The 455,266-nt window shown below is 68.8% G+C and carries 422 protein-coding genes, 1 tRNA gene, 8 pseudogenes and 1 riboswitch (1 of these 432 only partly in view); of the genes and pseudogenes, 197 read left to right on the top strand and 234 right to left on the bottom strand.

The window, feature by feature from the left end; translation table 11 throughout:
* Positions 1–159, bottom strand: the 5' portion of a protein-coding gene (locus ACZ1DY_RS10720; RefSeq protein WP_465484228.1) for a LysR family transcriptional regulator. Its footprint begins 741 nt before the window's first position; only the first 159 of its 900 coding nucleotides appear in the window; the start codon lies at positions 157–159; its stop codon lies beyond the left edge, outside the window.
* A 71-nt stretch (positions 160–230) separates the two neighbouring features.
* Here ACZ1DY_RS10720 and ACZ1DY_RS10715 point away from each other — a divergent pair, with 71 nt between their 5' ends.
* The gene (locus ACZ1DY_RS10715; protein WP_465484227.1) at positions 231–1,265 is read left to right on the top strand and encodes an SDR family oxidoreductase; all 1,035 of its coding nucleotides are present in this window, start codon (positions 231–233) and stop codon (positions 1,263–1,265) included.
* Between the two features lie 202 nt (positions 1,266–1,467).
* Here the strand turns inward: ACZ1DY_RS10715 and ACZ1DY_RS10710 are convergent, their stop codons facing one another.
* Entirely contained in the window at positions 1,468–2,208 is a 741-nt protein-coding gene (locus ACZ1DY_RS10710) for an SDR family oxidoreductase (protein WP_465484226.1), read from the bottom strand.
* Between the two features lie 221 nt (positions 2,209–2,429).
* Here ACZ1DY_RS10710 and ACZ1DY_RS10705 point away from each other — a divergent pair, with 221 nt between their 5' ends.
* A complete protein-coding gene (locus ACZ1DY_RS10705; RefSeq protein ID WP_126735611.1) occupies positions 2,430–2,837 on the top strand; it encodes a YegP family protein in 408 nt (135 codons plus the stop codon).
* A 156-nt stretch (positions 2,838–2,993) separates the two neighbouring features.
* Positions 2,994–4,085: a substrate-binding domain-containing protein gene (locus ACZ1DY_RS10700; RefSeq protein WP_126735609.1), complete on the top strand. Its 1,092-nt coding sequence runs from the start codon at positions 2,994–2,996 to the stop codon at positions 4,083–4,085.
* 72 nt (positions 4,086–4,157) lie between these two features.
* On the opposite strand, the gene ACZ1DY_RS10695 is transcribed toward ACZ1DY_RS10700, so the two are convergent.
* From ACZ1DY_RS10695 to ACZ1DY_RS10685, 3 genes are all read right to left on the bottom strand, one after another.
* Positions 4,158–6,050: a S8 family peptidase gene (locus tag ACZ1DY_RS10695; RefSeq protein WP_465484225.1), complete on the bottom strand. Its 1,893-nt coding sequence runs from the start codon at positions 6,048–6,050 to the stop codon at positions 4,158–4,160.
* Positions 6,051–6,286: 236 nt separating this feature from the next.
* Positions 6,287–7,195: a sortase gene (locus tag ACZ1DY_RS10690; protein WP_465484224.1), complete on the bottom strand. Its 909-nt coding sequence runs from the start codon at positions 7,193–7,195 to the stop codon at positions 6,287–6,289.
* Positions 7,192–9,546 carry a hypothetical protein gene (locus ACZ1DY_RS10685; RefSeq protein WP_465484223.1) on the bottom strand — a complete coding sequence of 785 codons (2,355 nt, stop codon included), beginning with the start codon at positions 9,544–9,546 and terminating at the stop codon, positions 7,192–7,194. Before ACZ1DY_RS10685 ends, ACZ1DY_RS10690 begins: the two co-directional genes overlap by 4 nt.
* Positions 9,547–9,805: 259 nt before the next feature.
* On the opposite strand from ACZ1DY_RS10685, the gene pstC reads away from it, so the two are divergent.
* The 4 genes from pstC (at position 9,806) to ACZ1DY_RS10665 (ending at position 14,365) form a co-directional block, all read left to right on the top strand.
* Entirely contained in the window at positions 9,806–10,795 is a 990-nt protein-coding gene (gene pstC / locus ACZ1DY_RS10680) for a phosphate ABC transporter permease subunit PstC (protein WP_465484222.1), read from the top strand.
* The gene (gene pstA, locus ACZ1DY_RS10675; protein WP_257488532.1) at positions 10,795–11,919 is read left to right on the top strand and encodes a phosphate ABC transporter permease PstA; all 1,125 of its coding nucleotides are present in this window, start codon (positions 10,795–10,797) and stop codon (positions 11,917–11,919) included. Before pstC ends, pstA begins: the two co-directional genes overlap by 1 nt.
* Before the next feature lie 101 nt (positions 11,920–12,020).
* The gene (locus ACZ1DY_RS10670; RefSeq protein WP_192746877.1) at positions 12,021–12,812 is read left to right on the top strand and encodes a phosphate ABC transporter ATP-binding protein; all 792 of its coding nucleotides are present in this window, start codon (positions 12,021–12,023) and stop codon (positions 12,810–12,812) included.
* Positions 12,809–14,365: a substrate-binding domain-containing protein gene (locus ACZ1DY_RS10665; protein ID WP_465484221.1), complete on the top strand. Its 1,557-nt coding sequence runs from the start codon at positions 12,809–12,811 to the stop codon at positions 14,363–14,365. Before ACZ1DY_RS10670 ends, ACZ1DY_RS10665 begins: the two co-directional genes overlap by 4 nt.
* Here ACZ1DY_RS10665 and ACZ1DY_RS10660 read toward each other — a convergent pair.
* Complete coding sequence (locus tag ACZ1DY_RS10660) at positions 14,362–15,273, bottom strand: NADP-dependent oxidoreductase (protein WP_465484220.1); 912 nt, start codon at positions 15,271–15,273, stop codon at positions 14,362–14,364. The two genes, ACZ1DY_RS10665 and ACZ1DY_RS10660, sit on opposite strands and share 4 nt — an antisense overlap.
* Positions 15,274–15,372: 99 nt before the next feature.
* Between ACZ1DY_RS10660 and ACZ1DY_RS10655 the strand changes: the two genes are divergently transcribed.
* Complete coding sequence (locus ACZ1DY_RS10655; RefSeq protein WP_465484219.1) at positions 15,373–15,834, top strand: GNAT family N-acetyltransferase; 462 nt, start codon at positions 15,373–15,375, stop codon at positions 15,832–15,834.
* On the opposite strand, the gene ACZ1DY_RS10650 is transcribed toward ACZ1DY_RS10655, so the two are convergent.
* The gene (locus ACZ1DY_RS10650; protein WP_126735600.1) at positions 15,812–16,765 is read right to left on the bottom strand and encodes a helix-turn-helix transcriptional regulator; all 954 of its coding nucleotides are present in this window, start codon (positions 16,763–16,765) and stop codon (positions 15,812–15,814) included. The genes ACZ1DY_RS10655 and ACZ1DY_RS10650 overlap by 23 nt on opposite strands.
* Positions 16,766–16,827: 62 nt before the next feature.
* Between ACZ1DY_RS10650 and ACZ1DY_RS10645 the strand changes: the two genes are divergently transcribed.
* The 3 genes from ACZ1DY_RS10645 (at position 16,828) to ACZ1DY_RS10635 (ending at position 19,408) form a co-directional block, all read left to right on the top strand.
* The gene (locus ACZ1DY_RS10645) at positions 16,828–17,955 is read left to right on the top strand and encodes an epoxide hydrolase family protein (RefSeq protein ID WP_465484218.1); all 1,128 of its coding nucleotides are present in this window, start codon (positions 16,828–16,830) and stop codon (positions 17,953–17,955) included.
* A 2-nt stretch (positions 17,956–17,957) separates the two neighbouring features.
* Positions 17,958–19,037: a winged helix DNA-binding domain-containing protein gene (locus ACZ1DY_RS10640; protein ID WP_465484217.1), complete on the top strand. Its 1,080-nt coding sequence runs from the start codon at positions 17,958–17,960 to the stop codon at positions 19,035–19,037.
* A 74-nt stretch (positions 19,038–19,111) separates the two neighbouring features.
* Positions 19,112–19,408, top strand: coding sequence for a hypothetical protein (locus ACZ1DY_RS10635; protein WP_034312745.1), 297 nt, complete (start codon positions 19,112–19,114; stop codon positions 19,406–19,408).
* Between the two features lie 19 nt (positions 19,409–19,427).
* Here ACZ1DY_RS10635 and ACZ1DY_RS10630 read toward each other — a convergent pair whose 3' ends face one another.
* Entirely contained in the window at positions 19,428–20,198 is a 771-nt protein-coding gene (locus ACZ1DY_RS10630; RefSeq protein WP_257488539.1) for an FHA domain-containing protein, read from the bottom strand.
* A gap of 83 nt (positions 20,199–20,281) precedes the next feature.
* On the opposite strand from ACZ1DY_RS10630, the gene ACZ1DY_RS10625 reads away from it, so the two are divergent.
* Complete coding sequence (locus ACZ1DY_RS10625) at positions 20,282–20,653, top strand: PH domain-containing protein (protein WP_026467493.1); 372 nt, start codon at positions 20,282–20,284, stop codon at positions 20,651–20,653.
* A gap of 520 nt (positions 20,654–21,173) precedes the next feature.
* On the opposite strand, the gene lpdA is transcribed toward ACZ1DY_RS10625, so the two are convergent.
* From lpdA to pip, 4 genes and pseudogenes are all read right to left on the bottom strand, one after another.
* Positions 21,174–22,559 carry a dihydrolipoyl dehydrogenase gene (lpdA, locus tag ACZ1DY_RS10620; RefSeq protein WP_465484216.1) on the bottom strand — a complete coding sequence of 462 codons (1,386 nt, stop codon included), beginning with the start codon at positions 22,557–22,559 and terminating at the stop codon, positions 21,174–21,176.
* Positions 22,560–22,606: 47 nt separating this feature from the next.
* Complete coding sequence (locus ACZ1DY_RS10615; RefSeq protein WP_257488542.1) at positions 22,607–23,377, bottom strand: lysophospholipid acyltransferase family protein; 771 nt, start codon at positions 23,375–23,377, stop codon at positions 22,607–22,609.
* A 63-nt stretch (positions 23,378–23,440) separates the two neighbouring features.
* Entirely contained in the window at positions 23,441–23,848 is a 408-nt protein-coding gene (locus ACZ1DY_RS10610; protein ID WP_443092897.1) for a nitroreductase family deazaflavin-dependent oxidoreductase, read from the bottom strand.
* 63 nt (positions 23,849–23,911) lie between these two features.
* Positions 23,912–24,850 (bottom strand): annotated as a pseudogene (gene pip, locus ACZ1DY_RS10605) (prolyl aminopeptidase); the annotation flags it as partial.
* Positions 24,851–24,888: 38 nt separating this feature from the next.
* Between pip and ACZ1DY_RS10600 the strand changes: the two are divergent.
* The 5 genes from ACZ1DY_RS10600 to ACZ1DY_RS10580 all read left to right on the top strand — a co-directional run bounded on the left by ACZ1DY_RS10600 (position 24,889) and on the right by ACZ1DY_RS10580 (position 30,288).
* Positions 24,889–25,929 carry a LacI family DNA-binding transcriptional regulator gene (locus ACZ1DY_RS10600; protein ID WP_465484215.1) on the top strand — a complete coding sequence of 347 codons (1,041 nt, stop codon included), beginning with the start codon at positions 24,889–24,891 and terminating at the stop codon, positions 25,927–25,929.
* A gap of 78 nt (positions 25,930–26,007) precedes the next feature.
* Positions 26,008–27,159: a dihydrodipicolinate synthase family protein gene (locus ACZ1DY_RS10595; RefSeq protein WP_257488545.1), complete on the top strand. Its 1,152-nt coding sequence runs from the start codon at positions 26,008–26,010 to the stop codon at positions 27,157–27,159.
* A complete protein-coding gene (locus ACZ1DY_RS10590; RefSeq protein ID WP_465484214.1) occupies positions 27,159–27,965 on the top strand; it encodes a sugar phosphate isomerase/epimerase family protein in 807 nt (268 codons plus the stop codon). Before ACZ1DY_RS10595 ends, ACZ1DY_RS10590 begins: the two co-directional genes overlap by 1 nt.
* A gap of 69 nt (positions 27,966–28,034) precedes the next feature.
* Positions 28,035–29,507: a nitrilase-related carbon-nitrogen hydrolase gene (locus tag ACZ1DY_RS10585; RefSeq protein WP_465484213.1), complete on the top strand. Its 1,473-nt coding sequence runs from the start codon at positions 28,035–28,037 to the stop codon at positions 29,505–29,507.
* Between the two features lie 76 nt (positions 29,508–29,583).
* A complete protein-coding gene (locus tag ACZ1DY_RS10580) occupies positions 29,584–30,288 on the top strand; it encodes a response regulator transcription factor (protein WP_126735560.1) in 705 nt (234 codons plus the stop codon).
* On the opposite strand, the gene ACZ1DY_RS10575 is transcribed toward ACZ1DY_RS10580, so the two are convergent.
* From ACZ1DY_RS10575 to ACZ1DY_RS10565, 3 genes are read right to left on the bottom strand one after another with little or no spacing between them, the layout of a single operon-like run.
* Positions 30,282–31,397 carry an ABC transporter permease gene (locus tag ACZ1DY_RS10575; protein WP_465484212.1) on the bottom strand — a complete coding sequence of 372 codons (1,116 nt, stop codon included), beginning with the start codon at positions 31,395–31,397 and terminating at the stop codon, positions 30,282–30,284. The genes ACZ1DY_RS10580 and ACZ1DY_RS10575 overlap by 7 nt on opposite strands.
* Positions 31,394–32,053 carry an ATP-binding cassette domain-containing protein gene (locus ACZ1DY_RS10570; RefSeq protein ID WP_465484211.1) on the bottom strand — a complete coding sequence of 220 codons (660 nt, stop codon included), beginning with the start codon at positions 32,051–32,053 and terminating at the stop codon, positions 31,394–31,396. The genes ACZ1DY_RS10575 and ACZ1DY_RS10570 overlap by 4 nt, the downstream gene beginning before the upstream one ends.
* Positions 32,050–32,562 (bottom strand): P-loop NTPase family protein, encoded by a 513-nt coding sequence (locus tag ACZ1DY_RS10565; RefSeq protein ID WP_465484210.1) that lies wholly within the window; start codon positions 32,560–32,562, stop codon positions 32,050–32,052. Before ACZ1DY_RS10565 ends, ACZ1DY_RS10570 begins: the two co-directional genes overlap by 4 nt.
* Before the next feature lie 77 nt (positions 32,563–32,639).
* Between ACZ1DY_RS10565 and ACZ1DY_RS10560 the strand changes: the two genes are divergently transcribed.
* Both ACZ1DY_RS10560 and ACZ1DY_RS10555 read left to right on the top strand, forming a co-directional pair.
* Positions 32,640–34,004 (top strand): sensor histidine kinase, encoded by a 1,365-nt coding sequence (locus ACZ1DY_RS10560; RefSeq protein WP_257488550.1) that lies wholly within the window; start codon positions 32,640–32,642, stop codon positions 34,002–34,004.
* Between the two features lie 201 nt (positions 34,005–34,205).
* Complete coding sequence (locus ACZ1DY_RS10555; protein ID WP_126735552.1) at positions 34,206–34,838, top strand: TetR/AcrR family transcriptional regulator; 633 nt, start codon at positions 34,206–34,208, stop codon at positions 34,836–34,838.
* A gap of 276 nt (positions 34,839–35,114) precedes the next feature.
* Here the strand turns inward: ACZ1DY_RS10555 and ACZ1DY_RS10550 are convergent, their stop codons facing one another.
* Positions 35,115–35,852 (bottom strand): TetR/AcrR family transcriptional regulator, encoded by a 738-nt coding sequence (locus tag ACZ1DY_RS10550; protein ID WP_257488551.1) that lies wholly within the window; start codon positions 35,850–35,852, stop codon positions 35,115–35,117.
* A gap of 61 nt (positions 35,853–35,913) precedes the next feature.
* On the opposite strand from ACZ1DY_RS10550, the gene ACZ1DY_RS10545 reads away from it, so the two are divergent.
* Together ACZ1DY_RS10545 and ACZ1DY_RS10540 are read left to right on the top strand one after the other, a co-directional pair.
* Entirely contained in the window at positions 35,914–36,783 is an 870-nt protein-coding gene (locus ACZ1DY_RS10545; RefSeq protein WP_465484209.1) for an alpha/beta fold hydrolase, read from the top strand.
* 90 nt (positions 36,784–36,873) lie between these two features.
* Positions 36,874–37,353, top strand: coding sequence for a hypothetical protein (locus ACZ1DY_RS10540; RefSeq protein WP_465484208.1), 480 nt, complete (start codon positions 36,874–36,876; stop codon positions 37,351–37,353).
* Here ACZ1DY_RS10540 and ACZ1DY_RS10535 read toward each other — a convergent pair.
* Positions 37,302–38,777 (bottom strand): carotenoid oxygenase family protein, encoded by a 1,476-nt coding sequence (locus ACZ1DY_RS10535; protein WP_257488554.1) that lies wholly within the window; start codon positions 38,775–38,777, stop codon positions 37,302–37,304. The genes ACZ1DY_RS10540 and ACZ1DY_RS10535 overlap by 52 nt on opposite strands.
* Positions 38,778–38,874: 97 nt before the next feature.
* On the opposite strand from ACZ1DY_RS10535, the gene ACZ1DY_RS10530 reads away from it, so the two are divergent.
* Together ACZ1DY_RS10530 and ACZ1DY_RS10525 are read left to right on the top strand one after the other, a co-directional pair.
* Positions 38,875–39,840, top strand: coding sequence for a winged helix-turn-helix transcriptional regulator (locus ACZ1DY_RS10530; RefSeq protein WP_465484207.1), 966 nt, complete (start codon positions 38,875–38,877; stop codon positions 39,838–39,840).
* A gap of 74 nt (positions 39,841–39,914) precedes the next feature.
* On the top strand, positions 39,915–40,103 hold the full coding sequence (locus tag ACZ1DY_RS10525) for a DUF5302 domain-containing protein (RefSeq protein WP_005162443.1): 189 nt from the start codon (positions 39,915–39,917) through the stop codon (positions 40,101–40,103).
* Positions 40,104–40,377: 274 nt separating this feature from the next.
* On the opposite strand, the gene ACZ1DY_RS10520 is transcribed toward ACZ1DY_RS10525, so the two are convergent.
* From ACZ1DY_RS10520 to ACZ1DY_RS10505, 4 genes are all read right to left on the bottom strand, one after another.
* Positions 40,378–41,448, bottom strand: coding sequence for a Glu/Leu/Phe/Val family dehydrogenase (locus ACZ1DY_RS10520; RefSeq protein ID WP_126735538.1), 1,071 nt, complete (start codon positions 41,446–41,448; stop codon positions 40,378–40,380).
* Positions 41,449–41,607: 159 nt separating this feature from the next.
* Positions 41,608–42,801, bottom strand: coding sequence for a kynureninase (locus ACZ1DY_RS10515; protein WP_465484206.1), 1,194 nt, complete (start codon positions 42,799–42,801; stop codon positions 41,608–41,610).
* Positions 42,798–43,580 (bottom strand): tryptophan 2,3-dioxygenase, encoded by a 783-nt coding sequence (locus tag ACZ1DY_RS10510; protein WP_257488557.1) that lies wholly within the window; start codon positions 43,578–43,580, stop codon positions 42,798–42,800. Before ACZ1DY_RS10510 ends, ACZ1DY_RS10515 begins: the two co-directional genes overlap by 4 nt.
* The gene (locus tag ACZ1DY_RS10505; RefSeq protein ID WP_126735532.1) at positions 43,577–44,398 is read right to left on the bottom strand and encodes a PaaX family transcriptional regulator; all 822 of its coding nucleotides are present in this window, start codon (positions 44,396–44,398) and stop codon (positions 43,577–43,579) included. The genes ACZ1DY_RS10510 and ACZ1DY_RS10505 overlap by 4 nt, the downstream gene beginning before the upstream one ends.
* Positions 44,399–44,446: 48 nt before the next feature.
* On the opposite strand from ACZ1DY_RS10505, the gene ACZ1DY_RS10500 reads away from it, so the two are divergent.
* The 4 genes from ACZ1DY_RS10500 to ACZ1DY_RS10485 are packed head-to-tail and all read left to right on the top strand — an operon-like array spanning position 44,447 to position 48,184.
* Positions 44,447–45,172 (top strand): creatininase family protein, encoded by a 726-nt coding sequence (locus ACZ1DY_RS10500; protein ID WP_465484205.1) that lies wholly within the window; start codon positions 44,447–44,449, stop codon positions 45,170–45,172.
* Entirely contained in the window at positions 45,169–46,671 is a 1,503-nt protein-coding gene (locus ACZ1DY_RS10495; protein WP_465484204.1) for a benzoate-CoA ligase family protein, read from the top strand. The genes ACZ1DY_RS10500 and ACZ1DY_RS10495 overlap by 4 nt, the downstream gene beginning before the upstream one ends.
* Positions 46,668–47,360: an SDR family NAD(P)-dependent oxidoreductase gene (locus tag ACZ1DY_RS10490; RefSeq protein WP_465484203.1), complete on the top strand. Its 693-nt coding sequence runs from the start codon at positions 46,668–46,670 to the stop codon at positions 47,358–47,360. The genes ACZ1DY_RS10495 and ACZ1DY_RS10490 overlap by 4 nt, the downstream gene beginning before the upstream one ends.
* On the top strand, positions 47,357–48,184 hold the full coding sequence (locus tag ACZ1DY_RS10485) for an enoyl-CoA hydratase family protein (protein WP_257488561.1): 828 nt from the start codon (positions 47,357–47,359) through the stop codon (positions 48,182–48,184). Before ACZ1DY_RS10490 ends, ACZ1DY_RS10485 begins: the two co-directional genes overlap by 4 nt.
* A gap of 156 nt (positions 48,185–48,340) precedes the next feature.
* Here the strand turns inward: ACZ1DY_RS10485 and ACZ1DY_RS10480 are convergent, their stop codons facing one another.
* On the bottom strand, positions 48,341–49,300 hold the full coding sequence (locus ACZ1DY_RS10480) for a helix-turn-helix transcriptional regulator (protein ID WP_465484202.1): 960 nt from the start codon (positions 49,298–49,300) through the stop codon (positions 48,341–48,343).
* A gap of 62 nt (positions 49,301–49,362) precedes the next feature.
* Here ACZ1DY_RS10480 and ACZ1DY_RS10475 point away from each other — a divergent pair, with 62 nt between their 5' ends.
* Complete coding sequence (locus tag ACZ1DY_RS10475) at positions 49,363–49,833, top strand: VOC family protein (protein ID WP_465484201.1); 471 nt, start codon at positions 49,363–49,365, stop codon at positions 49,831–49,833.
* Here ACZ1DY_RS10475 and ACZ1DY_RS10470 read toward each other — a convergent pair.
* From ACZ1DY_RS10470 to ACZ1DY_RS10450, 5 genes are all read right to left on the bottom strand, one after another.
* Positions 49,825–50,742 (bottom strand): SMP-30/gluconolactonase/LRE family protein, encoded by a 918-nt coding sequence (locus tag ACZ1DY_RS10470; RefSeq protein WP_465484200.1) that lies wholly within the window; start codon positions 50,740–50,742, stop codon positions 49,825–49,827. The genes ACZ1DY_RS10475 and ACZ1DY_RS10470 overlap by 9 nt on opposite strands.
* A gap of 10 nt (positions 50,743–50,752) precedes the next feature.
* A complete protein-coding gene (locus ACZ1DY_RS10465) occupies positions 50,753–51,409 on the bottom strand; it encodes a histidine phosphatase family protein (protein ID WP_465484199.1) in 657 nt (218 codons plus the stop codon).
* On the bottom strand, positions 51,410–52,474 hold the full coding sequence (locus ACZ1DY_RS10460) for a phosphotransferase family protein (protein WP_465484198.1): 1,065 nt from the start codon (positions 52,472–52,474) through the stop codon (positions 51,410–51,412).
* A complete protein-coding gene (locus tag ACZ1DY_RS10455) occupies positions 52,471–53,223 on the bottom strand; it encodes an SDR family oxidoreductase (RefSeq protein ID WP_126735513.1) in 753 nt (250 codons plus the stop codon). Before ACZ1DY_RS10455 ends, ACZ1DY_RS10460 begins: the two co-directional genes overlap by 4 nt.
* 101 nt (positions 53,224–53,324) lie before the next feature.
* Positions 53,325–54,575, bottom strand: a complete 1,251-nt coding sequence (locus ACZ1DY_RS10450) for a S8 family peptidase (RefSeq protein WP_126735511.1) — start codon at positions 54,573–54,575, stop codon at positions 53,325–53,327.
* A 260-nt stretch (positions 54,576–54,835) separates the two neighbouring features.
* On the opposite strand from ACZ1DY_RS10450, the gene ACZ1DY_RS10445 reads away from it, so the two are divergent.
* Positions 54,836–55,792, top strand: a complete 957-nt coding sequence (locus ACZ1DY_RS10445) for a hypothetical protein (protein ID WP_126735509.1) — start codon at positions 54,836–54,838, stop codon at positions 55,790–55,792.
* On the opposite strand, the gene ACZ1DY_RS10440 is transcribed toward ACZ1DY_RS10445, so the two are convergent.
* Positions 55,789–57,423 carry an acyl-CoA synthetase gene (locus ACZ1DY_RS10440; RefSeq protein WP_257488579.1) on the bottom strand — a complete coding sequence of 545 codons (1,635 nt, stop codon included), beginning with the start codon at positions 57,421–57,423 and terminating at the stop codon, positions 55,789–55,791. The genes ACZ1DY_RS10445 and ACZ1DY_RS10440 overlap by 4 nt on opposite strands.
* A 150-nt stretch (positions 57,424–57,573) precedes the next feature.
* Between ACZ1DY_RS10440 and ACZ1DY_RS10435 the strand changes: the two genes are divergently transcribed.
* From ACZ1DY_RS10435 to ACZ1DY_RS10425, 3 genes are all read left to right on the top strand, one after another.
* Entirely contained in the window at positions 57,574–59,280 is a 1,707-nt protein-coding gene (locus tag ACZ1DY_RS10435) for a bifunctional 3'-5' exonuclease/DNA polymerase (RefSeq protein ID WP_465484197.1), read from the top strand.
* A 341-nt stretch (positions 59,281–59,621) separates the two neighbouring features.
* A complete protein-coding gene (locus ACZ1DY_RS10430) occupies positions 59,622–59,906 on the top strand; it encodes a transposase (RefSeq protein ID WP_465485635.1) in 285 nt (94 codons plus the stop codon).
* Positions 59,903–60,784, top strand: coding sequence for an IS3 family transposase (locus ACZ1DY_RS10425; protein ID WP_465484196.1), 882 nt, complete (start codon positions 59,903–59,905; stop codon positions 60,782–60,784). The genes ACZ1DY_RS10430 and ACZ1DY_RS10425 overlap by 4 nt, the downstream gene beginning before the upstream one ends.
* Positions 60,785–61,073: 289 nt before the next feature.
* Here the strand turns inward: ACZ1DY_RS10425 and hrpA are convergent, their stop codons facing one another.
* The 6 genes from hrpA to ACZ1DY_RS10395 all read right to left on the bottom strand — a co-directional run bounded on the left by hrpA (position 61,074) and on the right by ACZ1DY_RS10395 (position 69,833).
* Positions 61,074–64,964 carry an ATP-dependent RNA helicase HrpA gene (gene hrpA, locus ACZ1DY_RS10420; RefSeq protein ID WP_465484195.1) on the bottom strand — a complete coding sequence of 1,297 codons (3,891 nt, stop codon included), beginning with the start codon at positions 64,962–64,964 and terminating at the stop codon, positions 61,074–61,076.
* A gap of 69 nt (positions 64,965–65,033) precedes the next feature.
* On the bottom strand, positions 65,034–66,197 hold the full coding sequence (locus tag ACZ1DY_RS10415) for a lactate 2-monooxygenase (protein WP_465484194.1): 1,164 nt from the start codon (positions 66,195–66,197) through the stop codon (positions 65,034–65,036).
* A gap of 13 nt (positions 66,198–66,210) precedes the next feature.
* The gene (locus tag ACZ1DY_RS10410; RefSeq protein WP_465484193.1) at positions 66,211–67,419 is read right to left on the bottom strand and encodes a cation:proton antiporter; all 1,209 of its coding nucleotides are present in this window, start codon (positions 67,417–67,419) and stop codon (positions 66,211–66,213) included.
* A gap of 40 nt (positions 67,420–67,459) precedes the next feature.
* On the bottom strand, positions 67,460–67,771 hold the full coding sequence (locus tag ACZ1DY_RS10405) for a hypothetical protein (protein ID WP_465484192.1): 312 nt from the start codon (positions 67,769–67,771) through the stop codon (positions 67,460–67,462).
* 23 nt (positions 67,772–67,794) lie between these two features.
* Positions 67,795–68,367 carry a GNAT family N-acetyltransferase gene (locus ACZ1DY_RS10400; protein WP_465484191.1) on the bottom strand — a complete coding sequence of 191 codons (573 nt, stop codon included), beginning with the start codon at positions 68,365–68,367 and terminating at the stop codon, positions 67,795–67,797.
* A complete protein-coding gene (locus tag ACZ1DY_RS10395; protein ID WP_465484190.1) occupies positions 68,364–69,833 on the bottom strand; it encodes an APC family permease in 1,470 nt (489 codons plus the stop codon). The genes ACZ1DY_RS10400 and ACZ1DY_RS10395 overlap by 4 nt, the downstream gene beginning before the upstream one ends.
* A 188-nt stretch (positions 69,834–70,021) precedes the next feature.
* Here ACZ1DY_RS10395 and ACZ1DY_RS10390 point away from each other — a divergent pair, with 188 nt between their 5' ends.
* Both ACZ1DY_RS10390 and ACZ1DY_RS10385 read left to right on the top strand, forming a co-directional pair.
* The gene (locus tag ACZ1DY_RS10390) at positions 70,022–70,663 is read left to right on the top strand and encodes a GOLPH3/VPS74 family protein (RefSeq protein ID WP_257488586.1); all 642 of its coding nucleotides are present in this window, start codon (positions 70,022–70,024) and stop codon (positions 70,661–70,663) included.
* A 20-nt stretch (positions 70,664–70,683) separates the two neighbouring features.
* On the top strand, positions 70,684–71,853 hold the full coding sequence (locus ACZ1DY_RS10385; RefSeq protein WP_465484189.1) for a saccharopine dehydrogenase family protein: 1,170 nt from the start codon (positions 70,684–70,686) through the stop codon (positions 71,851–71,853).
* 261 nt (positions 71,854–72,114) lie between these two features.
* Here ACZ1DY_RS10385 and ACZ1DY_RS10380 read toward each other — a convergent pair whose 3' ends face one another.
* Genes ACZ1DY_RS10380 through ACZ1DY_RS10370 form a run of 3 tightly spaced genes read right to left on the bottom strand, consistent with a single transcriptional unit; the run spans position 72,115 to position 74,288 of the window.
* Positions 72,115–73,107 carry a PHP domain-containing protein gene (locus ACZ1DY_RS10380; RefSeq protein ID WP_465484188.1) on the bottom strand — a complete coding sequence of 331 codons (993 nt, stop codon included), beginning with the start codon at positions 73,105–73,107 and terminating at the stop codon, positions 72,115–72,117.
* 18 nt (positions 73,108–73,125) lie between these two features.
* Positions 73,126–73,629, bottom strand: a complete 504-nt coding sequence (locus tag ACZ1DY_RS10375) for a metallophosphoesterase family protein (RefSeq protein ID WP_126735485.1) — start codon at positions 73,627–73,629, stop codon at positions 73,126–73,128.
* Entirely contained in the window at positions 73,629–74,288 is a 660-nt protein-coding gene (locus ACZ1DY_RS10370) for a GntR family transcriptional regulator (protein WP_192746051.1), read from the bottom strand. The genes ACZ1DY_RS10375 and ACZ1DY_RS10370 overlap by 1 nt, the downstream gene beginning before the upstream one ends.
* Positions 74,289–74,323: 35 nt before the next feature.
* On the opposite strand from ACZ1DY_RS10370, the gene araD reads away from it, so the two are divergent.
* The 4 genes from araD (at position 74,324) to ACZ1DY_RS10350 (ending at position 80,696) form a co-directional block, all read left to right on the top strand.
* On the top strand, positions 74,324–76,042 hold the full coding sequence (araD, locus tag ACZ1DY_RS10365) for an L-arabinonate dehydratase (RefSeq protein ID WP_465484187.1): 1,719 nt from the start codon (positions 74,324–74,326) through the stop codon (positions 76,040–76,042).
* Between the two features lie 100 nt (positions 76,043–76,142).
* On the top strand, positions 76,143–77,993 hold the full coding sequence (locus ACZ1DY_RS10360; protein WP_465484186.1) for a VanW family protein: 1,851 nt from the start codon (positions 76,143–76,145) through the stop codon (positions 77,991–77,993).
* A gap of 137 nt (positions 77,994–78,130) precedes the next feature.
* Positions 78,131–79,342, top strand: a complete 1,212-nt coding sequence (locus ACZ1DY_RS10355) for an MFS transporter (RefSeq protein WP_465484185.1) — start codon at positions 78,131–78,133, stop codon at positions 79,340–79,342.
* Positions 79,343–79,481: 139 nt separating this feature from the next.
* A complete protein-coding gene (locus ACZ1DY_RS10350; protein ID WP_465484184.1) occupies positions 79,482–80,696 on the top strand; it encodes a GGDEF domain-containing protein in 1,215 nt (404 codons plus the stop codon).
* Positions 80,697–81,030: 334 nt separating this feature from the next.
* Here the strand turns inward: ACZ1DY_RS10350 and ACZ1DY_RS10345 are convergent, their stop codons facing one another.
* The gene (locus ACZ1DY_RS10345) at positions 81,031–82,383 is read right to left on the bottom strand and encodes a TrpB-like pyridoxal phosphate-dependent enzyme (RefSeq protein ID WP_257488593.1); all 1,353 of its coding nucleotides are present in this window, start codon (positions 82,381–82,383) and stop codon (positions 81,031–81,033) included.
* Between the two features lie 76 nt (positions 82,384–82,459).
* Here ACZ1DY_RS10345 and ACZ1DY_RS10340 point away from each other — a divergent pair, with 76 nt between their 5' ends.
* The 3 genes from ACZ1DY_RS10340 (at position 82,460) to ACZ1DY_RS10330 (ending at position 85,178) form a co-directional block, all read left to right on the top strand.
* A complete protein-coding gene (locus ACZ1DY_RS10340; protein WP_465484183.1) occupies positions 82,460–83,344 on the top strand; it encodes an arginase family protein in 885 nt (294 codons plus the stop codon).
* Entirely contained in the window at positions 83,341–84,030 is a 690-nt protein-coding gene (locus ACZ1DY_RS10335; RefSeq protein ID WP_465484182.1) for a dienelactone hydrolase family protein, read from the top strand. Before ACZ1DY_RS10340 ends, ACZ1DY_RS10335 begins: the two co-directional genes overlap by 4 nt.
* A gap of 353 nt (positions 84,031–84,383) precedes the next feature.
* Positions 84,384–85,178: a PIG-L family deacetylase gene (locus ACZ1DY_RS10330; RefSeq protein ID WP_126735470.1), complete on the top strand. Its 795-nt coding sequence runs from the start codon at positions 84,384–84,386 to the stop codon at positions 85,176–85,178.
* 64 nt (positions 85,179–85,242) lie between these two features.
* Here ACZ1DY_RS10330 and ACZ1DY_RS10325 read toward each other — a convergent pair whose 3' ends face one another.
* A complete protein-coding gene (locus tag ACZ1DY_RS10325) occupies positions 85,243–85,650 on the bottom strand; it encodes a RidA family protein (RefSeq protein ID WP_465484181.1) in 408 nt (135 codons plus the stop codon).
* Between the two features lie 48 nt (positions 85,651–85,698).
* Here ACZ1DY_RS10325 and mtnA point away from each other — a divergent pair, with 48 nt between their 5' ends.
* Positions 85,699–86,664 carry an S-methyl-5-thioribose-1-phosphate isomerase gene (mtnA, locus tag ACZ1DY_RS10320; protein WP_465484180.1) on the top strand — a complete coding sequence of 322 codons (966 nt, stop codon included), beginning with the start codon at positions 85,699–85,701 and terminating at the stop codon, positions 86,662–86,664.
* On the opposite strand, the gene ACZ1DY_RS10315 is transcribed toward mtnA, so the two are convergent.
* The 4 genes from ACZ1DY_RS10315 to ACZ1DY_RS10300 all read right to left on the bottom strand — a co-directional run bounded on the left by ACZ1DY_RS10315 (position 86,636) and on the right by ACZ1DY_RS10300 (position 90,279).
* Entirely contained in the window at positions 86,636–87,511 is an 876-nt protein-coding gene (locus ACZ1DY_RS10315) for a nuclear transport factor 2 family protein (protein WP_465484179.1), read from the bottom strand. The two genes, mtnA and ACZ1DY_RS10315, sit on opposite strands and share 29 nt — an antisense overlap.
* An 85-nt stretch (positions 87,512–87,596) precedes the next feature.
* Positions 87,597–88,817 (bottom strand): GNAT family N-acetyltransferase, encoded by a 1,221-nt coding sequence (locus ACZ1DY_RS10310; RefSeq protein WP_465484178.1) that lies wholly within the window; start codon positions 88,815–88,817, stop codon positions 87,597–87,599.
* Between the two features lie 53 nt (positions 88,818–88,870).
* On the bottom strand, positions 88,871–89,086 hold the full coding sequence (locus ACZ1DY_RS10305; RefSeq protein WP_126735463.1) for a ferredoxin: 216 nt from the start codon (positions 89,084–89,086) through the stop codon (positions 88,871–88,873).
* 2 nt (positions 89,087–89,088) lie between these two features.
* Entirely contained in the window at positions 89,089–90,279 is a 1,191-nt protein-coding gene (locus ACZ1DY_RS10300) for a cytochrome P450 (protein ID WP_126735461.1), read from the bottom strand.
* Positions 90,280–90,391: 112 nt separating this feature from the next.
* Here ACZ1DY_RS10300 and ACZ1DY_RS10295 point away from each other — a divergent pair, with 112 nt between their 5' ends.
* Both ACZ1DY_RS10295 and ACZ1DY_RS10290 read left to right on the top strand, forming a co-directional pair.
* Positions 90,392–90,958 (top strand): TetR/AcrR family transcriptional regulator, encoded by a 567-nt coding sequence (locus tag ACZ1DY_RS10295; protein WP_219145375.1) that lies wholly within the window; start codon positions 90,392–90,394, stop codon positions 90,956–90,958.
* A gap of 40 nt (positions 90,959–90,998) precedes the next feature.
* On the top strand, positions 90,999–91,901 hold the full coding sequence (locus tag ACZ1DY_RS10290) for an aminoglycoside phosphotransferase family protein (RefSeq protein ID WP_257488599.1): 903 nt from the start codon (positions 90,999–91,001) through the stop codon (positions 91,899–91,901).
* Here ACZ1DY_RS10290 and ACZ1DY_RS10285 read toward each other — a convergent pair.
* Positions 91,882–93,084 carry a cytochrome P450 gene (locus tag ACZ1DY_RS10285; protein ID WP_257488600.1) on the bottom strand — a complete coding sequence of 401 codons (1,203 nt, stop codon included), beginning with the start codon at positions 93,082–93,084 and terminating at the stop codon, positions 91,882–91,884. The two genes, ACZ1DY_RS10290 and ACZ1DY_RS10285, sit on opposite strands and share 20 nt — an antisense overlap.
* Positions 93,085–93,162: 78 nt before the next feature.
* Positions 93,163–93,717, bottom strand: coding sequence for a TetR/AcrR family transcriptional regulator (locus ACZ1DY_RS10280; RefSeq protein WP_465484177.1), 555 nt, complete (start codon positions 93,715–93,717; stop codon positions 93,163–93,165).
* Positions 93,718–93,768: 51 nt separating this feature from the next.
* Between ACZ1DY_RS10280 and ACZ1DY_RS10275 the strand changes: the two genes are divergently transcribed.
* Positions 93,769–94,314 (top strand): SRPBCC family protein, encoded by a 546-nt coding sequence (locus tag ACZ1DY_RS10275; protein WP_465484176.1) that lies wholly within the window; start codon positions 93,769–93,771, stop codon positions 94,312–94,314.
* 210 nt (positions 94,315–94,524) lie between these two features.
* Here ACZ1DY_RS10275 and ACZ1DY_RS10270 read toward each other — a convergent pair whose 3' ends face one another.
* Positions 94,525–97,290, bottom strand: a complete 2,766-nt coding sequence (locus ACZ1DY_RS10270) for an FAD-binding and (Fe-S)-binding domain-containing protein (protein WP_465484175.1) — start codon at positions 97,288–97,290, stop codon at positions 94,525–94,527.
* 94 nt (positions 97,291–97,384) lie between these two features.
* On the opposite strand from ACZ1DY_RS10270, the gene ACZ1DY_RS10265 reads away from it, so the two are divergent.
* From ACZ1DY_RS10265 to ACZ1DY_RS10235, 7 genes are all read left to right on the top strand, one after another.
* Complete coding sequence (locus ACZ1DY_RS10265) at positions 97,385–98,560, top strand: GAF domain-containing sensor histidine kinase (protein WP_126735443.1); 1,176 nt, start codon at positions 97,385–97,387, stop codon at positions 98,558–98,560.
* Positions 98,530–99,171, top strand: a complete 642-nt coding sequence (locus tag ACZ1DY_RS10260; RefSeq protein WP_126735441.1) for a response regulator — start codon at positions 98,530–98,532, stop codon at positions 99,169–99,171. Before ACZ1DY_RS10265 ends, ACZ1DY_RS10260 begins: the two co-directional genes overlap by 31 nt.
* A gap of 179 nt (positions 99,172–99,350) precedes the next feature.
* Positions 99,351–100,160 carry an ABC transporter ATP-binding protein gene (locus ACZ1DY_RS10255; protein ID WP_126735439.1) on the top strand — a complete coding sequence of 270 codons (810 nt, stop codon included), beginning with the start codon at positions 99,351–99,353 and terminating at the stop codon, positions 100,158–100,160.
* On the top strand, positions 100,157–100,933 hold the full coding sequence (locus ACZ1DY_RS10250; protein WP_257488603.1) for an ABC transporter ATP-binding protein: 777 nt from the start codon (positions 100,157–100,159) through the stop codon (positions 100,931–100,933). The genes ACZ1DY_RS10255 and ACZ1DY_RS10250 overlap by 4 nt, the downstream gene beginning before the upstream one ends.
* Complete coding sequence (locus ACZ1DY_RS10245) at positions 100,930–101,808, top strand: branched-chain amino acid ABC transporter permease (RefSeq protein ID WP_126735435.1); 879 nt, start codon at positions 100,930–100,932, stop codon at positions 101,806–101,808. The genes ACZ1DY_RS10250 and ACZ1DY_RS10245 overlap by 4 nt, the downstream gene beginning before the upstream one ends.
* Entirely contained in the window at positions 101,801–102,952 is a 1,152-nt protein-coding gene (locus ACZ1DY_RS10240; protein ID WP_465484174.1) for a branched-chain amino acid ABC transporter permease, read from the top strand. Before ACZ1DY_RS10245 ends, ACZ1DY_RS10240 begins: the two co-directional genes overlap by 8 nt.
* Positions 102,949–104,199 carry an ABC transporter substrate-binding protein gene (locus ACZ1DY_RS10235; RefSeq protein ID WP_126735431.1) on the top strand — a complete coding sequence of 417 codons (1,251 nt, stop codon included), beginning with the start codon at positions 102,949–102,951 and terminating at the stop codon, positions 104,197–104,199. Before ACZ1DY_RS10240 ends, ACZ1DY_RS10235 begins: the two co-directional genes overlap by 4 nt.
* Here the strand turns inward: ACZ1DY_RS10235 and ACZ1DY_RS10230 are convergent.
* Positions 104,141–105,199 (bottom strand): Glu/Leu/Phe/Val dehydrogenase dimerization domain-containing protein, encoded by a 1,059-nt coding sequence (locus tag ACZ1DY_RS10230; protein WP_465484173.1) that lies wholly within the window; start codon positions 105,197–105,199, stop codon positions 104,141–104,143. The two genes, ACZ1DY_RS10235 and ACZ1DY_RS10230, sit on opposite strands and share 59 nt — an antisense overlap.
* A 111-nt stretch (positions 105,200–105,310) precedes the next feature.
* Between ACZ1DY_RS10230 and ACZ1DY_RS10225 the strand changes: the two genes are divergently transcribed.
* The 3 genes from ACZ1DY_RS10225 to ACZ1DY_RS10215 all read left to right on the top strand — a co-directional run bounded on the left by ACZ1DY_RS10225 (position 105,311) and on the right by ACZ1DY_RS10215 (position 106,807).
* Positions 105,311–105,790, top strand: coding sequence for an Lrp/AsnC family transcriptional regulator (locus tag ACZ1DY_RS10225; protein WP_125681177.1), 480 nt, complete (start codon positions 105,311–105,313; stop codon positions 105,788–105,790).
* 116 nt (positions 105,791–105,906) lie between these two features.
* The gene (locus ACZ1DY_RS10220; protein WP_257488607.1) at positions 105,907–106,176 is read left to right on the top strand and encodes a hypothetical protein; all 270 of its coding nucleotides are present in this window, start codon (positions 105,907–105,909) and stop codon (positions 106,174–106,176) included.
* Between the two features lie 40 nt (positions 106,177–106,216).
* Positions 106,217–106,807 (top strand): GNAT family N-acetyltransferase, encoded by a 591-nt coding sequence (locus tag ACZ1DY_RS10215; RefSeq protein WP_465484172.1) that lies wholly within the window; start codon positions 106,217–106,219, stop codon positions 106,805–106,807.
* Positions 106,808–106,887: 80 nt separating this feature from the next.
* Here ACZ1DY_RS10215 and ACZ1DY_RS10210 read toward each other — a convergent pair whose 3' ends face one another.
* Positions 106,888–107,517 (bottom strand): YigZ family protein, encoded by a 630-nt coding sequence (locus ACZ1DY_RS10210; RefSeq protein ID WP_126735425.1) that lies wholly within the window; start codon positions 107,515–107,517, stop codon positions 106,888–106,890.
* A 551-nt stretch (positions 107,518–108,068) separates the two neighbouring features.
* Between ACZ1DY_RS10210 and gltB the strand changes: the two genes are divergently transcribed.
* From gltB to ACZ1DY_RS10190, 4 genes are all read left to right on the top strand, one after another.
* A complete protein-coding gene (gene gltB, locus ACZ1DY_RS10205; RefSeq protein WP_465484171.1) occupies positions 108,069–112,607 on the top strand; it encodes a glutamate synthase large subunit in 4,539 nt (1,512 codons plus the stop codon).
* Positions 112,600–114,051 (top strand): glutamate synthase subunit beta, encoded by a 1,452-nt coding sequence (locus ACZ1DY_RS10200; protein WP_465484170.1) that lies wholly within the window; start codon positions 112,600–112,602, stop codon positions 114,049–114,051. The genes gltB and ACZ1DY_RS10200 overlap by 8 nt, the downstream gene beginning before the upstream one ends.
* Before the next feature lie 244 nt (positions 114,052–114,295).
* Positions 114,296–115,708 carry a Dyp-type peroxidase gene (locus ACZ1DY_RS10195; protein ID WP_257488611.1) on the top strand — a complete coding sequence of 471 codons (1,413 nt, stop codon included), beginning with the start codon at positions 114,296–114,298 and terminating at the stop codon, positions 115,706–115,708.
* 254 nt (positions 115,709–115,962) lie between these two features.
* Positions 115,963–116,748: a DeoR/GlpR family DNA-binding transcription regulator gene (locus ACZ1DY_RS10190; RefSeq protein ID WP_126735417.1), complete on the top strand. Its 786-nt coding sequence runs from the start codon at positions 115,963–115,965 to the stop codon at positions 116,746–116,748.
* Here ACZ1DY_RS10190 and ACZ1DY_RS10185 read toward each other — a convergent pair.
* The gene (locus ACZ1DY_RS10185) at positions 116,738–117,643 is read right to left on the bottom strand and encodes an ROK family protein (protein WP_465484169.1); all 906 of its coding nucleotides are present in this window, start codon (positions 117,641–117,643) and stop codon (positions 116,738–116,740) included. The genes ACZ1DY_RS10190 and ACZ1DY_RS10185 overlap by 11 nt on opposite strands.
* Before the next feature lie 310 nt (positions 117,644–117,953).
* Between ACZ1DY_RS10185 and ACZ1DY_RS10180 the strand changes: the two genes are divergently transcribed.
* The gene (locus tag ACZ1DY_RS10180) at positions 117,954–118,160 is read left to right on the top strand and encodes a CbtB domain-containing protein (RefSeq protein WP_034312940.1); all 207 of its coding nucleotides are present in this window, start codon (positions 117,954–117,956) and stop codon (positions 118,158–118,160) included.
* A gap of 14 nt (positions 118,161–118,174) precedes the next feature.
* Complete coding sequence (locus ACZ1DY_RS10175) at positions 118,175–118,930, top strand: CbtA family protein (protein ID WP_126735415.1); 756 nt, start codon at positions 118,175–118,177, stop codon at positions 118,928–118,930.
* 321 nt (positions 118,931–119,251) lie between these two features.
* On the opposite strand, the gene ACZ1DY_RS10170 is transcribed toward ACZ1DY_RS10175, so the two are convergent.
* Both ACZ1DY_RS10170 and ACZ1DY_RS10165 read right to left on the bottom strand, forming a co-directional pair.
* Positions 119,252–120,712: a cobyric acid synthase gene (locus ACZ1DY_RS10170; RefSeq protein WP_465484168.1), complete on the bottom strand. Its 1,461-nt coding sequence runs from the start codon at positions 120,710–120,712 to the stop codon at positions 119,252–119,254.
* On the bottom strand, positions 120,709–121,641 hold the full coding sequence (locus ACZ1DY_RS10165; protein WP_465484167.1) for a cobalamin biosynthesis protein: 933 nt from the start codon (positions 121,639–121,641) through the stop codon (positions 120,709–120,711). The genes ACZ1DY_RS10170 and ACZ1DY_RS10165 overlap by 4 nt, the downstream gene beginning before the upstream one ends.
* A gap of 36 nt (positions 121,642–121,677) precedes the next feature.
* On the opposite strand from ACZ1DY_RS10165, the gene ACZ1DY_RS10160 reads away from it, so the two are divergent.
* The 3 genes from ACZ1DY_RS10160 to ACZ1DY_RS10150 are packed head-to-tail and all read left to right on the top strand — an operon-like array spanning position 121,678 to position 124,049.
* Positions 121,678–122,283, top strand: a complete 606-nt coding sequence (locus ACZ1DY_RS10160; RefSeq protein WP_465484166.1) for a bifunctional adenosylcobinamide kinase/adenosylcobinamide-phosphate guanylyltransferase — start codon at positions 121,678–121,680, stop codon at positions 122,281–122,283.
* A 9-nt stretch (positions 122,284–122,292) separates the two neighbouring features.
* Entirely contained in the window at positions 122,293–123,306 is a 1,014-nt protein-coding gene (gene cobT, locus ACZ1DY_RS10155) for a nicotinate-nucleotide--dimethylbenzimidazole phosphoribosyltransferase (protein ID WP_465484165.1), read from the top strand.
* Entirely contained in the window at positions 123,303–124,049 is a 747-nt protein-coding gene (locus tag ACZ1DY_RS10150) for an adenosylcobinamide-GDP ribazoletransferase (protein ID WP_465484164.1), read from the top strand. The genes cobT and ACZ1DY_RS10150 overlap by 4 nt, the downstream gene beginning before the upstream one ends.
* 107 nt (positions 124,050–124,156) lie before the next feature.
* Here ACZ1DY_RS10150 and ACZ1DY_RS10145 read toward each other — a convergent pair whose 3' ends face one another.
* Together ACZ1DY_RS10145 and ACZ1DY_RS10140 are read right to left on the bottom strand one after the other, a co-directional pair.
* A complete protein-coding gene (locus tag ACZ1DY_RS10145) occupies positions 124,157–124,777 on the bottom strand; it encodes a hypothetical protein (protein WP_465484163.1) in 621 nt (206 codons plus the stop codon).
* Between the two features lie 71 nt (positions 124,778–124,848).
* Positions 124,849–125,235, bottom strand: coding sequence for a MerR family transcriptional regulator (locus ACZ1DY_RS10140; RefSeq protein WP_257488617.1), 387 nt, complete (start codon positions 125,233–125,235; stop codon positions 124,849–124,851).
* Positions 125,236–125,298: 63 nt separating this feature from the next.
* On the opposite strand from ACZ1DY_RS10140, the gene ACZ1DY_RS10135 reads away from it, so the two are divergent.
* A complete protein-coding gene (locus tag ACZ1DY_RS10135; protein WP_257488618.1) occupies positions 125,299–126,174 on the top strand; it encodes an NAD(P)-dependent oxidoreductase in 876 nt (291 codons plus the stop codon).
* On the opposite strand, the gene cobC is transcribed toward ACZ1DY_RS10135, so the two are convergent.
* From cobC to ACZ1DY_RS10115, 4 genes are read right to left on the bottom strand one after another with little or no spacing between them, the layout of a single operon-like run.
* Complete coding sequence (gene cobC / locus ACZ1DY_RS10130) at positions 126,164–127,174, bottom strand: Rv2231c family pyridoxal phosphate-dependent protein CobC (RefSeq protein WP_465484162.1); 1,011 nt, start codon at positions 127,172–127,174, stop codon at positions 126,164–126,166. The two genes, ACZ1DY_RS10135 and cobC, sit on opposite strands and share 11 nt — an antisense overlap.
* Complete coding sequence (locus ACZ1DY_RS10125) at positions 127,167–128,501, bottom strand: cobyrinate a,c-diamide synthase (protein WP_465484161.1); 1,335 nt, start codon at positions 128,499–128,501, stop codon at positions 127,167–127,169. The genes cobC and ACZ1DY_RS10125 overlap by 8 nt, the downstream gene beginning before the upstream one ends.
* On the bottom strand, positions 128,495–129,109 hold the full coding sequence (gene cobO / locus ACZ1DY_RS10120) for a cob(I)yrinic acid a,c-diamide adenosyltransferase (RefSeq protein ID WP_257488621.1): 615 nt from the start codon (positions 129,107–129,109) through the stop codon (positions 128,495–128,497). The genes ACZ1DY_RS10125 and cobO overlap by 7 nt, the downstream gene beginning before the upstream one ends.
* The gene (locus ACZ1DY_RS10115; protein WP_465484160.1) at positions 129,109–131,064 is read right to left on the bottom strand and encodes a putative cobaltochelatase; all 1,956 of its coding nucleotides are present in this window, start codon (positions 131,062–131,064) and stop codon (positions 129,109–129,111) included. Before ACZ1DY_RS10115 ends, cobO begins: the two co-directional genes overlap by 1 nt.
* 59 nt (positions 131,065–131,123) lie before the next feature.
* On the opposite strand from ACZ1DY_RS10115, the gene cbiE reads away from it, so the two are divergent.
* Genes cbiE through ACZ1DY_RS10090 form a run of 5 tightly spaced genes read left to right on the top strand, consistent with a single transcriptional unit; the run spans position 131,124 to position 137,891 of the window.
* A complete protein-coding gene (cbiE, locus tag ACZ1DY_RS10110; RefSeq protein ID WP_465484159.1) occupies positions 131,124–132,263 on the top strand; it encodes a precorrin-6y C5,15-methyltransferase (decarboxylating) subunit CbiE in 1,140 nt (379 codons plus the stop codon).
* Positions 132,260–133,021 (top strand): precorrin-4 C(11)-methyltransferase, encoded by a 762-nt coding sequence (gene cobM / locus ACZ1DY_RS10105; protein WP_257488624.1) that lies wholly within the window; start codon positions 132,260–132,262, stop codon positions 133,019–133,021. The genes cbiE and cobM overlap by 4 nt, the downstream gene beginning before the upstream one ends.
* Positions 133,018–134,013 carry a Gfo/Idh/MocA family protein gene (locus ACZ1DY_RS10100; protein WP_257488625.1) on the top strand — a complete coding sequence of 332 codons (996 nt, stop codon included), beginning with the start codon at positions 133,018–133,020 and terminating at the stop codon, positions 134,011–134,013. The genes cobM and ACZ1DY_RS10100 overlap by 4 nt, the downstream gene beginning before the upstream one ends.
* Positions 134,010–134,753 (top strand): cobalt-precorrin-6A reductase, encoded by a 744-nt coding sequence (locus tag ACZ1DY_RS10095; protein ID WP_465484158.1) that lies wholly within the window; start codon positions 134,010–134,012, stop codon positions 134,751–134,753. Before ACZ1DY_RS10100 ends, ACZ1DY_RS10095 begins: the two co-directional genes overlap by 4 nt.
* 33 nt (positions 134,754–134,786) lie before the next feature.
* Positions 134,787–137,891: an arabinosyltransferase domain-containing protein gene (locus ACZ1DY_RS10090; protein WP_257488627.1), complete on the top strand. Its 3,105-nt coding sequence runs from the start codon at positions 134,787–134,789 to the stop codon at positions 137,889–137,891.
* Positions 137,892–137,990: 99 nt separating this feature from the next.
* Here ACZ1DY_RS10090 and helR read toward each other — a convergent pair whose 3' ends face one another.
* Together helR and ACZ1DY_RS10080 are read right to left on the bottom strand one after the other, a co-directional pair.
* Positions 137,991–140,165 (bottom strand): RNA polymerase recycling motor ATPase HelR, encoded by a 2,175-nt coding sequence (gene helR / locus ACZ1DY_RS10085; RefSeq protein ID WP_465484157.1) that lies wholly within the window; start codon positions 140,163–140,165, stop codon positions 137,991–137,993.
* A 265-nt stretch (positions 140,166–140,430) separates the two neighbouring features.
* Positions 140,431–144,090: an nSTAND1 domain-containing NTPase gene (locus tag ACZ1DY_RS10080; protein WP_465484156.1), complete on the bottom strand. Its 3,660-nt coding sequence runs from the start codon at positions 144,088–144,090 to the stop codon at positions 140,431–140,433.
* A gap of 94 nt (positions 144,091–144,184) precedes the next feature.
* Here ACZ1DY_RS10080 and ACZ1DY_RS10075 point away from each other — a divergent pair, with 94 nt between their 5' ends.
* Positions 144,185–144,814 carry a LuxR C-terminal-related transcriptional regulator gene (locus ACZ1DY_RS10075; RefSeq protein WP_465484155.1) on the top strand — a complete coding sequence of 210 codons (630 nt, stop codon included), beginning with the start codon at positions 144,185–144,187 and terminating at the stop codon, positions 144,812–144,814.
* A 123-nt stretch (positions 144,815–144,937) separates the two neighbouring features.
* On the opposite strand, the gene ACZ1DY_RS10070 is transcribed toward ACZ1DY_RS10075, so the two are convergent.
* From ACZ1DY_RS10070 to ACZ1DY_RS10060, 3 genes are read right to left on the bottom strand one after another with little or no spacing between them, the layout of a single operon-like run.
* Positions 144,938–146,443, bottom strand: coding sequence for a precorrin-2 C(20)-methyltransferase (locus ACZ1DY_RS10070; RefSeq protein ID WP_465484154.1), 1,506 nt, complete (start codon positions 146,441–146,443; stop codon positions 144,938–144,940).
* The gene (locus ACZ1DY_RS10065) at positions 146,440–147,063 is read right to left on the bottom strand and encodes a precorrin-8X methylmutase (RefSeq protein ID WP_016332061.1); all 624 of its coding nucleotides are present in this window, start codon (positions 147,061–147,063) and stop codon (positions 146,440–146,442) included. The genes ACZ1DY_RS10070 and ACZ1DY_RS10065 overlap by 4 nt, the downstream gene beginning before the upstream one ends.
* Positions 147,060–148,139 (bottom strand): precorrin-3B synthase, encoded by a 1,080-nt coding sequence (locus tag ACZ1DY_RS10060; RefSeq protein WP_465484153.1) that lies wholly within the window; start codon positions 148,137–148,139, stop codon positions 147,060–147,062. The genes ACZ1DY_RS10065 and ACZ1DY_RS10060 overlap by 4 nt, the downstream gene beginning before the upstream one ends.
* Positions 148,140–148,238: 99 nt before the next feature.
* Between ACZ1DY_RS10060 and ACZ1DY_RS10055 the strand changes: the two genes are divergently transcribed.
* The 11 genes from ACZ1DY_RS10055 (at position 148,239) to cobN (ending at position 161,813) form a co-directional block, all read left to right on the top strand.
* Positions 148,239–149,144 (top strand): ABC transporter ATP-binding protein, encoded by a 906-nt coding sequence (locus ACZ1DY_RS10055; protein WP_257488633.1) that lies wholly within the window; start codon positions 148,239–148,241, stop codon positions 149,142–149,144.
* Positions 149,141–149,992, top strand: coding sequence for an ABC transporter permease (locus ACZ1DY_RS10050; protein WP_465484152.1), 852 nt, complete (start codon positions 149,141–149,143; stop codon positions 149,990–149,992). Before ACZ1DY_RS10055 ends, ACZ1DY_RS10050 begins: the two co-directional genes overlap by 4 nt.
* 3 nt (positions 149,993–149,995) lie before the next feature.
* Positions 149,996–150,241: a helix-turn-helix transcriptional regulator gene (locus ACZ1DY_RS10045; RefSeq protein ID WP_257488635.1), complete on the top strand. Its 246-nt coding sequence runs from the start codon at positions 149,996–149,998 to the stop codon at positions 150,239–150,241.
* A gap of 444 nt (positions 150,242–150,685) precedes the next feature.
* Positions 150,686–151,939, top strand: a complete 1,254-nt coding sequence (locus ACZ1DY_RS10040; protein ID WP_465484151.1) for an HNH endonuclease signature motif containing protein — start codon at positions 150,686–150,688, stop codon at positions 151,937–151,939.
* A gap of 118 nt (positions 151,940–152,057) precedes the next feature.
* Positions 152,058–152,987 (top strand): phosphotransferase, encoded by a 930-nt coding sequence (locus ACZ1DY_RS10035; RefSeq protein WP_465484150.1) that lies wholly within the window; start codon positions 152,058–152,060, stop codon positions 152,985–152,987.
* Between the two features lie 70 nt (positions 152,988–153,057).
* Positions 153,058–154,494, top strand: a complete 1,437-nt coding sequence (locus tag ACZ1DY_RS10030) for an SLC13 family permease (RefSeq protein ID WP_465484149.1) — start codon at positions 153,058–153,060, stop codon at positions 154,492–154,494.
* A 17-nt stretch (positions 154,495–154,511) separates the two neighbouring features.
* Complete coding sequence (locus ACZ1DY_RS10025; protein ID WP_465484148.1) at positions 154,512–155,666, top strand: glycerate kinase family protein; 1,155 nt, start codon at positions 154,512–154,514, stop codon at positions 155,664–155,666.
* Between the two features lie 56 nt (positions 155,667–155,722).
* Positions 155,723–155,962 carry a hypothetical protein gene (locus ACZ1DY_RS10020; protein ID WP_257488640.1) on the top strand — a complete coding sequence of 80 codons (240 nt, stop codon included), beginning with the start codon at positions 155,723–155,725 and terminating at the stop codon, positions 155,960–155,962.
* Positions 155,946–157,388, top strand: a complete 1,443-nt coding sequence (locus ACZ1DY_RS10015; protein ID WP_257488641.1) for a sensor histidine kinase — start codon at positions 155,946–155,948, stop codon at positions 157,386–157,388. Before ACZ1DY_RS10020 ends, ACZ1DY_RS10015 begins: the two co-directional genes overlap by 17 nt.
* Positions 157,373–158,050 (top strand): response regulator transcription factor, encoded by a 678-nt coding sequence (locus ACZ1DY_RS10010; RefSeq protein WP_257488642.1) that lies wholly within the window; start codon positions 157,373–157,375, stop codon positions 158,048–158,050. The genes ACZ1DY_RS10015 and ACZ1DY_RS10010 overlap by 16 nt, the downstream gene beginning before the upstream one ends.
* A 32-nt stretch (positions 158,051–158,082) precedes the next feature.
* Positions 158,083–158,196: riboswitch (cobalamin riboswitch) on the top strand.
* A 35-nt stretch (positions 158,197–158,231) separates the two neighbouring features.
* Positions 158,232–161,813: a cobaltochelatase subunit CobN gene (gene cobN, locus ACZ1DY_RS10005; protein WP_465484147.1), complete on the top strand. Its 3,582-nt coding sequence runs from the start codon at positions 158,232–158,234 to the stop codon at positions 161,811–161,813.
* 204 nt (positions 161,814–162,017) lie between these two features.
* Here the strand turns inward: cobN and ACZ1DY_RS10000 are convergent, their stop codons facing one another.
* Positions 162,018–163,106, bottom strand: coding sequence for a dihydrofolate reductase family protein (locus ACZ1DY_RS10000; RefSeq protein WP_465484146.1), 1,089 nt, complete (start codon positions 163,104–163,106; stop codon positions 162,018–162,020).
* Between the two features lie 1,054 nt (positions 163,107–164,160).
* Between ACZ1DY_RS10000 and ACZ1DY_RS09995 the strand changes: the two are divergent.
* Positions 164,161–164,658, top strand: a pseudogene (locus ACZ1DY_RS09995) (ATP-binding cassette domain-containing protein); the annotation flags it as partial.
* A 570-nt stretch (positions 164,659–165,228) separates the two neighbouring features.
* Positions 165,229–165,726 carry an ATP-binding cassette domain-containing protein gene (locus ACZ1DY_RS09990; protein ID WP_465485634.1) on the top strand — a complete coding sequence of 166 codons (498 nt, stop codon included), beginning with the start codon at positions 165,229–165,231 and terminating at the stop codon, positions 165,724–165,726.
* Positions 165,727–165,776: 50 nt separating this feature from the next.
* Here ACZ1DY_RS09990 and paaE read toward each other — a convergent pair whose 3' ends face one another.
* From paaE to paaZ, 6 genes are read right to left on the bottom strand one after another with little or no spacing between them, the layout of a single operon-like run.
* Positions 165,777–166,847: a 1,2-phenylacetyl-CoA epoxidase subunit PaaE gene (gene paaE, locus ACZ1DY_RS09985; RefSeq protein ID WP_465484145.1), complete on the bottom strand. Its 1,071-nt coding sequence runs from the start codon at positions 166,845–166,847 to the stop codon at positions 165,777–165,779.
* Positions 166,847–167,335 carry a 1,2-phenylacetyl-CoA epoxidase subunit PaaD gene (gene paaD, locus ACZ1DY_RS09980; RefSeq protein ID WP_465484144.1) on the bottom strand — a complete coding sequence of 163 codons (489 nt, stop codon included), beginning with the start codon at positions 167,333–167,335 and terminating at the stop codon, positions 166,847–166,849. Before paaD ends, paaE begins: the two co-directional genes overlap by 1 nt.
* Positions 167,329–168,186, bottom strand: a complete 858-nt coding sequence (paaC, locus tag ACZ1DY_RS09975; RefSeq protein WP_465484143.1) for a 1,2-phenylacetyl-CoA epoxidase subunit PaaC — start codon at positions 168,184–168,186, stop codon at positions 167,329–167,331. The genes paaD and paaC overlap by 7 nt, the downstream gene beginning before the upstream one ends.
* 1 nt (position 168,187) lies before the next feature.
* Positions 168,188–168,472, bottom strand: a complete 285-nt coding sequence (gene paaB / locus ACZ1DY_RS09970; protein ID WP_007034026.1) for a 1,2-phenylacetyl-CoA epoxidase subunit PaaB — start codon at positions 168,470–168,472, stop codon at positions 168,188–168,190.
* A complete protein-coding gene (paaA, locus tag ACZ1DY_RS09965; RefSeq protein ID WP_126737386.1) occupies positions 168,469–169,413 on the bottom strand; it encodes a 1,2-phenylacetyl-CoA epoxidase subunit PaaA in 945 nt (314 codons plus the stop codon). Before paaA ends, paaB begins: the two co-directional genes overlap by 4 nt.
* On the bottom strand, positions 169,410–171,440 hold the full coding sequence (gene paaZ / locus ACZ1DY_RS09960; protein WP_465484142.1) for a phenylacetic acid degradation bifunctional protein PaaZ: 2,031 nt from the start codon (positions 171,438–171,440) through the stop codon (positions 169,410–169,412). The genes paaA and paaZ overlap by 4 nt, the downstream gene beginning before the upstream one ends.
* A gap of 201 nt (positions 171,441–171,641) precedes the next feature.
* Between paaZ and paaI the strand changes: the two genes are divergently transcribed.
* From paaI to ACZ1DY_RS09945, 3 genes are read left to right on the top strand one after another with little or no spacing between them, the layout of a single operon-like run.
* Entirely contained in the window at positions 171,642–172,031 is a 390-nt protein-coding gene (gene paaI / locus ACZ1DY_RS09955) for a hydroxyphenylacetyl-CoA thioesterase PaaI (protein WP_185927413.1), read from the top strand.
* Positions 172,028–173,314 (top strand): phenylacetate--CoA ligase PaaK, encoded by a 1,287-nt coding sequence (gene paaK / locus ACZ1DY_RS09950; RefSeq protein WP_465484141.1) that lies wholly within the window; start codon positions 172,028–172,030, stop codon positions 173,312–173,314. The genes paaI and paaK overlap by 4 nt, the downstream gene beginning before the upstream one ends.
* Positions 173,311–173,904, top strand: coding sequence for a TetR/AcrR family transcriptional regulator (locus tag ACZ1DY_RS09945; protein ID WP_126737382.1), 594 nt, complete (start codon positions 173,311–173,313; stop codon positions 173,902–173,904). Before paaK ends, ACZ1DY_RS09945 begins: the two co-directional genes overlap by 4 nt.
* Before the next feature lie 93 nt (positions 173,905–173,997).
* Here the strand turns inward: ACZ1DY_RS09945 and ACZ1DY_RS09940 are convergent, their stop codons facing one another.
* Entirely contained in the window at positions 173,998–174,264 is a 267-nt protein-coding gene (locus ACZ1DY_RS09940) for a hypothetical protein (protein ID WP_126737381.1), read from the bottom strand.
* A gap of 125 nt (positions 174,265–174,389) precedes the next feature.
* On the opposite strand from ACZ1DY_RS09940, the gene ACZ1DY_RS09935 reads away from it, so the two are divergent.
* The gene (locus tag ACZ1DY_RS09935; protein WP_257488650.1) at positions 174,390–175,055 is read left to right on the top strand and encodes a TetR/AcrR family transcriptional regulator; all 666 of its coding nucleotides are present in this window, start codon (positions 174,390–174,392) and stop codon (positions 175,053–175,055) included.
* Here the strand turns inward: ACZ1DY_RS09935 and ACZ1DY_RS09930 are convergent.
* Positions 174,982–176,010: an AraC family transcriptional regulator gene (locus ACZ1DY_RS09930; RefSeq protein WP_465484140.1), complete on the bottom strand. Its 1,029-nt coding sequence runs from the start codon at positions 176,008–176,010 to the stop codon at positions 174,982–174,984. The two genes, ACZ1DY_RS09935 and ACZ1DY_RS09930, sit on opposite strands and share 74 nt — an antisense overlap.
* A gap of 78 nt (positions 176,011–176,088) precedes the next feature.
* Here ACZ1DY_RS09930 and ACZ1DY_RS09925 point away from each other — a divergent pair, with 78 nt between their 5' ends.
* From ACZ1DY_RS09925 to ACZ1DY_RS09915, 3 genes are read left to right on the top strand one after another with little or no spacing between them, the layout of a single operon-like run.
* A complete protein-coding gene (locus ACZ1DY_RS09925; protein ID WP_465484139.1) occupies positions 176,089–177,204 on the top strand; it encodes a winged helix DNA-binding domain-containing protein in 1,116 nt (371 codons plus the stop codon).
* Between the two features lie 47 nt (positions 177,205–177,251).
* Entirely contained in the window at positions 177,252–178,709 is a 1,458-nt protein-coding gene (locus ACZ1DY_RS09920; protein WP_465485633.1) for a flavin-containing monooxygenase, read from the top strand.
* Positions 178,706–180,373 carry a GMC oxidoreductase gene (locus ACZ1DY_RS09915; protein ID WP_465484138.1) on the top strand — a complete coding sequence of 556 codons (1,668 nt, stop codon included), beginning with the start codon at positions 178,706–178,708 and terminating at the stop codon, positions 180,371–180,373. Before ACZ1DY_RS09920 ends, ACZ1DY_RS09915 begins: the two co-directional genes overlap by 4 nt.
* A gap of 135 nt (positions 180,374–180,508) precedes the next feature.
* Here ACZ1DY_RS09915 and ACZ1DY_RS09910 read toward each other — a convergent pair whose 3' ends face one another.
* Entirely contained in the window at positions 180,509–181,999 is a 1,491-nt protein-coding gene (locus ACZ1DY_RS09910) for a chitinase (protein ID WP_257488653.1), read from the bottom strand.
* A gap of 161 nt (positions 182,000–182,160) precedes the next feature.
* On the opposite strand from ACZ1DY_RS09910, the gene ACZ1DY_RS09905 reads away from it, so the two are divergent.
* Positions 182,161–184,548, top strand: coding sequence for a Tex family protein (locus tag ACZ1DY_RS09905; protein ID WP_465484137.1), 2,388 nt, complete (start codon positions 182,161–182,163; stop codon positions 184,546–184,548).
* Positions 184,549–184,614: 66 nt separating this feature from the next.
* On the opposite strand, the gene ACZ1DY_RS09900 is transcribed toward ACZ1DY_RS09905, so the two are convergent.
* On the bottom strand, positions 184,615–186,345 hold the full coding sequence (locus ACZ1DY_RS09900) for an acyl-CoA dehydrogenase (RefSeq protein WP_257488655.1): 1,731 nt from the start codon (positions 186,343–186,345) through the stop codon (positions 184,615–184,617).
* 25 nt (positions 186,346–186,370) lie between these two features.
* Entirely contained in the window at positions 186,371–187,708 is a 1,338-nt protein-coding gene (locus tag ACZ1DY_RS09895) for a serine hydrolase domain-containing protein (RefSeq protein ID WP_465484136.1), read from the bottom strand.
* 275 nt (positions 187,709–187,983) lie between these two features.
* On the opposite strand from ACZ1DY_RS09895, the gene ACZ1DY_RS09890 reads away from it, so the two are divergent.
* On the top strand, positions 187,984–189,663 hold the full coding sequence (locus tag ACZ1DY_RS09890; protein WP_126737374.1) for a DEAD/DEAH box helicase: 1,680 nt from the start codon (positions 187,984–187,986) through the stop codon (positions 189,661–189,663).
* A gap of 475 nt (positions 189,664–190,138) precedes the next feature.
* On the opposite strand, the gene ACZ1DY_RS09885 is transcribed toward ACZ1DY_RS09890, so the two are convergent.
* From ACZ1DY_RS09885 to ACZ1DY_RS09865, 5 genes are all read right to left on the bottom strand, one after another.
* The gene (locus tag ACZ1DY_RS09885; RefSeq protein ID WP_126737373.1) at positions 190,139–191,071 is read right to left on the bottom strand and encodes an acyl-ACP desaturase; all 933 of its coding nucleotides are present in this window, start codon (positions 191,069–191,071) and stop codon (positions 190,139–190,141) included.
* A 90-nt stretch (positions 191,072–191,161) separates the two neighbouring features.
* Positions 191,162–192,169 carry an iron-siderophore ABC transporter substrate-binding protein gene (locus tag ACZ1DY_RS09880; protein WP_465484135.1) on the bottom strand — a complete coding sequence of 336 codons (1,008 nt, stop codon included), beginning with the start codon at positions 192,167–192,169 and terminating at the stop codon, positions 191,162–191,164.
* A gap of 27 nt (positions 192,170–192,196) precedes the next feature.
* On the bottom strand, positions 192,197–193,090 hold the full coding sequence (locus ACZ1DY_RS09875) for an ABC transporter permease (protein WP_257488659.1): 894 nt from the start codon (positions 193,088–193,090) through the stop codon (positions 192,197–192,199).
* Positions 193,077–193,859, bottom strand: coding sequence for an ABC transporter ATP-binding protein (locus ACZ1DY_RS09870; RefSeq protein WP_257488660.1), 783 nt, complete (start codon positions 193,857–193,859; stop codon positions 193,077–193,079). Before ACZ1DY_RS09870 ends, ACZ1DY_RS09875 begins: the two co-directional genes overlap by 14 nt.
* Positions 193,860–193,875: 16 nt before the next feature.
* Positions 193,876–194,937: an ABC transporter substrate-binding protein gene (locus tag ACZ1DY_RS09865; RefSeq protein WP_465484134.1), complete on the bottom strand. Its 1,062-nt coding sequence runs from the start codon at positions 194,935–194,937 to the stop codon at positions 193,876–193,878.
* Positions 194,938–195,153: 216 nt separating this feature from the next.
* Here ACZ1DY_RS09865 and ACZ1DY_RS09860 point away from each other — a divergent pair, with 216 nt between their 5' ends.
* On the top strand, positions 195,154–196,674 hold the full coding sequence (locus tag ACZ1DY_RS09860; protein WP_465485632.1) for a sensor histidine kinase: 1,521 nt from the start codon (positions 195,154–195,156) through the stop codon (positions 196,672–196,674).
* Here ACZ1DY_RS09860 and folP read toward each other — a convergent pair.
* Positions 196,671–197,537: a dihydropteroate synthase gene (gene folP, locus ACZ1DY_RS09855; protein WP_126737369.1), complete on the bottom strand. Its 867-nt coding sequence runs from the start codon at positions 197,535–197,537 to the stop codon at positions 196,671–196,673. The genes ACZ1DY_RS09860 and folP overlap by 4 nt on opposite strands.
* Before the next feature lie 237 nt (positions 197,538–197,774).
* Here folP and ACZ1DY_RS09850 point away from each other — a divergent pair, with 237 nt between their 5' ends.
* Positions 197,775–198,935 carry a glycoside hydrolase family 88/105 protein gene (locus ACZ1DY_RS09850; protein WP_465484133.1) on the top strand — a complete coding sequence of 387 codons (1,161 nt, stop codon included), beginning with the start codon at positions 197,775–197,777 and terminating at the stop codon, positions 198,933–198,935.
* Between the two features lie 144 nt (positions 198,936–199,079).
* A complete protein-coding gene (locus ACZ1DY_RS09845) occupies positions 199,080–200,084 on the top strand; it encodes a winged helix-turn-helix domain-containing protein (protein ID WP_465484132.1) in 1,005 nt (334 codons plus the stop codon).
* 171 nt (positions 200,085–200,255) lie between these two features.
* On the opposite strand, the gene ACZ1DY_RS09840 is transcribed toward ACZ1DY_RS09845, so the two are convergent.
* Positions 200,256–201,827 (bottom strand): alkaline phosphatase D family protein, encoded by a 1,572-nt coding sequence (locus ACZ1DY_RS09840; RefSeq protein ID WP_465484131.1) that lies wholly within the window; start codon positions 201,825–201,827, stop codon positions 200,256–200,258.
* Between the two features lie 43 nt (positions 201,828–201,870).
* A complete protein-coding gene (locus ACZ1DY_RS09835; RefSeq protein WP_219145448.1) occupies positions 201,871–202,527 on the bottom strand; it encodes a hypothetical protein in 657 nt (218 codons plus the stop codon).
* 143 nt (positions 202,528–202,670) lie between these two features.
* Between ACZ1DY_RS09835 and ACZ1DY_RS09830 the strand changes: the two genes are divergently transcribed.
* From ACZ1DY_RS09830 to ACZ1DY_RS09815, 4 genes are all read left to right on the top strand, one after another.
* Positions 202,671–205,622 (top strand): AfsR/SARP family transcriptional regulator, encoded by a 2,952-nt coding sequence (locus tag ACZ1DY_RS09830; protein ID WP_465484130.1) that lies wholly within the window; start codon positions 202,671–202,673, stop codon positions 205,620–205,622.
* 106 nt (positions 205,623–205,728) lie between these two features.
* Positions 205,729–206,955 carry a hypothetical protein gene (locus ACZ1DY_RS09825; protein ID WP_465484129.1) on the top strand — a complete coding sequence of 409 codons (1,227 nt, stop codon included), beginning with the start codon at positions 205,729–205,731 and terminating at the stop codon, positions 206,953–206,955.
* A 143-nt stretch (positions 206,956–207,098) separates the two neighbouring features.
* Positions 207,099–208,484 (top strand): FAD-binding oxidoreductase, encoded by a 1,386-nt coding sequence (locus ACZ1DY_RS09820; protein ID WP_465484128.1) that lies wholly within the window; start codon positions 207,099–207,101, stop codon positions 208,482–208,484.
* Between the two features lie 93 nt (positions 208,485–208,577).
* Positions 208,578–209,798, top strand: a complete 1,221-nt coding sequence (locus ACZ1DY_RS09815; RefSeq protein ID WP_465485631.1) for a glycoside hydrolase family 88 protein — start codon at positions 208,578–208,580, stop codon at positions 209,796–209,798.
* An 86-nt stretch (positions 209,799–209,884) separates the two neighbouring features.
* On the opposite strand, the gene ACZ1DY_RS09810 is transcribed toward ACZ1DY_RS09815, so the two are convergent.
* The gene (locus tag ACZ1DY_RS09810) at positions 209,885–210,367 is read right to left on the bottom strand and encodes a DUF4396 domain-containing protein (RefSeq protein ID WP_371878899.1); all 483 of its coding nucleotides are present in this window, start codon (positions 210,365–210,367) and stop codon (positions 209,885–209,887) included.
* Positions 210,368–210,637: 270 nt separating this feature from the next.
* On the opposite strand from ACZ1DY_RS09810, the gene ACZ1DY_RS09805 reads away from it, so the two are divergent.
* Positions 210,638–211,654: an autoinducer 2 ABC transporter substrate-binding protein gene (locus ACZ1DY_RS09805; RefSeq protein WP_371878870.1), complete on the top strand. Its 1,017-nt coding sequence runs from the start codon at positions 210,638–210,640 to the stop codon at positions 211,652–211,654.
* A gap of 1 nt (position 211,655) precedes the next feature.
* On the opposite strand, the gene ACZ1DY_RS09800 is transcribed toward ACZ1DY_RS09805, so the two are convergent.
* Together ACZ1DY_RS09800 and ACZ1DY_RS09795 are read right to left on the bottom strand one after the other, a co-directional pair.
* A complete protein-coding gene (locus ACZ1DY_RS09800; protein WP_465484127.1) occupies positions 211,656–212,876 on the bottom strand; it encodes a DUF6923 family protein in 1,221 nt (406 codons plus the stop codon).
* 4 nt (positions 212,877–212,880) lie between these two features.
* Positions 212,881–213,645 (bottom strand): bestrophin-like domain, encoded by a 765-nt coding sequence (locus ACZ1DY_RS09795; RefSeq protein WP_257488670.1) that lies wholly within the window; start codon positions 213,643–213,645, stop codon positions 212,881–212,883.
* A 456-nt stretch (positions 213,646–214,101) separates the two neighbouring features.
* Between ACZ1DY_RS09795 and ACZ1DY_RS09790 the strand changes: the two genes are divergently transcribed.
* On the top strand, positions 214,102–215,127 hold the full coding sequence (locus tag ACZ1DY_RS09790) for a family 2 encapsulin nanocompartment cargo protein polyprenyl transferase (protein WP_257488671.1): 1,026 nt from the start codon (positions 214,102–214,104) through the stop codon (positions 215,125–215,127).
* A gap of 58 nt (positions 215,128–215,185) precedes the next feature.
* On the opposite strand, the gene ACZ1DY_RS09785 is transcribed toward ACZ1DY_RS09790, so the two are convergent.
* The gene (locus tag ACZ1DY_RS09785) at positions 215,186–216,313 is read right to left on the bottom strand and encodes a CapA family protein (RefSeq protein ID WP_465484126.1); all 1,128 of its coding nucleotides are present in this window, start codon (positions 216,311–216,313) and stop codon (positions 215,186–215,188) included.
* 89 nt (positions 216,314–216,402) lie between these two features.
* On the opposite strand from ACZ1DY_RS09785, the gene ACZ1DY_RS09780 reads away from it, so the two are divergent.
* A complete protein-coding gene (locus tag ACZ1DY_RS09780) occupies positions 216,403–216,822 on the top strand; it encodes a hypothetical protein (RefSeq protein WP_465484125.1) in 420 nt (139 codons plus the stop codon).
* A 146-nt stretch (positions 216,823–216,968) separates the two neighbouring features.
* On the opposite strand, the gene ACZ1DY_RS09775 is transcribed toward ACZ1DY_RS09780, so the two are convergent.
* The 6 genes from ACZ1DY_RS09775 to ACZ1DY_RS09750 form a co-directional block, all read right to left on the bottom strand.
* Entirely contained in the window at positions 216,969–218,285 is a 1,317-nt protein-coding gene (locus ACZ1DY_RS09775; protein ID WP_465484124.1) for a DNA polymerase IV, read from the bottom strand.
* Positions 218,272–218,595, bottom strand: coding sequence for a transcriptional regulator (locus tag ACZ1DY_RS09770; protein WP_034320046.1), 324 nt, complete (start codon positions 218,593–218,595; stop codon positions 218,272–218,274). The genes ACZ1DY_RS09775 and ACZ1DY_RS09770 overlap by 14 nt, the downstream gene beginning before the upstream one ends.
* The gene (locus ACZ1DY_RS09765) at positions 218,592–219,221 is read right to left on the bottom strand and encodes a hypothetical protein (RefSeq protein ID WP_257488675.1); all 630 of its coding nucleotides are present in this window, start codon (positions 219,219–219,221) and stop codon (positions 218,592–218,594) included. Before ACZ1DY_RS09765 ends, ACZ1DY_RS09770 begins: the two co-directional genes overlap by 4 nt.
* Before the next feature lie 20 nt (positions 219,222–219,241).
* Positions 219,242–219,973 carry an ABC transporter permease gene (locus ACZ1DY_RS09760; protein WP_465484123.1) on the bottom strand — a complete coding sequence of 244 codons (732 nt, stop codon included), beginning with the start codon at positions 219,971–219,973 and terminating at the stop codon, positions 219,242–219,244.
* Complete coding sequence (locus tag ACZ1DY_RS09755; RefSeq protein WP_465484122.1) at positions 219,970–220,872, bottom strand: ABC transporter ATP-binding protein; 903 nt, start codon at positions 220,870–220,872, stop codon at positions 219,970–219,972. The genes ACZ1DY_RS09760 and ACZ1DY_RS09755 overlap by 4 nt, the downstream gene beginning before the upstream one ends.
* Positions 220,873–221,014: 142 nt before the next feature.
* Positions 221,015–222,571 carry an alpha/beta fold hydrolase gene (locus ACZ1DY_RS09750; protein WP_257488678.1) on the bottom strand — a complete coding sequence of 519 codons (1,557 nt, stop codon included), beginning with the start codon at positions 222,569–222,571 and terminating at the stop codon, positions 221,015–221,017.
* 290 nt (positions 222,572–222,861) lie between these two features.
* On the opposite strand from ACZ1DY_RS09750, the gene ACZ1DY_RS09745 reads away from it, so the two are divergent.
* Positions 222,862–224,034 carry a macrolide family glycosyltransferase gene (locus ACZ1DY_RS09745; protein WP_465484121.1) on the top strand — a complete coding sequence of 391 codons (1,173 nt, stop codon included), beginning with the start codon at positions 222,862–222,864 and terminating at the stop codon, positions 224,032–224,034.
* An 84-nt stretch (positions 224,035–224,118) separates the two neighbouring features.
* On the opposite strand, the gene ACZ1DY_RS09740 is transcribed toward ACZ1DY_RS09745, so the two are convergent.
* The 5 genes from ACZ1DY_RS09740 to ACZ1DY_RS09720 all read right to left on the bottom strand — a co-directional run bounded on the left by ACZ1DY_RS09740 (position 224,119) and on the right by ACZ1DY_RS09720 (position 230,056).
* Complete coding sequence (locus tag ACZ1DY_RS09740; protein ID WP_465484120.1) at positions 224,119–225,855, bottom strand: aminotransferase class V-fold PLP-dependent enzyme; 1,737 nt, start codon at positions 225,853–225,855, stop codon at positions 224,119–224,121.
* Positions 225,852–226,619, bottom strand: coding sequence for an amino acid ABC transporter ATP-binding protein (locus ACZ1DY_RS09735; RefSeq protein WP_306856040.1), 768 nt, complete (start codon positions 226,617–226,619; stop codon positions 225,852–225,854). Before ACZ1DY_RS09735 ends, ACZ1DY_RS09740 begins: the two co-directional genes overlap by 4 nt.
* The gene (locus ACZ1DY_RS09730; RefSeq protein ID WP_126737183.1) at positions 226,612–227,514 is read right to left on the bottom strand and encodes an amino acid ABC transporter permease; all 903 of its coding nucleotides are present in this window, start codon (positions 227,512–227,514) and stop codon (positions 226,612–226,614) included. The genes ACZ1DY_RS09735 and ACZ1DY_RS09730 overlap by 8 nt, the downstream gene beginning before the upstream one ends.
* Positions 227,501–228,469, bottom strand: a complete 969-nt coding sequence (locus ACZ1DY_RS09725; RefSeq protein WP_257488682.1) for an ABC transporter substrate-binding protein — start codon at positions 228,467–228,469, stop codon at positions 227,501–227,503. The genes ACZ1DY_RS09730 and ACZ1DY_RS09725 overlap by 14 nt, the downstream gene beginning before the upstream one ends.
* 369 nt (positions 228,470–228,838) lie before the next feature.
* On the bottom strand, positions 228,839–230,056 hold the full coding sequence (locus ACZ1DY_RS09720; protein WP_257488683.1) for a family 8 glycosyl hydrolase: 1,218 nt from the start codon (positions 230,054–230,056) through the stop codon (positions 228,839–228,841).
* A 142-nt stretch (positions 230,057–230,198) separates the two neighbouring features.
* Between ACZ1DY_RS09720 and ACZ1DY_RS09715 the strand changes: the two genes are divergently transcribed.
* The gene (locus tag ACZ1DY_RS09715) at positions 230,199–230,600 is read left to right on the top strand and encodes a PPOX class F420-dependent oxidoreductase (protein ID WP_126737181.1); all 402 of its coding nucleotides are present in this window, start codon (positions 230,199–230,201) and stop codon (positions 230,598–230,600) included.
* Here ACZ1DY_RS09715 and ACZ1DY_RS09710 read toward each other — a convergent pair.
* The 5 genes from ACZ1DY_RS09710 to ACZ1DY_RS09690 form a co-directional block, all read right to left on the bottom strand.
* On the bottom strand, positions 230,597–231,136 hold the full coding sequence (locus ACZ1DY_RS09710; RefSeq protein WP_126737180.1) for a TetR/AcrR family transcriptional regulator: 540 nt from the start codon (positions 231,134–231,136) through the stop codon (positions 230,597–230,599). The two genes, ACZ1DY_RS09715 and ACZ1DY_RS09710, sit on opposite strands and share 4 nt — an antisense overlap.
* The gene (locus ACZ1DY_RS09705) at positions 231,136–232,701 is read right to left on the bottom strand and encodes a long-chain-fatty-acid--CoA ligase (protein WP_465484119.1); all 1,566 of its coding nucleotides are present in this window, start codon (positions 232,699–232,701) and stop codon (positions 231,136–231,138) included. The genes ACZ1DY_RS09710 and ACZ1DY_RS09705 overlap by 1 nt, the downstream gene beginning before the upstream one ends.
* Positions 232,702–232,769: 68 nt before the next feature.
* On the bottom strand, positions 232,770–233,975 hold the full coding sequence (locus tag ACZ1DY_RS09700; protein WP_465484118.1) for a GTPase: 1,206 nt from the start codon (positions 233,973–233,975) through the stop codon (positions 232,770–232,772).
* Positions 233,972–235,738, bottom strand: a complete 1,767-nt coding sequence (locus ACZ1DY_RS09695; RefSeq protein WP_192746160.1) for a dynamin family protein — start codon at positions 235,736–235,738, stop codon at positions 233,972–233,974. Before ACZ1DY_RS09695 ends, ACZ1DY_RS09700 begins: the two co-directional genes overlap by 4 nt.
* 123 nt (positions 235,739–235,861) lie before the next feature.
* Entirely contained in the window at positions 235,862–236,944 is a 1,083-nt protein-coding gene (locus ACZ1DY_RS09690) for an IniB N-terminal domain-containing protein (RefSeq protein ID WP_465484117.1), read from the bottom strand.
* Positions 236,945–237,238: 294 nt separating this feature from the next.
* On the opposite strand from ACZ1DY_RS09690, the gene ACZ1DY_RS09685 reads away from it, so the two are divergent.
* Positions 237,239–238,372: a molecular chaperone DnaK gene (locus ACZ1DY_RS09685; protein WP_465484116.1), complete on the top strand. Its 1,134-nt coding sequence runs from the start codon at positions 237,239–237,241 to the stop codon at positions 238,370–238,372.
* Complete coding sequence (locus ACZ1DY_RS09680) at positions 238,369–240,720, top strand: helix-turn-helix transcriptional regulator (protein ID WP_465484115.1); 2,352 nt, start codon at positions 238,369–238,371, stop codon at positions 240,718–240,720. Before ACZ1DY_RS09685 ends, ACZ1DY_RS09680 begins: the two co-directional genes overlap by 4 nt.
* A gap of 17 nt (positions 240,721–240,737) precedes the next feature.
* Here ACZ1DY_RS09680 and ACZ1DY_RS09675 read toward each other — a convergent pair whose 3' ends face one another.
* Entirely contained in the window at positions 240,738–241,754 is a 1,017-nt protein-coding gene (locus tag ACZ1DY_RS09675) for an NAD-dependent epimerase/dehydratase family protein (RefSeq protein ID WP_465484114.1), read from the bottom strand.
* Between the two features lie 48 nt (positions 241,755–241,802).
* On the opposite strand from ACZ1DY_RS09675, the gene ACZ1DY_RS09670 reads away from it, so the two are divergent.
* The 4 genes from ACZ1DY_RS09670 (at position 241,803) to ACZ1DY_RS09655 (ending at position 243,887) form a co-directional block, all read left to right on the top strand.
* Positions 241,803–242,267: a VOC family protein gene (locus ACZ1DY_RS09670; protein WP_257488692.1), complete on the top strand. Its 465-nt coding sequence runs from the start codon at positions 241,803–241,805 to the stop codon at positions 242,265–242,267.
* Positions 242,268–242,421: 154 nt separating this feature from the next.
* Complete coding sequence (locus ACZ1DY_RS09665; protein WP_465484113.1) at positions 242,422–242,877, top strand: hypothetical protein; 456 nt, start codon at positions 242,422–242,424, stop codon at positions 242,875–242,877.
* 62 nt (positions 242,878–242,939) lie between these two features.
* Positions 242,940–243,290, top strand: a complete 351-nt coding sequence (locus ACZ1DY_RS09660; RefSeq protein ID WP_465485630.1) for a CPCC family cysteine-rich protein — start codon at positions 242,940–242,942, stop codon at positions 243,288–243,290.
* A 123-nt stretch (positions 243,291–243,413) separates the two neighbouring features.
* Entirely contained in the window at positions 243,414–243,887 is a 474-nt protein-coding gene (locus tag ACZ1DY_RS09655) for a hypothetical protein (RefSeq protein ID WP_465484112.1), read from the top strand.
* Here ACZ1DY_RS09655 and ACZ1DY_RS09650 read toward each other — a convergent pair.
* Positions 243,884–244,672, bottom strand: coding sequence for a hypothetical protein (locus ACZ1DY_RS09650; RefSeq protein WP_465484111.1), 789 nt, complete (start codon positions 244,670–244,672; stop codon positions 243,884–243,886). The genes ACZ1DY_RS09655 and ACZ1DY_RS09650 overlap by 4 nt on opposite strands.
* 141 nt (positions 244,673–244,813) lie before the next feature.
* Between ACZ1DY_RS09650 and ACZ1DY_RS09645 the strand changes: the two genes are divergently transcribed.
* The 3 genes from ACZ1DY_RS09645 (at position 244,814) to ACZ1DY_RS09635 (ending at position 247,574) form a co-directional block, all read left to right on the top strand.
* A complete protein-coding gene (locus tag ACZ1DY_RS09645) occupies positions 244,814–245,224 on the top strand; it encodes a DUF6228 family protein (protein WP_465484110.1) in 411 nt (136 codons plus the stop codon).
* A gap of 339 nt (positions 245,225–245,563) precedes the next feature.
* Positions 245,564–246,973, top strand: coding sequence for a M20/M25/M40 family metallo-hydrolase (locus tag ACZ1DY_RS09640; protein WP_465484109.1), 1,410 nt, complete (start codon positions 245,564–245,566; stop codon positions 246,971–246,973).
* 7 nt (positions 246,974–246,980) lie between these two features.
* Positions 246,981–247,574 carry a maleylpyruvate isomerase mycothiol-dependent enzyme family protein gene (locus ACZ1DY_RS09635; RefSeq protein ID WP_257488699.1) on the top strand — a complete coding sequence of 198 codons (594 nt, stop codon included), beginning with the start codon at positions 246,981–246,983 and terminating at the stop codon, positions 247,572–247,574.
* On the opposite strand, the gene ACZ1DY_RS09630 is transcribed toward ACZ1DY_RS09635, so the two are convergent.
* Entirely contained in the window at positions 247,561–248,265 is a 705-nt protein-coding gene (locus ACZ1DY_RS09630) for a class I SAM-dependent methyltransferase (RefSeq protein WP_257488700.1), read from the bottom strand. The genes ACZ1DY_RS09635 and ACZ1DY_RS09630 overlap by 14 nt on opposite strands.
* A gap of 175 nt (positions 248,266–248,440) precedes the next feature.
* On the opposite strand from ACZ1DY_RS09630, the gene ACZ1DY_RS09625 reads away from it, so the two are divergent.
* On the top strand, positions 248,441–248,695 hold the full coding sequence (locus tag ACZ1DY_RS09625) for a hypothetical protein (RefSeq protein WP_093932065.1): 255 nt from the start codon (positions 248,441–248,443) through the stop codon (positions 248,693–248,695).
* 45 nt (positions 248,696–248,740) lie between these two features.
* Positions 248,741–249,535, top strand: a complete 795-nt coding sequence (locus ACZ1DY_RS09620) for an LmeA family phospholipid-binding protein (protein ID WP_465484108.1) — start codon at positions 248,741–248,743, stop codon at positions 249,533–249,535.
* A 53-nt stretch (positions 249,536–249,588) separates the two neighbouring features.
* Here the strand turns inward: ACZ1DY_RS09620 and ACZ1DY_RS09615 are convergent, their stop codons facing one another.
* From ACZ1DY_RS09615 to ACZ1DY_RS09585, 7 genes are all read right to left on the bottom strand, one after another.
* A complete protein-coding gene (locus tag ACZ1DY_RS09615) occupies positions 249,589–250,782 on the bottom strand; it encodes a hypothetical protein (RefSeq protein ID WP_257488702.1) in 1,194 nt (397 codons plus the stop codon).
* Positions 250,783–250,913: 131 nt separating this feature from the next.
* The gene (locus ACZ1DY_RS09610) at positions 250,914–251,510 is read right to left on the bottom strand and encodes a hypothetical protein (RefSeq protein ID WP_257488703.1); all 597 of its coding nucleotides are present in this window, start codon (positions 251,508–251,510) and stop codon (positions 250,914–250,916) included.
* Complete coding sequence (locus tag ACZ1DY_RS09605) at positions 251,507–253,132, bottom strand: vWA domain-containing protein (protein WP_465484107.1); 1,626 nt, start codon at positions 253,130–253,132, stop codon at positions 251,507–251,509. Before ACZ1DY_RS09605 ends, ACZ1DY_RS09610 begins: the two co-directional genes overlap by 4 nt.
* Entirely contained in the window at positions 253,129–254,283 is a 1,155-nt protein-coding gene (locus ACZ1DY_RS09600) for a toxic anion resistance protein (protein WP_465484106.1), read from the bottom strand. The genes ACZ1DY_RS09605 and ACZ1DY_RS09600 overlap by 4 nt, the downstream gene beginning before the upstream one ends.
* Positions 254,283–255,371 carry a hypothetical protein gene (locus tag ACZ1DY_RS09595; RefSeq protein ID WP_465484105.1) on the bottom strand — a complete coding sequence of 363 codons (1,089 nt, stop codon included), beginning with the start codon at positions 255,369–255,371 and terminating at the stop codon, positions 254,283–254,285. The genes ACZ1DY_RS09600 and ACZ1DY_RS09595 overlap by 1 nt, the downstream gene beginning before the upstream one ends.
* A gap of 139 nt (positions 255,372–255,510) precedes the next feature.
* Positions 255,511–256,932: an ATP-binding protein gene (locus tag ACZ1DY_RS09590; protein ID WP_257488707.1), complete on the bottom strand. Its 1,422-nt coding sequence runs from the start codon at positions 256,930–256,932 to the stop codon at positions 255,511–255,513.
* Complete coding sequence (locus ACZ1DY_RS09585) at positions 256,929–258,581, bottom strand: NAD(P)/FAD-dependent oxidoreductase (protein ID WP_192746180.1); 1,653 nt, start codon at positions 258,579–258,581, stop codon at positions 256,929–256,931. Before ACZ1DY_RS09585 ends, ACZ1DY_RS09590 begins: the two co-directional genes overlap by 4 nt.
* Before the next feature lie 25 nt (positions 258,582–258,606).
* Between ACZ1DY_RS09585 and ACZ1DY_RS09580 the strand changes: the two genes are divergently transcribed.
* Complete coding sequence (locus ACZ1DY_RS09580) at positions 258,607–259,323, top strand: hypothetical protein (RefSeq protein ID WP_465484104.1); 717 nt, start codon at positions 258,607–258,609, stop codon at positions 259,321–259,323.
* Here ACZ1DY_RS09580 and ACZ1DY_RS09575 read toward each other — a convergent pair.
* Both ACZ1DY_RS09575 and ACZ1DY_RS09570 read right to left on the bottom strand, forming a co-directional pair.
* Positions 259,310–259,864, bottom strand: coding sequence for an HdeD family acid-resistance protein (locus ACZ1DY_RS09575; protein ID WP_126737158.1), 555 nt, complete (start codon positions 259,862–259,864; stop codon positions 259,310–259,312). The genes ACZ1DY_RS09580 and ACZ1DY_RS09575 overlap by 14 nt on opposite strands.
* 191 nt (positions 259,865–260,055) lie before the next feature.
* A complete protein-coding gene (locus ACZ1DY_RS09570) occupies positions 260,056–262,209 on the bottom strand; it encodes an RICIN domain-containing protein (RefSeq protein ID WP_465484103.1) in 2,154 nt (717 codons plus the stop codon).
* A gap of 269 nt (positions 262,210–262,478) precedes the next feature.
* Between ACZ1DY_RS09570 and ACZ1DY_RS09565 the strand changes: the two genes are divergently transcribed.
* Together ACZ1DY_RS09565 and ACZ1DY_RS09560 are read left to right on the top strand one after the other, a co-directional pair.
* A tRNA-Ala gene (locus ACZ1DY_RS09565) sits at positions 262,479–262,551 on the top strand.
* Positions 262,552–262,801: 250 nt separating this feature from the next.
* Positions 262,802–263,056: a hypothetical protein gene (locus ACZ1DY_RS09560; RefSeq protein WP_051171979.1), complete on the top strand. Its 255-nt coding sequence runs from the start codon at positions 262,802–262,804 to the stop codon at positions 263,054–263,056.
* A 378-nt stretch (positions 263,057–263,434) separates the two neighbouring features.
* Here the strand turns inward: ACZ1DY_RS09560 and ACZ1DY_RS09555 are convergent.
* The 4 genes and pseudogenes from ACZ1DY_RS09555 to ACZ1DY_RS09540 form a co-directional block, all read right to left on the bottom strand.
* A pseudogene (locus tag ACZ1DY_RS09555) lies at positions 263,435–264,226 on the bottom strand (recombinase family protein); the annotation flags it as partial.
* Between the two features lie 184 nt (positions 264,227–264,410).
* On the bottom strand, positions 264,411–264,683 hold the full coding sequence (locus ACZ1DY_RS09550; protein ID WP_043830785.1) for a recombinase family protein: 273 nt from the start codon (positions 264,681–264,683) through the stop codon (positions 264,411–264,413).
* A 71-nt stretch (positions 264,684–264,754) separates the two neighbouring features.
* Positions 264,755–265,261 carry a recombinase family protein gene (locus ACZ1DY_RS09545; RefSeq protein WP_076153521.1) on the bottom strand — a complete coding sequence of 169 codons (507 nt, stop codon included), beginning with the start codon at positions 265,259–265,261 and terminating at the stop codon, positions 264,755–264,757.
* Between the two features lie 79 nt (positions 265,262–265,340).
* Positions 265,341–265,520, bottom strand: coding sequence for a hypothetical protein (locus tag ACZ1DY_RS09540; RefSeq protein ID WP_043830790.1), 180 nt, complete (start codon positions 265,518–265,520; stop codon positions 265,341–265,343).
* Between the two features lie 786 nt (positions 265,521–266,306).
* Here ACZ1DY_RS09540 and ACZ1DY_RS09535 point away from each other — a divergent pair.
* Positions 266,307–266,585 carry a helix-turn-helix domain-containing protein gene (locus ACZ1DY_RS09535; protein ID WP_043830792.1) on the top strand — a complete coding sequence of 93 codons (279 nt, stop codon included), beginning with the start codon at positions 266,307–266,309 and terminating at the stop codon, positions 266,583–266,585.
* Positions 266,586–266,614: 29 nt separating this feature from the next.
* On the opposite strand, the gene ACZ1DY_RS09530 is transcribed toward ACZ1DY_RS09535, so the two are convergent.
* The 5 genes from ACZ1DY_RS09530 to ACZ1DY_RS09510 are packed head-to-tail and all read right to left on the bottom strand — an operon-like array spanning position 266,615 to position 270,635.
* Positions 266,615–267,403 (bottom strand): deazapurine DNA modification protein DpdA family protein, encoded by a 789-nt coding sequence (locus tag ACZ1DY_RS09530; protein WP_043830795.1) that lies wholly within the window; start codon positions 267,401–267,403, stop codon positions 266,615–266,617.
* On the bottom strand, positions 267,400–267,921 hold the full coding sequence (locus ACZ1DY_RS09525) for a VUT family protein (protein WP_043830797.1): 522 nt from the start codon (positions 267,919–267,921) through the stop codon (positions 267,400–267,402). Before ACZ1DY_RS09525 ends, ACZ1DY_RS09530 begins: the two co-directional genes overlap by 4 nt.
* Positions 267,918–268,712: a recombinase family protein gene (locus ACZ1DY_RS09520; RefSeq protein WP_081684792.1), complete on the bottom strand. Its 795-nt coding sequence runs from the start codon at positions 268,710–268,712 to the stop codon at positions 267,918–267,920. The genes ACZ1DY_RS09525 and ACZ1DY_RS09520 overlap by 4 nt, the downstream gene beginning before the upstream one ends.
* A complete protein-coding gene (locus ACZ1DY_RS09515; protein ID WP_051171987.1) occupies positions 268,709–269,590 on the bottom strand; it encodes a DNA methyltransferase in 882 nt (293 codons plus the stop codon). The genes ACZ1DY_RS09520 and ACZ1DY_RS09515 overlap by 4 nt, the downstream gene beginning before the upstream one ends.
* Positions 269,591–269,642: 52 nt before the next feature.
* The gene (locus ACZ1DY_RS09510; protein WP_072029967.1) at positions 269,643–270,635 is read right to left on the bottom strand and encodes a hypothetical protein; all 993 of its coding nucleotides are present in this window, start codon (positions 270,633–270,635) and stop codon (positions 269,643–269,645) included.
* Positions 270,636–271,177: 542 nt separating this feature from the next.
* Here ACZ1DY_RS09510 and ACZ1DY_RS09505 point away from each other — a divergent pair.
* The 9 genes from ACZ1DY_RS09505 to ACZ1DY_RS09465 all read left to right on the top strand — a co-directional run bounded on the left by ACZ1DY_RS09505 (position 271,178) and on the right by ACZ1DY_RS09465 (position 283,390).
* The gene (locus ACZ1DY_RS09505) at positions 271,178–272,155 is read left to right on the top strand and encodes a hypothetical protein (RefSeq protein ID WP_043830802.1); all 978 of its coding nucleotides are present in this window, start codon (positions 271,178–271,180) and stop codon (positions 272,153–272,155) included.
* A 251-nt stretch (positions 272,156–272,406) separates the two neighbouring features.
* On the top strand, positions 272,407–272,655 hold the full coding sequence (locus ACZ1DY_RS09500) for a pilin (protein WP_225950548.1): 249 nt from the start codon (positions 272,407–272,409) through the stop codon (positions 272,653–272,655).
* Positions 272,656–272,658: 3 nt separating this feature from the next.
* Positions 272,659–274,653 carry a TrbL/VirB6 family protein gene (locus ACZ1DY_RS09495; protein ID WP_043830804.1) on the top strand — a complete coding sequence of 665 codons (1,995 nt, stop codon included), beginning with the start codon at positions 272,659–272,661 and terminating at the stop codon, positions 274,651–274,653.
* Entirely contained in the window at positions 274,650–275,873 is a 1,224-nt protein-coding gene (locus ACZ1DY_RS09490) for a PrgI family protein (protein WP_043830806.1), read from the top strand. Before ACZ1DY_RS09495 ends, ACZ1DY_RS09490 begins: the two co-directional genes overlap by 4 nt.
* Positions 275,873–277,783: a VirB4 family type IV secretion system protein gene (locus ACZ1DY_RS09485; protein ID WP_043830809.1), complete on the top strand. Its 1,911-nt coding sequence runs from the start codon at positions 275,873–275,875 to the stop codon at positions 277,781–277,783. Before ACZ1DY_RS09490 ends, ACZ1DY_RS09485 begins: the two co-directional genes overlap by 1 nt.
* A gap of 47 nt (positions 277,784–277,830) precedes the next feature.
* Positions 277,831–278,664: a GP88 family protein gene (locus ACZ1DY_RS09480; RefSeq protein WP_043830811.1), complete on the top strand. Its 834-nt coding sequence runs from the start codon at positions 277,831–277,833 to the stop codon at positions 278,662–278,664.
* 49 nt (positions 278,665–278,713) lie between these two features.
* Positions 278,714–281,257 (top strand): helicase HerA domain-containing protein, encoded by a 2,544-nt coding sequence (locus ACZ1DY_RS09475; protein WP_106961254.1) that lies wholly within the window; start codon positions 278,714–278,716, stop codon positions 281,255–281,257.
* A gap of 127 nt (positions 281,258–281,384) precedes the next feature.
* Positions 281,385–282,437: a replication-relaxation family protein gene (locus tag ACZ1DY_RS09470; RefSeq protein ID WP_043830813.1), complete on the top strand. Its 1,053-nt coding sequence runs from the start codon at positions 281,385–281,387 to the stop codon at positions 282,435–282,437.
* Entirely contained in the window at positions 282,434–283,390 is a 957-nt protein-coding gene (locus tag ACZ1DY_RS09465; protein ID WP_043830815.1) for a C40 family peptidase, read from the top strand. Before ACZ1DY_RS09470 ends, ACZ1DY_RS09465 begins: the two co-directional genes overlap by 4 nt.
* An 18-nt stretch (positions 283,391–283,408) precedes the next feature.
* Here the strand turns inward: ACZ1DY_RS09465 and ACZ1DY_RS09460 are convergent, their stop codons facing one another.
* The 9 genes from ACZ1DY_RS09460 to ACZ1DY_RS09420 all read right to left on the bottom strand — a co-directional run bounded on the left by ACZ1DY_RS09460 (position 283,409) and on the right by ACZ1DY_RS09420 (position 289,919).
* Positions 283,409–284,905: a UvrD-helicase domain-containing protein gene (locus ACZ1DY_RS09460; protein ID WP_076153523.1), complete on the bottom strand. Its 1,497-nt coding sequence runs from the start codon at positions 284,903–284,905 to the stop codon at positions 283,409–283,411.
* Positions 284,877–286,724 (bottom strand): ATP-dependent nuclease, encoded by a 1,848-nt coding sequence (locus ACZ1DY_RS09455; RefSeq protein WP_076153525.1) that lies wholly within the window; start codon positions 286,722–286,724, stop codon positions 284,877–284,879. The genes ACZ1DY_RS09460 and ACZ1DY_RS09455 overlap by 29 nt, the downstream gene beginning before the upstream one ends.
* Before the next feature lie 66 nt (positions 286,725–286,790).
* Positions 286,791–287,081: a hypothetical protein gene (locus ACZ1DY_RS09450; protein ID WP_043830820.1), complete on the bottom strand. Its 291-nt coding sequence runs from the start codon at positions 287,079–287,081 to the stop codon at positions 286,791–286,793.
* A gap of 277 nt (positions 287,082–287,358) precedes the next feature.
* On the bottom strand, positions 287,359–287,862 hold the full coding sequence (locus ACZ1DY_RS09445) for a SprT family zinc-dependent metalloprotease (protein WP_072029960.1): 504 nt from the start codon (positions 287,860–287,862) through the stop codon (positions 287,359–287,361).
* A gap of 36 nt (positions 287,863–287,898) precedes the next feature.
* Complete coding sequence (locus ACZ1DY_RS09440) at positions 287,899–288,033, bottom strand: hypothetical protein (protein ID WP_264082894.1); 135 nt, start codon at positions 288,031–288,033, stop codon at positions 287,899–287,901.
* On the bottom strand, positions 288,030–288,908 hold the full coding sequence (locus tag ACZ1DY_RS09435; RefSeq protein WP_051171989.1) for a DNA-processing protein DprA: 879 nt from the start codon (positions 288,906–288,908) through the stop codon (positions 288,030–288,032). The genes ACZ1DY_RS09440 and ACZ1DY_RS09435 overlap by 4 nt, the downstream gene beginning before the upstream one ends.
* A 107-nt stretch (positions 288,909–289,015) precedes the next feature.
* Positions 289,016–289,471, bottom strand: coding sequence for a hypothetical protein (locus tag ACZ1DY_RS09430; protein WP_043830822.1), 456 nt, complete (start codon positions 289,469–289,471; stop codon positions 289,016–289,018).
* The gene (locus tag ACZ1DY_RS09425; RefSeq protein ID WP_267284186.1) at positions 289,465–289,599 is read right to left on the bottom strand and encodes a hypothetical protein; all 135 of its coding nucleotides are present in this window, start codon (positions 289,597–289,599) and stop codon (positions 289,465–289,467) included. Before ACZ1DY_RS09425 ends, ACZ1DY_RS09430 begins: the two co-directional genes overlap by 7 nt.
* Before the next feature lie 170 nt (positions 289,600–289,769).
* A complete protein-coding gene (locus tag ACZ1DY_RS09420) occupies positions 289,770–289,919 on the bottom strand; it encodes a hypothetical protein (RefSeq protein ID WP_157376277.1) in 150 nt (49 codons plus the stop codon).
* Positions 289,920–290,273: 354 nt separating this feature from the next.
* Between ACZ1DY_RS09420 and ACZ1DY_RS09415 the strand changes: the two genes are divergently transcribed.
* Positions 290,274–290,558, top strand: a complete 285-nt coding sequence (locus ACZ1DY_RS09415) for a hypothetical protein (protein WP_143101991.1) — start codon at positions 290,274–290,276, stop codon at positions 290,556–290,558.
* 258 nt (positions 290,559–290,816) lie between these two features.
* Here ACZ1DY_RS09415 and ACZ1DY_RS09410 read toward each other — a convergent pair whose 3' ends face one another.
* The 5 genes from ACZ1DY_RS09410 to trxA form a co-directional block, all read right to left on the bottom strand.
* Positions 290,817–291,116, bottom strand: coding sequence for a hypothetical protein (locus ACZ1DY_RS09410; RefSeq protein ID WP_137095937.1), 300 nt, complete (start codon positions 291,114–291,116; stop codon positions 290,817–290,819).
* Positions 291,117–291,627: 511 nt separating this feature from the next.
* The gene (locus ACZ1DY_RS09405) at positions 291,628–291,846 is read right to left on the bottom strand and encodes an SHOCT domain-containing protein (protein WP_043830825.1); all 219 of its coding nucleotides are present in this window, start codon (positions 291,844–291,846) and stop codon (positions 291,628–291,630) included.
* Positions 291,847–291,910: 64 nt separating this feature from the next.
* The gene (locus tag ACZ1DY_RS09400) at positions 291,911–292,312 is read right to left on the bottom strand and encodes a DUF302 domain-containing protein (protein WP_043830827.1); all 402 of its coding nucleotides are present in this window, start codon (positions 292,310–292,312) and stop codon (positions 291,911–291,913) included.
* 89 nt (positions 292,313–292,401) lie between these two features.
* A complete protein-coding gene (locus tag ACZ1DY_RS09395) occupies positions 292,402–293,784 on the bottom strand; it encodes an MBL fold metallo-hydrolase (protein WP_043830829.1) in 1,383 nt (460 codons plus the stop codon).
* A 115-nt stretch (positions 293,785–293,899) separates the two neighbouring features.
* Complete coding sequence (gene trxA / locus ACZ1DY_RS09390) at positions 293,900–294,256, bottom strand: thioredoxin (RefSeq protein WP_043830913.1); 357 nt, start codon at positions 294,254–294,256, stop codon at positions 293,900–293,902.
* 122 nt (positions 294,257–294,378) lie between these two features.
* Here trxA and ACZ1DY_RS09385 point away from each other — a divergent pair, with 122 nt between their 5' ends.
* On the top strand, positions 294,379–295,116 hold the full coding sequence (locus tag ACZ1DY_RS09385) for a PIG-L deacetylase family protein (protein WP_051171991.1): 738 nt from the start codon (positions 294,379–294,381) through the stop codon (positions 295,114–295,116).
* A 79-nt stretch (positions 295,117–295,195) separates the two neighbouring features.
* Here ACZ1DY_RS09385 and ACZ1DY_RS09380 read toward each other — a convergent pair.
* From ACZ1DY_RS09380 to ACZ1DY_RS09355, 6 genes and pseudogenes are all read right to left on the bottom strand, one after another.
* Positions 295,196–295,954, bottom strand: a pseudogene (locus ACZ1DY_RS09380) (cytochrome c oxidase assembly protein); the annotation flags it as partial.
* Entirely contained in the window at positions 295,954–296,514 is a 561-nt protein-coding gene (locus ACZ1DY_RS09375) for a DUF2243 domain-containing protein (protein WP_043830831.1), read from the bottom strand. The gene ACZ1DY_RS09375 and the pseudogene ACZ1DY_RS09380, both read right to left, overlap by 1 nt.
* A 57-nt stretch (positions 296,515–296,571) precedes the next feature.
* A complete protein-coding gene (locus ACZ1DY_RS09370; protein ID WP_043830833.1) occupies positions 296,572–296,964 on the bottom strand; it encodes a DUF302 domain-containing protein in 393 nt (130 codons plus the stop codon).
* 28 nt (positions 296,965–296,992) lie between these two features.
* Entirely contained in the window at positions 296,993–298,390 is a 1,398-nt protein-coding gene (locus ACZ1DY_RS09365) for an MBL fold metallo-hydrolase (RefSeq protein ID WP_043830835.1), read from the bottom strand.
* A gap of 3 nt (positions 298,391–298,393) precedes the next feature.
* Positions 298,394–298,714 (bottom strand): rhodanese-like domain-containing protein, encoded by a 321-nt coding sequence (locus ACZ1DY_RS09360; protein WP_200864274.1) that lies wholly within the window; start codon positions 298,712–298,714, stop codon positions 298,394–298,396.
* 26 nt (positions 298,715–298,740) lie between these two features.
* On the bottom strand, positions 298,741–299,523 hold the full coding sequence (locus ACZ1DY_RS09355; RefSeq protein WP_043830836.1) for a sulfite exporter TauE/SafE family protein: 783 nt from the start codon (positions 299,521–299,523) through the stop codon (positions 298,741–298,743).
* 439 nt (positions 299,524–299,962) lie between these two features.
* Between ACZ1DY_RS09355 and ACZ1DY_RS09350 the strand changes: the two genes are divergently transcribed.
* Positions 299,963–302,125: an MMPL family transporter gene (locus tag ACZ1DY_RS09350; RefSeq protein WP_043830838.1), complete on the top strand. Its 2,163-nt coding sequence runs from the start codon at positions 299,963–299,965 to the stop codon at positions 302,123–302,125.
* A 154-nt stretch (positions 302,126–302,279) separates the two neighbouring features.
* The gene (gene nicT / locus ACZ1DY_RS09345; RefSeq protein WP_081684794.1) at positions 302,280–303,419 is read left to right on the top strand and encodes a Nickel transporter NicT; all 1,140 of its coding nucleotides are present in this window, start codon (positions 302,280–302,282) and stop codon (positions 303,417–303,419) included.
* Between the two features lie 665 nt (positions 303,420–304,084).
* Here nicT and ACZ1DY_RS09340 read toward each other — a convergent pair.
* On the bottom strand, positions 304,085–304,744 hold the full coding sequence (locus ACZ1DY_RS09340; RefSeq protein ID WP_197684734.1) for a cytochrome c oxidase assembly protein: 660 nt from the start codon (positions 304,742–304,744) through the stop codon (positions 304,085–304,087).
* Positions 304,678–305,136: a DUF2243 domain-containing protein gene (locus ACZ1DY_RS09335; RefSeq protein WP_228708117.1), complete on the bottom strand. Its 459-nt coding sequence runs from the start codon at positions 305,134–305,136 to the stop codon at positions 304,678–304,680. The genes ACZ1DY_RS09340 and ACZ1DY_RS09335 overlap by 67 nt, the downstream gene beginning before the upstream one ends.
* A 598-nt stretch (positions 305,137–305,734) precedes the next feature.
* Here ACZ1DY_RS09335 and ACZ1DY_RS09330 point away from each other — a divergent pair.
* The 3 genes from ACZ1DY_RS09330 to ACZ1DY_RS09320 all read left to right on the top strand — a co-directional run bounded on the left by ACZ1DY_RS09330 (position 305,735) and on the right by ACZ1DY_RS09320 (position 307,483).
* The gene (locus ACZ1DY_RS09330) at positions 305,735–306,004 is read left to right on the top strand and encodes a metal-sensitive transcriptional regulator (RefSeq protein ID WP_043830840.1); all 270 of its coding nucleotides are present in this window, start codon (positions 305,735–305,737) and stop codon (positions 306,002–306,004) included.
* Positions 306,005–306,120: 116 nt separating this feature from the next.
* Positions 306,121–306,777, top strand: coding sequence for a GAF and ANTAR domain-containing protein (locus ACZ1DY_RS09325; RefSeq protein WP_245976527.1), 657 nt, complete (start codon positions 306,121–306,123; stop codon positions 306,775–306,777).
* A gap of 274 nt (positions 306,778–307,051) precedes the next feature.
* Positions 307,052–307,483, top strand: coding sequence for a hypothetical protein (locus tag ACZ1DY_RS09320; protein WP_137095936.1), 432 nt, complete (start codon positions 307,052–307,054; stop codon positions 307,481–307,483).
* A gap of 123 nt (positions 307,484–307,606) precedes the next feature.
* Here the strand turns inward: ACZ1DY_RS09320 and ACZ1DY_RS09315 are convergent, their stop codons facing one another.
* The 15 genes from ACZ1DY_RS09315 to ACZ1DY_RS09245 form a co-directional block, all read right to left on the bottom strand.
* Positions 307,607–308,740: an IS701 family transposase gene (locus ACZ1DY_RS09315; RefSeq protein ID WP_043829840.1), complete on the bottom strand. Its 1,134-nt coding sequence runs from the start codon at positions 308,738–308,740 to the stop codon at positions 307,607–307,609.
* Between the two features lie 228 nt (positions 308,741–308,968).
* Positions 308,969–309,214 carry a hypothetical protein gene (locus tag ACZ1DY_RS09310; RefSeq protein WP_043829842.1) on the bottom strand — a complete coding sequence of 82 codons (246 nt, stop codon included), beginning with the start codon at positions 309,212–309,214 and terminating at the stop codon, positions 308,969–308,971.
* A 116-nt stretch (positions 309,215–309,330) separates the two neighbouring features.
* Positions 309,331–309,573: a hypothetical protein gene (locus tag ACZ1DY_RS09305; RefSeq protein ID WP_143102009.1), complete on the bottom strand. Its 243-nt coding sequence runs from the start codon at positions 309,571–309,573 to the stop codon at positions 309,331–309,333.
* A 230-nt stretch (positions 309,574–309,803) separates the two neighbouring features.
* Complete coding sequence (locus ACZ1DY_RS09300) at positions 309,804–310,610, bottom strand: hypothetical protein (protein ID WP_143102010.1); 807 nt, start codon at positions 310,608–310,610, stop codon at positions 309,804–309,806.
* A gap of 5 nt (positions 310,611–310,615) precedes the next feature.
* Positions 310,616–310,873, bottom strand: coding sequence for a hypothetical protein (locus ACZ1DY_RS09295; protein ID WP_043829846.1), 258 nt, complete (start codon positions 310,871–310,873; stop codon positions 310,616–310,618).
* 5 nt (positions 310,874–310,878) lie between these two features.
* Positions 310,879–311,157: a hypothetical protein gene (locus ACZ1DY_RS09290; RefSeq protein ID WP_043829848.1), complete on the bottom strand. Its 279-nt coding sequence runs from the start codon at positions 311,155–311,157 to the stop codon at positions 310,879–310,881.
* Positions 311,158–311,187: 30 nt separating this feature from the next.
* On the bottom strand, positions 311,188–311,778 hold the full coding sequence (locus ACZ1DY_RS09285) for a hypothetical protein (protein ID WP_043829849.1): 591 nt from the start codon (positions 311,776–311,778) through the stop codon (positions 311,188–311,190).
* Between the two features lie 99 nt (positions 311,779–311,877).
* Positions 311,878–312,462, bottom strand: coding sequence for a hypothetical protein (locus tag ACZ1DY_RS09280; protein ID WP_043829851.1), 585 nt, complete (start codon positions 312,460–312,462; stop codon positions 311,878–311,880).
* Positions 312,463–312,611: 149 nt separating this feature from the next.
* On the bottom strand, positions 312,612–313,403 hold the full coding sequence (locus ACZ1DY_RS09275) for a hypothetical protein (RefSeq protein WP_043829853.1): 792 nt from the start codon (positions 313,401–313,403) through the stop codon (positions 312,612–312,614).
* 146 nt (positions 313,404–313,549) lie between these two features.
* Positions 313,550–314,119 carry a hypothetical protein gene (locus ACZ1DY_RS09270; RefSeq protein WP_043829855.1) on the bottom strand — a complete coding sequence of 190 codons (570 nt, stop codon included), beginning with the start codon at positions 314,117–314,119 and terminating at the stop codon, positions 313,550–313,552.
* Positions 314,120–314,311: 192 nt separating this feature from the next.
* Positions 314,312–314,626 carry a hypothetical protein gene (locus ACZ1DY_RS09265; RefSeq protein ID WP_043829857.1) on the bottom strand — a complete coding sequence of 105 codons (315 nt, stop codon included), beginning with the start codon at positions 314,624–314,626 and terminating at the stop codon, positions 314,312–314,314.
* 49 nt (positions 314,627–314,675) lie between these two features.
* Positions 314,676–314,975, bottom strand: coding sequence for a hypothetical protein (locus ACZ1DY_RS09260; protein WP_091680093.1), 300 nt, complete (start codon positions 314,973–314,975; stop codon positions 314,676–314,678).
* A gap of 21 nt (positions 314,976–314,996) precedes the next feature.
* Complete coding sequence (locus ACZ1DY_RS09255; RefSeq protein ID WP_144024176.1) at positions 314,997–315,770, bottom strand: DUF7178 family protein; 774 nt, start codon at positions 315,768–315,770, stop codon at positions 314,997–314,999.
* A gap of 57 nt (positions 315,771–315,827) precedes the next feature.
* On the bottom strand, positions 315,828–316,115 hold the full coding sequence (locus ACZ1DY_RS09250) for a hypothetical protein (protein WP_043829862.1): 288 nt from the start codon (positions 316,113–316,115) through the stop codon (positions 315,828–315,830).
* A gap of 17 nt (positions 316,116–316,132) precedes the next feature.
* On the bottom strand, positions 316,133–316,528 hold the full coding sequence (locus ACZ1DY_RS09245) for a hypothetical protein (protein ID WP_112285680.1): 396 nt from the start codon (positions 316,526–316,528) through the stop codon (positions 316,133–316,135).
* A gap of 1,755 nt (positions 316,529–318,283) precedes the next feature.
* On the opposite strand from ACZ1DY_RS09245, the gene ACZ1DY_RS09240 reads away from it, so the two are divergent.
* Positions 318,284–318,658: a winged helix-turn-helix transcriptional regulator gene (locus ACZ1DY_RS09240; RefSeq protein WP_158077475.1), complete on the top strand. Its 375-nt coding sequence runs from the start codon at positions 318,284–318,286 to the stop codon at positions 318,656–318,658.
* Positions 318,659–318,684: 26 nt separating this feature from the next.
* On the opposite strand, the gene ACZ1DY_RS09235 is transcribed toward ACZ1DY_RS09240, so the two are convergent.
* The 3 genes from ACZ1DY_RS09235 to ACZ1DY_RS09225 all read right to left on the bottom strand — a co-directional run bounded on the left by ACZ1DY_RS09235 (position 318,685) and on the right by ACZ1DY_RS09225 (position 322,260).
* Positions 318,685–320,658, bottom strand: coding sequence for an AfsR/SARP family transcriptional regulator (locus tag ACZ1DY_RS09235; protein ID WP_465484102.1), 1,974 nt, complete (start codon positions 320,656–320,658; stop codon positions 318,685–318,687).
* A complete protein-coding gene (locus ACZ1DY_RS09230; RefSeq protein WP_465484101.1) occupies positions 320,543–321,730 on the bottom strand; it encodes a LysM peptidoglycan-binding domain-containing protein in 1,188 nt (395 codons plus the stop codon). The genes ACZ1DY_RS09235 and ACZ1DY_RS09230 overlap by 116 nt, the downstream gene beginning before the upstream one ends.
* Positions 321,731–321,822: 92 nt before the next feature.
* Positions 321,823–322,260 carry a hypothetical protein gene (locus tag ACZ1DY_RS09225; RefSeq protein ID WP_043829868.1) on the bottom strand — a complete coding sequence of 146 codons (438 nt, stop codon included), beginning with the start codon at positions 322,258–322,260 and terminating at the stop codon, positions 321,823–321,825.
* 234 nt (positions 322,261–322,494) lie between these two features.
* Between ACZ1DY_RS09225 and ACZ1DY_RS09220 the strand changes: the two genes are divergently transcribed.
* The 5 genes from ACZ1DY_RS09220 (at position 322,495) to ACZ1DY_RS09200 (ending at position 327,420) form a co-directional block, all read left to right on the top strand.
* Positions 322,495–323,568 (top strand): tyrosine-type recombinase/integrase, encoded by a 1,074-nt coding sequence (locus ACZ1DY_RS09220; RefSeq protein WP_043829899.1) that lies wholly within the window; start codon positions 322,495–322,497, stop codon positions 323,566–323,568.
* 13 nt (positions 323,569–323,581) lie between these two features.
* On the top strand, positions 323,582–323,896 hold the full coding sequence (locus tag ACZ1DY_RS09215; RefSeq protein ID WP_043829901.1) for a helix-turn-helix domain-containing protein: 315 nt from the start codon (positions 323,582–323,584) through the stop codon (positions 323,894–323,896).
* Positions 323,897–323,994: 98 nt separating this feature from the next.
* Positions 323,995–326,193 (top strand): hypothetical protein, encoded by a 2,199-nt coding sequence (locus ACZ1DY_RS09210; protein WP_144024175.1) that lies wholly within the window; start codon positions 323,995–323,997, stop codon positions 326,191–326,193.
* Positions 326,194–326,262: 69 nt separating this feature from the next.
* Positions 326,263–327,036, top strand: a complete 774-nt coding sequence (locus ACZ1DY_RS09205; protein WP_043829870.1) for a MerR family transcriptional regulator — start codon at positions 326,263–326,265, stop codon at positions 327,034–327,036.
* A 51-nt stretch (positions 327,037–327,087) separates the two neighbouring features.
* Positions 327,088–327,420 (top strand): YnfA family protein, encoded by a 333-nt coding sequence (locus ACZ1DY_RS09200; protein WP_043829872.1) that lies wholly within the window; start codon positions 327,088–327,090, stop codon positions 327,418–327,420.
* Between the two features lie 104 nt (positions 327,421–327,524).
* Here ACZ1DY_RS09200 and ACZ1DY_RS09195 read toward each other — a convergent pair whose 3' ends face one another.
* From ACZ1DY_RS09195 to ACZ1DY_RS09145, 11 genes are all read right to left on the bottom strand, one after another.
* Positions 327,525–328,025 carry a pilus assembly protein TadG-related protein gene (locus ACZ1DY_RS09195; protein ID WP_228708115.1) on the bottom strand — a complete coding sequence of 167 codons (501 nt, stop codon included), beginning with the start codon at positions 328,023–328,025 and terminating at the stop codon, positions 327,525–327,527.
* Between the two features lie 2 nt (positions 328,026–328,027).
* A complete protein-coding gene (locus ACZ1DY_RS09190) occupies positions 328,028–328,525 on the bottom strand; it encodes a TadE/TadG family type IV pilus assembly protein (RefSeq protein ID WP_063697548.1) in 498 nt (165 codons plus the stop codon).
* A complete protein-coding gene (locus tag ACZ1DY_RS09185; RefSeq protein WP_225950557.1) occupies positions 328,522–329,004 on the bottom strand; it encodes a TadE/TadG family type IV pilus assembly protein in 483 nt (160 codons plus the stop codon). Before ACZ1DY_RS09185 ends, ACZ1DY_RS09190 begins: the two co-directional genes overlap by 4 nt.
* A gap of 13 nt (positions 329,005–329,017) precedes the next feature.
* On the bottom strand, positions 329,018–329,203 hold the full coding sequence (locus tag ACZ1DY_RS09180; RefSeq protein WP_043829874.1) for a hypothetical protein: 186 nt from the start codon (positions 329,201–329,203) through the stop codon (positions 329,018–329,020).
* Between the two features lie 50 nt (positions 329,204–329,253).
* The gene (locus ACZ1DY_RS09175; protein ID WP_043829877.1) at positions 329,254–330,147 is read right to left on the bottom strand and encodes a type II secretion system F family protein; all 894 of its coding nucleotides are present in this window, start codon (positions 330,145–330,147) and stop codon (positions 329,254–329,256) included.
* The gene (locus ACZ1DY_RS09170; protein ID WP_081684766.1) at positions 330,144–331,067 is read right to left on the bottom strand and encodes a type II secretion system F family protein; all 924 of its coding nucleotides are present in this window, start codon (positions 331,065–331,067) and stop codon (positions 330,144–330,146) included. The genes ACZ1DY_RS09175 and ACZ1DY_RS09170 overlap by 4 nt, the downstream gene beginning before the upstream one ends.
* Positions 331,064–332,383 (bottom strand): CpaF family protein, encoded by a 1,320-nt coding sequence (locus tag ACZ1DY_RS09165; protein ID WP_318780705.1) that lies wholly within the window; start codon positions 332,381–332,383, stop codon positions 331,064–331,066. Before ACZ1DY_RS09165 ends, ACZ1DY_RS09170 begins: the two co-directional genes overlap by 4 nt.
* A gap of 128 nt (positions 332,384–332,511) precedes the next feature.
* Entirely contained in the window at positions 332,512–333,354 is an 843-nt protein-coding gene (locus ACZ1DY_RS09160; RefSeq protein WP_051171899.1) for a CpaE/TadZ family protein, read from the bottom strand.
* The gene (locus ACZ1DY_RS09155) at positions 333,354–334,067 is read right to left on the bottom strand and encodes an SAF domain-containing protein (protein WP_063697560.1); all 714 of its coding nucleotides are present in this window, start codon (positions 334,065–334,067) and stop codon (positions 333,354–333,356) included. Before ACZ1DY_RS09155 ends, ACZ1DY_RS09160 begins: the two co-directional genes overlap by 1 nt.
* Before the next feature lie 120 nt (positions 334,068–334,187).
* The gene (locus tag ACZ1DY_RS09150) at positions 334,188–335,216 is read right to left on the bottom strand and encodes a hypothetical protein (RefSeq protein WP_043829882.1); all 1,029 of its coding nucleotides are present in this window, start codon (positions 335,214–335,216) and stop codon (positions 334,188–334,190) included.
* 14 nt (positions 335,217–335,230) lie between these two features.
* A complete protein-coding gene (locus tag ACZ1DY_RS09145) occupies positions 335,231–335,686 on the bottom strand; it encodes a hypothetical protein (protein WP_228708113.1) in 456 nt (151 codons plus the stop codon).
* Between the two features lie 421 nt (positions 335,687–336,107).
* Here ACZ1DY_RS09145 and ACZ1DY_RS09140 point away from each other — a divergent pair, with 421 nt between their 5' ends.
* On the top strand, positions 336,108–336,755 hold the full coding sequence (locus ACZ1DY_RS09140) for a prepilin peptidase (protein WP_043829884.1): 648 nt from the start codon (positions 336,108–336,110) through the stop codon (positions 336,753–336,755).
* A 169-nt stretch (positions 336,756–336,924) separates the two neighbouring features.
* A complete protein-coding gene (locus tag ACZ1DY_RS09135; RefSeq protein WP_043829885.1) occupies positions 336,925–337,197 on the top strand; it encodes a hypothetical protein in 273 nt (90 codons plus the stop codon).
* 46 nt (positions 337,198–337,243) lie between these two features.
* On the opposite strand, the gene ACZ1DY_RS09130 is transcribed toward ACZ1DY_RS09135, so the two are convergent.
* Positions 337,244–338,314, bottom strand: a complete 1,071-nt coding sequence (locus ACZ1DY_RS09130; protein WP_228708112.1) for a sigma-70 family RNA polymerase sigma factor — start codon at positions 338,312–338,314, stop codon at positions 337,244–337,246.
* A 261-nt stretch (positions 338,315–338,575) separates the two neighbouring features.
* On the opposite strand from ACZ1DY_RS09130, the gene ACZ1DY_RS09125 reads away from it, so the two are divergent.
* From ACZ1DY_RS09125 to ACZ1DY_RS09115, 3 genes are all read left to right on the top strand, one after another.
* Positions 338,576–338,746: a hypothetical protein gene (locus tag ACZ1DY_RS09125; protein WP_157376276.1), complete on the top strand. Its 171-nt coding sequence runs from the start codon at positions 338,576–338,578 to the stop codon at positions 338,744–338,746.
* Positions 338,747–339,459: 713 nt separating this feature from the next.
* Positions 339,460–340,323 (top strand): helix-turn-helix domain-containing protein, encoded by an 864-nt coding sequence (locus ACZ1DY_RS09120; protein ID WP_228708111.1) that lies wholly within the window; start codon positions 339,460–339,462, stop codon positions 340,321–340,323.
* Between the two features lie 40 nt (positions 340,324–340,363).
* Positions 340,364–340,603 carry a DUF397 domain-containing protein gene (locus ACZ1DY_RS09115; RefSeq protein ID WP_043829889.1) on the top strand — a complete coding sequence of 80 codons (240 nt, stop codon included), beginning with the start codon at positions 340,364–340,366 and terminating at the stop codon, positions 340,601–340,603.
* Between the two features lie 271 nt (positions 340,604–340,874).
* On the opposite strand, the pseudogene ACZ1DY_RS09110 reads toward ACZ1DY_RS09115, so the two are convergent.
* Positions 340,875–341,338 (bottom strand): annotated as a pseudogene (locus tag ACZ1DY_RS09110) (PP2C family protein-serine/threonine phosphatase).
* Here ACZ1DY_RS09110 and ACZ1DY_RS09105 point away from each other — a divergent pair.
* Both ACZ1DY_RS09105 and ACZ1DY_RS09100 read left to right on the top strand, forming a co-directional pair.
* Positions 341,249–341,665 (top strand): DUF421 domain-containing protein, encoded by a 417-nt coding sequence (locus ACZ1DY_RS09105; RefSeq protein WP_197684733.1) that lies wholly within the window; start codon positions 341,249–341,251, stop codon positions 341,663–341,665. The pseudogene ACZ1DY_RS09110 and the gene ACZ1DY_RS09105 overlap by 90 nt on opposite strands.
* A gap of 156 nt (positions 341,666–341,821) precedes the next feature.
* Entirely contained in the window at positions 341,822–342,232 is a 411-nt protein-coding gene (locus ACZ1DY_RS09100) for a hypothetical protein (protein ID WP_144024174.1), read from the top strand.
* Positions 342,233–342,440: 208 nt separating this feature from the next.
* On the opposite strand, the gene ACZ1DY_RS09095 is transcribed toward ACZ1DY_RS09100, so the two are convergent.
* Positions 342,441–342,848, bottom strand: a complete 408-nt coding sequence (locus ACZ1DY_RS09095; protein WP_043829893.1) for a hypothetical protein — start codon at positions 342,846–342,848, stop codon at positions 342,441–342,443.
* 149 nt (positions 342,849–342,997) lie between these two features.
* On the opposite strand from ACZ1DY_RS09095, the gene ACZ1DY_RS09090 reads away from it, so the two are divergent.
* Together ACZ1DY_RS09090 and ACZ1DY_RS09085 are read left to right on the top strand one after the other, a co-directional pair.
* On the top strand, positions 342,998–343,186 hold the full coding sequence (locus tag ACZ1DY_RS09090) for a hypothetical protein (protein ID WP_072029935.1): 189 nt from the start codon (positions 342,998–343,000) through the stop codon (positions 343,184–343,186).
* A gap of 425 nt (positions 343,187–343,611) precedes the next feature.
* On the top strand, positions 343,612–344,610 hold the full coding sequence (locus ACZ1DY_RS09085) for a YaaC family protein (RefSeq protein WP_228708110.1): 999 nt from the start codon (positions 343,612–343,614) through the stop codon (positions 344,608–344,610).
* A gap of 264 nt (positions 344,611–344,874) precedes the next feature.
* On the opposite strand, the gene ACZ1DY_RS09080 is transcribed toward ACZ1DY_RS09085, so the two are convergent.
* The 9 genes from ACZ1DY_RS09080 to ACZ1DY_RS09040 form a co-directional block, all read right to left on the bottom strand.
* A complete protein-coding gene (locus ACZ1DY_RS09080; RefSeq protein WP_043839741.1) occupies positions 344,875–345,645 on the bottom strand; it encodes a hypothetical protein in 771 nt (256 codons plus the stop codon).
* Positions 345,646–345,705: 60 nt separating this feature from the next.
* Complete coding sequence (locus ACZ1DY_RS09075) at positions 345,706–346,530, bottom strand: hypothetical protein (protein WP_043839739.1); 825 nt, start codon at positions 346,528–346,530, stop codon at positions 345,706–345,708.
* A gap of 485 nt (positions 346,531–347,015) precedes the next feature.
* Complete coding sequence (locus tag ACZ1DY_RS09070; RefSeq protein WP_235147155.1) at positions 347,016–347,348, bottom strand: hypothetical protein; 333 nt, start codon at positions 347,346–347,348, stop codon at positions 347,016–347,018.
* Between the two features lie 619 nt (positions 347,349–347,967).
* Positions 347,968–350,208, bottom strand: coding sequence for a thiopeptide-type bacteriocin biosynthesis protein (locus ACZ1DY_RS09065; protein ID WP_081685170.1), 2,241 nt, complete (start codon positions 350,206–350,208; stop codon positions 347,968–347,970).
* Entirely contained in the window at positions 350,190–351,422 is a 1,233-nt protein-coding gene (locus tag ACZ1DY_RS09060; protein ID WP_081685171.1) for a lanthionine synthetase C family protein, read from the bottom strand. The genes ACZ1DY_RS09065 and ACZ1DY_RS09060 overlap by 19 nt, the downstream gene beginning before the upstream one ends.
* Before the next feature lies 1 nt (position 351,423).
* Positions 351,424–354,462 (bottom strand): lantibiotic dehydratase, encoded by a 3,039-nt coding sequence (locus tag ACZ1DY_RS09055; RefSeq protein ID WP_197684732.1) that lies wholly within the window; start codon positions 354,460–354,462, stop codon positions 351,424–351,426.
* Between the two features lie 120 nt (positions 354,463–354,582).
* On the bottom strand, positions 354,583–354,783 hold the full coding sequence (locus ACZ1DY_RS09050) for an FxLD family lanthipeptide (RefSeq protein ID WP_043828845.1): 201 nt from the start codon (positions 354,781–354,783) through the stop codon (positions 354,583–354,585).
* Between the two features lie 14 nt (positions 354,784–354,797).
* Positions 354,798–356,087, bottom strand: a complete 1,290-nt coding sequence (gene fxlM / locus ACZ1DY_RS09045; protein WP_043828846.1) for a methyltransferase, FxLD system — start codon at positions 356,085–356,087, stop codon at positions 354,798–354,800.
* A gap of 380 nt (positions 356,088–356,467) precedes the next feature.
* Positions 356,468–357,058, bottom strand: a complete 591-nt coding sequence (locus ACZ1DY_RS09040) for a hypothetical protein (protein ID WP_112285791.1) — start codon at positions 357,056–357,058, stop codon at positions 356,468–356,470.
* A gap of 110 nt (positions 357,059–357,168) precedes the next feature.
* Between ACZ1DY_RS09040 and ACZ1DY_RS09035 the strand changes: the two genes are divergently transcribed.
* The 4 genes from ACZ1DY_RS09035 to ACZ1DY_RS09020 all read left to right on the top strand — a co-directional run bounded on the left by ACZ1DY_RS09035 (position 357,169) and on the right by ACZ1DY_RS09020 (position 361,486).
* On the top strand, positions 357,169–357,657 hold the full coding sequence (locus tag ACZ1DY_RS09035; protein ID WP_051171775.1) for a DNA-processing protein DprA: 489 nt from the start codon (positions 357,169–357,171) through the stop codon (positions 357,655–357,657).
* A gap of 27 nt (positions 357,658–357,684) precedes the next feature.
* A complete protein-coding gene (locus ACZ1DY_RS09030; protein WP_081684720.1) occupies positions 357,685–359,028 on the top strand; it encodes a hypothetical protein in 1,344 nt (447 codons plus the stop codon).
* Positions 359,029–359,591: 563 nt separating this feature from the next.
* On the top strand, positions 359,592–360,818 hold the full coding sequence (locus ACZ1DY_RS09025) for a helix-turn-helix domain-containing protein (protein ID WP_043828849.1): 1,227 nt from the start codon (positions 359,592–359,594) through the stop codon (positions 360,816–360,818).
* Between the two features lie 11 nt (positions 360,819–360,829).
* Complete coding sequence (locus ACZ1DY_RS09020) at positions 360,830–361,486, top strand: YdcF family protein (protein WP_043828850.1); 657 nt, start codon at positions 360,830–360,832, stop codon at positions 361,484–361,486.
* Here ACZ1DY_RS09020 and ACZ1DY_RS09015 read toward each other — a convergent pair.
* The 3 genes from ACZ1DY_RS09015 to ACZ1DY_RS09005 all read right to left on the bottom strand — a co-directional run bounded on the left by ACZ1DY_RS09015 (position 361,483) and on the right by ACZ1DY_RS09005 (position 364,218).
* On the bottom strand, positions 361,483–361,701 hold the full coding sequence (locus ACZ1DY_RS09015) for a hypothetical protein (RefSeq protein WP_072029921.1): 219 nt from the start codon (positions 361,699–361,701) through the stop codon (positions 361,483–361,485). The genes ACZ1DY_RS09020 and ACZ1DY_RS09015 overlap by 4 nt on opposite strands.
* A 795-nt stretch (positions 361,702–362,496) precedes the next feature.
* Entirely contained in the window at positions 362,497–362,796 is a 300-nt protein-coding gene (locus ACZ1DY_RS09010; protein ID WP_197684729.1) for a pentapeptide repeat-containing protein, read from the bottom strand.
* Between the two features lie 657 nt (positions 362,797–363,453).
* Complete coding sequence (locus ACZ1DY_RS09005) at positions 363,454–364,218, bottom strand: GAF and ANTAR domain-containing protein (RefSeq protein WP_318780706.1); 765 nt, start codon at positions 364,216–364,218, stop codon at positions 363,454–363,456.
* A 471-nt stretch (positions 364,219–364,689) separates the two neighbouring features.
* On the opposite strand from ACZ1DY_RS09005, the gene ACZ1DY_RS09000 reads away from it, so the two are divergent.
* The gene (locus tag ACZ1DY_RS09000) at positions 364,690–365,571 is read left to right on the top strand and encodes a manganese catalase (protein ID WP_051172177.1); all 882 of its coding nucleotides are present in this window, start codon (positions 364,690–364,692) and stop codon (positions 365,569–365,571) included.
* A 98-nt stretch (positions 365,572–365,669) separates the two neighbouring features.
* Here the strand turns inward: ACZ1DY_RS09000 and ACZ1DY_RS08995 are convergent, their stop codons facing one another.
* From ACZ1DY_RS08995 to ACZ1DY_RS08985, 3 genes are all read right to left on the bottom strand, one after another.
* Positions 365,670–366,485: a cytochrome c oxidase assembly protein gene (locus ACZ1DY_RS08995; RefSeq protein ID WP_197684728.1), complete on the bottom strand. Its 816-nt coding sequence runs from the start codon at positions 366,483–366,485 to the stop codon at positions 365,670–365,672.
* Complete coding sequence (locus ACZ1DY_RS08990; RefSeq protein WP_043832417.1) at positions 366,482–366,976, bottom strand: DUF2243 domain-containing protein; 495 nt, start codon at positions 366,974–366,976, stop codon at positions 366,482–366,484. Before ACZ1DY_RS08990 ends, ACZ1DY_RS08995 begins: the two co-directional genes overlap by 4 nt.
* Positions 366,977–367,063: 87 nt before the next feature.
* The gene (locus tag ACZ1DY_RS08985) at positions 367,064–367,594 is read right to left on the bottom strand and encodes a hypothetical protein (protein WP_197684727.1); all 531 of its coding nucleotides are present in this window, start codon (positions 367,592–367,594) and stop codon (positions 367,064–367,066) included.
* A 294-nt stretch (positions 367,595–367,888) separates the two neighbouring features.
* Between ACZ1DY_RS08985 and ACZ1DY_RS08980 the strand changes: the two genes are divergently transcribed.
* The 3 genes and pseudogenes from ACZ1DY_RS08980 to ACZ1DY_RS08970 all read left to right on the top strand — a co-directional run.
* Positions 367,889–368,458 carry a hypothetical protein gene (locus tag ACZ1DY_RS08980; RefSeq protein WP_043832421.1) on the top strand — a complete coding sequence of 190 codons (570 nt, stop codon included), beginning with the start codon at positions 367,889–367,891 and terminating at the stop codon, positions 368,456–368,458.
* 1,039 nt (positions 368,459–369,497) lie between these two features.
* Positions 369,498–371,243, top strand: coding sequence for an aa3-type cytochrome oxidase subunit I (gene ctaD, locus ACZ1DY_RS08975; protein ID WP_043832423.1), 1,746 nt, complete (start codon positions 369,498–369,500; stop codon positions 371,241–371,243).
* A 99-nt stretch (positions 371,244–371,342) separates the two neighbouring features.
* Positions 371,343–371,572: pseudogene (locus tag ACZ1DY_RS08970) on the top strand (IS30 family transposase); the annotation flags it as partial.
* 202 nt (positions 371,573–371,774) lie between these two features.
* Here the strand turns inward: ACZ1DY_RS08970 and ACZ1DY_RS08965 are convergent.
* From ACZ1DY_RS08965 to ACZ1DY_RS08935, 7 genes and pseudogenes are all read right to left on the bottom strand, one after another.
* Positions 371,775–372,580 (bottom strand): IS5 family transposase gene (locus tag ACZ1DY_RS08965; RefSeq protein WP_465484100.1). Its coding sequence is split into 2 segments (ribosomal slippage): positions 371,775–372,235 and positions 372,235–372,580, totalling 807 coding nucleotides; the frame shifts between segments, so codons are not numbered across the junction.
* A 763-nt stretch (positions 372,581–373,343) separates the two neighbouring features.
* Positions 373,344–373,466 (bottom strand): ANTAR domain-containing protein, encoded by a 123-nt coding sequence (locus ACZ1DY_RS08960; protein ID WP_158077458.1) that lies wholly within the window; start codon positions 373,464–373,466, stop codon positions 373,344–373,346.
* Entirely contained in the window at positions 373,463–373,792 is a 330-nt protein-coding gene (locus tag ACZ1DY_RS08955) for a PAS domain-containing protein (RefSeq protein WP_076153553.1), read from the bottom strand. Before ACZ1DY_RS08955 ends, ACZ1DY_RS08960 begins: the two co-directional genes overlap by 4 nt.
* Positions 373,793–373,967: 175 nt before the next feature.
* A pseudogene (locus ACZ1DY_RS08950) lies at positions 373,968–374,132 on the bottom strand (DUF6114 domain-containing protein); the annotation flags it as partial.
* A 132-nt stretch (positions 374,133–374,264) separates the two neighbouring features.
* Entirely contained in the window at positions 374,265–374,684 is a 420-nt protein-coding gene (locus tag ACZ1DY_RS08945) for a DUF6114 domain-containing protein (protein ID WP_051172179.1), read from the bottom strand.
* The gene (locus ACZ1DY_RS08940; RefSeq protein ID WP_043832425.1) at positions 374,684–375,244 is read right to left on the bottom strand and encodes a DUF6230 family protein; all 561 of its coding nucleotides are present in this window, start codon (positions 375,242–375,244) and stop codon (positions 374,684–374,686) included. Before ACZ1DY_RS08940 ends, ACZ1DY_RS08945 begins: the two co-directional genes overlap by 1 nt.
* A 217-nt stretch (positions 375,245–375,461) precedes the next feature.
* Positions 375,462–376,112, bottom strand: a complete 651-nt coding sequence (locus ACZ1DY_RS08935) for a TetR/AcrR family transcriptional regulator (protein ID WP_465484099.1) — start codon at positions 376,110–376,112, stop codon at positions 375,462–375,464.
* Positions 376,113–376,305: 193 nt separating this feature from the next.
* Here ACZ1DY_RS08935 and ACZ1DY_RS08930 point away from each other — a divergent pair, with 193 nt between their 5' ends.
* The 5 genes from ACZ1DY_RS08930 to ACZ1DY_RS08910 all read left to right on the top strand — a co-directional run bounded on the left by ACZ1DY_RS08930 (position 376,306) and on the right by ACZ1DY_RS08910 (position 381,541).
* Positions 376,306–377,178, top strand: coding sequence for an alpha/beta fold hydrolase (locus ACZ1DY_RS08930; protein WP_043832427.1), 873 nt, complete (start codon positions 376,306–376,308; stop codon positions 377,176–377,178).
* Positions 377,179–378,104: 926 nt separating this feature from the next.
* A complete protein-coding gene (locus tag ACZ1DY_RS08925; RefSeq protein ID WP_043832429.1) occupies positions 378,105–379,502 on the top strand; it encodes a fatty acid desaturase in 1,398 nt (465 codons plus the stop codon).
* Complete coding sequence (locus ACZ1DY_RS08920; protein ID WP_043832431.1) at positions 379,502–379,693, top strand: ferredoxin; 192 nt, start codon at positions 379,502–379,504, stop codon at positions 379,691–379,693. Before ACZ1DY_RS08925 ends, ACZ1DY_RS08920 begins: the two co-directional genes overlap by 1 nt.
* 2 nt (positions 379,694–379,695) lie before the next feature.
* Entirely contained in the window at positions 379,696–380,910 is a 1,215-nt protein-coding gene (locus ACZ1DY_RS08915; RefSeq protein ID WP_043832433.1) for an NAD(P)/FAD-dependent oxidoreductase, read from the top strand.
* Between the two features lies 1 nt (position 380,911).
* Positions 380,912–381,541: a TetR/AcrR family transcriptional regulator gene (locus tag ACZ1DY_RS08910; protein WP_043832435.1), complete on the top strand. Its 630-nt coding sequence runs from the start codon at positions 380,912–380,914 to the stop codon at positions 381,539–381,541.
* 65 nt (positions 381,542–381,606) lie between these two features.
* Here ACZ1DY_RS08910 and ACZ1DY_RS08905 read toward each other — a convergent pair whose 3' ends face one another.
* From ACZ1DY_RS08905 to ACZ1DY_RS08890, 4 genes are all read right to left on the bottom strand, one after another.
* Positions 381,607–382,701, bottom strand: a complete 1,095-nt coding sequence (locus ACZ1DY_RS08905) for a BtrH N-terminal domain-containing protein (protein ID WP_043832437.1) — start codon at positions 382,699–382,701, stop codon at positions 381,607–381,609.
* Between the two features lie 344 nt (positions 382,702–383,045).
* Positions 383,046–384,191: an acyl-CoA dehydrogenase family protein gene (locus tag ACZ1DY_RS08900; protein ID WP_043832439.1), complete on the bottom strand. Its 1,146-nt coding sequence runs from the start codon at positions 384,189–384,191 to the stop codon at positions 383,046–383,048.
* Positions 384,192–384,279: 88 nt separating this feature from the next.
* Positions 384,280–384,777, bottom strand: a complete 498-nt coding sequence (locus tag ACZ1DY_RS08895) for a PaaI family thioesterase (RefSeq protein WP_043832442.1) — start codon at positions 384,775–384,777, stop codon at positions 384,280–384,282.
* Between the two features lie 105 nt (positions 384,778–384,882).
* Entirely contained in the window at positions 384,883–385,500 is a 618-nt protein-coding gene (locus ACZ1DY_RS08890; RefSeq protein WP_043832444.1) for a TetR/AcrR family transcriptional regulator, read from the bottom strand.
* A gap of 89 nt (positions 385,501–385,589) precedes the next feature.
* Here ACZ1DY_RS08890 and ACZ1DY_RS08885 point away from each other — a divergent pair, with 89 nt between their 5' ends.
* The 5 genes from ACZ1DY_RS08885 to ACZ1DY_RS08865 all read left to right on the top strand — a co-directional run bounded on the left by ACZ1DY_RS08885 (position 385,590) and on the right by ACZ1DY_RS08865 (position 389,951).
* Positions 385,590–386,522 carry an SDR family oxidoreductase gene (locus ACZ1DY_RS08885; protein ID WP_063697638.1) on the top strand — a complete coding sequence of 311 codons (933 nt, stop codon included), beginning with the start codon at positions 385,590–385,592 and terminating at the stop codon, positions 386,520–386,522.
* Positions 386,519–387,565: an LLM class flavin-dependent oxidoreductase gene (locus ACZ1DY_RS08880; protein ID WP_051172181.1), complete on the top strand. Its 1,047-nt coding sequence runs from the start codon at positions 386,519–386,521 to the stop codon at positions 387,563–387,565. Before ACZ1DY_RS08885 ends, ACZ1DY_RS08880 begins: the two co-directional genes overlap by 4 nt.
* Positions 387,566–387,576: 11 nt before the next feature.
* Complete coding sequence (locus ACZ1DY_RS08875; protein WP_051172182.1) at positions 387,577–389,037, top strand: cytochrome P450; 1,461 nt, start codon at positions 387,577–387,579, stop codon at positions 389,035–389,037.
* Between the two features lie 221 nt (positions 389,038–389,258).
* The gene (locus ACZ1DY_RS08870) at positions 389,259–389,432 is read left to right on the top strand and encodes a hypothetical protein (protein WP_157376274.1); all 174 of its coding nucleotides are present in this window, start codon (positions 389,259–389,261) and stop codon (positions 389,430–389,432) included.
* Positions 389,433–389,597: 165 nt separating this feature from the next.
* Positions 389,598–389,951 carry a DUF6114 domain-containing protein gene (locus ACZ1DY_RS08865; protein WP_218160488.1) on the top strand — a complete coding sequence of 118 codons (354 nt, stop codon included), beginning with the start codon at positions 389,598–389,600 and terminating at the stop codon, positions 389,949–389,951.
* Between the two features lie 27 nt (positions 389,952–389,978).
* Here the strand turns inward: ACZ1DY_RS08865 and ACZ1DY_RS08860 are convergent, their stop codons facing one another.
* A complete protein-coding gene (locus ACZ1DY_RS08860) occupies positions 389,979–391,241 on the bottom strand; it encodes an IS256 family transposase (protein ID WP_043832448.1) in 1,263 nt (420 codons plus the stop codon).
* A gap of 364 nt (positions 391,242–391,605) precedes the next feature.
* The gene (locus ACZ1DY_RS08855) at positions 391,606–392,739 is read right to left on the bottom strand and encodes an IS701 family transposase (protein WP_043829840.1); all 1,134 of its coding nucleotides are present in this window, start codon (positions 392,737–392,739) and stop codon (positions 391,606–391,608) included.
* Positions 392,740–392,792: 53 nt separating this feature from the next.
* On the opposite strand from ACZ1DY_RS08855, the gene ACZ1DY_RS08850 reads away from it, so the two are divergent.
* From ACZ1DY_RS08850 to ACZ1DY_RS08835, 4 genes and pseudogenes are all read left to right on the top strand, one after another.
* The gene (locus ACZ1DY_RS08850) at positions 392,793–393,728 is read left to right on the top strand and encodes a CorA family divalent cation transporter (RefSeq protein WP_091679418.1); all 936 of its coding nucleotides are present in this window, start codon (positions 392,793–392,795) and stop codon (positions 393,726–393,728) included.
* Between the two features lie 31 nt (positions 393,729–393,759).
* Positions 393,760–396,414 carry a magnesium-translocating P-type ATPase gene (mgtA, locus tag ACZ1DY_RS08845; RefSeq protein ID WP_245788968.1) on the top strand — a complete coding sequence of 885 codons (2,655 nt, stop codon included), beginning with the start codon at positions 393,760–393,762 and terminating at the stop codon, positions 396,412–396,414.
* A 51-nt stretch (positions 396,415–396,465) separates the two neighbouring features.
* Positions 396,466–396,717: pseudogene (locus ACZ1DY_RS08840) on the top strand (MgtC/SapB family protein); the annotation flags it as partial.
* Positions 396,718–396,772: 55 nt separating this feature from the next.
* Entirely contained in the window at positions 396,773–397,006 is a 234-nt protein-coding gene (locus tag ACZ1DY_RS08835) for a hypothetical protein (protein WP_146770610.1), read from the top strand.
* A 206-nt stretch (positions 397,007–397,212) separates the two neighbouring features.
* Here ACZ1DY_RS08835 and ACZ1DY_RS08830 read toward each other — a convergent pair whose 3' ends face one another.
* From ACZ1DY_RS08830 to ACZ1DY_RS08820, 3 genes are all read right to left on the bottom strand, one after another.
* Positions 397,213–398,058 carry a hypothetical protein gene (locus ACZ1DY_RS08830; protein ID WP_091679423.1) on the bottom strand — a complete coding sequence of 282 codons (846 nt, stop codon included), beginning with the start codon at positions 398,056–398,058 and terminating at the stop codon, positions 397,213–397,215.
* A gap of 480 nt (positions 398,059–398,538) precedes the next feature.
* On the bottom strand, positions 398,539–399,411 hold the full coding sequence (locus ACZ1DY_RS08825; RefSeq protein WP_091679426.1) for a recombinase family protein: 873 nt from the start codon (positions 399,409–399,411) through the stop codon (positions 398,539–398,541).
* 53 nt (positions 399,412–399,464) lie between these two features.
* On the bottom strand, positions 399,465–400,670 hold the full coding sequence (locus ACZ1DY_RS08820) for an IS110 family RNA-guided transposase (protein WP_091679428.1): 1,206 nt from the start codon (positions 400,668–400,670) through the stop codon (positions 399,465–399,467).
* A gap of 523 nt (positions 400,671–401,193) precedes the next feature.
* On the opposite strand from ACZ1DY_RS08820, the gene ACZ1DY_RS08815 reads away from it, so the two are divergent.
* On the top strand, positions 401,194–402,066 hold the full coding sequence (locus tag ACZ1DY_RS08815; RefSeq protein WP_091679431.1) for a DUF4241 domain-containing protein: 873 nt from the start codon (positions 401,194–401,196) through the stop codon (positions 402,064–402,066).
* A 201-nt stretch (positions 402,067–402,267) separates the two neighbouring features.
* Here the strand turns inward: ACZ1DY_RS08815 and ACZ1DY_RS08810 are convergent, their stop codons facing one another.
* The 12 genes from ACZ1DY_RS08810 to ACZ1DY_RS08755 all read right to left on the bottom strand — a co-directional run bounded on the left by ACZ1DY_RS08810 (position 402,268) and on the right by ACZ1DY_RS08755 (position 419,023).
* The gene (locus tag ACZ1DY_RS08810; protein ID WP_091679433.1) at positions 402,268–405,366 is read right to left on the bottom strand and encodes a Tn3 family transposase; all 3,099 of its coding nucleotides are present in this window, start codon (positions 405,364–405,366) and stop codon (positions 402,268–402,270) included.
* 155 nt (positions 405,367–405,521) lie between these two features.
* The gene (locus tag ACZ1DY_RS08805) at positions 405,522–406,454 is read right to left on the bottom strand and encodes a hypothetical protein (protein WP_143101978.1); all 933 of its coding nucleotides are present in this window, start codon (positions 406,452–406,454) and stop codon (positions 405,522–405,524) included.
* Between the two features lie 338 nt (positions 406,455–406,792).
* Positions 406,793–407,176 carry a helix-turn-helix domain-containing protein gene (locus ACZ1DY_RS08800; protein WP_005456801.1) on the bottom strand — a complete coding sequence of 128 codons (384 nt, stop codon included), beginning with the start codon at positions 407,174–407,176 and terminating at the stop codon, positions 406,793–406,795.
* Between the two features lie 362 nt (positions 407,177–407,538).
* On the bottom strand, positions 407,539–408,390 hold the full coding sequence (locus ACZ1DY_RS08795; protein ID WP_083844754.1) for a phosphoadenosine phosphosulfate reductase domain-containing protein: 852 nt from the start codon (positions 408,388–408,390) through the stop codon (positions 407,539–407,541).
* A gap of 96 nt (positions 408,391–408,486) precedes the next feature.
* On the bottom strand, positions 408,487–409,167 hold the full coding sequence (gene bioD, locus ACZ1DY_RS08790; RefSeq protein ID WP_005456800.1) for an ATP-dependent dethiobiotin synthetase BioD: 681 nt from the start codon (positions 409,165–409,167) through the stop codon (positions 408,487–408,489).
* A 97-nt stretch (positions 409,168–409,264) separates the two neighbouring features.
* Positions 409,265–410,050, bottom strand: coding sequence for an enoyl-ACP reductase FabI (gene fabI, locus ACZ1DY_RS08785; RefSeq protein WP_005456799.1), 786 nt, complete (start codon positions 410,048–410,050; stop codon positions 409,265–409,267).
* Between the two features lie 239 nt (positions 410,051–410,289).
* Positions 410,290–411,972, bottom strand: coding sequence for a dihydroxy-acid dehydratase (ilvD, locus tag ACZ1DY_RS08780; protein WP_005456798.1), 1,683 nt, complete (start codon positions 411,970–411,972; stop codon positions 410,290–410,292).
* A gap of 35 nt (positions 411,973–412,007) precedes the next feature.
* Entirely contained in the window at positions 412,008–413,453 is a 1,446-nt protein-coding gene (locus ACZ1DY_RS08775) for an NADP-dependent isocitrate dehydrogenase (protein WP_005456797.1), read from the bottom strand.
* A gap of 46 nt (positions 413,454–413,499) precedes the next feature.
* Positions 413,500–414,099 (bottom strand): hypothetical protein, encoded by a 600-nt coding sequence (locus ACZ1DY_RS08770; RefSeq protein ID WP_005456790.1) that lies wholly within the window; start codon positions 414,097–414,099, stop codon positions 413,500–413,502.
* A gap of 91 nt (positions 414,100–414,190) precedes the next feature.
* Positions 414,191–416,821, bottom strand: coding sequence for a DUF2309 domain-containing protein (locus ACZ1DY_RS08765; protein ID WP_005456785.1), 2,631 nt, complete (start codon positions 416,819–416,821; stop codon positions 414,191–414,193).
* A 154-nt stretch (positions 416,822–416,975) separates the two neighbouring features.
* Positions 416,976–418,559, bottom strand: a complete 1,584-nt coding sequence (locus ACZ1DY_RS08760) for a proton-conducting transporter transmembrane domain-containing protein (protein WP_091679436.1) — start codon at positions 418,557–418,559, stop codon at positions 416,976–416,978.
* Positions 418,556–419,023, bottom strand: a complete 468-nt coding sequence (locus ACZ1DY_RS08755; protein WP_043536456.1) for a hypothetical protein — start codon at positions 419,021–419,023, stop codon at positions 418,556–418,558. The genes ACZ1DY_RS08760 and ACZ1DY_RS08755 overlap by 4 nt, the downstream gene beginning before the upstream one ends.
* Before the next feature lie 117 nt (positions 419,024–419,140).
* Between ACZ1DY_RS08755 and ACZ1DY_RS08750 the strand changes: the two genes are divergently transcribed.
* The 3 genes from ACZ1DY_RS08750 (at position 419,141) to ACZ1DY_RS08740 (ending at position 421,770) form a co-directional block, all read left to right on the top strand.
* Positions 419,141–419,440: a helix-turn-helix transcriptional regulator gene (locus tag ACZ1DY_RS08750; RefSeq protein ID WP_005456781.1), complete on the top strand. Its 300-nt coding sequence runs from the start codon at positions 419,141–419,143 to the stop codon at positions 419,438–419,440.
* Complete coding sequence (locus ACZ1DY_RS08745; RefSeq protein ID WP_005456780.1) at positions 419,440–420,309, top strand: DUF6671 family protein; 870 nt, start codon at positions 419,440–419,442, stop codon at positions 420,307–420,309. The genes ACZ1DY_RS08750 and ACZ1DY_RS08745 overlap by 1 nt, the downstream gene beginning before the upstream one ends.
* A 72-nt stretch (positions 420,310–420,381) precedes the next feature.
* Positions 420,382–421,770, top strand: coding sequence for a UDP-N-acetylmuramoyl-tripeptide--D-alanyl-D-alanine ligase (locus ACZ1DY_RS08740; protein WP_005456779.1), 1,389 nt, complete (start codon positions 420,382–420,384; stop codon positions 421,768–421,770).
* Here ACZ1DY_RS08740 and ACZ1DY_RS08735 read toward each other — a convergent pair.
* Both ACZ1DY_RS08735 and ACZ1DY_RS08730 read right to left on the bottom strand, forming a co-directional pair.
* Positions 421,675–422,790, bottom strand: coding sequence for an L-threonylcarbamoyladenylate synthase (locus ACZ1DY_RS08735; protein ID WP_005456778.1), 1,116 nt, complete (start codon positions 422,788–422,790; stop codon positions 421,675–421,677). The two genes, ACZ1DY_RS08740 and ACZ1DY_RS08735, sit on opposite strands and share 96 nt — an antisense overlap.
* A gap of 152 nt (positions 422,791–422,942) precedes the next feature.
* Positions 422,943–424,259 (bottom strand): bifunctional folylpolyglutamate synthase/dihydrofolate synthase, encoded by a 1,317-nt coding sequence (locus ACZ1DY_RS08730; RefSeq protein ID WP_005456777.1) that lies wholly within the window; start codon positions 424,257–424,259, stop codon positions 422,943–422,945.
* A gap of 214 nt (positions 424,260–424,473) precedes the next feature.
* Between ACZ1DY_RS08730 and ACZ1DY_RS08725 the strand changes: the two genes are divergently transcribed.
* Positions 424,474–425,484 (top strand): TerC/Alx family metal homeostasis membrane protein, encoded by a 1,011-nt coding sequence (locus tag ACZ1DY_RS08725; protein ID WP_225950578.1) that lies wholly within the window; start codon positions 424,474–424,476, stop codon positions 425,482–425,484.
* A gap of 409 nt (positions 425,485–425,893) precedes the next feature.
* Here the strand turns inward: ACZ1DY_RS08725 and ACZ1DY_RS08720 are convergent, their stop codons facing one another.
* Positions 425,894–426,286: a helix-turn-helix transcriptional regulator gene (locus tag ACZ1DY_RS08720; protein WP_246106882.1), complete on the bottom strand. Its 393-nt coding sequence runs from the start codon at positions 426,284–426,286 to the stop codon at positions 425,894–425,896.
* Positions 426,287–426,461: 175 nt separating this feature from the next.
* Entirely contained in the window at positions 426,462–426,959 is a 498-nt protein-coding gene (locus ACZ1DY_RS08715) for a hypothetical protein (RefSeq protein ID WP_005456773.1), read from the bottom strand.
* A gap of 269 nt (positions 426,960–427,228) precedes the next feature.
* On the opposite strand from ACZ1DY_RS08715, the gene ACZ1DY_RS08710 reads away from it, so the two are divergent.
* Together ACZ1DY_RS08710 and ACZ1DY_RS08705 are read left to right on the top strand one after the other, a co-directional pair.
* Positions 427,229–428,278 carry a TerC family protein gene (locus ACZ1DY_RS08710; RefSeq protein ID WP_005456772.1) on the top strand — a complete coding sequence of 350 codons (1,050 nt, stop codon included), beginning with the start codon at positions 427,229–427,231 and terminating at the stop codon, positions 428,276–428,278.
* Positions 428,279–428,378: 100 nt separating this feature from the next.
* A complete protein-coding gene (locus tag ACZ1DY_RS08705) occupies positions 428,379–428,786 on the top strand; it encodes a bacteriophage spanin2 family protein (RefSeq protein ID WP_005456771.1) in 408 nt (135 codons plus the stop codon).
* 514 nt (positions 428,787–429,300) lie between these two features.
* Here the strand turns inward: ACZ1DY_RS08705 and ACZ1DY_RS08700 are convergent.
* The 3 genes from ACZ1DY_RS08700 to ACZ1DY_RS08690 are packed head-to-tail and all read right to left on the bottom strand — an operon-like array spanning position 429,301 to position 431,466.
* Positions 429,301–429,816: an NUDIX hydrolase gene (locus tag ACZ1DY_RS08700; protein ID WP_113694550.1), complete on the bottom strand. Its 516-nt coding sequence runs from the start codon at positions 429,814–429,816 to the stop codon at positions 429,301–429,303.
* Positions 429,809–430,168 carry a hypothetical protein gene (locus ACZ1DY_RS08695; protein ID WP_073575400.1) on the bottom strand — a complete coding sequence of 120 codons (360 nt, stop codon included), beginning with the start codon at positions 430,166–430,168 and terminating at the stop codon, positions 429,809–429,811. The genes ACZ1DY_RS08700 and ACZ1DY_RS08695 overlap by 8 nt, the downstream gene beginning before the upstream one ends.
* A gap of 14 nt (positions 430,169–430,182) precedes the next feature.
* Positions 430,183–431,466, bottom strand: a complete 1,284-nt coding sequence (locus ACZ1DY_RS08690) for a helix-turn-helix domain-containing protein (protein ID WP_112276300.1) — start codon at positions 431,464–431,466, stop codon at positions 430,183–430,185.
* 450 nt (positions 431,467–431,916) lie between these two features.
* Between ACZ1DY_RS08690 and ACZ1DY_RS08685 the strand changes: the two genes are divergently transcribed.
* The 6 genes from ACZ1DY_RS08685 to ACZ1DY_RS08660 all read left to right on the top strand — a co-directional run bounded on the left by ACZ1DY_RS08685 (position 431,917) and on the right by ACZ1DY_RS08660 (position 440,524).
* A complete protein-coding gene (locus tag ACZ1DY_RS08685; RefSeq protein ID WP_009151814.1) occupies positions 431,917–432,102 on the top strand; it encodes an FxLD family lanthipeptide in 186 nt (61 codons plus the stop codon).
* A gap of 81 nt (positions 432,103–432,183) precedes the next feature.
* Positions 432,184–435,297: a lantibiotic dehydratase gene (locus tag ACZ1DY_RS08680; RefSeq protein ID WP_186361385.1), complete on the top strand. Its 3,114-nt coding sequence runs from the start codon at positions 432,184–432,186 to the stop codon at positions 435,295–435,297.
* Positions 435,294–436,544, top strand: coding sequence for a lanthionine synthetase C family protein (locus ACZ1DY_RS08675; protein ID WP_091679561.1), 1,251 nt, complete (start codon positions 435,294–435,296; stop codon positions 436,542–436,544). The genes ACZ1DY_RS08680 and ACZ1DY_RS08675 overlap by 4 nt, the downstream gene beginning before the upstream one ends.
* Before the next feature lie 45 nt (positions 436,545–436,589).
* Entirely contained in the window at positions 436,590–438,683 is a 2,094-nt protein-coding gene (gene fxlM, locus ACZ1DY_RS08670) for a methyltransferase, FxLD system (protein WP_091679559.1), read from the top strand.
* 5 nt (positions 438,684–438,688) lie between these two features.
* Positions 438,689–439,813, top strand: a complete 1,125-nt coding sequence (locus tag ACZ1DY_RS08665; protein ID WP_075849513.1) for a hypothetical protein — start codon at positions 438,689–438,691, stop codon at positions 439,811–439,813.
* Positions 439,814–439,972: 159 nt separating this feature from the next.
* Positions 439,973–440,524, top strand: a complete 552-nt coding sequence (locus ACZ1DY_RS08660; RefSeq protein WP_205215079.1) for a methyltransferase domain-containing protein — start codon at positions 439,973–439,975, stop codon at positions 440,522–440,524.
* A 134-nt stretch (positions 440,525–440,658) separates the two neighbouring features.
* Here the strand turns inward: ACZ1DY_RS08660 and ACZ1DY_RS08655 are convergent, their stop codons facing one another.
* From ACZ1DY_RS08655 to ACZ1DY_RS08630, 6 genes are all read right to left on the bottom strand, one after another.
* Positions 440,659–441,264, bottom strand: a complete 606-nt coding sequence (locus ACZ1DY_RS08655) for a copper resistance CopC family protein (protein WP_075849313.1) — start codon at positions 441,262–441,264, stop codon at positions 440,659–440,661.
* The gene (locus ACZ1DY_RS08650) at positions 441,261–441,692 is read right to left on the bottom strand and encodes a chromate resistance protein ChrB domain-containing protein (RefSeq protein ID WP_112276286.1); all 432 of its coding nucleotides are present in this window, start codon (positions 441,690–441,692) and stop codon (positions 441,261–441,263) included. Before ACZ1DY_RS08650 ends, ACZ1DY_RS08655 begins: the two co-directional genes overlap by 4 nt.
* A complete protein-coding gene (locus ACZ1DY_RS08645; RefSeq protein ID WP_245788976.1) occupies positions 441,689–442,234 on the bottom strand; it encodes a Chromate resistance protein ChrB in 546 nt (181 codons plus the stop codon). Before ACZ1DY_RS08645 ends, ACZ1DY_RS08650 begins: the two co-directional genes overlap by 4 nt.
* Positions 442,231–442,443, bottom strand: coding sequence for a DUF378 domain-containing protein (locus ACZ1DY_RS08640; RefSeq protein ID WP_091679556.1), 213 nt, complete (start codon positions 442,441–442,443; stop codon positions 442,231–442,233). The genes ACZ1DY_RS08645 and ACZ1DY_RS08640 overlap by 4 nt, the downstream gene beginning before the upstream one ends.
* Before the next feature lie 98 nt (positions 442,444–442,541).
* Positions 442,542–443,516, bottom strand: coding sequence for a DUF1259 domain-containing protein (locus ACZ1DY_RS08635; protein WP_083666521.1), 975 nt, complete (start codon positions 443,514–443,516; stop codon positions 442,542–442,544).
* 59 nt (positions 443,517–443,575) lie between these two features.
* Positions 443,576–443,908: a PepSY domain-containing protein gene (locus tag ACZ1DY_RS08630; protein WP_075849307.1), complete on the bottom strand. Its 333-nt coding sequence runs from the start codon at positions 443,906–443,908 to the stop codon at positions 443,576–443,578.
* A gap of 188 nt (positions 443,909–444,096) precedes the next feature.
* On the opposite strand from ACZ1DY_RS08630, the gene ACZ1DY_RS08625 reads away from it, so the two are divergent.
* From ACZ1DY_RS08625 to ACZ1DY_RS08595, 7 genes are all read left to right on the top strand, one after another.
* Positions 444,097–444,795 (top strand): response regulator transcription factor, encoded by a 699-nt coding sequence (locus ACZ1DY_RS08625; protein ID WP_205215529.1) that lies wholly within the window; start codon positions 444,097–444,099, stop codon positions 444,793–444,795.
* Positions 444,792–446,189 (top strand): sensor histidine kinase, encoded by a 1,398-nt coding sequence (locus ACZ1DY_RS08620; protein WP_075849303.1) that lies wholly within the window; start codon positions 444,792–444,794, stop codon positions 446,187–446,189. Before ACZ1DY_RS08625 ends, ACZ1DY_RS08620 begins: the two co-directional genes overlap by 4 nt.
* A gap of 5 nt (positions 446,190–446,194) precedes the next feature.
* On the top strand, positions 446,195–446,863 hold the full coding sequence (locus ACZ1DY_RS08615; protein WP_211323390.1) for an ABC transporter ATP-binding protein: 669 nt from the start codon (positions 446,195–446,197) through the stop codon (positions 446,861–446,863).
* Complete coding sequence (locus ACZ1DY_RS08610; protein ID WP_112276288.1) at positions 446,863–447,642, top strand: ABC transporter permease; 780 nt, start codon at positions 446,863–446,865, stop codon at positions 447,640–447,642. Before ACZ1DY_RS08615 ends, ACZ1DY_RS08610 begins: the two co-directional genes overlap by 1 nt.
* A 117-nt stretch (positions 447,643–447,759) precedes the next feature.
* Complete coding sequence (chrA, locus tag ACZ1DY_RS08605) at positions 447,760–449,127, top strand: chromate efflux transporter (RefSeq protein WP_075849299.1); 1,368 nt, start codon at positions 447,760–447,762, stop codon at positions 449,125–449,127.
* A 91-nt stretch (positions 449,128–449,218) separates the two neighbouring features.
* Positions 449,219–449,479 carry a hypothetical protein gene (locus ACZ1DY_RS08600; protein ID WP_075849297.1) on the top strand — a complete coding sequence of 87 codons (261 nt, stop codon included), beginning with the start codon at positions 449,219–449,221 and terminating at the stop codon, positions 449,477–449,479.
* Between the two features lie 222 nt (positions 449,480–449,701).
* A complete protein-coding gene (locus ACZ1DY_RS08595) occupies positions 449,702–450,346 on the top strand; it encodes an HAD family hydrolase (protein WP_075849295.1) in 645 nt (214 codons plus the stop codon).
* A gap of 15 nt (positions 450,347–450,361) precedes the next feature.
* Here the strand turns inward: ACZ1DY_RS08595 and ACZ1DY_RS08590 are convergent, their stop codons facing one another.
* Positions 450,362–451,630, bottom strand: coding sequence for a helix-turn-helix domain-containing protein (locus ACZ1DY_RS08590; protein ID WP_391356894.1), 1,269 nt, complete (start codon positions 451,628–451,630; stop codon positions 450,362–450,364).
* Positions 451,631–452,072: 442 nt separating this feature from the next.
* Between ACZ1DY_RS08590 and ACZ1DY_RS08585 the strand changes: the two genes are divergently transcribed.
* The 4 genes from ACZ1DY_RS08585 to ACZ1DY_RS08570 all read left to right on the top strand — a co-directional run bounded on the left by ACZ1DY_RS08585 (position 452,073) and on the right by ACZ1DY_RS08570 (position 454,324).
* The gene (locus ACZ1DY_RS08585; protein WP_391356897.1) at positions 452,073–452,546 is read left to right on the top strand and encodes a 6-pyruvoyl trahydropterin synthase family protein; all 474 of its coding nucleotides are present in this window, start codon (positions 452,073–452,075) and stop codon (positions 452,544–452,546) included.
* A 69-nt stretch (positions 452,547–452,615) separates the two neighbouring features.
* Positions 452,616–453,068 (top strand): NUDIX domain-containing protein, encoded by a 453-nt coding sequence (locus ACZ1DY_RS08580; RefSeq protein WP_465484098.1) that lies wholly within the window; start codon positions 452,616–452,618, stop codon positions 453,066–453,068.
* Positions 453,069–453,141: 73 nt separating this feature from the next.
* Positions 453,142–454,020 (top strand): inositol monophosphatase family protein, encoded by an 879-nt coding sequence (locus tag ACZ1DY_RS08575; RefSeq protein ID WP_391356900.1) that lies wholly within the window; start codon positions 453,142–453,144, stop codon positions 454,018–454,020.
* On the top strand, positions 454,007–454,324 hold the full coding sequence (locus ACZ1DY_RS08570; protein ID WP_465484097.1) for a hypothetical protein: 318 nt from the start codon (positions 454,007–454,009) through the stop codon (positions 454,322–454,324). Before ACZ1DY_RS08575 ends, ACZ1DY_RS08570 begins: the two co-directional genes overlap by 14 nt.
* Positions 454,325–455,266 lie beyond the last annotated feature (942 nt).

Here is a 455,266-nt window from a genome sequence, read left to right as displayed (position 1 = left end):
CGGCAGCCGTTCGAGCAGCGGGCCGCCGACGCCCTTCTCCAGCGCGCGCACCTGATGCGACAGCGCGGGCTGCGTCACGTGCAGCAATTCGGCGGCCTTGGTGAAAGAGCCGGTGTCGACGACGGTCACCAGGTACTCGAGTTGCCGCAAACTGGTCATGAAGAGAGTTTATCGGAGTGGTGCTATCTATGCCTTGGACTTATCCTCGGGGTGGGTCCAAGCTCGATGACATGAACGAAGAACGCAAGGTCGCCCTGGTCGCCGGGGCCAACGGGGTCATCGGCAAGAACCTGATCGAACACCTGGAGACCCTGCCGGGCTGGCGCGTCATCGGCCTGTCGCGGCGCGGCGGCCCGGGTCAGATCGCGGTCGACCTGCTCGACGCGGACGACACCCGCGCGAAACTCGGCGGCCTGGACGACGTCACGCACGTGTTCTACGCGGCCTATGTCGACAAGCCGACCTGGGCGGAACTGGTCGCGCCGAACCTGGCGATGCTGACCAACCTCGTCGACGCGATCGAACCCACCGCGCGCGGGCTGCGCCACATCAGCCTCATGCAGGGCTACAAGGTCTACGGCGCCCACCTCGGCCCGTTCAAGACCCCGGCGCGCGAGGACGACGCCGGGCACATGCCGCCCGAGTTCAACGTCGATCAGCAGTCCTTTTTGGAGCGGCGCCAAGCGGGGAAGACCTGGACCTGGTCGGCGATCCGGCCGTCGGTGGTCGGCGGGACCGCGCTGGGCAACCCGATGAACCTCGCGCTGGCCATCGCGGTCTACGCGTCGATCTCGAAGGAACTCGGGCTGCCGCTGCGGTTCCCCGGCAAACCCGGCGCGTACGACAGCCTCCTGGAGATGACCGACGCCGGGCTGCTGGCGAAGGCCACCGTGTGGGCGACCGGCTCGGAGAACGAGGCGTACAACATCGCGAACGGAGACCTGTTCCGGTGGAGCGACCTCTGGCCGCGGATCGCGCGGTACTTCGACCTGGAGGTGGCGCCGCCGCTGCCGATGTCGCTGGAGGTCGTCATGGCGGACAAGGAAGAACTCTGGAACTCGATCGCCGCGAGGTACGGCCTCGACGTGCCCTACAGCGCCGTTTCGTCGTCGTGGGGCTTCGCGGACTTCGTGTTCGGCTGGGACTACGACATGTTCGCGGACGGCTCGAAGGCACGGCGGGCGGGCTTCCACGAGTACGCGGAGACGTCGGCGATGTTCTTCCGGCTGTTCGACGAGTTCCGGAAGGCGAAGGTGATCCCGTAGGCCGGAGGCTTCGGGGGTGGTCGCCGGCCGAGTGGAGGTTGCGAAAGTGGCTTTCGCAACGCCCGACGAGCGGAGAAAGAGCCCCTCGCCACGATGTCGCGGCAGTTCAGGGCAGCTCGCGGTCAGGCGTGTCGCGAAAGCCACTTTCGCGACACGTCCCTCCACCGCGGACCAGGAGAGCCCGGGGTGAAGAGAAGTCCCTTCAGCCGCGCCCGATGTACGGCATCGCGGTCGCCGTGACGGTCAGGAACTGCACGTTCGCGTCCAGCGGCAGCCCGGCCATGTACAGCACGGCGTCCGCGACGTGGCGGGCGTCGAAGGTCGGCTCGGCCTTGACGCTGCCGTCGGCCTGCGGGATCCCGTCGGCCATCCGCAGCGTCATCTCGGTGGCGGCGTTGCCGATGTCGATCTGTCCACATGCGACGTTCCAGGCGCGTCCGTCGAGGGAGATCGCCTTCGTCAGCCCGGTCACCGCGTGTTTCGTCGCGGTGTAGGCGACGGACGCGGGGCGCGGGGCGTGCGCGGAGATCGAGCCGTTGTTGATGATCCGGCCGCCGCGCGGGTCCTGCGCCTTCATCAGCCGCACGGCCTGCTGCGCGCACAGGAACATCCCGGTCAGGTTCGTGTCGACGGCGCGTTTCCAGTCCGCGAAGGACAGTTCGTCGACGGTTCCGCCCACCGAAACACCCGCGTTGTTCACCAGGAGATCCAGCCGCCCCCACTCAGCGCGGACCGTCTCGAACAACGCGGCGACGGAATCGGGATCGGCGACGTCCGTGGGCACGGCAAGCGCGTTCTGATCACCCTCGGCGGTCTCGGCCAGCGCGTCCGCGCGGCGGCCGGCGAGGGCGACCCGGTAGCCGGCGCCGAGTAACGCGCGCGAGATCTCCCTGCCGAGCCCGGAACCCGCCCCGGTGACGACCGCGGTCCTGCCGTTGCCCATCGAACCTCCTCGCAGACCGTGCCGGACCGATCCGGCTCGGTGATTGTTTTCCGATTACCCGCGTCCGTTCAGGCTAGCGCGCCGCCGTCGAAGGAAAACGTTCACCCGTCGGCCGTCGCGCCTTCACGAAAACCGGTAACCCCTTCACCACATCGCGGCGATTCACCGGATGTGATCAGGGGGAATTCACACCGTTCACCTCGCCGTCAGGACGGTGAACGGTGAAGAAGAATCCACGCTTTCAGCTCGTCCAGACCGGCGAGCAGACCATTCGATGGCGGCTGCTCGGCGGCAACAACGTGTCGCTGGGTTCGGCGCCCGACGACTATCCGCGAGCCGAGGAATGCCTCGCCGCGATCGCCTGGCTCAGCTCGCACGTCTCCGAGCTGACCAGCGATTTCAGTCATCTCAGCGGTGGACGCTGGCGCTGGCGCCTGCATCGGGAGGACCGGATCGTCGCGATCGCCAGCCACGCATACGGACGGCGTATCGAGGCGCAGCGCGGCCTCGACAGATTCCGCTCGGCCACCACCGAGGCGTCCATCGGCGAAGGGATCGAGACGATAGCCGATTGGCGCCGGAAATACCGGCGTGATTCCGGCGGTATTTCACCGAATCGTTCTCCGTGACGGCCGCTCACGGAAAGTGTGTTCCCCGGAGATTAACCACCAGGACGTCGGGCGGGAACGCGAAGCACCGCCGCCGGACAGTGTTGCGGAGCGAGGATTGGGCCAAGTCACGGAATCCCGTGACGACTTGGGGACTAGAGAAAGAGTGCAAACAAGATGCGTGCTCGTACCACTCGGTTTCTCGGCGCCACCGCGATCGCCGCGTGTGCCTGCCTCACCCTGACCGGCACCGCCTCGGCGGTCGCCCCGGCCAACGGCCTCGAAGACGTCCTGGCCGCGGCGGGCTCGGACACCACCGTCGACATCACCGGCGCGATCCTGGCCAACGCCAACGGCGCCGCCTGGAACAGCGACCCCGACAACCACGTCAACATCCCGCCGCTGCTCGCCGCGGGCGGCACCTTCACCGTTCCCGGTGACCTGTACGCCGACGAGGTCGTCTACAACACCACGACCACCCTGCCGCCGAACGGCTCGTCCCAGGGCAAGGCCGCGCTCAAGGCCTCCGGTGACGCGGGTGACGGCAAGATCGACATCGCGCGGTCGTCGTCGCCCCGCGGCTCGTCCGACCCCGCGTCGTTCGAGTACTACTCCTTCGCCACCGACGGTGTCACCTGGTCCTCCTCGGCGACCGGTTCGGGCGCGGGCCTGTCCCTCACGCTGGCGCAGCTGCGCGGCATCTACGACGGCTCCATCACCAACTGGAACCAGGTCGGTGGCGCCAACGCCGCCATCGTCGTCTACCTGCCCCAGACCGGCTCCGGCACGCTGAGCTTCTTCACCACCACCGTCCTCGGCTTCGACCCCACCACCAAGCCGGTCACCATCAAGCGGTTCCAGGAGCACGACGGCAACTCGATCCCCGCCGCCGACCGCGCCAACGCGATCGCCCCGTTCTCGATCGCGCAGTGGATCGCCCAGGGCAACGCGGTGACCGCGGACAAGCGCGCGGGCTTCACCGTGAACCCGCTGACCGGCGCCGGCTTCGACGGCTCCCCGGTCGCCGGCTCGGCCGGTAACTACACCCCGGCCTTCACCACGGCGTTCCTGGGTTCGCGCAGCGTCTACCACGTGCTCGACACCCGCACGCCGAGCTACGACCAGGCCCAGCGCGCCGTCGGTTTCGCCGCCGGTGACACGGCCGCGACCGCCAGCCCGCTGTGCGGTGGCCAGCTCGCCACCACCATCAAGCGGTACGGCTTCCTGACCGTCTCCGGCCCGAACGGCCTGTCCTGCGTCAAGTCCTGACCCCCTCCTAGCGCGTGAAGGCCCCCTTCCTTCGGCTGAGCCGAGGGAAGGGGGCCTTCACGCGCTACAGGATTACTTCGGGGCGACGCCCAGCGCGGCGAGCGCCGGGCCGGTCATGATCACGCCCGCGCCGGTGACCGGGTCGAAGCCCGGGGCGCCGAGGTCGATCGCGGTCGACACGAGCGCGTTCCGGATCTCCGCCTGGGTCGCGGCAGGCTTGCCCTGCTTCAGCAGCGCGGCGATGGCGGCGGCGCTCGGCGCGGCGGCCGAGGTCCCGAAGAACGGCTGGAAGCCGCTCACCGAGGTCGCGACGCCGTCGGCCGCGGTGATGTCCGGCTTGTTCCGCGTCGCGCCACCGGTCGAGGACACGTTACCGGGGGTGATCACCGAACCGTCCGGGTTGTAGAACTGGTGACGGCGACCGTCCGAAGTGAACCGCTCCCACTTGCTGGCGGTGGTGAACAGCCCCGGGTACGGACCGGCCGGGTTCGCCGGGTCACCGGCTTCGAGCGCGCGGCCGAAAGCGACGGCGGCCGGAGCGGCCGCGACGCTGAAGGCGTTGACGGCCGCCGAGTGTCCGGAGGTGACACCGTTGGTGCTGAAGGCTTTCAGGTCACCCGAGGCGACGAAGCGGCCGCGGATCACGTTGAGCGCGATGAACCGGTCCTCACCGCTGTACTTGACCACGGCGACCTTGAAGCCCGAGCCGCTGGCCGGGACCTGGGCGATCTCGTACGGGTTCTGGGTGCCGTTCTGCGCGCCTTCGCTGGAGGCGACGACCGCGCCGGACGAGTTCAGGACGAACAGGTCGTAGTCGCTGGTGGCCTTGCCCCACGGGTCGGACCAGAACAGGGTGACGTAGCGGCCGACCGAGTTCGGCGAAAGCGCGTTGTACAGCTGGGTCGTGGCGCTCGGGTCGAAGTCGTGCGGCGTCCCGGTGATCCCGGAGATCTTGCTGGCGGACCCGCGGAAGTCACCCTCGTAATAGCCGCTGGTGCCGTCGGTCAGGTTGCCCGAGTTCCCCGCGGAGGAGAAGTAGAGCGCGCCGTCGGCGGTCACGTCGTTGACGGCCTGCGCGACGGGGCCGTCCTGGAACGGCGACTCGTCGAAGTAGGAGACGTCGTCGACGATGATCGTGCACTTGCCGGTGGTACGCAGAGCGCGGATGTTGTCGGCGAAGCTCTGCTCGCTGGTGAAGGCGGTCGCGAAACCGAGCGCGGCGCCGGGCGCCATGTCGTGGATGATCTCCAGCATCGCGGTGCCTTCGTCACCGCTGCCTGCCTGACCGGGGAGGACGTCGACGGCGGGGAGTTCGCCGGCGGTCTGCGACGCCTGGAGCGACTTGATGCCGTCCGAGAGCACGCAGACCTTCTGGCCCGCGCCGGTGACGCCGTACTTGGTGCGGGCGGTGTCGTTGCCGTGCGCCTTGTCGCCCTCGGCGACCTGCAGCGCGGCGGCGGTCTTCTTGGCCGCGGCCTGCCGCCGGTCCTGCGGGGCGGACTCGTTCCAGGTCATGGCCTGGGAGGCGGCCTTGACCTCGGCGACGTCACCGCGTCCGGCGATCGCGTCGACGGCGGTCAGGGGGAGGTCTGCGCGGATCGCACCGGCGGGTGAGGCGTAACGGACGGTGCCGCCCGCCGCCTTGACGGCGTTCACCAGGCCCGGTCCGGCGCCCTTGATGTCCACCGCGACCGTACCGGCGTCGCTGACGCCCAGCCCGGTCCGGTACTCGGGCAGCTTGCCCGCCAGGCCCTTGTCGGCGCGGAGACGCTTCTCGACGACGAGCTGGCTCGACTGCTTGCGCTCGGCCGGGGTGAGGCTCTTCTTGATGCTCTGCAGCGCGCTGATCCCGGCCTGGGTGCGCACCTCTTCCGACGGCTGGGCACCGGAAACGGCGGTCGACAGCAGCAAGGCGCCGACCGCGACCGGAACCGAGCATGTGACCACCCGGCTGAATCTGCTCATTGAAATCTCCCTGTTCCCACACGGCACAGCCCGTGACAGGAATTCCTTCGGCCGCCCGAATGAATTACCCCTGACCGGGTGTAATGGGGAGAATCTAAAGAGCGATCAGTGAGGAGTCCACCGACCAAAGTCGGTATCGGGGGAAGATCCACATGCTGGGAATGATTTCGGTCCGAAAAGACCGAAATCGCTCCAGGTCGTGTCCTGTACCGCGAACATGATTTGCAGGACGCGGCCTAGGCCCAAGCCGGGAAAAGCCGCCAAAGCGCCAACGCCGCCAGCGACGCCAAGGTGAGCAGCACCGGACCGGTGATGACGTAGGTGGAGACCGGCCGCCACCGGCGGTAGAGGAACGTCGCCCCGGCCGCCGCCACCACGAACCCGCCGAAGGCCAGCACGAGCCCGGCCCACGCGTCGGAGTCGCCGGTCCGGCCGTCCTGCGCGTCCGCCTTGCCGTTCTGCGGGGTTGGCCGGAACGGCCTGCCCTCCAGGACCGCGGTCACCACGGTCGCTTCCTCCGACGCCAGCGGCCACCAGGACGCCGAGGTCACCAAGGTCAGCCGATCGTTCTGCGTCTTGCCGTAGTCCGCCCCCTCGTCGAGCGGGCGGGTGGCCTTCTCGGTCACGCGGTAGACGGATTTGCCCTGAGTCGTCGCGACGACGATTTCGTCACCGGGCTCCAGTGCCTCCAGCGAACCGAACGGACCACCGTAACCCGCGTTGCGCGCCACGATCGCGGCGTTGCCAGGCTGCCCCGGTCCGGCGGTGCCCGGTACATGGCCCGGCCCGGACGCGGTCTCCCCGCTCGATGCGCCTTCGACGACGACCTGCTGCAACTTCAGCGCGGGAATCTCCAGGACGGCGACCGGCTTGCCGAACTCGACCGGCTCGGTGGGCGGAGGCGCACCGAAGAGGCTTTGGCTGGCCCCCAGCGCCAGGCCGATCTCGCCGCGGATCTCGGTCAGCGCCTTCCGCTGGTCGCTCGACTGGAGCATCGGCCCCAGCGCGTAGACGACCAGGGCCAGCGCCACCAAAGTGGTGACCAGCCAGGCGGCAAGGACGGTGCCGATCCATCCCGGACCGAAACTCAGGAAGCGGGCTTCCGGTTCGGGTGCCGCGTGCCTGCCTTCGACGGTGGTGCTCACGCCGCTCCTCCTGCCGATTTACCCCGCAGGAGGCCGAAGAGCATGGCGAACGCGGCGGCGATCTCGGCCAGCGCGACGACCAGCCACCTCGGCACCGGGCGTCCGGCGGCGACGTACGCCGTCGCGGACGGGAGCGTCGCCAGGATCACCAACGCCACCAAGGGAATCAGCGCGCCCAGCACTCCCGCGCCCGCGAACTTCGGGATGTCGATCGACTCGGCGAGATTCTTGGCCGCCAGCACGCTTTCCGGGGTCGGAGCGGCCGCGGGGGCGGGTCCGGTGGCGGCAACCGTCGCCGACGTCCCGGCGGGTGAACCCGTTCCCCCGCTGGGGCCGGTCAGCGAGGAATTGGCGGCCGTCGTGGCACCGGTCCCGCCCGCCGGCGGCGGATTCTTCGCTTCTTCCCTTTCCTGGCAGGCTTCCTGGACCGTGCCGGTGCCGATCTTGGCCACTCGCGCCGGAACGGTGGCCGCCAGGCCGGGGCTCAACGGGGTCATCCCCGGCGGGAGCAGCGACTGGCCGTAGCCGCTCGCCAGTTCGGCGACCGCCTTCAGCTGTGCCTGCTTCTCGGTCATCGGCTTGCAGGTCGCGTCGATCAACGGATTGACCGGCGCGGCCAGGTATTCCACGAAGGTCAGCGGGTACGCGCCGTCCTTGGTCACGGTGCCCGGCTGCACGGTCCCGTCCTCGCCGACCTTCATCGAATCGGCGGCCAGTTGCAGGCTTTCCTTGGTCGGTGCGACGAAGTTCCCCTTGCCGTCCGGAAGCGCGACCGGCGCCCAGCCGTAGGCCCTCGCCGTCGCGAGATCGGTGACGACCCAGCTCATGCAGCCGCCGGTGCAGACGAATCCCGTTCCCACGACGCCGTTCTGCACCGTCTTGCGCACGGCGAGCTGACCGGTTTTCGCATCGACGTTGCGCAGCGAGAGAGCGCCGGGATCGAGCGCGTTGAGGTCGGAGATCACCCCCGGTGATTTCCCGTCCAGCTCACCGAAGTAATCGGTCCCCTTCTTGGGGAACACCCAAGCCGCCGGTGCGGCACCCGCGAGCACCTTGCTCAACGCGAGCGGGATGGTGCCCGGTCCGGATTCCCCGGTCACTCCGAAGAAGTCCAGACTCTCGGCGCCAGCCCTCGCCCTGGCCGCGTTCGCATCGTTCTCCCGCGTGACGGAGGCGAGCGCCGGATTGCGGCCGACCAGCGGGGTCCCGTTCCGGAAGATTCCGCCCCGGCCGTCCAGATCGGGTTGCTGCCCGCCCTTGGTGATCATGTTCGCCACTTCGTCGTGGGTGAACCGCAGGGTGCCGGTGAACTTCGCGTTGAGCGAACTCCCGTTGTCGTCGGTGTCGGTCGGCGACCAGCCGACCGCGGCCACGACGGCCGCGTTGATCCCGACCGGGATGTACTGCCGGTCGCGGACGGTCTGGGTGGCGAGCGCGTTCCCGCTGCCGGTGATCACCAGATCCGAGTTGCCCTTGTCGAACGCGGTCAGGCCGGCGTCTTCCGTCTCGCTCACGATGTTCGCCGGCTGCTCGGCCTGCGTTGGCGCGCAGAGCGCCTGGTTCCAAGCGACCGCGGTGCGGCCGAGCCGCTCCGGCATGCTGGCGCTGATGGTGTTCTGACCGGCGCCCTTGCACCCTTCGACTCCGATCGCCTGCTGCGTCGGAGTGAAGGCGATCGAGGTGTCGATCCAGGTCACGAACGCGCCGTCCGCCTTCTTCGCGGTGATCGTGACCGCGACCGAACAGGGATTGTTCTCGTCGCACCGGAAGGAGTACTTGTTGCGGGTCTTCGCACCGGTCGCCGGATCGACGACGTCGGGATTGGCCGCCCAGGAGACCGTGGGCGGCTTGTCCGCCTGACCTTCGGCGTTCTTGTTGAAGGTGGTGTACAGCGGGTCCCAGATGATCGGTTTCGGGGTGGACGAGCCGAGCGGGATCTGGGTGTCGATGACGATGTCGCCGGTCCGGCTGCTCCGGCGGCCCGTGGCACTGTCCATATGCGCCGCGTCCGAGATGAACTCGTCCTTCAACCCACCGCAGTAGGCATTGACCCGCGCGCTGACGGAATTCTCCCGGTTCCACGGCGGTTTCCCCGCGACCTTGATCAGATTGTCCGGCAGGACCTTGGGGCAGACCTTCAGGGACGCCTGGGCACCGCTCGCCAATCCCGACACCGTGATCCGCACCGGTTCGCCGTTCCGGGCCGCCGACAGATCGGCGGGCTCGGTTTTGAGGGTGTACGGCGGGTTCGCCGGCGCTTGCGCCTGCGCCGCGGGGACGGACACCCCCGTGACCATCAGCACCCCGCAGATCAGCAAGATCCCGACTTGTCTCGCACGGACGAAGAACACGGACGACTCCCCAAGGTGCGCGGGCATACGGCGGAGAGCGGGACTCGATCACGAGCCGCGCCCGGAACCAACGTCCCCGAGTCGCCCGTTCGGGGTCAACCGCACCCGGACCCGCCCCGGCACAGATTCACACGCGCCCCGTCGGGCGTTCTCCGCTTGGACACCTTTCGCGGTTTCGGGCACCACATACTGGCCGCATCGAGGGGCGACGTGGTGTGCCCTGAACTCGTTTGCCCACCGATAAGAAGGAAGGCCGCTCGTGACCGTCGCGCCACCCCGGCCCGACCCGTCCCCACCGGGAACCCTGGTGCGACGGGCGATCACCGAAGTCCTTTCCCGGGCCGACCGGGCGTTCCGCCGGGTCACCACCGGCGCCGGGCTGGCCATGCTGGGAATCCTTCTGGTCATCGGCTTCTTCCTGGTCTACCGGTCCGGGCCCGCTTTCGACAACAGCGGCTTCGGGTTCTTCACCACCATCCGGTTCGACCCGGCCTCCGGCGTCCTCGGTGTGCTGGGACTGCTCTACGGGACGATCGTGGTCGCGCTCATCGCGGTCCTGGTCGCCGTGCCGCTGAGCATCCTCGCGGCGCTGTTCATCACCGAGTACTCCAGCGGCCGGATCCGCGGCTTCCTCACCGGCCTCGTCGACCTGCTCGCCGCCATTCCCAGCCTGTTGTACGGCCTGTGGGGATTCAGCTTCCTCGGCCCGCAGATCGTCCCGGTTTCGACGTGGCTGACCGAGAATCTCGGCTGGTTCCCCTTGTTCGCGTCCAAGGAGAACACGCTCTACATCCAGTCCATGTTCATCGCCGGGCTGGTGGTGTCCCTGATGGTCCTCCCGATCACGACCTCGGTGATCCGCGAGGTCTTCGCGCAGACTCCGCCCGGGGAAAAGGAAGCCGCGCTCGCACTGGGCAGTACCCGTTGGGGGATGGTCAAAACGGTCATGCTGCCCTTCGGCAGGGGCGGCATCATCGGCGGCTCGATGCTTGGACTGGGCCGCGCGCTCGGCGAGACGATCGCCGTTTCCCTGCTGCTGCCCCAGGTTCCGGAGATCACTAAGCACATCCTCCAGTTCGGCGGCGCGACCATCTCCGGGTTCATCGCCAACAACTCCGGCGCCTCGGGGCTCTTCCTGTCCGGGCTGATGGCGGCGGGGCTGGTGCTGTTCGTCTTCACCCTGGCCACGAACTTCACCGCATCGGTGATCATCTCCAAGAGCCGATCCGGTGCGGGAGTGGATGCCTGATGACCACGACAGTCACTCCCCCGGTCTCGTCCGGCCCGCGCAAACTCGTCAAACGCCGCCCGTCGGAGACCACCCGGCAGGATCGGCTGGCGGCGCTCGGCTGCGCGGTGTCGGCAACCCTGCTCACCTGGTTCGTCATGCATCTGCTGCTGGATTCACCCGGCTGGCTGGCGGATCTGATCGTCGCCTACCTGCTGTACCTGGCGATGCTCTACCTGGTCACCCGCGACCGCCTCGGCAGGCTCGCCGCGTCGGACCGGCTCGTCTCGACGATCGTGGTCTCCGGGGCGCTCACCCTGCTCGTCCCGTTGCTGTTCCTGTTGACCTACATCGTGATCGAGGGCGCGCCGTATCTACGCCTCGGCTTCTTCACCCACGACATGTCCGCGGTCGCGCCGACCGATCCGGTCACCGCGACCGGCGGTCTGCACGCGGTGGTCGGCACCCTTCAGCAGACCGCGCTGACCCTGGTGTTCGTCGTTCCGCTGGGCGTGCTCACCGCGATCTTCCTGAACGAGACCCGGTCGCGGTTCCGCCGCCCGGTGCGGATCATGGTCGACGCGATGAGCGGTCTCCCGTCCATCGTGGCCGGCCTGTTCATCTACGCGGCGCTGATCATCCCGGGTATCCAGGCGGGCGTGGGACTGTTCAGCTACAACGGTTTGATGGCCACCCTGGCACTGACGATGGTCATGCTGCCGACGGTGACGCGGACCGTGGACGTGGTGCTCCGGCTGGTCCCGGACGGCCTGCGCGAGGCGTCGCTGGCACTCGGCGCGAGCCGGGCGCGCACGGTGTGGTCGGTCGTGCTGCCCACCGCGCGCACCGGGGTCACCACCGCCGTGATCCTCGGGATCGCCAGGGTGGCGGGCGAAACGGCCCCGCTGCTGTTCACCTCGTTCGGCTCGCTCGCGATGAACGCCAACCCGTTCTCCGCGCCACAGGAGAGCATCCCGCTGTTCATCTTCCGCTTCATCAAGCAGCCGCTGGAGAACGTCCAGCAGCGCGGTTACGTCGGCGCGCTCGTGCTGATCCTCCTCATCTTCGGCCTGTTCGCGATCGCCAGGATCGTCGGACGCGACCGGTCGAAGCGCAAGGCGAAAAGAACGAAGGAGAACCGGTGACCGACACCACCGAATTGTCCACTGTGGACGATAGCGGGGAAAACCCGTACTCCACCGGCTATCTCACCCCCCGCGACGCGGAGGGCAGGCCTCAGGTCACTTTGACCGGCGGCCCGCCTCCCGGCGCGGCGGAACTCGAGTCGCGCGAAATCGGCGCCTGGTTCGGCGACCGGCTGGTCCTCGAAGGCGTGTCGTTGCGGATGCCCGCCAAAGAGGTGACCGCGCTGATCGGCCCGTCGGGCTGCGGCAAGTCGACCTTCCTGCGCATCCTCAACCGGATGCACGAGCTCGTCCCGTCCGCGTCGCTGACCGGCGAAGTCCTGCTGGACGGCCAGGACATCTACGCCGACGGAACCCGGCCGCAGCAGGTCCGGCTGCGCATCGGCATGGTGTTCCAGAAGCCGAACCCGTTCCCCGCGATGTCCATTCGCGACAACGTGCTCGCCGGGCTGAAACTCGCCGGCGTCAAATGCGACGACAAGAACGCGCTCGTGGAACAGAGTCTCGAACGCGCCGGGCTGTGGCGTGAGGTCCGCGACCGGTTGAGCTCACCCGGCGGCGCCCTCTCCGGTGGGCAGCAGCAGCGGCTCTGCATCGCCCGTTCGCTCGCGGTCCAACCGAACGTGCTCCTGATGGACGAGCCCTGCTCCGCCCTCGACCCGACGTCCACCCGGCGGATCGAGCAGACGATCGCCGAGATCGGGCACGAGGTGACCGTCGTGATCGTCACGCACAACATGCAGCAGGCCCAACGGGTTTCGGATCACTGCGCGTTCTTCCTCGCGGCCGAGAACGAACCCGGCCGGGTGATCGAACACGGTCCGACGGACACGATCTTCAACGCGCCGTCGGATGAACGCACCTACGACTACGTGAACGGGCGATTCGGATGACGACCTTGCGCAGAGTGGGCGCTTTGGGCGGGATCTCGGCGCTGCTGTTCTCGATTTCCGTGGCGGGCGCGCCCGGCGCGGCGGCGCTCAGCAGGGTCACGGGCTCGGGGTCCAGTTATGTCGGCGTGGCGATGACCGACTGGCAGAACGGCGCGACGTCGCGGGGTATCCCGGTCAACTACTCGGCGACCAACTCACCCGCCGGGGTCAACCAGTACGGCGACCGGACGGTCGACTTCGGCGGGACCGAAGCCGAGGTCTCCTCGCTGCTTGCCGCGGGCGGTGGCGGCGTGACCGCGCAGACCCGCGGCTACCAGTACGTCCCGGACGTCGCCGGCGCGGTCGCCGTCATGTACAACGTCACCGACCAGGCCGGGAAGCGGGTCGACTACCTGCACCTGACCCGTGAGGTGATCGGCCGGATCTTCAGCCGGGACATCACCCGCTGGAGTGATCCGGCGATCACCGCGACCAACGGCGGGAAGTCGCTGCCGGACCAGCCCATCACGCTGGTCGGGCGGACCGGGCAGTCCGGGACGACGGCGCTGTTCTACGACTTCGTCGCGCACGCGGCACCCGACGCGTACCAGCGTTTCGTCGCCCGCAACGTCGGCAACGGGATGGGCAGCCTGCCCGCCGGGGTGCGCCCGATCCAGCTGCCCGAACGAGGACCGGACGCCGACTGGTACCGGCTGCTCGCGGACTCGGACCAGATCGCGCAGGCCATCGGCAAAGCGACCATCCCGTTCTCGATCGCCTACGACGAATTCGCCTACGCGCAGCGCCACAACGTGCCGTCGGCATGGGTGCAGAACGGCGCGGGGCAGTACACGCAGCCCTACGCGGAGAACATCGCCTCCGCGCTGAAGCACGCGGAACTCCGCCCGGACCTCAGCCAGAAACTCGACAAGGTCTACTCGAACGCGGATCCGAAGACGTACCCGATTTCGGCGTACTCCTACATCATGATGCCGTGCACGAGCGGCCGGGACACCTGCCGCGGCGGCTATGGCGACCAGGGCAAGACCGACACGATGACCGCGTTCCTCGAACACGTCGCCTGCGACGGCCAGATCAACATGGCCCGGATCGGTTACTCGCCGTTGCCGCCGAACCTGTCGCAGGAGATCATGAACTCCAATTCGCGGCTCACCGGGCAGCCGCCGAAGCAGCTGAACGCGAGCAACTGCGCCAACCCGACCTTCCGCGGCAGTCTCGGCGCGGGCGCCACCAGCCCGCCCGACCCGCTGGTGACCGCCGGGATCATCGCCCCGAACGGCAAACCCGCGGCCGGGACGGGTGCTGCCGGACCGAACGCGTCGACCGGCCCGAGCACGGGTCCGGCCACCGGTGACAAGACCGCGACCGCGACGGCGAGCCCCGACGAGGAATCGGCGGGCGGCGGCTCGAAGAACTGGCGGGAAGCCGCACCGGCGTCCTACGACGAGGGCGGTTTCGGCGGTTTCGGCGGCTGGGCGGCGCTGGTGTTGTTCCTGGCGATCGTGACTCCGCTCGTGGTGCGCGGGGTGATCCGGAAACTGCGGGGCGCCTAGGGGAAGGTCAGCACGACCTTCCCCCGCCCGTGCCCGGTCTCGATCTCCCGGTGCGCCGCTGCGGCTTCGGTGAACGGATACGTCCGCCGCACCAGGAAACGCAGTTCTCCCTTCACGTACAACGACGCCAGCATCCCCAGCCGGTCGGCCGACCGGGTCCCGGTGACCACTCGCGCCCCGGCCTCGGGCGCGCGCCCGTGCTCGACCAGGGTCAGCACGCGGTCCGGATTCCCGACCAGCTCCAGCGACAGATCGAAGGCGACCCCGCCGGCCCCGTCCAGCGCCGCGTCGATTCCGGACGGCGCGAGGGCGCGCACCCGGTCGGCGAGGCCGTCGCCGTAGACGACCGGTTCGGCGCCGAGCGAGCGGACGTACTCCTGGTTCGCCTCGCTCGCCGTCCCGATCACCCTCGCCCCGCGCAGCGCGGCGAGCTGGACCGCGGCCGTGCCCACCGCGCCGGCCGCCCCGTGGATCAGCAGCGTCTCGCCGCGGGCGACCCGCAGGGCGTCCAGTGCCAGGTACGCCGTCTGCGTGCCCGCCGTGAACCCGCCCGCGACCTCCCACGGCATCTCAGCCGGCTTCGGCGTGACGTTCTCCGCGGGCACCACGATGTACTCGGCGTACGCCTGGACGGCCGTGAAGCCGAGCACCTCGGTCCCCGCGACGAGGCCGGTGACCCCGGAACCGACCTCGTCGACGACCCCGGCGAACTCGTTCCCCGGGACACGCGGCCAACGCAGCTCCAGGCCCGCGGGTTCCCAGCCCGCCCGCACGGCCGCGTCGTACGGCTGCACCCCCGCCGCCTTCACCCGCACCCGGACCTCCCCCGCCCCGGCGTGCGGCTCCTCCAACTCCAGCACCCGGAGCACTTCCGGGCCACCGGCTTCCGTGAACGCGGCCGCTTTCATCTTGTTCCTCCAGTTCGTCCCCAGCTGTCGGAACCCAGCCTCATACCTCCAGATAGCTGGAGGTCAAGAACTGTCGGTGTGACGTTCTAAGCTGCGCTCGTGACGAGCTACCGCATCTCCAGGGCAAGCGCTTCCGACGCCGGCAGGCTGACGGCGCTGATGCACGAATCGGCCGCCTACCAAGGGGAGTACGCGTCGATCCTCGAGAACTACCAGGTCACGGAGGACTATCTCGCCACCCATCCCGCGTTCGTCGCGCACGCGCAGCGGGAAGTGGTCGGTTTCTACAGCCTGATCGAGTACCCGGCCGAGCTCGACCTGCTGTTCGTCGCCGATTCGGCCCAGGGCACGGGCATCGGCGCGTGGCTGGTGGAGCATATGCTCGGGCAGGCCGCGGACCTCGGCATGACCGAGCTCCGCGTCGTCTCCCATCCGCCTGCCGCCGGGTTCTACGAGCGGATGGGTGCCCGCCGTGTCGGCGTCGTACCGCCCAGCCCGCCGAAGATCACCTGGGAGCGCCCGGAGCTGGTCTTCGACGTCAAGCGTCCACCGCACGACTGAACCGGCCGATCAGTTTGCGCAGGTGCCCGGCGAATTCCGGCGAGTCGACGACCTCGAAGTCGGCGTCGAGCAGGCCGAGGTAGAGCGCCAGGTACTCCAGCGTGTCCGCGCCCGCCTTGAGCAGGCAGGTCCGCTCGTCGACGGCTTCGACGACGACGGCGGGCGGCACCTTCGCCGCGGCTTCGGCGGCCGGGGCGTGCAGCCGGATCGTGGCGTGGTGCCGCCACAACGCGGCGCCGACGCCCCGTTGGAGGTAGGCGATCACGCCGCCTTCGGGTGGTTCGCGCTCCTCGAAACGTCGTCCGTTGGGCGTGCGCGGCCGCACCCGATCGGCGCGGAACGTGCGCCAGTCCTGTTTGTCGACGTCCCAGCCGACGAGGTACCACCGGCGGCTCATATGCACGACGCGATGCGGCTCGACCTGCCTGCGCGTCTCGGATCCGTTGTGTCCCACGTAATCGAAGCGCAGGGTCTCGCGGTCGCGGCAGGCGGCGGCGATGGCCGCGAGCACCTCGGCGTCGACCGTGGGGCCGCCGCCCTGCACCGCGAGCGTCGCGGAATTCAGCGCCGCGACACGGTGCCGTAGCCGCGACGGCAGGACCTGCTCCAGTTTCGCCAGCGCGCGCACCGACGTCTCCTCGATCCCCGCGATCGTGCCGCCCGCGGCCGTGCGCAGGCCCATCGCCACCGCGACGGCCTCTTCGTCGTCGAGCAGCAGCGGCGGCATGGCCGCGCCGGCCCCCAGGCTGTAGCCCCCGGAGACGCCGGGCGTCGCATCGACGGGGTAGCCAAGGCCGCGAAGCCGCTCGACGTCGTTCCGGATGGTCCTGGTCGTGACGTCGAGCCGGTCCGCCAGTTCCGGGCCCGTCCAAGTGCGCCTGGCCTGCAGCAACGACAGCAGCCGCAGCAGTCTCGCCGAAGTTTCCGCCATGAATCCCACCTTGTCCGCAATCGCGGAACGAACCTTTCCGCAATCGTTCCTAATCTAGCCCCATGACCGAGATCAAGCCCTTCCGCATCGCCATCGACCAGGCCGAACTCGACGACCTCAAGGACCGCCTGCACCGCACCCGCTGGCCCCGCGAGGTCACCGGAGACTGGAGCCGAGGCGTCCCGGTCGCCTATCTCAAGGGGTTGGCCGAGTACTGGGCCGACGGCTTCGACTGGCGCGCCCAGGAAGCCGAGCTGAACGAGTTCCCGCAGTTCACCACCGAGATCGACGGCCAGACCATCCACTTCCTGCACATCCGCTCCACCGCCCCGGACGCGCTGCCGGTGGTTCTGACACACGGCTGGCCGAGCTCACCGTTCGAATTCCGGCGAGTCGTCGAAGAGCTGAGCGACGAGTTCCACCTGGTCATCCCGTCCCTGCCCGGCTACGGGTTCTCGAACCCGGTGAGCGGCCCCGGCTGGGGCAACCTGTTCCGCGTCGCCCAGGCGTGGGTCACGCTGATGGACCGCCTCGGCTACGAGCGCTTCGGCGTCCACGGCACCGACGCGGGCGCTGGCGTCGCGGGCATCCTGTCGATGATCGCCCCGCACCGCGTGACCGGCGTCCACCTCACCGGGACCAGCGCGGGTATGCCGTTCGGCCCGCCCGTCGAGCTGGACGGTCTCGACGAGAAGGATCGCGAGCGCGGCGAACGTTTCAACCGGTTCCAGTCCGACGGCCTCGGCTACCTGCACCTGCAGGCGACCCGGCCGCAGACGCTGGCCTATTCGCTGAACGACTCCCCCACCGGCCAGCTCGCGTGGATCGTGGAGAAGTTCGCCGAGTGGACCGATCCGGCCAAAGCCCTGCCGGACGACGCCGTCGATCGCGACCACCTGCTGACCGCGGTCAGCCTGTACTGGTTCACCGGCGCGGGCGCTTCCTCCGCGCACGCCGTGTACGAAGGTATGGAGGTGTATCGGCAAATGTCGCAAGGCGGCTGGGACGAAGCGCCCGCCGGGCCGCCGCGGGCGATCGCCGTCTTCGCCGGGGACACCACGATCCGGAGCCTCCAGGACGGCCCGGTGGAACACTGGTCCGAGTACGACAGCGGCGGCCATTTCCCGGCGATGGAGGTCCCCGGTCTGTTCGCCGAAGACCTCCGTTCCTTCCTGCGAAAGTGCGTCTGACGATGAAGCAGCTGAGCCCCCGGGCCCTCAACCGCGCGACCCTGGCCAGGCAGTTCCTGCTCGAGCGCGCCGATCTTCCCGCCGTCGCCGCGATCGAGCGGCTGGCCGGCCTCCAGGCGCAGGCCCCGGATTCGTCGTATGTCGGGCTGTGGTCACGGCTTCGGGATTTCCAGGCGGACGAGCTGGCGAAACCGCTGGCCGCCCGCGAAGTCGTCCGGACGACGTTGCTGCGCGGCACGGTGCACCTGGTGACGGCCGAGGACGCCCTCGCCTGGTGGCCCACCCTCAAACCGGTGGTCGAGCGCGGTTTCCTCGGCCACTACTCACGCGAGATCGCCGGACTCGACCTCGCCGCGATCGCCGAAGCGGGACGGGCCCTGCTCGCCGAACGGCCCCGCACGCGTGCCGAGATCCGGACCGCGCTGGCGCCCCGGTGGCCCGACGCGGACCTGCCGACGCTCGGCTACGCGGTCAACAGCCTGCTCCCGCTCGCCCACGTGACGCCGCGTGGCCTTTGGGGCCAGACCGGACCGGCCGCGTTCGCCCTGCTCGAAGACTGGGTCGGCGCACCGATCACAGACGGCGTCACCCTCGACGACCTGGTGCTGCGCTATCTCGCGGCGTTCGGCCCGGCGACCGTCCGTGACGCGCAGGTCTGGTCGGGGCTGACTCGTTTGAAAGAGGTCTTCGAGCGGCTGCGGCCCGAGCTGGTCACCTTCATCGATGTCGAGGGCAAGGAACTGTTCGACCATCCCGACGCGCCGCGCCCCGACCCGGAAATCCCTGCGCCGCCCCGGTTCCTGCCCGAGTACGACAACGTCCTGCTCTCCCACGCCGAGCGCGCGCGGGTGATCCCCGACGGCCGCCGCGTGCCGTTGCCTCCGGGTAACGGCGGCCGCCGGGGCACCCTGCTCGTCGATGGTGAATTCCTGGCCATCTGGGCGATCAAAGGGGCGACACTGACGATCGAATCGCGGAAACCGTTGCCGGATCAGGATTCGATCGCCGCGGAGGGCGCGCGGCTCCTGGAATTCGTAGTGCCGGGCTCGGCGCACGACGTCCGTTTCGGCATCGGCGGATAACAGTCCGGCCTTTCGCCGTAACGATGGGCGCCGTTCGGGCGAAGCAGCCGCCAAGAGCCTGAAGGGAGCGGGCCATGAGCAAGAACTACGGGTTCATGACGGTGCTGGCGGGGCTGAGCGCACTCGCGGTGATCGCGGTCGCGGCGGTCTGGCGGTACCCGAACACGTCGGACGTCACGGCGGTGATCACCGCGGCGGGAACGGTGATCGGCACCGTGGTGGGCGCCTTCTTCGGTGTGAACGCGGCCTCGGCGGGACGCGTGAAGGCCGAAGAGAGCCGGGATCAGGCGACCGCGGCGCTGGTGAAGGTCGCGGGTGAGGCGGAAAGAGGAAGCGACGTCGCCAAGACGGCGATGGAAGGCGTGAGCTGACCGTCCTCCGTGGACACGCTCAGTCGAGCGCTTCGAGCAGGGCGAGGTCCGGCGGGACGAGCGTCGTGGACAGCACGAGCTCTCGCAACAGGTTGTCGTTCAACGCGTTGCCGACCGGCTCGCCGACCTCCTCGCGCCGCAGGCCGAAAACACCGCCGGCGGACAGCCGCGTCCGGACGTCGATGACGACGTGCTCGACCCGGCGCGCGGTCCACGTCTCACCGGGCCGGAGTTCGGTGAGCACCTCGGCCGTCTGCTGGCGGGACAACGGCTGCGGATTGAGGTCGTGCAGCAGGTAGCGCTGCCCGAAGACGACCAGGACCAGGCGTTCTTCCGCACTGAGGCGCCAGCGGCGGGGCGGCACGGTGACGTCGTCGTGCCGGGTGACGGGCTGTCCTCCCTCGGGCCCGGCGACGTACAACTCGAGCAGGTGCTCCCGCCTGCCCGAACCGCGGACGAACAGCGGCGTGTAGCCGTCCGACAGGGGGATCGGCTCCTCGCCGCGGGACAGCCAGCGGGAATTCGGCAAGCGGATGGGCAGCTGGCCGGTGTTGCTGACCCACCATTGGCCGCCGGTGAAGTTCAGGAGCCCGTGCCTGCGGCTGACCTGCAGGTCGTTCTCCCCCACACAGACGTCGACCTGGGGCCGGTTGCGCCCGAAGGAGATCTCGCCGCCCTCGCCGGGGTCGACGGACACGCCGCCCGCGAGCGTGAGCGCGAACACCGCGCCGGGAGCCGACGGCGGCACGCCGAGCGCCAGGCTCTCGTGCGTCGTCGTGAGCCGCTTCATCGTGCCTCCTCCTGTTGCCGGCATTATGCGGGACACCGCCGGGGACGGGTCCCGATATCGCGTTCATCCGTATGTTGGAGTACATGATTGACTTCTCCAAGGACACCGTCTTCAAGCTCACGCCGTGCAAGCCGAAGGACATCGCGCCCACGGTGCAGCCGATCATCATCCCCGGCGAGGAGATCATCTCGTCGTTCAAGGCGGTGCGCGACTTCGTGGTGTTCACGAACAAGCGGCTGATCGCGGTGAACGTCCAGGGCATGACGGGCAAGAAGAAGGACTTCACCTCGCTGCCGTACAACAGGATCCAGGCCTTCTCGATCGAAACCGCGGGCACCTTCGACCTCGACGCCGAGCTGGACCTCTGGTTCAGCGGACTGGGAAACGTGCGGCTGGAGTTCCGGGGCTCGGACATCCGGGCGATCGGCCAACTGATCGCCACGCACACTCTTTAGCCCCCTCCCGCATTTAGTCGACTACTTGCGTTGGGCTGGGTGGGCTGCGGTGGGCGTTGGGCCGGGTGGGTCGTGAGTGGCGATTCGGGTTCTAACCCTGATCGCCATTCACGACCACCCGACCGACCTGGCCCGCGCGGCTCCGGGCGTTGCGAAAGCCACTTTCGCAACGTTGAAGGTTGCGAAAGTGGCTTTCGCAACGCCCGGTCGCCTTCGGCCTGCCTGTCGCGAGTGGCTCGGGCCGCCAGAGCCACCGTGCCCCGGATATCCGCTGTCGTGCGCGAATGGCGAACTCACGTGATCGGAGGGACGACACACGTGATTGGGCGGACGACTCGCGTGACCAGACGGACGACTCGCTACGGAACCCCCCGTCACGCGTGTGTCGTCCATGCAGTCACGCGTGTCGTCCCTCCGATCACGCGTGTCGTCCGCCGGATCACGGGAGACCGCCGGTGCGGCCAGAGCCGGGTCGTGAGTGGTAAGGACGGTTCTAACCGTCCTTACCACTCACGAGGGCTTACATGTTGATCATGTGGCCCGCGAGGCCGTGCACAGCTTCCTTCACCGCTTCCCCAAGAGTCGGGTGAGCGTGCACGTTCCGCGAGATTTCGTGCACCGTAAGGTCCCACTGCTGCGCCAGAGTCAGCTCCGGCAGCAGTTCGGTCACCTCGGGGCCGATCAGGTGCGCGCCCAGCAGCTCGCCGTGCGTCGCGTCGCTGAGGATCTTCACGAAGCCGACAGCCTCGCCGAGGCCGTGTGCCTTTCCGTTGGCGGTGAAGGGGAACTTCGCCACCTTGACGTCGAAGCCCTTCTCTCGGGCCTGTTCTTCGGTCCAGCCGAAGCTGGCGATCTGCGGCTGGCAGTAGGTCGCGCGCGGGATCATGACGAAGTCGAGTTCCATGGTCTCGGCGCCCGCGATGGTTTCGGCGGCGACGACGCCCATGGACTCGGACGCGTGCGCGAGCATCAGTTTCGCGGTGACGTCGCCGATCGCGAAGATGTGCGGGACGTTGGTGCGGCCCCGCGCGTCGACGGCGATGGCGCCGCGTTCGGTCAGCTCGACACCGGTCTTGTCCAGGCCGTATCCCTCGACCCGCGGCTGGAAACCGATGGCCTGCAACACCTTGTCCGCTTCCAGTACCCGGGACTCGCCGTTCTTCGACACGGTCACGCGCACGCTGGAGCCGGTGTCGTCGATGGACTCGACCTTCGTCGACGTCAGCACCTCGATGCCGAGCTTCCGGTAGCGGCGCGCGAGCTCCGCGGAGACCTCGGCGTCTTCGAGCGGGACCATCCGGTCGAGGTACTCGACGATGGTCACCTTCACGCCGTAGTTGTGCAGCACGTAGGCGAATTCGACGCCGATCGCGCCCGCGCCGGCGATGACGATGCTCTCCGGCAGCTCGTTTTCCATGATCTGCTGTTCGTAGGTGACCACGCGGTCGCTGCGGGTGGTGCCCGGCAGCAGGCGCGCGGTCGCGCCGGTGGCGATCACGCAGTTGTCGAAGGTGACCCGTTCGCCGTTGACCTCGATGGTGTTGGCGTCGAGGAAGGTGCCGTGCCCGTCGTATTCGGTGATCTTGTTCTTCTTCATCAGGAAGTGCACGCCCTTGACGCGCCCGTCCGCGACCTTGCGGCTGCGGTCGAAGGCGGCCTGGTAGTCGAAGCTGACCTTCCCCTCGACCTGGATCCCGAACGACTTCGCCTCTTTGGTCACGATGTGCGCGAGTTCGGCGTTGCGCAGCAGTGCCTTCGACGGGATGCAGCCGACGTTGAGGCAGACACCGCCCCAGTATTTCTCCTCCACGACCGCCGCGCTCAGCCCCAGCTGCGACGCCCGGATCGCCGCCACGTAACCGCCGACTCCGGCCCCCAGGACAACGACGTCATAGTGTGCACTCATACCTCGAAACCTACCCCTCACCGGGACGGTCCGAAGGGTGAGACTGCCTACTCGGGCCGCGAGCCGCGGATCTCGATCAGCAGGTCGGTCACCGCGGTCATGATCCGCTTCGTGGCCTCCTCCAGTACCTCACGGGACGGCGAGGGCGTCACGAGATCCGAGAGGTCCACCGGCGGCCCGGCGACCAGGTTCACCGTCTTGCGTGGGAAGGCGCGCGGGAGCACGGCGTCGGACGGCAGCAGGTGGTGCGTGCCCCAGTTCGCCAGCGGGATCACCGGGACACCGGTTTCCAGCGCGATCCGGGCGATGCCGGTCTTGCCGCGCATGGGCCACCCATCCGGGTGATCCGTGAAGGTCGCCTCCGGGAAGATGACGACGCATTCACCCTCACGGACGGCGCTGACGGCGTCGCGGTACGCGTCCGACGCCGTGGCCGCGCCGCGGTAGACGGGGATGTGCTTGCCGGAGCGCATCACCGAGCCGATGACGGGCGCGTCCCACAGGCTCGCCTTCGCCAGGTAGCGCGGCACGCGTCCGTGCGCGAGGCAGTACGCCGTCACCGTCGTCGGGTCGGCGAACGAGAGGTGGTTCGACGCCACCAGGAAGCCGCCCGACGACGGCAGGTGCTCCCCGCCGCGCACCCGGAACCGGGTGAACAGCACCAGGAACGGCCACACGACGTTGATCGCGAAGGCGAACCAGGCGCCCCGGCCGGCGCGGGCGAAGCGCCGGCCGAAGGCGATCATCTGGCGGAACGTCAGCAGGTCACCCGAAGCGGGGCTCAGCGCGGTCCAGCGTTCACGGGGTCTCAGCACCATGGACGTAATTCGTAGCCGAACCAGCCCCGGTTCGGCTGGAACCGCGCGCGAACGCGGCGCGGATCACACGCGCTCGAGCACCACCACGGGGATCTCGCGGTCGGTCTTCTTCGCGTACTCGTTGTAGTCCGGCCAGACCGCGGCGAGCTTCTCCCACAGCTTCGCGCGCTCCTCACCTTCGAGGGTCCGGGCCCGTACGGTGAACTTGTCCGCCTTGACCTGGGCCTTGGCCTCGGGGTTGGCCTGCAGGTTCTTGTACCAGCCCGGGTCCTCCGGCGCGCCGCCCTTGGACGCCACGATCACCGGGTTGCCCTCGTCGTCGAACTGGTAGATCAGCGCGAACTTGCGGTCCTCACCGGTCTTGCGGCCCTTCGTCGTGAGGACGAGGCAGGGCGCGCCCTTCTCCCAGTCGTGGCCCACCTCGCCGTCGGTCTCTTCGTAGCGACGGACGTGCTCGTCACCGAAAAGCATGTCTGCGTTCCTCTCGTCCTGGGGTGTACCGGCGCCCTCCCAGTCTGACGCGAACCGGTCGGTCGCGCTGATCAACTCGTGCAGGGTGCCGGGTTCGTCGAACGCGTGACCCGAGTCGCCGACCATCACCAGTTCGGCGGAAGGCAGCACCTGGCTGAGCTCCCACGCGGTGATGGCCGGGGTGACCACGTCGTAGCGTCCCTGGACCAGAACGCACGGGATGTCCCGGAGCTTCCCGGCGTCGCGCAGCAGCTGATCTTCGGCCAGCCAGCCGCCGTGCCGGAAGTAGTGGTTCTCGATCCGCGCGATCGCGAGGGCGAACGAAGGATCGCTGAACGCGTCGATCACTTCCTCCCGCGGCCGCAGTTTGACCGTCTCTCCCTCCCAGCGGCTCCACGCGATCGCGGCGGGGCCGTGCACCGAGGGATCCGGATGGCTCAGCAGTTCGTGATAGACCTCGATCAGGTTCTCCTGCCGGCGCGAAAACGGCACCGGGGCCAGGAAACGCGACCACGCCTCCGGGAAGAGGTACGCCGCTCCCCCGCCGTAGAGCCATTGGAGTTCCTTCACCCGCAAGGTGGCGATGCCGCGGAGAACGAGTTCCGTGACCCGTCCGGGGTGGGTTTCCGCGTAGGTCAGCCCGAGCACACTCCCCCACGAGCCACCGAAGACCATCCAGTGTTCGATGTCCAGATGCTCGCGCAAGCGCTCGATGTCGGCGACCAGATGCCACGTCGTGTTGACCGAGAGATCGGCCTCCGGGGTGGCGCAGTTCGGCGTGCTGCGCCCGCAACCGCGTTGATCGAAAAGGACGATCCGGTATCGCTCGGGGTCGAACAATCTGCGATGTCTCGGCGTCGAACCGCCACCGGGGCCACCGTGGAGGAAGATCACCGGCTTGCCCCCGGGATCGCCGCACTCCTCCCAATAGATCTCGTTGCCGTCACCGACAGGCAACATCCCTTGGACGTAAGGTTCGATTTCCGGGTAAAGGCCGAGCATGTCCGCCACTATGCCCCAAACGCCCGCTTGGAGGATCGATGAAGGCTCGCCCCCACGTGACGCTGGAGGATGTGGCGCGCACCGCGGACGTGTCGCTCGCGACCGCGTCCCGCGTACTCAACGGCACCGCCACCGTCCGGGGAGATCTCCGCGAACGAGTGATCGCCGCGGCCTCCGAGCTGTCCTATACCCCCAATGCTCACGCTCAGGCATTGGCCGGTGGCTCACAGCCCACCGTCGGGGTGATCTGCCACGACGTCGGCGATCCGTATTTCGCCGCGATCGCCGGCGGGGTCATGCGGGTGGCGAACGAAAACGATCTTCTGGTGATGCTCGCGAGCACTTTCCGCGATCCAGCCAAGGAGGTCGCCTACGTTTCGACGCTGCGCGCCCAGCGCGCGTCGGCCATTCTGCTGATCGGTTCCGCGTTCGAGGACAAGGCGTGGGAAAAGGCGATGGCCGCCGAACTCGAACCGTACCGGCGCGGCGGCGGGCACGTCGCCGCGGTCAGCAGGCATCGCGGGCTCAAGGTGGACACCGTCCAGCCCGACAACCGCGGTGGCGGCGCCGAATTGGCGAAGGCCCTGCTCGGCCTCGGGCACCGGCGGTTCGCCGTGCTCGCCGGGCCGAAGAGCCTGACCACCGTCGTGGACCGCCTCGACGGCTTCGCCGCGGAGCTGCTGGAGCACGGCGTCGAACTGGCCGAGGACGACGTCGTCGAGGCGGCGTTCACCCGCGACGGTGGTTACGAGGCGATGGAGAAGGTCCTCGCCCGGCCGCGGAAGCAGTGGCCGACGTGTGTGTTCGCGGTGACCGACGTGATGGCCATCGGCGCGATGTCGGCGCTGCGCGACGCCGGCGTCTCCATGCCCGGCGAGATGTCGATCGCCGGTTTCGACGACATCCCGGTAGTGCGCGATCTCACGCCCGCGCTGACCACGGTCGCGCTGCCGCTGGAGAAGCTGGGCGAACGGGCCATGGACCTGGCACTCAAGGCCTCCCCCGGCACCCGGCCGCGGATGGTGCGGATGTCCGGCGAGGTCGTCCTGCGCCGCAGCACCGCCGCTCCCGCTCGCTGAAACCCTTGTGTACGGCCCATGAGGTGACTTACCGTGGCCCGAGAAAGCGCTTTCTCACCCCCGCGCCACGGAGACCCGATGACCTTGATCGCCCTGCCCACCGCCGACGGCGGACTGGCGGAGTGGACGCCCCGAGGGGCGGAAACGCCCGCGAAACCGGCGTCGCCGCCGACCTCCCGGATCGCCTACGCGGCCGCGCACGTGGTCGCCGACCCGCTCGCCCCCGCCGATCCCGAAGAAGGCGCGGTACTGGATTGGGACACCACGCTCGCCTTCCGCGAGCACCTGTGGTCCTGCGGTCTCGGTGTCGCCGAAGCGATGGACACCGCGCAGCGCGGGATGGGCCTGGACTGGGCGACCACCAAGGACCTCATCCGGCGCACCGGGGCGCTCGCCGCCGGACGGCCGTGGGTGGCCGGTGTCGGCACCGACCAGCTCCCCGACGGCGAAGCCACCGCGGGGTCCATTGTGGACGCCTGGCGCGAGCAGCTGGACCTGGTCGGCGAGGCCGGGGCGGTCCCGGTCGTGATGGCCAGCCGGGCGCTGGCGGCGTCGGCTTCCGGACCCGCGGATTACCACGCCGCGTACGGGAAACTGCTCTCCGGCGCGGACCGCCCGGTCCTGCTGCACTGGCTGGGCGAGCAGTTCGACCCCGCACTGGCGGGCTACTGGGGACACGGCGATGTCCGTAAGGCGGCCGAGGAACTGGGCAGGCTCTGCGCCGAGCACGCCGACGTGATCGCCGGAGTGAAGGTTTCCGTGCTCGACGCGTCGATCGAGACCGAGTTCCGCCGCGCGCTCCCCGAGGGCGTCAAGTGCTACACCGGCGACGACTTCAACTACCCGGAGCTCATCGCCGGGGACGACCAGGGCCACAGCGAAGCGCTTCTGGGCATCTTCGACGCCGTCGCGCAGGTCGCCGGCGCCGCGCTCGCCCGGCTAGACGAAGGCGACAAGGCCGGTTTCCACGGCCTGCTGGACCCGACGGTGGCGCTGAGCCGCGCCATTTTCCGCGCGCCCACCAGGAACTACAAGACCGGCGTCGTCTTCCTCGCCTATCTCAACGGGCACCAGGATCACTTCCGTATGGTCGCCGGCCGCGAGTCGGCCCGCTCCATCACGCATCTGGCCGAGCTGCTGCGCCTGGCGGACGCCGCCGGCGCGCTCACCGACCCGGATCTCGCCGTCGCGCGGATGCGGCCGCTGCTGGCCGCGGCGGGGGTGGCCTGATGGACCGGCTGAGCCTGAACCAGATCACCACCAAGGCGTGGTCGCTGCCGGAAGCCGTCGCGGGCTGCGCCGAGGCGGGCGTCCGCTGGATCGGCCTGTGGCGGGACAAGGTCGCCGAGACCGGTGTCGAGGAGACCGCCCGGCTGCTCAAGGAGTACGACGTCGGCGTGTCGTCGTTGTGCCGTGGCGGTTTCTTCACCGGGGTCACTCCCGAAGGGTCCCCTGTGGACGGTGTCGCGCAGACCAGGGAGGCGATCGACGAAGCCGCCGCGCTGGGCGCGGACGTCCTCGTCCTGGTCGTCGGCGGGGTGAACGGCGACCTGGCCTCGTCGCGGCAGCGGGTCGCGGACGCGGTCGGCGAGCTGGCGCCGTACGCCGGTGAACGCGGGGTCCTCCTCGGCCTGGAACCGTTGCACCCCATGCAGTGCGCCGAACGCTCGGTCCTGTCCACTGTGGACCAGGCGCTGGCGATCGCACGTGAGCATCCGGCCGATCAGGTCGGCGTGATCGTCGACGAGTTCCACGTCTGGTGGGACCCGCGGATCGAGGAGTCGATCGCCGCGGCGGCGGGCCGGATCGCCGGATTCCACGTCTGCGACCAGAAGGTCCCGCTGACCGACACCCTGCTCGGCCGCGCGCTGCCCGGGGACGGCCCGATCGACCACCGGCACCTCAAGGCGTGCGTCGAAGCCGCCGGGTACACCGGGCCGATCGAGGTCGAGGTGTTCGACGCCGACCTTTGGCGGCGTCCCGGTGGCGAGGTGCTCGCGGAGACCGTCCAGGCCTACCGGGACCACGTTTCCTGACGAAAGTAAGGGTCCCTCGCTGTCCAAGGTCCGCTGTCCGGGCGGCCGTGGTTTCCTAGCGTTCGCGGTATGAAACCACGGCTGCTCTGGTGGCTGGGCACAGCGTTGCTCCTGCTCGCCGTCCACACCGACTGGAACGTTCCGCTCGCGGCCTGGGTGTTCCCGGTCTTCCTGCTCCACTACGCCCGCCTGGTGCCGGTGCGGCGCGCGATCCTGATGGTGGGCCTGTCCCTGCTGATCGGGCAGCTGTTCTGGCTCGGGGTCACCGGTCTGCTGTTCGTGCTCTCCGCGCTGCTCGCCTTCACTCTGCTCGCGGTGTTGCAGACGACGGCGTTCCTGACCGATCGGCTGCTCGCCGGCCGCGCCGGGGCGCTGAGGACGCTGGTGTTCCCGGTGACGCTCGTCGCGGGCGAGTACCTCTTCACGGTGATCACCGGCTTCGGGGACTTCGGCGCGCTCGGCAGCACCCAGGCCACGAACCTGCCGTTGCTCCAGACGGCGTCCGTGACCGGCGTGTACGGCCTCACCTTCGTCCTCGCGTGGTTCGCCTCGGTGGCGAACACCGTCTGGGCGGAAGGGTGGCGGCCGGTCAAGCGCACCGTCGTCGTCCACGTTTGCCTGCTCGGCGTCGTGTTCGCGGCCGGTGGCCTGCGGTTGCTGCTCGACGCCCCCACGACCGAGACCGTGCGGATCGCGGGGATCAGCCCGTCGGCCGAGGCGGACCGGGCCGGTTCCGAAGCCTTGGACCGCGCCGGGGTCAAGTACTGGCGCGCCGAGGAAGTCGCCGCCGCCGACCCGGCCGCGGTCGGTGCGGCGTTCGCGCCGGTCACCGACGATCTCGTGACGAGGACCGGGCAGCAGGCGTCGGCGGGGGCGAAGATCGTGCTCTGGCCGGAGACCCACGCCCGCGTCCTGGAACGCGATCAGGCGGCACTGCTGAAGCGGGTCGGCGACCAGGCGAAGCAAGCCGGTATCCACGTCGGGCTCGCGTACGCGCTCTACACGTCGCAGGCTCCTTACATCCGTAACGTGGTCGTGCTCGTCGCGCCGTCCGGTGAGGCGCTGTGGACCTACGACAAGACGCATCCGACGCCGATGGAACCGATGACCCCTGGCCCAGGCGACGTCCCCACCGCGGATTCGCCCTACGGACGGCTCGCGGCGGTGATCTGTTACGACGCGGATTTCCCCGGCCTGATGCGCCAAGCCGCGGACAAGGGGACGTCGCTCATGCTCGTCCCCGCCAACGACTGGCCGGGCTTCGGCACGCTGCACGCGGAAAAGGCGGGCTTCCGCGCGGTGGAAAACGGTTACGCCCTCTTCCGGCACTCCACCCACGGGAAGTCCACAGCTGTGGACAGCCAGGGCCGCGTCCTCGGGCACGCCGACTTCTACCGCACCGATCAGCAGACGCTCGTCGCGGATCTGCCGGTGCAGCCGAGAACACAGACCGTGTACAGCCGTGTCGGTGACGTGTTCGCCTGGCTGTGCCTCGCGGCGGCCGCGCTCTGTCCTTTATGGACATATCGAAGGAAACGTTAGCGCCCCGTTACGGAAGAGGTGGTGTTCCTAACGTCATACCCGAAAAGAACAGTGTTCAACGGTTAAGCTCCCCCGCATGCCGAAACTGCTGGTGGTGGAAGACGACGACGCGATCGGCGGTGTCCTCGAATCGACCCTCCGCCTGCACGGCTACGAGGTTTCGTGGCAGCGCGACGGCCGCACCGCACTAGCGGCCGCCGCGGACGGCGACATCGACTTCGTCCTGCTCGATCTCGGCCTGCCGGATCTGGACGGCGTCGAGGTCTGCCGTCGGCTGCGGGCGGAGCTTCCCGGCGCCGTCCTGGTCATCCTGACCGCACGGCAGGAGGAGATGGACGTCGTCGTGGGCCTGGAGGCCGGCGCCGACGACTACCTCACCAAACCCATCCGGCTCGGCGAGCTGCTCGCCAGGGTCCGGGCGCATCTGCGGCGCGGGACGGCTCCGCCGGAGAGCAGGCCCGCGATCGCCATCGGCCATCTGCGGGTGGACACGGCCGGCCGCCGGGTCAGCGTCGGCGGACGGGAGATCTCCTTGCGGGCCAAGGAGTTCGATCTGCTCGCCCGGCTGGCCGAGCAGCCGGGCGTCGCGGTCAGCCGGGACACGCTGATGTCGGAGGTGTGGGACGCGCACTGGTACGGCTCGACGAAGACCCTCGACGTCCACATCGCCGCGCTGCGCCGGAAGCTGACCGAGTCGGCACCCACGCCCGAGCAGGCGCCGAGGATTTCGACGCTGCGCGGCCACGGCTACCGTCTCGAACAGCCCTTCGAGAATCAGTAGTCGCGCAGGTCGGAGACCTCGTCCCGGGCGGCGAGCCGCGCGATCCACGCCGACGCCGCCACGCACGACACGACCACCACGGCCGCCAGCAGCCCGAAGTACCCGTGCGGCGAAGGCACTCGCTCCAGGCCCGCGACGAAGACGAACAACACCCCGAGCAGGTGCCCGCCGATCAGGCCCCCGCCCCCGACGACCAGCGCGTCGCCCGCGATGAACGCGGCCACCTGGCGGCGTTTCCCGCCGAGCGTGCTCACGATCAGCAGGTCCCGCCTGCGTTCGTTGAGCGCCGCGCCGAACGAGGGCCCCGCCGCGGCGGCCGCGAGGATCAGCGAAGCGATCAGGTCCACCTTGGCCTCGCCGCAACCGTCTTTGGTGAAAGCGGTCGAAATGGCGAACGCCACCGCCAGCGCGACCAGCACCACGGACCGCGCCAGAAGCGCGCTCCGCCACGAAATGGACAGCGCGAGCACACCCGCCAGCCCGGAGACGAGCGGCCGGAGCAGACCACCGATGACCCGCTTTCCCTTGCGCAGCCCCAGCTCCACCAAGCGCCACAGCAGCATCGTGCCGCCCGCCCAGCCGAACAACGGCCAGACGATGGCGAGCGCGAGCAGGATGAAGTCGAGGCCGTAGGGCGACCACCAGGGCGGACCGCCGTCGGCCGGGACGAAGTACCACTCGCGCAGCGCCGGGGGCAGGATGGCCAGTACCGCCACGAGTGTGCCGGCGAGCAGCAAGAGAACGATTTCCCGGACGAGCGCGAACCCGGAGCCGGACGAGAAGCCACAGGCCAGCGACAGGGCGGCCCCGGCGACGCCACCTGCCAGGCCCGCCGTCACGGCTTCGGCGGCGGCCAGGCCGAGTACCTGCCCACCGGTGGCGCCGCGGGCACGCAGGAGGTCCTGATCCGCCCGCAGCACCCGCGCCGAGGGCGTGGTCAGCAGCACCACGAGCACCATCGCGGGCACCCAGCGCGGCGCGAGGTTCCCGGTCCAGTCGTGCACCGCGAGCAGCGTGGTCACGATCGCGACCCCGGCCGCGGGGACACCGAGCCTGGCGGGGCGCACGCGCGCGATCCCGCCGACCCACAACGCCATCGCCGCGATCACCGGTCCCGCACCAGCTTCCCGTCGACCATCGACCAGCGCTCGCCGAACAACCCGCCCGGGGCCTCTTCGGCCGTGGCCACCAGCAGCCCGGCGCCCAGCTGGTCCGCGGCCAGCACGAGCCTGCCGAGGAGCCGCTCCCCCTCGCGCTGGTCGAGCCAGCCCGCGGGGTCGTCGGCGAGGATCAGCTTCGGCGAGGGCGCGAGCGCCCTGGCGAGGACGGCGAGCCGGATCTGCTCACCGGTCAGGTCGCGGGGCGCCTTCTTGGCGAACCCCGCCAGGCCCACCAGCTCCAGCGCGCCGTCGACGGCGTCGCGGACCGCCGTACCGGTCCGGCCGGCGAGCACGAGCGGCAGGGCGACGTTGAGCCGGACGTCGAGATCCCGCAGCAACCCGCCGTCCTGCAGCATCAGCCCGATCAGGTCGGGGCCCGGTGGCGACGGCTCGAAGGCGGGCCAGTCGACGGTGCCCGCCGTCGGTTTCTTCATCCCGGCGAGCAGATGCAGCAGCGTGGTCTTCCCGGCGCCCGCCCTGCCGGTCACCACCGCGCGGGTCTCCGCGCGGATCTCGCAGGTGACGCCGTGCACGGCGACCACGGCGGTCAGCCCGGAACCGTAGGTGTGCGCCAGCTCGTCGGTGCGGACCAGTGGTGCCGTCACGCCACTCTCACGATCCGGTGCGCGGCCGCCGCGATCTCGGGGTCGCGGGTCGCCACGACGACGGCCGTCCCGCGAGCCGCGACGGCGCACAGCAGATCCATGAGTTCGAGCGCGGCGAGCCCGTCGAGTTCTCCGGCGGGTTCGTCGGCGACGACCGTATCCGGGGCTCCGGCCAGCACGACCGCGACTCCGGCACGCGCGCTTTCCAGCGCCGACAGCGTGCCCGGATAGTCGTCGCCGCGGCCGGCCAGCCCGACCAGTTCGAGCAGGTCGTCCGCGGTGCGGAGGGAGCGGCCGGCCAGCCGTCCCGCCAGCACGACGTTCCGCGCGACGGTGAGGTGATCGAAGAGGTTGCCGCGCCTGAGCAGCATGCCGGCACCTGGAGCGCCGCCGGGGGCGTCGCCACTTCCGGCGGGCAGCACGGCCACACACTCGCCCGGGACGGCGAACCGGACGAGGGGGACGGATCCGGGCCCCGGGCCTGCCATGACGGCGGCACGTCGGCGCATGGCCCCAAGGTAAGGCGAACGGGGTCAACATCGCCTTGATCTCAGGTCAACGGACGGCAAAATATCGCGTCGAGTGGGTGATCCTCGCGCTCGTCGGCCACACTCTGTCCGTGCGCCGCCGGATCGTCACCCTCACCGTGCTGGCCGCGGTGCTGGCGATCACCCTGTTCGGGGCGCCGCTGGCCGTCGCGGTCGCCCGGTTCCACGAGGGCAATTCGACCCACGACCTCGAACGGGTCGCCGACGCCGTAGTGCTCGACGTGACCGGCGATCTCGCCAACGGCCGGGTGCCGGAACTCCTGCCGATCAAACCGGACAAGGACCGCATCCGCGGGATCAGGGTCGCGGTCTACACCCCGACCGGCAGGATTCTGGCAGGCAACGGCCCTGCCAGTGAAGACCGCTTCGTCCGCGAAGCGCACTACACCGACATGGCGACCGGGACCCGCGAGGACGAGGTCGTCCTGGCCGTCCCGGTGCTCAGCGGGCAGTCGCTGGTCGGGGTCGTCCGCGCCGCCCATCCCCGGTCCGAACTGGACGCCCAGATCCGGCTGACCTGGCTCAAGATGATCGTGCTCGCCGTGGTCGCGATCGGGGCCAGCTGGCTGATCGGGCGGCGGATCGCCACCCGGCTGGCCCGGCCGCTGGAGGATCTGGCCGCCACCGCCGAACGCCTCGGCGAGGGCGATTTCACCGTCCGCGCCCGCCGGACGGGGGTCCGCGAGATCGATCAGGTCGCCGAAGCGCTCGACGTCACGTCCGAGCGGATCGGCGAGACGCTGGAACGCGAGCGGACCTTCTCCGCCGACGCCTCCCACCAGCTGCGGACGCCGCTGACCGGGCTACGCCTGCAACTCGAGGCGGCACTGGAAAGCCCTGATCGCGACCCCTACGCGACGATCCGCGACGGCATCGCGTCGGCCGACCGCCTGGAACGCACCATCGACGACCTGCTGGCGCTGGCCAAGCAGACCAGGGCCCCGCGGGCGCGGCTCGACCTGGGCAAACTCTTCGAAGAGGTCCGGCAGACATGGCACGGACTGCTCGCCGGACGGGGCCGGGCACTGCGGATCAGCGGACGCGAGGCGCTCCCGGCGCGGGCGGCGGACGCGGCCGTCCGGCAGGTGCTCGCCGTCCTGCTGGACAACGCGGCGACGCACGGACGCGGCACGGTCTCCGTCCTGGCGCGCGACGCCGGGGACGCGCTGGCCATCGACGTGAGCGACGAGGGCGCCATCCCGGACGGGCACGATCCGTTCGCGACCGCCGAGCGGACCGAGGAACACGAGGGCAACGGGATCGGGCTGCGGTTGGCGCGGAGCCTGGCCGAGGCGGAGGGCGGGCGGCTGCGGCTGACCAGCCCGTCGCCGACGACGTTCACGCTGCTCTTGCCGGCCGAGCGTCCCTCACCGCGAGAAGAAGGCCCGGTCCTGGCGAGCTAGGGGGGGTTACTCGCCAGGCCGGGCCGGTAGGAGGCAAACGCGCCCCGACAGCGCGCACGGCATGCCACCTGAATGAAGACGGTAAAGACCAGCGGGCCAACAGACGGTACACGCCGGATTAACTGACACTTTGCTTTTTGATGTCACAGGGATTCGCCCACTGCCCAGCCGGGCTGAATCGATCGTGGGAAGATTGTCCGCATGACCACCGAGCCGGCGCCGAGATGGCGGAGACTGGAACCGGACGAGCGCAAGGAGCAGATCTTCGCCTGCGCGGCCCGCCTTTTCTCCGACCGCCCGTACTCGGAAGTGTCCACTTCGGACATCGCGGCGGAGGCCGGGGTCGCCAGGGGGCTGATCAACCATTACTTCGGCACCAAACGCGAGCTCTATCTGGAGATCATCCGGCGCGCGCTGACCGTGCCGCGGCTCGCGGTCGAGATCCTGCCGGAAGGGCCGCTCGAACTGCGTGCCGACGTCGCCATCGACTGGTTCCTGGACATGGTCACCAGCCAGGAGAAGATGTGGCTGGCCGCGATCGCGCCGGAGGGCATCGGCCGGGACCTCGAAGTCGAACGGATCCTGGAGGAGGCCGATCGCGAATCGGCCGACCGGGTGCTCGAAGCGGTCGGGCTCTCCCGCGAGAGCGAACACGGGCAGGAGCTGAACGCGCTGGTCCGCGCGTTCGGCGGGATGGTCAAGGCGGCGGGCCGCGAATGGCTCGTGCGCGGCTCGCTCGATCGCTCACAGGTGCACACGCTGCTCAGCAAGTCTTTGGTCACGCTGGTCGGTGAGGTGTTTCCCGAGATCCAGCGCGCGGCTCCGCGGGCCTAGAGAAGCCCCGCCCTAGTACATGAAGGCCCCCTTCCTTGCGCCTGGCGTAAGGAAGGGGGCCTTCATGTACTGCGCGTCGAGTTTCCTCGGCTGAGCCGGCGATCGCATAGTCCGCGAAGGCCTCCTTCACTACCTTCAGGGTAGGCAAGGAGGCCTTCACGGACCGGCGACCTCAGCCAAAGAGAAGCCCCCGGCACCTCGAGGGGGAGGTTGGTGCCAGGGGCTTCATGACCGGTGACGAGCACCGGTATTCCTCCACACTACGCCGATTCGCTGTCACGGCTCTGTCAAACTTCCGAGTGCGTTCAACTGGGTGAGCCTGAGCGCCAGTCCGTCGAGGCAGCGCTGCACCGCGTAATCGTAGAGACGCTCGTAGTAACCGGCCGCGAGGTCGGGATCCGCGACCAGCGCCGAGATCGACTCGCCCAGCGCCGCCATCCCCGGCAAGTCCTCGCGCGTGCGGTACGACGCGTAGCCCTCGCAGCGGTCGAGCTGGAGCGCCATCGCGCTCTCGCGGTCGTCCTCCATCGCGACGAACTGGCAGGCGGTGGCGAGCAGCAGGTTGTACGCGAACGGCGACTCGGTGCCGAAACCCGCCGCGAGCAGACGGCCGATACCGGTGTTCATGGTCGGCACCGCGGCGGCGACCGACGGCCCGAACAGGGCCAGCCGCCGCGCCGAGCCGGGATAGCGGCGCAGCACCTTCCGCACGGTCGGCAGGAACTCGGCGAACCACTCCCGCCACGGCAGGGTTTCGTCGGGCAGGGTCAGTTCGCCGACCACCCGGTCCAGCACGGCGACGACGACGGTGTCCCGGTCGCCCACGTGGTGGTAGACGACCGCGGGGTAGGCGTCGACGGCGGCCGCGAGCTGCCGCAGCGTCCAGTTCTCCAGTCCCGATTCGGCCGACAGCTCCAGCGCGGCGTCGACGATCCGGTCCCTGGTGACGGCCGGCCGTCCGGAAGCCGCGCGGGACCTGGGGCGGGGACCCGCGTCTTCGGGGAAAGTCGGCATGCGGGCTACCGTATCCGCATTCGGCTGGTCGTCCGGCGGGGGCTTCCGGCAGGATCGTGCCATGCCCCGCGCGCGTGTGAACGGCCTCGAACTCGAGTACGACACCTTCGGCTCCCCCGCGGACCCGCCACTCGTCCTGGTGATGGGCCTCGGCGCCCAGATGGTGACGTGGGAGGCCGGCTTCTGCGAGCTGCTCGCGGCCGGCGGGTTCCACGTCGTCCGGTTCGACAACCGCGACGTCGGTCTTTCGTCCTATCTGGACGATCTCCCCACGCCGGATCTGGCCGCGCTCGCCGCGGGCGACCAGACGTCCGCGCCGTATCTGCTGTCCGATCTCGCCGCCGACGTCACCGGGCTGTTCGACGCGCTCGGCTTCGGCCGCGCGCACGTCGTCGGCGCGTCGATGGGCGGGATGATCGTGCAGCAGCTCGCGATCGACTCGCCGGAGCGACTGCTCAGCCTGACGTCGATCATGTCCACCACGGGGGATCCCTCGGTCGGGCATCCCGAGCCCGCCGCGATCGCCGGGCTGACGCGGCCACCGGCGGCCACCCGGGAGCAGGCGATCGAAGACGGTGTCGAGTGGTTCAAACTCGTCGGCTCACCCGGTCACCCGTCCGACGACGAATTCCTGCGCATGAAGGCCACCCGGAACTACGACCGGGCGAATCACCCCGCCGGCGCGTTGCGGCAGGCCGCCGCCATCGTCGCTTCCGGTGACCGCACGGCGAAACTGCGCGAGGTCCGCGTCCCGACGCTCGTCATCCACGGCGAGAGCGATCCGCTCATCAACGTCAGCGGCGGGAAGGCGACCGCGGAAGCGATCCCGGACGCCGAACTGCTGCTGTTCCCGGGGATGGGGCACGAACTGCCGCGGCAGCTGTGGCCCGCGATCGCGGACGCGATCGTCGCGCACGCGCGTAAGGCCTGAGGGTCAGCATCCCGTCAAGAATCCCGGCGGAGGCGTAGAAAAGCCGTTCACTCCGGTGGTCTGCCCGGTGACGTGGTGTTCCCTGGACGGATGAGGAAACCCGAGTGTTTCGGCTTCCCGTTCGGTTGTGTCTCCGTCGTCGTCGCGGCGTCGGCGGCCGGGCTGCTCGGCTCGGCGCGACATCACATCATTTCCTTGCTGGCATTGGGTTTGGTCGTACTCGCCACCGGTATCGCGACGAGCGCGACCGCGACCGCCGGGACGGCGGTGATCGCCTGGGGTGTCCATTCCGGATTCACCGTCGGCTCGCTGGGCGAGCTGCAGTTCACCGCCGAGACCGGTGTCGCCGCGGTCGTTTTCGCCGCCGCGACCGCGTTCGGCTCACTGGCCGGAGCGGTACGGCGCCGGCTGGCGGCCGCCGAGCCCGAGTCGCCCCACCCCCTGGAAGGGGCGACTCGGACACGGCTTTCCGGCCCTGCGCCTGCCCACACCCCTCCGGTGGGCGGGCACGAAGGGGATCATCGGCTACGGGAAGGTTCCAGCTGGTCCGCCCGGACCCAGGTCGCGTGAAAACCGAGCGGGACACGCTGGGGCAACAGGACCCTGGCCACGGGTCCGGCAGCGAGATCGGCGGCGTCGAAGATGTCCAGCTCCGAGCGCCCCTCACGCTCGTCCTGGACGAAGGTCACCAGATAGCCGTCGTCGGAACCGGCGGCCGCGCCGTCGCGGGGTGCGAACGGCGCCTCACTGCCCCACCGGCCCGGACCGAAACGGTGTTCGGTCTTGGCGCCGGCACGATTGTCGTAGCACACCAGGCCGTCGAACTTGAGCGTCGAATCCGGCGAGATGTGCACCGCGTAGGAGAAGCGATTCCGGCCGCCGACCACCCTCGAGTCGACGGACGGAAATTCGGTGTTGTCGTCGTCGAGCTGGTCCTCCAGGCACTGCCCGGTCCGCAGGTTGAACCGGTAGCGGTGCAGCGAGGCGTCCAGTCGCAGGTACGACAGCATCTTGGCGAGCGGGGTGTGCGCGTCGGCGCGCGGCCGCGGCCGCTGCACGCGGCAGACGTCGAGGACGATCTCCTCGCCCTGCTCCCAGGAATTGACGACGTGGTAGATGTAGCAGGGGCTGGCTTCGAACCAGCGGATCTGGCTACCGTCACCGTAGCGAGGGAGTACCCCGAACCGGCTCGGCAGTGAGCGGTCGAACAGCAGCTTGTGCCGTCCGTTGCGGGCCGCTTCCCTGTCCTGGATCAGCGGCAGATCCATCAGGATCGCGTGGTTCTCGGTGATCGCCATGTCGTGCGGCAGGCGCGGGCCGGGGAGTTCGATCTCGGTCGTGCTCGCGACCTCGCCGTCCGCGCCGATCACGCCGTAACGCAGGTACGGCGGCCGCGGCCCGTAGTCGAACCAGAACATCTCGCCGGTGCGCTCGTCGACCTTCGGATGGGCCATCATGTCGCCGACCAGCGTGCCGAGGAAGTCCTCCGCGCCCAGCGTCTCCAGCGACAGCGGGTCGACCGCGTACGGCGTGCCGCACAGGTACCAGGTGGAGAGCACCTTGCCGCGATGGAAGATCAGGTCGGTGTTGGCGCTGTCCTTGACGTTCAGGCCGTGCGTGTTGCCGAACGGGTTGCCCTCGGGCGATTCCATGACGCCCTTCCAGAGCGCCTTGCCCGCCGCGGATTCGGCCTCGAAGGCCTTGGTGCGGATCCAGCGGTTGCGGTAGCGGGCCTTGCCGTTCTCCAGGTGGACGGCGTGGATCATGCCGTCGCCGTCGAACCAGTGGTAGCGCCCCCGCGGCTCGAACCGGGGGTTGGGCCCGTTGCGCAGGTACACGCCGTTCAGGTCCGCGGGGATCTCGCCGACGACTTCGAGATCGCTCGCGTCGATCTCCTCCCCGACCGGGGCGTAGACGCCCATCAGATACGGGTTGACCTCGGATTCGCCGGTGGGGGCTGCCACCAGCACCGGCTGCTCGGAGGTGCTCGTCATGGCCGAGACACTACGATTGCTGTAGTCAGGTGTCAATAGGCTTCTACTGCTGTAGTCAGTAGTACGCTGACCGCGACACCCCCTCGGAAGGAAGCACGTGACAGAGGCGACGGCGCACCGCGTCAGACCGGCGGGCGATCCACTGCGCCGCGCGCTCGAACTGCTCGGGGATCAGTGGACGTTGCTGATCCTGCAGAGCCTTTTCCTGCGTTTCCGCCGCTACGAAGAACTCCGGCTACGGCTCGGGATCTCCCCCACCGCGCTGTCCGGGCGGCTGCGCGCGATGGTCGAGGCGGACGTGCTCGTCCGCACGCCGTACCGGGACGCGCGCCGCACCCGGCACGAGTACCGGCTCACCGAACGCGGCCTCGAACTGTGGCCACTGCTGATCTCGATCTGGGCCTGGGAACGGGAATGGGTCGAGGGGCGGCGCGCCGTCCTGCCGACGCTGATCCACCTCGACTGCGAACTGGCCACCTCGGCACCGCTCGGCTGCGCCTCCTGCGAACGGCGGGTCGACGCCCGCGACGTCCGCGCGCGGCGGCTCGACGACACCGGCGTCGTCGAAGCGACCGCGTCGAAACGCTTCCGCCGCAAGGACGCCGACTCCCTCGCGGGCGACCCGCTGATGTTCTTCCCGGACACCATGGAACTCCTCGGCGACCGGTGGTCGACCGGGCTCGTGGTGAGCGCGCTGCTCGGGGCACGGCACTTCTCGGAATTCGAACGCGAACTCGGCATCGGGCCGAGCGTGCTTTCGGGACGGCTGTCGAAGCTCGTGGACGTCGGCGTGCTGCGGACCGGCACCGCGAAGACCCGCGCCGACGCGCACGACTACCGGCTGACGGCGAAGGGGCTCGCGTTCTTCCCCGCGCTGGCCTTCATCGCCGAGTGGTCACGGGGTTTCGAGGTCCCTGGCCAGGAGCCGGACATCACGCTCGACCACGTGGACTGCGGCAACCGGCTGAAGCCGATCCTGCTGTGCGACCACTGCTGGCGGCCGCTGCTGCGGAACCGGGTCCGGTTCGGCGGCCCGGTCCAGCTGCCCACGCCGCCCAGGTGACGTAAATCGACTCGCCAAGCCGGTCGGTTCCTGACAGGGTGAGAACGTCACATGTCGTCACCTCGGAGGTAGCAATGACTGAACCGGCACCGTCCCCAGCGGATGGCGAAGAGGACGACACCAAGCGCAAGTTCCGCGAGGCCCTGGAGCGCAAGCAGGCCCAGGCCCGCTCGGGCTCGGCGCACGAGAACGGCGGCGGGAAGAACCTGCACGCGCACGGTCCGGCGGCGAACAAGCGCACCTTCCGCCGCAAGAGCGGCTGAGGTCTCACGCCTGGGCGAACATGCCGCGAAAGCCACTTTCGGGACATCTGGTGTCCCGAAAGTGGCTTTCGCGGCATCCGGGCCCTGTGGCGGCGCGGAGCTGAGGTTGCGGGCGTTGCGAAAGCCACTTTCGCAACGTTGAAGGTTGCGAAAGTGGCTTTCGCAACCCCCGGCCTCACAGGTCCGCGCCGTTCCGGGAGGCGGCACGGCAAAGGTCCCTTCCTGGCGAAATTCGCAAGGAAGGGACCTTTCCTGGCGTTCAGGGAGGGAGCGGCTACACGGTCAGGATCGACCGCAGCCCGCCGACCTCGGCCATCCGGCGCTCGGCCAGCCGGTCGGCCGCCGTCGCCGGCGGCACGCCGTCGGCCTTGGCCAGCGCGAACACCTCCTTGGTGGTGTCGAAGATGGCCGTCGTCTTGCGCTTGGCGCGCGCGAAGTCGAAACCGTGCCGCTCGTCGTCGACCTGGATCACGCCACCGGCGTTGACCAGGTAGTCCGGCGCGAAGAGGATGCCGCGGTCGTCGAGCTGCTTGCCGACGCCCGGATGCGCGAGCTGGTTGTTGGCCGCGCCGCAGACGATCTTGGACCGGAGCAGCCCGACGGTCTCGTCGGTGAGCACCCCGCCCAGCGCGCACGGCGCGAAGACGTCGAGCTCGGTGCGGATCAGCGTGTCGAGGTCTTCGACGACCTCGACACCTGGGTACGCCGCGCGGGTGCGTTCGATCGCGGCGGGCGAGACGTCGGTGATGACCACCTGCGCGCCCGCCTCGATCAGATGCCCGACCAGGATGTGCCCGACCTTGCCGACCCCGGCGACGCCGACCTTGCGGCCCGCGAGGTCCGGGACGCCCCAGACGGCGTCCGCGGAGGCACGCATGCCCTGGTAGGTACCGAAAGCCGTGAGTACCGAGGAGTCGCCGGCGCCGCCGTTCTCCGGCGAGCGGCCCGTGACGAACTCCGATTCGCGGGCGACGATGTCCATGTCCTGCACGTAGGTGCCCACGTCGCAGGCGGTGATGTAGCGGCCGCCCAGCGACTGGACGAACCGGCCGAAGGCGCGAAGCAGCGCTTCGGTCTTGTGCTTCTGGGGGTCGCCGATGATGACGGCCTTGCCGCCGCCGAGGTCGAGCCCGGCGAGCGCGTTCTTGTAGGCCATTCCCTTCGACAGCGCGAGGACGTCCGCGAGGGCCGCGTCCTCGGATTCGTAGGGGTAGAACCGGGTCCCGCCCAGTGACGGCCCGAGCGCCGTCGAATAGATCCCGATGATGGCCTTCAGGCCGGTGGCCTGGTCTTGACAGAAGACGACCTGTTCATGGCCGGTACCTTGGCCGAACACTTCGGTCACTGTGGTGACTCCTTGTCCTGGAGTGCACGCTGCTTGTGGCTCACGTGCGAAGTTCCTGCAACAAGGCACAGTCCCCGACGAAGGTCGTCCGGCGGCGACGGTGCCACATCGCAAACCTAGATCGCCCCGGTCCGTTCGCCAAGCCGGGGGCGAGCCGTCTCAGCCGTCGACGACCTCTTTGAGGACGTGGAGCGCGGAGTCGAGCTGCCGGTCGGACAGATACGGCGCCGGCCCGAACCTCAGGTACGCGCCTCGGCTGTCGGTCCGGACGCCGCGTTCGTCGAGGGCGGCCTGCAGCGCTCCGGCGTCGGCGCACTTCAGCGAAAGGAAGCCGCCGATCCGGTCCAGCGGCGTCTCCCGGTCACGGGTGATGACGTCCTCGGGCAGCCCCAGCTTGTCGAAGCCCTCGGCGAGGTAGCCCACCTGGTGCCGCGAAACCTCCCGCAGGAACTCGGGCGTGAGCCCGTGCTCGGCGAAGAACCGGAAGACGCGGGCGCCCCGGTAGTGGCTCGTCGGGTCGTAGGTCGCTCCGGCGAACCGGTCCGATCCGGAGGCGTACGCGGTCTGGCCGGGTCGGCGCTCGTCCGCGAGCGCGCCGAACTCGGCGTACCAGCCGGTGACGACCGGCCGCAGTTCCTGCGCGTGCGCGGGCATCCGCAGGAAGCAGTTGCCCTCGCCGAGCTGGAGGTACTTGTAGCCGCCGCCGAGCACCCAGGCGTTGGTGAGCCCGAGGTCGTGCAGCGAGAACGGGACGACGCCGAGCGCGTGGTAGGCGTCGACGACGAGGTTCACCGATTTCGCGAGGCAGACGTCGGCGAGATGCGCGAGACCCGGCACGAGGCGGGAGGTCTCGAACAGCACGGCCGAGACGAGCACGGCGGCGGTGTCTTCGGTGACCTCGGCCGCGACGCGTTCGGCCAGCGTGGCGACCGGCGCCGCGGGGACGCGGACCACCTCGACCCCTTCTTCGGCCAGCCTGCCGAGCTGACGGCGGAGCGTGTGGAACTCGCCGTCGGTGGTGACCAGCCGCGGGCGGCGCGGCAGGTCCATCGCCGAGAGGAACCGGATCACCAGGTCGTGTGTGCTGGCGCCGAGCGCGATGTCGCCGCGCGGGTCACCGAGCAGCGCCCGGAACCCGGCCCGCATCTCGTCCGCCTTGGCGAAGGCCCGCGCCCATTTGGTGTCGACCTCTTCGGCGGCATCGGCGAAGGCTTCGAGAACACCTTCGCGTGCGACGTCCGGCCAGGCCTGGTGCGAGTGCCCGGTCAACAGCATCCGGTCCGCCACACCGAATTCCGTGTAGTGCGCCGCGAGCGCGTTGGGTTCGCGGCGGAGATCGTCGAGGTTCGTCAAAGCCTGCTCCGCACAGCCCAGAGATCCGGGAACATCGGGGAGAAAAGCGTCGTACGCAGATAGTGCGCTCCCGACGAACCCCCCGTCCCGGTCTTGTCTCCAATGGTCCGCTCGACCATCTTCACGTGCCGATACCGCCACTCCTGCATCCCTTCGTCCAGATCGACCAGGTGCTCCGCCACGACGGACGGCCCGGTGTCGTCGCGGTAGACCCGCAACAGAACTTCTTGGAGCGCCGGAGAGGGTTCGAGTGGCTTGGTGACATCGCGCCCGGTCGGGACGTCGTACCCCTTCACCGCGAGGTAGGTGACGAAGGAGTCGAAGAGCGACGGCCGCGCCATCGCGTCCGAGATCTGGGCACGCTGGTCACCGCCTTCGGGGTAATGCGCGAACACCCGCTCGTCCCGGCGGCCGAGGACGGCCTCCAGAACACGGAACTGGGCCGACTGGAACCCGCTCGACGCGTCGAGTCGCGCACGGAAACTGGTGAACTGGCTCGGAGTCATCGTCTCGAGCACATCGATCTGCGCGACCACCACCTTGAAGATAGTCAGGATTCGCCTCAATGTGCGGACGGCGTGAGCGGTGTTACCCGCTTCGAGCTGCTCCTGCAGGTAAAGCGCCTCGTGGAGAACTTGTTTGAACCAAAGTTCATACACTTGGTGGATCACGATGAAGAGCAATTCGTCGTGCTCGTCGGACCGGGGATGCTGCGCGTCCAGCAATTCGTCCAGTGAAAGGTAGGACGTGTAACTCAATGCGGCCTGAGTGTCGTTCATTTTTCTGTCACCTCGTCGAAATGGCGTTGCGCCGCCGGGGCTAGCGCGTGATAGAGATCGTGGAACACCTCGACCGCGGCCGCCCGGCTCGGCGGAGCGGGCACCAGCCCGACCGGGAGCTCCGGATCGAGTGACGGGAAGGCGCGGAACGTGTGCGTCAGCCAGGTTCGGACCCGGAACGCCTCGGCGTCGGGCAGGTCTCCCGGATACCCGCTGAAATCCCGGACGAACGCGTCGTACCGCGCGGCGAGGCCGTCGAGGTTCCACGCCCGCGCGGCGAAGCGCCGGACGTCGAGGCCCGCCGACGGTTTCCCGAGCATCAACCCGGCGTGTTCGGAGACGTCCAGCTCCTCCAGCAGGGCGAGCACTTCGGCCTCACGGTCGTGCGGGGCGATCCAGGTGCCGTCCTGGACGGGTCCGAAACCGAGGAAGCGCAGCCGCCGCACCAGCCGTTCCCTGGCCTGGCGGCGGCTCTCCGGGATGCTCTGCCACAGCACGGTCCACTCCCCGACCTCGCGTTCGCGCCTGCCGAGGGAGAAGATCCGGCGGTCGCCGTCCTCCAGGAGCGCGATCGTGCGGCGGGTCAGCGAGTAGTGGACGAGCCTGCCCGCCTTGTGCCGCGCGAGCAGGTCGCGACGGGCGAGCCTGGCCAGCGCGATCCGCGCGGCGCCGTCGGAGAAGCCGAGCCCGGCGAGCACGCCGACCAGGCCGCCGGACCAGACACGGCGGCTCTCACGTGGCGACACGTAGGTGCCGAGCAGCGTCATCACCAGTTCCTGGGGACCTGGGTCGCCGTGGGGCGCGGCCGGTTCGGGCATACGAGCAACTCTATACACCTCAGGCCGCTGCGGTGTAGCTTGACTCGGGTGACGTACTTCGCGGAGTTGAGCTCACCTCAGGTCGCCGCGCTCGCGTCCGACGAGCGCGTTCCCGTGCTGTTGCTGCCGGTGGGCGCCGTCGAGCCGCATGGACCGCACGCGCCGCTGGGCACCGATCCCCTGATCTCACGCGGGATGTGCGAACGCGCCGCCGCGCGGCTGGCGGGTGATCCCGGTGTCCGGGTGCTGATCCTGCCCGAGGTGCCGTACGGGGTGACGCGGTTCGCCGCCGGGTTCGCGGGCGGAATCTCGATCGGCGAAGAGACCCTGTACGCGCTGCTGACCGAGATCTGCGGCGCGCTCACCGAGCAGGGCCTCACGCGAATCCTGCTGGTCAACAACCATTTCGAGCCGGCGCATCTGGCGGTGCTGCGGCGCGTGGCCGAGGCGGCGGGCGTCGGCTTCGTCGACCTGGTCCGCCGCCGGTACGCCGAGCGGCTCACCGACGAGTTCCGTTCCGGTGAATGTCACGCCGGGCAGTACGAAACGTCGCTGGTGCTCGCCGACCGGCCCGACCTCGTCGACGCCGCCGTCCAGCGCGACCTGCCGCCGGTCCACGTCGACCTGGCGCGCAGCGATGCCGCGGACTTCGTCTCGGCCGGGATGACCGAGGCCTACTGCGGCACACCCGCCCAGGCGACCGCCGAAGAAGGCGGGAAGACCTTCTCGGCGCTCACCGACATCCTGGTCGAAGCGATCCGAGACCTCGTATGACCTTCAATCTGGCGACCCATTTCGTCGACCGGCTCCCCGGCGAGCGGACGGCGTTGCTGTGCGGTGACGAAGAAGTCACCTACGCGGAGCTGGCGGCGCGGGTGAACCGGGCCGGGAACGTGCTGCGGGACCTGGGTGTCCGAAGTGGACAGCGGGTCCTGCTGGCACTGAACGACGGCGTCGAGTTCGTATCCGTCTGGTACGCGGCGCAGAAGATCGGCGCGGTCACCGCCGAGGTCTATTCCTTCCTCCAGGCCAAGGACTACGCCTACTACCTGGACTACACCGAGGCCGTCGTCGTCATCGCGGACGCCTCGACGTTGCCCGCGCTGCGGGAAGCCGGCGCGCGGAACCTGCTGGTCGTCGGCGATGTCGCGCTGGAGCCCGGCGAGCACTCGTTCGACTCGCTGGCCGCCTCGGCATCGGCCGAACTGGAGGCCGCGCCGACCACGCTGGACGACGTCGCGATCTGGAAGTTCACCACCGGGAGTACCGGTTCCCCCAAGGCGTGCGTCCATCCGGCGCGCAGCGCGCTGGAAAGCTTCGACCGGTACGCACTCGGCGTGCTCGGTCTCCGCGAGGACGACCGGGTGCTGGCCGTGCCGAAGCTGTTCTTCGGCTACGCGCGCGATCTGACCGCGTTGTTCCCGTTCGGCGTCGGCGCGTCCGGGATCGTGTTCCCGCAGCGCAGTACCGCCGATCTGCTGTTCTCGCTGATCGAGCGGTACCGGCCGACGATCCTGGTGAACGTGCCGACCATGATGAGCGCGATGATCGCCCATCCGGCGGCGTCTACTGTGGACATGAGCTCGCTGCGGCTCTCGACGTCGGCGGGCGAGGCGCTGCCTTCGGAGCTGCATCGCAAGTGGGACAACGTGTTCGGTGTCCCGGTGATCGACGGGATCGGCTCGTCGGAGGCGTACCACATCTATCTGTCCAACGTGCCCGGCGCGCATCGGGTCGGCAGCCTCGGCCGCGAGGTGCCCGGCTACACCGCTCGTGTCCTGGACGAGAGCGGCGATCCCTTACCGGATGGGGAGATCGGCACCCTTGAGGTGTCCGGGCCGACCATCGCCCGTGAATACCACGGCGACGCGGAGAAGACCGCGCGGACGTTCCACGGCGACACGCTGCGCACGAGCGACCTGTTCAGCCGCGACAGCGACGGGTACTTCCACCACCACGGCCGCGCCGACGACCTGCTGAAGGTGTCGGGGGTGTTCGTCGCGCCGAGCGAGATCGAAGACTGTCTCATCGGCCATCCCGCGGTCGTCGACTGCGCGGTGCTGGGCGTGACGGTCGACGGCCTGGTCGTCCCGCGGGCGTGCGTCGTCCTGGCCGAGGGCGCTTCCGCGACGGCCGAGGAACTGAAGGACCACGCACGCGCCCATCTGGCGAAGCACAAATACCCGCGCGAGGTGGTGTTCGTGGCCGAACTCCCCCGCACCGCGAACGGAAAACTCGATCGGCGCGCGTTGCGCCGGGTGGAGGCAGAGTGAGCAGGATCGTCGTCGTCACCGGCGGGACCCGCGGGATCGGCGCGGCCATCGCCGCACGGTTCCGGGCCGCCGGCGACAAGGTGCACGCGCCCGGCCGGGCCGACTGCGACGTCACCGACGAAGCCGCCGTCGCGCGGTACTTCGACGGTCTCGGCCCGGTGGACGTGCTGGTGAACAACGCCGGGATCTCGGCGAGCGCCCCGTTGGCGAAGACGTCGCTGGAGCAGTGGCGCACGCAGATCGAGGTCAACGCGACCGGCGCTTTCCTGTGCACACGGGCGGTTCTGCCCGGGATGCGGTCGCGCGACACCGGCCGGATCGTCACCGTCGCCTCGACGGCGTCGCATATCGGCTATCGCTACACGGCCGGGTACACCGCGTCGAAGCACGCCGCCGTCGGGCTGATGCGGGCGACCGCCGCGGAACTGGCGGGCACCGGCGTCACCGCGAACGCCGTCTGCCCGGCCTTCGTGCGCACGGACATGACCGCCGCCTCGGTCGCCCGGATCCAGGAACGGACCGGCCGCGACGAAGCCGATGCGGAGGCCGCCCTCGCCGCCGCGTCGCCGCTCGGCCGTCTGCTCGAACCCGACGAGGTCGCCCACGCGGTGACCTTCTTCGCGGCGCCCGAAGCCGCCGCGATCAACGGACAGACACTCGTCCTCGATGGAGGTGGGATCCAGTCATGAGCCCGTTCCGCGCCACGCCGCCGATCACGACGGACTGGGAGCACTTCGAGTTCACCGTGGACGACGGCGTCGCCACGGTCACCCTGAACCGCCCCGACAAACTGAACGCGCTCACCTTCGACAGCTACGCCGACCTGCGCGACCTGCTGGCCGAGCTGCCGCACCGCGGCGACGTCCGGGTGCTGGTCATCACCGGACAGGGGCGTGGTTTCTGCTCCGGCGGCGACGTCGAAGAGATCATCGGCGAGTTGCAGAAAATGGAGTCCGCGGAACTGCTGGAGTTCACGCGGATGACCGGCGCGGTGGTGAAGGCGCTGCGGGAGTGCCCCATTCCGGTGATCGCGGCGGTGAACGGTGTCGCGGCGGGCGCGGGTTCGGTGATCGCGCTGGCGAGCGACTTCCGGCTGCTGGCGTCGTCGGCGAAGTTCGCCTTCCTGTTCACGAAGGTGGGCCTGGCCGGTGCGGACATGGGTTCGGCGTACCTGCTGCCGCGGCTGGTGGGCCTGGGCCGGGCGACCGAATTGCTGATGCTGGGCGACAAGATCGACGCGGCTCGCGCGGAGGCGATCGGGCTGGCTTCCCAGGTCGTTCCCGACTCCGAGTTGGCTTCCGCCGCCTCTGCTCTGGCGCGGCGTTTGGCCGACGGGCCGGCGTTGGCGTACAGCACGACGAAGGTGCTGCTGACGCGTGAGCTGGACATGGATCTGGGGAGCTCCATCGAACTGGAGGCGATCACGCAGGCTTTGCTGATGACGGCGAAGGACCACGGGGAGTTCTATGCGGCCTGGACGGCTGGGCGTTCGCCCCAATGGACCGGCCGGTGAGCTCTTCCCCCTTCCGCAGTTAGTCGGCTAACTGCGGCGACCCCCGGTCGTGACCGGACCGGCGAGGCCCGACTGTGTGGATTTCGGGACGTTAGATGACCTGAAACCCACACAGTCATGCCTGAACGGGCCGGTCATGCACCCGACGCTCCGCGATCAGTCGGCTAAGTGCGGGGAAGAAGCACCAGCCGCACCCAAGAGACGTTCGGCCAGTACCCGGCACCGCTCCCCCAATTCCGCCGGTTCGATCACCTCGAACGCGTGCCCCAGCACCACCACGTGCATCAGCAGGAAGTCGAGATCCCCGGCTCCACTCAGCACCTCGCACCGCGAACGGCCCCGTTCCCGCACCACCGCCGCCGACGCCGGAATCTGCGCCCGCACAACGGGAGCGGGCGCGTGCACCAGGAATCGCGCCTGGTGCCGGTAGACCCGGCTCGCGATGTTCTCCTGCACGTAGGCCGCCGCGTCGGGCGCCGGGCGCGGGCGGAAACGCCACGACCGCGCGGAAACGCCGGTCATCCTGTCGACGCGGAAGGTGCGCCAGTCGTCGCGGTCGAGGTCGTAGGCCAGCAGGTACCAGCGCCGCCCGGAAGCCACCAGCCGATACGGCTCGACCCGCCGCAAAACGGAACCCGAAGACGGATACTCGAAGCCCACCTCGACCTCGTCGCGGCAGGCCCGGGCCAGGGTCATGAGTACCTCTGGATCGATCGGCGCGCGGCTTCCGTCGAAGGCGACCACCGAGCCGGACAGCGCGCTCACCTCGCGGCGCAGCCTGGTCGGCAGCACCCGGTCGAGTTTCGTCAGCGCCCGGAGGGCGGCCTCCCCGCTGCCCGCGCCGGCGAGCAGCGACACCGCGGTGGCGATCGCCTCCTCGTCGTCCAGCAGCAGCGGCGGCATATCGTGGCCGGGCCCGAGCTGGTAGCCGCCGCCGACGCCGTTGCTCGCCTGCACCGGATACCCGAGCGCGCGCAGGCGTTCGACGTCGCGCCGGATCGTGCGCGCCGTGACGCCGAGCCGTTCGCCCAGTTCCGGGCCGGTCCACACCGCGCGCTGCTGCAACAGGCCGAGCAGGGTGAGCACCCGCTCGGTCGTCCCGCGCTCGTCCTCCATGTCGGACACTGTGCCAGAGATAGCGGACCGATCCTGTCCGCTAGGCGTGTCAGACTTCTCCCATGAACCGCAAGAGCCGCGAATTCCAGGTCAGCTTCGACGCCCACGACCCGAAAGCCCTCTCGACCTTCTGGCGTGACGCCCTGGGCTACGTCCACCCCGGCCCTCCCGGCGTGGAGGTGCCCGAAGGCACCGATCCGCTGGACGCGTGGGACGAGTTCCTCGAACGGGTCGGAGTGCCCGAGGATCAGCGCAACACCCGCTCCGCCCTCGAAGACCCGGACGGCGAAGGGCCGAGGATCTTCTTCCAGCAGGTCCCCGAGGACAAGATCGCGAAGAACCGCGTCCACCTCGACCTGCGTGCCGCTCCCGGACTGGAGGGAGACGAGCGCATGGCGGCGCTCGAAGCCGAGTGCGACCGGCTCGTCGCGCTCGGGGCGAAGCGGATTCAGCGCTTCGAGCCCGAGCAGCCGCTGAGCCTCGGCTTCATCGTGATGAACGACCCGGAAGGCAACGAATTCTGCCTAGACTGAGGTGACGGCGATCGCGTTGTCCTCCAGCGAGCCGAAGTAGAGGGTCCCGGCCCGCTCGCGGACGCCGACGAGCACATGGAACCCGTCGATCTCCCCGCGCAGTTCGTGGACCAGCTTCCCGTCCGGAGTCACGCTCCGCACCCCGCATTCCCGCGCGGGTGCGGGCTGCAGGGCCGTCGGCAGCGCCCGGACTCCGGCCCGCAGGGGCGCGGGGAGCTTCTGCACCAGGGAAAGCGCGGGGACCTTCGGGCTCGCCACGGTGATCCAGATCAGCCCGTCGCTGCCGGTCGAGATGTTGTCGGGGTAGCCCCACAGGTCGTCGGCGAGGTAGTCCCGCGTTCCCGCCTTGTCGCCGGTGAGCCACACGCGTGCGACCCGGTAGGCGCCGGTCTCGGCGACGGCCACATAGGACTCGTCGGGCGGCAGCGCGACGCCGTTGGCGAACTGGAAACCGTCCGCGAGCTGCTCGATCTTGCCGTCCGGCGTGCGGCGCAGGAGCCGCCCGCCGCCGGTCTGCTCGATCAGATCGTCGCGCCATTTCTCGATGCCGAAGCGGCGCGACGAGTCGGTGAAGTACACCGTGCCGTCGGAGGCGACGGCGGCGTTGTTGCAGAACACGAAGTCGAGCCCCACCGCCGAAGTCGCCAGGGTGGTGACGGGGCCGCCCGCGAGCGGCATGGTGAGCAGACCGGCCTTGGCGTCGCAGATCAGGAGGTCTTCGCCGTAGAACTCCAGGCCCAGCGGACGGCCGCCGGTGTCGCCGAGGACGTCGATCCGCCTGCCGTCCGGCGTGACGCGCAGGATCCGCCCGTCGTCGACGCCGGTGTAGATCCGCCCCTGGTCGTCGACCACGACGTCCTCGGGACCGTGCCCGTTGACCGGGATGACCGTGACCTCGCCGAACGCCATCGCGTGTCTCCTACCGATAAGTGAGCAGTTGTGCGGCTTCCGCCTCGAAATGCGGATGTTCGTTGAACGACAGCAAGGTCACCCCGCCGCGGCCGGACACGAGTTTGGTGATGCCCGCGTTCACGGTGACCCGGTTCAGCTTCAGCAGCCCCGCTTCCGGCGTACCCATGAGCGCGCCGCAGACCGTCGCGATCACGCCGCCGGAGCTGAAGACCACGGCGTGCTCGCCCTTGCCCAGCGACGCCACGACGTCGGCCAGCGCGCCTTTGACCCGCTCCAAGAACCGGGGCCAGGTCTCGGCACACGGACTGTCTTCGCCGGCGGAGACCCAGGCGTTCAGCGCACCGTCCAAAGCGGCCTGATACGCCCGCGAATCGGCCTGCTGGACACCGGCCGCGTGATGCTTCGCGATGTCGACGTGGTCGTACTCGTTCCAGCGCTCGTCCTCGACGACGGCGATCCCGGAGCCGAGCACCTTCAACGCCGTCGCGGCCGTGTCCCGTTGGCGGGCAAGGGAACCCGCTCGCGCCCGGGTGAATTCGACACCGCGCCGCAGCAGTTCCTCACCGACCACAGTGGACTGTTCGAAGCCGCGCGGCGAGAGCTGGTCGTAGTTCGCCGCGCCGAACGAGGCCTGCCCGTGCCGGACCAGGTAGATCGCACCCATCTACGCGGTTCCTCCTCCGATGATCCGGCGGCAGCGCCCGTCGAGGTAACCGACGAACTGCCAAAGGTCCTTCAACGCCGGATTGGTCGTCTGTCCACTGTGGAACCGGTAGTAGATCTGCTGGATCACCACCGCGAGCCGGAACAGGCCGTACACCTCGTAGAACGTCCAGTCGCCGATTTCGAGGCCGGAGCGTTCCGCGTACCGGCGCACGAACTCCTCTCGCGTGTACATCCCCGACACGTGCGTCGGCTGACGGCGGCTGAGCTTCATGACGTCGTCATCGTCGTCCTGTACCCAGTACGCCAGGGTGCTGCCCAGTTCCATCAGCGGATCGCCGAGGGTGGCCATCTCCCAGTCGAGCACGCCGACGATGTCGAGAGCGTCGTCGAGCACCAGGTTGTCGAGCCGGTAGTCGTTGTGGATCAAGCAGATCTTGACCTCGGACGGCTGATTGTCCTTCAGCCACGCCATCACCTCGGCGCAGTCCGGGACGTTCTCCGTGCGCGCCTTGAGGAACCGCTCCGACCAGCCGCGCACCTGGCGCTCGACGTAGCCGGCACCCTTGCCGAGATCGGCCAGCCCGGCGGCCTCGACGTCGACGGAATGCAGTTCCACCAGCCGGTCGACGACCTTGCCGCACAGCTCCCGCGCGCCCTCCGGCGGCAGGTCGAGACCGGCGGGCAGATCTCCGCGCAGGATCAGACCTTCCAGCCGTTCCATCACGTAGAAGTCGCCGCCGAGCACGGTTTCGTCGTCGCAGAAGGCGAGCACCTCGGGCACGTACGGGAAGACGGGCCGCAAACCCTGCTGGACCCGGAATTCGCGGCGCATGTCGTGCGCGGACGCGGCCTTGTGCCCGAGCGGCGGGCGCCGCAGGATCAGCTCGCGATCCGGGTAAGTCAGCAGGTACGTGAGATTCGAGGCGCCACCGGGGAACTGGCGGACCTCGGGCGGCGCGTCTCCGAGCCCGGGCACCCGTCCGGCCAGCCACGCGTGCACCGCGGCCGGGTCGAACGAGTCCTCTCCGCGTACCTCGACGGTCTTGTCCGCGGCGACCGTCATCCGAACTTCTTCAGCAACGGCGCCGGGACGAACGGGAAGAGCTTCGAGAGCACGCTCCAGGGCCACGTCGGCACGAACGCCTTCGCCGTCTCGGATTCGATCGCCTTCACCAGCGCCTGCGCGCCGGGCTCCGCCCTGACGGCGCCCGGGAGCTTCGAGATGTCTTCGTTCATCTCCGATTCGATGAACCCGGGATGCAGCGTGGTGACCTTGATCGGCGTCTTCAGCAGCTCGATCCGGGTGCCCTCGGCGAACGACGAGATACCCGCCTTCGAGGCGGCGTACGCGGTCGCGTTGCCGGGCACACCGCGCAGCGCGAGGAAGGAGGACACGACCACCAGGTGGCCGTTCTTCTGCTTGCGGAAGATGCCGACGGCGGCCTCGATCTGGGCGGCCGCGGCGAGGAAGTTCGTCTGGAGGGTCTCGCGGTTGGCGTCGAACCGGCCGGTGCCGATGCGCTGCCCCTTGCCGAGCCCGGCGTTCACGATCACGCGGTCGAGTGAGCCGAGTTCCTCGCGGAACTCCTCGAAGACGGCGAAGACCTGGTCGTGGTCGTTCACGTCCAGCTTCCGGGTGACCACGGTGATGCCGGGGTACGCCTTCTTGAGTTCCGCGGCGAGCGCTTCGAGCCGGTCGACACGACGGGCGGCCAGCGCCAGGTTGCGGCCTCTGGCGGCGTACTGCCTGGCCATTCCCTCGCCGAGTCCGGAGCTCGCCCCGGTGATCAGGATGTTCTTCCGCAGGACCATGGCAGGGAGCTTACCCGTTGGTAACAAGTCTGGGACCCCCTCGAACATGGGGCTGCCCCCGGCGCCTGGGGTTCGCCGGGGGCAACCTGTCCACAAGGGTCTTACTTGACCTGGAGCAGCTTGTTGGCCGTTCCGCCGGTCGGGTTGCTGATCTTGCCGTCCGCGGCGGCACCGACCAGGCCTTCGGCGACCTGGGCCGGGGTGGCCTCGGGGTTCGCCGAGAGGTACAGCGCGGCGGCACCGGCGACGTGCGGCGCGGCCATCGAGGTACCGCTGATGGTGTTGGTGGCGTCGTCACCGGTCGCCCACGACGAGGTGATGTCGACACCCGGCGCGTACAGGTCCACGACCGAGCCGTAGTTCGAGAAGCTGGCCTGCTTGTCGGTCTTGTCGCTGGCGGCCACCGTGATGGCCTCCTTCACCCTGGCGGGCGAAGTGGTGCCGGCGTCGGAGGACTCGTTGCCCGCCGCGAGCGCGAAGGTCACGCCCTTGTCGATGGCGCCCTTGACCGCCGCGTCGAGTGCGTCGTCCGCGCCGCCGCCCAGGCTCATGTTGGCGACCGACGGGCCCTTGGCGTTCGCCGCGACCCAGTCGACACCGGCGACGACACCCTCGGTGGTGCCGCTGCCGTTGGCGTCCAGCACGCGGACGCCGACGATCTTGACACCCTTCGCCAGGCCGTGGTCCGTGCCGCCGATGGTGCCGGCGACGTGCGTGCCGTGGCCGTGCTCGTCGTTGGGGGTGTCGTCGTTGTCGACGAAGTCCTTGCCACCGGTCGCGCGGTCACCGAAGTCCTTGTGCGAGCCGCGGACACCGGTGTCGATGACGTAGGCGGTGACGTTGTCGGCCTTCGTCGGGTAGGTGTACTTGTCGTCGAGCGGCAGGTCCGCCTGGTCGACGCGGTCCAGGCCCCACGACGGCGGGTTGTCCTGGGTCTCGCTGATCTTGAACGTCTTGTTCTGGACGACGTACGCGACCTGCGGGTCGGCGGCGAGACGCTTCGCGGCGGCTTCGTCGGCCTTGATCGAGAAGCCGTTCAGCGCCGAACCGAACGTGCGGGACAGCGTGGTGCCGTACTGACCGGTGAGGCCCTGCGCCTTGGCGGCCACGTTCGCGGTGATCTCGTGCGCCGCGGCCACGCCCTGGCCGACCGCGGTGGGCTTGAGCACGACGATGTAGCTGCCGCCGACCGCGTTGGCCGCACCCGCGCCGCGGATCTCGCCCTGCTGCTCGGCGTTGGCCGCACCCGCGCCGAACGTGGCGACCGCCGCGGTCACCCCGGCGAGGGCGACACCCGCCACGAGGCCGCTACGGGTCTTTCGGGACTTCAGGTTCTTCCGGGACTTGCTCACTGGTTCCCTTCCTGCCGCGCCGTGCGGATCACCCGGGAGGATGATCGTTGTTGAGAGCCATGCAAGCCGGTGCCCTGGTGGCGGGCAATGATTCACAGTTACCAGTACTAGGCCATCCGGAGTAACCGCGCTCGTCCGTAAAGTCGTTTTCGCCTGGCAGAAGGCGCCCCTGAAGCGTTACCTCAGACTGTTAAAGTTATTCGTGTTGTTATCAACCGGGCGGTGTCAGGGAACGGCAGACGGGGGCGGTCGGGCAGCATATGGTGGCGGGGAGCGCGGCGGACCGAGTGACCACGGACGATGAAGATCAGCCGCGTACCGCGTTCGCCACCGCGTTGAGATCGGCCATCGCCACCAGCGGCCTGAGTCTCGACCGTATCCAAGCCCGGCTGCTCGCGCGCGGCGCGTCGGTGAGCGTGACCGCGCTGAGTTACTGGCAATCGGGCAAACGTCAGCCGGAACGGCAGAGTTCGCTGTCCGCGGTCCGGGTCCTCGAAGAGGTCCTGGCGATCCCCGCCGGTTCGCTGCTCAGCCTGCTGCCGCCGCCGCGACCGCGCGGAGCGTCGTCACGCCGCAGCCGGGCGACCACCGAGCAGCCGCTGACCTTCCCGCTCGAAGCGCTCCAGGCGCTGCTGGAGAAGGTCGGCGCGCCCAACGCGCTCGAACAACACCATCAGCTGAAACTCGTCGGCCTGCACGACCTGTGCGAGATCGCCGAGGACGGCGGGCAACGCGCGGTGACCGCGCGGGCGGTGTTCCAGGCGGGCGCGGACGGGCAGGACCGCTGGCTGCTGGTCTACGCCCAGGGCGATCCGGAGGCCGGGCCGCCGGTGCTGAACACGCTGCGCAACTGTCACGTCGGCCGCGCCGAGGTCGACGACGAGCACGGGCTCACGGTGGCCGAACTGCTCTTCGACCGGCCCATCGACCGCGGCGAGACCCACCTGATCGAGTACTCGCTGACCAACCCCGGGCCGCCGTACCCGGAATGCCGGAACACGCATTACCGCGAGTTCCGGCGTCCCGTGCGCGAGTACCTGCTGGAGGTCCGGTTCGATCCGGGCACCGTGCCGGCGAAATGCTGGCAGTACAGCGCCCACGGCGCCTCGGCTGGGCCGAGGGACCGGAAGGAACTCAAACCGGACCAGGGCAACGGCGTCCACGCCGTGGCGCTCGACTTCGGCCCCGGCGTGTTCGGCATCGACTGGGAGTACTAGTGCAGCTTGTTGCGCAGCACCTTCCCGGTCGCGTTGCGCGGTAGCTCGTCGAGGAACTCCACCTCGCGCGGCACCTTGTACCGGGCGAGGTTGGCCTTGACGTACTCGCGCACGCCGTCGACGTCCAGATCCGATTTCTCGGCCCGCACCACGAAGGCCTTCAGCCGCTGCCCGAACTCGGGATCGTCGACCCCGATCACGGCGGCTTCGAGCACGTCCTCGCGTTCGACCAAAAGGTTCTCGACCTCGATCGGGAAGACGTTCTCGCCGCCGGAGACGATCATCTCGTCGTCGCGGCCGTCGATGAACAGCAGGCCGTCCTCGTCGAAATGGCCGACGTCGCCGCTGGAGAGCAGGCCGTCGATGATCTCCTTGTTGCGCCCGTCGGTGTAGCCCTGGAAGCTCAGCCCGCTGCCGACGAACACCCGGCCGGTGACATGCGGCTCGGTGATCTTCTCGCCCTTTTCGTCGTACAGCGCGACCTTGCAGCCCACCGGCGCGCGGCCGACGGTACCCGGCGCCTTGCGCCAGTCCTCGGGGGTCGCGACGGTGGCGACCGCGACCTCGGTGGAGCCGTAGAGGTTGTGGACGACGTCGCCGAACGCGGCGGTCGCACGGTTCCCCAGATCCGGTGACAGCGCTGAGCCTGCGACGAAGATGATCCGCAGGGACGAGGTGTCGTACTTGGCGCGGACCTCCTCGGGCAGGTCGACGATCCGCTGCAGCATCGTCGGCACGAGGACCAGCGTGGTGCAGCGGTTCTCCGCGACGCCGCGCAACGTCTCCTCCGGCACGAACTTGCGCCGCATGACGACCTTCGAACCGAGCGCGAACGACAGGATGAACTGCGACAACCCGGTGCCGTGGAACAGCGGTGCGCCCATGTAGGTCGCTTCGCCGGTCCTCAGTGGGATGCGGTCGAGGAACTGCGCGGAGGCGAGAGCGGACGTGTGCGGCCGCGGCGCGCCCTTCGGCGTCCCGGTGGTGCCACTGGTCAGGAGGATGAACCCGCCTGGTTTGGCGGGCGCGGGCCACGCGCGGTCGTCGGTGCTGGCGACCAGTTCGGCGACGACGGGGACGCCTGCCGGGCGGGCGGTGTCCGAATCGACCCACGCGAGGTAGTGCTCGACGTCGCCTTCGACCGCGTCCAGCAGGCCGGTGAACTCCTGGTCGTACACGAGCGCGGTGACGCCTTCACGCTTGGCGACGTCCGCGAGCTGTGGTTTGGCGAACCCGGTGTTCATCAGCAGCAACTTGGCGCCGAGCTTGCCCGAGGCGAGCATCGTCAGCACGAGACCGCGGTGATCGCGGCACAGCGCGGCGATCACCGACCCCGGGCCGAGGCCGCGTTCGGACCACGCCCTGGCCAGCGCGTTCGACTGGGTGTCGAGCTGCTTGAAGGTCAGCGGGCCGAGCTCGTCGATGATGCCGGTCGCGGTCGGGTCCCGGCGGGCGGCGATCATGTTCGCGCCGGCGAACGGGCCCCATTTGCGCACCATGACCAGCGAACGCAGACCTTCGTCGACGCGCGGGATGGGGAGCAGGCCCGCTTGGCGCATCACGTCGATGCTGCGCACGGTCTCGGTCACCTTGCCCGCCACCAGGGTGGCGAGGCCGGTGGGGTTTCTCATCCGGGCACCTCCGTTGCTGCTGCGGCGAGACACCATGCCCCCGGCGGTTCGCGTACCGGCGGTATGGGGTTGCTACTCGACAGTAGCCGACCGATAGCGCAGGCGCACTAGCCGTCTGGTGACAGAAATGTCGGAGGGAACCACCACAATGTGAGTGTGCAGGCGATCGCAGGTCAAGAGGAGGATGGCGACTTCGCGATCGCTTTTTCCGGGCAGCCCGCGCGGCGGGGGATGAAGCTCCCGGAGTTCGTCGGCGAAGTACGGCGATTGGAGGCGGAGCACTCACCCCGTTGGGTGTTCCCGTCGGTCGAAGGGACGTATCCGGCGCTGATCAAGGCGGGTGTGCGGGTGCGGCGCTGTCACGACCTGGCGCTGACCGAGGGATTGCTCCTGGCCCACGAAGGGCGCCCGCAGGAATCGCGGAGTCTGCGTGCCGCGCTGGCCAGGGCGAACGGGCAAGAGGCGCCCGCCGACGAGCCGCCGCTCTGGGCCGAGGACGACCAGCCCACGCTGTTCGAGACCCGGGGGCCGCGGCTGCCCTCGGGCGTCACGGTGATCGACGCGGCGCGCCGGGTGCTGGCCGAGCAGGAGAAGCGGGTCGCTCTCACCGAGCGTCCGGAGCGGCTCCGGTTGCTTTTCGCGGCGGAGTCGGCGAGCGCGCTGGCGGCCGCGGAGATGTCGGCCGACGGGCTGCCTTGGCGAGCCGACCTGCACTTGGCGCTGCTGGCCGAGCAGCTCGGGCCGCGTGTCCCGGCGGGGCACCGGCCGAAGCGGCTGGTCGAGCTGGCGGCGAAGATCAGCGACGCGTTCGGCGGACGCCCGGTCAACCCGGACGCCCCGGCCAGCGTCGTGCGGGCGCTCGGCCGGGAGGGCATCGAGGTCTCGTCGGCCAGGAAGTACCTGCTGCGCGACATCGACCACCCCGCCGTCCCGCCGCTGCTGGAGTACAAGGAGCTCGCGCGGCTGCATTCGGCCAACGGCTGGACGTGGCTCGACGAGTGGGTGCACGACGGCCGGTTCCGTCCGCACTACGTCGTCGGCGGGGTCGTTTCCGGCCGTTGGGCGAGCCGGGGCGGGGGTGCGCTGCAGATCCCGAAGATCCTGCGGACCTGCGTCCGGGCCGATCCCGGCTGGAAACTGGTCGTCGCCGACGCCGCCCAGCTGGAGCCGCGGGTACTGACGGCGTTGTCCGGAGATCGGAAGCTGGCCGAGGTCGCCGCGGCCACGGATCTGTACGCGAGCCTCGCCGAGGCGATGTTCTCCGGTGTGCGCCGCGTGCCGGTGCCCGCTTGGGACGACAGGGACGATCGCGACCGCGCGAAGATCGCGATGCTGTCGGCGATGTACGGCGGCACTTCCGGCGAGGCGGGACCGTTGCTGGCGTTGCTGCGCACGAGGTTCCCGGACGCGGTGTCCTATGTGGAGCGTGCCGCGCAGGCCGGGGAACGCGGTGAGCGCGTCCGCTCGCGGCTGGGCCGGACGTCGCCCGCGCCATCGGAGGCCTGGCGCGCGCTGACCGGCGGCGTCGCGGAGGACGAGGCGGGCGAGCTGAAGGCGCGGCAGGCGTCCCGCAACTGGGGGCGTTTCACCCGGAACTTCGTCGTGCAGGCGAGCGCGGCGGATATGACCGCGGTCCTGCTGGCGACCCTGCGGAGCAGACTCCCCTCCCCCGCGCACCTGGTGTTCTTCCAGCACGACGAGGTCCTGGTACACACCCCGGCCGAGTTCGCCGACGAGGTCTCGGAGTCCATTGTGGACAGTATGGCCGAGGCGGCGCGGATGCTCTTCGGTCCCGCTTGCCCGGTCCGGTTCCCGCTGCACATCGCCGCCGTGGACACCTACGCCGACGCTAAGTGAGTTACGCCCCCGATCACGCGAGTTACGCCCCCGATCACGCGAGTTACGCCTCCAAACACGCGAGTTACGCCTTCAATCACGCGAGTTACGCCCTCAATCACGCGTGTCGTCCATCTGATCACACGTGTCGTCCATCGGATCACGCGCGTCGTCCATCGGATCACGCGAGTTCCGCCTCCAGTCACGCGAGTTACGCCCTCAATCACGCAAGTTCCGGCCTCGATCACACGAGTCCCGTTTCCAGGCGACGGGAACACGTGACCAGATGGCGAACTCGTGGAGTTGCCCCCGTGATGCGGACACCTTGATTCCAGACAGTGGTCTGGAGGGAGGATGTCTTGGTGTCGCGTTCGTCGAAGTATCCGGAGCAGTTCCGTCGGGATGCGGTGGAGCTGGTGGAGTCCGGTGATCGTCCGTTGCGTCAGATCGCTCGTGAGCTGGGTGTCAATCACGAGACCCTGCGGTCGTGGGTGAACAAGGCCAAGGAGGAAGCGGCCGCGCCGGTGGAGGATCCCGCGGTCACCGATGAGGTGCAGCGGTTGCGGAAGCAGGTCGCTGAGCTGCAGAAAGAGAAGGAGATCCTGCGTAAAGCGGCCGCCTATTTTGCCAAAGAGATGGATCGATGATCTACCGCTACCGGTTCATCTCCGAGCATCGCGCCGAGTTCGGTGTGAAGCGGTTGTGTCAGGTCCTGGGCCTGCGTCGGCAGGGTTTCCACGAGTGGGTCGCCGCCGAGGCCGCTCGTGAGGTGGTGGCGGCGGGGGAGCGGGAGCTGGTGGCGGTGATCGCCTCGATCCATGCCGAGCACCGGCGCGCCTACGGTGTCCCGCGGATCACCGCCGAGCTGCGCCGGCGCGGGCGGGTGGTGAACCACAAGCGGGTGGAGCGGTTGATGCGCGAACAGGGCCTGGCCGGGATCACCCGCCGCAAACGCCGAAGCCTGACCACGCCCGCCGCCAGCCCGGTGACGCCGGTGGCGGATGTGCTCCGCCGTGATTTCACCGCCGAGCGTCCGGGTCACCGGTTCGTCGGGGACATCACCTACCTGCCCACGTTCCAGGGCTGGCTCTACCTGGCCACGGTGATCGACCTGCACAACCGCGAGATCGTCGGGCACGCGATGGGCGAGCACCTGCGCGCCGGCCTGGTCTGCGACGCGATCACCCTGGCCACCGCACGCGGCCTGATCCGCCCCGGCGCGGTGTTCCACTCCGACCGTGGCGTCCAGTACACCTCCGGCCAATTCCGGGCCGCGCTCGCCGATCACCGGATCCGGCCCTCGATCGGACGGGTCGGATCCTGCTACGACAACGCCGTCGCCGAGTCGTTCTTCGCCACCCTCAAAACCGAGATCGGCACCACCATCTGGCCCACCCGTGACCAGGCACGACACGACATATTCCGCTACCTCCACTACTACAACCACAACCGTCTACATTCGACAGTCGGTCACCGAACACCCCACGAAACCCGAACCAGCTACAGTCACCAGCAAGCCGCGTAACAACCCCGTGTCCGGAATCCGGGGGCAACTCCACTCGCGTGATCAGATGGACGACACGCGTGATTGAACGGACGACACGTGTGATCAGGCGGCGAACCCGCGTGATTGAAGGCGCGACTCGCGTGACTGGGCGCGCGACTCGCGTGACTGGAGGCGTAACTCGCGTGATTGGGGGCGTAACTCGCGTGGTTGGAGGCGTAACTCGCGTGGGTGGGGGCGTAACTGGCGTGCGTGGGGGTGTAACTCACGTGAGTGGGGCGGGGGGTTGCGGAGCGCCGCAGTTAGCTGGCTAACTGCGGGGCGCGGCGGCGTCGTCCAGGGCCTTGATGACCCGCTTGAGGGAGACGGGGTGGGCGGTACCGAGCGTCTGGGCGAAGAAGCTCACCCGAAGTTCCTCGATCATCCACCGGATCTCCCGCAGCGCGGGCGACGAAGTGCCCGGAGGAAGGGCGTCCAGCGCCGCCTGATACTCGTTCCGGAGCCACGCGATGTCGCCGGTGCGCTGGATGTCGCGCGTCGGCTCGGTCGGGAGCTTCTCCAGCCGCCGTTCGATCCCTCGCAGGTACCGGACGACGTGCTTGAGCCTGTCCTGCCCCGTTTCGGTGACGAAACCCTTGTGCACCAAGCCATCCAGCTGCGAGCGGATATCCGCGAGCGAGTCCTTCGGACCGCGCGTGTCGGCCAGCCGCGTTTCGACGTCGTTCGCGGCGCGCAGGATCTTCTCGACGTTGGTCAGCACGTCGAGCACCCCGGAGTTCAGCCCGGCGCGCACCTTCTCCAGCAGGACCGCGAAGCCGGCCTCGTCCCAGCGCGGTCCGCCGTTGTCGGCCACGAGCTTGTCGACCGCGCAGTCCACACAGTCTTCGAGCAACGCCGCCACGGAGCCGTGCGGATTCCGGTTCAGCACGAGTTTCGACGAGTTGCCGAGGTTACGGGTGATGAACTTCATCGGCGACGGGATGTTCAGCCGCAGCATCCGCCGCGTGCCCGCCCACATCGACTGTTCCTGCTGGCCCGGCGTGTCCAGCAGGCGCACCGCCACGGAACCGCCTTCGTCGACCAGCGCCGGATACGCCTTGACGTCGTGCCCGCGCTGCTTGCTCGCGAACACCTTCGGCAGCTCACCGAACGCGGGCGTCGTCAGGCCCTCGCGCTCGATGCTGTCGGCGGCCTTGGAGATCGTCGCGCGCACCTGCCCGCTCAGATCCCGTTTGAGCGCCTCGATGTCCTTGCCCTCGGACACCTTCTTGCCGCGGACGTCGACCACGCGGAACGTCATCTTCAGATGCTCGGGGACCGTCGACAGCTGCCAGGCGTCGTCGGGGATCACCACCCCGCGCAACGCTTCCAGCTCGTCGGCGACGACGTGCAGCAGCGGCCCGTCGGCCGGGCCGACCCGCGAGAGCACCAGCTTCGCGTGATCGGGCGCCGGCACGAAGTTGCGCCGGATCGCCTTGGGCAGAGACTTGATCAGCTGCGTCACCAGCTCTTCGCGCAGGCCAGGGACCTGCCAGTCGAAGCCGTCCGGGGTCACCTGGTTCAGCACCGGCAGCGGGATGTGCACGGTGACCCCGTCGGCGTCCGCGCCCGGCTCGAACTGGTACGTGAGCTTGAAGGTCTGGCCGCCCTGGGTCCAGAAGTCGGGGTAATCGGCCTCGCGCACGCCGCCCGCGGTCTCGTTGATGAGCATCGTCTTCTCGAAGCTCAGCAGGTCGGGCTGGGTGTGGCGCGCCTTCTTCCACCAGCTGTCGAAATGCCGCGCGGAGACGACGTCGGCCGGGACGCGCTGGTCGTAGAACTCGAACAGCGTCTCGTCGTCGACCAGGATGTCGCGGCGGCGGGCCCGGTTCTCCAGGTCCTCGACCTCTTCGAGCAGCGCGCGGTTCTCGCGGAAGAAGTGGTGCCGGGTCTCCCAATCACCTTCGACGAGCGCGTGCCGGATGAACAGCTCGCGGCTCACCTCGGGGTCGATCCGGCCGTAGTTGACGCGGCGGTCGGCGACGAGCGGGACGCCGTACAGCGTCACCTTCTCCTTCGCCATCACGGCGCCCTGCTTGCGTTCCCAGTGCGGCTCGGAGTAGTTCCGCTTCACCACGTGCCCGGCGAGCGGCTCGACCCATTCCGGCTCGATCCGCGCGTTGACCCGGCCCCATAGCCGTGAGGTCTCGACGAGTTCGGCCGACATGACGAACCGAGGCTGCTTCTTGAACAGCGCCGACCCCGGGAACACCGAGAACCGCGCCCCGCGCGCGCCGAGATAGTCGCCCTTGGCCGGATCCTTGAGGCCGACGTGCGACAACAGCCCGGCGATCAGCGACGTGTGCACCCGTTGCGGATCGACCGGGCCGGAGGTGTTGAGGGTGATGCCGAGCGGTTTGGCCAGCTGACGCAGCTGGCTGAAGATGTCCTGCCATTCGCGGATGCGCAGGTAGTTCAGGTACTCGTTGCGGCACATCCGGCGGAACTGGTTGGTGGACAACGCCTTCTGCTGCTCGGTGACGTACTCCCACAGGTTCAGGTACGCGAGGAAGTCGGACGTCTTGTCCGCGAACCGCGCGTGCTGCTCGTCCGCCGCCTGCTGCTTCTCCGCCGGACGCTCGCGCGGGTCCTGAATGGACAGTGCGGCGGCGATGATCATCACTTCGCGGACGCAGCCGTTGCGGGACGCCTCCAGCACCATCCGCGCCATCCGCGGATCGACCGGGAGCTGCGCGAGCTTGCGGCCGGTCTCGGTGAGCTTCTTGCCGTCCGACATCTCGAACGCGCCGAGTTCCTGCAGCAGCTGGACACCGTCGGTCACCTGACGGCGGTCCGGCGGCTCCACGAAGGGGAACGCCGCGATGTCGCCGAGGCCGAGCGAGGTCATCTGCAGGATGACCGACGCGAGGTTGGTCCGCAGGATCTCCGGATCGGTGAACTCGGGCCGCGCGTCGAAGTCGTCCTCGGAGTACAGCCGGATGCAGATACCGTCGGACGTCCGGCCGCAGCGGCCCTTGCGCTGGTTCGCCGACGCCTGCGACACCGGCTCGATCGGCAGCCGCTGCACCTTGGTGCGGTGGCTGTAGCGCGAGATCCGCGCGGTGCCGGGGTCGACGACGTACTTGATACCGGGCACGGTCAGCGACGTCTCGGCGACGTTCGTCGCGAGCACGACGCGGCGTCCGGTGTGGCGCTGGAACACCCGATGCTGGTCCGACGACGAAAGCCGGGCGTACAGCGGCAGGATCTCGGTGTTCCTCAGGTCCTGTTTGGACAGGGCGTCCGCCGCGTCGCGGATCTCCCGCTCGCCGGAGAGGAACACCAGGATGTCGCCGGGCCCCTCGTGCTGCAGTTCGTCGACGGCGTCGCAGATGGCCTGCGTCTGGTCGCGATCCTGGTCGGCGTCCGGGTCGTCGGGGTCGATGATCGGCCGGTACCGGACCTCGACCGGATACGTCCGGCCGGAGACCTCCACGATCGGCGCGTCGTCGAAGTGCTTGGAGAACCGCTCGGGGTCGATCGTCGCGGAGGTGATGATCACCTTGAGATCGGGGCGGCGCGGCAGGAGCTGCTTGACGTAGCCGAGGATGAAGTCGATGTTGAGGCTGCGCTCGTGCGCCTCGTCGATGATCAGCGTGTCGTACTGCCGCAGCATCCGGTCGGTCTGGATCTCGGCGAGCAGGATGCCGTCCGTCATCAGCTTGACCAGCGTGTCCTGGCCCGACTGGTCGGTGAACCGGACCTTGTAGCCGACGGCATCGCCCAGCTCGGTGTTCAGCTCGGAGGCGATGCGATCGGCGACCGTGCGCGCGGCCAGCCGCCGCGGCTGCGTGTGCCCGATCTGGCCCCGGATGCCGCGGCCGAGTTCGAGACAGATCTTCGGCAGCTGGGTCGTCTTCCCGGAGCCGGTCTCGCCCGCGACGATCACCACCTGGTGGTCGCGGATGGCGGCGGCGATCTCGTCCTTGCGCTGGCTGACGGGCAGCTCTTCGGGGAACGAGATCTTCGGGACGGCGTCGCGCCTGCGGGTGACCCGCAGCTCGGCGGCCTCGATGTCGGCCTCGAGCTGGGCGGCGATCGACTCGGCGTTCCGCGCTTTCCGGGCACCGTCGAGCCGGCGCCGGAGGCGGTGCTCGTCGCGCGACATGAGTTCGGGCAGGCGAGCGCGCAGGGCGCCGAGCGGGGAAGGTTGAGAAGCCATGACCGGCACCAGGATAGCCGTGCGTGACGATCCGGGCCTCCGAATATGCCGGAGGCGACATCGCGCTGGTCAGGAGCGGGTGAGCGACCCCGGGGTGAGGTCGGCCAGGGTCCGGTGCCCGGACAGGCCCATGGTCAGGTCGAGATCGGCGAGCAGGCTCCGCAGCACGTGCCGGACGCCCTCCTCCCCCGCGTGCGCCAGGCCGTACACCCACGGCCGCCCCACCAGCACGGCCTTCGCGCCGAGCGCGAGCGCCTTGGCGATGTCGGCGCCGGTGCGGATACCGGAGTCGAACAGGATCTCCAGCCGGTCGCCGACCGCGGCCACGATCTCCGGGAGCGCGTCGAGCGAGGCGACCGCGCCGTCGACCTGACGGCCGCCGTGGTTGGACACGACGATCCCGTCCATCCCGGCCTCGACGGCGCGGCGCGCGTCGTCGGGGTGCTGGATGCCCTTGAGCACGATCGGCCCGTCCCAGTGCTCGCGCAGGAACGGCAGCCGGTCCCAGGTGCTGTCGGTACCGGTGATCATCGAGATCCACCGCAGGATCGCGGTGGGCGGATCCTCCTCCGGCGTCTTCTCCAGCAGGCCGCGGAACACCGGGTCGCTCAGCGGGACACCGAGCCCGACGCCCTTGATGAACGGCAGGTACGCGTGGTCGAGGTCGTTCGGGCGCCACGCGAGGGTCCAGGTGTCGAGCGTGACCACGAGTGTGGTGAAGCCCGCGGCCTTCGCCCGCGCCAGGATGCTCGCGCAGACCTCGTTGTCGGTCGGCCAGTACAGCTGGAACCAGCGCGGACCCTCACCGCTGGCCTCGGCGACGTCCTCGATGCTCGTGGACGACGCCGTCGACATGACATACGGCAGGCCGACCGACGCCGCGGCCCGCGCGGCCGCCGGTTCGGCGCCCTCGTGCACGATCGACTGGACGCCGACCGGCGCCAGCAGCACCGGCGCCGGCACCGGCGTCCCCAGCACGGTCGTCGACAGATCGCGTTCGGTGGCGCCGGTGAGCATCCGGGGCACGAGACGCCAGCGGTCGAACGCCTCCCGGTTGGCCCGCGCGGTGGCGCCGGACCCTGCCGAGCCCGCGACGTACCAGAACGGCCCGGGCTCGAGGATCTCCCGCGCGGACTCCTCCAGCTTCGTGGCGTCGGTGGAGCACGGCGGGAAGGTCCCGCCGAGCCCCTGCAGGTAGATCTCGTTCTGGTAGCCGCCGAACCGTTCGGTCACCCAGGCCTCCTCGTCACGTCGCCCTGGCCGGCTCGTCGCGGCGGGTCGAGCCTCGGACAATACTCGCCGGTAGCAACCAGGTGAGTTTCTCCGAGCGGATGACCGCGACTGGACCGATCACGGCCAGCAGGAGGACGTAGCCCGCGACGAACGGCGCGACCCGCGAGTCCAGCCCGGCCGCGGTCGCCATCGCGGCGAGCACGAGCGAGAACTCGCCGCGGGTGAGCACGGTGAGCCCGATGTTCACCCCGGCCTGGCGATCGAAACCGTTCACTCGTGCGGCCAGCGCGCCCGCGCCGAGGTTCAGCACGATCGTCAGCGCCACCGCGATCAGCACCGGCACGACCACCGAGCCGACCGCGTTCGGATCGATGCTGAGCCCGAAGATGAAGAAGAACAACGCGCCGAACGCGTCCCGCAGCGGGAGCACCAGCTTGTGGATCCGCGGCGCGACCTTCGAGCCACCGAGCATCATGCCGACCATGAACGCGCCGATGGCGTCGGAGACCCCGACCTCTTCGGCGACGGCGGCACCCATCACCGCGACACCGACGAAGCAGACGGTGAGCAGTTCGTCGTCGGCCGAACCGAACAGCTTCGAGATCACCCGGCCACCCCAGCGGGCGAGCGCGGCCATCACGATCAGGAACGCGAAGGCCTTGCCGAAGTCGGCCAGCGCCGAACCGAAGCTCCCGGCGCCGGACAGCACCGGCTGCAGCAACGCCAGGTACAGCGCGAGGAACAGGTCCTCGATCACGATGATGCCCATGATCAGCCGGGACTCGGGGTTGTTCATCCGGCGGGATTCGAGCAGGAGCTTGGTGACGATCGCGGACGACGAGATCCCGATGGCACCGGCGATGACCAGCGCTTCCCTGGTCCCCCAGCCCAGCAGGAAGCCGAACGCGAGACCGCCGCCGATGTTCAGGATCAGGTAGATCAGCCCGGACCAGACGAGTTTGCGCCCGCCCTTGGCCAGATCGTCGAGGGAGAATTCGAGGCCGAGGTAGAACAGGAGGAAGACGAGACCGAGCCCGGCGAGCACGCCGAGTTCGGCCGGATCGTCCACAAGGGACAGTCCGGGGGTGTTGGGGCCGAAGACGAAACCGGCCAGCATGAACAGGGGGATGGTCGGCAGCCCGATACGGGCGCCCGCTCTGGCGATGACACCGGCGGCGAGGAACGCCCCGCCGACGGCCAGCAGGGCATGACCGGAACTCATGGAGACCTCCGATGGATGGCTGATGCGGCTTGGGGACCGGTCAGCGCGGAGGTGCCCGTGCGGGCGCCTGGGGCACCGCTCGGGTGATGACGACGGGTTCGCCCTGCTCAGGGGCGTGGCCCGCGTCGGGGAGGTCGACGGTCTCCGCTTCGGAAGGAGCGTCGGCGAGGGGAACGGCCTGCCCGCCGTGGAAGGCGGGCAGCGGATGGGTCGCGAAGACGGCGACGGGGTCTTCCGTCGCGGCCCGCCCGTGCCCGTGGGGGACGGTCGGCGTGACGAAGGCGAAGACGAGCAAGATCAGCAGGAAGAAGACGGAACGGTGCCGTGGGGCGGGGGCACGGTTCGTCGTCATCTGCCCGCCACTTTACCAGTCCTTTATAGACAAATCGACGGCTCCCGCCACATGGGCAGCATCGGCGGCCCACCCTCGACCGCGAAAGCCGGCCCGTGATCGCGGAAACCCAGGCGCCGGTACAGTTTCGCGCTCTCCGCGCTGCTCGCCTCCAGGTACGCGGGCACCGCGCCGTACCGGTCGAGGCCGTGCTTCAGCAACCGTGCGCCGATCCCTCGCCGTTGCGCGTTCTTGCGGACGCCGATGAACTGCGCGTGGTGGTACTCGCCGGCGGGGGCGTGCTCCGTCATCAGCTCGAACACCATCATGAGCCTGCCGATTTCCTCCCCGGTGAGGCCGGCGAACGCTTCGTCGTCGATGTCCTCGTCGCCACCGGGCGCCCAAACCGCGGCGCCGGAGAGATCGTCGGTGACGTCGACATGGCCGCCCACGGCGAGCATCCCCAGTACGACCGCCCGATGGAAGATCGGCAGCGCCACCGCGCGGCGCTCGTCACCGGGAAAGACCCACATACTCACCGGGTCTTCATGGAAGGCCTCGGACAATACGTCGACGACGGTGTCCATTTCGGACTCTTCAGCAGCGCGGATGATCATCGTCCCACCTCCAGCTTGACGGGTTCGTCGTCTTCGAGCGGGCCACCGATCGCCGCGTAGGTCTCGGGATCCTTCGTCCGCAACACTTCCGCGCGCAGGAAGCCGGCAAGGGCCGCGACGAGCACGAGACCGGGCAGCCCCCAGCGCAACAGGAACGTCCCGGCCGGACCGAGCAGCAGATCGAAGTTGAACAGGATCAGCGCGAGGACGGCCGACAACGCGAGCATCGCCGCGCCCGGCGCGATCCAGCGGCGCCAGGCGTTTTCGGCGCCGCGGCGCCGTTTGAAGAAGCCGATCACCGACAGGGAGACGGCGATCATGATCACCACGACCCCGGTGGACGCCGTCGTGCCGAGCCAGGTGAACAGTTCGGTCACCGGATCGCGGCCCGCGATCGCGAACAGTGACACGACCACGAGCGCGAGCGCGGTCTGCGTGAGCGAACCGGCCACCGGGGCGCCGGTGCGTTTGCTGGTCTTGGCCAGCGAGCGCGGCAGCAGCCCTTCCCGGCCCAGCGCGAAGAAGTACCGCGCGACGGCATTGTGGAAGCTCAGCAGCGCCGCGCACTGACCGGTCACGAACAGTGTGTACGCCACATTGGAGAACGTTTCGCCGAGGTGCTCGCCCGCCAGGTTGAACAACAGGTCCGGGCCCTGCGCCGCCGCGGTGGTGACGATGACGTCCGGTCCGGTCCCCACGGCCAGCGCGAGCGACGAGACGACGTAGAGCACCGCGGTGAGCCCGATCGCCGCGTATGTCGCGCGGCCGACCGTGCGGCTGGGTTCCCGGGTCTCCTCGCCGTAGGTCGCCGCACCCTCGAAACCGATGAACGCGGCGGCGGAGAACGCGAACACCGCGCCCACCCCGGTGGTGAACAGGCTCGACGGCTCCAGCGGAACCCAGGAAACGCCGCCACCGGCGGGATTCGCGAACAAGGCGATGTCGATGATCGCGACGACGGCGACTTCGAGGCACAGCGCCACCCCGAGCACCTTGGCGTTGAGATCGACCCGCAGGACACCGAGCGCGCCGATGATCAGCACCATCACCAGCGCGCACAGCCACCACGGCGGCGGGGATCCGGTGAGCGTGCCGAGCCAGGTCGACACCGACCAGCCGAACAGACCGTAGATGCTGATCTGGATGGCGTTGTAGGAGATCAGCGTGACGAACGCGATCCCGGCGCCGGTGGATTTGCCGATCCCGTTGGCGACGTAAGGGTAGAACGCGCCCGCGTTGGTGATGTAGCGGCTCATCGCGGCGTATCCGACCGCGAACAGTCCCAGGATCGGGGCGAGCAGGAGGAACGACAGCGGCACGCCGATACTGCCGGTGACCGCGTAGTTGGTCGGGACGCCGCCCGCGATGGCGAACAACGGACCCGCCGCGGCCACCACGAAGAACACGATCTGGGCGGCTCCGAGCCGTCGATGGCCGAGACCGCGCCGCGGTCTTTGCGTACCCATGAACCCGTCCCCCGGACGTAGGTTTGGCGCTGGAGTTTCTTGATCTTGCGAGAGCCATCCCACCCTAGGGCCGGCCACCTCGGCGAGGTACGTCCGTTCAGGCTAAAAACGGACCTCGGGTCGCAGTGGTCCGCGCGCTACCGCTACTTTGGCCGTCCCGCACTACGACGCCGGGGGGCGTGCCATTCATGCGTCGGCTGACCTTGGTCGATTCCCTGTTCTTCCTCGCCCACGACGAGTTCACCGGAAAACCCGCGCTGCGCCGCACGGGACTCGGCATCGGAATGGCCGGTTCCGCGCTCTGCGATCTCCTCCTCGCCGAGCGGATCACCGTGGAACGCAAACGAATCCGGCCGTTGTCGCGCCGCGGTCTCGCCCATCCACCGCTGGACAGGGTGTTCTCGGAAATCCTCCGCGAACCCGAGCGGCACACCGTCCGGGAATGGGTCGGTCATCTCCGCCACGATCTCGGGGAAACGGTCGCGGAGAACCTGCTCGCCGCGGGAGTGATCGACCGCGCGACCGACCGGATGCTCCTGCGGAAGAATCACCGGTATCCGCCGCGGGATCTGCTGATGTCGACGGCCGCGCGCAGCAAGGTGCGGGCGGCCGTCCTCGGCACCGAACAGCCGGATCCGCATTCGGTCTGTCTCGCGTTACTGGCCTGGACCATCGGTATCGACGATTTCTGCGAACCGGAACTCGACCGCGCCGGCCTGCGGGCCTGGGCCGGGTCCACGCACCGGGAACTCCCGAAGGCGCTCGCCGAACTGATCTCGGGGGTGGACGCGGTGAGCGCCGCCGTCGTCTACACCGGCGACAGGCGATGACCGGCGGTAGCCTGACGCCCATGCCTGCCGATCGTGACCACGACGTCGTCCTGTTCGGCGCCACCGGGTTCACCGGTGGCCTCACGGCGGAATACCTCGCCCGCGCCGCGCCGCCCGGTCTGCGCCTCGCCTTGGCCGGGCGGAACACCGGCAAGCTGGAGGCGTTGCGGGAAAAGCTTTTCTCGATCAACCCGGCGCTCTCCGAACTGCCGCTGCTGCGTGCCGACGTCGCCGACGCGAACTCGCTGCGAAGGGTCGCCGAGTCGACGAAGGTCGTCGCCACCACGGTCGGTCCGTATGTCCACTTCGGAGAGCCACTGGTCGCCGCGTGCGCCGAGGCGGGGACCGACTACGCCGACCTCTGCGGCGAGCCCGAGTTCGTCGACAAGATGTACCTCGCCCATCACGCCCGCGCCGTCGAGACCGGTGCGCGGCTCGTGCACGCGTGCGGTTTCGACTCGATCCCGCACGACCTCGGCGCGCTCTTCACGGTTTCCCGATTGCCGCAAGGGAAACCGATCAGGATCGACGGGTACGTCCGCGCGGGCGCGGCACCGTCGGGCGGCACCTTCCTCTCGGCGCTGACGGCGTTCTCGCGGCTGCCGTCCAGTTTCCGCGCCGCCCGGGACCGCGCGGCGGCCGAACCGCGACCGGAGGGCCGTCGTACGCGCGCCCCGCTGGGCACACCGCATCGCAGCCCCGACGGTTTCTGGGCGGTGCCGCTGCCGACCATCGACCCGATGATCGTCGAGCGGTCCGCCGCCGCGCTCCCGGTGTACGGCCCCGACTTCACGTACCGGCATTTCGCCGCGATCAAACGGCTTCCGGTGGTGGCCGCCGGCGCGGCCGGGATGGGTCTCGTCTTCGCCGCCGCCCAGATCCCGCCCGCGCGACGGGCGCTGTCGAAGCTGCTCAAGCCCGGCGGCGGCCCGGACGAGCAGCGACGGGCGCGGTCGTGGTTCTCCGTGCGGTTCCACGCCGAGAGCGGCGGCGAACGCGTCGTGACCGAGGTGTCCGGCGGCGACCCGGGGTACGGCGAGACGGCGAAGATGCTCGGCGAGTCCGCGCTGTGCCTGGCGCTGGACGACCTGCCCGCGACGGCCGGGCAGGTCACCACGGCGACCGCGATGGGGCAGGCGCTGATCGACCGGTTGAGCGATGCGGGCCTGCGCTTCGCAACGCTCTCGTGAGTGGGCGGTTCTGACCGCGGGTGGTCTGGAGCAGGTGTCGCGAAAGCCACTTTCGGGACGTCTGATGTCCCGAAAGTGGCTTTCGCGACATGATCACCAGGGCCCGGGCGCGGCCGACGTTGCGAAAGTGGCTTTCGCAACCTTCAACGTTGCGAAAGTGGCTTTCGCAACCCCCGGCCGAGCCCAGCACCCGGCCGAGCCGCGGTACCGAGTGGGTCCGGTCTCGTGAGTGGTGAGGACGGTTGGAACCGTCCTCACCACTCACGAGGCCAGCAGGCCCTCAGCGGTCCGTGTGTTGATCACGCGGTCCGGCTCGATCCCCAGCTCGGTGGCCCGCTCGCAGCCGAAGACCAGCCATTCCAGCTGCCCCGGCGCGTGCGCGTCGCTGTCGATCGCGAAGTCGCAGCCCAGGTCCACGGCCAGGTTCAGCAAACGCGTCGGCGGGTCGCGGCGCTCGGGACGCGAGTTGATCTCGACGGCGACCCCGTTGTCCCGGCACGCGGTGAACACCGCCTCGGCGTCGAACTCCGACTCCGGCCGCTTCCCGCGCGCCCCCATCACCAGCCGCCCGGTGCAGTGCCCCAGCACGCGGACCCGCGGATGCTGCACCGCGGCGATCATCCTCGGCGTCATCTCCTTCGCGGGCATCCGCAGTTTCGAGTGCACGCTCGCGACGACGAAATCCAGCTGCTCCAGCAGTTCTTCCTCTTGGTCCAGCGTGCCGTCGAGGTGGATGTCGACCTCGATACCGTGCAGGATCCGGAACGGCGCCATCGTCTCGTTCAGTTCCGCGACGACGTCCATCTGCCGCCGCAGCCGTTCCGGCGACAGACCGTTGGCGACGGTGAGCCGCGGCGAGTGATCGGTCAGCACCATCCATTCGTGGCCGAGCGAGCGGGCGGCCTCCGCCATCTCTTCGATCGGGCTTCCCCCGTCGGACCAGTCCGAATGCGTGTGACAGTCGCCGCGCAACGCCGCCCGCATCGGGCCGCCGTCGGGCAGCTTCGGCTCGCCGAGCTTCTCGAAGTACGCGGGACGACGCCCGGCGAGCACGTCTTCGACGACTGCCGCGGTCGCCTTGCCGATATTCGGCAACGCGGTCAGCGTGCCCGCCTTGGCGCGTTTGCGCAGGTCGTCGGGCTCGACCTTGGCGATCACCGAAGCCGCCTGCCGGAACGCCCGCACCCGGTAGGTCGGCTCGCCAGCGCGCTCCAGCCGGAACGCGATCTCCCTCAACGCCTGCGCCGGTTCCATGGCTACCTGTCTACCCGGTCAGCGCCGAAGCGGCAGCTCATGAAGAGCTACTTCGCGCAGCTCGCCGTCGCGGATCTCGGCGGTCTGGTATGTGCAGAACGGCTGGCGCCGCCGGTCGGTCGGCGAGCCGGGGTTCAGCAGCCGCAGGCCGTTCGGCGTGACCGTGTCCCAGGGGATGTGGCTGTGGCCGAACACGAGGACGTCGGTGTCCGGGAACTGCTCGTCGCAACGGCGCTCGCGCCCCTGCTTGCCGCCGGTTTCGTGGATGACCGCCAGCCGGACGCCGCCGAGATCCGCCCGCGCGATCTCGGGGAGCCGCGCCCGCAGGTCGGCGCCGTCGTTGTTGCCATAGACCCCGATGAGCCGCTTGCTCCGGGCTTCGAGTTCGTCGAGCAGGGCGACTTCGACCCAGTCACCGGCGTGGATGACGACGTCCGCCGCCTCGACCTCGCGCCAGACCTGGGCCGGCAGTTTCTTCGCGCGCTGCGGAAGATGCGTGTCGGCGATGAGCAGCAGGCGCATCATTCGTCTCCGATGGTCTCGAGGATCCGGTCCAGGAAGTCGCCGATGTGGGCGCGCAACAGGCCGGCCGCGCCGTCGGCGTCCCCCTTCTTCGCCGCCGCCAGCACCGCCTTGTGCTCGGCCCATTCCCGGCGCCAGCTGGGGTTCGCCGCCCAGCCGACCACGCTGATCAGCGCCGCGCGGTCCTTGAGGTCGTCCAGGATGGAGACCATCAGCGGGTTGCCGCAGCCGCTGTAGAGCGCGCGGTGGAACCGGCGGTTGAGCAGGCTGAGCGCCGCCTGGTCCTTGTCCGAGATCGCCGCCGACGCCTCCTTCAGCGCCTCCGCGGCGTCTTCGAACAGGTCCGGCGAGCGGCGCTCGACCGACCGGCGCACGGCTTCGGGCTCCAGCACCATGCGAACGTCGTAGACGGACTTCGCCAGCTCGGCGTCGACAACGCACACCGAGGCGCCCTTGTACGGACTGAAAGTCACCAGTCCGGTGTTCGAGAGCACCTTCAGCGCCTCGCGCACGGGCGTCTTCGACACTCCGAGCCGGGCGGCGAGTTCGGCTTCGACCAGTGGCTGCCCGGGCTTCAGCTCCCTGGTGAGAATGCCGCGGCGGATCTCTTCGAGCACCACTTCGGTCCGGGAAGCGGGCAGGCTGAAGGTCGAGGACATGGGGCGATCATATATGAGATGCCATACTCGGCTTCATGAGGAACCCTGAGGAATTCCGCAGTCACCGCTGGTTCGGCGGCGACGAACTGCGCGGTTTCAGCCACCGGGCCCGGAGCAGGCAGCTCGGCTACAACCCGGAGGAGCACCTCGGCAAGCCCGTCATCGCGATCCTCAACACCTGGAGCGACATCAATCCCTGCCACATGCATCTGCGCGAGCGGGCGGAACAGGTCAAACGCGGAGTGTGGCAGGCAGGCGGATTCCCGCTGGAGTTCCCGGTCGCGACCCTGTCGGAGACCTTCCAGAAACCGACACCGATGCTCTACCGGAACCTGCTTTCGATGGAGACCGAGGAGATCCTGCGGTCCTACCCCGTCGACGGCGCGGTGCTCATGGGCGGCTGCGACAAGACGACACCGGCGTTGCTGATGGGCGCGGCGAGCGCGGGACTGCCCGCGATCTTCGTCCCCGCCGGCCCGATGCTGCGCGGGCACTGGCGGAACGAAGTGCTCGGCAGCGGCACCGACATGTGGAAGTACTGGGACGACAAGCGAGCCGGGCTGATCGGCGACGACGAACTGTCCGAATTGGAGCGTGGGCTGGCCCGTTCTCCCGGAACCTGTATGACGATGGGCACCGCGTCCACGATGATGTCGGTCGCCGAAGTGCTCGGGCTGACGTTGCCCGGCGCGGCGTCGATCCCCGCCGTCGACTCGGCGCACCACCGGATGGCCGCGGCGAGCGGCGCCCGGATCGTCGAGATGGTCCGGGAGGACCTCACCATCACGAAGATCCTCGACGACCGCGCGTACGCCGACGCGATCACCACCGTGCTGGCGCTGGGCGGCTCCACCAACGCCGTCATCCATCTGATCGCGATGGCCGGTCGCGGGCGGATCCCGTTGTCCGTGGACGATTTCGACGCGATCGCGCGGCGGGTCCCCGTACTGGCGAACATCAGGCCGGGCGGCGACTGGCTGATGGAGGACTTCTACTACGCGGGCGGGCTGCCCGGCCTGCTCTCCCGGCTGACCGACCTGCTGCACACCGATCGCGTCACCGTCACCGGCCGGACCCTCGGCGAAGACCTGAAAACGGCACGGGTGCACAACGACGACGTCATCCGCACGCGTGACAACCCGGTCGCGGCCGAAGGCGGAGTCGCGGTGCTGCGCGGAAATCTCGCGCCGTCGGGTGCGGTGATCAAGCACATCGCCGCCGAACCCCGGCTGCTCGTCCACACGGGACCCGCGGTGGTCTTCGACGACTACCAGGACCTGAAGAACCGCATCAACGACCCCGCGCTCGGCATCACCGAGGACTCGGTCCTCGTCCTGCGCGGATCCGGCCCGCTCGGCGGACCGGGAATGCCCGAATACGGGATGCTGCCGCTGCCGGATCACCTGCTGGCCAAGGGCGTCCGGGACATGGTCCGCGTGTCCGACGCCAGGATGAGCGGCACCAGTTACGGCGCGTGTGTGCTGCACGTCGCGCCGGAATCCCATGTGGGCGGGCCGCTCGCGCTGGTCCGCGACGGCGATCCGGTCACTTTGGACGTTCCTTCGCGACGGCTGAGCCTCGACGTCGATGATGCGGAATTGCAACGTCGCCGGACGGAGTGGACCACGCCGGCCCCGCGGTACGAACGGGGTTACGGCGCGTTGTACGCCGAACACATCACGCAAGCCGATGAGGGCTGTGACTTCGACTTTCTCGCCAGAGTGGGTGAAAATCCCGAACCTGACGCCCAGTGACCACCCGACGGAGTGACCCGCTCACCCAACCGGGCGAGTTGCACGACCACAAAACGCGCCCCGTATCTTGAACCTACGTCCGGAACGTGTGGAAGCCCGGATGTTCGATCACGACGCCCGGCCTCGCCGGACCGTGGAGGGTGGAGAGTTGCCGCAGGAACCGCGCTGGCCCGAGTCCCACGCTGAGCAGACGGACATTCTCCCGGTCGTCACGCCCGGGTTCGCGGAGTCTGCCACGCCGGAGGAGCCCGCGCCACCGAAGCGCCGTCGCAGCTACCGCAAGGCCGCCTTCATCGGCGGCGGCGTGTTCGGCCTGCTGGTCGTCGCGTACGCCCTCGACGTGCTGGTCTCCCAGGGCAGCGTCCCCCGCGGCGTCACCGTCGCCGGGGTCGACGTGGGCGGGATGGACCGCACGGCGGCCGAGAAGGAGCTCCGTGGCGGGATCGAGCCGCGGCTGACCCGGCCGGTGAAGGTCGTCGCGGGCGACGCCGAGGAGTCGCTGGCGCCGAACAACGCCGGACTGCGCCTCGACTGGCCCGCCACCCTCGACCAGGCCGGTGACCAGCCGCTGAACCCGTTCACCCGGATCGCGTCGTTCTTCTCGACCACCGAGGTCGGCGTCGTCACCCAGACCGACGACGCCAAGCTCACCGCCGCGCTGGAGAACCTGCGCGACAAGGTCGATCGCGACCCGATCGAGGGCACCGTGCGCTTCGAGGAGGCCAAGCCGGTCGCCGTCGAGCCGAAGACCGGGCAGAAGCTCGACCTCGACGCCGCCAAGAAGACCATCCTGGACCGCTGGGCCAGTGGCGAGCCGCTCACGCTCGCGGTCACCCAGACCCCGGTCAAGGTCTCGCCGGAGGCCGTCCACGCCGCTCTCGAGCAGATCGCGAAACCCGCCGTGGCGTCGCCCATGGTCATCAAGGGCGAGGGCAAGGACGCCGTCGTCAAACCCGCGCAGATCGCGGCCGCGCTGACCTTCGAGCCGGTCGACGGCGGGGTGCTGAACCCGAAGGTGGACAACAACAAGATCATCGAGGCCGCGGGCCCGCAGCTGAAGTCCACCGAGAAGGAGGGCAAGGACGCGCAGATCGTCTTCGAAGGCGGCAAGCCGACCGTGCAGCCCTCCGAGGACGCCAACGTCGTCGACTGGGAGCCGAGCCTCAAGCCGGTGCTCGACGTGCTCAAGCGCGCCGCGCCCCGCGAGCTGCCGGTGACCTACAAGAAGACCCCGGCCAAGGTGACCACCGAGCAGGCGAACCAGCTCGGCATCAAGGAGGTCGTCAGCGAGTTCAAGACCGGCGGGTTCGCGCCGGACTCGGGGACGAACATCCGGGTCGTGGCGCAGAAGGTCAACGGCGCCATCGTGAAACCGGGCGAGACGTTCAGCCTCAACGGGTTCACCGGGCCGCGCGGCGCGGCGCAGGGTTACGTCGAGGCCGGTGTCATCAAGGACGGCGCGCCCGGCCGCGAGGTCGGCGGCGGGATCTCGCAGTTCGCCACCACGCTGTACAACGCCTCGTACTTCGCCGGCATGAAGGACACCGAGCACAAGGAACACAGCTACTACATCAGCCGTTACCCCGCCGCGCGCGAGGCGACCGTGTTCCAGACCCACAGCGGTGCCAGCGTGATCGACCTGAAGTTCACCAACGACACGGACACCGGTGTGGCGATCCAGACCATCTGGACGCCGTCGGACATCACGATCCGGCTGTGGGGCACCAAGAAGTACACCGTCGAGTCGATCCCGGGCGGCCGCACCAACCCGTCCGAACCGCCGACGAAGCCCGGCCCCGCCGAGAACTGCAAGCCCAGCAACGGCGCGCCCGGTTTCACCACGTCGGACACCCGGGTCATCAAGGACGCCGCGACCGGCCGCGAGATCCGGCGGCACACCCGGAACGTGCACTACAACCCGCAGCCGAAGATCACCTGCGGCACGGAGTAGCGCTCCCTAGCGCGTGAAGGCCCCCTTCCCTCGATTCAGCCGAGGGAAGGGGGCCTTCACGCGCTTCGCGGTTTCACCAGGCGCGTGCGGGGCGGTACGCTCAGTGACTCACCCGATCGAGCGGGGGTGGCCACCTCGTGGAGTCCAAGGCGACCTTCCGGCAGATCCTCGCGGTCGGCGAACTCCGGGCGATCTGGTTCGCCGAACTCCAGTCGATCCTCGGTGACCAGGTGGCCAGGGTCGCCCTGTCGGTGCTGGTGTTCCAGCGGACCGGATCGGCGACCTGGCCCGCACTGACCTACGCGCTCACCTACCTGCCCGACCTGATCGGCGGGCCGCTGCTCGGCGGACTGGCCGACCGGTTCCCGCGACGCGCGGTGATGGTCTGCTCCGACGTGGTCCGCGCGCTCCTGGTCGCGGTGCTCGCCGTTCCCGGCATCCCGTTGCCCGTGCTCGCCGCCGTGCTGGTGGTGGTGCAGCTGGCCAACGCGCCGTTCACCGCCGCGCAGGCCGCGGTCCTTCCGTCGGTGCTCACCGGGGATTCCTACGTCCTCGGCCAGTCGCTGCTGAAGATCACCAACCAGATCGGCCAGCTCGCCGGCTTCGCCTTGGGCGGCGTGGTGATCGCCGCGATCGGGCCGGGACGCGGGCTGGCGATCGACGCGGCGACGTTCGCCGTCTCGGCCGTCGTCCTGCGGCTCGGTGTCCGCGCCCGGCCCGCGCCGGGCGCGAGCGGACCGGCGACGTCGACCCTGCGACGGCTTCGTGCGGGCGCCCGCACGATCTGGCACGACCGACGGCTGCGCGCGCTGGTCGGCCTGGCATGGCTGGCGGGTTTCGTGATCGTGCCGGAAGGGCTCGCGGTGCCCTATGCCGCGGAGATCGGCGGCGGCGCGGTGACGGCGGGACTGCTGCTCGCGGCGCATCCCGCGGGGATCGTGCTCGGGGTGTTCGTACTGGGACGTCTGGTGCGGCCGGAAGTCCGGTTGCGCATGGTCGGCGGGCTGGCGCTCGGTGCGATCGTGCCGCTCGCGGCGTTCTGGTTCCGGCCCTCGCTCCCCTACGCCGCCGGACTGCTCGTGCTGTCCGGGATGTGCGCGGCCTACCAGGTCACCGCGAGCACCACGTTCATGCGGCTGGTACCCGACACCGAACGAGGCCAGGCGTTCGGCCTCGCCGGGTCGGGACTCATCGCCGTGCAAGGAATCGGGCTGATCGCCGGCGGCCTGCTCGTCGGCGTACTCGGTTCACCCGCGACGACGGTCTCGGTCATCGCACTCGCCGGTCTCGTAGTGGCTGTTCCGGCCACCCGGGCTTGGCGCCACGTGGCCCCGCTTCACCCCCTTTGACCGGAACCGGGTACTCACCAGTTCTGCCCGCGCATGGAGCTCACCCCCTCCACTTCCCCGATCCGGTCACGCGTGGTGCACCCACGCCTACCCATACAGCGTAGTGACACCTAGTATCCAACCGATTACGTTCGTCTCCGTGGCGCTAACGAATTGGGCGCTGTGGCGGCTACCCCACCGCGGTTTGATCGGCTTCGTCCTCCTGGTGGACGTCGCGGCGATCGCCGGATCCGCCTGGTCTCTGGTCCGCGTCCCGTTCACTCAGGGCGACGCCCTCCCGTTCGCCATCCTGATCGTCAGCGCCGTGGCGTACACGGAGTTGTCACGCCCGGTCGAGCGGGTGCGGGAGCGGTTCGCGGGGACGCCGCACATCTCGCTCGACAGCGTCTGGACCTTCGCCGCCGTGCTGCTGGTGCACCCGGCGCTCGCCGCGCTGGTCATCGCCGTGTCGTTCTTCTACCGCTGGTTCCGCGGTCAGCCGAACCCGTTGTTCCGGCGGATGTTCTCCACCTCGGCGACCGTGCTCTCGGGTTTCGCGGCCGCCGCCTTCCTCTCCCGGTACGCGGCCCCGTTCGACGTACTCCCCCGCGACGTCGCCTCGTTCGGGTCGATCGTCGCGGCGGGCGTGGTGTTCCTGCTGGTCAACACGGTGCTCATGACCATCGCGGTGTACTTCGGCACCCCGCACGAGCGGCTGCGCGACGCGCTGGCGAAGCCGTTCGAATACGCGCTCGAAGCGGCGACGATCGCACTCGGCGTCATCGTCGCGTGGGCGTTGCGGGACTGGCCCGTGGTGCTGCTGCTGGTCGTCGGGATCACGCTGGTGCTGCATCGCGGCGTCCTGCTGCGGCAACTGAAACGGCAGGCGCGCAGCGACGCCAAGACCGGGCTGCTCAACGCCAAGGCGTGGCGCGAAGCGGCGGCCGACGAACTCGACCGCGCGCGGCGCGCGGGGCGGCACACCAGCCTGCTGATGGTCGACGTCGACCGGTTCAAGCTGATCAACGACCGGCACGGGCATCTGGTCGGCGACCGGTACCTGGCGGCGATCGCGGAAACGCTGCGCACCGAGGTGCGCGGCACGGATCTGGTCGGGCGGTTCGGCGGCGAGGAGTTCGTCGTGCTGCTGCCCGGCACGCCCGCCGTCCATGCCCACGCGATCGCGGAACGGATCCGGTCGAGCGTGGCCACGCGCGCCGGTGACCTGCCCGAGCACGTCACCGTGTCGATCGGCCTCGCCGACCGGCCGGGCGTCAGCGATCTGGACGCGGTGATCGCCGTCGCGGACCGGGCGCTCTACGAGGCGAAGAACACCGGGCGGAACCGGACTTCGGGCTACCAGGTGACCGGCTGACCCCCTCGCGTTTCGTCCTCTGGATGCGGTCTTTGCGTGTGCAAGTACCTGACTATCCACAAGGGACACTTCCCGGGACGGCAGTGTCCGATTCGGGCATTCGATGGGGTCGTTCTATTGAGAGGTAAGGCAAAGGTGGCGCAGGTTGGGGCGTGTGGAAACAGGGACGTTGAGTGTCCCTACTTCCACACACCCCTCCTGAACCGGTCGTGACAGGGACGTTCTCGCCGGACTGTGTGGATTTCGGGTCCTCCAACGCACCAAAATCCACACAGTGCCGGCTGACCCCTCCCGAATGTCAGGAACGACCCTTTCATGACATCCGCGCGAGGGGCTACGGAAGGCCGGCGAGTGACTTCTCGAGGGCCTCATCGGGCAGCGCGTGGTCGGAGATCTCGCCCGCCAGGTACGCGCCGTACGCCGGGAGGTCGAGGTGCGCGTGCCCGCACAGCGCGGTCAGAATCACCTTCTCCTCGCCGGTTTCCTTGCACCGCAACGCTTCCTGGATGCACGCGGCGAGCGCGTGGGTCGGCTCGGGCGCGGGGATGATGCCCTCCGCGCGGGCGAACCGCACGCCTGCCGCGAAACAGTCCTCCTGCCCGATGGCGACCGCGTCGATCAGCCCGAGCTCGTAGATATGCGAGATCAGCGGCGACATCCCGTGGTAGCGCAGGCCGCCGGCGTGGATCGGGTCGGGGATGAAGTCGTGACCGAGCGTGTGCATCTTCAGCAACGGCGTCAGCCCGGCGGTGTCCCCGAAGTCGTACGCGTACTTCCCGCGGGTGAGCGTCGGGCAGGCGGCCGGTTCGACCGCGCGGATCACCGGGTCCATCCGGCCGGCGAGTTTCTCACGCAGGAACGGGAAGGCGAGCCCGCCGAAGTTGGATCCGCCGCCGGTGCAGCCGACGAGGACGTCCGGGGTGTCCCCGGCCAGTTCGAATTGTTTGAGCGCCTCTTCGCCGATGATCGTCTGGTGCAGCAGCACGTGGTTGAGCACGCTGCCGAGCGCGTAACGCGTGTTCTCCGCCTGCGCCGCCTGCTCGACCGCCTCGCTGATCGCGATGCCGAGGCTCCCGGTCGAGCCCGGGTCCGCGGCCAGGATCGCGCGGCCGGATTCGGTCAGCTCGGACGGGCTGGGATGCACCGTCGCGCCGAAGGTCTCCATCATCAGCTTGCGATACGGCTTCTGGTCGAACGAAGCGCGGACCTGCCACACCTCGCATTCGAGCCCGAAGGTGGCGCACGCGAACGCGAGCGCGCTCCCCCACTGTCCGGCGCCGGTTTCCGTGGTCAGCCTGGTGACCCCCTCCGCCGCGTTGTAGAACGCCTGCGGGACGGCGGTGTTGGGCTTGTGCGAGCCGACCGGGCTGACGCCTTCGTACTTGTAGTAGATGCGGGCGGGGGTGCCGAGCGCCTTCTCCAGCCGCCTCGCGCGGTACAGCGGGGACGGCCGCCAGAGCCGGTAGACGTCGAGGACCTCTTCCGGGATGTCGATGTACCGTTCGGTGCTGACTTCCTGGGCGATGAGCGCCTGCGGGAACAGGGGCGCGAGGTCGTCCGGGCCGACCGGCTCGCGGGTGCCCGGATGCAGTGGCGGCGGTGGCGGCTCCGGCAGATCCGGGACGATGTTGTACCACCTGGCCGGCATGTCCGCTTCGTCGAGGATGTACTTGGTCCGCTCCGCCATTGAGCCTCCTCTGTCCGTCCCTTCAACCTAAAGGGACGGACGGCGTGGCACCAGGCGTCACTACTACGGTGGGGGCATGGGGAATTTCGTACTGCTCGACGCACCGTCCAATCTCGGACTGCGTCCGCCCGCCGAAGGGGTGGTCCCCGGCTGCTACAAGGCACCGGGCGCGCTGCGCGACCAAGGTCTGCTCACCCGTTTGGACGCCAGGGACGGCGGCGTCGTCACCCCGCCGCGGTATCTGCCCGCTTGGTCGCCCGGCGGCGGGGTGCGCAACGCGGCCGGGATCGCGGCCTACACCGCGGCCCTCGCCGGGCGGCTGGCGAAGATCCGCGCGGACGGCGGCTTCCCGGTGGTGCTCGGCGGCGACTGTTCGATCGCGCTCGCCGCGATGCTGACTCTGCGTCGCGAAGGCCGCTTCGGCATCGCCTACTTCGACGGCCACGACGACTTCCGACACCTCGGCAATTCCGAGCACGTCGCCAACGTCGGCGGTGAGGCCCTCGCCGTCGTCACCGGACGCGGCCAACCGGAACTGGCCGATGTGGACGGTCTAGGTCCCTACGTCCGCGACGAGGACGTCCTCGTGCTCGGCGTTCGCGCGGAGGAGTCCGCCGAAGCGCGGGACGCGGGGCTGCGTGTCGTGACCAGCCAGGAGATCATGGCGTCCGGCACCGATGGCGCGCTCGCCGCCGCCCGCGAGATCTTCGCGCCGCTGGACGGTTTCTGGATCCACGTCGACATCGACACGCTCGATCCGGAGTTCGTGTCCGCTGTGGACAGTCCCGACCCCGGCGGGCTCAGCCCGGACAAGCTCGTCGAACTGCTCCGCGGCCTGCTCGCGATCCCCGGCGCCGCCGGGCTGGAGCTGACCATCTTCGATCCCGACCTCGACCCCGACGGCACACAGGCCGCCCTGGTGGCGGACTGCCTCGTACGCGCACTGGAAGGAACCCGATGACCAAGGTGACCGTCGCCGACGGCTCGTTCGACGCCCCGCTCTGGCTGCCCGAATCCGGCTCCGGCCCGGGGCTGGTGCTGATCCAGGAGATCTTCGGTCTCGACGACTACCTCAAGTCGGTCGCCGCCGACCTGGCCGCCCTCGGCTACGTCGTCGCCGTGCCCGAACTGTTCTGGCGGATCTCCCCCGGCTGGTCGGCAACGCACGACGAACCCGGGCTCTCGGCCTCGATGGCCGTCGCCGGACAGCTCGATCCGGCACGCGCCGTCACCGACGTGCTCGCGACCCTCGCGACGCTGCGCGAACTGCCCGAAACCGACGGCCGCGCAGGCCTCTTCGGCTTCTGCCTCGGCGGCTCGATGGCCTACGCGGCCGCGGCCGAAGGCGACCCGGACGTCGCGGTCTCGTATTACGGCTCGCGCGTTCCGGAGCAAGTTCCGTTGCTGGACAAGATCACCTGCCCGATCCAGTTCCAGTTCGGCGGCGAGGATCCCTACATCCCCGTCGAGGGCGTGCGCCGCCTTGCCGACGCCGTCGCCTCGCACGACGGGGCGGAGATCCACATCCACGAGGGCGCGGGGCACGCGTTCCACAACCATGTGGCGCCGATGTTCCACCAGCCGGAGCCCGCCGCGGCGGCTTGGGCGCTGACGCTCGAGTTCCTGGGGCGGGTCTTTCCGGCGTAAGTGGGCGTTGGGCTCGTGAGTGGTAAGGAGGGTTAGAGCCGCGGGTGGCGTTTTCGGAGCTCACCTGCCCGGCCGGGGTTGCGAAAGCCACTTTCGCAACCTTCAACGTTGCGAAAGTGGCTTTCGCAACGTCGGCCGTGGCCGGGCACGACACCGCCCTGGCGAGCAGGTCGCGAAAGCCACTTTCGAGACGTCTGATGTCCCGAAAGTGGCTTTCGCGACACCCCTCCCCCGGCCCGGAGCCAGCAGGTATCCAAGACACCCTTGATCAGAACCGTCTTTACCACTCACGAGGCGCTTCGCTGTGGGCGAAGCACCGGAATATGTCGGTGCCTCCCGGTAGTTTCCCCAGCATGGCCACATTGGTGAGTTTTCACGCCCACCCCGACGACGAGTGCATCGTCGCGGGCGGCGTCATGCGCAAGGCCTTCGAGGAAGGTCACCGTGTCGTGCTCGTCGTCGCGACCAGGGGGGAGGTCGGCGAGGTGCCGGACGGGTTCCTCGACGACGGAGAGGAGTTGTGGCAGCGCCGCGTGCAGGAGACGCACGCTTCCGCCGAGGTCCTGGGGGCCAAGCGGGTGGAGTTCCTGGGGTACACCGATTCCGGCATGATGGGCGAGCCGCGCAACGACGAGCCCGGCACGTTCTGGCAGGCCGACGTCGAGGAGGCCGCGCAGCGCCTGGCCGCGATCCTGCGCGAGGAGCAGGCCGACGTCCTGACCGTCTACGACGACAACGGCGGCTACGGGCATCCGGACCACATCCAGGTGCATCGCGTCGGCATGCGCGCGGCCGAGCTGGCGGGCACGCCGCGGGTCTACGAGGCGACGAGCAACAGCGACGAGATGCGCCGCGGCATGGAGGAGGCGGTGCGGACGGGGCAGATGAAGGCGGAGGATCTCCCCGATTTCGAAGACGGATCCGAGTTCGGCAAGCCGGAAGCGGTCCTGACGGCGCGGGTCGACGTCACCGCGTACCTGCCGGCCAAGCGGGCCGCGATGCGTGCGCACGCCAGCCAGATCAGTGAGGATTCATTCTTCCTCGCGATGCCGGACGAGGCCTTCGCGCAGGCGTTCGGCGTCGAGTGGTTCATCCGCGCCGGGCAGGGGCCGGGCATCACCGAGACCGATCTGATGGCGGGTCTCTGACCCGCCGTTGATGAAGGATCGGGGACACTCGACGTCCCGGATCCTTCATCAACGCACGGAGGGATCAGGCCGTGGCGGCGGTGACGTCGAGCTCGACGAGCTGCCCGGGATACCCGAGCTGCGCGACGCCGAGCAGGGTGCTCGCGGTGGTGAACGCCTCCCCGATCTCCGACCCGACGAACCGGTCCCACACCGCCGAGAGCACATCGGCGTCCGGGGTGACCACGTAGATCACCGTGCGCACCACGTCGGCCGGGGTCGCCTTGGCGAAGGCGAGCGCGGCGGCGGTGTTCGCGACGACCTGGTCGACCTGGGCGAGCACGTCGCCCTCGACGACCTTGCCGTCTTCGGCGAGCGGGCACTGGCCGGCGAGGTGGACGTCCCGCCGTCCTTCGACGATGGTCACGTGGTGGTAGGTGGGCGTGGGGTGCAGACCGGGCGGATGGTGGCGTTGAATGGTCACGGGCCGCATCCTCACCGAGGCGGTCGCGACGGGACAACCGGATTTCACGGGGGAGCCATGCGCAGGACGATCGACTGGACCGGTGACGCGGTCACGATCATCGACCAGACCGTCCTGCCCGCCGAGTATCACGTGCTCGAACTGCGCACGGTCGGTGAACTCGTCGACGCCATCCAGCGGCTGGCGGTGCGCGGGGCGCCGGCGCTCGGCGCGGCGGGGGCGCTCGGTGTCGTGCTCGCGGTCCGCGCGGGAGGTGACGTCGAGGCCGAGGCGCATCGCGTCGCCCAGGCCCGGCCGACGGCGGTCAACCTGAGCTGGGGTGTCTCCCGCACCCTCGCGAAGCTCCCGGAGGGGCCGGACGCCGTCCTCGCCGAAGCGCTCGCGATCCTCGATGAGGACGAGCGGATCAATCACGAAGCCTCCCGGCTGGCGGCCGCGGTGGTGCTCGAACACTGCGAGCGGCGGCCGTTGCGGCTGCTCAGTCACTGCAACGCGGGCCACCTCGCCACGGTCGCCTGGGGCAGCGCGCTCGGCGTCGTCTGGCATCTTCAGGCCCGCGGCCTGGTCGAGTCCGTGCTGGTCGACGAGACCAGACCGCTGCTGCAGGGCGCCCGCCTGACCGCGTGGGAGCTGGCCGAAGCCGGTGTCCCGTACCGCATCCAGCCCGACGGCGCGGCCGCCGCCGCGATGAGCCGCGGCCTCGTCGACTGCGTGCTCGTCGGCGCCGACCGGATCGCCGCCAACGGCGACGTCGCCAACAAGATCGGCACCTACGGCCTGGCGATCGCGGCGAAGCACCACGGGATCCCGTTCGTGGTCGTCGCCCCTTCGTCCACTGTGGACACCGCGATGCCGGACGGCGCCGGGATCGTGATCGAGGAACGCGATCCCGGCGAGGTCCTGGGTTTCGGTGGCACGAGGGTCGCTCCCGATGGCGCGGAGGTGTTCAACCCGGCCTTCGACGTGACGCCGTTCGAGCTGGTCACCGCGGTCGTCACCGAGCAGGGGGTGCTGCGCCCGTGATCAGCTTGGTGAACAGTGCGGCCATTTCCGCGTCGTCGTAGCTGAGCGGAAGCGTGTCGAAGTAGTAGCGGAGAACGCCGGAGCCGGTGCCCACGACCATTCCGAAGTCGATCGTCCGCCCTTTCGCCCGCACGGTCCCGCGATACTCCCGGAACTCCCCCGCCGCCTGATCGGGTGCCAGCCGGACGTCGGTCATCGCGCCCGAAAGCCTGCGGAGGTAAGCGAAATGGCACGCCGGGTCCGTCACCGGTGCGGTCAGCCCCGGCCCGGTGAAGGCCGGCCCCGGCCGCGGACAGTCGTCGCCGACACCGGCGAACAGTTCGCGCAGGCCGTCGTTTTCGAGCGGGCGGAACCATTCCGTCCGATCGTGGTAGCGGCGGCCTTGGGTGACTTCACCGTTCTCGAGCACCACCCGGTAGACGGCCGGGTACCGCACCATCCGGCCTTGGATCACCGCTTCGTTGGCCGCCTCGTAGAAGACGGCGTCGCCGTTCACCGAGATCCTCACCGGCGTGAACCGGAACGTCGGGAACGCGCCCAGCAGGGTACGCAGGCTGTTCTCGATGTTCGCCCTGCCTTGGACCGGCGCGGCGCTGCCCGATTCCGCGAGCGTCCCATCGGCGGCGAAAATGGTGCCGTACAACCGGACACGGGCTTCCCGTGCCTCGGGGGTGTCCGAGCGCATCGCCCCGAATTCGGTCTGTTTGGTGACGAAGGCGCACGCGGACGGCGACACCGCGCCTTCGACCAGGTCTCCGAGCTGCTTCGGAAGTACACAGCCTTCGGTCGTCTCAGCCACCGCCGCCCCGCTTCCCATCACCGTCGCACCGAGCAGAACCGCCGCCACACCAACGAATCTCTTGATTTTTCGCACCTGGTCACCTTGGCAAGAGCGACCACGCGAAGTCGATTACCCGGCAGGTAATGCCGGGCTAGAAGGATTCGACGCAGGACGGCTCGCGGTCGGAGGCGAACGCGGCCGTCGCCCGGGCAACGGCGCCGGCGGTCCGCTCCTTGATCCGGCCCGCCGCGGCCAGCGTGCTGGGCCTGGTGCCACCGAGGAAGATCGCGCCGAGGTCGTCCACGCCCAGTTCGAGATCCGGCGCGTCCTCCACACGCGTCACCTCGGCGTTCCCGCCGGCGTCGGTGACGAGCCGCCAGTTCCCGGTGTTCCACGGACAGAAGGCGTCGCGCACGCCGAACACCAGATCCACCGGAGCGCCGTAGCGGCGGGTGACGAGGCCACGGTCGACGTCGACGAGCCGGAGCCACAAGGAGTCACCGGCGGACCGGGTCATGGCGCGGGGATTGGCGAGCAGATGAATGAGCGGCTCGTCGAGGGCGGTGATCCCCTCCACCGTGAACACCAGGTCGTAGTCGAGCAGGAAGCGATACAGCGTCGCGTACGCCTCCGGAGTGGTCGCGACCAGTTCCTGCACGGTCAAGATCCCTCGCGGGCCTTCTTCGTTCCAATCGTTCTTCAGCCGGTAGATCACGTAGCCGTCCGGGAGCACGGCGAACTTCAGCGCGGTCGCGCCGTGGCGGCGGTACTCCGGGTCGTCGAGGATGAATTCCCAGGCCGACTCGGGCCTGTCGAGTGCGCCGGCCCGTTGCGGCGCTTCCTTGTCGTAGATCGCCTTGATCAGCGGGATCGCCTGTTTCCGCCCGACTTCGCGTACTCGTTCGGCTTCGAGCTCGACGCCGGGCCGGAACGCGGACTTGGCGCGCACCTTCGCGCGGTGGAACTGCGCCGCGAGGCCGTAACCGAAACGGGGGTAGATGACCGCTTCGGACGCCCACAACGCGGCGATCGGTTCACCGCCGTCTTCGTGCAGGCCGTGCAATTGCGCCCGCATGGTCCGGGTGAGCACGCCCCGCCTGCGGTGACCCGGCGCGACGGCTACCGACGTCACCCCGGCGAACGGCGTCTGCCCGGCACCCGGAACGGTGATCTTGCGGGTGAGCAGTTCCCCCGTCCCGATGAGGTCGTCGCCGTCGAACACACCGTGCGTGCGGTCTGGCTCGAACACCAGCCTTTCGCGGTGTTTCAAACCTTCCGTCGGATCGGTCAGGAAGGCGCTCGCGAGCAGTTCCGCGAACGCGGGCAGGTCGTCGGTGGTCAGAGTGCGGAGGGTCAAGCCGTCATCGCTCACCCTGTCGTCCTACGCCTGTTCACCGGCGACCGCCACGCATTAAAGCGCGGTCATCAGGGCCGCGGCCCGATCACCTCACCCTTTTCCGTCACCTCGATGGCCATCGCGGGGCACGAATCCGCCGCGTCGAGCACGGTCTCGTCCGGCTCCACCTCGCCCGTGACCACCGTCGCCGTGGCGCCTTCGAGCACGAAGACCTCCGGCTTCAGCGCGGCGCACATCCCCGAGCCGATGCACGTGTCGCCATCGACGTCGACTTTCCAGCTCATGCTCACCATCCGATCGGCATGGAGCGGGGCCCCCGCACCAGCATCTGCGTCTTCCACACGATATCGCCATCGAGGCGCAGCCCGGGGAGATCGCGCAGCAGCGCCCGCAAGGCCTCCTGAAGTTCCAGCCTCGCCAGCGGGGCGCCGAGGCAGTGGTGCACGCCGTGGCCGAAACCGAGGTGGGGGTTGGATTCCCGGTCGAATTCGAGGGTTTCCGCCGAGGTGAACTGGAGCCCGTCCCGGTTCGCGGCGCCGATCGCGACCATCACCGGCTCGCCCTCCTTCACGAGCACGTCACCCACCTGGACGTCTTCGGTGGCGTACCGGGCGAACCCGGCTCCGGCACCCAGCGGGATGAACCGGAGCAGTTCTTCGACCGCGGCCGGGATCAGGTCCAGGTCCGCGCGGAGGCGGGCGAGCTGCTCCGGCTGTTCGAGCAGGGCGTAGACGAAATTGGGGATCTGGCTGGCGGTGGTCTCGTGCCCGGCGATCAGGATGCCGATGCACATGTCGACCAGTTCCAGCTCGCTCAGCCGGTCGCGGACGTCGCGCGCCTCGATCAGCGCGGTCATCAGGTCGTCCTGGGGTTCGGCGCGGTGCTGCTCGACGAGCACGTGCATGTACGCCCGCAGCTCGTCCTGGTTGGCCATCATCTCTTCGGTGGTCAGCGGGCTGGTCGACAACGCGGCGTCGCTCCACACGCGGAACTTCGGCCGGTCCTCGACCGGGACGCCGAGCAGTTCGCAGATCACCGCGACCGGGATCGGCAGCGCGTAGTCCTCGACCAGGTCGGCGGGCTGCCCCTTGGCCTTCATGTCCCGGATCAGGCCCGCCGCCAGTTCGGCGACGCGCGGCCGCAGGAGTTCGACGCGACGCATGGTGAATGCCTTCGCGACCAGCGTGCGCAGCCGGGTGTGATCCGGCGGGTCCATGCTCAGGATCCCGCCGGGCCGCCTGCCCGGCGCCATCCGCGGTTCGTCCCGTTCCGCCGCCATCGCACGGGAGAAGCGCCGGTCGCCCAGTACCAGACGCGCGTCGGCGTACCGGGTGGCGAGCCACGCCGGCTCACCGTGCGGAAGACGGACCCGGAGCATGCCCTTGGTGGCGCGGGCCGCCGCGTACGCCTCGTTGAGTTCGAGCCCGGCGTCCTCGTTGAAGGGATAGGCGACGAATTCGGTGTCAGTGGTGGTCATTTGTCCGGAAACCCCCCGGCTCGGCGGTTTGTAAGCAACTGCTTACAACGCTAACCATGATCACGCTGAGCGTCAATGCGCCTACCGTGCGACGTACGGTTAGCCTTTGGCGATGACGGAAGAACCGCAGGTCCGCAAGCGCGACGCGGCCGCGACCAGGGCGGCGCTGCTCGACGCGGCGGCGGCTCTCTTCGCCGAACGCGGTTTCGACCGGACGACCGTCCGCGACATCGCGAAACTCGCCGGAGTCAACCAGGCCCTGCTGTTCCGCTACTTCGGTTCGAAGGACGCGCTGTTCGAGGAGGTCCTGGCGCGCGGCGGACGCGAGCAGATCGCCACCACCCCACCGGACGAACTGCTCGGCACGGCGTTGCGCAGCATGCTGGAGGCCGACACCGGCCGCGACCGCACCCTCGACGCGTACCTGCGCTCGACGGGGCACGACAGCGCCGCCGCCGCGGTCCGGCGGCAGCTCGGCGAGGAGTACGCCAAGGTGCTCGCCACGCTGACCGACGCCGAAGACGCGGACCTGCGGGCCGACCTGATCCTCGCCTGGCTGCTCGGGATCGGCCTGGTCCGCGACATCACCGGGAAGGAACCGCTGGCCAGCGCGGATCCCGACGACGTCTGCCGCCTGGTGCTCGGCGCGGCGCGGACGCTGCTGGAGCGCAGCGGGTAATTCCGTCGCCGCCCGGGGCGCGCTGCTCTACGGTCGTGCGGTGATCACGTTTCCGCCCGCCGGCACCGAAGCCGAGTTCGACGCACTGACCAGGCAAGACCTCCTTCCGGCGGTGACGTCGCTGGGCTACGGCGAGGCCGTCCCGTTCACCGAAGGCTCGCTGCCGGTCTACGCCATCGGCGAAGATCTGGTGCTCAAGCTGTTCCCGCCGGTGCATCTCGACGAACTCCCGACCGAGCGGACGATGCTCGAGGTCCTGCACGGCAAACTGCCGATCCCGACCCCCGCCGTGCACGAGGTCGGCGAACGGGACGGCTGGGGCTACGTGCTCATGGAGCGCCTGCGCGGCGAAACACTGAAGGACGCCTGGCCGAAACTGTCCACAGAGGACAAACATCGGCTCGCCCCCGAACTCGGCGAGGCGCTGGCCGCCCTGCATTCGCTGCGCGACCCGCGGCTCGACGTCCTCGAACCGCCGGACTGGGCCGCGTTCGTCGCCGGGCAGCGCGCCAAGGTCGTCGAGCACCATCGCCGGACCGGGCTCGACGAGTCCTGGATCGGCCAGATTCCGGCTTTCCTCGACTCGGTCGACCTGGGCAGCCCGCCGGTCGTCCCGCTGCACACGGAATTCATGCGCGACCATCTCATGGTCGTCCACGACGGCGGACGCCCGAGGCTGACCGGGCTCTTCGATTTCGAACCGGCGATGCGGGGTGCGGCCGAGTACGACTTCGTCGCGGTCGGGCTGTTCGTTTCGGGCGGGGACAAGGATTTCCTGCGCCGGTTGCTGGCCGGATACGGCGCCGAGCCGGACGAAGCGTTCTCCCGGCGTTGCCTGGCATACGCGCTGCTGCACGTCTACAGCAACTTCACCTGGTATCTCAGGGTTCTTCCCGCGCCGGAGGAACCGACGCTGGAGAGCCTCAGCCGGGCTTGGTGGTAGCCCACGTCACCGGCACGGCTTCCGGGCCGCGGATCGAAAGCGGCGGACGCCAGACGATGGCCGAAGCGGGAACGGCGAGATCCAGCCCCGGCAATCCGTCGAGCAGGGTGCGGAACGCGATCTCCCCTTCGAGCCGGGCGAGTGCCGCGCCGAGGCAGAAGTGAAGGCCGTGCCCGAAGCCGAGCTGCGGCGCGTTCCGGCGGCGGATGTCGAACCGCGACGCACCGGGGAAGGCGGCTTCGTCCCGGTTCGCCGCGCCGGTGTGGGCCAGCACCGCCTCGCCGCGCCGGACCACGCCGGCACTCAGCTCGACGTCCTCCAGCGCCAGCCGGAGCAGCGACGCGTCGGCGGGCCCGTCGAACCGCATGATCTCCTCGACGGCCCCCTCCGTCAGGTTCGGATCCGAACGCAGCGCCGCCAGCTGGTCCGGATGCCCAGCCAGCAGCACGATCCCGGTCGCGATGAGGCTGACCGTGGTCTCGTGCCCGGCGAGCAGGAGCTGGGTGGCCAGATCGATCAACTCGGCCTCGGTGAGCCGATCACCGTCCTCGTCGCGAGCGTGCACGAGGACGCTCAGCAGGTCCTCCCCCGGCGTCACCCGCTTGACGGCGACGAGTGCCGCCATGTCGTCCGCACCGTCACGCCGGGCCTGCGCCACTTCCGCCGGGGTGTACGCCATCGGCGTGACGATCACGCGCGACCACTGGCGAAACCGTTCCCTGCCTTCGTAAGGGACGCCGAGGATCTCGCACATGACCGCGGTGGGCAGCGGGAAGGCGAACATCTCCACCAGATCCACCGGGGGACCGTGCTCGATCATCGCCCGCAGCAGCGTGTCCGCGATCTCCTGGATCCGCGGCCGCAGCCCGGCGATCCGGCGGACGGTGAAGGCCTGCGCGGTCAGCTTCCGCAGCCGCGTGTGATCCGGTGGGTCCATGTTGAGGATGCTGTGCTCGCCGGTGGAGAAGTCGCCGGGTTCGATGAGGCACGGCGCGCCCGGCGCGAGCAGGTTCCGGGAGAACCGCGTGTCCGAGAAGATCAGGCGGACGTCTTCGTACCGGGTCACTAGCCAGCCTTCGCAGCCGCTGGGGAAGACGACCCGGGACATCGGCGGATAGTCGGCGTAGATCGCGCCCATCGGGGTCGCGGGGTCGTCCTTCGCCGCGGGATACGTGGCTGTCATGGAGCATGATGATGAGCGGCGGCCGTCGCGGCTGGAAGGATCCGGCCGGTCACCCGCCCGAAGAGCCGAAGATCCTTATCACCGGGTGATAATCCCGCGCAGGAACGCCAGGTAGCCCGGCCGTTCCGTCGCGGGCAGGAGCGTGCCGCCGCTGGCCCGTTGCGCCTGGATCAAACCGATGAAGGCGGTGTACGCCAGCAGGCCGCGATGCCGGGCTTCGGTATCCGGGAGGCCCATTTCCCGGAAGCACCGGACGATGAAGTCGACGCGCCGCGCGGTGACCTCGGCCAGCAGCGGGCCGATCACCGGGTCGACGGCGTGGGCGAGCAGCGCCAGCTCGGCCCGCTCGTCGTCCGTGGATCCGAAGACGAGGGTGAAGAGTTCGCGCAGCCTCCGCTCCGGATCCGAGATCCCGTCCAGCAGCGTGATCAACGCCTCGGTGTCCTGCTCAGCCCATCGGCGCACGGCGGCTTCGACCAGCGCGCCCCGATTCGCGAAATGCCAGTAGAAGCTGCCTTTTGTCGTCCCGAGTTTCGCCGCGATGGGTTCGACGGCGATCGCGGCGACCCCGCCCTCGCACAACGCTTCGAGCGCCGCGTCGGCCCAATCTTCTGGCGCGAGCTTCCGTTTCACGCCCCGTACGCTACCGTATGGTAAAACATACGGCACCGTACGGAGGCGGCCATGCCCTTCGGATCACCCGCGAACTGGGGCGCGACCCCGGAAGAACGCCGCCGCGCGCAGCCGGCGGACACCCTGCTGGACGGCCCTGTCGCCCGCTTCGACCGCGCCGTCACCGTGCACGCGCCCGCCGCGCTCGCCTACCGGTGGCTCTGCCAGATCTCGGTCGCGCCCTACAGCTACGACCTGCTCGACAACCTGGGGCGCCGCAGCCCGGACAGCCTCACCCCCGGCGCCGACGAACTCGCGCCCGGCGACACGCTGATCGTGTTCGAGCTGACCGAGGTCGACCGCGGGCACAGCCTCACCGGGCGGACCTTCGCCAAATCCGAGAACCTGTTCGGCCCGGTGGCCGTCACGTACTCGGTCGAGCCGATCGACGAGCGGTCGTGCCGCATGCTGTGCCGCATCGTCGTGATCTCTCAGGGATTCCGGGGGCGCGTCAAGGAGTTCCTTCTCGGCTGGGGCGATCTGGTGATGATGCGGAAACAGCTGCTGACGTTGAAGAAGTACGCCGAACGGGACGCGCGCCTCGGTCACGTCTCGTGAGCGGCACGGAGGTCGGCCGGGTGCCGAAGGTGATGTCGCGAAAGCCACTTTCGGGACACCAGACGTCGCGAAAGTGGCTTTCGCGACATGCTCGCCGGTCCCTGAGCCGGTCGCCGACTCCGTGCCCCCGCCGACGTTGCGAAAGCCACTTTCGCAACGTTGAAGGTTGCGAAAGTGGCTTTCGCAACACTCGGCGAACGGGACCCGCGCTCAGGGCAGCGCGCGCCGCAGCAGTTCCGCCAGGTGCAGCGCCCGCCGTCCGTCGAGTTGCTCGATCTGCGTCCGGCAGCTGAAGCCGTCCGCGACCACCTCGGTACCCTCGGCCGCCGCACGGATCGCGGGCAGCATGCGGTCTTCGGCGCAGGCGACGGAAACGTCGTAGTGCCCGCGTTCGAAACCGAAGTTGCCCGCCAGTCCACAGCAGCCCGAGTCCATTGTGGAATTGTGGACACCCGCGGCGCGCATCGCGGCCTCGTCGGCGTCGAAGCCGAGCACGGCGTGCTGATGGCAGTGCACTTGGCTGAGCGCCTCGACGTCCAGTGACCGGAATTCGAGCGGCGAGTCCTCGACGAGTTCGGCGAAGGTTCTCGTCCGTTCGGCGAGCAGTTCCGCGACCGGGTCGCCAGGCAGGAGCGCGGGGAGATCGCCGCGGAACAGCGCCGTGCAACTCGGCTCCAGACCGGCCACCCGATACCCCGCACGCAGATACGGTTCGAGAACGGAAAGCGTGCGGCGCAACACGTTCTTCGCCACGTCCAGTTGTCCGGTGGACACCCACGTCAGCCCGCAGCAGACGCCGCGATCGGGCAGGACGACGTCGTAACCGGCGGCGGTGAGCACCTCGGCCGCGGCGTCGAGGACGTCCGGCGTCAGGTAGTTGTTGAAGGAGTCGGGCCACAGCACCACCCGCCGCGAACCGGTCGCCCAGCGCTTGAGGTCCGTACGGCGGCGGGTGAACGGCGTCGTGGCGAACGTCGGCAGCTCCCGTTCCGGTGCGATCCCGCCGAACTTCTTCAGCAGCCCGGAAAACCGGTGCGACATCGTGTTCGCCAGCCGGGGCGCGACCGATGCCGCGCGCAGCCACAACGGCAGCCAGCCCATCGAGTAGTGCGACGCCGGGCGCAGCCGCCCCTTGTGGTGCTGATGCAGGAATTCCGCCTTGTACGTCGCCATGTCGACGTCGACCGGGCAATCGGACAGGCATCCCTTGCACGACAGGCAGAGATCCAGCGCCTCGGCGACCTCCTCCGAGCGCCAGCCGTCGGTGATCAGTTCGCCGTTCACCATTTCGGCGAGCAGATGCGCGCGGCCCCGCGTGGAGTGCTTTTCCTCGCGCGTGGCGCGGTAGCTCGGGCACATCACGCCGGCTCCGGTGGTGTTGCGGCATTTCCCGACGCCGACGCAACGCCGCATCGCCTGCCCGAAGCTCCCCCTGTCCTCCGGGTACGCGAGCGCGGTGACGTCTTCGAGTTCCAGCGGTGCGCGCCGGACGCGGAGATCGGCGTCGACCGGCCTGGGGTTCACGAGGATGCCCGGGTTCATCATGCCCGCCGGATCGAAGATCCCCTTGAACCGCGCGAAAAGCGCGAGGATTTCTGGGCTGTACATCCGGGTCAGCAGTTCCGAGCGGGCCTGCCCGTCGCCGTGTTCCCCGGACAGCGAGCCACCGTGCGCGGCGACCAGGTCCGCCGCCTCTTCGAGGAACGACCGGAACCCGGCGATCCCCTGCGGCGACAGCAGATCGAAGTCCAGCCGCAGGTGCAGGCAGCCCTCTCCGTAGTGGCCGTAGACGACGCTCTTACGGCCGTGCTCACGCATGAGCTGCTTGAACTCCCGCAAGTAGGCGCCCAGACGCTCGGGCGGGACGGCCGCGTCCTCCCAGCCCGGCCAGGCCTCTTCGCCCCCGGCGAGCCGGGTCGCGAGACCGGCGCCCTCCTCCCGGATCCGCCACAGCCGCTTCCGCGCGGCCGCGTCGTCCAGCAGCGCGGATCCGGTCAGCGCGCCGCGGAGCCCGTCGATCAGCCCGCGCGCCTTGTCCGGATCGGCCATCTCGACGAACAGCCACGCGCCGCCCGGCGGAAGCCCGTCGGCGCGGCCCGGCTCCAGCAGCGCGACGAGGTCCGCGTCGACGCCCTCGACGGTCAGCGGCGACCACGGCAGGATCTCCGGGACCGCGTCGGCCGCGGCGATGTCGGACTCGAAACCGAGCACCGCGAGCACCTTGCGTTCCGGCACCTCGGCGAGGGAGACCGTCGCCTCCAGCACGGTGACGCAGGTTCCCTCGCTGCCGACCAGCGCCTTGGCGACGTCGAAACCGTTCTCCGGCAACAGGTGCTCCAGCCCGTAGCCGGACACCCGCCTGCTGAACGACGACAGCTCCCTCCGCAGCAGCGCCAGGTTGTCGTGGACGAGCGCGCGAAGTTCCGTGAAGACCCGGCCTTCGGCGCCGGGCCTGGCCGCGCGCGCGTCCACTTCGGACGGCGAGGTCGGCCCGACGGTGAGCCGGGTGCCGTCGTAGAGCAGCACGTCCAGCTCCCGGACGACGTCGACCGTGCGGCCCCAGGCCACCGAATGCGAGCCGCAGGCGTTGTTGCCGATCATCCCGCCGATCGTGCAGCGCGAATGCGTCGACGGATCGGGGCCGAACCGGAGGCCGTGCGGTGCGGCGAGCCGCTGGAGGTCGTCGAGGACGGTTCCGGGGGCGACCCTCGCCGTGCGCGCCTCCGGATCGAGGCCGAGGACCCCGCCGAAGTGGCGTGACGTGTCGATCACGACGCCCGGCCCGCACGAGTTGCCCGCGACGCTGGTGCCGCCGCCACGGGCGATCACCGGCAGCCCCGCCTCACGGCAGGCGGCGACGGCCGCGATCACCTCGCCGACGTCCCGCGGCAGCACCACACCCTTCGGCACATGCCGGTAGTTGGAGGCGTCGGTCGTGTACAGCGCCAGTGTCGCGGCGTCGGCCAGGATCTCCACGGGTCCATTCAAGACAACCGCGGGCGAGAACGCATCGGTGAACCTCTCCGGACGGGTGTGTCGGAAACCACGTCCGATATGCGATCGTGAGCGCGTGACGGCGAGACGGCACGCCGCTGAAGACCTCGCCGCCGAGCACAGCGCGGTGCTCGGCGGGCTTCTTCGCGAGCGCGAGGAGCTGCTGGCCACCCTCGACCGGGTCGCCGCGCTCAACGGCACCGCGCGCCTGATCCGCGAGTCCATCGGCACGCATTCCGGCTTCGTCGCTGAGCTGACCGGGCCGGAACAGGCGGTGATCCGCTGGATGTCGGGGACCCGCACGGACGCGCTGCAGGACCTCGCGGTACCCATCGGCCAGGGCATCGGCGGCCGCGTGCTGGCGCTGGGCAGGCCGGTGAAGGTCAACGACTACGTCAGCTCGCCGAGCATCACCCATCAGTTCGACGCGCAGGTGCGCGGCGAGGGCCTCGCCGCGATGATCGCCGTCCCGATCGTCAGCGGGACCGAGACCGTCGCCATCGCGTACGCCGCCATGCGGGAGCGCCGCGACTTCGGCGACGACGCGGTCCAGTCCCTCGAAGACATCGCCACCGAGGCCGGCCGGGCGCTGAAGCTGGCGTCGGTCGCCGAAGCCGACCGGGAGACCGCGCTGTCCTCCGAGCGGCTCCGCATGCAGAGCGCGCTGCACGATTCGGTCGGCGCGCTGCTGTTCTCCATCGGCGTCCAGGTCCGGAACCTGCACGAGGACATCAGCGACAACCCGGCGCTCGAATCACGGCTGCGGCGGCTCGAAGGCGACGTCTCGGCCGCGTCGAGGGCACTGCGCGAGTCGCTGCTGGCGTTGTCGGAGTCGAGCCCGGAACGCGCGCTGCCGGTGGAGCTGGCCGAGCACTGCCGCTCGTTCCAGGCGCGCTGCGGCGTCCCGGCCCGCTTCGTCCAGCTCGCCCCGGTGCCCCGGCTGGACGCCGAACGCACCGGCCTGCTGGTGGCGGCCGTCCGGGAAGGCCTGCTCAACGTGGAGAAACACGCCGAAGCGCTGTCCGTCGTGGTCAGTCTGCTGCCCAGCGATGACGGCGTGCAGGTGGTCGTCGCCGACGACGGGACCGGGCATCGCTCCGGAGACGAGGAGCCCGAGCCGGGGACCGGGATGGGGCTGCGCGCGCTGGCCGAACGCGCCGCGCGGCTCGGCGGCCGGGTCAGCCTGGTCCGCGACGATGACGATGGGTGCACGCTGCGCGCATGGGTGCCGGAACCGTGCCGTCGCCGGTGACGGTGCTCGTCGTGGACGACCATCCGGTGGTCCGCGACGGGGTGAGCCTGCTGCTGCGCTACGACCCGGCGATGACCGTGGTCGGCTCTGCCGAGACCGGCCGGGCCGCGATCCGGCGGGCGGGCGAGCTGAAGCCGGCGCTGATCCTGCTGGACCTGCGGCTGCCGGACATGCTCGCGCCCGAGGTCATCGCCGAACTCCGGCGTGTCCACCCGGCCGGGCGGATCGTGGTGTTCACCGCGCACGGCGACCATCAGGGTGTCCGGGCCGCGCTGGACTCCGGGGCGCACGGCTGCCTGCTCAAGGACGTCGCCGGGACGGATCTCGTGGCGGCGCTGCGGCAGGTGCTCAAGGGTGAGCGCGTCGTCGATCCGCGGATCTTCCCCGACGACGGCCAGCGGTCCGACGCGCTTGCCCGCAGCGGACTGACGCGGCGCGAGTACGAGGTTTTACGACTCGCGGCCCAGGGGCAGACGAATCCGGAGATCGCGGAGTCGACCGGCCTGGCACGGAACACGGTGAAGACGTACCTGCAGTCCGCTTTGCACAAACTCGGCGCCCGGAACCGCGTCGAGGCCATCGGCAAGGCTTCCGAAGCCGGCCTCCTCTGACGCATTTCGTCCTCTGGATGCGGTAGTTGCGCGTGCAAGTACCGCATCCGGAGGACTGAATGCGCTGTGTCCGTTTTGTAGCCGTGTGGGTCTCCAGGTGGGGGTAACGCGGCGGAGGGTGCCAACGCAGGATGACCGCCACCGATCGTGACTCGGGTCACACGGATGGAGGAGGCGGCTTGCTGAGTGTCCGTGATCTTCAAGTGCGGTACGGCCGATCGGTGGCCGCACTGCACGGGGTCGACCTCGACGTTTCACCCGACGGAGTACTGGCCGTCCTCGGCAGCAACGGTGCCGGCAAGTCGACGCTGCTCCGCACCGTGTCGGGCACGCTGCGTATGCACCGCGGCTCGGTTTCCGCCGGCGAGGTGCGCTACGACGGCAAACCACTGACCAAACTGGACCCCGCCCGCATCGTCGGTCTGGGCGTGGTCGGCGTCCCCGAGGGCCGCCAGGTCTTCGCGCGGATGACGGTCGAGGAGAACCTGCGCGCGGGCGGGATCGGCGCCCGCTCCCCCGAGCAGCGCGCCGCCGCGCGCAAACGCGTCGACGAGCTCTTCCCCGTCCTGTCCGAACGGGCCAAACAGCGCGCGGGCCTGCTCTCCGGCGGCGAGCAGCAGATGCTCGCGATCGGCCGCGCGCTGATGTCCGGCCCGCGGCTCCTGCTGCTCGACGAACCCTCGCTCGGTCTCGCGCCGAAGATCGTCGAGCAGATCGGCGACATCATCCGCGAGATCCACGACCAGGGCACCGCCGTGGTGCTGGTCGAGCAGAACGCCGTGATGGCGCTGCGCGTCGCCGATCACGCGATCGTCCTGGAGGTGGGCCGGGTCGCGCTCGCCGGGACGACGGCCGAACTCGCGGCGAGCGAGGAGGTCCAGCGGCTCTACCTCGGCGGCCACGCCGAATCGCAGGCCACCGCCGAAGCCGAAGCCGCCGACGCCCGCAAGCAGCTCGCGGGCCGGAGCCTGTCGAGGTGGGCCGGATGACGCCTCCCGAACTGCACGTCGAGAACGTGACCCTGCGCTTCGGCGGGATCAGGGCGCTCGACGACGTCTCCTTCACCGTCGGTTCCGGTTCGCTGCACGCGCTCATCGGGCCGAACGGCGCCGGGAAGTCCAGCTGTTTCAACGTGATCAGCGGGCTGTACCGGGCGAACACCGGCCGCGTCCGGCTCGGCGACGCCGTCCTTTCCGGACTCCCGCCGCACCGGCTGGCGGGCCTCGGCGTCGGCCGGTCGTTCCAGAACGCCGCCCTCTCCCCCGGCTCGACCGTGCTCGACAACGTCATGCTCGGACGGCACGCGCTCACCAAGGGCGGCTTCCTCGCCTGCGGGCTCCGGCTGCCGTGGACGGTTCGCGCCGAACGACGGCATTCCGCGCGGGCCAGGGAGATCTGCGATTTCCTCGGCATCGGCGCGCTGGTGGATCTCCCGGTCGGCGCGCTGCCCTATGGCGCCGTGAAACGCGTCGACCTCGCCCGCGCGCTCGCCGTCGAACCGGTCCTGCTCCTGCTCGACGAACCCGCGGCGGGCATGAACGCGACCGAGACCGCCGAACTCGCCGGGACGATCCGCGACGTCCGCGACGAGCTCGGTATCTCGATCCTGCTGGTGGAACACGACATGGGACTGGTGATGGGCATCGCGGACCGGGTCACCGTCCTGGACTTCGGCAGGCGGATCGCCGACGGCACACCGGCCGAGGTCCAGTCGGATCCGGACGTGATCAAGGCATATCTCGGCACGGAGGCCACGGCGTGAACACTTTCCTGCAACTCGTGGTCAACGGACTCGGCAAGGGCGCGGTGTTCGCGTTGCTGGCGCTGGGTTTCGTGATCATCTTCAAGGCCACCGAGGTGGTCAACTTCGCGCACGGCTCGCTTGTCCTCTTCGGGGGCTATCTGGTCGTCGTGACCCGGGAATCGCTCGGCTGGGCGGGCGCCTCACTGGTCGGCATCGTCTCGGCCGGTCTGCTCGCCCTCCTGCTGGAACGGTTCCTGCTGTCCCGCTCGCGGCACGCGGACGCGAACAGCCTGGCGTTGCTGACGATCGGCGTCGACGTGATCATCACCGAGGAGATCGTGCGACGGCTCGGTGTCACGCTGCCGTTCCTCGGCGACGCCTGGGACGCGCAGCCGTTCCAGCTCGGCGGGATCACCCTGTTCCGCACGCATCTGGTGGCGCTGGTCGTCGCCGCCGTGCTGATCACCGCGTTCACCTTGGCGTTCAAGTACTCGAACTGGGGCGTCGCGATGCGGGCCCAGGCCGAGAACCGCGAAGCCGCCGCGCTGATGGGGATCCGCAGTTCCCGGGTGACGGCGACGGCGTGGGTGGTCGCCGGCGTGCTCGCCGGGGTCGCGGTCCTCTTCATCGCCACGCAGGACTTCTCCGGCGCGGGACTGTCCCGCGGCACGCACTCCATCGCGCTCGCGGCGTTCCCCGCGGCCATCCTCGGCGGGCTGGACTCGACGGCGGGCGCGGTGGTGGGCGGCCTGGTCGTCGGGCTGGTCGAGGCGCTGTCGGCGCAGTACGTGTCGTTCGACTTCTCCAAGAGCGCGGTCTTCCTGGTGATGCTCGTGGTCCTGGTGGTGCGGCCGTCGGGGTTGTTCGGGACAAGGGAGAGCACACGTGTCTGACACCGCCGTGAAAGCCCCACCCGCCGCCCCGACGGCGCCGCCTCCGAAACGCAATCGCGGACGGCTGATCAAGGCGCTGGCCTGGATCGCGCTGCTCGTCGTCCTGCTCGCGATCCCGCTCTACCTCGACGCCGCCTGGTTGAAGGCCGGGCAGTACATGATGATCGGCGGGGTCGGCGCGATCGGGCTGACCATGCTGGTCGGGCAGGCCGGGCAGTTGTCCCTGGCGCACGCGTTCTTCCTGCTGGCGGGCGCGACCGGATACACCGTCCTTTCCGGACCGGTCGACGACGAGCGCGTGTTCGGCCTCGGCCTCGATCCCGGTCTTTCGCTGGTCGGCGCGGTGGTCATCGCCGCACTGCTCGGCTTGGCGTTCGCGCCGGTTTCCGGACGGCTGCGCGGGATCTACCTCGGTGTCGCGTCGCTTTCGCTGGTGTTCCTCGGGCTCTACTTCGGACAGTCGGCCGAGACGCTGACCGGCGGGACCTCGACCGGGCGCAGTCCCGAACCGTTCTCGCTGTTCGGTTTCCCGTTCACCAACGACGGTCCCGAGATCGAGCTGATGGGCGTGCCGATCCGGCAGGCGGAACGGCTCTGGTACCTGTTCCTGCTGCTGACCGTCCTCGCGTTCGTGGTCGCCAAGGCGGCGGTGCGCAGCCGGGTCGGCCGGTCGTGGCGCGCGGTGCGGGACAACGAGGCCGCCGCGTCCGTGATGGGCGTCAGCGTCACGCGCGCCAAGGCCGGCGCGTTCGCCGTCTCGTCGGCGTACGCGGGGCTCGCGGGCGCGATGACCGTGCTGTGGTTCGACATCCTCAAACCCGACGAGAGCGAATTCGGCACGTACGGCATCAACATCTCCATCGCGTTCCTGGCCATGGTGATCATCGGGGGACTCGGCTCGGTGCCCGGCGCGCTCGTGGGCGCGCTGATCGTCAACGGGCTGCCGCAGGTGCTTTCGCTGTACTCCGCCGATCTCGGCTGGTTCTCCGGAACCGGAGACGGCGCTCTGACCCCGATCCTGGTCAGCTCGTTCGTCTACGGCGCCGCGATCATCCTCGTGGTGCTCTTCGAACCGGGCGGGCTCGCCGCGATCGGCCGACGGATCACACCCGCCAAGAAACTCCCGGAGGAGCAAGACAAATGAAGCGCACATATCCGGCCGTCGCGCTGGCGGCGGTCCTCGCCCTCTCGGCGTGCAGCACGAAGGCGGGCGACTCGGGGTCCTCGGGGGCGGACGGTTCGGGCGTCAAGACCGACAAAGGAGTGACGGCGTCGGAGATCACCCTCGGCGTGATGACCGACAAGACCGGGGTGTTCAAGAACCTCGGGCTCGGCATCACCCAGGGGAACGAGTTGTGGGCCAAGGACTTCAACGCCGCGGGCGGGGCCTGCGGCCGTCAGGTGAAACTGGAGACCGTCGACCACGGCTACAAGGCGGACACGGCGAAGACGCTGTATCCGCAGATCGAGCCGAAGGTCCTCGGCTTCGTGCAGCTGCTCGGCTCGCCCGTGGTGGCCGCGCTGAAGCAGAACATCGCGTCGGACAAGACCGTCGCCGCGCCCGCGTCGTGGTCTTCGGAACTGCTCGACAACCAGTACGTGATGATCGTCGGGACCACGTACGACCTGGAGATCATCGACGGGCTGTCGTACTTCCAGGAGCAGGGCCTGGTGAAGGACGGCGACACGATCGGGCACGTCTACATCGACGGCGAGTACGGCAAGAACGGCCTGCGCGGCTCGCAGTTCTACGCGAAGAAGCACAATCTGACGGTCAAGGAGGTCAAGGTGACCTCCACGGACAACGATCTCACCAACATCGTCACCGGGCTCAAGGGCGACGGCGTCAAGGCCATCGTCCTGACCACCACGCCGGCGCAGACCGGTTCCGCCCTGGCGGCGAACAAGGCGCTCGGGCTCAACGTCCCCGTGCTGGGCAACAACCCGACCTTCGACCCCGTACTGCTGAAGAGCCCGGCGGCGAACGCGCTGGACAAGCTGACGATCGTCGCCAGCAGCGTGCCGTTCTCCGCCGACATCCCCAAGGCCAAGGACGTCGCGACGAAGTACAAGGCGGCGTACAAGGAGACCCCGAACGGCGGGATCCCCTACGGCTACGCGGTCGGCGAGGTCTGGGGCACGGTGCTCAAGAAGGCCTGCGAGAACAAGGACCTCACCCGGGAGGGCATCGCCGCGGCGCTGAAGCAGACGACGTCGGCGAGCACGGGTGACCTGGTGGCGGCGCTGGACTTCTCGAAGGCGGGCACCCCGGCGACACGCCAGGTGTACGCGGCGACACCGGACGCGTCGGCCGAGGGCGGGGTCCGCTACGTCAAGCCGCTGTTCGAGGCTCCCGAGGCGAAGGAGTACGTGGCTCCGCACCAGAAGTGAGTCTCGCTTCGGCGAGCGCGTCCGCTTCGGCCAACGGTGTGGTGCCGTTGGCCGAAGCGGCGTCGAGGATCCTTCGCGTGGTGTCCTCCAAGGTTTCGACGCGGGCGAGCGCCTCGGCGTGGGTGAGGCTTCGGGCCTCCCGGCCGAGCGTGTAGACCACTCCCCCAGCGCTCGCGACGAAATCCGGGATCCACAGGACTCCCTGGGCGGCGAGGTTCGCCGCCACGGTGTCGTCGGTGAGCTGGTTGTTCGCCGGGCCGACGACGAGCGGCGCGTTGACCTCGGTTCCCGGGCCGAACACACCGCCGACGGCCGCCGGGATCAGGACGTCGGCCTCGATGCCGAGCACTTCCTCCGGCTGGACCAGGGTCAGGCCTTGTTCGCGGGCCGCGGCGAGGCGTCGTTCGTCCACATCGGACACGACGACCTCGGCGCCCTGCCGGACCAGGTCCGTGGCCAGGTGGGCGCCGACCGAGCCGTATCCGCTGATGACCACCTTGCGACCGTGCATGTCGTCGTCACCGAAGACGGCCCGCGCGCCCGCTCGCAGGGCGGCGAGCACCCCGACGGCGGTCGGCCCGCTCGAAGAACCGGTGCCACCGTGCTCCTCGGGCAGGCAGAAGACGTGAGGAGTCCGCTCACGCAGCACGAGCATGTCGTCCGGGCCGGTTCCGACGTCCGGACCGGCGAGATACGCGCCGCCGAGTGACTCGATGAGGTCGGCGTGGTCGAGCAGGATCTCGCGCCGTTGCTCGGCGGTCGGCACGGCGTCGAGGGCGACGACGCTCTTGCCGCCGCCGAAGTCCAGGCCCGCGACCGCGCATTTGCGCGTCATCGCCGCCGACAGCCGCAGCACGTCGTCGATGGCGTCGTGGATACGGGGATAGACCTTGAACCGGCAGCCGCCGACGGCCGGGCCGAGCGTGCTCGAATGCACGGCCACCATCGTGGTCACTCCGGACCGGCGTCCCCTCCGGACGACCAACTCCTGTACGGACATCTCGCTTCCTCCCACGCATTCAGTCGACCAATCGCGCTGAAGTTAGGCTGATGCACAGGACTGTGGATGCTCTGTCGAACGATATTCGGCAGGCCCGGTGAAGGAGTGGGCGTGGACGAACTTGATTCGGCGATCATCCGGGAACTCCAGGCGGATGCGCGGCAGTCGAACCGCGACATCGCCCGCAAGGTCGGCGTCGCGCCGTCGACCTGCCTGGAACGGACCCGGCTGCTGCGCGAGCGCGGCGTCATCCGCGGGTATCACGCCGACATCGACCTGCGCAGCCTCAACCGCGGCGTCCAGGCGATGGTCTCGGCGCAGGTGCGGCCCCTGAGCCGGGAGGTGATCGACTCGTTCCAGCGTTCGGTCGCGGAATTGCCGGAAGTCCTTTCGGTCTTCGTCACCGCCGGCAGCGACGATTTCCTGATCCACGTCGCCGCACAGGACGTCGATCAGCTCCACGCGTTCCTGGTGGATCGATTGGCGAAGCGCAAGGAGATCATCGGCTTCCGCAGTTCGATCATTTTCCGGCATCTGCGCAAGACCGAACTGGAACCGCTTCCGCCACGAATACCCGGTGATACCCCTTAGTGGACGACTCGCCGCCCTTCGGTCCGCCCGAAATCCCGGATTTCGCATCCAAGGAGACGGAAACTGTCGGGGGTATGGGTTTGACTGTTCAGTACGGGACGGAAAGGAGGCACGCCATGGACCTTCGGACGGACCTGAACCATCGTGAGCGGGCCACCCTGAGAGCCGTGGCCAAGGGCCACGCCGAGATCAGCTGCAGCCGCGAGCCGGACCTGTTCGTCGACGGGCTCGCCTGCTGCGACCAGCACGCCGCGCATCGCCTCGCCCATCTCGGCCTGGTGGCGCCCGCCAGGGACGGCCGGTGGGGCGAGCGCGTTCCCGCCCTGCTCACCGAGGCCGGGGCGGCGGCGCTGGACGACCTCGCCGGCCCCGGAGCGGCCGCGTAATCCGGTTGCCAGGGCGTCTCGCCGGCGCCACGCTTTGCCGATGCGTGTCTTTCTGGAGACCGAGCGGCTCCTGCTGCGACAGTTCACCGGCGCCGACGTCGACGACCTGTTCGCGCTCTACGACGACCCCGAAGTCATGCGTTATCTCAATGGGGGCGAACCCGCCGACCGGGCGGAGATCGAAAACCACGACCTTCCCGCCTTTCTCGGTTACTACGAGCGTTTCCCCGGTTACGGATTCTGGGCGGCGGTCGAGAAAACGAGCGGGGCTTTCCTGGGCTGGTTCCATTTCCGCCCGTTGCGTGATCACCATACGGATGATCCGGAACTGGGTTACCGGCTGAACCGGGCGTCCTGGGGCAAGGGGTACGCGACCGAGGGTTCGCTCGCGCTACTGGAGAAGGGGTTCACCGAATTCGGGGCCCGGCGGATCTGGGCGGCGACCATGGCGGTGAACCTGGGGTCCCGGCGGGTCATGGAGAAGATCGGCATGCGGCACGTCCGGACCTATCACGAGCACTTCGACAACCCGATCCCCGGCACGGAGGAGGGCGAGGTCGAGTACGCCATCACGCTGGAGGAGTGGCGGGCCCGTAACTCACGTGATCGGACGCGTAACTCGCGTGATTGAAGGCGTAACTCACGTGATCAGGCGAGTTACGCCTTCAATCACGTGAGTTACGGCTCTGATCACGCGAGTTACGCGTCCGATCACGGGGTGGGCAGCCAGGTTTCGCCGATCTCCTCGGCCAGGGCCTCCCCGCCGGTGAGGTCGGCGAGCCAGGCGTGGAACGCGGGGCCCTGGTCCGGCGCGAGCCCGACGTCGAAATGCGCGACGTCCTCGAAGCGGGTCGCGTGCAGGAGGTACGGCGACGAGCGGATGTCGTTCTCCAGGCGGCCTGCCCGGTCGTAATCGACGACGACCTCCACCAGCCGCAGCCGCCGGTACTCCCGGACGCCGATGACGTCGACGGCCTCCGAAACGGCCTGCCCGTACGCCCGGATCAGGCCGCCGGCCCCGAGCAGCACCCCGCCGAAGTACCGGGTCACCACCGCGACCGTGTCGGTCAGCTCCCGGCGGCGGAGCACTTCGAGCATCGGAGTGCCCGCCGTGCCCGCGGGCTCGCCGTCGTCGCTGGAGCGCTGGGTGCGGCCGTCGGCGCCCAACACGAACGCGTGACAGTGGTGCCGGGCCGCCGGTTCGGCCTTCCGACGGCCCGCGATCAGCGATCGGGCGGCCTCTTCCGAGGTGACCGGCGCGAGCGCGCACAGGAAGCGCGAACGCCGGATTTCGATCTCGTGGACCCCGGTGCCCGCCACGGTGAGATAACGATCCGCCATCGGCCAAGCCTCTCAAACCAGGCACGCCGCTCTGCCGTTCGGGCGATTCGGCAGTCACCCGGGGTCACCGCAACACCGGCGAAACGCACTCTTTCGCGCGACCCAGGTCACACTTTCGGACCAGGTGAGCGATCGTTTACGCAGGTCAACGGGCTGATGCCCCACTCAGTGGACGTCTCATTCCAGCCAGTGGGCAGATGATGTTTGAAGTCAACGCCCGCGTGGCATTTCCCACCCCGACCAAGCGACGTATGTCGATAACAGCGATTTCACACTATCGTCATAAGACCGGCGAACCCGGGAGTAACACGTGTACCCGTCAGCCGCCCACCACAGTGGCCAGACGGCACCCACGTGCACAGCAGTACCGATATGCGCATCGGCCGCCCAGTGCAGTGCGGCTCTACGAGGCCTGCCCCCGGTTCCGCGGGCGGGATCGTTCCCTCTCGACTGACCATCGCGGTCCCGGACCACTCCGTTAACTGGTTCACGTCCGAACCACCCGAACGGAGTGGTACCGGTCGCGCCGACGCCTTGGGAGGCGGCCAGCCGTGACCCACCATGCCAGCTACAAGGGCAGCAAGGCCCCCGAAGGCCTGTACGACCCGGAGTTCGAGCACGACGCCTGCGGTGTCGCGTTCGTCGCCGATCTCTCCGGTAAACGCGATCACGGCATCGTCGCCAAAGCGCTGATCGCGCTGCGGAACCTGGAACATCGCGGGGCCCGCGGCGCCGACCCGGAGACCGGCGACGGCGCCGGGATCCTCATCCAGGTCCCCGACGAGTTCTATCGCGAGGTCGCCGGGTTCGACCTTCCCGAGCCCGGCGCGTATGCCGTCGGCACGGCTTTCCTTCCGCAGGACGAAAACGCCCGCGGCCAGGCGATGACGACCATCGAACGCATCGCCGCCGAAGAGGGCATGCGCGTCCTCGGCTGGCGCGACCTTCCCGTCCACACCGAACACGTCGGCACCGGCGCGGCCGAGACCATGCCGTACTTCAGCCAGCTGTTCCTGGCGGGGAACGACGCGCTGGAGGGACTGGCGCTGGAACGCGCCGCCTTCGTGGTGCGCAAACGCGCCGAGCACGCGCTCGTCGAGGACGACGTCTACTTCCCCAGCCTGTCTTCCCGCACGATCGTCTACAAAGGAATGCTCACCGAGCCGCAGGTCGAGAAGTTCTTCGCCGACCTCACCGACGAGCGCGTCACCAGCGCCATCGGCCTGGTGCACTCCCGCTTCTCCACCAACACCTTCCCGTCGTGGCCGCTGGCGCACCCGTACCGGTACGTCGCCCACAACGGCGAGATCAACACCCTGCGCGGCAACCGGAACTGGATGGACGCGCGGGAGGCGCTGCTCGAATCCGACCTGATCCCGGGCGACCTCAAGCGGATCTACCCGGTCATCACCCGCGGCGCGAGCGACTCGGCGTCCTTCGACGAGGTGCTGGAGCTGCTCCACCTCGGCGGGCGGTCGCTGCCGCACGCCGTGCTGATGATGATCCCGGAGGCCTGGGAGAACCATCAGGAGATGGACCCCGCGCGCCGCGCGTTCTACGAGTTCCACTCGACGCTGATGGAGCCGTGGGACGGCCCCGCGCTGGTCTCCTTCACCGACGGCACCCAGATCGGCGCGGTGCTCGACCGCAACGGCCTGCGCCCCGCCCGGTACTGGGTCACCGAGGACGGCCTCGTCGTCCTCGCCAGCGAGGTCGGCGTGCTGGAGCTGGAGCAGTCCACGATCGTCCGGAAAGGACGGTTGGAGCCGGGCCGCATGTTCCTCGTGGACACGGCCGCCGGCCGGATCGTCGAGGACGAGGAGATCAAGGACCGTCTCGCCACCGAGCACCCGTACGACGAATGGGTCGAGGACGGGCTGCTCCCGCTCGACGGGCTTCCCGAGCGGGAGCGTGAGATCCCGCCGCACGCCGCGCTCGTGCGCCGCCAGCAGGCCTTCGGCTACACCGAAGAGGAACTCGACGTCCTGCTCGAACCGATGGCCCGCACCGGCGCGGAGCCGATCGGCTCGATGGGCAACGACTCCCCCATCGCGTCGCTGTCCAGCCGCCCGCGGCTGATCTTCGACTACTTCATCCAGCTCTTCGCCCAGGTGACCAACCCGCCGCTGGACGCGATCCGCGAGGAACTGGTCACCTCGCTGGGCACCCAGCTGGGCGCGGAGCCGAACCTCCTGCAGGCCGACGCGAAGTCGTGCCGCCGGATCGTGCTGCCGTTCCCGGTGCTGGACAACGACGAGTTCGCGAAGCTGGTGCACGTCAACGACGACGGCGACCTGCCCGAGTTCCAGGCGGTCACCGTGCACGGCACCTACGACGTCCACGGTGGCGGCGAGGCGCTCGTGCGGCGGCTCGACGAGATCCGGGCCGAGGTGTCCGCGGCCATCGCCGAGGGCGCGCGGCTGATCGTGCTGTCCGACCGCGGGATCGACGAAGACCACGCGGGGATCCCGTCGCTGCTGCTCACCGGCGCGGTGCACCACCACCTGGTGCGCGAGAAGACCCGCACGCAGGTCGGCCTCATCGTCGAGGCCGGCGACGCGCGCGAGGTGCACCACATCGCGCTGCTGATCGGTTACGGCGTCGCGGCGGTGAACCCGTACCTGGCGATGGCGACCGTCGAGGAGATGGCCGACCAGGGCCTGATCCCCGGCGTCACCGCGAAGCAGGCGACCGCGAACCTGATCAAGGCGCTGGGCAAGGGCGTCCGCAAGACGATGTCGAAGATGGGAGTGTCCACAGTGGCCTCCTACACCGGCGCACAGATCTTCGAGGCGGTCGGGCTCGGCGAAGAGGTCATCCAGAACTGCTTCACCGGCACCACTTCCCGGCTCGGCGGCGTCGGCTTCGACACGCTCGCGCTGGAGGTCGCCGAGCGGCACCGCCGGGCGTTCCCGCGTGACGGGTTCCGCGCGAACCACCGCGAGCTGGAGACCGGCTCGGACTACCAGTGGCGCCGCGAGGGCGAGCCGCATCTGTTCAACCCGCAGACGGTGTTCAAGCTGCAGCACTCCACCCGGGCCGGGAAGTACGAGGTCTTCAAGGAGTACACGAAGGCCGTCGACGACCAGGCGCAGAAGCTGTACACGCTGCGCGGGCTGTTCGACTTCAAGATCGGGCAGCGGCCCGCCGTGCCGATCGAGGAGGTCGAGCCGGTCTCCGAGATCGTCAAGCGGTTCGCCACCGGCGCGATCTCCTACGGCTCGATTTCGGCCGAGATGCACGAAACCCTGGCCATCGCGATGAACCGGCTCGGCGGCAAGTCGAACACCGGTGAGGGCGGCGAGGACCCGGACCGGCTCTACGACCCCGAGCGCCGCAGCGCGGTCAAGCAGGTCGCGAGCGGCCGGTTCGGCGTCACGAGCGAGTACCTGGTCAACGCCGACGACATCCAGATCAAGATGGCGCAGGGCGCGAAGCCCGGCGAGGGCGGCCAGCTGCCCGGCGCGAAGGTGTACCCGTGGATCGCGAAGACGCGGCACTCCACGGCGGGTGTCGGGCTGATCTCGCCGCCGCCGCACCACGACATCTACTCGATCGAGGATCTCGCCCAGCTGATCCACGACTTGAAGAACGCCAACCCGGCCGCGCGGATCCACGTGAAGCTCGTGTCCGAGGTCGGAGTCGGCACGGTCGCGGCCGGTGTGTCCAAGGCGCACGCGGACGTCGTGCTCATCTCCGGGCACGACGGCGGCACGGGTGCCTCGCCGCTGTCGTCGATCAAGCACGCGGGCGGCCCGTGGGAACTCGGGCTCGCCGAGACTCAGCAGACGCTGCTGGCCAACCGGTTGCGCGACCGGATCGTCGTGCAGACCGACGGCCAGCTCAAGACCGGCCGTGACGTCGTCATCGCCGCGCTGCTCGGCGCGGAGGAGTTCGGTTTCGCGACCGCGCCGCTGGTGGTGTCCGGCTGCATCATGATGCGGGTGTGTCACCTCGACACCTGCCCGGTCGGCGTCGCGACGCAGAACCCCAAGCTGCGCGAGAAGTTCAGCGGCAAGGCGGAGTACGTGGTGAACTTCTTCGAGTTCATCGCGCAGGAGGTCCGGGAATACCTGGCGGAGCTGGGTTTCCGGTCCATCGCCGAGGCCGTCGGCCACGCGGAGATGCTCGACAAGCGCAAGGCGATCGACCATTGGAAGGCCGCCGGGCTCGACCTGTCGCCGATCTTCCACGTGCCCGACTCGGCCCCGGCCGGGCTGCGGCACCAGCAGACGGTGCAGGACCACGGGCTGGAGAAGGCGCTCGACAACACGCTGATCCAGCTCGCCGAGGGCGCGCTGTCGTCCGGGGACAAGGTGCGGCTGGAACTGCCGGTCCGCAACGTGAACCGGACCGTCGGCACCATGCTCGGCCACGAGCTCACCAAGCGGTGGGGCGGCGAAGGCCTGCCGGACAACACGATCGACGTCACCTTCACCGGGACCGCCGGTCAGTCGTTCGGCGCGTTCGTGCCCAAGGGCATCACGCTGCGGCTCTACGGCGACGGCAACGACTACGTCGGCAAGGGTCTCTCCGGTGGACGGCTCATCGTCCGGCCGCCGAAGGTGGCGCGGTACAACGCCGAAGAGCACATCATCGCGGGCAACGTGATCGGGTACGGCGCGACCAGCGGCGAGATCTTCATCCGCGGCAAGGTCGGCGAGCGGTTCTGCGTGCGCAACTCGGGCGCGCTGGCCGTCGTCGAAGGCGTCGGCGACCACGGCTGCGAGTACATGACCGGTGGCCGTGTCGTCGTGCTCGGCGGCGTGGGCCGCAACTTCGCGGCCGGTATGTCGGGCGGCGTCGCCTACGTGCTGGACCTGCCCGCGCACCGGATCAACCCGGAGATGGTCGACGTCGACCCGCTGGATTCGTCCGATGTGGACTTCCTGCGCGAGGCGCTCGAAAAGCATTACGACGAAACGGAGTCCGCGGTCGCGCGTGCGCTGCTCGCCGACTGGGACGCCGCCGTCGACCGGTTCGGCAAGGTCATGCCGAAGGACTACAAGCGCGTGCTCGCGGCGCAGGCGAAGGCCGAGCGCGACGGGCGTGACGTGAACGAGGCGATCATGGAGGCCGCACATGGCTGACCCCAAGGGCTTTCTGACCACCACTCGCGAGACGCCCAAGAGCCGTCCCGTCGACCTGCGCCTGATGGACTGGCGCGAGGTGTACGAGGACTTCGCGACGTCGAAGCTGCAGAAGCAGGCCGGCCGATGCATGGACTGCGGCATCCCGTTCTGTCACCAGGGCTGCCCGCTCGGGAACCTCATCCCCGAGTGGAACACGCTGACCTGGCGTGACGATTGGCGCGACGCGGTCGAACGGCTGCACGCGACCAACAATTTCCCGGAGTTCACCGGGACCCTCTGCCCGGCGCCGTGCGAGACGGCGTGTGTGCTCGGGATCAACGACGATCCCGTCACCATCAAGCGGGTCGAGATCTCGATCATCGACCGGGCCTTCGAAGAAGGCTGGGTCACGCCGGAGATGCCGGTCGTCAAGACCGGCAAGAAGGTGGCGGTGGTCGGGTCCGGCCCGTCGGGACTCGCCGCGGCGCAGCAGCTCACGCGCGCGGGCCACAGCGTCGTGGTCTTCGAGCGGGCCGACAAGATCGGCGGGCTGCTGCGCTACGGCATCCCCGAATTCAAGATGGAGAAGCACCGCCTCGACCGGCGTCTCGACCAGATGCGGGCCGAGGGCACGGAGTTCCGGACCTCGGTGAACGTCGGCGTCGACCTCACCGTCGAGGAACTGAAGTCGTCGTACGACGCCGTGGTCCTCGCCGGCGGCGCGACCGCGTGGCGCGATCTGCCGATCCCCGGCCGCGAGCACGCCGGTATCCACCAGGCGATGGAGTTCCTGCCGCACGCCAACCGCGTCGCCGCCGGTGAGCTGGACGTCTCGCCGATCAGCGCCGAAGGCCTCGACGTCGTGGTCATCGGCGGCGGCGACACCGGTGCGGACTGCGTCGGGACCTCGCACCGCCAGGGCGCGAAGTCGGTGACGCAGCTGGAGATCATGCCGAAGCCGCCGCTTTCGCGGTCGGACGCGCACCCGTGGCCGACGTACCCGATGATCTACCGCGTCTCGTCCGCGCACGAAGAGGGCGGCGAGCGGCTGTACTCGGTCAACACCCAGGAGTTCCTGGCCGACGCCGGCGGGCGCGTGCGCGCGCTGAAGCTGGTCGAGGTGCGCAACGAGGGCGGCAAGTTCGTCCCGGTCGAGGGCACGGAACGCGAACTGCCCGCGCAGCTGGTGCTGCTCGCGATGGGCTTCGTCGGCCCGGAGCGGGAAGGCCTGCTGGAGTCGCTCGACGTCGAACTGGACCAGCGTGGCAACGTCGCCCGCGACAAGACCTTCAAGACCAGCGTCGACAACGTGTTCGTGGCGGGCGACATGGGCCGCGGCCAGTCGCTCATCGTGTGGGCGATCGCCGAAGGCCGCTCCGCCGCGGCCGGGGTGGACGCGTTCCTCACCGGGCGGGACGTGCTGCCCGCGCCGATCGCGCCGACCGACCGGCCCCTCACCTAGGCACCTTTAGCGCGTGAAGGCCCCCTTCCCTCGGCTGAGCCGAGGGAAGGGGGCCTTCACGCGCGTTCGCCCGACTGAACGCGGGGTGTAATCGGGCCGCTGGTCCTTTCGAGTGAAAGAACCGCCGGAAGAGTGTACTTACGGGTGATGACGGCGAGCTTTCGGTATCGGTTGTATCAAGGAGTAAGACCTGTGCGGCGGCGGGGACCGCCGGACAGGGTTCCCAAGGAGGGGGTTCCTTGATATGTCCGTCGATCTGACCATGCCCTTGGAATGGAAGACCGCGACCGGCGACGCCGCGAAGATGCTCGAAGAACTACAGCCGAACATCCTCAAAGCGCACGCTCGCGACCATTTTTCGGCACTGTTCCTCCGTTTTTCGGAGGCTCCGGGAGCGATGAGGTTCCTCGCGTCGCTCGTCCCGCTGATGAAGTCCGCGAAGACCCACCTGACCGAGGTCGAGCGGTTCAAAACCGAAGGGGTCAAGGGGTCGCCCTACGTCGGCACCGGGCTCACCGCCGCGGGCTACCGGTTCCTGCAAATCGAAGTGCCACAAGACGAATCGTTCCGTCTCGGCATGCGCGCGCAGGAGACCCGCGAGAAGCTGAACGACCCGCCACGCTCCACGTTCGACAATGGATACCACGACGAGATCCACGCGGTCGTCATCGTCGGCGACGCCGAGGACGCTCCGATGACCGCGCGCCGGAACGAGGTTCTGGCACTGATTCCGTCGACGATTTCCGTCGTCGCCGAGGAAACCGGATTCGGGCGGGTGAACGCCAACGGTGACGGAATCGAGCATTTCGGTTACGTGGACGGCCGGAGCCAGCCGCTCTTCCTGGTCGAGGACCTCCACGCGGAAAAGACGGAATCGGACGGCATCAGCGTCTGGGATCCGGCCGCCCCGCTGAACCAGGTGCTCGTCCCGGATCACGCCGCTCCCGATCCCGGGGTGCATTTCGGCAGCTACTTCGTTTTCCGCAAACTGGAACAGAACGTCCGGCGATTCAAGCAGTCTGAGGAGGCGCTGGCGGATCAATTGGGCCTCGCCGGCGAAGACCGGGAACGGGCGGGCGCGATGATCGTCGGCCGTTTCGAAGACGGCACCCCGCTGACCGCGCAACGGGAAGAGGGTGCGGAAAGTCCGGTACCGAACAACTTCGACTACGGAAGTGACGCCGCCGGCGCCAAATGTCCTTTCCAGGCCCACATCCGGAAGACGAACCCGCGCGGTAGCGGAGGCGCGGAACCGCCGCCGCAGGAACGTCTGCACCTGATGGCGCGGCGGGGCGTGCCCTACGGCGAACGCGCCGACGACCCGAACGCCGATCTGCCACCGTCCGCCCGGCCCAGCGGCGGCGTCGGACTGCTGTTCATGGCGTTCAATTCGGTGCTGGGCAACCAGTTCGAGTTCACCCAGGCGACCTGGTCGAACAACCCCGGGTTCCCGATCCCGCCCGTCGGGGTCAAGCCGCCGGGACTCGATCCGGTGATCGGCCAGGGCCCGCGGCCGGAATCCGTCTACACCACGGAATGGGCGGGCTCGCGCACGGTGACCGCGGATCCGATCCCGCAGGCGGTGACGCTGAAGGGCGGCGACTACTTCTTCATGCCGTCGCTCGCCTTCCTGCGCGGGCTCGGCGGAAAGGACTGATCAGGCGGCGAATATCCGCTGAACGTCACCGGAACGGGCGTAAATCCGATATCGATCCGGAGTCGGCGGGGATAGCCTGCGAAACGGGCCGGTCCTGGGCGTGCCGGCCACCGGGCGGACGCCGGTCACACTGGGGGTGACCGGCGCCCGCCCATTTCCCTTTCTCCCCGGCGTCCCCGAACCGCCCCATTCGCGACGCGTAGTACTTTGTCCGGTGCGGTAAGCGACATCGGGCTTCGGGGAGGGAGCTGGGGATGAATCGGCATGAGCGGCTCACGGCTTTATTGGACATGGTGGGAGAGCGGGAAAAAGTCGACGTCGAGGTTTCGGCGGGCGAACTCGGTGTCTCCCCCGCGACGATCCGCCGGGACCTCGATCACCTGGCGGGCCGCAATCTCGTGGTCCGCACCCGCGGCGGCGCGGTCGCGAGCAACGTCGCCTACGACCTTCCGTTGCGGCACAAGGCGGCGCGCAACGCGCCGGAACAGCAACGGATTTCCGCCGCCGCGGCCAGAATGGTCGATCCCGGCATGGTGGTCGGCCTCAACGGCGGCACCACGAGCACCGAAGTCGGCCGCGCGCTCGCGACCCGGCCGGACATGGGCGAGCCGACCGGCGGCCCGGCGCTCACCGTGGTGACGAACGCGCTCAATATCGCCCACGAACTCGCCGTCCGGCCCAATATCAAGATCGTGGTGACCGGCGGGGTCGCGCGGCAGCAGTCGTTCGACCTGTCCGGGCCGCTGTCACAACTTTTCCTCGACCAGATCTCGCTGGATCTGGTGTTCCTCGGCGTGGACGCCTTCGACCCGGTGCACGGCGCGCAGGCGCATCACGAGGGCGACGCGAGCACGAACCGGCTGATGGCGGCCCGTGCTCGGCAGGTCGTCGTGCTCGCCGACAGCGGGAAGCTCGGCGGTCACGCCTTCGCGAAGATCTGCGCGACCACCGACGTCGACGTCCTCGTCACCGATGGCCGCGCGGATCCGGAGCGGGTGCACGCCTTCGAGGAGGAAGGAGTGCGGGTGGTCACGGCTTGAGCCGGTCCAGCGCCAGCAGCGCGGCGCCGAGCCTGCCCGCCTCGTCGCCGAGCTGCGCGATCCGCAGTTCGGGCATGCGCTGGAACTGCAGGTTCGCCGCCAGCCACACCCGCACCGGTTCGAGCACGTAGTCGCCCGCGGTGAACAGGCCGCCGCCGAGGACGACGACTTCGGGCGCCAGCAGCGTGACCAGGGTCTTGATGCCGTGGCCGAGCCCTTCGAGGGCGTCGTTGACCACGGAGATCGCGGCCTCGTCACCGTGCCGGGCGGCGTCGACCACCTGCTCGGCGCCGTCCGCGGGCCGTCCGGTGTGCTCGCTGTAGCGGCGGGCGATGGCCGACGCGGAGGAGATCGCCTCGAGACATCCCGTCGCGCCGCAACCGCACGGCAGCCGGTGGCCGACGTCGATATGCCCGATCTCGCCGCCCTGCCCGCCCGCGGCGTACAGCTTCCCGTCGAGCTGGAGCGCGGCCGCGATCCCGGTGCCGACCGGGATGAAGGCGGCGTCGGTGCAGCCCTTGCCCGCGCCGACGCGGAACTCCGCGAGCCCGCCGGCGCGGACGTCGTGCCCGAACGCGAACGGCAGCCCGAGCCTGCTGTCTAGCATTTCGCCGAACGGCACGTTCCGGAAGTCGAGGTTCGCCGAGAACCGGGCCACTCGCGCGACTTCGTCGACGATGCCGGGGATGACCACCCCGACCGCGTCCGCCGTCCCGGTCCCCGCCTGCTTGCCCAGCGTTTCCACGATCCGCGCGACCTGGTCCGCGAGCGCCTCGCCGTCCGCTCCGCGCGCCGTCGGCTCGCGCAGGCTGGCGAGGTCCTTCAGATCCGCGTCGTACAGGGCCGCCTTGATGGACGTGCCGCCGACATCGAGTGCCGCCACCGCTGGTGTCATAGCTGGATTTTGGCATGCGGACCGGCGTCGACGGCAGGGATCCGTCAGCGTCATCGGCCGGCCACGGGGTGTCAGGTACCCCTGGGCGAACCAGCCGCGTGACATCACGAGCCTGCGCCGATCGGGTTCCGTCACATTGACCGGACGCTTCGTGGCGACCTACGCTCGACCGGCCAGACGACGGCACCCGGAACGCGGTGAGAATCCGCGCGGTCGCGCCACTGTGACCCCGAGCCATCGGGGAAGCCAGACCCGGAGCCGTCGTGACAACCCCTGAAGAGGCCGCGCTAGCCCGAGGAGGTCCACCGCCATGTCCGAAGCGGTAGCCGCAGTACCCGTCCCCGTCCGGATCCCCGTCCGCGAGATCCTGCCCTGGGCGGTGCTCGTCATCCTCCTTTCGCTGATCACGCTGTACTTCGTCAGCGCCGAGCAGGGCGCGGTGTCGGTGTTCGCGAACTCTTACGTCCACGAGTTCGTCCACGACGGCCGGCACCTGCTGGCCTTCCCGTGCCACTAGGCGGCACGCGCCCCATGATGAGGACCTTGCTGGTCCGCGGCATGCTCGCGGGCCTGGTCGCCGGTGTCCTGGCGACCCTTTTCGCGTACTTCTTCGGTGAGCCTTCGGTCGACGCCGCCATCGGTCTCGAAGGCTCCGCCGCGCATTCGCACAGCGCTCCGGGCGCCCATGAACACGCTCCCGCGGAAGCGGAGGAAGAGCTCGTCACGCGCGGTGTGCAGAGCACCGTCGGCCTGCTGACCGGCGTCGGCCTGTACGGCGTCGCGGTCGGCGGGCTGTTCTCGCTCGCGTTCGCCTTCGTCTACGGGCGCCTCGGCACCCTGCGGCCGCGGGTGACCGCGGCCCTGCTCGCCGGCGGCGCTTTCGTGGTCGTGTTCCTGGTGCCGTTCCTGAAGTACCCGGGGAATCCGCCCGCGGTCGGGCAGGCGGGCACGATCGGCAGCCGGACTTCGCTGTACTTCGGGTTCGTCGCGCTTTCGCTGCTGGTCGGCATCCTCGCCGCCGCGTTCGGGCGGAAGCTGGCCGACAAGCTCGGCGCCTGGCGCGGCGGCCTGATCGCCGCGGGCGGGTATGTCGTGCTGATCGGGGTGGCCGCGGCGCTGCTGCCGTCGATCGACGAGGTCCCCGACGGGTTCCCGGGTTCCACGCTGTGGTCCTTCCGGATCGCCTCGGTCGGGACGCAGGTGGTGCTCTGGACCGCGCTCGGCCTGGCCTTCGGCGCTCTGGCCGAGAAGGCGTTGAAGCACAAGGCGGCAGTTCAGGCCGCTTAGTGAGGCGGAGCGTCCACATGGGACACTTGATGGCAACCTTATGTCCGGGATGACTCGCGATCGGACCGTGTCTTCGCCCTCGCGTGATCGCTCGACGTGGTCGAGGGGTGTGTGGAAATAGAGACGTTCGACGTCCCTATTTCCACACACCTCGCATCTGCGGCGGTCTGGCCGTCGTGACCGGACCGGTCACGCGGGGACCGTGTGGATTCCTGGTCAGCCAACGCCCCGAAATCCACACAGTGCCCGTCCTCCATAGCATTTCGTCCTCTGGATGCGGTAGTCGCGTGCGCAAGGACCGCATTCAGAGGACGAAATGCGTCATGGGACGCCCGGCGGCACGAAAGGCAGACCGCTAGGGGCGCCCTCTTCGATGAGGCGCAGCAGCCGGGCGGTGTCGACGTGCTCCTCGACGGCGTCGGCGAGCCGATCCAGCATGCTCTCCCGCAGCGCGCCGAACCCCGGTGCCCCGGCGGCGGGCGACCAGTCCGCCACCTCGCCCAGCCAGGCGCGGCGGAAACCGTCGTTCTCGAAGGCCCCGTGCCACATCGTGCCCCACACCGCGCCTCGCCGGTATCCGTCCAAAAAGGACTCGGCGGGGCCGGTGGCGGTCACGGTGCCGTGGTGGATTTCGTACGCCGCCACGGGTTGCCCGCGCCACTCTCCCGATGGCCGGGCCAGCACCTTGTCGGCGCTGAACGAGACGCGCGTCGGCAGCAGGCCGAGTCCGGGGACCGTGCCGGCGCCGGATTCGACGTCGTCCTCGATCTCGGCGGCCAGCATCTGATAGCCGCCGCAGATCCCCAGCACCGGGCGCCCCGCCTCGGCCCGTGCGCGCACGGCGTCGGCCAGGCCGCGCGCGCGTAGCCACGCCAGGTCGTCCACGGTCGCGCGGGAACCCGGAAGGATCACCACATCGGCGGAACGAACCGTGTCCGGGTCGGCGGTCAGCGCGACCGAGACCCCGGGCTCGGCGGCGAGCGCGTCGACGTCGGTCGCGTTGGAGGCACGCGGAAAACGCACGACGGCGACCCGCAGCGATCCGCCCGAAGCGCCCCAGCCCGCGGCGGCGAGCGCGTCCTCCGAGTCGATCCACACCTGGTCGAGCCAGGGCAGCACGCCGAAGACCTCGCGGCCGGTGAGCTTCTCCAGCGTCTCCAGCCCCGGCCGTAGCAGGCCGACGTCACCGCGGAACTTGTTGACCAGCCAGCCCGAAACCAGCGCCTGGTCTTCGGCGGACAGCAGGGCGAGCGTGCCGAACATCGCGGCCATGACGCCGCCGCGGTCGATGTCGCCGACGACGACCACAGGCAGGCCGAAGCGCCGCGCCAGCCCCATGTTGACGTAGTCGCCTTCGCGCAGGTTGATCTCGGCCGGGCTGCCCGCGCCTTCGCACAGCACGACGTCGAAGCGGCGCCGCAACGACGAGAACGTGTCGAAGGCGATCTCCGCGAGCCCGGCCCGGCCCGTGGCGTACTCCCCCGCTTCCAGCGTGCCGAACGGTTTCCCGAGCGCGACGACGTGGCTGCGCCGATCGCTCCCGGGTTTCAGCAGTACCGGGTTCATCGCGGCTTCGGGTTCGACGCGGGCCGCCCGCGCCTGGAGCCATTGCGCGCGGCCGATCTCGGCGCCGTCCGCGCACACCATCGAGTTGTTCGACATGTTCTGGGACTTGAACGGCGCGACCCGCACGCCCCGGCGCGCGAGCCAGCGGCACAACGCGGCGGTGACCAGGCTCTTGCCCGCGTCCGACGTCGTCCCCGCGACGAGCAGGCCGCTCACCGGGTGACCGCCACCGCGACGGCGAGCGCGGCGAGACCGACCGCCCTCGACAGCCGGACCGCGCGGCGCACGTCCACCGGTTCCGGCTCACGGCCGTCGCCGAGGACACCGCGGCGTTCGGTGCGTCCGCCGTAGCTGTTCGTCCCGCCCAGCCTGATCCCGAGCGCACCGGCGAAGGCGGCCTCGACCTGGCCGGCGTTGGGGCTCGGATGGTGTTTCCCGTCGCGGCGCCAGATCCGAAACGCGGGTTTGGCGAAGCCGCCCGCCAGCGGCGCCGACGCGACCGTGAGCGCCGCGCCGACCCGGGACGGCACCAGATTCGCCAGGTCGTCGGTCCGCGCCGACGCCCAGCCGAAGTTGGCGTACTTCGGGGACCGGTAGCCGACCATCGCGTCGAGCGTGTTGAGCGCGCGGTAGCCGAGCAGGCCGGGGATCCCGGCGACCGCGCCCCACAGCAGCGGCGCGACGACCGCGTCCGAGGTGTTCTCGGCGATGGACTCGGTGGTGGCCCGCGCGAGCTGTTCGGTGTCGAGCCCGGTGGCGTCGCGGGCGCACAGATGCGAGAGCCGCTCACGCGCGGCCGGCAGGTCGCCGTCGTCGAGCAACCGGGCCATGCGGGTGCCCTCGGCCGCGAGCCCCTTGCCGCCCAGAACCACCGAGGTGGACGCCGCGGTGAGCACGAACCGCGCGAACGGGCGCTTGCGGGTCCAGAACTGGGCCGCGACCCCCAATCCGGTGACCGTGCCCGCGCAGACCGCGGTGTACGCCGCGCCCCGTACCTTCGAATCGGCGTAAACCCGCTGTTCGAGGGCTTGCGCGGCGCGGCCGAAACCCGCGACCGGGTGCCTTCTGCGTGGATCTCCGAAGACGGCGTCGGCGACGTAACCGGTCACGAGTCCGGCTGCGGTGGCGGCTTGTCGGAGTGGCACGTGGCGAACCGTAGCGCGTGCACGAGAATGCGGGGTATGACCAAGCTGACGCACCGCCTCGCGAAGGTCCTGGAGACCCTCGCGCGCGCACTTCGCCGCTACTCGCGCGACGACGGCAAGGTGCTGATACTGGGCGGCGTCCGCTCTGGGAAGTCACACCACGCCGAGCGGCTCGCGTCCCGCCACCCGCACCTGACCTACGTCGCGCCCGGGCTGCCGCCGAGCGCCGAAGATCCCGAATGGGCCGCCAGGGTGGCCGCGCACCGCGCGCGGCGGCCGGGCCATTGGAAGACGGTGGAGACCACCGACCTGGCCACGGTGCTGCGCACGGCGACGCATCCGCTGCTCATCGACTGCCTCGGCACGTGGATCAGCCGCGTGCTCGACGAGGTCGGCGCCTGGGAGCAGCGCAACGGCTGGGAACGGCGGCTCGACGACCGGCTGGAGGACTTCCTGGCGGCGTGGGAGCAGGCGGACGTGCCGGTGATCGCGGTCAGCAACGAGGTCGGCAGCGGTGTGGTGCCCGCGACGGTGTCCGGACGCGTGTTCCGTGATGTGCTGGGCGCGCTGAACAACCGGGTGTCCGCCGTGTCCGACCGGACCGTGCTGGTCGTCGCCGGACGGATGCTCGACCTGCCATAGGGAGTCGCCATGCGTATCGCCACCCCGGACGCCGCCGCCGAAGCCGCCGCGCGCGCCAGACTGGACGGCCTGGTCAAACCGCTGGGTTCACTCGGACGGCTCGAAGACCTGGCCGCCTGGCTCAGCGCCGCGCACGGCGTCGTCCCGCCGCGCCCGCTCGACGACGTCCGCGTGGTCGTCTTCGCCGGGGACCACGGGGTTTCCGGGATGTCGGCGTATCCGCGCGAGGTCACCGCGGCGATGGTGCGGGTGTTCCTGGCCGGGAAGAGCGGCGTCAATGTGCTGGCCGGGCTGGCCGGGGCGAAGGTGCGGGTGCTGGACATCGCGGTGGACTGGGACGGCGCGGACGTGCCGGCCGAGGTCACCGCGCACAAGGTCCGGCGCGGTTCCGGCTCGATCGACGTCGAGGACGCGCTCGCCGATGGCGAGGCGCGGACGGCGTTCGAGCACGGGCTGGCGATCGCGGACGAGGAGATCGACGGCGGCGCGGATCTGCTCATCCCCGGTGACATGGGGATCGGCAACACGACGATCTGCGCGGCCGTGGTCGCCTCGCTGCTCGGCCTGCTCCCGGAGGACGTCGTCGGTACGGGCACCGGGATCGACGAGGACACGCGGGCGCGGAAGCTCGCGGTCGTCGAAGCCGCGTTGGTCAGGTCCGGTGCGGTGAAAGACCCCTTCACGTTGCTCACCGAGCTCGGCAGCGCCTGTCTCGCCGCGACGGCGGGCTTTCTCGTGCAGGCCGCGGTCCGCGGGGTTCCGGTCCTGCTCGACGGCGTCTTCTCCGGGGCCGCCGCGCTCGTCGCGCGTGAGATCGCGCCGGGGGCCGAACAGTGGTGGCTGGCGGGGCATCGGTCGACCGAGCCGTCGCAGGCGTTCGCGTTGAAGGCGCTCGGGCTGGAGCCGATCCTCGACCTCGGGCTGCGGCTCGGCGAGGGCAGCGGCGCCGTGCAGGCGGTGCCGACGCTGCGGGCGGCGCGGGCGATCCTCGCGGACATGGGCCTGCTGGCGGATCTGGCTTGATCGCCGACGCGCTGAAGATGGCCATCGGCACCCTGACCACCGTCCGGGTGCCGGCGCCGGGCCTGATCGACCGGCGGGTGGCGGGCGGCGCGATGCTGCTCGGTCCGCTGGCCGTCGTGCCGCTCGCGGCCGGCGCCTCGGTGATCGTCTTCCTGGGTGAGCTGATCGGCCTGCCCGCGTTCGCGTCGGCGGCGCTCGCGCTGGGCGCGGTGGCGCTGGGCAGCCGCGGGCTCCATCTGGACGGACTCGCCGACACCGCGGACGGGCTCGGCGCTTCGTACGACCGCGCGCGGGCCCTGGAGGTCATGCGGCGCGGGGATTCCGGGCCGACCGGGATCGCGACCCTGGTGCTGGTGCTGCTGGTGCAGGTCGGCGCGCTGGCCGGGGCGATCTCGGCCGGGCACGGGATCGCGGCGGCCGCGGTGGCGGTCGTCGCCGGACGCGGGGTGCTCTCGCTGTGCTGCGCGCGCGGCGTCCCCTCGGCCCGGCCGGAAGGGCTGGGCGCGACCGTCGCGGGTTCGGTCCCGGTGTGGGCGGCGGCGGTGGTGTTCGCCGTGCTCGCGGGTGCGGCGGCGCTGGTACTGCCGTGGTGGCAAGGGCTCGCCGCCGTGGCACTGGGGTATCTGGCCGCGGCGGCGTTGCTGGCGCGGTGTGTTCGGCGGCTGGGCGGGGTCACCGGGGACGTGCTCGGGGGCTGCGTCGAGGTCGCCGTCGCGGGGGTCTTGCTGGCTTTGTCGTTCTGAAAGACGTAACTCGCGTGTTTGGAGGCGTAACTCGCGAGTTACGCCTCCAAACACGCGAGTTACGCGTCTGAGCACGCGAGTTACGCCTTCGGCCGCACAGGCCCCGGTCAAGCAGCGGTGTCCGTCTTCAGTTTCTCGTCGATCTCCGGCAGCCAGAAGCACAGCTCGAACGTCTTCATCCCGGCCCAGAGTCCGAGCTTCCGGCCCTGCGAAACCAAGGTGAGCGACGAGAACAGCAGCAGCACCGCGACGACGGCGGCGACGAACGGGTGCTTGCCCGCGAAGATGTCGACGATCGCGGCGATGGCGCCGAACAGCAGTGGCGGCGCGCAGTTGCGCACCATGAGCCCGGACGCCCGCAGCCGCGTGACGTCGGCCGCGACCTCCTTGTCGTGCAGTTGCAGCGCGCACAGCAGGAGATGCGGGTTCTCCTTCAGGAACGGGCGGTCTTTCGCGGCGGGCATCCGGCGGACGAAATCCTGGGCCGCGTCCCGGTTCCGCCTTCGCGGCACGATCCGCTCCAGCGCCTCCCCGAGCGGATAGGCCAGATAGCCCAGCAGGAAACTCAGCACCACGATCACGACGACCAGCACCACGGTGGGCACACCACCGATGCTCGCCGCGGTCAGGATGTGGAGTTTCGCCCCGAGGTAGCCGAAGAACGCGACGTACAGCGCGCCGGGGATGGTGTAGGCGAAGAGATCGAAGACGCCGATCACGAAGTTCACCGGCCCATCCAACCATTTCGGGCACCGGAACGGCCGTGAGTGGTGAAGACGGTTCTAACCGTCCTTACCACTCACGAGCCCAACGCTTCGGCGACCTCGTCGGCGTGCGGGACCGTCGCGGCGATGATGCCGTCCAGCACCTCCCTTGTCGCCGTCATTTCGTCGATCGCCGCGCTGATCCGCTCCCGCTCCCGGTACAGCTCGGGCAGCAGGTCGGCGCACGCGGGAGCGAGGCCGTTCCCCAGATCGACCATGCACGGCAGCACTCCGGCGATGGTCGCGGTACCCAAACCCGCGGACAGCAGCGTGCGGATGTTGCGTACCCGCCCGACGTCCTGTTCGGAGTACTCGCGGTACCCGCTCGGCCTTCGCACCGGATGCAGGAGGCCCTGCTCCTCGTAGTACCGGAGCAGGCGCTCCCGCACGCCCGTCCGCCGTACCAGCTCACCGATCCGCATGGGACCACCATTACACGATCGAGAGTTGACTCTCACATCGATGAGAGACTTTAGCCTTGCGCCATGAGCGAAAAGAAACTCGCCGTGACCGTCGCGGGCCTCGGCCCGATGGGTTCGGCGCTCGCCGCGGCCCTGCTCGACCACGGCCACGAGGTGACCGTGTGGAATCGTTCTCCCGGCAAGGCCGCGCCCCTGGTGGCTCGAGGCGCGCGGGAAGCGGACGGCGTCGCGAGCGCGGTGTCCGCGAGCGAGGTGACCGTCGTGTGCCTCGCCGACTACAACGCCCTGTACTCCGCATTGCGTCCCGCCGAATCGGCCCTGCGCGGCCGGGTGGTGGTGAATCTCAATTCCGGCACGCCGAAGGAAGCACACGAAGCCGTTCGCTGGGCCGGAGATCGTGGGATCGGCTACCTCGACGGCGCCATCATGGTCCCGCCGGCGATGGTCGGCCGTCCGGGTTCTGTGTTCCTCTACAGCGGTGCCGAGGACGTCTTCGACGCGCACAAGGCAACGCTGGCCGTACTGGGGGAAGCGACCTACCTGGGGGCGGATCCGGGCCTCGCGGTGCTGTACAACACCGCTTTGCTGAGCCTGATGTATTCGTCCATGAACGGTTTCCTGCACGCCGCCGCCCTGGTCGGCAGCGCCGGGGTCGCGGCGACCGATTTCACGAAACTCGCCGTGGACTGGTTCCTGCCCTCGGTGGTCGGCGGGATCCTCGAGGTCGAGGCACCCGCCATCGACAACGGTGTGTACCCCGGTGATCTCGGCTCCCTCGAAATGAACCTCACGGCGCTCACGCACATCGTCGGAACCAGCGGCGAGCAGGGCGTGGACACCGAGATCCCGGCCAGGAACAAGGAACTGGCCGAAAGGGCCATCGCCGCGGGGTTCGGGAAGAGCAGCTACTCGTCGATCATCGAGGTCCTCAAGAAATGACCGCGTCGAGTGCGGCCAGGAACCCGTCCACCGTCTCCCGGTCCCGCACCGCGATCCGCAGGTACCGCGCGTCCAACCCGGGGAAGGTGTCCCCACGCCGGACGGCGAAACCGCGCTCCCGCAACCTCTCCCGGACGCCGTCGGCGCCAGGCAGCCGCACGAGCACGAAAGGACCCCGAGGCTCACCGAGCACTTCGACACCCAACGCGGTCAGACCCGAAACCAGGTACTCCCGGTCCGCTTCCGCCGCCACCGCCAGCTTTTCTGCTTCCTCCAACGCCGCCGGGCGGCAGCACGCCACCACGGCGACGGCGGCGAGCGACGACACCGACCACGGGGGCTGGACCGCGCGCAGACTGTCCACAACGGACTCGTCCGCCAGCACATACCCCGCACGCAGGCCGGCGATCCCCCAGGTCTTCGTCAGGCTGCGGAGCACGACGAAACCAGGTTGTCCGGCAACGCTTTCGGTCTCGCCGGGGACGGCGTCGAGGAAGGCCTCGTCGACGCCGACCAGGCGCCCCGGGCGCCCCAGCGCGAGCAGGTCCGCGGCCGGGTGCAACACGGACGTCGGGTTCGTGGGGTTCCCGACGAAGACCAGATCGGCTTCTTCCGGAACGCCGCCCAGCCGGAAACCGTCGTCGGGGGACAGCAGCACCCGGTGCACGGGATGGCCAGCCGCGCGCAGAGCGGCCTCGGGTTCGGTGAACTGCGGGTGCACGACGACGGCGTGTGACGGCCGCAAAGCCGTGGCCAGCAACGTGAAGGCCTCGGCCGCGCCGGAGGTCACCAGCACCTGGGACTCCGGCAGCGAATGCCGGGCGGCGACCGCGGCCGTGGCGGCGGTGACGTCCGGATAGGCCGCCAGGTCGTCCAGGGCCGCCGCCAGTTCGGCGCGCAGCCAAGCGGGCGGCGCCGGAAGGCGGACGTTGACCGCCAGATCGACGAGACCTTCACCGACCTCGCGATCACCGTGGTGCCAGAGGTCGTAGTCAGCCATGGGCGTGCACCGCGGCGGCGAACCGTTCGGCGAGTTCGGGGTAGCCCGCCCAATGGACGTGCAGGTACGACGCGTGCAGCGACGCCGACGCGAAGCCGTCGGGCGTGCGGTCCCAGCCCCAGGCGGGGGTCGGGCCGCTGCCGGGTTCGAGGATCGTGCGGTGGAATTCGTGCCCGGTGACGCGCTGGCCCGCGACGGCGAGCACGCTGTCCGCGGGCGCGAAAGCCTTGCGGTAGCCGAGTTTCCCGCGTTTCGTCATGGTGGCCGATGCGTCGAGGACACCGGTCATCGGCGTGCCGTCGATGTCCTGGCACAGGTACAGCAGCCCGGCGCATTCCGCCACGACAGGCATTCCGTCACCGACGGCCCGCGCCACCGCGGTCCGCAGCGGGACGTTCGCCGACAGCTCCTCGGCGTGCACCTCGGGAAAGCCGCCACCGAAGTACAGCCCGGCGCAGCTCTCGGGAAGTTCCTTGTCCTGCAAAGGATCCACGTCGACGACGTCGACACCGGCGGCGGCGAGCAGTTCGACGGCCTCGGTGTAGCGGAAGGTGAATGCTGGACCCGCCGCGGCGGCGACCACCGTACGGCGGCCGTCATGGGCGAACGGAGGCCGCCAGGGATCCCCCGAAAGCCGCGAAGCCGATCGCGCGACCTGCACGATCGCGCCGAGGTCCACGCCCTCGCTGATCCAGGCCGCCAGCTCCGGCAGCAGCCGCGCCGACTCGCTCGCCCGTTCCGCCGCCGGGACCAGGCCGAGGTGCCGGCTGGGCGCGTGGATCTCTTCGTTGCGGTACAGCGTTCCCAGCAGCGGGACACCGGTCGCCTCCAGCGCGGTGACGATCTCGTCCGCGTGCCGCTGTGAGCCCAGCTTGTTCAGGATGACCCCGGCCAGCCGGACGCGCGTGTCGTACTGCGCGAACCCGAGCACGGTCGCGGCGACACTGCGCGACGCGGCCGAGGCGTCCACCACGAGCACCACCGGCGCGTCCAGCAGCCGCGCGACATGCGCCGTCGACGCGTATCCCTCGGTGCCGAGCGCCCCGTCGAACAGGCCCATCACGCCTTCGATGACCGCGATGTCGGCACCGGCGGAACCGTGCCGCAGCAACGGGATCAGCCGATCCTCGCCCTGGAGGAACGGGTCGAGGTTGCGCGGCGGCCGCCCGGTGGCGAGGGAGTGGTAGCTCGGGTCGATGAAGTCGGGGCCGACCTTGTGCCCGGACACCGTCAGCCCCCGCGCCCGCAACGCCGCCATCAGGCCCGCGGCGATCGTGGTCTTGCCGTGCCCGGAGCCGGGCGCGGCGATGACCACGCGGTTCACCATTCGATGCCTCGCTGGCCCTTTTGCCCCGAGTCCATCGGATGCTTGACCTTCGTCATCTCGGTGACCAGGTCCGCCGCCTCGATCAGCTCCGGCGGCGCGTACCGGCCGGTGATCACCACGTGCTGGTGGCCGGGGCGCTCCGTCAGCGTCGAGACGACGTCGTCCACTTCGAGCCAGCCCCATTTGAGCAGGTAGCTGAACTCGTCGAGGACGTAGAAGTCGTGGGTCTCGGCGGCGAGACGGCGTTTGATCTCGGCCCAGCCCTCACGCGCGTTCTCGGCGTGGTCCTCTTCGGAACCGGACTTGCGCGCCCAGCTCCAGCCTTCGCCCATCTTGTGCCATTCGACCGCGCCACCCTGACCGGTGTCTTCGTGCAGCTTGCCGAGCGCGCGGAACGCGGCTTCCTCGCCGACGCGCCATTTCGCCGACTTGACGAACTGGAACACGCCGATTGACCAGCCCTGGTTCCACGCGCGCAGCGCCATCCCGAACGCGGCCGTGGATTTGCCCTTCATCTCGCCGGTGTGCACGGCGAGCAGCGGGCGGTTGCGGCGCTGGCGGGTGGTGAGGCCGTCGTTCGGCACCGTTTCCGGTTTGCCCTGTGGCATTACGCCGCCCTTCCCGAGAGCCGAGTGCGGACGGCGCCCGCGAGGGTGTCGGCGGCGACCTCGGCGACCGGAACGTGTTCCGCGCCAAGGTGTTCCGCCAGTTCGGCGGCGAGCCCGAGCCGCATTTTCCCGCTCTCGCAGTCCATCACGATCGAGGTCACGTTCCCGGCCAGCAACCCGGCCGCCTGCCGCGCGCGCTGGACGGCATCGGCGCCGCTGGTCGCGCGGCCGTCGGTGACGACGACGAGCAGCGGACGCCGCAGCGGATCGCGGACCGCTTCGATCCGCAGAACCCGCGCCGCCTCAAGGAGTCCTTCGGCCAGCGGCGTGCGGCCGCCGGTCGCGAGACCGTCCAAACGGGACGCCGCGGCGTCCACGCTGATCGTCGGCGGGAGCGCGAGTTCGGCGCCGGAAGCGCGGAAGGTCACCAGGCCCACCTTGTCCCGACGCTGGTAGGCGTCGAGCAGTAGCGACAGCACGGCGGTCTTGACCTCGCGCATCCGCTGCCGCGCGCCCATCGAGCCGGACGCGTCGACGCAGAACAGCACCAGGTTGCCCTCGCGCCCTTCCCGCCGCGCGAACCGGAGATCCTGCGGCCGCACCATGAGCCCGGCGCCACTGCGGCCGCGGGACCGCTGGTGCGGCGCGGCCGCGCGCACGGTCGCGAGCAGATGCGGATGGCCGTCCTTGGTTCCGGCGGGCTGGACGCCGATGGTCCGCCCGTTGTCGGTGATCGCCCTCGACCGCCGTCCGGCGGCGCCCTCACCGGTGCCCTTCACCTCGAAACGCCTGGCACGGAAGGCTTCCCCGGCGCCGACCGGCTTCTGGTCGCCGCCACTCCCGCCGCTTGACGGCTCCTGGCTTCCGCCCTCCGACGGCGGAGCCTCACCGCCTTCGGGAGGGGTACCGGAACCGGGGCCGTCGTCGTCGGGACCGGGGCCTTCGGGTTCGGCGTCCTGCAACGCCTGCTCCAGTTGCTCCTCGGAGATCCCGGGCGCGTCGAAGGGATTGCGGCGACGCCGGTGCGGCAGCGCGAGCCGGGCCGCGACCCGGACGTCGTCGGTGGTCACCTCGGTGCGCCCGGCCCAGGCGGCGTGCGCGACCGCGGTCCGCGCGGTCACGATATCCGCGCGCATCCCGTCGACCTCGAAGGACGCGCAGACCTCGGCGATCTGCCGCAGCGCGTCGTCTGGCAGTTTGACCGACGGCAGAAGTCGTTGTGCCGCCTCGATGTCCGCGGCGAGTTCGGCGTCGGCCGCGGCGTACTGGCCGGCGAATCCGTCGGGATCCGCCTCGTAGGCGAGACGGCGGCGGACGACCTCGACCCGCAGTTCGGGATCGCGGCTCGACGCGACCTCGACGGTGAGCCCGAAGCGGTCCAGCAGCTGCGGCCGCAGCTCGCCTTCCTCGGGGTTCATCGTGCCGATCAGGACGAACCGGGCCGCGTGCGACACCGAGACCCCCTCGCGCTCGACGGTCGCGCGCCCCATGGCGGCGGCGTCGAGCAGCGTGTCGACCAGGTGGTCGTGCAGGAGGTTGACCTCGTCCACGTACAGCAGCCCGCGATGCGCGGCCGCGAGCAGACCGGGCTGGAAGTCGGTGACGCCGTCCGCGAGCGCGCGTTCCAGGTTCAGCGAACCGATCACGCGGTCTTCCGCCGCGCCGACCGGCAGCTCCACGAGCCGCGCGGGACGGCGATGCGCGGGCGAGCCTTCGGCGTGCGGCCCATCGGGGCAGGCCGGGTCGGGTTCGACGGGGTCACAGGAGAACCGGCACGCGTCCACCACGTCGACGCCGGGCAGCAGACCGGCCAGCGCGCGCACCATCGTCGACTTCGCCGTGCCCTTCTCCCCGCGCACCAGCACCCCGCCGACGGCGGGTGAGATCGAGGAAAGCACCAGCGCCAGGCGCAGGTCCGGCATCCCCACAACGGCGGTGAACGGGTACGGCTTCACAGCTCTCCTGTCGTCGACGACCTCCGGCCGATCATCGCATAGGAAATCCGTCGTCTAGCGTGACCGAGGTGCGCGAAAAATCACCCCTGACGGTCGTCGGGATCGGGGCCGACGGCTGGCCCGGCCTGTCCGAGCGGGCCAAGGAGGCGCTGCTCGGCGCCGACGTGGTCGTGGGCTCGCCGAGACAGCTCGCGTACCTGCCGGCCGGGATGAAAAGCGAGCCCTGGCCCAGCCCGCTCCTGCCCGGCCTGGACGCCTTCCTCGCCGAGCGGGAAGGCCGCGTCTGCGTCCTGGCCAGCGGTGATCCCCTGCTGTCCGGCATCGGTACGACGCTGATCCAGCGCGGTTACGACGTCGAGGTCCTGCCCGCGCTCTCCTCGGTGACGCTCGCCCGCGCGAAGCTCGGCTGGTCGGCGGAGGAGACCGAAGTGGTCACCGTCGTCGGCCGCGCGATCAGCCGGGTGAGCCGCGTACTGGCGCCCGGGCGGAAGATCCTCGTCCTCGGCGCGAACGCCGAAGACCTCCTTGACCTGCTCAAAGCCCGCGGTTACGGCAAGAGCCGCGTCACCGCTCTCTCCGACCTCGGCGGCCCGGACGAGCGGGTCGGCCCCGGCACGCTGACCGTGTTCGCCATCGAGGCCGATGGGCCAGCGCTGCCGCTGACCGGCCTCCCCGACGACGTCTTCGAGCACGACGGCCAGCTCACCAAACGCGACCTCCGCGCGTCCGCGCTGGCCAGGCTCGCGCCGACACCCGGCGAACTGCTGTGGGACGTCGGCGCGGGCGCGGGCAGCGTCGGCATCGAGTGGTCCCGCGTGCATCCGCTGAACCGGGCGATCGCGATCGAGCGGTCACCGGAGCGGGCCGCCAGGATCACCCGGAACGCGCACGCGCTCGGCGTCCCGGAACTCGACGTGGTGATCGGCGCGGCGCCGGACGCCCTCGAAGGGCTGACCAAGCCGCACGCCATCTTCCTCGGCGGCGGGCTGACCGTGCCCGGCGTCCTGGACGCCTGCCTGGCGACCGGCGCGCGGATCGTCGCGCACGGCGTGACCCTCGAATCCGAACAGGCGCTGGCCCGCGCGTACGGCGAGCACGGCGGGGAGCTGATCCGCGTCGCCGTCGAACAGGCCGCACCGCTGGGCGGATTCACCGGCTGGACCCCGGCGCGGGCCGTGACGCAGTGGAGCAAACCTTGACAGTGCACTTCATCGGAGCCGGACCCGGCGCCGCCGACCTCATCACCGTGCGAGGCCGTGACCTGCTCGGCCGCTGCGAAACCTGCCTGTACCCCGGCAGCATGACACCCACGGACCTGCTCGCCTACTGCCCGGACGACGCGGTGCTCGTCGACACCGCGAACCTCGACCTCCCCGCGATCGTCGAGCGCATGGTCGAGGCTCACGGCAAGGGTCATGAGATCGCGCGGCTCTGTTCCGGCGATCCGTCGATCTACAGCGCGGTCGCCGAGCAGATGCGCCGCCTCGACGCGGCCGGCGTTCCCTACGACGTCACGCCGGGTGTGCCCGCGTTCGCCGCCGCCGCCGCGCTGCTCAACCGCGAACTGACGGTGCCCGAGGTCGGACAAAGCCTGGTCATCACGCGCGCGCAGGCCCGGTCGACCGCCATGCCGCCAGGGGAAACCCTGGCGAATTTCGCGCGCACCGGCACCACGCTCGCACTTCATCTGGCGATCAACCGCATCGAGCAGGTAGTCGACGAACTGCGGCCGTTCTACCCCGACGACTGCCCGGCCGCGGTGGTCGCGCTGGCGAGCCAGCCGGGTGAGCAGGTGTTGCGCGGCACGCTCGGCACCATCGCGGCGCAGTCCCGGGAGGCCGGGATCAGCCGCGCGGCGATGATCTTCGTCGGGAAAGTCCTTGCCGCGGAAGGATTTCCCGACAGTTTCCTGTACTCGGCCACCCGCGATCGCGCCAACCAACCGGAGTCGCTGTGAAGAACGTGCGCTGGGGCCTGCTGGCCGCCGGGACCATCGCCGCCGAGTTCGCGGCGGGCGTCGAAGAGAGCAGACACGGTGTCCTCGAAGCCGTCGCCGCGCGATCCGGTGACCGGGCGGCCGAGTTCGCGAGCCGCTTCGAGATCCCGAAATGCTATGGCGCCTACGAAGACCTGCTCGCCGATCCCGGCGTCGACGCGATCTACATCTCGACACCGCATCCCCTGCACGGTGAATGGGCGATCCGCGCGGCCGAAGCCGGCAAGCACATCCTGTGCGAGAAACCGCTGACCATGTCGGTCGCCGAGGCGGAGAAGGTCATCGACGCCGCCCGCGCCAACGACGTCTTCCTCATGGAGGCGTTCATGTACCGGCTGCATCCGCAGATCCGGCGGCTGGCCGAGCTGATCTCCTGCGGCGCCATCGGCGAGGTCCGCGCCGTGGACGTCACCTTCAGCTACAACTTCGCCGTGCCCCGGCTCACCGATCCCGCGCTGGGCGGCGGCGGGATCTTCGACGTCGGCTGTTACTGCACGTCACTCGCGCGGCTGGTCTCGCAGGCGGCGACCGGGCAGGACGTCGTCGAGCCCGACGAGGTGCTCGGGATGGCGCGACTCGACGAGAACGGCGTCGACGAGGTCGCGTTCGGGCTCCTGCGGCTGCCGGGCGGGATCCTCGCGCAGCTGGCCTGCGGCTTCCTGCTCACGCAGGACGACCACATCCGCGTGTACGGCTCCGAAGGGCAGCTGTACGTGCCGAAACCGGCGTGGATCCACGAAATGCGCAAGCCCAAGACCTCGCAGATCATCCTCACGCCCGAAGGTGGCGAGCCCGAGGTGATCGAAGTCGAAGCGACTCAAGGCCTCTTCGCTCGCGAGGCCGACCACGTCGCCACACACCTCGAAGACCGGCAGGCGCCCGAACTCACCTGGGCGGAGACGCTCGCCAACCTGCGCACGCTGGAGCGGTGGCGGGCCGCTGTGGCGCGATGACGCTGCTCATCCTGGGCGGTACCGGCGAAGCACGCGAGCTCGCGAAGGAACTGGTGGCGCGCGGCGAGCACGTCGTGTCGTCGCTCGCGGGCCGCGTCGCGCGCCCGAAGCTGCCTGAGGGCGAAGTCCGCGTCGGCGGCTTCGGCGGCCCGGAAGGTCTCGCACGCTGGCTGACCGAGAACGACGTCGACGCGGTGATCGACGCCACGCATCCCTTCGCCGAACGCATCGGCTCGAACGCGGCCATCGCGGCGCGGGAAACGGGCACCCCCCTGCTCAGGCTCGCCCGGCCCGGCTGGACCGAACGGCCCGGGGACACCTGGCACTGGGCCGACGACCTCGACCACGCCGCGCGGCTGCTCCCGTCGCTCGGCGACCGCGTGTTCCTGACCAGCGGACGGCAAGGGCTCACCGCCTTCGCCGGGCTGGATCTCTGGTTCCTGATCCGCTGCGTCGACCCGCCCGAGGTGCCGCTCCCCCGGCGTCACGAGATCCTGCTGGACCGCGGGCCGTACACGGTGGAGAAGGAACGCGCGCTCATGCGGCGGCACGGCATCGAGGTCCTCGTCACCAAGGACAGCGGCGGCGAGATGACCGCGGCGAAGCTCACGGCCGCCCGCGGGCTCGGCGTTCCGGTGGTCGTCGTCCGACGGCCGTCGCGGCCGGAAACGGCCAGCGTAACGACAGTCCAGGACGCCCTAACCTGGTTGAGCGGCACGGCGAAGGGCAGCCCTGCGTAAGCCGTTCGGAGCAGACCCGTTAGCGTTGCGCCGATGCGTCTGATCGCTGTCACGCTGGGGTTGCTGTCCGCCTTGTGCGCGTTGGCTTTCCCCTTCCTGCCGGTGGTGCAGGACACAGCGGAGGTCGTCTGGCCAACGGGCGGCGACACCCGCTCCGTCAACGCGCCCTTGACCGGGTACTGGGCGCAGGACCTGCGCGTCGATCTGCCGTGCACGACCGTCCGGTCGCTGGACGCGCGTTCGCAGGGCCAGGCGCTGTTGTTCTCCACCGTGCCCGACGGCCGCACCGACCCGCGCGCGGGCAAGGGCGTCGGCCTGCAGCTGCGCATCGACAACGGCGTGCTGCTCGCCTCCAGCCAGGGTCAGCAGATCGTGCAGCAGCCGCTGCCGGAGAACAACTGCGACGTCAAGTTGTCGGCGGACGCGAACCAGATGACGCTGACCGTCGCCAAGACCGTGGTATTCCACGCCGAGGGCGACGTCCGGCCGCGGCTGGTCGGGATCTACTCGTCGATCAACGCGGGCAAGGACCCGATCGCCGGACTGCACGTCTCGGTCGTCCCGGACACCCGCTACCAGACCTCGCCGACGGTGTGGAAGTGGATCATCGGCGTCATCGCGGCGCTGTCGTTCATCGGCTGCCTGATCGCGGTGTGGCGGATGGACTCCGGGTTCGCCCGCCGCGCGCCGCGCTGGGCGCCGGTCGGCTGGTGGCGCCTGACCGCCCGCGACGCCACGGTGATCATCGCGCTCGGCGCATGGGTCTTCATCGGCCCGGTCACCTCCGACGACGGCTACATCCTCACGATGTCGAGAGTGGCCGAAGAGACCGGCTACCTCACGAACTACCACCGCTGGTTCGGCGTCGCCGAAGCGCCGTTCGGCTGGTTCTACCACGTGTACCAGCTGATGGCGCACGTCAGCACGGTGCCGCCGTGGATCCGGCTCCCGTCGTTCCTGCTCGGCGTGCTGAGCTGGCTGCTGATCAGCCGCGAGGTCATGCCGCGCCTTGGCACGCAGGTCCGCACGAGCCGCGCCGCCGGCTGGGCCGCCGCCGCGGTGTTCCTGGTCTGGTGGATGCCGTTCAACAACGGTGTCCGGCCCGAACCGGTCGCCGCGCTGGGCTCGCTGCTGGCGATCTGCGCCGTCGAGCGCGCGCTGGTGACCCGCCGCCTGCTGCCGTTGTGCCTCGGCCTGACCGCCGCCGGCTTCACCCTGGCCGCGACGCCGACCGGGCTGATCGCGGTCGCGCCGTTCCTGGTCGCCGCGCGCCCGCTGTACAAACTGGTCCGCCAGCGCGCCGAGAACGGCTGGCTCCCGGTGCTCGCGCCGGTGCTGGCCGCCGGGCTGCTGGTGCTGGTCGTGGTGTTCGCCGACCAGACCTTCGCCACCGTGCAGGAGGCGACCCGGATCCGCACCCTGGTCGGCCCGAATCTGTCGTGGTTCCAGGAACTCGCGCGCTACCAGCTGCTATTCGAAAGCCTGCCGGACGGCTCCGTACCACGCCGGTTCCCCGTGCTGCTGGTGCTGCTGTGCACCGGGACCTGCCTGGTGGTGCTGCTGCGCCGCGGCCGGATCCCCGGCGCCGCGCTCGGCCCCAGCCGCCGCCTGATCGGCACGGTCGCGCTGTTCTTCCTGCTGCTGGCGCTGACCCCGACCAAGTGGACGCACCACTTCGGCGCGTTCGCCGCGGTCGGCGCGGCGATGGCGGCCTTGACCGCGCTGGCGACCAGTTCGACGGTGCTGAGGTCCAGGCGCAACCGCGCCGCGTTCCTCGCCGGGCTGCTCGTGGTCGGCGCGCTGGCCGCGACCGGGCCCAACTCGTACTGGTTCGTCTCGAAACTCGGCGTGCAGTGGACGGCGGTGGCGCCGTCGATCGGCGGGATCCAGCTGTCGACGATCCTGCTGGTCGCGGCCGCGATCTCCGGGGTGTACGCGTTCGTGGAGAACGTCCGCGCACACCGGCCCGGCCTGCAGGCGGGGCCACAGGAAGGACGGAGCCGGTCGCTGCGGCTCGGTTCACTCTCGCTGGTGGTCGTCTGCGGTCTGATGGCCACGGGCGAATTCGTCAGCATGGCGTGGGCGATCCACAACCAGTCGGGGTCCTACAGCCTCGGCGCCGCGAACTTCGGGCATCTGTTCGGCAAGAGCTGCAACCTCTCCGACCACGTGATGGTGGAACGCGACGCCGCGACCAGCATCCTGCGCACCCAGCCCGAACAGCGGACGGTGCCGGTGAAGAAGGAAGAGCCGCCCGCCGGGCAGACCCCGCCGCCGCTGCCCGATCCCGAACAGGACAACGGCCGCGTGCAGACCGGGTTCCACACCCGCGCGATCGACGACAAGGATCCGCTGGCCGAGCCGCCGCACGGGTTCAAACCCGACGAAGTCCCGATGTGGAGCAGCTTCCTCGACCCCGAGACGCGGGCCGGACGTCTGCGCAGCGACTGGTATGCCCTGTCCGAGAAGCCCGCCGACGGCCAGATCGTGGTCGCCACCGCGGGCGCGGCCCGGCGGCCGACGTCGGTCAGCCTCGACTACGGCGTGAACACCGGCGAAGGCGTGAAGGTCGTCCGCAGCCAGTTCGTGCTGCCGCCGGGCGCCGGGACCAACGGCTGGAACGACACCCGGATCAACCTGCGCGACCTTCCCCCCGAGACGACGTCCGTGCGGATCAACATCGTCGACAACGACCTCACCGAGGACGGCTGGATCGCCGCGTCCGCGCCGCGCGTGCCGACGTTCACCACGCTGACCGAGAAGATCGCGGGAAAGCAGGTGTACGTCGACTGGCCGGCGTCGTTCGTCTACCCGTGCGTGCAGCCGGTGACCTCGCACGACGGCATCTCGAAGATGCCCGACTACCGGATCACCCCCGGCACCGTCGCCGACGAGGCGAACTGGGCGTCCAGTACCAACGGCGGCCCGATCGGCTGGCTCGAAGAGGTCGCGGCCGAACCCGAGGTGCCCAGCTACCTGATCGGCCAGCCGAGCCAGTCCTGGGGGCAGCTGTTGCAGGTCGAGCCGTTCACCGAGGGGATCGCGCCGACGATCGTCCACGGCGAGAAGGTCGTCCCCGGCTGGTGGTCGCCGGGTCCGGGTCCGCGGCAGCCGAACGGCAAGGACCCGACGCGCTGAGTCGTCACTCGCGTGCTTGAACCCGTAACTCACGTGATTGAAGGCGTAACTCGTGAGTTACGCCTCCAATCACGCGAGTGCGGTCTCTGATCACGCGAGTTACGAGTTCAGGCCCGCCAGTGCGGGCGGGAGCGGGCCTTCGTGCAGGACGCCGAGGCGCTGCGTAGCACGCGTGAGCGCGACGTAGAGCTCAGCCGCACCGCGCGGGCCGTCGGCCAGGATCCGCTCCGGGTCCACGACGAGGACCGCGTCGAACTCGAGCCCCTTCGTCTCCGACGCGGGCACCGTGCCCGGCACTCCGGGCGGGCCGATCACGACGCTGGTTCCTTCACGCCCGGCTTCGTCTTTGACGAACTCCTCGATGGCACCGGCGAGGGATTCCCCGGAGACCTGCCGCGCCCACGGCCGGACCCCGTTGGACCGGACCGATTCCGGCGCCCGGACCTCGGGCGCGAACTCGGCGAGCACCGACGCGGCGACGGCCATGATCTCCGCCGGGGTGCGGTAGTTCACCGTCAGCGACCGGTAGACCCACCGGCCCGGCACGTACGGCTTCAGCATCGCGTCCCACGACCGCGCCCCGGCCTCGGACCGGCGCTGCGCCAGATCCCCGACGACGGTGAACGACCGGTTGGGACAACGCCGCATCAGCACCCGCCAGTCCATTTCGGACAGTTCCTGCGCCTCGTCGACCACGACATGCCGGTACGTCCAGTCCCGGTCGGCGGAGGCGCGTTCGACAAGGCTGCGCGTGTCGTGCTCCACGAACCGGTCGGCGAGTTCGTCGGCGAAGAGGAGGTTCTCAGCCGACAGCATGACGTCCTCGTCCATCTCCTCGCGGTCGAGTTTCATCGTGTCGAGCACACCTTCGGCGTACTCGGCTTCGGCCTTCTTCTCCCGCGCGAGCGCCTTCTCCGCCGCCGCGTCCGCCGTCTTGTCACGGCCGAGCAGGTCGACGAGTTCGTCGAGCAGCGGCATGTCCGACACCGTCCAGGCTTCCCCTTCGGCACGCAGCAACGCCTGGTCGGCGCCGGCCGCGCGAAGCCGCTCCGGGGACGAGAGCAGGGAGCCCAGCAGGCTTTCGGGCGTCAGAATCGGCCAGAGTTCGTCGAGGGCGGTTGTGAACGTCTCGCTCTCCGCCAGTTCCTTGAGCAGGTCCTTCCGCAGCCGCTCCCATTCGTCGCGGTCGTCCCGGCTGAGCCAGCCTCGGCCGATCCGGGCGATCGCCCGCTCGGTCAGGACGTAGGTGACGATGTCGGTGAACGTCCCGCGCGCCTCGTTGTGCGGCAGCCCGCTCTTGCGCGCCTCGTCCCTGGCCCATTCCGCGGTCTCGGCGTCGATCCGCACGGTGACGTCGGCTAGGTCGATCAGCACCGGCTCCTCCGGCAGCCGCTGGCGATCGGCGACGGCGGCCTTGAGGACGTCCAGCATCTTCAGCGAACCCTTGAGCCGGGTGGCTTCGGGGCCGTCCTCGGCGGTGACATGCTTGCCGGGAACGAAATCGCCGGTCGTCATGAACACCACGTCGGTCTCGCCCAGCGACGGCAGGACCCGGCCGATGTGGTGCAGGAACGCCGGATTCGGACCCACTACGAGCACGCCGTGGCGTTCCATCCGCTCGCGCTGGGTGTAGAGCAGGTAGGCGACGCGGTGCAGCGCCACCACGGTCTTCCCGGTGCCCGGCCCGCCCTCGATCACCAGCACCCCGGGATGTTCGTGTCGGATGATCTCGTCCTGTTCGGATTGGATCGTCGCGACGATGTCCCGCATCCCCTCGCCGCGCGGCGCGTTGACGGCCGCGAGCAGCGCCGCGTCGCCCTCCGCGTCGCCGCCGGGACGGCCGAACACCTCGTCGGTGAAGCCGAGCAGCTCACGCCCGTGCGTGTGGAACTGACGGCGACGGCGCATCTTCTCCGGCGTCGCGGCGGTCGCGGTGTAGAACGGGCGCGCCGCCGGTGCCCGCCAGTCGAGCAGCACCGGTTCGTAGTCGTTCTCCTCGTCGAAGAGCCCGATGCGGCCGATGTACGAGGCTTCCCCCGTGAGACTGTCCAGCCTGCCGAAGCACAGACCGTTGTCGACGACGTCCAGCCGCCGCGACTCCCTGGCCAGCGCGCGCACCTCGACGTCGCGTTCCATGGCCGTCCCGCCGGTCCCGCCCAGCGCCGACTGGAACTCCCCCTTCACCCGCGCGCGTTCGGCGTCCAGGCGCGTGTAGAGCCCGGCGACGTATTCGCGTTCGGACCGCAGCTCTTCTTCATGACCCTGAGTTGACACAGACTCCCATTTCGCCAGGTTTCGGCTACGGCGAGTGAGTCTGAGGCATCACCGGGGTCTTGTGGCAAGTCCCCCCATGCGCTATATGTTTATTACGGAGGGAGTTACTCCGTCTCTTTCTCGGCCTTGTCGGGCCATGGTCCACGTAAGTCGGCGGCGTTCCTTTGCCGAGACTCGGGACCCATCGCGTGTCGCGAAAGCCACTTTCGAGACACCTGACGTCCCGAAAGTGGCTTTCGCGACACGCGACGACCGGGCAGCCCCCTCATCCGCACGGCGGCGCGTAGTCGAGCCCCGGGAAATACCGCTCCCACTCCTCCCGCGTGATCCTCGGCGTCGCCAGGGCGCAGATCTCCTCGCTCACGCGGTCCGTGTTCGTCTGCCACAGCTGGACGCCGCTGCTCCCGATGGCGAGCGTATGCCCGTCGTCCCGGTACACCAGTGAGTTGACCGTCGCCGCGAACCCGGTGAGCTGCGCCTTCTCCACCGGTTTCCGCGGATCGGCGATATCCCAGACGCGCACCGTCCGGAACGCCGAAGCCGCCAGCTCCCGGCCGGACGGCCCGAACGCGATATGCCCGACGCCTTCGGGATTGCCGCCCAGTTTCGCCAGCCGTACGGGGTGCGCGCGATCCGCGATGTCCCACAGGTAGACGTTCCGGTCACTGCTGCCCGCGGCCACCGTGCGGCCGTCCGGGCTGACGGCCGCCTTGAACACGGCCCCGGCGTCGGGCTTCAGCGTCGACGCCAGCCCCGGGCGCCGGGGATCGGTGACGTCCCACAGGGTCACCGCGGACGAATCCGGCCCTTGGGCAGCCACGAGCGTCCGCCCGTCCGGGGTGAACGCGAGCGACCACACGGTGCCGTCCCCGACCGGCAGGACCCGCGGTTCGGCGAACCGGCCGGGATCACCGACGTCCCAGAGCTGCACCGGACCGTCGTCGTGGCCGGAGGCGAAGGTCTTCCCGTCGGGACTGAACGCGAGCGAGTACGTGGGCTTCACCTCGGTCGACGCCAGCAGCCGCGGCGCCACCGGATCGGCGATGTCCCAGCGCTGGAGCACGAACGTCCCGCCGACACCGGCGCCGGCGTGCGCGGCCAGCGCGAGGCTTCGCCGGTCCGGGCTCAGCGCGACGGCGGTGACGGTGGCCGGGCCGGGAAGTTTCGAGAGCTGTCTCGGCGCACGGAGATCGTCCATCGCCCAGAGCCGCGCGTCGTCCCCCGCGGTGACGAGGATCCGCCCCTGTTCGGTGAACGCGCCGGCGTTCCAGCCCACGCTCGAAGCCAGCGCCAGTTCACCGACGTCCTGCAGCCGCACAGTGCGGTCAGCGCTGGCGGAGACGATGGTCTTCCCGTCCGGGGAGAACGCGGTCCACCAGATGGCGTTCGTATGCCCCGAAAGGGGTGGCAGTTCCTTCGCCGGCCCCGTGACGTCCCAGAGCCGCACGGACTGGTCGTCCCCCGCGGTCACCACCAGCCTGCCGCTCGGGCTGAACCCGGCCGCCCAGACCACGGCCGGGGTGGTCAGCGTCGAAAGCGGCCGAGGCGCCGCCGGATCGGCGACGTCCCAGAGCTTCGCGGTGCGGTCCCAGCTGGTGGTGAGCAGCCGCCGCCCGTCCGGGCTCCACGCCGGGGTCAGCTGGAGGTCCTTGTGTCCGGAAAGGACGGAGCGCCGCCGTGGCGCGGACGGCGCCGTGACGTCCCAGAGCTCCGCCGTCCAGTTCGTGCTCGTGACCGCGAGCATCGTGCCGTCGGGATTGAACACGGCGCGTTCGAGTTCGGGGGCCGGGATACCGCCGAGTGGTTTCGGCGCGCCGAGGTCCCTGACGTCGGTGAGCAGGACGGTGCGGTCGACCGAACCCGTGGCGAGCCGGCGGCCGTCCGGGCTGAAATCGAGGGACAGCAACGTGTTCCGGTGCCCGGTGAGGTCCGCCTTCCGCACCGGGTTCCGCGGATCGGTCAGCTCCCACAACCGGACCCGGTGATCCCGGGTTGCGGTCGCCAGCGCCCGCCCGTCGCGGCTGAACGCCAGTGGCCCGCGGATCTCCTCCGATCCGGGCAGCGTCGCCAGGAGCGCCGGATGCCGCGTGTCGGCGATCGACCACACCTGCGTCGCCCGGTAGTTGTCCGAAGTGACCATGAGCTGACCGCTCAGCGCGACGGTGACCTCGCCGGGGTCGAAGACCATCCGGGTGGGGAACGGCGCCGCCATGGCCGCGAGCAGACCGTCATGGGTCTCCTGGATCGGCGCGAGCCGGTACGCGGCGAGGCTGAGCTGCGTGGACAGCGCCGGGTTCGAGTCCCGCAACGCCTTCGCGTCGACGACGGCCTTGCGCGCGAGTGCCACGTTCCGCTGATCGGTGGCGGTCCGCCCGGCATCGACGGCGTATCCGACGGCGACACCCGCGAGGAGCAGCAGGACGCCGAGGAGCGCGACGAGTCTTCGCAGCCTCCGCGTCCGTTTGCGGCCGACAGCGGTTTCCTCGGCTTCGGCGTCCAGCCCGGCCTGGAGGAACTGCCGCTCGCGTGCGCTCAGCGCGCCGGGCTCCCGTTCCGCCCATTCCGCCGCGCGTCCCAGCCGCGTGCCCCGGTACAGGCTGCCCTTGTCGCGATCCAGCGACTCCCACAGCTCGGTCGCTTCGGCGAGCTGGCGATGCAGCCGGTGCCCTTCGCGGTCCTCCGCGAGCCAGTCGCGCAGCCGGGGCCAGCCGCGGATCAACGCCTCGTGGGCGATCTCGACGCCGTCACGGTCGAGGACCAGCAGACGTGCCTCGGCGAGGCGTTCGAGGACCTCCGTGGTCGCCGGGTCGTCGTCGAGTTCGCGGCGGTTGAGGCGGCGCTTCGTGTCTTCGGTGCCTTCGCCGAGCGCGGTCAGCCTAAGGAAGATCTGCCGCACGAGGCGCTGTCTGTCCGGCTCCAGATCCGTGTAGACGGCCTCGGCGGTCTGCGCGATCGCGTTGAGGATCCCGCCCGCCGCCTCGTAGGCCGCGCTGGTCAGCGTGATCCCCTGGCGCCGCCGCCAGGTCTCCAGCAACGCGTGCGAGACCAGCGGGAGCATCGCGGGCTGGCCGGTGGCGTCGGCGACGAGCGTCGTGACCAGCGCCGCCTCGACCCGGCAGCCCGCGCGGACGGCGGGTTCGACGATCGCGGTCCGGAGCTCGTCGGCGGTCATCGGGCCGACCATCACCTGAGCGTCGGTGAGCGCCTCGACGAGACCGGCGTGACGGCAGAGGTGACCGTAGAAATCCGCGCGGACACCGAGGACGACCCGCGTCCCGTGCTCGTCGCGGGAGAGTGCGAGCAGAGCGTCGACGAATTTCTCGCGTTCGGCCTGGTCCCGGCAGAGCGTGTAGACCTCCTCGAACTGATCGACGATCAGCAGCCGCCCCTCGGCGTCGAGGTCCTCTTCGAGCGGATGCGCGCCTGGTGTGCGGAGGACGACCGGACGTTCGCTCGACGCCGCCAGCCCGGCCCTCAGGACGGACGACTTCCCCGATCCCGAAGCGCCGAAGACGCCGACGAGCCGCCGTTCCGCGAGCTTGCCTGCCAGTTCGGCGACCAGCCGCTCGCGGCCGAAGAAGCGTGCGGCGTCGGCCGTCTGGAACGCGGCCAGCCCCAGGTACGGCAGTTCGGTTTCGTCGCGTTCGCCCGCGGCCGCGGCGAGCCCGGCGGCGACCGTGCGCCAGCGCTCCTCCCATGCCGGGACGTCGCCGCCGCACGCGGTGACGTACGCGGTCGTCACCGCGAGCCCCGGCAGCTTCCGTCCGCCGGCGGCTTCGGAGAGCGCGGCGGCCGAGTAACCCGCACGGGTCGAAAGCTCGCGGTACGTCGGCCCTCCGGCCTTCTCGCGAAGCAGCCGAAGGTCCGCCGCGAAGCTCACGACGACGTCGTCGCCCGGCCCCAGCGGACGCTCGCGTCTCGGCACCAGGCCCCCCTGATCGTCGAACCGTTACCGATTGGACATTGTTCACCGAAAACGGTCCGACACTGTACAAAAGTTCTGCGCTACAACCGATGGCGTGCCGATTCGAACCCAAGCGGTGAGCGTGGTCTTCGCGGGTGTTCCCGAACCGCCCGTGTCGCCGGAGCTCGAGGTGGTCGCCCACACCCCCGACGAACGCGAAGCGGTCTGGCACGCCACGGCCCTTCGTCCGGACGTCCTCGTCCTCCCGGTTCACCCGCCCGCGCTGGACGGGCTCGCCGTGACACGCGAAGTGGCTTCGCGCGTGCCGGGGACCGCCGTCCTCGTCCTGACCCCACCGGGTGACGGCGAGCTCGTGGTCGCCGCGATGCTCGCGGGCGCGCGCGGCGTCCTGTCGCGGAGCGCGGGTCACGACGACCTGGTCCGGTTCATCCGCGGGGTGGCGGCGGGGGCGGTGGTGTTCGGCGAGCGCGCCGCGGACCGGCTTTACGGCCTGCTGGCCGCGTCGCAACCGATGCGGGCGTTCCCGCGGCTGACCTCACGCGAGCACGAAGTGCTCGGCCTCCTGGCGGACGGGCTGGAGATCCCGGCCATCGCGCGTCGGCTGGGGCTCGCGCCCAAGACGGTGCGCAACGTCGTCTCGGCGATCCACGCCAAGGCCGGCACGGACGACCGGGAGGTGCTGCTCGCCCAAGCCCGCAACGCGGGCCTCGGACATCACTCGTAAGTGCGGGGGCGTCCGCCCGAGGACGCGACTGTGTGGATTTTGGGGCGTTGGACGACCAGAAATCCACACAGCGCCCGCGTGACCGGTCCGGTCACGCGGGCCAGGCCACGCCGAGACGCGAGATCACTCGTAAGTGCGGGGCGTCCAGACAACGCCGTTCTCGGCGCGCGTCTTCGACGAGCCGATGATCAGCAGGCAGCGCATGTCGACACCGGCCGGATCGAGGGTGCCGAGGGTGACCACACGGACGTCCTCCTCGGGCCCGCCGACGTCGCGGGCGACGACCACCGGGGTTTCCGGCGCGCGATGCCGGAGCAGGACGTCGCGGGCCTGCGCGAGCTGCGTGGTCCGCGTGCGGGACGCCGGGTTGTACAGCGCGAGCACGAGATCCGCCGCGCCCGCCGCGTCCAGCCGTCGTTCGATGATCTCCCACGGCTTGAGCCGGTCGGACAGCGAAAGCACGCAGTAGTCGTGGCCCAGCGGCGCGCCGACCCGGGACGCGGCCGCCTGCGCGGCGGTCACGCCGGGCACGATCCGCACCCGGGCGCCCGCGCCGTGCCCGGCCGCGACCTGCTCCAGCACCGCCGACGCCATCGCGAACACGCCGGGATCACCCGACGAGACGACGGCGACCTTGGCGCCGTTCGCGGCCAGTTCGAGCGCTTCGACGGCGCGTTCGGCCTCGACACGGTTGCCCGACGCGTGCCGCTGCTGGCCCGCGCGCTGCGGCACTCGCGCGACGTACGGGCCGTAGCCGACGACGTGCTCCGCCGCGGCCAGTTCCTCGGTCGCTTCTGGGGTCAGCCAGCCGGGACCGGCCGGACCGAGGCCGACGACCACGACTTCGCCACCGGTGTGCGTTTCCTGCTTCCGGGTGACTTCGGGTTCGTCGGCGAGCCGGGACGCGTAGGCCGGGCTGGGCAGCAGTGCCAGCGAGAAGTACGGCACCGAATCCGGATCGACGTCGGCGAACGGCTCGACGCGCTGCGCCTGCCAGGTCGCGCGTTCGACGTAGAAGGCGTCGTCCAGCTTCCCGGCTTCGGCCAGCGCCTCGCGGACGTTGCCGAACGTGCGCCCGAGTTTGAGCACCGCCGCGGCCTGCGTGTCGGCCAGGCGCCGCGCGAGTTCCGGCGCGGGCAGCGTGCCGGGCAGGATGGTGAGGACCTCGTCGCGCTGCACCAGCGGGCGGCCGAGTACCGAGGAAGCCGCGCTGACCGACGTCACGCCGGGCACCACGGTCGCCTCGTACCGGTCGGCGAGCCGTTCGTGCATGTACATGTAGGAGCCGTAGAAGAACGGGTCGCCTTCGCAGAGCACGACCACGTCGCGGCCGGCGTCGAGGTGCTCGGCCAGCCGTTTCGCGCTCAGCTCGTAGAAGTCGGCGATGGCGCCTTCGTAGCCGCCGGGATGGTCGGTGGTCTCGGTGGTGACCGGGTAGACCAGCTTCTCCTCGATCTGGCCGTCCCGCAGGTACGGCTCGGCGACCGAACGCGCGATGCTCCGGCCGTGCCGCGCGCTGTGATAGGCGATGACGTCGGCCTCGCCGATCAGGCGGGCCGCCTTGACCGTCATCAGTTCCGGGTCACCGGGTCCGAGCCCGACACCCCAGAGTTTCCCGAGCCCGCTCATTCGACCTCACTCGCCATCGCGTTGATCGCGGCGACGGCCATCGCGCTGCCGCCGCGGCGTCCGTGCACCACCAGGTACGGGGCGGGTGCCCGCTTCGCGAGCTCCACTTTGGACTCGGCGGCGCCGATGAAACCCACCGGGACCCCGATGATCGCCGCCGGCGCGCCGACGCCCTCTTCCAGCAGTTCCAGCAGGCGGAACAACGCGGTGGGCGCGTTGCCGATCGCCACCACGGAACCGGGCAGCTTGTCGCGCCACAGCTCCAGCGCGGCCGCGGACCGGGTGGTGCCCATCCGCTCGGCCAGCCCCGGCACCTTCGGGTCGGACAGCGTGCACAGCACCTCGTTGGCGGCGGGCAAACGTTTGCGGGTCACCCCGGAGGCGATCATGTTGGCGTCGCACAGGATCGGCGCGCCCGCTTCGAGCGCGGCGCGGCCGGATTCCACCACGTCCAGGCTGTAGCGGAGGTCGTCGACCAGGTCGACCATCCCGCAGGCGTGGATCATCCGCACGGCCAGCACCGCGACGTCGTCGGGGAGGATCGCGAGATCCGCCTCCTCACGGATGGTGGCGAACGAATGCCGGTAGATCTCGGCCCCGTCCCGGATGTAGTCGATCACGCTGTTCCCCTCTCCGCCAACGTCGCCGCCAGCTTGCCGACCGGGACGTACGCCCCGTCGACCAGATAACCGTCCTCCGTCGCGAGCACGTCGACGTGCTCGTGCGCGGGCTTCCCGCATCGTCGTTCACACCCGGCGAAATGGACCCTCGGGGTCCGGCCGACGCGCGCCGCGTCGGCCCGCACGTCGGCGAGCGACTTCGCGCAACCGGGTTGCCCGACGCAGGCGCTGATCCCAAGCGACGGCGCGCCCGGATCGGTGATCAGCCCCGGTTCCGCTTCCATGGGACCGAGGACCAGGATCGACCGCCACGGGGTGACCACGGCGTTCCCGGCCTTCGCGATCTTGCGCGCCTGAGCCGAGGTGAGCCTGCCGAAGACCGGGGCGACCCCGGTCGCCTCCCCGATCGGCCCGATCGGAAGGCCGGGATTCACCTCGAACTTCCGCGGCTCCGTCGTTTCCCCCGGTATGCCATCGATCAGCGGTGCGGTGTCGGCGAGTTCGCTGACCCGCCAAGCCGTTCCTCGCGTCCGGAGGAACGCTCGCGCGACCGAAAGCAGCGTCTCGACGGCGTGCTCGGCGGTGATCCGCAGGCCGGTGTCCTCGCCGGCGAGCAGCACGGCTCCGTCGCGCCAGCAGACGTCGGCGCCCTCGCCGGCGACGTCGCCCTGGCCGCCGTCAAGGGCGAAGAGGAAGCGTCCCGGGAGTTCGGCCAGCTCGGGGACCGCGCACAGGGCTTCGTCGAGCGCCGAGGCGAGCTTTTGCGCGGTGTCGCTGAGCGGCGACGCGAGGATGTTGCGGACACGTTCGTGCGACGGCGAGGGCAGGAGCCCGGCCGCGGCGAGCCTGCCCGCGAGACCCGGCCGGGTGACGCCACGCAATTGGACGTTGCCGCGGGAGGTCAGGTGGAGGGCGCCGTCCCCGAGGTCGTCGGCGGCGTCGGCGAGCGCCTCGAACTGGCCCGAGGTGATGGCGCCGCCGGGCAGCCGGATCCGGGCGAGCGGACCGTCGGCCGCGTCGTGCGTGGCGAAAACACCAGGGCACGCGTCGGCTCGGACACGTGCGCTCGTGGACATGCGCTCACTGTAGATGGCCGATTCCGACGAGAGTATGTCTCAGATCATATGTAGTAGGTGTGCTACATTCGATCGCATCATTGAGATGGGGGTGACCAAATGAGAGATCCACACGACGTGATGATCTCCGTCAAAGATCTCCGCATGCGGTACGGGACGAACGACGTCCTCCACGGCGTCGACTTCACCGCGCATCGCGGCGAGGTGATCTGCCTGCTGGGTCCGAACGGCGCGGGCAAGACCACGACGATCGAGATCCTCGAAGGCTTCCGGATGCGGTCGGAGGGCGAGGTCAGCGTGCTGGGCGCCGACCCGGCGCACGCGGACGAGAACTGGAGGGCGCGGCTGGGGGTCGTCCTCCAGGCCTGGCGCGACCACGCGAAATGGCGCGTGCGTGAGCTGCTGGAGCACCTGGGCGGCTACTACGCGCCGTACTCCACGGACCGCATCAAGCGGCCGTGGGATCCGGACGAACTGGTCGCCGCGGTCGGCCTGACCGAGCACGCGGACAAGAAGGTCCGGATGCTCTCGGGCGGGCAGCGGCGGCGTCTCGACGTCGCGATCGGCATCGTCGGCCGCCCGGAACTGCTGTTCCTCGACGAGCCGACCGCCGGACTGGACCCGGAGGCGCGGCGCGAGTTCCACGAACTCGTGCACCGGCTGACCGATGATGACGACACGACGATCCTGCTGACCACGCACGACCTCGACGAGGCCGAGAAACTGGCGGACCGGATCCTGATCCTGAACCACGGCCGCATCGTCGCCGACGGTTCGGCCGACGCGCTGAGCAGGCAGATCGCCGGCGAGGCCGAGGTGCGCTGGACGCTGGACGGCCAGCGGTTCGTGCACTCGACCACGGAATCGACGAAGTACGTCCACGAACTGTTCAAACAGCACGGGGACGCCATCGGCGATCTGGAGGTCCGGCGGGCGTCGCTCGAAGACACGTACATGACCCTGGTCCGCAAGGCCGAATCCCTCGAGGCGGTGGGCGCGCGATGAACACGATTCAGCACAGTGTCCGGCTGGGCGTCCGGCGCGGCTGGCTCGAAGCCCGCCAGATGATGACCAACCGGGAAGACCTCTTCAACACCTTCCTCTTCCCGGCGATCTTCATCGTCGTCATGTTCTTCATGCGCGACTCGAAGCTGCCGGGGACCGAGTTCTCGCTCGGCGCCGCCACCGTGCCGAGCGTGCTGGGCGCGTCGATCGTGTTCAGCGGCATGCTCGGGATGGCGGGCGTCCTCGCCGTCGAACGCGAGGACGGCACACTCCTGCGCGCCAAGGCCACGCCGAACGGCATGATCGGCTACCTCGTCGGCAAGGTCGTCACGGTCTCCTTCAACACGGTCATCGGGATCCTGCTGGTATTGGTCCCCTGCCTGTTCCTGTTCGACGGCATCGCGCCCGGCGGGCTGACGTCGTGGCTGGGCCTGCTGTGGGTGCTGGCGCTCGGCCTGCTGGCCACCATGCCGATCGGCGCGATCTTCGGCTCGCTGACCACGAACGCGCGCAGCATCGGGCTGATCATGCTGCCGACGCTGGGTATCGGCGCGATCTCGGGGATCTTCTACCCGATCACCGCGCTGCCGGAGTGGCTGCAGTACCTCGGGCAGGTGTTCCCGATGTACTGGCTCGGCCTCGGCATGCGGTCGGCGCTGCTGCCGGACTCGACGGTGGTCATCGAGATCGGCCAGTCCTGGCGGCCATGGGAGACCCTCGGCGTGCTGTCGGTGTGGGCCGTGATCGGATTGACACTGGCCCCGGTCGTCCTGCGGCGCATGGCGCGGCGCGAGTCCGGGTCCTCGGTGGCGGCACGACGGGAAAAGGCGATGCAGCGAATTGGCTAGCTCATGAGCGAGGTCGTTTACAACCGGATCGCGATGTTGCGGGCGGAACGGGGCATCTCCCGCCGCGAACTCGCCGATGCGCTGGGCGTGCATTACCAGACCATCGGCTACCTCGAACGCGGCGAGTACAGCCCGAGCCTCTACCTCGCCCTGCGGATCGCGGAGTTCTTCGAGGTGGCGGTGGAGATCATCTTCTCCACCGCCCCTTTCCCGCGGATCGGTGACTCTTCGTCGGACCGGTCGGCTTGAGCCCGTCCGTTTCGCAATTAGCCGACTAAATGCGGTGCTTCGGGCGTCTTGCCCGGGGTGAGTCGGCCTGGTTCCGACACGCTTCCGGACACCGAGCCTCGCCCCCGGCGTTCCTCGCGCTATCGAGGGCGGGGGTTGCGAAAGCCACTTTCGCAACGTTGGGGGTTGCGAAAGTGGCTTTCGCAACCCCCAACGGCGATAGGTCGAGCAGTCCCCGCGACCGCGCGAGCCTCCTTGCCCGCCCTGAGAGCAGGCATGGAGGCCTCGCCACCCCACCTACGCGGCTTTTCGCGTCCCCAACACACGCATTTAGTCGACTAACTGCGAGGCTCGCTCAGGGTGAATCACCAAAGCGACGAATTCACCCTTCAGTGTTGTTCGCGCGTTTCGCTTGTCGCTTAAAATTACGAACATCTGTTCGATTTTGTCGGGTATTATGGAGGTGTGTCCGAGACCTTCCTTCCCGAGTTGCCGCAAGAACTGTGGCGTGCCGGCAAGCTGGAGCTTGCCCATGGCGTGCTGCAGTCGTTGCAGGTGATCAGGATGGCCACCGCCGGGTTGGGGCGGTTTCTGGCGGAGGTCGAGTCTCGGGGCGCGAAAGACTTGTTCGGGCATGGCAGTACGGCGAGCTGGTTCGCGGAGATGGCGGGGTTGTCGCGGGCCGAGGCGGGCGCGGTGGTGAAGCGGGCGGTGGCCCTGAACCCCACCCGCGCTTTGGATGGCACGGAGGTTCCTCCGGTCGCGCCTGCGACCGCCGCGGTCGCTGCCAAGGGAATGGTCGGGGATGAGCGGATCGATCAGATTCTGGAGATCTTGAAGAGACTCCCCGCCGACACCTCGGTTGAGGATCGGGCGGTCGCGGAGAAGATCCTCGCCGAGTTGGCCCCGACCGCCGGTCCGCAGCAGCTCGCCAAGGCCGAGGCGAACCTCCTGGGCTGGCTGGACCCCGACGGCAACGAACCCCAAGACCCCGAACCCAAACAACCACGCCGCGAAATCACACTGGAACGCCGCAAAGACGGGTTCTGGAAACTCACCGGCCTCCTCGATGACGAGACCGGTGCCCGCACCGCCGCCGCACTCGAGGCCTACGCCCAACCACGGCCGGTCGACGAATTCGGCCAAGCCGACCTGCGGATGAAGTGCGAACGCCTGGGAGACGCCTGGGCCGAACTCCTCGACCTAGCCATCGCGTGCCCGGACCAGCCCGGAACCAGCGGCTACCGCACCCTCGTGCACGTCACCATCGGACTCGACGAGCTGAAATCCGGCCTCGGCACCGCCTGCCTGGACTTCGTCGGCACGATGACCGCGCGGGAAGCCCGGCTGGCGGCCTGCGACTGCCTGATGCTCCCAGTGGTGATGAGCGCCGCCGGAGAACCCCTCGACGTGGGACGACTCAGACGCTTCGTCACGCCCGGCCAACGCCGGGCGCTGAATATCCGCGACGGCGGCTGCGCGTTCCCGGGCTGTCATCGGAAACCCAAGAATTGCCACGCCCACCATATTGAGCACTGGGTGGACGGCGGGCCGACGGATCTTCGGAATCTGGTGCTGCTGTGCGGATTCCACCACCGGCTGATCCACCACGGTGACTGGGAAGTACGGATGGCGGCCGATGGGTTACCGGAGTTCATCCCGCCGCAGTACCGGGATCCGCTCCGACAACCCCGCCGCAACACCCTGCATCACCGCTGAACCCCGAGGAGCCCGCCAGCCACACCGGCGACGGGCCCTTCGGCATGCCCACCGGGCATCGTCAGCACGTCACCGATAGTCCACAAGGGACACCACGAACGCATGTGAGGATGTGCCGGTGTCACCCCACACTCGCGACGTCGATCCTGGACACCTCGCCCAGTGGTGCAGGGACCATCTGGGCAGCCCGCCGGCCGGCGAGCTCTTCAGATCCGGGTTCCTGTCCACCGTCATCGGGCTGCGGCTGGCCGACGGCAGGGAGGTCGTGGTCAAGATACGTCCGGACTCGCCGAGGGTAGCGGCCTGTGTGGAAGTCCAGCGCCGCCTGTTCCTGGCCGGCTATCCGTGCCCCCGGCCGCTCACCGGCGCCGCGCCGCTGGGTGGCGACGTCGCCACCGCGGAGGCTTACGTGCCTGGCGGTGCCACGCTCCCCAGCGCGGAGCACGCGGCCACGGCTTTCGCCGAGGCGTTCGCGTGGCTGATCCGGCTGGCTCCGGCGCCCGGTGAGATGCCCGCGCTCGGTCCGGCACCTTCCTGGGCGAACTGGGATCACGGCGGGGACGGACTGTGGCCGGGTCCGGAAGATCTCGACGGAGTGCCCGGCGGTGCGTGGATCGATGACGCGGGACGCCGTGCCCGTGACCTGCTGCGCGACGGCGGGTCCGACGCCGTGATCGGCCATTGCGACTGGCTGGCAGGCAATCTGCGCTGGAGCGGTGACACGCTCCTGGTGGTGCACGACTGGGACAGTGTGATCGTGGAGGACGAAGCCGTTCTGGTCGGCTTCGCCGCCGCGCTGTATTCGACCGTCAGCGCGGACGAGTTGGCGAGCGTCGAGGACACGCAACGGTTCCTCGAGGCGTATGGCCGTGCTCGTGGCCGGGAGTTCGGCGCCGGCGAACTCCGCCGGTCGTGGGCGGCGGGCGTCTGGACCAGGGCTTACGACGCCAAGTTCCAGCACGCGGCCGGGCGACCCATCACCTCACTGTCGGAGGAGGAGGCTCGCGAGCGCCTCCGCCGGGCCGAGGAAGGGCCACAAAAGCGGTAGCCCGCCAACATGAAGACCTCCTCATCTGTCCTTAACGGACGATTCAGGAGGGCGCCACAGGCTGGTCACCGTGACCGCCTACACCTACACGACCCGAGCGACCCCGACCCAGCCACAGAAACCCCAGGAACCCAAGAAGCACAACAAGACGTGGCTGATCGCGGCCGCGGCCATCGCGGCGTCGGCCACCGCCCTCGTGCCCGGCGGACCGACCTGGCAAGGCGCACTGGTGCTGGCCGTCTTCGCCGCGGCCGTGGGCGCATGGGTTCTGACCAGCCTGGACGACACCTGGGTCGCGCTCGCGGCGGTGGCCGTCCTTGCCGTGACCGGGATCCTGGCGCCCGCCGATCTGTTCGCCACGCTCGGCGCGGATCTGGTGTGGCTGCTGATCGCGGCGTTCGTGCTGGCGGCCGGGCTGACCGGTTCGGGGCTGGTCGACCGGTTCGTGGCCGTGTTGCCCGCGCGGGCGCGGTCGGTGCGGGGGCTGGCGCATCTGTCGACGGTCGCGTTGGTGGTCTCGTCGCTGGTGGTCCCCTCGACGTCGGGTCGGGCGGCGCTGGCCGTGCCGGTGTTCACCGCCTTGGCGAGCGCGCTCCCGCGGATGGCCAAGGCGCTGGCGGTGCTGTTCCCGACCGTGGTGTTGCTGTCGGCGGTCTCGACGCTCATCGGCGCGGGCGCGCATCTGGTGGCCGACCAGCTCCTGCGTGAAGCGACCGGCGACGGCATCGGCTTTCTGCGCTGGCTGGTCCTGGGCCTGCCGCTGGCGGCGGTCTCGTCCCATCTCGCGGTCGAGGTCGTCCTGCGGCTGTTCACCACGCGCGAAGACCGCCGTGCCCGGTTCGACCTGCGCGCGCGGTTCCCACCGCGAGGGCCGTGGACGCGGACCGAGCGGTTCGCGGCCGTGACCACCGGTGTGGTGCTGGTGCTGTGGTGCACCGAATCGTGGCACGGTCTGCCGCCCGCATTGGTCGGCCTCATCGGCGCGCTGGCGATGTGCGTGCCACCCCATCGGGTCACCACCGGCGCGGCGCTGAAGACCGTGCCGTGGTCGCTGCTGCTGTTCACCGCCGCGACGGCCGCGCTGGGCAGCGCGCTGGTCGGGTCGGGTGCGGCGGCATGGGTGGCGGACGTGGCCTTGAGTCCCGTCCGTGGCGCGCCGGCGTGGGTGGTGCTGCTCGCCGTGATCGTGGTGAGCACGGCCGCGCATCTGGCGGTGCAGTCCCGTTCGGCGCGGTCTTCGGTGCTGGTGCCGGTGGTGATCCCGCTCGCGGCGGCCACCGGGCTGGCCCCTGCCGCGGCGGTGTTCGCGTCCACCGCGGCGGCGGGGTTCTGCCACACCCTCACCTCGTCCGCCAAACCCGTCGCCCTGTTCTCCGACATCGACGGCGTGCCGACCTATTCGGCTCGCGACCTGCTCCGGCTTTCGGCCGTGCTCGCACCGCTGCACGTGGCCGTGGTCGCCGTCTTCGCCCTGCTCATCTGGCCGTACCTCGGCCTCGTGCCGTGATCCATCAGGAGGAAGTCATGCGGATCGTCGTCGCCCCCAGTGGGTTCAAGGAAAGTCTCGGCGCCGAAGCGGCCGCCGACGCCATCGCCGAGGGGGTGCTGCGGGTCGTCCCGTTCGCGGAGATCGACCGCGTCCCACTGGTGGACGGCGGGGAAGGTTCGGCCGCCGCGCTCGCCGGGAGCACCGGCGGGAGGGTGGTCGACACGGTCGTCACCGGCCCGGTCGGGCTGCCGGTGCGTTCCCATTTCGCGATTCTGGGTGATGGATCGACGGCGGTGGTCGAGATGGCGGCGGCCGCGGGACTGCGCCTGGTGCCCGCCGACCGCCGCGATCCCGGGCGCACCACCAGCCGGGGCGTCGGTGAACTGATGATCGCCGCGCTCGACTCTGGGTGTTCCTCGCTGCTCGTCGGCTGCGGCGATTCCGGCGTGTCCGACGGTGGGGCCGGAGCGCTCCAGGCGCTGGGCGCCCGGGTGCTCGACCGCGCCGGTCAGGAGATCGGCCCCGGCGGGGCGGAGCTGGCGCGGGCCCGGCACATCGACGTCTCGGGGCTGGATCCGAGACTCGCGCACACCGGGCTCCGGCTGGCGGTCAACCCGCACAACGTGCTGTGCGGGCCGCGCGGCGTGGCCAGGGTGTTCGGCCCGCAGAAGGGCGCCACCCCCGAGCAGGTGGAGAGGCTGTCCGCCGCGCTGGACAACTGGGCCGACGTCCTGCGCCACGACCTGGGCGCCGACGTCGCGCTCGTCTCCGGATCGGGTGCTTCCGGCGGTCTCGGCGCGGGCCTGTGCGCCGCGCTGGACGCCCGCCTGCTGCCGCGGTTCGAGGTGCTGCTGGATCACGTCGACCTCGACGCCCGGCTCGCCGCGGCCGATCTCGTGGTCACCGCCGAGGGCACGATCGACGCCCAGACCCCGCACGGGAAGGTGCCCGCCGAAGTGGCCCGCCGCGCCAAGGCGCACGGGAAGCCGGTGGTCGCGCTCGCCGGCCGGATCGGCATGGACGCCGACACCACCTACGCCGTCGGCATCGACGCCTTCCAGGCCATCCAGCCGGGCCCGGTGGCGCTCGACGAGGCGATCCTGCGTGGCGCCGAATTCCTGACCGACGCCGCCGAGCGGATGCTGCGGATAGTGCTGGTCGGCACCCGTCTGTCCACGCCCGTTATGTGAAGATTCCTTCATCTTGTCCTCATCTTCGCCACATCGACGACCAGGAGGGTGAAGCCATGGCCCGCTCGCGTATCGCCCTGCTCGCCGCCGCCGTGGCGCTCCCTCTCGGTGCGGCGGCGGTCACCTGGGCCTGGCCGGAGCCGCCCGCGCCGCGGGCTCCGGTCGAGGTGAAACTGAGGGATCACCCGGCGCCGTCGCCGTCGCCGACCAGCAGTTCCGCGCCGGTGGTCGTGCCACCGCCGCCGGTGGTCCCGCCCGGCGACGACCAGGACGACGACGGTGCCGACGACGACTGAACGCAGGACGCGGGCGATCCCCGCGCGGATCCGGATCATGGGCTGGCTGCTGCTGCTCGTCGCCGTGGTGACGGTCGCGACGACGCTGGTCACGTACAACCTGTTGCTGCGCGAGGTCGACAGCGACGTCAACGCCGCGCTCGAACAGGAGGCCGCCGAACTGGGCCAGGTGCTGGAAGAAGGGGTGGACCGCGCCACCGGGCAGCCGTTCCCGGACGTGCGGTCCGCGCTGTCGGCGCATCTGCGGCGCCAGTACGTCGACGACGACGAAGTGGTGCTGGCCTGGACGCCGTCCTCCGGTCCGATCCTGCAGGACCGCGAGGAACCGTTCCGGCTGGGCGAGAGCCCGGCGGTGCTGGATCCGATCCTCGCCGACCCGGCGCGCAGCGGCACCGCCCAGACCCCCGCCGGGGAGATGCGCTGGATCCGCGTCGACGCGTCCGGCACCCGAGAGGGTGACCGGGGCTCCTTCGTCGTCGGCTACTTCGTGGATCGGGACCGCGCCGAGATCGCCACCACCGTGCGGACCCTGCTATTCGTCGGCTTGCTCGGGCTGGTCCTGGCCGGGGCCGCGGCATGGCTGGTCGCCGGGCAGATCCTCGCCCCGGTGCGGCTGGTGCGCCGCGCCGCCGCCGAGATCACCGAACACGACCTGACCCGCCGCATCCCGGTGGACGGCCGTGACGACGTCGCCGCGCTCGCCGAACAGTTCAACGCCATGCTCGACCGGCTCGACCTCGCGTTCGCCACGCAGCGGCGATTCCTCGACGACGCCGGCCACGAACTGCGGACCCCGATCACCATCGTGCTCGGCCATCTCGAACTGCTCGACGACGATCCCGTCGCGCGGGCCGAGGCGATCCGGCTGTGCGTCGACGAACTCGACCGGATGAACCGCATCGTCGGCGATCTCCTGCTGCTGGCCAAGGCCGAGCAGCCCGACTTCGTCACCCTCGCGCCCACCGACGTCACCGAGCTGACCAGCGACCTCTACGCCAAGGTCCGCACCATCGGCGACCGTCGCTGGCGGCTGGAGGCACTCGGCGAGGGCCAGGTGGCGCTGGACGAGCAACGGACCACCCAGGCCGTGGTGCAGCTGGCCCAGAACGCCGTCCAGCACACCGAAGACGGCGACGAGATCCTGATCGGCTCCGCCGTGACCGAGGACACCGTGTCGTTCTGGGTGGCCGACCACGGCCCCGGTGTTCCGCAGGAGGACGCCGAGAAGATCTTCCAGCGGTTCAACCGGGGGAAGCCTGGCGGTCACCGGGGCGGGGCCGGACTCGGACTGGCGATCGTGCGCGCCATCGCCGAAGCTCAGCACGGGCTGGTGCGCCTGGAGTCGGCACCGGGCCTCGGCGCCCGGTTCACCATCGAAATCCCTGTTCACGCCGTCGAAGGAGGCACGCCGTGGCCCGTATCCTGATCGCCGAGGACGAGGAGCGGATCGCCTCGTTCGTCCGCAAGGGGCTCATCGCCAACGGTTTCACCACCACCGTGGTCGCCGACGGCGAGCAGGCCCTCCAGTACGCCCTCGGCGACGGCTACGACCTGCTGGTCCTCGACCTAGGCCTGCCTTCCCGCGACGGCCTGTCGGTACTGCGAACCCTGCGCGAACACCACAACACGACCCCGGTGGTCATCCTCACCGCGCACGATTCGCCCCAGACCACCTTGGCCGGACTGGAGGGCGGCGCGGACGACTACATGGCGAAACCGTTCCGTTTCGACGAGCTGCTGGCCCGGATCAGGCTCCGGCTGCGCCGCACCGAACTCGTGGCCGAGACCACCGTGCTGCACGCGGGGCCGCTCTCGCTGGACCTGCGCACGCGCCGCGCGGACGTCGACGGCACGGGCGTGGAGCTGACCTCACGCGAGTTCGCGCTCCTGGAGCTGTTCATCCGCCACCAGGGCCAGGTGCTCACCCGCGAGCAGATCCTCTCCCACGTGTGGGGTTACGACTTCGACCCCGGCTCCAACATCGTCGACGTCTACGTCCGCACCCTGCGCCGCAAGATCGGCGCCGGTCACATCCGCACCGCCCGCGGTATGGGGTACGCGTTCGACCCCGGCCGCACATCACCTTGACTCCCGCCGGACCGCACCGGAGAGTGAACCGCAGAACCCACGCGTCGGCAGGTGGAGGAACCCGGTGAGAGTCCGGGGCGGTCCCGCCACTGTCACCCCTCCCGGTGAAGAGGGGAAGCCAGGAACTCCGGCCGGCGCGACCGCACGACCCGGGGCGCGGACACCCCGAGTGAGGAATGCTGTGATCCTGCTTCTGTCCACTTCGGACACCGACCTGCTCAGCGCCCGTTCCAGCGAGGCCGATTACCGGCTGGCGAACCCGGCCCGGCTCGATCTGGCGGAGCTGCCCGCCCTGCTCGAGGGCGCCCCGATCGTCGTCGTCCGGATCCTCGGCTCCGAACGCAGCTGGCAGGAGGGACTCGACACGGTCCGCGCGAGCGGCGCGCACGTGGTCGTCCTCGGTGGTGAGCAGACGCCGGACGCGCAGCTCATGAAGCTCTCCACGGTCCCGGCGGGCACGGCGGCGGAGGCGCACGCGTACCTCGCGCAGGGCGGGCCGGAAAACCTGACCCAGCTGCACCGCTTCCTGAGCGACACGCTCCTTCTGACGGGTGACGGCTTCGAGCCGCCCGCCGTGCAGCCGCTGTGGGGTGTCCTGGAGCGCGAGCCGAAGTCCACCGAGGGTCCGGTCATCGCGATCCTCTACTACCGGGCGCATCACCTGTCCGGCAACACCGAGTTCGTCCACGCGCTGTCCGACGCCGTCGAGGACGCCGGGGGCCGCGCGCTCCCGATCCACTGCGCGTCCCTGCGCACCCGCGAGCCGGAGATGATGGCCGAGCTGGCCAAGGCCGACGCGCTCCTGGTCACCGTGCTGGCCGCCGGCGGCACGCGGCCGTCCGAGGTCGGCGCGGGCGGCGACGACGAGGCGTGGGACGTCGCCGAGATGGCCGCGCTCGACATCCCGATCCTCCAGGCCCTGTGCCTGACCAGCGACCGCGAGACCTGGTCGGCCAACGACGACGGTCTCTCCCCGCTCGACGCGGGCAACCAGATGGCCGTCCCCGAGTTCGACGGCCGGCTCATCACCGTCCCGTTCTCGTTCAAGGAGATCGACGACGACGGCCTCCCCAAATACGTGCCGGACGCCGAGCGCGCGTCCCGCGTCGCGAAGATCGCGCTGGCCCACGCCCGGCTGCGCCACACTCCCCCGCCGGAACGCCGTATCGCGCTGATGCTGTCCGCGTACCCGACGAAGCACTCCCGCGTCGGCAACGCCGTCGGTCTCGACACGCCCGCGTCCGCGATCGAACTCCTGCGCCGCATGCGCGACCAGGGCTACGACCTCGGCGAGAACCCGTTCCCCGGCGTCGAGCCCACCGGCACCGACCAGCCCGACGGCGACGCGCTGATCCACGCGCTCATCGCCGCGGGCGGTCAGGACCCGGAGTGGCTCACCGAGGAACAGTTGTCCGGCAACCCAATCCGCGTCCCGGCCGACAAGTACCGCGAATGGTTCGCCGAGCTGCCCGCGGAGCTGCGCGAGGGCATGGAGGAGCACTGGGGCCCCGCGCCCGGCGAGCTCTACGTCGACAACGGCGACATCGTCCTGGCGTCGCTGCAGTCCGGCAATGTCATCCTGATGATCCAGCCGCCGCGCGGCTTCGGCGAGAATCCGGTGGCGATCTACCACAATCCGGACCTCCCGCCGAGCCACCACTACCTGGCCGCGTACCGCTGGCTGGAGGAGGAATTCGGCGCGCACGCCGTCGTCCACCTCGGCAAACACGGTTCGCTGGAATGGCTTCCCGGCAAGACCGCCGGTCTCTCCGACTCGTGCGCGCCGGACGCCGTGCTGGGCAACCTTCCGCTGATCTACCCGTTCCTGATCAACGACCCCGGCGAGGGCGCGCAGGCGAAACGGCGCGCGCACGCCACGATCGTCGACCACCTGATCCCGCCGATGGCCCGCGCCGAGAGCTACGGCGACATGGCCCGCCTGGAGCAGCTTCTCGACGAGCACGCCAACATCGCCGCGATGGACCCGGCCAAGCTGCCCGCGGTCCGCGCGCAGATCTGGACGCTGATCCAGGCGGCGAAACTGGACCACGACCTCGGTGTCGAGGAACGCCCGCACGACGCGGAGTTCGACGACTTCCTGCTGCACATCGACGGCTGGCTGTGCGAGGTCAAGGACGCCCAGATCCGCGACGGCCTGCACATCCTCGGCGCCGCGCCGGTGGGTGAGGCGCGGATCAACCTCGTGCTCGCCATGCTGCGCGCCCAGCAGATGTGGGGCGGCAAGCAGGGCGCGGTCCCCGGCCTGCGTTCCGCCTTGGGGCTCAAGGAGAACAGCGACGCCCCACTGTCCGAAGTGGACGCCATCGAGCAGACGGCCCGCTCGCTCGTCGAGGCGATGGAGGCCAGGGACTGGTCACCCGCCGCCGTCGCCGAAGTCGTCGCGGACGTGCCGGAACACCATGAGGTCGCCCGTGTGCTGACCTTCGCCGCCACCGAGATCGTGCCGCGGCTGGCGGGCACCGGCGCCGAGATCGACGCCGTGCTCCACGCGCTCGACGGCGGCTACATCCCGGCCGGGCCCAGCGGTTCTCCCCTGCGCGGCCTGATCAACGTGCTCCCGACCGGCCGCAACTTCTACACCGTCGACCCGAAGGCCATCCCGAGCCGTCTCGCCTGGGAGACCGGGCAGGCGCTCGCGGACTCGCTTCTCCGCCGCTACAAGGACGACACGGGCGACTGGCCACGTTCGGTCGGCCTCTCGGTCTGGGGCACGTCGGCGATGCGCACGTCGGGTGACGACGCGGCGGAAGTCCTTGCCCTGCTGGGTGTCCAGCCCGTCTGGGACGAGGCGTCGCGGCGGGTCACCGGCATCGAGGCGATCCCGCTCGCCGAACTCGGCCGCCCGCGGATCGACGTCACCGTGCGGATCAGCGGGTTCTTCCGCGACGCCTTCCCGCACGTGATCACCCTGCTGGACGACGCCGTGCGCCTGGTGGCGAACCTCGACGAACCGGACGAGCAGAACTTCGTGCGCGCCCACGCCCGCGCGGATCTGGCCGCGCACGGTGACGAACGCCGGGCCACCACGAGGATCTTCGGCTCCAAGCCCGGCGCGTACGGCGCGGGCCTGCTGCCGCTGATGGATTCCGGGAACTGGCGTGATGACAAGGATCTCGCCGAGGTCTACGCGGTCTGGGGCGGCTTCGCCTACGGCCGCGACCTCGACGGGAGGCCGGCGCGCGAGGACATGGAGAACTCGTACAAGCGGATCGTGGTCGCGGCCAAGAACACCGACACCCGTGAACACGACATCGCCGACTCCGACGACTATTTCCAGTACCACGGCGGGATGATCGCGACGGTCCGCGCGCTGACCGGGACCGCGCCCGCGTCCTACGTCGGCGACAGCACCACCCCGGACGCCGTCCGCACCCGCACGCTCGGCGAGGAGACCGCCCGGGTCTTCCGCGCCCGCGTCGTCAACCCGCGCTGGCTGGCGGCGATGCGCAAGCACGGTTACAAGGGCGCTTTCGAGCTGGCGGCGACCGTCGACTACCTTTTCGGTTTCGACGCCACCGCGGGCGTGGTCGGCGACTGGATGTACGAGAAGCTGACCGAGTCCTACGTGCTCGACGAGGTCAACCAGGAGTTCCTGCGCCAGGCCAATCCGTGGGCGCTGCGCGGCATCATCGAACGGCTGAACGAGGCGGCCGATCGGGGGCTCTGGGCCGAGCCGGACGCCGATCTTTTGGCTCAGCTGCGCGAGGTCTACCTATCGCTGGAGGGGGATCTCGAATCCTGACATCACCCGCTGGAGCAGGCCCGTGGCACTCCCGGCGGTACCACTGTCGTATGCGCGGAACTTAGCGTGACAAGGGCGGTGGGACGTCAATGATCGGGAGGACAGCGATGATCAAGCGTCTGTTGAAGGTCGTGCTTCGCCACGGTTGCTGCTCGGCGTGCACCGGTCTGGGCTGCGGCTGCTGCGACGCCTGCAAGTAGGAGTTCAGAGGTGGACACCCGGGATATGGGTGTTCGCGCGGCGGACGTCGGCGGCGAGGGCGGGTACCTCGACCACCCGGCGTCCGGCCGCCTCCAGCGTCTCGGCGCCGACGCAGTCGACGAAGACCGACGGCTCGCGCCAGGCGAAAACGACGCGCGGGATGCCGGCGTCGAGGATGAGCTGGGTGCAGCTTCGCGGATGTGACGTCCGCGAGCTGCACGGCTCCAGTGACGTGTACATCGTCGCCTCCGCCAGCCTCGGATCCTCTGGCTCGAGCTTGGCGAGGGCGGCTTCTTCGGCATGGTTGGCGGGATCGCCGTCGCCCGAGAAACCGGTGGAGATCACTTCGCCGTCGGCGGCGGCGATCACCGCTCCGACGCGGAAAGTGCGCGGTGGGCAGTTCTCGGCGAGCGCGATGGCCTCGCGCAGATGCCGAATGTCCACATCGGACGGTTCCGGTATCGCGTGGTACTCCAGGACCGCGATGTCGCCCAGCCTCGTGCTTTCGACCAGGGTCAGCCCGCGCGGGAAGGCGCCAGGGCCGACGAAACGCGGGGCGCGTGGGTCGCCGACGAAGAACGGCGCGACGGCCAGGTGCAGTTCGTCGACCAGCCCCTCGGTGAGGAACTGGGTGTGGATCGCGCCGCCGCCTTCGACCATGAGGCGCCGCACCCCGCGCGCGTAGAGATCCGCCAGCATTTCGCTCAGGCCGGTCAGTTCCACGACGGTCGCTTTCACGCCCGTGACGACGCCGGGCGGCGCGTAGACCAGCTTCTCGGCTTCACCGACGGTGAAGAACTGTGCCGCCGGATCGAGTGACCCGCTCCGTGTGAGGGTGACCTTGACCGGTTGCTCCGGGCGCCCCTCCGCGACCCTTTTCGCGACGAGCTCCGCCGAGCGGACCAGCAAGCGAGGGTCGTCCGCACGGACCGTGTTCGCGCCGACGAGGATCGCGTCCGACGCGGCGCGCAGCCCGTCCACCCTGGCCCAGTCCTCGTCGTTGGACAGCACCAATCGGGTGTCGCTCGCGTCGTCGAGGTAGCCGTCTAGCGAGACCGCGGCGGAGAGTAAGACATGAGGGCGTTCGATCACGACCGCCAGTATGCCCCCGCCGGTCGCGGGTCGCCGAGGCTGCACGGTGGGGTTGTGGCAGGTCCTTCGTTGCCGGAAATCGGCATGGGCTGGGGTGGGATCCGGGTGCGTCCCGGGGTCGCGTCGGTGCCGTTGCCGGAATTCGGCGACAGCCGCCCGCGGGTCCCGGGAACGTCCCGAAACCACGTGACCGCCACCTGGGCTGTCGCCGAAATCCGGCGACAACCGCCCGCGGGTCCCAGGGAACGTCCCGAAGCTGCGCGGCCGAGACCGACACCTGGGCTGTCGCCGGAATTCGGCGACGGTTGCCTACGGGTCCGGGAAACGACCCGATGTCAGGTGATCGGGGGCGACATCCGTGCTGTTGCCGAAATTCGGCGACAGCCGCCCGCAGGTCCCAGGGAACGTCCCGAAGCTGCGCGGCCGAGACCGACACCTGGGCTGTCGCCGAAATCCGACGACAGCCGCCCGCAGGTCCCGGGAAACGACCCCAAGCCACGTGGCCGAGACCCGACACCCGTGCTGTCACCGAAATCCGGCGACAGTTGCCTACGGGGGCCGGGAACGACCCCAAGCCACGCGACCAAGACCGACACCCGTCCTGTTACCGAAATCCGACGACAACCGCCCACAGGACCCGGGAAACGTCCCAAAGCCGCGTGACCGACACCTCCGCCATCGCCGAAATCCGGCAACCACCAGCCACGGAGCACCACCGACAGCAAACCAGCGGTCGACACACTCGCAACCATTACCGAAATCCGGCAACGCAAGGGCAGCGTTCAAGAAACCTGTCTGCGCACTGCCAGGCGCCAAGCACACGGCCGCCATTACCGAATATCGACGACCAGCTTCGCGCAGCTGTCAGGCCGGGACCGGCACCCTCCCACGGTCGGTCCTACCGACTTCGACCTGGCTCGCGAAACCGCAGACCATTCCTGCCCCTCACTCCCCGCGAAAATCGATCGCCACGCGCCACCCCGCGGGCTACCCTGTCGCGGTGATCTTCTGAGACGAACCTGCGCCCTCATCCACCTCCTTCGCAGGGAGTCTCATGTCTTCTTCCTTGACGCTTTCCGACGTCACCTTCACCTGGCCCGACGGCTCCCCGGTGTTCGAGCGCCTTTCGCTCACCATCGGCGCCGGCCGCACCGGCCTGGTCGGCACCAACGGATCCGGCAAGTCCACGCTGCTCAGGCTGCTCGCCGGCGACCTGCGGGCCACCACGGGCTCCATCACCGCACCGGGTGAGCTCGGCTACCTGCCGCAGAACCTCGTCCTGGACACCGGCCGCCGCGTCGACGACGTCCTCGGTGTCACCGCGATCCGCGCGACGATCCGGGCCGTCGAGGGCGGTTCCGCCACCGAAGAGCATTTCGCCACCATCGGCGACAACTGGGACGTCGAGGAACGCATCCACGCGATCCTCGACCGGCTCGGCCTGGGCACCATCCGGCTGGACCAGCGGGCGGGCGAGCTGTCCGGTGGCGAGCTCACGCTGCTCGGGCTGGCCGCGCTGTTGCTGCGCCGTCCCGCCGCGCTGCTGCTCGACGAGCCCACGAACAACCTCGACCTGCGGGCTCGTGAGCTCGTGCACCGTGAGGTGGCGGGCTGGGGCGGGATCCTCGTGGTCGTCTCGCACGATCGCGAGCTGCTCCAGTTGGTCGACCGGATCGCCGAGGTCCGCGACCGCGAGGTCACGCTGTACGGCGGGAACCTCGCCGACTACGAACACGCCGTCGAGGTCGCGCAGGAGGCGGCACGGCGGCACCTGCGGGCGGCGGAGTCGGACGTCAAACGGCAGAAACGGGAGCTGGTCGAGGCCGGGATCAAACTCGCCCGGCGGGCCCGCTACGGCCAGCAGATGTGGGACCGGAAACGCGAACCCAAGGTGCGAATGCGCAAACGTCAGGAGGACGCGCAGATCGCCGCGGGCAAGTACCGGAACCTCCACGCCGACCGGCTGGAAGGCGCCGTCGAAGCGATGAAGGCCGCCGAGGAGCTGGTGCGGGAGGATGCCGAGATCCGGGTCGAACTGCCGGAGACGACGGTCCCGCGCGGGACGGACGTGCTCCGGATCGACGCCGTGCCCCGGTTCGGCCCGGCGGTGGACCTGCACGTCATGGGCCCCGAGCGGATCGCGCTCGTCGGCCCCAACGGTTCGGGCAAGACCACCCTGCTCCGCACGATCACCGGCGAGATCCCGCCGGAGTCGGGCGAGGTGGGGCTGTTCGTGCCCGCCAGGCTGCTCCCCCAGCGGCTCGACGTTCTCGACGAGTCGCTGTCCATTGTGGACAACGTACGACTGGTCGCGCCGTCGCTCACGGACAACGAGATCCGCGCGAGGCTGGCGCGGTTCCTGTTCCGGGGTAAGGCGGCCGACCGCGAGGTGGCGTCACTGTCCGGTGGGAAACGATTCCGCGCCACGCTGGCGACCCTCTTGCTGACCGAGCCCACTCCTCGGTTGCTGCTGCTCGACGAGCCGACCAACAACCTCGACCTGGCGAGCGTACGGCGGCTCACCGAAGCGTTACTGGCCTACCGGGGCACGCTGATCGTGGCGAGCCACGATCGCCCGTTCCTCGCCGACATCGGTATCACGAGGCAATTAGTCCTCTGAATGCGGTACTTGCACGCAAGTACCGCATTCAGAGGACGAAACGCGGGTGGTCAGGCGTCGAAGTCCACGGTGACGGAATCGGAGACGGGCACCGACTGGCAGGTGAGCACGAAACCGGCGTCGACCTCGGCCTTCTCCAGCGCGAAGTTGCGCCGCATATCCACCTTGCCGTCGCAGATCTTCGCCCGGCAGGTGCCGCACACGCCGCCCTTGCAGGCGAACGGCAGATCCGGACGGAACTTCTGCGCGCCGTCGAGCAGCGAGGAACCGCGCGGCAGCGTCATCGTCGTCGACCGGCCGTCGAGCACCAGGGTGACCTCGCTGGACGCACCGACCACGGCCGGGTCGACGTGGCGCACCGGCTCCGGCGGAGTGTCCACATAGAACAGTTCCTGGTGGACACGCTCGTCGGGAACGTCCAGGGACCGCAGCAGTTCCTGCGCACCGGTGACCATCTCGAACGGCCCGCACAGCCACCAGTGCGCGACGTCCTCGACCGGGATCAGCACGGTGCACAGGCGCCGCAGCTTCTCCACGTCGAGCCGCCCGGTGAACAGTTCGGCCTCGCGCGGCTCACGCGACAGGACGTGGACGAGTTCGAGCCGAGCGGGGTAACGGTCCTTGAGGTCCGCGAGGTCGTCGGCGAACATGACGGTGTCCGTGCGGCGGTTGCCGTAGAGCACGGTCACCGTCGCGTCCGAGTCGCTGAGCAGCGAAGACGCGATCGACAGCACCGGCGTGATCCCGGATCCGGCCGCGATCAGCACGTGGTGACCCGCGGCTGCCGGATCGGGGCTGAAGTTGCCGGTCGGCGGCGCGACCTCGATCTCGTCGCCGGGCTTCACGTCGCGCACGAGCCACGACGAGAACAGCCCGCCCGGCACCTCGCGGACGCCGACCCGCGGCGCCGCACCGGCGGGCGCGCAGATCGAGTACGAACGGCGCTCGTCACGGCCGTCGATCTCGCGGCGCAGGGTCAGCGACTGCCCCGGCTTGAAGCGGAAGGTGTCCGCGAGGTCTTCGGGCACGTCGAAGGTCACCGCGACGGCGTCGTCGCACAAACGCTGGACGCACGCTACCTTGAGGGTGTGGAAACCCGTGCGGCGCAGGGTCGCTGTCACTAGATCTCCTTGACGTGTTCGAACGGTTCGAGGCAGAACCGGCAGCGGCGCAAGGCTTTGCACGCCGTCGCACTGAACCGGGACTGCTCCTCGGTGTCCGCGGAACCGCAGTGCGGACAGCGGACCGACGACATCGGCGGGCTCAGCGTGAGCGGGATCGGCCCGGTCCGCCGCGGCGCGGCCCCCGGCGGCGCGATGCCGGCTTCGGCCAGTTTCCGTTTGCCGTCCTCGGTGATCCAGTCCGTGGACCACGCCGGCTGAAGCACCGTGCGGACCTCGACGTCGCCGTAACCCGCGCCGGTCAGCGCGTGCACGAGGTCGTCGCGCATGGTGTCCATCGCCGGGCAACCGGTGTAGGTCGGGGTGATCGCGACGACCACCCGTCCGTCCTCTTCGGATACTTCACGCAGCACACCGAGGTCGGCGAGGGTGAGCATCGGCAGTTCCGGGTCGGTGACCGTGGCCGCCACGGCGTACGCGGTCACCATGTCGCGTCCGGATGTTCCCTGGCGACACTCTGCAGGGTCGCCAGCAGGAAGCCCATCCGCTCGGTGTGCACACCGTCGCGGCCCATCCGGCCCGAAACCCCGGCGATGGCACCGGTTTCGGGACGCGTCAGCTTCGCGACGGCCAGCACCTGGTCGAGGATCGCGTCGAACTCCGGCCGCAGCGACGGCGAGTCGACGAACTCGACCTCGTGCGCGGTGAACAACTCGTCGACGTACGGCCAGACCGCGTCCAGCCCTTCCTGCATCCGCGTGTGGGACAGCTCGGTGCCGTCGCCGAGGCGCACGGCCCACTGGGCGGCGTAGTCGCGGTGGTACGCGACCTCCTTGACACCCTTGTCCGCGATGGCCGCGAGCACCGGGTCCACGCTGGTCTGCAAGCGCTGAAGCAGCGCGAGCCGCCAGATCGAGAACACCAGCAGCCGCGCGATCAGATGCCCGAAGTGCCCGCCGTCCAACTCGGCGAGCCGGACGTTGCGGTACTCCTGCTCGCCGCGGAAGAAGGCGTACGAGTCCTCGGTGCGGTCGCTGCCGTCGGCCTTGCCGGCGCGGGCCAGCAGCAGTCGCGCCTGCCCGAGCAGGTCGAGCGCGATGTTCGCGATCGCGACCTCGTCCTCGAGTTCGGGCGCGTTCGTGCACCATTCCTGCAGCCGGTGCGAGAAGATCAGCGCGTCGTCGCCGAGCACCAGGCAGTAGGCCGCGAGCCGCGCACCGTCCACACCGGACGGAACCGTGGTGTCCACACCGGACAGCGGATCCTCGAACCCGGTGCCGAAGGCCCAGCGGGAGTCGTTCTCCTCGGTGATCGCCTCATAGGCGTTGTCGAAGCTCATGTCACATGTGGGGAACGTTGTCGGGGATTTCGTAGAACGTCGGGTGCCGGTACACCTTGTCGCCGCTGGGCGCGAAGAACGGGTCCTTCTCGTCCGGCGAAGACGCCGTGATGTCCGAAGCCCGCACGACCCAGATCGACACGCCCTCGTTGCGGCGCGTGTACAGATCCCGCGCGTGGTGCAGCGCCATGTCGTCGTCCGCCGCGTGCAGCGAACCCACGTGCACGTGGTTCAGCCCGCGCTTGCCCCGGACGAACACCTCGTACAACGGCCAGTCGTGTTTCATGCCGAGGCACCTTTCTTCGCGGCGTGCGCGGCGGCGGCTTCCCGCACCCACGCGCCGTCCTCCTGGGCCCGCCGCCGGTGCGCGATGCGCTCGGCGTTGCAGGGGCCGTTGCCCTTCAACACGTTCTTGAACTCGTCCCAGTCGACGGCGCCGAAGTCGTAGTGCCCGCGTTCGGCGTTCCACTTCAGGTCCGGGTCGGGGAAGGTGACGCCCAGCGCCTCGGCCTGCGGAATGGACATGTCGACAAAGCGCTGGCGCAGTTCGTCGTTGGTGTGCCGTTTGACCTTCCACGCCATCGACTGCGCGGTGTTCGGCGAATCGGCGTCCGGCGGGCCGAACATCATCAGCGACGGCCACCACCACCGGTTCACCGCCTCCTGCACCATTTCGCGCTGCTTTTCGGTGCCGCGCATCATCGTCATCAGCAGCTCGTAGCCCTGCCGCTGGTGGAAGGACTCCTCCTTGCAGATGCGGATCATGGCGCGCGCGTACGGCCCGTACGAGCTGCGGCACAAGGGAACCTGGTTGCAGATGGCCGCGCCGTCGACCAGCCAGCCGATCACGCCGACGTCGGCGAAGGTCAGCGTCGGGTAGTTGAAGATCGACGAGTACTTCTGCTTGCCGTTGATCAGCTTGTCGGTCAGATCCGCGCGGTCGGCGCCGAGGGTGGCGGCCGCGGAGTACAGGTACAGCCCGTGCCCCGCCTCGTCCTGCACCTTGGCGAGCAGGATCGCCTTGCGGCGCAAGGAAGGCGCGCGGGTGATCCAGTTGCCCTCGGGCTGCATGCCGATGATCTCCGAGTGCGCGTGCTGCGCGATCTGCCGGATCATCGTCTTGCGGTAGCCCTCGGGCACCCAGTCGCGCGGCTCGATGCGCTGGTCGCGCTCGATGGTGGCCTCGAAATGCCGTTCGAGGTCTTCCTCAGGAAGAGTTGCCGTCATGACTGCTCCTTGGCGACGAGGGTCAGCACGTCGTACTTGGCGACCGAGTCGCCGTCGGCGTTGGTGACGTCGGCGTCCCAGCGGACCTCGCCGTACTCCTGGTCGATCCGCGGGGTGATCTGCTTGGCGGTCAAGGTCACGGTCAGCGAGTCGCCGACCTTGACCGGGGTGAGGAACCGCAGGTTCTCCAGGCCGTAGTTGGCCAGCACCGGGCCGGGCTCCGGCGAGACGAACAGGCCCGCGGCGAAGGACACCACGAGGTACCCGTGCGCCACGATCCCGCCGAACAGCGGGTTCGCCGCCGCGGCCTCCGGGTCGGTGTGGGCGTAGAAGGTGTCGCCGGTGAACTCGGCGAAGTGGTCGACGTCCTCCTGGGTGACGGTGCGCGGGCCGGCGACCACGGAGTCGCCGATCTTCAGCTCCGCCAACGACTTCCGGAACGGGTGGACGTCGCCTTCGGTACGCGGCGCGCCCGCGACCCAGCGGCCGGTGACCGTGCTCAGGGCGGCGGGCGAACCCTGGACCGCCGTGCGCTGCATATGGTGCAGCACGCCGCGGACGCCGCCCATCTCCTCGCCGCCGCCGGCGCGGCCCGGCCCACCGTGCACCAGCTGCGGCATCGGCGAACCGTGACCGGTGGACTCCTTGGCGTCTTCGGCGTCGAGCACCAGCAGGCGGCCGTGGTACGGCGCGACGCCGAGGACGACCTCGCGCACGAACTCCTTGTCGGCGGAAACGACGGAACCCACGAGGCTGCCGCCGCCGCGCGCGGCGAGCTCGATGACCTCTTCGGTCGACGTGTACGGCAGCAGCGTCGACACCGGGCCGAACGCCTCGACCTCGTGCGGCTCGGAGCGCTCCGGGTCGGCCTTCAGCAGTACGGGTGAGATGAACGCGCCGCGTTCGGCGTCCGCGCCGACGACCTCGACCTGCTCCGGGTCGCCGAAGACGACCGTGCCGGCGTCCAGCAGCGCCTTGAGCGACCGCCGGACCTCCTCACGCTGCTCCAGGCTGGCCAGGGCGCCCATGCGGACCCCTTCGGCGGTGGGGTTGCCGACGGTGGTCTTCGCCAGCCGCGCGCTCGCGGCCTCAGCGACGTCGTCCAGCAGGTCGGCGGGTACGAAGGCGCGGCGGATGGCGGTGCACTTCTGGCCGGCCTTGACCGTCATCTCGGTGGTCAGCTGCTTGACGAAGAGGTCGAACTCGGTGGTGCCGGGTTTGGCGTCCGGGCCGAGGATCGACAGGTTCAGCGAGTCGGCCTCGGCGTTGAACCGGACGGAGTTGCGCACGATCGCCGGGTGCGCGCGCAGCTTCTGCGCCGTCGACGCGGAGCCGGTGAACGAGACGAGGTCCTGCGCGGTGACGTGGTCGAGCAGGTCGCCGACGCTGCCCGCGACGAACTGCAGCGTGCCCTCGGGCAGGATGCCGGACTCGATGATGATCTCGACCAGCCGCGCGGTGAGGTACGCGGTCTGGCTGGCGGGCTTGATCAGGCTCGGCACCCCGGCGAGGAACGCGGGCGCGAACTTCTCCAGCGGGCCCCAGACGGGGAAGTTGAACGCGTTGATCTGGACGGCGACCCCGCGCAGCGGGACGGCGATGTGCTGGGCGACGAAGGTGCCGCCCTTGCTCAGCTGCTCGACGTTGCCGTCGACGTAGACGGTGTCGTTCGGCAGTTCGCGCTTGCCCTTGCTGGAGTAGGCGAACAAGACGCCGATGCCACCGTCGATGTCGACCATCGAGTCGGTCTTGGTCGCGCCGGTGCGCGCCGAGAGCGCATACAGCTCCTCGCGGTGTTCGCGCAGGTGGGAGGCCAGCGCCTTCAGCAGCGCGGCGCGCTGGTGGAAGGTCAGTTCGCGCAGCGCGGGGCCGCCGACGCGGCGCCCGTAGTCCAGCGCGGCGGCGAAGTCGATGCCCTCGGACGAGACCCGGGCGACCTCTTCGCCGGTGGAGGCGTCGTGCAGCGGCACTCCGTCACTTTCCGCCGTGTGCCACCCGCCGGAGACGTAGCTGCGCAGCAATGCCATGGGTCGACCCTTCACGTGGTGGATTAACAGACCGTCCGTTCAGTAATTCACTGTAGCTCGCGTCCGGGGTCTTGCAAACCCCCGGACGGCGGCGGATCCTTGACATCCACCCGGAAGCGCGCCTTTACTTGCGGCACCCTTTAACAACCGTCCATTCGGTCAGTAACCAGGGGGTCTGGCTTGACTAACGCCGCGCACACGATGTTCGCCGACGACCAGGCGTCGAAGGCGCTGGGCATCGAGCTGGTCGAGGCCGCCGAAGGGCACGCCGTCGCCACCATGCGGATCACCGAGACGATGGTCAACGGCCACGACATCGCCCACGGCGGCTACGTCTTCCTGCTGGCCGACACGACGTTCGCCTGCGCCTGCAACAGCCATGGGCCGGTGACGGTCGCGTCCGGCGCGGAGATCTCGTTCGTCGCGGCTGGCAAACTCGGCGACCACCTCATCGCCACCGCCACCGAGCGGACCCGCTACGGCCGCAACGGCATCTACGACGTCACCGTGCACCGGGAGACCCCCGACGGGCCGGAGGTCGTCGCCGAATTCCGCGGCCGCAGCCGCACCATCCAGAAAGCATCACGATGACCGCCTTCAGTGACGAAGCCGAGAACCTGACCATCGACGAACTCCAGGCGCTGCAGCTGAAGCGCCTCCGGTGGACGCTGCGGCACGCCTACGACAACGTGCCGTTCTACAAACGGAAGTTCGACGAGTCGGGCGTTCACCCGGACGACTGCAAGGCGCTGGAAGACCTGGCGAAGTTCCCCTTCACCACGAAGCAGGACCTGCGCGACAACTACCCGTTCGGCATGTTCGCCGTGCCGGAAGCGCAGGTCAGCCGCATCCACGCGTCGAGCGGGACCACCGGGAAACCGACCGTCGTGGGCTACACGTCCGAAGACATCGACACCTGGGCGACGGTGATGGCGCGCTCGATCCGCGCCGCGGGCGGACGGCCGGGCGACAAGGTCCACGTCGCTTACGGATACGGCCTGTTCACCGGTGGCCTCGGTGCGCATTACGGCGCCGAGAAACTCGGCTGCACGGTGATCCCGGCGTCCGGCGGCATGACGGCGCGCCAGGTGCAGATCATCACCGATTTCAAACCCGAGATCATCATGGTCACGCCGTCGTACATGCTGACGTTGCTCGACGAGTTCGAACGGCAGGGCATCGACCCGCAGTCGAGTTCGCTCAAGGTCGGCATCTTCGGCGCCGAACCGTGGACCGAGCAGATGCGCGCGGAGATCGAGGAACGCGTCGGCATCGACGCCGTCGACATCTACGGCCTGTCCGAGGTGATGGGCCCCGGCGTCGCGCAGGAATGCGTCGAGACCAAGGACGGGCTGCACATCTGGGAGGACCACTTCTTCCCCGAGGTGATCGACCCGTTCACCGAGAAGCCCACCGACGCCGAGGGTGAGCTGCTGTTCACCTCGCTGACCAAACAGGCGCTGCCGATCATCCGGTACCGCACGCGCGACCTGACCCGCCTGCTGCCGGGCACCGCGCGGCCGGCGTACCGGCGGATGGAGAAGGTGACCGGGCGCAGCGATGACATGATCATCCTGCGTGGCGTCAACGTCTTCCCCACGCAGATCGAGGAAGTCGTGCTGGTGACCCCCGCGCTCGCGCCGCATTTCCAGCTGATCCGGTCGACGAAGGGCCGGATGGACCACCTGACGGTGCGGGTCGAAGCGCGTCCGGACGCGTCCACCGAGCAGCGCGCCGAGGCCGCCGCGCGGCTGATCGCCGGCGTCAAGGACGGGGTCGGCGTGAGCGTCGGCGTCGAGGTCGTCGACCCGGACACGCTGGAACGCTCGCTGGGCAAGATGCGGCGCGTACTCGACGAACGGGACCGCGGTTGAGCACCCCCGCCCGCCGGGGACGCCCCGGCTACGACCTCGAGTCGCTGTTGCAGGTCGCGGTCAAGCTGTTCAACGAACGCGGCTACGACGGCACCAGCATGGAGGACCTCTCCCGCAAGCTCGGCATCACGAAATCCGCGATCTACCACCACGTGCCGAGCAAGGAGGAGCTGCTGCGGCTCGCCGTCGACCGCGCGCTGAACGGCCTGTTCGCCGTCGCCGCCGAGACGGAATCCTTCGAGGGCAAGGCGATCGAGAAGCTGGAGCATCTGGTGCGGGGCAGTGTCCTCGTGCTGGTCGAGCAGCTGCCGTTCGTGACCCTGCTGCTGCGGGTGCGCGGCAACACCAAGATCGAACGGGCGGCGCTCGCGCGGCGGCGCGAGTTCGACCGGCTCGTCACGGAATTGGTGAAACAGGCCGAGACCGAGGGCGACGTGCGGCCCGACATCGATCCCGCGGTCACCGCGCGGCTGCTGTACGGCATGGTGAACTCGCTGATCGAGTGGTACCGGCCGCGCCGCGGTTCGGCCGGAACCGAACTGGCGGACGCCGTCTGCAAGATCGCCTTCGACGGCCTGCGGACCCAATAGCCGTAACTCACGTGCTTGAAGGCGTAACTCGCGTGATTGAAGCCGGATCACCTTCAATCACGTGAGTTACGCCTCTGATCACGCGAGTTACGCCTACTCCCCCGCAGCCTTCGGGGGCCGCCGCGCCTGCCAGATCAGCGCGTCGCGCAACTGCTGGATGAGCTGTTCGTCGTCGGCCTCCGACGGATCGACGCCGAGCGGGATCCAGCGTTCGCCGACCTCGGCGCCGTTCTCGAAACTGGTGATCACGATCCCCGCGTAGGAGACGCATTCGTCCTGGACGCGGACGTCACGATGCTGCAGCCGCACACTGACCCACCGTCCGGTACGGCGAACCGGATCGCGTTCGGCACTGGCCATTCGTCCCTACCCATGACACCCGGTCCCCCCGCCCCCAACGTCGCCGTGCGGGCCCCAGGGGTTACCGGCGGGTTGTTCCGAATGCGTAACGGCAGGCGGTCACGTGAAACGGTTACGCTCGGCCCATGAGCACCGATCCGGACAACCGGCGGCGCCGCCTCGAACCGGCCGCCCGGCGCGCCGAGATCCTGACCGCGGCCCGGCGGCTGTTCGGCGCGGGCACCTACGCCTCGGTTTCGACCTCGGACATCGCGAAGGCCGCCGGGGTGGCCAGGCCGCTGATCAACCACTACTTCGGCGGCAAACGGGAGCTGTACCTGGAAGTCGTCCGGCAGATGATGATCGTCCCGGCGCCGGTGATCGAGAACCTGCCCGACACGAGCGCCGAGGAGCGGCTCGCGATCAGCGTCCAGCACTGGATCGAGGTCGTCGAGCGCAACGAGCAGGCGTGGCTGACCGCGATCGGCTCCGAGGCGGTGGGCCGCGACCCGGAGATCGAGCGGATCATGCTGGAGGCCGACGAGATCGCCGCCGATCGCGTGCTCGCGGCCGCGTTGATGAGCGAGGTCACCGAGGGTCGCGAAGAGCTTCGCGCGATGATCCGTTCGTACGGCGGGATGCTGCGGGCGGCGTCACGCGAATGGCTGATCCGCGGCACGCTCGGCCGCGACGAGCTGCGGGTCTTCCTCACCGACTCGATCCTGCATCTGCTGCGCGTCACCTACCCGGCCGTGCTCGCAACGCGTTCCGCCGGGCATAAGCCGCCGGCGTCATCCCCTTCCAGCGTTTGAAGGCGTAGATGAAGCTCGACGCTTCGGCGTAACCCAGCCGCAGCGCGACGTCCTCCACGCTGAGCGCCCCGGTGTCGAGCATTTCCTCCGCCAAGGCCTGACGGACCTCGTCGAGCAGCGTGCGGTAGCCGGTCCCGGCCTCGAACAGCCGCCTTCGCAGCGTGCGCGGGCTGAGCGCGAGCTGCCGCGCGACCTCGTCCATCCCGGCGTCGACGCCGCCGAGCCGTACCAGCCGTTCGCGGACCTGCTGGGCGATCCCGGAGCGCGCCCGTTTCCGCGACACCAGCAGATCGCATTGCGCGGCGCAGACCGCGACCGTCTGGTCGTTGGCCTGCGGCAACGGTTTGTCGAGGAAGAGCGGGTCCAGGGTGGCGAGATGCGACGGCGCGGAGAACGACGGCGTCAGCCCGAAGGTCCGCGTGTATTCGTCCACAGTGGAGGGTTTCTCGTGCCGGAAGGCCAGGGAGCGCAAGGAGATGTCCGGCAGGATGTCGCGCATGACGGTGTGGATGGCGCCGAGGTCGCGCAGCACCAGGAAGCGGGCGACGTCGCCCGGCACGCGGCTGTCGTCCATGGCCAGCGCGAGCCGCCCCGCCTCCACGGTCACGTGCGGGATGCAGAAGGTGAAACTCAGGTCGAGATAGCGCAGGGCGAAGCGCATCGCGTCCCCCAGCGTCGGGCTGCTGATGCACGCGAAACCGAAGATGCCGAACGCGCTGACCCGGTATCGCCTGCTCAGCCGCAGCGCGACGTCGTCCCCGCCGCCGAGCCCGCGGACCAGCGCCCGGACCACCGCGAGCTCCTGCCGCGCGTCGACCTGACCGTCCACGGGGGCGTGCTCGTAGGATTCCAACCCGATGACGCCGTTCTCGGCGGCGAAGCGGGCCATGAGCACGATGCTCGCCGTGCCGCGCGGGTAGTCCCAGTCCCGGATCACCGGCGGCGGTAGTTCCATGGCCGGGATTATGGATCCAGGCAACGCTCGGCGCATTGAGGACGGTAACTGTCCTTGATCCCGATTAGGGTGAGCGGCATGTCCGACACGTTGAGCAGGCGCGCACTGAACCGCGCCATGCTGGACCGGCAGCTGCTGCTCCGGCGTTCGAAGATGACCGCGCTCGAAGCGGTCGAGCACCTGGCCGGCTTGCAGGCACAGGCCCCGAACCCGCCGTACTTCGCGCTGTGGACCAGGCTGCACGGGTTCCGCCAGGAAGAGCTGGCGAACCTCCTGCTCGACAAGAGCGTCGTACGGATCGCGCTCATGCGCGGCACGGTGCACCTGGTCACGCCTTCGGACGCACTCGCGTGGCGCCCCATCGTCCAACCGCTCTACGACCGCTCGGTGCTCGGCAACACCCAGCACGGCCCGGACATCAAGGGCCTCGACCATCAGGAGATCGCTCGCACCGCCGGCAAGCTGCTGGGCGAACGGCCACTTTCGGCGGCAGGCCTCGGCGCGGAACTCGCGAAGCAGTGGGAGGGCGTGGCGCCGTCGTCGCTGGTGCACGTCGCGCGGGCGCTGCTGCCGCTGGTGCAGATCCCGCCGCGCGGCGTCTGGGGCAAGTCCGGGCAGCCGACGTATCAGACCACCGGGGACTGGCTGGGCGCCGAGCCGGATTCGGCACCGTCCCCGGACGCGATGTTCCTGCGCTATCTGACCGCGTTCGGGCCCGCCAGCGTGCAGGACGCGCAGGCGTGGGCAGGCATCACGAAGCTCGGCGAGGTCGCCGAGCGGTTGCGGCCGCGGCTGCGGACGTTCCGTGACGAGAACGGCCGCGAGCTCTTCGACCTGCCCGAAGCCCCTCGCCCCGATCCGGACACCCCGGCACCTGCCCGGCTGCTGGGGCCGTTCGACCAGACCGTCCTGTCCTACGCCGACCGCACGCGGGTGATCAGCGACGAGTACCGCAAGGTCGTCATCACGCAGAACGGCCTGGTCAAGGGCACGATCCTGGTCGGCGGGTTCGTGAAGGGGTTCTGGGAGATCAAGGTCGTGAAGAAGGCGGCGTCGGTGGTGATCACGCCGTTCGAGCCCATCCCGAAGCGGGACCTGGACGCTCTCGAAAGCTCCGCTCACCGGCTCCTGGCCTGGGCCCACCCGACGGCCGAAAGCCATTCGGTGGAGATCGTGGCCGGAAATCTCGATTGAATGGCCGCTCGTGTACTTCCTAGCGGGGTGACCGCTGGGTAACTTCGATCGGCATGACGAGCGTGCTGATCGTAGGAACGGGCTTCGGCGGGGTCGGGACGGCGATCGAGCTCAAACGCGCCGGGTTCGACGACTTCACCATCCTGGAGAGCGCCGACGAACCGGGCGGCGTCTGGCGGGAGAACACCTACCCCGGCGCGGGCTGCGACATCCCGTCGCCGCTGTACTCGTTCTCCTACGAGCCCAATCCCGACTGGCCGAAGCGGTTCTCGCTGCAACCGGACATCCACGCCTACCTCAAGCGCGTGGTGCGCCGCTACGGGCTCGAACCGCACATCCGGTTCGGCACCCGCGTCACCGCCGCGGCCTTCGACGAGGAGCGCGGGCTCTGGCGGGTGGAGACCGCGGGCGGCGAGACGTTCGAGGCCAACGTCTTCGTGCCCGCCGTCGGCCAGCTTTCGCGCCCGGTCCAGCCGGACATCCCCGGCCAGGAGACCTTCGAGGGCGCCAGTTTCCACTCCGCGCACTGGGATCACGACGTCGATCTGCGCGGCAAGAAGGTCGCGGTGATCGGCACCGGCGCGAGCGCGATCCAGTTCGTGCCCGAACTCCAGCGCCAGGCGGGCGAGCTGACGGTCTTCCAGCGCACCGCGCCGTACATCATGGCCAAACGGGACACGAGTTACCGGCGCTGGCAGCAGCGGCTGTTCCGGCATCTCCCGGCCACCCAGCTGCTCGGCAGGCTGCGGATCTTCCTCCTCGCGGAGTACGCGACCTACGCGATGACCAAACATCCGTTGCTCGCCAAGGTCTTCGAGCTGCGGACGGCCCAGCTTCGCCGACGTCACATCAAGGACCGTGCGCTGCGCGAGAAGCTCACCCCGGACTATCCGCTGGGCTGCAAGCGGATCCTGTTCACCAACGAGTACCTGCCCGCGCTGGCGCAGCACAACGTCGCCGTGGAAACCCGGCACATCAGCGCGATCACGCCGTCCGGCGTACTCACCGAAGACGGCGTCGAGCACGAAGCCGACGTCATCGTCTACGGGACGGGCTTCGCGGCGACCGACTTCCTCGGTGAACTCGAGATCGAGGGGCTCGGCGGGCGGGCGCTGTCCGACGCGTGGAAGGGCGGGGCTCGGGCGTACCTCGGCATGACCGTGCCGGGTTTCCCGAACCTGTTCTGCGTCTACGGGCCCAACACGAACCTCGGCGCGGGCTCCATCATCTACATGATCGAACGCCAGGCCCGCTACATCCGACAGGCCGTCGAGCACCTCGCCAAACCCGAAGTGTCCTATATGGACGTCGTGCCGGAGGTCGAGCAGGCCTACGACGAGGAGATCCAGCGACGCCTCGGGCGCAGTGTCTGGACGTCCTGCGACAGCTGGTACCGCCAGGAGAACGGCCGGGTGAGCACGAACTGGCCGGGCCTGGTCACCGAGTACGACCGGCGGACGAAGAAGCTCGACCTCGGCGACTACCGCACGGCGGGCGCGCGATGAACTACGACGTGCTGGTGATCGGCTCCGGTTTCGGCGGCAGCGTCACCGCGCTGCGGCTCACCGAGAAGGGGTACCGCGTCGGTGTGCTGGAGACCGGCCGCCGGTTCGCCGACGACGAGTTCGCGAAGACGTCGTGGCGGCTGCGGAAGTACCTGTGGGCCCCGAAACTGGGCTGTTACGGCATCCAGCGGCTCACGTTGCTGAAGAACACCTTCGTACTGAGCGGCGCGGGCGTCGGCGGCGGGTCGCTCGTCTACGCGAACACGCTCTACGAACCCCCGGACACCTTCTACCAGGATCCGCAGTGGGCGCACATCACCGACTGGAAGGCCGAGCTCGCCCCGCATTACGACCAGGCGAAACGGATGCTCGGCGTGGTGGAGAACCCGCTGGTCACCCCGGCCGACCGCGTGCTGCGCGAGGTCGCCGAGGACATGGGCATCGCGGACACCTACCGGCCGACACCGGTCGGCGTGCATTTCGGCGAGCGCGACGTCGACCCGTTCTTCGGCGGCGAGGGCCCGCTGCGCAAACCGTGCACGCACTGCGGCGAGTGCATGACCGGCTGCCGGGTCGGCGCGAAGAACACGACCGTCAAGAACTATCTGTACCTGGCGGAGAAAGCGGGCGCGGAGGTCCATCCGCTGACCACCGCCGTATCGGTCCGGCCGATCGACGGTGGCTACGCGATCGACACCGTCCGAACGGGACGGTGGTTCCGCAAACGCGAGCGGACCTTCACCGCCTCCGAAGTCGTGTTCGCCGCCGCTTCCCTCGGCACGCAACGGCTTCTGCATTCCTTGAAGGACTCGGGAACACTGCCGAAGCTGTCGCCGCGCCTGGGTCTGCTCGCCAGGACGAACTCCGAGGCCGTGCTCGCCGCGCGTTCCCTGCGCGAGGACACCGACTTCACCCGCGGCGTCGCGATCACGTCGTCGATCCATCCCGACGCCGTCACGCACGTCGAACCGGTGCGCTACGGCAAGGGCAGCAACTTCATGGGCCTGCTGACGACGGTGCTCGTCGACGCCGAGCCGGGCAAACGCCGGTGGGTGCTGGGCGCGCGCGAACTATGGCGGAACCGGCGGCAGCTGGTGCGGCTGCACAACCCACGACGGTGGTCGGAGCGGATGGTCGGGTTGCTGGTGATGCAGACGCTGAACAATTCCGTGACCACGTACACGAAACGCGGGCTCTTCGGCCGCCGGATGACCACGAGACAGGGCATCGGCGAGCCGAACCCGGAATGGATCCCGGCCGGGCACGAGGTCACGCGGCGGGTGGCGGACAAGATCGACGGGCTGGCGCAGGGCGCGTGGACGGATCTGGCGAACATCCCGATCACCGGCCATTTCATCGGCGGTTGCGCGATCGGCGACAGCGCCGAGACCGGCGTCGTCGACGCGTACCAGCGTGTGCACGGCTATCCCGGGCTGCACATCGCGGACGGCTCGGCGATCTCGGCGAACCTCGGGGTGAACCCGTCGCTGACCATCACCGCACAGGCGGAGCGCGCGATGTCGTTGTGGCCCAACAAGGGCGAGGCCGACCCGCGGCCGCCGCTCGGCTCCCCCTACCGGCGCCTGTCCCCTGTCGCCCCGCTCAAACCCGTCGTGCCCCCGCACGCCCCGGCCGCCCTGCGCATCCCCCTCACCCCGCTCTGACCTCACGCGTTCAGTCCTCTGGATGCGGTAGTTCGCCCTGCCAACTACCGCATCCAGAGGACTGAACGCGGGCAATGGAAGGGGCGGGTGCCGTCGCCCGCGCGACGCCGGCACCCGCCCCGGTCTAGCGGATCATCACGGGAGGCCTGCCAGGCCCGCGCTCACCGTGTTCGACCACGCGTAGCCCTGCGAGGCGTCCCAGTTGATCGACCAGGTCATCGCGCCCCGGATCGTCGGGTACGTCGTCGAAGGCTTGAACGAACCGCAGTTCGTGCCCTTCGCCAGGCAGTTCAGCGCGTTGACCGTGTTGCCGGGCGCCTGGTAGCCACCACCGGCCGCCGAGGTCGACGCGGGCAGGCCGAGCCCGACCTGGTCGGCCCGCAGTCCGCTCTGCAGCTGGATGCAGGCCAGCGCGGTGAGGAAGTCGACCGTGCCCTGCGAGTAGACCTTCTGGTCGCAGCCGAGCATCGAGCCGCTGTTGTAGTACTGCATGTTGACGATCGTCAGGATGTCCTTGACGTTCAGCGCCAGCTTGAAGTACTCCGCCGCCGGGCTCTGCATGTCGATCGTCTGCGGCGCCATGGTGATGATCGAGCCGCCCGCCGCGTGGATGCTGCGCAGCGCCTGCGCCATGTAGGTCGCGTTGACGCCGTTCTCGAGGTCGATGTCGACGCCGTCGAAACCGTAGGTCGCGATGAGCGACTTCATGCTGTTGGAGAAGTTCGTCGCCGCGGCCGCGGAGTCGACGCGGATCGTGCCCTTCTCACCGCCGACGGACAGGATGACCTTCTGCCCGCGCGCCTGCGCCGTCTTGATGTCGGCCTTGAACTGCGCGTCGGTGTAGCCGCCGAGCTGGCTCGACAGACCGGAGTCGAGGGTGAAGCTGACCGCGCCCGGCGTGGCCGTCGCGTCGGCGAAGGACACCGCGATGATGTTGTACTTCGTCGGGACGTCGGCGAGCTTGAGCGCCTTCGCGCCGTTGTAGAAGTTCTGCCAGTAGCCGGTGATCACGTGCTTCGGCAGGTTCCCAGTCGGCGGGGTGCTCGTCGTGGTCGTCGGCGGGTTGCTGGTGGTGGGGGTCGTGGTCGTCGGCGTGGTGGGGGTCGTCGGCGTCGTGGTGGGAGAGCCGCCGGGGCCGTCGAGGTTCACGTCGTCGGCGAAGTACGCGGGCTGGCCGTACCAGCCGTGCAGGTAGATCTCGACGCTCGTGGTGGACGCGCCGGTGGTGAAGCTCAGCGAGAGCTGCGACCAGCTGCCGCCGCCGGGGGTCCAGGTGTTCTTGTCACCCGTCCCGGTGCCGGTAACACCGAGGTAGGTGTAGCTGCCCTGCACCCACGCCGAAAGCGTGTACGCGGTGTTGGCCTTCACGGCCACGCTCTGCGAGCAGCGGGCGTTGTCCTGCCCCGCCGGGGTGGCGCTGAGCGCGCGAGTGCCCGAGTGGACCGGCGTGGTGACCACCGCGTTCGCTCCGGTGCAGGTCCAGCCGCTCGTGGTCCCGAGTTCGAAGCCGGGGTTGGTCAGGATGTTGGCGGCCGAGGCGCTGCCCGAGACCGCGAAAGTCACCCCCAGGCACACGGCCAGTGACGACAGCAGGGCGAGGAACGCGTGTTTGGGCTTCACTTTCACGACTGGCCTCCACGAACGGGTGATGTCGGCCACATCAAAATGGTACAGACCAATACAACTGTCAAGGGTTCGGTTAGAGGAGGCCATACGAAAGTCGGCTCGGCACGAGCGGCAGAATGCAGGGTCCGAGAGCACCCGAGGGCGGATTCAGGAGCGTGGGAGTGAGCGTGCAGGGCCTGCAGACAGTCGAGCAGAAGATCGCCGAAGAACTCGGTGTGCGCGAAGGGCAGGTCAAGGCGGCCGTCGACCTGCTGGACGGCGGATCGACCGTGCCGTTCATCGCCCGGTACCGCAAAGAGGTCACCGGGATGCTGGACGACACCCAGCTCCGCACCCTCGAAGAACGCCTCCGCTACCTGCGGGAACTCGGCGAGCGCAAGGTCGCCGTGCTGGAGTCGATCCGCAGCCAGGGCAAGCTGGACGAGGCGCTCGAAGCGTCGATCATGGCGGCGGACACCAAGTCCCGCCTCGAAGACATCTACCTGCCGTACAAGCCCAAGCGGCGGACGAAGGCGATGATCGCCCGCGAGGCCGGTCTGGAGCCGCTCGCCGACGGGCTGCTGAGCGACCCGAACACCGACCCGCAGGCCGCCGCCGCGGTGTTCGTCGACGCCGACAAGGGCGTCGCGGACGCGCAGGCCGCGCTGGACGGCGCCCGCGCGATCCTCGTCGAACGCTTCGCCGAGGACGCCGACCTGATCGGCGAACTGCGCGAGAAGATGTGGGCGGAAGGCCGTCTGGCCTCGAAGGTCCGCGACGGCAAGGCCGAAGAGGGCGCGAAGTTCTCCGACTACTTCGACTTCTCTGAGCCCTACACCAAGCTCCCCTCGCACCGCATCCTCGCGATGTTCCGCGGTGAGAAGGAGGAGATCCTCGACCTCACGATGGAGTCGGAGGAGCCCTCCGAAGAACCGAAGACCGGGCCGACCGAGTACGAGAACCGCATCGCCCACAAGTTCGGCATCTCGAACGAAGGCCGCCCCGCCGACAAGTGGCTCGGCGACACCGTCCGCTGGGCGTGGCGCACGAAGATCCTGCTGCACCTGGGCATCGACCTGCGGATGCGGCTGCGCCAGTCGGCCGAGGACGACGCCGTCCGCGTGTTCGCCGCGAACCTGCGCGACCTGCTGCTCGCCGCCCCGGCCGGCACGCGCGCCACGATGGGCCTCGACCCGGGCTTCCGCACCGGCGTCAAGGTCGCCGTCGTCGACGCGACCGGCAAGGTCGTCGCCACCCACGTGATCTACCCGCACCAGCCCGCGAACAAATGGGACCAGTCCATCGCCGAACTCGCCGCGCTGTGCGCCCGGCACAAGGTGGATCTGATCTCGATCGGCAACGGCACCGCGTCGCGCGAGACCGACAAGCTGGCCGGTGAGCTGATCAAGAAGCACCCGGAACTGAAGCTGACGAAGGCCGTCGTCTCCGAGGCGGGCGCGTCGGTCTACTCGGCGTCGGCGTTCGCGTCGCAGGAGCTGCCGGGCATGGACGTCTCGCTGCGCGGCGCGGTCTCCATCGCACGACGGCTGCAGGACCCGCTGGCGGAACTGGTGAAGATCGACCCGAAGTCGATCGGTGTCGGGCAGTACCAGCACGACCTGTCCGAGATCTCGCTGTCGCGTTCACTCGACGCGGTGGTCGAAGACTGTGTGAACGCCGTCGGCGTGGACGTCAACACGGCGTCGGCGCCGCTGCTGACCCGCGTCTCGGGTATCACGACGACCCTGGCGGAGAACATCGTCGCGCACCGCGACGAGAACGGGCCGTTCAAGACGCGCAGCGGGCTCAAGGAGGTCGCGCGGCTCGGCCCCAAGGCCTTCGAGCAGTGCGCGGGCTTCCTCCGGATCCCGGACGGCGACGACCCGCTCGACTCGTCCTCGGTGCACCCGGAGGCGTACCCGGTGGTCCGGCGGATCCTGAGCTCCACCGGCACCGACATCCGCTCGCTGATCGGCAACACGCGGACGCTGCAGGCGCTGAAGCCCACGGAGTTCGTCGACGACACCTTCGGTCTCCCGACGGTGACCGACATCCTCGCCGAACTCGAAAAGCCGGGCCGCGACCCGCGTCCGGCGTTCAAGACCGCGACCTTCGCCGACGGCGTCGAGAAGATCGGCGACCTCAAGCCGGGAATGCGGCTGGAAGGCGTCGTGACGAACGTGGCCGCGTTCGGCGCGTTCATCGACGTCGGCGTGCACCAGGACGGCCTCGCGCACGTCTCGGCGCTGTCGAAGAACTTCGTCAAGGACCCGCGTGAGGTCGTGAAACCCGGCGACATCGTCAAGGTGAAGGTGCTGGAGGTCGACGTGCCGCGCAAGCGGATCTCGCTGACCCTGCGCCTGGACGACGAGCCCGGCAAACCCGCTCGCGAGCAGGGCGGCGGCGGTCGTGACCGCGGCCAGCGTCAGGGCGGCGGGCAGCGTGGCGGCCAGGGCGGCGGTCAGCGTGGCGGCCAGGGCGGCCGTGGTGGCGGCCGAGACCGCGGCGGCAACTCCGGGGGCGGCGGCGCCATGGCGGACGCGCTCCGGAAGGCCGGCTTCGGCAAGTAAGGTCACTTTGCGCGTGAAGGCCCCCTTCCCTCGGCTGAGCCGAGGGAAGGGGGCCTTCACGGGACTTTACGGGTTCATCGCGTAGGCGCCCGAGAGATCGCGGACCAGGGACCACACGTGGTCGAAGCGCGCCGCGTCCACGACCGGCTTCCGGATCGAAGCCAGCGCGAGCGCCTGCTGCGCGTCCGTCGAGGACGCCTTCCCGTGCAGCTCGATCGCGGTGAGGCTGAAGTCCTGCACCAGGATGGCGAAGATCTGGTCGACGACCTCGGTCTCGATCCCGGTGATCTCGGCCTGCTCCAGCACCAGCTGCCCGTAGACGACCAGCGTGAACAGCTCGGTCAGCGCGAGGCCGAAGTCGATGTCCTGCTGCTGCGCCTCGTCCGGGGCCGCGTCGGTGAACAGCTTCACCAGCGCCTCGGCCTGCTCGGTGAACCGCGCGACGTTCGGGATCGCGGACGCCTTCGCGTACGCCTCGCGCCAGTCGTGGAACCGCACCTTGGACAGCCCGCGCGCGGGGCCCTGGCGGAACAGGAACTCGTCGTCGGCCGCGTCGGACCGGGTCGGCACCGGCTCGTAGGCCTGCGGCGCGAACAGGTACGCGGGCACGAACTTCGCGATCAGCGCGAGGTTCACCGCCACCGTGCCTTCCAGCTTCGGCAGGCCGTCGATGTCGTTCTTGGACATCGCGAGGTAGGTGTCCGCCTCGAAACCCTTGGCCGCCACCACATCCGCGACCAGGCCGATGACCTTCTGCGCCTCGGTGGTCACCTTCATCTTGGTGATCGGGTTGAACAGCAGGTACCGGCGGTCGTCCGCGTTCGCGCTGCGGAAGTAGTCCACGGCGCGGTCGGAGAACAGCTTCATCGCGACGAGCCGCGCGTACGCCTCGACGAATTCCCGGCGCACATGCGGGAAATCGGTGACCTTCTTGCCGTAGAGCACCCGGTTGTGCGCGTGCGTGATCGCCTCGTACAGCGAGTGCGTCGACATCCCGATGCCGCCGAAGCACAGGTTGAACTTGCCGATGTTGACCGTGTTCAGCGCCGCGGAGAACGCGTCCGCGCCGACGTGCAGGATGTCCTCTTCGGACACCGGGTAGTCGTTCAGCTCGAATTCGGCGACGTACATCTGCGACGGCACGACGTTCTTCACCACGCGGTAGTTCGGGTGTTCCGAGTCCGCGTAGAAGAACACGTACTGGTCCGGGCCCTCGACGCCGTCGATGCGGCCGAACACCGACACGGTCCGCGCGCAGTTGCCGTTGCCGATGTAGTACTTCGACCCGTTCGCGCGGTAGCCGCCCTTGCCGTCCGGGGTGAGCACGAGGTCCGACGAGTAGATGTCGGCCCCGTGCTCCTTTTCGGACAGTCCGAACGCGGCGACGCCGCCGGCCGCGAGCGAGTCCGCCGCGCGTTTGCGGGCGGCCTCGTTCGCGCTCTGCCACACCGGGCCCAGGCCGAGGATGGTGACCTGCCACGGGTACCAATAATTCAAGCCGTAGAAACCGAGGATTTCCGACAGGGCCGCGACCCGCGCGGTGTCCCAGCGCTTGTCGGGGTTCCCCTCGGCGTTCGCGCCAGGAGTGAGGAACGTCGAGAACAGGCCTTCCTTGCCCGCGAACTCGATGAAGTCCGCGTAGAAGGTCCGGTCGTGGTAGTCCTCGACGAGCTTGCGCTTGCCACGCTGTTCGAACCACTCGATGGTGGCACGCAACAGGCGACGCGTCTCCGGGTCGAACTGCTGGGGGTCGTACCCACCCGGGTTCAGCAACAACGCGGTCGCCTTTTCGCTCATGGTCACTCCTGGTCAGCCGAAGTTACTACCCGGTAACCGTAGCGCCTCGCTTCGCCGTCCGGCCACCGAACTCGATCGAAGTCACCCGTCCACGCTCGTCGCGCAGGAAACGCGCGGTGGGTTTACGGGTGTCGGCGGCGGGGGCGATCGCGTCACCGCCCACGAAAACGGCCTCGAACGGCGGCGGCGAGGGGAAACCCTCGACGTCGGCGACCAGCTGGGCCCAGAGGGCGCCGTCGCGGTCCTCGACCACGAACGCCAGGTCACCGGTCTGGTAGCGGCCCAGGTACTCGGCGATGTCCGGCTGCGGCACGGGCGGTGGGATCTCCAGCGAGGGCAGCCCGACCAGATGTACCAGGCACCATTCGACGATTTTCGCGCCCAGCGCGGACCCGCCCGCGCTGTTGGTCAGCACCGTGACGGCGAAATCGTGTTCCGGCAGGGTGACGAAGTCCGACAGCTGCAGGTTGCTCACGTTGCCGCCGTGCCGGACCAGCCGGGCGGCGCCATGGGTCGTGTGCAGCCAGCTCAGCCCGACCTCCTCGAACCCCAGCGCGGCCTTGCGTTGCGGCGACCTCATGAGGTCGCGGGTCTCCTCACTGATCGGCGGCTCGCCCTCGGCTTCTCCGGTCAGGAAGAACCGGGCCCATTTCAACTGGTCTCCCGCCGTCGACCACAGCCCGCCGCTCGCGCTGTCCGCGCGGGTGAGTCCCACGGTGTGCTCGACCGCCGGTTCGCCGTCGCGCAGCACGTGCCCGACGGCGTGACGGCGCGTGAGCACTTCCCAGGGCAGGTAATACGACTCGGTCATGCCGAGCGGTTCGAGCAGCCGGGCGCGGACCACGTCCTCGAAGGGTTCGCCCGCCACCACCTCGACGACTCGTCCGGCCAGCTGGAATCCGGCGTTGCAGTAGGAGAACACCTCGCCGGGCGGGAAGTTCTGCGGCAGGTCGCCGAACTTCGCGATCGCGAGGGCCAGCGCGTCGTCACCCCACCCGGTGGTGAAGTCTACGTCGCCGAGGAAACCGGCGGAATGCGTGAGCAGATGACGCAGGGTCACCGTCTTGCGTGCCACCGGATCCGCCAGCGGGAGATCGGGAACGTAGTCGACGACCGGCCTGTCGAGATCGAGCACGCCGTCCTCGGCCAGGGCCAGCACGGCGGCCGCGGCGAAGGTCTTGCTGGTGGAGCCGATCATGAACAGGGTGCCGGGATCGACCGGAAGCCCGGTGTCCACACTGGACACTCCGGTGGCGAATACCGACTCCTCGCCCCGGTAAGTCACCCCCACCACCGCTCCGGGGACGTTCGCGCGACGCGCCTGCTCGTCGAGCACCCCTTGCAGTTCCTGAACGTTCGACACCCGTGTCCCCTTTCGTCCGGTCGGGCCAGCGTTTCACCGCGGCGCCGCCTCCGGCTCGTCCGAACCGACGAACATCACCGGGCCGGTGCGGGCGATATCACGTAGCCCGGGAGATCACGACCCAGTACACTGGACGACGCGGTCCGCTCAGTTCTGCCTCGGGCCGCGTTTCGTTGTCGAAGACCACGCGCCGCGGCCCCCGAGGTCTGCGCCGGGCAGGACAACCGTTCCTATCCTTACGGAGATACCAGGGCGCGCTTCGCGCCCACACGCTTATGAGCACACCTACTTTCACCGAACTCGGCCTGCCCAAGACCATCGTCGACGCGCTCGCCGAACAGGGCGTCACCAGCCCGTTCCCGATCCAGGCCGCCACGCTGCCGCATTCGCTGGCGGGCCGGGACGTACTCGGCCGCGGCCGCACCGGCTCCGGCAAGACGTACGGCTTCGTGCTGCCCGTCCTCGCCCGGCTCGCCGAAGGCCCGACCCGCCGCCGCCCCGGCCGCCCGCGTGCGCTGGTCCTGGCGCCGACGCGCGAACTGGCGACCCAGATCGAGGCGTCGTTCCTGCCGCTGGCCAAACCGCTCGGCCTCAAGGTCACCACGATCTTCGGTGGCGTCAGCCCCAACCCGCAGATCACCCGGCTGCGTGACGGCGTCGACATCGTCGTCGCGTGCCCCGGCAGGCTCGCCGACCACATGCGCTCCGGCGAGGCGAAGCTCGACCACATCGAGATCACCGTGCTGGACGAGGCCGACCACATGGCCGACCTCGGCTTCCTTCCCGACGTCCGGCGCATCATGGCCGAGACGCCGGAGCGCGGGCAGCGGCTGCTGTTCTCCGCGACCCTCGACGCGGGCGTCGACGTGCTGGTCAAGCGCTTCATGCACGACCCGGTCACGCACAGCGTCGACTCGGCCCAGTCGCCGGTCTCGACCATGAAGCACCACGTGCTGCACCTGGAGGAGACCCACCGGCTGCCGGTGCTGATCGACCTCACCGCCGCGCCGGGCCGCACGCTGGTGTTCACCCGCACGAAGCACCGCGCCAAGCAGCTGACGCGCAAGCTCATGGCCTCCGGCGTGCCGGCGGTCGAACTGCACGGCAACCTCGGCCAGACCGCGCGCACGCGCAACCTGGAGGCGTTCGCCTCCGGCGCGGCGAAGACGCTGGTCGCCACCGACATCGCCGCGCGCGGGATCCACGTCGACGACGTCACGCTGGTCATCCACGCCGACCCGCCGGTCGAGCACAAGGCGTACCTGCACCGCTCCGGCCGGACCGCGCGGGCCGGGGCGTCCGGCACCGTCGTCACGCTGATGACCGACGCGCAGGTCGGCGACGTCCGCGACCTCACCCGCAAGGCGGGTATCAAGCCGACCACGACGCAGCTCGGCCCCGGCCACCCGCTGCTGTCGGAGCTGGCGCCCGGTGAGCGTTCGTTCACCGCGTCGCCGCGGCGGCCGATCGTGGACACGCGGCCGAAGCGGGTCAGCGCCAGCGGTGAGGCCATCCCGGGCAAGGGTGAGGACGAAGACCGTCCGGCCAGCGGTGGGCGTGGCGGCCGCGGTGGACGTGGCCGAGGCCCGTCCGCCGGTGGCCGCGGTGCTTCCGGTGGCGGCCGTGGCTCTTCTCGCGGCGGTCGCGACGCTTCCGGCCGCGCTTCCGACGGGCGTTCGCGTCAGCCTCGCGCCGAGGGCGACCGCCGAGGTGCTCCCGCCGGCCAAGGCCGTCGCGCGGCCGAGTCCGCCGGACGTCGCGAAGGCGCGCCCAAGGGCGGCGGCCAGGGTCGTCGCGCCGCCGACTCCCAGCCGCGCCGCGGCTCCGGTGCCGGCAAGTCCCAATCAAGCCGGGCCCAGTCCTCGCGGACCCAGTCCGGCGGTGCTCCGGCCCGTCGCGGCGGTGCCGCCGCTTTCTCCTCCGGGACCCGCGCCGGCTCGCGCCGCTCGCGCTGACGCTCCCCGCCTCCCGTCACGCGAGTTACTCCCCCAATCACGCGAGTTACGCCCTCAAGCACGTGAGTTACGCCCTTAAGCACGCGTGTTCCGGCGGACGACACGTGTGATCCGATGGACGACACGTGAGTCGTCCGCCTGATCACGCGTGTCGTCCGTTTAATCACGCGTGTCGTCCGTCTGATCACATGAGCCGGCCGCCGGATCACACGTGATGGCCGTCGGCTCTCACGGGTTCGAGGGCGGACACGTGTGTCTGGGGGCGTGACTCACGTGGCTGGGGACGTAACTCGCGTGATTGAGCACGCAACTCGCGTGGCCAGAGGCGTAACACGCGTGATTGAGCGCGCAACTCCCGTGATTGAAGGCGTAACTCGCGTGGGTTGAGGCGTAACTCGCGTGAGCAGAGGCGTAACTCGCGTGAGTAAAGGCGTAACTCGCGTGGGTGGGGCGTGGCTCGCGTGGAGGGGGCGGGTCAGGACTGGCGGGCGGCGGCGCGGGCTTCAGCGGCCGCCCGACGCTCCTCGAAGCGTGAAGCCTGCGTGTCGAGGGCCTTCAGGAACTGGTCGAGTTCGTCCCGCGCCTTCTCCCCCACCTCGCCGAGCCCTTCGAGCTCGAAGATCTTCCACTGCCGCAGCAACGGCCAGATCACCTCGTCGTGGTGGATCCGCAGGTCGTAGATGCCCGCCTTCGCGATCAGCGCGGCCTTCCGCACGAAGCTCGGGATCACCGCGCCCGGCATCTGGAACTGGACGACCTCGTCGGTGATTGCGCGCATCATCGCGTCGGGTGAGAGCTCCAGCGACGCCTGCACCAGGTTCCGGTAGAAGAGCATGTGCAGGTTCTCGTCCATCGCGACCCGCGCGAGCAGCTTCTCGCACAGCGGATCCTGCGTGTACTTCCCGGTGTTGCGGTGTGAAATCCGCGTCGCCAGCTCCTGGAAGGACACGTACGCGAAGACGTTCAGCAGCTCCTTGTCGCCGCTGTCGTACCCGGCCTGCATGGTCTGCATCCGCGCCCGCTCCAGCTCGACCGGGTCCACCGCGCGCGTCACCAGCAGGTAGTCGCGGATGCAGATCCCGTGGCGGCCCTCTTCGGCGGTCCAGCGATGCACCCACGTGCCCCACGCGCCGTCGCGGCCGAAGGCGCGCTCGATTTCACGGTGGTAGCTCGGCAGGTTGTCCTCGGTGAGGAGGTTGACCTCCAACGACGTCCGCGCGATCGGCGACACCCGCGACTGCTCGGGATCCCAGGCCTCGCCGCCGAGATCGGCGAAGTTGCGGCCTTCGTCCCAGGGCACGTACTCGTGCGGCATCCACTCCTTGGCGACCGTGAGATGCCGGTTGAGGTTCTCCTCCACCGTCCCCTCGAGCTCGAGCATCAGCCGGGTGGTTTCGGGGACCGCCATGCGTCTCGTCCTTCCAGGGTACGGAAAACGCCTACCTACGACACCGTAACTTACGGTGTCGTAGGTTTGCCACCTCCGGAAGGTGAACGCTCAGGAGCTCGCCAGCTTCGGCACCAGCTGTTCGATCGCGTACGGGATGCTCAGCACGGTGTTGAACGAGATCGCGGCCCCGACCGGCGGGTTCTCGTAGGTGATGAACAGATCCCGCTTCTCCGCCGACACCTTCAGCCGCTGATACACCGGATCCGCCCGGATCCGAGCCTCCGCGCCAAGATCGGAGTTCAGCCACACCAGGCGATCCGCGTCGAACAGGTCGAACCGTTCGGACGAGACCTCGACGACGTTGTTCTCCGGCCTGCTCAGTGCCTTGACCGGTTCGAACGGCCGGAAGCCCAGCTCGGTCATGAAGATCATCTTCGGGTCGGTCGTGGTGAACGCGGAGAATTTGCCCGCCTCGAAGGTGTCGGCGACGACTATCGTCAGCTTCGCGAACCCGGGGTGTTCGGCCCGCGCCTGCGCGAACCGCCGGTCGATGCCGGCGATCAGGTCTTCGGCCTTCCGCGGGAGCCCCAGCGCACGGCCCACCATCCGGGTCATCTCCTGCCACGGCGCCGCGTAGTCCTCGTACTTCGGCGGCTGCGCGACGACCGGCGCGAGCTGCGAGAGCTTGTCGTACTGCTCCTTCTTCATCCCGCTGTACTGGGCGAGGATCAGGTCCGGCTTCAGCGCGGCGATCTTCTCGAGGTTGAAGTCGTCCCGTTCGCCGACGACCTCCGGCCGCTTGTCACCCCAGCGAGCCTGGGTCCACGGCCACTTCCCGTACGGCCGCTCCTTGAACCAGTCGACGGCGCCGACCGGCCGGATCCCGAGCGCCAGCACGGCGTCGTGGTCGGACAGGCCGAGCGTGACGATCCTCGAAGGCTGCTTCTCGACCGTCGCCGACCCGTATTTGTGCTCGACGGTCACCGGGAAGGTGCCCCGGGACTCCGGCGGCACCAGGCTCTCGTCGGCCGATTGCGAAGAACCACAACCGGCCACCAGCAACGACATCATCAGCGCGGTCAGGGTCGCCTTGACCCGCACCCCAGTAACGGACATGCGGGTAAGGCTAGCCTGACCAAAGTCCTAAAGGGACGCGGTGAGACCACGCGCACGCAGGACCGAACGTTCCAGCGGACGGAACACCACCAGCTCGATACCGACGCCGACCAGCAGGATCAGGAAGATCGCCGAGATCACGCCTTCCATGCTGTTGAACGACGAGCCCTCGTTGAGGTACGCGCCGAGTCCCTTGCCCAGCGCCGGGGACAGCGCGATCAGCTCGGCGGCCATCAGCGAACGCCACGAGAACGCCCAGCCCTGCTTGAGCCCCGCCAGGAAGCCGGGCAGCGCGGCGGGCAGCAGGATGTGCCGCGCCGACGAAAGCCGGTTCGCCCCCATGACCTGGCCGACCCTCGGCAGGATCGGCGGGATCTGGTCGATGCCCGAGACGAGACCGTTCGCGATCGAAGGCACCGAACCCAGCAGGACCACGAAGTAGATCGACGCGTCGTTCAGCCCGAACCACAGGATCGCCGCGGGCACCCACGCCACCGACGGCAGGCTCTGCAGCCCGGTCAGGAACGGGCCGACGGCGGCGCGGACGATCTTGACCTTCGCCACCAGCAGCCCGAGCGGGGTCCCGATGACCACGCCGATCAGGAAGCCCAGCGCGGCCCGATGGACCGACGTCCAGACGAACTCGAAGATCTCGCCGTCGACGGTGATGCCGACGAGCTCACCCCAGACCGCGAGCGGCGCGGGCAGCATCGACTCCGGCCAGAACGCGGCGGCCCACAAGGCCTGCCACAGCGCGACCAGCAACACCAGGAAGACCACCGGCGGCACGAAACCGCGCAGGAACCGCTTGCCCCGGCTTTCCCGGCGTTCCCCGGTGGGGGTGTCGAGCGAGTCCAGCCCCGCGCCGACTGCCTCGTCGGCGTCCGCCGCCTCGGTTTCGGGGCGGTCAAGCCGCGGCATGGGTACTGATCACCTCCCGGAGGTGACCGGTGATCTCCAGCGTCAGCTCCTCGGCGTCGGAGGCCTGGACGTCGCGCCATTCCCGCACGACCCGGCCCGGCCGCGACGAAAGCAGCACGACCCGCTGGCCGAGCCGGACGGCCTCGCGGACGTCGTGGGTCACGAACAGCACCGACGTGCCGGTGCTGCGGTAGACGCGCAGCAGTTCACCCTGCAGGACGTCGCGGGTGATGGCGTCGAGCGCGGCGAACGGCTCGTCCATCAGCAGCAGCGACTGCTCCGGGTCACCGCCGACGCGCAGGGTGGCGGCCAGCGCCCTGGCGAGCGCGACGCGCTGCCGCATCCCGCCGGAAAGCTCGTGCGGCCGCTTGTCGCCCGCGCCGCCGAGGCGGACGAGTTCGAGCAGTTCGGCCGCCTTCCGGCGACGTTCGGACCGGCCGAAACCGGCGAGACGCAGCGGCAGTTCGACATTGCGGGCCGCGGTCAGCCACGGCATCAGCGCGGCCTCCTGGAACATGACCGCCGGCCGGGAGGTCTCCAGGGTGATCGAGCCCGAGGTCGGCCGGTCGAGACCGGCGACCAGGTTCAGCAGGGTGCTCTTGCCGCAGCCCGAGGCGCCGAGGAGACAGACGAACTCGCCGGGGGCGACCGTCAGGTCCATCCCGTCGAGGGCCACGACGGCGCGGCCCGTCGGCCCGAAAGCCTTCCGCACCCCGTCGAGGCGCACGGCGACACCGGTGGACAGGCCGGGCTCCAAGGTGGTCGTCATCGCTGATCCCCTCCGGTCACTTCGTCAGCCCGGGCGCGTTCACGCCGGGCTTGCCCTGCTCTTCGAGCACCGCGTTGAGCGGGCCGAAATCGGCGAACCCCTTGAGGTCCACCGCGGACTTCACCACGCCCGCGGTCACCGAGTCCTGCGCGAGCTGGCTGAAGGTCGACGCCACCGGGTCGATGCCGAGTTCGATACCGGAGAACGCGCGGTCGAGAACGGCCTCGCTCAGTGTGCTGCCCGCGAGGGCCTTGAGCTCGCCGTTGACGACCTTCTTCGCCTCGGCGGGGTTGGTCTTCGCCCACTCGATGGCGGCGAGTTCCCCCTTGAGGATGGCGGTGACGGTCTCCGGGTGCTGCTGCAGGAACTCGCTGCGGACGATCACGACCGTGGTCGGGAACTTGCCTTCCGGCCACAGCGTCTTCTCGTCCAGCAGGACCTTCGCGCCCGCGTCGAGCACGAGCCGCGAGGACCACGGCTCCGGCAGCCAGCCGCCGTCGAGCTCGCCCTTCTTGAAGGCGTCGAAGGTCTTCGGGTTGTCGAGGTTGGTGATCTTGACGTCGGGCAGCTTCTTTTCGGCGATGAACTTCTTCAGCGCGACGTCCTGGGTGTTCGCCAGCGACGGCGTCGCGATGTTCTTGCCGGTGAGCTGCTCGGGCGCGGTGATCTCGGGCTTCACGACCAGCTGCGCGCCGCCGGTGACCGCGCCGGAGACCAGCTGGATGGCGCCCTTGGACTTGGTGAAGGCGTTGATGGCCGGGCCGGAGCCGATGAACGCGATGTCGAGCGAGTTGCCGAGCAGCGCGTTGACCTCTTCGGGGCCGGCGTTGAAGGTCTGGGTGGTGAGCTTCGTCGAGCCGAGCTCCTTGGCGAAGAAGCCGTTCTTGGCCCCGATCAGCGCGGGCGCGTGCGTCACGTTCGGGAAGTACCCGACGCGCACCTCGGCCGCGGCTCCCTGGCTCTTCTGCTCCGCCGGGGCGGTGCCGCTGTCCGCGCGTGAACATCCCGCGATCCCGCCGGCCAGTGTCAGGGCGGCGAAGGCCGCGGCCAGCAAGCGGGTTCTGTGGTGGGTGCGCACGGAAGGTCGCCTTTCGGAGGGTACGACTCGGCTCGGGTGGTGGCGCGAGAGTCGCATGTTCACCCGCGTACCTGCATCGCCATCCGAATGACGGGAAAGATGCTGAGAATCCTTGACACCAGGCGGAACTGTTGTTCCACATTTCAGGACCGGTGTAACGGATCGGGCCGAACGGGCGAATCACGCTTAGTGGTGACGCACCCTCGTACCGTCGCGATGGCGGGCGTGCTGACCGCCGGGATCGGGATGGGCGTCGTCGCGTCGACGCTCAAGATCGCCGACGGCACGCACACCGTGCTCGACACCACCCTGTCCACGACGACCGGGTTCCTCTTCCTCCTCGCCGGCGCCGTCGCGCACGTGCGCCGCGCCTCGAACCCGATCGGCCTGCTCATCGCGCTGGCCGGGCTCGCGTTGTTCACCGAGGACCTGCAATTCGCCGACGAACCGCTGGTGCACACGGCCGGCCTCGCGCTGTCGGCCGCGTCGAGCCCGGTGATCGCCCATCTCGTGCTCGCCTTCCCGCACGGGAGACTCCGGTCGCGCTTGGAGCGGTTGCTCGCCCTCTCCGCGTACACCGTGGTCTTCGGGTCGGCCGTCCTCGGCCTGCTGGTCAACGACGATCCGCGGAACCTCGCCGCCGTCGCCGCCTCGCCGGAGGCCGAACAGCTGGTCAAACGGCTGCTGGAACTGGTCGGCGCGCTGATCGGTGGCGGGGTCGTGGTGGTGCTGCTGTATCGCTGGCTCACCGGGCGGATCCCGCAGCGGCGGCTGCTCTCCCCCGTCCTCGCGATCGCCGTCGTCGGCGCGGTGAGCACCACGATCGGCAGCGCGCTCGGCTCCGGGCACCCGCTCGCCGAACCCCTGCTGGACGTCTACCGGATCTCGTTCTGCCTGTGGCCGCTGACGTTCCTGATCGGCGTGCTGCGGGCGCGCGTCGGCAACGCGGAGATGATCCGGCTCCTGCTGGAACGCGACGGCACCGGGCTGGCCGCGCTCGTGCAGGACGACGAGGTGTGGAAAGACAGCCGGTCGATCGACGCGCTCAACGCGGCCGCCGGGCTGGTGCTGGACAACCAGCGGCTCGCCGCGGAGCTGGAGGAGCGCCTCGTCGAGGTCCAGGCCTCCCGCGCCCGCATCGTGGCCGCCGCCGACGACGAACGGCGGCGGGTCGAGCGGGATCTGCACGACGGCGCACAGCAACGCCTGGTCAGCGTCGTCCTGCTGCTGCGGATGGCGGAGCGCCGGCTCGGGGACGAACTCACCCCCGCCGTCGCGACACTGCTGAGGAGCACCATCGACGAACTGCAGGCCACGGTCACCGAACTGCGTGAGCTCGCGCGCGGGCTCCGCCCCGCGATCCTCACCGAGGCCGGGCTGATCCCCGCGGTCCGGTCGCTGCTGGACCGGGTCCCGCTCTCCGTCGACCTCGCGGGCGCGGACGTGCCGCGGCTCAGCGGTGCCGTCGAGGCGACGGCGTATTTCGTCGTCTCGGAGGCGGTCACCAACGCCTTGAAACACGCGCGGGCGGGGGAGGTCCGCGTGTGCATCCGTGTCGAGGACGACGGCCTGCGGGTGGACGTCCACGACGACGGCACCGGCACGGCCGACCTCGGCGGCGGCTCCGGGCTGCACGGCCTCCGTGACCGGGTCCGCGCGCTCGGCGGTGAGCTGACCGTCGCGAGCGAACCCGGCTCGGGCACCACGGTTTCGGCCGTCATCCCCTTGGACGGCTAGGCCAGCCCGCGGATGGCGCGTGACGGCGGCCGCGTCCCTTGGATGGACGCGACCATCTCCAGCACCTGACGCGTGCGCCGCACCTCGTGCACCCGGAACACCTTCGCCCCCTCGGCCACCGCCCAGGCCGTCGCGGCGAGGGTGCCGTCGACCCGCTCCGCGAGCTCCACGCCGAGCGTCTCGCCGACGAAGTCCTTATTGGACAGTGCCATCAGCACCGGCCAGCCGGTGTCGGCCAGTTCCCGCGCGTGCCGCAGCAGCGCCAGGCTGTGCCACGTGTTCTTGCCGAAGTCGTGCGTCGGATCGATCAGCACCCCTTCTCGCGGGACGCCGAGCGCGACGACGGCTTCGGCGTGCGCCGTCGTCTCCGCGACGACGTCCGCGACGACGTCCGGGTAGCGCACCCGGAACGGACGGGTCCGCGGAACGGCGTTCCCGGTGTGCGAGCAGACGTAGCCGGTGCCGAACTCGGCGGCGACCTCGGCCAGTTTCGGATCGGCTCCCGCCCAGGTGTCGTTGATCAGGTCGGCACCCGCCTCCGCCGCGCGCCTGCCCACCTCGTGGCGCCACGTGTCGACGCTGATCACCAGGCCGGGGTGCAGTTCGCGGATCCGTTCGACGAACGGGACCACCCGTCGGATCTCTTCCTCGACGTCGACCTCCGCGCCGGGGCCCGCCTTGACCCCGCCGATGTCGACGATGTCCGCGCCGTCGGCCACCGCCCGGTCGACGGCGGCGAGCGCGTCCGGATCCGAGAAGGTCGCCCCCCTGTCGTAGAAGGAGTCGGGGGTGCGGTTGACGATCGCCATGACCAGGGCGCGGTCCCGGGCGACGCGGCGCCCGCGGAAGGTCAGCTCGTTCACGCACCGATCGTAGGCGAGCGGACGCTCGCCCGGTGAGTACCGCCCATCGGGACCGTCCCGGCGACCGGGAGCGCCCATTCGAGTGGCGTATCTGATATATGACGTAAGAGATCGGATCTCTCTTGACTCGCCGTCGAAACCGCGGGTAGACGTTGTTCAGCCGGGATGGCGACGGACGGCGGATCGGCATCCCGGTCACTCACTCCCCCGGTTCCCCCGGCGCAGGAAGGGCCTCGAATGTCCCCAGATCCTCTTCGCGCGGCACGGCTTTCCCGGCGCACGGTGCTGGCGGGAACCGCGGGCGCCGTCGGTGCGCTCGCCCTGCCCGGCGTGGCCGCCGCGGCGCCGGTGGATTGGTCGCGCGCCGTCGTCGACTCGACGATGAAGCGGCACACCCCGGCCACCCTCGGCGGCTGGGGCTACACCCGCGGGCTCTACCTCTACGGCCAGTACCTGGTGTACCAGCGCACCGGCGAGAAGTCCTACCTCGACTTCATCCTCGCCTGGTACGACAGATTCGTCACCGAAAGCGGGATTTCCAACAACTTCACCAATCTGGACGCGATGCGCTCCGGGCAGATGTTCCCCTTGCTGTACACCGAAACCGGTCAGGCGAAGTACAAGACCGCGGCGGACCAGTTGCGCGCCAGGTTCCCGTCCTATCCCCGGACGTCCGACGGCGGGATGTTCCACGCCACGAGCCGGGTCGGGCAGCTGTGGGCGGACGGCGTGTACATGGCGCAGCCGTTCCTCGCCCTGTACGGCAAGACCTTCGGCGATGCCGCCTACTGCTACGAAGAGGCCGCGAAGAACGTCAGCGTCTACTTCGACCGGCTCAAGGAGCCCGCGAAGGGCCTGCTCTACCACGCCTACGACGAAGACGGCTCGGAACCGTGGGCGTCGGGCCCCGGACGGCATTCGAAATTCCACTGGGGCCGCGCGATCGGCTGGCTCGGGATGACCGCGATCGATCTCCTCGAAATCCTGCCCCGCGACCATCCGCGACGTCGTCGTCTCGTCGACGTCGTGAAATTCCTCGCCGCGGGGTACGCCCGCTGGCAGGACCGGGCTTCGGGCCGCTGGTTCCAGGTCGTCGACCGGGGCGGCGACAAGGACAACTGGCTGGAGACCTCGGCTTCGGCGATGTACACCTTCCTGCTCTCCCGCGCGGTGGAACGCGGCTACGTCGGCGCCGAGTACCGGCCCGTGGCCGTGAAGGGGTATCGCGGGGTCTTGTCCCAGGTTTCGACCGGACCCGACGGAACGACCGACATCTCGAACATCTCCGAAGGCACGAACGTCGGGGACACGGCGTATTACTACGCACGTAAACGCAACACCAACGATTTCCACGGTCTCGGCGCGTTCCTCATCATGAATGAGCAACTCGCCCGCTGAGGACGCCGCATCGGCCGAAGGGCGCTTTCCCCGCTTCCGACCTGGGGAAAGCGCCCTTCGGTCGTTTCGCGGGCGGATTCCGGGTATTGACCCGAGGCGCTAACATCGCGTGCTGCGACGCCCACTCCCAGGAGGGACGACCGGATGCGCGAGACGCCGCCCCCGGCTTCTTATACCCGGCTCGAACTCGGTGACACCAGCACGATCCCGGTCGGTGTGACGGTTTCCCCGCACATCTCCCTGGTTTCGATGCTCGTCGAGGTCGTCGGCGGGTACGACCGCGGCCTGCCCGCCGCCTGGCGTCGTCAGGTGGGTTCGGCGATCCCCGAGCAGGGCTACCGCGCGGCGAGCTCACTCGCCCGCCGCGGCACCTCGGTGCAACCGGACTTCATCGTCCCGATCAGTCCCGGTGAGGACTCTTCCGCCGCGGCCCAGGCGGAAATGCTGCGCGAGCTGACGGAATCGGACGTCCTGAAAGGCCTGGAGGAGGTCTTCGGCGACCGGGTGCCCGCGCAGTGGCGGCAGGCCGCCGACCATCCGAGACGCTGGGCCGCCTCGCTCGCGGACGCCTTCACCGCGACCAGGCTGGCGACCGAAAACCTCTGGGCCAAGGCCCGTCCCCTGCTCGACCGCGAGATCGAACGGATCGGCGTCGCCTCCGTCCGTGGCGGGACCGACGCGGTGCTCGGCCTGCTGCGGCCGCATTTCCGGTTCAGCAACGGCTGTCTGCTGCTGCCCGACGCCGAGCCGGCGAAGTACGCCGTCCGTGGCCGCAAGCTGATCCTGGTCCCGATGCTCGCGGGCAGCCGCTCGGTGGTGTCCAACTTCGACGAAGAGGACGCCGTCTGGATCGGCTACCCGCTGCCGGGGCTCGACGGCCTGCTCGACAGCGGCAAGGCCGAACCGGCCCCCGGCGTCGACGGGCTCGACCTGGTCGTCGGCGCCCACCGCGCGAAACTGTTGCGGCACCTGGGAAAGCCCGCCCGGATGGGCGAGATCGCGAATCTGCTGTCCTGTGCCGCGAGCACCGCGACCTACCACTGCGAACAGCTCGTCTCGGCGGGGTTGATCCAGCGGCACCGCGAGGGCCAGGTGGTACTCGTGGCCCGGACTCCTCGCGGTGACGCGCTGGTGGATCTGCTGTCCTGACTCAGGTCACCCGGCACGTTGCGAAAGCCACTTTCGCAACGTTGAAGGTTGCGAAAGTGGCTTTCGCAACGCTGCTCCCGCCGCCCTCGTGCCGCCGCCCCCGGTGTCGCGAAAGCCACTTTCGGGACACCTGATGTCTCGAAAGTGGCTTTCGCGACACTCCCCCAGTCGCTAAACCCGCTGGAGCCCCGGCTTCCCCGCTTCGACGACGTACGAACGGTCCGCGGCCAGGACCACCTTCGAGAAGTCGTACTCGCTGGTGTCCGAAACCGTCATGAAGTCCGCCCGCATCTGCGTTTGCGACGCCGTCACCCGGACATAACCGCGCTTTCCCCGGCAGTACTTGATATGCGGGTTGTGCGACAGCCACGTCGACGACGGATCGGTCGCGGTGTCGCTGTTGCTCGTGACCGAGGTCGTCACCAGTTCCGAACCGAACACCGGGTCGCTGTGGTTGAAATAGTCGCGGCGCAGGTCGGCCGCCCAGTGCCGGTGGACGTCGCCGGTCAGCACGATCGGGTTCGGCACCTTGCGGTCCACGATGCCCTTCGCGATCCGGTCTCGGGAAGCCTCGTAACCCTGCCAGGAATCGGGGCTCTCACAGGTCGCCTTGTTGCCGTCGCCGTCACGAGTGGCGAAGAAGACCTGCTGGCCCAGGAAATCCCACTTCGCCGGGTGCGTCTCCAGCGCCTTCAGCAGCCAAGCCTCCTGCGTCGTGCCCAGGATGCTGCGCGACGTCGAACGCATGTCGGTGCACGACGGGCCCGTCGTACCGGACGGATCGGTCACCTGCGCGTTGCGGTACTGGCGCGTGTCGAGCATGTGGAACCGGGCGAGGTTGCCCCAGCCGAACTGCCGGTACAGGCGGATCGACGCGCCGCTCGGCTTCGCGGTGGACCGGATCGGCATGTTCTCGTAGAACGCCTGGAAACCGGCGGCCTTGCGCTCCGCGGTGGCCGGGCTGGTGGTGCCGTTCCAGTTGTTCATCACCTCGTGGTCGTCGAAGACCACGACCCACGGCGCCATCGCGTGCGCGTTCTGGAGGTCGGCGTCGGTCTTGTGCTGGGCGTGCCGCGCGCGGTACTGGGCCAGCGTCGTCACGTCCTCGGTGAACGCCAGCCGGCGCGGATTCCGGTCGGCGGCGGCGCGGCCGGACTTCCGCTCGTACATGTAGTCGCCGAGGAACAGCACCAGATCCGGGTTGTCGGCGAGCATGCCCTTGTACGAGTGGTACCAGCCTTCCTCCCAGTGCTGGCAAGAGGAGAAGCAGTACTTCAGCTGGTTCACCGCGGCACCGGCGGCGGGCGCCGTCCGCGTCCGGCCGACGGGCGAGATGTGGCCGCTGGTCTTGAACCGGTAGAAGTATTCCCGTCCCGGCTCCAGTCCGACCGGTTCGATGTGGACGCTGTGCCCGGAAGCGCGGGCCGCGGTCACGGTCCCCCTCTGCGCGATCGAGGAGAACGCCTGGTCGTTGGCGATCTCCCAGTCCACTGTGTACGAAGCGTCCGGCATACCGCCGAAACCGTCGGGGTTCAGCGGGGCGGGAGCGAGCCGCGTCCACAGCACGACGCTGTCCGGCAACGGGTCACCCGACGCGACTCCGAGCTGGAACGGGTCGTGGATGGCGGGCGCCGCCGCCAGCGTTCTCGCGTTCGCCCACGAAGGCACCGTCGACGACAACGCCGCCGCCGAAACCGCCGCGGCCCCACCGAGGAGTACCGCACGCCGATTCACCTGGCCCATGAAAATTCAACCTTTCGAAGTGGGGAAAGAACGGGGAGGGATTTCACGCGGCGTAATCGGTGATGCCGCCACTACAGGCTTCGAGCGCCGGATTGGCGGCGGCGTCGGCGACGCAGACCTTGTAATAGACCCACGATCCCTTCGCGACCGGCACGGCCTTGTCGACGTGGGTGCCGTTGCCGCCGGAGGCCCAGACGTAGAACGGGCCGGCGCCGCCCTTCAGCCAGTACGCGACGACGGCGGACTTGCCGTCGGCGTTCCGGTCGTAGACCAGGAAATGCGCGTCCGACGAGCGGAACTGGCCCTCACCCGCGCAGACACCGGTGGAACATTCGGCACTGCCGGAACCGACTCCGCAGTCGGGTGCGATCCGCTGGTCGGAGCCGGTGTAGACGTAGCTGTCGGAGATGTAGCCGCCGAGCGCGGGGACGTAGTCCCACAACGTCGTGGTGCCCAGCGGACCGGTGACCGAGGTCCCGACCGTCTGGCAGTCGATGGTCACCGTGGCGCCGTTGGCCACCGTGCGCACCGCGGTCGCGGAGGTGCTCGGGGCGCGGCGGACGTTCAGCGGGTCACCCGCCGTCTTCACGGTCCCGGTGGCCGCGGCCAGTGCGGGAGTGGCTCCGGCGAGGCCCAAGGCGCCCGCCGTCACCAGCACGAGAAAGAAACCGGCGAGCCGCCGGACACTTGAACGCTTCATGACCGCAGCGTCGACCGGCGTCGTACACATCACGTACAAACGCCGACCGCTGTCTGCACATGCATGCGAATGGATCTAGCCAACCATGGCGGGACGGCAATATTATCGGCGGATATGGGGCTCCTGCCGTATTGGCGGTTTAGGTGACTATTCTCGGGTTTCGCGTTCTCGGTCCGCTCGAAGTGGCGGTGGACGGGCAGGTGGTGCCGCTCGGCGGGCCCAAACCCCGGCTGCTGCTGGCCGCTCTCCTGCTCCAGCCCAACGTCGTCGTCTCCACCGAACTGCTGATCGAGGTCCTGTGGCCTTCGTCGGCGCCTCGTTCGGCGGCGGCGAACATCCGCACCTACGTCCATTCGCTCCGCAAACGCCTCGCCGACCACGACCCCGAACTCGGGGAGCGCATCGGAAGCCGGGCATCCGGATACATCCTCAAGGCCGCACCCGACGAGATCGACCACATCCGCTTCGGCGAGTTGGCCGCCCGCGCGCAGGACGCGCTCGGCCACGGGGAAGCCGAATCGGCCCTCGACCTGCTGGATCAAGCGGAAGCGCTGTGGCGCGGGGAAGTTCTCGAAGGCCTCCCCCACGATCATGGCTGGGGCGCGACCGTCGCCCGGCTGACGGAGCTGCGGCTCGCGGTCCAGGAACAGCGGCTTCGGGCGAGGATCGAACTCGGCCGGACCGCCGAGGCCGTCGCCGAGCTGCGCGGCCTGGTCACCGAACACCCCCTGCGCGAAGAGCTCTGGCAGCAGCTGATCGTCGCGCTGCGGGCCGACGGCCGCACGGCCGACGCGATCGAGGCCTACGAAACGGCCGAAAAGGTGCTCGCGGAGGAACTCGGCACCGAACCGGGCCCGCGGCTGCGGGAACTGCGGGCCTCACTCGTCCTCACGCCGTCCGCGACCCAGGACGCGGTGGCCGCCGCCCTCACCGTGCCGATGACACCGGTCTGCCAGCTGCCGCTGGACCTGCCGGACTTCACCGGCCGCGACGAGGTGGTCAGCGCGCTCGTCGGCCTCTTCCACGAGCGTCGCACCCAGGGAAAGCCCGCGATCGCGGTGCTGTCCGGGGCGCCGGGGATCGGCAAGTCCTCCGTCGCGATCCGGGTGGCGCACGCGGTCCGCGACGACTTCCCGGACGGTCAGCTGCACGTCGACCTCGCCGGGACGTCGTCCTCGCCCCGTCCCCCGATGACCGTTCTCGCCGAGTTGCTCCGCGCGCTGGGGGTTCCCGACGCGGGGCTGCCGCGTGATCTCCCCGAGCGCGCGGCGTTACTGCGGTCCCGGCTCGCGACCCTGCGGATGTGCGTCGTCCTCGACGACGCCGGCAGCGCCGCGCAGGTCCGCCCGCTGCTGCCCGGCGCGGGTTCCTGCGCGATGCTGATCACCAGCCGGATCCGGATGCCGGATCTGGCCGGGGCGACTCCCGTCGACGTCGACCTGCTGCCCGAAGCCGACGCCGCGAAGCTGCTCGAAGGCATCGTCGGCACGGAAAGGGTCGCGGCGGAGCCGGAGTGCGCGACCGCGATCCTGCGCCACTGCGGATATCTGCCGCTGGCGATCCGGGTCGCCGGGGCGAAGCTGACCCACCGGCCGGGCTGGACGTTGCGCGTACTGGCCGACCGGCTGCGCGACGAAAGACGAAGATTGGACGAACTCCGCGTCGGCGATCTCGCCGTACGGGCCAGTGTCACGCTCAGCTACGACCTCCTCCCGATGTCGGCGGCGACCGCGTTCCGCGGCCTCGGCGGGCTCGGGTCGGTCCAGTTCCCCGGCTGGGTGGTCGCGGCCCTGCTCGGCCGTACGCATGGTGAGGACGTCCTCGACGTGCTGGTGGACGCCCACCTGGTCGAGCTCAGCGGCTCGGACGCCACCGGCGAGCCTCGCTACCGCCTGCACGACCTGTTGCGGTGTTACGCCCTCGAACTCCGCGCGCAGGACGTTCCGCTGAAGGCGCGCGACGCCACGAAACGGGTACTGGAGGGCTATCTCGCGCTCGCGGTCGAAGCCGCGGACCGGATGCCGATCCATTTCTTCGGGCTCTACCGGGACGACACGGCCGTCCAGCCCGTGCTGCCGCCGGGCACCGCGCATCTGATCGAGGATCCGGCCGCGTGGTTCGCCGCCGAGCGGCACACCTGTGTCGCCGCCGTCTCGCTCGCCGCCGATCTGGGCTTCGACTCGCTGGCCTGGCGTCTCGCCGCCGCGCTGGCGCCGTACTTCGACCAGCGCGGTCACCAGGACGACTGGATGCACACGCACGCCGTCGCGCTGGCCGCCGCCCGCCGGTCCGGCGAGGTCCGCGGCGAGGCGATCATCCAGCGCAACCTCGGGCAGATCCAGCTGTACCAGGACAGCTACGCCGAGGCCCTGGTCGCGTTCGAGCAGTCGCAACTGCTGTTCGACAAGATCGGCGACACGCGGGGCGCGGCGATCGCGCTGGCCGGGCTCGGCACCGTGCTGCGGATCAAGGGCGAGGACACCGTCGCGCTGGAGCACTGTCACGCGGCGCTCGACCAGTTCTCGGCGGCGGGCGATCCGCACGGCGAGGCCGTCGCGCGGATCGCGATCGGCGCGGTGTGGCTGGCGCGGCGCCGGTTCGCCGACGCGGAACGCTGGTTCACCGAGGCACTGGAGCAGTCCGCCCTGATCGGCGACCGGCACCGCGAGGCGCACGCGTTGAAACGGCTCGCCATGCTGCGCCAGCACCAGGGCAACCTCTCCGGCGCGCGGGAGCGGGTCGACCGTGCCATCGCGATCTTCAACGAACTCGGCGACGACCACTGCGTCGGCTACGCGAACCAGAATCTCGGCGAGCTGTATCTGCACAGCGGAGACCTGGCCCACGCGCAACTGCTGCTGGTCAATTCGCTGAGCGTGCACCGGCGCAACGGGGACCGCCGGTCCGAGGCCGAGGTGTCGCAGTTGCTCGGCGAACTGCACGAGGCGCTGAGCCAGCCCGAGCGGTCGCGGACGTATTCGGAACGCGCGCTGGCGTTGTGGCGGGAACTCTCCGCGCGCCCACAGGAATCCGCGCTCGCCTCGCGTCTTCAGGAGGCGGCCGAAGCGTCGTACGACGATTCCGCGAGCGCCTGAGGTTCACCCACCGCAACCAGGTGCCGACTAGCTTTTGTATCGATCGTGTACAGGCCCCAGCGAAGCTCCCTTCGTAGCAACCGAGAGTGCTCGAAGGGAGACCGGAATGGTCCGGACCGTTAAGGCCCGCCGGGTGATGGCGGCCGTCCTGGCCGTGGGGGCGGTCACCGCCTTGGCCGCCAGCCCCGCGAACGCGGCGCCCGAAGGCAGCTGGCGCGCCGATCTGTCCACTGTGGACGGAGACGACGTCAACGTCCGCAGCGACGGTGGCGTGCTCAGCCTGGAAAACGCCGCCTGGCACAGAAAACCCGACTCCGTCGGCAGCCAGGGCTACCTGCTGCTCGCCGAGCAGAAGCTCGGGAAGCCGGTCAACCGCGTCACCGCGCAGGTGACCGCCGACGCGCCGAAGGGCACCGAGGTCGAGGTCGACGTCCGGGGCAAGCTCAACTCCCAGGACTGGACGGAGTGGACGCCCACCGAGGGCGGCGCCGCCCAGCTGTCCGCTTCGGTCTCCACGGTCCAGGTCCGTATCGGACTGCGCACGGTGACCGACGGCGTGACCGCGAAGGTCAGCGACGTCACCCTTCAGGGTGAGCTCGGCCCGCAGACCAACGCGATCGGGGCGGCCGCCGCCGCGCTGACGTACCGGGTCTACGGCACCCGTGAGGGCCTCGTCGGCGGCACCACCGCCAACGGCCACGTGATCAAGTCCCGCGACCACTTCGTCGCCCTCCCCTCGGGCCGCGGCCTCGCGCCGAAGAACACCGGCAACTACACCGTCCGCGTCTGCCGCACCGACAACAGCCGCTGCGAGTACGCCCCGGTGTGGGACGTCGGCCCGTGGAACACCAAGGACGACTACTGGAACCCGTCGGCCACCCGCCAGATGTGGAAGAACCTGCCGCAGGGCAAGCCCGAGGCGCAGGCCGCGTACCAGGACGGCTACAACGGCGGCAAGGACGAGTTCGGCCGCCGGGTGGCCAACCCGGCGGGTATCGACCTCGCGGACGGCACCTTCTGGGACGGCCTGAAGATGACGGACAACGGCTGGGTCAACGTCTCCTACCTGTGGACCGGCTCCGGCCCGACCGGCGTCATCAGCACCGCCGGCGACCCGATGAACGTCCGGGCCTCGGCCAGCACCACCGCGGCGATCAAGGGCCTCGCGGCGAACTACGCGAAGGTCAACATCGAGTGCTACGTCGAGGGCGAGACCGTCACCGGCAAGTTCGGCACCAGCAACGTCTGGGACCGGATCGGCCCGGGGCACTACGTCTCCGACACCTACGTGCAGACCGGCTCGGACCTGCCGGTGGCGCCCAAGTGCTCGTGACACTCCCCTGATCGCGAAGGCCCGGCGTACCCCATAACGCCGGGCCTTCGCCCTTTCGTCCGCCCTTTCGCCCACGCGGACGGACCTTGGGCGTTGCCTGCCGCTCAGAGACCGTGCGGTAGCCACGACCTGAGGGGGTCCGCATGAATCCGCCCGAAACGACCACGCTGCGCGAAAAACTGTCCGGCACGGTGGTCACCGCCGCCGATCCGGGTTACGACGCCGCCCGCGCCGTGTGGAACGGCGACATCGACCGGCGCCCGGCGGTGGTCGCCGAATGCGCCACGCGCGAAGACGTCGTCACCGCGCTGGCGTTCGGCCGCGACAAGGGACTCGAGATCACCGTGCGCGGCGGCGGGCACAGTTTCAGCGGTTCCGCCGTCGCCGACGACGGTCTGGTGATCGACCTCGGCGGGCTGCGCCGGATCACCGTCGATCCCGGCACCCGCACCGCGCTGGTCGGCGGCGGCGCGCTCTGGGCCGACGTCGACGAGGCGACGCAGCGACACGGGCTCGCGACGGTCGGCGGCACGGTGAGCGACACCGGCGTCGGCGGCCTCACCCTCGGCGGCGGTTTCGGCTGGCTGACCGCGAAACACGGGCTCACGATCGACAATCTGCTCTCGGCGGAGGTCGTGACGGCCGACGGCCGGATCCTGCGGGCTTCCGAGGCGGAGCATCCGGATCTCTTCTGGGCGCTGCGTGGCGGGGGCGGGAACTTCGGCGTGGTCACGGAATTCGAGTTCCGGCTGCACCGCGTCGGCCTCGCCGAGGTCGGGCTGTTCTTCTGGACGCTGGCCGACGCGCCCGAGGCGATGCGCTTCGCGAAGGACGTGATCGCGTCCCTGCCGTCGGGCACCGGTTCCATGCTCGTCGGGCTCAACGCGCCACCCGCGCCCTTCGTCCCGCCGGAGCTTCACCTCGCGCCGGGTCTCGCGCTCGTCGTCGCCGGCTTCGACGGTCCCGAACGGCACGCCCGGCTGGTCGAGCGGATCCGGGGCGGCCTGCCCGCGGCATTCGAACTCGTCACGCCGATGCCGTACGCGGAACTGCAGAAACTGCTCGACCCGACCGCGCCACGGGGAATCCTCGCCTACGAGAAGTCGCTGTACGTCGCCTCGCTGTCCGAAAAGGTCATCGACGTGATCGCCGCGCGCCTGCCGGACAAGGCATCGCCGACGACCGTGCTGCCCATCGTGCCCCTGCAGGACACATTCTCGACGGTGCGCGAAGACGCGACCGCGTTCGGCGGGCCGCGGACGCCCGGGTTCGTCGTCGGGATGGCGGCCACGGCCCCGACACCGGAACTCCTGGCCGCCGACCGCGTCTGGGCGCGGACGCTGTGGGAGGAACTCCTGCCGCATTCCAGCAACTACGGCGGCTACCTGAACTTCATGAACGAATACGACGAAGACCGGGTGCGCACGGCGTTCGGCGCGGAGAAGTACGCGCGGCTGGCCGGCATCAAGGCGGCGTACGACCCGGACAACGTGTTCCGGCACAACGCGAACATCCGTCCCGCTGAGTGAGCCTTTTATTCACAACCATGAACGGTCTTCACAATCCCGTCATCGTCGTGCGAAACTCCCGTGACGCATTTCCCACTACGAATGGCGGGCATTGTGAGCGTTTCCCGGCGAACCCTGTTGACCACCGCGGCCGGTGCCGCCGTCGCGGCGACGTCGATCACCCCGGCCGCCGGAGCGGCCGAGGAAACCACCGACAGCCTAAGGACTTTCCGCCGAACGGCCGATTACGCGGTGACGAAATTGCGGGCGGTCGCACCCGGCGTGACGGCCTTTCCGGAGATCACCCGGTTCGAGAAATGGACCTATTCGCAGAACGGCGGCTGGATCGGCGGATTCTGGCCGGGCACTTTGTGGCTCGCCTCCCTCTACAGCGGCGATCCGCAATTCCGCACCCTCGCCATGGCGTCGGCGGAAAAGCTCGCGCCGCGTCAGTACGAGACGCGGGACCACGACCTCGGATTCCTATTCTATCCGTCGTGGGTGACCGGCTGGCGGCTCACCGGCGACGAGAAATGGCGCACCGGCGCGCTCAACGCCGCCGCGTCGCTCATCCAGCGCTACAACGAAAAGGGGAGGTTCATCCGGGCGTGGGGCGCGCTCGGCACGCCGGGCAACGCCGGGCGGGTCATCATCGACACGATGATGAACCTGGATCTGCTGACCTTCGCGAGCAAGCAGACCGGTGACCGGAAGTACCTCGACATCGCCGTCTCCCACGCGAAGACCACCGAACGGGTCTTCCTGCGCCCGGACGGCTCGACGCCGCACGTGTTCGACTTCGATCCCGAAACGGGCGCCGAGATCGGGCCGAACACCGTGCAGGGTTACAGCCCGGCGTCCTGCTGGTCGCGCGGACAGGCCTGGGGGATCTACGGGTTCACCACGATGTACCGGCGTTCCGGCGACCCGCTGTTCCTGCGGACCGCGCAACGCCTGGCCGACTTCGCGCTGCGCGCCCTCACCCCGGACAACGTGCCGGTGTGGGACTACCTCGCCCCGCAGACGCCTCACGACATCAAGGATTCCTCCGCCGGCGCGGTGATGGCGTGCGGCCTGCTCGACCTGGCGAAGGTCGCGAACCGGCCGCACTACCGCGAGGCGGCGATCCGGATCCTGACCGCGTTGTGCGACACCTGCCTGACCACCAAGTCCACCCGCGCCGAGGCGATCGTGGCGCGCGGGACGCGCAACCGCCGCGCGGAGGACGGTGTCGAGGTTTCGTTGCCCTACGCCGATTACTACCTGCTGGAGGGTCTTCTGCGGGTGCTGATGCCGAAGGAGATCGACAAGGCGATCGACCTGTCGAGCGTCTGAGCCGGCCTTCGTGGCGTTGCGAAAGCCACTTTCGCAACCTTCAACGTTGTGAAAGTGGCTTTCGCAACCCACCTGGTGGGCAGCGCTCAGTGCGCGTGGTGGCCCTCGTGACCACTGTGCCCCTCGTGACCACTGTGGTCACCATGCCCGCCGTGGTGCGCGTGGACCTTCGCGTGCCCCAGCCCGCGCCCGATCATCCACTTGTTCACCGGCACCGTCAGCACGAACGCGACGGCCAGCGCGAACGCCAGCGCGCCCCAGAACAGCAGGCTCGCGAGCCCCGCCTCCATCGCACCGGGCACCACCAGCATGACCCCGTTGTCGACGATCTCCATGACCGCGATCGACACCGTGTCGGCCGCCAGCGCCACCTTGAGCGCGGTGCCGAACGGCAGGCCCGACTTCAGCACGCCGCGCATGGTCAGCGCGTAACCGAAGACGAAGGCGAGCGCCACCGCGAGGATGATCGTCGCCACGTTGCCGAGGCCGAGCGCCGTGCCGATCACCATGCCGAGGACCTCACCGATCGCACAGCCGGTGAGGCAGTGCAGGGTCGCCGACGCCGCCATCGACCAGCTTGCTCCAGGACGTGTCTCGTTCATGCGGGAAACCATACCCCCCACCCGTATAGATCGCGCAGTGACCCCCGTCTCGCGATCGCTCAGCGTCACCCCCATAGGCCGACCCGGTAATCAACCCAGGTCGATGAACTCACTTCCGTAACCCTTTGCGCTCATCCGGTTGACCGGGGTAACCGACGACCCCTAGTTTCGCCGGAGGTCTCCACCGCGCGTAGACCGATCGGCTGGTTCAGGTAGTTCCGTGACTATGGGGTGGAGATGCGAGGGCCGACGAAGACGCTCGTCGTTGCCACTGTGCTCGCTTGGGGCATGGTGTTCGGGCTGACCGGCTGCGGTGGTGAAGAACCCGCGGAGACGGCGGCGAAGCCGATCCGGATCGTGTTCGTGCCGAAGGTCGCGGGCATCCCGTACTTCGAGGCGATGAACACCGGCGGGCAGGCCGCGGCCAAGCAGCTCGGGGTCGAATGGGCATCGACCGGTCCGGCCACGGTGGACCCCGCGGCGCAGGTCTCCATCGTGCGCGGCCTCGTCGACCAGCAGGTGGACGTCATCGCGATCGCGCCGAACGATCCGAGGACGATCGCCCCCGCGATCACCGAGGCGCGGGCCAAGGGCGTCCATGTGATCACTTCGGACACCGACGCGCCCGGCACCGATCGCGAGCTCTTCGTCAACCAGGCGACCCCGGAGGGTATCGGCAAGGCGCTCACCGACGCACTGATGAAGAAGATGGGGAACGCGGGCAAGTACGCGATCGTCTCCTGCGGCGAGACCGCCGAGAACCTCAACGCGTGGATCGCCGTCCAGCGGACGTATACCGCTACGGAGTACCCCCATGCGCAGCTCGTCGAGACGGTCTACGCCGGCGAGGACAAGGACAACGCCACCGCGCTGGCCAAGGGGCTGATGGCCAAGTACCCGGATCTCACCGGACTGGTCGGCGAGTGCACGACGTCCGCGCCAGGGGTCGCCGAGGCGGTGCGGTCGCAGCAGAAGATCGGCCGCGTCTTCACCGTCGGCGTCGGGACGCCGCAGGCGATCAAGCCGTACCTGCTGGACGGTTCCGCCTCGCTGTCGGTGCTGTGGAACGTCGAATCGCTCGGCTACCTCACCGCGTGGGCGGGCAAGCAGATCGCCGAGGGCAAACGGCTGAGCCCGTCGAACAAGGTCAACCTCGAACTGCCCGCGATCAAGTACGAGGAGGACAGGAAGACCGTGCTCCTCGGCGACCCGCTGCTCATCACGCGCGAGAACGTGGATCAGTTCAAGTACTGACTCACCGGCCCCGCCGGACGGCACCCGCGGCCGCACCGCCGCCGAGGATCAGCACCAGCGCGGTCAATCCCCACCGCCGCTTCTCCTTCGTGCGGGCGAGGGAATCGGTCTCCGCCGCCTCCTTCCGCTCCCTGGGCGCGGCCGAACGAGACGGTTTCGGCGCGGGAGCGGGCGGCGGGACCACCTGAGGCGCGGGAGTCGGCGCCGCGCTCGACGACGGCGTCGGCGAAGGGCTCGGTGACGACGACGGACTGGGCGAAGGCGTCGAGGACGGGCTGGGGGAAGGCGTCGGAGTCCGAGTGGAGGAAGGCGTCGGACTCGGCGTGGGTGTCGGAGATGGCGTGGGCGTCGGCTTGGGCGGTTCCGGCTTGGGCGGCTCGGGCTTTGGTGGTTCGGGCGCGGTGAGGCAGCCCGCGGCGTCCGAACCCGCCAGCGGCGGACCCGAACGCACCACGGTCACCTGCCCGCTCCGGTCGAGGCGATAGAGGACGCTGCGCCCGCCGATCCGATTCGCCATCGCGTACAAAGCGCCGTCACGGCCGAGGACGACGGAGCCGTAGACGTCGGCGGGCGGGAAACGCGCGTCTTCGGCTTCTCGGACCTTGCCGGACGCCGGATCGATGGTGATCACGGCGCCCTTTCCGCGCCAGGTGGTGGACACGCCGTAGAGCAATCCATTGTGGTACGCGAAATCGTTGACATCGTGGGCGAGCGTGATCGGCCGCAGGAACACCGTCCTGACGATCCGCAGGTACCGGTCCCCCGGCGACAAGTCCACTGTGTACAGTGTGCCGTTCCTGAGCAGGTACCAGGAATTCCCGCCGATCGCGCCGGCGGTCACCCCGGCGACAGGGCTCCACACCGGCAGCCGGTTCCCCGCGCGGGTGATCGGGCCGAGATCCTGGGTCTTGCCCTCACGGTCGATCGTCACCGCGTGCGTACCCCGGCCGAGCCCTTCCGCGACACCGAAGACGAGGTTCCGTGTCGCGGAGTAGCCGAGCGCGTTGAGGCGGTAACCCGGCTCGGTCACCCGCGAAGTGGTCCCCGATCCGACGTCGAGCCAGCGCAGCTTCGACTTCCCGTGCGACCCGGTCTCCGCCTGCACCACCAGGCAGGATTCGGCGGCGCGCGCGGCCATCGGGGTCAGCAGTGCCGACGCGCCCACCAGACCGGCGACGGCCACCGTCGCCGCCGCCCGCGTCAGCCGGTCCACTGTGCTCACCGGCTCAAGAGATCCTCGCCAGCGCGGAGGTGAACGCGTCCGGCGGGATCCGCACCCCGCCGCCGAACGGGTTCTGCAGCTGGTAGATCGCGAACAGCAGCAACGTGACCGTGCCTGCCAGCGTGGACACGATCACGAGATGCGCGGCCAGCCGGGTGCCGCCGAACAGGTTGGGCAACAGCGCCGAAACGAGGCTGCCGAGGATGAGCGCGAACCAGACCACGCCGCCGACCCGGCCGCCGACGACCGCGTTGAGCCGGTCCTGCCGGGCCTCGTAGACCTGCCAGAGCTGGGTGGACGCCTCGGTCTTGCGTTCACGGAGCCAGTCGTCGTCCGACGGGGCCTTGTCCACCGCCTTGCGCAACATGTCTAGCTGTGTCCAGCCGAGATCGGGGAGGCTCGTCTCGCCCCCGGCCATCAGCGGCCACTCCTTCTGCTCGACCGTGGTGATGTACTCCGCGCTCAGCTTCCGCACCTCGTCCTTGACCTCGGTCCCCAGCGAATCGGCGGCCCAGACGGCGGCGACCAGGCTGTCCGCCTCGTGGTAGGAGCCCTCGCGCGCCGCGGTCGCGGAGTCGAACAGTGAGATCAGGATGAACGCGACCAGGACGGCGTGCAGCCCGCCGACGATGGTGAACACCTGGCCGGCGGCGTCGTTGTTGTCGGGGCGTCCCTCGTCCCAGCCGAACCTGCGGACGAGGTAGCCGACGAAGCCCGCGAGGGCGGCCGCGCCGACGACCCAGGCGATGCCGGTCAGGTAAATACCCATTCGAGTCCTTCCAGGCGGGAGACTGCCGAAACTAGTTCACGCTTCCACGAGCGGAAAAGACCGGTTGAATCAATTCATACCAGCGGCGGACGACGCCCGGCCGATCATCACCGTCTCGGCCCAATTTCTCAGCACTCGAAACAATTTCCGCCACGCGCCGGAAAGGCGCGTCACCGCTCGGAGAGCCCGGCTTCACGACCGAGTGAGCGGCCGCCACGAGAAGTCACCAACCTTGCCGCATCCTCGGCATTTCCCGTGGCCCTGGCACCCGAACGGCCGCCCCTGGCCACGCGTCCGGGGGTGGTCCGGCAAACAGGTGAACCTCTCCGCCGACCCGATCGAGTTGTTTGTCCGGGCATTACGCCTTGCTATGTTGACTTTGCACCCGCCCCGCTCGAATGGGTATCCGAGAATTGCGGAAACAGCAGTTCACCGGGTCGACCGAAAGGGAGTCCGTTGACGACAACCGAGACCCGTACCGGAGCACGTCCAGCCGGTGAAGTGCTGACCTGGAGCCGGAATCTGCTCGACCCGGCACTGCGCGACGCCGTCGACGGCCTGCCCGAATCGATGCGGCTCATCGCCGGCTACCACTTCGGCTGGTGGGACGAACACGGACGTCCGTCCACTTCGGACAGCGGGAAGGCCTTGCGGCCCGCCCTCGCGCTGTTGTCGGCACAGGCGGTCGGCGGGCACGCCGAGATCGCCGTCCCGGTGGGTGTCGCGGTGGAACTGGTGCACAACTTCTCCCTGCTGCACGACGACGTGATGGACTCCGACACCACCCGGCGGCACCGGCCGACGGCGTGGACCGTTTTCGGCACCGGCGCGGCGATCCTCGCCGGGGACGCCCTGCTGTGCCGCGCCTTCGAGGTGCTGGCCCCGTTCGGGCAGGACGCGTTGCGGGTGCTCAGCACCGCCGTGATCGATCTGCTGGAAGGGCAGAGCGCCGATCTGAAGTTCGAGGAACGCGGTGACGTCGACACCGCCGAATGCGTGCGGATGGCCGAGGGGAAGACCGGCGCGTTGCTCGGGGCGTCGTGCACGCTCGGGGCACTGGCCGGGGAAGGGAGGCGCGATCAGGTGGACCGGCTGACCGAGTACGGGAGGGCACTCGGGCTGGCGTTCCAGCACATCGACGATCTGCTCGGGATCTGGGGCGATCCGGCGGTGACCGGGAAACCGGTCCACTCGGATCTGTCCAACCGGAAGAAGTCCCTGCCGGTGGTGGCCGCGCTCCACTCGGGGACGGACGCCGGTCGAGAACTGGATGCCTTGTACCGCAAGGAAAACCTCGACGTCGCGGAATTGCCCCACGCGGCGGCACTGGTGGAACGCGCGGGCGGCCGGGCGTGGAGTCAGGAGCAGGCCGACGCGCTCCTGACCGGCGCGCTGCACCATCTCGCCGTCTCGAACCCGGTGCCCCGCCCAGGCGCCGAGCTCGCGGCCCTCGCGAAACTGGTGGTGCGGCGACGGTATTGAAGGCGGGCGCGGTGAGGCAGGGGTGGGCGGGGAAGAGCCCACCCCTGTCCTCCTCGGGTCAGCGGCCGGGCCGGGTCAGCCCTTGGTCACCGGCGCCACGGCTGAGGACGACCTCGTCGGTGGCCTTGAGCGCTTCGGCGCCGGCGTTCCCTGCCTGGCCCGCGGTCAGGTCGAGCAGGCGGATCGGCGGGCCGAGCTGGACCAGCGTCGGAACGTATTCGGCCTTGTCGACCTTCCAGCGTTCGCCGTCCCGCACGAACCGGAACCGCGCGGCCGCACCCTGTTCGGTCGACCCCCTCGGCTCCGAATGGCGGGCGACGCTGTTGCCGAGGCCGTAGGCGACCCACTTGCCGCCGATCTGTTCGAAGGGCTGCACGACGTGCGCGTGATGGCCGATGATCAGGTCGATCGAATCGTCGGCGAGCAGTTTCTTCGCCAGCGAGCGCTGTTCGGCGGTCGGGTCGTGCTGGTATTCGGTGCCCCAGTGCAGGCTCGCGAGGACGACCTGCGCGCCCGCCTTCCGCGCCGCCTTGGCCTCGGCGATCACGTCTTCGGGGTCGATCTGGTTGACCAGCCAGGGTTTGCCCGCGGGCACCTTGATCCCGTTGAAGCCGTAGGAGAAGGAGATCTGCGCGACCTTGACCCCGTTGACGTCGACGATCAGCGGTTTCTTCGCCTCTTCGGCCGAACGCGCCGAACCGGTGTGCTTGATCCCGGCCTCGTCGAGTTTGTCCAGCGTCCTGGTCGCGCCGTCCACACCCTGGTCGATCGTGTGGTTGGACGCCGTCGAACAGGTGTCGTACCCAGTGTCCTTGAGCGCGTCGACGATCTCGGGCGGCGCGCTGAACGAGGGGTAGCCGCTGTACGGCCCGCCCTTCGGCGCGATCGGGGTCTCGAGATGGCAGATGCCGAGGTCGGCCCCGGAGATCAGCGGTTTGATCCCGGCCAGCAGGGGCCGGTAGTCGATCTTGCCGCCGCCGTCCTCCTTCGCCTGGTCGGTCAGCGCGGGGTGGATCAGCACGTCACCGGTCGCGACCACGGTGAACGACCCGTCCGGCGCCCGGCTCGCCGCCGGCGCCTCGGACGTGGCGGGCCGCGGCTGCTGTTCCGGAGCGCTGCTGCACCCTGCGAGCAGGAGAGCTGCGCCGAGGAGGGCGGTGGTCTGACGGGCACGGGAGCTGAACATCGATTCCCTCGATCGGGTGAAGGTCTCTCCATCCTGCCTTACGGCCCGTCACTGGACAGCGTCACGCCTGATCGCGGAGTATCGCTGCCATGACCGCGCACTCCCGGTGGGGCCTGATCGGTTTCGTCGTCGCCGCGTTCTGGGTCACCGCCGCGTGCGGTTCGTCGCCCGACCGGACGACGGCGGACGGCACCGCCGGGGCGATCGCGAAGGCGATGACCGACGGCGACAATCCCGCGCTTCTGGCCTTGACCTGCCCGCGCACGCCGGACAAGCCCGCCGCTCCGGACGAGCTGGTCTCCGGCGAAACGCCGGTCGCCGTCGGCAGTGTCGACCAGAAGGGGCAGGCCGCCATGGCGGTCCTGAACGACCAGCGGAACGAGAAACGCGCGTACGGCGCGCTGCTGATCGAAGGCGACGACGGGAACTGGTGCATCTTCGGCTTCCGCAACTGCCCGCGCGACGTGAAGGTGACCAGCGCGAACTTCGTGACGGTCTGCCGCGGCTGACCCGGAGCGATCTCGCGTGATCAGAGACGTAACTCGCGTGATCAGAGGCCGCACACCGTGATCGCCCTCCAATCACGCGAGTTCGCTCTTCAATCACGCGAGATACGTCTCTGATCACGCGAGTTACGCGTTCAATCACGGGAGCCTCAGGCCAGGCAGTCGCCGGGCTCGCCCCGGCGCAGTGCCGGATCCTCCTGCGGAAAGGTCCGCGCCACCCCCGGCCCGCTGGTGCGCGTCTCGAACCGGACGGTCACCCGCCCGTGCCCGGCGCCCTGCACCCATCCGGTGCCGTACGTGTCGTGCACGACGTCGTCCCCGGGCCGCCAGCTCGACGACACCGGGGCCACCGGCGCGGGCGCTCGCTCGACCACGGGGGTCTCGGCGGCCGGAACGGAAAGCGTGAACAGCGGATCCTGATGCGGCACCGAAAGCCCGGAGAAAGCGACCCCGGCCAGCCGCACCCCGCCGAACTCGGTCGGATCGATCAGCAGCCGTTCCGCCATCGCGGCGAGCTGGTCGAATTCGTCGGTGGGCGAGGCCATCGTCTCCGAACGCGTCACGGTGCTGAAGTCGGTGTGCCGCAGCTTCACCACCACCGTCCGCGCGACGCGTTCGGCGTTGACGAGGCGCCGGTGCGCGTGCACGGCGAGGTCGCGGACCTCGCGCCGCAGGCTCGCCAGGTCGATCAGGTCCCGGTCGAACGTCGTCTCGGCGCTGACCTGCTTGAGTTCCGCGCGGTCGGACACCGGCCGGTCGTCGACGCCGGTGGCCAGCCGCCGCAGGTCCCGCCCGACCACACTGCCCAATGTGGACACCGCGTCGGCGTCGGAGAGCGCGGTGAGCTGGCCGAGCGTCCGGACGCCGATCGCCCGCAGTTTCCCTTCCGCCACCGGGCCGATCCCCCACAGCACCCTGGTCGGCAGCGGCGCTAGGAAGTCGCGTTCGGTGCCCTGGTCGACGACGAGCAGCCCGTCCGGTTTCGCCAGATCCGACGCGACCTTCGCGACCTGCTTTCCCGACGCCGCCCCGATCGACGCCACCAGGCCGATCTCCGACCGGATGTGCTCCCGCAGGCGCGCGCCGAACTCCCGCACCTCGTCCGAGGAGGCACCGGCCAGTGAAGGCGGTTCCGCGAAGGCCTCGTCGAGGGAGATCCGTTCCAGCACGGGCGCGTACGTGGCGACGAGGTCGAACACCTGGGTGCTCAGCAATTCGTACAGTTTGAACCGCGGCGGCAGGATCACCCCGTTGGGCGGCAGCAGCCGCCGGGCCTGCGACATCGGCATCGCCGATTTGATCCCGTGCTCGCGTGCCTGGTAGCTCGCCCCGGCGACCACGCCCCGCGGTCCCGCGCCGCCGACCAGCACCGGGCGCCGCGCCAGGGTCGGCCGGGTCAGCTGTTCACAGGAGGCGTAGAACGCGTCCATGTCGAGGTGGATGACCCACCGGTCATGCGCGCCCATCGCCCGGCACCTCGAGAAGACGGTGCAGGGCCTTCGTGTATTCCTCGAACGCGGCCCGGCCACGGGTGGTCAGCTCGACGAGCGTCACCGGCGTGCGGTGCTCGAACGCCTTCGTGATCTCGACGTAGCCGGCGTCCTCGAGTTTGCGCAGATGGGTCGACAGGTTGCCCGGCGTCATGTCCAGCAGTTGCTGCAGCCGCGGGAAGGTGATGCTGTCCCCCGGCCCCAGGCTCGACAGCGCCACGGTGACCCGCAATCGCGCCTGTGCGTGGATCACCGGGTCGAGCTGGGGCAACCCGTCTTCGCTCATCGCGCCCGCACCAGGAACACCAGCGACGCCACCAGGAAGCCACCGCCGCCCGCGAGGCTCAGTACGAGGAAGTTGTACGGTCCCCCGGCCAGCACGCTCGCCGCGCCGCTCGCGATGATCCACACGCCGAGGCCGTACTGCAGCTTGCTCTGCCACAACATCCCGCCGGCGAGGTACATCAGGCCGGTCAGCATCAGCGAGGTGCCGGACCACAGCAACGGGATCAGCTCGGTGTCGAGGCCGAGGCGGATCAGCGCGGTGTTCACCACCGTCAGCCCGCCGAACGCGATCATCCAGCTCCACCCGTACATCGCCCCGACGAGCCGGGACGGCCCGTGTACGCCGCGGCTCGAGCGGATGCCGTAGATCGCCGAATACACCATGGCCCCGGCGAACCCGGCGACGGTGATCGCGCCGGCGGCCCACAGCGGCATCAGCGCGGTCGGCGGGGCGGAGAGGTAGATCAGCCCGAAACCGAACAGCCACACCAGTCCCCAGACGGCGAGCAGCACCGCCGGATTCGGCCCGATCTCGCGGCGGGTCTTCTCCGCCTGCGTGGCGATGAGCGCCAGCGACTCCTCGGGCGTCATCGGCCGCTCGTCGCCGTCCCGTTCATCCTCCACCACCTCGGAAAACTAACACGGGTTCACAGTCTCGCCGTGTCTAGCCGGAACCTCGCCATCACCACGAGCGCGGGGATCACCAGCCACGCCGCGAGCACCGCGACGGCGGTCAGCGTGCCCGCACCGCCGAGCACCGGCGCGCGGCCGATCTCACCGAGCCAGTACGTCGGCATGAGGTGTCCCGCGGTGTTCATCCAGCCGGGCAGGACCTGCAGCGGGATCCACAGCCCGCCGAACATGCCCAGCGGCAGCATCAGCGCACCGGTCACGGCCTGGACGGTGTCACCCTTGCCGAACAGGCCGATCATCAGGCCCAGCACCGCGAAGGGCAGCGTCCCGAGCCACAGCGTGCCGAAGATGGTCAGCCATTGGCCGGTTTCGAGCCGGATGCCGCGGATCATCCCGGCCGCGAAGATCACCAGCAGCACGGGCAACGCGACGAACAATCCCGCCGACACCTTGACCATCAGATAGCCCGGCGCCCGCATCGGGGTCAGCCGCAGGGTGCGCTGCCAGCCGTCGGTGCGCTCGGTGGCGACGCGGGTGCCGGTGAACAATGCGGCGGTCATGGCGCCGTACGCGGCCATGTTCACCATCGTCACCGTCGCGGTCGAGACCCCGGGAGCGATGTCGCGAGCGCCGAAGATCCCGCCGAACAACAGGAACATCGCCAAGGGCATGCCGATGGTGAACAACGCGAACTGCGGGCTGCGGACGATGCGCTTGATCTCCAGCGCCAGGTAGTTCAGGTTCATCTCACGGCTCCTTCGGCCTCGTCGGCGGTCAGCGCGATGAAGGCTTCTTCCAGTCCCACAGCGGTAATCTCGATGTCCGCCGCGAGCGGGAACTCGCGCAGCAGGCCGCGGATGGCGGCGTCGGAATCGGCGCAGCTCAGTTCCGCGTGCCCGGCGCGCAGCACCGCGCGCGACACCCCGGGCAGCGCGGCGAGCGTGGCCTCGGTGGCCTGCGGGACGACGGCACGCAGCACACGTCCGGCGACCGCGGCCCGGACCTCACCGACCGGACCGTCCGCGACCACCCGGCCGTGCCGCATCAGTACGACACGATCCGCGTAGTCCTCGGCCTCGGCGAGGTAATGGGTCGCGAAGAGGACCGTGCGGCCCGTCTCGGTGTACTCGCGCATCGACGCCCAGAAGCGGCGGCGCCCGTCGACGTCCATGGCGGCGGTCGGCTCGTCGAGCACCAGGAGGTCCGGATCGCCGACCAGCGCGAGCGCGAACCGCACCCGCTGCTGTTCACCGCCGGAAAGCTTTCCGCAGCGGCGGCTCGCGTATTCGGCGACGCCGGCGCGTTTGAGTACCTCCCCGACCGGCAGCGCGTTCCGATGCAGCGAGGCGAACAGGCCGACGAGTTCGGCGACCGTCGCGTCCCGCAGGAGCGTCCCGTTCTGCGCCATCGCGCCGACCATCCCCCGGTCCATCGCCTCGCTCGCGCTGAGCCCCGCGACCCGCACCTGACCGGAGTCCGGCCTGCTCAGGCCCAGCAGCATGTCGATGGTGGTCGATTTGCCCGCACCGTTCGGCCCGAGCAGCGCCACCACCTCCCCCGGCGCGGCCCGGACGCTGACGTCGTCGACGGCCAGGACGTCGCCGAAGCGCTTGACCAGCCCTTCGAGGCTGAACGCGTCCGCCATGACTTTCCCCCTTCGAGCACTCTGAACTACAAAGCTCACTCGCACTTTGTAACACAAAGTCCCCTGTCGCGGAAACCCCGAAGCGCGTGAAGGCCCCCTTCCCTCGGCTGAGCCGAGGGAAGGGGGCCTTCACGCGCATTGCCTAGGCGGGCACCCGGGAGGTGGCCGCGTCAGGAACCGAAGCGGGTGCCGGAGGCGGCACCGGGAGCGGCAGCGGCGCGCATTCGACGTCCGCCGTGCGCCCCGGCTTGCGGTCGGGCAGCGCCCCGGTGGCCAGGTAGTCCGCGATCCGGTTGTCGACGCAAGCGTTGCCGCGCGGGGTGATGGCGTGGCTCGTGCCGCCCGGCTCACCGATCAGGCGCGCACCGGGGAACCGGCTACGCACCTCGAGGCTGCCTTCATACGGCGTCGCCGCGTCGAGCGTCTCGCCGATCATCAGCACACTCGGCACCTTCGAGCCGTCGACCTTCACCGGCTTGGCGGGCTTCGCGGGCCAGTACAGGCAAGGAGCGTTGAACCAGGCGTTCTGCCACGTGAAGTACGGCGCCTTCTCGTACGTGCGCCAGTTGTCGCGCTTCCACTGCTGCCAGCTCGGCGGCCACTTCACGTCGGTGCACTGGACGGCGAGGTAGACGGCGTACCCGTTGTCGTCACCGCGGCCGCCGAAGGCCTCGAACAGCCCCTTCATCGTCTGCCAGTCGCCCTTGTTGACGAACTTCGCGAGCGCGTCGCCGAGCAGCGTCCAGCGCAGCTGGTAGTACGACGCCTGCTGGAAGACGTCGATGAACTCGTCCGGCCCGATGTAGCCGCCTGCCGGAACCGCCGCCAGCTTCTTCAACTGCTCGTCGAAGACCTGCTTCACCGCGGCCTGCGTCTTGCCGAGGTGGTACACGTCGTCGTGCGACGCGACCCAGCCGAACCAGATGTTCAGGTTGACGTCGAAGGCCACGTCCTGATTCAGGTTGGCCTGATACCAGACGTTGCGAGGGTCCACAGTGGAATCGAGGACCATCCGCCGGACGTGCTGCGGGAACAGCGTCCCGTAGACCTGGCCGAGATAGGTGCCGTAGGAGTACCCGTAGAAGTTCAGCTGCTCCACGCGGAGCGCCTTGCGGATACTCTCCATGTCCTTGACCGTGTCGGTCGTCTTGATGTTCTCCAGCAGCGCGCGGCTGTTCTTCTCCGCGCACGCGTCGGCGTAGGACTTCGAACGCTGCAGCCAGGTCTTCTCCAGCTGCCGCGTCGTCGGCACGTAGTTCGGCCGGTTGTAGTCCATGTAGTCCGGGATGCACGAAAGCGCCGGTTTGCTGGACCCGACACCGCGCGGGTCGAAACCGACCCAGTCGTAGGCGTCGCCGGCGCGGTTCGGCACACGCGTCCCGCGGGTGGCGAGCAGCAGCCCGGAGCCGCCGGGACCGCCCGGGTTGGTGAGCATGACGCCCTGGTACTGCGCCTCGGGTGTCTTGTGCTTGACACGGCTGAGCGCGAGCTGGATCTTCTCGCCGCGCGGCCGCGAATAGTCCAGCGGAACGGGCAGGTAACCGCATTCGGCACCCGCGTTGATCAACGTCTGGTCGGTACAGGCGCCCCAGGTGATCGTCTCGGCGGGTTGCGTCTCTTCCGCGGCGACGGCGGGCGTGGTCACCGCGACCGACGCGAGCGTGGCGACAGCCAGCGCGGTGATGAGCACACGTCTCAAGGTTTCTCCCTTTCCCTCCAAAGGTGAAAGCCCCGAAACCCTATCCACGTCCATGACCTGCGGAAGCCTTCCGGCGAAGGTCCCTACCAACGGCGGGTCCCGATCGCGGCAAACCGGGCAACCGGTTAATCGGTTGGGCGGCTTCGCGGGGATCGCTAGGCTGTCGATCATGATCTACTTCATCCGCATGCGCACCGCCTGAGACGGCGTGACCGCAGGGCCTCCCGCGATCGGGAGGCCCCCTTTCTGCGCGCCGTCTGACATTCCTTCACGGATTCGGACAGGACATCATGCAGAACGAACACATCGCCATGATCGGCAGCACCGCCCCGAGTCACATCTATCCGTCGCTCGCGATCATCCGTGAGCTGGTCGCTCGCGGGCACCGGGTCACCTACGCCGTGGGCGAGCCGCTCACCGGGTTGATCGAGCCGACCGGGGCCGAGGTGGTCGCGCACCCGTCGATCCTCCCGCTGGGCGATCAGGCGGCGTGGCCGGAGGATCCGGCGTCGCAGATGCGGGTCTTCCTCGACGAGGGTATCCAGGCGATGCCGGTGCTCACCGATTTCTACGACGACAACCGCCCGGACCTGCTGCTCTACGACATCGGCGGGCTCCCGGCTCCGCTGCTGGCCAGGCGGTACGACGTTCCCGCGGTCCAGCTTTCCCCGACGTATGTCGCCTGGGAAGGCTACGAAGAGGACATGGGCGAGATGCTGACCGAGATCCGGACCTCACCGTCCGGAAAGGACTATTTCGCCACGTTCACCCGCTGGCTGAACGAGAACGGCATCGAGGCCGACGCCTGGGACTGGATCTCCCATCCGCCCCAGGTGCTCGCGCTCCTGCCGAAGGCGATGCAGCCGAACGTCGAACGCGTGCCGTCGTCGGTCCGGTTCGTCGGCCCGGCGCTGGACCCGGAACGTCTCGCCGACCGGAGCTGGACCCCGCCGTCCAGCGGCAGGAAGGTCCTGCTGATGTCGCTCGGCACGGCGTTCACCGACCAGCTCGACCTGTTCCGCGCCTGCGTGGACGGGTTCCGCGATTCGGACTGGCACGTCGTCATCTCGATCGGCCAGACCGATCCGGCCGAGCTCGGGCCGCTGCCCGACCACATCGAGGTCCATCAGTTCGTGCCGCAACTCGCGGTGCTGGAGGCCGCGTCGGCGTTCATCACGCACGCCGGCATGGGCGGCAGCACGGAATCGCTGTGGTACGGCGTGCCGACCGTCGCGATCCCGCTGGCCACCGACGGTTTCGGCAACGCGGCGAAACTGGCGGAACTCGGTGTCGGCGAGCAGCTTCCGGCCGACGAGGTGACGGCCTCGACGTTGCGGGCCGCCGTGGAGCGGGTCGCCGGGTCGCCCGAGGTGGCCGCGCGGCTGGCCGAGGTCCAGGCCGAGACGCGCGGGAACGGCGGCATCGACAAGGCCGCCGACGCCGTGGAGTCCTTCCTGGGCTAGGCCCGTTCACGTAACTCGCGTGATTGGAGCCGTAACTCACGTGATTGGAGGCGGAACACCGTGTTACGCCTCCAATCACGCGAGTTACGCGGTTCCGCCCGCCCGGATCTCGTTCAGGTAGTTGTAGATCGTGTACCGGGTGACGTCGAGCTCCCCGGCGAGGTGGTCCACCGAGTCCTTGATGAGGAAGAACCCGGCCTCGTCCAGTTCGCGGACGACGGCCGCCTTGTGCCGTTTCTTCATCAGGTCCACCGGGATCCCGGCCTTCGCCACCGCGCGCCCGACCAGGAACCGCTGCAGGCTGTCGACATCCGGCGGGAACGTCTCGGGTTCGTGCCCGTCGGCCTTCGGCGCGCCGTCGGACAGCCGGTTGACGCACAGGCAGCCGATCGCGACGCCGTCGGCGTCCCGCAGGAACAGCGTCGACGAGCGGATCGCCCGGCCGTCGGGGCCGTGGGTCTCGTAGTTCGTCAGATCCTGCGTGGTGCCGCGGCGGACCAGGCCCAGCAGCAGATCCGTCATCGGCCCGCCGACCGTCCGGCCGGTGAGGTCACCCGCGATGGCGACGATCGAGTCCGGCAGCCTGCTCAGGTCGTGCAGCAGGACCTCGTTGCCCGGCCCCAGCATCGCCGCGAGCGCGTGCACCGCCGGGACGAGCGCGGTGAGCAGATCGCCCGAAGCCGCCGAAGTGACGACCGGCGTTTGGACCACCGAGACCGGCTTCTTCAGCCGTTCCAACGCCGAACGCACCTGTTCCGCCGCGCTCGCCGGAGTCGACGCGTGCGGCGACAGCCGGACGTGTTCCGGCCGCACGGTCGCGGCGATCCCGGCGTTCGCCAGCGCGGAGCCCACCTGTTCGGCCGCGTGCCCCGGCAGCGTGAAGGCGAGGATCCCCGCCCGCCGGTCGACGGCCGAAACCACTTCCCCGCCCACGGATTTCACGACCTCTTCGAGTTCACCGACCCGTTCGGCGATCCGGCCGGCGATGGCTCCGACACCCGCCTCCTCGACCAGCTCCAGCGCGGCCGCGAACGCGCCCGACGTGATCGGGCTCAGATTGGAGATCGACCACGAGGCCGCGGTCTCGTCGGCGGGATGGATCTCGTCGTCGAACAGACCCGGATCGCGGGCGCCGGTCCAGCCGGACAGGATCGGTTCCATCCGCTCCAGCGCGCGGTCGGACAGCACGGCGAAACCGGTGCCCCAGCCCGCCCGCAGCCACTTCTGCCCGCCGACGACGAGCACGTCCGCGACCTCCCACGGCGCCTCGGTCACCCCGAAACCCTGGATGCCGTCGACCACGAGCAGCCGGTCCCCCACCGCGTCCCGGATCGCCGCCAGATCGGCGCGGTAGCCGGTCCGGAAGTCGACCGCGCTCACGCTGACCAGCGACGTCTCCGGCGTCAGCGCCGCATTGACCGCGTCCGCGGTGACGTTCCCGAGCGGCAGCCGCCGCACGGTCAACCGCCCCGCCTGTTCGGCCCGCGCCCACGGGTAGGTGTTGGCCGGGAACTCCGCCGCCGACACCAGCGCCTCGCCGCCGGGCGCGTTGAACGCCGCCTGGAACAACCCGAGACTGGTGTGCGGCAACAGCACCGTGTGGTCGGTGTCGCTGCCGGAAAGCCGCGCGGCGGCGGCCTTGGCCCTGGTCTCCTGCCGCATCAGGTCGTCCACAGTGGACGGACCGGCCTTGGTCGAGGCGTCGAGCAGGCTCGCCGTCGTGTCGAGCACGGCGTGCGACGGCGGGCCGAACCGCGCGAAGTCGAGGTACCCGGCCGGTTCGCCGAACTGCAGCAGATACCGCGGGGAGATCCGCGTCATGCGAGGACCCGTGCCAGGAACTGCTTGGTCCGCTCGTGCTTCGGGGCGCTCAGGATCTCCCCCGGCGGGCCGGTCTCGACGACCACGCCGTCGGCCATGAACACCACCTCGTCCGCGGCCTCGGCCGCGAACCCCATCTCGTGCGTCACCACGACCATCGTCATCCCCTCCGCGGCCAACGTACCCATCACCGCCAGCACCTCGCCCACGAGTTCCGGGTCGAGCGCCGACGTCGGCTCGTCGAACAGCATCAGCTTCGGTTTCATCGCCAGCGACCGGGCGATCGCGACCCGCTGCTGCTGCCCGCCAGACAGCTGCGCCGGGTAGGCGTCGGCGCGGTGCGCGAGGCCGACCCTGTCGAGCAGTTCGAGCGCCTGTTCCCTGGCCTCTTCCATGGGGACACCGAGCACCCGCACCGGCCCTTCGACGACGTTCTGCAGCGCCGTCCGGTGGCCGAACAGGTTGAACCGCTGGAACACCATGCCGATGTCGCGCCGCTGCCGGGCGACCTCGCGTTCCTTCAGTTCGTACAGTTTGCCGTTGCGCAGCCGGAACCCGATCGGCTCGCCGTCCACCCAGACCTGACCGGCGTCGATCGTCTCCAGGTGGTTGACACAGCGCAGGAAGGTGCTCTTCCCCGCGCCCGACGGGCCGAGCAGGCAGACCACCTGTCCTTTGTGGACTTCGAGGTCGATCCCGCCCAGTACCTCGGTGTGGCCGTAGCTCTTGCGGACGCCGACGGCCTTGAGCAGTGGCTCAGACACGTTCACTCCTCACCAGCGGGGCGGTGCGCAACGCCTTGGCGGCGCGGGAGAACGGGCTCTTCGACCGGTCTTCGGAGTCGAAGGCGCGTTCCAGATAGTGCTGCCCGACCCCGGCGACGGTCACCACGACCATGTACCAGACGGCGGCGGCCAGCAGGGTCTCCATCACCAGCAGGTTGTTGGACGAGATGTTGTTCGCGGCGTGGATCAGTTCGGTCACGCCGATCACCGACGCCATCGACGTCCCCTTGAGCATGTTGATGAAGTCGTTGCCCGTCGGCGGGATGATCACCCGCATCGCCTGCGGAAGCACCACGCGGCGCAGCGTCGCGCCCGGCGACATCCCGATCGACTTCGCCGCCTCGGTCTGTCCACTGTCGACACTGTTCAGCCCGGCGCGGACGATCTCCGCCATGTACGCGCTTTCGTTGAGCGCCAGGCCGAGCAGCGCCGCGGTGAACGCGGTGATCAGCACGTTGGTCTGCTCGTGGAGCAGGTGGCCGCCGAACGGGAGCGGGATCGAGATGAACTCGAAGACCAGCGCCAGGTTGTACCAGATCAGGATCTGCAACAGCACCGGAAGCCCGCGGAACAGCCAGATGTAGCCCGCCGCGAACCAGCGCGCCACCGGATTCGCCGAGCGGCGCATCAGGGCGATCACGATCCCGATGACGATCGCCGAACCCTGCGCGATCACCGCGAGCAGCACGGTGTTGAGCAGGCCGACCGCCATCACCCGGTACCACAGGAACTCCGGGACCGAGTCCCACTGGATCTGCGCGTTCGCGAGCGCGATGCCGAGCAGCACCAGCAGCGCGAGGATGACGACGGCGCTGACCCAGCGGCCCCAGTGCCTCAGCCGGACGATCGGCAATGGCTCACTAGCTTCCGCCATTGAGCTTCGCCTCCTTGACCGCGCCCTGCTCGACGCCCCAGGCCTGGAGGATCTTGCCGTAGCCACCGTCGGCGATCAGCGACTGCAGCGCGTTGCGGATCGACTCCGCGAGCGGCTTGTTCTCCTTGTTGACGCCGATCCCGTACGGTCCGCCGTTGATCGGCTCGCCGGGGACGACCTCGAAGAACTTGCCCTCGCCCGCGGTCCGCGAGATGTACACCGCGCTGGGCAGGTCGTTGAGGATGGCGGCGACCCGGCCGGTGCGGAGCTGGTTCTGGTTCTGCGTGTCGGAATCGGTGGCGGTCACGGTCAGCGCGGGCTTGCCCGCCTGCGTGCACTTGCCGTTCTGCTCTTCGGCGAACTTCTGGTGGCTCGTCCCCTGCACCACCGCGACGTTCTTGCCGCACAACGTGTCCGGGCCGGAGATCTGGTCGGGGTTGCCCTTGCGGACCATGATCGTGATACCGGATGAGAAGTAGTCCACGAAGTCGATCTGCGCCTGACGGGTCTTGGTGTCGTTCATCGCGGCCATCGTGAGATCGACGCGGCCGGACTGGAGGCTGGTGATCAGCGAGCCGAACGCCATGTCCTGGTGGTGCACGGTGACGCCCAGCTTCTTGCCGATGGCCTTGGCGAGATCGACCTCGTAGCCGATCGGGGTCTTGCCGTCGGCGGCGTAGAAGTTGTTGGGCGCGGACTGCAGGTTCGAGGCCAGATGCAGCATCCCGGCCTGCGCGTATTTCGCGGGCAGGGTGCCGGCGACGGCGGCGTCCTTCTGGACGGACTCGATCAGCGCGGCCGTGTCCGGGATCGCGGCGGGGGCGCCCGGGGCGGCGGGTTCCTGGCCGCCGGCCCCGTCGGGCCCGCCTCCGCAGGCCGCGGTGACGAGCGCGGCCAGGCCGGTGAGCACGGCCAGGCGCCAGGTTCGGGTCAGGGTGAGCGGCGTCGACGGCATGACGGACCTCCACGGGGGCTTCAGGTGGTCGCCGACGCTACAACTGGCTGTTGAAGCGGTCAACTCACAGTTGAAATCCTGTCCGGTGGATGTCCGTTTCGCGCGACTTCCACGACCACCCGCACCTTGCCCACCTGAAGTACATGAAGGCCCCCTTCCTTGCGCCTGGCGCAAGGAAGGGGGCCTTCATGTACCCGGGAAGGTGTGAAGGTCGAGTTTCCTCGGCTGAGCCGAGGGAAGGGGTCCTTCACGCGCAGCCGTTGTGACTGTTGATGCAGGCGGGGCGCATGTGGCGATCAGCAAGGTTCGCGCGTGAAGGCCCCCTTCACGCGGCTAAGCCGAGGGAAGGGGGCCTTCACGCGAGTGCGGTCAGACCGCGATGTAGTTCCCCGAGAGGATGAGCAGGACCTGCAGGGTGATGCCGGTGCCGTAGTAGTCCTTGGCGTTCGGCGTCCAGGTCGTGATCGAGGTCCACAGCTTGTCGAGCCAGGCCTGGCTGCCCGGGTCGTTCATCGCCGCGATGGCGAACGACGCGGTGAAGCAGGGGTGCTGCCCCGTCTGCCCCGGGATCTTGGCGCCCGACAGCAGGTAGCCGGTGGTGATCTTGGCCGGGTCGCCGCCAGTGTTCTGCTGGATCCAGGTGTTCATCTTCCGCACCTGACCCTGCGCGGGGCTCCCCGACACGGTGATGCCGTCGACCCCGAGCCGCCACGGGTCGCGGCAGGCGTTGTAGCTGTACTTGTCGTCCTTGCCCTCGAGGAAGTCGAAGGGAGCGGGCTTCGGCGTGGAGTTCGTGTTGACCACGAAGTCGGGGATCAGGCCGGTCTTCGGCGCGTACTGCTGCTGCAGCTGCGTGACCGCCTTCTCCTGCCGGGTCCGGACCTGACCCCAGAACGAGTCCCCGGTGGCCTTCTCGAACGCGCGAAGGTGGCCCGGCATCCAGTCCGAGGAACGCGAGCTGTTGATGTACTTGCCGCTGTCGGCCCAGTCCGCCAGCCGCATGAACTTGGTGGTGGGGTGCACCTCGCTGCGCTTGATCGCCTTGATGATCCGCAGCGCCTCGGCCTTGTAGTTCACCGAACCGCCACTGCCCCAGACCTTGTCGGCGAGGAGGAGGCCATAGGCGATTTCGAGGTCGCCGTCGGTCGCCGAGTCGACACCGTTGACGCTCGTGCAGCTCTCGTTCTGCTCGGCGGCGTGCAGGTCCTTGTCGATCGACGAAGGGTGCGCCTTCACGAATTTCAGGATGCCGTCGAAGACCGTGCGCGCCTGCGAGTCCTTGCCCGCCATCATCGCCGCGATGGTCATCCCGTAGCCCTGCCCCTCGGCCACGAACGCGTGGTCGGCGTCCGGCGCCTTGACCGCGTACGTGCCCGCCCCGCACTTGGTGGTCAGGAAGTTCTTCTTCCAGTAGTCGTAGTACTTGGCGAGCGCCGCGTCCTGCGCCGACTGGGAGACCGACGGGCGCAGAACGCCCGGCAGGTAAGGGGTCCCCTGAGTGGTCACCGCGGCGGCGGGGGCGGTCGTGGCGACCAGCCCGGCGGTCAGCGCGGCCGCGGCCAGCACTGTCCGAACGGTCTTTCTCATCGGCTCCTCCGGAAACGTCGTTGATGGCGGCGGCGCGTTTCGAGAGTGACACCAGGGGCGGGCAAAAACAAGAGAGTTAAGAAAGTTTCCTTACTATTACCTCAAAAGACGTCTTCGTGAACGGTGGCCTAGCGTAGGCCGCATGACGATCGACCTGAGCGCGCGCGGCGAGTCCTTCCGGGACTTCTGGACCGAACGGCACCTCGCCACCCTGACCACGGTCCGCCCCGACGGGACCCCGCACGTCGTCGCGGTGGGGGTCACGGTGGACTTCGAAGCCGGGATCGCCAGGGTGATCACGTTCCGTTCGTCCAAGAAGGCCCGCCTGGTCAAGGAAGCGGGCGAACAGGGCATTCCGGTCGCCGCCTGCCAGATCGACGGGCCGCGGTGGTCCACTTTGGAGGGACGCGCCGTACTGCGCGAAGACCCGGAGTCGGTGCGCGACGCCGAAAACCGCTACGCCGCGCGCTACCGGCAGCCCAAGCCGAACCCGGAGCGCGTGGTCGTCGAGATCACCGTGACCCGGGTGCTCGGCAACGCCTAACCCGCGAGCACCAGCCGGGTGTACTCGTCGAGGATGTCGCCGAGGTCGGTGAAACCGCCCGCCGAGGCCACCTGCTGATACCCGACCAGCATCGCCAGCCCGAGCGAGGTCACGACCTCGGCGCGGCGCCGGTCGGGGATCAGCTCGGCCACCACCTTCCCGACCGTCCTGACCCGGGCGTCGTCGACGCGTTTCTGCGCCATGCGAACGGTTTCGTCGTTCGCCGCCCAGGCGCGGATGGCCGCCTCCGCGCGATGCCGGAGGCCGCGGGTCAGGCTCATCAGCGCGGCGAAATCCGCCTCGGGGCCGCCGGAACCGAAGTCCAGTTCCCGCAGGATCCGCACCTGCCGTTGCGCCCAGAACTCGAGCAGCGCGCCGACGAAACCCGGCCAGCCGCCGAAATGGTGGTAGAAGGATCCGCTGGTGACGCCGAGGCGTTTGCCGAGCGTGCCCACGTTGAGCCCGGCGAACCCCGACTCGGCGAGGATGTCCAGCGCCGCGTCGAAGTACTCCTCGCGGCTGACGATCGACGGCATCAGACGGCCCGTTCCCGCCCTTCCCAGTACGGCCGCCGCAGGGTGCGTTTGAGGATCTTGCCGGTCGCGTTGCGCGGCAACGCCTCCACGATCTCGACCGTACGCGGGCATTTGTAGTGCGCCAGGCGTTCCCGGCAGTACTCGACGAGTTCGACGGCGTCGACCTCCTGCCCGGGCGCGGGCGCGACGACCGCCTTGATCTGCTCACCCCAGCGCTCGTCGGGGACACCGATGACGGCGACCTCGCCGACCGCGGGATGTTCGGCGATGACCCGTTCCACCTCGGGCGAGTACACGTTCTCACCGCCGGTGATGATCATGTCCTTGACGCGGTCCTCGATGAAGACGAACCCGCCGTCGTCGACCCTGCCGACGTCACCGCTGCGGACCCAGCCGTCGACGATCGTTTCGGCCGTCGCCTCGGGTTTGCCCAGATAGCCCGCTATCGCCTGATCGGTGCGGAACCACAGCTCCCCCGGGGTCCCCGGTTCGGTGTCTTCGAGGGTCGCCGGGTCGACGACGCGCATCCCCACCCCGGGCAGCACCGTGCCCGCCGACGCCAGCCGCTCCGGCCGGGCGGCGTCGCGATGCGCCTCCGGATCGAGCGCCGTCACCACACCCGACAGTTCGGTCATGCCGTAGACCTGCACGAACCTGGTGTCCGGCCAGGCCGCGAGCGACTTCCGCAGCAACGGGAGCGGCATCGGCGAAGCGCCGTAACTGAGGTACTTCAACCGCGAGAACGCGGCGACGGCCTGCTCCCCCGCCTGCATGATCCCGGCGACCACGGCGGGCACCAGGAACGCGTGCGTGACCCCTTCGGCCAGCGCGCCCAGCAGCGACTTGCCGTCGGGCTCGCGGGTCATCGTCGTCGGCCGCCCGTAGTGGAAACCGATGATCGCGTAACAACTCCCGCCGACATGGAACAGCGGCATCGCGACCAGATTGCGGTCGCCGTCGCCCATCGGGAACTGCGCTCCGGCGTTCCGGCTGTGCGCCAACAGGTTCCGGTGCGTGAGCACGGCGCCCTTGGGGAATCCGGTGGTACCGCTGGTGTAGATGATCAGCGCGCCGTCGTGTTCGTCGACCTCGGGTGACACCCCGGCGGGGGCCGCGCCGGCCAGGAAGTCCTCGTACTGGTCGCTTTCCCCTCCGACGACGATCACGCGCTCGACCGACGGCAGCCGATCGCGCAATGCCTCGACGGCGGGCAGTGATTCCGGGCCGGCGAAAACGATCCGCGCGCCGCTGTCGCCGAGGACGTACGCGAGTTCCTCCGGAGCGAGACGCCAGTTGACGACCGCGTTCGCCGCCCCGAGCGAGGACGCGCCGAAGGTCACCTCCAGGCAGGCGGGCGTGTTCTTGTCGACGAAGGCGACCCTGTCGCCCCTGCCGATCCCGGCAGCCGCCAGCGCGCCGGTGACCCGCCTCGCCCGCTCGTCGAACTGGGCCCAGGTGAGCCTCCGACCCTGGAACGAGAGGGCTTCCCGCTCGGGGATCGTCTTCGCCCAATGCGCGAAAAGTTCACCGAGAAGCCGTACATCCGGACGCGCGTCGTCGGGCATACCGGACCCCTTTCGCCTGGTCAGAGCCACCATAGAGAGGTCTATGGTGACTCGGTGACCGGCAGGCGTCAAGCCACGAACAGGCTGAGCAGTCCTTCGACCGAGCGCACGATCACGCGGGCGGCCGCGCGTTCGGCGTGCGCGGCGTCGGCCCGTTCCGCCTCGTGCCGCCACCGGACGAGCGCGCTTTCGGCACCCGCGTGGATCTCGGCCGGATCCGCGTCGGGCGCGAGCCCGAGCCGCTCGGTGGGCGCCGGTCCCTGCGCGCCGAGCAACCGGACGGCCTCCTCGGCGAGCTCCCCGGACAACGCCGTGCGGCCGCCGCGGATACCGGCGATGAGCCGTAGCTCCCGGAAGTCGTGCGCCGCCGCGGCGAAACGCTCCACGCGCGCGGCGAGCCGGTCGCCGTGCGGAAGTGGTTCCGCGGCGAGAAGACCTTCCAGCCGCACCACCGCCGTGCGCGCCTTCAGCGCCTCGGCGCGCGCGACGAAAGAGCCCGCGAGCGTGTCCCTCAGGTCGCCGAGACCGCTGCGGTGCACGAGTTCCGCCGAGAGTTTCAGCCTGCTGTCGCAACCGGTGCGGATCAGGGTGATCGCCAGCCGGACACCGTAGAGCCCGAACCGCGACACCAGATGCTTCCTCGATTCCGGCGGGACCCCCACCGGGAATGGATCGTCCACAAAGGAATCGACGGACAGGAGATACCGTTCCAGCTCCGGCCGGGAGACCGACGCCAGCGCGCGCAGCACCTCGAATTCGTCGTCCCGCAGCGCTCGCCCCGCGTACCCGAGTTGCCCGGCGACCGCGATGACGCCCTGGAATGCCGCGCAATCCGGGTTCTCGCGCCAGGCCCGCCGCGCCAGCTGTTTCGCGGTGAGCAAGGCATCGATCCGGCCCGCGCCGACCTCGTCCGCGTGGGCGAGCACCAGTACGGAGTTCACCGCGGTCTGCCGCGCGAATGCCGAACCGCCTGCCTGCCGGGTGCCCGCGAGTTCGTCGGGTTCGAGATAGCGCACCAGGCGCACCGTCGCGTCGACGTGTTCGGCGGGTGCCGGGGTGTCGAACAGCTCGATTTCGCGCAGGGCCCGCGTCGGCCATTCCGCCAGCGCGGAGACCAAAGTGGACTTTCCGGTTCCCGGCGTGCCGGTGAAGCCGACGCGCAGTGGTTCGTCCAGTCGCTCCAGGCATTCCCGCAGCATCGACACCGCGTGCGGGCGCTCCCGGTAGTGCGCCGCGGCTTCGTTCAGGAGTTCCCGGACGTCCAGGGGGGTCACGCCGAAAGCTCCCGGCGCGGCGTGGCGCCGGTGCCGAGCGCCCCCGCCTTCCGGTGCAGGGCGGCCAGCCGGTCGATCTCCTTCTTGACCCGCTGGGTGCGCCGGTCCCGTTCGGCGGAGCCGGCGATGATCAGTTCCCGTTGCCGCGTCAGCTCTTCGGACAGCTGGTCGGACACCGCGGCGAAATGATCGCGCAGGCGCCGCTGCACCTGGCGGACCTCGTCCTTGATCTCCTTGCTGAACCGGATGAACACGTCGTCGACGTGGCGCTGCGCGGCGGCCTTCGCCAGCGCTTGACGTCGCTGCAACCGGGTCCCGCCTTCGTCGCGCACGCTCTTGGTCGCGAACGCGACACCGGCGCCGAGCGACACCGGGTTGATCAGCGGCAGCCCGGCGAGACTGGTGACCAGCCCGAACATCAGCACGCCGCCGTAGGAACCGCGCAATCCGGTGAAGAGTTTCTGCCCGATCTTGAACCGCTCGATCTTGGGCGTGCCGACCTCGGGGATCGAGTCCACGCCGGATCCGGTCAGCGGCAGGTCGGGCGCGTGGCCGTAGTGCGGGCCGAAGGTCGAGGCGACGGCTTGCGCGATCCACTCCGACCGGTCGGACACCCAGTTGTAGTTCGTCTCGACGGCCTCGGCGAGGTTCTCTTCCAGCCAGGTCTGGAAATCCGGCCAGATCTGCACGGGATCGCCTTCGTCGAAGGTGCGGTCGATATGCCGCACGATCATCCGCGTCCGCTCGCGCAGGTCGTACTCGGCGTCGGAGATCAGGTCGGTGATCTCGTCCGACAACATGTTCTGCCAGCGGACGTTCTGCCGCCGCAGTTCCTCGGCGCGCCGTTGTGCCTGGTGCAGCAGCGTGACCTGATCGACCCCGTTGTCCTGCGAGACCGCGTTGAGCCGCGTCTGGAGTGTCTCGACCAGCTCGACCGCCGCCGCGCGCACGCTCACCGCGGCGGCGAGCGCCCGGGTGCGTTCGATCGGGCGCGCGGCCTGCTCCCCCACCCAGTTCAGCAGTTCCGGGAAACCGGACCGTCCGTTGAGGACGGCGTCACCGGCCTTCGCGGCGGCCTGGCGCACCGTCGCGGACACCGGGAAGACGTCGGCGACGACACCGGTCTCGGAGAGTGCCGCGCGATTACGGGCGGCGAGTTCCCGCCAGTCCGGGCTCACGTCGATCTTGGTCAGCGCCAGCACCAGCGCCGGGCACCAGGTGCGGATATGCCTTGCCAGCGCTAGTTCAGCGGGCTGGAGTTCCTGTGTCGCGTCGGAGACGAGGATCACCGCGTGCGCGTCGGCGAGGACGTCGAGGGTGGCCGCCGTGCGCGGGGACCGGGGATCCCCGATCGCCGGGGTGTCCACCAGCACCAGTCCCGTGCCGAGCAGTTCGCGCGGCAGGCCGACTTCGACCCGGCGCAGCGAACCGGGCGGCCGGACTTCGAGTTCCTTGGCCAGGTCACCGACCGGCACGCTTTCCCTGGCATGCCCGACCAGGGTCGCGGCGGGATCGGCGGCGTAGCCGATCTCCGTGGGAACGGCGGGCGTACTCGCGTCCCCGACCGCGCAGACCGGCGCGTTCAACAGCGCGTTGAGCAGGTAACCCTTGCCCTGCTTGGGAAAACCGACCACCGCGATCCGGGTGCCCGGCGCCCGCTGGTCGCGTCTGCGCCGGAGGCGTTCGGCCAGATCGGCGCGACCGTGGGCGGCACAGGCGTCCAAGGTCTCGTTGAGCACGTCGAGCCAGGCGGGGGCTGTCACGGGGATGCAGTGTTCCCTTAACCAAGCGCGGAATCAATGTGGCATGGGCCAACAATGCCGTGCGGGCCCCGCGACCAGGTGCGGTCGCGGGGCCCCGACAGCCAAAGCTGAAAGATGTTCGTATCAGCCGATGTGGATGTCGTTGTTCGACGCGATGTCGCCGGTGCCGATGTTGACGTCGCCGATGTTGCCGATGGTGCCGGTGACGTCGGAAACCGTGTCGTGGACCTCGGTGACGCCCGCGTGGTTCGCGACGTTGGCCACCTCGTTGGCCACGTTGCCCGTGACCGCGCCGGCCACGTCGCCGTGGTTGGTGGCGATGTCACCGTTGGTGTAGTTGTTCGCGATGTCGTGCACCTTGGTGGTGACGTCGGCGACATCGACGTGACCGATGGTGCTGGTCAGGTCGCCCACCTCGGACAGGAAGTTCGGGGCGTCGCCCGCGACACCGTCGGTGCGCGGCAGGTCACCGGTCAGGTCGCCGACGGCCGGGACCGAGTCGACGGCCGGAACCTGGACGGCGTCCACGGCGGGAACCTCGGGGGCCAGGCCGGTCGCGGTGTCGACGGCGGCGTTGGCGAGGTCGCCGGCCTGGCCGACGGACGCGGCGTCGAGGCCGCGCGAAAGGTCGTCGTTCAGGCCGAAGCCGCCGACGGTGTTGTGCGCGAGGGCGGTCACGCCGGCGGCGGCGTTCGACACGTCGGTCACGTCGGAGACGGCCGGGACGGCGGGCAGGCCCGGGACGTCGACCGGCAGGTCGCCCACGGCCGGCACGGCCGGGACGGCGGGCAGGCCCAGCTCCGGCAGGCCCGGCACGGCCGGGACACCCGGGAGACCGGTCTCGGGCAGGGCCGGCAGGGCGTCGGCACCGGGGACGGCGACCGGCAGGCCGGCGGTCAGCGCGGTGAGCTGGTCGATCGCGCCCTGGACGCCGTCGGCGCACTCGCCGTCGGTGGAGTTCGTGACGCCACCGAAGCCGGCCAGGCTGTCGGCGGTGGCCGCGGTGTTCCCGGTGAGGTCGGTGACGGTGCCGACCGGCACGAAGTCGAGCACCAGCGGGACGACCTCGTGCACGTCGGCGGCGTTGATGTCACCGAGGCCGGCGTCGGCCAGCACCTGCTGCGGGTCGTTGGCGAACGCCGCACGGGCCGCGGTGTCGTTCAGCAGGTTGAGCGTGAAGTCGTGCAGGGTCTGGACGGAACCCATGAAAGGACTCTCCTGGAGGTCTAGTCGGTGGGGAAGGCACAGCGGCCGGAGGGCACGGCTGAGCGCAGGTCACCGAAGCTAGTGAGCCGGTGCCTCCGGGCACATCGGGGATCACTCCTGGTCGTCGCTCACTCAGCCAATAGGGGATCGGTATGACATCGTTAGGGCGTTAGGGGCTTAACCGAGACGCACTCGGTTGGGTTTAATGCCAACCCTCACCCGGATGGGTCAAGCCGTTCAGGTGAGTGGCCCTATTTGGTCCTTAGGGGCTGGTCAAGCGAAGGAGGATGCTCGTTGCCCTACGTCCTCGGCATCGATATCGCCTCGACCCGCACCACCGCCGCCACCTGCGTGGACTCCGGCGACGGCTGGGGCGTGCCCGAGCCGTCGTGGCTCGGCGCGCGCGGCCCGGCGGCGGCGTCCGCGGTGTTCCTCGACGACGACGGCTACCTGCTCACCGGCGACGCCGCGGTCGAGGCGGGCCGGTCGGCGCCCGCCCGCCTGCTCACCGGGTTCCACGAACGGGTCGGCGACGACGTCCCCGTGATCGTCGGCGGTGAGCGGTTCCCGCCCGAATCCCTCAGCGCGGTCCTCGTGGACGCCGCGGTGGAACAAGCGGCCGAACGCTTCGGCGAGAAACCGCGCCACATCGTGCTCACGCACCCCGTCGGCTGGGGATCGTTCCGCCGGGACCTGCTGCGCCGGGCACTGGCCGAGGCCGGATTCCCCCGTGCCGCACTGGTCGCGGCGCCCGTCGCCGCCCTGCACGCGTACCTCGCCCCGCACGGCGACGTCACCGCCGGGGTCTGCGAATTCGGCCCAGACGGCGCGGTGGTCACGATCGCCGCCGCCGGGGTCAACGGCTGGCAGCCGGTCAAAACGGTGGAAGGCGTCGAGCCCGCCGAGGCCGTCGGCAAGGTCTTCGAGCTCGCGCACGGCGCCGGGATCCCGCCACACTCCCTGGCGGGCATCGTGCTCTGCGGCGAGGCCCCGCCGGTTCCCGGCCGGACCCCGTGCCCCGTCTTCGCGTCGAGCGACCCGGTGCTGACGGTGGCGATCGGGGCGGCCAACATCGCCGCGCGACGTGACCTTCCTCAACCCGCCGGGGCGGGATCGGCCGTCGAAACCACCCTGCTCCCCCGGGTCGACGTGCCGGAAGAGCTCAGCGAGCGGCCCGAACGGCCGCCGGTCGACATCACCCCCTTCCCCTTGCCAGAACGCACCGGGGCGGCGAAACTGCTCAGCCGGCGCAAGCCCCTCGTCGCCGGAGCCGCGGTCGTGGTGCTGGCCGCGACCACCCTGCTGCTCACCCTGACCACCCGAGAAGCCACCGCGGACAAGGGTCCCGAAGCCACTCCCACCACTTCGAGCTCGTGCGCGCCGGCCACCCCCGGTGCCACGCCGTCCACCCCCGAAGGTCGCTGTTGAACGCACTGCTCGACAAGCCCGGCATCATCCATCCGGGTGCCCGGAGCCTGCTCGACGAGGTGACCACCGCCCCGGAACTCCCGGTGCGGGTCACCGTCGTCGCCCCCGGCGGGCACGGCAAGACCCATCTGCTCGACCGGCTCGGACGTCACTACGCGGCGGCGGGGGTCGAAGCGCTGCTGGTCGACGACGCCGACCAGCTCGACGACGACGAGATCGCGAAGATCAAGGCACAGGCCGAAGAAACCACCGCGCCCGTGGTACTGGCGTTCCGGCCGGCGGCACGGACGACCACCCTGCGCGTACTGGCCGATTCCTTCGGCCGGTCGGTGACCTTGGGCGCGTTCGGCGTCGACGACGTCCGGCGGCTCGTCGAGCACGCCGGCGGTGACGCGGCCACGGCGGAAGACGTCCACGCCAGGACCGGCGGTGTCCCGGGGTTCGTGCTCCGCGCGGTGACCGGCAGGCTCGCGGACTTCCGCGGTGAGCTGGAACAGCTGGACGACGACGTGCACCGGTACCTGATCGCGGCGGAGGCAGGCGCGGGCCGGAATCTCGATCTGCTGGCGGCGTTGCTGAACCGCGATCGTGAAGGGCTGCCCGAGATCTTCGACAGTGCCAGGGCGACCGGCCTGCTCGGCGAGGACGACGCGCTGTTGCCGATCGCCGCCGAAGCCATCCGGACCTGGGGTTCGCCGGGGCGGCGGCTGACGGTGCTGCAGCGGCTGGTGGAACTCCAGTTGCGGGACGGGCTCCCGGTGCTGGAGCTCGCTCGTTCCCTGCTGGGCACGGGAAGTTCGGGCGCGAGCGCGGCGGCGGCCTTCGAGGCGGCAGCCCGTGAGGCGATGTCCGACGACACGAAACTCGCGGCGCGGTTCTACGAAGCCGCGTCCGAGGCCGGTGGGCGCGGCGCGGCGCTCACCGTCGGCTGGGCGCACGCCGCAGCGCTGGCCGGGGACCTCGACACGGCGCTGCGGCTCGGCGACGGCATGCTCGGCAGCACGTCGGACACGGACGCCCGGGCCGCGGGCGCCGAAGTGGCCGCGACCGTGCTGGCGCATCGCGGCGAACTCGCGCACAGCGCCGAGCTGTACCAATGGTCCGGCCGGGCGGGCTCGAAGGCGTTCGCCGCGATCGCGTTGCTGGGCACCGGAAAACTCGAAGCCGCCCGGGGCGTGCTGGAGACTCCCGAGGTCCCGACCCTGTTCGCCGGCGCCGCTTCACGGATGGCGCGGGCGATCACCGATTCGGTGTCCGGCTGCGGCGCGGAGACGCTGTCGGCCCTGCTGGGCGCGGCCTCGATGCTGGAATCGGCGGGCGCTCCGGCGCCGCTCCCGGACAGCCCGGCGGCCCTCGCGGCGTTGGTGGGCCTGCATTCCGGCGAACTCGCGCTGGCCGAGTCGGTGCTGAGACGCGCGGTGGACGGCCGGATCGGCGGCGACCTGCTCGCGAAACGGCATCGGCTGCTGCTCGGCTGGGTCGCGATGACCGCGGGCGACCTCAAGACGGCCGCCGAGGCCTTGATGCCGCCGGACGGCCTCGAAGCGCGTGACGAACTCTTCGCCGCCACCCTGCAGCTGGGCCTGGCGCGGCGGTCGAGCGATCTGCCCGGCCTGCAACGCTCTTGGGACCGGGCGTACCAGGCGTCGATGCGGCAACAGCCGGACCTGTATTCGTTGCTGCCGCTGGGAGAACTCGCGATCGCGGCCGCACGGGGCGGCGCGAGCGCCAAGCTGGCGGGCCAGCTGGAACGGGCGCACTCCGTGCTCGACGCGCTCGGCAACCCTCCACTGTGGACAGCCACTCTGCGCTGGCACGAACTGCACGCCGCCATCACCGTCGAAGACCACGCGTCGGCGGGGGAACATCTGGCCGCGCTCAACGACTTCGCGTCCTGCGGCCGCTATCCGGCCGCACTCGCCGCCGCCGCGACCGGCTGGCTCGCCGTACTGACCGGAACCGTCGATCCCGAGGCGATCACCGCGTCCTCTTCGGAACTACACGAACTCGGGCTCTGCTGGGACGCCTCCCGGCTGGCCGGGCAGGCGGCGATCCGGACTTCGGACCGGAAGGCCATGGTCCAGCTGCTCGAAGCGGCGCGGCAGTTCCAAGGGCGGGCGCCGGAACCCACCACGGCCACCGGGCTGAGCGCGCTGAGCGAACGGGAACTGGAGGTCGCCCGGCTGGTCGTCGACGGGCTGACCTACAAGCAGGCCGGGAGCAAGCTGTTCATCTCGGGGAAGACCGTGGAGCACCACATGGCGCGGATCCGGGGGAAACTCGGCGCCGGGGACCGGCGGGAGCTGCTGGCCATGCTGCGGGAGCTGCTCCCGGCGGGCGAGGGCTGACGCCGGGTGAACGCCTTCTACCGCTCCGCGAGGTAGGCGTCCTCTGCGGCGTAGTCGAACATCGGCGCGAAATAGTCGTGGTCGAAGCCTGCCGGGAGCCGATCGGTGGAGACCAGCCAATCCAGCTCGGCGATCACGGTGGTGGCGTAGTCGCCGACCGGCCGGTAACCCAGTCGCCCGGCCGCAGTCATGTCCAGCCGGATGCCCGGTAGACGGTCCCAGGGGTGCAGGCCGAGTCCGGCGGGGGCGTGGTCCTCGAGGAGCACTTCCTCCCACCGATGCCCGAAGTGTTCCGCGACGGTCCTCGAAATCGCCAGGGCGTCGGGTGTGTCCGGGTCGGCGCAATTGAGGACACGCCTACCGGGGCTTTCCGCGGCGGTTTCGATCAGAGCGGCGATGTTCGCGGCCGCACTCGGGTGATCGACGCCGCGACCGCCACGAGCCAGGAGAAGAACTCCGCGCCGGTCGGCCACGCGTTTGACGAACACCCATTCGCAGGGCTTGGTCGCCCCCTCCCCATGGACTTTGGACGGTCGCAGAACGGTGACCGGGTAGCCGCTGTCGAGCAGGACCTGTTCCGAGGCCACCTTGTTGGCGCCGTAGCCGTCGCGCGTGCGGTAGTCGACGTCCTCACGCGGGGCCATGGTGGGCTGCGACTCGCGGATCGGGCCGTCGAAGACCGGCGCGACGGCCGAGTTCACGTGGTTGCCCGCCGCGTCGACGTACACGGCCTTGCTGGAGATCATCACCGTGGACCCCACATCGTCCAGCAGTGGCAACAGATCACGGGCGTGTGCGGCGGTGAAGCAGAGACAGTCGACCACCAGATCCGCCCCCGCACCGAGCGTCGCAGCGAGTCCGCGGGGCTCGCCACGATCCGCGGCGACGAACCGGCCACCCGCGACCGCGACGTCCTCGGGCATACGGGTGGAGTCCCGCCCGACTACGACCACATCCCAACCACCGGCCAGCAACCGGCGTGAGATGGCGCGACCGATCAGCCCGGTCCCGCCGAGAACGACCGCGCGCGACATCGATCAACAATAACGCCTTCGTTCGCTGAGGGTTGGTAGACAGGACGGGTGAACGCCTTCTACCACCTGTGCTTCGTCGTTCGAGACATCGGACGGGCGACCGAGGACCTCACGCGCACTCTCGGCGTGACCTGGAGTCCGGTCCGCGCGGGCACCCTCGGGGACTGGGACTACGAGATCGTGTTCTCCACCGGCGGGCCACCGTTCTTCGAGGTGATCCAAGGGCCCGCCGGCAGCCCGTGGGACGCGACCGACGGGTCCCGTTTCGACCACATCGGCTACTGGTCCAAGGACGTCACGACGGACAAACAGCGCCTGGCGGATCGGGGCGCGCCGATCGAATTCGACTCCTGCCCCTACGGCCGTTCCTTCACCTACCACCGGCTCGACAGCATCGGCGCCAAAATCGAACTGGTCGATCTCGCGGTCCAGCCGGGATTTCGCGAAACCTGGGCCCCGGACGCAGCGGCGATGCCGTCGCTCGAATTCGACGACCCGGCCGCCGGTCCATGAAACCGCCGGATGAGGTCGACGATCCGCGCGCGCGTTTCGAGGCAAGGCTGAGCGGACTCCGGGGCAGCCGGATCTTGGCGGTGGAATACTGGGATGTCCACAACTTCGCCTCCGAACCGCGCCGTGGGACTACGGAAACTGGCATCACGCTGTCATGGGCGTCGGGCTCGACACCGATGCGGGGCCGGCGACGATCACCTGGACCGACACCTTCTACAGCTACGGTGTCGAGGTCCTCGACGGCCGGATCGAAGACCACCTCAGGGCAGGCGACGAGGGTCCGGAGCGCGTCGGGCCCGACGTCGGCTCCGCGGGCCCGTGGGACCGATACCTGCGGTCGCCGATTCACGGGACCGCCGCTCATTGGGAGCGACTGGAACTGGGCCCGAGCCGGCGAGCCGACGGCACTGTCGTCGAGCCCGCGAGCGCCGTGGACGTGCCGCTGGCCCTGCGCCTCGACTTCGCCGCCGGATCGGTGTGGTTCGTCGCCGCCATGCCGCAGCCGCCGGACTGGCAGCGCGTGTTCGTCGGTGGCGACGAGATCATGGTCGTCTTCTCGCCCGAGCGAATGCGCGACATGGGCTTCGGCGACGCCACATTCCGGCAATAGTTCAGGTGGACCTGGACAGCAGGTCCTTCCGGCCGAACGACTCGTCACGAGTGGTCGCGAAGATGCATCCTTGGCACGTGCCCGACGATCGATCCGAAGGGACCGGCATGCCAAGCCGGCCCAGGCACTCCGGCGACTGGTTCCAGGCGTACACGAGGCACAGGAACGTCTTCGCCTCACCCGGCGGAGGGCCATACACCTGTCCCTGCTGCGGCCACGCGACCCTCGGTGAGCGAGGCGGATACGAAATCTGCGAAGAATGCGGCTGGGAAGATGACGGGCAGGACGACCACGACAGCGCCACCGTCCGCGGCGGGCCGAACGGGCGGCTCAGCCTCGACGCCGCACGAACCCGATACGTCGCCGACGGCGGCGTGAGGCGGCCTCACGTGCCGCCTCACCAACCCACCTGACCTCATGCCGCTGTGCTTTCCACTTCGAGATATCGGACAGCGACTGCCCACTTGTCCCCAACCGGCCACCCCCGTGTCGTTGCCGCTCTGCTCACCCCGGGCCCGGCCGGTACTGTCTCGTGCATGGACACCTCGGCCTTCGCACTGATCTTCGGTGATGGAGGTATAAGGGCGCGGCTGGACTGGCGACGGGTCCATGACGAGTGCACCGTCGAAGAGCGGTACACCCGCTCCCGTAAGGAACTCGGCGAGCTGTGCACCGTGTGGTACACGGACGAGTCCGGACGCGACACCGGCTACGCCCACCAAGGCGCCCGCCCCTTGCGGGTGTCGGAGGTCGCGAGCACCGAAGCGTCCTGGCCGCGCGCCCGTGCGTCCATGATCGCCACACTACGACGGGAGTTCGGCCGCTCGGGCAGGCCCGTGCAGCTGGCACTTCCGGGTTACCGGGCCGGCGACGAGGTGGTGCTCCTCGATGGCAACCATCGCGCGGCGGCGGCGTACCTTGCCGACGCCGATACCCGGTTGCTGCTCTACATTCTTTGCGGCCCAACGGATTCTGGCATGTTGCCCGACCTCAGGCACTACTCGCGCTAGGCCGCTTCCTCTTCGTCACGCCGTTCCACGTCGGGGTACTTGGCCTCCGCCTCGCGCATGGCGAAGTCGAACGCCAGGTTGCGCAGCGCCTCGGCCTGCTCGGTCTTGCGCAGGCGCCGCACGGCGTTCATGATCACGAGACTGATGAGCACCGCTCCCGGTACGGCGATGATCTTGATCGCGATCGGCGTTCCCGACAGCACGGTCGCGTCGACGGCGAGAAGGAGCACGGGCATGATGGTCGACACCAGGATGTTGATCTCCGCCTCGGTGTTGTCGACGCTCAGTGCGGGCGCGCGCCCGCGCAGCCACAGCTTGCTGTAGGTGAACAGGTGCAAGGACGCGTTCGCCTGATGCCCGCCGCCCGCGGGCAGGCTGCGATCGAGAGCGTCGTTCCGGCCCTGCTCGCCGGAATCGAGATGCCGCAGGATCGGGTGCAGCCCGGTGAGCCGCTCGGTGAAGTCGTCACCGAAGGTGTCGCGAATCCTGGTCCACGATGCCGTGAGCGGAGGCGACCCTTTGCGCCGGGTGAACCGCTCCGACAGGGCGGTGAGCTTGAAGCCGACCTCCCTGGCGAGATAGCCGACCACGAAGCTGGCCGCGATCGCCACCAGGATCAGCACCACGATGCCGGCACCCTTGACCTTGGCCAGCGAGTCCAAGATGAACGCGATGTCGGACTGGCCGCGCCTGACGAGGTGCACGCAGAACACGAGGAGCTCGGTCACCAATACGGCCCCGGGAAGAAGCACGCTGGTCAGGTAAATGGCTGTGTAGAAGCTCATTCTGCTTGGGGCGGACTTCGCGGCGAGTCCGCTGAGAGGCTCCATGCGGCTCGACCTTAGACCGGCCTGGACGGCCGGGATAGCACTTTCCGGGTTTTTACCGGGTTGTCGTACTCGCATCCGCGACACCATGATGCGACGGTGAACCAGACACGGATCGGCTCCGGCCACGAATATCTGCGGCTGACGGCCGAGGCCGCCGACGGCGGGCCGCCACAGTCCCTGCTGGCCGAGCTGCGGCTCCACGGCCTCTCCGCGTCGGTCGAGGTCTCGCACCACTATGCGACAGGGTTCGCCGATCTCGCGGAGTTCTTCCAGCGGCACGCGGACGACTGGCGTGGCTGGGACGGAATCCGAACCTGGGAGTCCCTCGAAGGGGAGCTGAAGATCGATGCGTCCCACCGATACGGCCACGTGCAGCTGCGGGTCACGCTCCAGAGGTTTCGGCACGACTGGGGAAACGACGGCTGGACCGCGACCGGCGATTTGACGATCGAGCCTGGAGAGCAATTGTCGCGAGCCGCCGAGGAGATCAAGTCCCTGACGGGTTAGGCGGCGCGTCAGGCCCCGAAAGCTCTGACTTCACAGGACTTACGACTGTCCATAAAGGACTAAAGTTCGGACTTCGGGGCGCCTTACCGGGTGCCGGCCTAGACCGGGGGTTGCGGAAGCCACTTTCGCAACCTTCAACGTTGCGAAAGCCACGTTCGCAACGTCGGCCGCGGCCGGGCACTGTACCGCCCTGGCGATCATGTCGCGAAAGCCACTTTCGAGACGTCTGACGTCCCGAAAGTGGCTTTCGCGACACCGCTTCCCAGGCCATAGCCCCCTCGCGACGGCTCACCCTTTCGCCGCTAGACGCCCGCACACAAGGCGCGTAGGAACGGGAGAATGGCTGAGGAAAGGTCCAGACGAGTTTTCCTGTCCACCACGGCGGCGCTCTCGGCGGCCGCCCTCACCGGTGTCCCGGCCGGCGCCGAAGAACCAGACGTTCGAGGCCCGGGCGAACACCTCTCCCCGCAACGCCCCGACACCGAACTCCGGGCGATCCTCCGGGAGATCGACGAACATCGCATCGAGGCCACCGTACGCAGGCTCGCCGGATTCGGGACCCGGCACACGCTGTCCTCGCAGACCGATCCCGTCCGCGGGATCGGCGCCGCCCGCGACTGGATCTTCGCGGAGCTGACGAAATCCGCGCAGCGGTCGGGCGGCCGGATGACGGTCGAACTGCAGTCTTATCTCCAGCAGCCCGCCCCGCCCCGGATCCCGGTCGCCACCACGATCACCAACGTCGTCGCCACGTTACGCGGCTCCGTCACCCCCGAACGGGTCTACGTCGTGTCGGGCCATTACGACTCCCGGTGTTCGGATCCGCTCGACGCGACGAAGGACGCTCCGGGCGCCGACGACGACGCTTCCGGCGTGGCCGTCGCGATGGAACTCGCCCGGGTGCTCGCCACCCGCCGCCCGGCGGCGACCATCGTGTTCGCGGCGGTCGCGGGCGAGGAACAAGGCCTGTTCGGCGCGCGACACATGGCGACGCTGTACAAGGCGGCGGGCACGAACGTGCAGGCGATGTTCACCAACGACATCGTCGGTTCGAGCAAGGCGGACGACGGCACGCGGGACCCGCGCACGATCCGGTTGTTCGCCGAAGGGGTGCCGACGTCGGAAACCCCGGCGCAGGCGGACATCCGGCGCGCGGTCGGCGGCGAGAACGATTCGCCGTCCCGCCAGCTGGCCCGGTTCGTGCGATCGGTGGCGGAGAACGACGCCACCGGCATGACGGTCCGGGTGATCCACCGGCGCGACCGCTACCTCCGGGGCGGCGACCACATCCCGTTCCTCGAACAGGGCTATCCGGCCGCGCGGTTCACCGAACCGCACGAGGACTACGCGCACCAGCACCAGGACGTCCGGGTGGAGAACGGCAAGCAGTTCGGCGATCTGCCCGAGTTCTGCGACTTCCCGTTCATCGCCAGGGTCGCGCGGGTCAACGCCGCCACGGTCTGGTCGCTGGCGACCGCGCCCGGCACCCCCGAGGGCGTGCGGATCCGGACCGACCGGCTGACGAACGACACCGATCTGGTGTGGCGGCGCGGGACGGACCCGGATCTCGCCGGTTACGAGGTCGTGTGGCGGGAGACGACGGCGGACGACTGGACGCACGCGATCAAGGTCGGCGACCGGACCGAGGCTAAAGTGGATCTGTCGAAGGACAACGTGTTCTTCGGTGTGCGCGCGGTCGGGAAGAACGGCCGCCGCGGTCCGGTCGCGTTCCCGACACCCTTGACTTGAGGTCACGATGACTGTCACCCCCGGCGACCTCGACGCGGCGATCGCGAGCATGACGGACAGCCTGCGCGAGGCGTCGGGCCGTGACTGGTCGTCGGCGCCGGGCACCGGCGAACTGAACGCCTGGCGCACCGCCGAGCACCTCGGCGACTGCCTCATCTCCTACGCCGGTCTGCTGATCGCGCGGCCGTCGACGCCGCGGTTCGTCTGCTTCGAAGCCGTCGCCGACCGGGCCGCGACCCCGGCGGAGATGCTGGAGTTCGTCACGGTGGGCGGCGGGCTTCTGAGCGCCACCCTCCGCACGGTGGCCCCGGACGTCCGCGCGTATCACCCGAGCGGCCGCGCCGACCTCGAAGGATTCGCCGGAATGGGCTGTGTCGAGGTGCTGGTCCACGGTGAGGACATGGCCCGCGGGCTCGGCGTCACTCTCGATCCGCCGCGCGACGTCTGTTCGCGGGTGCTCGCGCGGATGTTCCCGGAGGTGGACGTCACCGGCGTCGATCCATGGACGGCGTTGCTGTGGGCGACGGACCGGACGGAGCTGCCGGGCCGCCCGTCGCGAGCCGGCTGGCAGTGGCGCGGCGCGCCACTCAGCGAGGCCTGAAAGCCACCACGGCGGCCTGGACACCGTCCCGCCAGACCACGGCGGGCTCCTCGACCGGGCAAGCCCCCAGGGCACGCAGATGCCACGCGGCGGGCGGATGCCATTCGGCCGAGGGCGCATCGCCGAACAACCTGGCCCGTTCCACCACCGCGGGTCCGAGCACCGGATCCGCCGCGGCCTGCTCCCACCAAGCACTCCAAGGAGTTCCGACGTCGTCACCCGCGGACACAGCCGCGCCGGCGTCCGGCATGTCGTCCACAGTGGCCACGAATCCGCCCGCCCGCACGAGCCCGGCGAGTTCGGTGTACAGCTCGGTCAACCTGCCGGGCGGCAGGTAATGCAACGCCATGACCGCCAGAACGGCGTCGTAGCCGCCATCCGGCAGCCGCGTGACCCACTCCGGGTCACGCAGATCCGCCCGGACCACCTCCACCGAGGACGGCAGGGACGCGCCGGCGATCGCCAGCATCACCGGGTCCAGATCGACCAGCGTCACCTCCGCCCCGGGAAGGCGTTCGAGCAGGCGGGAACAGAGCGTGCCCGTGCCGCCACCCACGTCCAGCACCCGCGGAACCCCGCCGTCACAGCGCGACGCGACCAGGTCGATCATCCGCTCGATCGCCCGCTCCCGCCCTGGCTGGTACCTCACCATGAGGCGCTCCCAGCTGTCGTTCCAGTTCCCCAGCGTCATAACTGTAATGATAATCGATATCACCAAAGCGGCGTTCCGTCACCGGCCGCCTCCAAGCAGTGGGCGAGGTACGGCCGATCGGCGCAACTTGGCCGCTGAAGCGTTTGCCGCGGCGGAGTCCGGGAACTTTTCCGGTATGTCCAGATGGCGAACCACCAGCAGGAGCAACACCGCCGTGCGGGTCATCACCGGTATCGGCGCGCTGTTCGCTTTCATCGAGTTGCTGTACATGGTGATGGTGCTCGCGGGAGCCAACGCGGGCAACGGATTCTTCATCTTCATCCAGGCACTGGCCAAACCGCTGGCGTTGTTCTGGCCGGGACTCTTCCCGGTGAGTGACCCGAATCTCGCGGTCATCCTCGACTACGGTCTGGCCGCGGCGTTCTGGGTGATCCTGGCGGGTGTGATCGCCCGTTTCGCGGCCCGCTGACCCCCTGCGGCGGCGATCGGCGTCCCGTTCGGCGACACTGGACGGATGAGCGACGGCAGATGGTTCGACCTGAACCCGCTTCCCGAGCTGTTCGGCCTGGCCGCCGCCGGGCGGGCGCTGCTGCCCAGCGTGCCCGTGACGCCGGCCGCGATCCTGAAGACCGTCACCGAACAGCTGGTCGGGCGGCGGCTGACGGCCAAGGTGGACGGGCACGACGTCGGGCTCACCCTGACGGGGCTCGACTACCAGGCCGACAGCCTCAGCCTGGCCGCGACCGGCAAGGTCGGCGACGTCCGCATCGTCGTCGAGGACGTCGACTGGCCGGAGACTCCGCTCGAACGCATCACCGTGCTCGCGTCGAACGTCCGGCTCCGCTCGCTCCCGTCCCCGGCCGCCATCCCCGAGCAGGTGAAGATGGCGATCCGGGTGGCACCGGAAGTCCTCCAGGCGCGTGTCGCCGAGGTCCGGCCGGGCATCATCGTGACCCCCGGCGACGACGGGCATTTCCACGTCCGCTGGGAAAAGCGGCCCCGCTGGGGACATCTCGCCCTGGAGTCCACTGTGGAGGACGACGCCGTGGTCCTCCGGCCGATGGCCGTCCACATCGGACGCCGCCGGTTCGGCCCGCCGTCCCGCCTCAAGCCGATCGTCCTGCCGCTTCCCGAACTCCCGCAAGGCATCCGGCTCACCGCCGTCGAGTCGCACGACGGTCACCTGGTCCTGCACACGGTGGCGGACGAATGGCCCGAAAAGCTGTCCACCATCCCGCTCGGCGATCTGCTGGGCTGGGTGACCACGGCGGTGGCCACGCTGACCCTGCCCGGACTCGGCGGTCGTTGACCGGCGACGGCCCCCGCACCACGAGGTGGCGAGGGCCGTCGTCGGGTCATGGATCAGCTGTGCAGCCGCCCTTGCGCGACGGGCAACGCGGTCGCCTTCGGCTTCGCCGCGGGAAGCGCGGCACTTTCCGCCTGCGTCCCCGCCTTGGCCCGCACGAGCCCGGTCGAGTTACCGCACACCTTCTTCTTCTCGGCCGAGGTCATCTTCTTGCCGACGGTCCTGGTCTGGCCGACGACACCGGGCGCCGGGCCTTCACCGCTGAAGTTCCAGACGTACCACTGATGGTGTCCCCACTTGCGCTTGTCGTACCACATGTCGTAGGAGCCGCTGGACACCTTCATCACCGGTGAGCGGTCCAGGCCCGCCCAGTAACCCGGGTTGACCTCGATCCGGGTCTCGACGCTCTCGCTGGTCTCCCAGCCCCATTCCTGGCCCCACGTGCGCTTGTAGGCGACCGTCCACTGGACGAGGAACTCGAAGCCCGCGCTCACGCTGAGCTCGTTCGACACCGTGTTCTTCCCGCTGCGCGTGTCCCGCTTGCCGATCACCTGGGTGATCTTGTTGGAGCTGCAGTTGAACACCGTGTCGACCCGGCCCCAGTCGCCGTAGAAGTCCTGGCCGCGCTGGTCGACGTGCGCGTTGCAGGTCTTGGTGGCGCGGCCGCAGTCCCGGAGCAGTTCCGCTCGGGAGGGCCCTCGCTTGTACAGCACCGAGCTGCCGCGGTCGTTCATGTTCGGCCCGTAGTTGGCGCTGTCGTTGGCGTACCAATCCTGGATGTCGCCCTGCCGGTAGGCGTCCGCGTACATCGTGATGTGGCAGTTGTTGAAGGTCTGGAAGGAGGAGATCTTGTCGTTCCAGTCGTTCCCGAGGTAGTCGAGGTACTGGACGGTCCCCTCCGTGCACGGCGACCCGTGGATGGCGAGGCTCGCACCACCGAAGTTCCCGTGTTCGTAGAGCACGCTGATCACCGTGGCGGCCGCCCCGACCTTGCCGGACTCTTCGATCCGCGCGGCCATCAGGCCGTTCTCGGCGGTGCCGGGTTTCGCCGCCGTCTCCGGCACGCCGGTCACCTTGCCGCCCGACGCCGCGGCGATGGACTCACCGAAGCTGTCGTAGCACCGGATCGCGCCGCCCGCCGCGTCGGCGACGCAGTGCTCGCCACGCTCCTCGGCGTTCGCCGGGACACCGCCGGCGAGACACACCATCACAGCGGCCAGGACGGCCGCCCCGAGTCTGTACTTGTGCACGTCTGAACTCCCTGGGACTGACGGAAACCGACCACCACCGGATCGGCTTCCCGAGTCCACCACGGGAAAACAGCCTTGCCCATGCAGAAAGACCGGCAGACCTGATCTCGCTTACCGGTGACCGGGACCGCTCAACCGGATTCGCCGCGCTCGCGCAGATATCGCGTGTGATCGGCCTGCTGGTGGACATCGCCCGCGTAGAACCGCTCCGCGATTCGATGCGCTTCGGTCTCCAGCAGCTCCAGTTGCGTGAGGAGTTCCTCGGACGCGCTCGGCTCGCCACTGGCCCGGCGTTTGGCGGCGAACCACCAGGGCAGATTCAGGTAGGTCTCCACCGAAAGCGGCAGATCGGTGCGCGCCAGCCGGGTGACGGCGTGCTGGACGTCCGGGTTGGCCGCCCATCGCTCCGGCCGGGAAAGCAGGTCTTCGAGCACCTCGGCGATCCGCCGTACACCGTCCACAGAGGACTCCGGCATCCGCTGCGCCCGCGCGGTCACCTTGCCCACCAACGAGTCGAGATCAGCGCGCAACTGACCTGCCTCGGCGACGGCGTCCACCGAGACCAGCCGGACCCGTTCGGGCGGCGCGAGCAGGGCGAACACCGCGTACAGCCCCGCGACGACGAGCGGCCACAGTCCGCCGACGACGCCGGTCAGGTACAGCGCGAGCCCGATCAGCCCGCCGACGCAGCCGGCGAGGTTCTTCGTGGAGCCGAGGTACCGGATCACTGGTACCCGCGGATTTCCTGGAACACCTTGGGCAGCACGTCGCCTCGCGCGTCGAACACGTTGCCGCCGGTGCGTTTCGCGACCTCGCCGAGTTCGGCGGAGTCGCCTTCGCCGAAGATCACGGTGAACACCGGGATCTGCCGCACCGCCTCCGGCAACGACGGGAACCTCAGCTGGAAGTCCGAGAACTTGGAGCCGTTCGCGTTCTGCCCGTCGGTCATCAGGACGATCGAGGTGAACCGGTCGGGATCGCGCGCGACCAAGGGCCCCATGATGTCGTACGCGCGTTGAAGGCTGTCGTAGATCGCCGTGCCGCCGTTCGCGTCGAGGCCTTCGGCGAACCGTTTGATCTTGTCCAGCGCCGGTTGCGGATCGCCTTCCGGCACGGTGAACGTCTCCGGGGTGCCGGGCACGGTGTCGAACGGCAGCATCGTGACCTCTTCCCGGCTGCGGAACCGGCGGTACCGGCCGGTCAGCGAACCGTCGGCGCCGGTCAGCCCGATCAGCGCGGTGCGCAGCGACTCGATGCGGTCACCCGACATGGAACCGGAGGTGTCGAGCACGTACAGCGTCCGCGACGGCCGCCGGATCTTGTCGAAGTAGGCGCCCAGCAGCGCGTCGACCGCCTGCTGCGTCGCTGGGAATGGCAGCTCGACGAGGTCCTTCTGCGCGAACTGCTGCCCCAGCTGGACTCCCGGGACGACCGGACGCCGCTGCGTGGTCTCCATGATCTTGCGCTGGGTGTCGGGTGTCCGCAGCCGCTCGGCGAGTTTGCGGTGCGCGTCCCGCGCGTCGGAGTTCGAGCTCTGCAACAACGTCAGCGGGTAGTCCGCGGTGACGACACCGTCGGACGGGTACACCAGCGTCAGCGGCTCGGGAAGTTTCCCGCTCGCGTTCATCGACAGCAGGACGGACTCGTAGTTGATCAGGCCGTCGACCTTCTTGCCGGGATCCTGTCCGGTCGCGCGTCGTTGGTAGGCCTCGGAAAGCCAGCCGGACGAGCCCGCGGACATCGCCTGCGCGCTGAAGAATTCGGTCAGTTTCGGGGTGACGGAAGCGATCTGCCGCGCGTCGACCGCGTTACCCGCCCCCGCGAGCGCCGACGCCACCCCGACCAGTGCCGAGAAACCGGAGTTCGACGCCGACGGATCGGTCATGCCGTAGGTGAAGGCCTTCTTCCCGGCCTGCTCGGCGATCTCGCCCCAGCCCACCGGCCTGCCGGTCCAGCCGAGCCGCTGCGCCGACGACGCGGACAGGCCGAGCACCACCGGCGAGCTCATGATCTTCACCTGCTCGCCCAGCCGTTTCGCCGCCTCCGGAACCGCCGCCGGGTAGCGGTTCGACGAGAACCAGACGGCGTCGTACTGGCCGTCCACCTTGCCGTTCGCCAGCGACTCGGTGCCCTCCAGGGTGCCGGTGAACTGGAACTTCACCTTGACCCCGGTCGCGGCCGCCTCCTGTTCCAGCAGCGGCTGCAGGTCGGCCAGTTCGCTGCCCGCGAGCACCCGCAGCGTGCCGGCTTCGGCCGCCCCCAGGTTCTGCGTCCCGCCTTCGCTCGAATCGCAGGAAACCAGTGACAGCGCGCAAACCGCGCTGACCGCCAAGACCGCCCAGCGTTTCACGATGCCCCCTCGGCCGTCGCCGTCTCGTGAGACCGGCGCAGATGGTCTTCGGCCCGCCGGATCTCCCCCGACAGCGCCTCCACGGTCGCCGCCATCGTCGAGACGGCCCCCGCCTTGAACTCGTCGATCGCGTCGATGCTCCGGTAGATCCGCTCGAACGACTCGCGGATCGTCTCCACCGCCACCGCGGGATCACTGCCCGCGCGCTGGATCTCGGCGCTGCGCAGTTCCAGCATTTCCGCGTTGGCCCTGATCAGCCCGTCGGTGGTGGCCTGCACGGCCTGCACCTCGTCGAGGACGTCGCGCTGACCGGCGAGCGCCCCGCTCACCAGCAGCGCGACCCGCAGCGCCGCGACCGTGGTCGACACCGCCCGCTCGATCCCGCGGATCAGCTCGTCGTTGTTGCGCCGCACCAGATCCAGCGCCAGGTAGCCCTGCGCGCTCACCGCGAGCTGGGTCAGCAGGTCCTGATGCCGTTGCCGGATCGGGTGCAGCGCGTCGGCCCGCAGCGACTTGGCCCGCGCGGGATCGGTGAAGTCGAAGATCCCGGCCTGGCGTTCGACCGCGGTGTCGACGGCTTCGGCGAACGCGGCCGCTTCCGACAGTTTGCCGAGCGTCGCCCACAACCGTTCCCGCTCGCCCTTGAGCGCGGCGTTGTCCCGCCGCAGGACGTCCTGCCGTGCCCGCAACTCCAGTACCAGCGCGTTCACCGGCTCGTTGGCCGCTCGGTAGCGGTCCAGCGCCTTCTTCGCGCTGCCCGCGACCGGGATCAGCCCCATCAGCTTGCGGCCGGTGATCGGCAGTTTCGCCGGGTCGATCTCCGCCACGGTCCGCCGGAGCCCGGCCAGGCTCACCGCCGCCTGCTGCTGCGGTGACCCGATTTCCGCCAGTGCCCGCGCCGAGCGATCCAGGAGCGCCCCCGCGACGGTCGCCGCCGCCCGCATGTCGGACTCGCCGACGGCGAGCAATTCGTCCAGGACCCGCGTGAACTCCGGCGATCGGACATCGAGCGCTTCGAGGCGACGGGCGAAATCCTCGGCGCGTTTCGCGACCTCCGCGTGGACCTCCGGCGCGAGGGTGACCAGGCCGGCGGCCCGCTCGGCCGGGATCGCCTCCACCGGTTCGGGTGGAGTGAGCGTGAAATCGTCCATCAGTACTGCTTCTTCACGGCGTCGAGCAGCCGCTCCAGCGTTTCGAACGACGGCGGCTCGACGGCGTCCACCAGATCCGCGGGCACCGGCGCCTTGGCCGCGGCGACGACGTCGGCGAACAGACGCGGATCGCCGGTGCGGAAGCCGAAGGTGGCGGCGAGTTTCCCCAGTTCCGGGTCGGTCGCCAGAAGCCTGCCCACCTGGTCGCCGTTCGGCTTCAGGGGCACGAGCGTGTGCTTCGAGTACACCGTCGGCGCCGTGTACAGCAGGCGCATGTCCGGCCGGATCGAACCGTCGGCGCGGACCAGCCGGTCGACGAACTGCGACTCGTAGATCAGCGCCATCGGCGTCTTACCCATACCCGCGGCGAGGTAGTCCTCGAACGGGCCTTCGGTGCTGTTCTGCGTGTAGCCCTGGTCGATGAACAGCTTCGACACCGCGGGGAGCACCTTCGCCTCGGCCTCCGGCGTGCTGACCACGTTGTTGCCGTTGGCGACGAAGGAGACGATCGACAGGTACATCGCCGCCGAATTCGATTCGCGCGGGTCCGTGGTCGTGACCAGCACGTTCTTGCGGGCCGGGAACGCGGTGTTGCCGGGAAGCTGGTCCCAGCGCGTGCCGTTGCGCGCCAGTTCGAGGTACTTCGCGATGTCGAGCACCTGGTAGTCCCCGGCGCCCTTGCGCACGATCCCGTTGGCGCTCAGGAGGTTCACGATCGGCTCGAAGGTCGCGACCGCCATCGGCGACTGGAACGGCGTGTGCACGCCGGTCACCTTGTGGTCGCGCTGGATCCGCTGCGCGGCGGGCGACGAGGACGGGAACGCGAACTCGTACTTCCCGAGGTCCATACTCGCGATCTGCCTCGAACCGGCGGTGTCGGCCTCGACCTTCAGCCCGTGCTTGGCGAACGCGTCCGCCACCCGCTTGTCGGAGAAGAAGGCCAGCTTCTCCGAACCGATCACCCCGCGCACCGTGGTCAGATCCGTACCCCGCGCGGTGCTCTCGTCACCGTCCGGGCCCCAGACGATCACGGCGGCCACGGCCAGCAGCAGCACCACGGCCAACCCGATCGACAGACGGCGTTTCACCGGCCCACCCCCTCGTTCACGGGCTCGATCTTTCAGCCCGTTCGACTCTTTTGACGCGCGGGCGAGCCATTTCGAAGTGAACGATCGATGAACGGAAGAAGTCGTCAGTTTCTGGCGAAACGTTGGGGTAGAAGGAAAATCAGATCACGGACTGCTCCGAGACCGGAAGGCACACGGTGAACCGCGTGGCACCGGGCGCCGAGTCGACCCGGAGGTCGCCCTGATGCCGTTCGACGACGATGCGCCAGGAGATGTCCAGACCGAGCCCGGTCCCCTGCCCCACCGGCTTCGTGGTGAAGAACGGCTCGAAGATCCGCTGCCGCACCTCCGCCGGGATACCGGGTCCGGTGTCGCCGATCTCGACGTGCACGTGATCGTCCACTCTGGACGTCCGCAGGGTCAGCGTGCCCTCGGCCCCCATGGCGCCGAGCGCGTTGTCGATGATGTTCGTCCACACCTGGTTCAGCTCGCCCGCGTACGCCGGGATCCGCGGCACCGCGTGGTCGTACTCCTTCACGACCCTGATTCCCGGCCCGATCTTCCCGGCGAGCATGACGAGGGTGGAGTCGAGTCCTTCGTGGACGTCGATCCACTGGTGCGGCGCGCGGTCCATCTGGGAATACTGTTTGGCCTTGCCGACCAGCACCGAGATCCGGGTCGTCGAATCCTCGATCTCGCCCATCAGCATCTCGGTCTCGAGCGCGTACGCCAGCCAGCGGACGGCGCCGTCGAGGAAGGTCTCCCCGACCGAGTCGAGCAACCGGTCCAGATCCGGCACGGTCAGGCCCGCGCGGACGTAGATGTCGGCGAGGTCCCAGCCCTGGTCGATCCCGTGACCGTCGAACCAGTCACCGATCTCGTCCTCACGGTCGGCCTGCTGCATCGCGGTCAGCTTCGGGGCCGAGGCGACCTGCTTGACCAGCTGTTCCTGGATGTCCAGCAACTGCTCCAGCAAGGTCGGGTCGACGTTCTTCTTCGCCAGCATCGCGAGCTTGTGCCGCATCCCGGCGACCCGCTCCCGCAGCGCCGCCGTCGCGCGGACGGCGGCGGCCGCCGGGTTGTTGAGTTCGTGCGTGAGCCCGGCGGAAAGCTCGCCGAGCGCCAGCAGCCTGCGCCGCGAACCGATCACGGTGTCGCTGTTGCGCCAGCCGAGGTACATGCCCTCCAGCAGATGCGTCGCCATCGGGAACCAGCGGCGGAACTCGGTCGCGAAGTCGGCCGCGGGCAGGGTCAGGAAGGTGAGGTCGCTGACCGCGTGCACCGAAGCGCCATAGGTGTGTTCGGTCTCCTGATGCACGAAGAACTGCGTCGCGCCGCAGTAGGCGCCGCGCTGATCGGACCGGATCGTCTCGACCTCGGTGCCGCCGACGAGCCGCGTCATCCGCAGCGCGCCCGAAAGCAGGAGATAGAAGCAGGTGGCCGGTTCACCCTCGCGGATGACCGTCTCGCCGCCGGTGTAGTGCTCCAGCACGGCGTGCTCGTCGATCCAGTCGAGCTGTTCCTCGCTGAGGTGCTCGAAGAGGAAGAGCCCGCGCAGTTCCTCCCTGGGCAGAACGCTCATTGCTCCTCCAGATAACGGTGGACCAGGGTGACCGCCATGGCGCCTTCGCCGACGGCCGAAGCGACACGCTTGACCGACGCCGCCCGGACGTCACCCGCCACGAACACGCCCGGGATCGACGACTCCAGGTAGTGCGGGTCGCGATCCAGCGGCCAGCCCGGCGGCGGGCTGCCTTCGGTGAGCAGATCGGGGCCGGTCCGCACGAAACCGTGGTCGTCACGCTGGATCTCCGTGCCGAGCCAGTCGGTGCGCGGGGCGGCGCCGATGAAGATGAACAGGTGCCCGGTCGGCACGGTCTCGGTCGCGCCGTTTTCGCACAGGGTCAGCCGTTCGAGATGATCGTCGCCGTGCGCCTCGACCACCGTGGTCCGGGTGCGGACGTGGATGTTCGGTATCCCGGCGATCTGCTCGATCAGGTAGTGCGACATCGACGCTTCGAGCGACTGGCCGCGGACGAGGATGGTGACGTCGGCGGCGTGCTTGGAGAAGAACACCGCCGCCTGACCGGCCGAGTTCGCGCCGCCGACGATGTAGACGTGCTCGCCCTTGCACTCGGGCGCTTCCGTCGCGGCCGAGCCGTAGTACACGCCGCGGCCGGCGAGCTCGGCGACACCCGGAGCCTCCAGCGCCCGGTAGGTGACGCCGCTGGCCAGCACCACGGAATGTGCCGAGATCTCGGTGCCGTCGCCGAACATGACCACGCGCGCGGAGCCGCGTGCCTCCAGGCCCACGACGTCGCGGGCGGTGAGCACCTCGGCGCCGAACTTGAGCGCCTGCCGCCGCGCGCGGTCGGTGAGCTGCGCGCCGGAAACGCCGTCCGGGAAGCCGAGGTAGTTCTCGATGCGGGAGCTGGTGCCCGCCTGTCCGCCGGTCGCCTTGCGCTCGACGATGACGGTGCGCAGGCCCTCCGACGCGCCGTACACGGCCGCCCCGAGCCCGGCGGGGCCGCCGCCGATCACGATCAGGTCGTAGAACTCCTGCGCCGGGCGCGTGGACAGACCGACGGCGTCGGCGAGCTCCGGCCCGGACGGCTGGCGCAGCACCGTGCCGTCCGGCGTGACCAGCACCGGGATGTCCTGCGGCGCCGCGTCCGCCGCCTCGAGGATCCGGCGGCCCTCGTCGTCGTCGACGGAGTACCAGCGGTACGGCACGGCGTTGCGCGCCAGGAAGTCGCGCAGGTGGAACGACGGCGAGGAGTACCGGTGGCCGATGAGCTTGATCTCGTCGACCGGCCGCTCCCCCACCGCGCGCCAGGTCTCCACCAGCGCGTCGACGACCGGGTAGAGCTTCTCCTCCGGCGGGTCCCACGGCTTGAGGAGGTAGTGGTCGACGTCGACGACGTTGATCGCCTGGATCGCGGCGTCGGTGTCGGCGTAGGCGGTCAGCAGCGCGCGACGGGCGTTCGGGAACAGGTCCATCGCCTTCTCGAGGAAGACGATGCCGTCCATCTGCGGCATCCGGTAGTCGGCGAGGATCGCGGCCACGGCGTCGCCGCGCAGCTTGATCTCGCGCAGCGCTTCGAGCGCGTCGGCACCGGAATCGGCCCGGATGATCCGGTAGTCCTTTCCGTACCGTCTGCGCAGGTCGCGGGCGACCGAACGGGACACGGCGGGATCGTCGTCGACGGTCAACAGGATCGGCTGGCTCACCGGATCAGCCTATTACGTTGGGAGCGTGCTGACCGAAGCCGAAGAAGTGATCCACGCCCGTGCCGCTCTGGCGTGCGAGGCGGCCACGGCGGCGGGGCTGCCCGGCCGTTTCGAAGCCTGGCGCGAGGACGGTCTGCTCGTCGTCCTGGCCACCGCGCCGGAGTTGCGGTTCCTGCGCACGATCACCGGCGCCGACCTGCCCGGCGCCATCCGGCTGGCGAAAGCGTCGTGCTGGGACGGCGACCCGCCGACGCTGGTGCTGCCGCCGGGCTTGACCCCCCACGGCATCGGTCTCGTGGCCGCCGGTGTGCGTCCGATCGCGACTCTCCCGCTCGCCTTCGCGGCGTCGGACGCGGACGTCAACGACTCGCCCGACCTCGACGCCTTTCTCCGCATCCTGCTCGATGGGTACGAAAGCGACGACGTCGTGACGGCGTTCATCGCCGCCGAGCACGCCGACCCGCGGGTCCGCCGGTCGCTGCTGGTCGAAGACGGGGTGCCGATCTCCGCCGCCGCCCTGAGCGCGCACGGTCCCGGCGTCGTTCTCGGCGGGTCCGCCACGCCACGGGAGCATCGCGGCAAAGGCGCGCAGGCGCGGCTGCTCCTGCACGGCCTGGGCGCGGCCACCCGAGAAGGCCGCCGCTTCGCCGTCGCGACCGCGGTGGAAGGTTCGCCGAGCCTGTCGAACCTGCGCCGTGCCGGAGCACGGGTCCATCTCCGGCAAGCTTTCAGGCTTGGGTGAGCTTCCGCAGGCGGAACGCCAGCACGAGCAGCATCACGCCGTACAGCAGGGCGTAGATCCCGACCAGCAGCGCGATCCCGTACGCGCCGGCGATCGGGTTGAACACGATCACGATGCCCGCGATCAGCGAGAGCGCGCCCGCCGCGATGAGGAACGCCTCGCCCTCGATCTGCTTGCGCAGCCGGATCGCCGCGACGATCTCCATGATGCCGGTGAAGATCGCCCAGAAACCGACCAGCAGCGCCAGCACGAGCACCGTGATCCCCGGCCAGATCAGGACCAGGACACCGGCGATGATGCCGAACGCGCCGAGGACTCCGTAGGCGGCGCGATGGGCGGCGTCACCCGGCCGGAAGGCCTGCACCACGCCACCGATGCCGTCGAAGATGGCGTAGATGCCGTAGAGGATCGCGAGGGCGAGGACGGTCGTTCCCGGCCAGATCAACGCGAGAACGCCGAAGAGTATGGCGAAGACCCCGCGCAGGGCGGCGAGCGGCCAGGCCAGGCGGGGTTCGACGACGGTGAGACCGACGAGAGGCATGCGCCGAGTATCGGAGCGCCGGTGCGCGAGCGCGCGGCACGCCACCCGTTGGGGTGAGGCCGGTGCCGCATCCGACAGGTGTTGTGAAAGCCACTTTCGCAACCTTCGACGTTGGGAAAGTGGCTTTCGCAACACCGCGGCGAAAAGGCCGGTGCGCGCCGCGACCGCCATCCCGGCGCGCACCGGGGTCATCAGGGATAGGCGACCAGGTTGGCCACGGTCGATCCCGAGTTGGCGGGTCCGCCGCGGTCGTTGATCACCCGGCCGATGGTCCCGTTCCCGCCGAGGGAGACGGCGACCATGCTGCGGAACCGGACGTTCGGATTGTTCGGGACCTCGATCGCGCGATCGGCCACCACACCCGGATTCACGTTGAAGTAGCAGTAACTTCCGAGCCCGTAGGCCTCGTGGTTCGTCACCGAGCCCGCCACCTTGTAGGCCGCGTAACCCCGCGTCGAGCCGTTCATCCAGGCCGCCTGATTCGGTGGGTCGTAAGGCATTTCGTTCTGGTAGAAGTACGTGCGGCCGCGCTCGCCGTTCCAGATCGTCTGGTACTTCTGGTAATGCTCGACGAACAGGCCGTACATCGTGATGTCGTCGCCGTTGACGATCAGGCCGGTGTCGGCGGTGTTGGTGTTCCAGCCGACGCCGCTGCCGTGGTCGGCACGCCAGATCCACAGGTGGTCGCCGATGACGTCGTCGCTGTTGACCACCAGGCTGTTCGTGGCCTTGCCGACGCCCGCCCCGCCCACGCGGAAGAAGACGTCGTGCAGCGAAGTCGGGTTGGCCGCGTGGTCCTGCGCCGAATTCGCCGGGCCGACCTCCATGAGCGTGTTCGAGTTCGTCGTGCCCGCGTCGATCAGCACCCCGGCGATCTTGACGCCGTCGACGTCGGCCACCGTCATCGCGGTGATGCCGTTGTCCGGGATCAGCGTCGCCAGGCCGAGGCCGAGCACGACGGTGTCCGGCCGGGTGACGCGGAGCGTCTCGTCGAGGTGGTAGACGCCCGGGGTGATCAGGAGGTCCTTGCCCTCTGCGAGGGCGGCGTTGAGCTGCGCCGCCGTCGTGCCGGGCTTCGCGATGAAGAACCGGCTGATCGGCAGCGAGGATCCCGGCTGGCCGGCGCCCCACGTGATGCCGGAGGCGTTGGTGCGCTTGGCGGGCACGAAAACCTGGTACGCGCCCGCGCCGTCGACGTAGAGGAACGGCTTCTCCCGCACGACCGGCGTCGTGTTCACCGTGGTGTACGGCGGATTCGGGAAACTGGTCGCCGGCGCGCCGCCGACGCCCGCGAACACCATGTTCCAGTTGGAGCCGCTCCAGCTCCCGAACTGCGAGTTGCGCGAGATCCATTGCTGCTGCGAGCCGGACCGGACCTGGCCGTCGACCTTCACGTCGGACATCCAGCCGCCGCTCGACCAGCCGCCGTCGTCGAGCTGCAGGTTGCCGCGGACATGCATGCGGCGATACGGCGCGGCCTGCGAAACGGCCCACCGATCGGTGCCGCCCGCCGGGTTGACGGACAGGTTTTCCGCTCCACGCCAGAAGTTCTGCGTCGCGTTGCCCTGGAACCAGTCGGCCTCCGCGTGCACCGCGCCGTTGATCGTCACGTTGTCGGGCGAAAGGCCGAGCCCGAGCACCTGTGTGTAGAACCCGACGTTGACGTCGACGTTGTACGAACCCGGCTTGAACAGCAACGCCTTGCGATTCGAGCCGAACTGACTGGTCTCCTGCTGCGAGAACACGCTGTTCACCTGGGACTGGATCGCCGCCTGCGACATACCGGGGTCGAAGACGAGCACGTTCGGTCCGAGGTCGGGGTTCGCGGTGCCGGCGACCGGAGTGAGCCGGAAGGACTGGGCACCGGTGCCGTTGCAGGCGTACTGCTGGAGCTGGGTGCCGTCCTGGGTCGACAGGCCGGGGATGTCCAGGCATTTGCCACTGTTGCGGCTCACGAAGTGATACGTCCCACCCGACTCCTCGACCGGCTGCCACTGCTGGTTGTTCCCGCCGCCGTAGGCCCACAGGTGGATCAGCCCGCCGTCGGCGGTCGACACCTCGGCGACGTCCCACACCTGGGCCGGGTTGTTGCGCGTGTTGACCCGGTAGTAGCCGCCCGAGGTGGGCTGGAACTGCCACTGCTGGGAAAAGGTCTGGTTGCAGGCGTACTGCTGGACGACCGTCCCGTTCGCCGTTCCGGCGGCACGCGCGTCCACGCATTTCCCGCCGGTGGTCGACACCGTGTACCAGGTGTCGGGGACGATGGCCGCCTGCGCCGCCGGAGCCACCACCATCAGCGCTCCGACCAGCGAAAACAGGGCTACCAGGGCTGCTCTGGCCCTCATCGGGACCTCCTCCGCGTCATTCGGGCAGGGCGAGCTGAGGCGGAGCCCAGTGGAGACGCGGCGTAGCGGGCGGGGACCTCGGCGTCACGATGGTCGAAAACGTAACGGCGGTCACACGCGGAGTCAATACACGTCTAAAAATAAGACTCAAAGATGCTGGTCAGCGCGATTTACGGCGGTCAGGGGTGCATAGAGTGACCCCCACGTGAACGGCACTGGAGGGCGGTGTAATGTATGGACACACGAGATGCGGAGAACAACACCGCTCCGGGGCTATGGCGCAGCTGGTAGCGCACCTCACTGGCAGTGAGGGGGTCAGGGGTTCGAGTCCCCTTAGCTCCACCCTAGGGGTCTTACTAGAACAAGTGCCTGAATGAAGGCCACGAAGTAGGACCGCGACGCCTGAAGGCGAGCAAGGACCACCCGCATTGCGGGTGGTCCTTTTGATTGTGCCCTCCGCGCTGGTTGCTGCGGTCCGCTGACCTTGGATGGCGTGGAGCTCGGCGAAGGGCTCACGGAGCTCACCCTCTGTGATCTTGTCGTCCTCGATGTAGAGGGTGTGGAAGATAGCTTGGTTGAGTAGGCGGCGCTGTTGGTCGTTGCAGCGTCGGTACAGCTGGTCGGGCTGTTCGAGGAGAGCAAGGCCGGCGTTGACGAGCTGGGCGCTGTCGGTGAGGTCGGCGTTGGCTGTGTGCAGGCGATCCTCCAGCCGGCGGCGCTCGCGGGCGATGTCGCGCAGCTTCTCCTTGACTTTGGTCTGCGGCAGCGTGCTGTCGGCTGCGAGGTCGATCAAGTTCTCCTCCTTGGTGTCGAGTTCCTTGAGTTGTGCGGTGATCTGCTTGCGTAGCAGGCGTGCGGACTTTTCCTGCTCGCCGAGCACGGCATCGATCTGGTCGCGCATGTCAGTGATGAACGGCTGGCTGAAGCGAATCGCGGAGTAGTGGCGCTCGACAGCGTCCTCGACGAGCGTGACGTTGACGTGGGGTGCTTGGCACAGCCCCTTTTGCCGGCCGCGGCAGAAGAAGTACAGGTACTCGGCGCCCTTCGAGTTGATGGTCCGTTGGATGATCATCCGCCGCTTGATGCCGTCGCATTGGCAGCGTCCACAGAAGAGCGATCCTTTGAGGTAGTGGTGGTGGACGCGACGGCGTTCTTGTGCCGTCATTCGCGATTCAAGGATCTCCTGAACTGTCTCGAAGAGGTCCTCGTCGATGAGCGGTTCGTGCCGCCCTTGGATTTCTTCGCCGTCGTACTCGACGTATCCGAGGTAGTAGCGATCACGCAGCATTTGCGAAATCTTGTTCTCGGACACCTTCTTGGCGGGGTGTCGCCGGGTGGCCCTGGTGCGTAGGCCGCGGTCGTAGAGCTCGTCAGCCAGCTCTTCTTGCGTGTAGTCGCCGCTGGCGAAGAGCTCAAAACCCAGCTGAACAAAGGGCGCCCGTTCGGGATCGACGATGATCGTGCGGATGACGCGGCCGTCGGAGTGGTCGATGTGGTTGAGGTAGCCGAGCTTCGCGCGTCCGAGCGTGCCGCCGTTGCGGGCTTTCTGGCCCATCTTGTAGGCGATGTCGGCACCGGACTGGCGGGATTGGTACTCGTTGAACGTGGCCAGGATGCCGTGCATCAGCTGGCCGACCGGGGTGTCGTCGATGGCCTCGGTGGCCGAGACCAGGGTGACGCCGCGCTTGCGCAGGTCTGCCATGACGATCGCGTCGTCGTAGCGGTTCCGCGCCATGCGCGAGAGTTGGTAGATGATGATGACGTCAACGTCGCCCTGGCTGCGCACCCGCGCGAGCATCTGTTGGAATGCTTCGCGTTTGGTCATCTCCATGGCTGAGCGTCCGGGCTCGACGTACTCGTCGATGACCGTGACGCCCAGGTCCCGCGCCTTGCGCAAGCACGCTTCCCGTTGGGCCGGAATGGAGATGCCTTCCGGGTTGTAGTCGGTCCGGACTTGCCCGGTCGAGGACACGCGCAGATAGATCACTGCGCGAGTGCCGTGGGCAAGGTCGTCCATTGGCGGCTGGATAGGGATGGTGACGTCCTGCTGCAGTTCATCGATGAAGTCGGCATAAGCGCTGGTCATGACACCTCCTTCTGAGGGCGGCCTGGACGGAGGACCGTGCAGCCGGCGAGTGGGTCCGGGCGGCTGGATCGCGCGCTCCCGGCGAGCGGCGAATTCGTGGCCGGGTTGCTGTTTCTCAACGGCTGCGGAACCGCGCGAGCATGCGTCGGAACAGCTGGCGTTTCGGCCGTCGCCAGAGTCGAGCGTTTGGGTCGACGTACTCGTCGATGAGCGAGAAACCCAGTTCCCGCGCCTTGCGCAGACATGCCTCACGCTGGGCCGTGACGCTGTGGTCGGTCTCGGCCCGTCCGGGCGAGGCCACGCGCGTGTAGATCACCGCGCGGGTGGTGGGCGCAGGGGCATCCGACGGCTGGAGTTCGTTGTCCGAGTTGGCGTAGGCGGTGGTCATGACACCTCGTTATGAGTCGGTCTGGATGGGGATGTTTTGGTCGGCGCAGTGGGCTCCGGCGGGATTTGCAGTTAGCCGGCGAGCGGCGATTCGTCGGCGGATTGCTGGTCGTGGCGACGCCGGTCGCGACGATCTGCGAGTGCGCCGGTCTGCTCGATCTCCGCGACGGCACTCAACACGCGTACGTGGAAGAGGCCGTGCGCGGTCTCCGTGTCGAGGGCGGGATCAGTGGCCGAGACGACCCGCACGCCTCGGGACGTTAACTCGTCGAGCACGAAGGCGAGGTGCTGTGTCTTGCGGGAAAGGCTGTACAGGTGGTTGACGACGAGCACGTCGATGACTCCGGATCGGGCTGCCGCCAATACCCGTTGCAGCCCAGGACGCTTCAGCGTGCCGCCTGATGCGTAGTCGCTGCTGCGGAGAGCGATGTGCCAACCGGGTTGGGACGCGACGTAGGTCTGCAGGTGGTCGCTTTCGCGGAGGGTGGGCCACCGCTGGTAGAGGCCGACGCGTACCGGCCGTCGAGCCCGTGGGTGTGCGGCTCGGCGGCTGCGGGGATCGCAAGTGGCAGGCGGCATTGTGGTGAACCTTCCTTTCGAGTCATTGGCGAGCGGCTTCGATCCGCTGGGTTCGTTGCGCAAGCGCGAACGCGCGACGTCATGCCGCGTCGCGGCAGTGATCGGGGTGGCTGGCGTCCGCGGTGCCTGGCTCGGCGGGCAGCGTTTGCTCGCTGGCTTCGGTCTGCGCCAGGTCTGCCGCGAGGCTGGCGACCACCCGCGCGAGCTTGCGCATGTCGGGGGGATCGCGGCGAACGCCGCGCACCACCACGTTGCGCACAGCTCTGCTCGCGCCAACGCGCCGTCGGGGTTGCCTGCTCGGCGCGCTGACGGGGCTTCCCTGCTGCTCTTGGTCGGCCGGAGCAGGAACGTCGGCGCAGTTGTTGTCGGCCTGATCGGGGTTGCGAGGTTGAGCGCACATGAGCGCCCCCTTCGTGCCCGTGAGGCCCGCGGCTGGCGGAGGTTCACGGGGCTGCTGGTCGGCGACAGGAACCGTCGACACAGCGGGCACTCCCAGCTGCCGACACCTGCGGTCGCCGATCCGCGCGAAGCGGGTTTCGCGGCGATGCGGGCACGCACCATGACGTGCGTTAAATGAGCTGGGACCGCCAAAGCTGTCACGACCAACGGGCCTCTGCTCCCCGCATGCGTCCGTGTGGGGCCGGCGCTCGTGGCCGTGCTGGACTCTTGCCGTTCGGTAGGACTGTGTGCCTTGCCGAACTGGTGCTGGGTCACCTCGTCAGCTCGGGGTGGGCGGTCGACGCGAGTCCAGAAGAGCGCTACCGGCGCTGACCGCGAACCGCGGCGCGTCGGCATGGCGATGAACGTGATGGGTGCCGAAGCACCTCCTCTCTGTTGAACCGGGGACAGATGCGCCATTCAATTAAGGTAACACCTGAATAGATCTAGTACAGCCTGTGTATCTCAAGTTCTATCTGTTCGTGGGTGTGTGTCTGCTAAACACGCCGAACGTGCGGCGGCCAGCTTCGGTCGCCGTCGGGGACACTGAGAGTCGGTTGGCGACGGCGCGAAGCGCCTCGGAGCGACGAACACGGGACGGCAGCGGGTGCAGATCGAGTGGCGGCTGCGGAAGGTCATGGCCTCCCGCGACGTCTGGACCGCGACCCAGTTGCGCGAAATCCTCATCCAGCGCGCCGGGTTCGAACTGTCTCTCCAGTCGGTTGACGTGCTGATCAAGAAGCAGCCGGTCCAGGTGAAAGTGGCGACCTTGCAGGCGCTGTGCACGACGCTGCGGTGCACGCCCAACGAGCTGTTCGGAATCGACACTCCACGCGATGTCTCGCTCGTCGAACCGGACACCACGGAGTCCCGCGGCGAGCAGTGAGCCCGCGGCGGCGAACGCGGCGACGGCCATCACGCGGCCCTCCCCAATACCTGCGGGGACACGGTGTCCGCAGACAGCCCTGCCGAACCCAGCGTGGTTCGGATCTGCCGATACCAGCTGAGCGCGAAGCGCAGACAGTTCGACTCGGTGCGATGGCTCGGACCGCATCCGGATACGTATCGACCGCGCATGCTCCAGGACATCGAGTCCGAACTGGCGAGAGCTTCGGCGTACCGGTTGAGGCCGGTGATCTTGATGCCGAAACCGTGGAGGTTCAACTCGCGCGTGGCGAAGGCGCGCATGATGCGCTCCACGTCGGCGCTGCTCTGGCGCCGGCACACCGTGCCGATCCCGACGAGCGGCTCGGCGGCCAGATCGATCCCGGCCTGCTCGTAGAAGTCGGCGCAGCGTTCGTAGTCCGACAGAGTCCAGCCTTGCAGCGTCGGCACCCAAGGGAGCTCAGGCGCGAGTTCCCGCAGGCGGACGAGGTTGCGCACGGTCCGCCGTTGATGCTCGCGGATCGTCAAGCCGGTGCGTTTCAGGATGCGCTGTTCGCACATCCAGTCCTGCGGCGCCGCCCAGGCGAGGTTGCCGATCTCGTCGGCGTAGCGCCGGACCGTCTGGACGTAATCCTTCTCGTCGATCTGCCAGCGTCCGTGAAGCTGCAGCTCTGTGAAGCCGCCGGAGTCGAGCGCCCATTCCGTGATGGCGCGGGGCAGGGTGCGGCGGTGGCCGAGCCGCCGGTGCGACACCAGCAGCGGGATGTCGGGCACGCGGGTCAGCCAGATGGGTTGGTGGACGCCGAGGTAGAACCTCACGCTGGCATCGCCCTCCGGCGAGCGCGGACACCAGCAAGCACAGCGACCGCCAGGGCCGTGGTGGTGGTCTTCCCGACGAGTTGGCCGGTGAGGTAGGTCAGCGAGCCGAAGGCCAGCGGCAGGAACAGCAGGCTGTCGACGAGCAGTCCAACCGTGTTCGACGCACTCACGGCGGCGAGGTGACTCCAGTCGCGCAGCGGGGTGTAGATGGCGAGGTCGACAAGTTCGGAGACGGCGAAGGCCGCCGCGCTGGCGAGCGCGATGCGCGGCTCGGCGACCAGTCCGGACAACGCCGCGCCGAGGGCGATCGCGAGCAGCGTTGTCCGGGTGCCGACAGCGTCCTGCAAGAGGTCCCGGACGGTGAATGCGAGCCCGGCGAAGAACGCGCCTGCGGGAACGTGCAGGCCCGCGATAGCGACCGCTGGCCAGAGTGAGGTGGCCCAGTTCGCGCCGGCGATCGTCGCCGCGTACCCGGCGAACAGGACCACGGCGGCGACGGTCCACCGGCGGATGTTCATGCCGCGCTCGGCGGGGAGTCGGCCGGGTCTGTCGCACTGGGCGGGAGTTCAGTGGGGCCGGGCTGGGCGCGGTGGAAGGTGCGCTCGTCGACGAGTGGCTCGTGCACCTTTGGCGCCGAGGTGACCCACTGCTCGATGGGTGCCGGGCGGCCGGCGATGGTGCGGGCCCAGACCTGGCGGCCGGTGTACTTGACGTTGGTGACGATCCGCCGGACGGCCTTGGGGGTCCACCGCCCGTTGGGCACCGGGGCTGCGTACTGGCTCGGGTCGCTGTTGAGTCGTGCGGCGATGACGGCGAACGTCAGGCCGTGGTCGGCCCGCCAGATGAAGATCTGCTTGACGGCGGCGGCGGTCTGCCAGTCTGGGACGAGGACCGCCCGCAGTTTGCTGTGTCCGCTGGGGTCGGTGACCCGGATGCGCAGGGCGCGGTAGCCGTAGGGCGGGGGCCCGATCTGGTAGCCGGCGCGGACGAGTTCGACCATCGCCTGGCGGGCGCGTCGGGTGGTCTCGGCGTGGTGCGCGGCGGGCGCGGCCCACTGGATGTGGTTGCCGCGGGCGTCGACCAATTCGCTGTTACTGGTCGGGTCGTCCGCACCTGCTTCGGTGTCGACGGCGGAGGTATCCGACTGCCTTGTCCACAGGTTTGTCCACAGGTGGGACCACCAGGGTGGACGCGTCTCGGGCACAGGTGTGCCGGTGCACTGGTGGCGGGCGGCGGCGCGAAGTGCAGCGCGCTTGCCGCGGAACTCGGGATGCCAGCCGCATTCACGGCAGTACAGGCGCGTCGTCATGCTGCTCGTCCCCAGCCGGGGTAGGTGACGCGGTTGACGGCGGGCCGGATCACCTCGTCCTCGGTCGGCCACGGGATGCCGACTGCCGCGGCGGCGGCGAGTTCGGCGTCGTGGGCGAGCTGGAAGACAAGCACTTCGTGGTGCGCGGAGAGCGCGGTCGGCGCGCCGGCAGCGAGTGCTCGGGCGGCAGCGCGGCGTTCGGCAAGCGAAGCGCGGGTGACCAGCCGGCTGCCGCGCAGTCCGGCGGTCAGTGCGATGCACCGCTCGACCGGTGCCAGCCCGGCCGAAGTTCCGGCGGCGAGCACCGGTGTGGCCAGGTCGACCAGCGAGCCGTCCGGACACCGGAGGGGCCGCGCGACGACGGCGACGTGTCCGCCGGATCGCAGCAGCGGCTCGCAGTAGAGCAGTGTTGTGGCAAGGTCGGCGAGGGCGGACTCGACCGGGTCGCGGCCCGGACCGGTCGCGCGGTCAGGCGCGGTGCGCAAGCTGGTCAGGATGAGTCCGACTCGTCCGATCAACCCTGCGGCCCGGATGGTCGCGAGCACCTTGGGGCGGGCGTCGAGGACCGAGCCGTCGCGCCACGCGCCTGTGGTCTTGGCGGCGGTGACGTTGGCGCGAGCGAGCGTCCACCACTGGGTGCGGGCGGTCAGTCCGAGCGCGCGACGGTCGGCGCGCAGCGCCTCGGTCAGCACGGTGCCGGCCCCGCAATCCGGGTCGAGAACGAGGTCGCCGGGACGGGTGTAGGTGGCGATCGCATGGGCGGCGACGGCGGGTGGAATCCGCTCGGTGTCGGTCTCGGTGCCGGGCACACAGCCGGTGTCGCGCAGCTGCGCGAGAGTGTCGCGCTGCCCGGTCGGCCAGACCGATAGGGACGGCATTGAGGGCTCCTCCCCCGGTGGCAGGGGGAGTGGCCAGGGCGACGTGGGACGGTCAGCCATTGGAGGTCTCCTCCCCGTCGGCGGTGTCGGTCGGGGCCGGCTGGCGGGTGAACACGAAGAGGTCGTCGTGCACCTGGATGTGCCGAGCGGGCGTCGCGAGCGGTCGTGCCGGAGCCTGGGAACGGGAGTGCGTGGCCGGGGTCGCGACGGCGAGTGCGCCGTCGCGGACGGGCACGCGCAGCAGGGCGATGCGATCGATATAGCGCAGTCCGGCATGGTGCGCGGCGCGCACGAGCGAGCTTGCGGGGTCGGTGAGCCGACCACGGGCTCGCTCACCGTGTGTGATGACGGCAAGGGTGCCGGTCGGGGTGAGCAGACCGGCCCAGTCGGCCGGACGGACCCCGTCGAGGGTGCGCGGTTCGGCCGTGGTGATGACGAGGTCGTAGCGGTCCGGACCGACGCCGGTCGCGGTCGAGTGCGGTCCGGGACGACGGTGTGCCCACGGCTCGGCGGGCTGGTCGGTGGTCGGACTGGCGGTGCGGGGTCGGGGTCCGGACTCGGCCTCGGCCGACGCGTCGCCGGAGTGTTCGCCGGCCAGGTTGGGGTGCGCGACGGCCGTCTGAGTCCGGATGCTGCGGCCGAGTCGTACCACGGTCCAGCCCGCTTCGTGTAGTCCGGCGTACGGGCCGGGCCGGGACTGGTTACGGCCCGCCGTTGGTGACCACGATGCGGGCGGCGCGAGGTAGGGCGCGGGGGCAAGCAGGAGCATTCGCTGGCCGGGCTGGGTGTAGGTGGTGACGATCTTGATGACCGCAGTCAGCAACCAGTTGGCGAGCAGCCCGGTGCCCTCACGGAGTTCGTCTTGAGCGCACGGCCAGACGGTGCTCGGCTGGGCGGGACGAGGATGGTGCAGCGTGAGGCGCAGGGTGCGTAGGCGTGGTGTTCGCCGCCTCTGCGGTAGCGGGATCGGGACGGTCGGGGGGTCGGTCGGGCCGTGCTCCTGGGAGCCGTCTCCTGGGGAGCCGTTGCCGTGTGTCGGGGTCATCGCGGGTCTCCTCCGACGAGGTGGGGCTGTGCGTTCTGACGCCCCTTAACTCTGTATTTCGACCCCGTTTTGGACACGCCTCGCCAAACTTATTTGAGATGGCAAAGGTGCATGTTAATGGCGACTTGGCGTGATTCGAACAGTTCTGCCAAAGCCTCGACGCTGAGCCGCTCGTTCCGTCGACCCAGGTCGGCGCCCACCGTCTTCTGGGCCACTCTGTGGTCAGATTTTTCAAGATTTTTCGGCGGTGCCAGGTTGAGCTTGAGTGCCGACTGTATCCGGGCGCAGTTCGGCTACTAGCGTCGTACTAGTGACCAACTATAACTGCAGTTCGTCGGCTACTAGCGTCGATCGGGTTACGCGGGCCACGAGGGCGCTTTGTTGATCTTGCTTCATGGTGTTCGTGGGATGAAATAGTAGTTCGCTAGTAGCCTCGGCGCGGTTCGCTAGTTGGCGCCTAGTAATGATGTGGTATTTCCGTGGTATCGGTCGTGGCTTCCTGACGTCGTTGTTGTTCACATCGACGCCGTGGGAGTCACGACATGGCAGCACAATCCGTTTTCCGTCGCGCTGGCGACGAGGCCGTCCCGAACTCATTGGATATCGCGCGGGACACGTTTACCTGGCTAGTGACCGGGCCGCACCCGATATCGCTGAACGGCCGGCTCTTTCCCGGTCTGCCGGACCGGCACATTGCGCTGGACGAGGTCCGCGACCGACTGCTGGCGCGCCGGTGCCCGCAGGCGACGCGGGACGCGGTGTGGGCGCATCTGGTGCTGCGCTCCCGTACTGAAGGAGCGACCTGGACGATCGCCGCGGTCGGGGTCGCACTGCCCGCGCTGACTTCTGTCGCGGCGACCTTGACCAACCGGTTCGCCAACGATCCGGCCGACGTGCACGCCGAGGTTCTGCGCGGCTTCCTGACCGCGTTGTCGACCATCGATCTGCGTCCGCCGCGAATCATGCTGCGGCTGCGGTGGGCCGCCTACCGGTCCGGCTACTACGCGCTCGCCGAGGCGCTGGCGGGTCCGACTCCGGTCGCGCCAGGGTTCCGATCCACCCCGCCGCACGCGCCGTGGGGTCACCCGGATCTGGTCCTTGCCCGCGCGGTCGCGGACGGAGTCCTGACTCAGACCGAGGCCGCGCTGATTGGTGCGACTCGGTTGGAAGAGGTGCCCGTCGCGGACTGGGCTGCGCGGCACCAGACCGGCGAGTGGGCGGTCTACAAGGCGCGCAAACGCGCCGAGCTCCGGCTCGCCGCGTACCTGCGCGAGGGCGTCGCCGAGACCGATCCGACCGACCCGTTGACCGACCAGGTAGCCACCGCAGTGGCCCTGGCGCGACCGGTCGCACCGGCCCGCGACTTGCCGCGGTCGTCACTGTCCGTGTCGGTTAGTGAGGTCGAGTCGGGGCAGAAAATTCAGGGTCGCGTGTCCAAAACGGATGCGAAATCCGGAGTTCAGGGCTGCGGGACATCCCCGCGCTCAGCCCGACCTTCGGAGGTGCCCCAATGCGCCTGATCGATCGATTCTTCCCCGCCGCGAGCGGACCGCGCAGCGCCCGCCTCGATGGCACTCCGCAGCCGCCGGCCGAGGCCCCAGCGTCGAGCACGCCGGCCGAGATCACCGGCAGCGAGCCGACCAGTGCTCCGGTCACTAGGCCGGAGGCCTGGGTTCCGGTCCGTCCCCGCCGCTGGTCGCACGTGGCGTTGATTGTCGAGCTGGCGGTCCTCGCGCTGCTGGCGTCGGCGTCGGCGGCGCACGCCGACACGATGGTCGTCGCTCTGGCAGATTCGGTGACCACGGTCCTGAACAACGTCCGCAACTGGATCATGGGCATCTTGGCCGGCTTGGCCACGGTGTTCCTGTCCATCGGCGGTGTCCGATACGTGATGGGCGGTGGCGACCCCGGCGAGGTCGAGAAGGCCAAGACCGCCTTCAAGTCCGCCGGGTGGGGCTACGGCCTGGCAGCGCTCGCGCCGCTGGTCGTGGAGATCCTCAAAGGGATCGTGGGGGCCTGACCGATGGCCGGCACCCCGCCCACGGTTCGCCCGTACCGCCGGTCCGGCGGACCGGTCGCGACCGCTGCCGCCGGACGAATCGACGGGGACCGAGCGATGCTCTCCCCGGTCTCCGACGCCAGCGCCGACCGGCCGCCGGCTGGTCGGCACTGGCGCTGGTACGCGGGCTGGATGCTGGCGCTGAGCGTCGTCGTGCTCCTGGTCGGGGTCCTCGCGGTCAGCGCCTCGGCGCAGCCGACCACACCGAACCCGGATCCTTGCTTGGGGCCTGAGCCGCGGCCGATCCCCTGTGCCCCGCCTCCCACACCGACACAGCCCACACTCCCAATGCCGAGCGCGCCCAGCCCATCGACGGCGCCGCCAAGCACGCCGTGCACGGGTGAGGACTGCATCCCGCAGCCGACCACGCCGCCACCGACAAGTGGCCCGCAGCAGCCCGGCAGCGGCAACGGTGTCAGCGACTCGGACTGCGGGATCACCGACATCGGTGCCTGCATCACCGAGGCCATCAACTCGGCGTTCCGCAGCATCGTCGAAGCTGCGCTCTCGCCGATCCTGGAACTGATCGGGCACACCGCGCTGTCCACACCGACGATCAGCGACCTACCCGGCATCGGCGAACTCTGGAACAACTCGTGGGAGCTCGTGGTCGCTGCCTACGGCCTGCTCATCCTCCTCGGCGGCATCGTCGTGATGGGCCACGAGAGCGTCCAGGCGCGCTACTCGATCAAGGAGATCGGGCCCCGGATCCCGATCGCGTTCATGGCCTCGGCATTGAGCTTGTTTTTCGCCGACAAGCTCATCCGACTGGCCAACGGCCTGACCCTGGGCATCCTCGGCGACGGGGTCAACGCGCCCTCGCTGGGCAACACCCTCAAGGACGCCGTCGCCGGCATCCAGACCGGCGGACTGTTCATCATCCTGGTCGGCCTGGTGCTCGTCGTGGTGGGCCTGGGCCTGCTGGTCGTCTACGTGGTCCGGATCGTCATCACCCTCGTCTTGATCATCTCGGGCCCCTTGTTCCTGATGTTCCACGCCCTGCCGCACACCGACCCGCTGGCCCGCTGGTGGTGGAAGGCGATCACCGCGACGCTGGCGATCCAGGTCGCTCAAGCGCTGGTGCTGATCACCGCAGTGCGCACGTTCCTGTCCGGCGGCGTGCATCTGTTCGGCTCGACGCTGTCCGCGCTCGGCACGCTGGTCGCCGCGATCGCCTTGTTCTTCATCCTGTTCAAGATCCCGTTCTGGTTGTTATCGGCCGCCAAAGTCAGCTCTGGCCGGTCGTTCCTCGGAGGGCTGGCGAAGGCCTACATCGCGGCGAAGACCTTCGGCATGGTCGCCGGGAAGACCGGCGCACTGGGCAAGGTCGGCGGCGCGGTCGGGGCGAAGAGCGGCGGCGGAGGTGGTGGGGGTCGCGGTGGCGGGTCGGCAAATTCGCCGTGGCCTGCTCAGGCGCGCCTTGCGCCCACCCCGGAGATGGTCAACAAGCGGCTCAAGGCGGCCCAGGACGCCGAGCGCGTCCGCGCGGCCCGCCGGTCGCGGCTGCCCTCGCAGACGCCGCAGTTCCTGCAGCCCTCACCCCAAGACACCACCCACGACCCCGCCGTCACCCCGGCAAACCAGGGACCAGCCATGCCTCCTGAGTTCAGTTCCGCACCCAGGCCCGCCACGCCGATCTCACCGCCGCGGCGAGGGCAGCGGCCGGGATCGGCGCCCCAGTTCCAAGCAGCCGGTGGGCCGCGTCGACGCGGCGCCACCCCGCCGCCGGCCCGCCCGATCCGCACCGCGTCTGTGCCCCCGCAGTTGCAGTTCCGACCCGCCACGCCGCCGGCACCGCAGCCGTCGTCGCCACCCACGTCGGCGTCCGCGCCTGCCGCGCCGGTGTTCCGGCAGGCACAGCCCGAGCCGCGCATCGGCGACGCCTACCGGCGCACCCAGTCCGTTCCGCCGGCGCTGTTCCGCACGCCGAAACCCGCTCCAAGAGGTGAAGGGAAATGAGTCAGCCCGTCCGGATTCCTGCCGACGTCGATCGCGAGGACCGGGTGATCGGTCCGCTGACGGCGCGGCAGCTGCTCATCCTCGCCATCACTGGGATTGTGCTGTACGGGACGTACACGATCACCCGCGAGTTCGTGCCGCTGGTGGCGTTCCTCATCGTCGCCATCCCGATCGGGGTGACCGCCGCGTTCCTCGCGCTCGGCCAGCGCGACGGCATCACCCTCGACCGGTTGGTGCTGGCGGCGCTGCGGCAGCGGATGAGCCCGCAGCACCGAGTGGCCGCGCCGGAAGGCATCCGCCCGGCCCCCGAGTGGCTGGGCAGACAGGTCACGAATACCAGCAGCAAGAGCCGCGCCCAGGGGAAGGACGGCGGGGACGCCGCGGCGTCGACGGTCTCGCCGGCCGCGCTGCGGCTGCCCGCCGAAGCGGTCACCGATACCGGCGTCATCGACCTCTGCAAGGACGGGGTCGCCGTCGTCGCGGTCTGCTCGACGATCAACTTCGGGCTGCGCACCCCGGGCGAGCAGGAGTCCCTCGTCGCCTCCTTCGGGCGGTATCTGCACTCGCTGACCGCACCCGTGCAGGTGCTCATCCGCGCGGAACGACTGGACCTGTCCGGGCAGATCGCCGAGCTCCGCGAACAGGCCGGCGGCCTGCCGCACCCGGCGCTGGAACAGGCGGCGCGCGAGCACGCCGAGTACCTCGACCAACTCGGCCGCGCCACCGACCTGCTGCGCCGCCAAGTGCTGCTGATCCTGCGCGAACCGCTGCTCACCACGGGCCCGACCGACGGACTCGGCAGCGCCTCGCCACTGGCCGCGTTGACCGCGAAACGCAGGGCCGCCAAGCAGGCCGCCCTGGTCGACGACGCCACCCGGCGGGCCGCCGAAGCCCGGCTGGTCCGCCGGCTCAGCGAGGCGGTCGAGCTGCTGTCCCCCTCGGGGATCGTGGTCACCCCGCTGGACGCCGGACAGGCCACCGCGGTGCTCGCCGCGGCCTGCAACCCCGACAGCGTGATCCCGCCGAACTCCGGTCTCGCCGCCTCGGACGAGGTCATCACCACCGCCCCGGACGACGGCTGGGACGCAGGCGCGTTCGGCCGCGCCGCGTTCCCCACCGACGACGAGTTCGGCGAGGCCGAGGACGCCTGGGATGACGGCTTCGACGACACCGCCGAGGACCCCGACGACTACGTCAACTCCGCGGGGAGGTACCGCTGATGAAGACCAAGGACAAGCGCCGCGGCCGGAAGGCCCAGAGCGTGCAGCCGCCGCTCGGGCGGGCCAGCGCGTTCACTCCGGACGCCATCTCCGTCCGTCCTCGTGCGCTGGAAGTCGGTGGCGAATGGGTCGCGAGCTTCGCCGTCGTCGGCTACCCGCGCGAAGTGCACAACGGGTGGCTTCAGCCGCTGCTGACTTACCCCGGACGGGTCGACGTCTCGCTGCACATCGAGCCGATCGACCCGGTCACCGCGGCCAACCGTCTCAAGAAGCAGCTGTCGAAGCTCGAAAGCGGTCGCCGGCACACCAGTGAGAAGGGCCGGCTGGTCGACCCGCACGTCGAAGCCGCCACCGAGGATGCCTACGACTTGTCCGCACGGGTCGCCCGTGGCGAGGGCAAGCTTTACCGGCTCGGGCTGTACCTGACCGTGCACGCTCCCACCGAGGAGGCCCTCAGCGACGAGGTCGCCGCGATCCGGTCGTTGGCGGCGTCGCTGCTGCTGGACTGCAAACCGACCACGTACCGCAGCATGCAGGGCTGGATCACCAGCCTGCCCATGGGTCTGGACCTCGTCGGCATGCGCCGCACGTTCGACACCAGCGCGCTGTCTGCGGCGTTCCCGTTCACCTCACCGGACCTGCCACCGCCCGACCCGACCTCGGTCGGCGCACCGAGCGGCGTGCTCTACGGCTTCAACGTCGGAAGCCAGGGGTTGGTCCACCATGACCGGTTCGCCCTGGACAACCACAACTCGGTGATCCTCGGCCGCTCCGGCGCGGGCAAGAGCTACCTGGTGAAGCTGGAGTTGTTGCGGTCGTTGTATCGCGGGATCGAGATCCACGTCATCGACCCGGAGGACGAGTACGCCCGGCTGGCCGCCGCGGTCGGCGGAACGTATGTGCACCTCGGTGCCGAGCAGGTCCGGTTGAACCCGATGGACTTGCCGATCCACACCCGCCCGGACGGGCGCCGCACTGCACCGCGCAACGCGCTGATCCGCCGGTCGTTGTTCCTGCACACGGTGATCTCGGTGCTGCTGGGCAGTGAGCTCGAAGCGACCGAACGTGCGGCACTGGACCGGGCTATCACCGCGACCTACCAGCGCGTGGGGATCACCTCGGATCCGCGGACCTGGACCCGCCCGGCGCCGCTGCTGGCCGACCTCGCCGAGGTCCTCGCCGGGACCGGTGACCCCGCCGGGGTGGAACTCGCGGCGCGGCTGCACCCGTATGTCACCGGCGCGTTCTCGGGGCTGTTCTCCGGCCCGACGTCGACCCGTCCGGAGGGACACCTGGTGGTGTTCTCGCTGCGGGATCTCGCCGACGAGCTCAAGCCGATCGGCACGTTGCTGACGCTCGACGCGGTGTGGCGGCAGGTCTCTAACCCGGCCATCCGCAAGCCCAGGCTGGTCGTGGTCGACGAGGCGTGGCTGTTGATGAAGGAGCCCGCGGGCGCGGAGTTCTTGTTCCGGATGGCTAAGGCGTCCCGGAAACAGTGGGCCGGTCTCACGGTGGCCACCCAGGACACCGCGGACGTCCTGGGCTCGGATCTGGGTAAGGCAGTGGTGGCCAACGCCGCGACGCAGATCCTGCTGCGGCAAGCCTCCCAGGCGATCGACGAGATCACCCGCACCTTCGACCTGTCTATGGGTGAGCGCCAGTTCCTGCTCTCCGCGGACCGTGGCCAGGGCCTCCTGTCGACCGGGACGCAGCGCGTGGCATTCCAGTCCATCGCCTCACCGGTCGAGCATCAATTGGTCACGACTGACCCCGCCGAAATCGCCGGGTATTCCGACACCTCGTCGGGAATCGAGAACTCCTTCGTCGAACTCGGCGCGGACGACACCGCGGGAATCGCGGACTCGTTCGACGATGGCAACGCGTCGCAGATCGAACTCGACGCCGCCTAATCGCAGGAATCAATCCGTATACACCGAATCGCACCCAGGGGATACCCATGTCTACGTCATTGCCCATTTCCGCCACCGTTAACCGGCCCACGCGGCTGCTCACGCAAAACAGCGAGATGCGCCAGATTGGCGTGTGGAACTGGTCGCTGCCGGCCTGGGCCGGCCGCTTGGCTGACGGTCGCACTTACAACACCTGTCCGTCGGCCGGAATCTGCGCGCAGGCGTGCTACGCCCGGCACGGCACCTACACCTGGCCGGTCGTCCGCGCCAAGCACCAGGCGAACCTGATGTACGTCCTGGACGACCTGGCCGGCTGGCAGGCCGCCATGGTCGCGGAACTCGGCGCGGCCAAGTTCCGGGGCGCCTGGATCAGAATTCACGACAGCGGCGATTTCTTCTCCGACGCCTACCTTCAGGCATGGCTGGATATTTGCCGGACTCGACCCGACACGAATTTCTACGCCTACACCAAAGAGGTGTCCCGATTCCGGACGCTCGTCGAGCCTGGCCCGCCGCCGAATTTTCTGTGGGTCTACTCGTATGGCGGGACACAGGATGCCGCGTTGAATCCCGCCGTCGACCGGATCGCAGATGTGTTTCCCGACGAGCCTGCGATCGCCGAGGCGGGCTGGGCCTCGCAGGAAGCCAGCGACCTGCTCGCGGTCCTGGGCCCGCGGCTGGTCGGGGTGCCGGCCAACCGCATTCCCGCCTACCTCAAGCGGCTGGCCGGGCGCCGGTTCTCCGCGTGGCAAGCCGAGGTCGACGCCGACCGCGCCGCCCGCCGAGGCCGCCGGCACCTGCGGCTCGTCGTCGACAACACCCGCCCCGACCACAGCCAGCAGCCCACGGCCGAGCCGGCTGACCAGCCGTGGGCGGCTTGACCGCAGCTCGCATCCGTCCCGTCGACCGCTTTGCGTGGGGAGGTCCCCGATGTCCTGGCCAATCACCGCCACACCCCTGTCCGCCCTCATCCCACCGCATATTGAGCAGACCGCGGACGTGCTCGCCTCACCGGTCGGCGACTACCTGCGTGACCCGCTCGGCGCGTTCCAGAACGTGCTGGCGCACCTGCGCGACCTCGCCCTGACCTGGGGCCCGATCGTCGGGCCGGTGCTCGCGGTCGCTGTCACCGCCGCGGTCGTCGCGCGCCGTCGGTGGCGCCGCCGCTACCACCAGCGCCTGATGATCGATGCTCGCCTGATCACCGTGCTCGCGCCGCCGACGGTCGACCCGTCCGGGGCGATCACGGTGTGGTCCAACCTCGTCGGATTGCTGCGGCCGGGGTGGCGGCGTCGCTTCGGCGGGCAGCCGCACCTGAGCTTCGAGCTGACATTCACCGACGACGGCGTGCAGATCCGGCTGTGGGTGCCGGGCCTGGTGCCGCCCGGCATGGTCGAGCGCGCGATCGAGGCCGCCTGGCCCGGCGCGCACACCCGCACCACCCCCGCCAAGCCCCCGATCCCGACCACGACGGCAGCGGGTCGGCGGGTCGAGGCGGTCGGTGGCGAGCTGCGGCTGGCGCGCTCGGAAGCACTGCCGATCCGCACCGAGCACCCGGCCGACCCGATTCGCGCGATGCTCGGCGCACCGGTCGGGCTCGGCCCGCACGACCGGGCATGCGTGCAGATCCTCGCCCGCCCGGTCGCCGGCCACCGAGTGACCAAAGCCCGCCGCGCCGCCCGGCGGGTGCACGCGGGCGGGTCGGTTCATCTGGTCGGCCGGCTGCTCGACGTCATCACGCCGGGCAAGACCCCGAAGTCGTCGACCAGCACGCGGACGCCGGGCCTGGATCGGCAGACCAGCCTGGAGTACGCCGCCCAGGACCGTGCTGTGGTCGAGAAGCTGCGGGCGAACCAATTCGAGACCCGTATTTGCTACGCCGTGGCCACCACCGTGCCCGAGGACGCCACGTCGGGCGAGGTTCAGGCGGTGCGGGAGGTGCTGCGGGGTCGCGGGCACGCGATCGCCTCGGCGTTCGCCGCCTACTCCGAGCACAACTACTACCGCCGGGTTCGGATCCGTCGAGATCCGGTCGCCGTGCTGGCCGAACGCCGCCTGGGCAAGGGCGACCTGCTCTCGATCCTCGAGCTGGCCGCAATCGCGCACCTGCCGATCGACGAGTCCACCCCCGGCCTGCAGCGGGCCGGCGCGAAGGCCGTGCCGCCCCCGCCGGGTATCGCCACGGCCGGGGAGCAGATCAAGCCCCTGGGGCTGTCGGACTCCGGGCACTCCCGCCCGGTCGGCCTGCACGTCGCCGACGCCCGCCACCACCTGCACATCCTCGGCGCCACCGGTAGCGGCAAGTCGGAGCTGATGGCCCGGATGATCCTGGCCGACGCCGAGGCCGGCCGAGGTGTCGTCGTGGTCGATCCGAAGGGCGACCTCGTGTCGGACATCCTGATGCGCCTGCCCGAGGAGCTCGGCGAGAAGGTCGTGCTGTTCGACGCCGACTCCCGCGCCCGCCCGCCGGTGCTCAACCCGTTGGAGGGAGCGGATAAGGCCCGCGCGGTCGACAACCTGGTCTCGATCTTCTCCCGGATCTACGCCTCGTCGTGGGGGCCGCGCACCGACGACATCCTGCGCGCCGGGCTGCTCACCCTGACCGCGATGCCCGGTACCCCGACGCTGGTCGACCTGCCCAAGCTGTTGACCGTGCCGGCGTTCCGGCAACGGGCCTGCGACCAGATCGATGACGAGGTCCTCAAGGGCTTCTGGTCCTGGTACGACGACCTGTCCGAAGCCAGCCGCGCACAAGTGATCGCGCCGCTGATGAACAAAATCCGCGGCTTCCTGCTGCGCCCGTTCGTCCGCGCCGCCATCGCCGGTGGAACGTCCACTATGGACATGGATGAGGTGCTCAACACCGGTGGGATCTGCCTGGTGCGCATCGCTCGCGACGCGCTAGGGATGGAAACCGCGCGGCTGGTCGGTTCCATCGTCGTGGCCCGCACCTGGCAGGCCGCGACTCGCCGAGCTCGCGTCCCGCAGCGCCAACGCCGCGACTGCGGGCTGTACGTGGACGAGTGCCACAACTTCCTGAACCTGGCCTATCCATTGGAGGACATGCTCGCCGAGGCCCGCGGCTACCGACTCTCCATGGCGTTGGCACACCAGTACCTCGGACAGCTACCGAAGGAGCTCGAAGAGGGCGTCAGCACCAACGCGCGCAGCAAGATCTTCTTCAACGCCTCGCCCGAGGACGCCAAGCGGCTGGCCCGGCACACCATGCCGCGGCTGAGCGATCACGACCTGTCCAATCTCGGCGTGTACCACGTCGCCGCTCGGCTAGTCCTGGGCGGCGAGGAAGCGCCGCCGTTCACCGCGGTTACCGAGAAGCTCCCGCCCGCGATTCCCGGACGCGCCAAGGCAATCCGCAAAGCAGCCAGGGTCAATACCCGCCCGCCCGTCACCAACGCCGACAACGCAACGGGCCGCCCCGGTCAGCCCACTGTAGACCCCCGCCGCGCGGTCTGACCTGTCGGGCCTTGTTCTCCCGCAACGCATGTGGGCTCACCTATCGCGCCCGTTCCGCTCCGGTGATCCCGCATGCGTTGCCTTCACCTTCCCCCATTCCGGCCCAACGACTGGGAGGTGCCGACCCATGATTTCGAATCCCACGCCTCAGAGGGCATTGCGCGGGCACATGCCCCAACGCCCCACGCCACGGGCGGCCACCACCGGGGAGCACCACGCCCAGCTCGCCGGACGGCTCACCCTCCGGGACCGCTGGCTTGCTCGGATGCTGCACGAGCACAAGGTCTTCACCACCCAGCAGATCGTCGAACTCTGCTACCCGACCATGCGCGCGGCCAACCACCGCCTGCTCAACCTGTTCAAGTGGCGCGTCGTCGACCGCTTTCAGCCGTTCGTCAGCTCCGGCACCGCACCGATGCACTACGTGCTCGACATCGCCGGCTCGGTCGCCCTCGCCTACGAGGATGGTCTCGACCCCAAGCAACTGGGCTACCGCCACGAAGACGCCATCGGCATCGCCCACTCCCTGCGCCTCGCACACACCGTGGGCGTCAACGGCGTTTTCACCAGCCTCGTTGCACTCAGCCGACGGCCAGGTGCCCGCGGCCGCCTGACCGCGTGGTGGTCCGAGCTTCGCTGCGGCCGGCTCTTCGGCGACATGGTCCGCCCCGACGCCTACGGCCGTTGGCGCGAAGACGGCCACCAGATCGAGTTCTTCCTCGAATTCGACTTCGGCACCGAGGACCTCGGCAAGCTCGCCCGCAAGCTCCACGGTTACGAAAAGCTCGCCATCGCAACAGGAATCACCACACCCGTCCTGGTGTGGCTGCCCACCAACCGCCGCGAGACCAACGTGCTCACGGCGCTCGCCGACGCCCTGTCCCAGTTGGACCGGCCAGCGCTCGTGCCCGTAGCCACCAGCGCCGCAGATGTCGCTGGCGTGGCTGGCGAGGACAACCCCGCCGTCGCGCGGTGGTTGCCGATCTCCGGTCCGGCGTCGCGACGGCCGGGTCGACTGCGGCTCGTCGAGCTCGCGCGGTTCTGGCCCCACGTCGCACCGCCCACCGCTGTCCAGTCCTCGACATCGGCTCAAGCGCAGCAGGCGCCCGCGGACCTGGCCGCGCCGGACCCGCACCCACCACCCCTACCCACCAGCCACTTCCGGAAGGTGACTCCATGAAGATCGCCGTTGCCGCTGTCGCGGCCATCATCGCTATCCCCATCCTCATCGGGGGTGTCGGCAAAGCCATCGTCAGTGCGCTGTTCGGTACCGGTGGCACCGAGCCGAGCCAGGCCGCGGTCGCCGAGATCCCCAACGACTACCTGTCGCTCTACCGAGCCGCAGCCTCCGTGTGCCCAGGGCTGGACTGGACGATCCTCGCCGCGATCGGCGACGCCGAATCCAAGCACGGCCGCGGATCCGGCGACGGCATCACGGAAGGCGAGAACTACATGGGGGCCGGCGGCCCCATGCAGTTCCTCAAGCCCACCTTCGACGGTGTGATTGCACGCCACACGATCCCGCCCGGTGGCTCGAACCCGCCCTCCCGCTACAACCCGCACGACGCCATCTACGCCGCCGCGTTTTACCTGTGCGATTCCGGCGCACAGAAAGACATCCGCAAGGCGCTCTTCGCCTACAACCATGACGAGGAGTACGTCAACGGCGTTCTGGCTCAGGCAAAACGGTACGGCACCGCCACCGTCGGAACCGGCGACTGCAACAAGATCCAGGCACCCAACCCCGCCGCGATCATGGCAATCAACTTCGCCTGCGGCCAACTCGGCCTGCCCTACGTATGGGGTGGCAACGGACCAGCCGGCGGCCATGCCGGCTTCGACTGCTCTGGCCTCACCAAAGCTGCCTACAACGCCGCCGGCATCAACCTGCCTCGTACCGCGCAGACTCAGTACAACGCGGGTCCACTGGTGCCCGCCGGCCAACCGCTGCTTCCCGGCGACCTGGTCTTCTACGGCACAACCGGCAACGTCCACCACGTCGGCCTGTACATCGGTGCAGGGAAGATGGTGCACGCCCCGACGTTCGGCGAGCCGGTCCAGGTCAGCAACTACCGCTGGAACGGGGATGACTATCTGGCGGCCTCGCGGCCCACGGTCGATTCGCGCTTGTAGCAGAAGAATCGGTGCTCGTCAGCAGCGGACGACTTTCTTTGCAGCACGGGTTAGAGCAACGTACAGGACGCGATCGTCAAAACGTTCCTGTTTCAGCCCTGCCGTCAGCCTGGCCACCTCGACATCAGCGAGTCGCAGGCCGACAACTGGCCATTCACGTCCCTTTGCTTGGTGCACTGTCATTCCGGCGACCACATGTGGCTGGTTCATGCGGCGTGCCAAGGCGAGTAGCCGGTCTAGTTGGACAGCCTCCCCGGCTTCTGGCATGCGACGGAGTTGGCGAGGGCTTCCAAGTAGGCGAAGTACCGCCCTGAGTGCTGTGATCGCTGCCGTAGCCGCTTGCGTGGTTGCCGGTCGGAGTGTTTCAAGTACTGCTCCAAGGAGGGCTCCTTCAGCGCGGACTATGTCTGGCTCAAGACCGAGCAGCGCTGCTGCTTCGTCGGCGTAGATTGCAGCGTGTCCGAAGTGTCCCTGCACGAGCCGGTCCAGCAGAAGCGCGATCGCGGCATCAGTTTGGTTGTCCAATCGGCCGAATGACAAAGGCAGGATGCAGTCGGGGCCTGTCCAGAGGTTGTCCCACCTGTGCGCGAGAACTACGTTGCATTCGGTGGCGTCGTTGGTCACGTCGAGAGCGATCGGTCGGTGTGCTCGCGCCAACTCGGCGATGCCGATCATCGCCGGTGTCTCGAAGCGGAAAGACGCCGAGACGGGGAAAGATTCGAACCCCTCGTGTTCCACAAGTTGGGGAACGAGCTCTGGACGGGCACCACGGAAGTCGTACAGCGCCTGCCAAGGATCACCGATCACAGTGGTACTGATTCTGGCGGACGCCGCGAGACGAACGAGTTCGAGATCGAGCTCGTTTGCATCGAACACCTCGTCGACGATGATCGCTTTCGTGGTAGCGGTAAGGTACTTGGCTACCTCCATGCGCAGTTCGGCGCGTCGAAGAACAGCGGCGATGATCTGACGCACTTCGGTGTGCGTACATCGTCCAGCCGCCAGGTGCTCCTCGAAGTGTCTCTTGGCGCCGATGTTGTAGTCGGGCCTCGTGATCTTGACGCCATGCGATCCGACCGTGGTCCCGTGCAGCACGGCGATCCGCCGGTAGTCCATCTCTTTCGACATCCAGCGGGCCCCGGTCTGCCCTCTCCACGTGTCCAGAACGGTTAGTTCCGTATGGTCGCCCATCCAGGAGATGACCTGCCGTCGCAGGAGAAACGCCAGGATTTCGCAGTGCAGTGTGTCGAGCGTGAGGGCTTGGTGGGGCCAGGAGAGCGCTCCGCTACCCCAGCGGCGACGGATTCGAGCAGCGAGTTCACCGCGCGCCGATCTGGTGAAGCTGAGCGCCAGGATCCTGCGAAGATCGGTGGGAGTGTCGTACCGGATCACGCCAAATCGCTCTGCGGCAACGGTGGTTTTCCCTGATCCTGGTGCTGCCACGATGAACGCGCGGTTCGCCGTGGTCGTCGCGGCGGCGCGCTGTTCAGAGGTCAGCGGCGATCGGGTCGGCATCGTCGTCCTTTGCGGCGGCGTAGAGGAAATCGAACATCTTTGCCACGTGTTCAGGCACCGTGACATGTTCGCCGTCTTCGCTGCGGCGCATGAGTTCGTCTGCGAAGGCGAGCGCGAACTCGGCCTTGCGCTTCTTGCCTGTGGTGGCGAAAAGGGTGTCGATGGCGTCGGGAGTGAAGGGTTCAGGTGGCGTGACGCTGATCTGTGTCAGGGCTTCGCGCACGGCTTCCTCGTTGCCGGGGGTGAAGGCTGGTTCGAGCGTCGGCTGGTTGTAGAAGCCCTGCACGTTCTGGGGATCGCTTTTGCTGAGCCATTGGGGTTGGGTGAAGGTCTCGGGAGGCCGCTTATCGGTGTCGGTGAATATGGCGATGCGGCTGGCAATCTCGTGCCCAGGTGCCGCCAGAAGGTCGACTGGCCAGCGGCCTGGCTTGCAGCCCATCACGGTGATCGTGAGCGCCTCGATGAACCGGCGCTTGAGGTCGTCGGGTCCGGCCCAGAAGCGGCCGAACTGCCGTAGTACCGCCCCCTCGGTGACGCCTTCGGTGATGATCATGCGCTCCGCGAAGAGCGCGGACGACCGGGTCGTGTCAAGGTGCAGCCGTGCCATCCGCAAGGTTCGCTTCTTGTCGTGAATGGGCATGGTGGCCATGACGCGCGAGGCGCGTCGTCCGTCCTGCAGCCGCCGCAGCACGACCAGTTCATCCGGCTTGCACGCCGAGATGATGTCGCCTGCGTGACTGCTGATGATCGTCTGAAGCTCCGGCCGTGCGGAGGTGATTTGCCGCAGGTACCGGGTCAGGCCGTGTTGCAGTTGCGGGTGCAGGTGCGCCTCGGGCTCCTCGATAACGACCGTGACGTGAAACCGATCAGGGAAGAACGCGTCTTCTCGCGATTCCGCCTCAGCTTCGCGTTGGGCGTCCCGTTCTGCTTCAGTGAGTTCATCTGCTCCTTCCTGAGCGCCCGCATCGGCTCCGTCCTCGTCAGCTCCCGCGTCCCCTCCCTCTGGAGCCTCGGCGGACTTGGTCATGTCCGGAATGGCGGCGAGGGTGACGGCGATGTGCAGCAGGTTGACATATCCCAGGCCAGATACTTCGAGTCGCTGGGCGAAAGCTCGGTCGTCGATAGCGCCCAGGAGCAACTCCAGCACCCTGGCGAGGTACGCGTCGTCGACAACCTGCCCCCCGACGAATGCGAACTGGTGGCTGACTCCGGACGACAGCGCGGTGAGGTGACCGCGGACGCGCTGCTCGACGGCCTCGATGAGGCCGGTCTTAGTGAGGGCATCGAGCAGTCTCCTCGCGCGGGAGCGGAGGTCAGCCAAGTTTCGATGGCCGCTGCGGGCTTGTTGCTCCGCGCGGAACAACTCGATCAGGACCTGCGCCTCCCGGCGGGCCAACTCGTCGAGCGGGTTGCGGTACGCCGGCAGGTAGATGAGCCGCAGCGCGTCGAACTCTTCAGGTTCCGAACCAACGGTCTTCGCGCGGACGCGGCCAAGGTTCCGTTCGAGCTGACGGGTCCAAGTCGGTGCCGGCATCGCGAGGTTCTGCAACATCTGCCCGACCGGGCCCTCGTCCGCCTCGGCGCTGAATGCGTACGAGATGTCGATCTGGCGGGGCGGGGCGGTGGCGAGGGTGGCGACAGTGGGTCGAGAGATCTGCGGGAAGCTGTGCGGGTGCGCCAGGTACAACGCGTCCGCCACCGTGCTCTTGCCAGCGTTATTCGCCCCGACCAACAGCGAGAAGCGTCCGGGAAACTCGCAGACGATCTCCTCGTCGCCGGCAGCTCGGAACCCGCGCACAGCCACCCGCTGTAGATACACCCATCCTCCATGCGTTGGGGCCGGCGCCTGAGCGTGGTCGCCAGCGGTTCGGCGATAGCGCGGACGTCAGCCGGCCGTGGTGTCTTGTTCGGTTTCCTTGCCTTCGAGCAGCTTGTACAGGTTGGTCCGGTCCATGCCCAGGGCGCGGGCGACCTGCGCTTTCGGGACCTTGTCCTCGATGGCCGCGGTCATGCGATCGAACCGCACGTCACGGGCCTTCTTGAGCTCGTCGAGTGTCGTGACCCGCTGGGCCTGAAGCGCTGCTTCTTGATCACGGACGCTCTGGAGCCGATCCTGGAGTTCCTTGACCTCGGCAGCACTTTCCCGAAGCAGCTCGAAGTGCTGTTCCTTGTCCACTTCCTGCCTCCTTCCAGGTCGCTCGTGGTGCAGATCGTGTCGACCCGCACTCCATGTTGTATCACGCTGTAGAGGACAACACTCCAGTTCGACATCTGGTGGGTTTCGCGCCGGACCTGGCTGTTCGCACTGCGTCCGGCGCGGGACCCACCAGATTGTGCCAATGCGCCCCTCTTGCCCTGCGGTTTCAATCGCCGAGCCAAGCGTGACGGCCGACCTCGGCGAGTTCCGTTCGGCGCTGCTGCCAGTCCGGCATCCAGAGGTACATCCGCCGTTGTCATGCGCGGCCGTGGGCGCGCGTCCGTTTGGCTGGGTGGCGTGCGCCTGTTCGTGGACGAGCACGTACTCGATGAGCCGCATCGGCAGGCCGAACACGGCCCAGTGCAGCGTCGTCGTTTGCTTCGGCGGCCCCTCGTAGATGCCCTAACGGGCGCCGTCCGAGGTCGCGCACGGCGTAGCTCAGGCCGGCGATGTGGCCGTCCAGTTCGTAGTGGCGCCCTTCGCGGCGCAACCAAGCGAGCCCGACCTGCTGGTACAGCCCGATCACTGCCCGGCGGACCAGCTCTGGCCGCTGCCTCCGCGCGGACAAGACGCCGTCGGACGTGGTCAGAGGCAGCTGTGCGGTGCCCGCGGGCGAGGCGTCGACGAGCTGGAGCCGGTAACGCTGGCCGAGCAGGTCGAACTCCTCGCCGTCGACGAGCTCCTTTACCGCGTGATCCGGGGCCAACCGCGTGGCTCTCTCGACCTTCTCGGCGGATCCATCGACGATGGCTGCCGACAAACCGCGCAACCTGCTCCGGGGTGGCCGTCGGTGGGATCAGCACGGCGCCGCCTCCGGATTGACCTGAATGCCGGTCTTGCGCCGTCGTGGACGGATGGCCACCTCGACCTGCCACTCGGGCGGCAGGTCGAGGGCGGTCAGTGCGGTCAGGAAGGCGTCCGGGCCGGTCATCGCACTCCCTCCTGGTAGTTGATGTGCTCGACCGAACTGGCCACGGTGGCGGCGCCGGTGCGCAGCAACTCGTTCACGCCCTTCGACGTCACGAAGTGGATCGAGCCCGGCACGCCGTAGACCCGGCGGCCGAGTTCTCCAGCGGCACGGGCCACGGCGAGGGCACCGCTGCGCTGTCCTGCCTCGACGATGACGGTCGCCGCGGCGAGAGCAGCCAACAGCCGGCACCGCGCGTGGAACCGGATGCGGGTCGGTCGTGTGCCGATCGGGTACTCGCTGACCAGCAACCCGCCCTGCTCGATCACCGCCTGGTAGAGCCGGGCGTGCTGGTGCGGATGGGTCCGGTCAACCCCGTTGGCGAGCACGACGACCGTCCTGCCGTCTGCGGCCAGTGCGCCGCGGTGCGCTGCTTCGTCAACGCCGAGGCTGCCGCCGCTGAGGACGGTCACCCCGGCACGGGCGAGTTTGTAACTGACGTCCCCCGCGACTGTGTTTCCGCACTCCGTCGACGCGCGGGCGCCCGTGATGGTGACGGCGAGGCTGGTGAGCTCGGCCAACGAACCGCTGCCGCGCACCCAAAGCGCGAGCGGAACGCCGAGGCCGGCTAGGCCGATCCGCCTTCCGAGCGGCCAGTCGCCGTCTTCGGGCTTGAGCAGGCGGGCCGTGCAGTTGTCGAGTGCCCGCAGGTCGTCGTCGATCCGAGCGTCAGGCCGGGTGACCTCGCTGAGCACGGCGGCGGGGGCGGTGCCGCGCCGAATCTGCGCGACGGCGTCGACCGGCCCGTGGACGGCGACGTAGTGGTGAAGGGCGGGCGCGGGTGGTTCGGCCGCGCGCAGAAGGAACAGCCGGGCGTGCAGTTCGTCGTGTGAAGGCATGGTTCAACTCCTCGATGGGCAGGGCTTGCTCGGGTCGGTGGACTCCACAGCTGCGGTTGGCGCTGGTCCGGCTAGGGCTCGGTGCGGTCGTGCAGCGGGATGGGCAGTCAGTGCCCGATCAGCTCGCGCCAGCGCCCATCACCCGTGTGGAGGTGAGCGCCGGAGGCCATGAACCACTTGCCGGGCGGAGCGTCTGCCGGGCGCACGACGTAGCGGCCGTACTGGAACAACAGGTAGACGCTCGGCGCGTCGTCGGAGGGTTCGGAGATCGGGGCGAAGGCTGGCAGCGTCCGGTCTTCCCCAACACCGAGGATGGTGACGTGGCGGACGCGGTAGGACAGGCCCTTGTTGGGGCAGTGGATCGGGCCGGTCAGGACCTCCGCGCGCAGTCCTTTCTGGATCACCGGGACCTCGATGACGCCGTCGCCGACTTCGGGGATCTGGTCGAGTTCCGCGATGCCCCAGGGTGTCTCGGTGTAGGCAGCTAGAAGCCGGTAGGCCGGGACATAGTCGGTGCCATGGCGTACGGTCGCTTTGGCCTCGGCGGGCAGCCGGGTCAGCACCGTCTCGCGTAAGCGACGTGTCCAATCGTGCGCCTCGCTTGGTGCCCGACGATCGTGCCGCTGGCCTGGTACTCGTAGCATTCCAGCAGGCACAGCACGGCGATCGGATGCAGCGTGCGGTCGGTCACCGTTGCGACGTAGTCTGGCGGCTCGCCGTCCTCCTGCTCGACGTCGCGATGGGGTCGGTGCTACTGAAGTGGCTCTGGTCCGCCGCCTCTTGCACGAGAACAGCGTCGCCGTGCAAGATCGCTTCGGGCCTGGCCTGCTTCTGCTTCTGTTCGGGCAGCCATTGTCCAAACTAGCCCGACTGAGACGTGACCAGATCGTCCATGAGGATGGCGAAACTCGGATCGTGCTGGGCGCCGAGCCAGTGGACTTGCCCAGTCCGCTGGACGGTCTCGTGTGCCAATTCGCCGACGACCGGCGCGGGCACGCCGTCCTCGGCCACACCGACCAACCATCCGTTGGCTGTTTCCCGGAGGCGCTCCGGGACGGCCGATCAGCGCCGCCCGCCTCATGACCAGACTTCACCCACTGGGTATCCGGGGCCCGGCTCCGCACGCAGCACTGTCCTCATGGACCTCGCCAGCCAGCTGCCACCAGTCGTGCTCAGCAAGCTGCTCGGCATCCACATCAACACCGCCACATACTGGGCCCACCAGGCCAATAGGTCTGGCGCCGCCTACGCCGCCGACCTAGCCCGCCGCACAACCCGTCAGGGTCCGTAACGCGAACGGAATTTCCGGCGTGGCCGGCTCGCCCGCACCGGGGGTGAGCGCTGGTCCACCTCCTACTTGTCAACGTGCAGCAGGTCGTCGAGCTCTGCCACCCGACCATGCGTGCGGCCAACCACCGCCTGCTCGACCTGTTCAAGGGGCGCGTCGTCGACCGCTTCCAGCGGTTCGTCGCACTCAGCCGACAGCCCGGCGCCGCCCGCGGACGACTGACCGCGTGGTGGTCCGAGCTGCGCTGCGGCCGGCTCTTCGGCGGCATGGTCCGCCCCGATGCTTACGGCGCGTCGGCACGAAGACGGCTACCCGATCGCGTTCTTGCTCGAACTCGAACTCGACCTCGGCATCGAAGATGAATTGTTGCGGTTGACCCGGCCCCGCCGATGGCTTCGAGATGCAACGGGAGTTGTCGCGCGACAGGTCGATCTACCGGACGTGGCGCATCTGATGCTGGATTCGGGCATGAACTTCGTGGTCCGACCCGCAAGTGTTCGAAGACCATGCTGGGGAACTGGCCCGACAGCAGGAGAGCCGGTTTCTGGTAAGGCGATCGCGATCGCACCGCAGGCGGTCCAACCTCTCCTTGGATGTCTCGGTGCACAGCAGCAGGCGGGTCACATGGGGCGCATTCCGCAATCCCGCATGAGCTGCGCCATACCGGGAGAGTTCATCATTTGCCGCATCGCCTGCGCCAAGGCAGGGTTGTCCTTGGCATTCTGCATGAGCTGCTGCATGGCTGAGCTGTCCATCATCTCCTGCATTGCCTGGGCCAATCCCGGTGGGCAGCGGTCAGCACCTGCACCACGGTTCTCCGACGCAGCGGCTGCTGGGGAGACACTCCCTATGGTGAGAGCGGCAGCGAGGGCGGTGGCGCCGATCGACAGAGCAGCTGAGCGCAGCGTGCGGGGCATCATGACGTCTCCTCTATCGCCTACTGATTGCTGGTCCACCGGGTTTCCCTTCGCAGGCCTGCTCAAACCATTGCCGTACTCGGCTTGCTCGAACGAGGGATGGCACGAGTAGGCGCCTCACTGCTGGGGCGTTCCGACCATCAATCGTAGCGCGAGCTGACGGGGGAGGTCCCGGTCCGAGACACCGGCCGCCGTAATTCGTGGACATCAGCGTCGTCTGCAAGACACGGCGTGCGAGCCAATGTAATTCAGCCCGGGGTTTTGGCTACGGTGACGCCGGGTTAACAAGCACAGGGTGCCTGGGTTTCGGTACCGCTACTGCGCCAGATCGGGCAAGCGGATTTCGAGAGCGCGAAGCCTCCGAAGTACTAGCACGTTGGGGACGACGAGGGCAGCAATCATCCCCATGGGCAGTAGTGGCATCAACGGAAATCTGGGAGGTTTCATGGTCATACTCCACGTTCCGGCTGTCCTTGACGGCAGCACAATGGCTGGTGTCGGTTGATTGATTGGCTCAGTTCAGGTCGGTTCGTCGGCTGCGGTACTCCTGCTCGTCGATCTCGCCGCGGGCATATCGCTCGTCGAGGATCCGGTGCGCGGAGGAGGTGCCCTCTTGGGCACCGCCGTGTCGGTCCTGCATGAGCCGGTAGATCAGGTAGGCCAGCAGGGCTAGTCCGATCAGCAGGAGTACTGGCCAGAGCCAGAACCAGCCCATCATGGAACCGTCCATCATGGTCGTCACACTCCAGTCGCCCGTGCTTGCGTCGCCTCTGCGGGTTTCACGGTCCGAGGCACCGCTAAACGCTGCGGTGGGTCAGAGCGTCGAGGGCGGTGTTGATGCGTTGTCCGGCTTCGTCGGCGATGGGCTGAAGTTGGTCGAGTTCGGGCACGGTGACCATGACCTGGGGATCGAGGGCCTGGACCACGGTCTGGTTGTCCCCGTCGGCGCGGACCACGACGTTGCAGGGCAGCAGCAGTCCGATTTGCCGGTCGATGTCGAGGGCGCGGTGCGCGAGTTGGGGATTGCACGCGCCGAGGATGACGTACGGCTCCATATCGGCGTCGAGCTTGGTCTTCAGCGTGGCCTGCACATCGATCTCGGTGAGCATACCGAACCCCTGCTCCTGAAACGCCTCCTTCACCGTCGGCACGGCCTGTTCATACGGTAGATCGAGCGTGATCGTCCGGGCGTAATCCATGATGATCTTCCTTGACGTGTGGGTTGCTTTAACGGTGTCATGCTGTACTCGGTCGCGCTGGTCACGGCCAATGCCAGTGGCTAACGCCGTTAGCGCGTCACCGCACTGTGCTGGGCAGCGGCACGGAAAGGGGCGCCGGTTGCGGCAGCCTGGTCAATGTCGTCGTCAATCACGACGACATGGCGGCCGGCGGCGGCCAGGATGGAGGCGGCGATGGAGGCACGGTAGCCGGAGCGGCAGTGCACCCATACCTCGCCGGGGGGGACGTCGGTAAGCCGGTCGAGTAGGTCGTGCAGCGGGATGTGGACGGCGCCGTCCAGGTGACCGGTGGCCCATTCCTGGTTGCGGCGCACGTCGAGGACCACGACCGGACGGTGGTGGAGCACTGTGGCCAGGTCGGCGAAGTCCGCGACAGCCAACGACTCCAGGGGCGTGTCGCCGGACCACTCGTGCGGGTCGCCGGTGGCCGCGGCTTCGATGCGGTCGAGGCCGATGCGCACCAGTTCACGCTGCGCCTCGGCGACCTGCTCGGCGGTGTCGCCCAACAGTGTCAACGGGGTGCCCCAGGGGATCAGCCAGCCGAGGTAGGTGACGAAGTTGCCGTCGGCGCCGAAGTTGAGGGTGCCGGGAACGTGGCCGGCCGCGAACGCGGTCCGGGTGCGCAGGTCCACCACCCATTCACCGGACTCGAGGCGTCGGCGCAACTCGGGGGCGTCGGCCTGCTCCGGCGGGGACAGATCCGGCGCCTGTGGCCCAGCAGTGTTGAGCGGCATCATGTGGGTGTAGTAGGCCGGGTAGTCGTCCAGGCCCTGCAGCAGGGAGTGGACGTAGTCCTGCTCGTCCTGTGTCAGGGCGGGGTTGGTCTGCTTTTCCTGGCCGATGGTGGATTGCTCGCCCTGTGCCTGAGTGGCCGAGCAGAAGCTGCCGAACCCGTGGGTGGGGTAGATTTCCGCATCGTCGGGGAGTTCGGTGGCCAACCTCCGTGCCGAGCCGTACTGCGCGTGCGCGAGTTCTTCGGTGTGCACGGTCCCCAGCAGATCCGGCCGCCCGGTCGAGCCGTAGAGCAGCGAGCCGCCGGTGAACACCGCCGGTGGGCGGCCGGGGGTTTCCAGCACATAGGACAGATGCGTGAAGGTATGGCCTGGGGTGGTCAAGGCGCGTACCCGCATCGCCGGGCCGATCTGTACCTCGTCGCCGTCACTGATCGGCTGGCGATCGAAGGACACGGTGTCAGCCGCGTTGACGTGGTAGGCCGCTCCGGTGGCCTGCGCCAGTGCCAACCCTCCGGTCACGTAGTCGTTGTGAATGTGCGTTTCGAACACGTCGGTGACACACACACCCCGCTGCTGGGCGAGCGTGAGGAATCGGTCGATGTCGCGCTGCGGGTCCACCACGAACGCCACGTCGCCATCGGTGACTAGGTAGCTACGGTCGCCCAGCGTGGGCGTGTCGAGTGCGATGATGTCTACCATCTTGCTTCTCCTCGTCTCACAATCTTCAGCTCAGACGTTGTCTGGTCGCAGGCCCCGCTCCACGGGATTCGGGTACTCGGCGTCCGCGCTGACGATCGCGATCGGATCATCACGGTCACTGTTCGGCGAGTTCTTGCCGAACCTGGCCCATATCGACCTCGCGGGCCTTCCCGATCAGGTCCTCGAGCGCACTCTCCGGCAGCGCACCGGGCTGCGCATACAGCACCACGCCATCACGCGCGACTATCAAGGTGGGAATCGAGGAGATACCGAACCGCGCCGCCAGTTCCGGCTGCGCCTCAGTGTCCACTTTGCCGAACCGGACATCCTCGTGACGCTCGGATGCGCGCTCGAACACCGGCGCGAACTGTCGGCACGGCCCGCACCACGCCGCCCAGAAATCCACCAGCACCATGCCATCCGCGCTGATGACCTCGTCAAAAGTGTCATTAGCCAGCTCGATTGTTGCCATCATGCACCTCCTTCTCATACCCCCCTGGGTATTATAACAGTCTCGCAGTGGCTGGCATTCCACGTATCGACCGCGCGGTCGTTCAGCTGGCGGCGACATACCCCCGGGCGTACAACGGTGGTATGGGACAGGATGCGCAAGCAAGAAGCAGGGAAGAGCAGGCCCGTGACCTGCTCGACGCGGCAGACACCGTGCTCGCGGTGGTCGCGCACCCGGACGACGAATCGTTCGGACTTGGCGCGGTGCTCGACCACTTGGCCACTGCGGGAACGTCGGTGACGGTGCTGTGTTTCACCCACGGTGAGGCCTCCACCCTGGGCGGAGAGCACGCCGATCTGGGCGCATTACGGGCCGACGAGCTGGACGCGGCGGCCACAGTACTCGGTGTCAAGCGCAGCGTCCTGCTGGACTACCCCGACGGAGGCCTGACCGACGTGTCCGTGGACGAACTCGCCGGTCACGTCGAGTCGCTGGCCGCCGAGGTGAGACCGACCTACCTGCTGGCGTTCGACACCACCGGCGTGACGTCCCACCCCGACCACGTCCGTGCCACCGAAGCTGCCCTGGCCACCGCCGACCATCTGGGTCTGCCCGTCCTCGGCTGGACGTTACCGGCCCAGGTCGCCGACCAGCTCAACCCGGAGTTCGGCAGCCCCCTGGTTGGCTCACCGCCTGACTTGGTCGACCTCACCCTGCCCGTCTCCCGGACACGCCACCATCAAGCCATCGCCTGCCACCGTAGCCAGTCCACCGACAATCCACTCCTGCACCGGCGCCTGGACCTGCTCGGTGACACCGAACACCTCCGCCTGCTCCGCCCACACCGGCCGGCCCCGCGCGCTCGCGCGGACGACCACTGAGGCCACGACTCAGGCTGGTGACCAAGCGGCCTGGGCCTGTCCGCGGTGGGGCGGGGTGCCGTTCGGGGCGCCAGGTGGCGACGAGGGCAGCGGCGAGGAGGAGTTCGGCGATGTCGCCGCCGTAGTACATGATCTCGGCGCCTCCCCGGACCTCGACGATCGGGGCGTGAATGTTGATCCAGAAGCCCCCGTACATCAACTGCGAGATCACGGCGTGCAGCGCGATGGCGCAGCCGAGGTAGACCAGCCGGGTGCGGACACCGGGCCGCGCGGGCGCGGGGTCGGGGCCGGCGATGGCGTAGGCGAACAGGTAGCCAGCGAAGAGGAAGTGGGCGTGCAGCAGCCAGTGACCGGTCGGCTGACTCGTCATCGCGGTGTAGAGCGGCGTGAAGTACAGCACCGCGAGGCTGCCGGTGGACAACATCAGGGCGGTTGCCGGGTGGGCCAGGAGATGGGCCGGGCGGCTGTGCAGGATGGCGGTCAGTTGGCGTCCGCGGAGCGTGGGCAGGGCCCGCAGCAGCACGGTGACAGGTGCACCAAGCACCAGGGCGAGTGGGGCATACATTCCAATGAGCAGGTGCTGCGCCATGTGGCCACGGAAGTCAGTGTGGGCCCATGCCGCGACCGGCGGCAGCAGCGCCACGGCCAGCAGGAAGAGCCCGGTGAGGAAACTGGCCGTGCGCCACCGGCTCCAGCCCTGCACCGGGTTGCTCACGCGGGCACGCCGTGCCAGGTAAAGATAGACCCCGGCACAGACGAGGAGCGTGAGCGTGACCAGCAGCAGCTGGATGGCACTGCTGGTTGCGCCATAATCAGGTGGATGCGGGTCGTGGCCCATCAGTCATGTCGTCCTGCCTGCCCACCGCTGACAGCGTGGGGGTCGACGGGTCGGCCACTGCGCTGGAGCAGGTAGCCGCCGACGAGCAGGAACGCGCCCATGACGAGGAAGCCGAGGTCCCACCACAGCTGATGAGGGCCGCCGTGAACGTGATGGATCCCCAGGATGTGGTGGTCCAGGACACCTTCGACGAGATTGAAGATGCCCCAGCCCGCCAGGATCCAGCCCCACAGCACGCGGGAAGTCCACACCTGGCGGCGGTTGTGGGTGACCCGGGAGTACAGGATAGCCAAGCCCAGCAGGACGGCGAGCCAGCACACGGTGTGGAAGACGCCATCCCAGACGGTGTTCATCTCCAGGCCCGACACCGTTTCGGGATCGTAGTACTCTACTCCGATATTGTCGGTGTTCGTGCTGGTCAGCATATGATGCCATTGCAGCAGCTGGTGCAACAGGATGCCGTCGACGAACCCGCCGAGCCCCACGCCCAGCACGATGCCCGGCAGTTGGAGGCCTGCCGGCGCCGCGCCTACGGGAGCCTGCCTCTCCGCACTCGTCATCGTGTTCCCTCTCTTGTGGACAACTGTCGCGTCCTTCCCGGCGCCCCTGCGCTACGGTCAGGCAGCGAGTGCCTGCAGGGCGGCGTGGATGCGTTGTCCGGCGTCGTCGGCGATGGACTGGAGCTCGTCGAGTTCGGGCACGGTGACCATGACCTGAGGGTCGAGGGCCTGCACCAGGGTCTGGTTGTCGCCAGCGGCGCGGACCACGACGTTGCAGGGCAGCAGCAGTCCGATTTGCCGGTCGATGTCGAGGGCGCGGTGCGCGAGCTGGGGATTGCACGCACCGAGGATGACGTACTGCTCCATGTCCGCGTCGAGCTTGTTCTTCAGGGTGGCCTGCACGTCGATCTCGGTGAGCGTGCCGAACCCCTGCTCCTGAAAGGCTTCCTTCACCGTCGGCACGGCCTGCTCATACGGCAGGTCAAGGGTAATAGTACGGGCGTAATCCATCGCAGTCCTCCATGAGAGAGCACTTGTGTCAGGTTGTGGTCGGGTAGCTCGCACGCTGCCACGCGGTCATACCGCCGGCGACGTTGATCACCGGGATGTCGCGTTCTCGCGCGAGCAGGCTGGCGGCGACCGACGAGCGGTAGCCGCTGCCGCACGTGACGGCGACAGGTTTGTCCGCGGGGACCTCGTCGAGCCGGTCGGGTAGTTCGGCGCCGGTGATGAACGTGGCGCCGGTGACGTGGCCGGCGGCCCACTCGGCGGGCTGACGCACGTCGAGCAGGGTGATCGCGTCCTCGTCAAGCCTGCGTTTCAGCTCGTCCACCGTGATCTGCGGGGTGCGGTCGAGCGACCGTGCCGAGGTGCGCCAAGCGCTCATGCCCCCGGCCAGCCACCCGACGGGCATGCGGTAGCCGATCCGAAGTAGCTGCCAGACCGTCTCCCACAGATCCCCAGGGCGGTCGAGCACGAGCAGGATCTCCGCGTCGGCGGGGAGCACGGTGCCGGCCCAGGTGGCGAAGGACGAGCCGAGGCCCACGTTGACGGCGCCGGGGATGTGGCCACCGCCGAAGGCTTCCGACGAGCGGGTGTCGAGCACGACGGCGCCACCGTCGAGGGCAGCGGCGACGTCATCGGGTGGTAACGGCGGCGGCTCGGTGAGTACGCCGAGGGGGTCGACGCCGGCCATGTTCTGGGTGCGCATACGCCGCCAGTACGGGGGCACGGCGGGGAGGTTGTCCAGCCGGATGCATTGCCGCACGAATTCGTCTTTCTCGGCGACCTCGGCCAGGGTCGCGTTCGTGCGTTTCTCGTATCCGAGTGTGGTCGACAGGCGGGACCCGATGTTGCCGCCGCACAGTGATCCGGCCACGTGTGTGGGGAACACTTCGACGTGGTCGGGCAGCGTGAGCAGCTTGGTCTGGATCGTGTCGCAGTAGACCTCGGCGTGGCGGCGGGCCTGCTCCTGGCCACCGAGCAGGTCGGGGCGGGCGAGGTCACCGACAAGCAGCGCCCCGCCGGAGAGCAACAATGCCGGGGTATCGGCGCTGGCGGAGCGATCGTAGACGAGCAGGCTGATGTGCTCGGGGGTGTGCCCGGGCGTGTGCATCACTTCGATGCCGACGTCGCCGAATTCGATCTGCTCGCCGTCGGCGATCGGCCGGTGTGCGTAACTCAGCTCGCCGGCGGCTGAACCCCATACCTGCGGCGGGTGCGCGGATCCGGCCAGTTCGCCTAACCCGGACAGGTAGTCGTTGTGCCCGTGGGAGTCACACGCGTAGGTGATTCGAAACCCCCGGTCGCGAGCCGTCTGTCGATAGACCTCCACATCGCGGCGGGGGTCGAACACCAGCGCCTGACCGGTCTTCTCGTCCCCGATCAGGTAGGAGGCGTGTCCGAGACTGTTGAGGTAGAACTGCTGGAACCACATGGTTCACGCCACCCTTCCCGGCTTGCCGTCAGGGGTGGTGAAGGGGAGTGCGGCCTCCTGCCATGCCTGCATCCCACCGTCGGTGTTCTCCGCGGAATAACCCTGTTGCCGCAGGAATTCGGCTGCCTGTCCACTGCGGTGACCGCTGCGGCACACGGTCACCACGGGCCGCGTGGTGTCGAGCTCGGTGAGCCGGGTGGGCACCTCGGCCATCGGAATGTGCCGGGCGCTCTCGATGCGGCCGGCCTGCCATTCCTCGGGCTCGCGCACGTCCACCAGCTGTACCTCGTTTCGTCGCCGGTAGAGCTCCTCGACCTGCATCATCCACTCCTTTCTTTCCGTCTGATTTCTCATGTCAGCGCGCTGGTGTTGATCAGGGCCTGAACCGCGACGAACACCGCGACCGCGATCACCAGGTAGGCGAACCAGCGGCGCAAACGGTCGGCGTCCACGCGGCCGGCAAGCCTGCCCGAGGCCACCGACGCCGCGAGGGCGGCGATCGTGAAGGCCGCGACCACGGGATAGTCCAGTTCGGTCACCGCGTCCCAGTGAGCCGCCAGTCCGGCGATCGAGTTGATCGTCACGATGAGCAGGGAGGTGGCAACCGCGGCCGGCATGTCCAGCCCGAGCATCAGGACCAGGGCGGGCACTACGAGGAAGCCGCCGCCGACGCCGAACAGGCCGGTCAAGAATCCGACGGCCGCACCCACACCCAGTGCCCGGGGCAGACACGAGCGCCAGTTCACCCTCCCACCAGAGACGGTGCACGCCCCGCGCGGTTCGGTCGGCCCGAGCAGCATCCGCACCGCCGCGGCCACCATCACGACGGCAAACGCCAGCAGCAGCACCTGCGCGGACACCAGCCGGCCCACGGCTGCTCCACCGAAGGCCGCTCCCGCGCCTGCCGCACCGAACACCCCCGCAATCGGCCACCGCACAATGCCCTGACGTAACCGGGGGACGACCCCACCCATCGCCGAAAGCCCCACCATCACCAACGACGCCGGGATCGCCTGGCGCACCGGCTCGCCCATCCCGTAGACCAGGGCGGGCACCGCCAAAATGGACCCACCCGCGCCGAGCAGACCCAGCGTCACGCCGATCACAAGCCCGAAACCCGCCGCGAGGATCACCCGAGCCCACCAGCGACCGGAACACGTGCTCCAGCTGTTCCGACGGGCGGCTGCATCCACGTCCTCCCTTCATCCTGCCCGACTACCCGTGGGGGTATCCGGCGAAACACCGCTCACCTACTGCTGCAACGCGCCCCTGCCGCTACTGGCGAACCGCAGCTCGGGCAGCGGTCTGACACGCAAGCGCAGGCCCTCCCCTTCACCCACGCCCGCACGACGATACCCCATGGGGTATTTTTTGGTAGTGTCGTTCGAGGAGATACCCACATGCGGAAGATCCGGCGGCTCGGGGATCCGCTTCCTCGACGGCGCCGACGTTGTTGCGACGGCGCAGCAGAACCTGGCACTCCAGGCGCCACCTGATCGAGCGTCCCCGGCACGGGGCCGCGGTGGCACATGCCCGACGACATACCCCTAGTCCATATCTGGAGGAAACCGGATGACCGCGTCAACCCGTACCGACAGCCACCCGCCGGACACCGCGGCGTTGTCCCTGCAGCGAAGCGGCCCGTTGGGCAGACTCGGCACGCGGATGGCCGCCCGGGCGTGGTGGGTGGTCGCGGCGTGGGTGCTCGTCGTCGGCGCGCTGGGTTCCCTCGCTCCGACAGTGTTCACCTCCCTGGCCGGCGCCGGGTGGCAGGCCAACGGATCCGAGTCGGTGCAGGTCCGTGAACTCGCCCAGCAGCACTTCGGCGGGAACGCATCCTCGGCCATCCAGGTCGTCGTGCAGTCCGACGACGCGCCGATCAGTGATCCAGCCGTGCAACAAATCCTCGGCCAGGCGGCGGATGTGCTCGCCCAGGACAACCGCATTGGGCAGCTCGTGCCGCCGAAACCGGGGATGACGATCAGCCCGGACGGCCGCACCGGCATTCTGCTCGCCGGAGCCAACGCGAACACCGATGACATGGTCCGCGCGGTCGATGATCTCAAGGCCGACTTGACTGGGCTGTCCACGTCGTCGGTGCACGTCTACCCGACCGGGGCCTCGGCACTGTGGAGCGACTTCAACGAAGCCAACCACGACGCGATGATTCAGGCCGAAATGGTGTCGTGGCCGGTCACCCTGGCGATCATGGTGCTCGCGTTCGGCTCGCTCGTGGCCGCAGGGCTGCCGTTGCTGCTGACCCTGGCCGGGCTCGGCGCCTCCGCCGGTGCGCTGGTGCTGCTCAACGAGATCACCCCGATCTCGGTGTGGGCGATGAACTTCGCCATGATGTTCGCCCTCGCCCTGGGCATCGACTACGCGCTCTTCCTCGTCGTTCGCTTCCGCGACGCTCTGCGCAAGCTGGCGGACGCGCGGGCCGCGGTGGCCGAAACCATGGACACCGCCGGCAAGGCCGTCCTGTTGTCCGGCATCACCGTGCTGGTCAGCCTCTCCGCCGTGCTGCTCGTCCCCGCACCGGCGGTGCGGACCATGGCCGTGGGCATCATGCTCGCCGTCGTCTTCGTCCTCGCCGCCACCCTCACCCTGCTCCCGGCCGTGCTGGGCAAGCTCGGCGGCCGGGTCAACTCCCTCGCCCTGCCCTGGGCCAAGCGCACCGAGGCCCACTCGCCACGGTTCTCCCGCTGGGGGCAGTTGCTGAGCCGTAAACCCTGGCCCTTCGCCCTCGGCGCGCTGCTGGTGTTGATCGCCCTGTCCCTGCCGGTGTTCGGGCTCAAGGTCGCGATGCCCTCCATCCAGGTCGTCCCGAACGATGCCCCGGTCCGGCAGGGCTACGAAGCCGTTCAAGACAGCTTCGGCGACGGCGCCCCCGGCATGCTGCAGATCATCACCCCCGCCGCCGACGCCCAGGCCACCGCCGCCCAGGCCGAGGACACCGACGGCATCGCGCTGGTCACCCCGCCGCAACCCGCCTCCGACGGCTCCGACTACGCCCTGGTCCAAGCCATGCCGACCGTCGATCCGTCCTCGCCCCAACTGGGCGACACACTCGACCGGCTGCGCGACACCCTGCCCGACGGCGCACTCGTCGGTGGCGCGCCGGCGGAGAACCTGGACCTGCAGACCGCACTGAACGACTACCTGCCGTTGGTCGTCGGGGTGATCCTGGCCCTCGGGTTCGTCCTACTCCTGGTCGCCCTGCAAGCCCCGGTCATCGCGCTGCTGGGTACCGTCGTCAGCCTGCTCTCCACCGGCGCCGCGTTCGGCGTGGCGAAGCTGATCTTCCAGGACGGTCACCTCGCCGGGCTCCTCGGCTTCACTCCACAGGGGTTCCTCGACGGCTGGGGGCCGGTGTTCTTCTTCGCGATGATCTTCGCCATCGCCATGGACTACACCGTGTTCCTGCTCGCCAGCGCCAAAGAACACTACGAACTCACCGGCAGCCCGCGGCGCGCCCTGATCGATGGCCTGGCCCACTCCGGACGCGTGATCTTCGCCGCCGCCGCCGTGATGGTCGCCGTGTTCTTCACCTTCGCCCTCGCCGACCCGCTACCCCCGAAGGAAATGGGCATCATCCTCGGCGTCGCGGTCCTGCTCGACGCCGCCCTCATCCGGCTCGTGCTCCTGCCGGTCCTGCTTCGCATCACCGGCCACTCCGCCTGGTGGTCACCGCGCTGGCTCCGTAAAGCACTGCCGACCATCACGTTCTCCCACTGACACGTCCCGAGGGGTGGTCGTGACCACTGCTGTCGCGACCACCCCTCGGACCCGAAACACATCACCCGTGGGACTCGGTGAGATGGCTCCGCGCGTGTGGCGCTGGTGTGGGTCACAGGCCGCATCGTCGACGACGAGAGGAGAAGATCAAGCCATGACCACACCCCCGCCAGCCCGGGCAGCCGCAATCCCGACGTCACAGGCACGACGCTCGATCGCCGGGATGGCCGGTTTCATCCTGGCCCTCAACGCGCTCGGCTGGGGAATGCTCCTTTTCGTTGTCATACCACAGCACCACACCCTCAACAGCTCACAGGTGTTCGGCATCGGGCTGGGTATCACCGCGTTTACACTCGGCGTCCGTCACGCCTTCGACGCCGACCACATCGCCGCCATCGACAACACCACGCGCAACCTGCTCGCTCAGGGACAACGCCCACTCTCCGTGGGATTCTGGTTCTCCCTCGGCCACTCCACAGTTGTGTTCGCGCTCTCCATAGCGTTAGCGATGGGCGTGCGGGCACTGGCCGGTGCAGTCCGGGACGAGGAATCGGCACTGCGTCACACGGCTAGTGCCCTCGGCTCGGCGGTATCAGGCACCTTCCTCTACGCCATCGCGATCATGAACCTTGTCGCGCTGGCCGGGATCATCAAGGTGTATCGGCAGATGCGCCACCGGGCGGCCACAGAAGCAGATCTGGACAACCAACTCAACAACCGCGGGTTCCTCAACCGACTCCTCAAAAGCACCACCAAGGCAGTCCGCAAACCCTGGCACATCTACCCAGTCGGAGTGCTCTTCGGCCTCGGATTCGACACCGCTACTGAAATCGGTCTACTCATACTCGCCGGCGGAGCCGCACTGTCCCTGCCCTGGTACGCCATCCTGGTACTACCCGCCCTCTTTACAGCAGGCATGACCATGTTCGACACAGCCGAGGGTGTCCTCATGAACGTCGCCTACAACTGGGCCCTCACCAAACCCCTTCGCCGAATGTTCTACAACATCATCGTCACGACACTGTCCGTCGGCAGCGCGTTCCTCATCGGCACGGTGCAACTGGCATCACTACTCACCGACACACTCCACCCCGATTCCGGCCCCATCACCACCATCGCCGAATTCGACCTCAACTACGTCGGATTCGCACTTGTTGGACTGTTCATCCTCGTCTTCGCCCTCGCACTGCTGACCTGGCACCTCGGCAACTTCGACACGAAACCGCCGAAACACGACATAGAGCCGACACACGACATAGACCAGAAAGCCACGATTCGCAAAGACACGACATGACACCGCCCGCGCTCTACGCGGACAGCCGACTCCTCCAGTACCCCCGCGCTCAGGGCTCCATGACAGCCGTTCTTTGACCCATGGGCCGGGGGACATTCACTTTACCGTGTTGCGGCAATGACTATTCCGTTTCAACCATCACGGACACACATAGGCTCAAGGAATGCGCCCCTCTCACGCTTTCCGGTCCATTGGAGTCAGGGCGAGTGAAGGGCAGGATCAGCGTCGACGCAGATCCTGACAGGGTGTCGCGGGTCCTTAAACATCGGTGACGAACGTGCAACTCGTACCGTTCGAGGGTCCTGTTCGACAGCGAGCCGAGCACCTCGGTGTGGCGCCCGGCTCCCTGTGGCCGCAGTGATCAACGGCGGCCGAACATTTTCCACCACTTCCGCTCGGATCCGCCCTGCTCTGGTTGACACTGACACCGCCGTGACGCGGGCACACCGGCGAGCACCTGCTCGACATGGCGCCCACACCCGGTGTAGGTGGCCTTCCCGCAGGTCGAACACACAGCACGTTGACACATCGTTGAACCTCCTATGGCGACCAGGTTTACTATAATACCCCAGGGGGTATCAGCCAATCAAAAATGGGGCCGTCATCGTCTCTCCCCCGGCCACTGTCGCTCGTTATCCCGCCCGCCGACGGGTGCCAAGGAAGGTTCAGAAGTCGCGCGAGGTGTGTGGGGGCGAGTCAGCTGTCAGCGGTGGTCGCCGCTGGCGGCGCTGGAGTCGGGCGTGGGCGCGACCGGTGGCGAGGTACCACTGGACAGCGAGGACGGCCGCGAGAGCGATCTCCACCAGGTCGCCGCCGTAGTACATCAGCTGCGCACCCGTGTGCAGGTCGACCGCACTGTAGGTGGTGGCGGGCGGGCGGGCGACGTACAGGGTCTTGGCAAGGATGGCGTGGCCGGCACCGGCGGCCAGCAGGGTGAGGCCCCGCCAGGCGAGGTTCCAGCGGTGGCGTAGCGGGTCGAGCTGGCAGATGGCGAAGGTGAACAGCAATCCGGCCAGCACGACGTGGACCTGGACTGCGGCGTGTATCAGCGGCTGGTGATGTGTCGCGGCCAGCAATGGGGTGCGGTAGAGCAGCCACAGGCCGCCGATGTCCAGCAGTGCGGCCAGGGGCGGGAAGACAAGCCACGTGACGGGCCGGGAGTGCGCCAGGGCCAGCAACACTCGCCGCGCACTCTGAGGAGGCAGGGCGCGCTGGGCCAGAGTGAGGGGACGGGCGAGGACCAGCAGCAACGGGGCGATCATGGCGACGACGAGGTGCTGGGCCATGTGGGCGGTGAACGGCCCGCCGGACAGCGGGAACAGCACCGCGGACGCTGTGCGTCTGCGCGAACGGCCAGGGCCGCGCCGACGGTCAGCAGGACGAGTCCGGCGCCGTTCCAGGCGAGGTCGTAGGGCAGGATGTCGACGCCGTAGCGGACCTGATGGATGCGCAGCAGCTTGTGGTCGACGATGCCGTCGAAGAGCTGGAACGCGCCTAACCCGAGGAACAGCCCGGCCCAGGCCTGCGGCGGGGCCAGAGTGTGGTGGCGCCGCAAATCCGCATACAACACGAAGCCGGCGACCAGCCCAAGCAGTTCGGCGGTATGCAACAGACCGTCCGAGAGCAACCCGACGGCACGCGTGGAGCGGTCGTAGAAGTGGTGCCAGGCCAGGATCTGGTGAAAGACGATCTCATCGAGCGCGGCCATCACCGCCACACCCAACAGCGCACACCGGCAGAGACCGCCGCGGCCGCTGGCGCCCAAGGATGCAGCAGGTCGAGTCGCACCGGCCGGGCCCCGGGCAACGACACGCCGCGATCCTGCCCGGCCGCCACTCCGACGTCGGACCACCGCCCCGCGAGGACACCTACAGCCGCTAGGCAGAGCGCGACAAGTCAAGGCACCGCTCTCACGCGGGCCCTACGCCCACCAGCCTTCTTCACCTCGGACTGTGCACGCTTTCGGGCGCGTCATCGAATGATCGACGCCCAACCTGTCGATCACGAGTTCGGCCTGCTGCCCATAGCCGAAACTGTTGACCAACAAGTGCAGGTTGCTGGATTTTCGTACGAGTTGGCCCGGTGGTGCGGTACGCACGTCTCACAGGTCTCGTTGCGGGCCAGCCTCGGCCACACTGGTCCACGCACACGATCGACAGTACGAATCGCCGAATTTCGTCCACCAGGCAGCCGCCGCCTGTCGCCTCAGCCCGAGACTCCACCGGCGCCGTCAGGAAGCGAAGCGAACTCCCCCCACTGGCGATACCTCACGGGGTATACTGGTGCCAGGTCGGGATTACTTTAGGAGGGTTCGTATGACTGGGGACGAAGAAACCATCACGCAGGTACTCAATCGGCTCCGCCGTGCGCAAGGGCAACTCGCGGGTGTAATTACCATGATCGAAGCTGGCCGAGGCTGCAAAGACGTCGTCACTCAGCTCGCCGCCGTCTCACGCGCCCTCGACCGTGCCGGATTCAAGATCGTAGCCACCGGCATGCGCCAATGCCTCACCGGCAACGATGACAACAACCAGGAACCCCTGACCGAGGCCGAACTCGAGAAGTTGTTCCTCGCCCTCGCCTGAACCCCTGATACGCCGGTGGACACGAGCTTGGGAGCGTGGCGGTTAACTACCACGGCCCCGACTCCCGACCGCGCCGCATCTGGCCGTGACGTCTATATCCGGACAGAATGGGGCAGGTGGGCGATGAACGATCATCCCGGCAGGCTGCCAACAGTGAGGCGCTGGGGCAGGTAGCGCACGCTCTCAGCGAGGTGGCCCGGTCACTGACCGCGGAACCGGATCTGCACCAGACCATGAAAGGGATCGTGACTGCCGCGGTGGCAACGATCCCTGGCGCGGAGTACGCCGGGGTGTCGCTGCTGGAGGCCGGGCAGCTGCGCACCGTCGCGCCGTCTGACGATCTCGTGGCCCGCTTGGACGAGCTGCAGCATGAGCTGGGCGAAGGCCCATGCGTGGACGCCATCGCCGAGCACCACACCTACCGCACCGGCAACCTCGCCGACGACTCCCGCTGGCCCAAGTTCGCCGACACCGCGGCCAGCCTCGGTGTGGCGTCCGTGCTGGGGTTCCGATTGTTCGCCACCAGCACCACCCTGGGCGCGCTGAACCTGTACTCCTCACAGCGCGACGCGTTCGATGCCGATGCCGAGCACATCGGTGAACTGTTCGCCGCTCACGCCGCCGTCGCCCTGATCGGCTCCCAGGAACAGGCCCAGCTACGCACCGCGCTCGGGACCCGCGACGTGATCGCCACGGCCAAGGGCATCCTCATGCACCGCCACCGCCGCACGGACGCGCAAGCGTCCACGATGCTTCCGACGGCTGGCAACTGAGAACATTGCGCCTCACTCACCAGCAGGGGTGGCCATGGGTCGCGCAACTTCTGCACGTGTCGGCCTACGTGGCGCGCCACCTCGGAGCGCATTGCACGCGCCGAACCGGACGTCCAGGACGGGGGAAAGTTGCGGCAGAGGCGGGCGATTAGGCCTGCTGGCCATCTACTTCAGCTCAGGCATTCGGCAAGTCGTGATTCCGGTGATTACCAGTAAGGTCCGGCATTTCGGTGGTTTACGAGTTCATGAATAACCTCTTCATCAACGTGACGCGATGAGTGTCCTGATTGGACGAGCAGTGGAATCGTTCGACGATGCGCGAATGGCGCGAGCGCGGGCCGACGCTCGCGCGATCGGTTTGTCAGCCCCCGAACGTGACGTCGCCCTGGACGCAGATGCGCAGTGGAACCGTGCTGTCCCTGTCGTTGCGCAGCAGCCACGACTCGGTATCGTCGAGATCGATCGAAACTCGGACCTGCCGGCTGGCCGGATCGACGTAGAGCGCGACGACAAATCGGTGTTGCCGGTGCTGTTCATGATGATCTCCTCGGACGGCGGGCTGCCGTCATCACGGCCCGCGCGGACGCGGGCGGTGCCGTGCGGGTGGGGTGGTCCGGCCGTGTGGCCGGAGGCAAGCGCGGTGCCTGGTACTAGTACTGCAACGGCAGTTAAGGAAGTGGGTAGCCGCGGCGTTTGTAGTGGCTGAGGCGGGCTTGGTGTTGTCGTCGGCGGCGGAAGCGTGACCAGGACCAGATGTGTTCGGCGGCGTCGGCGACACGCAGGACCAGCTTGGTGAGCAGGCGCCGGATCTCCGGTAGTGTAAAGCTGATCATGTCTGGTTCGGCGATACCGATTCCCCTTTTATGGCAAGGGATTTGGCGACGGCGAGCCAGGCGTGGGCGAGCATCGACAGGGTGATGTGGGCGTACCACGCCCGCCAGGACCGGACCTGGTAGTGATCCAGTCCGGCTTCGTTCTTGGCCTGCTGGAAACACTCTTCGATCCGCCAGCGCGCCCCGGCGATCCAGGCCAGGTTCAGCAGGGTGGACCGGCGGGGCCCGTAGCAGATGTAGTAGGCGATCTCGGTCGGATCAGAGATCGAACGCCGGGCGAGCAGCCAGTGCCCGCGCCCGGCCTGCCAGCCAATCCGGACCGGCACCCGTGCCCAGTCGTACTCGCGCGGCCCGTGCGCGCCGGCACCGACCGACAACCGCCGCCACGCCCGGGCGGGCAGGTCCGCGATCAGCTCATCGGCCCGCTGTTCGGTGCCCTCGGCGGTGATCAGGGTGTCGTTGACCTTGGTGGCCAGCACGTACGCGGCGTCGTGTTCCTCCAGCCAGGCTCGCAGGTACTTGACCTGCCCGTAGGCCTCATCGGCGGTGACCCACGCGAACGGCACACCCGCCTCGAACGCCCGCGCCAGCATGCCCATCGCCTGCCGCGGCTTCGTGGCGAACTCGACCTCATCCGGAATCCCCGCCCGTTGGCACCGGTCCCGGTCGGCGATCCACGGCTCCGGCAGATACAGCGCCCGATCGATCAGCGCATGCCCATGATCACCGGCATAGGCGAGAAAGGTCCCGATCTGACAGTTCTCGATCCGCCCCGCCGTCCCGGAATACTGCCGCTGCACCCCGGCCGAGCGCACACCTTTCTTCAGGAACCCGGTGTCGTCCACGATCAGCACGCCGCCCGGCTCGCCGAGATGCTCGACCACGTAGTCCCGCACGTCGTCACGCACCCCGTCGATGTCCCAGTCCGCCCAGCGCAACAACCGCTGCATCCCATCCGGAGACACCTCACCGGACTGCTCCGCCAGTGTCCAGCCGTTCTTCCGCTCCAACCCCGCGACCAGCCCGGACACATACTCCCGAGCCCGGCCCCGCGGCTCCGACCGCCTGAACCGTCCCGCGATCCGATCATGAACCCGATCCAGCTGCCCCATCACCACATCGACCACCACAACGATGATCTACCACACGACGACCAACTGCCGTTGCAGTACTAGCGGTCGGCGTCTGGGTTGCGCTGTGCCTTGGTGATGTCGCGGTAGTCGGTGCTGCGGTAGCCGGTGTCGCGGTCGGTCGTGGGCGTCCAGCCCAGAGCGGCGAGCAGCGGCCGGATGCCGGCCCACCAGCCACCGGGGAACCGTCGGAAGACCCATTCCTCGGCGGTGTAGCGGTCTTCGTCGTCAGTGGGGCCGCGGGATCACAATCGAGATGGGACGCGAGGTGAACAGGTCGATCGTGATCACCAGCGCGCGGAAGGTGCCGCCGGGCGCGGTACCGACCATGCTGGCGCTGGGTGCTGCGTTGATCAGCGTGGCGTGGTAGCGGGTGGCGTCACCGGGGGCCCACCATGCCCAGCGCGGGCGTTCCGTGGGGATGTTGATCTCGGCGATGAGTTGCCGGGCGTCGTGAATGTCGTTGGTAGTCATGGCGATTCGAGCTACTGCGGATGTGTATCAGCCCACGCAGCGCGATGCCCTCCCCGTGGCGAGTTGGTGCTGGGGAGGGCATCGCGCCGATGTGGCGTAGCTGGTAGCCGGAGTGGTCAGGTGTGGCGGTGTCGCCGGAGGGCGTGCTCGACAGCTTTGGTGATCGTGTCGCCGTTGGTCTGCGCGCTCGCGTGCTGGTAGAGCGGCCAGGACCAGACGCAGTCGCGGCCGTCGCAGTAGATGCGGACGTGCCCGTCGTCGTTTTCCTGAAGTACCAAGGGAAGGCGGTGCCGCTCGGGCTCCGGCCGCCGGGGCGTGCTGCCTGATGTGGTGAGGCGCGAGCCGTCCTGAAAAGCCACGTCGACCCCGCGCTCGGCGAGGTGCTGCACGACGCGGCTGACCAGGTCTTGCGCGTTGACCTTGCCGACGGCCGAACCGGGCCGGGCCGGGCGGGATCTTCGAGGTAGTTGTAAACCAGGTCTTCCAGCGTTTCGACCAGAATCATCGGTAGGGGTCCTCTCGTGGGAAGCGGATAGGTGCGTAGGCAGGGGACGCGTTCCAAGCCAGACACAGGCGACAGAGGGCGCCGCTACTTGTATTCGCGCTTCCACCTGGCTTCGACCTTGGGAGCCAGTTCGGCGCGCAAGTCGTCCTCGGTGCGGCCATGTTTCGCGGCCAGCGCGGCCAGGATGAGCTGCGCGTCCTCGCGGTACTCGGCGATGGTGTCTCGGTGGTGGGCGATGCTTGCCCTGGTCAGATACCGGGCGTAGGCCAAGGCGTCTAAGTAGGAGCGACGGGCCGTGAACTCGGTGTCGATCTGCCCGTACCCCTTAGTGCGCAAGGGTGTTCCGTCCGGCGCGGTGATCGCTTTCGCGGCCTTGGCTTTCGCGCGTTCGGCTTTCTCGGCTTCCCGCGCGAGTTGCTCGGGGGTCTTGATCCGTCTGGGCTGGTTGCGAATGTCGACCGGCGCGCTGGGGTAGCACTCGGTGCATGCGGCCTTGCCGGCCTGCTCGACGATCTCGGTCTCGTCGTGCCCGGAGAGCTGGGTGAGCCAGGCGAACCGGGTGGAGGGGAAGCAGGTGCGGCACTCCATGGTGCGGTGGACGTGGCCGCCGGTGTTGAGGACCAGCCAGGCGCGGGTCCAGCCGCCCCGACGCTCGAACTCCGCATCGAGGGGGCGCGCGGCGGCCTCGCACTCGGCGATGGTCTGGCGGGCCTGCTCGATCCGGGGCTGCAACTCGGTCGCGTACTCGGCCATGCCGTCGTTCACCAGACGGTGGACGCGGGCGGTGAGCCCGTTGACGGTGTCGGTGGCCTTGGCATGCTCGATGCCGAGCCGGGCGAGCTCTTCGTCGATCTCGGACGGGGTTGCGGTCGTGGGGTCGTCGATAGGCATGGTGTTCACCTCGGAACGGGTTCGGGCCAGGCCGTGTCGGCCAGGCGGGGGCGTGGGAAGGCGTCGCCGGTGCGCCAGGCGCGGATGGCGGGGGCGAATTCGCTGGTAACGGCGCGGTCGAGGTCGCGGATGTCGATCGTGGTCCGGCCGTTGCGGCGGGCGTCGGCCCACAGGTCGAGGACCTTGGTGAGGCTGTCGGCCAGCAGCGCGGTCAGGGCGGTGGGCGGGTAGTCCTCGGCGACCGCGGCCAGCAGGCCGGCCATCTCGGTCAGCGGCCGGGGGTGGTGCAGTGGCCGAGCTGGCGGACCGGCAGCGTGACCACGTTCTCGGGTCCGGGCTGGGCGCCGGCCAGGGTGACCGTGCCGAGATGGACGTCGGCGCCGAGTTGGAAGACGTAGACCCATAAGCCCATGCGGGTGAGCGACTGGCGCGGAAGGTGGCGGTCCCGCGCCACGTCGAGCGCCTTGGCGCGGTTGGCGGGCACGGTGTGCACGTCGTCCAGACGCAGCCGTGACAGGTCGAGGCGGTCGTAGAACTTCATGAACACGAAGGGCTCCTTTCTTTGTGGTGGCGCGATTCACGCGCGGGTCTGGGCGAGTTCGCGGGGTGGCAGGGCGGTGGTGGTCCAGCCGTAGAGGTCGAAGACCTGGCGGGCGTGGGTGCGGTAGTAGAGGTCGAAGGCGCCGCCCTGGCCGGCGTGGGTGGCGCGGCGGTGGCAGTAGCGCGGCGCGCCGCCGTTGCCGAACTCGGTTTGCCAGGTGCACACGCGCAGCCGGTGGACGCGGATGACGAGGCCAGGGCCGCCGTTGACGCCTGCCCAGCGGCCTCCGTCGACGTCGGTGGCGTGCCAGACGTAGCGGGTCCACATCCCGCCGGACGGGGTGTAGGTGCGCCGGCCGACCTGGTGGGCGTCGGTGGGGTCGATCGTGGCCAGGTGCCCGCCGGGCGCGGTAATCAGCGCGTCGCCGGCCGAGGACACGTAGGCGACGAAGGTGTTCGCGCGGGTCATCGCGTGGCGTTCGCGTTCGTTCGAGCACGGGTAGCAGCTCGTGGCGCCGGTGGTCGGGTCGATCGCGCGGCCGGTGCCGATCCCGCTGGGGTCCGGGGTGGGTGGGTGGCCGCAGTCGAGAACGTCCGCCACGGGGGCGGTGGAGGAGGTGGTGGTCATGGCGGTATCGGTCCCTTCGGGCCGGAAGTGAGCGGAATCGGCAAGGGCACAGGCCGGCCGTTCGGCCACCGGAGGGGTGGACCGAACGGCCGGAGGTGATCAAGGAAGGTGTCCGAACGTGGCCAGCAGCCGGGCGAACTCGGTCACCCGGTCGTGCGGGACGCGGACGGTGAACACCGAGTCGGACGCGCCGGGCCGCACGCAGACTCGGCCGTGGACGCCTGCGTCGACCGTGCCGAAGTGGAAGTCGGTCGCCTGGTCTTGGCGCTGCACGCCCAGGCGGGCCGCGACGGTCGCCGCGAGTTGCTCACGGGCGGCGGCGATGCCGTCGCTGGCGTGCTTCTCGTCCCAGGCCGCGTGCAGCGCGGTCTCATAATTCGGCAGCAGCCGGCGCCGGGTCTCGTGGGCGATCACGTCGGGCGGTTTGCACCGGCCCACGGTGATCTTGTGGTCCTGCTCGTGGTCCTGCGGGACATGGTTGCGCAGGAAGCCGAGGTGACCGATAATGATCAATCGGTCCCGGTCGGTCTTGCGGCCGGTAGTGGTGCCGTCGACCAGGTCGAGGACCTGATCGTTCGGTCCGGCGAGATGGGCTTCCGAGCCGTCGTCGGCCTTGCCGGTGTAGGCGCGCCATCCGGTCCCGAGGTGCTCGGCGACAGTGTGCGCGAGGTCGAGGGTTGTCATTGGGGTTCTCCGTGGGGTTGCTGGTCGACGAGCCAGTCCGAGCCGAGCCGGCCGACTTGGTGGTGAGGTGTGGCGGTAACCGGCGCACGACGAGGCGCCGGCCGACCGTCGACGGACGGTCGGTCGGCGGGTGCGGAAAGGGGCTGAGGTCAGCGGCAGTGGCCGGTGATCTGGACCAGGTGGGCCATGTCGACCACGGGCCCGGCCCAGTAGCGGACGTGGGCCGGTTGGTTGCCGATTCCCCAGACGTAGAGCCGGAAATCGGGGTCGCTCGGGCAGGCCCACACGGAGCGCTTACCGGGCCCCTCGGGCGCGGGGGCGCCGTGTTCGTCGCACCGATCATCGACGACCAGGCCCCCACCCCAGGACGACCGCAGGTGCGCGAACACCCGGACGTACGGGGCATCGAACGGCACCGTGTGCGCCTGCTGCCGGGCCGCGACCCATTCGGCCAGTGCGTCCGCGGACAACGGCCGGCGGGAGGTGATCACGGCACGTACGCCGTCGACGTCGGTGAGCCGGCCGTGGTCGCTGCTGTCCGCGTAGGCCAGTGCGCACGGCCCGGTGAACCACAACGTGATCCATTGCGGGCCGCGATGCCAGCCGCGCGCATAGCCGCGCCGGTCGCCCAGCTCGGTGATCGGGATCGGTGGCAACACGCCGTCCAGGCCCCGGTCCGGTCGGGGCGTCCACCCGTGTGCGCGGAGGTCGTCGTCCACGGTCGGGTAGATCATGTCCGTGGTCCGGGCGCCGGAGTAGCCGCGTGCCGCGCGGCTCAAGGTCGTCGCCAAGCCGTCCATGCGGCCGGTGACGTTGCGCAGGCCCTGTACAGGCATCGGGTTCGAGCTCAGCGCGTCGTCGTGCAGGTCGGCAACCTGGCAGCGGAGTTCCTCCGCGAGCCTGGCCAGGCTGGTGAGGCTGCCGGCCTGCACACGGTTCACCGTCTCCAAGGAGTCGGCCCGTGCGCGTTCCCGGTCGAGCTCCGCGCGCAGAGCGTCCAGGGTGGTCGAGTGGCCTGTGGTCAGCGTGGGTGCTCGCTTTCGTCGGTCGAATTGCGTGAATGTGCGGAGGTGATGGGAAAAGGGCGTCACTGTTCTGCGAGCACGCGGTCGAGCTGATCAAGGAAGTAGTCGACGTCCGTGTTCGGGCGCATCGCGTCGCCGGACGGCATCCAGTAGGAGTCGTCGACGTAACCGGTGCCGGCGACCTGGTCGAAGGTGTCGACGTAACCGGTGTGATCGCATTCGCAGCAGTCCGGCGCGGTCACCGGGTACAACTGGCTTCCGACATTCAGGCAGGCGGTGGCCAACGCGCGTTCCCGGAACGTGGGCGCGGTATAGGTGGCGATCGCGGTCACCACGCGGGCGGCCGGGAATCGGGCGAACAACTCAGCCAGCACGTCGTAGTGGGCGTGCCAGCACGCGGAAATGGTGCTGCGCCTGCCGTTCGGGCCGGTGCCCTTGCCGAACGCGGACGCGCTTCCCTTGGCGCCGGAACCCGCTGTGTCGGTGGTGCGAAGGGTGAACGTGGCGCGGGGTCCGGCGCGGTTGCTGCGATCCTCACCCGTGTGCGTGGTTATGTTTCCGTCGTAGAGCGCGCTGGACACGTCGCGTACGACGCTGTGAATATCGGTGATGGACACGCCGTACACGAACATGGTTGAACTCCTTTACTGATTCGGGAAACGGTGGTGATGACGTGCGCGCGGATGAGTCGAACAATCCGCAACGGAAAGCAGAGCCGTTGCAACCATTGCGTGCGGGTGAGAGCTGCGCGGCGCCCGTATGAACGGGCGCCGAGACACGCGGCTGACTATCAGTGAAATTTCGGGATGCGCTGGACGATTGCGCTAGATCCAGGAATCGACTCGGCGGACCGTGGCGCCGCACTTCTTGGCGACGTACTCCGCAGCGTCCGCCAGGTCCGAAAGTCGGTACCGATAGGCGGACAGCGGCACCGGACCGGCTTCGCCGTCGGTGGACTCGATACGCCAACGTCCGCGCGGTGCCCGCTCGCAGGCGACGAACGCACACCCGTCACGAGTGAACGCGACCGCGCTATCGGCGTCCTGTTCGCCGTACGTGTCGTCTGTCATGACGTAGCCGTTTTGGGCGTACTGAAAGTGGAGCTTAACGACGTTGGCCGTGTCCGTGTCGGTGGACATGTCGCCTCCCTTGGCGTTGACCGGTAGGACGAGGGAAGGTGCGCGGGTTTCAGGCCCAGCGCGGTTGGAATTCGTCGCGCAGCCCGCCAAAGGTCCACGCACCGAAGATGCGGAACTGTCCGCAACGCACGCGCACGTGTGCGCGCGGAACACAACCGCTCGGGGTGAATGTGGTGTGTTCGCCACGGCGGTAGGCGCCGCGCGTGGCGGTCACCAACACGGCGATTTCGCCGCGCGGGGTGTACCCGCTCACCTTGGCCGGTACGAGTCCGGAGAAACTGTCCAGGAATATGAGATCACCGATCCGAATCACGGTTGTCGGAATCGAACGGTGTTGTGTGTCAGTCATCGTGACCTCACTCGGGATGCTTTAGGCGGCTGACTGGTAGCCCGTACCGGGGCACGTGGCTAGGTCGGGCAGGAACACGGTGCGGAATTCGTTCCATGCGCGTTCGGAATTCGCGCGAGCCTGGTTGCGTCCCTTGTCCAGCCGGTTGGGGCCGCGCCGTTGTTCGGCTTCCTGGTTGAGCCGTTGACGGACCAACCAGGTCACGGCCTGGACCTGGTGCGCCGAGATCCGCTCTCCCGTGCGTGTGGAGATCAGGTCCGCGGCACGGCGGTACAGGCTGACCACGTGGTCGTACTGCCGACGGGAAATCGATCCGTCCTTGCGGCGGAACCCGTTGACCGGCGCGGAGTCGTACTCCTCGGAGGTGAGCGCGCGACCGTGCGCCACCGAGAGCGCGTGTCGATCGATCACCACATGCGGGTCATCCGAGTCTTGATCTCCGCCGAACTCGATCAGGTGGGCAAAGTCGCGGATTTTCGGACCGTTGAGGATGTCCTCATACCGTTCGCCCTTGAGTAGCCGATCCGCGGCGCGTTTCTGGCCGGTCGTGGCGAACATTCCGGAACCGGGCCCGCCGATTCCCTTACGCTCGCGCAGTACGCGAGCGGCATTAAGGACGTTGCCGATCCATCCCTGTTGCGGTGAGTAAATCGCGAGCATTCCGGCGCCGAGATGAGCGTCATCGTTCCCGATGGCGGTTGCCACGTGGTGAGCATCGGCATACCAGCGCATTCCTTGCGCGATTTCGTCGGATGTGGCCTGTTCCCAGTGCCACACGATGTTTTCGTGGCTCACGGGGTGCGCCCGGAACCATGGGTGATCACTGGGGGCAGGCATGACAATTCAGTCCTCTTAGGTGTGATTCACGCTTACCGGCGAGTCGTCCCACAAGCGGGACCATCCCGATTGCACGGGACGCGCGCCGGCCGTTCGTACGTATTTGTCCAATGCGAGCAATTCGCGTCGCACTTCTCCGACGTCCAGTTTCCACAGCTCACGGGAGATCTCATCCCGCACGCGGTCAAGGTCAATCGCGCCCGATGACGCGAGGGAATACAGAGCGGACGACATACCGCTATGCCACTCGAAAGCGATGCGTCGCGCTTGTCCGTCACTGATCATGACGATGACTGCACTCATCGGTTTCACTCCTTGACTCATGCCGCGACCGTGACCGGAATGGATTCCATAGCGGAAAAATCGAAAATGGCGAGCTGGGCGGTTTCCTGCGCGAGGGTCACTGCCTCGGACAGGTCCGCGGTCACGACGGAAACGTCCAGGTAGACGCGACCGGTCGCAGGGTCGCGCCATCCGCCGAGAACGCGACCGCGCAGCGAAAGAGCGTCTTTCGCTCGCGCGATGTACTCGTTTAGGTCGTTGCTGGTCACGGTACCGTCGAAAACGCGTTCGTGTTCCGGATGAACGGCAACCGCATAGCCGGTACGGACGTCCGAACCGTCGTCAGGTTTGACAGAAAAACCGCCGTCCGGAACGGACAGAGCGTCCGCCATCGCGCTAATACGGGCGGACCAATCGATCAGAGACATAGTCATGGCGGTACTCCATTTCGTATACGAAAGTGGTTGACTGGCAGCGATTCAGGCCAGTTGTGAACTGGCATCGAGGCGCGCAACCCTCGCCCTTGTGAGATCTCCGCAAAAGGGACACATCCTGGTATCCGGGCAATACGGCACTGCTCACGGGTGAGGGTTGCGCGTTTCGATGGCACATTCCCTGAATCTCTAAAACACTGTTGGGATAAGCCGTTATGTCTAGCGCACAATGCCAGGAACCATGCCCGTAAGGGTTTGGCGTGCTATGGGCAGGCGAGAGCGACGCTCTCAAGCCAGAGAAACCCAATGTCGGCAACCGCCTAAAACAACCCCGAACGCCTACACATTGCGACGTTTTTCGGTGCTAGACCACCATTGACTTATCTTGGGGACATACCTGTGGCAGGCATGCCATTTATGCGCGCTTCTCCGCTCTATAGCAAGAGCTTTACGTCGCGAAGCTGCAAGCGCAGTTACTACGCACTCCAGATTAGAAATGCGCGTTTGGCTACGCGTCGTTCTTCACGCTGCTCTGCACGGTTTCGCTGCTGTCCGCACGGCCCAAGCCGTTGCCCGCGCTTTACGGGACTACTGTCATCTCGACACCCGGAAGGAGGTACTGACCGAATCGGAGAGCTCGCAGGGACGCCGTGCCCTGGTCCTCACCCTCTCGATTCGTTCCGTTGACTTCTTGGCGTGGAGTCGACATGTAGAAGTACACACCCTGAGTCCACACTTTGCAAGCCCAAGAGGACTCGTCGTTACCGTTCCGTTACCTCGTGGCGCAAAGTCGCTGGGTCAGAGCTGCGCAGAGTCAGCCGCGCCCCCTCGGGGTGACTGTCCAAACCGGGCATAGAAGAGCCGACAGCGGCAAGGCACGGCGACGCCCAGCGGAGCGGACAGCTCATCTCTTGCTTTTCTGGGTTTATGAATGGCGAAATGCCGAGAAATGGTAATCGCGAGCGCGTCTAGTCCTCATTTCAGCTCATGCGATTCAACCCGAGAGAACTCAAACCAAGTTTGAGTATTGACATGCGGTCGAAATTGTGATTGTCAAGCGCAAGCGACAATCGGCCGCGAATTGATACAAAGTGTCAGATTCGGACGGAGTTGATCAGCGGCGAATGCGCGACAGGGGATGCGACCGAGCAGCGGAGCAGCGAGAGTCGGGCCAATGCATGGCCATCAAACAGCGGGAAGTGGGGTACGGACCGGGTGGTGAGCAACGCAGCCAGGGTGACCACGGGGTCACGAGTAACGGCAGGTGACCCCCCACCCAAATCGACTGTTCATGTGCCTGCCGGCCACCGAGTCGGGCGTTACATCGGTAGCCCCCGCGGACTGCGTAACCAGGCACTTCGCAGGGTTGGAGGGCTACCGCTCTAGCAGGCAGCTGAATCGGACCGTCGCCGGGTAGGTGGCCAGGACGCTACAAGAGGATCACTGACCGTGCTGTTGATCTACTAGTTGGTCACTCGATGTGGTGACGCCTGTTCGTCCTAAGTAGAAATACCCTGCACGGGGTACCCCGTTTGACGTAGCGTTGACAACCTTGACACTGATCAACCGAGGTGGCCGATGGCGGAGACGATTATACGCCTTCTGGCCAGAAAGGAGGCGATTCTCATTTTTGAATATCAGGGTCGCCTGTGCCGCGGGGGCGGGGTGTAGGCGGGCCGTCACGAACGATTATGGGGGGTGTACATGGTAACGGGGGACGCTAGGTACCTGGCGCGGTCGCGGGATCTCCGCCACGTGCTGAACGGGGAATGGATCACGCACATTTTGGTGGCGTTGAGTGCAGGTCCGCTGCATTACAGCGAGCTCCATACCGCCATTCAGGAAATGACGACGTTCGATCCGTGGACCGGGACGGTTCGCAGGATTCAGAGCCGGGCGTTGGGCCGGACGTTGCGGCGGATGGAGACCGCCGGTCTGGTGGATCGGGTCGAGGAGCGGACGTTTCCGCGGTCGGTGGTGTACTCGCTGACTCCTGCCGCCGCGGATTTACTGGTCCGGGCGCGGCCTCTGATCGACTGGGCGGAAGAGAACCTCGATCTGATCGAGCGCTTGCAGAAGGCGCCGGACGATGGCGAGTCGTCGCAGGATGACGACGATCAGCCCGACTGAGGCATCGCTGCGCTGTCGGATGCGGTTCAGCTGGCCGCGGCGTTGTCGGTGGAGATCGGCTTCCGGGTGCTGCCGCGGCGTTGGAGGAAGTCGGCGAGGTTGAGCGTGTCGGGGCTGGGGCGTTGGCCGATCTCGTCCAGTGTGGTGGTCAGCAGCGCGAGGGTACGTGGGATGGCGGCGTACTGGTCGAGACGGGCTTGGGTGCGGATGATGTCGCGGTAGACGCCCTCGTTGTAGCGGTCGAGCTTCCGGGTGCGTTCCAGCAGTGTGAGCATGGTTTCTGGATCGCTGTCGCCGTGAGCGCGGATCAGGGCGCCGAGCGCGTCCAGGACGTCGCGTCGGGTGGCCTCGCGGAACGGTTCGATCCAGGGCACGAGTAGGTCCTCGGCGAGGTCGCTCTGGTAGAGCTCGACGGCGTCGTGCAGCTGAGCCTGGGCCTCGGTGTCGGTGGGGCGTGGTGCCTGTAGGGCGTGCTGGAGTTGCCAGTAGTCGACGACGAGTTCGTCGTTGAGCTGGTAGCGGCCATCGTTGTTGAGGACGAGGTTGTTGATCCTGCCGTCGGTGGCGTCTGTGAGCGCGCGGCGCAACATGGACAGGGTGTTGTGGAACGAGTTGTACGGCCGTGGCGGACGGCTGTCGGGCCAGACGGCCTCGTTGAGGACTTCGCGGCGGACGCCGTGGGGGTGCAGCGCGAGGTAGACGAGCACTTCCCGTTGCTTCGGCGTCAGCACGCCGCTGAGCACACGGTCTCCCTCGTCGTCGTGCAGCGTCAGGTGCAGGCGTCCCAGCACGCGCACGACCAGCGGGCGCTGTGATGCTGCGCCGTGACCGTTCTTCGGCTGCAGAGATTCCTCGGCGGCCGGTGCCTGATCGGCGGCTGGCTTGACGTCCTCGGCGGCCGTGCGGCGGTCCTCGGTGTCATCCCGGCTGGCTGAGGTCGGGCTCGTCGGCTGGACATCCACGGGGATGGGCTGGACGTCCAGCAGCTGCAGGCTCGGGCTCGGTGGGGGCTGCTCGCCGGCTTCTTGTTCTAGCGGGCGGGTGGATTCGAGCTGGGTCATCTCGTCGACCGAGCGTTGCTCGGGGACGGGTGGGGTGGGTACGACGTCGTGATCGTCCGCAGGCGGTGTGTGCTCGTCGCCGGTGAGGCCACTGGTTGCGTAGTCGTGTGTTGTCAGGTCGGCGGGGCCTTCGGCGTCCCGGAGCACAGCAAGCAACTCGGTGGTGTCGGTGGCGGGCAGGCTGAACAGGCGTGTGTCGGCGAGGGCGTCGCCGAAACCGGGGCTGGTCGCGCTGACGGTGCCGTCGTGGCGGACGCGCACGGTCGCACCGGGGCGCCACTGGCCGAGGAGCACACCAGCCAGGCCGAGGGGCGAGCCGTTGTCGAGCACGGCTTGCAGGCGCCGTTCGGCGTGAGGTGCAGGACTGGCGAGCAGCACGAGCGAGGCCGGCGTGGGCTGGGAATCGGTCTCCTCGATGGCATGGCGCGTGCGGGTGAGCAGGGCCGCTTCCATCTCGTCGAGAGCGGCGTCGAGCGTGGCGACGACGTGGACGGTGGACGGCAGGCTCTCGACGTCGGCGCCATCGAAGACGAGGTGCAGGTCGTCGGCGGGCACGAGCACGTGGATGCCCTCGCCGGGCTGATGTTCGGTGAGCAGGTGCAGCAGTAGCGCGCGAGCAGCGGCGGGCGCGCCGGGGCCGGCGAGGCCAAGACCGCGGGTGCTGGCGAGGTTCAAGGCGAGTTCGCGACCGCCCCGCACGCCGACCCTCGCCGGGACTGGGACTGGTTTGTCGTCGGGTTCCAGGGCCCCGGCCGCGGTGATGTGGATCCGCGGTGGGGCTGGCGCGAGGTCGACGAACTCCACGTCCTCACCGGGCCTGCGGTCACTGTCGTCTTCCTGGTCGTACGCGGCCCGAAGTGCGCGGACCACGGGCGCGATCGGGCGCTGCAGGTCGGCGCGGTCGCCGCTGCCGATGCGGTAGTGTCGTCGGCGCCACATCCGGGCCGACACCATGGCCGCAGTGATGGCTCCGGCGAGGCCGAGGCTGACAAACACGTCGGTCAGCAGGTCCAGCCCTGGTTCGGCCTGGTCTTCGCGGTGCTCGCCGGCCTCGTCCGGCGGGGCCGGCGCCGGGGTCGTGTCCGGTGCGGGCTGTGTTGACGGTGGAGTGGTCGGCGCGGTGCTCGTCGGAGGTGGTGGTTGCTGGGGCGGCACCTGCGGCTGCTGCTCGCCGGGGGGGATGCTGTTCGGGTGGGGCAGGGACGTAGGCGGTGATCTTCCAGCCGGGGCGCACGAGGTTGGGCTTGGTCAGCGCGCGGCCGTCGGGCTGCTCCACACCACGGTTGAGCTGGAACAAATCGGGCCAGCGGCTGCCGCCGCCGGGACCGTAGATGCGTTCGGCGACCCGCCACAGGCTGTCGTAGATCCCGTCGTGCGGGAGCCGGACCTCCTCGGTGACCTGGACCATGCCCGGCGGGGCCGGCGCTGCCCGATCGACCACCAACGTGGTCGCCGGGACGACGGCCGCCTGCGGAGCCGCGGCCTGGGTGGCTGGTCTTGGGGTCAGCGGTGCGACGACCGCGACCGGCGTGATATCGGCGGTCAGGTCCGCGGTGGTCGGGGTGGGAGCCGTGTACGGGGTCCGGTTGGCGAGCAAGGTCAGCACGATGGTGCCGATCAGGGCCGCGGCCAGCCCGTGCAGCGGGCCGGGTGGGCGGACCTGCGGCCAGGTGATCCCGCGCGCCGCGTCGATGGTGCCGCGCAGGACGTCAAGCGCGAAGAAGAACCAGACGATCCAGCACAGCACCGCCAAGGTGTTGAGAAGGAATTGCGCGCTCATCGGGTTGAGCAGCGTCGCCTGGATCTCGTCCCAGGTCGGCACGTGGTCGGGCAGCGGCCAACTCACGAAGTGCACCAAGGCCCAAGGCAGACCCGCCACGAGGGCGAGCAGGACGACGAACGCGAGCAGACCGCGCACGAACCGCAGGCTGGCGGCCAGCGCCCACCCGGCATGGCGTCCTGTGCTCGGCCGTATCGGCTTCCGGCGAGAGAAGTGCGAGTGTGCGGTCACGACGTGCTCAATTCCTTGGAACGTGCAGGTTTACGACTCCGCGGTCGCCACCCGAGACAGCGGCGGACGGTGAACGAGCCGGAGCGGCGATGTCACGTCACCGCCGCGGGAACCCGGCTGGACGTGTCCGTCGCGCCGCTGCGAGGCCCGCCGACTTCGGGTGATGCGGACGTCTGGCTGGCCGGCGGTGTCTTCGCTGTGGTCTGTGGCCCGCTCGCGTCGCTCTTGGTGGTTGGCGCGCTGGCGGTGGACCGTTTGCGCTTGGGGCGAGTTGCTTTCCGGCCGTTGAGCCACTGGGTGAGGTCGGCGGCCGGTACGTCGGTGAACTTGGCCAGCTCGTCGACGCCGATGACGTCACTGGACTCGGCGAGAACGTCACCGAGCTCTCGCTCGATGTCGCCGAGTTTCTCGGCCACTTCTGCCCGCAGCTGTGCGAGCTCACCGACGCGCTTGGCCGCAGCGGCCCTCTTCGCGCTGCGGGCCGCGTCCGCTTCCTCGACGCGGCGTTCGATCTCTTCAGTCGTCGCCATCCTGGTCTCCTTCCCCGTTGTGGCACTGAGTTGGGTACGAGCGTGTGAGGGTGGTCATGGGAGTACTGCCTGAACTGCCGTGGGTTCGTTGGGGACCATTAGCGCCAGGTCGGGCGCTTGTCCTGGTGGGAGTGGGTTCACTCGTTGGTGTGGAGAATCCGATTGATGGTCGAGATTCTCGACGAGATGCCGATGTTGTTGACACATTCGTTCTCCGATTGAACAGGGGTGTCCGTGGCGTTGGCTGAGGTGCGGTCGTTGGGGGCCGCGCGGCGATTGCGCACTGCCGCAGAGTTCGAGGACTTTGAGCAGGAGTTGGTGGATCAGTTCGCTCTGGCGCAGGTCGGCGCCGGTGTGACGGACGGTGTGGTGGGGTCGTATCGGTCGGTGGTGTTCGAGTTCGTGCGCTTCACTGGCCGACCGGTGTGGACGACTCGCGCTGAGGATGTTGATCGGTTCTTGGCTGACCAGCGCAGGCGTGGCCGGGCGGCGTCCACGGTGTACAGCAAGGCGGGGACGCTGACGGCGTTCTTCGAGTTCCTCGTGGCGCGCTACCAGGGAGACATCCACGCGCTGACCGGTCATGTTCTCGAGCAGCCGGTGGATGAGTTCAACCGTCCGTCCAAGCCGGACTACGTCGCTGTGCGGGTGCCACCTGGGCAGCAGGAGGTCGAGGTACTGTTTGGCGCGTGGCGTGAGGCGTTGCCGCATGCCCGGAAGTTCTTGCCGGCGGCACGTGACTACATGGCGGCCTCGTTGTGGCGTCGGGCGGGTTTGCGGATCACGGAGTCGCTGATGCTTGACATTCGCGACTGGCGGCCCGATCTGGGTGAACGGGGCAAGTTGCATGTCCGGTTCGGCAAGGGCAGCCGAGGGCGTGGGCACAAACCTCGTCTGGTACCCGCGATCGAAGAGGTCGACGCTTTGATGGAGTGGTGGCTGACCGATGTGCGCCACCAGTTCGGTCCGGATTGGTCTGATCCGGATGCCCCACTGCTGCCGAGTGAGCGCCGCGACCGCGACACCGGGCGATGTGTGCGGATCGGCGATGACGCATTGCGTTCCAGCCTGGCGGATGCTGTCGACCGGTGGCTTCCAGTATGGGTGGGTCGGTTGACACCGCACGGTTTGCGGCACTTCTGCGCCTCGTCGCTGTACGAGCGAGGCATGGATCTCAAAGCGATACAAGAGATTCTGGGTCACGAATGGTTGTCGACGACGACGCGCTACATCCATGTCCACGCCAACCACATCGAACATGCTTGGGAGACGGCCAACCAGCGGGTGGCCTCCCGGCTCATGCAGTAGCGGAGGTGTGCTGATGCGGTGGAATCTGCGGATGAAAGCAGCTGAGGCGGGTATCTGGAAGTCCACGGAGATGCGCCGCCGGTTGGCCGAGGCTGGGTTGGAGATCAGTGCGGGCAAGATGTCAGCCTTGTGGACCGGCACGCCGACCACGATCCGGCTGGATGACCTCGATGTGATCTGCGCGGTGCTGGAGTGTGAACCGACCGAGCTACTGATCCGGGAACCGGACAAGGTGGCCGCCCGCAGGCCGCAGAAGACGGCCGAGGCCACGGGAGGGGCAGTGGTCACGCCCCGGTTCGGTCGGCACCGGTCTGTGCCGCCGGCGTGAGTGGCCGGCCATGGCCGCGCTTGTGCAGCGTATGCCGGACTCGCCCGGTCAAGCACCGCCATGTCGACTACTGCTGCACCTGCCAGCCCGGCGGGCCGGTGACGCCCCCGCCGTGTCAGCGCTGCGGAGCGACCGAGAATTACTACAGCGCGGGCCTGTGCGCCCGCTGCCACCGGTTCTCCCCGCTGACCATCGACTCGTGCGAGGACTGCTACGCCTGGGGCGCGACCCGCACTCGTAAATGGCTGTGCCAGGGCTGCCACGCGTGGCGACAGCGCCGCCCGCTCGGTGACTGTGTCGCCTGCGGGCGGCGCGTGGCCCTCGACCCGAATTGGGGCGCGTGTCGACTGTGCTGGCGACAAGCCGACCTGGTCGGCACCGACGATCTCGCCGCCGCGATCTGCCATGGGCACCAGCTGTTCTTCGCCGATCTGTTCCGCAGCCGGGCGGGACGGGCGACTCGGCCTGGCCCGCCGGGGCTGCGGCCCGGGCCGACCGCGCGGTTCGCCGCCACCGGCGCACCGCCACGGAAAGTGCTGCAGTGGACCATCTTCGACGCGATGCGCACGAACACCACGACCACGCCACGGCCGTGCACTCGCTGCGGGCAACGCCCGGTCAAGACGGCCCAGTCGGACTTCTGCTACCCCTGCCAGCCCGGCGGCCCGGGGATTGCGCCACCGTGCCTGAAGTGCGGCTCGACCAGCGACTACTACACCGCCGGGTTGTGTGTGCGCTGTCACCGGTTCTCGCCGTTGACGGTGGATTCGTGCCCGGACTGCCACGCGTGGGGCACCCGACGCGGCAACGCCTGGCTGTGCGAAGGATGCCGCGGCTGGCGACGCCACCACCCCGACCGTGCCGACTGCGTCATCTGCGCACGGATGAGCCATGTCAACGCCAACGGCCTGTGCCGGCTGTGCCGTAAACAGGCACTCTGGCTGCCGAGCAGCACCCATGCCGACCAGGCCGAGCACATTTGGCGCTGGGGGCACCAGCTGTACTTCGCCGACATGTTCACCGGGCTCGGTGTCCGCGCCGCTCGCGCCGCTGCGGCCGACCAACGCCGGCGGCAGAGACCATGGCCGCTGCCCGCCCGTTGTCCGATACGCCATCAGCAACTGGTTGCCTTCACCCTGCCCCGCGACCTGCATGCCGGGAATGCACGCGGCTTTCCGGCCCCGTCCGATCCAGGACTTGCGGCCTACCTCGACGAGTGCGTCACCGAACACGCCGCCCGGCATGGCTGGGACTCCAAGGTCGCCACCCGCACCCGGACGGGCCTGCACATCCTGCTGGGGCTGCAGGACACTCCCGGCGCGGCCACCAACGCCAGCGATGTCGCCACCCTGTCCGTCATCGATGGTCCGGTCCGCCCCATCCTCGACGTCCTGGCCGCCCACGGATTCCTCCACGACGACCGCGTCCCGACCATCGAACGCTGGTTCACCGCCAAAACCACCGGCCTGCCCGACGAGATGGTGACCGACCTGCGGTGGTGGTTCGACGTGATGCGCCACGGCCACACCAGCCCACCCCGCAGCATTCCCCGCGCGGCCCGCACGATCCAGGCCAAACTGCGATGGGCCCTGCCCGCACTGCAAACCTGGGCGGTGCGCGGGCACGAACATCTCCGAGAGATCACCCGCGATGACGTTCTCGCGATCCTGCCCACCTCCGGCACACCCCGCCACACCATGCTCCAAGGGCTGCGCTCGATCTTCCGGCTGCTCAAAGCCCACAAGCGCGTGTTCGTCAACCCGACCGCGCGTATCCCGCTCGGTCGAGGACCAGGCCGCATCCCCCTGCCCACCCCGGTCGACGACATCCGCGAGGCGCTGTGCAGCGAGGACACCACCCGGGCGGCGATCGCCGCGCTGGTGGCCTTCCACGCCCTGTCTTCCCAGCAACTGCGCAACCTGCAGCTCACCGACGTCCACGACGGCCACCTGCAGGCCGGAGATCGCACCATCCCGCTCGCCGGCCCGGTACGCCAGCGGCTGGGCGCCTACCTCGACTACCGCTCTGCCCGCTGGCCCGCCACCGCCAACCCGCACCTGTTCATCCACTACCGCAGCGCCAACCACACCCGCCCCGTCCAGATCGAGTGGCTGGCCCACCGCCTGGGCTTGTCCACCCAGGCCCTGCGCGAAGACCGCATCCTGCACGAAGTTCACGCCACCAGAGGCGATATCCGCCGCCTGTGCGACCTGTTCGGCCTGTCCGTCGGTGGCGCCGAGCGCTACACGGTCGTCCTCGACCCTCCCGATCTGCCGACCAGCGATCGACACGCCTAGCTCGACGGCCTGTGTGCTCAGCGGCAACAGCTTGACCTTCGAGTCGACTCGAAGGTTTACCGTCGGAGTGTGACGACCTATCGGATCTCTCAACTGGCCGAGCGGGCCGGGGTGCGCCCGACCACGCTGCGGTTCTACGAACAAGCCGGACTGCTGCCCGCCCAGCGGTCCGAGTCGGGCTACCGACTCTACGGCGACGACGCCATCGAACGGCTGGGCTTCATCAGCTCCGGCAAACGACTCGGCCTGCCCCTGGAGGAGATCCGCGACCTGCTGCAGGTCTGGGAAGACGGCCTGTGCACCGACGTCCGACACCGGCTGCGCCCCATGCTCGCGGCCCGCATTGCCGAGGCCGAACAACGCGCCACCGAACTCGACGCCTTCACCGAGCGGCTGCGCCAGGCCCTGACCGAGATCGACGGTCCGCCCCGACCCGGCCGCTGCGACCCCGGCTGCGGGTTCCTGCACCACCAACACGACCCACAACCCACGCCCATCAAACTGAGCCCACCGCGCCCCGCTACCGACAACACCGGCGACAACGGGGCCACGCCCGCACCGATTGCCTGCACGCTCAACGGCAGCGATCAAGCCGAACGAGCCCAGCAGTGGCACGAACTGCTGGACCACGCCCACCGCCGAGACCCCATCGACGGCGGCTTGCGCTTCCACCTGCCCGCGCACACCGCAGGCGAAGTCGCCGCCCTCGCTGCAGCCGAACAGCAATGCTGCGCCTTCTTCACCTTCACGCTGCACCTGTCCGCAGGCGAGCTGCAGTTTGACGTGCACGCCCCCGACGACGCCGCCCCCCTGCTTGCCGACCTCTTCGGCGCTCCCGGCTGAACCGCCACCCTGCCACGCCGCGCCACCACGCAACATTCGGAAAGGTTGCTCGTGCTCGTCCTGAAGTCGATTGCACTGTTCGTGCTGGCCGCGCTCGCCGAAATCGGCGGCGCCTGGCTCGTCTGGCAAGGCGTCCGCGAACACCGCGGCTGGATCTGGATCGGTGCCGGCGTTATCGCCCTCGGCCTCTACGGCTTCGTCGCCACCCTGCAACCCGACGCACACTTCGGCCGCATCCTCGCCGCCTACGGCGGCATCTTCGTCGCGGGCTCGCTGGCCTGGGGCATGGCCCTCGACGGCTACCGCCCCGACCGCTACGACATCACCGGCGCCCTGCTCTGCCTCATCGGTGTCGCCGTCATCATGTACGCACCCCGAGGCTGACACCACGGCAAACAGGCCGCAACGCCGACAACACGCTCCTGAGTACCAGAACCGACCAACGCTCCCGCCATCGGTTCGTGAACCCAAGCATCCCAGTACCCTCATTACCGGCCACCACCACTTGAGTTCCCATCACTGTCCACTTCAGAATTCGCGAACCCCAGGGAAACGTCGGAGATTCCGCGCTGTGGTTGGGCTTGCCCGGTTGCGGTGACCGTGATCGAGCCGATGTTGACCAGTCCGAGCAGCTGGGTGGGCTGGTTGATGCTGACGGTCACGTTCACCGTGTTGCCGGCGACCGACACGGTGCCGGTGTGGCCCGCGGCGGAGAGGTAGCTGTGAGTGGCTGCGGTGGCTTGGTGCGGGACCAGGCGCAGGGTGCCGTCGGCGCGGTAGGCGGTCAGGTCGATTTCCTGGGCGCCGGCCCGCGCAGCTTCTTGTGCCTCGCCCATCGCGCGGACCTTGGCGGCCAGCGCGAGTCCGCCGTCGAGCACGAGCCCGGCGAACAGCAGCGCGGCGAGCGCGATGATGACGACGAACGCGGTCACCCGACCGTCCTCGTCCTTGCGTAGCCGGCGCGTTCGGCGGCGCAGCGATGCGGTCAACCTCATGGCACACCTCCCGTTTGAGCGTTCGGGGAGGTGCCGCGCCACACATCGACTGGGGAGGAGAAGCTGGATTGGAACGTCCGACTGCCGGGCACACCGAGCGAGGTCAGGTCACCGAGGCCGACGCTGCAGGAGACGGTGACGGTCACCGTGGAACCCGGCTTGAGTCCCTGGGTGTCGGTGGATACCGACAGCGACTGGCAGCTGATCCCGGCGGACGCCAGTGCTGCGCTGGCTGTGGCTTGGGCGTTGGCAGTGGCTTGCGATGGGGTTCGGGCCAGGGTGGCGGCACGGGCGGCTTGGTGCGCGACGTCGTTGATCCGCAACTTGGTGTCGGCGAGCCGGCCGCAGAACACGACGAACAACAGCAGCAGGATCAGCAGCGGAGTCAGTAGAGTGAGCTCGGCGGCGGTGGAACCCCGTTCGTCACGGCGCAGCGCGCGGATTCGCCCGCACGCCGAAGGTGCGAACGTGGGGAACCGGTGGGCCGCGGTCATGGTGACACCGTCCCGGTGCCGGTCGGCGGGGTGAATTTCTCAACGGGCCCAACGGCTTCGGCGTGAACCGTGAAGGTCGCGAACGGGATCACGTTGATCACTGTCCCGGTCACCGTCACGGATGCCTGGGTCGGTCCCCGCTGGACGTTGACCGATGTTCCTTGCAACGGACCACTTCCCAGTTGCGTGAGGATTCGTTGCCCCTCGGTGTTGCCCGCGGCGGAGCTGCCGCCGTACACCCGTGCCGCGGACAGTGCTTCGGACGCTGCGGCTTGGGCGATGTGGGTGGCGTGCATGTACAGGGCGAACTGCGCGATCAGCAGGATCAGCAGCAACAGCAGCGGCGTGGCGATGACGAGTTCGACCGTGCCGGCGCCACGTTGATCCGTCCGCAGTCGGCGCAACGCCGCCTGCGCGCATGTCCGGTGTGGACGCTCGCGCATGTTCGGCGTGCGGGGTCGGCTGGGGCGTCGAGGCATCGTGGTCACCGGCCTACAGGGTGATCCCGTTGGCTTTCTGGGTGACCTTGATGACGATGATCGCGATGACCGCGATGGCCAGCGCCGCCAGCAAAGCGGTGACCACGACCGCTTCGGTCGAGTAACCACCTTCGTCGTGGCGCAGCCGCTCCAGCTGGGCCCGGATGCGGGCGATGAGCATCTGAACTTCGGTGAACATCAGCTTCTCCCCTATGGTTCGGGGTCCGGTATGGACAGTTCTTGTGGAACTCAGAGACCTCCCAGCACGCTCGCGAGTGCAGGGAACCCGATGAAAATCAGGAATCCGCCGAACAGCATCACCACGGGAAGGCTCATTCGTTCGGTGGCTGCCTGGGCTTCGCCTTCGGCGTCGGTGAGCTCGCGCGTGCGCAGCGCCGCGGCCTTGGCCGCGAGGCTGGCGCGCACGCGGGCACCTTCGGTGCCGGCGAGGCTGACCGAGGCGGCCAGCTCGGACAGCTGGTGCACGTCGAGTTCGGTGCCGAGCTGACCGAGGGTGGACCACGGCGTGGTGCGGGTCAGTTTGGCGGTGACCAGCGCACGGCGCAGCTGTTGGAACGCCCACCCCTTGCCGATGTTCACCGCGTCCGACAGCGCGCCGTCGACTCCGGCGCCGCCGGCCAGCAGGACCCGGATCAGGTTCAGATAGGCCGACAGCGCATGCCGGAAGGTCGAGCGGCGCCGTTCGGCTTCCTGCCGGACGCTGATGTCCGGCAGCAGGAACCCCCCGAGCGCGAACAGCAGACTGGCGACCGCGGGAATTTCCCAGCCGAGACCGACATCGGCCACGACGAGCAGGAGGTGCATCAGGATCGGCAGCAGCAGCCCGGTCAGCGCCAACGTGGCCTTCTCTGCCAGGTGGTGTTCGATGCTCTTGCCGGTGACCGCGAGGTCGTTGCGCAGCGTGCGGTGGGGCAACCCGAGCGCGGCCAACGGTTTGATGAATGGGCGGCCCACGCGCAGGGCCCAGCCGTCGGAGTCCGCGGTGAGGATCGGCGGTGGCGCCGGGGTCGCGTGCAGCCGGTCGACCAGAGCGCGCAGCGGCGGCCTCGGCGGGAACACGTAGACCACGAGCGCCCACAAGCCGACACCGATCCCGGCGCCCCACAGCAACGCGCTGATCATGACGACGCTCCCTGCCCGGTGAGCAGATCATCGACGTGCACATCGGCATCGTGTGGCCGGATCGTGGCCAGTTCCGTGAGGAAGCGCTCCGGCTCCCGCAGCCGCGCAATCCTTGCCAGCCAGGCAAAAGAGGCAGCGAACAACGCGCCGACGAACAGCAGCATGATCTGGCCGAACGCGGAGTCGTACGGGGCGAGGTAGCCGCGGTTGAGCAGCACCAGACCACTCGCGAAAGACAGCGTGGTAATCACGATAACGCGCACACTGGTTCGAGTGCGAGCGCGGCCGGCTTCGACCCGCATCCGCATCGACGCCTGCTCGCGCGCCTCGCTGGCGAGCTCGCCGAGCAGGTCGGCCAGCTGGCGGGCCTGGTGCTCGGCGGCCAGCACGAGCGCGGAGATCACCAGGTCCGCAGTCGGGTCGCGGAGCTGGTCGGCGAGGTGGCGCAGCGACGGCGCGAGGCGTTCGCCGCGTTCCAGCCGGACGGCCAGCTCGGTGATCTCCTCGCGGATCGCCTCGGGGCAGGCCGGGGCGGTGGCGAGGATGGCCTGTTCCAGACCTGCCGCGGCGACCAGGGTGTCGCGCAGCATCTCCGTCCAGCCGGCGATCGCCTCGATGCGTTCGAGGTGGCGCTTGTGGTCGACGTTGGAGCCGAGAATCCGCGGCAGGCCGACGACCGCGAGGACGGTCAGGATGGCGGCGACCACCCAGCCGGTGACCGCGCCGACGGCCAGGCCGGCGAGCACGGCCACGACGAGCCACCCGACCTGGGTGCGGTCGTGCCGTGCGGCCAGCCAGGAGCTCAGCCGCGACGGCGACGCCTCGCGGGCGGGTCGACTGCGCAGTCCGGCGACGATGAGCAGGACCCCGACGGCCACACCCGCGCCGAGCAGGCCGAATAGAGCGGCAGTCGCGGTCATGGCGTCCACCACCCTTCGCGCCGCTCGAACAGGTCCGGGTCGTAGCCCGCCTCGACGAGCACGTCGACGGTGTCGGTACGCAGCGGCGCACCAGGGACAGCGCGCAGGTCCGGGCCGGGGCGCCAGACCTCGTTGCTGATGATCTGGGCGCCGTCGGCACCGACGACCTCGCGGATGGAGGACACCACGCGCTTGCTGGGATCGTCGCGGGGCTTCTCCAGGTGCACCACGAAGTGCAGCGCCGCGGCCACCAGCAGATTGGTCGCTTCCATCGGCAGCCGCTCGGGGCCCTGCACGGCGTACGCGGCCAGCTTGGTAAACGCGCCCTGGCTGGAGCTGCTGTGCAGGGTGCCCATGCTGCCGTCGTTGCCCATGGACATGGCGTTGGTCAGCGGAATGACCTCCGGGCCGCGGACCTCGCCGACGATGACCCGGTCCGGCGACATGCGCAGGGACTGCCACACCAGGTCCGACAGGGAGATCTCGCCCTGGCCCTCGATGTTCGGTTCACGAGCCTGCAGCGCCACCACGTCCGGATGGGCGTCGGCGTCCTCGCCGAGGCCGAGCTCGAAAACATCCTCGATCGTGATCAGTCGCTCCCACAGCGGGATGGCCGAGGCCAGGCCGCGCAACAGCGTGGTCTTGCCGATCGCCGTGCCGCCGGTGACCAGGATGTTGCGCTTGGCCCGCACCAGGGCTTTCAGGAAGCTCTCCAGAGCAACGTCTATGGTGCCGTTCTCGCGCAGCTCGGCGAGGGTGACCTTGGCGAACCGGTGCCGGCGGATCGACACCGACGGCCGCGCGGTGACCGCCATGACCGCAGAGACACGCTCGCCACCAGGCAGCTGGAAGTTCACGATCGGACTGCCGCGGTCGAAGCGGCGCTCCTCCACCCCGGACCGGGTGGCCAGGTCCCGGATCAGGTCGATCAACTCGGTGTCCGAGCCGACGACCGGTGGCAAACGGTTGCGTCGGCCGTCGGCGTACTTGACGAAAATGCGGTCACCGTTGATGTTGATGTTCTCGATGTCGCTGTCGGCCAGCAGCGGTTCCAGACCGGCCAGACCGAAGACCTCGTCGAGGACCTGACGGATCAGCCGCTGCTCGACCTCGGGCGCCACCAGCATCCCCCCGGTGGCGGAGTTGCGAAGTTCAGCCCGCGCGTGCGCCTCGGCCGCGTCGGTCAGGATCGCCTCGGCCAACCGGCGTCGTTGCTGGGCGTCCATCGGCGGGCGGCCCGCTGTCTCGTCGGCCCGGATGCGCTGACTGAGCTGGATGGACAACTCGTCGCGCAGGTGCTGCCGCAGCCGCTCCACCGCGGCTGCCTCACCCGGGGGCCGGTGAGGCAGCTCCGCCGGTCCAGGCAGAGGCTGGGCAGCGACCGGGTTCGAGCCAGTGCCGTTGTTTGAAATGGTAAGGCGCGGGTCGCCGAGGGCAGGCCGCGTCATGACGTCGCTCCGTTACCGGTCTGCGGCCCAAGCGGTTGCAGTGCCGCACTCGAGACCGGCTCACCCGGAACAGCCACCCGCAGGTGCGGTGCACGAGTGCCGTTACTCCCGGCCGGCACACGCCAGTGCGCGTGAATGTTGAGCGCGATCTTGGCGGCGGCGCGGCCGAGCGCGGACTTGTCCGGCCCACGTCGACCGGTGCCCTGGCCGCACAGCGCGGCGGCGCCCCTGTTATCCCGCGGCACGCGCCCCATCACCGGGATGCGCAGGGCCTGGGAGACCTCCGCAGTCGGGTAGCCGTCGCCGACCAGGACGAAGCACGGGCGGCGCGACCACTGCTGGGCGGCCTGCAGCTTGAGCGCGACGTGCGCGAGCTCGTCGTCATGAGGGCGGGCGACCAGCAGCATCGCATCCGCGCTGCGGATGATCGGGAACACGGGCGAGTCCGGATCGACCCGCCCACAGTCGGCGATGACCGTGGTCTCCGGCTGGTCGGCGGTCTGCCGTAGCGGCGAGGGCAGCCCCGAGGCCAGCACCGCCAGGGCGGCGCGAGCTTGTTCGGCACCTACCGGGCCGACCACCACCCGCAGGCCACCGGGGAGAAGCTGGGTGTGCTGGGCGAGCAGAGTCGAGGCCGCTGCGCCACGGCCTCGTGCCGCGGCGGCCAAGCTCACCAGGCCCGGTGTGTCTGGCAGCCGGAAGCGGGCCATCAGGTCACCGCCAGCTGGGTCGGCTTCGACCACGATCGGGTTTTCCTGCCCCGGCCACCAAGCGCCGAGCGCGGTCGCCAAGGTGGTCGCGCCGGGCGATCCTTTGAGCGAACAGACGGCAATGAGCATCAGCGGTCCCCTCCCGCGATCGCGACCAGACTCAGTTGCCCCGCAGGAGCCGAAGCCAACGCACGAGCATCAGATTCGGACAATTGCAGGGACACCACTGTGGTCTGCTCGGCCTCACGCGTGGCTATACCTGTCACCACCGCGTTCCACGACGACGTCTGCCCGGACTCGGTCGACGTTCCCGTCGTCGTGCCCTGCTCTGGTGTGGTGAGCACCGCGACGGTGGTACCGGGCGACAGATCCGGCGGGAACTGGCCCGGCTTGAGCCCGACAGCGGCAATTGCCCTACCCTGCGCGGGAATCTGCGGTGCACCGAGGACAGATTGAGTCACGAGCGAACCGGCAGGCAGACTGAACGCGACCGGCTGTCCCACCACTGTGGACGCAGACGATGCGGACATCACGTCCATACCGGAGTCCGCCGCCATGCTGATCTGCTTGAGATCCTGCGGGGTCAGGATCTGGCCTACAGCGACGGGACGGGCCAAGGCGAGAACGCTTTCCCGGTTGCCCAACTGCATTCCAGCGAACACACCTCCGGCGGCGCACACCAGAACCAGCAGGACGCCGAGCAACAGGTAGGGCACGCTGCGGCGCCGACCGCTACCGCTCAAGCGCGAAGGAGTCTTGCCATCACGGCCAGCCCACGCGTTCGGCGTCGCCTGTTTCTGCGCCGTCGTGTCCGTGCCGGTCGAACCTGCGGTAGTGGTCACCACCGACCTCCTTCAGGCATAACGCCATCGCGACGCGTCAATCGGGTGTTCGACGTGCCTTGCTCTTAACAGGGTTGTTTCGTTGTGCACGCCCGCCCTCGTGAGGCGGGAGGCTTCGGTTCAGCCGGTCGCGATTCCCTGGCTCTCCGCTACGCGGAACGTCACCGACGCCGAGGTCGTCATGTTCGGGAACGTGCCGCCCTGGCCCGCGCCCGACCAGGTCACAGTCCAGTTCGCCGTGGCGGCCACCGGGAACGCGTCGGCGCGCTGCCCGGCCGAGGACGTCTTGTACGTGTAGCCGCAATCCGGTGAGGCGCTCTTCGGATCACCAGCAGCGGGGAAAGGCGAGCCAGGGCCGCTACAGGTCACCGAGCCGCCGTCACCCATCGACCACGTCACCGAGGTCGGCCTCGCGACCGCGGTCACCGACACGCCCGGCACGGACGCGGTGGCCGAGACATCGTCCCAGCTGCTGCGGTCCAGCCACAACCAGGTCGGCAGGTTGACGAGTTGGTCGCCGGCCGGGTTCGCCTTGATCTTCGGGGCCGGCAACCGCAGCTGGTTCCGCGCCTGTGCAGCGAGTTCGGCAGGTGATGGCAGCGGCGCCGAGCCGCCTGGCTGGCCGTCGGCGATCCAGACCGGCGGCCGGTACAGCGCATCTTGGAAACCGGGCCCGGTGCACTTGTAGACGTACCAGGCACCCGACGGCGGCTGGGCTTGCGCAAACCGCGGCTGCGCGACCGCGAACTGCGCGGTGATGAGCTCACCCTGCGGCGGCCGGTAGGCAGCGGGCACCGCGGTGACCGCGCGGGATTTGGGCGGCACATGGAAGGCTGCCGGCTGCGCGCTTCCTGGAGGTGGGTCCTGGTAGCTGGTGCGTTCGTAGCCGCATTGGGCCAGGTTGGTAATGCCGCCAATGATCGTGTCCCCGTTAGCGTTGGCCTGTCCGGTGCCAGGGTTGGTCTGTTCAGGGTTGCTGGGCTTGTTGTTTCCGTTGCCCTGGTTGCCGGTTCCAGGTCGGGGATTCTTGCCTGCGCCGAGTTCGCAACCAGGGTTGGGGTACTGGGTGCAGTCGGTGAACCCGTACCCGTCGTCTCCGAGCGCGGGCAGTGCGCTCGCTACCAGCACGGCCGCGGACAGACCGATCACAACTCCTGAACGTTTCAACACGAGCCCACCCCCTCCACGGCGAAGCGGGTGACCCTCCACGTGCCGTCCTGCTGCTTCTTGACTTCCGCGGTGATCGAGCGCTGTCCGCCCGGTGTGTCGTTGACCAACTGGCCGTCCTTGTACTTCAGCCAGTTCGAGCTGTCACTGCAGTCCGAGATCATGACTGTGGTCGGATTCGCAGTGGGTTCCACGCTGGATACTTGAGGGTTGTTCGTCGGCGCTCCCTTGGACACCACACCGTTGAGGTGATCGGTGTACAGGCTCCGGTTGATCACCCCGAGCGCGTCACCGGTCGCATATTTCGCAAGCTTGGACGACTGCCAATCCGCGGTCTCGCCCGCCTTGGCCATCTGCCGCCACATACCCGTGTAGGCAGCCGTCGCCTCCTGACGCGCGGCGTCCGCAGGAGAAACCGACGACGGCGGAGCGCTGGTCGTTGACGGCGGCATTACCGCCCCAGCCGTGCCCTCAGGCGCCGAAGACGAGTTCGAATTACAGGCCGCCAACGTCAGCGCAACGAGTCCAACAAGAGCCAGTCCCACCCTGCGCCGACCGTTGCGGCCGTCTACATTGCCCCCGACCACATGTACCCCCTCAGATCCGCGAAAAGTTCTTTCGACCTACTGTGGTACACACCACATCTACTGGCGCCCCCTAGGAGACTGCAATGTCCCTATGAAGGGACACAGGTGTCGGAACAGGGACAATCGAGCAAGATCCACCCAAACGGGCTAATGACGGCCTGTCCAACTGTCGTTGACTAGTAGTTTCGCGACATCGGACAGCCGTATTCAGGGGGGCCTACGGGGGCTACACCATGTCGAGTTCTGTCACTCCCGCGAACCGCCAGCGAACGACACGAGCTCCACGGTGACCGCGGCCAGCATCGCTGCTTGGGGCCTCGTTGGACTCATCGTTGCCAGCGCCCTACGTATCGGCGTTCAGCGGGGCTCGATCCTCCCGTCAGAGAGCGAGCGGCTGGCGCCGCCGGCCCTGCTGGAGGTGGTCACCGCGCTGATGTTCTCAGGACTGGCCTGGCGCATAGGCGCGAAACCTGACCTGTTCGCATACTCGTGGCTTGCCGGTATCGGTGTCCTGCTCGCCGCGGTGGACTGGAATTTCCGCCAGTTGCCCACCAAGCTGATCTGGCCCAGCGGACTCGTCCTGGCCGCACTCTTCGGCCTGGCCGCCGTAATCAACCGCGACGCGTACCCGCTCATCCGCTCCGCAGCCGGCATGCTCACGCTCCTCGCGTTCTACGGAACGCTCTACTTCCTTCGACCCGGCCAACTTGGCGGCGGCGATCTCCGGCTCGGTGGTCTACTGGGCCTCGCACTGGGCTGGAGTGGGTGGTCGACCGTTCTTTCGGGGACGCTGCTCGGCTGGCTCGCTGCGGCCTTAGCACTTGTCGCGCTCCGCGCCACTCGACGACAAGTGAAACCGAGCAACGACGTCGCCCTCGGCCCGTTCCTTGTTGTCGGGGCGATCACTGCGCTCCTCATCCAGCCGCTGATGTGACGCCCTCCAGGGCACGACCAGAATGTCGCTCTTGGTGCACCGAGGTGCGGGCGCACACCTCGACACCTGCCGCGAGCTTGATCCTGGCCGCCGGTCGCGGTGCCGCCAGTCTGTAGTCTCTGAACGGTCCTCCGCGCAACCTCCCACGAGGAGATGTTCGTAACGTCCCGTGATCTTGCTGATCTCTACAGTGGAGGTCCAGCGGATGCCAGTCCGTGTCTGGGAGAGCGCAAGAGTGCGCTTCTTCTCCCTCGTGGTCAGCCAAGGCTTGCTATGCCGGGCAATGCCGGCCTGCTCAACTGTGTTCTCCACGGCCGTACGGGTACGGCCGACTTGCCGGGCGATGGCGGTGTTCATCGGCTACCGGCCGCCGACCTTTGATCAGGTGCAGCTCGATGATCATCTGTTTCTCGTCGGGAGTCAGCCGCGGCGCACGAGCTGACACCTCGTTCCTCTGCTGCCCCCAGTACCGTTCCTGCTCAATACGTCTAGCTCGCTAGCTTTGCGGTAGTCGAACTGCACGAGACTTGCCTTGACAATGGCATCTGCCCGCTTCTGGACTGTCGGATCGCCCCAGCGGGCCGGGAATGGGAGGTTGACGCTACAGCTCGACTGCGAAAGGCAGTATTTATCTCGGAGAGCTCGACCGACTGCTGGCAGCAGGAGCCGCACCTTGCGAGGTGCTCACGAACCTGCTGAGTCTCCCGCTTTGACAGGCCGTTCCGAGTCCAGGCACCAAGCCGTCTGACCGTGGGATGGCAGCTGAGGAGCGTGGGCTCTGCCAGGTGTGCTTGTAGATAAGCCTGGCGAAGCCCTTCACGTGCCCGATATGCCAATGCCGAAACACCGTTGGCTGTCAGGCCAAGGCGGGAAGCCACTTCAGCTGGTGTCTTACCCTCAATCTCGGTTAACCAGAGCACTGTCTGCCATCGTTCTGGTAGCCGATTGAACGCATCCGCTGCAAGATCCTTTTCGAACCCGGCCATTACCCGGTTGCTGTCCGGCACGCTGAGTTGTACTGGGCCCACCGTCATCTCTACATCCTCGGTCAGCTCCACCTTCCGGGCCTTGCGCGTCTTGTCGTATGCCGTGTGGCGCAACGCCGTGAACAGGTAGGCACGGAAAGCTGAATCCGGCCCTCGGCCCCCGAGAAGCGTGTAGAGGACCTTGCTGAATGCCTCTGAAACCAGATCGTCGCGCTCGGGCATCGACTGGGCAAGCTGGCGAGCCAGGTTGCGAGCCGCGCCGACATGAAGCTTGTACAGTTCGCCGTAAGCCGCAACGTTTCCTCCCCGGACAGCATCAAGCAACTGTGGGTCCCGATGGTCGTCACCGTTGCCGAGCTGCGTAGTAGCGGATGCTTCGCCGTCCTTCCTATTCGTATCGGGAAGGAGATCAACCTCTGTTTGCGGCGGCAAGCAATCCAAAACACGCAAGTTAACGACCTGGGGTCCCGCTTGCCGAGCACCCTGGTCACCCGAGTGAACGCTCGGTGTATGTCGAAGACGGTAACGCCAACCATCCGGCTCGCTATGACGATCGATCAGACAAGTAACCACCTGTGCACCTCGATTCGCATACAGGGAGAGGGTTGGGAACCGGTGGCCCGATCCACGTCGGGGGTCTGGGCCGGACCACCGGAATTCTTGGTTGCTGCAGGACAAGCAGATCAGTCACTGCACGGTCGAAGTCGCCATCGCTCTCGTGGTAGCGATCACGGCAGACTGCGGCGGGACGCCACCTGATGCCTGCGGGACGCACTCCCAGCGCCACAGTCCGATTCTTTCGTCCTCGGGGGTCGGCAGAACGAGGTTGTCTCCTTGCGCAGCAACCGATGCTCCGAGCCGGAGCAGATCAGCGGAGACGACTTCGTCAAGGTCGTGGCCGGGGCCGGTGATGAAGGTCCAACGCTGGATGTGGGGCCGTTCGACGACCGGGCCTGCCAGCATCCGGATCCGCAGGCCGGCGAGCACACGCCGACCAAGGTGTAGCGGCATCGTGATCGCGCCAACGAGTCCGCCGACAGGCAAAAGGATGCGCTGCGTCGCGGGATCGACAACGGCTGGAAGCCGACACTTGTTGCGATAGAAGGTGCACCGTTCCTCGGGAGTCGAATCCGAGCGTGTAGCTGGACCACCAGTGGTCGACGTTGTCACGGCGAGCCACCTCCTCTGAATTGGGCAGGAGGTCAGGCAACGCGGGTTGCACTGCGTCCTAGGACTGCTTGGCGTGTGAGCGTTGGTGGGCGGTAAGCCGTCGAGTCAGAAAGTCACTCGGCGTGCCGGGGGGCTGCGTGGCCGGGCAACGCGAAGGTCGACGCCCTGGGAGGCGAGGGCGGCTTGCGTCGTCTGCGGTGCCTCGGGGCTCGGCTCGGTGGGACTTGTTCGCAGCACTGCCGGATCCGACGTTGCTCGCCGAAGTACCACCAGCCGGCACCGCTCCGGCCACGCAGCCCACCATGAGAAGGAGTGCCGCTGCGATCGCCAACCCAGACCCCCACGACATCGTGGGGGCTTCTACGGCACTGGGGGCAACCGCGGCCGTCGCAGCGGCGATGTTAGCTTGTGTACTCATCGCTCCGCACCCCTTCGCTACCTGGTAACCTGGCTAGGTTGCATCTAGATATTAACTTGTGTACTCCGATTATCCAGCTGGCCGAATGGGTGAATTGTGGATACGCTCCGCAACCGGACATTCTGTGGAGGTGAAGGAATCCGTGACGCAGCACTTGCAGTTGCCGCCGGCGGTTATGAAGGTCGTCCTCGGCAATCAGCTGGCCCGGCTGCGGGAACTCGCCGAGGTCACGCAGGAGGATGCGGCGGCCGTCCTCGGATGCACCCAGCAGAAGATCGCGCACATCGAGGGTGGGAGCGGGATCAAGCTGATCGAGCTGAATGCGTTGCTCGACCGCTATGCCGCCAACGAGGCTGACCGGGCCTACACGCGAGATCTTCAGTCCGAGAGCAACCGACGTACGAAGCGCGGGGCCTTCAGCACGAGGTTCCGGCAGTACCTGCGGTTGCTGGTCGACATGGAGCCGAGTTGCAACCGGTACTTCTCCTACCAAGCTCTGGTGATCCCAGGACTGCTGCAGACTGAGGACTACATGCGCAGGAACGCCCGAGCATGGCGGCCCTCGCTGACAGCCGACGAGATCGACAAGTACGCCGCCAACCGACTGGCTCGGCAGCGTGTACTTGAGAACGCCGACCAGCAGTTCTGGTTCATCATCGACGAGGCGGCGCTGCGTAGGACTGAGGGTGGTCCGGTCATGAAGGCCCAGATTAAGCGGCTTGTGGAGACCATCGACCGGCCGAACGTCGAGCTGCAAGTCGTGCCGTTCGGCGTTGGCTACTACATGGGCCAAGGACACGACTACACGATCTTCGGCTATGACACGAAGCCCGCGGTTGACATCATCTACCTTGAGCAGCATGACGGTGGCGAGTACGTCGACAACAGCAAGCGGACGGCGCGGTATCTGACTCTCTGGGACCACCAGAAGGCGGCAGCGAGCGGGCCCGAGCAGACGCGGCGGGCATTGCTCGGCATCGCCTCGTCGTTGTAGCTGGAATATGGCTTGAGATCGGAAGGGTACGAGGGAGCAGATGAACATCCAAGATGCCCACAAGCGTCACCTCGACACCAACTTTGCCGTATGGCACAAGTCGCCCCTGAGTAACCCGCCAGACAACCAGTGTGTCGAGGTGTCCTTCAGCAGCAACGCGGTCGGTTTGCGGGACAGCCAGAACCCAGAGGGGTACGTCCTGGTCTTCGACCAGGGCGAATGGGAGGCGTTCATCGGCGGAGTCGAGGCCGGGAAGTTCAGGCTGCCGAAATCCCAGTAGGGCGGCCGGGCGGCGATCCGCAAACCAGCGCCTGCTGCTCTTCGGTTTTTCCGGTTAGTTGTGACCCGCCGGTCCGGTGTATGTCCTCGCGGCCCGCGGTGACCTTCCCAATTGGCAGCCACCAGTGTCACCGGTATCGGATCGTCTGCGGGTACTACGAGTGCGGTCACGGCCATGTGGTGCCGACCGATGTCGGGAGCGGACGCCACGATGACCAACGACGGGTAGGCCCGACGGCGAAGCAGACGGGTTCGAGGATTCCTGTCTGCGGTTACCGGGGAACTGGTCCGGCTTGGCGTGGTTGGCGTTGGGGTGCGTGTTCGTCCGGGTGCTGGGGACTTAGGTTGGGCACGGTGATCGCCAGGAGGGCGATGTCGTCGGTGGGTGGGGGGTCGAAGTCGGTGATGAGGTGGGTGAGGTCGCGGATCAGCTGCTCGGCGAGGGTGCGGGGGCGGGTGGTGAGGAACGCGGTGAGTCCGTCCTCGCCGAAGAAGGCGCCGTCGGGGCGGGCTTCGGTGAGTCCGTCGGTGTAGAGCAGCAGGGTCTGCCCGGGCTCCAGGTGCAGGTAGCAGGTGGTGAACCGGCATCGGGCAGCGCACCGACCAGCATCCCGCCCTTCGGTCGGATCTCCTCCACCTCCCCGTCATGCAACCGCAGCGCGGGTGGGTGCCCGCCGCCGGCGAGGGTGACCTCGAACCCGCCGCCGGGAGCCGGGGTGAGGATGCCGAACAGCACGGTGCGCTGGCGATTCTCACCCTCGTGGTGCTCGACCGCGTCGCCGACATGCTGAAGTCCCGCTCCACGGCGTTCAGCAGGCTGGCCGAAGGCGCCCCGCTGGTACTGGTCGAGCACGGCAAGCCACTGCAGGAGCGGTTGCGCAAGGAACACATCAGCACCGACGACATCCTCGCGTCAGCCAGGAAGAGCCAAGGCCTGTTGCGGCTGGACCAGATCGAGTACGCCGTGCTGGAGAGCTCGGGCGGCATCAGCATCATCCCGAAGAAGAGCCAGCAAGAACGGGAGAAGGACCTGGAGGAGAGCCGCCGCATCGGGGGCGAGTGATCGGCGACCGCTAGCCCGCCGCTGGGTGACCCGGTGGTTGTGCGACCTCGTCCAGCACATACGACTGCCCCGCCAGGGCCGCCGCCTCCGTGCGGGTGGTGACCCTGAGCCTGCACAGCAGCGTGGCCGTCAGCCGCCTGACCGTCCACTGGAGACGTGCAGCTCGAACGTATTAACACTGCCACCAAGACAGAACTAGCCGGAGCAAGAAAAATGTTCCCTCGAAGCCGGAACGTGAAACTCGCGCCTACCGTCACGAGTCGCGGCCGGTGCTGCACAATCGAGTTAACGTTGGCGGTGAACGATCCGGGGAACGAAAACGCTCTTGTCCTCAACGCCGGCGTCTACGGCGACAACTACCTGCTGGTACTTCTGAACCAGAAGGCGAAGAACTTCAAGGAGGGCGGCATCGTCACTGCGACCGGAACCGTTGAAAATATTTCAGCTACGAGCAGTTCAGCGAAAAATACGGGCCTCGTCCAGGCAGCCATCTACGACGCCTACACACACGAGCAGTTCCTCCACAACGCCAACGTCAGGGCCGCGGACGACACAGTTCCCAGGTAAACACGGCCGAGAGCTGGTGACCGTGTCCGGACGATCCGGCTCCGGCATCAGAGCACCTCGAGGGAGTGCCAACCAGAACGCGACCAACCGATGTCGAGCCCGGTTCCCTCGTTCATCCCACTGTCAGGGTGTTCGGGTGCGTGGGCTCGCTGGCCTTGCTTGCCCCTTATGGTTGCCCACAGTGTTATGGGTCAGTATGAAGGCGTCGTCATTCGCGGCGCTGTGTGTCACCGCTGCTGAGTTCGTTGTCTTTCTCGGCGTCACGCTGTAGTTGTACCGCCTCCTCGCGGAGCTGCTGCGACCGTTGTTCGTCTTGAGTCGTGGTTGCTGCGTGTTCAAGAAGCGTTGCCAGCGCGCGGGCTGTCTGGTCCGCGCGGTCGTCGCTCGCTTTGCTCACCCGGTGCTGGTTATTGTGCAGTAGAACCAGCAGTAGCAGTTGCAGTGGGTTGGTGATGGAGTCGACGACGAGGTCGGACGCCCCGGTCTCCATCAGCCACAATGTCGGCACCCACGCCACCAGCGCGAGCACCACGAAGCCGAAAAACAGCGGATGCGCCAGCCACGAACTCGCCTTGTTCGAGAGCCGGTTGAACCCATGAGTGCTCTGGCTGCCCATTACTGCCTCCGATCACGTTTCCGTGCAGGGTTCCCGGAGCAGGAGCAGGCAAACTGATCATCGAGGTGGGCGGAAGTTGGCTGGCTTCCCCTTGTGCCAGCAGGCCGACATCGGTCGAAATCAAACACTCGGGTGTCGAACTCATCTGAGTGGACGAACAGACGCGTCCTTGCGCCCGGCTGTACCCCTATTCCACTAGGGATGTCGCCGAGAACGTCGTGCATCTCCTCATAGACGTCGCGGACGTATTCGCCGCCATCGTCGAGCAGGTCGTTCCATGGTGGCAGGCCGTCATTGTTCTCCACGAGCAACTGCGCATGTGGACGTCCGCCTCATGACGCAGCTATCAACATCGTAGGACAGATGCATGACGTCTCCGTTGCCGAAATCGCGGCCAGCTTCGCGATCCTCTCCCTTCTGTGTTAGAAGCCCGGGGAGGGAGAGACTATCGACGAGTCCAGCAAGCTCTGCCGCTGCGCGTCGGGGCTCAACGGAAGCGACACGGCGCCTTGGACAGTCGCGCCGCATCTGTCGATGTCTGGCTGGTGGTCGCGGTCAGGGCGCTCGGCGGGCGCTGAACGACACGGATCGACAGCCTAGTGGCACGTTACGAGTTCCGTTGGTCGACCATTGACGCACCGATAGGCAAGACCGATGACGGGCAACGTGACGAGTCAGCGTGCCCGTGAGAGGCGGAGATTGTCGGTGATTAGCGGATGGACCGGGGTACTTGTACCTTGGTGCGACTAAGAAGGAGGTCGCTGTGTCGGCTGCGGGACGGAAGTTGCGGAGTCTCCGGGCTCTTCGTCACGACCCACCGGGGTATGCGAAGCAGGGTGCGCGGCGAACGACGTTCCAGTCAGCGTTGGAGCAATGTGAGCAATTCCTGGACGCAGCCAGTGACACTGGTTACGCCACTCGGCCAGTCCAGTTGTTCTATGCCCTGTCGCAGGCAGGTCGGGCAATTGTTGCTGCATCACCGCGGATCGGTAACCAGGTGTCGAAGGTCAGTGGACATGGCTTGACCGCCAACACCAATACCGCAACTGCGGCAGAGGTCCTTGTTACCGCCACCAAGTCTGGTCTGTTCCCGGCCGTCGCTTCCGCCATCGATGTAGAGGCACTCGTCCCCAATGAGCCGGTTGCTCTACGAGAGTTGTGGCCGCTTCTGCCGGAGACAGTGGACGTCCCGCTCACTGACGACGTCATGGTGCCTGTTCTGTTGTTCTTCCAGGACGGGTGGCCTGAGATCGGCACTTTCGCCCACGCCGAGGTCAACTGGCTTCCGCGGCGAGTGCATGACCTCTTCGGTCAAGACCCAGTGCGGGTCAAGGAGCATCTCGATCGCTACCCGGCGTTGCGAGACAGCGTGCTGCACGTATCGCAACCGATGGGTGGCCTGGGCTGGCGCAATGCGGGTCCTGGGATGGGGCTGAGCGTTGAGTGGCGCAGCGGCTCGCCGCCGTTGATGCTCGCTGACAACAAGACGTTCAGCGACCTCGGGGTCGCGTGCTACCGGTCCGCCGACGACTCTCTCGTCACTCCCGCGATCGGATCTATGGCGACCGGTCTTCACCCATTCTTAGCGTTGTGGGCCGTACTGCTAGCGCTGTCGTCGTTGGCGCGGTACCAGCCGGCGACTTGGTCGAAGATGATCGATGTTGACAGATCACCGGAAGCCAACGCGATCGAGCACCTTCTTGAGGAAGCGACCACGTCCGTCCCCGCCACAGCGCTTCATCTGCTTACCACCTTCAGGTGACAGGGTCGGCGAAACCGGGAGACAGCAGGCACGAAGGTTGGCAGCAGATGTCCCTCACCATGGCCGAAGCGACGCATACCGCGGTATCGGTAGCGACCCTGGTTACAGATAACCCTCATCTCGTGACGGATACCTTACACAACAACAACTGATGGTCTGGTGAGAGCCAGGGGCATGCTCACGGATATGCTCACAGGCACACTCACCGTGCGTTCGCACTTGATCGCGGTACGTAACCAGCATGCCAGCTGGACCGGCCTGACGTCACCGATGTTTTCTGCGCCGGGTGCGGTTCGTGTCCGGATGCTCGAAGAGCTGATCGATAACCAGCGTGATCAACCCCTCCAGGGTCTGAGGGCCAGTCGCCGCGATACTGGCCCTGGCGGTGACTGGTTCGTCGGAGCGCTCGGTGGGCGCGAACAGGGACGGCAGCGGCGGCCACCTCAGCGTGGCCAGCAGCATGGTGACGTCGGGGGCACTGGAGGATCCGGGCTCGATGGTTTCGCACCGTTGCAGAATCGCGTTCAGCTCGGTGACGACTGGCGCCAAGGCCATTCGGTCATGGCCTGCAAGCACCTCCCCGGTATCAGCATCGATCGCACGAAACGGGGCTGCCCGTTGCGTGAGCTCCTCGTCCGCCAGGTCTGTCCACGCCTGCGGGATGCGCTGGTCGCGGACAAGGTCGTCGATGCGTTCGTCGAAATGATCAGCGGAGTCCCGGACCTTCCTGTCCCGCAGGGCCGAGGTGTCGCTGACCATCAACTCGGTCCGCAGTCGATCTGCGCGAAAGCGACGCCAACGGGACTTGCGGTCGGCTCTCTCGGCTCTGACGGGCCACAACAACTTGCTGATGATGGCAGTCGCAGTGAGGAACGATTGGACTGCCGGCCACGCCTCGGAACGCCCCTGTGGATCCCGGCTGAGTTGAAGCGCCTGTTGCACCGCCGCCAAGGCGTAACTCGCCTGCCGCACGATCTCGGCGATGTAGAACGTCCGGGCTCCCGATGCCCAGCGCTGCTCCCAGTCATCGCTCACTCGATTATTGTGTCCGTCAAGGCGTAGTGGTGGCCATCCAGGCCAGGCAGGAGTCCCTTGTCATGTTGCTCTGTCGCTCCCTGAGCGTAGGTCGCGGTAGCGGGTGACGGCGTGTGCGCCCGGAGTCCGTACCCACAATGGAGCGCCGATGAGGATGCGCTCGACGTCTGGGCTGATGCCGCCGTCGCTGGGAAAGGTCCACCGGTCTTTGTCGAGCACGACGTCGCTGTAGATCTGTGCGAACCACTCGGATTCGGTCGTGTGGCCGAGTGTGAACCCCCGCGTCCAGGGCTTGTTCTCGTGTTCGTCCCAGTTTCCGGTCACGCCCTGCTCTGTTGCGATCTTCAGGGCTTCGACTGCGAGGGACTCCGGGTCGTCCCACTGCGAGTTGTTGATCGTTCCTCGGCTCTGGATGTAGAGAGCAATTGTCCGAGCTGCGGAGGACGACCATCCTGGCGGTGGTTGGTCGGAGCCGCCGATGTAGTCGGCGGTGTTCTCCAGGCTGCCGAACAGGCACACGTCGACGCGACTCCCAGTGCTGCTGCGGGTGTTGGTGTAGATCACGACGACCTGTCGCTTCTCGATGCCACCCGTGAACTGGGCGAACTCGACCCGGCCGACGCCCTTCGCGAACATCACCGGTGGCGGGGTGACGAAGTCCTGAACTGCAAGGTCGCCGATCGCCGTCTCGATCCTGGGCGCCACTTCGGCACGGTCTAGCGTGCGTGCCTCCGGAGCAACTTCGAGCCCACCGATCAACGGAAAAGCCGTCTTGGCCTTCCAACTCACGCGTCGTTCGAGGGGGATGCCGTTGTCTGACGCGATGTCCCGGATACGGCGATCCGACCAGTAGGCGTAATTGCGGATCACACCTAGCTCGCCCATGAGCAGGCACCCTCCCAACGCCAAGTTCGTCGAAGCAGTCCCGTCGGGGACGGAACGGTTGAAGCCTACATATCACTCGTCCTTACCGACGGCTCCAACGCCGGCCCTCCCGCACTGCGTAGCTCAAGTCAGCATCGAGGGACGGCGCTGGCTCTGATCACAGTTCTCTTAGGCCCTGTAGGACTCGAGCGAGGAGGTCAAGGCTGGGGTGGGGCTGAGGTCGTGCAGCGATGGCAGCTGCCGCCTGCTCATCCTCGACACTCTTGGCGTTGGCCGTCACATCACACCTGGGGGCGTCGAGCTCACCCACACATGGCAAGTATTCGGTCAGTGCCTCGTACTCGGGTGTCTGGCGCGGGGAACGGCAACCTGCCGAGGTCGAGGCACTGAACAGCGGGCTGGGCGGCAAGCGCGGGATTGGCAGGGCGTTCACGGCACTGGCCCGTCGGGATAGCGCACATGAGGCGACACTGAAGCCAGGTGTGTCACAGGAAGCTGCTGTTCATCAGCTCACGGACCCACTTGACCTGAAACTCGACATCATCGGCTCGCTTGTCTCCACGCTTCCACAGCAAGCTGAGCGCAACGGTTCGCTGTGCGGCCAGAAAACGGCGACGTGCCGTGTCGTCGACGATTCCGTGGTCCGGCAGTAGCGCGACTCGCCACTCATCGTCGATGACGCGGGCGCTGAGGTGTTCGACCAACTCGGCGGCGTCATAGACGGTGTCGCTGTGACCGATGAACTCCCAGTCGACGACGTGGACGTTCGGCTCGCCCCAGAGCCAGTTGAACAGGTTAGAGTCGCCGCGAGAAACGATCCTCGGCGCCGATCGGCGAGCACCGCGGTGTCGCCTCGTTCGTACCAGGGGCCGAGCATCAATTGCATGTCAGCGGTAAGCGGCTCGTCCTCGCACTCGTCGAGCTGGCCCGGCCAGACCTCGGTGACCCGATTCTTGTAATTTGCGGGTGAATCGACGCGCGGCGTGTCAGCGAACGGTCCGAGTGGGCTCTCCCGGAGTTGGTCGAGAATCGCGACCATGGCCCAAAGTGCGGTGGTGGACTCGGCGAGGTCGGGCACCGGCCGACCGGCGAAAATGGTCATCGCGACTGCAGGCAGTTCGGGGTCGGGGTTGTGTCACAGCGGCTGTGGAGCAGCGGTGACTCCGCAGGCCGCGACATGTGCGAGGGCCTGTTACTCGCAAGCCGCGCGGTCGCGTTTGTCGGTGCGGTACAGCTTGAGGCAGACCTCGCAGTCCGGGCCGTCCCAGGCGAAGACACGATTGTTCCGACCCCGGTCAAAGGAGCCGCAGGCCCGGAAGGTCGTCGGCGAGCAGGCTCGGTTCACGCCGATAGAAATTGCGCAGCTCGTCGAGCAGACCGGTCGGTACGGTGGAGGTGTGTGGCAAGGCAAGCCCTCGATCTAGACCGTGTTCAGGTTCAGTCACGGATCGGCCCCAGTCGGCTGGCTGTGACGCCGAGATTCGCGATCAGGACGGTTTCGGCAGTGTGTACGGATGACATGAGGTCGTCCATCACCACCGCGGGGACCTGCCCCGAGTCAAAACCTGCTCGCTCGACGAGCAGGCCCAAGGTTTCGCTCTGCTTGGGTGTAGCCAGCGTTTGGCATTCTGGGTGTGCCAGCACCTCGCGCGCCATGAATGCATCTGCCGATCGTTCAGCCTTCTCGATCAGCTCGGCGCAGAGAAGCCCTGCATCTCCTTGTGCCGCAACAGCAAGGTCTGCCGCGGTCAACCCGAGCCGGATCCGGAATAACCCCGTGGGTCGGTGCGATGCCCCGCAGACATGCCGAACATCGTTAAGCATGCCTATCACGTCACCTGCACCGATGCTGCGCTCCTGAAGAAGCAGGTAGCTGCGCAGGCACGCTGCCCCGGCGTACTCCCAAGCATCGCTTTTGGCGGTGTTGTCGATAAGTTTGAGCGCCAAGTTGGCTTTCCCGTTAAGGGCAAGAGCGATGGCGCGTGTCTGGCGGGCTTCGCGGAACTGATTTCTGGTTTCGTCGTACTTCTCGGCATGCGCTGCGGCGTTCGTCCACTGGCCGGCTGCGACAAGCGCGCGGGTTCCATCCTCACGCATAACCTGCCGAAGCCAGTTGTCTACTTCGGACGAGCGGTCCGCGATTAGGCCGTCGAAGTCGACCAAGTCACCGTGGATCACGGCCGCACCACCATTACGGACGGCGTGGTTGATCGCTTCGAGCTCGCGGTAGGCGCCTTGGTTGTCACCTGCCCGCCTGGTCAGTCGGGCGAGGTTCACCACTGGCTGGAGCGAAGCGATGGCAGAACCGGCCGACAGTGGTGACGCTGCTCGGAAAATTCGGAACTGTCGTCGACATAGGCTGATGGCGACGTCGGGCATACCGCATTCGGCCGCGATGCGCGCGGACAGATTCCAGACGGTGCAGGCGCGGTTCATCCGCTCTTCGACAGTGGTTGACTCCTGGCAGGAGTTTGCGCACTCGCGCACGTTGCGCACCTGGGTTTCCAGATCAGGACAGGGAAAGCGGCGCTGCGACACAAGCGGAAATCGGGCCAGTGCTCGTTCGGCTACGCCTTCGTTCGCTCGGGCCGCCAATGGCGGTGCTGTTGTCCCAGAGGTAGGTCCACCACTCAATGTCGGGTTGGGCGGCACATGTCCGGGCAGACCAAGGATGACGGTGCGCGTCGCCCACGCGAGAATGCTCTGTGTTCGAGCTGGCAACCCAAGGCGGTTCCAGTGGAAGATGATCAGGTAGCTCAGAACCTCACGAAGGCCGCGCTGCAGCGTCCCCGTACGGGCCGCGGACCCCAGGGTCCGGCCGGCCTGTCGGAAGGCGCTGGCCCAGTCTGCGGATGAGGCCAGGGGACCTTCTGCGCGTAGCAGCGGCCCGCCAGGAGCTGTGTTCGCGAGCAACAACTGTTTGAGATCGCTGGCCATGGCGGTCAGATTCGCGGCAGAGACATCCTCTGGCAGTGGGCGTTCCTGAGCGATCCGGTGCCAGACGTCGCCCTGCTCGTACCACTCCAGTCCCGCCGCGCGCATCAGGGTGTTGCACAGCAGCAGCGACAGTTCGCGTCGGCCCAGCCCGCCGCCGCCGTTGTGAGCAAGGTGCATGACGGCGCGGCTGTCCTCATAGAATAGATCGTGGGCAGCCTCCATGCCCGTCCAGTTACCAAAAGCTTGCATCTCGGCCTCATAGGTGCCGGGCCACCATTGGGCAATGCGGTCGTCGGCTGCGAGTTCATCGAGTGCGGCCCCGAGATGGTCCCGCATCGCGTGTCCGTCCCGCCCTGGGTGAATCCGTAGTCGCCAGCAGGGGTGTTTCCTCATGAACCACCACTTCGTGACGAGGCCGTCCTCTCCAGCTCGGTGCAACAGCGGCGCGATGGTGTCGGCTGCTGACTGTTCGGCCGTGCTCCAATCGATGAACTCGATGTAGATCTGCCACCAGTCCGAAGCTGCCTGCCGTTCGAGGGCGTGTCGTCCAGCTTTCCGATAGACCTCGACGGCCTCGGCCAGGTCCGCGGGTTCGACGTGAATGGCTGCTGCGGCTTCATTCAAGGAAGCCCCGGCCAGTACCAGAAGAACCCCGTACTCCGCGCCCTGCGCAACCGCGGACTCGTCGGCATCACTGCTTCGCAGTTCTACCTCTCGCGGTGTCAGTCGATGAGTAGACATGCGTCCCATCCCGAAGTCGGCGTGGTGTTGTACACGGCGGTATGCAGGGCAAGAGCTGTTCCTGCTGTGCCTTCGAGGAAGCCGCGCTTCGCCACTGGCCCGTGGCGAGTGTGTTGACCCAGGTGCGCGGCCAGAGGCGGAAGGTATTCGTCAAACGCGGATGTTCCAGCGTCCTGGGCCGATCGCCAGACGGTTTGGTACAGCCCGGCCCAACCGTGGCACAGGCCGCCGTCGGTGATCCGAGCTAGCTGCTCAGGGTCGTCGAGGCAGCGAATCAGCGCCTGTTCGTACATCCGCTGCCGGTGGGCGTCACCGGTGGCGATGCCAGCGAGTTGGCCGGCACGGGCGATTCCAGGCGTGCCGTAGCACCAACTGGGGCGCGCCGGCCCCGACTGGTGAGGCTGGCCGGTACGCAGCTCTGCCAGGGTGATCCATTCAGGCCACCAGGGACCGGCCGCGCCCTCCTGCTGCCACGAATCGAGCCATTCGCAGATGGTGATGATCGCCTCGTGCTGACCGTCAACGATGATCCCTCGCCGCATAGCCTGGCTAAGCAAGGCCAGAGGGCCGGTGATGCCGTGGGCAAGACCGAAATTGCCGTGGCCCTCCTGATAGGAGGCGGAGATTCGACGGTGGGGATCGTGGCCGACCCACCAGCCAGGCAGTACATCGCCATCGACCTGACGTGGCCTGGCCAGGGCAACGAGGTAGTCCAGGACGCGCTCCATCGCGCTGCTATCGGAGGCGCGACGCAGGAGCAATGCGCCGAGGCCGCTCAAACCAAAGAACACGTCGTACTCGCGGAATCCAGGGAACTCGCCCGCCTTGATGCGTGCTAGCGCAGCTTCGGCGCGCCGGTGAGAGAGCGCGACCACGTGACCGTCGACATCCGCGAGAGCCTCTTGGTAGCGACCGCTGGCACCAGTCGCCGCAGCGTCCAGCATGAACGCGACTGCCGGAGCCCCGAGATAAAGGCCGGAAGTATCCGTGGCGCTGACTCGACCGGCGACAGCCTTGGTGACCCAAAGGTGTGCCTCGCGCCAGGTTCCGCGACCGATGAGAGCACGTTCGATGTGCAGCAGCGCCATTCCGGCGGTGCCCTTGGAGAGAGATTGATCGGCCCAGGGTTTGTCCTCTGGGCATGGTCCCGGCAGTGCCAAATTGTTGGCATGCCGCTGGGCGAGATCGGCCAGCGCGATCGCCGTGGTAGCCAACCTAAATCTCCCCGCGGCGAGCAGCGGCGCGGCGCGCGGAAGCCCGAGCCAAACGGCCTGTGACGCGTTCAAGCGCCGGATCGACTCCGACTGCACGAATGTGGTGCAGGTGCAGGAGAGACGGCAGCACCGTCAGTGGATCACGCTGCTCGGCCAGGGCTACTCGATAGGCCGCGAGTGCAACGGCGCGCCGCTGCCAGGCAGTCACGACTTTCTCCCCGCCCGACACGGAACGCAACGACGTCCATACGGCCTCCGGGTCAGTCAGCTCCAGCGCTCGGTCGCGGAGCGCCGGCTGCAGCCGCCCGTGCTGTTGACGAAGTTCACGGAGCAGCCAATCCAACCCGCTCTGGACCGACCCGGCGAAGTTCACGGCGACGTCGACGAAACTGGCAGCTGCCACCGCCTGTCGGTGCGTCCCGGTTCGGATAGTCAAGGCGATCTGTGCGAGAGCAGCCGCGGAGTCGGCCGCAAACAGGTCGTACGCGCGCTCCAATGCGGAACCGTGACCGTAGCGCCCTGTCTGGGGCTCGTGTGTGGTCAGCGCGACATGCGACAGCAAGCGTTCGCTGCGCAGCGTGCTCGCCCACTCGACAAGGCGTTCGGCAGCCGAGCCATAGGCGGATGACTGAGGCAGGCGCAGGTAAAGGACCAGGTACTGATCGTCATCGGGACGGCTCATCTGGCGATGGCGGCGGAACCACCAGTTCAGTGCGACATCGCCGAAGGCTCCGAGCAAGCTGGGAAGTCGCTCCGTGAGAACTTCATCGAAGCGGTCTGGGTGTCCGTAGATCTGCGCGCACAGAATGGGCGAATCTCCTGGCAGGTGGCTGGCGTCGCTGGCCACAACCTGCTGTGGAACTGCGATCGATGATGACCGGCTTGCAGCGGCAGCGGAATCCAGGACCAGGGGGATGAGAAGCTCGTGAGCTCGGCCAAGCCAGGCAATGTCCGCCGGTCCCGAGGTTTCGCGCAGTTCGAGTCGGCCTCCGCGGTCCAGGCGCGTCCGCAGCAGGAGTCGGTGCAACGGGTGGTTCAGGTCCACTGGCTGTCTCCGGTCCAGTTCGACCAGGGCGACACAGGCGGGGACACGCGATTGCTGTCGCCATGCGTCCAGCCCGGCCTCCCATACAGCGAACGAGGCACGGCGGCCAGGTAGGTCGCCGGCCGCCAGCAGCCAGCGCGCCGGGGACAGTATGGTTCGTCGGTATCGAACTCGGGGAAGATACGGGAGCCTGGCGGCGGCCCCGAAGTGAAACGCCTTGTACACCGAAGCTCGGGCGGTGGTGATCTCGGCGAGGAATCGGGCCAGAGGTGGAGTGTGGACGCCGGCCTCCAGAGCGTGGGTCACGCGCGGCTCGACGCGCTGGCCGGTGGATATCTGGACAAGGTAGAACCGACGGTCGTCCGCCGTGACGGCGAGGTCTGTCAGGTTGATCAGGTGCTCGTCCCGCTCATGGTGCTCGGCAACGGGAATGACGTGGGGCAGCAACTGCTCGGTCCGTGCGACGTTCTCGTTGCGGCGCTTCCGTGGTGTAAACGACAACTGGGCGGCAACGGTGCCGGGCTCGGCTGCGGTGAAGGAGGCGGCGACCGCGTCGCGGCCGTCGTCGGGCAGCAAGTGTGCATGGCGGCCAGCCATGCTGCTGCCTGGCCTTGGCGTTCCAGTCACCGCCAACGTGAACCGGCCGCGAGACAACGCTTCTACACCATTGGAGTGGATCTCGACCGCCACCTCGACACGAGCGGGCAGGTGCAGGTCAGCGGGATCGCTGGCCGTGAGGTCCTCAATCGCCTGATCGGTCAGGACGATTTCGCCAGTGCCGTCCACTGTCGCTCGCTGGATCATCGCGAGGAGCTTTTCGTCGCGTTCGCTCATCTGATGAGCGGTGCGCCCGCGCGAGGAGCCAAGGAAGCCAGCCGGGAGGCCGAGTCCGCTGTCGGCGACCAACTCCAGGACTTGCACGAGCGCACCGATTCCGTAGCGTGCGCGGAATCGCGAGTGGTAGTCGCGCCAGGCCGGATACCCCAACGGATATGGGGAAAGGCGATACAGGACTCGGACGGCGTCGCGCGCCTCCTGAGCCACCTGCTCTGGTATTTCGACGTCACAATCCAAGATCGTGTCGGCAAGGAGAGGCATGTCCGCGACGGCGCTCAACGCCTGCATCCGTCTTGTGACTTCGGTTTCAGTCACGGCGACGGCTTCTCCGGCCAGTTGCTCGCGGATAGTCGTGAGTTCGCGCACGGTATGCGTGACCTCGGGGATTGTCTTGGCCTCGACGGCCTCCAGCTTTGTGCAGACGTGGTCTAGCGGGTCCTGGCACGTCATCGGCGCGGACAAGCTGCTGATCAGGATCCCTTCGTCGAGCAGCCCCGTCAGCATGGTGTCGACCGACTGTCTAGTCGCCGCTGGAAATCGGGCCATGATCTGTTCGCGGAGAGCACCGAATCGCACAGGTTTCTGGGCTGCTTCGACTGCGGCTCGGACTGGTCGGCCCAGACCTATGGACACCTCGATCGGCGCCAACTCTTGGCCCGCTCCGTCCGGAGGTGACCCTGGTGCAACGAACCGATCACCGCGAACACTGCCCGCGTTGTTGACGACCACGGATATCCGCTCCAATAGCGGCACACATTGATGCAGACGTGTGATGACATCACCGAGCCAGGCCGCGTCCGCACGAACGGCAACTCGATGCTCGAAGCCCCAACGCACCTTGGCCGCAGCACCGATCCGAGCCAAGCCGACCCCGGCAAAGAGCCCGAACGGGGTGGGGCGCTGCTGCCAGCGAAGGAGGTAGGACGCCAGGGAGATGACCACTCGACGAACCGCTCGGAGATCACGACTACCGGCGGCCACCATCTCGTCGATCTGGCGGGATAGGGCCGGACTCGCGTAACCCACGGCGGTCCGAACATCCGCCCGCTGCCACTGCATCGTCAACCACGCTATGCCGCGCTCGATCCCACCATCGCCGTACAAATCCAGGGCACTAGGCAGATCCAACCCGCTGGGGTCGGTGCTGGCGCGGAGCACGGCCGCACCGCCAGGCACGTATACCGCGGATGATCTTGATGGCACTGTCTCGCCTCCTGTGACGATGCGACCGCAGGGGTGCTGCTGGTGCGCCGTAGCGCACCGGCAGCACCCCGTGGGTCAGGACGGATCGTCTGCGAACGAGTTGCAGGCGCTGTCGTTGCCCGCGCAGGTGTTGCCGCACCCGTCGTCCGTCGGGCAGTCCCCCATGACAGGGGCATAGGCCACGACGACCCGTACATCCAGCGCGAACTCGTCATCATCCGCAACGGGCCGTTCTGCCAACGCGGTGGCGCCACCCGAAAACAGGACCTCGGACATGTGGGTCACTCTCCTTACTTGGTGTTTTCTTGCAGGGCACTCCGACCGGCCGCAGCGTTAGCCGCATGTGGCCAGGAGATCGTGATCCGGCTGTGCTTCTTGTCGACGACACGCCCTGCAGGCATCAGGTCGTCAGCGGTGCCCGCCGGGTAGACGCGGAACTGGGGGCCGGGTCCATTGCGGTGATCCCGCTCCCAGATGCGGAGCTGCTCAGCCACGTCCTCGGCGAGCCGTTCCGCGTCGGGTCCGAAGGCGTGGACGCCGAACTCGACGGCAGACTCATTGACCGTGCTGCTGCGCGTCGTGACGTAGGCAAGATTGCCGCCGTCGACAACAGCCATCGCGGCTGAGTGGCTTCCGGGCGGGGAAATCAGGCCGCTGTCCAGCTTCTTGTCCAAGATCACGCGACAGAAACCGGACAGCGCCGTAGCGAGCCACATCTGGGTGCCGGCCCACGGCTCGAACCGGCCGATGCTGGCACCGCTCCAGACCTCCACCCGCGGCGTGTCCAGAACGCCCTCCAGCTCGGTGGGATCAACGGGGAAGTCATCGTCGAGGCGCAGGGTGACCTCGCCCCCGCGCATGACCAGCAGCTTGCTCTGGTGCGCCCCGGCACCGCGCATCGACACGAAACCGAACAGGCGCGCAGATCGGCTGACCAGGCACTCGTCTGCTTTCTCGAACGCGATCGTCCGCGACAGCCCCCTGACCTGCAAGGGAACCACGAGTAGTCCGGTCGGTGCGAGCTGTTCCACCCAGGCCGGCGGCACGTCCCACGTGTTGACGGTGACCAGGATCCGGTCGTACGGGGCCTGTTCAGTGACGCCAGCCTCGGCATCGGAGAATACGACGTTCACCTGCGAATACCCCGTCTCCCCGAGGAAGCGGCTGGCTCGATCGGTGATGTCCTGGTCAATATCGACCGTGGTGACGCGCCCCGCGGGACCGACGAGCTCGGCGATCAGTGCGGCGTTGTACCCGCCGGACCCAATCTCCAGGACCCGCATGCCTTCGGTTATCTCCGCCTGTTGCAGCATGTGTGCTTGCACCTGCGGCGCGGACACCGAGCTGACTGAGTTCCCGGACTCGTCGCGCTTGGTAACCACGCCGTTGTACAGCTGGTAGACCTCCTCCAGGTCCACACCAGGCGCGAACCGTTCGCGTGGAACCTTGCGCATCGCGGCCTCGACTTGCGCGGACACGATCGTGCCCTCGGCGATCAGGTCATCGACCATCTTTGTGCGCAGGTGGGCGACGCGCTCGGAACTGTCGGCCTCGTTGTTTCCCTCTACGGGCTTGACCATGTCGTTCAACTGACTTCCTTGTCGTGTGGCACTGCGGGTGGGTGGAGAAGGCGTCCTCGATCGTGTCGCCCCTGGTCGAACCAGTCGCCCGGACCCCGAGCTGATGGTCTGGGCAGTGGTTGGCGGGTCAAATGCCGGAGACGTTCGTGCAGGTCTGGCGGTACAAAGTCGTCGAGTCGTAGCCCAGCAGCCTGCACGCGGTGAGCTGCGTCGTCGAACCGAGCGCAGGGCCAGGACTGGACCGAGCAGAGCGGGCACGTGCGCTGCTCTTCCGGTGGCGGTAAGTGTCCGGCCAGGTCGTCGATCGCTCGGACGGCGCCGCCGAGCCGACTGTCGGCTGCGACGATCACGGCAACCACTTCGCGTATCCCGCCCACGTGTCACACCACCCCGTCTGGAGCGCCACTTGGGAGGACGAAGCCTCCTTGCCCAGACCAGAGAGGGCCTTCCTCGCGCGTCAGCAGGCCAGCCGCTTCCATGCTGGCGAGGTCACTCGCGAGCGCGCTTTCCAAGCGCTGTACGCGGTTCTGGACCTTCCACGAATCGGGTGCCTTGAATGTCATCGGTCGCTGTAGGTGAGCGGGCACGATCATGAGGCGTGGCGGCTCGTGTGGGCAGGTCGGATGATCCGGGTGGTCAGGATGTGTAAGGTTCAACAGTGCTCGAAGGGTGGGTTCAGCCTCGTTGCCGTAGGCCCACACCACCTTGCGGGGACCGAAGACGTCGAAGCCCGGTTCGCGCACGGCCCGCGCCGCGGTCACTCGGTCCGGCTCGGTGATGGTGAGCAGGTCGACGTAGCTCTTCCAGTAGTAGGCCGCAACCAAGACCACCGGATCGCGTCGCTCGCCGCAGACGTAGAAAGCGAATCCTTCGTCGACAACCTGTCGGAGCATGTCGTCAATCGCACTCGACCACTTTTTCTTCGTCGTCAGGCGGTTCATCGTGGATAGCAGGCTCATGGTCGCGGTCACCGTGGTCGTCGTTGGGCAGGCAACCGGCTGCGACGCGGTCGGGGGAGCCTCGTCGCAGCCGGTGCGTTCATGAGATCGTGACTAGGTACGACGGGGGCAGATGACATTCGATGACATCCGCGAAGGAGCGCGCGAGCGTGCCTCGACACGTCACGATCACCGGCACACGCTCGATCACTGCCCAGGCCGAGACGCAGTTGACCGGCCTGTTCGACGACTACCTCCGGCCGTTTGCCGACCCGAACGCCACCTTCTACCTCGGAGGTGCCGCCGGAATCGACACCTCCGCATTGGACTGGTTGGCCGAACACACACAGGCCGCCCTGACCGTCGTCGTACCGTGCACTGTGGCCGACCAACCAGCTGTCGCGGGCGAGGCCATCCATCGATGGCAACGAGGCGGCCGGCTTGCAGGCGTCGTCGAGCTGCGCGCTGAAAAGCTCGGCTCCTCGGCCTATCATGCCCGCAACCGCTGGATGGTCGACCGCAGCGGCTTCGTAATCGGTTTTCCGCAGGGCTCGGATTCGACGAGCGGCACTTGGTACACCGTGAACTACGCCGCCGACCAGGGTAAACCCCGGCTGGTCGTGCCAGTCTGACTTTCGAGAGATGGTGTACTGGGCGGCGTGACCACTGATCGGGATACCGGGGTGCGCCTGCTGCGGCAGCTGCGCGAGAGACGCGGCTGGTCCTGGACCGATCTCGCCCGAGGCTTGCGCGATACTGCGCGCCAACTCGCCGTCACCTCGCTGATGAACAGGCAGGTCGCGAGCATCCAGCGCACCGTCGCCAGGTGGGAGAGTCTCACTAGCCGAACCAGTCCCGGCGATCGCTACCAGTTTCTCCTGGCCCACCTCTATGCGCGAACCCCATCCGGAGACCTGGCGCTGGGTACCGGATCGGATTTCGCTGCGCTGCTCGACGCACTCCGCCATTTCGGAGCGCCACCCCAACGCATCCGACAGCTCGTTGAGCTGATCACTCAGAGCGCGGGAGGTGAGGGCCGAGACCTGTTGGCCGTGCTCTCGCCTACCACCCATTCGAGCGTCGCCGCTGTTGAGCGCGATCCATCTCGGCTCGATCCTGACCTGCTCAGCCAACTGCAGGATGCTGTTGCGGCCATCAATGGACAGGTCGGATCGACCCCGTTCGTCCGTCTTCAGCTCCAGCTTGCGCCGATCGTCGAGTCCTGCGGTCGGCTCCTGCAGTTCGACCACGTTGGTCCGTACGACGAACTGATGCTGCTGGCTACCGACACCTATGCTCTTGCCGCGCGACTGGCCTTCGAGACCCGCGACGACGAGATCGCCATGGCCCTGTACGCGGACGCCACTGAGGTCGCGGGACGGCTCAAGGACCGTAGCCACCGGGCGGCGGTACAGACGAGTCACACGATGGTGGCCTTGCATGCAACCAATAACGTGGACGCGGCGCTGAAGATTGCCCGTGCCGCGACCGCCGATGCGCACCGGGGCACCAGTTACGCCATTCGAGCCCGCGCACACGCCGTTCACGCCGAGATCTGTGCTCGGAGCGGCCAGGCCAGGGAAGCGACCGAGGCACTCGACCGAGCGTGGAAGACCGTCGATCAGCTGACCGTCGACGACCCTCACGGCGGATTCAACGTCGACCGCCTGAACGGCTTCGACGGACTCTGCGCTCTCCACATAGGCGACGCGGGCCGTGCCCACCAAAGCCTCGACCGCTCGCTCAGCGCGTTGAGGTTGTCGGGGGACTTGGTGCAACGAGGCATCGTGAACGCCGACCTGGCCCTCGCGCGACTGCGTCTCGGTGATCCCTTCGCCTGTGTCGATCTCTTGCACGAAGCCGTGGACATCACAGCGGCGACGGGCGGCCGGGTGCCCGCACAGCGGATCCGTCTGGCACGACGAGATCTGCGTCCATGGCGAGCCGAGAACTTCCTGGCCGAACTCGATGACCACATTCACGACACACTGATCGGGCGATGAACCGGAAGGGTTGGGTTCCTGGTCGGCGCGGTCTCGGAGCACGGACTTCACTGCGCAGATCCAGTCCCGGCTCACGAGTGGCAGCGCAGCATGCCGTTCGGGCGTGGAGATGATCTCGTTGGTCATCGTGTCGTCCGCTCCCGGCCATGGATCGGCACCACATGACCGTGAACGCACTCGTAGTACCCGCAGACGATCCAGTACCGGTGGCACTGGTGGCCGCCAACTGGGAAGGTCACCCTGGCCCGCGGGAGAACACCGGCGAGCCCAATAGTCGGACCTGCCGTGCTGGCCGGTCGGGGCACGGCCAGCACGGCAGGAGCTTGATTGGCTGCCGAACGAGCAATTGAACGCCGGCAGGGATGGTTGCGCTGTGTCTGCGTGTCCCTGATCGCGGTCACTATCACTCCCGGTTCGCTCGTTGGCGGAACGATCGACGTTCGCGGCCCTGTGTCGCGTGTTGTCGCTGGACGAGGACGCTAGGTGTGTTGGCGGGGTGGGACCGGGAGGATTTCTCTGGGGTCGTGGGCGACGGGGGTGGGAGGATGTACTCCATGCGAGGCATGACCGATGACCTGACGATCGGGGAACGCGTGGCGTTCTATCGGCAGCGGCGCGGGCTCACCCAGGCGGTTCTGGCAGGGCTGGTCGGCCGCAGCGAGGACTGGCTGCGCAAGGTGGAGCACGACGTGCTCCCGCTGGATCGGCTGTCGGTGTTGCGGCGTCTCGCGCATGCCTTGGACGTCGCGCTCGGCGATGTGATCGGCGAGCCGGTGCTGATGGCGGGGGCCGACGAATCGGGCCGACGGACGATACCGGCGCTGCGCGTGGCGCTGATGGACCATCGCCAGTTCCTCGCTGGCCCGCAGCCCGGTGAGCCACCTCGCCTGGACGCCCTTGCCGCGGAGCTCGCGACGCAGTGGGGCGACTACCAGAACTCCCGCTACGCCCGGCTCATCCAGCGGCTACCCCTGTTGATCACCGAGACCCAGACCGCGTGCCAGCACTACGGACACACCAGCGACGACGGGGTGCGCGCCCACACGTTGGCCGCCAGCGCCCACCAACTGGCTACGGCGTTCCTGACGAAACTCGGCGAGGCTGATCTCGCGTCGATCTCGGCCAGCCGCGGGCTGGCCGCAGCGCACGTCAGTGGCAGTGACCTGATGATCGGGTCGCTGTACCGGTCGGTGGCGCATGCCCTGCTGTCCATCGGCGAGTTCGAGCAAGCGGTCGCGCTCAGCCGCGCCGCCGCCGACCGGCTCGAACCCGGCCTCGGCACCGCCACACCGGAGTACCTGTCGGTGTACGGGATGCTGCACCTGGTTGGGGCGGTGGCTTCCTCCCGGCGCGACAACCGGGCGGACACCACGGCCTTCCTCGCCGAGGCCGACCAAGCGGCCACGCGGGTGGGGCACGACGCGAACCACCTGTGGACGGCGTTCGGGCCCACCAACGTCACGATCCACCGGATGACCACGGCGATGGAACTCGGCGACGTCCAGGTGGCCGTCCATCTCGGCCCCCGCGTGAACACCCACGGGCTGCCGGTGGAGCGCCAAGCCCGGCACGCCATCGAAACCGCCCGCGCCTACGTCCGATGGAACCGCACCGACGACGCGCTCGACGTGCTGCTAGCGGCCGAACAGGACGCGCCCGAACAGGTTCGCTACCACCGACTGTCGCGCATCCTCGTGCGAGAGATGATCAGACTGCCCCGACCAGCCACCCGCGCGGTCGAACTCGCCTACCGAATGGGCGTGCACGCCGCCGACTCACACCGCCCGTAAGGTCCACCGACATGCCGACCAACCAGCTTCCGCCCGACCTTCAAGCTGACGTCGAGACCCTGTGGGCCTATCACGACATGGGCCACCAACCGCGCCGCTGCGACGTCGGCATCGGGCTCGGCTCCCACGACCTCGGCGTCGCGATCCACACCGCCGATCTGTACCAGCAGGGCCTGGTCGACCGCATCGTGTTCACCGGCGCCAACGCGCCGACCACGATCGAGCGTTTCCCCCGCGGCGAAGCCGTCCACTACCGCGAACACGCCGTCAGCCTCGGCGTCCCCACCGAGGCGATCATGATCGAGACCGAGGCGACCAACACCAGCCAGAACATCACCCACAGCCGCCAGGTCCTCACCGACGCGGGCATACACCCCGCCTCGATCATGCTCATCTCCCGGCCCTACCAGCAGCGCCGCGCGTACGCGACCTGCCGCAAAGTGTGGCCCGAGGTCGAGGTGATCTGCTCATCACGGCCACTGCCACTCGACGAGTACATCGCCAGCATCGGCGACATCGACCGGGTCATCAACATGCTGGTCGGTGACACCCAACGCATCACTGAGTACGCCCGCCGGGGTTTCGCCATCCAGCAGGACGTACCCGATGAGGTGAACGCCGCCTACCAGCGACTCGTCGACGCCGGTTACACCAGCAGACTGATCTAGAGGCGGGTGCCATCCTCGGTGCGGCCCAACGCGGCGAGCCCCGCCTTCACCACGTCGACCGGGGCGACAGCCACCACGTCATCATCACCCGGCCCGGTCAGGTACACAACATGCCCGGCACGGGCCTGCCTGGTCAGCTCACCCACGACCTGCCCGACCGTCGCTTCGGCAGCCCCCTCAGGAGCCGGACCATCAATGTCAGAGAACAGCGGCATCCTGCCAGCGTAGTACCTCCGCGCGGGCTTCCTCATACAACGAGCCGCTCCGAGCGTTGTTCCCACGTGCGAGCAGACGGTAGAAGCCCCGCGTGAATCGCTCAGATTGATGGTTCAGGTGACCCGCCGTGCGGGCTGTGCTGGGCCGGAGGCGCTAGCGCCGAGTCAGCCGCCGCTACATCAAGCTCGCCGATCGAGGACGCGGTGCGGGGGCCTGTGGCTCGCCCCGGTTTCGTCAACATCAGGAACGTTACGACGAAGGACGGGTCCCCTTGCCGCCGTATGGGGGCAAGGGAACCCGTCCTTGTCTTGGCGTTCGCCCATATTCCGTTAACGGTGACAAAGACGGGTTTACCTTTTATCTATTGTCGCTGGTTCTTTAGATAGCTCCTCACAGCGGTAGCCGCTAAGGCGACAGCAAAGAAGGATATTAATCCGTATATGTAACTGTGGTGTGTCACCGCTTCGTAAGCAAAGTAGGCAGCCGCGACAGTGATTAACGTTGCAACAATGATTAATGCGTTTTTGCTTATCATTATGCCGTCCCTCGCGACAGCGGTGATCTCGTCGAGCCAGGCCTCGAGCTCGGGGCCTGTCCGTCACGCACGCTCACGATCTCGTCGAGGGCCGGATCGAGGGAGAGGTCAAGCCCATGCGCTCCACGGTAGGGCTCGACGGTCGTCCCGATGCCCATCGGAGTGAACAGCTCCGTCGAGCCCAGGCAGCAGCGGCGGAACCACGAGTCGTGGGCGAAGACCAGGTGGCGCATCGTCTGCACCGCCGACCACTCGTCGTTCACGCTGCGGCGCTCGATACCTGGCGTTCGCTCGATCGTGGCGGCCAGGCGGCATGGAGCTGACGTGATGCCTCGCGCAGATCGGCGGGGTCCTCGGAGCGGATCAGCACTCGCACCGGATGATCCCGGTCAAGCACTGCCTCGACGTACTCGGTGACTTCGACGCCGTTCACCACGAGGTTGGTGATGAGCCCGTCGGTCACGGCATCCTGCATGACGACGCCGATCAGGCGTGCCCCGGTCAGGTCGCACTCGCGGAACTCCGCACCGTACAGATCCTTGTCGATGTACCGCGTCATGCTCTGCATACTAGGTCCGAGCACCGACATTTCTGGCTGGCATCGCCGTTGCGTCTCGCTCCTGCCGGTCGTCGCCCGCTTTCCGGCTCGCGCACACCCGCGCCCAGCCCCCGTCGACCAGACCAACGGACAAGATCAACAAGTGGGGCCAAAACTCGTTCACCGAATCAACTGGCCGGAGTGCGAAGTGCGGCCAAAACTCGTTCCGAACTGGGGCGGAAACTCACCCCTGAAATCACCCGGGGGCATGACGGAGAAGAAGTTGTACAAGGTCTACGACGAGTCTGATGTCGAGGTGGTCTACCGCCGCGGTGACTGGCAGGACAGGGGCCAGATGCGCCGGTGGGTCGAACGCGAGGGCGAGCGGGACAACGAGCTCACCCTCGGGGGAGGTCCACCACCTCGGTGAAGACCTCTTGTGCCTGGAGGACGACGGTGTGGGCTTCGCCGACGAACCACGGCAGGCCTGTGGTCTGCTGCGCGAGCACAGCCGCCACGAACTCGCCACCTCGTAGCAACACGGGGTCGCCAGCTATGCCTCCACTGGTGTGATAGGGCCACGATCCCCTCTAGCGAGGTCGGCGCACCCATTGGGGGGTAGCCCGGACCTGGCGCCCTGTGAAATACCGGGTGTTGGGATGTTAAGGCCTCCGGGTTTCAGCCCCGTGTGACCCGAGCGGCCTCCATTCTTTGGTCGTGGCCTGCGGCGGTGTTGTTGGCTTCGGCGACGACCCAGGCAGCGACGTCGTGCAGCTTTATGTTGGCGTGCTGGGACGCCTCGACCAGCATCGTGGACGCTTGCGCGTCCGTGCGGTGGTGGCGGTGCATGAGGATGCCCTTGGCCGTGGCGATCACGTCGCGGGTCCCGAGCGCGGTGCGTAGCTGGGCCTGTTCCTGGGAGCCGATCAGGGCGACGGCGGCGTGAGCGGCGAACAGTTCACCGATGTGCTCGGCATCGGCATCGAACGCGTCGCGCTGTGAGGAGTACAGGTTCAGCGCGCCCAGGGTGGTGCTGGTGGCGAACAATCGGAACCCCAGCACGGACGCCACACCGAGGCTGGCCGCGGTGTCGGCGAACTTGGGCCAGCGGGAGTCGTCGGCGAGGTTGCCGGTGCGGTAGGTGTGGTGCTCGGCGATGGCGTCCACGCATGGGCCTTCGCCCAGCTCATGCTGCAGCTCGTCCAAGCGGGCCACGAGATCGTCAGACGGCGCGACGGTGCGCAGCTGCCCGGCCTCCAGCAGCGACACCCCGGCGTACTCCGCGCCAGGGATCGTTGCCACCGCGGCAGTCACGATCCCTTTCATGGTCTGGTGCAGATCCGGTTCCGCGGTCAGTGACCGGGCCACCTCGCTGAGAGCGTGCGCTACCTGCCCCAGCGCCTCACTGTTGGCAGCCTGCCGGGATGATCGTTCATCGCCCACCTGCCCCATTCTGTCCGGATATAGACGTCACGGCCAGATGCGGTATTCGACAGCGGTGGCGGCAGACCCGAATGCATCGCACTGGTCGGCCGTCGCGCGGTACCTCGCCGATGTCGGCTCGTCTCCCCGATGGCGTTGTGGATGACGTCGGCGAGGGGTGCAGGTGCAGAGCTTGCTGGGAAGCCTTGACCAGGTCCGGGACGGTGGCGTTGTCATTGATTGGCAGCCCTCGTTCGTGCAGGACGACCTTCGCGGTCGCTTCGACAAGTTGCTTCGCTGTGCCGATCGCCCCGGCGGGGTCCTCGTGCAAGGCGCGGTGAGTCCATTCACTTTTTGGCAGTCCTGCCGAAGTATCTGTTCGGCCAGAAAGGTCAGCGGTTCGGAGCATAGGCGAGCACGCAAGGGGAACTCTTCTCGAATGCGTCGCGGCCGAAAGTGACGTGTGCAATCGAAGCCGTGAGAAGGAGTGCAATGTTCTATCATGTTCAGACCTTGCAGTTCGAGGCCAAACCGGATGGCCCTGACCCTGCCTTCGCGAAACGTCTGCAGGAGATCCTCGGGGGAAAATGGGGTGAGCTGACCGTCGCGCTGCAGTATCTGCAGCAGGGCTGGAACTGCCGGATGCCGGGCAAGTACAAGGACATGCTGCTGGGCATCGGTACCGAGGAGCTGGCCCACGTCGAGATGATCTGCACAATGATCGCGCGGCTGAACGAGGGTGCGCCGATGTCGGTGCAGGAGGCGGCCGTGTCGGACAATCCGATGACCGCGGCCATCTACGGCGGGTCCAACCCGCAGCATCTCATCAACAACGGCGGCGGGGGCTACTACCAGGACAGCAGCGGGGTGCCGTGGCTGGGCGCGTACACCACGTCCTCCGGCAACCTGATGGCCGATTTCCACCTCAATGCGACGGCGGAGATGCAGGGCAGGTTGCAGGTGTCACGGCTGTACAACATGACCGACGATCCCGGCGTCAAGGCGATGCTGCGGTTCAACCTCGCCCGCGACCACATGCACCAGCAGCAGTGGCTGGCGGCGATCGAGGAACTCAAGGCGGACGGATTGGAGGGCCTGCCGGTGCCCGAGGCGTTCCCGAACGAGTCCGAGCAGAACCTCGACTTCGTCAGCCAGTACATGAACTGCAGCGATGGCGCCGAAGCCGGTGCGGGCAGGTGGGCTTCGGGGGAGATGCCCGATGGCAGCGGGCGCAACTTCAGCTACACGGACAATCCGGAGCCGCACGGCGACCGGCCGGTGCTGCCTCCCGGTGACCCGCGGCTGTACGGCACCCCGCCGCCGTCGGCCGCCTCGATGAACCCTGCCACCGGGACTACCGACACTCAGGAGTGATTGTCGTCGGGGGATGCCTGGTTCCTACCAGGCTTCCCCCACGGGGGTCGGAGCCGAATACGCCGGAAAGGGGGGCGGCGGGCGAGCGTGGGTGTTCGTCAGGAGGCCGCAGCCGGTTGGCGCCGGCGTCGAGTGTGGGCGCGGCCGGTCGTGGTGTACCAGGTGATGGCGACGGTGGCGGCGAGGGCGATCTCGACCAGGTCGCCGCCGTAATACATCAGTTGGGCGGCGGTGTGCAGGTCGTCGGTGGTGACGGCGGTTGCGGGCGGGGGTGTGGCGTAGAGGGTTTTGGCGAGGATGGCATGGGCTGCTCCGGCGGCCAGCAGCGTGGTCGCGCGCCAGGCGAGGTTCCAGCGGTGGCGCAGCGGGTCGAGTTGGCAGACGGCGAAGGTGAATAGCAGCCCGGCGATCAGGACGTGGGCGTGGACCGCCGCGTGTACGAGCGGCTGGTGTTGGGTTGCGGCGTACAGCGGGGTGCGGTAGAGCAGCCACAGGACGCCGATGTCCAGCAGCGCGGCCAGTGGCGGGAAGACCAGCCAGGCCGCGGGCCGGGAGTGCGCCATCGTCAGCAGGGCGCGCCGCGCTCGGCCGGGGGGAAGGACGCGCAGGGTGAGGGTGAGCGGGCGGGACAGGACCAGCAGCAGTGGCGCAATCATCGCGGTGATCAGGTGCTGGGTCATGTGCCCGGTGAACGGTTCACCCGGAAGCGGGATCAGCACGGCGCAGACCAGCGCGCTACCGCCCGCGAGGAAGAAGACGTCCCGTCGCCTGGGCCACATATCGCCGCGACGGCGCAGGCGGGTGGCAGCCAGCAGGTAGCCGAGCACCGCCGCGCAGGCGGTCGCGGCGATGACCAGTTCAATCGCTGCGATGCCGAGATGAGCTGGCGCGTGCTGAATGTGTGTGGCAGTCACGCGCCCGCCGCATCGGCTGGAGTGCGTCGGCGGGCGCGCACGGCCAAGGCGACGCCGATGGCCAGCAGCACCAGCCCGGCGGCGTTCCAGGCCAGGTCGTAGGGCAGGATGGTGTCGACGCCGTAGCGGACCTGGTGGATGCGCAGCACCTTGTGATCGACGATGCCGTCGAAGAGTTGGAAGCCGCCCAGGCCGAGAAACAACCCCGCCCAGGCGTGGGTCGGCGCCAGAGCGCGGCGGCGGCGCAGGTCGGCGTACAGGACGAAGCCGGCCACCAGGCCCAGCAACTCGGCGGTGTGCAGCAGGCCGTCCGAAAGCAGGCCGACCGCCGGAGTGGAGCGGTCGAAGAAGTGGTGCCAGGCCAGGATTTGGTGAAAGACGATCTCGTCGACCGCGGCCATCACCGCCGCACCGAGCAGCGCACACACCGCCATCGACCGCCCGGGCATGGAGTGGGTTTCGGAGGGGCCGGGTCGAACTGGTCCGGTCATGGTCAGTGTCAACCCTCGGTTGTGTCGGTATCTCGTGTCGGCAGGGTCCGCCGGTGCAGCGACGCTGTCGTGCGTCGCCTTGTGCGGCTATCGACTGTAGGCGTGGTCGCGGGGCAGCGGGTCCACATCGGACCGGCGGCCGGGGCGCATTGAGGCGTGACTCTGACCGGGGCCGGGTCCGGAACGAGCGGCCAGGACATCGGCCACGATGCCGGTGGCGAAGGCATATACGGTCTTGTGCACTAGGTCCACCACCAGTTCCTGCCGGGGCCACGAGGGTGGTGGGGCACCGACGCCGGTGGCGTTCTCCAGAATCTGGTCATTGGTCAGCCGGACCACAGCGAACTTCGCCGAGGACCACGGACCGCGCAGCCCGGCATGCGCCATGACCGAACGTAGTACGCCGAGCAGTACACCCTGGCCGACGTGCATCGCCCAGTTCACCGGCACAGGTTGTCGTCGCGGTCGTTCCCTCATCCCGGTCAGGCGTTGCAGAACTCGTGCCGGAACGTGGGAATCGGGGCGTCCGGTCAGGCGTTGCTCCACCTTCTCGCCCAGCGTCATCACCACCACCCCGGCCGCGCCGGCAACCAGGCCCTGCCACAGCGCTCGTTTCATCACACCCGAGTACCCCGGCCCACCGGTCCCAATCGTGTGGGCCCAGCAGGAGCGGGTCAGCGTGAACCGCGGATAGGTCGTGCGACCGAATCGATGTCAACCCGACACGAACCGCTGTCCCCGCTGCAAACCCGCGCCGATCAGCCCCAGTGTGGTCCCTTCCCGACGTATTCGGTTCCCACCCGCTGCGCACGGGTGCTCCAACTCGGTGACCAGGTACTGATCGCTCCGCCGACGTTTACTCGTGCTGGGGTAAGCCGGTTTGGCGTGTGCTGGCGCGGGTACGGATATTGCATGACAGCCACCATTGCGCCGCCCAGCATCATCACGTATCTCATCGGCCAGCAGCGGCAGGTTTCCCTGTTGTTCAGCCAACTCGAGAAGCTGCGCAACGCTCCGAGTGAGCAGGCCCGGGGCCTGGTGCAGCAGGCTGTGATTGGGCTGATGAAGAACTCCGTCGTCGAGGAGATCCACCTCTTTCCCTTCGTCCGTGACCGGTTGCCCGGCGGCGACGAGATCGCGGACCGGGAGATCGCGGCGCTGGCAGAAGCGGAGCAGACGATGAAGGAGCTCGAAGGCCTGGATCCGGACGACCCTCACTTCTGGCCCACAATCCATACTCTGATGGGGCAGGTGAAGGCCGTGGTACACGAGCAAGAGTTCATGCTGTTCCCACTGATGCAGAAAACGTGCTCGAACGACGAGCTGGTCACCCTTGGCGTTCGCGCTCAGGAATCGGCGCAGATGTCGCCTACCCGGCCCCACCCGAACAGTCCGAAGGAGGGTGCTGCGCTGCAAATGCTGGCCCCCGGTGTCGGCCTGGTGGATCGTATCCGCGATGTGATCACTGGCCGTGGACATTGACCACGACATCAAGGGTCTCGACACAGCAGAGCAGGCGTGAGCGCGCGCTCTCGGGATTCGGCTTGTTCGTCGTCAACGATGAAATCGCCGGCCCACTGCTTCGCGTCACTGGACCAGCGAAAGCCTACCCCTGGCAAACCCACGCGCGCGGTCTCGTTGGGCACGTCGTACTCGGCGTCGCGATCCATCTCGTGCTGGACGCCCTGTCATCGACCGACACGGGTGCTATCAATTCAACTGATGCGGCATGACGCGAAGCCCGCGGCGTCGTTAGCGACGATGACGGCTATCGCAGGCATATGCCTCCCTGGCACCGGTGCTCAGGACCCACTGCAGGATCCACTCGAGTGACTGGGAGTTCGGGCTGTGGACGCGTGCAGACCGAGCCGCGGAAGCGTAGCCACGATTGCTCTGACCCTCGGACTGACGCGTAGGCACCACTGCGATCTCGCTCCCGGCTTTCCGCATGAGATCAGCGCTTGCTATATCGCCGCTTGTCACATTGACGACGCCGTTTGCCCTACCCGGGCGGGGGTAGCCGTTCAGGCCAGACGGCATGGAGACCGACGAGCATCACCACTGGCGATCCAAGAGCTGCGGTCTGCTATCGCAATCGTCAATTACGGAGCGAACCTGACACAGGCGAGTTGCCAACGCCAACGGTCAGCAACGCTGACCGCTCCGAGCCCCCGGAATCGGTATGGTCAGTGTCCCGATACCGGGGAGCGGCATGGGCCACGTCCCCTCCAGAGCGGCTCTGGAAGGACGTGGCCCATGTTGTTGTCTGTGTTGACAGTGGTCCACCCGGCGCTCCTCGTTCCCCTGAGTGCTGCCGCTTCGATCGGGGCCACGGTGCTTCTCGTGCAAGGCGGGCGCGTACACGGAGCGGGTGAAGCCGAGACCTGGGTACTGCGGGTGTAAGAGCAGCGGCGCCGGGTACTCCTGTGCCGCCATTAGTGGATGTGAGTTGCCAGTGACGCGAGCGAGGGCAGTTGAACCCGTGACGCAGACATCGAGGAGCACCTACTCACCGGCGCCGATGCCGCATGCGCCGCGTCGTGCCGAGCCGCCTGGGCAGGTGCTGTTGCGGTTGATCAGGACGACCGATCACAAGCAGATCGGCATCCTCTACCTGGTGACCTCGTTCGGGTTCTTCCTGATCGGCGGTCTCATGGCTCTGCTGATGCGTACCGAACTGGGTTACCCAGGGCTGCAGTTCCTCTCTCCAGAGCAGTACAACCAGCTGTTCACCATGCACGGCACCATCATGATGCTGTTGTACGCGACGCCGAACGTGTTCGGCTTCGCCAACTTCCTTGTGCCGTTGCAGATCGGCTCGCCGGACGTCGCGTTCCCGAGACTGAACGCACTCTCCTACTGGCTGTACCTGTTCGGAGCGCTCATCACCATCGGCGGCTTCCTCACGCCTGGTGGTGCCGCCGACTTCGGCTGGTTCGCCTACACACCCCTGTCCACTGCGGCGTACAGCCCGGGAGTGGGCGGGGATCTGTGGGCGGTGGGTCTGATCATCACCGGCCTCGGCACGATCCTGGGTGCGGTCAACATGATCACCACGATCGCCTGTCTGCGCGCGCCCGGCATGTTGATGTGGCGGATGCCGATCTTCACCTGGAACATCCTGTTCACCAGCGTGCTGGTACTCGCGGCGTTCCCGATCCTTACGGCGGCGCTGTTCGGGCTGCTGGCAGACCGTCACCTCGGCGCACACGTGTTCGACCCGGCCAACGGTGGCGCGATCCTGTGGCAGCACCTGTTCTGGTTCTTCGGTCACCCCGAGGTCTACATCGTGGCCCTGCCGTACTTCGGCATCATCAGCGAGATCGTGCCGGTGTTCAGCCGAAAACCACTGTTCGGCTACAAGTTGATGGTCTGGGCGACGGTCGCCATCACCGGCCTGTCACTCGCCGTATGGGCGCATCATATGTACGCGACAGGCGCTGTGCTGCTGCCGTTCTTTGCGTTCCTGTCATTCCTGATCGCGGTGCCGACCGGGATCAAGTTCTTCAACTGGATCGGCACTATGTGGAAGGGGCAGCTGACTTTCGAGTCACCGATGCTGTGGTCGATCGGGTTCATGGTGACGTTCCTGTTCGGCGGGCTCTCCGGCGTGCTGCTCGCGGCGCCGGGAGTCGACTTCCACGTCACCGACAGCTACTTCGTGGTCGCGCACTTCCACTACGTCCTGTTCGGCACCATCGTGTTCGCGACGTTCGCCGGGATCTACTTCTGGTTTCCCAAGATCACCGGTCGGATGATGGACGAGCCACTGGCCAGGCTGCACTTCTGGACCACGTTCATCGGCTTTCACACGACGTTTCTCGTGCAGCACTGGCTCGGGGCGGAGGGAATGCCCCGCCGTTACGCCGAGTACCTTGCGAGCGACGGCTTCACCGGGTTGCACATGGTGTCCACCATCGGGTCCTACATCTTGGGTGCCTCCGTGCTGCCGTTCATCTGGAACGTCGTCCGCAGCTGGCGCTTCGGCGAACCCACCGACCTGGACGACCCCTGGGGGTACGGCAACTCGCTCGAATGGGCGACGACGTCTCCACCCCCGCGGCACAACTTCTACGACCTGCCCCGAATCCGCTCCGAACGACCAGCCTTCGAACTGCACTACCCCCACTTCGTCGAAAAGTTCCGAAACGAAAGCCACCGCACCCCCGTCAAACAGCGCCCCCAGCCCGCCGCACCCGAAGAACTCGGGGCCGCGCTCACCCAGCCTGACGAACAGGGACCAAGCAGCGACCCGCGCGGCAAGTAGCGGATATGCGCCCTGTCAACGCCGGTCGAAATCTGACCCCCTGGTTCGGCTTGGGTTCCAGTACTTGTCGCAACACTCCTGGTAGAAGAGGGCGTACTGATGACGAGGCGTGGAGCGAAGCGGCGGTTGGATCTTGAGTCGCGGTACTGGCAGTTGGTTCTGGCGGGTGTAGGGACGGTGGAGGCGTGCCAGATCGCGGGATTGGCCGTAAAACCGGCTACCGCTGGCGGGCGGAGAACGGCGAGCTTCCACCCGCATTGGTTGCCGAGGAGACCCGGTCGAGCCGGTATCTGTCTCGGGTGGAGCGGCAGCGGATCGCCACTCTTCGACGAACCGGTCAATGGCGCGGGGTGCTAACCGAGTGTTAGGGAAGCCCCGAGGGAAGAGCTGAATCGCGATGACCACTGGACCTGAGCACGACTCCTCTCGACCAGACAGGCCGGACCCGATCAGGAAAAGCCCATCCGGCGAGCACAACGATGACGAGCAGCCCGAGCCTGAGGCCGATCACGACCAGAGTAAGAGCGTGTCTCACTTGGTGAGTTTCTTGTAGCAGGTGATGATGGCGCCGAGGGTGAGGAAGGCGAGGAAGTGGCTGGGTTTGCGTTCGTAGCGGATGGTCAGGCGCCGGTAGCCGGTCAGCCAGGCGATCGTCCTCTCGATGACCCACCGGTGTTTGCCTAGTTTATGGGCGGATTCGGTGCCTTTGCGGGCGATGCGCGGGATGATCCGGCGCTGGCGGAGCCACGCGCGCAGGGCGGGGATGTCGTAGGCCTTGTCTGCGTGCAGCTTGGCCGGTTTCCTCCGTCGTGGTCCGCGGCGGGTGCGGATGGCGGGGATCGCGTTGACCAGGGGTTTGAGTGCCAGGCTGTCGTGGGTGTTGGCGGCGGAGATCCCGACAGTCAGGGGCAGGCCGGCCCGGTCGGACAGCGCGTGGATCTTCGAGCCGGGTTTGCCGCGGTCGACCGGGCTCGGACCGGTCAGTCCGCCCCTTTTTTTGCCCTGACGGAGGCTCCGTCGAGGACCGCGCGGGACCAGTCGATCAACCCCTGGCTGCCCAGTTCGTCCAGCACTGCCCGATGCACATCGCGCCACAGTCCAGCGGCTGTCCACTCGGCGAACCGGCGATGCGCGGTGGGTACCGTGACTCCGAAACTGGGCGGCAGATGCCGCCAGGCACACCCGCTGGTCAGCACGAACACGATCGCGGTGAACACAGCCCGATCGTCCACCCGGGACATTCCACCACCCTGTGGGCGCGTCTTCCCCGGCGGGATGAGCGGTTCGACCAGCGCCCACAACTCGTCCGGAACCAGCCGCCGCGACAACTCGTCCATCACAAGTCATGATCTTGCCCGCACCTCAATCAAGATCCAAGTGAGACACGCTCTAATGAGTTGGATACGCGCGTCGCCTCAAGTGGTATGCGCCCCTACGGCGGCGATCCAGATCCCGAGAGGGAGAAAGGCACCTTGCCGGGGAAGTGGCACGACCACCAGATCAACAAGCAGAAAGATCGGTAGTCTGCTGCCCAGTGAATGCCCCATGCTGAGTGAGCATCAACCGCATGTGGAGTTACGGGTGACGAGGCAACTGGAGCAGCGACGCGATCGTTCCGACTGTTCGGCATCGTGGCTACCATTTTATGGCCTCAGATCAACAACTACTTACCGCCATCAGCGAACGACGGTCGCGACGCAGACCCGGTTCAGGCTGAATTTCAAGCGACGGAATACCCACGAAGTGCCCTGGCGATACCACGTCAAGGACAAGACCAAAAAGACCAGTATCTATTCCCTGGAGATGCGAGTCAGCTACCGCTGATCGCACCGAGGCCAGCAGGGACGAAGAGTCCAGCCCGGCCGCTGCGACAGATGCACGACGCCATCATCCACGCCACGTGGCGAGCCGGGAGGATATGTCGGCGTCGGCGAGCTTCCCCTTCCGCATAGCAGGATGTGAATGATTCGCAGCAGGACACGTCAGCCGCTCGGTTGCTCAGTTGGAGCGGGGGCACTCGGCCAGGGTGAGGAAGTGGTGAGTGAACTCTTGATTGCTCTGCTCCGAGATGTGTTGCTGTTTCGTCATACCATCGACCAGTCAGGCGGCGAGTTCACGCACTTTCACGTTGTGTTCCTGCGATTGCCAGCGCAACAGTGACCACGCCACAGCATTATCAATGCTGTAGGTCAGCATCAACGTTTTTTTGGCCTGTTCAATCACTGCTCGAGTGCTGAGCGCGGCGTCCAGTTGGTGGTCCACCTCGGTCTGGACGTCCAGGTCGGGCTCTCCGTGAGGTCCACAATGTATCCGGATACCCGTTGCACCTGGCCCTGTTCGTCATGGTGGCCCTCGCCGAGCACGACCACGTGTCGTACCTGCTGATGTGTATCGATGATGCGGTGGTAGTAGGAGAATGGCTCGCCGGTTGCCAGCGCCTTGTCGAGTACCTCGTTGGCGCGAGGCCGTTCCTCCGGGTGTTTGTGCTCTAGCAGCAACTGCGTACTTGGCTCGATCTCGCCCGGTTCGTAGCCGTGAATCAGGTACACCCCCGTCGTCCACTCTCAGGAATCGCGAGCCCGTTCGTAGGTGTAGCGGCCGATCCGATGGACACTGTCCGCGCCCAGCGGATTGGACAGGTGCCGCTTCTCTGCATCATCGGTCATGTCATCACCCCCTTCCACTCAGGAGTGATGGTGGCGGCCATGACGATGACCCGCTGACTCAACCGACAGCAGCAACGCCAGCGGCGGGCATGCCGAGCAGGAAGCCGCCCAGGTTGGTGTAGAGGAACGAGGCCAGAGCCGTCAGGACGAGCGCGACGCCGAGCGGTGCGTGGTGTTGGGGCTGGGTCCAGAGCAACACACCGAGGGCGATCATTCCGCCCCCGAGTAGGAATCCGAATCACAGCCTCAAAGATCATGGCTGCAGACCACGATCTCTGCCCAGATTCAACAAGTTGGTTCCCTCTCTGACACCAGCCGCTTGACACAGAGAGGTGCAGCTCGCGTTACGGTCCCGTCAGGAGCGGGGCCTCGGGGTCGGAGAGGGTCGTGGGTGCGGCGGTGTTGGTCGTTTCGTCGCGCTGGGGGTCCAGGCGAACCCGAGGCTGCCGCCGATAATGCTCAGCAGCATGCCGATCAGGAAGCCGCCGAGGTTGGAATAGACGAATGAGGCGAGGGCGAGCAGGACGATTGCGATGCCGAGCATGACTCGCTGCTCGGGGAGAAACCACAGCAGCGGGCCCATGGCCGCGATCAGCCCACCGAGCAGGAACCCGGCCAGCCCCGCGACACCGGGCAGCGCCAGCACGGTGAACTGGTTGGCGGGTAACAGCAGGATGATCAGCCCACCGGCCAGAGTGACCACGCCACCCCAGAACGGTCGGCCCCGCCGCCACCGAACCGAGGCCGCCCACCAACGACCCCAGGACAGCTCCACTAGAAGCACTCCTTGACGTCGGTCCCGGCGGTCAGGTCGACCGCGGACAGTTTCAGCCCGCTGGTGGTGACCCAGCGGACGTCGGCGTGCAGGTCCAGCAGCACCGACCGCGCGGTGATCGGGAGCGTTCCCTCGTGCCCGGAGTCCACCGGCGTGCCGTCAGGCGCGGTGTCGTGGCGGTTCAACGTGAGGGTGCCCCCGGCCAGGTCAGCGCCGTCGATGTTCTCGATAGCGAACTTGACGTCATCGGCCTGCAGTCGCTGATCGCCTCTGGTCTCGACCCGCAGCACATAGTCTCCGAAGGGGGTTCGCGCCTTGCCCGAGCCGCACAGCCCGGTCGCGCGGACACCGGAGAGCCCGACGACCACGACGGTGTGCTTGCGGCCGTCCTGGGTTTCGAAGAACTGAGGAAAAGTCCCGTAGCCGGTCGCCGACATCTCATCGATTTCGATCTTGATACGGCGTTGACCCTCCGCCGCGATGGAGATCGGCAGCACACCGTTGATCATCCCGCCGACCATCAGCACCACCACGATCAATGCCGGCGTCAGCAGTCCCACGAAGCGGCGCCACCGGGTCCGTCCGCCCCCAACGCTCGCACCCGAGTCGGCTGCATGCCTCGACACCGTTGCCATGACCGACCACCTTCTTTGCGGCGTGCTCACCGGCCGGAGCCTTCGATGCGGCACGCGACTCAATAAGACTAGGAGTCCTGTACCGAGACTAGCAGTCTTGCGCCGGAGACAATAACGCACAGTCCCGGCTCGCACGGTTCGGTCAGCTCACCGTGTGGGCGGCGAGGAAGTCGTCGATGATCCGGGCACAGAACGTCGCGCCGCTGGCTCGTCCGGTGACCAGCCGGTTGAAGATGAGCGGGCCGACCAGCTGCGCTAGCGCCTGATCGGTGTCGATGACCTCGCGCAGGCCGGCACCGGACAGGACGGCGTCGAACGGCTCGCGGTACTGGGCGATGAGTCGGCGCTTCAACGTATGCAGTCGCGGCCGGTCGCTCTCGGGCTCACCGTTGTCGACGTTGTCGACGGGTCCGGCCGGGGACATGCTCAAGCCCAGCCACGACAGCAGCGTCAGGTGCAGCGGAGCGTGCTCGATCAGCGCGGCCTGCTTGGCCAGCAGCGCGAGCAGCCGCTCGCGCAGTGTCCCGCTCTCCGGGGCGGGCGGCACCGGCGGTAGGAGCTGCTCGAACGCGGCCGCCAACAACTCGGTGCCGGTGCCGAAGTGCCGGTAGAGGGTTGCGCGAGAAACGCTGGCGACGCGCGTCACTGCGTCGATGGTGACCGCGTCGATACCGCCCTCGGTCAGTAACCGGGTGGCCGCGTCGATCAGCAGCGCGCGAGAACGCGCGGGCCGGGGATCCTGGCCAGCATTCCCGGGCTCCGACTGGGCGGGCATCGCGGCGTTGGGCGACATCGAGTCCCCTCTCTCTCCTACAGCCAGCAGCCGTTGAGTTCGTGTAATTGATCGTCACACAGTCCCCACATCTGGCCTGTTAACTAATAGTCTAGGACCGATACTGTCAGTCTTAAACCGCGTGGTCTGCCGCGCCGCACAGCCCGAGCGGTCGACAGTTCGCGCGAGACAACACCCAGAAGAGGTTCAGCCCGTGACCACTGGCCCCACCACCGTCCACTACCAGTGCAAAGGCATCACTCTCGCCGGCGACCACTGGACACCGGACACGAGCACCCACCCGCGCGGCACTGCCATCCTGCTCCACGGCGTCGGACAGACCCGCAAATCCTGGCAGCGCACCGCCGCCCGCCTCGCCGCCGACGGCTGGTCCGCGCTGACCCTCGACGCCCGAGGCCATGGCGACAGCGACTGGGCCTGCCCCGACGGCTACACCCTCGAGCACCTCGTCGACGACCTCACCCACATCGGCCGAACGTGCGAGGACAGGCCCGTGCTCGTCGGAGCCTCCATGGGCGGCCTCACCGCCCTGGTCGCCCAAGCGCACCACGACCTCGGCCGCGCCCTGGTCATGGTCGACATCGCCCCGCAGATGAACACCACCGGCGCCGAACGCATCCTCAGATTCATGGGTCAACACCGCGAGGGATTCGCCACCCTCGACGACGCCGCCGCCGCGCTCGCGGACTACAACCCGCATCGAACCACGCCCGGCAGCACCCGCGGGCTGCGCAAGAACCTCCGCAAACATCGCGACGGGCGCTGGTACTGGCACTGGGATCCCCAACTTCTCCAGTTCATGGCCGATCCCGCTGCGTTCACCGACACCCTGCGCCAAATCGATGACGCGGCGCACCAGATCACCGCACCCACCCTGCTCATCCGCGGCGAACTGTCCGACGTCATCGACCAAGGCTCCGTCGAGCACCTCCTCGATCGCATCCCCACCGCCAGCAGCATGACCATCGCCAACACCGGCCACATGATCGTCGGCGACGACAACGACTTCTTTACCACTGCCCTGCTCGACTACCTCAACCACCTCCCAGCCACTCCCGACACGTGACACGACCGATCGTCGCCCACCCGAGCCGCCCACCAAGGCGAGCAGGACATCGTCAACCCGCCGAGTAGCGACCCCGCCAGCACCTGTTTGAACCAGCCGCGCCCAACGTCCGCTCAGCTCGCCATAGGGCTCCTACCACGTCTTTCGGCAGCGACCTGGAGATAACACGCGGGCCGATGAAGTTCTCCAATCGCCGCTTGACTCCGTGGTGCCACTGCACCTTCGATCCCGCCCGCCGGGTTCAATTCGCCGTCCCGGTACACCCCGCACCAGCCATCTACGCGGCTGCGGCTTTGATTGCGGTAATCAGTGAGCTTGCCCCAGTTTCACGGACACACCGGGTGTGCGGTCAGGCCGCGTCGGCCGCCGATGAGAACTCGCCCGTCGGGTCGCCCGCAGTTCCGACGTACGTGACCGCAAGGCAGGTGGGTCAGCGGGCCGTCGATGAGATCGGCGAAGGCGTGTAGGTGGTCTCGGCAGACCTCGGCATCAAAGATCTGACCCTGGGTGTCGCGGGATTGGCTACGGCGCCGGAGGGCGCCGCACCGGGTTCCACCGTGTTCGCTGACGCCCGACGATGGCAGCCTGGACCACGGCATTTGCCACCACAGTAACCGAGAACAAACGTCCCCGTGCGGGCGGAGACGACGGTACCGACGCAGTAGACGTTCCATGGCCCCAGACCTGCGGTCCTCTCCCGCGACGATGGCCGCCCAAGCTGGCCAGCTTGGGCGCCGCCTCCGTCCGGAACGCGCCTGGATTCACATCCATTGGAACGCGGCGGTCGTCGTGCTGCAGAGGTGTCTCAGTTCAGTAGGTTCGCCCGGGACCTGCGCGACGATGGCGGGTACTTTTACACAATCTCCAATCTTGTCAAGAGCGCTGTACGTGTTGTACGGTTTTGTCAACTAGCTGAGGAGGGTGAGATGAGCGGTAAGAAGGCAACGGTGCCCGCTGGCTCGACGCAGCAGTGGACTGACCGCAAGCGCTACCTGTGGCTGATCGGCCTGGTGGTGCCGTCACTGGCGTTCCTGGCGATCGCGATGCACGCGGTGACCGGCTGGGGCGTGTGGTTCTGGATCGGTCCGATCGTGATCCTGCTCGTGGTCCCGGCGATCGACTTGGTCGCCGGCCTGGACCGCAGCAATCCGCCCGACGATGTTATCGAGCAACTCGAGAACGACCGCTACTACCGCTGGATCACCTACTTGTTCCTGCCTATCCAGTACGCGGCGTTCATTTTCGCGTTCTGGCTGATCGCGCGGGGAGAGCTGTCTGTCGTGGACAAGATCGGCCTGGCCGCCACGATCGGGTGTATCGGCGGGATCGGTATCAACACCGCGCACGAGCTCGGGCACAAGAAGGAGAGCCATGAGCGGTGGTTGTCGAAGATCGCGCTGGCGCAGAGTTTCTATGGGCACTTTTACATCGAGCACAACCGCGGCCACCACGTGCGCGTGGCGACTCCGGAGGACCCGGCGAGCAGCCGCGTGGGGGAAAGCTTCTACCGATTCTGGCCGCGTACCGTCTTCGGTTCGTTGAAGTCGGCCTGGGAGCTGGAGCGTAACCGCTACGCACGTCGTGGGCAGCACCCGTTCCGGATCGGCAACGACGTGCTCAACGCGTGGCTGATGTCGGCCGTGCTGTGGACCGCGATGATCGCGTGGCTGGGCGTCGGCATTGTTCCCTACCTGCTGATCCAGGCGGTGATCGGGTTCTCGCTGCTGGAGATCGTGAATTACATGGAGCACTACGGGATGCTGCGCCAGCAGGTGGGCACGCCTAAGCGGCGCCGCTACGAGCGGGTCGATCCCAGTCACAGCTGGAACTCCAACAACATCGCCACGAACGTCCTGCTCTACCACCTGCAGCGGCACAGCGACCACCACGCCAACCCCACCCGCCGATACCAGACACTGCGCGACTTCGCCGAGTCGCCGGTATTGCCCACCGGGTACGCCGGGATGATCGTGTTGGCGCTCATCCCGCCGCTGTGGCGCCGGGTGATGGACCCGCGCGTGGTCGCCCACTTCGACGGCGACATCAGCCGCGCCAACATCCAGCCGGGCAAGCGGGCGAAGGTACTCGTCCGGTATGGCGCCACCGACGCGCCCGAAGTCGTCGCCGCCGACGCCGGAGGTGACGCGACGGACGGCGGGATGTGCCCCGGCTGCGGCTATGTCTACGACGAGAAGCTCGGCGACCCGCGCGAAGGGTTCCCTGCGGGCACGCCGTGGTCGGCGATCCCGGACTCCTGGTGCTGCCCGGATTGCGGCGTCCGGGAGAAGGTCGACTTCGTGGCCCCGGGGCGGGTGAGCGCGTGATGCGGATTGAAGCCGACCGGGACAGGTGCGAGGGCCTCGGTATGTGCGAGGCGATGGCGCCCGACTTCTTCGAGGTGGGCGATGACGGCAGGGTCGTCGTGCACGAGGAACACCCAGACGAGGAACACCGGCAGGACCTCACCGCTGCGGTCGACGCCTGTCCGGTGCTCGCGTTGAAGCTGAGGGACTGACCGTGACACTCGTGGTGGTCGGCGCTTCGCTGGCTGGGCTGCGCGCGGTGGAGTCCGCGCGCCGCGTCGGCTACGACGGCCGGATTGTGCTGATCGGCGCGGAGGAACAGCTGCCCTACGACCGGCCACCGCTGTCGAAGGCGTTCCTCGACCCGGACGGCCCCGCCAGTGTGGAGCCCTTCCGCAGCGAGACTGAGTTGCGCGAGGACCTCGGTGTCGAGCTGATGCTGGGAGCACCTGCGGACGGGCTCGACACCGAGGTTCGGGAAGTGTCGGTGTCCGGCACGATGGTGCGCTACGAGGCGTTGGTGCTCGCGACCGGCGCCACGGCACGGCGGTTCCCCGGCTCCGATGGCTGCGCCGGAGTCCACACCTTGCGGACGGCGCAGGACGCCGCCGCGGTACGCGCCGGGTTGGATCGGGGCGCGCGCACCGTCGTGATCGGCGCCGGCTTCATCGGTTCGGAGGTCGCCTCCGCGGCACGCAAGCGGGGCTTGCCGGTCACGGTCGTCGAGACGCTGGACCTGCCACTCGTCCGCTCGGTCGGGCGGCAGGTTGGCTCCGTCTGCGCCGACCTGCACCGCGCGGCGGGCACTGACCTGCGGTTGTCCACCCAGGTCATGCGGCTGGAGGCGGCGGATGGCGTGGTGACCGGGGTGCGGTTGTCCACCGGGGAGGTCCTGCCCGCGGACCTCGTCGTGGCCGGTACCGGGGTCTACCCGGCCACCCGCTGGCTCGAGGGCAGCGGCGTGCCGTTGCACGAGCGTGACCGCGGCGTGGTCTGCGACGCCACCCTGTCAACCGGCCTATCGGGTGTGTACGCGGCGGGCGACGTGGCCCATGTGGTCAACCCGCTGTTCGACGACGAGTCGATGCGACTAGAGCACTGGACGAACGCCGCCGAGCAGGGAGCGGCCGCCGCCCGACACGCCCTCGACCCGGCCGCCGCGCGCCCACTGGCGGCAGTGCCTTACTTCTGGTCCGACTGGTACGGCCACCGCATCCAGTTCGTCGGCACTTCACGCGCCGAGGAGGTGGTGGTCGCCGTGCCGGCCGAGGCCGGGTTCACGGCGCTGTACCGGCGCGGCGACCGGATCGTCGGCGCGCTCACCGTGGACCGGCCGCGCGAGATCATGAAGTACCGGCGGCGCATCGCCGCCCGGGGGTCGTGGGCGGAAGCGGTCGCGTTCGCGGCCACCACCGGGGCGGTCGCCTAGGATGGCGGCCATGGGCGGGACTCTCTCAGCCGCGTCCGCCGTGGGCGGCCAGTACCGGCAGCCGATCATCGCCGCGGCGATCGAGTTGACAGCTCGCACCGGCTGGTCGGCGGTCACCATGGCGCGGCTGGCCGAACACGTCGGCGTCAGCCGCCAGACCGTCTACAACGAGATTGGGTCCAAGGCCGCGCTGGCCGACGCCATGGTCGCCCACGAGCTGGACCGGTTCCTCACCGTCGTCGGCGACGCCTTCGACCGCCACCCAACCGACCTCGTCGAGGCGATCTATGCCGCGGTGCGTAACGTGCTGGAACTCGCCGCCGACAATCTCCTGCTCCGCGCGATCGCCTCCGCCACCCATGGCACGGACACCGAACTACTCCCACTGCTGACCACACAGGCGGGCACCCTGATCACCCGGACCAAAGCAATGCTCACACACCGCGTGGCGTCCTACCGGCCAGGGCTCACAGTTGAGCAGATCGGTGTGGTGGTCGACGCGATCGTCCGGACAGTCCTCAGCCACGTCATGCAACCCTCGCAGACCCCAGCGCACACCGCGGACGGTCTCGCCTGGCTGGCCTCCCGCGTGCTTGACCAGCCCTCCCGGAAGCCCCTGCGCTACGGCTGACGCGGGCGGGGCTGACGCGGTGGACCGGCCGTTTCGCCGAGTACGCTCTCTCGCGCGCTCCCCGGCTAGCCAGGGTCCGCGCCGTTGGTGTCTCCCGCGGTGAGGTCGCGGGCGAGGATCTGGAGGTCGTCCGCGGCGCGTTGCTCCAGTGCGGGCAAGTGGCGGGCGGCGGCGTGGATGGTGTGGATGCGGGTGAGCGCGTCGGTTTTGCTGGTGGCGATGGCGGCGAGGTCGCTCCACAGGCGGGCGAGTCGGGTGTAGGTGTCGGCGGCTTGCCGAGCGGTCGACAGCTGTGTGCGGCGGGCCAGGTAGCTGAGGTAGTCGGCTTGCAGTCGGCGGAACAGGCCTCCGCCGGTCCCGGCTTTCTCGATGAAGGCGGCCAGGGCGAACAGCGTGGTGTCGAGCTGGTCGGAGGAGAACAGTTCGGGCCAGCGGCTGAGGTCGTCGACGAAGGTAGCTACGCCGTCCACACCGTGTCCCTCCACCAGACCTGGAGTGCCGTGGGTAATGCTGTCAAACATTGGTTCGGGGTCGCGCAGAGCTCGGGCGGCCGCGTGGCAGGCGTCAGCGGTGACGTCGGCGAGGGGCGGCAGCTGGGTGGGGTAGCGCAGCCGGTAGGTGGTGTGCCGGGTAGGGGTGGGAAAGCCGGTGGACGCCCGAGCGCGGGCGAGCGCATCGTAGGGGACGTGTTGCGGGTCGGGGCGGTCATTGTCGACGACGGTGGCGGTGTGGCTGTCGTCGTTGTAGCCGACGATGACGATGTCGTGGCGGCTCATGCTCAGCCGGACCCGCAGGTAGGGGAGTTCGGCGATGTCGGCCCAGCACAACACGGGGTAGCCCTGGTCAAGTTCGTCGCGGACCCAGGCCCAGCCTTCGTCGGGGTCGTCGGTGGTGTCGTGGGTGGCGGTGATTCCGAGACGGCGGGTGAAGTCGACGGTGAGGTCGGGGCCGCGGCCGACCAGGTAGATCGGTGGGGTCATAGCCGGATGGCGCAGGTAGGTGAAGCCGAGCGCGCCGCCGAGACCGAAGATGGTGCCCTCGTCGAGGGGTGTGGACTCGTAAGACAAACCGGCCCAGTGCAGCAGGTCGCGCAGCGCCCCGGAGCCGCAGTGCCCGGCCAACTCGTGCGGGTAGTCAGTGATGTGCTGCTGGTCAGTCACGGGTGGCTCCTGTACTAATCGCGGGCGGTCTATGCGATGTGTGAGTGGTATGCGGGTGCCCACAGGGTCAGCGGGATCGTGGCGATGACGGTGCGGTGCACTGCCTTGGACAGGGAGTCGGTGGCACCGCCGCGCACCTGGGTCGGCAGCGTGGCGGTGGTGGCACCGAGGTGGGTGCGGTAGCTGCTGGCGAGCAGACTGCCGGCGATCGCGATTGCGGCCCCGATTCCCTGGGCGGCGTCGTTGACCGGACGTAGATGTCGCCAACGCCCTGCCCCACCTCGACGTCTCCGGCACCGCGACGTGGTGCGACAGCCGGATGGCATGGTGACGGGTCCTTCGAGCTACAGGGTGCGGGCGATGATTTCCTTCATGATCTCGTTGGTGCCGCCGTAGATCTTCTGTACGCGCTGGTCGGTCCAGGCGCGGGCGATGCGGTACTCGCTCATGTAGCCGTAGCCGCCGTGGAGTTGGAGACAGTTGTCGATCACGTGCATGGCTCGGTCGCTGCACCACCACTTGAGCATGGCGGCGGTGGCCACGTCGAGGCCGCCGTCGAGGTGGCGGCTGATGCAGTCGTCGAGGAACACGCGGCAGACCCGGGCCTCGGTTGCGGCCTCGGCAAGGGTGAACCTGGTGTTCTGAAAGGAGAAGATCTCCCTGCCGAAGGCCTGGCGGTTCCTGGTGTAGGTGAGTGTGTCGAGCAGAGCCGCTTCCAGGGCGGCGACCGAGGTGATGCCGATGAGCAGCCGCTCCTGCGGGAGTTGCTGCATCAGCTGGCCGAAACCCTGGCCCTCGGCGGTGCCGAGGAGGTTGGAGGCCGGGACGCGGACGTCGTCGAAGAACAACTCGGCGGTGTCCTGCCCGTGCAGGCCGATCTTGTCCAGCACACGGCCGCGACGGAACCCCGCGCGGCCGGATTCCACCACGACCAGCGAAATGCCGTCGGCGCCCCGGGACGGATCGGTCTTGGTCACCACGATCGCCAGGTCGGCCTGGCCGCCGTTGGTGATGAAGGTCTTCGCGCCGTTGATCACGTAGCTGTCGCCGTCACGGATCGCCTTCGTCGTCACATTCTGCAGGTCCGAGCCGGTCCCCGGCTCGGTCATGGCGATGGCACCCACCCATTCGCCGGAGGCGAGTTTGGGCAGCCATGCCTGCTTCTGGTCCTCGGTGCCGTAGGCGAGGATGTAGTGCGCCACGATCGCGTTGTGCAGCCCCACGCCCCAGCAGCTGTCGCCACTGGCGGCCTGCTCTTCCAGCAGTACGGCCTCGTGCGCGAACGAACCGCCGCCTCCACCGTAGTCCTCCGGGATGGACAAGCACAGCAACCCCACCTGCCCGGCGGTGGTCCAGAGGTCCCGGTCGACACTTTTCTGCTCGGCCCAGCGCTGCTGGTTCGGGGCCAGTTCTTTCCGGCAGAACTGACGGGCCAGATCACGGAACTCTTCAACATCATCGGTGTTCCACCGGCTGCGGTACTCAGCCATAGCGTGTCTCCCTCCGAGTCGTGGTGGTTTCCGGGCTTGGGCATATCTCGAACCCGGCGCCGACGTGCGGGACGACAGAGGTTCGCCCTCAGCGGTCCTTGCGGTCGTGTGGTTGGTGCCGGGTGAACATGGCCTGGACGTCGGCTTCAAGGCCGTGCGGGGCGAAGTGGTTGTGGTCGACGACGACGAACAGGGCCTCGGCGGTGAACCGGGTGATGCCGTCGTGGCCGGTGCCGGTGGCCTCCAGGTGGAGTCGCCGGCCGTGCCGCCGCTGCAGGCCTGCGGTGATGCGGTGCGGCTGGCCCAGCGGCACCGGCGCGAGATAGTCGACGGTCAACCTCCGCGTGACGGCCATCTCTTCCACGACGTAGAGGACGAACCCGAACAGGTCGTCGCAGGCCGCCGAGATCGCGCCACCGTGTGCCAGGCCCGGGGCGCCGCGATGCCGCGCGTCGAAGGTGACGTCGGTGACCACGCTGTCCCCGTCGCGGGAGACGGCCAGGTGCAGACCCGCCGGGTTGTCCGGCCCGCACCCCAGGCACCGTGGATGGTGCGGCGGCAGCGAAGTGAGCGTCGAGTCGGCCATCGCGGTGCCCCCCTCCTTTGCGCCATCGGTGAATGCGAGACTAGTAGTCTCGCTGTGATACTGGGGGTTTAAGAAACGGGTTGTGGCCACCGTCACGCCGCTGGTCTAGTGCCGCTGTGTCGTCGCGGCGAAATGGGCTGCGCCGATGTCGATGATGTCCTGGCGGCTGGCGGGGAGTTCCCCGGTCAGCCAGGCCATGAGTAGTTCGGCGAGGCCGCCGGTGAGCAGCAGACCGGCGATCTGGTCGTGGGGTGGCGGGAGCGCATCGTCGCCGTAGAGGGTGCGGGCTTGGGTGGCGATCAGCTGGGCGAACTCGCGCAGCAGTTCGTGCCGCCGCGCGCGCAGCGGCTCGGCGGCGGATTCCAGCATGGCCACGCGCCCGATGCGCGGGTCGCCGGTGAGCAGGTCGACGAACGCGCCGATCGCCGCTTTGGCTTTCATCTGGGGGTCGCCCTCCGTCTCGGCCAGAGCGCGCAGCCCCACGTCCCGGATCTGCGACGCGATCCGGTCCAGCACCGCCAGCAGCAGCTCATCCCGGTGGGCAAAGCTCTCGTAGAAGTAGCGCTCGGTCAGCCCGGCTCGCGTGCAGACCGCGGTCATCGTGGTCTGCCGCCACCCGTGGGTGCCCAGCAAATCCAACCCGGCCGCCAACAGTTGCTCGCGCCGCTGGTCGCGGCGCTGCTGGGCGCTGATACCCCGATAGCTTCGCTTCGGCACCGACATGCCCCCATCTTGACATACTCTCCTGTCAGAATCATTCTGACCGTGGTTCCTGTCAGAAGTCGGAGCGATCGGCAGCGGAGGCGATACCAGTGGCACAGCAGGTCAACGGGGCTCGAGGGCGCCGGGAGCGGACCGCGCGGCCGCTGCGCGGTGTGGTCGTGGCCATCACCGGGGGATCGCGAGGCATCGGGGCCGCGACCGCGCACACGCTCGCCACAGCCGGGGCGACGGTGGCCGTCGCAGACCTCGATCTCCCCACAGGACAGTGGCTGAGTCAGCACCCGACGGTGCGCGGGTGGCAGGTGGATGTCACCGATGGGGAGGCCTTCACGGCGTTCCTTGACCAGGTCGAGTCGACGTGCGGCCCGCTGGATGTACTGATCAACAATGCCGGGATCATGCCGCTGGGGCCGCTGGGTGAGGAGCCGGGATCGGTGACGGCCCGGCAGGTGGAGCTCAATCTGCACGCGGTGATCCATGGCAGCCAGCAGGCCGTGCGCCGGATGCGGCCGCGCGGGCGGGGGCACATCGTCAATGTGGCCTCGCAGGCGGGCAAGGTGGGCTTCGCTGGGGCGGCCACGTATTGCGCCACCAAACACGGTGTCGTGGGCTTGTCGGAGGCGTTGCGCGCGGAACTGCGGGGCACCGGGGTGGCGGTGTCGTGTGTGATGCCCACGGTGGTGCGGACCGAACTGGCCACCGGTCTGGGTGGGTCCCCGCTGGTGCGGCCGGTGACCGCGCAGCAGGTGGCCGACGCGATCGTGGGCGCGGTGCGCCGGCCGCGGTTCGCTGTGTACGTGCCCCGGTGGCTGGGGGCGGTCAACCGGCTGCTGGAGCTGGTGCCGCGCGCGCTGGCCGATGTCCTGATGCGGGTCTCCGGAGCGGATCGGGTCCTGGCCGGTGCTGACCCGGCTGCCCGGGCCGGTTACGAGGCCCGCGCTGTGCCCGAGCGCGGGCACGACGCACTGGCCAGCCCGGACGCGCTGGCCAATCAGCAGGCGGCGGGAGCGCAACCCTCATGACGAGCGACCCGAGCACCACGGCGACGCAGCGAGGGGTGTCGCTGGTGTGCGCCGGCCACGACGTCCACGAGGTGGCGGCCCTGGCCGCCCACGCGGAACAGGCCGGGTTCGAGTCGGCCTGGGCGGCGGAGTTCTACGACCGTTCGGCCGTGGTGGCCGCGGCGGCGATGGCCGCGGTGACCGAGACGATCACGGTGGGCACCGGGATCGCCTACGGGTTGGGCCGGACCCCGCTGGTGCTGGCCGCCGAGGCGCGGGATCTGGACGCGGTCTGCGGCGGGCGGCTGATCCTGGGGCTGGGGACGGGAACACGGCGCATGCAGCAGGACTGGCACGGCTTGTCCGGTGAGCATCCCGCGCCCCGGATGGAGGAGCTGGTGCCGCTGTTGCGCCGGCTGTGGCGGCTGGATGAAGCTCCGGTGCGGCACGAGGGCCGGTTCTACCGCACCCACGTGGTCCCGACCGCGCCCGTCGCGGCCCCCACGCGGCGGGCGATCCCGGTGTATCTGGCCGGGGTGAACGCGCGCATGGTGCGCGCCGCCGGGGCGGTGGCCGACGGGCTGGTGGGCCATCCCTTGTTTACCCCCGAGTACCTGCGCCACACGGTGCGGCCCGCGCTGCAGGCCGGTGCCGACCGCGCCGGCCGCACCGGGGCGGTGCCGGTCGCCGGCTATGTGATCTGCGCGGTGGATCCCGACGAAAACCACGCCCGCCGACTCGCCGCGGCCCAGATCGCGTTCTATGCCTCGGTGAAAACCTACGACGCCATCCTCGCCCTGCACGACTTCACCGACGAGGCCGCGGCCATCCGCGCCGCCCGCCGCGCCGGTGACCTGGAGGCGATGGTGGCCGCAGTGTCGGACCGGATGATCGACACCATCGCCGTGGCCGGCACGCCTGAGCAGGTCCGCACCCAGTTCACCACGCGGTGGGCGGGCCTGTACGAGCAGACCCTGCTGTATCCACCCTCCTTCGCCGGCCGGTCGGCCACCACCGCCGTCCTGGATGCCTTCGCCCCACTGACCTGCACACCCACCAAATAAGGAGAGCCGCCATGGTCCCCATCGTTGAACGCACCACCCAGGCCGCCCGACAGCGCCTATCGTCGGTACTGGTGGCCCCCGCACCCCAGGCGGTCGACGAGGCGTGGCGCCGGTTCAGCCGCCGCTGGCCCGCCACCGACCTGGCCACCCCGCCCGCAGGCAGCGGCCTGCGACCGGTCCGCGGCGACTTCGGCACACCTGTGGTGGGGCATCTGCTCGACTACATCCGATTCGGCACCGACTTCGGCCGCGAACGCTACGAACGCTACGGCCCGGTCACCTGGATGGGCGCGTTCGGCACCCGCATCGCCACCGTGGCCGGCCCGGAGGCGACGCAGCTGGTGCTGACCAACAAAGACAAGGCCTTTTCCCAGGCCGGGTGGGCATTTCTGATCGACCAGTTCTTCCACCGCGGGCTGATGCTGCTCGACTTCGACGAGCACAAGATGCACCGCCGCATCATGCAGCAGGCCTTCACCCGTGACCGCCTGGCCGGCTACACCCAGCAGGTCGCGCCCTGCGTGCGCGCTAGCGTGCCCACCTGGCCCACCGACCGTCCGGTGCGGTTGTACTGGCTACTCAAACACCTCACTCTAGACATCGCGACCCAGGTGTTCATGGGCGGCCGCGGCGGCTCGACCGACACCGAGCAGATCAACCAGGCCTTCGTGGCCACCGTGCGCGCCGCCAGCGCGCTCGTGCGCGCCCCGCTGCCCGGCACTCGCTGGCGCGCCGGCGTGCGCGGCCGCCGGGTACTGGAAGACTACTTCGCCCAGCACCTACCCGCCGCCCGCGCCAGCACGAGCGAGGACCTCTTCGCCGCGCTGTGCCACGCCACCACTCCGGAGGGCGAGCGGTTCAGCGACGACGACGTCATCAACCACATGATCTTTCTGATGATGGCCGCACACGACACCTCCACCATCACCACCACCGCGGCCGCCTACTACCTCGCCACCCATCCCGAATGGCAAGACCGCGCCCGGCAGGAATCCCTCGCCCTCGGCGACGCCCCGCCCGACATCGACGCCCTGGAAAGCCTGGACACCCTCGACCGGATCATCAAGGAAGCCCTCCGGCTGCTCGCCCCCGTGCCCCTGGTGATGCGCAAGACCGTCACCGACACCGACCTCCTGGGCCACTACCTGCCCGCCGACACCCTCGTCGCCCTCGCCCCAGCCATCAACCACTTCGTACCCGAATGCTGGACCGAGCCCGACACCTTCGACCCCGACCGCTTCGCCGCGGACCGCCGCGAAGACCACACCCACCGCTTCGCCTGGATCCCCTTCGGCGGCGGCGTGCACAAATGCATCGGCATGCACTTCGGCACTCTGGAGGTCAAAGCCATCCTGCACGAGATGTTGCGCAGCTACCGCTGGAGCGTCCCCGATGGCTACCGCATTCGGTGGGATAACACCTCCCTCCCTGTGCCCGCCGACGGACTGCCCGTGCACCTCACCCCCCGTTGACCCACGCACCGCGCCAGCCGAACCGCAAGGACACCGATGATCCCCGAGGCCGGGCCCGCGACCACGGAGGCACACAGCGATGAACGCACCATGAGCCGAGCACCGCGCCAGCGTGCCCTCCCCCGACTCCTGCAGCAGCCGCATCCGGTGGCGATACTTCATCGGCCTGCTCGCCCCCGCCACCCCTCGTGATGGCACTGATGATGCTGGGAGTGCTGCCGGTGTCTGCAGTCGTGCGGGGCCAGCAACGCATCAAGATCGCCCTGGACGAGGTGTTCCGCACACGGGTATGGAACCTACCCACAGTTCTTCCGCCCCGCGACGGACACACCCGGCCCGTGGTCGTGGTCGGCCTGCAGCAGTTGCGCGCCAAAGGCGTCTGCGCTTCCCAGTAAAGTAGACAACCCCGTGGGTCCGTTTATCTTGCGGATAGCTACCAAGCCAGGAGCCCCGACCTGCGCACCGAGGATCTACAGTGGCCATCGAAGAGATCAACGGCCCGGACGCTGCCGGGCACAGTCTCGCCCTGAACCGCGGCGCCACATGCTTGCCAACCTGCGATGGGTCACCGCCAGCTGTCTCCTTCGGCACAGTACGGGCATGCGCAACGCCGGGGGCCTGGTGGCGGCAATGGCGCCGTCGGCGCCCGTCTTCGCAGGACTGCTGGCCATCGTGGCGGGTACCACGATCATGCTGCTACCCCCAACCAGTACACCGTCTTCGCACTGCCCGGCACCGCGGGCTTGACCGGATTCCTACTCGGGGGCGGAATGATCGTCCTCGGTGTGTTGCTCTGGACCCAGCCCCAACACCACGCACCGCTCGGCGTCGCGCTCGTCCTGACGCCTCTGGCCTCGTTCCTCTACACCAACCTGTGCGGCCTCCTGCTCGGCATCCCGCGGGAGGGTCCGTAACGCGAACGGTGTTTCCGGCGGTGTCGATTAGTAGGTCTCGGTCACCGGCCAGCGGTCACCGAAGGTGATGGAGAACGCGTTGATCACTGGCTTCCAACGCATCATCCATCGTGCCGCCCCGGTCCCTGTGGGGTCGAGGCTGCGGGTCACAAGATACAAGCACTTCATCGCCGCTTGCTCGGTGGTGAAGTGCCCACGTGCCCGGATCGCGCGCCGGTAGCGTGCGTTCAACGACTCGATCGCGTTCGTCGAGCAGATCATCCTCCTGATCTCGATATCGTAGTCCAGAAAAGGAACGAATTCGGTCCAGGCGTTACGCCAGAGTCGAACCATGGCTGGGTATTTCTTCGACCATTTCTCGTCCAGTTCGTCCAGTGCCGTTGCGGCGGCGTCGGCGTTGGGTGCCGTGTAGATTTCTTTCAGGTCGCGTTTCAACGCGTCCGTGTATTTCCGGGAAGTCAGCCGAAACGAATTACGAATTAAATGCAGAACGCACGTCTGGACGATCGTTTGTGGCCACACCTGCTCCACCACCTCCGGTAACCCCTTGAGGCCGTCACAAACCAGGAAGAACACGTCCTTAACGCCGCGGTTCTTGAGATCCACCAGCACACTCATCCAGAACTTGGCGCCCTCGCCGCCGGTACCGGCCCACAATCCGAGCACGTCCTTGCGGCCGTCGGTGGTGACGCCGATCGCGGCGTAGAACGGCCGGTTGGCGACCTGGCCGTCCCGCACCTTGACCACGATCGCGTCCACGAACACCGCGGCGTAGACCGGCTCCAGTGGACGGCTTGCCCAGTCCTGCATCTCCTCGATCACCTTGTCGGTAATCCGAGACACCGTCTCCTTCGACACCGACGCGCCGTAAATCTCGGCGAAATGCGCCGAAATTTCGCCCGTGGTCAACCCCTTCGCATACAACGACAACACGATCTCGTCCACGTCAGTCAGTCGACGCTGACGTTTCTTCACGATCTTCGGCTCGAAAGTCGATTCCCGATCCCGGGGAACCACGATGTTCACCTCTCCAGCCGCGTCCGAAACCACCGTCTTCCCCCGGGCCCCATTCCGCACATTCGACGAATCACGATTCGAATCGGCACGATTCTTCGCGTGCCCGAGATGCTCGGTCATCTCCTCGTTCAGCGCCGCTTCCAGAACGTTCTTGGTGAACAGCTTCAACAGCCCGTCCGGTCCAGTGAGCGACAGGCCACGTTCCCGCGCCTGCGCCACCATCGCCGCCGCGGCAGCCTGCTCGGCCGACCGCTCCCGCTCCGACTTCCTCATCTTCCTCTGATCCGCGCTCACAGCATCGGATGCCATCACTGTCCGTACCCATCCCGCCGGATTTCACCCCGGCGTGTCGGGCCAGAAACACCGCTCACGACACAGTCCCCCATCGTGCAACCGCAGGGTTACTACCGCACGTTCGAGTGCAGCGTCGGTACGTGGAACGAACCTGCTCGGACGGCCTAATACTGCAACGGCAGTTAAGGAAGTGGGTAGCCGCGGCGTTTGTAGTGGCTGAGGCGGGCTTGGTGTTGTCGTCGGCGGCGGAAGCGTGACCAGGACCAGATGTGTTCGGCGGCGTCGGCGACACGCAGGACCAGCTTGGTGAGCAGGCGCCGGATCTCCGGTAGTGTAAAGCTGATCATGTCTGGTTCGGCGATACCGATTCCCCTTTTATGGCAAGGGATTTGGCGACGGCGAGCCAGGCGTGGGCGAGCATCGACAGGGTGATGTGGGCGTACCACGCCCGCCAGGACCGGACCTGGTAGTGATCCAGTCCGGCTTCGTTCTTGGCCTGCTGGAAACACTCTTCGATCCGCCAGCGCGCCCCGGCGATCCAGGCCAGGTTCAGCAGGGTGGACCGGCGGGGCCCGTAGCAGATGTAGTAGGCGATCTCGGTCGGATCAGAGATCGAACGCCGGGCGAGCAGCCAGTGCCCGCGCCCGGCCTGCCAGCCAATCCGGACCGGCACCCGTGCCCAGTCGTACTCGCGCGGCCCGTGCGCGCCGGCACCGACCGACAACCGCCGCCACGCCCGGGCGGGCAGGTCCGCGATCAGCTCATCGGCCCGCTGTTCGGTGCCCTCGGCGGTGATCAGGGTGTCGTTGACCTTGGTGGCCAGCACGTACGCGGCGTCGTGTTCCTCCAGCCAGGCTCGCAGGTACTTGACCTGCCCGTAGGCCTCATCGGCGGTGACCCACGCGAACGGCACACCCGCCTCGAACGCCCGCGCCAGCATGCCCATCGCCTGCCGCGGCTTCGTGGCGAACTCGACCTCATCCGGAATCCCCGCCCGTTGGCACCGGTCCCGGTCGGCGATCCACGGCTCCGGCAGATACAGCGCCCGATCGATCAGCGCATGCCCATGATCACCGGCATAGGCGAGAAAGGTCCCGATCTGACAGTTCTCGATCCGCCCCGCCGTCCCGGAATACTGCCGCTGCACCCCGGCCGAGCGCACACCTTTCTTCAGGAACCCGGTGTCGTCCACGATCAGCACGCCGCCCGGCTCGCCGAGATGCTCGACCACGTAGTCCCGCACGTCGTCACGCACCCCGTCGATGTCCCAGTCCGCCCAGCGCAACAACCGCTGCATCCCATCCGGAGACACCTCACCGGACTGCTCCGCCAGTGTCCAGCCGTTCTTCCGCTCCAACCCCGCGACCAGCCCGGACACATACTCCCGAGCCCGGCCCCGCGGCTCCGACCGCCTGAACCGTCCCGCGATCCGATCATGAACCCGATCCAGCTGCCCCATCACCACATCGACCACCACAACGATGATCTACCACACGACGACCAACTGCCGTTGCAGTATTAGGAGACGTCATGGAAACTCGGACTGAACGGACTCGGTTCGACCCGGTCGATCTGCGTCGTCGTTGGGTCCAGGTTCCGGCCGGTGATCCGCAGGTGGCTGCCGAGCGGATCGAGGGACTGGGGGTGGATTTCGCGGCGGCCAACGGTCGGGTGTGGGAGACCGACGACTTCGTTTATCTGCCCGTGGTCGTCAACCTGCGCACCGGGGACACGATCAGCCGCGAGGCGGTCGTGTTCGCGCTCGGCCACGACGTGCTCGTCACCTTGCAACCAGAAGTCAGGTTCGCGCCGTTCGACAAGGCCGTTGCGCGGATGCGGCGCACGCCGCACCTGGCCGGGTCGCCGCACGGGGTGATGTATGCGCTGCTGTACGCGCTGAACGAGGCCGCCGAGCGGGTGATCGACTACGCCAGCGACGCCCTGGAGGCGATGACCGACGAGATCGACATGGCCACGAAGGGGGTGGACGAGAACGGGCGGGACATCGGGGTGATGGACATGCAGGACACCATCGCTCGAATGAACGAGGCCGAGGAGATCGTGTCCCGCTCCCAGGAGTCGCAATTGCTGCTGGCCCGTGCCGCCCGGTACCTGCGTGCCGAGACCGCGGCGAGCGAGGTGGAGCTGGGCAAGCTGATCGACATCCTGATCGCCGACATCGACGGGGTGAAGGAACACGCGAGTTTCGAGCACGACAAGGTGCGTTATCTGCAGCAGTCCATTATGACGTCGCTGGATGTGAAGCAGAACCAGATCGTCAAGGTGTTCACCATCATCACCGCGGTGTTCCTGCCTCCGACGCTGATCGCGACGTTCTACGGCATGAACTTCACCTGGATGCCGGAACTGGAATGGGAGCACGGCTTCCTGGTGACCACGCTGTTAACCCTCGTGGCGGCGTTGATTCCGCTGGCCTACATCAAGCGGAAGGGCTGGCTCCGGTGATCACGACGCCTCAGTCGCCTGGAGATGGGTTGTGAACCGGGTGGCGAACGGCGTGGTGTCCTGGGTTGACCCGGAGCTGCGGGAGCTGGCGACAGCGGCCCCGATCACGCTGTTTCAGCGGTTGTCCAGCTCCCCGAAAGGGCTGACCGAGCAGGAGGCAACCCACCGGTCGGCCGTGTGCGCCGACAATCGGCTGCAGCGGCACGAAGGGTCGGTGTGGGTGGGGCGGGCGCGGTCCGCGGTGGCTAGCCCGTTCGTGGCCTTGCTGACCGGGCTGGGCGTGGTGTTCACCGTTCTCGGGGATCTGCGTGGTGCGGTCACCGTGAGCGTGATGGTGCTGCTCAGTGTGGTGCTGCGGTGGTGGCAGCAGGTTCGGTCCGATCAGGCGTTACGCGGCCTGCGGGCGCTGGTGACCACGACGACTACGGTGCGCAGGCGGCCCGGTGACGGGCTCGCCCCGACCGAGCGGGAGGTGCCGCCAGAGGACCTGGTACCGGGTGACGTGATCGTGTTGGCGACGGGGGATCTGGTGCCGGCCGATGCGCGGGTGGTGGCGGCCAACGCGCTGCTGGTCGACCAGTCCGCGCTGTCCGGGGAGACCCTGCCGGTGCGCAAGGGGCCACCATCGCCTGTGCCCGATCGGCAACCCCGCGGCCGGACCGGTGGCGAGATCGCGGACCTGTCGTCGGTGTGCTTCGCCGGCACGTCGATCCTGAGCGGCACCGCGACCGCGGTGGTGATCACCACGGGGCCGCGCACCTACTTGGGGACGATGGCCGAGCAGGCCCGGCACGCCCGCCCTGAGAGCAGCTTCGACCGCGGCGTGCGCGCCGTGGGCTGGACGCTGGTGCGGTTCATGCTGGTGATGGCGCCGATCGTGCTGGCGGTCAACGGCACCGTCACCGGCGACTGGGCGCAGGCCGCGCTGTTCGCGGTCGCGGTCGCGGTCGGCTTGACCCCGGAAATGCTGCCCGTGATCGTCGCCGCCAACCTGGCCCGCGGCGCGGTGCACCTTTCCCGCCAGCAGGTGGTCATCACCCGGCTCAACGCCATCCAAGACCTGGCGGGCATGGACGTGCTGTGCGTGGACAAGACCGGCACACTCACCCAGGACCGGGTGGCCTACGCGCACAGTATCGACCCGGCCGGACGGCCGGACGGCGAGGCCGCCGAGTACGCCTACCTGGCCGTGCATTTCCAGACCTGCCCGCACAACCGGCTCGACGAAGCCATCATCGACCAGCTCGCCACCGACGACGCGCCGCTGGTCACCGACGCGGCGTTCACCAAGATCGACGAGATCCCCTTCGACCACACCCGGCGGCGCGCCACGGTGGTGGTGCGACAGCAGCCCGGCGAGCACATCCTGATCACCAAGGGCGACCCCGACCAGATCCTGCCCCGCTGCACCCACGCACGGCGGGCCGGCGAGGTAGTCGAGCTCAGCGAAGCAGATCGCCGCGAGGCTGGCGAGGTCGTGCGCGCTTACGCTGATCACGGCATGCGGATCTTGGCCGTCGCCGCCTGCGAGTATCCCGCCCGGCTGAGCGGCTACGACGAGGGTGACGAGCACGACCTTGTCCTTGTCGGGTTTGTCGGGTTCGTCGACCCGGTGCGCGACAGCGCGGCCGACGCGGCGCGGACCCTGGCCGACCACGGAGTCACGGTCAAGATCCTCACCGGTGACAACCGGCACGTCGCAGCGCAGGTGGCAGCCCAGGTCGGCATCCCCGTGGGCGAGATCGTGCTGGGGACGCAGGTTGAGGATGCCGACGACGCGCAGCTGCGTCGGCTCGTGGCGCGCACGACGGTCTTCGCCCAGGTCAATCCGGTACACAAGGCGCGGATCGTGACCGCGCTGCGGGACGCCGGGCACGCGGTTGGGTTCGTCGGGGACGGGGTCAACGACACAGTGGCGTTGCGGACGGCGGATGTGGGGATCGCTGCGGACACCGCCACCGATGTCGCCAAGGACGCCGCCGATCTGATCCTGCTGGACAAGGACCTCACGGTGCTGGCCCGCGCGATGGTGGAGGGTCGCCGCACGCTGGGCAACACCATGAAGTACGTCAAGATCACCGCGAGTTCGAACCTGGGCAACGTGCTCAGTGTCCTGGTGGCCAGCGCGACGCTACCGTTCCTGCCGATGCTGCCCATCCAGCTCATGGTGCAGAACCTGCTCTACGACGCGGCGCAACTGGCGCTGCCCTGGGACCGCGTCGACCAGGACTATCTGCGCCGGCCACGGCGGTGGGACACCGGCGGCCTGACCCGATTCATGCTCACCTTCGGCCCGCTGAGTTCGCTGTTCGACCTGGCCACGTTCGCCGTGCTGTGGTGGCTGCTGGACATCGACAGCCCCGCCGAGCAGGCGATGTTCCAGGCAGGTTGGTTCATCGAGGGACTGCTCTCGCAGGTCCTGATCGTGCTCGTGCTGCGCACCCGCCAGACCGGGATGCAGGTCTGGACGCCGTGCGGCGCACCGTCTCGGCCGGTGCTGGCCGCCGCAGTAGCGGTGGTACTCGTTGGCCTGCTGCTGCCGTGGTCGCAGCTTGCGGGCGCGCTGCGGATGGCGGCGCTGCCGCTGGGCTACTTCCCCTGGCTGCTGGCGATCTTGTTCAGCTATGTCGTGGCGGCCCAGGTCGTCAAGGCGAGGTACCTGCGTGGCGGGCGAGCGTGGTTGTGAGCCGCATCGGCTGCGGTGGCGGCGTTCGGGCGGGGCGGCCAGGGGCTGATCATGACGACGCGAGCGGAAGATGACTCGGGCACCGTCGAGATGGCGCTGCGTGTCGGCGCTGGCGTCGGGTTGGGCGCGCTGATCGGTTTCGAGCGGCAGTATCGGGCCCGGATGGTGGGGCTGCGGACCAATGCCCTGGTTGCTGTGGGGTGCCACGCTGTTCGTGCTGCTGTCCGCCTACGGCTTCGGGGATGTCAGCGGCGCCAGCTCTGCCGATCCCACGCGGGGTGCCGCCCAGATCGTCTCCGGCATCGGGGGTTCCTGGGTGCTGGGGTGATCCTGCGGGACGGGCTGAGCGTGCGTGGGCTTGGACACCGCCGCCACGCTGTGGTGCTCAGCCTCGGCGGGGGCGCTGAACTGGGGCGGCATCCTGCTCATGTCGCTGGGCGCCCAGTGGTACATCCTGTTCAACGTCATCGCCGAGGCCAGCGCGATCCCCAGCGACCTACGCGAAGCCGCCGCTGTGGTGGCGGAAACTCATCCTGCGGGGAATCTTCCCCGGCTATTCACCGGCGGTATCCCGCCGCCCCTTCTCCGCTGAAAACGCCCAGCAGCAACTCGACACCCCGCCATCGCCTGGGGCCGCTACGCCGAACTGTTCGACTACGACACCGACACCGACCAGATCACCGCCGATCCCGCCGCTGGCCTCCACCCATCGATCTCCTCATGAGCAAGGACACGAAGCTCAGCGACTTCACCCGGTGACGCGACGTGGACACATAGTGGACACACATGGCGCCACGGTTACTCGGGTGCGACGCTTCGTTGTCCCTGGCGAAGGCGGCTGGCGACGTAGCTGGCGCGGTCGCCGCCGTTCTCCCGGTGCCAGGCGCTGGCGGTGGTGTCGGCCACACCGAGCAGGTCGGCGAGCATCTTCCAGTGGACGGAACCAACCAGTGACATCCAGGCGCCGTTGCGGGCGGTGCGGGCGCTGGGGACGCCCAGCTTGCGCAGCCGGGCCTGGAGGGTGGCCGACGTCATCGGCCGGTCGGGGCGCAGCCCTGGGAACAGGTAGGGAGTCGGGCGGTGCCGCAGCGCGCCCGCGAGCGGGCGGCGGTTGTTGACGAGCTGCTGCAGGAGTACGGACAGCCGGGGGCGTAGCCACAAGGGGTCGCGGCCGAGTTGCAGGCCGAGGACGCCGGGCTCGTCCGGGTGGGCGAGGACGTCGTCGGTGGTGAGGTTGACCAGTCGCCAGCAGCTTTGCCCGTATTGCAGGACCAGGCAGCCGGCGGCACGATCGGTCAGCGCCTGGGTGTCGTCGGTCTCCAGCTTGACGGCGAGCAGGACTCGGTCGGTGTCGCTCATGATCTCCCGGTTGCCGGTGTGGGCCGAGGTGCCGATCGCGACGTGGGCGGGGGCGAGGCCGTTGGTTGCGGCCCACAGCAGGAACGGGCGCGCGTAACGCTGGCGGGGCCGGTTGCGGATCAGCCAGCGGTCCATCACGGGTTGGGTGAGGGCGGCCAGGCTGATGCCGCGGGCGCGGAGGTAGCTCAGCAACAGGCGGGCGGCGTCGAGCTTCCGCCGGAGGTGTTCGCGCTGGTAGCGCGTGAAGCCGGAATCCCGCTCGGCGCGCTGGTGGGCCAGGGGCATCAGGTGCCACCGGACGTAGCGAGCCAGGATGGTCTTGTCCTGCTGGACGGTTACTCGGGCCAGCAGGGTCTGGACGTCGCGGGTGAGCTGGGCGAGTTCTTCCTCGCGGGGTTCGAGGATCTCGGCGAGTACCGCGCAGGTGCTGGACCGCGGTGGTCTGCCGGAGCTCGTCGAGTGCCTCGTGCGAGCAAGCCAGTTCGCCGGTGACCATGCGGCGGATGAGTTGTCCGCCGGGCCGGCGCAGATACAGGCACAGCGAGTACGGGTTGTCGTAGCTCTCCAGCAGCTCGGCCAGCGGCGCCAACCAGGCGGCCGGTTGCCCGTCGGGCTGGGTGAACAGCTCGACCAAGTCCCGACGCGCGATGCAGGATACGCAGTGCCCGCGCAGCAGACGGCCCATGGCCCCACAGGTCGGGCAGCGGTAGGAGGGGGACCGCCGGGATACGGGAGAAACCTGCCAAGTAGTCGGGTAGTGCCTGGTCAGGCGTCGTTGTCGGCGAGGGCGCGGTAGAGCGAGGCAACTGAGGGGTGCCGGCCGGCGTTCTTGCCGGTCTTGATGGTCAGCTTCTTGACGATGTCGGGCATCGGGGTGCCCTTGTCGCGCAGGGCGCGGGCGAAGAGCACGTCGTCTTCGTCGATCACCTTGGGTCGGCCGCCGTGGTTGCCGCGTGCGGCGGCGGCCTGCTGGCCTTCGAGGGTCTTTTCGCGGATGTAGTCGCGGTCGAGCTGGGCGGCGACGGCGAGCACGGCGAAGAGCATCGATCCCATACCGTGTGGGTCGTAGATGCCGGTCAGCGGCCCACTCAGCAGCTCCAGCTGCACCCCGCCACCTTGCAGCTGGGCGGACAGCGTCATCAGCTCGGCGGCGTTGCGGGCAAGGCGTTTCATCTCGTGCACGGTCAGGATCACCGGCTGGTCCGGTGCCGCGATCTTGATCTCGTGGGCGAGGGTGAGTGCCTTCTCCAGCTCGGGGCGGATCTTGATGCGGGTGCTGATCTTCTCGGAGAACACCCGCGTGCAGTGCGCGGCCGCGAGCGCGTCGAGCTGGCTTTGCAACTCCTGGGTGGCCGTCGAGCAGCGAGCGTAGCCGATCCGGATCGGCGCCCCGTTCGTCTCAGGCGCCGGCGCGGCGACCTCGGGGCACTGCGTCCACTTCTTGCCGGGCCCGCGATCGGCCGGGACGGGTACGGTGAGTTCGTCGCGTAGCGCGGGCACGAGGATGAAGCGCGCGGTGTGGTACTTCGCGGCGGTCTTCCCGGCGCGGGTGCGGCAGGCGCTGCCGGCGGGGACGTCGCATTGCGGGCAGGGGTGGCGTTCGACCGCGGCCGCTGCGTCGTCGGGTCCGAGTTGCATACCTCCAGTCTCTCAGAACTCTGTCAAAACCGGGGGGTGTCCCTATGTGGTTGTCAAGCCGCAGCCGGGGCAGGAGTGGTCTCGGGGTGCCGGTAGTAGGTCTTGTTGCGGAGCATGGCGAACAGGACGTCGCAGCGGCGCCGCGCCAGGCAGATCAGCGCGGCGTTGTGCTTCTTCCCTTCATCGCGTTTTCGCTGGTAATAGGCCCTGCTGGTGGGGTCGGACAAGGCTGCGAACGCGGCGAGGAAGAACGCCCGCTTGAGTTTGCGGTTGCCGGTGCGGGCCGGGTGCTCGCCCTTGATGGAGGAGCCCGAGCTGCGGGTGACCGGGGCGATGCCGGCGTAGGCGGCCAGGTGGCCGGAGGACTTGAACGCCGTGGCGTCGCCGATCTCCAGCAGGATGCGGGCTGCGGTCCTGACCCCGACGCCGGGCATGGAGGTCAGGACCCCGGCAAGAGGGTGCGCATCGAGTATCCCTTCGACCTCGGTGGCGACCTGTTTGCGTTGCTGGAGAACGGTTTTCAGGCTGTCGGCCAGACGGGGCAGGACGGTGTCGGCCGCCGTTGTGCCCGGGACGACGACGGTCTGCTCGTCCAGCGCGGCCAGGATCGCGGTGACGAGTTTGTCGCCCATGCGGGGCGCGTGCGCGGTGGCGATCGCGGTGAGCTTGCGGCGGCCGGCGGCGCGGATGCCGGTCGGGCCGCCGCAGCGGGACAGGATCTCCAGCACCGCCGGGTGACTGATCCTCGGGCCGATCGCGCGTTCCAGGGCGGGGTGGACGCCGGTGAGCAGGCCGCGGATGCGGTTGCCGATCCGGGTGGCCTCACCGGCCAGGTCGTCGTCGAACCCGACCAGCACGTCCAGCTCGGCCAGGGCGTCGTCGCCGACGTCGACCGGGCGCAGCGTGTGCGGCAGCGAGCGGGCGGCGTCGGCGATGACGAACGCGTCCCGGGCGTCGGTTTTCGCGCGGCCGGGGTAGAGGTCGGCGATGCGTCGCATGGCCAGGCCGGGCAGGTAGGCCACCCGGTGGCCGGCCGCGCGGGCCACCGCGACCGGCAGCGCGCCGATCGTCGCCGGTTGATCGACCACCACCAGCAACGGCCCGTGCGCGGCGAGCTTGTCGAACAGCGCCCGCAGCTTCGGTTCGCTGTTGGGCAGCGGCGCGTCGTGAAGCCGCTTGCCCGCCGGGTCCAGGCCGACGGCGTGGTGTTCGCCCTTGCCGACGTCCAGGCCGAGGAACACCTGGTAACCGCTGGTCATCCGTCCTGCCGTTCGTTCGTCGCGGGTGGTCGCCGGTCGGGCATCGACGGCCGGCACCCACGTTACGACGAGACCTGCCCGGCGGGCGGCCGTGTCCCTATCAGCGGTCCCTCGATGCCACCAGGTCCGGTGACACCACCCCCCGGATCATGCGCTCGACTGGGGGCGTCAGTCATGCCGGACCTGGCGACCACGACTCCTTGATCAGGAGCTACGAAAAAGGTAACGGGGGGGTTCTGAGAGGTTTTGTGCGAATCGCGACCTGCGGATCTTCGGGGCGGATCGGGCTGTTCGCAGAACTGTCACAACTGTTCATTTATGAGAGAAACTACAGGTCCCTTGCCGCGCGAAGCCTGACACCGGTGCCCTTCCAGGTATCCGATCGGATCCGTTAGGACATTTGCCGGTGGACATGGCTAGGCCGGGGAGAAGAGGTGGCTACGATCGCTTCATCAGGTGTCGCCAAGGTGTCATCCGTCTTCGGCGCCGGTGGACAGTGAAGAAACTCGTCGAAGGAGCAGTTATGCCGGTGTCCGCACCCGATTTCGAATGGCTGTTCGCCCCAGGAACGCATCACACACTGTCCCGCGGCGATGTCGCCACCGTCCGGCTGCGGCAGGACGCCTCGCTGTGGCTGCCGTCCGGGCGGGTCGTCGCCGGCGAGCCGGCCATGTTCTTGTCGATGTCCGGCTCCGAGGACAGGTTTGTCCAACAGGTGCCACCGGGCCGGTATCCGGTGGTGCTGGTGCTCGCCGTGTTCGGCGAACCGGACGAGCAGGATGCGCAGGAGTGGGTCGCGGCGGCCCGGCTGATGATCCGGGACGAGCCAGCCGCCTCCTGGGAGATGGCGACGTGCGCGGGCCAGGATGCCGCCGAACTGGGCGACGACGAGTACTTCGGCTATCCGGTCGTCGGCGGCGCCGGCGGCTTCGTGGACGCGGCGAACATCGCGGCGCTGCGCGAGAACGACGACTACAGCAACCAGCTGCTATCTAACCTGGACATCCACATCCTCGGCGAGACCGACCGCACCGCGCCCGCCACACTGGCCGACGACGGGGACCGGCCCCTTGCGGTGGCGTTTCCCTCTGGTAGCGGAGACGGGCACTATCCAACCTGGGTTGGGCGCACCGCCGACGGCGAGGTCGCTTGCTTCCTCACCGACTTTTGCATCCTGACCGGGGATGGCGATAGCGAGAATGACGAGCCACCCTCAGGCAACGGTCCGATAAGCGTCCCGGAGGACTCGACCACGCCACCACGCCCGCCATATGCGGCCAGGCCACAGCCACTGTCTCCAGTGCAACGGTCTCCAGTGCGGCCCCCCACCGGGATCGCCAGTCCGGCGACTCCGAACATCCGGGCACGCCGCTCCCCGAGCAGCGATGAAACGTGAAACCTCGTCGTGCGGGGTTGGGGCGTCGGATCGCGCCCTAAGTGGCGAGACGCATGCGCGTCGCGCGCGAGGCAGTTTCCCCCAGGGGGCGCTTCCCGGCGATTGGGGTTGCGCGCAGCCCGCGATGGAGTCGTTGTCGCAGTCGATCTCGACCATGACCGGAACGACGTAGCGGACCCAACGGGTGGTCATCAGGATCCCTTACTTCGCGGTGACGCGCGCCCTTGTCCGGCGCGGCGCGGTGGCGTCGCCGGGGAACAGCGCCCCCGGCACCAGGTCCAGCGTAGTGACCGGCACCGCGTCAGGCGGCGACAGATCGAGCACCCAGTCCCCGAAGCGGCGGATGGTGTGGGTGATGTACGGGGAGATCGTGGCCAGATCGTCGGTGTCGATCGGGTGCCCGTCGGAGGCCAGCGCGTTCGCCGCGGCGGTGATGTCGCAGGCGTTGGAGTAGATCACGCAGTTCGCGAGCAGCTCGTTGAACTTGATGATCTTTTCCTGGTAGTCCGGGTCGTTACGCCCGACCGCCTCCCCGCCGAAACGCAGCCACGCGGAGAACCCGTGGAACGCCTCGGCCTTGTTGGTGATCGCGGTGATCTGCTCCCGCAACTGCGCGTCCGCGAGGAACCGCAGCAGCGTGATCGTGCGGATGACCCGGCCCAGCTCCCGGAACGCCCGGTACAGGCGGTTCTTCCGCGAGTTGTTGCCCAGCCGGCGCAGCAGCGTCATCGACGACAACCGGCCCTCGCTGATCGAGATCGCGGTGCGCAGCAGGTCCGTCCAATGCGTCTCGATCAGGCCCCAGTCGATCACGTTGTCGCCGAACAGCGAGTCGATGTGCGCGAACCCGGTGTCCGCGCTGGGCCGGTAGAAGTTCAGATCCGCCCAGTTGCGGATGCGCGGGAGCAGGTCGAAGCCGAGCAGCGCGGCGAGCCCGAAAACAGGCAGGGACTGGCCTTGGGTGTCGGCGTGGATCGTGTCGGGCTGGATCTCCGAGTCGTTGCGCAGCAACCCTTCGATGATATAGACGGCCGCCCACACCCCGCACGGGATGAAGTGGGAGAACAGGGCGATGTAGGTGTCGGAGATGTGCCGGTAGGCGATCCCGCCGTAGCCGCCGTAGCGGATGTGGGACTCGGCGAGGATGTTGTTCTCCCACGTGTCCACCTGCGTGCCGTCCACCGCGACCACCCGGCCGTCGCCCCACATCCCGGCGACGTCGAGCTTCGCGAACTCGTTGATCACGTCGGTGGACGCGGCGTCGATCTTGGCGCAAGTGGTGTGCTTGTTCGCCGCGATCGACAGCTCGTGCGCGCTGACCTGGTCACGCATGTGCCGCGCGACCTGCGCGGGGCCGAGAAGCGTGCCGTTGGCGAACACGGTCAGGACGTAGCGGGCCATCGCGTCGCGGATCTTCGGGTCCGATCCCGACGCCGGCCCGAAGTGCCGCGGCCAGCCGACCAGGTGCGCGGTGCGGGCCAGGATGTCCAGCAGCCCGCGTTCGGGCAGCCGCTGGTGAATCGACTCCTCCAGCGCCAGCGCGGACGGGCGCCGGTCGGCACCCTTGCGGCGCCGCAGGACCGGGCGGCCGTCCTCGAAGGACAGGTCGGTGTTGTGCGGGAACCCGGCGTCCACCACCGCGGCGATATCGGTCAGCGCCGCCCGGTAGTGCGCCGTGAGCTCCTTCGGGTCCGAGGGAATCCCGGCCTGGCCGCAGAACTGCTCGGCCAGCGGGACGCACTCATCCCAGGACATCAGCTGCGCGTGCAGGTTGGCGTAGGAGTCGGCGCCGACCACCGCGATGTCCCCGGAGCGCAGCTCGGAGGCGAGGTAGGAGAACACGCACACCTCCAGGTGACGGCGCACCAGCTTGCCCGGCCGGTCCTTCACCACCAGGATCTTGCGCCACGCCTCAGTGACGAAGTCGATGTCGATCGCCACCGTCACCGCGTCCGCCCCACGCCCGACGGTCACCTTCTCCGGGACGTACTCGCCGGTGCGGCCCCGGATCGCGCGCAGGAACTCCACCGCGTCGGCCACGCTGTGATCCGCGCTGGTCGGCTCCAGGTCGAGGGTGTCGAGCAGGGTGAACAGCGCCGAGCGGTGGCTCTTGTAGAACTTCTCCAGCAACGGCAGGTAGTTGTTGCCGTGGTGCGCCGACACCACCTCATGCGCTGCCGAGAGCTGCTCCACCCCGCCCGCGTCGGCCAGCGTCTTGAGCAGCAGCCGCCCGGCCCGCTCGGCCACCGCGGCCGCGGGTTCCGGCGCGGTCGCGCCGTCGTTGTCTGGTGCGGTGGCCTCCCGGGCGCCGGCCAGGACATCACCGAACACGTCCAGCAGCCGCTCGGACTCGGCGCGGTGCTGCTCATGCAGCTCGACCAGCCGCTCCTTGCCCTTCTTGTGGATCACCGCCATCCGCTTGCAGAACATCGTCGCGACCTCGTCCCGGGCCGTGGTCCGGCACTCGTGGATCAGGCTCGCCAGCAACGTCCACCGCTTCGCCTCGCCGATATCCCGCATGTCGCCGACGTCGGTCACCCGCGCCTCCCCGGCGAAATGCGCGATCTTCGTCGCCGGGATGCCGTCGAGCCACTGCTCGGTCGCGCCGAGCTCGTCCAGCGCTTGCAGGTGGGCCAGGCGAAGCTTGAACTTTCCCACCGACGCCGCCTTCGCCGGCGTCTTCAGCCGGTCAAACTCGCTGCGCCGCGATGTCGGGTCCAGCCACAGCAGCCGCGCGAGCCGCCGCCGGTCCGCCGCGTCCAGCCGGGTCGCGACCAGCCCGAACAACGCGGTGTTCGTCTCGGTGCGGCTCGCGGAGACCATCTTGTCCAGCGTGGTGAACCCCGGCAGCTCGCGCCGTGCCCGGACCAGCTCCTCCAGCGCGACGTTGATCAGGTCGGCCGGGTTGTCCTTCGTGGTGACCGCCTTGCGGATCGCTTTCTCGGCGATCGCGCGTGCCTCGGCGGGCTTGTAGACCACATTCAGTCGGTCACGGACGTAGTCACGGTGGCGACACAACGTCCGATCCGACTCGTGCACCGCCAGGACGTCCTCGGCCAGGCCCAGCGCGGCCCGGACATGGTTGATCACCACCACCGGCACGTCAGCCAGCTTCGGGAAATGCCCCAGCCGCTGGTAGCACTTCAGCAGCACCACCAACGCCAGGAAGTTCGGCTCGCCCTGACTCCGCCCCCGAGCCCACTCAATCTCGCCGGCGACCGGCGTGAACGCCTCCGCCAGCTCACGGACCGACACCACCCGCTTGAACCGAGGATAGGCGGTCCGATCGATCGAAGCCACCCAGCACCCCAGGCCCAGCCAGCGGACGTAACCCAGCGCACCCTAACCAACACCCGCCGCACCCACGTCACACGGGCTCTCTAACGATCTCTAGCGCCCTCTACCAGGCACTACCCGACCACTTGGCAGGTTTCTCCCGTATCCCGGCGGTCCCCCTAGGAGAAGGTGACGCCCGCGCAGTCCGGGCACAACGGCCCGGCGGGCTCGCGGCGGAACACCGCGGCTAGTTGGCCGCAGCAGTGGCAGTGCTCGTGTGTGAGCCGTACCGCGTCCACACAGGACAGGCAGACCGGGCCCTCCGGCCAATGTCGTTCGGCGCGGGCGGTGGTTCCGCATCGGGTGCAGGGGACCTGGGCGGCCAGGTAGCACGGCACGCACCTGGCCACACCGTCCGTAGCTGGCACGGACATCGACGGTCGTTGCCCGCAGTCGGTACACGGCGGACCGGGCCGCACCACTTCCCAGCACGCTTTGCACCACGGTCCATTATGGTCACGCGCGCACACCACCTTGTGGACGCCGCAGCCCGAGCACGGTTCGGCCAGCGTCTGGCGGCGGCAGCCGTCGCACCACGGTTCGCCGTCGGCGTCGCGGTAGGCCACCAACCTGGTCCGGCCGCAGTTGTGGCACGGCTGGCGTGGCCCAGCTTGCTGGGCGCAGGCCCGGCAAACCCCCGTGCTCAGAATCCCGACCTTGCGGGTCTTCCCGCAGCGCGGGCACAGCACCTCCGGCGCACGCCGGTTGTCGCACTTCTCGCACAGTGGCCCGTCCTCGATGAGCCGAGCCGCAGGCTTGTCCTCGCCGCAGTCGATGCACCGGCGCAGCGGCCGTTGATGCCCGCGCTGCCAACACCGCCGGCACACCGGCCGTTTCTCGTCGTCGCGGACGGTGACCGGCGCCGTCTGGCCGCATCGTGAGCAGGGCTCGGCCAGATGCGTCCGGCGGCATCGTTCGCACCACGCTCCTTCCTCGGTGTGGGCGGCGGCCAGCACGACCTTGCCGCACATCCAGCAGGGCTCGCGGGGAACGGTCTTGCGGTGGCAGGTGTAGCAGACCCGGCCCTGCGGGCTGTTCTTCGTGGCCTTCATCGTCCGCCCGCATACCGAGCAGGGCAGCGGGACGCGCCGCTCGCGCTGCCAACACCGCGAACACACCGGCTGCCCGTAGCGCCGCGCGGCCACCCGCCCCGACCGACCGCACAGCGAGCACGGTTCGGCCCGGCGCTTTCCGTTGCAGTTCTGGCACCACGCCCCCTCCGCCGTACGTCCAATCGGAACGGTCAGACGGCCACACCCGACACAGCTCTCCTTGTCCCGGCGGGCGTGGTAGCAGGTATGGCACAGCCCGCTAGCGACCAGAGATCGGTCGCATCCACAGCTGGCGCAGACACCTCGCCCTTTCCCCACGTGCGTGACCCGGTGTCCGGTCAGCTCTCGGCGTCGAAGAAGTCCGCGGACAACAACGGCATGTCCGGCACGGCCGGCCGCGGACCCCGGCGAGCCGGCTCCTCGGTGGCCGATTGCGGCTCGACCTCCACCGCCAGGTCCTCGAAGCGGCAGTCGAGGATCTTGCACAAGGCCAGGATCAACTCGATCGGCATCTTCGGCGGACGTTCGGTGCTGACGAGCCGGTAGATCGAGCTGCGGTCGAACTCGAAGCCGTACTTGCGCAACTCCGGGATCAGCTTCGTGGTGGTGTACCAGTTCTTGCGGACCGCCATCAGCTCACGCAGCCGCCACTCGTAGCGCGGCTGCCGGACCTGCACGTCGTCGTTCTGCTCGTCCGGTCCTTGCCGGGACACCGCGTTCATCGCACCCTCCTCCGGCGGCCAGCAGGCTCACCTGACGTGTGATCGCTGAAGTCGTCGTCCATCTCCGCCTCCGTCTCGGCCATCGCGAAGGCGCGTTGCAGCACGGCTTCCTCGGCACCGCGTCCAGGTGCTCGCGGACCTTTAGGTTCTTGAAGTCGCTGCTGACCGCCGTGTAGATCGCCGTGGTCGCCGCGTGGGAATGACCGACCTGGTCAGTGACGAACTGCCCGTCATAGCCGGACTCGATCAGCCTGGTCACGTACGTTCTCCTTCTTCCCGCACTCGGCGTGTGCGGTGGGGTTCGTGTGGCGATTGAGCAGGGACGGCCTTTGTGACTTTGTTCGCCGCGCCAGCGACGGCTCTCAGGCTGCGCGTGGCCTGGTGTCGTGTGCGCGCTTGTTGGTGTGGCTGCTGATGCGGAGTTCGAGCCGCACGGTTTGGTTGTGGCAGCGGTACAAGGCGCGTGGGTCGAGCCAGTCGGCGTCCCGGTTGTCGTCCGGCGCGAGGCCGACGGCGGTGGGTATGCCGAGATCGGCATCGGTGTCGGTGAACAACGTGCCGGCGCCGAGCGTGATCTCCTCGCCGACCGTCGGCGTGACGGGTGCCAGGGACCGCGCTATGTCGCCACAGTGCTCGGAGCGACGTGTCTCGACCACGATGGCGACGAGTCGTCCCGGTTGGCCGACGGGTGCGTTCTCGAACGAGACGTAGTCCTCGGCATCCGGACCGGTGAGCAGGAACACGGTGCCGTAGCGGTCGGACTGGCGTTCGAACCTCGGCCACCACAGTTGGCCCTGGCCGAGCTCGATCGTGGCTGTCTCCTCGGTGTGTCCCGCGGTTGCGGCTTGCTCGGCGGCGGTGATGATCTCGGCCATGGACAGGTCGTTGCGGAACCGGTGCCCGATCTCGGCTTCCAGCTCCGCGTACTCGGCGGCCAGTTCCGGGCGTAGTTGTGCGGCGCGAACCAGATCCGCGCGGCTGGCGAGCACACAGAGGGAGCACGACAGGCGGGTCATGCCCTGGTCGTAGGCCGGGTGGTACGGCACACCTGACGCATGGATGCGTTGCCATACCTGGGTTTCGGTCCAGTCGTGGATCGGAAGCCAGGTGTCGACAGTGCGCCGGCCGCTGCTGGCAGCCTCGCCACGACTCAGGCGAGCCTGCTGGCGCAGAGCAATACCGTTCCGCGTCGAGTTCTCACCTCTCGCGATCACTCATGGTGACTGTCGCTGCCGGGTGAAACTGACCCGGTCTGACCAACCGCTCGGGTCCAGGACGTGGGTAAGCGGGTCAGTGACCGAGGGGCGTGGTCAGGGATTGCGTGCCGAGGGGGGCTCGCCGCTGATGGCGCGCCAGGCCGCGTCGGAATCAACGGTGTCGGCGAGGTCGTGGTTGGTGAGTACGGCGAGCGCGTCGATGGCTGTCAGCCAGTCGCGGCTACGCCGGTGCACCTCGTCGCTGGGGTCGTATCGGTTCAGGACGACTAGCACCTCGTGTCCGGTGAGGGCTCGCGCGGCGAGGCGCACCTGGGACACAACTCCTAGGACAGGCTCGGTGACCAGTAGCACGAGGTCCGGTCTCACCCGCTGCGCCAGTGAGAGGGTGTCGCCGTCATGGGCGATTGGTGAGCACAGCCCGCCTGCGCCCTCGACGAAGCCGATGGCGACGTCTGAGGGCCAGTCGAGTTCGGCGACGAGGTCGTCGAGCAGGATCGGAGCCAGTTGTAGGGTGTCGGCGGCCATCGGTGGCGCGAGGGGTACCGGGTACCACCGGTGTGGCGGGCACACCGTGTCGGCGGGCGTGTCAGTTGCCTCGCCGAGCACGGCGGCGTCGGTCGCGGTATCACCGGGTGTGAACGACTGCGCCGGTTTGCGGGCCGCGACCTCGATGCCAAATGCTCGCAATCGTCGCGACAAGGCGGCGGTCACCCAGGTCTTGCCGACCTCGGTGCCGGTGCCGGTGACCAGGATGAGTCGGCTAGGTCGGGTCATGGAGCGCCCACCGGGTCAACCAGCCGAGATCTTGCCCAGTCTGCGCCAGGGCACCTGCCCTGATCAGTGTGGAGGTGTTGGATGTCCTCGTGGCCCATCATGATCCCTGTTGGCGCAGGGGCGCGGCCATGGCGTGGTAGCCGCCGTCGACGTGGAGGATCTCGCCGGTGATAGCGCGGGCGAGGTCGGAGAACAGGAAGCAGACGGCGTCGGCCACCGGGGTCGAGTCGGCTGGGTCCCACCGCAAGGGCGAACGGGTTGCCCAGGCGTCGAGCAGGGCTTCGAAGCCGGGGATGCCGGTGGCCGCCCGGGTATGGATCGGCCCGGCCGCGACGAGGTTGACCCGGATTCCGGCAGGCCCGAGGTCGCGTGCGAGGTACCGGTTGAGCGACTCCAGTCCGGCTTTGCAGACGCCCATCCAGTTGTAGACCGGCCACGCGGCGCTGGCGTCGAAGTCGAGCCCGACCAGGCTGGCGCCGGAGGGTGGGGCGAGCCGGTTCACCGCCGCGGCGAGCGCGGCGAGGGATACGGTGCTGGTCTGGAACGCCAGTCCGATCCCTTCGGGGCGGGCGTTGAGTAGGGGGCCTTCCAGGGCGTCGGCGGGTGCGAAGGCGATGGCGTGCAGGGCGCCGTCGAGTCTCTCCCACCGCTCAGCGATCGTTGCGGTGAGCCGGGCGGTGTCGTGGGAGGCAGTGGCGTCGAAGGGGATGACGTCGATGTCGCCGGTGAGCTGCGCTGCCGCCGCACGGGCCCGATCGAGATCGCGGGGGAGCCCGGTGAGCAGCACCTCGGCGCCGAGTTGTTGGGCGCGGCGGGCGACGGCGAAGGCGATGCTGTCGGTGGTGACGACCCCGGTCACCAGGATGTGCTTGCCGTCCAACACAGTGCGGCTCCTTCGCGGGGGTTGGTGTGTGCGGCCCGGCAGGCGTGGGTCGTGACCGCTTGGTGGACGTCGATGGCCCGGCGGATGCAGGGTCCGGTCGTGGCGGTGATTCCTTCGACAGGGCGGTCGGCGCTGGCGGCACCGCCGATGCGCCCCGCAGGCCGTGCCGCCGGCACGGCGATGGGAGAAAAGCCGGATCGCTCGCGTGACATGATGGTGTTTGCGTCGGGTGGGGCTGCTCATCGTGGGGTGGCGCCGACGAGCGCCCCCTGCGAGGCGCAGCCGACGAGGCGGCTGTACTTGGCTAGGAAGCCGTTGCCGGTCGGGGCAGGGGGTGGGTGCCAGCGGTGACGGCGTCGTTCGAGTTCGGCAGGGTTGACGTCGAGATCGATGGTGCGTGCCGGGATGTCGATCATGATCGGGTCGCCGTCGGCGACCAGCGCCAGCGGCCCGCCGGCAGCGGCCTCGGGGGCGACGTGGCCGACGCAGAGGCCGGTGGTGGCGCCGGAGAAGCGGCCGTCAGTGACCAGCGCCACCTGGTCACCCAGGCCGGTGCCGCGGACAGCGGCGGTGACGGCGAGCATCTCCGGCATTCCCGGTCCGCCGCGTGGGCCTTCGTACCGGATCACGATCACCTCGCCTGCGGTGAGGCGACCGCCTGAGACGTAGCCCATGGCGGCGTCTTCGTTGTCGAAGACCCGGGCTGTGCCGTGGAAGCGGTCGACGGTCAGGCCGGCCATCTTGACCACCGCGCCGCTGGGGGCGAGTGCCCCGCGGAGGATGGCCAGGCCGCCGTCGGGGCGGAGCGGGTCATCTGGCGTTCGGAGGACCGTACCGTCGGGTTTCGGGGCTGCGAGTTCGGCGAGGTTCTCGGCCAGGGTGGCTCCGGTCACGGTCAGGCAGTCGCCGTGGAGCAGTCCGGCGTCCAGCAGCGCGGCGAGCACTGCGGGCACGCCACCGACCTGGTGCAGGTCGGCCATGACGTGGCGCCCACCGGGACGGAGATCGGCGATGTGGGGGGTGTGTCGGCTGATCCGGTCGAAGTCGTCGAGGGTCAGGCGGACGCCGGCTTCGTGGGCGATGGCGGGTAGGTGCAGCGCGGCGTTGGTCGACCCGCCCAGGGCCATGACCACGGTGATGGCGTTCTCGAAGGCTTCGCGGGTGAGGATGTCGCGTGGGCGGATCCCGGCGCGCAGGGCGGCGACGGCGGCCGCTCCGGTGTCGTGGGCGATGCCGGGGCGTGTGGGGTCGATGGCGGGGGCGGATGCCGAGCCGGGCAGTGCGATACCGAGGGCTTCGGCTTCGGCGGCGATCGTGTTGGCGGTGTACATGCCGGCGCACGATCCGGCTCCTGGGCACGCGGCGCGCTCCAGCTCGTCGAGGTCGTCGGTGCTGAGCAGGCCGCTTGCCTGCGCGCCGACGGCCTCGAACACGTCCTGGATCGTCACCGGCCGACCCTGCCAGCTCCCGGGGAGGGAGGAGCCGCCGTACAAGAACGCCGTGGGTACGTTGAGGCGTGCGGCGGCCATGAGCATCCCGGGAAGGCTCTTGTCGCAGCCGGCGATGGTGACCATCGCGTCGAGTTGTTCGGCCTCCATGACACACTCGACCGAGTCTGCGATGAGGTCCCGGCTGGGAAGGGACGCGCGCATGCCGCGGTGCCCCATGGCGATCCCATCGGACATGGCGATGGTCGAGAACCGCATCGCCACCCCGCCCGCCTTCCTGACCCCGTCGGCCGTCGCGCCTGCCAGGCGGTCCAGGGCGATGTTGCAGGGTGTGAGGTCGTTGGCGGCCGCGGCCACACCGATCTGCGGCCGGGTGAAGTCCTCGTCGGCGAACCCGACTGCCCGCAGCATCGCCCGGGCCGGTGCTCGGGTGACGCCGTCGGTGACGATTCGGCTACGGTGACGCGGGTCCATGTCTTCTCCCGGCTTCGCTTGGTCAGCTCGGCCCTTCATTGGCCCTGGCCTCGGGTGAATGCGGGTTCGCCGTCGAAGGCGTAGAGTCCTTCGGTCTTGATCGGTTCGATGCCGTGCTCGACCATGCGGGCCTGGAGGGCGACGACCTCGGCGGCGGTGGTGGTCCCGCGCGGGTCGAGGAAGCGGCATCGCCAGTGGTCGGTGAGCAGGGTCTCGGGCGCGCCGCCTGGCCAGACCTTCTGTCCCCGGTTGGAGATCATGTCAAGGTGCAGGGGTGCGGCGAACGGACGAAGCTTGGCGGCGAGTTCGTCTGGGGTGGTGTCTGGGCTGTGGACGAACACGTCGACGCCGAGCTGGGTCTTGGCGGCAGCGGATCGGCCCGCGAGCTTGACGGTGATCGGCCTGTGCTGGGCGTAGTGCGTTGCCGGCAGCCGGGTGGGTTCTTGGCCGAGACGGTCGATGACCGATGCCGCGAACGCCGTGGTGCCGACCTTGGAGGTGCTGGTATCGGGCTCGTAGATGTCGTAGGTGTGGATGCCGTCTTCGATGGTCCGCAGCCAGGCGTTGTGGACTCGGCTCGCGACGTCGGCTTGTCCGATGTGGACCAGCATCTGTACCGCGGCCAGCAGCAGCCCTGAAGGATTCGCAACGTCTTGGCCGGCTCGCCGGGGGGCGGATCCGTGGATGGCTTCGAACATGGCGACTCGCTCGCCGATGTTCGCGCTTCCGGCGAGGCCGACAGATCCGGCGATCTGGGCGGCGACGTCGGAGAGGATGTCGCCGTAGAGGTTCGGCAGGACGACGACGTCGAACGCCTCGGGGGTGTCGGCGAGCTTGGCCGCACCGATGTCGACGATCCAATGCTCTGCCTGGATATCGGGGTAGTCGGCGGCGACCTCGTCGAACACCCGGTGGAACAGGCCGTCGGTCATCTTCATGATGTTGTCCTTGGTGAACGCTGTCACCTTGGTTCGCCGATAGGCTGTGGCGTACTCGAAGGCGTAGCGAATTACCCGCTCGCATCCCTGCCGGGAGATGAGCTTGAGGCACTGCACGACCTCGTCGGTCTGGCGGTGCTCGATGCCGGCGTAGAGGTCCTCTTCGTTCTCCCGAACGATGACGACGTCCATGCCAGGGTGCTTGGTGGCGACGAACGGTGCGTAGGCGACGCATGGCCGGACGTTGGCATAGAGACCGAACGTCTTGCGCACGGTGACGTTGAGGCTCTTGAACCCTCCGCCTTGCGGGGTGGTGATGGGCGCCTTGAGGAACACACCCGTGCGGCGGATCGACTCGAGCGCCTCGGGAGTGACGCCGGCGGGGTTGCCAGCCTGATAGACCGACTCTCCGATGGTGATCGTGTCGATGTCAAGGGCCGCGCCTGCGGCGTTGAGCACCGAAAGGGTGGCTTCCATGATTTCCGGACCGATTCCGTCTCCGTGGGCGACGGTGATCGGTGCGGATGTGGAATGCGTGGTCATGCTGCTCCTGAGACCGAGGACGTGACGGGACGGGACGCTGGATGGGCTAGGGGCGAGTCGTGGCGGTGCCGCGTGCGAGCCGGCATCCGGCGCTGGTCGTGCCGCACGGTCCACTGATGCCCTGCTCTGGGTCATCGATGTACCAGTGGGTCGCGACCAGGCGCGGGTAGCGGCTGCCGAGTTCGGTCAGGGTGGCGTGGACGGTGTCGCGGGAGTCGGTGTGCGCGAAGACCGGAAAGAACGCTCCCGGCAGGCTCGCTGCGGGCGCCGCGCCTTGCACCAGGACATCGAGGATCAGGCGCCGTCGCTGGTGGGGGTTGTGTGCCTCGCGCAGGGCGGAACCGTCCAGCCAGCACAGCGACCACAGCCCGGACACCGAGGAGGAGGTCCGGATCCCCACCGGCACTGCTGGCGGGCGCCCTTCCGTGGGGTCCCCGACGGCGCATCCGCAGGTCTGCACATGCTCGCCGCACGGGAACAACGTGGGCAGGTCCGCGTCAAGCTCGCGGCGGATCCAAATCCCGAGCAGGGCGTCCCGCTGAGCTGGATCGCCGCCGTAGCGCCGGTGGTGGACCAGGTAGTCGCTCGCCTGCTCGACGGCGACCTCGGCGTGGTCCACACTTGAGATCAGTAGAAGCGCGCTCATCGGGTACCTCTCTTTCCAAGCGGCTCTGTTACGTGGGGAGTTAGGACAGGTCGTTCCGGGTGGGACGCCGCCATCGGGTGGTGTGGAGCGGTCACGGGAGCGCCTGCCGGGATGTCGGTGCTGGCGTGTCGGTGCTGGGGTGCCAGGGCTGCCACCCGGTGGGGGTGTAGCGGTGCCACGGGTCGTCGGGCTGTTCCCGTGCGGCGAGTCCAATCCAGTCGTGGCTGAACATGTGGTGCAGCATTGTGTGGCGGGCGATGAGGGTGTCCAGCCTGGGCAGGGGTGCCTGCACGATGGCGAGCAGGCGTTGCGGTTCATGTCGGGCGTGGTGGCCGTCGGTGAGGGACTGCCAGGGCAGGCCGGGCTGGAGGTCACTGGTGTGGCCGGTCATGACGCCCAGGCCCCCACCGGTGACGTTGTGCAGGGTTTTGCTGCCGGCGCCGAAGGACTGCGGGTCGACGGTGGCGAAGTAGTACTGGCTGTTGATCCAGTGTGCGACGACGAGCGGCGCGGTGAGGATTGTTTCCAGGACGGTGCCGGTCGGGTCGAGGTCGGGATCGTAGTCGTGGAGGAACACGCGGCTGTGCAGGTCGATGCCGCGGGTGAGGGCGCGGGGCGCGATGAGGAAGGCGGCGTTGTCGGCGAGACCCCATTCCGGGAAGACCTGGGCCCAGTCACGGGCCCGGGCGCGGGTGTGGCGCGCCGCGTGCCGCGGGCGGGGCCGGGTGGGTGCGCCCGGCAGGATGGCGCAGCGTTCGGCGGCCAGCCGGGTGCCGGCCGTGCGGAGGTCGGCGGTGAGCCTGTCAGCGTCGCGGCGGTGGGTGGCGGGCAGGAGGTGGGTGTCCAGCAGGCGTACGGTGTCGGTGGTGGTGTCGTGTTCGGCCGGGACGAACCAGGTGTCGTCGGGAACGGTGATGCCGCGGTCGGCCAGGTGAAGGCGGACCTGCGGATCGTTGAGCAGGGCGGCGGCCGTGCGGGCGTTGGGACCTCCGGGATGTCCCCCGCAGGCGCCGCAGTCCAGCGCGGCCTGGTAGGGGTTGTTGTCGGTGTGGGCGCGGTGCCCGCAGAACACGACCAGCCGCGCGAACCCGCGGGTCAGGCCCATCAACGTCAGGATGGTTTCGGCGGTCGCGGCACGCTCCTCGGGGGTGAGCGCCTCGGCGATGGAGATCTCGGTCTGCGGCTCGGGCGTGATGCGGCGGGCCCACCACGCGCCTGTGGCGCCGGCGGCACGGGGAGTGAAGGTCTTGGCCGCGGCCAGCGGCCCGGCCAGCCAGCCGGCGGCTTCGGCGAGGGCGAACGGCGCCAGCAGGTCGTCCTTGGCGGCGTGCAGGGAGTGCTCGGCGGCGGCGAGCACCCTGCGGCCGGCCAGTGACCGCTCGGCCGCGCGCCGCCGACCAGGGGCGGGGTGCTCGGTGAGGGTGTGGCGAGGCGTGATCGGGCCGGGACACTGGGTGCGAGCGGCACCCCCGGCGAGGTCGCGGTAGCGCATGGCGACGGCGAAGAAACCGGCGAAGCCCAGGGTCTGGTAGCTGCCGAGGACCTCCAGGTGGCGGCGCAGTCCTTCGGAGCGGGGATCGATGCAGCACACCACCTGCGCCCGCGGTGGGGCTTCGGGCAGTTCGGGCTGGGGCCGGCCGAGGATGCGCAGCAGCAGCCGGCTCCGGTAGTGGTCCTCGTAGGCGTCCAGCCAGACCAGCGCCCGCTGCTGGATCGGCAGCTGGTCGAGCAGCTCCACCAGCTCGCTCCGTTGGGCGGCATCGGTGTCGGTGACTTCCAGCGCTCCCAACAGGTGGTAGGCCCGGTCGTGCGGGTCGACGGTGGCCTGCCGGGTGTCGAACCGGCTCGCGGAGGCCCAGGACCACGCTGTGCCGGGAGCGTGGGAGCCGGCGAGCGCGGCGGCTTCGACGGCCAACCGCAACGCGAGGTAGTCGACGAGGTCGATGCCGCTGTCGGGCCGCTCGCCGCGCCACCGGACGTGGGCGGCGAAGCCGGGCAAGCAGGCCAGGTGGGCCTGCAGGTAGCGGGTCCGCTGGTCGTCCGGGACACCGAGCGCGGCCAGCGCGTCCAGGATGGTGTGCTCGGCGCGTTCGGGCAGGTGCCGCAGCCGCGCCCGCACCGGCCGCGGCAAGGTTCCGTCATGGGCGGCCAGCGCCCGCCACGCCGAGTAGAAGCCGCGGTCACGACCCGGCATCCGCCAGGTGGACTGGCCTTCGTCCAGGTAGGCCGCGCACCACTGGATCGTGTGGGTGTTGAGCAGGGCGGCCACCTCCGGGGCCAGTGCTTCGGCCGCGGTGCGTGCCTGACGGCGCGGCGGTGGACACGCGATGCCCTGGTGCAGATCGGCCACCAGCAGGTCGACCGGGTCGTAGGCGCGGTTGCCGAGAGTGAGCGGGCCCCGCTGTAGCGCCGTGGGGTGGCGGCGGGCCAGCGCGGCGCGCAGGTCGTCGTCGGTGATCCGGCCGCGCTGCCAGGCGGCACGTAGCCAGGTCTCGTCTGGGGTGACTCGTGCTCCGAGCAGATCCGCGGCGGTGGTGGCCGCGTCGGCGAACGGGCGGTCCAGCAGGCCGGACAACGGGTTGACCGCGATGAAGTCCGCCAATGGCCAGGTCGGAGCCAGGAATCCGGCCGCGTCGGCGATCTCGGCGCGCACTGCCGCCTGCTGTGTGGCGACGTCAGAGACGGCATCGGGGGCGAGGTTGGTGGCGGGGCCGGTGGTCATGAGTGTGAACCCTCCTGCGCGAGCACGACGCGACAAGTGGCGGAACGTGCGACCGTGGAGAACAGGGGAAGCCACGCGTGCGGGACAGCCGGTGACTCACCTGTCATGGCGGCGACCCGCTTGCGCGGGATGCCGTCGAGCGCGTGGGGGCGAGTCACGCCCGAGCTCCTTCCAGTTGGGGAACCGGCCGCGGACGCGGTGTCGGTACCAGCCATGGCGGGTGACCCCAGGCGGCGGTGTACGTGCGCTGCTGCCCGGCGGACAACGCCGCCACGTACAGCCGGTCGCGCCACCGGCCCAGACCGACCGCGGGTGCCAGGTGGAGCAGCAGCGCACCGGCCGCCAGCACCGCCACCACGGTCGCGAGAACCCAGGCCGAGACAGCGGCGGGCCCGCTTGCGGGCAGGCTCGGGGCCAGGAGCTCGGTGACCGCGCCCACCAGGGCCAGGTACCCGATCGCCACGCCCGGCAGCACGATCACCACCGTGACCAGCGCGCCGCCGGTCGGGTGACGACGCAGCCAGCCCCACGCCAGCCGCGCGGCGGTGGCCACGGCGAAGAGCGACAACGCGACGCCACCGGCATGAAGGGGTAGCAACCAGGCCGCCACCCCGACCGCCGCGACGGCGGCGACCCCGGCGAGGACAGCGACCTGCGCTGCGCGGGCAGGAGCCAACCGAGGCGCGGGAGGAGCCGCAGTGTGGCCAGCGTGCCGCTGCACGGCCGACCCCGAGCCGAGGAACAGGGTGGCTTTGAACAGCCCGTGCGCCACCAGGTGCACCACCGTCGCGGCGTAGAGGCCGAGCCCGCAGGTCATGAGCATGAACCCCATCTGCCCGATCGTGGAGTGCACCAGCGCCCCTTTGATGTCGGGGCGGGTCAGCATGATCGCGGTGGCGGCCACGACGCTGGCGGCTCCGATGGCGAACGCCAGGTGTGTCGCCACCGGCGCGGCACCGACGATCGGCGACAGCTTCACCAGCAGCACCCCGCCGGCGTTGACCACGCCGGCGTGCAGCAGAGCCGAAACCGGGGTCGGTGCCGCCAGGGTCGCCGGCAGCCATCGGTGCCAGGGCAGCTGCGCGCACCGCACGGCCGCGGCGACCACCAGCGAACAGGCCACCACCGTGCCCACCGCACCGCCGAGGGCCGCGTCGCCCTGGTGGCGCAGGTCGAGATCCCCCCAGACCGTGACCGCGAGGACAACCCCAGTCCACAACGCGGCGTCCCCGGCGACGACGGCACGGGTGGTGCGCCGTGCGGCATCGACGGCCGAGGGCGCCGGCCGATACATCCCCACCAGACGGCACAAGATCACCCCGGTCAGCGTCCACGCCACCGCCAGGGTGACGAGAGTCGCCGCGGTCACCATCACCGTGGTCGCGGCGGTCAGCGCCCCCGCCGCGACAGCGAAGCGGGCCGCGGCCGGATCGCCGTGCAGGTAGCGGCGGGCGAACGCCTGGACCACGGCGCTGACCGTGCACACCAGCAGCAGAACGATCGCCCCGACGTGGTCGACCACCAGCCCGGTCCAGGCTCGCCCGTCCGGGTTGGCCAGCACCATCGCCACCGGCCCGCCGACTACCACCGTCACGGCCAGCGTCCCCGCCAGCGCGGTGGCCACCAGCGCCGCACCCGCACCCAACGCGGGCGCCAAGCTTCGTAGCCGCCGGATCGACCCGGCCATGGCCGCAACAGCGGGAAGGGCCACCAGAACGAGCAGCGTCACCCCTGTCACGCCGTCGTACCTTCCTGACCCGCGCGCGCCGCCGCGCCGCGCGTCGCCGGGGCTCCGGCGAGGTCGGTGGCGCGCGGCTCAGCACCGGTGCCCGCAGCGGGCTCGGGCGGCGAACCGAGGTGTTCCAGGCAATGCGGAGGCAACGCACGCCCGTCGAAACCCCCGATCCGCACCCGGACGAACTCGTCGTGGACCACGCAGTACAGCGACCGCCCCCGTTCCAGCTCCCGGGCGATGTAGGCACCCACGCTCTGCGCGGCCCCCCGCCGCACGCCCGGCGGGCTGGTGTCGATCACCACGTCCGGCGGCGGCGAGGCCCACCGGTGCGCCCAGCGCCGCGCCACCTCATCGGCCGCGCGCTCGCCGGTCAGTACGCCCGCCATCTCGGCGTCGACCACCGCGCCCACCTCCCGCAGCAGGTTCTCCCACGGGAGCGCCATCTCCTCGTCGCCCATGACACCCACCTCCCAAGCACGCTACCAATGACCTGTGTTCTAATACGCGATATGAATCATACGACATTGATGACGTGCTTTGGCAAGCGTGACATGCGTTACCCCCGACGAGGTACAGTTGCGGCCATGCAGGAGTGGACGTTCTTGACCAATCACGCCCACGTACTGCTGTGCGTGGTGCGGGATCCACAAGTTCGGTTGCGGGATGTGGCCGAGGTGGTGGGCATCACCGAGCGGGCGGCGCAGCGCATCGTGGCCGACCTCGTCGAGGCGGGCTACCTGGAACGCACCAGGGAGGGGCGGCGCAACCGGTACCGGTTGCATCCGGATTTGCCGCTGCGGCACCCGATGGACCGTGACACCGCCATCGGGCAGCTCGTGGCCCTGCTCACCGGCATCGACGCCCGATCCGGCAACCTCGTGTAATGCTCGCCGTGCACCCCTACGCGGGCGCACCGGTCGCGATGGCCACCCGACACGGCAAGCAGCGAGCCCTCGCTGCCGCCCTGGCGCGGATCCCCGGCATGCGGCTTGTGCTCGCCCACGATGTGGACACCGATCAGCTCGGCACCTTCACCGGTGAGATCCCCCGCGCCGGGTCGGCGGCCGAGACCGCGGTCCGCAAGGCGCGCCTCGCGATCGAGTCGACCGGCCTCGGACTCGCCGTGGCCAGCGAAGGCTCCTTCGGCCCGCACCCGGTCGCGCCAATGCTGAGCGCCGGCCAGGAGATCCTCGCCTTCCTCGACACGGTGCGGGACGTCTGCATCCTGGAGCGCCGAACCACACCGACGAACTTCAGCCACACCACGACCCGCCGCCTCGACGAGGAAACCGACGCCTACCTGGCGCGCGTCGGTTTCGGTGCCCACGCGGTCATCGTCCGTCCCCACAGCCCCGCCGACGTGCGGGCTCCAGGCCCCATCTGCAAGGGCATCCAGACCCGTGCCGACCTCGATGCGGCGATCAGCCGGTGCACCGCGCACTCCACCGATGGCCTGGCGCGACTGGAGACCGACATGCGCGCGCACGTCAACCCCACCCGCATGCGGGAGATCAGCGTGCTCGCCCACCAACTCGCCTCGCGTCTGGCCACCCTGTGCCCGGCCTGCGGCACCCCCGGATTCGGCCCGGTGGACCGCGAACCTGGTCTGCCCTGCGGCACGTGTGGCGAGCCCACCCGCCTGACCCTGGCAACGATCCACGGGTGTGCCCGCTGCCCGCACCGCGGCCGCCACCCTCGCGATGACGGCCAACGACGTGCCGATCCCACGTTCTGCGAATGCTGCAACCCGTAACCCCCGGACACCACCCCCGCAGACCCACCCGGCCGGCCCCAGCCACTGCACGTCCGAAGGAGCGTCACCACGATGATCCCCCTGACCGCCGCCGCGATCGCCGCGGCCACCGACGGTCACCTCGTCCCGGGGACCGACCCGTCGCTGCTGGTGACCGCACCCGCCAGCATCGACTCCCGCCAGGTCCACCCCGGCGGCGTGTTCGCCGCCCTCCCCGGCCGGCGCACCGACGGGCACTACCACGCATCAGCGGCCCTCGCCGCGGGAGCCGCCCTGGTGCTGGCCGCACGCCCGGTGCCCGCCCCTGCCGTCCAGGTCACCGACGTGACCCGCGCGCTCGGCGACCTGGCTCGCCACGTGGCAGACCGACTGCCGGCCACCGTGATCGGCATCACCGGGTCGAACGGCAAGACCACGACCAAAGATCTCGCCACCCAGGTCCTGGCACACCACGGCCCGGTCGCCGCCACAGACCGCTCCTTCAACAACGAGCTCGGTTTTCCCCTCACTGTCCTGCGCGCCACCCCCGACACCCGCTACCTCATCCTGGAAATGGGCGCCCGGGGCCGTGGACACCTCAGCTACCTGTGCGGCCTGGTCACCCCCCACGTCGGGGTCGTGCTCAACGTCGGCACCGCCCACCTCGGTCAATACCCCGACGGGCAAACCGGGATCGCCGCGGCCAAAAGCGAACTACTGACCGGGCTCCCCTCTGCAGACCACGGTGGGCTGGCCATCCTCAACGCCGACGATCCGCTCGTCGCCGCGATGGCCCCGCTCACCCCCGCCCGCACCCGCTGGTGGAGCCAGCGCCCCCACCCCAACGGCGTATACGCCCGAGATGTGCACGTCACGCCGCGCGGCCGGGCGTGCTTCACCCTGCACACTCCCGAGGGCACGGCACCCGTCACGCTCCGCCTGACCGGCCGGCACCACGTCGGCAACGCCCTCGCCGTCGCCGCCCTCGCCCTCGGCCTCGGCCTTGACCACCACACCATCGCCGATGCCCTGAGCGCCGCTGAACCCGCCAGCGGCGGGCGCATGCAAACCATCGTGCGGGGCGACGGGGTCACGCTCCTCCACGACGCCTACAACGCCAACCCCGACTCCATGGCCGCCGCGCTGACCACCCTGAGCACCATGTCCGCCCGCCGCCGGATCGCCGTCCTCGGCGAGATGGCCGACCTCGGCGACCACGCCGCTGGCGCCCACCACCACCTCGGCGTGCTCGCCGCACGCGCCGGCCTCGACGTCCTGATCACCATCGGCACCCGGACCGCGCCTCTGATCGCCGACGCGGCCGACACCGAGCACAGCACCCTCGACATCATCGCCGTTCCCGACAGCCAGGCCGCCCACGACGTGCTAAGTCGAATCCTTCGTCCCGACGATCTCGTCCTGATCAAAGCATCCCGCGCCGCCCACCTCGAACACCTCGTCGCCGCGCTCAGCAACCGCTGAGCAGCCCGGAGTCGCGGCCGTCTGGCTGCGCGACCCGGCCGCTCGGCGGAGCCGATCCGCGATCGCCAATCCGAGCCCGTCCGGGGTAGGAACCGAGGCCACCACGACCTCGCACTCATGCCGGTCGAAGTCACGGAGGAACTCGAAAAGCCGCCGCGCGTACCGCGCACCCGAGTCCGGCACCGCGATAACGCGCTGCCCGGCACACGCACCGGCACCGCCCGCGAACTCGGGCGGCAGCAGGACGCCGACGCGCCGGCCCTGCGCTGCCAGGTACTCGGCGTGGCCGATCACCTGGCCCGGCTCGACCAGGACAACCCGTGCCCTCGGCGCGTAGTGCGACGGATGCTGGCCCGGAACGCGTACGGCACTCCTCGCCCGCACCGGCACGGAGCAACCCAGTGCGCGCTCAAGATCCTCTCGTGTCACGCCGCCTGGGCGCAGTATCGCAGGTGCGCCGGTGAGGTCGACGATCGTGGACTCGACACCCACCGCACAGGGGCCGCCGTCCAGCACGTAGTCGACGTCGGCGCCCAACCCGTCGCCAACATGAGCAGCCGCCGTGGGACTGACCGAGCCGAAACGGTTGGCCGATGGCGCCGCCACACCGCCACCGAACGCCGTGAGCAGCGCGCGGGCGACCGGATGGTCGGGCACCCGCAGCGCGACCGTCTCCAGACCGCCGGTGACCGCGCGGGGAACACGGCGGCCCCGACGAAGAACCAGGGTCACCGGGCCAGGCCAGAAACGGTCAGCGACGCGGCGCGCCGCGTCGGGCACCTCCGCGACCCAGTCGGGGAGCTGACGCGCCCCGCTGAGGTGCACGATCAGCGGGTGCGTCGAGGGCCGCCCCTTCACGGCGAAGACACGCTCCACCGCGTCGACGTTCTCCGCGTCCGCGCCGAGCCCGTACACGGTCTCGGTCGGGAACGCGACCAGCCCACCCGCGCGCAGGGTGCCAGCAGCGCGTTCCACATCGAGTCCCACGCGCTCAGGCGCGATGCCTGGTTGATCCGACATCACCCGTTCACCCCTCACCACTGCAGTCTGACACACCACCGGCTCGCGCGATCACCGTTGCCCCCGCGCCGCCGGACCCATTTCGAGACCGGATCTCGTACCCTCTCTTCCCGATCAGCACGCGCGGCGCTCAGCCCGGGCAGCACGGGTGGTCACGTCACCAGCGCTCGCACGACGGGCAGCGCCTCGCCGATCACATAGAGCGACCCGGTAACTACCGTGAGCGTGCTATCATTCGCCGCCGCCGCGCGGCGCACCGCATCACCCACATCCGCCTCGACCGCGACCGATCCTGCGCCCACCGCCCGCGCGGCGGCGGCGAGCCTGGCGAGCGGCACCGCTCGCGGTGTCCGGGGCGAGGTGCAGATCACCCAGTCACCAGCCCCGACCCCCAGGGCACTCAGAAACGCCTCCGGCGCGCGGGTCCCGGTCATACCGACCACCACGGTGCGGGAGACGCCGTCGAACCGCTCCCGCAGCGCCCGTGCCAGCGCGGTGGCCGCTTCCTCGTTGTGGGCGCCGTCCATCAGCACAGGGCCGGGGGTGTGGACAAGCTCAAAGCGGCCCGAAGCCCGCAGCGCCCCGCAGACCGCCCGCACCACCTGGTCGGCCACCGGCCGGGCCAGCCACACCTCGGCGGCGGCCAACGCCGTCGCCGCGTTCGCCGCCTGCCACGGTGCCAGCAGACGCAGGAAAACGTCGTCATAAGTCGCCCCGGGCGTGAACAGCGACACCGTCCGGCCATCCGCGACCGGCGCGTCGGCGGCCACGCCGAAGTCACGATCCACGGTCACCACGCGCGAGGGGCGGCGGCCCAGGAACGGCGGGTGCATGGCCGGGTCCGCTTCGGCTAGCACCACGGTCGCGCCCTCAGGAACCGCGCCAGCCTCAGCCACGGCGTTGTCCCACCGCGTGTCACCGAAGTACTCGACGTGGTCGACGCCCACCGACGTGACCACCACCAGGCCGGCGCCGAGCGCGGCGGTCGCGTCGCCGCTGCCACCCAGACCGGTCTCGACCACCGCGACATCAACACGTTGGTCGGCGAACCAGCCCACCGCGGCCGCGGTCATCAATTCGAACCAACTGGGCCGCCCCAGCTCTGACGCGGTGCGCTCGTCCGCCACCAGCGGGTCGAGCACCGCCGCCAACTCGTCGTCGGTGATCGTGACACCATCGATGGTGATCCGCTCCTGCGGCCGGTGCAGATGAGGACTGGTGTACAACCCGACCCGCAGTCCACTGCCCGCCAGCACCGCGGCCAGGATCCGGGCGGTCGTGCTCTTGCCGTTGGTGCCGGCCACCAGGATCACCGGCACCCGCTGCTCGGGCCGGCCGAGCGTGCGCAGCAGCCGCTCGATGACCACGGTCGTCGGGGCCTGCGACACCACCCCACCAGCAGCGACCCCCACCCCCCGCTCATGGTCGACGTGACCGTCCAGCCACTGCCATACCCCGGCGCGCCTCACGCCACCGATCCTAGATCCACCCCCGATCAACCTTGACAGCCACATTCCGGCCAGTGACACTGCGTGCAGAGGGGAGTACTTCCCTAAGTGTCTGCCTGGTCAATACGGACACCCCATGGTGTCCCCGGGCGACCGCCCTCACCAGGGTGAAGGAGACCTCGAACGTCGTCCGTGCGCGGAGGTCTTCGTGCCCTTTCATCCCGTGGTGTCGTCTCTGTCCGTGGCCGCGCCCGCCGACTCGGTGGGGTCCTCGTCGATCGGGTCGCCCTGGTTGTGGGTCGCCAGCATCGCCGTAATACTCGGCCTCCTCGTCACCGATTTCGCCGTCACCCGCCGTCCCCACGAGGTGTCGATACGGGAAGCGATTGGCTGGTCGGTGTTCTATCTCACGCTGCCCGTCCTGTTCGGGATCTGGCTGTGGGCGGTGTTCGACAGCGGGCCGGCACTGGAGTTCATCACCGGCTTCGTGGTGGAGAAGTCACTGTCGGTGGACAACCTGTTCGTGTTCATGCTGATCCTGGCCGGGTTCGCGGTCCCGTCCCCCATTCAGCAACGGGTGCTGCTGTACGGCATCGCCGGTGCCCTGGTCCTGCGGGGCATCTTCATCGCGGCGGGCGCGGCGCTGCTGCAGGCAGGCACCTGGGCGTTCCTCCTCTTCGGCCTGATCCTGCTCGTGTCCGCGGGCAAGATCCTGCACGAGGTGCACACCGGTTCGGCCTTCGCGGGCCGCGACGTATCCCAGATGCGTATCGTGCGACTGCTCCGCAGGTTCATGCCCGTCACCGACGACTACCGAGGCACCCGGCTGACCGTACGGGAGCACGGACGACGCGCGCTCACGCCGCTTGCGGTGGTGGTCGCCGCGGTGTTCGTGACCGACGTGGTGTTCGCCGTGGACTCGGTCCCCGCGGTCTACGGCATCACCGCGGACCCCTACCTGGTATTCGCCACCAACGCCTTCGCGCTGCTCGGCCTGCGCGCGCTCTACTTCGTGCTCCACGCCACGCTGGCCAAGCTCGTCTATCTCAACCACGGCCTGGCGGTCATTCTCGCGTTCATCGGTCTGAAACTGGTGTTGCACTGGGCCCACGGAATCTGGCCGGCCACCCCGCAGATCCCCACGCCGGTCTCCCTCGCTGTCATCGTGGCCATCCTCGCCGTCGTCATCGCGGCGAGCCTGCGCACCCGCCGCCGAGCCGAGCAGCACGTGATTGAGAAGGACTGACCATGTTCACCATGCTCACCGGATTCCTCATCGACATCGCTGTCACGGCACTCATTCTGCTGGCGTTGGTCATCACCTGCGCAGCGTTGGTGCCGCCCCGCCCGCCACGATGAACACACGCCGTCCCGGGTGGCGTGTCAGTGTGGGGTGCGAAGCGAGAGGGGCGCTGGTCGTCGCGAGGTCCTGTCCGCACACCGCCCGGCCACGCCACGTAGCCCTTGCCAGGGCGTGCTTGGTGGTGCTGGCGTCGGTGGCGTGAGGTTTCCTGGACCCGCGCGGTGGGGCGGCGGGTGCCTGCGCCGGATCCGGGTCGGCCAGATCGTGTTGACGACGCGGGGCTTGGTCGTTGAGGTACTCCCCCTCAACGTCGAGAATGACGAACTGTGGTTCGTTTACCAAGGGTGGCGAGTTATCCGGTGCGGCGACGACGCGGAGGAGTCGAGGCGCCGTCAGCCGAAGCATCACGAGCATCGTCAGGGGTGGCGGGACCGACGGCGGTGATGAGGTCGGCGATGCGGTGGTGGGCTTCCAGCGGGTGGCGCAGATGGCCGTCGGGGTTGATGCGGTAGTGGTTGCGGCGGCCGACTTTGGTGCGCTCGATGTAGCCGCCCTGGATGAGGTCGGTGAGGATGAGCTGGACGGCGCGGGTGGTGATGCCGACCTTCTGGGCGATGACGGGCAGGGTCTGGTGCGGGTCGGCGGCCAGGCAGAGCAGCACGTGGGCGTGGTTGCTCAGGAACATCCACGACCCTGGCGTCTGCGACGCGGCGGCGTCGGCCGGTTCCGCACCAGCATCCACCACGCCAGAATCCACCGTGCCGGAGTCGGTGGGATCCGAGCCCGCTGGGGTGGGGAGGGCGTGGTCGGGTGGGGGTTCGGCAGGCCGCATGGGGCCGACCATAAGGCATTCCTTCCACTCTCGATGCCGCTGTCGGCGCGGGGTCCGGATCGGCGGGGAGCTGCTCGACCGGGTGTGATCAGACCAGCATCGCGTCGGGCAGGGTGTGCTCGTCTGCGCGGCGGATCCGCAGCCGAGGTTGAGTGAGGCCGAGCAGGTACTGGCAGGTCGCAGGCGTGAGGAGCTCGGCGCGAGGATGGGCGGGCAACACGAGCACGTCGGCGTCGTGCACTCGGCACAGTCGCAGCAGGGCGGCGGCCACGCGCCGATGCCGGCCGCCCGGCCCGCGACGGTGATGCCACGCGGTGGTGTGGATCCGCACGCCCCGCTCGGCCAGCCCGGATGACGGGAGCCGTGACAGCGCGGGAGCGAGCGCCGCGGCGGTGACCTGCTCCCGGCGGACCTGCTGCCAGGCGATCAGCCGCGCGTTGAGCGTGAGCCCCGGCGGCGGGTGCAGCACGGCGAGCACGAGGTGGCCGTGGTCGGCGATCAGTTCGACCGCCGCGGGCAGCTCGGCGGCCGGCGCGGGATCGGTGGCGTCGACGACGCAGACGAGGGTTGTGCACTGGGCGGGCATCAGCGGACCTGCTTTCCACGGCACGGATCGAGGAGGCCGCGCGCTGGCCTCATTTCCAGATTGACGAAGTACGGTTCGCCAGTCAAGCCTTGACAGGCGAACCGTATTTCGTCATTCTGGTGGTGCGGAGGGGAGTACCCACCACGTCCGGGATCGTCATTACGGCAGTTCGATGGCTGCCCGGTCCCGGCGCCACCGGACCCAGCGCACGTGCTCTGGCGGTTGGGGAGACCTCCGGTTTCACTCGACGTGACCGGAGGTGCTTGACTGTGGTTGTTCCGTTGTGGGCGTGGGCCGCGGTGCTCGGCGTGATCCTGGTGATGCTCGCGATCGACCTGTTCGCCCACCGCCGCGCACACGTGGTCGGGGTCCGCGAGGCCGCCGCCTGGTCGGCGGTGTGGGTCGCGCTCGGCCTCGGGTTCGGCGCGATCGTGTGGTGGGCGTGGGGCAGCGAGTTCGCCGCCCAGTACTTCGCGGGCTACGTGATCGAGAAGTCCCTCGCGGTGGACAACGTGTTCGTCTTCGCGATCATCTTCGGCTACTTCGCCGTTCCCCGCGAGTACCAGCACCGCGTGCTGTTCTACGGCGTGCTCGGCGCACTGGTGTTCCGGGCGGTGTTCATCGCCGCGGGCTCGGTGCTCATCGCGTCCTTCGCCTGGATCCTGTACGTGTTCGGCGCCTTCCTGGTCGCCACCGGTGTCCGGATGGCCGTGCACCGCAACGAGACCATCGACCCCGACCGCAGCGTCGTGCTGCGCCTGTTCCGCAAGGTCATCCCCACCACCGAGGAGTACCACGGGCAGAAGTTCCTGGTGCGCCAGGCCGGGCGCTGGGTGGCCACCCCTCTGTTGGCGGTGCTGGTGCTGGTCGAGGTCACCGACATCGTCTTCGCCGTCGACTCCATCCCGGCGATCTTCGCCATCACCCAGCAGCCGTTCCTGGTGTTCACCTCCAACGCCTTCGCCATCCTGGGCCTGCGCGCCATGTACTTCCTGCTCGCCGACCTGATGCACCGCTTCATCTACCTCAAGCTAGGCCTCGCCCTGGTGCTGGTGTGGGTCGGCATCAAGATGCTGCTGCTCGACCTCTACAAGATCCCCACCTGGTTCTCGCTGGCCGTGGTCGCCCTCCTGCTCGCCGTCGCCGTCACGGCCAGCTGGATCCGCACCCGCACCACCCCGGCCACCCCAGCGGCTGCCTCTGCCGATTCGCTGGCCGGTGCGGAGCCCGACACGGTCACGACCGAGCCAGCCCAAACCGGGGCGGCCGCAGCCGAGACGGCCCCGTCCTCGCCCACTGGCCTGTCGACGCGCGACTGACGCGCGTCGACCGCCCCGGTGCCGCCCACCGCTCACTCCCCCCACCAGCGGTGGGCGGCACCACCCCACAGACCCAGCCCATCCGGAAAGGAACCCGCTCATGCGCATCTCGACTCGATGGACCTCTGTGCTGCTCGGCGTGGGCGTCGTGGCGGCGATCAGCGGCTGCGGCGCTGTCCAGCAGGCCGGCGACACCGCCGGTTCGGCCGCGGACACCGTGACCGGCGCGGTCGCCGCCGCCGAGGTGTGTAGCGACGCGCTGGCACTGGTCGCCAACCCGCCCGACCTCAGCGCACCGCAGGCCGCACTGGACCAGGCGCACACCACCGCCACCGAGCTCACCGACCTGGCCGCGACCACCAGCGACACCGACATCGGCCGCGCCATCACCGACCTGGCCGCCACCCTGCAGACGGCCACCCTGGACACCCTCACCAGTGCTCCAGCCGCCTGGCTGCAGACCAGGGCCGATCAGGCCGCCGCGCTCACCACCGCCTGCGCGCCCTGACCAAGTAGGGTCACGGGCACGACAGGAAGCAGCCCGTGATGAGCACCGTCGGCGACCCCGCTGAACGTTCGTCGGTCGTCCCTCCCTTCCAGGTGAGCGGCCCACTCGCAGGCGAGGTCAGGTTGTCGAGAGCTCCACCCCAAGCTCCTGGGCGAGGGTTTCCTGGGTGAAGCCGAGAGCCTCGCGCCGTGCTGCGAGAGCATCTCGTCGTATCGCCATAATCACTCCCAGATTCGCTAGCGCACCCACGCTACCCGGCGTTGATCGGACCTGATCAGCGGCCATGTCAACGACGAAACGGCGGACGTTCACGTCCGGACGTGCGACCCAGACCGCCCATGAAAACGCCAGAGCGGGATGGTGCTTGGGACGATCTGTGCATGTCCGCAGGGGCCGCCACCAACTAAAGCTGTCGACGGCGCGTGAAAACTGACCCCGGCGTGGCGCCTAACCCAGGTGCCGCCAGGGGGTCAAGATTCGCCCGCCGTTGACACTAAAGCCCCGCCCGACAGGATCAGCGCGCCTCGACCGCGTGCTCTGCCGCGAGCCTGCGCACATACGCGCGGATTCGGTCGCGATCCTCGGGGAACACGCTCTCCCACGATTCGTCCAGGTCGACCCACTTCGGCGGCTGTCCCTTCTCCCCGCCGAGTGGCGCGTCGCGGTTGATGACGGCTCCGTAGGACAGGCTCAGCGTTGGCGTCCAGTCGGCGCGGAAAGAGCGGACAGCGACGGCCGCCGGCACTGACAGCAGCTCGCCCAGCAGGCCGGTCTCCTCCAAGAGTTCACGGGCTGCTGCGGCTCGAGGCGTCTCGCCTGGCTCGACGGTTCCGCCAGGCGGTACCCAGCCTCGCACCCGGTGCCGCACGAGCAGCACGTGGCGGTGCTCCGGGTCGGTGACCCAGACCTCGGCTGCGAGCGGCTCCAACGCGGTCGAACGTGCGTGTAGCCACGCCTGAGCGTCGTCGTACTCGGTCTCGGCAAGGCGAGCATCGACGGCCGCAGCGTCGATCGTCGCCTGGTCAGGCATCGCGTTCGATGCGCTCGAAGATGTCGATATCCGTCGCCTTCTGCCAGTCCGGCAAATCGTTCCAGTCCGCGACGTACGACGGCTTCGGCTCGGGGAAGTGCTTGAAGATCTGGCCGATCCAGCACAACGCCACAAAGCGGCCTTTCTGGTCTGGGGTCAGTTTGGTGGTGGCGCCGTCGGTGGCCTTGATGAAGGCGACGACCTGGTCGTACACGGCGGTCGCGGCGTCGCGTTCCCAGTCGGGGGTCTGGTCCCACGGGGTGATGTAGCCAGGCTTCGGCTCACCGGGGTAGTGCTTGGTGACTCCGGCGATCCACGCCTCGCGGAACACGCGGCCACGGTCGTTGTGCATTCGGTCGTCCTCCATCACGCGGCGCGGTTGCCGACGAGTTTGGTGATCTCGGCATCGAGTCGCTGGATTTGTTGGTCGTTGAGCAAGGAAGCAAGGTGTGGCTGAAGGACCCGCAGCTTCTGTGCGATGACCCCCGAGCGGGTCTGGCGGGCGGTAGTCAGGACGGTGTCGGCGTAGGTGACGACCTGGTCCGGGTCGCGACGGTGCACGCCGATCATCGCCAGGTCGGTCAGGACGCCTGCTTTCCGGCGGGCGGTCAAGGTGCCCTGCAGGGCGTCGACCAGAGCCGCTTCAGCTAGGTCGTGGCGGCCCAGCGTGACGTAGCAGGTTCCGCGTTCTTCAGCCAAGCGGGAGCCATCAAACCGGAGCCAGCCGCCGTTGTGCACCTGGCCCCGTAGGCGCTGGACCTCAGCAGCGGTGTCGAGGGCATGTTGGCAGGAGTCAAAGTCGCCGAGGCCGGCGAAGGTCTCGGCCTGCACCACGGCGACCCAGTGTCGGGTCGACAGGCTGGGGTCGCCTCGACGTGCGATGGTGGCGGCCACGTCGAGCATCGGCGCGGCATCCGCGAATCGGCGCTCGTACACGGCGACGAAAGCATGCCTGGTCAACGCGCAGGCCCACAGGTCGGAAGCGACGGCCTCCTTGCTCGCTGTTGCCGCAAGCGTGTAGCAGTGAGCGGCGTCGGTGTATCGGTTGCCGTCGAAGAAGATTTCCCCCGCCAACTGGAAGAGGTCGGCGGTCAGCTCGCAGAGCCGTTGTCGGATGGTCGGTGTCTGCGGTCGTCGCAAGGAGTCGCTGAGTACACCGAGTTGGGCTCGGACCAGCGGCAGCACCTGGGCCTTGGTCGGCGACAGTGCGTACACGCGCCACAGGTGGGAGTTGAGCTGGGCGAACTCCGCTGCTCCCGCCGTGTCCACCGTGCCCGCGTGAGCTGTGGCGGCGAGCCGGTCGACGTCGCCGAGTACTGTCTCGCCAGCAGGCAGCGCGAGCAACGCGCCGGTCATGCTGAACAAGCGCAGCAGGTCACGACGGTTCATGTCGTCGGCCTCCGCAGGGTCGGCTGGTTCAGTGGCAACGGTAGAAGCTTGCCGGTTCGGCGTGAGCAACGCATCCAACTGGTCGAGGCTCACATCGAGGGTCTTAGCCAAACACGGTCGACGGTACGGCTGCGGGGTCAGGGTGCCGCGTTCCCAGCGTCCGACCGTGGAGAACTCCACGCCCACCGCCGCGCCGAAGCTCTCCTGGGTGTAGCCCATCTGCTCACGCCGCGCGGCGAAGGCATCTCGTCGGTCACTCATGAACACCACCTCACCCCGTCGGTCACCTGCCACGATAGCCAGCTACGGGTCAAGGCTGATCACCCGCTCGGCGAGCTGTACCCGTTCGGACTACCGCCTCTGAAAAGGCGTTTATGCAGGTCAGAGGTGATGACGCCTCATTGCCGCCTCATCGACGCCGCGTCGGCGCTCTGGCTATCGTTGATCACCAGGGGTTTGACTGATATCGCTGCGGTCCGGGCGAGCTTCCGCTTCGGCGCAGCCCGAGTATCCGGAAGCGTCTTTCACCGGGACGTGCCGTCGAGGGGTGTGTGGTGGTAGGACTGCCCTCCACTTCGATGGAATTCCGCTCGCGGGTGTGCTGGCGGGAGCGCTCGGTACCTCGGTCGAGTTCCGGGCTGGTCCGCCTGGCGGGCGAAGTCACGGCCGACTCGCCGGGACTCGGAGCGTAAAACCCACGAAGGAGGATCTGTGACGGTTCAGATGGAGTGGTCGCCGACCACGGTGGCCACGCCCGCCGCGGAGGTCGAGATGGGCTCGGAGTTCGACCTCGACATCACGCTGGTCGAGGTGGTGGACCCGGCGCATCTGATCAACATGACGGATGACGGCTGCGGGACGACGTGCGAGAAGTCGACCTGCATCAGCGCCGCCTGATTGTCACGAGCGACCGGACGCCCGCCAGGGGCTTCTTGGGCGGGCGTCCGGTTTCCATCCGTCGCTTTGGAGAGGTGTCCCGTGTCCACGGCCTTGCCCGACCGCGTCGGCTTTCGAGCCGCGGGTGGCCTGTTGGTCCGGGCTGTTGCAGAGGGCGAGCTGAAACTTCCGCCGTGGCCGACGCTGACCGCGACCGGGGCCGACGCCGTCACCGCGTGGGTGGACTGGCTGCGCGAAGTGTGGGAGGTCGAAGCCGTCCGTGACGCCATCGGCCTGGCCAGCCCTGTCCTTGCTGACCGCGTCCACAACCTGTGTGGCGCTCAGGTTGCCAGCGAGCGCGAATCCCGGCGCGTGGTGCTGTCCGTTCTGCGGTACCTGGCACGGTTGACCGGCCGTCCGACTCCCAACGGCTTGTTCGCCGGGGTCACCGCCGCGCGGTTCGACGCGGATCCCTCTCAGCGTTGGGGTGATGATCATCGCGCGGACGCTGCGGCCGACGCCGGGTGGCTGGCCGAGGTCATCCGACGGTTGGAAGGTCAGGCCGAGATCCTGGAGCGCTTGGTCCTCGTCGCGAACTCCACGTTGATGGTGCGCGGTGAGCGGCTTGTGGTTCCGTACCAGCCGACCGTCAACCATCGAGGCACCGGCGCAGTCGAAGTCGAACTTCGCTACACCGGCCCGGTGCGCGCGGCCGTGCGAGCTGCGCGGACACCGATTCCTTTCGATGACATGCGCGAGCAGGTACAGGCCGAGTTCCCGAGCACCGCCGGGAGCACGGTGACCGGCTTGCTGGCCACGTTGGTCGCTCGTCGCGTGCTCGTCACCAACCTCCATGCGCCGAGCACGGAGCCCGACGCACTTGGCCACTTGGTGCGCGAGCTGGCCACGGTCGGCGAGGCTGCCACCGAGCGGTGCATGACGCTGAACGACATCCACGACATGTTGCGGCGACATCGGAACAGCCCAGCGGAAGCGCGGCGCAGGCTACGGACCGACGCCGCCGCGTCCATGAGCCGCCTGGCTCCGTCACGGCGGAGCCCAGTCACGGTCGACCTGCGGCTGGACCTGGACGTCGTGCTCCCCAGCGCAGTCGCCCGCGAAGCGGAACGTGCCGCGCTGGTCCTGGCGCGCCTGACCTCCCGCGCCAGCGGTACGGCAGCCTGGGCGGACTTCCACCGACGCTTCTACCAGCGGTTCGGCACCGGCGCACAGGTGCCACTGCTCGAGGTCATTGCCGACAGCGGGATCGGCTGGCCTGACGGCTACCCCGGCACCAGCGGAGTGGTCACACGACCCCAGCAGACGCCTCGGGACGAACGGCTGCTGGCGTTGGCCCAGGCCGCCGCGTTGGACGGTCAGCAAGAGGTCGTCCTCGGCGAGAGGTTGATCGCCGAGCTGGAGCTGGCGCCTGTGCACTCGATGCGGCTGCCCTCGCACCTCGAGTTGTGCGCCCGTGTCGACTCCCCGAGCCTGCAAGCCCTGAAGCAGGGCAACTTCCAGCTCGTCGTTACCTCAGTCTCGCGATCGGCCGGCGTCGTCAGCGGCCGTTTCCTGCACCTGTTCGACGAACACGACCGCCGAATGCTGATCACGCCGCTCGCCCCGCCCGCGTCTGACGGGGTAATCCAGGCCCAGTTGTCATTCCCGCCTCTGGACCCCGCCACCGCACACGTCGCCCGCAGCGCCCAGGTCCTGCCAACCATCGTCAGCCTCGCCGAACACCGCGACACCGCCGCGTCAACGGCGGTCCTCACGGCGGCGGACTTGGCGGTCAGTTGCGACAGCGACCGCCTGTATCTGACCGCACCCGCCCTCGGCGCGAGGGTCGAAGCGTGGGGCTTGCACGCACTCAACCTACGCAAACACACTCCGCCGCTGGCCCGCCTCCTGGTCGAACTGACCCGCGCACACTGCGCGGAGGTCACCGACTTCGACTGGGGCACGGCGGCCACGTTGCCGTTTCTTCCTCGGCTGCGCTTCGGCCGCATCGTGCTGTCCCCGGCCCGGTGGCGGTTGGCCGCAGCCGACCTTCCCGACCGGACCTCCAGCTGGGCGACCTGGGACAGCGCCCTGGCCGAGTGGCGCACCCGCCGCCGCCTCCCGCAGGCGGTGTTCCTGGTCGACGGGGACTGGCGGTTGCCGCTCGATCTCGTCGAGGACGCACACCGGGTCCTGCTGCGCGAGCACCTCGGTACCCACCCCCACGCGGTGCTGGAGGAAGGACCCGCTGAGGACGCCGCCGGATGGCTCGATGGCCGTGCTCACGACGTCGTCGTGCCCATGGCCAGCTGTCAGCCGCAGGCCACGACGCGGCCACCGCGCCCGACGCCCCAGCGGATCGTCCGGCCAGGTGAGCACGGGCTGTCGCCGGGTGGTTCCCCCATGCTGTTCGCCAAGCTCTACGGCGACCCGCAACGTCACAACACCGTGCTCGCCAAGCACCTGCCCGCACTGCTGGCGGAGTGGGGCGATGCCCAACCGCGGTGGTGGTTTCTGCGATTCCGCGAGGGCAACGAGCACTACCTGCGCTTGCGGATCAGTCTCCTCAGCACTGAGCCAGTGGTGTTCGGCGAGGCGGCCGGCCGGGTCAGCGCCTGGGCCGACCGGCTCCGCCGCCTCGGCCTGCTGCGCGACATCGCTTTCGCGACCTCCTACCCGGAGACCGGCCGCTGGGGCTCAGGTGCGGCACTATCAGCCGTCGAGGCGTTCTTCACCGCTGACTCCCGCGCCGTGCTCGCCGAGCTCGCCTGGCCCGCGCGACCGCACGACCATGCTCTGGCCGCGGCGAACTTCGCCGCCATCGCCGTCGCCTTCATGGGAGGGACCGAGGCCGGGATGCGGTGGCTGGTCGACCATGTCCCGGCCAAACCTCCTACCGTCGTGCCCCGGCCGGTGTTCACCGAGGCACAATGCCTCGCCGACCCCTCCGAGAATTTCCGCGCCTTGCGCAGCACGCCGGGTGCGGCTTCGGTCGTCGCGACATGGGCCGAGCGCGCCCAGACCGTAGCTGCCTACCGAGCGCACCTGTCCGGGGCTGAGGCCGAGGGCGTCGACCCGGACGCCGCCTTGGGCTCGTTGCTGCACACGCACTTCCTGCGGGCCTACGGCATCGAGCCCGACGACAAGGCGGTGTGCCTTTACCTGGCCCGGACCGCGGCCCTGACCTTCGCCGCCCGCACCGGAGGACCGCGATGAACGCCGACCTCGCCTCGGATGCCGCGGTCGAGTACGCGACGGGGATCGCCGATCGCCTCGCCCGGCCGGACGCCCCCCACCTGCCCACGGACGAGCCGTGGTGGCACCAATCCCTCGCCCACGGCGCTCCTGGTGTGGCACTGCTGCACATCGAGCTGGCAGCCGCCGGGATACGGCCGTTCGACCGCGCCCATGACTGGCTGACCGCCGTCACCAGCAAGCCGATCACCGCCGGAGCGAGCACCGGCTTGTTCTACGGCGCGCCGGCAGTCGCGCGCGCCCTCGCGGGAGCCGCCACAGTCCGTCCCGGCACGTACCAGTCCGCCCTCACGCCCTTGACCCGGCAGATCGCCGCCGACGCCCACAACCGCGTCGACAAGGCCCACGAGCGCATGGACGTCGTCGGGATGTTGCCGCAGATGGCCGAGTTCGACACGATTCGGGGCCTCGCTGGTCTCGGTGCCCATCTGCTGCACCACGACCCCGACGGCACCGCCCTGCCGGCCGTTCTGGGCGCCCTCGTGCGGCTCACCCAACCGGTGATGGTCGAAGGAGAGGCCCTGCCGGGGTGGTGGACCCTCACCGGTCCCACCGGCCACGAGGACGACGAGTTCCCCGGAGGCCACGGCAACTTCGGCGTAGCACACGGCATCGGCGGCCCGCTGGCACTGCTGGCCCAGGCCCTGCGCCGGGGCATCGCCGTGGACGGGCAGCGCCAGGCCGTCGCGACGATCTGCGCGTGGCTGGACTCCTGGCGCATAAGCACTCCGAGCGGGCACCGGTGGCCCTACATGGTCACCCGAGACGAGGCGCGTTCGACGCCGATGTACGTGCGGCACAGCGGGGCCAGCCGACGCCCGAGCTGGTGCTACGGAACAGCGGGCATCGCCCGCACCCTGCACCTCGCCGCCCTGGCCCTCGACGACGCCGATCGCCGCCAGATCGCCGAGGAAGCCGTGATCAGTGCGGTGACCGACCCGGAACAGGATGCGTTGATCAGCGACGCTTCGCTGTGCCACGGCTACGCCGGACTCGCCCGGATCACCGCTCATACCGCCATCGACACACCGGAGCCGGCCGCTTCCCGACTCCGCGCGCTGGCCACCGAGATGCTGCACCGCGCCTGCGCCCAGGCCGTTCCCGAAGGCCCCGGCTTCCTCGAAGGCGCTGCCGGGGTCGGCCTAGCTGCCCTCGCCGCTGAGATCGAGCCCGCGACAGGCTGGGGCACCGGCCTGCTCATCACCTGATCCGTCCGAACGCGATCCGTCCGACCGAGAGGAGATTCCGCGCTGATGCTGCCGGACAGCTGGCACCACTACCTGGTCGAGTTCGCCGACCCGACCACGGCCGAGCACACCGCCGCGACCCTGCTCGTACCCGCTCTCGACCAGGCCCAACAGGACGGCGAACTCGACACGTGGTGGCACCTGCGCAAGACACCCGCCTGGCGGCTGCGTTACCAACCGGTCAACCCCGAGACGAAAGCGGTCGACACGCTGCTGTCCGACCTGGAGGCCGATGGGCATCTCGCGCGCTGGACTCGCGGCATCTACGAACCCGAAACCCTTGCCTTCGGTGGACCCGCCGCGATGGACATCGCGCACTCGCTGTTTCACCACGACAGTCGCCACTGCCTCGCCCGTGCCACGAAACCCGCTGCCTTGGGTCAGAGAGAGACCACCGTCCTGCTGTTCAGCTCGATGCTGCGCGCCGCCGGGCTGGACTGGTTCGAGCAGGGCGACGTCTGGGACAAGGTGGCTGCGCTCCGGCCCACCGCCCAACCCCACTCCAACAACTCTCCGCACACCGAGCGGTTGAGCCAAGCCGTGCGCCGACTGATGACCACCAACACGCACAAGGTCGCCGACGTCGCCCCCGACGTGGTTCCCGAGACCTGGTGGACAGCGTTCGACACGGCCGGTCGCCAACTCGCCGAACTCGCTCGCGCCGGACACCTCGAGCGGGGCCTGCGCGCCGTCCTGGCGCACCACTTCATCTTCCACGCCAACCGCGCCGGTCTCTCCGGCACCGACCAGGCCACCCTCGCCGCGCTGGCCGTCGACACCGTTTTTTACAGCACGCCTACCCGGCAGGCACCAGCCGGGACCACCTCCAACACCGTTAGGGTTCCCGCAATGACAACCACCGTCAGTGACGCTTCCACCGGCTCCGCCGACGAGCTGCGTACCAAGCTCGCCGACCGCCTCGTCAAGGACGGCACCGTCCGCACCGACGCTGTGGAGGCCGCGTTCCGGCAGGTGCCCCGACACCTGTTCCTGCCCGACGTCCCCCTGGTCGAGGCGTACGCCGACGAGCCCGTCTACACCAAACACGAGGGCGACGGCACCCGAATCAGCGCCGCGTCCCAGCCCAAGATCGTCGCCATGATGCTCGAACAGCTCGGCATCCAGCCCGGCGAACGGCTGCTCGAACTCGGCGCGGCCACCGGCTACAACGCCGCCCTGATGGCCACCCTCACCGGCGCCGACGGGCATGTCACCACGATCGACATCGACGAGGACCTCGTCGCCGGAGCACGCGAGCACCTGGCCGCAGCCAGCATCGACAACGTCGAGGCGGTCGCCGCCGACGGCGCACTCGGCCACCCAGAAACTGCGCCTTTCGACCGCGTCATCGCTACCGTCGGTGCCCACGAGGTCCCGGCTGCCTGGCTCGACCAGCTCACACCCGGCGGACGTCTGGTAGCTCCGGTGCGCCTGCGTGGTTGTGCCTCTCGCAGCATCGTCTTCGAACGCGACCAGGACGGCTGGCGCAGCCTGGGCAGCGAGATGGCGATCTTCATGCCGCTGCGTGGCCTTGGCGACGACGCTCGCCGCGTTCTGGACCTCACCGGCACCGGGGAGGTGACGCTGCAAATCCATAAGGACAACAACCACGCCACCGACCCGGACACCCTGACCGGCGTCTTCGACAGCCCTGCCTGCGAAGTGTGGACCGGCGTGCACTTCGTCCCGATGGAATCCTTCGAATGGCTGGATCTCTGGCTGGCTTGCCACCTGCCCAACCCGCTGATGCGCATGGAGGTCGCTCCCGCTGCGAAGGAAAGCGGCCTTGTGCGGCCGATGTTCCCCTCGGTGGCGATGGCCACCACCGCCGCCGACGGCAGCCTCGCCTACCTCACCATCCGCGCCGCGGACCCCGATCCGGACGGCGGCCGACGCTACGAGGTCGGCGTCATCGGCCACGGCCCCAACGCGCAGGAACTCGCCGAGCAGGTCTCGGTCGAGATCTCGACTTGGGACCAGGGCTTCCGCGCCAGCACCGTCCGATTCGCCATTCCCGACACCGCGCCCCAGCCGGACACCAACCCCGGCTTCGTGGTCCTGGACCGCCCCACCAAGCCCATGACCGTCACCTGGGAGTGACGCCCGTGGACCCCGCCGGCCAGTTCGCCCGCCGCTTCCCCCTCGTTGCCCGAACCCGCCCGGCCTGCCTCCCGCTGGCCCGGCGGGTGGCCGAGCTGTGCGACCGAGCACGCCAAGTCGAGCACAGCGGCGAGCTCGCCGAAGCCGCCGCCGTGCACAACAACGCGGCGCTCATCGCCTCCGACTGCGGCCTGCCCGAACTGGCCCGGCGGTGGTGCCACCAGCAGGTGAACATCTACCTGCGCGCCCGCCCCTTGGGCGCGCAGGTAGCCCGCCTCGCTCTCGAACCGATCACCAACCTCGCCCGCCTCTACATCCGCGAGGGTCAGGGCGAGCGCGCCTTCGCGCTGATCGACACCCTGTTCACCGCGGTCTCCGCCCGAACTGACGCCATCGTCGACGGCATCGAGATCCCGGCCGACCTCACCGACTCCGCCGAGACGCACCAGCACATCCGCAGCTGGCTGTGGGCAGTCCTGCTGGCCACCGGTGGCCGCGCTCTGGCCGCAGCCGGCCGCTGGGCGGAGGCACGCGCCCGGCTCGACGCGTACAAGGGCGTCGGGCGACGGATGCTTGACGGTCGCCAGATCGCGGTCATCGCCCACGCCGTATCCGGGGACACCGACAGCGCCCTCACCCTCTTGGCCGACACAACACCAGGAGACCCTTGGGAGAACGCCGTGACCGCCTGCCTGACCATCCAGTGCCACGGCGCCTCGGGCGTCGCCGATCTGCCCACGCTCCTGAACCAGTACCACCGACTCGACACCTCCGCGCCCGGCTTGGCGGTCTTCCACACACGGCTCGGGTTGTCCTTCATCGACGCCATCGGCACCGTTGACGATCCACCCGTGCACCAGATCGCCGTTGATCTGATCGACTACGCCGCCGCGACACGAGACGGATACGTCGCTCGCGATGTACTCGCCCACAATGGTTGCCGCGAGCTGCTCACCGACTCCCAAGCGCGCGAGTTGTCCGATTCGGTCGAAGCGTGCGCGCTCGGCAGCGGCACGCTCCCGGCCACACTGCTGGCAGACCTCACGACAGCACTAGCCTGCGCCGAAGAGGCCATGGCACGCAGCGTGAAGACGATGTCCTGCAACGTCAACGCTCCAGCGAACCCGTAGGGCGGGTCCTAGTGAAGCCGTTGCACCACAACGGGTTTGCTTCCTCGGCCCGAGAAACAGCCCGTGTCGATCACTAACGATGCCCGCCAACCCGACGATCGTTGATACGAAGGAACGATGCACACCACCACTACTTCGCCGGAAGCGCTACGTGCGGCAATGGTCGAGAGGATCCAGAAGGCCGGGCACGCAAAGCACAGCGACGTCGAGCGGGTTTTGCGCGACACACCGCGGCACGAGTTCGTGCCGGACGCCGACCTGGCGGTCGCTTACGACCCGTGGCAGGCGGTGGTCACCCACCGGTTCGAGGACGGCCGGTCGTTGTCCTGCGCGTCGGCACCTTGGCTAGTAGCCGCGATGCTCGACCAACTCGACGTCCAGCCGGGCAACCGCATCCTGGAGATCGGAGTGGGGACCGGTTACAACGCCAGCCTGCTCGCCCAGTTGACCGGCCGCGCGGACCTGGTGACCACCATCGACGTCGACCCGGACGTGACCGCGAAAGCCTCACAAGCGCTGGCCGCCGCCGGCTACGGCGACGTGCACGTGATCACTGGCGACGGCGGGCTCGGCTACCCCGACCACGCCCCGTACGACCGCATGATCGCCACGGTCTCACCGTGGGACATCCCCGCCCAGTGGTGGAAGCAGCTCGCACCTGGAGAACGGCTGGTCGCCCCGTTGCGGTTCCCTGTCAAGTCAGCTTGTTGAGCTTCTCACGGCCAGGCTGGCGGTGAGTCGATGGCTCTGGTGTTGTTGGAATCTGACACCGCATTGGCTTTCGCGCTGGTAGGCCAGGACTACGGGAGCTATGCCGACCGAATGTCTCGTGACTGCGGTTGTCGTCATGTCCGGTCTGGCCGCTGCGCACGTGATGCGCGGACGCGTCGACGGTGACGAATGGTGAGGAGGGTTAGTCCTGCCAGGAGGCTGAGTGCGATCGTGGCGGCCAGCGGCGTGGTGATCGTGGACTGGTTGGTGGCTGGTGGCGCTGTCGGCGGTACTGAGTGGGGGGTGGTGGCTGGTGTGGTGGCAGTGTTTTCGGGGGTCGTGGTGACGCCGGGGGTGATGGTGAAGCTGTGTGATCCGCTGGCCTGGTGGCCGTCGAGGTCGATGACCTGCCAGGTGACGCGGTAGGTGCCCGGCTGGGTGAGTGTGTGCAGTGGCTGGGAGATCATGTCGTGCTTGACGATGGCGTTGTCGCGGGCGACGTCGTGGCCGTTGGGGCCGGTGACCCGGATGCTGAACGTGTTGATCAGTCGGTCGAAGGTCAGGTACACCCAGTCGACCGGTTCGGTGAGGACGGCATTCGCTGGTGGGGTGGCTTCTTCCAGCAAGGGCACCGCTGATGAGGGGGTCGCTGTCGCGGGGTGATCGGTGCCGAGCAGGCTTGCACAGAGCAGGGCGGCCAGGATGCCGAGGGTGGCGCGGCGGATGTTCCCTGCGGTCATGCGGGTTCGCGGCCGAGCATCTGGGCGCGGTGGTAGTACTCGTAGAGGCCGTCGAAGATGGGTTTGGTGATGGTGAGGGTGTGCTGGTCGTCGCCGATCATGGATAGGCCGCGGAGGATGGCGTCGAGGCCGGGGGCTTCGGGGGCGTCGTAGCGTTCGTCGTCGAGGTCGGCTTCGTGGATGATTTCGGCGATGCGCCAGAGCACGGGGTCGGTGAGGTCGTGGCGGCGCAGGATGGTTTCGAAGCTGCAGTCGTCGCCGTGGTGGCCGAGGTCGACGCCGCGCATGTCGAACGGGGTGGCGTCTGGGGGGACGTCGGCGGGGTCGGTGACGAACACGAAGGCGGCGTCCGGGTCGATGCAGCGGCGGATGAGCCAGGCGCAGGCGGCGCGGTCGATGTGGATGTGTTCGCGGGTGGCCCACTTCATGCGGTCTCCTCGGTGTGGTGGTCGGGGTGCAGGGCGTCCACAGCGGCCTGCGCGGTGTCGCGTTCGGGTGGGGGGAAGTAGTCGCGGCGGTGGATACGCCGCAGCTCGGCGCGCAGGGTGCGCAGGGCGCGTCGTCGCTCGGCCTCGCCGAGTGAGCGCGCTTGTTCGGCTTCGGTGAGCACGGCGCGGTACTCGGCGGCGCGGGCGGCGGCCATGGTCTGTGCCAGGCGGCGTTCCTGTGCCAGGCTGGTTGGTTGGGCCAGCCACACGCCGGCGGTGCCGCCGGCGGCGAGGATCTCGTCGGCGATCCAGTCGAGGTGTTCGCGGGTGCGGGCGTCGGCGGGCAGCGCGACCAGCCCGTCGCCGAGTTGGGCGACGCCGAGGCGTTTGAGTTTGCGCCAGACCGTGATCCGCGGGGTGGACGGCTCGCGGGGCATGCGGTAGGACAGCAACACCCACTGCCCTGCCCGCTGCCCTGCCTGCCGCGGCGCTGCCGATCCCGTCGATGGTCGCTCGTGCGCTGGATCGGTGGAGTTGCTCACTGATGTGTTCGGTCTCCGACGACGACGCGGCCGATCCAGTACAGGCCCGCGAGTCCGATCAGCACGAACACGATGTCGTCGAGCGGATCGGCGATGGGTTCCAGTGCCCGATCCAGCACGTTGATGTCGGTGACGAACGCCGCCCAGGCGAACGCGCCGATCAGCAGTAGCACGAAAGCGATCCAGTCCAAAACGGTGCGTGGCCGCATCCTGCGCTCCTTCCCGTTGTCATGCTCGTTGTCATGGTGCTTGTCCGGCCCCGCCGATCGTCACGACGGGGCCGGAAACGCTGTCGGCGTGAGTGGTATCAGCCTGGGGGTTGCAGGTTGGTGGCGTCCAGCGCGGGGCGGAGGGCTTTGGCGAGGGTGACGCCGTCGTCGACGGCCCAGAAGTGCATGTAGAACAGGCGGGGTTGCTCGGTGAGGCTGTGGTTGTGCACTTCGACCAGGTCGATCCCGCCTGTACGCAGCGCCTGGATCACCTTCTGGACCTCGGGTGCGGTCATCACGAAGTCACCGTTGATCGCGGCCCGCCCGCCGCCGAGTGGCTGGAAGTTGATCGCGGTGGTCACCCCGAACGTGGGCGGAAGGACATGCCCGTCGTCGGTGATGGTCTCCTTGCGGGCGATGCTGAACTTGTAGATGCCGCCGTCGGCGGTGCCCTTGCGGCCCAGGGCCTGGTCGATGCCGGCGGTGTCCAGGTCGATCGGCGGCTGCTGACCTGGTGGCGCCGGGGCTGGGATGGCGGTGGCGTCCAGTGCGGCTTGCACGCCTTGGGCGAGCGCTGCGGGGTCGTCGCTCATGGCGTGGATGTGGGTCCACCACACCGGCGGTGTTTGCTGCAGCAGGTGTTTGTGCAGCGCGGTCTGCGCGATGCCGTGGGCTTGGAGTGCGTCGGTGACCTTGGGCAGTTCGGCCTCGGTGACCACCAGGTCGCCCATGAGCATGACGCCGTCGCGGTACTTCGCGAAGGCGGCGTAGCCGCCCAGCGACAGCCCTGGTTTGATCTCGACGCCGCCGGAGGTGACCTGCAGGTCGGTGCGGGGCAGGCCGATGCGGTAGACGGTGTTGTTGTCGCCGAACTTCCCGGTGCGGCCCAGGGTGTCGGTGACCGGCTTCCAGTCCGCCTCGGTGGTGGGGATCGGCTGGTGGCGCCGATGCTCGGCGTCGGCAGCGGTGTCGCTGGCGGGGGTGGTGTCGGTGCCACAGCCGGCGAGCGGGACCAGCAGCAGCGCGGCCAGCGGCAACACCACGCGGGCCGCGCGGGCGGGGGTGAACGGCATGTCCTTGCCCTCCTCGAACTCGATCGTGGTCGGTGTAGATCGTGGTCGGTGGTACGCGGTCAGCCCTCGTCACCGTCGGCGTCGTGGTCCTGGCCGGGAGCCTCGGTGCCCACGACGTGGAAGGTGCTGTCGAGGTGGACCTCGACGGTGGAGCCGTCGGGCTTGGTGACGGTGACGCCGTAGGCGGCGGCGCCCTCGTCGGTCTCGGTCTCGACAGCGCCGGCCTTCCCGCCGGGCACGGACTGCACGGCCGCGGCTCGTGCCTGGTCGGCCGCGGGGCCGCTGACCTCGTCGCCGTCGCCGGACATCGCGGAGGCCAGGCCCACGCCCCCACCAGTGAGGACGAGCACTCCGGCGGCGATCCCGATCCCGATCTTCGTCTTGCGGTTCATGCCTTCTCCATTCTCCACGCTCCTGTAACCGTGGTTGCATGAGGTGGTTGCATGGGTATGGGTAGTCGGTGGAGATGAAGCCGTGATGAAGACACGACGGCGGTCACCCGGATGTGGTGGCACCGTGCCCGTGAAGGGGCGCCTGTGCAGGGTGCTCGGGGGTGGCGCCTGAAGAGAGGTGATGGATGGTGCGGGTACTGGTGGTGGAGGATGAGCCGAAGATGGCGGGCCTGCTGCGCCGTGGCCTGGTCGAGGAGGGCTACGCCGTCGATGTCGCCACAGACGGGGCCGACGGGTTCGGGGCGGCGGTCAGCCGCGACTACGACGCGGTGGTGCTGGACGTGATGCTGCCCCGGCTGTCGGGGTTCGAGATGTGCCGGCGACTGCGCCGCCAGCAGGTGTGGGTGCCGGTGCTGATGCTCACCGCCCGTGACGCGGTGACCGATCGGATCAGCGGCCTGGACGGCGGCGCGGACGACTATCTGACCAAGCCGTTCCACCTGGAGGAGCTGTTCGCTCGGTTGCGGGCATTGACCCGCCGCGGCCCGGTCGCCCGCCCCACCGTGCTCACCGCGGGCGATCTGCGGATCGACCCGGCCAGCCGGCGGTGCTGGCGCGGCGAGACCGAGATCGCGGTGACGGCCAAGGAGTACGCGCTGCTGGAGATGTTCCTGCGCCAGCCCGGCGTGGTGCTCACCCGCGAGCTGCTGCTGGAGCACTGCTGGGACTTCGCCTACGAATCCCGCTCCAACGTCGTCGAGGTGCACATCCGCGCGCTGCGGGACAAGATCGACCGGCCATTCGCGGTGGTCTCGCTGGAGACCGTGCGCGGCGCCGGGTACCGGCTCCGGCCGGATGGTGGACGGCCGCGGGTGGGGGCGCGATGATCCGGCGGTGGCCGCTCCGGATCCGGCTCACCGCCGCGTTCACGGTGATGATGGCGCTGGTCCTGCTCGGAGTCGGGATCGTCACCGTGACGCACACACGCGAATCGCTCGACGCCTCGATCAGCGAATCGTTGGAGCACCGGCTGCGCGACCTCCAACCGATCGCCACCACCGCCGCACCAGTGCTGTCCAGCGGCGGCCGGGACACCGGCGAGCAGGTCCTCGACGACGCAGGCCAGATCATCGCCAGCTCCCCGGACGTGGCCGACCAGCCCCTGCTGACTCCAGCGGAGCTGGCGACCGCGCGGCGCGGCGAGCTCGTGGTCGATCACGCCACCGCCGGACAGCTGGACGGGCCGGTGCGTATCGCCGCCGCCCCCACCGGTGCGGACGGCCGGATCGCCGTGGCCGCGGTGACCCTCGCCGACCGCGACGCCGCGGTGGCCGACCTACGCCAAGAACTGGCGGTCGGCCTGCCGCTGGCGCTGCTCGCCGCCGCGGTCGGGGCCTACCTGCTGGCCGCCGCCGCACTGCGACCGGTGGAACGGATGCGCGCCCGCGCCGCCACCATCACCGCCGCACACCCCACGCAGCGTCTACCCGTGCCGTCGGCTCGCGACGAAATCTCCCGGCTGGGCACCACGTTCAACGATCTACTCGACCGCCTGCACGCCGCTGTCGAGCGGGAACGGCAGTTCGTCGCCGACGCCAGCCACGAGCTCCGCACCCCGCTCAGCCTGCTGACCACCGAACTCGAACTCGCGGCGCGCCGACCCCGCACCACACGGGAACTGACCGCCGCGCTGGGCTCGGCATTGGAGGAAACCGAACGACTATCCCGCCTGGCCCAGGACCTCCTCCTGCTCGCCCGCACCGACCAGGCCGGTCCGCCGGCCCGGCCCGGCGAGCCCACCCCGGTGCGTCCCGTGCTGGAGTCAGTGATCGCCCGCTACCGCAGCACCCTCGACGAGCACCAAGTGATCCTGGACTGCTCACCGGAGCTCACGGTGCGCGCCGATCCCGGCGATCTCGACCGGGCGGTGAGCAACCTGATCGACAACGCCGCCCGGCACGGGCAGCCACCCATCATCATCACGGCCAGCCCGCCCGACACCGAGCTTGGGGTGAGCATCCGGGTGCGTGACCACGGCTCCGGCATCGCCCCCGAGTTCCTGCCGCACGCGTTCGACCGCTTCACCCGCGCCGACGACGCCCGCACCGGCGGCGGCACCGGACTGGGCCTGGCCCTGGTCGCCGCGCTGGCCCGCCGCAACGGCGGTGCCGCGACTGCCGCCAACCATCCCGACGGCGGCACCACCGTCATCCTCACCCTCCCCGCCGCCAACCATCCCGACGCCACCATTCCGGACGCCCCGGCCGCCGCACCCGGATGAGCACCGTGCCCGGTTTTCTTCTGGACCGGGTCACGGTGACCCGCGGCCCAACCCGACTGCTCGACGGAGTCTGCGCCCGTCTCCCGGCCGGAGCGTGCACGGCGGTGGTCGGTCCCAGCGGCGCCGGCAAGTCCACCCTGCTGCGCCTGCTCAACCGGCTGGAGGACCCCAGTACCGGCCAGATCCTGCTCAACAGCACCCCGCTCGCCGAGCTCGAAGTGCTGGCACTGCGGCGCCGGGTCGGCCTGGTCGCGCAACAGCCGGTGCTGCTCACCAACCACGTGGCCGAGGAGCTGCGTGTCGGACGCGCGGAGCTGACCGAGCACCGCATCCAGCACCTGCTCGATCTCGTGGGCCTGCCCGCACGCTTCGCGCAACGCCGCACCAGCGGCCTGTCCGGCGGCGAAGCGCAGCGGGTGTGCCTGGCCCGGACGCTGGCCGTCGAACCCGAGGTCCTGCTGCTGGACGAGCCCACCGCCGCGCTGGACGCCGTGACCACAGCGGTGATCACCGAGGCCGCCCGCAACCACACCGCCGCGGGCGGGACCGTGATCCTGGTCAGCCACGACCTCCCCCTCGTTCGCGGCATCGCCGAGCACGTGCTGGTCCTGCACCACGGGCGCCTGGTCGCCCACGGGCACCCCGACCACATCGACTACCTGGAGGCCGGGTGATGACCGGACTGTCCGTGCCCAGCTGGGGCGGCGTCGCCGCCTCCCTGCTGTTGATCGCCCTCACCGCCGCGGTGGCCTACCGGCAGCGGCTGCACCTGACCCGCGAGCTGATCACCGCATCGCTGCGCGCCGGGGCACAGCTGGCCGCGGTCGGCGTCCTGCTGCTGGTGATCTTCGCCCACACCGGCCTTCCCGGCGCGTTCGGCTGGGTGACGATCATGATCCTCCTCGCCGGACAGGTCGCCGGCCGCCGCGGCACCGGCCTGCCCCGAGCCCGGTGGGCAGCCACCCTCGGGGTCGCCGTCGGCAGCCTCGTCACCCTCGCCACGCTGCTGGGCCTCGGGATCATCTCCACCCAAGCGCGGGTCGTCGTCCCGATCGGCGGCATGATCGTCTCCGGAGCCATGCAGGCCGCCGGGGTCGCCCTGCGCCGCCTGCGCGAAGACGCCCAGCAGGCCCGCCCAGCCATCGAAGCCCGGCTCTGCCTCGGGCTCCCCGCCCGCGACGCGTTCCTGCCCCACCAACGCTCCGCGCTGCGCACCGCGCTGCTGCCCGCGATCGACTCCACCAAGGTCGTCGGCCTGATCAGCCTGCCCGGAGCCATGACCGGACTCATCCTCGCCGGCGTCGACCCCCTCACCGCCATCCGCTACCAGATCGTGGTCATGTACATGCTGCTCGCCGCCACCGCACTCGCCGCTCTCACCGCAGCCCGGCTCGTCGAACACGCCCTGTTCGACCACGCCCACCGCCTCATCCCACTCCCCGAACCCCACTAACCGACCACTCCCACCGCCTCGGCCAGCCCGCATCCCGCCACCTGGACACCCCTCCACCGCACTAGTGCAACCATGGTTACATTGCGCGTGGAGTTGAACGAGGAGGGACGCTCACCCATGTCCGAAACCGCGAACCGGGACGTCATCCCACTGCGTACCGCGACCTGGGCGTGGTTTCTGATCTCGCTGCAGACGTTCGGAGGCCCGGCCGGGCAGATCGCGGTCATGCAACGCACCCTGGTCGAGGAGAAACGCTGGATCGGCCAACAACGCTTCCTGCACGCGCTGAACTACTGCATGCTGCTGCCCGGCCCCGAAGCCCAGCAGCTGGCCATCTACGTGGGATGGCTACTCAACGGCCGCCGCGGCGGGATCATCGCCGGGACCCTGTTCGTGCTGCCCGGCATGGTTGCCCTGCTCGCGCTGTCGGCCATCTACGTGACGTTCGGCGACACCACCCTGGTGACCGCGATCTTCGCCGGGCTCGCACCCGCGGTGGTCGCGATCATCGCCCAAGCCGTACCCAGGGTCGGCAAACGCGTCCTGCACCACCCCGCGCTCATCGGGATCGCCGCCGCCGGCTTTGTGGCGCTGGCGGTGTTCGCGGTCCCGTTCCCGATCGTCATCGCCGCAGCAGCGGCCATCGGCTGGGCACTCGGCCGGTTCGCACCCCGCACGATCAAACCCCCGCCCACCAACGGCGCCGCCGACGGACCAGCACCGTTGATCCCCGACGACGCCCTGCACCACGAAGCCCCCTCTACACGGCGGAGCCTGACCGTGCTCGGTGTCGGTCTGCTGCTCTGGGCCGCCCCGATCGCCGCGGTGGCGGTGTTCACCGGCGTGGGCAGCACGCTCACCACGCAGGGGCTGTTCTTCTCCGGCACCGCCGTGGTCACCTTCGGCGGCGCCTACGCCGTGCTCGCCTTCGTCGCCCAGCGCGCCGTCGAGGTCTACGGCTGGCTCTCCGCCCAAGACATGGTGCGGGGCCTCGCTCTGGCCGAGTCCACCCCCGGCCCGCTGATCATGGTCGTGCAGTTCGTGGCCTTCCTCGGCGCCTACCACCACCCCGGTAGCCTCGACCCATGGGTCGCCGGGGTGCTCGGGGCGCTGCTGACCACCTGGGTCACCTTCGTGCCCTGCTTCCTGTTCATCCTGCTCGGCGCCCCCTACGTCGAACGCCTCCGCCACAACCGCGGCATCTCCACCGCACTGACCGGCATCACCGCCGCTGTCGTCGGTGTGATCGCCAACCTCGCCCTGTACTTCGCCCTGCACACCCTCTTCACCACCAGCGATGTCCACCGATTCGGGCCGGTGCAGGTGAACCTGCCCGAACTAGCCAGCTTCCGACCCGTGGCCGCCGCGATCACCGCCATCGCCCTCGTCCTGGTGTTCGCGCTGCGCTGGCCGATGCTGCGCACCCTGGCCGTCTGCGCCGGTCTCGGCGCCACCGCCGCACTTTTCGGGCTTCCCCTCACCTGATCGAGCCCACATGCCCCATCGATCGTCGAAGCGCTCAAGGTCCGCGCCGACGTCCACCCAGGTATGCAACCCGGCACCGGACTGGTGGCGTATGGCGCTGGCCGAGGGCAACACGCTGGTCTCCCTCACCGCCCGCAGACTGGAATCCGGCGACGAGGTGCACTGGGAGTTGGGCGCGATCGGTCACGGGCCAGCCGCCGCCGAGCTGACCCAGTACCTCTGCGACGAGATCCGATCCTGGGCGCCCGAGCGGAACCAGCACACGCCATCGCTCATCGTCTATCCGGCTGATACCCCGGACAGCGAACTGGCGGGCCCGCCATCGACAAGACACACAGCAGGTTTGTCCTAACCTACGGCGACCTGACTAGGTGACCTAGCCGCTAGTCTCCTTGCCGCTGTGCTGCTGCGGACGTCAGGCCGAGGCTCGGGCTGACCGTTTGTTCGAACTGCGTCGACCAAGGCTGCCGGGAAGCGGACGCCGGGCGGGTGCCAGGACCCGAATCTCAGTGGGTTGGGCGGCCGAAGGGCCTCGCTGTCGCGCGGTGGCTGTACGTGACGTAGGAGTAGGAGCATGGTGACCGCGGTGGTGTTCGACGTGGGCGAGACGTTGCTGGACGACTCGCGGGAGTGGGGTGCGTGGGCCGACTGGATCGGCGTTTCCCGCCATACCTTCTCGACGGTGCTGGGTGCGGTCACCGCCGCTGGCCGGGACAATGCCGAGACGTTCCAGTACTTCAAGCCGGGCTTCGACGTCGCACGGGAACGGCGGCTGCGCGAGGAGGCTGGCCTGGGTGAGCGCATCGAGGACAGCGACCTCTACAGCGATGTGCGGCCCGGCCTGGCTGCGCTGCGAGAACGCGGCTTGTGGGTCGGGGTGGCTGGGAACCAGACCGCTCGCGCGGCCGAGCTGTTGCGTGCGCTGGAGCTGCCGGTGGACCGGATCGCGACCTCGGGGGAATGGGGTGCCGCCAAGCCGTCGTCCGAGTTCTTCGCCCGCGTGGCGGAGATGGTGCCCGACGGGCCGGGCGAGACGGTGTACGTGGGTGACCACCGGGACAACGACGTGGTTGCCGCGAAGGCAGCGGGCTTCTGCACGGCGTTGATCCGGCGGGGCCCGTGGGGCTATCTGTGGGCTGACGACCCGTTGGTCCGTCGCGACGCGGATTGGGTGATCGACTCCCTTTACGACCTGCCGGATCTGTTGTCCCTGCGCTGAGCGGCTGGTGGCGGCTCAGCGAGCGCGGGCCCAAGCGGCGAGGTCGAGCAAGCCGGCGCTGGGCGTGCTGTGGGTGCGCAGGAGGGACGAGAGGGACTGGCGGACCTGCGGGTGGGTGCGGGTGTGCTCGGGCGCGGCACGGCGGGCCGCCTGAAGGCACAGGTGAGCGTCTTCGTGGCGACCGAGGGTGAGCTGGGCGCGGGCCAGATCGATGAAGTAGTGGGAGCGACGCTCGGCGGGAAGTTCGTCGGGCGGGTGCCAGGACGCCGCGCGTTCGATACCCAGTGGATCTCGAAGTTCGACGGCGACTGCGAGTTCGTGGATGCGTAGGGAGGCCGGGCCGAACGCGGTGCCGACGTAGATTCCCTCGGGCGCCCTGCCCGCGGCGCGGCGGGCCTCACGCAGGTGGTCGGCGGCGAGGTCGGCTTTGCCCGCCCGGCCGGCCACGACTGCGGCGCGCATGTGCAGGGCACCGAACGCGGCCAAGGAGGAGGTCGTGCCGAGATCGGGCACGTGGTCAGCGGCGAGTTCGAGAGCGCGGGCGGCGGTGTCCAGGTCGCCGGTGGCGAAGAAGGTTTCGGTTCGCACGTATGCAACGGCGGCCAGTAGCAGCGGGTCCTCGGCGATCTGGGCGGCCGAGCGCATCAGGTCGATCAGCCGGGCTGACAGATCCAGGTAGCCGAACTTGAACGCCACGCCGTCAGCAGCCCGCAACGCCAAGGTCAGCAGGGCGGCGGCGTGGCGCTGGCCTGCCGCGTCGCCCAGTTGACCGGCGCGGGCGAGTTCGGCGATGAGGTCGGGCAGGCGGCGGGCGAGGTTGCCGTAGCGGGACTGCAGCCGGTCGTCGCTGGCTCGGATGATCTCGCCGTGCAGGTCGTCCGGAGACCTGGTTGGTCCGTCGTCGGGCAGGTCCAGTCGGTCAAGCGCGCGGCGCAGGCGCGGGATGGCGGCGTGGATGACGTCGGCATCGGGTGCCGGTGCGTCCTCGTGAACGGTCCGCTCGGCAGGGAGCGTCACCAGGCTCGACGAAGGTGAGATCAGGACCGTGGTGATGTCGGCAGCAGGTTGCCGAAGGCTACGTCGTAGCAGGTCGTCGAGTACGTCGAGCGAGATCTGCAGGGCGGTGGCGAGGCCGCGCCGCTGCCAAGGCTGAGGTGACTGGACCCCACGTTCCCAACGTCCGATGGTGGTCCGTTCGACCTTCAGGGTGACGGCGAGGGCTTCCTGGGTATAACCAGCGGCCTCGCGGGCAGCTGCGAGCGGGGTGAGAGGCCGTGCTGCCATCGCGTTGTCCCTCCTTCCAGACCCTCCATAGCGCACAGTACTCGCCGGTTTTCGCAGCGTAGGGAGGGTGTCGCCTCATCGCTGCCTCATGGCCGCTCCGTTCTCGACCACGGCTGACGATCCGGCTGATCGCCAATCGCAGTTGCATGCCCATCTGGGTGAAGCCCCTCGCTCCAGCAGACCACTAGCGCGCTGGTCAGCGCCTGGGTCGCCCCGTTGACGCCTCGTTCTCGCCGCACGGCCGCTCTGGTGATCGGCAAGGGCGGCGTCGTTGACTGGGATTCGGCCTGCGGTGGGCGACCTCCGACCGCCCATCGCAGGCCATACCGGTCTCGGCCACTCCTCTCGGTACGGAAAGTGAGCTTGTTGCAGTGGATATGCGCGAGGTGCAACCAGCACGCTCACCCGCGCCGGTTGACCAGTCGAGCCTGGTGCCCCGCTGATGTCGCACAAGATCACCATCGAGCACTCGTTCGCGTCCGGGCATCGCTTACCGCACCTGGGCGGCAAATGTGTAAGCCTGCACGGCCACTCCTGGTCGGTCGCGGTGACAGTGAGCGCCGCGGAGCTAAGCCCCGAGGTGACCGTCGTGGAGTTCGGCGCGCTGAAGGTCGGGGTACGGCGCTGGATCGACGAGCACCTCGACCACGCCACGATGCTCGGCGTCCGCGATCGGCTGATCGCCGAAGGCAACCGGGTGTTCCGCTTCGGGGCCGAGCAACCGGCCGACCATGCCGAAGAATTCGGATACGGGCTGCCGTGGCCCACGGTGGAGGCAGTGGCGGTACTGCTGGGCCGAGTCGCCGAGAGCACGCTGATCGGACTTGCACGCGCCGACGGTGCGCGGGTCGAGCGGGTCCTGGTCCGCGAGACCCAGTTGAACACTGCCGTCTACGAACCCCCGGTTGTGCGATGAGCACCACCACGTTGGCCTCTTTGAGGCGTCACCTCGGTTATCGTCCTGTCCGTCGATCGTGAGAGCACCATGATGACCTCCACCACCACTCCAGCTCTCGGTCCGCTTGTCGGGGCATACGGCCTCGTCGGGCACGAGGAGCGTCTCCTGCTCGTCCGAGACCGGGACGCCAGCGCCTTCCGGCTACCCGGCGGTCGAGTACAACCAGGTGAATCCGTTGAGGACGCCCTGCGGCGCTCCGTGCGGGAACAGACCGACGTCGACCTCGCCTACCTCGACTTCTGCGCCACCGTCGAACTGCGCGATCACACCTCACCGAACGGGCCTGCCCTCTACGAACTGGCCCTGCTGTTCGACGTGACTCTCGCTGGCCCCGAAGCCGCCCGGTCCAGCGAACACGAACTGCGGTGGCTCACCCAAGCGGACCTCCACCAAGTCGAGCTGCGCCCCGCGGTCATCGCGGAACGACTGCGAAGCGACGCACTGACCGTCGAACACCCGTGGTGGCCGCACCACTCCTGACCCTCACCGTCCACGGCCCGGTCCATTCGGCGCAGCTACGTGAGCCGGGCGCGCCCGAAGAACCGAAGGAACCATGCTGTCGGCACCCGACCTCACCGCTGCCCTGCCCGCGGCACAGGCCGCGATCGATCTTGCGGTCGAGCATGTCCTCAGCCACCGTCCTCGCTCGATCCGGTACAAGGGCGACCGCGACCCTGTGTCCGAAGTGGACGAGGACGTCGAACACGTGGTCCGCCAACGGTTGATTGCCGATGGACGCACCGAAATCGGGTTCCTCGGAGAGGAAACCGGCGCGGTTGGCAACCAGGAGACGTACTGGGTTCTCGATCCCATCGACGGCACGATCAACCACCACCACGGCAGTCCCTTGTGCGCGATCGCGCTCGGGCTCGTGCACAACCACCGCCCCATCCTCGGCGTCACCGCGCTTCCCTTTCTCGGACACCGCTACTGGGCGACCGACGGGCAGGGCGCTTACCGCGACGGAGAACCAATCGCCGCCTCGGGCACTGAGTCGCTCGATCGAGCCCTGATCGGGTTCAGCGACTATGGCAGCGGCCAGGACACTGCGCTACGAGACGTGCTCTGCTCCACTGTGGACCGGGAACTCACGGCACGAGCACAAGGGCTTCGCCGTTACGGCTCGTCCGCACTTGACCTCGTCTGGGTCGCCGACGGCACCCTTGATGCCTGCGTCCTGCTCGGCAACCGGACCTGGGACACCGCGGCCGGGGCCGTCATCGCCCGAGAGGCCGGAGCCCTCGTCCTGGATGCCGACGCCAGCCCTCACACCACTCGTTCCCGGTGCGCGATTGCCACCACGCCGGGACTTCGCGAGGAGTTGCTGCCCTTCCTGCGGGTCTTGCGTGGCACCCGTTTTTGGCCCGATGGCGACCGACACGAACCCGTCATGAGTCCGACCAGTTTGCCGCAGAGCAGTGAACCACAGTGAGGAGCCGGACACGAAGGCGGACGCGATGGTGATCCTGCCGAGTCCTCGCTGCTCGCCGGAAACCCCCGAACTGCCGTTCGATGCTGTCCACGATAAAGCCGCGTGCCGCCATGCCGACAACGGACCACTCACCGAGTACCTCCCCAGCCTTGGACAACTGCCCGCCACGGGGCCGTCCGCGCTTCCGCTCGACCTCGACGAGGAACGAGCCGCCGCGCGGCGGGCCGCGCTGGAGGGACCGCGGCCCGACGACGAGCACCTGGCGCTTCTCGACCGCGTGCTGCAAGCACTGCGCCGCCTGTGACCAGCGCCGCCGCGACCTTGGCTGGAGTCCGTTTCATGCACCCGGCAACCGATGGCCTCAAGATTCCCGACCCGATCCCGGACGCTTCGATCTTCCAGCCCGCGCCGTGGGTCGCTCCGTCTTCCGAGCAGCTTCCCTTCCTCCGCCGGCGGCTTCACGAGCACTACGCCAACATCGCGGCCGAGGGCGCCCAGCAAGGACGTACAGGCCAGGTCGCCCGAGCCGCCGCGGCGGAGAGCGAGGGCCGGGAAGTGCGTCGATACGCCCGCGATGAAGCCGACCGCCTCCAGAACGCGAGCCTGACGTGGGTCGACCACGAGGCGATCGAGATGGCCGTGACCTACTCGTCCACCCCGTCCACCGAACCCGCCAGCCCGGACCGAATGCCCAGCATGACCGGCTTCATGCTGTTCGAGAGCTGCATCGGCGGCGCCCTCTATGACGCCGCGCGTGCGCAAGACCTGCCAGGCTCAGGATGGACACCAGCCCCCTGGCTCTACGACGTCTCCGGTTACGTCGAGGCCCCAATCGTCGCCATCAGCTGGTCACACCTGCCACCGCCGCACGAGGACCGGGTCCAACTGTCGTTCTACACCCCAAATCGGCCGCCCCACTGGACCGGCCTGCCCCCGGACACGTTCGTCGCCCAGTGGGCAGCGACAAAGACCCGCTACAGCGCGGGCTACTTCGCCGACCATGTCCGCTCGGTCTCGGCCCGGATGAGCCCGATGCCGGTACTCGCTACCTTCACCGCGACCCTTCAATTCGGTGAACTGCTCCCCGAACCCGACGCGAACCACTGCGCCGGGTGGGTCCAGACCGTCTACGGCCTATGGCAATTGCTCGACCACAAAGTCAAGAAACCGCTGACCCAGACCGATGTGATCGCAGCTCCGCGATCAGTGACCCGAGGCGACGCCCGAGCCGGCATCATCGCGACGA

The sequence above is a fragment of the Amycolatopsis sp. PSD-21 genome (genome assembly GCF_055561455.1).
Note: the sequence above shows the minus strand (reverse complement) of the source record. Positions and strands in the feature narration are given on the sequence as shown.

Excerpts from the sequence above, each read along its gene's own strand:
- ACZ1DY_RS10175 (WP_126735415.1), top strand. The coding sequence starts at position 118,175 with ATGATGAGGACCTTGCTGGTCCGCGGCATGCTCGCGGGCCTGGTCGCC.
- ACZ1DY_RS09010 (WP_197684729.1), bottom strand. The coding sequence starts at position 362,796 with ATGACGCGGTACATCGACAAGGATCTGTACGGTGCGGAGTTCCGCGAG.
- ACZ1DY_RS09475 (WP_106961254.1), top strand. The coding sequence starts at position 278,714 with ATGTCCTGGCCAATCACCGCCACACCCCTGTCCGCCCTCATCCCACCG.
- ACZ1DY_RS10440 (WP_257488579.1), bottom strand. The coding sequence starts at position 57,423 with ATGAGAAACCCCACCGGCCTCGCCACCCTGGTGGCGGGCAAGGTGACC.
- ACZ1DY_RS09620 (WP_465484108.1), top strand. The coding sequence starts at position 248,741 with ATGAGCGACGGCAGATGGTTCGACCTGAACCCGCTTCCCGAGCTGTTC.
- ACZ1DY_RS08850 (WP_091679418.1), top strand. The coding sequence starts at position 392,793 with ATGGAAACTCGGACTGAACGGACTCGGTTCGACCCGGTCGATCTGCGT.
- ACZ1DY_RS09300 (WP_143102010.1), bottom strand. The coding sequence starts at position 310,610 with ATGCCTATCGACGACCCCACGACCGCAACCCCGTCCGAGATCGACGAA.
- ACZ1DY_RS08675 (WP_091679561.1), top strand. The coding sequence starts at position 435,294 with ATGAACGCCGACCTCGCCTCGGATGCCGCGGTCGAGTACGCGACGGGG.
- ACZ1DY_RS10630 (WP_257488539.1), bottom strand. The coding sequence starts at position 20,198 with ATGAAGCGGCTCACGACGACGCACGAGAGCCTGGCGCTCGGCGTGCCG.
- ACZ1DY_RS10580 (WP_126735560.1), top strand. The coding sequence starts at position 29,584 with ATGCCGAAACTGCTGGTGGTGGAAGACGACGACGCGATCGGCGGTGTC.
- paaK (WP_465484141.1), top strand. The coding sequence starts at position 172,028 with ATGACCGCCTTCAGTGACGAAGCCGAGAACCTGACCATCGACGAACTC.
- ACZ1DY_RS09835 (WP_219145448.1), bottom strand. The coding sequence starts at position 202,527 with ATGAAGCGTTCAAGTGTCCGGCGGCTCGCCGGTTTCTTTCTCGTGCTG.
- ACZ1DY_RS10510 (WP_257488557.1), bottom strand. The coding sequence starts at position 43,580 with ATGAACGACACTCAGGCCGCATTGAGTTACACGTCCTACCTTTCACTG.
- ACZ1DY_RS09510 (WP_072029967.1), bottom strand. The coding sequence starts at position 270,635 with ATGACCCCGACACACGGCAACGGCTCCCCAGGAGACGGCTCCCAGGAG.
- ACZ1DY_RS10140 (WP_257488617.1), bottom strand. The coding sequence starts at position 125,235 with ATGCGGATCGGTGAGCTGGTACGGCGGACGGGCGTGCGGGAGCGCCTG.
- ACZ1DY_RS10615 (WP_257488542.1), bottom strand. The coding sequence starts at position 23,377 with ATGGTGCTGAGACCCCGTGAACGCTGGACCGCGCTGAGCCCCGCTTCG.
- ACZ1DY_RS10360 (WP_465484186.1), top strand. The coding sequence starts at position 76,143 with ATGTTCGATCACGACGCCCGGCCTCGCCGGACCGTGGAGGGTGGAGAG.
- ACZ1DY_RS09170 (WP_081684766.1), bottom strand. The coding sequence starts at position 331,067 with ATGACCGCGACTGCCGCTCTATTCGGCCTGCTCGGCGCGGGTGTGGCC.
- ACZ1DY_RS08745 (WP_005456780.1), top strand. The coding sequence starts at position 419,440 with ATGCTCGCCGTGCACCCCTACGCGGGCGCACCGGTCGCGATGGCCACC.
- ACZ1DY_RS08800 (WP_005456801.1), bottom strand. The coding sequence starts at position 407,176 with ATGAACGCGGTGTCCCGGCAAGGACCGGACGAGCAGAACGACGACGTG.
- ACZ1DY_RS10665 (WP_465484221.1), top strand. The coding sequence starts at position 12,809 with ATGACGACCTTGCGCAGAGTGGGCGCTTTGGGCGGGATCTCGGCGCTG.
- ACZ1DY_RS09375 (WP_043830831.1), bottom strand. The coding sequence starts at position 296,514 with ATGACGAGTGCGGAGAGGCAGGCTCCCGTAGGCGCGGCGCCGGCAGGC.
- ACZ1DY_RS09185 (WP_225950557.1), bottom strand. The coding sequence starts at position 329,004 with ATGCCTCGACGCCCCAGCCGACCCCGCACGCCGAACATGCGCGAGCGT.
- ACZ1DY_RS10460 (WP_465484198.1), bottom strand. The coding sequence starts at position 52,474 with ATGACGGTCGCCGCGGACAAGACCGTCGAGGTACGCGGAGAGGACTCG.
- cobT (WP_465484165.1), top strand. The coding sequence starts at position 122,293 with ATGCGTATCGCCACCCCGGACGCCGCCGCCGAAGCCGCCGCGCGCGCC.
- ACZ1DY_RS10020 (WP_257488640.1), top strand. The coding sequence starts at position 155,723 with ATGGCCCGCTCGCGTATCGCCCTGCTCGCCGCCGCCGTGGCGCTCCCT.
- ACZ1DY_RS09025 (WP_043828849.1), top strand. The coding sequence starts at position 359,592 with ATGACCGATGACCTGACGATCGGGGAACGCGTGGCGTTCTATCGGCAG.
- ACZ1DY_RS10455 (WP_126735513.1), bottom strand. The coding sequence starts at position 53,223 with ATGGTCCTGCGGAAGAACATCCTGATCACCGGGGCGAGCTCCGGACTC.
- ACZ1DY_RS09235 (WP_465484102.1), bottom strand. The coding sequence starts at position 320,658 with ATGTGGCGCCGACGACACTACCGCATCGGCAGCGGCGACCGCGCCGAC.
- ACZ1DY_RS09690 (WP_465484117.1), bottom strand. The coding sequence starts at position 236,944 with ATGGGTTCCGTCCAGACCCTGCACGACTTCACGCTCAACCTGCTGAAC.
- ACZ1DY_RS08655 (WP_075849313.1), bottom strand. The coding sequence starts at position 441,264 with ATGACCGCAGGGAACATCCGCCGCGCCACCCTCGGCATCCTGGCCGCC.
- ACZ1DY_RS08590 (WP_391356894.1), bottom strand. The coding sequence starts at position 451,630 with ATGGCAGCACGGCCTCTCACCCCGCTCGCAGCTGCCCGCGAGGCCGCT.
- ACZ1DY_RS09385 (WP_051171991.1), top strand. The coding sequence starts at position 294,379 with ATGGGACAGGATGCGCAAGCAAGAAGCAGGGAAGAGCAGGCCCGTGAC.
- ACZ1DY_RS09180 (WP_043829874.1), bottom strand. The coding sequence starts at position 329,203 with ATGTTCACCGAAGTTCAGATGCTCATCGCCCGCATCCGGGCCCAGCTG.
- ACZ1DY_RS10295 (WP_219145375.1), top strand. The coding sequence starts at position 90,392 with ATGACGGAAGAACCGCAGGTCCGCAAGCGCGACGCGGCCGCGACCAGG.
- ACZ1DY_RS09820 (WP_465484128.1), top strand. The coding sequence starts at position 207,099 with ATGAATCCGCCCGAAACGACCACGCTGCGCGAAAAACTGTCCGGCACG.
- ACZ1DY_RS09795 (WP_257488670.1), bottom strand. The coding sequence starts at position 213,645 with ATGGGTATTTACCTGACCGGCATCGCCTGGGTCGTCGGCGCGGCCGCC.
- ACZ1DY_RS09810 (WP_371878899.1), bottom strand. The coding sequence starts at position 210,367 with ATGGCGGCGTCGGCGACCCTGCACTGCCTCACCGGCTGTGCGATCGGT.
- ACZ1DY_RS09785 (WP_465484126.1), bottom strand. The coding sequence starts at position 216,313 with ATGTTCAGCTCCCGTGCCCGTCAGACCACCGCCCTCCTCGGCGCAGCT.
- ACZ1DY_RS10565 (WP_465484210.1), bottom strand. The coding sequence starts at position 32,562 with ATGCGCCGACGTGCCGCCGTCATGGCAGGCCCGGGGCCCGGATCCGTC.
- ACZ1DY_RS10375 (WP_126735485.1), bottom strand. The coding sequence starts at position 73,629 with ATGCGCCTGCTGCTCATCGCCGACACGCATCTTCCGCAGCGCGCGAAG.
- ACZ1DY_RS08805 (WP_143101978.1), bottom strand. The coding sequence starts at position 406,454 with ATGAAGGCCACGAAGAACAGCCCGCAGGGCCGGGTCTGCTACACCTGC.
- ACZ1DY_RS09850 (WP_465484133.1), top strand. The coding sequence starts at position 197,775 with ATGTCCCCAGATCCTCTTCGCGCGGCACGGCTTTCCCGGCGCACGGTG.
- ACZ1DY_RS10200 (WP_465484170.1), top strand. The coding sequence starts at position 112,600 with ATGGCTGACCCCAAGGGCTTTCTGACCACCACTCGCGAGACGCCCAAG.
- ACZ1DY_RS10695 (WP_465484225.1), bottom strand. The coding sequence starts at position 6,050 with ATGAGCAGATTCAGCCGGGTGGTCACATGCTCGGTTCCGGTCGCGGTC.
- ACZ1DY_RS08740 (WP_005456779.1), top strand. The coding sequence starts at position 420,382 with ATGATCCCCCTGACCGCCGCCGCGATCGCCGCGGCCACCGACGGTCAC.
- ACZ1DY_RS08935 (WP_465484099.1), bottom strand. The coding sequence starts at position 376,112 with ATGTCGCCCAACGCCGCGATGCCCGCCCAGTCGGAGCCCGGGAATGCT.
- ACZ1DY_RS09095 (WP_043829893.1), bottom strand. The coding sequence starts at position 342,848 with ATGGGCAGCCAGAGCACTCATGGGTTCAACCGGCTCTCGAACAAGGCG.
- ACZ1DY_RS09885 (WP_126737373.1), bottom strand. The coding sequence starts at position 191,071 with ATGGCGGTCCCCGAAACCACCCGGCTGATGCTCGAGCTCGAGGGGACG.
- paaZ (WP_465484142.1), bottom strand. The coding sequence starts at position 171,440 with ATGGCATTGCTGCGCAGCTACGTCTCCGGCGGGTGGCACACGGCGGAA.
- ACZ1DY_RS09545 (WP_076153521.1), bottom strand. The coding sequence starts at position 265,261 with ATGCCGCCTGCCACTTGCGATCCCCGCAGCCGCCGAGCCGCACACCCA.
- ACZ1DY_RS09115 (WP_043829889.1), top strand. The coding sequence starts at position 340,364 with ATGAACATCCAAGATGCCCACAAGCGTCACCTCGACACCAACTTTGCC.
- ACZ1DY_RS09470 (WP_043830813.1), top strand. The coding sequence starts at position 281,385 with ATGATTTCGAATCCCACGCCTCAGAGGGCATTGCGCGGGCACATGCCC.
- ACZ1DY_RS09860 (WP_465485632.1), top strand. The coding sequence starts at position 195,154 with ATGGCGGGCGTGCTGACCGCCGGGATCGGGATGGGCGTCGTCGCGTCG.
- ACZ1DY_RS09225 (WP_043829868.1), bottom strand. The coding sequence starts at position 322,260 with ATGGCGACGACTGAAGAGATCGAACGCCGCGTCGAGGAAGCGGACGCG.
- ACZ1DY_RS10250 (WP_257488603.1), top strand. The coding sequence starts at position 100,157 with ATGACGCCTCCCGAACTGCACGTCGAGAACGTGACCCTGCGCTTCGGC.
- ACZ1DY_RS09145 (WP_228708113.1), bottom strand. The coding sequence starts at position 335,686 with ATGCCGCCGTCAACGACCAGCGCTCCGCCGTCGTCGGTTTCTCCTGCG.
- ACZ1DY_RS09660 (WP_465485630.1), top strand. The coding sequence starts at position 242,940 with ATGCATCCTTGGCACGTGCCCGACGATCGATCCGAAGGGACCGGCATG.
- ACZ1DY_RS09495 (WP_043830804.1), top strand. The coding sequence starts at position 272,659 with ATGGCCGGCACCCCGCCCACGGTTCGCCCGTACCGCCGGTCCGGCGGA.
- ACZ1DY_RS09295 (WP_043829846.1), bottom strand. The coding sequence starts at position 310,873 with ATGGCCGGCCTGCTGGCCGCGGTCGCCGAGGACTACCCGCCCACCGCC.
- ACZ1DY_RS09050 (WP_043828845.1), bottom strand. The coding sequence starts at position 354,783 with ATGTCCGAGGTCCTGTTTTCGGGTGGCGCCACCGCGTTGGCAGAACGG.
- ACZ1DY_RS10485 (WP_257488561.1), top strand. The coding sequence starts at position 47,357 with ATGAGCCCGTTCCGCGCCACGCCGCCGATCACGACGGACTGGGAGCAC.
- chrA (WP_075849299.1), top strand. The coding sequence starts at position 447,760 with ATGTCCGAAACCGCGAACCGGGACGTCATCCCACTGCGTACCGCGACC.
- ACZ1DY_RS09600 (WP_465484106.1), bottom strand. The coding sequence starts at position 254,283 with ATGGACGATTTCACGCTCACTCCACCCGAACCGGTGGAGGCGATCCCG.
- ACZ1DY_RS09245 (WP_112285680.1), bottom strand. The coding sequence starts at position 316,528 with ATGACTATGTCTCTGATCGATTGGTCCGCCCGTATTAGCGCGATGGCG.
- ACZ1DY_RS09875 (WP_257488659.1), bottom strand. The coding sequence starts at position 193,090 with ATGCCGCGGCTTGACCGCCCCGAAACCGAGGCGGCGGACGCCGACGAG.
- ACZ1DY_RS08610 (WP_112276288.1), top strand. The coding sequence starts at position 446,863 with ATGACCGGACTGTCCGTGCCCAGCTGGGGCGGCGTCGCCGCCTCCCTG.
- ACZ1DY_RS09840 (WP_465484131.1), bottom strand. The coding sequence starts at position 201,827 with ATGGGCCAGGTGAATCGGCGTGCGGTACTCCTCGGTGGGGCCGCGGCG.
- ACZ1DY_RS08750 (WP_005456781.1), top strand. The coding sequence starts at position 419,141 with ATGCAGGAGTGGACGTTCTTGACCAATCACGCCCACGTACTGCTGTGC.
- ACZ1DY_RS09745 (WP_465484121.1), top strand. The coding sequence starts at position 222,862 with ATGCAGAACGAACACATCGCCATGATCGGCAGCACCGCCCCGAGTCAC.
- ACZ1DY_RS08640 (WP_091679556.1), bottom strand. The coding sequence starts at position 442,443 with ATGCGGCCACGCACCGTTTTGGACTGGATCGCTTTCGTGCTACTGCTG.
- ACZ1DY_RS10480 (WP_465484202.1), bottom strand. The coding sequence starts at position 49,300 with ATGGAGGACGAGCGCGGGACGACCGAGCGGGTGCTCACCCTGCTCGGC.
- ACZ1DY_RS09780 (WP_465484125.1), top strand. The coding sequence starts at position 216,403 with ATGACCGCGCACTCCCGGTGGGGCCTGATCGGTTTCGTCGTCGCCGCG.
- ACZ1DY_RS09730 (WP_126737183.1), bottom strand. The coding sequence starts at position 227,514 with ATGGCGGAAGCTAGTGAGCCATTGCCGATCGTCCGGCTGAGGCACTGG.
- ACZ1DY_RS08890 (WP_043832444.1), bottom strand. The coding sequence starts at position 385,500 with ATGTCGGTGCCGAAGCGAAGCTATCGGGGTATCAGCGCCCAGCAGCGC.
- ACZ1DY_RS09395 (WP_043830829.1), bottom strand. The coding sequence starts at position 293,784 with ATGGTAGACATCATCGCACTCGACACGCCCACGCTGGGCGACCGTAGC.
- ACZ1DY_RS08650 (WP_112276286.1), bottom strand. The coding sequence starts at position 441,692 with ATGAAGTGGGCCACCCGCGAACACATCCACATCGACCGCGCCGCCTGC.
- ACZ1DY_RS08705 (WP_005456771.1), top strand. The coding sequence starts at position 428,379 with ATGCGCATCTCGACTCGATGGACCTCTGTGCTGCTCGGCGTGGGCGTC.
- ACZ1DY_RS10215 (WP_465484172.1), top strand. The coding sequence starts at position 106,217 with ATGCGTGTCTTTCTGGAGACCGAGCGGCTCCTGCTGCGACAGTTCACC.
- ACZ1DY_RS09015 (WP_072029921.1), bottom strand. The coding sequence starts at position 361,701 with ATGCCGCTGTTCTCTGACATTGATGGTCCGGCTCCTGAGGGGGCTGCC.
- ACZ1DY_RS09330 (WP_043830840.1), top strand. The coding sequence starts at position 305,735 with ATGACTGGGGACGAAGAAACCATCACGCAGGTACTCAATCGGCTCCGC.
- ACZ1DY_RS09515 (WP_051171987.1), bottom strand. The coding sequence starts at position 269,590 with ATGCCGTCCCTATCGGTCTGGCCGACCGGGCAGCGCGACACTCTCGCG.
- ACZ1DY_RS10335 (WP_465484182.1), top strand. The coding sequence starts at position 83,341 with ATGACCAAGGTGACCGTCGCCGACGGCTCGTTCGACGCCCCGCTCTGG.
- ACZ1DY_RS10645 (WP_465484218.1), top strand. The coding sequence starts at position 16,828 with ATGACCGAGATCAAGCCCTTCCGCATCGCCATCGACCAGGCCGAACTC.
- ACZ1DY_RS09020 (WP_043828850.1), top strand. The coding sequence starts at position 360,830 with ATGCCGACCAACCAGCTTCCGCCCGACCTTCAAGCTGACGTCGAGACC.
- ACZ1DY_RS09915 (WP_465484138.1), top strand. The coding sequence starts at position 178,706 with ATGAACTACGACGTGCTGGTGATCGGCTCCGGTTTCGGCGGCAGCGTC.
- ACZ1DY_RS10055 (WP_257488633.1), top strand. The coding sequence starts at position 148,239 with ATGAGAGATCCACACGACGTGATGATCTCCGTCAAAGATCTCCGCATG.
- ACZ1DY_RS09190 (WP_063697548.1), bottom strand. The coding sequence starts at position 328,525 with ATGACCGCGGCCCACCGGTTCCCCACGTTCGCACCTTCGGCGTGCGGG.
- ACZ1DY_RS10045 (WP_257488635.1), top strand. The coding sequence starts at position 149,996 with ATGAGCGAGGTCGTTTACAACCGGATCGCGATGTTGCGGGCGGAACGG.
- ACZ1DY_RS10470 (WP_465484200.1), bottom strand. The coding sequence starts at position 50,742 with ATGGCGTTCGGCGAGGTCACGGTCATCCCGGTCAACGGGCACGGTCCC.
- cobO (WP_257488621.1), bottom strand. The coding sequence starts at position 129,109 with ATGCCACAGGGCAAACCGGAAACGGTGCCGAACGACGGCCTCACCACC.
- ACZ1DY_RS08575 (WP_391356900.1), top strand. The coding sequence starts at position 453,142 with ATGCTGTCGGCACCCGACCTCACCGCTGCCCTGCCCGCGGCACAGGCC.
- ACZ1DY_RS10325 (WP_465484181.1), bottom strand. The coding sequence starts at position 85,650 with ATGCGGCCCGTGACCATTCAACGCCACCATCCGCCCGGTCTGCACCCC.
- ACZ1DY_RS10330 (WP_126735470.1), top strand. The coding sequence starts at position 84,384 with ATGGCCACATTGGTGAGTTTTCACGCCCACCCCGACGACGAGTGCATC.
- ACZ1DY_RS09465 (WP_043830815.1), top strand. The coding sequence starts at position 282,434 with ATGAAGATCGCCGTTGCCGCTGTCGCGGCCATCATCGCTATCCCCATC.
- ACZ1DY_RS09360 (WP_200864274.1), bottom strand. The coding sequence starts at position 298,714 with ATGATGCAGGTCGAGGAGCTCTACCGGCGACGAAACGAGGTACAGCTG.
- fxlM (WP_091679559.1), top strand. The coding sequence starts at position 436,590 with ATGCTGCCGGACAGCTGGCACCACTACCTGGTCGAGTTCGCCGACCCG.
- ACZ1DY_RS10135 (WP_257488618.1), top strand. The coding sequence starts at position 125,299 with ATGAGCGAAAAGAAACTCGCCGTGACCGTCGCGGGCCTCGGCCCGATG.
- ACZ1DY_RS09250 (WP_043829862.1), bottom strand. The coding sequence starts at position 316,115 with ATGAGTGCAGTCATCGTCATGATCAGTGACGGACAAGCGCGACGCATC.
- ACZ1DY_RS09400 (WP_043830827.1), bottom strand. The coding sequence starts at position 292,312 with ATGGATTACGCCCGGACGATCACGCTCGATCTACCGTATGAACAGGCC.
- ACZ1DY_RS10525 (WP_005162443.1), top strand. The coding sequence starts at position 39,915 with ATGACTGAACCGGCACCGTCCCCAGCGGATGGCGAAGAGGACGACACC.
- ACZ1DY_RS10385 (WP_465484189.1), top strand. The coding sequence starts at position 70,684 with ATGCCTGCCGATCGTGACCACGACGTCGTCCTGTTCGGCGCCACCGGG.
- ACZ1DY_RS09640 (WP_465484109.1), top strand. The coding sequence starts at position 245,564 with ATGGCTGAGGAAAGGTCCAGACGAGTTTTCCTGTCCACCACGGCGGCG.
- ACZ1DY_RS10410 (WP_465484193.1), bottom strand. The coding sequence starts at position 67,419 with ATGAGTTCCGGTCATGCCCTGCTGGCCGTCGGCGGGGCGTTCCTCGCC.
- ACZ1DY_RS10395 (WP_465484190.1), bottom strand. The coding sequence starts at position 69,833 with ATGGGTACGCAAAGACCGCGGCGCGGTCTCGGCCATCGACGGCTCGGA.
- ACZ1DY_RS09520 (WP_081684792.1), bottom strand. The coding sequence starts at position 268,712 with ATGACGACGCGCCTGTACTGCCGTGAATGCGGCTGGCATCCCGAGTTC.
- ACZ1DY_RS10700 (WP_126735609.1), top strand. The coding sequence starts at position 2,994 with ATGCGTGCTCGTACCACTCGGTTTCTCGGCGCCACCGCGATCGCCGCG.
- ACZ1DY_RS10210 (WP_126735425.1), bottom strand. The coding sequence starts at position 107,517 with ATGGCGGATCGTTATCTCACCGTGGCGGGCACCGGGGTCCACGAGATC.
- ACZ1DY_RS09655 (WP_465484112.1), top strand. The coding sequence starts at position 243,414 with ATGGACACCTCGGCCTTCGCACTGATCTTCGGTGATGGAGGTATAAGG.
- ACZ1DY_RS09755 (WP_465484122.1), bottom strand. The coding sequence starts at position 220,872 with ATGGCGGACGCGTTCAGCCTCGAAGGGCTGGTCAAGCGCTTCGGCGAC.
- ACZ1DY_RS09500 (WP_225950548.1), top strand. The coding sequence starts at position 272,407 with ATGGTCGTCGCTCTGGCAGATTCGGTGACCACGGTCCTGAACAACGTC.
- ACZ1DY_RS10475 (WP_465484201.1), top strand. The coding sequence starts at position 49,363 with ATGAACCGCAAGAGCCGCGAATTCCAGGTCAGCTTCGACGCCCACGAC.
- paaA (WP_126737386.1), bottom strand. The coding sequence starts at position 169,413 with ATGACGGCAACTCTTCCTGAGGAAGACCTCGAACGGCATTTCGAGGCC.
- ACZ1DY_RS10190 (WP_126735417.1), top strand. The coding sequence starts at position 115,963 with ATGAATCGGCATGAGCGGCTCACGGCTTTATTGGACATGGTGGGAGAG.
- ACZ1DY_RS09280 (WP_043829851.1), bottom strand. The coding sequence starts at position 312,462 with ATGACAACCCTCGACCTCGCGCACACTGTCGCCGAGCACCTCGGGACC.
- nicT (WP_081684794.1), top strand. The coding sequence starts at position 302,280 with ATGACCACACCCCCGCCAGCCCGGGCAGCCGCAATCCCGACGTCACAG.
- ACZ1DY_RS09310 (WP_043829842.1), bottom strand. The coding sequence starts at position 309,214 with ATGACTACCAACGACATTCACGACGCCCGGCAACTCATCGCCGAGATC.
- ACZ1DY_RS08825 (WP_091679426.1), bottom strand. The coding sequence starts at position 399,411 with ATGCAACTCGGACCCGACGACGCAGCGGCCGCGGTCGAACGCCACCCC.
- ACZ1DY_RS08595 (WP_075849295.1), top strand. The coding sequence starts at position 449,702 with ATGGTGACCGCGGTGGTGTTCGACGTGGGCGAGACGTTGCTGGACGAC.
- ACZ1DY_RS09630 (WP_257488700.1), bottom strand. The coding sequence starts at position 248,265 with ATGACGCTGGGGAACTGGAACGACAGCTGGGAGCGCCTCATGGTGAGG.
- ACZ1DY_RS10260 (WP_126735441.1), top strand. The coding sequence starts at position 98,530 with ATGGGTGCCGGAACCGTGCCGTCGCCGGTGACGGTGCTCGTCGTGGAC.
- ACZ1DY_RS10125 (WP_465484161.1), bottom strand. The coding sequence starts at position 128,501 with ATGGTGAACCGCGTGGTCATCGCCGCGCCCGGCTCCGGGCACGGCAAG.
- ACZ1DY_RS09890 (WP_126737374.1), top strand. The coding sequence starts at position 187,984 with ATGAGCACACCTACTTTCACCGAACTCGGCCTGCCCAAGACCATCGTC.
- ACZ1DY_RS09590 (WP_257488707.1), bottom strand. The coding sequence starts at position 256,932 with ATGAGCGTTCTGCCCAGGGAGGAACTGCGCGGGCTCTTCCTCTTCGAG.
- ACZ1DY_RS09925 (WP_465484139.1), top strand. The coding sequence starts at position 176,089 with ATGTCCGACACGTTGAGCAGGCGCGCACTGAACCGCGCCATGCTGGAC.
- ACZ1DY_RS10555 (WP_126735552.1), top strand. The coding sequence starts at position 34,206 with ATGACCACCGAGCCGGCGCCGAGATGGCGGAGACTGGAACCGGACGAG.
- ACZ1DY_RS08620 (WP_075849303.1), top strand. The coding sequence starts at position 444,792 with ATGATCCGGCGGTGGCCGCTCCGGATCCGGCTCACCGCCGCGTTCACG.
- ACZ1DY_RS10380 (WP_465484188.1), bottom strand. The coding sequence starts at position 73,107 with ATGGAACCGGCGCAGGCGTTGAGGGAGATCGCGTTCCGGCTGGAGCGC.
- ACZ1DY_RS08580 (WP_465484098.1), top strand. The coding sequence starts at position 452,616 with ATGATGACCTCCACCACCACTCCAGCTCTCGGTCCGCTTGTCGGGGCA.
- ACZ1DY_RS09320 (WP_137095936.1), top strand. The coding sequence starts at position 307,052 with ATGAGTGTCCTGATTGGACGAGCAGTGGAATCGTTCGACGATGCGCGA.
- ACZ1DY_RS09365 (WP_043830835.1), bottom strand. The coding sequence starts at position 298,390 with ATGTGGTTCCAGCAGTTCTACCTCAACAGTCTCGGACACGCCTCCTAC.
- ACZ1DY_RS09370 (WP_043830833.1), bottom strand. The coding sequence starts at position 296,964 with ATGGATTACGCCCGTACTATTACCCTTGACCTGCCGTATGAGCAGGCC.
- paaC (WP_465484143.1), bottom strand. The coding sequence starts at position 168,186 with ATGAGCTTCGACAACGCCTATGAGGCGATCACCGAGGAGAACGACTCC.
- ACZ1DY_RS09770 (WP_034320046.1), bottom strand. The coding sequence starts at position 218,595 with ATGAGCGAAGACGGGTTGCCCCAGCTCGACCCGGTGATCCACGCACAG.
- ACZ1DY_RS08775 (WP_005456797.1), bottom strand. The coding sequence starts at position 413,453 with ATGACCACGCATTCCACATCCGCACCGATCACCGTCGCCCACGGAGAC.
- ACZ1DY_RS10445 (WP_126735509.1), top strand. The coding sequence starts at position 54,836 with ATGGTGGCGGGGAGCGCGGCGGACCGAGTGACCACGGACGATGAAGAT.
- ACZ1DY_RS08600 (WP_075849297.1), top strand. The coding sequence starts at position 449,219 with ATGGCGCTGGCCGAGGGCAACACGCTGGTCTCCCTCACCGCCCGCAGA.
- ACZ1DY_RS10715 (WP_465484227.1), top strand. The coding sequence starts at position 231 with ATGAACGAAGAACGCAAGGTCGCCCTGGTCGCCGGGGCCAACGGGGTC.
- ACZ1DY_RS09000 (WP_051172177.1), top strand. The coding sequence starts at position 364,690 with ATGTTCTATCATGTTCAGACCTTGCAGTTCGAGGCCAAACCGGATGGC.
- ACZ1DY_RS10370 (WP_192746051.1), bottom strand. The coding sequence starts at position 74,288 with ATGTCCTCGACCTTCAGCCTGCCCGCTTCCCGGACCGAAGTGGTGCTC.
- ACZ1DY_RS08690 (WP_112276300.1), bottom strand. The coding sequence starts at position 431,466 with ATGAGTGACCGACGAGATGCCTTCGCCGCGCGGCGTGAGCAGATGGGC.
- ACZ1DY_RS10160 (WP_465484166.1), top strand. The coding sequence starts at position 121,678 with ATGACCAAGCTGACGCACCGCCTCGCGAAGGTCCTGGAGACCCTCGCG.
- ACZ1DY_RS08830 (WP_091679423.1), bottom strand. The coding sequence starts at position 398,058 with ATGCCCCTGGCCCACCAGCGCGCCGAGCGGGATTCCGGCTTCACGCGC.
- ACZ1DY_RS08765 (WP_005456785.1), bottom strand. The coding sequence starts at position 416,821 with ATGACCACCGGCCCCGCCACCAACCTCGCCCCCGATGCCGTCTCTGAC.
- ACZ1DY_RS08635 (WP_083666521.1), bottom strand. The coding sequence starts at position 443,516 with ATGCCGTTCACCCCCGCCCGCGCGGCCCGCGTGGTGTTGCCGCTGGCC.
- ACZ1DY_RS09265 (WP_043829857.1), bottom strand. The coding sequence starts at position 314,626 with ATGTCCACCGACACGGACACGGCCAACGTCGTTAAGCTCCACTTTCAG.
- ACZ1DY_RS08815 (WP_091679431.1), top strand. The coding sequence starts at position 401,194 with ATGCCGGTGTCCGCACCCGATTTCGAATGGCTGTTCGCCCCAGGAACG.
- ACZ1DY_RS08735 (WP_005456778.1), bottom strand. The coding sequence starts at position 422,790 with ATGTCGGATCAACCAGGCATCGCGCCTGAGCGCGTGGGACTCGATGTG.
- ACZ1DY_RS10195 (WP_257488611.1), top strand. The coding sequence starts at position 114,296 with ATGTCCGTCGATCTGACCATGCCCTTGGAATGGAAGACCGCGACCGGC.
- ACZ1DY_RS08920 (WP_043832431.1), top strand. The coding sequence starts at position 379,502 with ATGCGGATTGAAGCCGACCGGGACAGGTGCGAGGGCCTCGGTATGTGC.
- ACZ1DY_RS09675 (WP_465484114.1), bottom strand. The coding sequence starts at position 241,754 with ATGTCGCGCGCGGTCGTTCTCGGCGGGACCGGGCTGATCGGTCGCGCC.
- ACZ1DY_RS10235 (WP_126735431.1), top strand. The coding sequence starts at position 102,949 with ATGAAGCGCACATATCCGGCCGTCGCGCTGGCGGCGGTCCTCGCCCTC.
- ACZ1DY_RS09845 (WP_465484132.1), top strand. The coding sequence starts at position 199,080 with ATGCGCGAGACGCCGCCCCCGGCTTCTTATACCCGGCTCGAACTCGGT.
- ACZ1DY_RS09940 (WP_126737381.1), bottom strand. The coding sequence starts at position 174,264 with ATGGCCAGTGCCGAACGCGATCCGGTTCGCCGTACCGGACGGTGGGTC.
- lpdA (WP_465484216.1), bottom strand. The coding sequence starts at position 22,559 with ATGAGTGCACACTATGACGTCGTTGTCCTGGGGGCCGGAGTCGGCGGT.
- ACZ1DY_RS09480 (WP_043830811.1), top strand. The coding sequence starts at position 277,831 with ATGTCTACGTCATTGCCCATTTCCGCCACCGTTAACCGGCCCACGCGG.
- ACZ1DY_RS10285 (WP_257488600.1), bottom strand. The coding sequence starts at position 93,084 with ATGACAGCCACGTATCCCGCGGCGAAGGACGACCCCGCGACCCCGATG.
- pstA (WP_257488532.1), top strand. The coding sequence starts at position 10,795 with ATGACCACGACAGTCACTCCCCCGGTCTCGTCCGGCCCGCGCAAACTC.
- ACZ1DY_RS09805 (WP_371878870.1), top strand. The coding sequence starts at position 210,638 with ATGCGAGGGCCGACGAAGACGCTCGTCGTTGCCACTGTGCTCGCTTGG.
- ACZ1DY_RS09935 (WP_257488650.1), top strand. The coding sequence starts at position 174,390 with ATGAGCACCGATCCGGACAACCGGCGGCGCCGCCTCGAACCGGCCGCC.
- ACZ1DY_RS09715 (WP_126737181.1), top strand. The coding sequence starts at position 230,199 with ATGACGATCGACCTGAGCGCGCGCGGCGAGTCCTTCCGGGACTTCTGG.
- ACZ1DY_RS10610 (WP_443092897.1), bottom strand. The coding sequence starts at position 23,848 with ATGCTTTTCGGTGACGAGCACGTCCGTCGCTACGAAGAGACCGACGGC.
- ACZ1DY_RS10590 (WP_465484214.1), top strand. The coding sequence starts at position 27,159 with ATGGACCGGCTGAGCCTGAACCAGATCACCACCAAGGCGTGGTCGCTG.
- ACZ1DY_RS10390 (WP_257488586.1), top strand. The coding sequence starts at position 70,022 with ATGCGTCGGCTGACCTTGGTCGATTCCCTGTTCTTCCTCGCCCACGAC.
- ACZ1DY_RS10425 (WP_465484196.1), top strand. The coding sequence starts at position 59,903 with ATGATCTACCGCTACCGGTTCATCTCCGAGCATCGCGCCGAGTTCGGT.
- ACZ1DY_RS08770 (WP_005456790.1), bottom strand. The coding sequence starts at position 414,099 with ATGAGCGCGCTTCTACTGATCTCAAGTGTGGACCACGCCGAGGTCGCC.
- ACZ1DY_RS08700 (WP_113694550.1), bottom strand. The coding sequence starts at position 429,816 with ATGCCTGACCAGGCGACGATCGACGCTGCGGCCGTCGATGCTCGCCTT.
- ACZ1DY_RS10345 (WP_257488593.1), bottom strand. The coding sequence starts at position 82,383 with ATGGCGGAGCGGACCAAGTACATCCTCGACGAAGCGGACATGCCGGCC.
- ACZ1DY_RS08985 (WP_197684727.1), bottom strand. The coding sequence starts at position 367,594 with ATGAAACGAGCGCTGTGGCAGGGCCTGGTTGCCGGCGCGGCCGGGGTG.
- paaD (WP_465484144.1), bottom strand. The coding sequence starts at position 167,335 with ATGGTGACCGCGTACGCCGTGGCGGCCACGGTCACCGACCCGGAACTG.
- ACZ1DY_RS08925 (WP_043832429.1), top strand. The coding sequence starts at position 378,105 with ATGAGCGGTAAGAAGGCAACGGTGCCCGCTGGCTCGACGCAGCAGTGG.
- ACZ1DY_RS10305 (WP_126735463.1), bottom strand. The coding sequence starts at position 89,086 with ATGAGCTGGAAAGTCGACGTCGATGGCGACACGTGCATCGGCTCGGGG.
- ACZ1DY_RS08875 (WP_051172182.1), top strand. The coding sequence starts at position 387,577 with ATGGTCCCCATCGTTGAACGCACCACCCAGGCCGCCCGACAGCGCCTA.
- ACZ1DY_RS08900 (WP_043832439.1), bottom strand. The coding sequence starts at position 384,191 with ATGGCTGAGTACCGCAGCCGGTGGAACACCGATGATGTTGAAGAGTTC.
- ACZ1DY_RS09740 (WP_465484120.1), bottom strand. The coding sequence starts at position 225,855 with ATGACGCGGATCTCCCCGCGGTATCTGCTGCAGTTCGGCGAACCGGCC.
- ACZ1DY_RS08820 (WP_091679428.1), bottom strand. The coding sequence starts at position 400,670 with ATGACCAGCGGTTACCAGGTGTTCCTCGGCCTGGACGTCGGCAAGGGC.
- ACZ1DY_RS09075 (WP_043839739.1), bottom strand. The coding sequence starts at position 346,530 with ATGGGCGAGCTAGGTGTGATCCGCAATTACGCCTACTGGTCGGATCGC.
- ACZ1DY_RS09175 (WP_043829877.1), bottom strand. The coding sequence starts at position 330,147 with ATGATCAGCGCGTTGCTGTGGGGCGCCGGGATCGGTGTCGGCTTGTGG.
- ACZ1DY_RS08865 (WP_218160488.1), top strand. The coding sequence starts at position 389,598 with ATGGGTCACCGCCAGCTGTCTCCTTCGGCACAGTACGGGCATGCGCAA.
- bioD (WP_005456800.1), bottom strand. The coding sequence starts at position 409,167 with ATGACCCGACCTAGCCGACTCATCCTGGTCACCGGCACCGGCACCGAG.
- ACZ1DY_RS09525 (WP_043830797.1), bottom strand. The coding sequence starts at position 267,921 with ATGAACATCCGCCGGTGGACCGTCGCCGCCGTGGTCCTGTTCGCCGGG.
- ACZ1DY_RS09460 (WP_076153523.1), bottom strand. The coding sequence starts at position 284,905 with ATGCCGACCCGATCGCCGCTGACCTCTGAACAGCGCGCCGCCGCGACG.
- ACZ1DY_RS09990 (WP_465485634.1), top strand. The coding sequence starts at position 165,229 with ATGGGCCCCGAGCGGATCGCGCTCGTCGGCCCCAACGGTTCGGGCAAG.
- ACZ1DY_RS10465 (WP_465484199.1), bottom strand. The coding sequence starts at position 51,409 with ATGGGTGCGATCTACCTGGTCCGGCACGGGCAGGCCTCGTTCGGCGCG.
- ACZ1DY_RS10540 (WP_465484208.1), top strand. The coding sequence starts at position 36,874 with ATGAGGAAACCCGAGTGTTTCGGCTTCCCGTTCGGTTGTGTCTCCGTC.
- ACZ1DY_RS09825 (WP_465484129.1), top strand. The coding sequence starts at position 205,729 with ATGGTCCGGACCGTTAAGGCCCGCCGGGTGATGGCGGCCGTCCTGGCC.
- ACZ1DY_RS10070 (WP_465484154.1), bottom strand. The coding sequence starts at position 146,443 with ATGAGCGGGCTCGGGAAACTCTGGGGTGTCGGGCTCGGACCCGGTGAC.
- ACZ1DY_RS10090 (WP_257488627.1), top strand. The coding sequence starts at position 134,787 with ATGCGTCTGATCGCTGTCACGCTGGGGTTGCTGTCCGCCTTGTGCGCG.
- ACZ1DY_RS10650 (WP_126735600.1), bottom strand. The coding sequence starts at position 16,765 with ATGGCGGAAACTTCGGCGAGACTGCTGCGGCTGCTGTCGTTGCTGCAG.
- ACZ1DY_RS10095 (WP_465484158.1), top strand. The coding sequence starts at position 134,010 with ATGACGCTGCTCATCCTGGGCGGTACCGGCGAAGCACGCGAGCTCGCG.
- ACZ1DY_RS08695 (WP_073575400.1), bottom strand. The coding sequence starts at position 430,168 with ATGCACAACGACCGTGGCCGCGTGTTCCGCGAGGCGTGGATCGCCGGA.
- mtnA (WP_465484180.1), top strand. The coding sequence starts at position 85,699 with ATGCGCAGGACGATCGACTGGACCGGTGACGCGGTCACGATCATCGAC.
- ACZ1DY_RS09350 (WP_043830838.1), top strand. The coding sequence starts at position 299,963 with ATGACCGCGTCAACCCGTACCGACAGCCACCCGCCGGACACCGCGGCG.
- ACZ1DY_RS10600 (WP_465484215.1), top strand. The coding sequence starts at position 24,889 with ATGAAGGCTCGCCCCCACGTGACGCTGGAGGATGTGGCGCGCACCGCG.
- ACZ1DY_RS09760 (WP_465484123.1), bottom strand. The coding sequence starts at position 219,973 with ATGAACCTGAACTACCTGGCGCTGGAGATCAAGCGCATCGTCCGCAGC.
- ACZ1DY_RS10660 (WP_465484220.1), bottom strand. The coding sequence starts at position 15,273 with ATGAAAGCGGCCGCGTTCACGGAAGCCGGTGGCCCGGAAGTGCTCCGG.
- ACZ1DY_RS09930 (WP_465484140.1), bottom strand. The coding sequence starts at position 176,010 with ATGGAACTACCGCCGCCGGTGATCCGGGACTGGGACTACCCGCGCGGC.
- ACZ1DY_RS09160 (WP_051171899.1), bottom strand. The coding sequence starts at position 333,354 with ATGCTCATTGCCGTCTGTTCGCTCAAAGGATCGCCCGGCGCGACCACC.
- ACZ1DY_RS09035 (WP_051171775.1), top strand. The coding sequence starts at position 357,169 with ATGACATCCGCGAAGGAGCGCGCGAGCGTGCCTCGACACGTCACGATC.
- araD (WP_465484187.1), top strand. The coding sequence starts at position 74,324 with ATGAGGAACCCTGAGGAATTCCGCAGTCACCGCTGGTTCGGCGGCGAC.
- cobC (WP_465484162.1), bottom strand. The coding sequence starts at position 127,174 with ATGGCTGACTACGACCTCTGGCACCACGGTGATCGCGAGGTCGGTGAA.
- ACZ1DY_RS09410 (WP_137095937.1), bottom strand. The coding sequence starts at position 291,116 with ATGATGCCCCGCACGCTGCGCTCAGCTGCTCTGTCGATCGGCGCCACC.
- ctaD (WP_043832423.1), top strand. The coding sequence starts at position 369,498 with ATGCCGCATGCGCCGCGTCGTGCCGAGCCGCCTGGGCAGGTGCTGTTG.
- ACZ1DY_RS08715 (WP_005456773.1), bottom strand. The coding sequence starts at position 426,959 with ATGCCCGCCCAGTGCACAACCCTCGTCTGCGTCGTCGACGCCACCGAT.
- ACZ1DY_RS09575 (WP_126737158.1), bottom strand. The coding sequence starts at position 259,864 with ATGCCTCTCGTCGGTCTCACCGTCGTCGAACCCCGCCTGGCCTGGCCG.
- paaI (WP_185927413.1), top strand. The coding sequence starts at position 171,642 with ATGTTCGCCGACGACCAGGCGTCGAAGGCGCTGGGCATCGAGCTGGTC.
- ACZ1DY_RS09650 (WP_465484111.1), bottom strand. The coding sequence starts at position 244,672 with ATGAGCTTCTACACAGCCATTTACCTGACCAGCGTGCTTCTTCCCGGG.
- ACZ1DY_RS09105 (WP_197684733.1), top strand. The coding sequence starts at position 341,249 with ATGCAACCGCAGCGCGGGTGGGTGCCCGCCGCCGGCGAGGGTGACCTC.
- paaB (WP_007034026.1), bottom strand. The coding sequence starts at position 168,472 with ATGAAACACGACTGGCCGTTGTACGAGGTGTTCGTCCGGGGCAAGCGC.
- ACZ1DY_RS08880 (WP_051172181.1), top strand. The coding sequence starts at position 386,519 with ATGACGAGCGACCCGAGCACCACGGCGACGCAGCGAGGGGTGTCGCTG.
- ACZ1DY_RS09405 (WP_043830825.1), bottom strand. The coding sequence starts at position 291,846 with ATGATGGACGGTTCCATGATGGGCTGGTTCTGGCTCTGGCCAGTACTC.
- ACZ1DY_RS10275 (WP_465484176.1), top strand. The coding sequence starts at position 93,769 with ATGCCCTTCGGATCACCCGCGAACTGGGGCGCGACCCCGGAAGAACGC.
- ACZ1DY_RS09880 (WP_465484135.1), bottom strand. The coding sequence starts at position 192,169 with ATGTCCGTTACTGGGGTGCGGGTCAAGGCGACCCTGACCGCGCTGATG.
- ACZ1DY_RS09705 (WP_465484119.1), bottom strand. The coding sequence starts at position 232,701 with ATGCCCGACGACGCGCGTCCGGATGTACGGCTTCTCGGTGAACTTTTC.
- ACZ1DY_RS09435 (WP_051171989.1), bottom strand. The coding sequence starts at position 288,908 with ATGCCTTCACACGACGAACTGCACGCCCGGCTGTTCCTTCTGCGCGCG.
- ACZ1DY_RS09725 (WP_257488682.1), bottom strand. The coding sequence starts at position 228,469 with ATGCCGTCGACGCCGCTCACCCTGACCCGAACCTGGCGCCTGGCCGTG.
- ACZ1DY_RS09635 (WP_257488699.1), top strand. The coding sequence starts at position 246,981 with ATGACTGTCACCCCCGGCGACCTCGACGCGGCGATCGCGAGCATGACG.
- ACZ1DY_RS10640 (WP_465484217.1), top strand. The coding sequence starts at position 17,958 with ATGAAGCAGCTGAGCCCCCGGGCCCTCAACCGCGCGACCCTGGCCAGG.
- ACZ1DY_RS09870 (WP_257488660.1), bottom strand. The coding sequence starts at position 193,859 with ATGACGACCACCTTGGAGCCCGGCCTGTCCACCGGTGTCGCCGTGCGC.
- ACZ1DY_RS09550 (WP_043830785.1), bottom strand. The coding sequence starts at position 264,683 with ATGACCACCGCCTACGCCAACTCGGACAACGAACTCCAGCCGTCGGAT.
- ACZ1DY_RS09260 (WP_091680093.1), bottom strand. The coding sequence starts at position 314,975 with ATGACTGACACACAACACCGTTCGATTCCGACAACCGTGATTCGGATC.
- ACZ1DY_RS09285 (WP_043829849.1), bottom strand. The coding sequence starts at position 311,778 with ATGACCACCACCTCCTCCACCGCCCCCGTGGCGGACGTTCTCGACTGC.
- ACZ1DY_RS10635 (WP_034312745.1), top strand. The coding sequence starts at position 19,112 with ATGAGCAAGAACTACGGGTTCATGACGGTGCTGGCGGGGCTGAGCGCA.
- ACZ1DY_RS10585 (WP_465484213.1), top strand. The coding sequence starts at position 28,035 with ATGAAACCACGGCTGCTCTGGTGGCTGGGCACAGCGTTGCTCCTGCTC.
- ACZ1DY_RS10050 (WP_465484152.1), top strand. The coding sequence starts at position 149,141 with ATGAACACGATTCAGCACAGTGTCCGGCTGGGCGTCCGGCGCGGCTGG.
- ACZ1DY_RS08660 (WP_205215079.1), top strand. The coding sequence starts at position 439,973 with ATGGTCGAGAGGATCCAGAAGGCCGGGCACGCAAAGCACAGCGACGTC.
- ACZ1DY_RS10710 (WP_465484226.1), bottom strand. The coding sequence starts at position 2,208 with ATGGGCAACGGCAGGACCGCGGTCGTCACCGGGGCGGGTTCCGGGCTC.
- ACZ1DY_RS10505 (WP_126735532.1), bottom strand. The coding sequence starts at position 44,398 with ATGCCCGAACCGGCCGCGCCCCACGGCGACCCAGGTCCCCAGGAACTG.
- trxA (WP_043830913.1), bottom strand. The coding sequence starts at position 294,256 with ATGGCAACAATCGAGCTGGCTAATGACACTTTTGACGAGGTCATCAGC.
- ACZ1DY_RS10400 (WP_465484191.1), bottom strand. The coding sequence starts at position 68,367 with ATGATCATCCGCGCTGCTGAAGAGTCCGAAATGGACACCGTCGTCGAC.
- ACZ1DY_RS09485 (WP_043830809.1), top strand. The coding sequence starts at position 275,873 with ATGAAGACCAAGGACAAGCGCCGCGGCCGGAAGGCCCAGAGCGTGCAG.
- ilvD (WP_005456798.1), bottom strand. The coding sequence starts at position 411,972 with ATGGACCCGCGTCACCGTAGCCGAATCGTCACCGACGGCGTCACCCGA.
- ACZ1DY_RS10185 (WP_465484169.1), bottom strand. The coding sequence starts at position 117,643 with ATGACACCAGCGGTGGCGGCACTCGATGTCGGCGGCACGTCCATCAAG.
- ACZ1DY_RS10025 (WP_465484148.1), top strand. The coding sequence starts at position 154,512 with ATGCGGATCGTCGTCGCCCCCAGTGGGTTCAAGGAAAGTCTCGGCGCC.
- ACZ1DY_RS10625 (WP_026467493.1), top strand. The coding sequence starts at position 20,282 with ATGATTGACTTCTCCAAGGACACCGTCTTCAAGCTCACGCCGTGCAAG.
- ACZ1DY_RS09900 (WP_257488655.1), bottom strand. The coding sequence starts at position 186,345 with ATGAGCGAAAAGGCGACCGCGTTGTTGCTGAACCCGGGTGGGTACGAC.
- ACZ1DY_RS10220 (WP_257488607.1), top strand. The coding sequence starts at position 105,907 with ATGGACCTTCGGACGGACCTGAACCATCGTGAGCGGGCCACCCTGAGA.
- ACZ1DY_RS10545 (WP_465484209.1), top strand. The coding sequence starts at position 35,914 with ATGCCCCGCGCGCGTGTGAACGGCCTCGAACTCGAGTACGACACCTTC.
- ACZ1DY_RS09665 (WP_465484113.1), top strand. The coding sequence starts at position 242,422 with ATGGGCGTCGGGCTCGACACCGATGCGGGGCCGGCGACGATCACCTGG.
- ACZ1DY_RS09505 (WP_043830802.1), top strand. The coding sequence starts at position 271,178 with ATGGCAGCACAATCCGTTTTCCGTCGCGCTGGCGACGAGGCCGTCCCG.
- ACZ1DY_RS08895 (WP_043832442.1), bottom strand. The coding sequence starts at position 384,777 with ATGGCCGACTCGACGCTCACTTCGCTGCCGCCGCACCATCCACGGTGC.
- ACZ1DY_RS09490 (WP_043830806.1), top strand. The coding sequence starts at position 274,650 with ATGAGTCAGCCCGTCCGGATTCCTGCCGACGTCGATCGCGAGGACCGG.
- hrpA (WP_465484195.1), bottom strand. The coding sequence starts at position 64,964 with ATGGCTTCTCAACCTTCCCCGCTCGGCGCCCTGCGCGCTCGCCTGCCC.
- ACZ1DY_RS09775 (WP_465484124.1), bottom strand. The coding sequence starts at position 218,285 with ATGGGCGCGCATGACCGGTGGGTCATCCACCTCGACATGGACGCGTTC.
- ACZ1DY_RS09570 (WP_465484103.1), bottom strand. The coding sequence starts at position 262,209 with ATGAGGGCCAGAGCAGCCCTGGTAGCCCTGTTTTCGCTGGTCGGAGCG.
- ACZ1DY_RS10340 (WP_465484183.1), top strand. The coding sequence starts at position 82,460 with ATGGGGAATTTCGTACTGCTCGACGCACCGTCCAATCTCGGACTGCGT.
- ACZ1DY_RS10535 (WP_257488554.1), bottom strand. The coding sequence starts at position 38,777 with ATGACGAGCACCTCCGAGCAGCCGGTGCTGGTGGCAGCCCCCACCGGC.
- ACZ1DY_RS09215 (WP_043829901.1), top strand. The coding sequence starts at position 323,582 with ATGCGGTGGAATCTGCGGATGAAAGCAGCTGAGGCGGGTATCTGGAAG.
- ACZ1DY_RS08990 (WP_043832417.1), bottom strand. The coding sequence starts at position 366,976 with ATGACCGGACCAGTTCGACCCGGCCCCTCCGAAACCCACTCCATGCCC.
- ACZ1DY_RS08630 (WP_075849307.1), bottom strand. The coding sequence starts at position 443,908 with ATGAACCGCAAGACGAAGATCGGGATCGGGATCGCCGCCGGAGTGCTC.
- ACZ1DY_RS10300 (WP_126735461.1), bottom strand. The coding sequence starts at position 90,279 with ATGACCACCACTGACACCGAATTCGTCGCCTATCCCTTCAACGAGGAC.
- ACZ1DY_RS09720 (WP_257488683.1), bottom strand. The coding sequence starts at position 230,056 with ATGAGAAAGACCGTTCGGACAGTGCTGGCCGCGGCCGCGCTGACCGCC.
- ACZ1DY_RS10550 (WP_257488551.1), bottom strand. The coding sequence starts at position 35,852 with ATGCCGACTTTCCCCGAAGACGCGGGTCCCCGCCCCAGGTCCCGCGCG.
- ACZ1DY_RS10060 (WP_465484153.1), bottom strand. The coding sequence starts at position 148,139 with ATGTCCACGAGCGCACGTGTCCGAGCCGACGCGTGCCCTGGTGTTTTC.
- ACZ1DY_RS10230 (WP_465484173.1), bottom strand. The coding sequence starts at position 105,199 with ATGTCCGTACAGGAGTTGGTCGTCCGGAGGGGACGCCGGTCCGGAGTG.
- ACZ1DY_RS08980 (WP_043832421.1), top strand. The coding sequence starts at position 367,889 with ATGACAGCCACCATTGCGCCGCCCAGCATCATCACGTATCTCATCGGC.
- ACZ1DY_RS08910 (WP_043832435.1), top strand. The coding sequence starts at position 380,912 with ATGGCGGCCATGGGCGGGACTCTCTCAGCCGCGTCCGCCGTGGGCGGC.
- ACZ1DY_RS08860 (WP_043832448.1), bottom strand. The coding sequence starts at position 391,241 with ATGAGGAAGTCGGAGCGGGAGCGGTCGGCCGAGCAGGCTGCCGCGGCG.
- ACZ1DY_RS09065 (WP_081685170.1), bottom strand. The coding sequence starts at position 350,208 with ATGTCTACTCATCGACTGACACCGCGAGAGGTAGAACTGCGAAGCAGT.
- ACZ1DY_RS09270 (WP_043829855.1), bottom strand. The coding sequence starts at position 314,119 with ATGTTCGTGTACGGCGTGTCCATCACCGATATTCACAGCGTCGTACGC.
- ACZ1DY_RS09440 (WP_264082894.1), bottom strand. The coding sequence starts at position 288,033 with ATGACCGGCCCGGACGCCTTCCTGACCGCACTGACCGCCCTCGACCTG.
- ACZ1DY_RS10405 (WP_465484192.1), bottom strand. The coding sequence starts at position 67,771 with ATGACGACGAACCGTGCCCCCGCCCCACGGCACCGTTCCGTCTTCTTC.
- ACZ1DY_RS10595 (WP_257488545.1), top strand. The coding sequence starts at position 26,008 with ATGACCTTGATCGCCCTGCCCACCGCCGACGGCGGACTGGCGGAGTGG.
- ACZ1DY_RS10180 (WP_034312940.1), top strand. The coding sequence starts at position 117,954 with ATGTCCGAAGCGGTAGCCGCAGTACCCGTCCCCGTCCGGATCCCCGTC.
- ACZ1DY_RS10495 (WP_465484204.1), top strand. The coding sequence starts at position 45,169 with ATGACCTTCAATCTGGCGACCCATTTCGTCGACCGGCTCCCCGGCGAG.
- fxlM (WP_043828846.1), bottom strand. The coding sequence starts at position 356,087 with ATGGTCAAGCCCGTAGAGGGAAACAACGAGGCCGACAGTTCCGAGCGC.
- ACZ1DY_RS09710 (WP_126737180.1), bottom strand. The coding sequence starts at position 231,136 with ATGCCGTCGATCGTCAGCCGCGAGGAGTACTTCGACGCGGCGCTGGAC.
- ACZ1DY_RS08585 (WP_391356897.1), top strand. The coding sequence starts at position 452,073 with ATGTCGCACAAGATCACCATCGAGCACTCGTTCGCGTCCGGGCATCGC.